Below are 461,373 nucleotides of genomic sequence, written 5' to 3'. Positions count from 1 at the left end.
TCGCACCAATGGCCGCCGGTAAACCATGGCCAGTGAAGTCGGCCAGCAGCACGTGGGTATCGCCCGACGGCGTGTAAGCGGCCAGCAGCAAGTCACCATTGAACAAGGCGTACGGCGACTGTCGATAACGGATATTGCCCGCACTCAGACAGCCCGAATGCGCGACCCGATCAAACACGGCCTTGGCCACTCGCTGTTCATTGAGCAGGTACTCATTGTGCCGGGCGATCAGATCACGCTGTTGCAGGACGGTTTCCTGCAAGCGGCGCAGACGGTCCATCACGGTGATTTTGGCTGCCAGCAGCAAAGGATTGTACGGCTTGATCAGCACGTCATCCCCGCCCGCCTCAAGCGTTCGGGTCAAGGCATCGGCATGGTTGAGTGAGGTCAGAAAGATAACCGGCACCAGCACCTCTCCAGCCAGTGCCTTGATCTGGCGCGTGGCTTCAAAGCCGTCCATCACGGGCATCAGGCCGTCCATCAGCACCAGATGCGGGCGCTGCTGGCGGAATACCTCCACCGCCTCGGCGCCATTACTGACCAACAAGACGTTATGGCCCTGGCGCTGCACGATACTGGCCAACAACAGCCTATCAGCGGCGCTGTCCTCGGCGATCAATATCGTCAGGCCATGCGCTTGCGGCAATGGGCTGCTCAATTAATGTCGAACAGCTTGTCGAAGTTGGAGATCGCCAGCACTTTGCGGACATCAGCGTTGCTGTTCACCACCCGCACATCCGAGTTATCGCCCCCTGCATGGTCACGCAGCAACAACAGCATGCCCAGCGCCGAACTGTCGAGGTAGGTGGCTTCTTTTAAATCCACGACAATCGAGTCGGGCTTTTTTTCGCTCTTTTCGTAAGCCTCACGAAATGCTTGATGCGTGCCAAAATCAAACCGGCCCTTGATGGCAATCGTCAGCTTTTTGCCATCGCCTGATACGTGCGAAGTCACTGCCATGTGGCTGCTCCTGTGTCCGATGTCGGTTGACCCACAACTATAGACGCTTTGCGCAAATGAGCTGGACCTGTAGGAGCGAGCTTGCCTCGCGATCTTGTAAACGATCAAAAGATCGCGAGACAAGCTCGCTCCTACAGGGGGAGGTCAATAAACCTGTTGGCGTGGCAGGCGCTGGGACAGTTCATCCATCAGTTTTTGTTCGCGCTTGTCTTCGAGCTGGCGTGCTTCGTCGGCGTAGCGCTGGACCAGCTTGCGCAGCCCTTCGACCCGGGCATAGGCCTGCTGCCAGGTCTCGCGGGCTTTGTTGAGGTTGTTTTCATGCCACTGCAAGCTCTGACGCTGCTGGCCAACCGCTGTTTCGAGCTGATTGAGGAAGTATTGGTAGTTACGCAGCCATTGACCGGTCACGCCCTGGCTGCCGCGCTCGACCCATTGCAACTGGTATTCGCCACGAAAGTTCTCAAGGTCGCCGAGTTTGCTGTTGGCCAGATTGACCTGCCCCTGAAAATGCCCCAGACGCTGGGCGGCGGCCTTCTCGGTTTTTTCGGCCATTTCGACCACCGGCGCCAGACGCGCCGCTCTTCCTCCGCTGGCCATAATCGCTTAACCCCCCGCGGCTGGAGCGAAGATTGTGCCCAGGTGGCCGCTGCTTTCGCCCAGGCTGATGTTGTCGTTCAGCCCTTGACGCAGGTACGCCACCATCGCGGGCTGCAAACTGATGGCCGTGTCGGTCTCGCGGTCGCCACCCGGCACGTAAGCACCCACGCTGATCAAGTCCCGCGCTTGCTGGAAGCGCGACCACAGCTGCTTGAATTGCTGCGCACGGCGCATGTGCTCGGCGCTGACCACCGAGGGCATGACCCGGCTGATGGACGCTTCAATGTCGATGGCCGGGTAATGGCCTTCTTCGGCCAAACGCCGCGACAGCACGATGTGGCCGTCGAGCACACCCCGCGCCGAGTCGGCAATCGGGTCTTGCTGGTCATCGCCTTCGGACAAAACGGTGTAAAACGCAGTAATCGAACCGCCACCGGCCTCCGCATTACCGGCCCGCTCAACCAGCTTGGGCAGCTTGGCGAACACGGACGGCGGATAGCCCTTGGTCGCGGGCGGCTCGCCAATGGCCAGGGCAATTTCTCGCTGGGCCTGGGCGAAACGGGTCAGGGAGTCCATCAGCAGCAGGACGTTTTTGCCCTTGTCGCGAAAGTACTCGGCAATCCGCGTGCAGTACATGGCCGCCCGCAGACGCATCAGCGGCGCGTCATCGGCAGGCGACGCGACCACCACCGAACGCTTGAGGCCTTCTGCTCCGAGAATATGCTCGATGAACTCCTTGACCTCACGGCCCCGCTCCCCGATCAGACCGACCACGATGATGTCGGCCTCGGTGAAGCGCGTCATCATGCCCAACAGCACGCTCTTGCCCACACCCGTACCGGCAAACAGGCCCAGACGCTGGCCGCGGCCAACCGTCAATAAACCGTTGATGCTGCGAATGCCCACGTCCAGCGGCACGCTGATAGGGTCACGCTTGAGCGGGTTGATGGTCGGGCCGTCCATCGGCACCCAGTCTTCGGCCTTCATCGGACCTTTGCCATCCAGCGCCCGGCCCGCGCCGTCGAGCACCCGACCGAGCATGCTCATGCCCATCGGCAAACGACCGGTATCCGCCAACGGCACCACCCGAGCACCCGGCGCGATGCCTGCCACGCTGCCCACTGGCATCAAGAAAATTTTGCTGCCGGAAAACCCCATGACTTCGGCTTCAACTTCGACCGGGTGAAAGCTGTCGTCGTTGATCACCAGGCAGCGACTGCCCATGGCGGCACGCAGGCCTTCGGCTTCGAGGGTCAGGCCGACCATGCGCAACAGGCGCCCTTCGACCACCGGTTGCGCGGGTAATGACACCGCCGGGGCGTAGCTGCCCAAGCGCTTGGCGAAGCTGGTGCGCTTAAGGCGCATCGGATTGGTCCAGATCGACGTCGATGTCTGGTGCCGCCGGGTGCAGCGATTGCTCGTGCAGCTGATCAAACAACTGACTCATCGACAGCTTGATCCGCGTTTCAATGCTGGCGTCGATGCGACTGTGCTCAGTCTCGATGCGGCAGCCTCCGGGTTGCAGGCTGTCGTCTTCGACAATCCGCCAGTGCTCGTCATGGCGCTCGCGCAGGGCTTTGATCTGGTCAAAGTCTTGCGGGTTGATAAACAGGCGAATGTTGTCAGCGCCCATCGGCAGCAGTTTCAAGCCGTCACGCAGCACCTGTTCGATATGGCTTGAATCGGTTTTCAGCTCGCGCTGAATCACCAACCGGGTCATGTGTTCGACCAACCCGACCATGGCTTTTTCAAGTTGCTGGTCTTGTTCGGCCAACGGCGCCAGCAAACTGCTCATCAGGCGCTCAAGACTGCCGACTTTGGCACTCAAGGCCACTTCCGCTTCTTGGCGCACCTTGAGCTGGGTGCTGTGAAAGCCTTCTTTTTCGCCCGTGGCAAAGCCTTCGTTCCAGGCTTCCTGGCGGATGCTTTCGAGTTCTTCGAGGGTCAGCGGCTGCACTTCGTCGAGCGGCACTTCTTCGCTGTCGACAGGGAGTTCTTCAACCGGCTCGGGCTCCGGCTCTTCGTCCGGCTCTTGGTAAGGGTCAAAACTGGGCAGCCCCCATACATCGAAAGCCCCGACATCCTTGGCGCGAATTACATCTCCGGGCGACTCACCATTGCTCACTTAGATCATCTCTTCGCCGCCCTTCCCGCCGAGAACGATTTCTCCGGCTTCGGCCATACGGCGGGCAATGGTGAGGATTTCTTTCTGCGCCGTTTCGACATCGCTGACGCGCACCGGGCCTTTGGCTTCGAGGTCGTCGCGCAACAGTTCGGCGGCGCGCTTGGACATGTTCTTGAAAATCTTTTCCTGAACGTTGTCGTCGGAGCCCTTGAGCGCCAGCACCAGCACGTCCGAAGACACTTCGCGCAACAACGCCTGAATGCCCCGGTCGTCGACATCCGCCAGGTTGTTGAAGACGAACATCAGGTCTTCGATCTGGCCGGACAGGTCTTCGTCGATGTCGCGGATCGAGTCCATCAGTTGCGCTTCCATCGAGCTGTCGAGGAAGTTCATGATGTCGGCCGCACGCTTGATGCCGCCCAGCGAGGTGCGGGCAGCGTTGGAGTTGCCGGAGAACTGTTTTTCGAGAATCTGGTTCAGTTCTTTCAACGCCGCCGGTTGCACGGTGTTGAGCGAGGACACGCGCAGGATGATGTCCAGACGCGCCTTTTGGTCGAAGTGACCGAGCACTTCGCCCGCCTGATCGGGGTCGAGGTAAGCCACAACAATGGCCTGAATCTGTGGGTGTTCGAAGCGAATCACGTCGGCCACTGCACGCGGCTCCATCCACTTCAGGCTGTCGAGGCCGCTGGTGTTGCCACCCAGCAGAATGCGGTCGATCAGGCCATTGGCCTTGTCTTCGCCCAGCGCCGAGGTGAGCATTTTGCGAATGTAGCTGTCGGAACCGACGCCCAGGCTGGTCTGGTCGCCGACGATTTCGACGAACTCACTCATCACCTGTTCGACCTGCTCGCGATGCACATTGCGCATCTGCGCCATCGCCACGCCTACGCGCTGTACTTCTTTGGGCCCCATGTGCCGCAGCACTTGGGCGGCATCGGTTTCGCCAAGCGACAGCAGCAAGATCGCCGCTTTGTCGACCCGGGTCAGCTTGGCGTTGGCGGCAGCTCGGTTATCACTCATCAGCGTTGATCCATTCTTTGACAACCTGGGCCACGCGGCCCGGGTCTTCGGCTACCAGACTCTTGATCGCGTTCAATTGGGCGTCATAGCCCTCGCTAGGGCTTGGCAACATGATGCTTTGCGGGCCGCCCAGGCTGACGCGGTCATTGGCCAACTCGCCGTCCAGTCCACCCATGCCGCCCATCTCAGCGTCGCTGCCAATACCGGCTACGCCTTTGCGACCATGACCGGTGATGTTGTTGAGCACCGGGCGCAGCACGCCGAACACCAGCACCAGAATAAACAGCACCCCCAGCACTTGTTTGACCACATCCCAGAACCACGGCTGCGAGTAGAACGGGATGTCGGCAATCACTTCGCCACGTTCGGTCGAGAACGGCACGTTGATCACGCTCACGCTGTCACCACGGCTGGCATCGAAGCCGACCGCGTCCTGGACCAGCCGGGTGAAGCGCGCCAGTTGATCGGTGCTCCACGGCGCACGGGTCACTTCGCCGTTGGCCGGGTTGACGTTGACCTGATCGTCGATCACCACGGCCACCGACAAGCGATTGACCCTGCCCTGTTGCTGCTTGGTGTGACTGATGGAGCGATCGAGTTCAAAGTTGCGGGTCGACTGTGAGCGCTTGTCTGCCGGGTACGGCGCCAGCATTGGCTGGCCAGTGGCCGGGTCCATGATTTGCTGGCCGTTGGCATCCAGCAATGGCTGCCCTGGCTGGATCATGCCTGCACCGCCCGCCCCGGCCTGACCGGTTTGCTGCGGCGCTGTTGCCGGGCTCGGCGGCTGGTTGCTCAACGCACCCGGAACACCTTGCGGGCCATTGCTGGCCGTGCGCTGCTCGCTGGTCGACTGCTCGCTGCGCAAGGCCGGTTGATCGGGGTTGAACTGTTCGGAAGTGGACTCGACGGCGCTGAAATCGACGTCCGCCGACACTTCGGCCTTGTAGCGATCATTGCCCAGCACCGGTTGCAGAATGTTGTGCACACGCTGGGTGAGCAGGCCTTCCATGCGGCGACTGTAGTCAAATTGCTTGCCAGCCATGGTCAGCTCGGAGTTTTCCGCCTGATCCGACAGCAAGTTACCTTTTTGGTCGACCACGGTGATCTGGGACTTGTTCAGCTCGGGCACGCTGGTGGCCACCAGGTTGATGATCGCCAGCACCTGGCCTGGTTCCAGCGAACGCCCGGCATACAGCTCCACCAGCACCGAAGCGCTGGGTTTGCGCTCATCGCGCACGAACACCGAGCTTTTAGGAATCGCCAGATGCACACGGGCACCCTTGACGTTGTTCAGGCTGGAAATGGTCCGCGCCAACTCGCCTTCGAGACCGCGGCGATAACGCGTGGCTTCCATGAACTGACTGGTGCCCAGACCCTGATCCTTGTCGAGGATCTCAAAACCGATATTGCTGTCTGTGGGGCTAACGCCCGCGGCGGCGAGCTTGAGTCGCGCACGTGAGACGTCATCGGCCTTGACCAGCAAGGCACCGGAATTGGGCTCAACGGTGTAGGCAATATCAGCGGCGGCCAGGGTTTCCATGACCTGCTTGGCATCCATACCGGCCAGGCTGCCATACAGCGGCCGGTAATCGGGTTGTTGCGACCACAACACCACGGCAAAACCAATCGCCACGCTCGCTGCCAGGCCGACCATGAGGCCGACCTGACGCAACATGGTCATCTCGGCCAGGTTGTCCAGAAAGGACAAGCCGAACAGCGGACCTTTGCCGCCACCCAAGCCTGCCTTGGCCGGAACGTTCTCTGGGAGTGCATCTGCCATGACTTGATAGCGTCCTTAAACCGGCATCTGCATGATGTCTTGGTAGGCTTGAACCAGCTTGTTACGAACTTGAGTCAATGCTTGAAAGGAAACACTGGCCTTTTGCGATGCAATCATCACGTCAGTCAGGTCTACACCGGTTTTACCGATTTCGAACGCGTTGGACAGCTGTGACGACGCCTGCTGCGTGTCGCTGACCTTGTTGATCGCGTTGCCGAGCATGTCGGAAAAGCTCGGCGCACCCGCTTCAGGCGCGGCCTGCACAGTCGATTTCGATTGCGCCATGGCGTCCATTTGCATGGCCCGCATATCCAGCATCAATCGATTGAATTCAATACCTTGGCTCATGGACAACTGCCTCCGACGACCCGCATTTTTTTGACACTTTCAAAGCGCTTACCGAGATGTAGCAACAAGGGTGCCAGCTCTTTGTCGTTTTCGCACAATTAACGTTACAAATCGTCGCAGGCGCGGGCTTCAGGTGGCAGCAAACAAGTAAGCCTCGACATCCATCCCGGCATCGCGCATTTGCGCCAGCTTGTAACGCAAGGTGCGCGGGCTGATGCCCAGGCGTTCGGCGGCTTCTTTGCGCCGCCCACGCTCAGCACGCAAGGTGTCGATGATCATTTCAAACTCGCGACGGCGCAGGTCATCACCCAAGGCTCCGGCCGATTCGGCAGGTGCCGCTGCACTCGCTGGAGCCATCACCGGCAAAGGCGCACACGCTACCGGCCCGGCGAGGCAAAAGTCTGCCGCCTCAATCAACCCGCCCTGTTGCAGGATGAGGGCCCGTTGAATGGCGTTATCCAGCTCTCGCACGTTGCCCGGCCACGGGTAGCCGATGAGGCATGCCTGGGCCTGCGCCGAAAAACGCACCGGCGCGTGTTTCATTTTGCTGATGTGCTTAGCCAGCAGCCGCTCGGCCAGCGGCAGAATGTCGGCGGTACGCTCGCGCAACGGACTCCAGGCCAGCGGGAACACCGAAAGCCGGTAGTACAAGTCTTCACGGAAGCGCCCCGCCGCCACTTCGCCCGCCAGGTCGCGGTTAGTGGTGGCGACCACGCGAATATCCAGAGCAATCGGCTTGCGCCCGCCCACACGCTCCACTTCGCGCTCTTGCAGCACCCGCAGCAGTTTGGCTTGCAAGCCCAACGGCATTTCCGAGATTTCATCGAGTAACAACGTGCCGCCATCCGCTTGCTCAAACTTGCCTGCCTGCGCCGCAATCGCGCCGGTAAACGAGCCTTTCTCATGACCAAACAAGGTAGCTTCAAGCATGTTGTCCGGGATCGCCGCACAGTTGATCGCTACAAACGGCTGAGTAACGCGCTGGGAATGCTGGTGAATGTACCGCGCCAGCACTTCCTTGCCGGTGCCTGACTCGCCGGAAATCAACACCGTCGAATCGCTGCGTGCCACCCGCGCTGCCAGCGTCAGCAGTTGTGCGCTGGCCGGTTCGACCGCCACCGGGCCTTCAGCATCGGCCGCACCCAGGCTGCCCAAGGCATGACGGGCCACCAGATCGAGCAAGGCTTTGGGCTCGAAGGGCTTGACCAGATAATCCGCCGCGCCTTGGCGCATGGCGTCTACTGCACGCTCCACCGCGCCGTGAGCCGTCATCAGCAACACCGGCAATTGCGGGTGGCTGGCACGCAGGCGGCTGAGCAGTTGATGGCCATCCATGCCCGGCATGTTGACGTCACTGACCACCAGACTGAACGACTCGCCCGCCACGGCCAGCAGCGCGTCCTCGCCGGAGCCGACCGCCTTGAAGTCGTGCCCGGCGAGCAGCAACGTGTCAGCCAACGCTTCGCGCAGGGCGTGGTCATCTTCGACCAGCAATACCTTGAGGTGCATCGCCATCAGTTGGCCTCCCCGGCGCCAGGAATCAACGGCAGGCTGAGCAAGGCGCAGGTGCCGCGCCCCAGCCGCGAGCGTAATGACAAGTCGCCCTGGTGCGCGCGCACCACGGCCGTGACCACTGCCAGCCCGAGCCCGGTGCCAGTGGCCTTGGTGGTAAAGAACGGTTCGCCCAGACGCTCCAGCACCTTGGGTTCGATGCCGCTGCCGCTGTCGCTCACGCACAGCCGCAAGGTGTTGTCGCGGCTGTAGACGTGGACTTTTAGCCGCACAGCGCCCGCTTGCAGGGCATTTTCAATCAGGTTGAGCAACGCGCCGACCAAGGTGTCGCGGTTGCACAGCACCAGGCCAGCATGCAGGTCGCACTGCCAACGCATTGACACCCCCTGAACATGAGTCTGCGCCGCCGCTTGCAGCGCCTGCATCAAGGCTTTCGGGGAGACCCGATCTGCCAGCGGCAGCTCGCCACGGGCAAACACCAGCATGTCGCGCACCTGGTGCTCCAGTTCGTGCAGGCGCTCCTTCAGGCGTCCGGCAAAGCGCTGCTGGGTCTCGACAGGCAATGCCTGCTCGGTCAAGTGGCTGGCGTAGATCAACGCGGCAGACAAGGGCGTGCGGATCTGATGCGCCAGAGAAGTGACCATCCGCCCCAGAGACGACAAGCGCTCATGCCGGGCGAGCTGGTCTTGCAGGCGCCGGGTTTCTGTCAGGTCATTGAGCAACACCAACTGCCCCGGTTCCGGGTCCAGCGAACGGGTCGCAATCGACAATCGACGTCCGTCTTTGAGCGACACTTCGTGACCATCGTCTTCACGCGGGGCGAAGCAGCGAGCAATCACATGGCGCCACAATTCGCCTTCCAGCGGCAGGCCCAACAGCTCGCACGCCGCCGGGTTGGCCTCGCGCACCCGACCATTGCCATCAATCACGATGACCCCGCCAGGCAAAAGATCGAGCAGATGTTGCAGACGATTAGCCAGGCGTTCATTTTCGGCCAGCTCAGCCATGCGCTGCTCACCGGCCAACGCCAGCTCGCCTTTAAGCTCGGTCACCCGGGCTTCAAGCACGCTGTAGGAGTCGGTTAACTGGGTCGACATTTGATTGAACAACAAGAACGCCTGCTCAAGCTGCGCCGCGGTAGCGGGCGTCGTTGCTAGAGACATGGCAGACCCGGCGAGATCAGGGACCGAGGACTGTTGGGCGGCATGAGGCATGGCGTGTTCTCGCTTGGCTGACCGTCATAAAACGGTTCGTTAGCCCAAGCAAAGCAATACCCGTGCCCGAAAGAAAACGATTAGCCGCGAGAGTTGCCACAGGCTGCGATCTTTTGATCTGTATCAACAGATCGTAGCCTTCAAAACCTCGTAGCAATTGCCGAGCTTTGCGAGGCTACGTCCGGCTGCGCAGCAGTCGTAGACAGGCCATCGCAGACCTTCAGTTAAATCGGAGTCTCAGAATTTACGATCGCTGCGCAATCGGACGTTGCCTCGCAAAGCTCGGCAACTGCTACGGACCGTCGAGCGCGTCAATCCTCTGTCTGTTCTTCGCCTTCGCGACGGCTCATGCCGTATTTGCGCATTTTTTCAACCAGGGTGGTGCGGCGAATCCGCAGGCGTTCGGCAGCGCGGGCCACGATGCCGTTGGCGTCGTCCAGCGCTTGCTGGATCAAGCCTTGCTCCAGCCCGCCAAGGTAGTCTTTGAGGTCCAGGCCTTCAGGTGGCAGCATCGCCGTGGCGCTGAAGTCCGGGGCGCTGTTGTTGATGGCCACGCGCTCTTCCATGTCGCTGCGCAAGCTGTCGACCAACTGCTCGTCTTCATCGTCCACGTAACGGAATTTCTTCGGCAGCTCTGCGACGCCAATCACCCCGTACGGGTGCATGATCGCCATGCGCTCGACCAGGTTGGCCAGCTCACGAACGTTGCCCGGCCATGCATGACGGCACAAGGACATGATGGCGCCGGAATTGAAGCGGATCGAACCGCGCTTTTCGTGCTCCATGCGCGAAATCAGCTCGTTCATCAGCAGCGGAATGTCTTCCACCCGCTCACGCAACGGCGCCATTTCAATCGGGAACACGTTGAGGCGGTAGTACAAATCTTCGCGGAAAGCGCCGATTTCAATCATGCTTTCGAGGTTTTTGTGCGTCGCGGCAATGATCCGCACATCAGCGCTTTGGGTCTTGTTGCTGCCCACGCGCTCAAAGGTACGCTCCTGCAAGACGCGCAGCAGTTTGACCTGCATCGGCAGCGGCATGTCGCCAATTTCATCGAGGAACAGCGTGCCGCCATTGGCCAGTTCAAAACGCCCGGCGCGGCTGGTGATTGCGCCGGTGAAGGCGCCCTTTTCGTGACCGAACAACTCACTTTCGAGCAGTTCAGCGGGAATCGCCCCGCAATTGACCGGCACAAATGGCGCGTCGCGGCGCTTGGAGTGGTAGTGCAGGTTACGCGCGACCACTTCCTTGCCCGTCCCGGACTCACCGAGAATCAACACACTGGCGTCGGTATCGGCCACTTGCTGCATCATCTGACGCACGTGCTGAATCGCCCGGCTGGTGCCGACCAAGCTGCGAAACAAATTGGGTTCACGATGACGACCGCGCTCACGGGCCTGATCGTACATCTCACGATAGACCTGGGCACGGTGCAGGGAATCAAGCAATTTGCTGTAGCTGGGAGGCATTTCGAGGCTGGACAACACCCGGCGCCGCTGGTCGTCTGGCAGATCGGCCGAAGAAATATCGCCCAACAGCATAATGGGCAGGAACTCATCCCAGGTTGCCAGTGTCTTAAGCAGCGCTGAGAGACCACCCACGGCACTCACCGTGCCGATAAGCACACAGAGCACTTCACGGCTGGAAGCCAAAGCACTGACCGCCTGCTCCCACTCGTGACTGGGGCTGGTTAAATTCTCTTCGCCGAGAAAACTTAAAATCACCGCCAAATCGCGGCGGCGGACGCTATCGTCATCAATCAGCAGAATTTTGGTTTCACGCCACATGCAATAGCAACTTCCCTAGTCAACTCAGTGCCCGGATAGTTTGGGCACGCTAGTCGCCCTAACCCTGTTGGATCTTTAAGACGACTGAAATCAGAATACGCACTAGTTAAGTCAAAAAAACATACACAGTCAAATTTATGGCGCTGCCAAAGGGATTAACCCCATACTTCTTATGCCTTAACCGAATAGATGGTAAACCTTTGAGGCATTTTTTGCTTGGTTGATCTGCGCCATTTGCTCGACCACCAGTTGCCGCTCATCTGTCGCGGCTTCCAGCAGCATGCGATACACCACCAACAAGCCCTCCAGATTCTCCCGCAGCACCGCCTCGTCCAGCGGCGTTTCGTCCAGCACCGTCTCGACACACTCACGGCACGCTGAATCCAGCTCGCCAATGGCGTCCCAATTACGCGCAGCCAACGCGTCAATCAGCGCGTCACGGGTTTCTTGAATTCGTTGCAATTGGCTCATGACGCACTCCTCAGGCCATTACGTTTATTGTGGCGCGATCTCGTCCCAACCACTTTTCACAGTGATCAACAGGCGCGCGACTTCGTCGATGATTTCAGGGTCGTTCTTGGAATTAGCCTGCGCCAGACGCACCGTCATGTATTCGTACAGGCTGTCCAGTTGCTGCAATGCAGCCTTGTCGTCGGTCTTTTCTTCATCCAGGCCTTGGCGCAGGCCGGTGATGATGTCGATCGCCTTGGTCAGCAACATGGCCTTCTGCGGCACATCGCCACGGCTCATCGCGCCTTTGGCTTGCGCCATACGCTCCAGCCCGCCTTCCATCAGCATCTGAATCAGACGATGTGGGCTGGCTTCGGAAATTTGAGCGTGGGAATTGACCTTCTGATACTGACGAAGGGCGCGCATCGGGTTCATGTTCTTACCTCGTAACAAATTGTCTGGGACTTAACCCTTATGTCGACTGTGGCGCTGAAAACTTTAGCCACGAAGCCAAGCCTTACACACTGAAAAATCAGCTATCGGACTTCGGATTATTCAACGAATTAAGCGTGGTCATGATGCTGGAGCTGCTGGCGTTGATCTTGGCGATCAGGCCGTCCATCGCCGTGTATTTGGCGGTCAGGGATGTTTTCAGCGAGTCCATTCGACGATCCAGATCGCTCTGTTGAGTCGTCAGGTCCGTCAGCTTGGTATTCAAGTCAGCCGCACGGGTGGTCAGCAGCCCGGCCGTCCCCACATAGCTGTCGGTGGCTTTGGTCATGCGCGAGATCAAACCGGTGTCACCGGCAAACACCTTGGCAATCTCGGTCGCACCGTTAGGCAGCGCCACGGCGGCGTTCCACTTGGTGTCGTCGAGGGTCAGCAAGCCGGTTTTCTGGTCGGTGCTGATGCCCATTTGCGCCAGGTTGCCGATGGAAGAGCCGCTGGTATTTTGCAGCAGCTCGCTGCGGATACCGTTGACCAGTTGGCGCATCGACGAATCACCGGTCAGGGCGCCGGTGGTGGTGGTCGCCGCATCGCCGGTGGCGGTCACTTTGGTTTGCGTGTTGATACTGGTCATCAGCGCGTTGTACGCACTCACAAACGACTGCACCGAGGTTTTCAGGGTCGTGGTGTTGGACGCCACGGTAATCGTGGACTCCTTGGTGTCCAGCAACTCAAGGCTCACGCCGCTGATGGCCGACGTCACCTTGTTGCTCGTCGACTCCATGGCAATGTTGTCGATGGTGTATTCAGCATTGACCGGCGGTTTACCGGCGTCATAGCCCGTAGCCAGCTCTGAGTCACCGCTAATGGTGATGTCGGACCCTTTGCCGGTGGTCTGCGAACTGATCACCAGACGCGAGCCGTTGGCGTCCGTCAGGACGTTGGCGCTGAAGCCTTTGGATTGCAGCTGCGTGTTGATCGCATCGCGGGTCTGCTGCATGGTCGCGCCCGCCGGAATAGTCACGTCGTAGCTGCTGTCGGACTGCGAGAGGGTCAGGGTTTGATCTTTTTCGCTGGCGTTAACGACTGCCGAACTGCCTTCAAACACCTTGCTGGTGATTTTTGGCGCCGTCGCCAATTGCGTGACTTTTAGCGCATAGGTACCGCTGGCGGCTTTGTCGCCGAGGGTGACCTTGGAAATTTTTTCGTCGGATGACGTCGCCGCCAACCCGTTGAAACTGGAGACACTGTTGAGCTTGGCAATGGCTGTGCGGTACGTCTCAAGCGAGGCTTTCACGGTGCCCACCGCCGACAGCTGGGTCGTGGTCGTTGTTTGAAGCTTGGTTATTTGAGCCTGTTTGGGTGCCTTTTCGGCATCGACCAAGGCTTTTACGATACCGACCGTATCGAACCCCGAACCCACACCTGTAATGGTTGAACTGGCCATCTTTATTCTCCTTATCCGGTGGCTGCCGCTTGGCTGGCGAACACTTTATTGACAAAGAATGCCGAAGCCACGGATAGCTTCACATTTCATGCCACCTTCAAGCGCTGGCGTTAAAAAGCAGGCTATTCGGGTCTGCCAGATTTTGCGCGAGCTTTAGAGCGACTTCTGAAGGCAACTGGCGAATCACCTCACCTCTGAAAAAAACAAAAGGGCGCGTAAACGCGCCCTTCCGTTATCAACCGAGCGCTGAAATTACTGAAGCAGTTTCATCACAGCGGAAGGCAGTTGGTTCGCCTGAGACAGGATCGCAGTCGAAGCCTGTTGCAGGGTTTGTTGCTTGGTCAGCTGAGCCGCTTCGGAAGCGAAGTCAGTGTCCTGAACGCGACCCAGTGCAGCGGTGGAGTTCTCGGAGATGCTTTGCAGGTTGGCCACAGTGCTGTCGAAACGGTTTTGCACAGCACCCAAAGCCGAACGCTGGGTGTCGATCTGTTGAATCGCATCAGCCAGCGCCTGAACGGTACGCTGCGAATCAGCGGCGGTCAGAACACTCAGGCTGGCAACGCTGGTTTCAACGGTGGTTGCTTTCGCAGTGCCAGCAGCCGAAGCATCAGTCAGACCCAGTGCTTTCAGGCCCGAACCGGCAGCGCCATCCTTGATGGTGATGTCTTTGTTAGAGAACAGCTTCAGCGTGCCGTCATCATTTTTGCTGGCCGTTACACCGGTGCTGGCGCTGTTGATCGAGGAAACGATTGCGTCTGCGCTATCGCCCTTCTTGAACTTGACTTCAACGCCGTTCAGTTCAATCGAAGTGTCTTCGGTCAATTTTGCCTGGGAAGAACCTGCCGACAGACCCAACTGAGCCAACGAGCCGCCTACAGTGTTAGCCAGTTTGATGTCTTTGCCATCGCTGGTGGTTAGAGAAAAGCGGCCTTCTTTAAAGCTGGCTGTGGAACCGGTGCCTGCTGCGTCCGTCAGCTTAGTCAAAATCTCTGACACCTTTGTATCAGCTTCCCACGCTACATCTTTGCCGTTAACAGTGACGCCACCGGCTGCACCCATAGGTGTCGTAAGCTCTACGGCTTTAGCAGAAGTAGTGGCTTCGGTTAAACCGAGGTTAGCCAAACCTTCGTTCTTAACATCAGGGCCAGGAGGAGTTGCTGTTGTATCGGGATCCATTACGGCTTCAAGCTTAATATCGCCCTTCGACGACAAAGTGAGCTTCCCATCCTTATCCGAAGTAGCAGTTACTCCAGTGTTGGCACTTTGCTCGTTGATGGCTTTCGCTGCAGCAATACCCGAGGCTTCACCGGCTGCGGCGGCATCCAATGAAATCACGACATTATTTATCTTGATCGTATCTGTAGCCGTAGTGGCACCAGCATCAGTACCTGTAACCTGTGCCTTCTGACCCAACGCCGTACCGGTAGTCGACGCAGTCAACCCCGTCAAAGCGGTGCTGTTAGCGCTTGCTTCGCTGTAAGAGCCCTTCAAAGCAGTAGCACTGATATCGCTCATGCCGAACGAAATGGTCTGGTTGGCATCAGCGCCGACCTGGAAGGACTGGTTAGTGAACGAACCGTCCAGGATGTTACGACCACCGTAGGTAGTGGTTTGAGCAATACGGGTCAGTTCACCGGTTTTTGCTGTGAATTCTTGTTGCAGGGACGCACGGTCAGCGTCGCTTTTGTCACCGTTCGCGGACTGCAGAGCCAGTTCACGCAGACGTTGCAGAATGTTGGTCGACTCTTGCATCGCGCCTTCAGCGGTCTGAGCGATCGAGTTGCCGTTGTTGGCGTTGGCGATTGCTACGGTCATGCCTTTGGTCTGCGAAGTCAGACGGTTGGCCATTTGCAGGCCAGCCGCGTCGTCTTTGGCGCTGTTGATTTTCAGGCCGGAAGACAAACGGGTCATCGAGGTGCTCAGCGCATCGCCGGCCTTGTTCAGGTTCTTCTGAACGGTCAGGGACGTTACGTTGGTATTTACAGATAAAGCCATGACGAAATCCTCATTGGGTGATTACTGCGGCTTCCGGCCCTGGCAACCGCCGGGTGTGGCCAAGAGAACCTTCGTAATAGTTATCGTCGTGATGGCAGGATGCTTGAGGGCTTTTTTGAATTTTTTTACTGGCCGGGGGCCATCCCTTGTGTTTCAAGGGGTTGCGCGGGTTAGCAAAGCGCAGATCCTTGTAGGAGCGAGCTTGCCTCGCGATCTTTTAAAAGATCAAAAGATCGCGAGCAAGCTCGCTCCTACATAAGCAGGTCGCGCACAACGCAAAACGCCCATGGCTTATCAGGCCATGGGCGTTTTGTATGTCTAGCCGCCGTTTAAGGTCGGTAGATAATCGCCGAGCCCCACGACAGGCCCACGCCGAAGCCGCTCAGGGCGACGCGCTTCCAGGTGGCGTCCATCACGTGCTTTTCCAGCAGCAACGGAATGCTCGATGACACGGTGTTGCCGGTCTCTACCATGTCTTTGATGAATTTCTCGGGGTCACTTTCTTCGAAACGACGCGCCACGGCGTCAACAATCGCCGCACTGCCCTGGTGGATGCAGAAAGCGTCGATGTCGGATGCCTTGAGGTCAGATTCGTCGAGCAATTCGTGCAGGTGTGCAGGCACTTTGAGCAGAGCAAAGTTGAACACCTGGCGACCGTTCATGAAGAACACGCCGTCGCTGACTTTCAAATGCGGTGCGCCCGAGCCGTCGGTGCCAAATTTGGCTTTGCCCAACTGCCAAGGGGCATCTTCGCCCATCCAGGTGGCGGTGGCCGCATCGCCGAAGAGCATGGTGGTGTTGCGGTCTTCAGGATCAACGATTTTCGAATACGGGTCGGCGGTCACCAGCAGACCGTTTTTCAGGCCCGTGGCTTCCATAAAGCCTTTCATCGCGTAGATGCCGTAGACGTAACCCGAGCAACCCAGAGAAATGTCGAACGCGGCCACGTGGGTCGGCAGGCCCAGTTTGTCTTGCACGATGGCGGCGGTGTGCGGCAGGCCTTCGGCGTCGCCGTTTTGGGTGACGACAATCAGCGCGTCGATGGATTCGCGCTTGAGCTGCGGGTTGTTGGCGAACAGTGCGTTGACGGCTTCGACGCACAGGTCCGAGGTTTCCTGGTCAGCATCTTTGCGCGGCAAAAACGCCGAGCCAATCTTGCCCAGAATGAAGTCTTCGTCCTTGGAGAACTTCGCGCCTTGGGCGTAGTTGTCTACACCGTTTGCCGGCACGTAACTGGCGATGCTTTTAATGCCAATCATTGTGGCTTCCCAATACTGAATAGCTGGAGATCACCCGCTCGCACAATCGAGGGGCGTGACAATAAGAGGGCTTTGTCGCGCGCAACAGCGGCGAAAATGGGCGCCTGAAACCTTGCAAATAACCACACAAAACAGCTGAAAATGGGCCGGCACCCGCCCGTACGTTTCACACGATACAGTGAAGATGCGCGTTGTGACTCACAGGTCACTCTATTTTGTGGGGTTTTTAACAAAAGATTTCAGAGAGCAGGAGGGGATTGGCCATATGGGGGCACTGTGTTGATGCGCCACAACCGTAGCAGTTGCCGAGCCCCGCGAGGCTACGTCCGGCTGCGTAGCAGCCGTAAATAGACTATTGCGGTCCTTCAATTAGATCAGGCGCTCAGGATTTACGATCGCTCCGCAATCGGACGTAGCCTCGTAAAGCTCGGCAACTGCTACGAGGCCGTCCCACGTGTGGGCTTAGAGCTGGTTGAACAGGCTCAATTGGGAAATTTTGACGAACGCCAGTTGCGAGGCTTCAAGCATGGATTTCTGGAACGCCAGTTGCGTCGCCGCACTCGCCACGTCGGTGTTGCCAATCGCGGCAGTGGTGGAGTCGTTGGCCAAACCCAAGCTGATGTTTTCGTCTGACTGAACGTCCACCGCGCTCAGGCGCGCACCAATGGAACCGCGCGCCGCGTCAATGCTGGTGCTGGCGTTTTTCAGGTTGCCAATCGCGGTGTTGATCGCGTCCTTCTGGATTTGCTGAGCCGCCGGGTCCTTTTCGCTCGGGATGACCAGCGCTTTGCGCAACTGGCTGATGGTGTCCAGCGCGCTTTGGCTTTGGTGATTGTTTTTGCTGACCACAAACTGATCGCCCGACGCTGGCGCCCCCGTGAAGTCCAGCTTGACCCCCATGGCGTTGAGCGAACCATCGGTCAGTGTGCCCTTGGCAATCGATTTGCTGCTGTCGGTCACTGGCTGGGCGTAGACCTCGTACTCGGTGTCGCTGGTGAATTTGATCACCGCGCCATTGCCCGGAAAGCTGTCGCTGTAGGTGCTTTCATTGGTCACGGTCGAACCGGTGACCTGCGCCGTCGAGGTGTTGCTCGGGGTCCGCGAGGCGTTGAAGGTGTCTGGCTTGGCCTGCAAGGTAAACGAATGCCCCGCGACCGCCGCATCCTGGTCCGCCGCTGCTACGTCTTTGAGGTTCAGGTTGATGTCGAACGACACCCCGCGCAGGCTGACGCTGTGCCCGCCGTCCTTGGTCGAATCGAACACGCCATTGCCTGGCACTTCCGAGGTCACGTCTTTGCCATTGGCGTCAGTCAATTTGTATTGAGTGCTGCTGGTGAGTTCCAGCGTGTAAGGCTGGCCTGCCGCAAAGCTTTTGTTGAACACCGCGCTCGACGTGATCAAGCCTGACGACACCGACACCACGCCATTGTCCGGTACCACCGCGCCATCTGCGTCCAGGACCGGCTGCAAGGTGGCTTGGGTACGCCCGGTATTGACCGAGTTCTCCATAAAGCTTTTGGCCGTGTCGCTGCTGGCCATGCTCAGGGTGTCCGAGACTTTGAGGTTGAGCTGGGTGTCATCGCCCTGATAGGTGTACGTGCCGTCGTTGTTGCGGGTGTAAGGCGGGGTATCGGTCTTGGAGCCCGAGAACATGTAGTTGCCCGAGGCATCTTTGCTGTTGAGCAGGCTGAACACCTGGTCTTCGATGCTCCCCAACTCGTTGGCAATGGCGGTACGGTCGGCGTCGACAATCACACCGCCCGCCCGCAGGGCCAGTTCACCGGCCTTTTGCAACGCGGTATTGATGCTGTCGAGCACGCTTTCCTGATTGCTCAGCGACGACTTGATGCTGTTCATGTTGGTGGTGTATTGGCCCAGCATGTCTTTCTGCTGCTGCAATTGCAGCAAGCGCGCCGCACCCACCGGGTCATCTGCGGCGGTCTGGATCCGCACGCCGGAGTCGATCTGCTGCTGGGTCTTGATCACCGACGAGAAGTTGTTCTGGTAGGTGGTGCTGGTCGACTCAAAAAACTGGGCAGTAGAGATACGCATCGTCGAGTGCTCCCTTAAAGACTGTTGATCAGCGTGCTGAAGGTTTCTTGCGCCGCTTTGATGATTTGCGACGATGCGGTGTAGTACTGCTGGAACTTGACCAGGTTGGACGCTTCTTCGTCGAGGTTAACCTGCGACACCGAGCTGCGGCTTTGGGTGGCGTAGGCCAGCGCGGCAGTGTTGGCCGTGCCGTCGACGGCCGCCTGGCTGGCTTTGCCGCCCACTTTGGACACTAACTGGCTGTACGAGGTGCCTAGGCTCACGCCGCCTGCGCCGCCAGTCACGCCCACGGTCTGCTTGGTTTGCAGACCCAGCAACAGGTTGGCGTTGCTGTTGTCGGCCTTGCCGTCCTTGTTGAACTTGATATCGAAGCTGTCGCCCTTGGCGGGCGAGCCGCTGAGGGTGGTGTCAAAGTTGACGGTCTTGGGCGTGCCGTCCGGGTTGGTCACCGCCACACCCGAAGCGTCGAGCACCGGCACCTTGATCGTGACTTTATTGTCCTGCCCCGGAACGAGGGTGCCCTCGCCGATCTTCTCGCCCTTCTCGTTCAGGATGCGGTAACCCTGAGTGCCGCCGCTGGCTTCGTCAAAGGCAATGCGCACGGGCATGGCGCCTTCGATTTCGCTTTGGGCCTTGCCCAGTTCAGCGCCGCCATAAATGTTCAGCGCTTGCGACAAATCAAGACTGCCCACAGCCCCGGTGCCGCTGTTGGAGCCGCCTTTAGTGGCCGCCAACGGCCCGGCGAACGCCAGTTTACTGGCATCGGTCATTTGCACGCTGATGCCGCTGGCGCCATTGGCGGTGGGGCTGACTTTGAAGCTGTCGCCCTTGCTCAACGCGCCGCCATTGAGGCTCATGGTGAAGCCGTCGATCACCGCAGGCGGGTCTTGATCGAGCTTGAAGGCGCCCATGCTGGTGCCGTCAGAACGTTTGACCGTGTATTCGTTGTCGCTGGTGAACGTGACCTGATAGTCGTAAGTGGTCAGCGCGCCGCTGTTGCTGATTTTGACGTCCAGGTTGCCTGAGCCTGCGCTGTTGCCGGTCGCCGCCAGACTGCGCTGGCTGATGGCCTTGTCGCTGTTGATGCTGCTGAACAGCGACGAGCCAAACTCGCCATTGGCATCCAGGCCCTGCCCCAGCTGTTGGTTGACCGCATCGGCCAGCACAATCGCCGTGCGCCCCAACTCATTGATGGCCGGGGCCAGTACGTCGGAGCGATAACGCAGCAGGCCGCCGATCTTGCCGCCGCTGATCACCGAGGTGACGTCGGAGCTGGACTGCGCGTAGTTGATCTGGATGCTGAACTGGCTTTTGTCGGTTTTGCTCGGCACCGCCGACAAGGTGTTGGAGGTATTGCCCTGCACCAGCGCCTGACCGGTGCCGAGGGTAATGTCGTACACGTTGTCGTGCTCTTGAACCGAGACCCCGACCAATTCGTTGAGGGTGCGCACGGCCTCGTTGCGCGCATCCATCAAGTCGTTCGGCGTATTGCCCGCAGTGGTGGCCTGGGCGATTTGCTTGTTCAGCGAGGCAATGGTGGCCGTGTGCTGGTTGACCATCGAGGTCAAGGTGTCCAACTGGCTGTTGATGCCTTCGTTCTGTTGGTTGAGCTGGGCCGAGATCGCGTTGAAACGGTTGCTCAGGGTTTGTGCGCTGGTTAACAGCAATTGCCGTGAAGCGCTGTCGCCGGGTGCGGCCGCCGAGGTTTGCAGCGAGGCGAAAAAGCCGTTCAATGCCGCCGAAACGCCCGTGCTTTTGTCCGAGAGCAATTTGTCGACCGAGCCGATTTGATCAAGGTAGGCCTGGGCATCGCCGTTGAGCGAGGTGGTGGTTTGCAACTGGGCGTCGAGGTAGGCGTTGTACACCCGGCGCACGTCCGCCAGGGTGGTGCCGGTGCCGATAAACACCCCGCCCACTTGCTGCGAGGCCGCGCTGCTCTGCACGATCTGCTGGCGCGAGTAGCCCGAGGTGTTGGCGTTCGCAATGTTGTTGCCGACAGTCGCCAAAGCCCCTTGGCTGGCGTTCAGCCCCGACATTCCGATGTTGATCAAACTCGCCATGGTTCAAACCCTATAAATGCGTGAGAGAACCCGTCGAGACGTAGCTCTGGTAGGTTTTCATTTGCTTGGCAATCTGCGAAATCTTGCTCGCGTACTCAGGGTCGGTCGCATAACCGGCCTTCTGCAATTCACGTACAAACTGTTCTGGCTTATCGGCCGCGCCGAGCACTTCTTTATAACGGTTGTTGCTCTGCAACAGCGTGACCAGGTCGTGGAAGCTGTCCTGGTAAGAGTCGTAGGAACGGAAGTCCGCCGTCTCCTTGACCATCTGCCCGTCCTTGAACTCACTGGTGATGGCCCGCGCCTGCGCGCCCTGCCAATTGCCCGTGGCCTTGATGCCGAACAGGTTGTGGCTGCTGCTGCCGTTTTGCTGGCGCATCACCGATTTGCCCCAGCCGGTTTCCAGTGCGGCTTGCGCCACCAGGTACAGCGGGTCGACGCCGATGCGGTCGGCCGCCTGCTGCGCCATTGGCAGCATGGTGGCGACAAACGCATCCGGCGATTCAAACGCTTGCTTGGCGGGCGCCAACGGCGGCTGCGCCACGGCACGGCCATAAATCTGCATGCGCCCCTGCACGCCCGACGCGCTGAGCATCGGTTGGCGGCTGCCTTTGATGACAGCATCCATCGAGGCACTGGTGCGCCCAGGCACGACGCCGGTATTGAGGGTCGAACGCGAAGGGTCTGCCGAGGGCACGATGCCAGCCAGCAGGCGATCGGTCAGTTTGCTCGGCAACGCCAGACGCCGCTGATTGAGCAGCGCCATGTCATTTTTATGCCCGCCTTCAACGGCAGGCGTCGCCACGCGAGACGCCCACAAGGCACGCTGGCCATTGGAGCGCACAAACGGGCTGGTGGTCTGGGTAACAGGCGTTTCGGTGGCCGCCGCTTTGGCTTGAGTCGTGAGCCCCGTGGCGGCTGGTGTATCACCCGGCACCGCCGATTTGTTTTTCGACATTTGGCGCATCAACACGTCCGCCAGACCAATGCCGCCGCCCTGGCGTGACAAGGTCACCGACAGTTGCTGGTCGTACATTTCCTGGTACTGCTTGGCAGCCGGGGTATTGAGCGGGTTGTCCTTGCCCAGCGTTTCGGTGGCCGAGCGCATGGACTTGAGCATTTCGTTGAGGAACAGCGACTCGAATTCCTGCGCGACCTTGCGCATGTTGCCGTCGCTTTCGCGGTCACCCACCTTCAGGTTATTCAGACGATTAAGGTCGCTGAACGCCCCCGAATCGCTGTCACTGACCACGCCGCTCTTACGCATGTCCATGACGTCAGCCTCAGATCACGATCAGGTCGGCTTGCAAGGCGCCGGCCTGTTTCAGCGCTTCGAGAATCGCCATCAAATCGCCCGGCGCCGCGCCCACCTGATTCACCGCCCGTACGATTTCGTCCAGGGTGGTGCCCGGACCAAACTTGAACATCGGCTTGGCTTCTTGCTGGGCATTGATCCGCGAGCGCGGCACCACAGCGGTCTGGCCGTTGGACAGCGGGCCCGGCTGACTGACAATCGGGTCTTCGGTGATGGTCACGGTCAGACTGCCGTGGGTGACGGCGGCAGGTGAAACCTTGACGTTTTGCCCGATCACGATGGTACCGGTGCGCGAATTGATGATGACCTTGGCCACCGCCTGGCCCGGATCGACTTCGAGGTTTTCCAGAATCGACAGGTAATCGACGCGCTGGCTTGGGTCCAGCGGTGCCGAGACACGGATCGAGCCGCCGTCAATCGCCTGCGCCACGCCAGGGCCGAGCAGGTCGTTGATTTTGTCGACCACACGCTTGGCAGTGGTGAAGTCTGAGCGATTGAGGTTGAGGGTCAGGCTGTTGCCCTGATTGAAACCACTGGGCACAGCACGTTCGACCGAAGCACCGCCCGGAATACGCCCGGCAGACGGCACGTTGACGGTAATTTTGGAACCGTCACGGCCTTCGGCATCAAAGCCGCCCACGACCAAATTGCCTTGGGCGACTGCGTAAACGTTGCCGTCGATCCCTTTGAGCGGGGTCAGCAACAACGTGCCGCCGCGCAGGCTTTTAGAGTTACCGATCGAAGACACAGTGATGTCGATCACCTGCCCCGGCTTGGCGAACGCAGGCAAATCGGCACTGATCGACACCGCTGCGACGTTTTTCAACTGCACGTTGCCCGAGCCCGGCGGCACTTTAATGCCGAACTGCGAGAGCATGTTGTTGAAGGTCTGCAGGGTGAACGGCGTTTGTGTGGTCTGGTCGCCCGTGCCGTTGAGCCCGACGACCAAGCCATAGCCAATCAGTTGGTTGGTGCGCACGCCCGAAATGCTGGCGATGTCCTTCAACCGCTCGGCGTGAGCGCCCAGCGATGTCGACAAAAGCAATACGGCTGCCAGCAGATGCTTGAGGTTGGGCATGTTAAATCCGTTTAAAAAGGAAACAGTGGGCTGAGGAAAAAGCGGTCAAACCAGCCCGGCTGACTGGCGTCGGCAAACGAGCCGGTCCCCGAGTACGTGATGCGCGCATCGGCGACACGGGTCGAGGACACCGTGTTGTCGGTGCTGATGTCATCGGCCCGGACCAGACCGGCAATGCGCACCAGCTCGTCACCGGTGTTCAGGGTCATCCACTTCTCGCCGCGCACGGCGATGATGCCGTTGGGCAGCACATCGGCCACGGTCACGGTGATCGAGCCGGTAAGGCTGTTGCCCTGCCCGGCCTTGCTGTCGCCCTTGGTGGCGCGGCTGCCGCTGTAGCCCGCGTTCAGGCTCAGGTCACCACTACCCAACGGGTTGTTGGTGGTCAAACCGCCACCAAACAGCGACGTCAGGCCGATGCTGGTGTTGCTGTTTTTGCCGATGGCCGAGTTGGCGTTTTTGCTCGCCTGGGTCTTTTCGTTCAGGCTGATGGTGATGATGTCACCGATGCGAAAAGCCTTGCGATCGCTGTACAGGTTCTGTTCAAAGCCAGCCTGGTAGATCGAGCCGTTGTTGGCCGCTGCCGGCAGCGGTGTACGCGGCAGCACAGGGGCGTAGTACGGATCGTTCGGCCGTGGTGGCGGGCTGACGCAACCCGCCAGGAACGTAATGCCGCCCAGTGCCAGAACAGAAAACAAGCGCTTCATGACCTTTCCCACTCCTTCACGTCTTTACAGATTTTGCGTCACGAACGACAGCATTTGGTCGGCGGTCGAGATCACTTTGGAGTTCATCTCGTAGGCGCGTTGAGTGGTGATCATGTTGACCATTTCTTCTACGGTGCTGACGTTCGAGGTTTCGAGCGTGCTTTGCATGGTGGTGCCGAAGCCGTTCAGGCCCGGCGTGCCGATTTGCGGCGCGCCGCTGGACGCGGTTTCAAGGAACAGGTTGCCGCCCTGGGACTGCAAACCGGCCGGGTTGATGAAGTCTGCGGTTTGCAGGTTGCCGATCACTTGGGCGGCCGCGTTACCGGTGATGGTCACCGACACCGTGCCGTCCTGCCCTACCGTGAACGTCTGGGCATCGGCGGGCACCACAATCGCCGGTTCCAGAGCGAAGCCGCTGGCCGTCACGATCTGGCCGTTGGAGTCCAGGTGGAAAGTGCCGTCACGGGTGTAGGCCGTAGTGCCGTCCGGCTGCATGATCTGGAAAAAACCACGGCCATTGATGGCCATGTCCAGCGGCTGCTCGGTGGTTTGCAGGCTGCCGGCCGTGAAGTTCTTTTGGGTGCCGACAATACGCACCCCGGTGCCCACTTGCAGGCCCGATGGCAGCTCGCTGTCCTGGGTCGATTGCGCGCCAGGCTGGCGTTTGATCTGGTAGAGCAAGTCCTGGAACTCGGCACGATCACGCTTGAAGCCGGTGGTCGACACGTTGGCCAAGTTGTTGGAAATGGTCGTCAGGTTGGTGTCTTGTGCAGCCAAACCTGTTTTTGCAACCCACAGTGCCGGAAGCATGGTGCTCTCCTCGTGCGCCGGTTTTTCGGCGCGACGTGTCAGTAATTAGCTCATTGCCAAGACGCGGGTCATGGCCTGGTCGTCTTCTTTGGCGGTGTTCATCATTTTGATGTGCAGCTCGAACTGCTTGGACAGGGCCAGCACCGAGGTCATTTCTTCGACGGCATTGACGTTGCTGGCCTCCAGAAACCCCGACGTGACCCGCACATTGGCATCCGCCTGCGCGGGCTGACCATTGACCGTGTGGATCAGACCGTCCTGGCCTTTGGTCATGTTTTTCAGGTCGGGCTGGACCAGCTTGATGCGGTCCACTTCGGCCATCACCCGTGGGCCTTCGCCCATGGCGCGGACGCTGATGGTGCCGTCTTCACCGACTTCAATTTGCTGCTGTGGCGGCACGGCAATCGGCCCGGCGTTGCCCATGATCGGCATGCCGTTGCCAGCGCGCAGAATGCCCAGGGCATCCACATTCATGCTGGCGGTGCGCACATAGGCTTCGCTGCCATCCGGTGCCTGCACGGCCAGCCAGCCGTCACCCGACACCGCCACGTCCAGATCGCGCCCGGTTTGCACCAGTGCGCCAGGGGTGAAGTCGGTGGCAGGCCGTTCGGTCAGGGCAAAGGCCCGCGCTGGAAAGCTGTCACCAAACACCGGCATCGACCGCGCCTGTTCCAGATCGCGCTGAAAGCCGTTGGTTGAGATGTTCGCCAAATTGTTGGCATGCGCCTTTTGCGCCAGAGCATTCTGACTGGCGCCGGTCATTGCCACATAAAGGTACTTGTCCACAGTCTTTCCTCTGTCTGGCGGACGCTTGCCGCCCACCGCTGTACTACAGAGGTACTAGCAATTTGCGCACCAACTTTATTTTGACGGCGCGAAAGGCTGTATTGACTGGGTTAGAGGCGTTTTTGGTGGCGTGACTGAAAGGGAAAACCGGCGCGGTTATGCCGGTTGCGGCAACCGGTGGCAAGAAACTCGTAGTCGCTGTCGAGGCACGAAGGCTGCGATGCGGGCCGCAGGACCACCGTCCAGGGTCGCTGCGCAACCCATCGCAGCCTCATGCTTCGTCAGCGACTACCCGGCTTGATGATGTCGTGCTCGCGCAGTTTGTTGGCAATGGTGGTATGCGACACGCCCAGTCGCTTGCCCAGCAAGCGGCTGCTCGGGTGTTCGGCGTACAACTGCTCCAGCACGGCCTTTTCGAAGCGGCCGACGATTTGATCCAGCCCGCCTTCCATCGAAAACTCGCCCAGCGGCTGACGCACGCCATAGTCCGGGAAACGGATGTGTTCGGCCTTGACGACCCCGCCATCGCACAACGACACCGCCTGAAACAGCACGTTTTCCAATTGCCGCACGTTACCCGGCCAATGGTAGTGGCGCAGACGGTCCATGGCCGCAGGTGCCAGGCGCGGCAACGGGCAGCCAATCTGCCGACTGGCCTGATCCAGAAAGTGCTCAACCAAAGGTTCCAGGCCATCCAGGCAATCACGCAGCGGCGGGATATGCAGCGACAGCACGTTGAGCCGGTGGTACAGGTCCTGACGAAACTCGCCACGGGCACACAGTTCGGACAAGTCGACTTGGGTGGCGCACATCACTCGCACATCGAGGTAGACCTCTTCGTCACTGCCCACACGCCGGAAGCAGCCGTCCTGCAAGAAGCGCAGCAATTTCACCTGCAAGCGCGGGCTCATCTCCCCGACGCCATCGAGAAACAACGTCCCGCCTGCGGTCAGTTCCAGCAGGCCCAGCTTGCCTTCGGCCCGCGCGCCCTCAAATGCCCCAGGCCCGTAACCGAACAGCTCGGTTTCGGCCATCGACTCGGGCAAGCCCGCGCAGTTAAGCGCCATCAGCGGTGATTGCCCACGCGGGCTGGCCAGGTGGCAGGCCCGTGCCAGTAGCTCTTTGCCGGTGCCGGTTTCGCCCTCTATTAATAGCGGCGCATCCAGCGGTGCCATGCGCCGGGCCTCACGCACCACGGCGGCCATGACTTTCGAGCTCTGGAAGATGCTGTCGAAGCCGCGCAGCTCTTGCTTGCGCACGTTGTAGATCTGCTCACCGAGACGATCAGCACGGTGCAACGTGAGCACCGCACCGGCCATAGCCTCGCTTTCATCGTGCTCCAGTTGCAACGGCGCAATGTCAGCCAGAAACACATGGCCCTTGATTTTGATCCGCAGGCCGTTGATCCGCGACTTGTTGGCCCGCACCAGTTCCGGCAGGTCGAAGTCTTCGGCGTAACGCGACAGGGCAATCCCCGGCACTTCATCCGCCCGCACCCCGAGCAACTGCGCGGCCGCGCGGTTGGCCGCGACAATCGAGCCACTCATGTCGATCGACAGCACTGGAAACTCCAGCGCGCCAAGCAAGGCATTGAGTTCCATGTGCCTGCGCTCGCTGGGCATCAGCCCTACACGCTTGACCCCAAAAACCCCGGCAATGGTTTCAAATTTCGGGCGCAGGGCCTGAAATTGCAGGTTGATCAGGTTGGGACAGAACAGGTAAATCGCATTGCCCTGATCGCCCCCCACCTCGCCCCGCTTGACGTTGATGCCGTAGGCAACCAGCAGGTTAAGAATGTCGCGCAGGATGCCAATCCGGTTTTGACAGTGAACTTTGATACGCATGGTGCAAGGCTCGGCAATTGATCTGCTAACTGTAGGAGCAGCCGATCGACGCTCGATTGCTCGCGATCTTTTGATTCTTCTAAAAGATCGCGAGGCAAGCTCGCTCCTACAGGGGTGTTTTTTACTCGGGAAAGCATTTCGCTGTCACGATTTTGTGACGATTTTGCAATTACTGACTTAAGAATGACAGCCCAACAGCCATACCGTAACGAAATATTTACGAAACGCACACACCATCCCCGCACTAGAAGCGCTTGCCCGGCTGCACCCGGCAAACACTTGAGGTATCACTTAAGGCAACGAACACCCGCCGCCCCTTCAGAAAAATAACAATGATTGCCCCGCGGAGAGCCCCATGAAGCAAACGAAATACGTCGCCCGCGAGCCGGATGCCAATGGCTTTATCGACTACACACCCGAGGAACACGGGGTGTGGAACACGCTGATCACCCGCCAGCTGAAACTGCTGGAAGGCCGCGCCTGCCCTGAGTACATGCAAGGCATCGAAAAACTCGGCCTGCCCCATGACCGCATCCCGCAATTGAGCGAGATCAATCAGGTGCTGAGCGAAACCACCGGCTGGCAAGTTGCCCGGGTTCCGGCATTGATACCCTTCCAGACGTTTTTTGAATTGCTCGCCAACAAGCAATTCCCGGTGGCGACGTTTATTCGCACCCCCGAAGAGCTGGACTACCTGCAAGAACCCGACATTTTTCACGAGATTTTCGGCCATTGCCCACTGCTGACTAACCCATGGTTCGCTGAGTTCACCCATACCTACGGCAAGCTCGGCCTGCAAGCAACCAAGGAACAGCGGGTGTACCTGGCCCGTCTGTACTGGATGACCATTGAGTTTGGGCTGGTGGACACGCCGCAAGGCAAACGCATTTATGGCGGCGGAATTCTTTCATCACCTAAAGAAACGGTTTACAGCTTGTCGTCAGAGCCTGAACATCAGGCCTTCGACCCGCTGGAAGCGATGCGCACGCCGTATCGGATTGATATTTTGCAGCCGCTGTATTTTGTCCTGCCGGACTTGAAGCGACTGTTTGACCTGGCCCACGAGGACATTATGGGCATGGTCGAAAAAGGCATGACGATGGGGCTGCACGCACCCAAGTTCGCGCCAAAACCGAAAGCAGCCTGACCCTTAATTTTTTCCAGACCAATAAAAAATCGATTTCAGGAAGACACCATGAGCACATTGAACCAAGCCCACTGCGAAGCCTGCCGCGCCGACGCTCCACAGGTCAGTGACGAAGAGTTGCCGATGCTGATCAAGCAGATCCCGGACTGGAACATCGAAGTTCGCGACGGCGTGATGCAGTTGGAAAAGGTTTTTCTGTTCAAGAACTTCAAACACGCACTGGCCTTTACCAACGCCGTGGGTGAGATCTCCGAGGCTGAAGGCCATCACCCGGGTCTGCTCACCGAGTGGGGCAAAGTGACCGTAACCTGGTGGAGCCACTCGATCAAAGGCCTGCACCGCAACGACTTCATCATGGCCGCACGTACCGATGAAGTGGCTAAAACCGCCGAGGGCCGCAAGTAATGCACTTCGCAGCCATTGGCCGGGTGCCGGGCGACCCGATTCTGGGGTTGATCGATGCCTACAATCAGGACAGCAACCCGAACAAGTTCGATCTGGGCGTTGGCGTCTACAAGGACCCTAACGGCCTGACACCGATTTTGCAGTCGGTCAAACAGGCCGAACAGCGGTTGGTGGATCAGCAACAGACCAAAACCTATATCGGCGGCCACGGCGACAGCCGTTTTGGCCAACTGATCAGCGAGCTGGTACTGGGTGCCGACTCAGCGCTGCTCAGCGCCCAACGCGCGGGAGCTACACAAACCCCGGGCGGCACCGGCGCACTGCGCCTGACGGCTGACTTTATCGCGCAGTGCCTGCCGGGCCGCGGGATCTGGCTGAGCGATCCGACCTGGCCGATCCACGAAAGTATTTTCGCGGCGGCAGGGCTTAAGGTCAGTCACTACCCGTACGTGGGCAGCGACAACACGCTCAACGTCGCCACCATGCTGCAAACCCTTGAGCAAGTGCCCCAAGGTGACGTGGTGCTGCTGCACGCGTGCTGCCATAACCCGACCGGTTTCGACCTGTCGCAGGCTGATTGGCAGCAAGTGCTGGACGTGGTGCGCCGCCGCGAACTGCTGCCGCTGATCGACTTTGCCTACCAAGGTTTCGGAGATGGGCTGGAAGCAGATGCCTGGTCGACCCGACTGTTCGCCCGCGAACTGCCCGAAGTGCTGATCACCAGTTCGTGCTCGAAGAACTTCGGCCTGTATCGCGAGCGTGTCGGTGCCTTGATCGTGTGTGCAAACGACGCCGAAAAACTCAAGGATGTGCGCAGCCAACTGGCCCATGTCGCTCGCAACCTGTGGTCTAACCCGCCCGATCACGGCGCTGCGGTGGTGGCAACCATCCTCGGCGACCCACAGCTCAAAGCGCTGTGGGCTGATGAAGTGGAAGCCATGCGCACCCGCATCGCACAACTGCGCGGCGGCCTGGTAGAGGCACTGGCGCCGTTCGGACTGGCCGAGCACTTTGCTCATATCAACGAACAACGCGGGATGTTTTCTTACACCGGCCTGACAGCAGAACAAGTGCAATTGCTGCGTGAGAAGCACAGCGTGTACATGGTCGGCTCGGGGCGCGCGAACATGGCCGGCGTGGATGGCACCCGCCTGAACCTGCTGGCCAAAGCGATTGCGCAGGTGTGCACCCACTAAAAAATTGTCACTGTAGGAGCGAGCTTGCTCGCGATCTTTTGTTTTTAAAGATCAAAAGATCGCGAGCAAGCTCGCTTCTACAGATCCGCTTCCCCAGATGAAAAATTCGCCACAATCCCCGCCAGACGCAAGAAAAAGACAAATTGTCACACTCCCTCCTGTATCCTGCCCAAGCTTTTTAAAAGCGCGGATTTACCCAGCGATTTAAAAACACACCTTACGAGGAGCGCGACGATGCACGAAATCCCAAACCTCCCCTTCCCAAGTCTGCATGAACCTCAGCAGCCAACCCCGCAACACTCCAGTGGCGAAAGCCCCGCACTGGACGAGGCCACGGAGAGCCTCAAAGCCGACAGCGAAGACTGACCGGCTGACTCAGGCGGTGCGAAAAGCTTCTAGTTTTTCATACCGCCTGACACAATCGCTCCCCCCTCTACTCCCCCGGATTGCAGTGTGACCGACACCTTCAGCGACACCCAGGCCAGCGTGCTGATCGGCACCGCCGAAAAAATGATCGACCTTTGGCAACGTCTCAGCCCGGAAAAACAGGCGCTGCTGCTCAAACGTTTTGGCACCCAGGAAAACGCTCTGGCTGCTTTAATCGCGACACAATTGGTTTCACCGTTGTAATCTGCACCCAACCGCGCCCCGCAGGACCCCTACCCCATGCCTGAAACACAACGCCCTATGGCAATCACGCTGCAAGTGGTTTCCATCGTTCTGTTTACCTTTATCGGCTATTTGAATATCGGCATTCCGCTGGCGGTATTGCCCGGTTACGTTCACAACCACCTGGGCTATGGCACCGTCATCGCCGGTCTGGTGATCAGCGTGCAATACCTGGCCACGCTGCTGAGCCGCCCCTATGCCAGCCGCATCATCGACAACAGCGGCAGCAAGCGCGCAGTGATGTACGGCCTGGCGGGCTGCGGCCTGAGTGGCGCGCTGATGCTGGCGTCCAGTTGGCTGTCCACCACACCAGCCTTGAGTCTCGCCTGCCTGCTGCTCGGGCGCCTGGTATTGGGCAGTGCAGAAAGCCTGATCGGCTCGGGCTGCATTGGCTGGGGCATTGGCCGGGTCGGCGCCGCCAACACCGCCAAAGTGATCTCCTGGAACGGCATCGCCAGCTACGGCGCCATCGCCATTGGCGCGCCGCTGGGCGTGGTCATGGTCGGGCACTTGGGCATGTGGAGCATGGGCGTGAGCATCATGGCCCTGGCCGCGCTGGGCCTGGCACTGGCTTGGCCAAAGCAGGCAGCACCGATTGTCAGCGGCGTGCGCTTGCCGTTTCTGCACGTACTGGGCCGCGTCCTGCCCCACGGCACTGGCCTGGCACTGGGCTCCATTGGTTTTGGCACCATCGCCACCTTTATCACCCTGTACTACGCCACCAATCACTGGGAAAACGCCGCACTGTGCCTGAGCTTGTTTGGCGCCAGCTTTATCAGCGCGCGACTGATGTTCGGCAACCTGATCAATCGTATTGGCGGCTTTCGAGTGGCCATTGCCTGCCTCAGCGTCGAGACCCTCGGCTTGCTGTTGCTGTGGCTGGCCCCTAGCCCGCAACTGGCATTGGCAGGCGCGGCGCTGAGCGGCTTTGGCTTTTCGCTGGTGTTTCCGGCGCTGGGGGTTGAGGCGGTCAACCTGGTGCCCGCCTCCAGCCGTGGCGCGGCCGTGGGCGCGTACTCGCTGTTTATCGACCTGTCACTGGGCATCACCGGGCCACTGGTGGGCGCCGTCGCGGCAGGTTTTGGCTTTGCCTCGATCTTTTTGTTTGCGGCACTGGCAGCGTTCAGCGGCTTGTTGCTGAGTGTGTATCTGTATCGACAGGCGAAGATTGCGCGAAGCGGCTAAAAATCCACCTTGCCGCGCCCGGCCTTGATACTGCCGCGCTTGGTCTTGGATTCCAGACGGCGCTTTTTCGAGCCCAACGTGGGCTTGGTCGGGCGACGTTTTTTCTCGACCTTGGTCGCGCTCACGATCAATTCGACCAACCGCTCCAGCGCATCCGCCCGGTTTTGCTCTTGAGTGCGGTATTGCTGGGCCTTGATGATCAGCACCCCGTCACTGGTGATCCGACTGTCACGCAGCGCCAGCAGCCGCTCTTTGTAAAAAGGCGGCAAGGACGAGTTGGGGATGTCAAAGCGCAAGTGCATGGCGCTTGAGACTTTATTGACGTTCTGCCCGCCCGCCCCTTGGGCACGAATGGCCGTCAGTTCGATTTCGGCATCGGGGATATGAACGTTGTTGGAGATCACCAGCATTAAAAAAGGTCCGTCATCAGGGCGTGCAGGATACCCCACAAACCACACACCCGGCGCAATGGCCGGGTGTGTGGTTTAACCCGTCAGCTTATTTGGCTGAGCTGTAGGTCGCAGACTGCGCACGCTCCGGGTTCTTGCCTTTGAACCAGTAGCACAGCCCCATAAAGGCCACCCACACCGGAATCGCGAACACCGAAACACGGATGCCCGGGATCATCAGCATGATCACCAGAATGAACGCCACGAACGCCAGGCAGATGAAGTTGCCATACGGGTACCAGAGCGCCTTGAACAATGGCGTTTGCGCGGTTTTGTTCATGTGCTGGCGGAACTTGAAGTGCGAGAAGCTGATCATCGCCCAGTTGATCACCAGCGTCGCCACGACCAGCGACATCAGCAGTTCCAGCGCATCGTGCGGCATCAGGTAGTTGAGCAGCACGGCAATCACGGTGACCGCCGCCGAGGCGAGGATCGAGTTGACCGGCACACCGCGCTTGTCGATTTTGGCCAGCACTTTCGGCGCATCGCCCTGCTGCGCCATGCCCAGCAGCATGCGGCTGTTGCAGTAGGTGCCGCTGTTGTACACCGACAACGCCGCGGTCAAGACCACAAAGTTGAGGATGTGCGCAGCCGTGTTGCTGCCCAGCATCGAGAACACTTGCACGAACGGGCTGCTGCTGTAGCTGTCGCCACCGGCATTCAGGGTTTCAAGCAGCGAGTCCCACGGGGTCAGCGACAGCAGAACCACCAATGCACCGATGTAGAAAATCAGGATGCGGTAGATCACCTGATTGATCGCTTTCGGGATCACGGTGCGCGGCTTGTCGGCTTCTGCGGCGGTGAAACCGAGCATTTCCAGGCCGCCAAAGGAGAACATGATGAAGGCCATGGCCATCACCAGACCGGTGATCCCGTGCGGGAAGAACCCGCCGTGCTCCCACAGGTTAGTGACCGACGCCTGAGGGCCGCCGCTGCCGCTGACCAGCAAGTAGCTGCCCAGGGCGATCATGCCGACAATCGCCACCACTTTGATGATCGCGAACCAGAACTCGGCTTCGCCGAACACTTTGACGTTGGTCAGGTTGATCACGTTGATGAGCACGAAGAAAGCGGCCGCCGAAGCCCAGGTCGGGATCTCGGGCCACCAGTAGTGCACGTATTTACCGACAGCGGTCAGTTCTGACATGCCGACCAGGATGTACAGCACCCAGCAGTTCCAGCCCGACATGAAACCGGCAAAGCCGCCCCAGTACTTGTGGGCAAAGTGGCTGAAGGAGCCGGCGACAGGTTCTTCAACGATCATTTCGCCGAGCTGGCGCATGATCATAAAGGCAATAAAGCCGCAGATTGCATAGCCCAGGATCATCGATGGGCCGGCCGATTTCAGTACCCCGGCAGAGCCGAGGAACAGGCCAGTACCGATCGCACCACCCAGGGCAATCAGCTGGATATGACGATTTTTCAGGCCGCGTTTAAGCTCGCCCGAATGCGTGGTTGGTCCACTCATTTAAAGGATCCTACACAAGGTTTGATGTGATTCAGTGCGTTGTAACGTGAGCACCAGAGGCAGTGATCGAAGGGTCTACAACACAAATCAAACCCCAGCGCAGGCGCCAGGAATCCAAGGTTGTTTCACGAGTCATGCGTCACCTGTTTGTTTTTATCTGTGACGGAATCGAACCCGCAACGCTTGTGGCGATGCGGAATTAACAAGGCGGGTTAGCCTCGATTTTTTGGCCAATCAGCACATCGCCGAGCGGCGCAAAATGCGCGGGTACGCAATTGGGTCACAGTTAAAACGTGGCGCATTGTACACCCGCTCGTAGGCAAGTTCTCATCACACCGCCGTTTGCAACACGAAACAAGCCAGTTTTTGCGCAGAAATGGTGCATAGGGGCTTTTATTCGGAAAGTTTTCTTTACAGAAGGCCGAAATCCTACATTCATCGCCTGTAAGCGATTGATTTCGTAGTGATAGTTTTACGATGCGTAAAGAAATATTTCCACCCTAAACACCGCGTTTGTAGGAGCGAGCTTGTCTCGTGAGCTTTTAAACGATCAAAAGATCGCGAGGCAAGCTCGCTCCTACAAAAATCTTAGATTTTTGGTGGGCATAAAAAAACGCCAACCCTGGGTGGGGTTGGCGTTTTTTATGACAGCGCTAAGCGTTTACTGCGGCTTGCGACGACCGAAGCCTGGACGCTGGCCGGAACCGGCTGGTGCGCCACGACGCTTGCCTGACGGCGCATCTTCAACCAGCTTTGGACCCGAACGGGTTGGCTTGGTTGGACGCTTGTTGACTTCGCTTGGACGCTCGGCCACTGGCGCGCCACGGCCCGCAGGTACGCGGTCGGTGCGGCCGGCTGGCTTGCGGGCAGGACGGGCCGCTTCATCACGGGCCGGACGACCTGGGCGCTCGCCTTCGATGTGCGGCTGACGCGCTGGACGCGGTGCCAATGGCGCACCTTCGGCCGGACGCAGAACTCGCGCAACGCGGTCTGCACGTGCCACAGGGCGCGACGACTTGCGCTGCATACGCTCAAGTTTGTCTTTGCTCTTGGCGTTCATCTCAGGCATGGCAACCGGCGTAAGACCGACTTCAGCGCTGAGGATGTCGACTTCGTACTGGCTCATTTCGCGCCAGCGGCCCATCGGCAGGTCAGAGTTGAGGAATACCGGACCGAAACGCACGCGCTTCAGGCGGCTAACCACCAGGCCCTGGGATTCCCACAAGCGACGTACTTCACGGTTACGGCCTTCCATCACCACGCAGTGGTACCAATGGTTGAAGCCTTCGCCGCCCGGTGCTTGCTTGATGTCGGTGAAACGCGCCGGGCCGTCTTCCAGCACAACGCCAGCCTTGAGGCGCTCGATCATCTCGTCATCCACTTCGCCACGCACACGTACCGCGTATTCACGGTCCATTTCGTAGGAAGGGTGCATCAGGCGGTTAGCCAGCTCACCATCAGTGGTGAACATCAGCAAACCGGTGGTGTTGATGTCGAGACGGCCGATGTTGATCCAGCGGCCTTCTTTTGGACGCGGCAGCTTGTCGAACACGGTCGGACGGCCTTCAGGGTCATCACGGGTGCAGATTTCGCCGTCGGGCTTGTTGTACATGATCACGCGGCGCACCGATTCGGCGGCCTCTTCACGCTTGATCACCTTGCCATCGATGGAGATGGCGTCATGCAGGTCTACGCGCAGACCCAGGGTTGCATCCTTGCCATTGACCTTGATTCGGCCCTGGCTGATCCAACTCTCTACGTCGCGTCGCGAGCCCACACCAATACGGGCGAGAACTTTTTGCAGTTTTTCGCCTGCTGGGCCAATTTCCTGGCTGTCTTTAGGGTCTAGATCACTCATCTGGGCACCTCCCGGTGTGTCGATTCAGGCTATGCCTGAGGTGTTGAAAATAGGTCCTGGCGCTCGAACGAGCGCCGCGGGGTCGCGAATCATACGCGGATGTTGGCCATTACGCATCAACGCCTGGTCTTGAAGTGCCAGACTTACTTCTTTTTCCGCCGACCGGTGGCCTTCAGGGCCAGTAAACGCTGGGATGCTTCGGCCAGCACGGCGCGTTTTTCTTCCTTGTCGAGTTTCTTCCAGGCTTTGATTTCGCGCTTGCTGCGCCCACAACCGATGCAAATGTCATCGGTAAACTTGCACACGTCGATGCAGGGATCTTTCATGGTGGAATCTCTCAAAATCCCTGTAGGAGCGAGCTTGCCTCGCGATCTTTTGATCTTTAAAAGCTCGCGAGGCAAGCTCGCTCCTACAGTGGGAGTGCGTCAGTCTTCCTGTTCGCGGCGTTCCTGTTCGATGGCTTCGGCCAGGGCCCGGGCTTCGAGTTCTTCGTCACTCAGGGTTGGCCTCGCTTCCAGTGCCGCCACGGCCGCACGCAGCCGTTCACGCGCCAACTCGGCGGCGCTGAGCCTCAGCTCTGGCTCTGGTTCTGGTTCTGGTTCTGGCTCGAGCTGTAGCTCTGGCTCTTCACTTGCTGCTTGAGGCTCATCGCTGGCCGCCGGATCGCCGACAGCAACATCGCGCAACAAGTCCTCAAAGTCAGTTTTAAGACCCTCCTCCATGGTGTCCAGTTCCACCAGCAGGGTGCGGAAGCTGGTTTCGTCTTTGGGCTCTTCGGGCTCGGCGCTTTCGTCTGCCAGGGCTTGCAGGTGTGCAGGCACCGGGGCGTCGTCGAAGTCGAGAATCGGGTCAGGCTCAAGCTCGCGCAACTCGGCCAATGGCGGCAAGTCGTCGAGGTTTTTCAGGTTGAAGTGGTCCAGAAAACCTTTGGTGGTGGCAAACATCGCCGGTTTACCCGGCACGTCGCGATAGCCCACCACGCGGATCCATTCACGTTCAAGCAGGGTTTTGACGATGTGGCTGTTCACCGCCACGCCACGCACGTCTTCGATCTCGCCACGGGTAATCGGCTGGCGATAGGCAATCAGCGCCATGGTTTCGAGCATGGCACGCGAGTAACGCTGCGGACGCTCTTCCCACAGTCGCCCGACCCAGGGTGAAAACTTTTCACGAATTTGCAGGCGATAACCCGACGCCACTTCCTTGAGTTCAAAAGCCCGGCCTTCGCAGGATTTGCGCAGCAGTTCGAGGGCTTTTTTGAACACGGGCGGCTCAGGCCGTTCGCCCTCTTCAAACAGTTCAAACAAGCGCTCAAGGCTTTGCGGCTTTCCGGAGGCCAATAAAAAGGCCTCCAGCAAGGGGGCCAGTTCGCGGGGTTCAGTCAGGTTCATGGTTTCAGCTCTTTATTCGGCTCGCGCTCGCACGTGGATTGCCGCGAAGGGCTCATTTTGCACCAACTCGACCAACGACTCTTTGACCAGTTCCAAAATGGCCATAAAGGTCACGACCACGCCAAGACGACCTTCTTCGGCAGTAAACAACTCAACAAACGGCACAAAACCGCCGCCCTTGAGACGCTCCAGCACTTCACTCATGCGCTCACGGGTAGACAACGCTTCACGGCTGACCTGGTGGTTTTCAAACATGTCAGTGCGGCGCAGCACTTCGGCCATGGACATCAGCAGTTCTTCGAGCGCGACATCCGGCACCAGTTTGCGTGCGCGGGCTTCGGGGGCATCAAGCTTGGGCACAATGACATCGCGCCCTACCCGGCTCAAGCCATCGATGCCTTCTGCAGCGGCCTTGAATCGCTCGTACTGTTGCAAGCGGCGAATCAGTTCGGCACGCGGGTCGCCTTCTTCCTCTTCGATCTCGGCGGAACGCGGCAGCAGCATGCGCGACTTGATCTCGGCCAACATGGCGGCCATCACCAGATACTCGGCGGCCAGTTCCAGGCGCACAGTCTTCATCAGCTCGACATAGCCCATGTATTGGCGGGTAATTTCCGCCACGGGAATGTCGAGAATATCGATGTTCTGCTTGCGGATCAGGTACAGCAGCAAGTCGAGCGGGCCTTCGAAGGCGTCAAGAAACACCTCCAGCGCATCCGGCGGGATGTACAGGTCCATCGGCATTTCGATAACGGCCTGGCCATAGACCATGGCAAACGGCAGTTCTTGCTGGGCGCCAGCCTGCGAATCAACGGCGTCTACTGTTTCTACGTCAGACATCAGGCCTCGACCATGAACGGCGTCGGATCGCCACAACCCACCCGCACCACTTCGGGTTCGTCATCGACCAGACTGATGACGGTCGACGCTTTATGACCGCCAAACCCGCCATCAATGATCAAGTCGACCTGTTTTTCGAGCGCATCGCGAATCTCGTAAGGGTCTTCCATGGGCTCGGTTTCACCCGGCAGGATCAAAGTCACGCTCATCAGCGGCTCATTCAACTCAGCCAGCAAAGCCAGGGCTATCGGGTGCTGCGGCACGCGCATGCCGATGGTGCGGCGCTTGGGGTGCAGCAACAAACGCGGAACTTCACGGGTAGCGTTGAGAATAAAGGTGTAAGGCCCCGGCGTGTGGGCCTTGAGCAAACGGAACACGCCAGTGTCCACCTTGGCAAACAAACCCAATTGCGACAGGTCACTGCACATCAAGGTGAAGTTGTGCTTGTCGTCCAGGTTGCGCAGGCGCTTGATGCGCTCAATCGCGCCCTTGTCACCCATCTGACAACCCACGGCGTAGGACGAGTCTGTCGGGTAAATGACGACCCCGCCCTTGCGAACAATCTCGACTGCCTGTTTGATCAGGCGTGGCTGCGGGTTTTCCGGATGAATCTGGAAAAATTGACTCACTTTATGTTCCTGTTCAGGCGTTGGCAGCAGGCTGGTCATATTTGAAGCGACACCACAATGGCGGCAGATCTTCCGGGATGGGACGGTATTCGCCGATCTCGGACCAACCTCCAGGGCCATGAAAGTCACTGCCGGCACTCACCAGCAGACCGAACTCACGCGCCAGAATCGCCAGGCTGCCCACTTGATCGGCAGGCTGATAGCCGTTGACGACTTCAATCGCGTGACCCCCTGCTTGAATATAGTCGCCAATCAGCCGACGTCGCTTGCTGCGGGTGAAATCGTAATGCGAAGGATGCGCCAGGCTGACCCAGGCGCCAGCAGCACGCAGCGTGCCCACGGTGTCTTCAAGGCTTGGCCAATGCTGTTTAACGTCACCCAGCTTGCCTGCGCCCAGCCATTTTCGGAACGCTTCGGCGCGGTCTTTGACATACCCGGCCTGGACCAGATAGTCCGCAAAATGCGGGCGGGCCGGCGCGTTGCCACTGTCGCCCAGCCCTTGCTGAATGGCCCGAGCACCTTCCAGGGCCCCCGGCATGCCTTTAAGGGCCAGCTTGCGGCTTATTTCTTCGGCTCGCAGCCAGCGCCCATCATGCAGTTTAGCAATGGCGTCAAGCAGTGCCGGGGCGTTGAGGTCGAAACCATAACCCAGCACATGAATCGTCGCCCCACCCCAGGTGCAGGACAATTCGATGCCGTTAATCAACGTCATGTTCAAGCCATGCGCCGCTGCGCGGGCTTCTTCAAGGCCCTCAAGTGTATCGTGATCGGTCAGGGCCAGGACTCGCACACCTTTCTCGAACGCACGCGCAACCAGCGCCGCCGGCGCCAAAGCGCCGTCAGAAGCCGTGCTATGGCAATGCAAGTCTATTTCCACGGGGATTTAATAACCTCTAGCTGACGCTTTCGCTGTCATTGATGTTTGTTATTATGCCGCCACATCCTGCTTCTGGCTGCCACTGTGAAACAATTCATCGACTTCATCCCGCTGTTACTGTTTTTCATCGTCTACAAAATCGAGCCACGCATCGTCGATATCGCCGGGCATAGCCTGACGGTCGGGGGCATCTACAGCGCTACGGCGATGTTGATCATCAGCTCCCTGGTGGTATACGGCATTCTGTTTTTTAAACAGCGCAAGCTCGAAAAGAGCCAATGGCTGACCCTGATCGCCTGCCTGGTTTTTGGCAGCCTGACCTTGGCCTTCCACAGCGAAACCTTCCTTAAATGGAAAGCCCCCGTGGTGAACTGGCTGTTTGCACTGGCCTTTGCCGGTAGCCACTTCATCGGCGACAAGCTGCTGATCAAACGCATCATGGGCCATGCATTGACCCTTCCCGATGCCGTATGGACCCGCCTGAACCTGGCCTGGATTGGCTTTTTCCTGTTCTGCGGCGCGGCCAACCTGTTTGTCGCGTTCACCTACCAGAGCATCTGGGTCGACTTTAAAGTATTCGGCAGCTTGGGCATGACCGTACTGTTCCTGATCGCTCAGGGCATTTACCTGTCACGCCACCTGCATGACACCGATTCTGCACCGACCAACAGCAAATCCGAGGACTGACATGCTCTACGCAATCATTTCCACAGACGTTGAAAACTCACTTGAAAAACGCCTGAGCGTACGCCCGGCGCACCTTCAACGTTTGACCCAGCTAAAAGAACAAGGCCGCCTGGTCTTGGCTGGCCCGCACCCGGCCATCGAAAGCAACGACCCAGGCGCTGCCGGCTTTACCGGTAGCCTGGTGGTTGCCGAGTTCGAGTCCTTGGGCGCTGCACAGGCCTGGGCCGATGCGGATCCTTACATTGGCGCTGGTGTGTATGCCAATGTGATCGTCAAACCGTTCAAGCAAGTCCTGCCTTAATCCGGGCTATCTTTGCCAGTGACCGCCGCAGATTGCAGCGGCCACTGGCCAGGCTCTGTACGAAATGTTTTCGAGCGAAGGTTAGGCAAGGTGAAAACAGGCGAGAAAGCGGAGTCTACGGGTTGTAAATGAGCATTTCGAGCCTGTTTTCAACGCAGCATAATCGAGCGCAGATACATTTCGTACAGAACCTAAACATTGAGTGAGACATGAGCGACCTGTTACTGATAGACGATGACCAGGAGTTGTGTGAACTCCTGAGCAGTTGGTTAAGCCAGGAAGGCTTTCAGGTTCGCGCTTGCCACGATGGCCTGAGCGCCCGCAAGGCGCTGCTCGATTCCAGCCCCGACGCCGTGGTGCTGGATGTCATGCTGCCGGATGGCAGCGGTCTGGAGTTGCTCAAGCAACTGCGCCACGACCACCCGGATTTACCGGTGCTGATGCTGTCAGCGCGCGGCGAACCGCTGGACCGAATTCTGGGGCTTGAACTGGGTGCCGATGACTATCTGGCCAAACCCTGCGACCCCCGCGAACTGACTGCACGCTTGCGTGCTGTACTGCGACGCAGCCATCCGACAGCGGTGTCCAGCCAAATGGAACTGGGCGACCTGTGCTTCAGCCCGGTGCGCGGTGTTGTGACCATCAATGAACACGACATTGTCCTGACAGTGTCGGAAAGCCGCTTGCTTGAGGCGTTACTGCGCCAGCCGGGCGAGCCGCTGGACAAACAGGAACTCGCGCAAATTGCCCTGGGCCGCAAGTTGACCCTCTACGACCGCAGCCTCGACATGCACGTCAGCAACCTGCGTAAAAAGATAGGCCCGCACCCCGATGGCCGCCCGCGCATCGTCGCCTTGCGCAGCCGGGGCTATTTTTATAGCGCCTGACTGCCGACTTGTAGTCGCTGACGAGGGACGAGGCTGCGATACGGGACGCAGGACTGCTGCCCGAAGTCGCGCTCCGTAACCCATCGCAGCCTCGTCCCTCGTCAGCGACTACGGTTTTTTGCAGGGTTCGAGCGTTGTTCTAATGAAGAACCCATTTGTAAACCTCCCTCCAAACCCTCTTTACCTAAGCTTTACGCTTGATTGACAGCGATTGACCTTGATCTCCCTAAACTGGGCGCATCCGGATTCACCGGAATCGTAATAAAGGAGACACACCATGCGTAAGACTCTAATTGCTTTGATGTTTGCTGCAGCCCTGCCAACCGTCGCAATGGCCATGCCTGGTGGCGATGGCCCAATGGGTCCACGTCACGGCGGTGAGCACGGTCGCGGTGACGCCCCTTATAGCCAACTGGACCTGAGCCGCGAACAGCGCCAGCAGATTGGCAAGTTGATGGGCGAACAAATGCACGATCGTAAGCAACTGGTTGAGAAGTACCTGGAAAAACTCCCAGCTGCTGATCAAAAAGCATTGAAAGACGAAATCGCTGCCAAGCATCAGAAAACCCAGAGCGATATTCGTGCCTTGCTCAAACCTGATCAGCAAAAAACCTTCGACGAGATGCAAAAAAAACGCGCTGAACGTCAAGCCGAATGGAAACAGTTCAAGGATTGGAAAGCACAACAGGCTCCAAAAGCGCAATAATCTGCATGTTTGCCAAGCCCAACGGCCCCCAGCCGTTGGGCTTTGGTCGTTTGAATCATCGACTTGTGAGGAACTGCCGTGCGATCACTGTTTTGGCGCATTCTGGCCAGCTTTTGGCTGGCAATAGCCTTGGTCGCAGGGTTATCGATCCTGTTGGGGCACATACTCAATCAGGACGCCTGGATCCTCAGCCGCCATCCCGGGCTCAATAATCTGGCGCAACAGTGGACCGAACGCTTCGAAACCCAAGGCCCCGATGCCGCCCAGGATTTGCTCGAACGGCGCAAACGCCACTATCACATTGACGTACAAGTGCTCAACGAGAGTGGCGACCCTGTCGTAGCAGGCACTTTTCCGCGCCGGGCGGCCGCCTGGGAAGCTCGTCAGGGGCACGGCAAGGAAGAACTGCCCTGGCGCCGCCTGACCGTCGAGTACACCAGCCCGAAGACCGCCGAAACCTATTTGCTGATTTATCGCATTCCTAACCCCGAACTCGACGCCTGGCACCGCAAAAGCCTGATCTGGCCGCTCAGCGCACTGGGGATCGCGCTGGTGGTGCTCACGTTGTTCAGCCTGCTGGTGACGCTGTCGATTACCCGCCCGCTAAGCCGCTTGCGCGTCGCGGTGCATGATCTCGGGCAAACCACCTACCAACAAAACAGCCTGGCGCAACTGGCGTCGCGGCGTGATGAGTTTGGCGTGCTGGCGACTGACTTCAACCGCATGGGCGCCCGTCTGCAGAGTTTGATTGGCAGCCAGCGCCAGCTGCTGCGCGATGTATCCCATGAACTGCGCTCGCCGTTGGCACGGTTGCGCATCGCGCTGGCACTGGCCGAACGTGCTGGCCCCGAAGAACGCGAAAAGCTCTGGCCGCGCCTGACGCGTGAATGCGATCGCCTGGAATCATTGATCAGCGAAATCCTGGCATTGGCCCGGGTAGATGCCGATCAGGCCAGCGCTGAACACATCGAGTTGAACCTGCTGCTCAACGCCGTGCAAAAAGACGCCTCTCTGGCTGCGCCCGAACAACCGGTGCAACTCCATGCCGAGCCCGGTTTAAGCCTCAGTGGCTGGCCGACCATGATCGAACGGGCAGTCGATAACCTGCTGCGCAACGCGCAACGCTTCAACCCGGCGGGGCAGCCTATTGAGCTGACGGCCGTACGCAGTGGCGAACATATTGCCATTGGCGTGCGTGACCACGGGCCGGGCGTGGCTGAAGAATATTTGGCGCAACTGGGCGAGCCGTTTTTCCGCGCACCGGGCCAGACGGCTGCCGGGCATGGATTAGGCTTGGCCATTGCCCGCCGTGCGGCAGAACGCCATGGCGGAAGGTTGGTGCTGGGCAATCACCCTGATGGCGGGTTCATTGCCACGCTGGAGCTGCCATTGGAACCCAACGCCAGCCTTTAGCAAGTTTACAAAAACTGTAGGAGCGAGCTTGTCTCGCGATCTTGTAAAAAGATCAAAAGATCGCGAGACAAGCTCGCTCCTACAAAAGGCATGAGTCCAGACTTACACAGACCACGCCTTGACGAACTCGGCGCTGCTCACTTTCGGCGCAGCGCGCAGTTCATTCTGCGGGGTGCCCAAGTACAGGAACGCAACCACTTCTTCGCCATTGGTCAGACCCAGACCTTCGGCCACATGGGTGTTATACGACAGCTCGCCGGTACGCCATACCGCGCCAATGCCCTGGGCGTAGGCCGCCAGTTCAATCGCGTGCGCTGCGCAGCCCGCAGTAATCAATTGCTCAGACTTGGGCACTTTGAAGTGATCCTGCAAGCGAGCGACTACCACGACCACCAACGGCGCACGCAATGGCATGGCGCGGGCCTTGTCCAGTGCGGCCTGAGTGACTTCGCCGCCCTGCGCCTGCACAGCCTCGGCGAGGATTTCACCCAGTTGATTGCGCGCCTCACCTTCAACCGTCAAAAACCGGTAAGGCCGCAGTTGACCATGGTCCGGCGCGCGCAAGGCCGCCGCAAACAGGACTTCGCGTTGCTCGGCCGACGGCGCAGGGTCCAGCAAGCGCGGAGCAGAAACACGGTTAAGCAAAGCGTCGAGAGCCTCCATTGGCCACCTCCTGAAGAAAATGTGCGGCTATTCTAACGGTATCCACCGAAGGTCTGGCGGTTTACATAACCCGGCCCACAGGTAGAATGGCGCCCCCCTTCACAGCCGAGCTGACTTCATGGCGTTGCCGACCTTACGGATCATCGGTTTTATTATCGGCATCTTTCTGATTACGCTCGCCGTCAGCATGGCCGTGCCGATGCTGACGCTGGTCATTTTTGAGCGCATGAGCGACTTGCCGTCCTTTCTCTGGGCCAGTCTGATCACCTTCGTCGCCGGTCTGGCGCTGGTGATTCCAGGACGCCCGGAGCAAGTGCACCTGCGCCCGCGCGATATGTACCTGCTGACGGTGTCCAGTTGGCTGGTGGTGTGTATTTTCGCCGCGCTGCCATTTTTGCTGACGCAGCACATCAGTTACACCGACTCGTTTTTCGAAAGCATGTCCGGCATCACTGCCACCGGCTCAACCGTGTTAAGTGGCCTGGACACCATGTCACCCGGCATTTTGATGTGGCGTTCGATGCTGCACTGGCTGGGCGGCATCGGCTTTATCGCCATGGCGGTTGCGATTCTGCCCTTGCTGCGAATCGGCGGCATGCGCCTGTTTCAGACCGAATCATCGGATCGTTCCGAAAAAGTCATGCCGCGCTCGCACATGGTGGCGCGCCTGATTGTGGCCACTTATGTCGGCATCACCATCGTCGGCAGTCTGGCGTTCTGGTGGGCAGGCATGAGCGTGTTCGATGCAATCAACCACGCGATGTCAGCGATTTCGACCGGCGGGTTTTCGACCTCCGATCAGTCGCTGGCCAAGTGGACGCAACCGGCGGTGCATTGGGTGGCAATTGCGGTGATGATTCTCGGCAGCTTGCCGTTTACCTTGTACGTCGCCACCTTGCGTGGACATCGCCGAGCGCTGATCAAGGATCAACAGGTGCAAGGCTTGCTCGGGCTGCTGGTAGTGACCTGGATCGTACTCGGCACCTGGTTGTGGTGGACCACAAACATGCCGTGGTGGGATGCTTTCCGCCACGTGGCACTCAACGTGACATCGGTGGTGACCACCACTGGTTTTGCCCTGGGCGACTACAGCCTGTGGGGCAATTTCTCATTGATGCTGTTTTTCTATCTGGGCTTTATCGGCGGCTGTTCGGGCTCGACAGCAGGCGGAATCAAGATTTTCCGCTTTCAAGTCGCCTATATCCTGCTCAAGGCCAACCTTAACCAATTGATTCACCCGCGGGCGGTGATCAAGCAGAAGTACAACGGGCACCGCCTGGACGAAGAAATCGTGCGTTCGATTCTGACGTTTTCGTTCTTCTTTGCTATCACCATCTGCGTGATTGCATTGGCGCTGTCGCTGCTCGGGCTGGACTGGATGACAGCGCTCACCGGCGCCGCCAGCACCGTGTCCGGCGTGGGGCCGGGGCTGGGTGAGATCATCGGGCCATCTGGCAACTTCGCCAGCCTGCCGGATGCCGCCAAGTGGATCCTGTCGGTTGGCATGTTGCTTGGCCGCCTGGAGATCATTACCGTGTTCGTATTGTGTATTCCGGCGTTTTGGCGGCACTGATTTAAATCGACACGCCCTGCTGACTGTGTGAGCGCTTGCTCGCTCACACAGCGATTGGTACAGACATTCAAGAGGTCACCATGGGCCAAATTCTGTCACTGCGTCATTACCGTCACGAGGTGATTGCGCACAGCCATGAGCACGCGCAAGTGGTGATCAGTTTGTCCGGCAAGCTCGACTTCGAGATCGATGGCCGTGCTCGCCAGTTGCGCCAACAACATCTGATCGTGGTGCCCGCAGGCGCGCATCACACCTGCGAGAGTGAGCAAGGCAGCCATTGCCTGGTGCTCGATGTACCAGGCCAGGATTGGCTAGGCGAATCGCTGGGCAGCCATGCCGACGCCAGCCGACGCCTGCTCGACAACACCGGGCATTTAAGCCTCGACACCAAACAGCATCAGTTGGTGAGCTGGCTGGCCAGTAGCCCGGTGAACGACCCCGTGATTGCACGCCAGGGCGCCATTTTGTTGTTGGCCAGCCTGAATAACAGCGCCGCCGAGTCAGTTGCGGCAAAACGCCTGCCGTTTGCCGCGCTAGATGCCTACATCGATCAACATGCTGCCTACCCGCTTCAAGTCGCGGATCTGGCACGTATCGCCGGTTTATCCTGCGCCCGCCTGCACAGTCGCTTTCTCAGTGAATGTGGGTTCACCCCCATGGATTACATCCGCCAGCGCCGCCTGAACAGCGCATTGCAGCTGTTGCGTCACAGCACTCTGGCGGTAGGTGAAGTCGCCAGCCGGGTTGGCTACGCGTCGCAAAGCGCCTTTAGTGCGGCGATGCTCCGCGAATTTGGCGCCTCACCCTCGGCATTGCGCCGCGAGTCTGGCGACAACTGAGACCAGTCTGGCGACAGACAGCTCAGCCGCCCGCACCTTAAACTGAACGCCTTGCCTGTTTCGACTTAAGGATTGCAATGACTCCGCGTACCGCCTTGGGCGCCCTGCATATTGGCGCGTTGATGTTCGGCCTGACCGGCGTGTTCGGCAAACTCGCCGCCGCGTCGGCTTCCATTATTGTGTTTGGCCGCGCCGGGTTCGCGGTGCTGGCCCTCGCCTGCTTTGCTGCACTGGCCAAAGGCACGAGCTGGAAAAAACTGGCGCTGCGCGACGCCCGCAATTTGCTGATCAGCGGTTTGTTGCTGGCTGGGCATTGGGTCAGCTTTTTCGTGGCGGTGAAGATTGCCGGGGTGGCGATTGCGACCCTGGGCTTTGCCAGCTTTCCGGCGTTTACAGTGATTCTGGAAGGGCTGATTTTCCGCGAACGTATCCGTCTTAATGAAGTTGTGCTGGTGGTGCTGGTCAGCGTGGGCCTGATGCTGGTGACCCCAAGCTTTGATCTGGCCAGTCAGGCCACTGAAGGGCTGCTCTGGGCGATTGCCTCCGGCTTGCTGTTCTCACTGTTGTCGCTTAATAACCGGGCCAATGGAGGACGGGTTCCGGCCGTTCAGGCGGCCATGTGGCAAAACGCGGTGGTCGCCTTGTGCCTGCTGCCGTTCGCCGCGCCGGGCCTGAGCGAGGTGCGCCCGCTAGACTGGCTGTGGATCGGCCTGCTGGGTGTGTTCTGCACCGGCGTTGCGCACAGCCTGTTTGTCGCCAGTCTGGCGGTGATCAAGGCCCGCACCGCCGCCGTGGTCTTCGCTCTGGAACCGGTGTATGGCATCACCTTGGCGTGGTTGCTGTTCCACGAAACCCCGACCATGCGCATGCTGCTCGGCGGCGTGCTGATCATCGTCGCGATTGTCGTGTCGAGTCGCATGGCCAGCGGCCCGACGCCTGCTAAAGGGACACTTGATTCAGCGGCTCATTGAGCCCGGTCGTTATGACCAAGGTCGCGCTGCGGGTCAATCTGGTCTCGCACCCGCTGCTTGAGCACCTTGGCCTCCGGAAAGCCGCCATCGGCCTTGCGCTCCCAGATTTGCACTCCGTTGCAGGTAATTCGGAACACCCCGCCAGTCCCCGGCTCTAGCGCAACCTGGCCCAGATCGTCAGCGAAGGTGCTGAGCAGCTCTTGCGCCAGCCACGCAGCGCGGAGCAGCCACTGGCATTGTGTGCAATACGTTATGACAATTTGTGGCTTACTGGCAGACATGTTTCTCAAACTCCTGGAGTGAAAGGCGCCGCTATAATAGCCGCCTTTGTCGCTTGCCCAGAGACTCATGATGCGCCGCCTGCTGATCTGCCTGCTCCTGTGTTTATGCCCATTGGCGCTGTTTGCCGCCGAAAAACCACAGCCGAAAATCGGCCTGGTGTTATCTGGCGGCGCAGCCCGTGGCCTGGCCCACGTCGGCGTGCTCAAAGCGCTGGAAGAACAAGGCATTCACATTGATGCCATCGCGGGCACCAGCATGGGCGCGGTCATCGGGGGTTTGTATGCCTCGGGTTACAAGATCGACGAGCTGGAAAAACTCGCGCTGAGCATCGACTGGCAAGAGGCCTTGTCTGACAGCCCTGCCCGTGAAGACGTACCGTTTCGGCGCAAACAGGATGACCGCGATTTTCTGGTCAGACAAAAGCTCAGTTTTCGCGACGATGGCAGCCTCGGCCTGCCATTGGGGGTGATTCAGGGGCAAAACCTCGCGCTATTGCTCGAAAGCCTGTTGGCCCATAGCAGCGACATTCGCGACTTCGACAAGCTGCCCATCCCGTTCCGCGCGGTGGCGACCGACATTGTCAGTGGCGAGAAAGTTGTGTTTCGCAAAGGTCACTTACCACAGGTCATCCGCGCCAGCATGTCGATCCCGGCGGTGTTTGCGCCGGTCGAAATCAACGGCCAGTTGCTGGTCGATGGCGGCATGGTCGACAACATCCCGGTGGACGTGGCCCGCGAGATGGGCGTCGACCTGGTGATTGTGGTCGACATCGGAACCCCGCTACGCGGGCGCAAGCAACTGAACACCGTATTCGACATTCTTAACCAGTCCATCACCCTGATGACCCGAAGCAACGCCGAGGTACAGCTGGCGTCATTGAAGCCCAACGACATATTGATTCAACCTTCGCTTGCCAGCATTGGCGCGACTGATTTTGGCCGCTCAGAAGAGATCATCAATGCAGGGTATCGCGCCACGCAGATCCTCGAAAAACGGTTGGCAAGCCTGCGCCAGCCCGCCGATGCACAACTGACCAACGCCCGCTCCGCCGAAGAACGGACCCCGGTCATTACGGCGATCAAGATCGAAAATGACTCGAAAATCGATGACTCGGTCATCCGCTATTACATTCGCCAGCCCGTCGGTGAGCCGCTGGACCTGGCCCGCCTGCAACGGGATATGGGCACGCTGTACGGCCTGGATTATTTCGACCAGGTGCAATACCGCGTGGTGCACAAGGGGCCGGATCGAACGCTGGTGATCACCGCCCGAGCCAAGCGCAGCGGCACTGATTACCTGCGGCTGGGGATCAATCTGTCAGACGACATGCGCGGAGACAGTGCGTTTAATCTGGGCGCCAGTTACCGGGTCAACGGCATCAACCGGCTGGGCGCCGAGTGGCTGACGCGGGTGCAGATTGGCGATCAGCAAGAGTTGTACAGCGAGTTCTACCAGCCGCTGGATGCCGGTTCGCGCTACTTTGTCGCGCCGTATATCAACGCCCAGTCACAGAACATCGAAGCCATTCTCGATAACGACCCCATTGCCGAATACCGCTTGGAGCGTTACGGATTTGGCCTGAACCTGGGTCGTCAAATCGGCAACAGCGGTGAGATCCGTGTCGGCGTCGGTGAAGCCTGGGGCGAAGCCAATGTACGAATTGGCGAACGTGATTTGCCGAGCGCCAGCTTCAATGAAGGCTTCTACGACGTGAAATATTCATTCGACTCATTGGATAACGTCTACTTCCCGCACTCCGGTGAAGACATCAGCCTGAGCATGCGCCAATTTGAACCTGGGCTTGGCTCGGATGAGCGTTATCGCCAATGGGAGTTCAATCTGGACAAGGCCTTGAGCTCAGGTCCGAACACTTGGATTTTGGGCGGGCGTTATGGGCGAACGCTGGATCAGGCCAACATCGTCACGTCGAGTTTCTTGCTCGGCGGTGCGCGGCAGTTGTCGGGGTTCAGGCAGGACTCGATTTCGGGGCAGAACATCAGCCTGATGCGTGCCGTGTACTACCGCCGCCTGACGCCGCGCTCGTACTTGCCGTTTGATTTCCCGCTGTATGCCGGTGCGTCACTGGAACGTGGCCGCGCCTGGAACAACGACAACGAATTCGACAGCGGCTATATCAATGCAGCGAGCCTGTTTATCGGCTTTGACACACCGCTGGGCCCGCTGAATTTCAGCTATGGCGTTAACACGGACAATCAGAAGGCGTTGTATTTGAACCTGGGGCAGACGTTTTAAGCTCTGTAGGAGCGAACTTGCCTCGTGATCTTTTGCTTTTAAAGATCAAAAGATCGCGAGGCAAGCTCGCTCCTACAGATACAGGCAAGGCGGGTTAATTCTTTTCGAGGTTTTCCAGGATTTGCTTGTGCACGCGCATGCAGATGCGCTGCTCTTCTTCATCAACACCGACAAACAGCTCTTGGCGCAGCGCGGTGGCAATGGCCTCGATCTGTTCGATCAAAGGCCGTGCAGAATCACTTAATACGATTTTCTTGGCCCGGCGATCTTCAGCCACCGCATGCCGTTTTACCAGGCCTTGCGCTTCAAGGCTGTCGAGCAAGCGAGCCAGGGTCGGCCCTTCTACACCCACGCTTTGTGCCAGCTCGCGTTGAGTCGGCACAGTGTCAAATCGTGCCAAATGCAGCAGCACCAGCCAGCGCGCTTGTGACAAGCCGAGGCCGGCCAGGCGTCGATCCAGTTCAGCACGCCAGCCACGGGACATATGGGCCAGTTGCATACCAAAACGGTGTTGATCGGTTAACGGCATAAAAAACTCAACGGTTAGACTGAAATAGAGTGAAACTAATTGTTAGTCAGCTAAGCATGGAGCTTGCTCATAGGCAAGGCCTGTAAGTCAATCAAATCGTTACATATCGATAACCGTTACATCTCAAACTCAGATTGTAGAGCCGCACGCACGCAGTACAACACGCCTTCGGGCACCCGCCCCTTGAACTGTTCGGCAATGCTGGCAACGCTTGGTAACTCGCCTTCGCCATCCAGGAACGCGTCCTGCACTTCTTCCATCAGTTCTTCGGGCAAGTCCAGGGCCTGCTCCAGCGACAACTCCTGACGGCCAATGGCTTCTGCGAGCATCGTGTAGACGTTCTTTTCAGAGCATTGCAACTGCCCGGAAATTTGCAGCGGGGTCATCCCGGCGCGCGCCAGGCTGATCAGTTCGTGACGAATGTCCGCAACCACTTTCGGGGTATCGGCCTGCCCGCCCAACACATCGAGGAACGCCTCGCCGTAGCGCTCCAGCTTGCGCGCACCAATACCGCTGACCTTGGCCATATCGGACAACGACGTTGGCTGACTGCGCAGCATTTCGAGCAAGGTCGAGTCGGGGAAGATGACGTAAGGCGGCACGCCGTGCTCTTCGGCCAGCTTGCGCCGCAACGCACGCAAGGCCTCCCACTGTTCGCGCTCGTCGCCGCGAACCAATTGGCTCGCAGGGCTGGCAGAGCTGCTTTTGACCGAGGTTTGCGGCTTGAGCTCGCGACGCAGTTCCAGTGTCACTTCACCGCGCAGCAAGGGCCTGCAGGTGTCGCTCAAACGCAACCCGCCATAGCCTTCGATATCAATATCAGCCAGGCCACGGGCCACCAATTGACGGAACAACGTGCGCCATTCACCTTCGGCACGGGCTTTGCCAACACCGAACACCGCCAAATGCTGATGCCCCATGCTGCGGATTTTTTCGTTCTCGCGGCCCAGCAACACGTCGATCAAGTGCCCGGTACCATATCGCTGGCCCGTTCGGTAGATGGCTGACAACGCCTGACGCGCAGGCTCGGTGGCGTCCCAGGTTTGCACGCCGTCGACGCAGTTGTCGCAATGCCCGCAAGGCTGGGGCATGTCTTCATCAAAATAGGCGAGCAAAGTCTGACGACGGCAGCGGGTCTCTTCGCACAGAGCCAACATCGCGTCGAGCTTATGGTGCTCCAGACGCTTATGGCGCTCATCGCCTTCAGAGTTTTGCAGCATTTGCTTGAGCATCACCACGTCTTGCAGGCCGTAAGCCATCCACGCATCGGCCGGCAAACCATCACGGCCTGCACGGCCGGTTTCCTGGTAATAGGCCTCAAGGGATTTGGGCAGGTCCAGGTGGGCCACGAAGCGCACGTTGGATTTGTCGATGCCCATGCCGAACGCGATGGTTGCGACCATGATCAGCCCTTCCTCGTTGAGGAAGCGCTTTTGGTTGGCGGCGCGCGTCTCGCTGGGTAAGCCCGCGTGATACGGCAGGGCAGGAAAACCTTGATCGCAGAGGAACTGCGCCACTTCGTCGACTTTTTTACGCGACAGGCAATAGACGATGCCCGCATCGCTGCGCCGCTCAGAGAGAAACGCCAGCAACTGCTTGCGCGGCTGCTCTTTGGGCACAATGCGGTAAAAAATATTCGGCCGGTCAAAGCTCGATAAAAAACGCTCCGCATCCTGCAGATGCAGGCGGGTAACGATTTCTTCGCGGGTCCGCTTGTCGGCCGTGGCGGTCAGGGCAATACGCGGCACATGCGGAAACATTTCGGCCAGTTGGCCCAATTGCAGGTATTCCGGACGGAAGTCGTGCCCCCACTGCGACACGCAATGCGCTTCATCAATGGCAAACAGGGCGATGTCCAGGCCCTGCAGAAACGCCATCATGCGCGGCTGCACCAAGCGCTCAGGCGCCAGGTAGAGCATTTTGACTTCGCCACGCTTGATCCGGCTGGCCAGGTCACGTTGTTGTTCCGCGCTCAGCGTCGAGTTCAGGGCGGCAGCAGCCACCCCCAGCTCTTCGAGCGTGGCAACCTGATCATCCATCAGGGCGATCAGCGGCGAGACCACCACCGCCAGGCCATCCCGCAGCAAGGCAGGCACCTGAAAGCACAAGGACTTGCCGCCGCCGGTGGGCATCAGCACCAAAGCGTCGCCACCACTGGCCACGCGCTCAATAATGTCACCTTGTCGACCACGGAAACTGTCGTAGCCGAAGATGTCTTTGAGTACGCGTTGAGCCTGTTCGAGCATAGAAACTCCAGAAATCGCCGAAACACCCCTGCGCCAGCGGGATCAGGCGCGGCCTCAAGCGTCTGAAAAAGCTCGGGCGCAGGGCGCTGGATCCGCTGCATGAACCGCAGGGCATCACAAAACGCGGCAGTATACCCGAGCACTCCCTCGCGCAGGGCGCTGTGATTGCAGTGCCGATCGCCGGGAAGTGATGGCAAATGTGCCCTGCGACTGGCTTGGAGGCTCAAGAAAGCCTAGAATTCGGTATTGTTTATTTTCTAGGTAGTCCTTTAATGTCCTTCGCTGAGCAACTAACCCGCCTGCAAGTCTTCCTCGACGCTGACGAGCTGCATGACGAGGCGCTGGACTACGTAGCCACTCACGGCTTCCTGACAGCCCTTTCCATCTGCTCCGAAGCAGTCCCTGATCGCGAATGGATTGATGCGATCTTCTCCGAAGCCCCGAATTACAAGGACGACGCCCAGCGCGCCGAGATCGAAGGCACCCTGATTCAACTCAAGGCGCATATCGCTCGCCAACTGGCTTCGGACGAAGAATTCGAACTGCCTTGTGATCTGGATCTGGGCGAAGAGCCAGACGATTCTGATTTGCGCGGCTGGTGCATCGGTTTCATGGAAGGCGTATTCCTGCGCGAAGCCGCCTGGTTCGAAACTGCCGAAGAAGAAGTCAGCGAAATGCTGCTGCCGATCATGGTGGGTTCGGGTCTGTTCGACGACCAGCCTGAATTCGCCGACATCGCTACAGACGCCAACCTGATGGACGACATGATCGTGCAGATCCCGGAAGCCCTGACTGCTTTGTACCTGCTGTGCAACGCACCTGACGAAAAACCGGCCATCCTCAAGCCGCGTCATCACTGATTCAGTGACTCAACCCCCTTTCAACAGCCGTTCGCGGCTGTTGCGCTATGTGCTGTTTGCCATTGGCTGGCTAAGCGTGGCGCTGGGGGTTATCGGCATCTTCCTGCCGGTTTTACCGACTACTCCCTTTCTGTTATTGGCTGCCGCCTGCTTTGCGCGCAGTTCCCCGCGCTTTTACCAATGGCTGGTCGAGCACCCTCGGCTGGGGCCATGGATTCGAGACTATCTGGACGGCAACGGCATTCCGCTCAAGGGCAAAGTCTATGCCATTGGGTTGATGTGGTTGAGCATTGGCGTGTCTTGCTACCTGGTGCCGCTGCCCTGGGCACGCGGCTTTATGCTGACCAGCGCAGTGCTGGTCAGCATTTACATCCTGCGGCAGAAAACCCTGGAAAAACGTTGAGCCGAACAGAGGACCTGTAGGAGCGAGCTTGCTCGCGATCTTTTGATCTTTAAAAGCTCGCGAGCAAGCTCGCTCCTACAGAGATTTCATGTTTTCTTAAGGTTATCGCCATGATTGCGCTGATAAGTCTCAGCGCCCATGGCTTGTATTTGCCCTTCGATCAGCGCTTCAAACGGGCGCAGTAAAGGCGCGAATGAAGCGGGCGTTTCGAGAATTTCCAGCGCCTGCACGATGGCTTCCAGCGTCGACAAGGCACCCGGCCCAGGGGCTTTGCGCAGCCGATAACGCGACTGTGCACCTTCGGGCAAGCTCACGCGGGGCAATTGCGCCAGCAATGGATTGAGGTGCTGCAGCTTGCGCGCTTTGCGCCATGTGCCGTCCGGCACCACCAGCAACACTGCTTGATCCGCCGCGATGCCCGGCTGGAGCAATTGCGCGCCCTCCCCCGGAAACAACAAGCACGCCTGATACCCCGGAGGGCTGAGTAAAGTTGGCAGATCCTCAAACACTTCGCCTACCCGCAACTCAGCATTGGTTAGCCCCAAAGCCGCCAGGCGCGCGGTGTTCAGCGCATGGTTGACCTCACTCGGATGCTGTAACAGCAAGACACGGGTGCGGCTGTCCAGTTGCGGGATCAAATGGCACAGGCAGTGCGTTTGCGGGCGCAAGCAGCGAGGGCATTGGGCTCGGGACATAGAGATAAAGCTCTCGTTCAGGGTTGATTGAGCTGCGCTTTGAGCAGGTCACGGAAGGTTTGGATCAGCGGTTCTCGACTACGGCCACGGCGCACGATCAGTGAAAACGGTGCCTGATAACCAAAGGTCGCAGGCAACAGCACGCGCAAGTCACCCTTTTCGACCCACGGCTCGGCGTAATGCTCGGGCAAGTAGCCAATATAAGCACCCGACAGCACCAGAATCAGTTGCGCCTCCATGCTGTCGACGGTCGCCGCACTGTGTTTGAAGCCGTGCCGCGCCAGTTCGGCCTGGCTCCAATAACCACGTCCGACCATGCGCTGCTGAGTGATCACCGGCTCGGGAATCCGCCGCTCGCTGAACAAAGGGTGCCGCGTACTGCAATACAACCAGTGCTGTTCGCGATACAGCGGCTGATAGACCAGACCGCTCATGCGCGTAGAACACGAGCCGATGGCCAGGTCCAAGCGATTGTCTTGCACTCCCAGCTGCAATTCGTAGGGACTCATGACTGACAAATGCAGGTGCACGGCCGGGTGTTGCTGGCTGTAAGCGCCGATGGCCTCGGCCAAGGGCAAGGCCTTATCGCTGACGGTGGAGTCGATGACCCCCAGATTGAGAGTGCCGCGCAATTCGCCCTTGAGCGCTGCGGCGTATTGCTCAAAACCTTCCAGTTCGCCTAACAGGCGCAAGGTTTCCTGATGAAACAGCTCACCTTTGCTGGTCAGGGTGAACCCGCCTCGGCCGCGGTGGCACAGCACCAGCCCCAGATTGGACTCAAGCTGGCTCATGTAGGTGCTGATGGCTGACGTCGACAGGTTGAGCGCCTGCTGCGCATTGGCGAAACCCTGATGCCTGACCACGCTGGCAAAGATTCGTAATAGTTTTAGATCGGGTAAAGCGTTGGCCATTGATAACTCACTTACCACCGTGGGAGCGGGCTTGCTCGCGATGCAGGCGACTCGGTTTAAACCTATTACGTGGTGATGCTATCGCGAGCAAGCCCGCTCCCACAGGAGATCTCTATTATTTTTAATAACCGGAGTCTAACCTCTCACACCCTCGTTAGTTTAGAAAAACCTGAACTAAGTATTTGCCCATAGGGATTCTTCCCGTCGCGCACCTTTCGCAGAATCGGCCGCAATAACCACAACAAACGACGAGGCCTATCCCGTGGATAAAATTCTTCATCAACCACTGGGCGGTAATGAAATGCCGCGCTTCGCCGGCATCGCCACCATGATGCGCCTGCCGCACCTGCAATCGGCTGCTGGCCTGGACGCCGCCTTTATTGGCGTGCCTCTGGACATCGGCACGTCATTGCGCGCCGGCACCCGTTTCGGTCCCCGCGAGATCCGCGCCGAGTCGGTGATGATCCGCCCTTACAACATGGCCACAGGCGCTGCGCCTTTTGACTCGCTGTCGGTTGCCGACATCGGCGATGTGGCAATCAATACCTTCAACCTGCTGGACGCCGTGCGCATCATCGAAGAGGCCTACGACGAAATCCTTGAGCACAACGTGATCCCGTTAACCTTGGGCGGAGATCACACCATCACCCTGCCGATCTTGCGGGCGATTCATAAAAAGCACGGCAAAGTCGGCCTGGTGCATATCGATGCGCACGCTGATGTGAACGATCACATGTTTGGCGAAAAAATCGCCCACGGCACCACGTTCCGCCGCGCCGTAGAAGAAGGCCTGCTCGACTGTGACCGGGTCGTGCAAATCGGCCTGCGTGCCCAAGGCTATACCGCTGAAGACTTCAACTGGAGCCGCAAACAAGGTTTCCGCGTGGTTCAGGCCGAAGAGTGCTGGCACAAATCCCTGGCCCCGCTAATGGCCGAAGTGCGTGAGAAAGTCGGTGATGGCCCGGTCTACCTGAGCTTTGACATCGACGGCATCGACCCTGCATGGGCCCCCGGCACCGGCACTCCGGAAATCGGCGGACTGACCACCATTCAAGCCATTGAGGTAATTCGCGGCTGCCAGGGCCTCGACCTGATCGGTTGCGATCTGGTAGAAGTCTCGCCGCCGTACGACACCACCGGCAACACCTCGTTGCTGGGCGCAAACCTGCTCTACGAAATGCTCTGTGTGTTGCCTGGCGTAGCCCATCGCTGAGGCCCGATCATGAGCGCACACGATGAGGTTTCAAGCGCTGCCGCCGATCTGGTGTCAGCCTTCGCCCGTAATGACCGCGAGGCTTATTTCGGCGCCTTCAGCGCAGATGCCAGCTTTGTGTTTTACACCTTGCCCCAACCGCTGCTGAGTCGCGATGCCTACCAGGCGCTGTGGGACAGCTGGCGGCAGGAGGAAGGGTTCGAGGTGCTCTCGTGCACCTCGAGCAACGCCTTTGTCAGCCTGCAAGGTGACGTGGCGATTTTTGTGCATGACGTGGCCACCGAGCTGCGCATGCAAGGGGAGCAATTCTTTAGCCAGGAGCGCGAGACCATTGTCTTCAAGAGACAACAGTCTGGCACACAAGAACAAAAAGGCCTGTGGCTGGCCTGTCACGAACATTTATCCGCTATGCCGGAAGGGCTGCCGCCCCCTTAGCCAATGTGATCGGAGATGATCATGAATAATAAAAATAACCCAAATAATGTGCGTCAAATTGAAACCCACGGCGTCGAACAGATTCCGGATAACGAGCGCAGTGCCAGACCCAGCGATTTGTTTCGACTGATTTTCGGCGGCGCCAATACCTTTGCCACTGCAGTGCTGGGCAGTTTTCCGGTGCTGTTTGGCTTGTCGTTCCAGGCCGGCGCCTGGGCCATTGTGCTCGGCGTGCTGCTGGGCTCCGTGATCCTGGCACCGATGGGCCTGTTCGGCCCCATCAATGGCACCAGTAACGCGGTGTCTTCGGGGGCGCACTTTGGTGTGCACGGACGCATTGTCGGTTCGTTTCTTTCGCTGCTCACTGCAATCGCCTTCTTCTCACTGTCGGTGTGGAGTTCGGGTGATGCGTTGATCGGCGGCGCCAAACGGATGGTAGGCCTTCCAGAAACCGACCTGAGCCTGGGCCTGGCCTACGGCGTGTTCGCGATTCTGGTCCTGACGGTGTGCATCTACGGCTTCCGCTTCATGCTGTGGGTCAACCGGATTGCCGTATGGGCCGCCAGCGGGCTGTTTCTGCTGGGCATTTTCGCCTTTGCACCAACGTTCGACAGCCATTTCGCGGGCACTGTGGCGATGGGCCAAACCGGTTTCTGGGCCGCCTTTATCGGTGCCGCGCTGGTGGCGATGAGCAACCCGATCTCCTTCGGCGCGTTCCTCGGTGACTGGTCACGCTACATCCCGCGCAACACCTCGAAACGTAGAATCATGCTGGCGGTGATTGCGGCTCAAATCGCGACCTTGATCCCGTTCCTGTTTGGCCTCGCCACCGCGACCATCGTCGCCAGCAAGGCGCCGGACTATATCGCGGCCAATAACTACGTGGGCGGCCTGCTGGCCGTCGCCCCGAGCTGGTTCTTCCTGCCGGTGTGCCTGATCGCGCTGATCGGCGGCATGTCCACCGGGACCACGTCGCTGTATGGCACCGGCCTGGACTTGTCCAGCGTGTTTCCACGGGTGCTGTCGCGGGTAAAAGCGACATTGCTGATCGGCGTGCTGTCGATTGCCTTCATCTTTATCGGACGCTTCGCGGCGAATCTGGTGCAAAGCGTGTCGACCTTCGCCGTGCTGATCATCACCTGCACCACGCCATGGATGGTGATCATGATCATCGGCCTGATCGTGCGCCGCGGCTTCTATTGCCCGGATGACTTGCAAGTCTTCACCCGTGGCGAAAGTGGCGGCCGTTACTGGTTCAAGCACGGCTGGAACTGGCGCGGTTTGGGCGCCTGGATCCCCAGCGCGCTGGTGGGCCTGTGCTTCGTCAACTTGCCGGGACAGTTCGTCGGGCCGCTGGGTAATCTGGCCGAAGGCATTGATATCAGCTTGCCGGTCACCCTCGGGTTGGCGTCGCTGATGTACCTGGCCCTGCTCAGCCTGTTCCCGGAACCCGCGGCGGTGTTCGCACCCGGCGATCCACGGAGCACGCCCACGACCACAGCCAAAAAACCGGTGATGCCACACATCGCCTGACCGCCTCATAAAAAAAATAATCGGAGACTCGCCATCATGGCTTTAGATCTATTAGTCGTCCTTATCTACGCTGCGGCCATGCTGGTGCTGGGTTACTACGGCATGCGCAAGGCAAAAACCCACGAAGACTATTTGGTTGCCGGACGCAATCTGGGCCCGACGCTGTACATGGGCACCATGGCCGCCACCGTACTCGGCGGCGCGTCGACCGTCGGCACCGTGCGCTTGGGTTATGTGCACGGGATTTCGGGTTTCTGGCTGTGTGCAGCGCTGGGGTGCGGGATCATCGCGCTCAACCTGTTTCTGGCCAAGCCGCTGCTCAAGCTGAAAATCTTCACCGTGACGCAAGTGCTGGAGAAGCGTTACAACCCGATGGCCCGCCAGGCCAGCGCCGTGATCATGCTGGCTTATGCCCTGATGATCGGCGTGACCTCGATTCTGGCCATCGGCACGGTGCTTGAAGTGCTGTTCGGGCTGCCGTTCTGGGTGTCGGTGCTGCTGGGCGGCGGCGTGGTCGTGGTGTATTCGACCATTGGCGGTATGTGGTCGCTGACCCTGACCGACATCGTGCAGTTTGTAATCAAGACCGTAGGCCTGATGTTCGTCCTGCTGCCAATTTGCCTGTACCGCGTCGGCGGCTGGTATGAATTGGTGAGCAAGCTGCCAGCGTCGGACTTCAGCTTCACCAGCATCGGCTGGGACACGATCACCACCTACTTCATGATTTACTTTTTCGGAATTCTGATCGGCCAGGACATTTGGCAACGGGTATTTACCGCCAAAACAGCCAAGGTGGCCAAGTACGCCGGTACGTTCGCGGGCTTCTACTGCATTTTGTACGGCCTGACCTGCGCCCTGATCGGCATGGCTGCCCATGTGCTGATCCCGGACCTGGACAACGTCAACAACGCGTTTGCAGCCATCGTTAAAGTGTCGCTGCCAGACGGTATTCGCGGGCTGGTGATTGCAGCGGCCCTGGCGGCCATGATGTCGACCGCCAGTGCAGGTTTGCTCGCAGCCTCCACCGTATTGACCGAAGACCTGCTGCCCAAGCTGCGCGGCGGCAAACAATCGAGCCTGAAGATCAACCGCATCTTCACCCTGTTCACTGGCTTTGCCGTGCTGGCCATCGCACTGGTGGTCAACGATGTGATCAGCGCCCTCACCCTCGCCTACAACCTGTTGGTTGGCGGCATGCTGGTGCCATTGATCGGGGCGATTTACTGGAAGCGCGCCACAACCGCAGGCGCCATTAGCAGCATGAGCCTGGGCTTTATCACTGCATTGGTCTTTATGATCAAGGACGGTCTGGACGCCAACACACCCATCTACTACAGCTTGGGCATAGCGCTTGTGAGCTTTATCGTGGTCAGCCTGCTGGATCGGCGCCCCGCCACATTGGCCAGCGTCGCCTGATACACGCTTTCTTCAGGGGCACGACGTCGGAGGTCGTGCCCCTTTTTTCAGAACGTCAACGCTGTACCGGCCACACCCTCGGGGCAAAACTTTCGTACAAGCCCCACTGCAAGTTCCCGCCTTTCATAGCGCTTCATTCACAGCGTCCATTTCATTGAGCACAACTACGCTTGAAACAGTGGCAACAAGGGATGTTGCTGCACACCTTAAGAACTTCTTAATTAAATGGACTTAGCCCTATGACTATTTTTGGAAAAAAATTGAGCGCTGCTGTGATCGCGAGCGCGCTGGCATGCAGTGCCACCCAAGCTCAAGCCGATGTCACCACGTTGACATTCGAGATCATCAATAAAACCTCAGGACCGATCATCCTCAACAGTTCCCGCTGGGACAAGGCGCTGGCTGAACCTGGCTTTTTTGATGTAGACCCGCTCAGCGAACATTCTTTCGAGGCGAACTATAGAACCAACTTCGGCTACCCAAGAAAAACCCCCGCAACGTTGCGTGAGGTTATTTCTTACGCCTGGGGAAATCGCGAATGTACGTTCACTACCGAGCTGAGAGTTACCCAATCATTCGGCCTGCTGCGCCCGACAGTCACAGCTGTACGATCAGCCAGCGCAACGTCGACGGGAGTTGAGGATGTCATGTGCCATGCCCGGGTCACCGAAAAAACAGACGATGTTCCGCTGAACTACAGCGTACAGTTTTCAATGGGCTGATCGGACTGAGTGCTAGGGTCTGTACGAAATGTTTTCGAGCGAAGGTCAGGCAAGGCGAAAACAGGCGAGGAAGCGGAGTTTACGGGTTGTAAATGAGCATTCCGAGCCTGTTTTCAATGCTGCATAACCGAGCGTAGATACATTTCGTACAGACCTAGTGGCACACCTTCAGGCTGCTCTTATCAGTCAGGTGCACAACCATGGACCTGACCTCCTCTCGGCAAGTCAAGTACCAGACACAAAGAGCAGCCAGTCGGCGTACGGGGCAATCGCGGCCTCAGCGGCGGCGTTGCGGGCGGCGACGTGGATCTTCGACCGGAATCGGTACCGGTTGCAGAGGCGGTTCGATCAGGCCCAATGCAACGCCAACGTCATGTAGCCAAGTTTTCAGTTTGTCTTTCATATTTCCCCCTTGGGGCCACTCTGGCGACAGGATTCTGTGGTCGCTTCGTACAGATAATAGTCCTAAGTCCTACAAGATGCTTGCTTAAGGTCAATGAACTTTAGGCTAATTCCACCCCCTTGTTGACTCACGCCAATGCCAATCGTTGCGCTGCATTAGCCGTGTTTTTAAGCGACGACGTCTGCTGCAGCTCTATCCACGCATTCAAGTTGGCGCCCAGCATGCCTTTTCGCCACATCAACCACGTAGTGGCAGTGGCAAAAGGTTGTTTCAAAGGATGTACACCGACACTTTCACGCCCCGGCAAACTGGCCAGCATCGAGGCGGGCATCAACGCCACACCCGACCCGGCGACCACACAGGCCAGCATGCCCTGATAGGACTCGATCTCCATGACTCGGCCCATGCTCGCCCGATCACTGGCGTACCAGGCTTCAAGCCGCGCCCGGTAGGAGCAGCCTTGGCGGAAAGCAAACACTTCGCGCCCTTGCACGTCCTGAGCCCGGGTAATCGGCGGGTGATCCAGATCGCTGATCAGCACCAGTTGCTCTTCACAAAACTCGACGCCATCCAGACCGGCCAACTCCAGCGGGCCGTCCACCAGCGCGGCGTCCAGATGCCCGGTCAATAAGCCTTCGAGCAATTCACCGCTCGGTGCCGATTGCACGTGCAGGTTCACCGCCGGGTAGGTGCGGTGGTAATTCGCCAACAAACTGGGCAAATGGATCGCGGCGGTGCTGTACATGGTGCCGAGGGTGAATTTGCCGGACGGCACTCCGCCCTGCACCGCGCTCAAGGCTTCATCGCGCAAAGCAAACAAACGAGCGGTGTAATCGAGCAACACTTTGCCCGCAGGTGACAATTGCAGACGTTGGCGCTCACGCATGAACAGCTCGACACCCATTTGTTCTTCCAACTGCTTGAGCCGGGTCGACAGGTTGGATGGCACTCGATGCAGACGTTCAGCCGCACGGGTGATTGAACCTTCTTCGGCCACAGCCTGAAAAATCCGTAATTGGCTGAACTCCACACTATTCTCCAAAACTGAACAAGTTACTCACTATTATTTAATTTTAGAGAAAGTCAATTGCCACTAGCCTGACGGTCATTGTCCCACCGCAGGAATCAGCACCATGTCACCCCTGACCCGCTTACTCGCCAGCTTTATCGCACTCATGATGGCCATGGGTATTGGCCGTTTCTCACTGACCCCGCAACTGCCGCACTTGATCAGCGAGGGCCAGATCGACCTGACCGGCGCCGGTTTGATTGCGGCAGCCAACTACCTGGGGTATTTAATCGGCGCACTGGACGCCATTCGCGCCAAACGCCCGGAGCAAGTGCGTGGCCGCCTGCATGTCGGGTTGTGGCTTTGTGTGCTGCTGACGCTGGTTTCGTACTGGGCCCAAGGTTTTTGGCCGCACTTGCTCCTGCGTTTTGGCGCCGGGGTAGCCAGTGCTTGGGTGATGGTGATGATCACCTCGTTGAGCCAGCAAATCGCCGTTAGCGCCAATCGTCCCCGTCTGGGGGCTCTGGTGTTCGCCGGGCCTGGCGCTGGGGTGGTGTTCACCGGCTTGCTGGCGCTGCTTGCCAATGTATGGGGGCAAAACTCGTCCATGCTATGGCTGATCTACGCCGTCGCAGCCCTACTCATGATGCTGGTGATCATGCCGATCCTGCCGCAATCAAGCGCCCTTGCTCCCCAAGTGCAGGCCGCATCCTCGGGTACTCGCCATCCCGGCATCAGCCGTCTGGGTGCGATTTATGGCTTGTATGGCTTGGGCTACATCATTCCGGCAACGTTTTTGTCGCAAATAGCCAGCGCCCAATTTCACGGCCAATGGCAAGCCGATTTGTTTTGGCCAGCCTTTGGACTGTGCGCGGCGATAGGTGTGGTGCTGATCAGCTTTCATCGCCCCTCGCCCCGGACAACCCGCCTGTGGTTGATGGCGGCGCTATGGGTTCAGGCAGTTGGCGTTCTGGCTTGCTTGCTACCCAGCAGTGCAGGTCTGGCGCTGGGTGTGATCCTGTGCGGCACGCCCTTCCTGGCCTGCATGCCGCTGGTGATGCAAAGCTCAAGAGATATTGCGCCCCATGCCACCCAGCGCAACGCCGCCTTACTGACTGCCTGTTTTGCCGTAGGTCAGCTGTGCGGCCCGTTGCTGGCGGCCCTCAGCAGTCACTTCAGCGGTAGCCTGCACCCGGCGCTGATCATCGCCGCCAGCGGGTTGCTGCTGGCCGGGGTGCTGGCCTTGCAGTTGATTAATTTTGCAGCAGTGCACGCACCTTGCGACGTACCCACTGCTCCGCGCTGACAAACGTGATGCCGAGCAACACCAGCACCGAGCCCACGGCGAAGTTGAAACTCAAGGGCTCGTCCAGCAACAAGACGCCGAAAGTCACCCCAAACAGGGGTGTCATAAACGAAAACACCGCCAGATTGGAGGCCAGATAACGCTTGAGCAGCCAGAACCACACCAGGTAACTGAAGAACGACACCACCAGCCCTTGAAACAACACGCTGCCCACGGCTACTGGCGTCAGGTTGAAATGAGTGATTTGCCCGCTGAAAAGAGCAATCACCAGCAGCCCGACGAAACCAACGATCAATTGGTAAAACAGGGTCAGCGTGACGGGGGCTTCAGACAGTCTGGACCCGCGTATCACCACAGTCGTGACGCCCCAGGCCATGCCCGCAAGGATTCCGTAGATATCACCCAGCAACATGTCGCGGTCCATGTCGGCAAACGAAATGCCGCCAGCAAAGGAGAAGGCAATCCCCAGAAACGCGAGGAAGATCCCTAGCCATTGCAACGGCCGCAGGCGTTCACTGGGCAACAGCCAGTTCACCCCAAGCGCGGTAAAAATAGGCGCGGTGTAAAGGAACACCGACATATGCGCCGCGGTGGTCAGTTGCAGGCCCTCGGCGATAAAGAAGAACTCCAGACCGAACAGAGCGCCTGCCAGCAAGCCGCCGCGCCAGGTATTCGGCACCTGGCTCCAGCCGCCCTTCCAGCAGATCAGCAGGCCCACCAGCAACGCCGAAATACCGGAGCGGGCGGCGGCCTGCAGGACCGGCGACATGTCGGGTGCTGCGACTTTGATCATCACCTGTTGCACGCCCCAGATCAGGCACAGACCCAACATGACTTGCAGTGCGAAAGCATCCGTTGCTCGCCGCGAAACACTCATAGCTACACCTAAAAGATCAAAGACAGCGCAGAAAAGGACGTGTCATAAAGGAATGAATCAGGCCGCCAGCTTGCGTGACGCCCAATAGCCCGACAACGATGCCAGACACGTCAACAGCGCGCCCCAGGCCATGTCCATCAAGGCCAACTGGGCAGACCAGCCTTGCAGGGTCGCCCAGTTGCTCAAGTCGTATGTGCCATAAGCAACCAGCCCAAAGAAGGCGCCCATCAGCGCGGCTCTGCGGGCACTGCCGCGAGCCAGGGCGGGTAATACAACGAAGCACACCACGCCCAGCACATACAGCAGGTAGAACGCCGTCGCGGGGCCCCACTCGGGTTGAGCCAGCATCAACGTACCCAACAGTTCTTTATAGGTAGAACTCATGAGCACGCCCAGCCAAAGGCCGTCGAGTACCAGAAAAGCCAGCAACGCACCGACATACGCCCACACTACTTTCCTCATGCCACACACCCTTTTGGCCGTTGTTATTATTTGAAATTGCTCTGACGCCTAAGGTTACACGAGCACTCCACCCCTTGTGGGAGCCGGGCAAGCCCTGATTCCAATCAATTAAGCGAACACTGTTTCAAATATAACGAAAAACCTGTGGAGGCGTGGCTTGCCAGCGGTGCAGGCGCTGCGGTTTTTCTGTTAAACCGCACGCGATTTCATCGCGGGCAAGCCCACTCCCACAGGGGATATGTCGAGCCTGCCAGAGTCACGCAGGCCGCAATCACTCATGTATTTTTCGATTACCGTTGGCTCAGACCAGTTCGATGCGGTCCGGGTGGATCGCAATCTTGCCTTCTTTATACAGCGCGCCAATGGCTTTTTTAAAGTTGCCCTTACTGACACCAAACAGGCTGCTGATCAGCTCCGGAGCACTTTTATCACTGACCGGCAGCACGCCATTGTTTTCACGCAACTTGCTGAGGATCTTCGAGTTTAGGCTGCTGGCAGCTTCCTGACCCACCGGTTGCAGGCTCAGGCTGATCTTGCCGTCAGCGCGAACTTCCTTGATGAAGCCTTTTTCTTGCTTGCCCGCACGCAGAAACTTGAACACTTCGTTTTTGTGAATCAAACCCCAGTGCTTGTTGTTGATCACGGCTTTAAAGCCCATGTCTGTGGCTTCAGCCACCAACAGATCAACTTCCTGACCGACCTGATAATTGGCCGGGGTTTTGTCCAGGTAACGGTCCAGGCGGGCCGTGGCGGTGATGCGACGCGTGTGCTTGTCGAGGTAGACGTGCACCACTGCATATTCGCCGGCGGTCATCTGGCGTTTTTCTTCGGAGTACGGCAATAGCAAATCTTTCGGCAGGCCCCAATCAAGGAATACACCGATGCTATTAACTTCGACGACTTTAAGACTGGCAAACTCACCGACCTGAACTTTGGGTTTTTCAGTGGTGGCAATTAACTTGTCAGCGCTGTCCAAATAAACAAATACATTGAGCCAGTCTTCATCTTCACTGGGAATATCTTTGGGTATATAACGATTGGGCAACAGAATTTCGCCGTCAGCCCCGCCATCTAAATACAAACCGAAGTTTGTATGTTTCACCACTTGCAAACTGTTGTAGCGACCGATTAAAGCCATGTCCAATACCCTCATTACGTGGGCAGCATTCTACCCGAGTTTAGAAGACTGAATTGGAGCGCCGCAGCCCGACGTCCACATTTTTTGCAAAAGGCCTGATTTATCAGGATTTTTTGCAGCGCCCCAAACACCATTCGTCAGCCGGAGGTATGCCTCAGACCGCGCAAAGGACCTCAAATCACCCACAGGGTTGTGAATTAAAACAGCGAGTTAGCGGGTTATTGCGCTGTTGTTTATGTTCATGAATATGCCTCCCTGTTTATTTTAGGAAGATATTTAACAAGCAATTGTCAAGTATTTCAGGTACTATCGCTGGCCAAGTTATTTTCTACAGGTCAATAGCCGCCATGCGTGTAAAAGCATCCGCCAGCAAAGCAAAGCCAGCTCCCGCTGTTGAAACCAGTGATTCAATCAATGCGCAAATTGCCGCATTCTTGAAGTCCGGTGGCGAGATCCAGCAAATTGATAAAGGCGTCAGCGGCCAAACTTTCGGCCCGTCCAAGCAAATCACGCTGGGCAAAAAGTAATACCCCCTCCGCATTATCTGGTCCTAGTGCGCTTTGCCTTCCCAAAGCGCCAGGCCCCTCGCTTTACCCTTCAAATCGATAAATCGACGAACGGTACTCACCTACCGGCATTCATCCGTATTCTTAAACCCCTCTAGATCAAGCCTTCGAGCCAATCACTGCATCCAGCTGTCAAGGGAGTGAACCATGCTCACACGGGCTTTACTGCTCACCGGGACATTGCTGTCCAGCGCAGTTGCGAATGCGCAGGTGTTCTCGCGTGAGCTAGGCGATTTCGACCTCAAGCTGGGCACCCAGCCGAGCCGCAGCATGGCGCAGGGCCTGGTCAAGCCCACCAGCCCCGGTTCGACCTTTCATGGAGGTCTGGACCTGACGCATGACAGCGGCTGGTACATCGGCCAATGGGCACCCACCATGGGGATCAAGCCTGGCAGCAACCTCGAAGTCGACTCCTACCTGGGGTACAAACACCCTTTCGACAAGACCCTGAGCTACGAATTGGGGATGATTCATTACAGCTACCCCAAGGTCAGGCCTATGGACAGCCAGCAGTTTTATGCCGGCCTCACCCTGCTAGGCACTCGTTTGGGTGCAGCCTTCAGTAATGATCCCGACCGGCGCGACAGCACTGTATTTGCAGACCTTGGCGTCAATCGGCCCTTCGGCATCGGCGTCAGCATGAAATACACCAGCCACCAATTGGGCACACCCGTGTCCATTGCCGAGGGCGGCAGCGTACGCGCTTTCAATGATTGGTCGATCACCTTCTCGCGGCCCTGGATGGGCATAGACCTGAACGTGATCTACAGCGACTCCAGCCTCGACGGGGGTGAATGTTCTGCCTATTCAGGGCAAAACGCACAGTGCGATGGCTTGTTGACGTTCAAGGCTGAACGCACGTTTTATTGAGGGGAAACGCAAAGCAGGCCTTGCAGGAGCGAGCTTGCCTCGCGATCTTTTGATCTGTTAAAAGATCACGAGGCAATCGAACGGCGACCGGCTGCTCCTACAATGAAAAGCGGGCTTTACTCAGCCGCTGGTGCTTCTGGCTTGCGGCGCTTGAGCGGCGCCATGCCATCTTTGCTGACCAGCGACAGGGCGTCGGTCTTAGGACGGTTAGCGATCTTGCGCTTGGTCGGAGCCTTGGCGCCTGACTTCTTCTTGACGCCCTTGGCGTCGGTCTTTTTCTTCTTCACACCAACCGCTTTGCCGGAGGCCTTGACGTTTTTCGGTCCGCCGTAGGTGCCTTTGACTTCCTTGATGGTGCGGCGCTCGAAGCTTTGCTTCAGGTAGCGCTCAATGCTGGACATCAGGTTCCAGTCACCGTGGCAGATCAGCGAGATCGCCAGACCTTCGTTGCCGGCACGGCCGGTACGGCCAATGCGGTGCACGTATTCGTCGCCGCTGCGCGGCATGTCGAAGTTGATCACCAGGTCCAGGCCTTCAACGTCCAGGCCGCGCGCCGCCACGTCTGTGGCAACCAGGATCTTGACGCCGCCCTGCTTCAGACGATCGATAGCCAGCTTGCGGTCTTTTTGATCCTTCTCACCGTGCAAGACAAACGCCTTGTACTCCTGAGCCACCAGACGACCGTAGATACGGTCCGCCATGGCGCGGGTGTTGGTGAAAACGATGGCTTTCTGGTAGGTCTCGTTGGCCAGCAGCCAGTTAAGAATCTGCTCTTTGTGCTGATTATGGTCAGCGGTGATGATCTGCTGACGCGTGGTCGCGTTCAGTTGGCTGACCTGGTTGAGCTGCAAGTGCTCAGGGTTGTTCAGCACCTTGCCGATCATGTCGCGCAGGCCCGAACCGCCGGTGGTGGCCGAGAACAGCATGGTTTGCTGACGATTCGGGCACTCATCGACCAGACGCTGAACGTCTTCGGAGAAGCCCATGTCGAGCATACGGTCAGCTTCGTCGAGCACCAGCACTTCGACTTCCTTCAAGTCCAGGTTGCCAGCGTTCAGTTGCTCCAGCAGACGGCCGGGCGTGCCGATCAGAATATCCGGCACCTTACGCAGCATCGCGGCCTGAACCTTGAAGTCTTCGCCACCGGTGATCAAACCGGACTTGATGAACGTGAACTGTGAAAAACGCTCAACTTCTTTCAGTGTTTGCTGAGCCAGCTCGCGGGTTGGCAGCAAAATCAACGCTTTGATGCTGACACGGATTTTGGCTGGACCAATCAGGCGATTGAGAATCGGCAGGACGAAAGCGGCGGTTTTGCCACTTCCGGTTTGAGCTGTAACCCGCAGGTCACGCCCTTCGAGCGCGAGCGGAATGGCCGCTGCCTGCACAGGTGTAGGCTCGACAAATTTAAGCTCGGCCACAGCTTTAAGCAGGCGTTCGTGCAGGGCGAAATCGGAAAACACGGGTGCTACCTCGAAGAAATACAAAAAATCAGCGGCATAGAGTAACGGTTTCGAGCGCTCAGGCCGAGTCTCTTTGCACGAACGGCGCGAAACAAATGATTTTTTAGGGTCTTTAGTCCAATCAAAGCCCCTAAATAGCCCTGAGATGCTCTAATCCCAGGGCCATTTCTTTCTGGGATAACGCTTTAACCTATGGATACTCAAACACTCTGGAGCCAAATCGAAAGCCTTTGGGCCAACCTGGATCAACATCCTTGGGTGTCGTCTATTTTCGGCCTGATCATTTTGGTGGGCATCGCCCTGCTCACCGGTTACATCGCACGCATCCTTATTTTGCGCGTGACCAAAATGCTCGGCCGTCAGCCAGCCTTGCACTGGATCAACGATTTACGTGAACACAAAGTCTTTCACCGCCTAGCGCAAATGACGCCTTCTTTGATGGTGCAATTCGGACGCAACCTGGTGCCGGACATGAGCGACAACGGTCGTCATTTTCTCGGCAACCTGGCGTTGGCCATCACCATTTTCGTGCTGACGCGGGTCATCAGTTCACTGCTCGACGCCCTGCTCGATATTTACTCGCGCACCAACTACGCCAAAACCCGACCGATCAAGGGCTACATCCAGCTGACAAAAATGCTGCTGTATGTGTTCTCTGCAATCATCATTGTCGCGACCCTGATTGATCGCTCTCCCATGTTGCTGCTGTCAGGCCTAGGGGCGATGTCAGCGGTTATTTTGCTGGTTTACAAAGACACACTCTTGTCGTTTGTGGCCAGCGTGCAACTGACCAGCAATGACCTGCTGCGGGTCGGTGACTGGATCGAAATGCCTCAGGTCGGCGCTGACGGCGACGTGATCGACATTACCTTGCACACGGTCAAGGTTCAGAACTTCGACAAAACCATTGTTTCGATCCCGACCTGGCGATTGATGTCCGAGTCGTTCAAAAACTGGCGCGGCATGCAGCAGTCCGGTGGGCGACGGATCAAGCGCAGTGTGTTTATTGATGCAGGGGAAATCGGCTTTTTGACCGATGAACAGGAACAGCGTCTGGAGCAAGTGCGCTTGCTAAGCGATTACCTGATGCGCAAAAAGGCCGAGCTTAAAAGCTGGAACGAGGCGCAGGGCAATGTCGCCGCGATGTCTGCCAACCGTCGACGCATGACCAACATCGGCACCTTCCGCGCCTACGCGCTCGCGTACTTGAAAAGCCACGCACAGATTCAACCGAACATGACGTGCATGGTGCGCCAACTGCAAACCACCCCCCAAGGCGTGCCGCTAGAGATTTACTGCTTTACCCGCACCACCGTGTGGGATGAGTACGAACAAATCCAGGGCGACATCTTTGACTATCTGTTGTCGGTGATGCCCGAGTTCGGGCTGAGCGTGTATCAGCAACCGAGCGGTAATGACTTGCGCAAAGGCTTGCTGAACAAAATCCAGACGCCGCTGGCTGTGTCCCAAGACGCTGAATAAAAGTTTTTCTATAACCTTTGCAGGAGCAAGCACGCTCGCTCCTGCAGAAAACCATAGGGCTAGCTGAGTTTGAACTGCGTATCGCCGGTGAGTTTGTGCAGCAACCTGATGCCCTCAGGCCAAGCACCGAGACCGCTTTGGTCGTTAATATGCTTCGCCGCCTGCAACCACACCAACTCACTCCCCCATGCCTCGCTAAAGGCAGCAGCCCTCTCAACGCTGACATAAGGGTCATCAGTACTGGCCACTGTAATCGAATCAAAGGGCAATGGGCTCAGGCGCATAGGGGTAAACCCCGAAGTCCCTGATGGGTAGCTGGGCGCTTCAGTGTCGCTGGGAGCGACCAACAGCGCCCCGCGCACTCGTTTGGCCTGTTCTGGGTATTGCTGCGACCACGTTGCTATCAGGTTGCACGCCAAGCTATGCCCCACTAAAACAACCGGACGGGCGCTGGAAGTGACTTTCTCGTGCAATCGCTGCACCCAATCTGCGCAGACTGGCGTTTCCCAATCATGTTGCTTCACCCGTTTCAGCCCGCTGTAGTTCTTCTCCCACAACGTTTGCCAATGATCCTCCCCCGAATTGCGCAAACCCGGCAAGATCAACACTTTGACAGTCATCCCGGCTCTCCTGTAAAGCGCTAGATAGGTCTGGATGACCTTAGTCCCTCATCGCCCTGCGGTCTAGCCGGCTGATCCAGACGGCCAGCAGAATCACCGTTGCGCCCAGGAACAACCTTCCCAACGGTTCATGCTGGTTCCAGATCAGCAGGTTAAGCAGCAAACCCACCGGCACATGCAGGTTATTCATCACCGCCAAGGTGCCACCACTGACCAGGCATGCGCCTTTGTTCCACCAGTACATGCCCAACGCCGTCGACACCAGGCCCAGAAACAACAACACAGCCCATTGCAGGGGCGCATCGGGCAGAAAGTGCGCTTTACCAAACAGCAGAAAGGCCGGCAATACCACGGCCAGCGCGCCCAGATAAAAGAACCCGAAACGCCGATAATGCGGCAGCTCACTCGGGTAGCGGGCCACCAGATGTTTGTACATCACCTGACCGGCGGCATAGGTGAAGTTGGCAAATTGCAGCAGCAGGAAGCCTTTGAAGAAGTCCGGGCTGATGCTGTCAAAGCGAATCACGGCGGCACCCGATATCGCCACCAGCGCGGCGACCAAGGCCCACGGGTTGAAGCGTCGGTTGAGCGCGTCTTCGATCAACGTGACGTGCAGCGGCGTCAGGATGGTGAACAGCAGCACTTCAGGCACCGTCAGCACTCGAAAGCTCAAGTACAGGCAGACGTAGGTGATGCCGAACTGCAAGGCGCCAATCAGCAACATGCCACGCATAAAACCGGGCTCGACCTGACGCCAGCGCGTCAGGGGAATAAACACCAGACCGGCCAACACCACGCGCACCAGGACCGCAAAGTAGCTGTCGACGTGCCCCGCCAGATACTCGCCAATCAGGCTGAAGGAAAACGCCTGAATCAGCGTCACAAATAACAGATAGCCCATAAATCTCTCGCCCAGAAAATCGTGACTGCTGATGAGCGCAAATGCCGGTCAGCTCAGTTGAATGAGCGCGACCTTAGCGTTTTTTAATCGCCCTGCGCTATCTGCCCCTGAGCCGCAGGCAAAAAAAACCCGATCTGGCGCAATGGCTGATCGGGCGATAGCACTCAACGAGAGTGCCAAGGGAGGTTCGATGCGCGAACCGCTTGCTTGAAGGAGCAATGAAGCGAATTAAGTCATGGCGTGATTATCTGTCGATTAACAGGTCATGGTTCATGCCACGTCAGAGAGCTTGGCTTTGGCCTGGTTCAAACCTTTTTCCTGAAAATCGCCGCCAAGATTCATCCCTTCGGCATGGATAAAGGTCACGTCGTGGATGCCGACAAACGCCAGTACCTGACGCAGATACGGTTCTTGATGGTCGGTGGTGCTACCTGCATATATCCCGCCCCGCGCAGTCAGCACGTATGCTTTCTTGCCGTTCAAAAGACCTTGCGGGCCGGTGTCGGTGTATTTGAATGTAACGCCCGCACGCAACACATGATCCAGCCAGGCCTTAAGAGTGCTGGGAATTGCAAAGTTGTACATGGGGGCCGCCAGCACCAGCACGTCAGCGTTCAGCAGCTCATCTGTCAGTTCATCGGAGCGCTGCAACGAGGCCTGTTCGGCGGGACTGCGTTGCGCGTCAGGCTTCATCCAGCCGCCCAGCAGGTTGGCGTCCATATGCGGCACCGGGTTCAACGCCAGGTCGCGGACAGTCACGCGATCAGCCGGATGGGCCGTTTTCCATTGGCTGATGAACTGCTGAGTCAACTGGCGAGAAAACGAACCCTGTAGGCGAGCACTGCTTTCAATAATCAGAACATTAGACATGGTAGAGAGGCTCCATCTGAAAATGCTGTAAGGCGATGGAGGAAAGAGTAGAGAGCATTGGATCGATGAAAAAGCGCAAAAATCTGCTACAACCCATCTATAAATTTGTTTATTTGTTTATTTGTTGGGCGAGGAATGCGAGGATTCGGCCACAAACCGAACGTTAGGCATCAGCCCGTAGCAGTTGCCGCAGGCTACGTCCAATTGCAAAGCGATCGTAAAACCAGAGGAATACAACGTGAAAGCGCCCCGTGTGACCCTTGATCAATGGCGCACCCTGCAAGCTGTAGTCGATCACGGCGGCTTTGCCCAGGCTGCCGAAGTCCTGCACCGCTCGCAGTCGTCTGTCAGCTATACCGTGGCTCGTATGCAAGATCAGCTCGGCGTGCCGTTGTTGCGCATCGACGGGCGTAAAGCCGTGCTGACCGAGGCTGGCAATGTATTGCTGCGCCGCTCACGCCAGTTGGTGAAGCAGGCCAGCCAGCTTGAGGACCTCGCCCACCATATGGAACAAGGCTGGGAAGCCGAAGTCCGGCTAGTGGTCGATGCCGCCTACCCCAACGCGCGACTGGTGCGCGCCTTGACCGCCTTTATGCCGCAAAGCCGTGGTTGTCGTGTGCGCTTGCGCGAAGAGGTGCTGTCCGGCGTCGAAGAAGTCCTGCTGGAAGGCGTGGCCGACCTGGCCATCAGCAGCTTTAATATTCCCGGTTATCTGGGCACTGAGTTGAGCCCGGTCGAGTTTGTCGCCGTGGCCCATCCCGACCATGCCTTGCACCGCCTGCAACGTGAGTTGCACTTCCAGGACCTTGAAAGCCAGCTGCAAGTGGTGATTCGCGACTCGGGCCGCCAGCAACCACGCGACATGGGCTGGCTCGGCGCCGAGCAGCGCTGGACCGTGGGCAGCCTGGCCACCGCAGCCGCCTTTGTGGGCAGCGGCCTGGGCTTTGCCTGGTTGCCACGGCACATGATCGAGCGCGAACTCAAGGAGGGCGTGCTCAAGGCGTTGCCACTGGATCAGGGCGGCAATCGTCACCCGGTGTTTTTTCTGTACGCCAACAAGGACAAACCACTGGGCCCGGCCACGCAGATTCTTGTCGAGTTGTTACGGACCTTTGACACCGCGCCGCTGGACGCCGCATTTGCAGCGCCTCAGCAGGCGTGAACACGACACCCTGATTAATCACAACGATGGGCAGGAACATCGATCACGAATATCCTGTCCAAGGTTCGCGGCCAGCCCACTTGGAGCTGGCCTCTTCACACCTCTCTATTCAACACACAGTGCGTGAGTTCACTGACGCCACTGCTTCTACCTCTCAGGATCCTTGACCCATGTTGAAAAAAATTGCCTTTGCCGCCAGTGCTCTTTTGTTCGCTGCCAACCTGATGGCGGCGACACCTGCGGCAAACAAAGCGCCCCAAGCAAACAAGGCACCGCATGTACTGCTGGACACCAGCTTCGGCCCGATCGAAATCGAACTGGACCCGGTCAAGGCACCCATCAGCTCTAAAAACTTTTTGGACTATGTCGACAGCGGCTTTTACGACAACACTATCTTCCACCGGGTAATCCCGGGCTTTATGGCGCAAGGCGGCGGGTTCACTGCGCAGATGATGCAAAAACCCACACGCGATTCGATCAAAAACGAAGCCAGCAACGGCCTGCATAACGTACGTGGCACCTTGTCGATGGCGCGCACCTCCAACCCGAACTCCGCCACCAGCCAGTTTTTTATCAACGTGGCCGATAACCCGAGCCTTGATCCAGGCCGTGACGCCGGTTACGCCGTATTCGCCAAGGTCGTCAAAGGCATGGACGTCGTGGACAACATCGTCAATACGCAGACCGGCAACAAGTCCGGCATGCAGAACGTACCGCTCGATCCGATCTACATCAAGTCTGCCAAACGCATCGACTAACGCTTCGAATGCTGCGGGGAGCCTGACCGGCCAAGGCCGGTCACACCACTAAAGGAGAGCCCGCGTCGCGGGCGTCAGTGACCATGCTTTATCGTCGTTTTGAACAACTGATCGACATTTTTCGCGAAGCTCCCAGCGCCGCCCCGCCCAACACCGTTTGGGCGTTCTACCTCTACTACCTGCGTCAAGTCTGGCCAATCTTTGCCGCCTTGCTGGTGGTCGGGCTCGTGGCCGCCTTGATTGAAGTCGCGCTGTTCAGCTACCTGAGCACCCTGATTGATCTGGCCCAAGGCACGCCCAACGCCGATTTTTTCAAAATTCACAGCGCTGAACTGATCTGGATGGCCGTGGTGGCGCTGATCATCCGCCCGGTTTTTTTCGGCCTGCATGACCTGCTCGTGCACCAGACCCTGAGCCCGAGCATGACCAGCATGATCCGCTGGCAGAACCACAGTTATGTGCTCAAACAAAGCCTCAATTTTTTCCAGAACGACTTCGCCGGGCGCATCGCCCAGCGCATCATGCAAACCGGCAACTCGTTGCGTGACTCGGCGGTGCAGGCGGTCGATGCCCTGTGGCACGTGCTGATCTACGCCATCAGTTCGCTGGTGCTGTTTGCCGAAGCCGACTGGCGACTGATGATCCCGCTGCTGACCTGGATCGTGCTCTACATCGGCGCGCTGTATTACTTCGTGCCCAGGGTCAAGGAACGCTCGGTGGTGTCTTCCGACGCGCGCTCAAAATTGATGGGCCGCATCGTCGATGGCTACACCAACATCACCACCCTCAAGCTGTTTGCTCACACCAACTTCGAACAGCAGTACGCTCGCGAAGCAATCATCGAGCAAACCGAAAAAACCCAACTGGCCAGCCGCGTCGTGACCAGCATGGACGTGACGATCACCACCATGAACGGCCTGTTGATTGTCAGCACCAGTGGCCTCGCACTGTGGCTGTGGAGCCAGTCACTGATCAGCGTCGGCGCTATTGCCCTGGCCACGGGCCTGGTGATTCGCATCGTCAACATGTCCGGCTGGATCATGTGGGTGGTCAACGGTATTTTCGAAAACATCGGCATGGTTCAGGATGGTTTGCAGACCATTGCTCAACCCGTGGCCGTTAACGATCGCGATAACGCTCCACGCCTGACGGTTGATCGCGGCGAAGTGCGTTTTGAGCACGTGGACTTTCACTACGGCAAGCACAGCGGGATCATCAGCGACCTGAATCTGGTGATCAAACCCGGCGAAAAAATCGGCTTGATCGGCCCTTCGGGGGCGGGCAAATCGACGCTGGTTAATCTGCTGCTACGCCTGTACGACCTGCAAGGCGGAAGAATTCTGATCGACGGTCAGAATATCGCTGAAGTGACGCAAGAAAGCCTGCGCGAACAAATCGGCATGATCACTCAGGACACGTCTCTGCTGCACCGCTCAATCCGCGATAACTTGCTGTACGGCAAGCCGGACGCCACCGACGAAGAACTCTGGGAAGCGGTGCGCAAAGCCCGTGCCGATGAGTTTATCCCGCAGTTGTCAGACGCCCAGGGCCGCACCGGTTTTGACGCACACGTGGGCGAACGCGGGGTCAAGTTGTCAGGCGGCCAGCGCCAGCGCATCGCCATTGCGCGGGTGCTGCTCAAGAATGCGCCGATCCTGATCATGGACGAGGCCACCTCGGCACTGGACTCAGAAGTCGAAGCGGCGATTCAGGAAAGTCTCGAAACCCTGATGCAAGGCAAAACAGTGATCGCCATCGCCCACCGGCTTTCAACCATCGCCCGCATGGACCGCTTGGTGGTGCTCGAAAAAGGCCGGATTGCCGAGAGCGGAAGCCACAGTGAACTGCTCGCCCATGGCGGTTTGTATGCACGGCTCTGGCAACACCAAACGGGTGGATTTGTCGGCCTCGACTGATCCAAAAAAACCCCAACTGTAAAGCCTCTGAAACACATCGCCAGCGCCCGATTTTAAAGGGCTCTGGCGTTTTTTTTACCCTGGAAAATCTTCGTTCGCCTGCTGTAATCAAATAAGGATTCGGATGAATTCTGTCGTCAATTGCAGGATGCACAATCGTGTTTTTGAACGATAGATTTATCTATCCAGGATCTTTACATGAACTTGCTCAAACGCTCGGCAACGGAGTTGATCGGCACTTTCTGGTTGGTTCTGGGAGGTTGTGGCAGCGCAGTGCTCGCCGCCGCCTTCCCCAACGTGGGTATTGGCTTGCTTGGCGTGGCCCTGGCTTTTGGCCTCACCGTGCTCACCATGGCATTCGCTATCGGACATATCTCTGGCTGTCACCTCAACCCTGCCGTGTCATTTGGGCTGTGGGTGGGTGGCCGTTTTCCTGCTAAAGAATTACCCGCCTACATCGTGGCCCAAGTGCTTGGCGGGATCATTGCGGCAGCGCTGCTGTATTTCATTGCCAGCGGCAAACCCGGCTTTGACCTGGCCGCCAGCGGGCTGGCGGCCAACGGCTATGGCGATCACTCACCCGGTGGTTACTCCATGATCGCGGGGCTGGTGTGCGAAGTCGTGATGAGCGCGATGTTTATCCTGATCATCATGGGCGCCACCGATAAACGAGCCCCGGCGGGTCTGGCGCCGATTGCCATCGGCCTGGCCTTGACCCTGATTCACCTGATCTCGATTCCAGTCACCAACACCTCGGTCAACCCGGCGCGCAGCACCGGCCCGGCCTTGATCGTGGGCGGCTGGGCGCTTGAGCAGTTGTGGATGTTCTGGCTCGCGCCACTGCTGGGTGCGGCCATGGGTGGCCTGACGTATCGCTGGCTGGGCAAGGAAGCGCGCTGAACGCGAATCTGGCGAGAATCAGGCCTGCCGATAAGGCAGCGCCGTTCTCGCCTCTTCGGCATAGGCCAGCACACCGGCCCGCTCACGCTCTAGAAAATCACTGACGGCGGCTTTCAAACCCGGATGCCGCAGATAGTGCCAAGAGCGCGTGATCACCGGCTCAAAGCCGCGTATCAGCTTGTGTTCACCTTGAGCACCCGCATCAAAACGTTGAATGCCGTGGGCGATGGCGTAATCCATGCCCTGATAAAAACAGGTCTCGAAATGCAGGCGATCGTACTCGGCCACACAGCCCCAGTAGCGCCCATACAGGCTGCCCCCGCCGATCAGGCTGAATGCCATTGCCACCGGAGTGGATCCCTGTTTAGCCAGCACCAGACGAATCGATTCGGGCATGCGCTCGGCCAGCAGGCTGAAAAAATCACGCGTTAAATACGGCGTTTGCCGCCGCACAGCGTAGGTATTGGCGTAGCAGGCATACACAAAATCCCACTGTGCCTCTGTCACCTGCTGCCCTTCGAGCCATTCAAACTCAAAACCCTGCCCGGCCACTTGCTCACGCTCTTTGCGCATTTGCTTGCGCTTGCGTGAACTCAACGTATCGAGAAAGTCCTGAAAGTCGCGGTACTCACGGTTCTGCCAATGAAACTGGCACCCCAGCCGCTGCAACCAGCCGGGCTGTTGCGCTAATGCCGTATCCGCCAGCGCATCGGTGAAGTTGATGTGCGCACTGGACAGCCCTTCGATCTCCAGATAACCGGGCAATGCGCCCAATAACTCAAGACCGTCTTCGGCACGGGCCGCCAGCAATCGCGGGCCACAGACCGGACTGAACGGCACCGCCGTCAACAGTTTGGGGTAGTACTCGATGCCGGCGCGCTCACAGGCTTGCGCCCACTCGTGATCAAACACGTACTCGCCATAGGAATGCCATTTGCGATAACTGGGCAATGCCGCCAGCAGTTCACCGTTTTCGTAATGCAGCAAGTGCTCGGGTTGCCAGCCGGAATGCGGGCCAAGGCTGCCACTGTCTTCCAGCGCACTGAGAAAAGCATGACGCAAGAACGGTTGCGCCACGGGCACCAGTGCATCCCATTGCGCAGCCGAGATGGCAGACAAACTGTCCAGTCGTTGTAACGGCATTGATAGTCCCCGGAGCACTGCTTAGAGCGGGCGATGGTATCACCTGACTTGCGTTACCCCGTAGCAGTTGCCGAGCTCTGCGAGGCTACGTCCGACGACGCAGTCGTCGAAATTGAGCAGCTTCAGTGGTTTGGGAATAATCAGGCTTCAAGATTTTACGATCGCTTCGCAATCGGATGTAGCCTCGCAGAGCTCGGCAACTGCTACGTCTTGCAATGACCCTTTTCAGTCCCGCAACCGCTCTAGCACGCTGTCACAGACTTGCTATCAACCTGCCACTTTTCTGTCATATCCAGCCGCGATACTGACGCCGCTTCTTAGAAGTCGAGGTTATGAGTGGTCAGCCAGCCAACACGTGAGCGGCACACTCAAGCCCCTTATTAGCGAGCCCATCAAGGGCCGATTGTTCATGGGATGGCCAGGGCCATTTCACTACTGGGAGATTCATATGCGTCTTGTTTCTACACGGGTTGCGGCGGGACTGTGTGGCGGGCTGGTGTTGGCCATGAGTGTTCCAGCGAGCGCTGGCGTTGATGCAAAACTGCTTGAAATGCTCAAAGCAAACGGCTCTATTTCACCGGCTCAATACGCCGAATTGCAGACCGAGTTGACCAGCGAGAAACAAGCTCAGCAAGAAGCTGCCTCCGATCAGGTCAAGAAATCCGACCTCTCAGCCTTTGAGCAAAAAGTGGCATGGGCGGCCAAAACCGAGCTGAAAGGTGACGTCCGCGTCCGCCAGGAAACCGTCAAAATCGACGGCGAATCTGACGGCAAAAACAAGGACCGCCAACGTATTCGTGCTCGCTTGGGCGCTTACACCGAAATCGATCCACAAGTGAACACTGGCATCCGTATCGCCACTGGCGGCGGCGATGATGCCCGCTCCACCAACCAAGACCTCGACAACTACTTCGACAAGAAGCAGCTGTGGCTGGACATGGCCTACATCGACTACCACCCGACTGCGGTCAAAAACCTGCATCTGGTCGGCGGCAAGATGCCACAACAGTGGGTCAGCATGGGCGACGTGATCTGGGATAGCGACATCAACCCAGAAGGTCTGTCCGCGTCCTACAAGACCAACTTGGGTAACAGCGGCGTCGAGATGTTCGGCAGCGCCGGTTACTACACCCTCAAAGACAACGTGAACGGCGATGGTGTGCAGTTCAAGAACGACTTGAGCCTGTACGCGGGTCAATTGGGCGCTCGTTTCGCACCGACCGACAGCCTGAAAGTCACCTTGGGCGGTAGCGTTTACGACTACCACAACGACGAAGACAGCACCTGCCCAACCACCGGGACCAAGACCACGCCTTGCGCCCTGGCAGTCAACGGCAACAGCACCAGCAAGTTCCGTCTGTACGAAGGCTTCGGTCAACTCGACATCGCCAACCTGCCAGTTCCTCTGTCGCTGTACGGCCAATATGTGCATAACGCCGCGACCGACAGCGATCAGGACAATGCCTGGCTGGTGGGTTTCAAGAGCAAGCTCAACGCGTTCAGCCTGGACTACAACTACCGCGATACTCAGCGTAACGCCGTGGTCGGTGCCTTCACCGACTCTGACTTCGCTAACGGTACTACCGGTTCACGCGGTCACAAGGTCAAAGTGGGTTACGAAATCGACAAGAACTTCGGTGTCGGCGTGACGTACTTCTTGACCAAAGCTGACTACGCAACCTCCACGCAGAAAGATGCAAGCACCAACACCCTGCAACTGGACGTAGAAGCCAAGTTCTAACACCGTTTTACGCAGCAAACAGAACGCTGAAGTCATTCAGCGTTTTGTGTCCTCAAAGCAGAGCGTGAATGGCGTCGGCCCCCTTCAAATCCACCGACGGTGTTCACGCGCCTGCCCTACCCCTCACGCGATTGCTCACTCATCATTCGCGCAACCGTCGCCTCCAGGTCACTGGGTAACGGTTCAGGCAGCGCCTTCAAGGTTGCCCCCATCAAACGCATTTGCCTGATAAAGCGCCGACAATTGGGGCAGAACATCAGGTGATGACGCGCCTGCAAACGCTCACGAACACTCAATTGCCCATCCAGTTGGTCACTGACTCGTGCAACGTATTGCTTGCAGCTCAACATTCGCCGGTCTCCTCGAAATGCTCAACGGTCGCAAACACTTTAAGCCGGGCGCGATGCACCAGCACTCGAGCATTAGAGAGCGAGATGTCGAGAAGATTACAAATCTGCTCCAGCTCAAGCCCCTGACGTTCACGCAACACCAGCACCGCGCTTTGCAACTGCGGCAGGCTGAGCAACGTGTGCTCAAGGCACTCACGCAATTCGTCTTCGGTCAGTAACGCTTCTGGCGTGTCTTGGTGCCAGGCAAAGGGCGCCAGCAACCAGTGGCCATCGGAGGCGAAACGATCATCATCAATCGTGCCGTGCGGCGACGGCAAATCGTCGAACAAGACTTCGCGGCGGTTGTGTTTGAGGCGATTTTTGGCGGCGTTGGCGGTGATGGTCAACAGCCAGGTTTTCAGGCTCGAACGCCCCTCAAACCCGGACAGATTGCGCACCACTGACAGCCAGGCATCCTGCACGGCCTCATCGGCATGGCGACTGCCGACAATCGCATACGCCACGGCGCGCATGGCGCCTTGGTAGGTGCTGACCAAGAGCCGAAAAGCCTGCTGCTCGCCAGCGAGCAGACGCTGCAGTAATTCAGAATCGTCAGCAGCGGCCATTAGCGCTCCCGGATCAGAAAGAGCGGGCTTGCTCGCGATGCAAACCCGCTCCCACACGATGTGGCTTTGGGCCTGCCTTAGCGTTTACGCAGGATCACGCTGCCAATTGAGTAGCCTGCACCGAACGAGCTGAGCACAGCCAGCGAACCACTGGCCAGGTCATCCTGATACGTATGGAACGCAATGACCGAACCTGCCGAGCTGGTGTTGGCGTAGGTGTCGAGAATCACCGGGGCTTCTTCGACCGAGGCTTCACGGCCCAGCAGACGCTTGACGATCAGGTGGTTCATGCTCAGGTTCGCCTGATGCAACCAGAAGCGTTTCACCTCAGCCACGTTCAACTGGTTTTCTTCAAGGTGCTGACCGATCAGCTCAGCCACCATTGGGCAGACGTCACGGAATACCTTGCGACCTTCCTGGACGAACAGTTTGTCCGGGCTGTCCGGGTTTTCATCGGATGCGCGATTGAGGAAACCGAAGTTGTTGCGGATGTTGTTCGAGAACGTGGTCAGCAGTTTGGTGCTGACGATGTCGAACTGGTGCTCGGAAGTTGCCAGGTCTGCACGTTCAACAATGACCGCGGTGGCGGCATCGCCAAAAATAAAGTGGCTGTCGCGGTCACGGAAATTCAAGTGACCGGTGCACACTTCAGGGCTGACCAGCAGCACCGCACGAGCCTGGCCCAGTTGCACACTGTTGCTGGCTGTCTGAATACCGAACGTCGCCGACGAACAGGCCACGTTCATGTCAAAACCAAAACCTTGAATACCCAGCGCGTGTTGCACTTCGATGGCGATCGCCGGGTACGGGCGTTGCAGGTTGGAACAGGCAACGATGACGCCGTCGATGTCGGCAGCGGTCTTGCCCGCACGTTCCAGCGCCTGTTTGGCCGCACCGACCGCCATTTCGCAGAGCACCGACATGTCGTCGTTGGAGCGCTCAGGCAAGCGCGGGCGCATGCGTTGCGGGTCAAGAATGCCGTCCTTGTCCATCACAAAGCGGCTTTTGATACCTGAAGCTTTTTCGATAAAAGGCGCGCTGGACTCGGCCAGAGGCTCGATGTCACCGGCCTCGATGGCGGCAGCGTTGTCGGCGTTGAACTGTTGTACATACGCGTTGAAGGACTGCACCAACTCTTCGTTGGAAATACTGTTGGCCGGGGTGTACAGGCCGGTGCCACTGATGACGACGTTATACACGGTCGTTCCTCTTATTCTGTTCAAGCAGAAAATAGTCGTGTCAGGTACTTATAGCCGCGAAGTTTGCCATAAAAGGCAACTTTTGGCGTTATCTGGCGAATATTGAAAACACGTCCTCCGGTAGGAGCGAGCTTGCCTCGCGATCTTTTGATCTTTTAAAAGATCGCGAGGCAAGCTCGCTCCTACAAAAAGCTTAAGCGTCCACCAGACTCCATTGTTTGCTCAACCGCTTGTCCGAAATCGGCACTTTAGTGCCCAGTTGCTGACCGAACAACGACACGCGGTATTCCTCCAGCCACCAGCGGTATAGCTCAAGTTGCGGGTCGCGTTTGCCTTCTTGTGCGTGTTTGGCGGCACGGGCCTGGTACTGCGCCCATAAGCCACTCAACTCACCGCTCCAGACTCGGTCTTTCTGCACCTGGCTCGGGAGTTTTTCAAGGCGCATTTCAATCGCCTTGAGATAACGCGGCAACTCTTTGAGCCACACCGCTGGCGTTTCACGCACAAAGCCCGGATACACCAAATGGCTCAGTTGCTGTTTGATGTCGTTCAAGGCCACAGCCTGGGCCAGGTCAATCTTGCCCTTGAAACGTTTTTGCAAACCGTGCCACAGCTTGAGGATGTCCAGTGTCAGTTTGGCCAGCTTTTCCGCGTGTTCAGTCCAGGCCCCGCGCTTGCGCTCGGCGAGCGATGCCAGGCCTGCGCCATCACGCGGCAACACGGCTTCGCCTTCAAGGATGCAGCTGTCGAGGCTGGCCAGCAGAACGTCTTCAACCAGACTCTCGACCCGGCCCAATTCGCGGTACAACAAGCCCAGCTCAGTCAGCCCCGGCAACTTGCCGCGCAAGAACTTGGCCGGCTCGGCCAACTGCTGCATCAGCAAACGCTGTAAGGCACGCCGATGCTGATACTCCGCCTCGGCTGGCGTCGAGAACCGCCCTTCCTTGACCGTGTTGCCCTCTTCTACCAGCGCCGGATAGACCGTCATCGACAATCCGGCGATCTTTTGCTGAGTTTTTTCAGCCACCGGCGCAAACACTTTGGCCTCAACCGGCTGCTGGCTTTTCGCCGTTTGCGGCACCGCCAGGGCGGCCTGACTGGCTTGCGCGAAGCGCGCCGTCAATTCGGCCAGGTCGCGGCCCTCGCCGAGGAACTTGCCCTCGCCGTCGACAACTTCGAGGTTCATCTTCAGATGATTCTCGACCTGCTGCGCAGCCTCGGCCCACGCCTCGTCACTGACCCGCGCACCGGTCATGCGCAACAGCTCACGCCCCAGCGCCTGCGGCAGCGAGCCTTCGGCAAATTCCATGCGTTGCAGGGCGGCTTTGACAAAGTCAGGCACCGGCACAAAGTTTTTGCGCAACGCCTTGGGCAAGCTGCGCACCAGCGCAATGCACTTGGCTTCGATCATGCCCGGCACCAGCCATTCCAGACGCTCAGGCGGCAGCACTGGCAGCAGCGGCGCAGGCACTTTGACCGTCACCCCGTCACGCGGGTGGTTAGGCTCAAAGTGATAACTCAGCTCCAGGGTCAAATCCCCCAGATGCAGGGTATCCGGGTAATGTTTGGCGGTGATCTCGGTGGCTTCGCGCGCCAGCACGTCTTCTTCGCGCATGATCAGCAATTGCGGGTCTTTCTGGCTGTTGACCCGATACCAGCTGTCAAAGGTCGCGGTCTGATGAATCTCGGCCGGCAGGCGTGCGTCATAAAACGCATACAGGGTTTCTTCGTCGGCCAGAATGTCGCGCCGCCGGGCCTTGGCCTCCAGTTCATCGAGCTGTTCAAGCAATTGCGCATTGGCCGTCAGGCACTTGGCCCGCGATTGAATCTCGCCGCGCACCAGCGCTTCACGGATGAACAATTCACGCGACAGCACCGGATCAATCGGCCCGTAATGCACGGCCCGACGGCCGACCACGATCAGCCCGAACAGTGTGATCTGCTCATAAGCCACCACTTGCCCGCGCTTCTTCTCCCAATGCGGCTCAAAGTGGTTCTTTTTGATCAAGTGCCCGGCCAGCGGCTCGATCCAGTCCGGCTCAATCTTGGCCACCATCCGCGCATACAGTTTGGTGGTCTCGACCAACTCAGCGGTCATCAACCATTGGGGGCGCTTTTTGCCCAGCCCCGACGCGGGGTGAATCCAGAACCGGCGCTGACGTGCGCCCAAGTAGTCGCCGTCTTCGGTCTTTTGTCCGATTTGGCTCAACAAGCCAGACAACACCGCCTTGTGCAGTTTTGGATAGTCAGCCGGGTCTTTATTGATCGTGAGTTGCAAGTCGCGGCAGATCAAACTCAGTTGACGATGAGAATCACGCCATTCGCGCAGCCGCAGATAATTCAGGAAGTTCTTGCGGCACCAGTTGCGCAGCGGGCTGGCGGTCAAGGCCTGGCGTTGCTCTTCAAAACCGCGCCATACGTTGATCAGCGCAGCAAAGTCCGAGTCGACATCTTTCCATTGCGCGTGGGCCTGGTCCGCCGCCTGCTGACGCTCGGGCGGACGTTCACGCGGGTCTTGCACCGACATCGCACTGGCGACAATCAATACTTCCTGCAAACTGCCGAGCTTGGCCGCCTCCAGCAACATGCGGCCCATGCGTGGATCGACCGGCAAGCGCGCCAATTGGCGACCCAGCGGCGTCAGCTGATTCTCGCGGTTAACCGCCGACAGCTCTTGCAACAGGTTGAAGCCGTCAGTGATGGCCTTGCCATCTGGCGGCTCGATAAACGGAAACGCGGTAATTTCACCCAGACGCAGGTGCAGCATCTGCAAGATAACGGCCGCCAGGTTGGTACGCAGAATCTCTGGGTCCGTGAATTCCGGGCGCCCATTGAAGTCTTCCTCGGCGTACAAACGCACGCAAATCCCCGGTTCAACCCGACCGCAACGGCCTTTACGCTGATTGGCGCTAGCTTGGGAGATGGCTTCAATCGGCAGGCGCTGCACCTTGGCCCGATAGCTGTAGCGGCTGATACGCGCAGTACCGCTGTCGATGACGTAGCGGATGCCCGGCACAGTCAGCGAGGTTTCAGCGACGTTAGTCGCCAGCACCACACGACGCCCCGGATGCGACTGGAAAATGCGTTGCTGCTCAGCCGGTGACAGCCGGGCGTACAACGGCAGAATTTCGGTGTGCTTGAGTTGCGCCTTGCGCAGCATGTCGGCGGCATCGCGGATTTCGCGCTCGCCGGGCAAAAACACCAGCACGTCGCCGGGGCTTTTGCGCTCGCTGCGTTCAAAGGCCGCGATCTCATCGAGGGTGGCAATGATCGCCTGATCGACGCTCAAATCCTCTTCGACGCTGTTGCCCTCTTCGTCCTGCTCGGACGTCAGCGGGCGATACCAGGTGTCGACCGGAAAAGTGCGGCCCGACACTTCAACAATCGGCGCATCGTTGAAATGCTTGGAGAAGCGCTCCAGGTCGATGGTGGCCGAGGTGATGATGACTTTCAGGTCCGGACGACGCGGCAGCAAGATCTTCAGATAACCCAACAGGAAATCGATGTTCAGGCTGCGCTCGTGCGCTTCGTCGACGATGATCGTGTCATAGCGTTCGAGGTAACGGTCGTGCTGGGTTTCGGCCAGCAAAATACCGTCGGTCATCAGCTTGATCAGGGTATTGGAATCGCTTTGATCCTCAAACCGCACCTGATACCCGACCAGCGCGCCCAGCGGCGTGCCCAGCTCTTCGGCAACCCGGCTGGCCACACTGCGCGCAGCGATCCGGCGTGGCTGGGTGTGGCCGATCAAGCCATGTTGGCCACGGCCAATTTCGAGGCAGATTTTCGGTAACTGCGTGGTTTTACCCGAGCCGGTTTCGCCGGCCAGAATCAACACCTGATGCTTGAGCAACGCGGCCTTGATCTCGTCACGCTTGGCGGCAATCGGCAGGTTTTCGTCATAGCGAATCAGCGGCACGCTGGCCGCCCGCGCAGTGACTTGCGCGCACGACGCCTGCACCCGCTCGGCCCACGCCGCCAGCTTGGCGTCGTCAGGCTTTTTGCGCAGCTCATGCAACTGCCGACGCAGCTTATGGCGGTCGGCAATCATGGCTTGATCGAGGTTTTTCAACAATGAGTCGATAGCAGGCGATTCGTCAGTCATCAGGTGCGCAAAAGTCTTGGTAAAGGCCGGGGGCGGATTGTCGCAGATTTAAGCGGTTGTGCACGAATCTGTAGGAGTTGTGCGCAACCATTGCCTTGCGGGCTGCATCCCCTACACTGCGCGGCTTAATCTTTGTAAGAGAATTCCTGTGAGATTCGCCGATTTTATACGCATGCTGTTGCTGGCCGGAGTGTGGGGCGCCAGCTTTCTGTTTATGCGGATTATCGCGCCAGTGCTTGGGTCAATTCCCACAGCGTTTTTCCGGGTGTCGATTGCTGCTGTCGGCTTGCTGGTGATCCTGGCGCTGATGCGCGTGAAGTGGAACTTCGAAGGCAAGCTCAAGGCAGTGTTGATTCTGGGGGTGATCAACTCCGGGCTGCCGGCCACCCTGTATTCAGTGGCCGCGCAAGTGCTGCCAGCCGGTTATTCGGCCATTTTTAACGCGACTACGCCCTTGATGGGCGTATTGATTGGCGGGCTGTTTTTCAGTGAACGGCTGAGCCCAGCCAAACTGGCCGGGGTTTTTCTCGGGTTGTTCGGCGTCGGGGTTTTGACTCGCGCGGGGCCGATGGCCTTTGACAAAGACTTGCTCATAGGCGCCCTCGCCTGCCTGATGGCCACCACCAGCTATGGCTTTGCTGGGTTTTTGGCACGTCGCTGGCTGGACCAACAAGGTGGCCTTGATCCACGTTTATCGGCGCTCGGCAGTATGCTGGGCGCCACACTGTTTTTGCTGCCGCTGCTTGCGATCAGCCTGATCAATCAACCGCCTGCCGATTGGGGCGGTCTTAACGTGTGGTTGTCATTGCTGGGGCTGGGATTGGTCTGTACGGCATTTGCCTACATCCTGTTTTTCCGCTTGCTGACCAGCATAGGCCCGGTCAAATCCATGACCGTGACCTTTATGATTCCGCCGTTTGGCGTGTTGTGGGGCGCGCTGTTTCTGGGTGAGCCGCTTTCAATGGCGCATGTGTATGGCGGACTGCTGATTGGCGCCGCATTGTGGCTGGTGCTCAAGCCCGCCAAGCCTTGAAGCTGTAGCCGCTGCCGAAGGCTGCGATAAGGACCGCAGGGCCTTCAAAAAACGGGGCCGCTGCGCAGCCTGCGGCAGCGGCAGCGGCAGCGGCAGCGGCTAAAACGATGTTTGGCTTAGCGGGTTTTGCGGAACACGAACACCAGGCCAATGATGATCAACGCCATCCCCAGCACGCTCAGCGCGGCCAGTTTATTGCCGAAAATCAGGTAGTCCATGATCGCCGTGACCGCAGGCACGAGGTAAAACAGGCTGGTGACGTTGACCAGGTTGCCCTTCGAAATCATCCGGTACAGCAACAAAGTCGCCAGCACCGAGACCACCAACCCCATCCACAACACCGGCACGACAAAGCCTGCGCTGTGTTCGAAGTGAAAGGGTTGAAACGGCACAAACAGCGCACACAGCAGCAACCCGGCGAGGTATTGCAAAGGCAGCGTGCCAAGCGGGTCTTGGGTGATGCGTTTCTGCATCAAGGTGCCCGCCGTCATGCTCGCCAGCGCCAGCAACGCGTACAGCATCCCGGCCCATGACAAACCTGCCAGGCCGATACCCTGATACACCACCAAAATCAATCCGGTCAGCCCCAACCCCAAGCCCAGGGAGCGACTGAATGAATGGCGCCGCTCCATGATCACGGCGGTCAGAATCGGCTGCACGCCCATCACTGTCGCCATGACGCCCGGCGTCACTTTCAGGTCCAGCGCCAGCAGATAAAAATCTGATACGCGCCCAACAACACCATCCCGGTGGCCAGCGCATAGCCAATCGCTTTGCGACCACGGGGCATCTGGAACTTCATCAGCGGGATCAACAACACTAACGCCAACAGAGCGATGGCAAAGCGAATCAACAGAAAGGCAAAGGGCGACGCATGGGCCAACCCCCACTTGGAGAAAATCGCACCGCTGCTCCATAGCAAAACGAACAAGCTCGTGGAAGCAGCCGCCAACGCGGAGTCTTTAGAAATCGAAAACATGGGAAACACCTGTCATCAGGCAAAAAAAGCCAACTCAGCCGAAGCTGAAATTCAATGGTTTTTTAGACGGGTGCGGGCAACCGAACGATCAGCTCAGCCCGCAATACCCGGTGGCGATACGACGACGTACACCACTGTGCGGCTGACAGGAGGAGGATAGTGACTGATCTGCGCAGGCTGTTTGTCCCCGCACGGCACGACGCCAGCAACTACTGCTGGAACGACAACGCGGTGAGTAAGGGAAACCGGCATGGGCTGATCTTTTATGAATAGGTGAGTGAGCGTTTGGCTCATCGAGCGCTGACTATAACCAGCGCTCGACATAAATTGCAATGACTTAACCGAACAACCAGCGCCACAGCACGACCAACACAATCACGGCCAAAATCGGCCGCGCTATGCGGTACAGCTTGGGATTGCGGCGTTTCCATTGTTTGACCACACCACTGAAGCGATCGCTGAAGGTTTTGCTCCAGGCGTAGGCCTTGTTGATACCGCCTACGCGCTCATCATCAAGGTTTTGCGGCGCGGTGGCTTTGCCCAACTGCGCACTGACCCAACGGTTGATGCGGGTCATGAAGCGGCTGGTGAGCGGACGTTCAATGTCGCAAAACAGAATGACGCGGGTGATGTCGGTTTCGTTTTTGACCCAATGCACGTAGGTCTCGTCGAACATGACGTCTTCACCGTCGCGCCAGGCATATTCCTCGCCATCGACGAAGATGCGGCACGCGTCGGAGTTCGGGGTCGACAGGCCCAGGTGGTAACGCAGCGAACCGGCAAACGGGTCACGGTGCGGGTTGAGGTGGCTGCCACCCGGCAACAAGGCGAACATCGCGCCTTTGACGTTGGGGATGCTGTTGACCAGCTCAACGGTTTTAGGACACAGCAACTCAGCTGATGGCAGTGCTTTGTCGTACCACTTGAGGTAAAAACGCTTCCAGCCTTTTTTGAAGAACGAACCGAAACCGGCATCGTTGTTCTTCTCGGCGGCGCGAATATAGCCTTCGTCGAACAAGTGCATGGCTTCTTCACGAATGACTTGCCAGTTGTCTTTAAGCACATCCAGCTCAGGGAATTTACTGCGATCCAGGTAAGGCTTGGACGGCACGCCCGAGAACAGATACATCAAGGCGTTGTAAGGCGCAAAGAACGCGGAGTGGTTGACGAACTGTCGTAACACCGGCAAACGCGCCTTGCCGCGCAAATGCACGTAAAGAATGCTGCCGACAAACAGCAGTATCAGCCCTGCCTTGATGGCGAAGGATAAGGTCATGCAACAACTCCTCGAAAATACCGTGCGGCATCAAAGCCCGCCGTGGCAGCCCGCCATGATAAACACTACCGACGCAGGACAAAACCCGCGTATTCCAACATTCAGCTTTATGGATTGCGTAATAACGGCGCAATTATGCATAAGCAGGCTTTTAAATCGTTTGATTTGAATCAGGTGCAGAGACCTCTGTGGGAGCTGGCTTGCCTGCGATTGCATCAGCGCGGTATCACTGAAAAATCAAAGCGCCTGAATCGCTGGCAAGCCAGCTCCCACACTATCTGCACTATTTTCAGCGCTTACTGCTGCAACTCCTGCTCGCTGAACATGTCGCTGAACAGGAAGCTCGACAGGTAACGCTCGCCCGAGTCAGGGAGGATCACGACGATGGTTTTGCCCTGCATTTCCGGCGTTTCGGCCAAACGCGCAGCCACGGCCACAGCCGCACCGCCGGAAATACCGCACAAGATCCCTTCTTCTTGCATCAAGCGCAGCGCCATGGCCTTGGACTCGTCATCGCTAACCAACTCAACTTTGTCGAGAATCGATAAATCGAGGTTTTTGGGCACAAAACCGGCGCCAATACCCTGAATCTTGTGTGGCGAAGGCTTGATCTCTTCCCCGGCCAACGCCTGAGTAATCACCGGCGAGGTGATGGGTTCAACCGCGACCGACAAGATCGGCTTGCCCCGGGTGTGTTTGATATAACGCGAAACACCGCTAATGGTGCCGCCCGTGCCGACGCCGGCAACCAGTACATCAATACCGCCGTCGGTATCGTTCCAGATTTCCGGGCCAGTGGTTTTTTCGTGAATGGCCGGGTTGGCCGGGTTTTCAAATTGTTGCGGCATGAAGTACCGCTCCGGATCGCTGGCCTGAATCTCTGCCGCTTTGTCGATAGCGCCCTTCATACCCTTGGCTGGCTCGGTGAGCACTAACTCAGCGCCCAGCGCTTTAAGCACCTTGCGCCGCTCAATGCTCATCGAAGACGGCATGGTCAGCACCAATTTGTAACCGCGAGCCGCAGCGACAAAGGCCAGGCCAATCCCGGTGTTGCCGGAGGTCGGCTCGATAATGGTCATGCCCGGCTTGAGCACACCCCGACTCTCGGCGTCCCAGATCATGTTGGCGCCAATGCGGCATTTCACCGAATAGCCAGGGTTACGCCCTTCAGTTTTGACCAGAATAGTCACGCCACGCGGCGCGATCCGGTTGATCTGAACCAGAGGCGTGTTACCGATGGAGTGCGCGTTGTCTGCAAAAATGCGGCTCATGGCGGGGTCCTTATGCACCTTTTGGGAAGGCCCCAAGGGTAGGCTTCACGATTCAAGGCGTCCAGTCATGACGTGACGCTCCATTCAGAGACTGAATAAGGCGTGTGCGTTCACCTGAAGCGGACAGCGCGTTATAGTCGGGCATACTTTTTAGTCTTCGCGCCCTGCCCTTGCAGGGTTCGGCTCATGGTTTGAGGATTTGCAGATGAAGTTTGAAGGCACCCGCGCCTATGTGGCCACCGATGACCTGAAACTGGCGGTCAACGCAGCGATCACCTTGGAACGTCCATTGCTGGTCAAGGGCGAGCCCGGTACCGGCAAAACCATGCTGGCCGAGCAACTGGCTGAATCCTTTGGTTGCAAGTTGATTACCTGGCACATCAAGTCCACCACCAAGGCCCATCAAGGCCTCTATGAGTACGACGCAGTGAGCCGCCTGCGCGACTCGCAATTGGGCGTCGACAAAGTTCACGATGTGCGCAATTACCTGAAAAAAGGCAAGTTGTGGGAAGCCTTCGAGGCCGAGGAACGAGTGATTCTGCTGATCGACGAAATCGACAAGGCCGACATCGAGTTCCCCAACGACCTGCTGCAAGAACTCGACAAGATGGAGTTCTACGTTTACGAGACCGATGAAACGATCAAAGCCAAGGTCCGCCCGATCATCATCATTACCTCCAACAACGAAAAAGAGCTGCCGGACGCGTTCCTGCGCCGCTGTTTCTTCCACTACATCAGCTTTCCGGATCGCACGACGCTGCAAAAAATCGTCGACGTGCACTTCCCGAACATCAAGAAAGAACTGGTAAGTGAAGCGCTGGACGTATTTTTTGACGTACGAAAAGTGCCCGGTCTGAAGAAAAAGCCGTCGACGTCCGAACTGGTGGATTGGCTCAAGCTGCTGATGGCCGACAACATTGGTGAGGCGGTGTTGCGTGAGCGTGACCCGACTAAAGCCATTCCGCCGCTGGCCGGTGCGCTGGTTAAAAACGAGCAAGACGTGCAGTTGCTGGAGCGTCTGGCGTTTATGAGCCGTCGCGGTAATCGCTGATTTTTCCAGAAGGCGATAAGCATGCTGCTGAATCTGTTCAATGAAATGCGGGCGGCCAAGGTGCCGGTTTCGGTGCGCGAGTTGCTGGACCTGATCAACGCGCTGAAGAACCGCGTGACCTTTGCCGACATGGACGAGTTTTACTTCCTGGCGCGTACGATTCTGGTGAAAGACGAACGCCATTTCGACAAGTTCGACCGTGCGTTCGGCGCCTATTTCAACGGCCTGCAAAACCTCAATGAACACCTTGAGGCGCTGATCCCCGAAGACTGGCTACGCAAAGAGTTCGAACGCTCGCTAAGCGATGAGGACCGCGCTCAGTTGCAGTCTCTGGGCGGCCTGGACAAGCTGATCGAGGCGTTCAAACAGCGCCTTGAAGAGCAGAAAGAACGCCATGCCGGTGGCAACAAATGGATCGGTACTGGCGGCACCAGCCCGTTTGGCTCAGGCGGGTATCACCCCGAAGGGATTCGCGTAGGCGATGCCGGTGCTCGTCAGGGCAAGGCCGCAAAAGTCTGGGAACAGCGCGAATACAAGAACCTCGACGACCAGGTCGAATTGGGCACGCGCAATATCAAGGTTGCGTTGCGCCGCCTGCGCAAGTTCGCCCGCCAAGGCGCGGCAGATGAACTGGACATCGACGGCACCATCGATCACACCGCACGTGACGCGGGCCTGTTGAATATTCAGATGCGGCCTGAGCGGCGCAACAACATCAAACTGCTGTTGCTGTTTGATATTGGCGGCTCGATGGATTCCCACGTAAAAATTTGCGAGGAATTGTTCTCGGCCTGCAAAACCGAGTTCAAGCATTTGGAGTATTACTACTTCCACAACTTCATTTATGAATCGGTGTGGAAAAACAACCAGCGCCGCCATGTTGAACGTATCGCGACTCAGGATGTGCTGAACAAGTATGGCGCGGACTACAAAGTGATTTTCATCGGTGATGCGTCGATGGGGCCGTATGAAATCACCCATGCAGGCGGCAGTGTCGAGCACTGGAACGAGGAGCCGGGTTACAAGTGGATGCAGCGTTTTATGGAGAAGTACAAAAAGCTGATCTGGATTAATCCGTACCCGAAAGACACCTGGAAGTACACGGCATCGACTGGCATCGTGCGGGATTTGATCGAAGATCGCATGTACCCGCTGACGCTGGACGGGCTAGAAGAAGGGATGCGATTTTTGGCCAAATAAGATCCCCCTGTAGGAACGAGCTTGCCTCGCGATCTTTTGACTTTTAAAGATCAAAAGATCGCGAGGCAAGCTCGCTCCTATGTATGGACTCGCCCCCACTGTCAACCCGCTTTTTCCCACTGATACCCGGCTGCATCTATGTATAAGGCCTATTTTGGGAAGCCATAATCGGCTTCTGGCCAACATTTTATGAGCTCGCGATATGCCAATTACAGTTAGGCCTCAAGGGCCGGTAGGAGCGCAGGCATAAATTCGCGACGGTCTGACCTGTGATCAATGTTCTTAAGCATGGGTTGGAGCGGTTTACACCCCGGTGGCAGAACTCTTTAGATCCTTAACTCATCGCTGCCTCCTGGCCGTTGCTCACTTGGCGGCGATACGTTTGGTCGTTTTGTAACAGCACCCAGATGATGCGCAAGTTTCGGTTGGCTAACCGAACGGCCGCCTCTTTGCGACCCAACTTTGATACCCAGCGTTGCAAGCGCCGGTCATCTGGATCCTCTGAATCAGTGCGTACCTGTCTCAACACCGCGTGAGCGCCCTGAATCGCCAAGCTTCGCAAGTAGGCATCGCCATGCTTGCTCATCTTGCCCAATCGGACTTTCTCGCCGCTGCTGTGCTGCTTGGGCACCAAGCCGAAGTAAGCAGCGAACTGCCGCGCGTTGGCAAAGCGCTCAGGTTCGGTTTGTTTAGCGATCACTGCTGTAGAAATAATTGGGCCGATACCGCGTACGGTCATCAGCCGTTTGGCTGTTTCGTCATTTTTTGCCGCTGTTTCCAGTCGACCGGTCAGTACATTGATGCGCTCGCCCAACTGACTCCATTCGCCCAGCAACTCATCTATCAATTCGCGTAACAGATCAGGCAATGGTTGGCTGGCATCTTCCAGAATCCGGGGGATAACCTGGCTGATTGCTGCTTCGCCCTGCGCCATGGCAAGACCATGCTCTAGCAACAGGCCGCGCATCTGATTACTCATTGCTGTGCGACGGCGCACGTAACCTTGCCGGACACGATGAAGAGCTTGCATGGCCAAGGCAGCAGCACTCTTGACCGGTACCGACGAGATATTGATATCTCGCCCTGCGCGCAAGATAGCCAGTGCATCGTTGCGATCGTTCTTGGGTCCGCTGCGGTGATTGGCGACATGCTGGGCTGGCAATATCCGGACAGGATTGCCTTGGGTTTTCAGCAATTGCGCCCATGCCTGAGCCCCCGGACCTGTCTCCACCAACACGGTTACGCTTGTTGGCAATTTCCGAAGAAATGCATGAAAGGCCTCACGTGAATTGATGCGCTCCTCATACACCGTTAGGCCAAAGGCATCCTGGCCAGCCACCTGGAAGACCCTTTTAGCCAGGTCTACGGCGATGACGGTGCATTTCGAAACATCGGTTGGCATGGACTGATTGGTCGTCGTATTCTTTTTCATGGACTCGCCCTCGCTGTCGTTGGCTTCTAATAGAATGCCACCGTGGCGCACAGACGCCTCGGCTTGGGCGAGTCCATGTAATTACAGGCAGGTGTTTTTCAGCTGTTGCGTTCACGCCGGGCGATACGCTCGCGTTGGCGCTTACCGCCCAGCACAACCCAGTCCACCAGTCGGAAGAAGCCTTCGATGATGAACGAAAACAGCAATGCCCCGGCCATTGCCCAGCCTATGGCCGAAGGCGATAGCAGCACTTGGTAGGTGTAGGCGTTGAGGGTTTCTTGTCGGATGTCCGGGTCAGCGGCGTAGGCCACTTGCAGCGCACGGAGGTACCACGGGCCTTGCATGGCCTGGAATTGAGCGTCGAGCAAACGCTGGCGATTGAGCAAGGTGCTCAGGCTGTTGGCATCGCTGCGAAAGACCGGGTCATCACTGGCCTGATAATGCGCAACCAGCGCTTGCAAGTCGCCCTTGAAAAACTGATTGGCGGTGTTCTGGAAACCGGCAAGCCCGGTTTGCGCCTCGATCAGGTGAGCTTCAACGCGGTTGGCGTAATCGTTGATAAACCCCGGCACTTGCACGCCGAGCAACAACCCCAATGTAAACAGCACCAACCGCAGGTAGCTCAGCCACATACACGCCTTTCCTTATTCGGTTGAACCCTGGCGGACGCATTCTCCGCGTCGCCACAGGCTCCATTGGCCAGGCTCGTAGCGAGTCCAGGTTTCGTTTTCAGTCAGCGGCTCGGTGGCAATCACAGTCACCACGTCATTGGGGGTGGTTTCTGACTGAAAATCGACGATAACGTCGACATCTTTCAACCGAGCGGGGCCAAACGGTGCGCGCCGGGTGATTTGCGCCAGCTTGGTCGAGCAGTAGCAAAATAGCCATTCGCCATCACTGAGTAAGCAGTTGAAGACACCTTTGCTGCGGAATTCGGCGCAGGCCTTAACCAGTACCGGCAGGATGTGCTCGACATCCACCGGCTCAGGAAACGCCTCACGCACGCGATTGAGCAAATCACAGAACGCCGCTTCGCTGTCGGTATCGCCTACCGGGCGATAAAAACGCGTGCTGGGTGAGAAGTCTGCCAATTGGCCGTTATGTGCGAAGCACCAGTTGCGCCCCCATAACTCGCGGACAAATGGGTGAGTGTTGGACAAGCACACTTTGCCCACGTTGGCCTGACGAATATGGCCAATGACGACTTCGCTTTTGATCGGATAACGCTGCACCAACAACGCGACTTCGGAATCACAACTGGCGCCAGGATCCTGAAACAAACGCAGGCCACGGCCCTCGTAGAAGGCGATACCCCAGCCATCGCGGTGCGGGCCGGTACGCCCGCCACGCTGCATCAGGCCAGTAAAACTGAACACAATATCGGTCGGGACGTTGGCGCTCATGCCCAATAATTCACACACGCTCGCACTCTCGCATTCAAGCTCAACGAAAAAAGATTACACCCGTGGTTCAACCCGCGACGGACCTGCTGGACGTGGCGCGGCCGGACGACCATAGCGGTCATCACCGGCCGAACCGAACGGCTGGTCGTCTTCAGGGTCAATACGGCGGGTTTGTTCTGCTGCTGCGGTTTGCGCCAGACGCGCCTTGCGCGCACGTTCAATGGGCCAACGAATCAGCACAAACAGCGCATACACGCAAAACGCGATGATGGTGTACATCAACAGGTCAGACACCGCACGCCACGCGTTATTACCCACCTTGAACGCAAGGTCCAGGGCCGTAATGGCCAGCGCAGGGGCGAATTGCTCTTTGACCGGGTCAATGATGGTCGGGCTGAGCAGCAGCACCGCCATAAGCACGCGTAATGGCTCACGCAACCAACGCCACATGAAACGGGTCAGGCGGCACCATACGAGCAGGCAGCCTAAAGCGGCGAAGGCGTAAAAGCCCCAGGCGATCAGATAGTCGTTCTCGGTCATGGTATCCATGGTCGGCAGGCAATGAGGCGCTATGATAACGGCTTTTCGAGAGTGCGGCTGCACCGCCGTCAGCGCCACTTCTATTCATGCAGGTTTCAGAGATCGCTCAATGACCGAATCAGCCTACGCAAACAGCGCCCCTATCGCACGCAAGGTCGAGGGTTCTGACCCCTACTCATGGTTACAAAACCGCGATAGCAAAGAGGTTTTGGACTACCTGACTGCGGAAAACACCTACCAGGAAGCTCAATTGGCCGATCAGGCCGAGCTGCGTGAGACGCTGTTTCAAGAGATCAAGGGCCGAATTCGCGAGACAGATTTGTCACTGCCCTCCCCTTGGGGCCCGTATTTGTATTACACCCGCACCAATGCCGGTGACGAGTACCCGCGCCATTACCGCTGCCCGCGGCCGGCCGATGACAGTCAGCACGTCGACGAAAATGCCGAGCAATTGCTGCTGGACCCTAACGTTCTGGCTGACGGCGGCTTTATTTCATTGGGTGCGTTCAGCATCAGCCCGGATCACCAGCGTTTGGCCTATAGCCTGGACACCAGCGGCGAAGAGACTTATCGCCTGTTCGTGAAAGAGTTGAACAACGGCGCGGTGACTGAACTGCCCTTTGAAGACTGTGATGGCAGCATGACGTGGGCCAATGACAGTCAGACGCTGTTTTTCGCGGAACTGGACGAGACCCATCGTCCGCACAAGCTGTTTCGCCACACGCTGAGTGAAACGGCGGCACATGAGGTGTTTCATGAGGCCGATGGACGATTTTTTCTACATTGCTACCGCTCAAGCTCAGAGCGTCAACTGATTCTGTTGCTCAACAGCAAAACCACCAGCGAAACCTGGGTACTGGACGCCGATCAGCCGCAACAGGCATTCACTTGCCTGGCGCCGCGGGTTGAGGGCCACGATTACAGCGTCGACCATGGCCTGTACGAAGGGCAATGGGCATGGTTTATTCGCACCAATCAGGACGGCATCAACTTTGCGCTGTATTACGCGTTGGGTGACGCCCCGCAGTGTGATGACTGGCAGCGCCTGATCGCCCACGACGACAGCGTGATGCTTGAAGGCCTCAGCCTGAACGCCAACGCGTTGTGCCTGAGCCTGCGCGAAGGCGGCCTGCCAATCATTGAGATTCGTCCTAATGGTTTACCGGCATACCGCGTGCAACTTCCAGACGCAGCCTACAGCTTGTATGTGCAAGACAGCCTGGAGTTTCACAGCGAGCACATTCGCCTGCGTTACGAATCGCTGAACCGCCCGGCACAGGTGCGCCAATTGACGCTGACCAATGGCGAGCAAACGGTACTCAAGGAAACCCCGGTGCTTGGACCGTTCAATGCCGATGACTACATTAGCCAGCGCTTGTGGGCGACCGCGCCTGACGGGACTCAAGTGCCGATCAGCCTGGTGGTGAAGCGTGAGGCGCTGGGTAAACCGACACCACTGTATCTGTATGGCTACGGCGCCTATGGCGAAAGCCTTGATCCGTGGTTTTCCCATGCCCGCCTGAGTTTGCTGGAGCGCGGCGTGGCGTTTGCCATTGCACATGTTCGTGGCGGCGGTGAGTTGGGCGAAGCCTGGTACCGCGCGGGCAAGCAAGAGCACAAACACAACACGTTCAGCGATTTTATTGCCTGTGCTGAACACTTGATCGACAAGGGCCTGACCCGCAGCGATCAGTTGGTGATCAGTGGCGGCAGCGCGGGCGGCCTGTTGATCGGCGCCGTGCTCAATCAGCGTCCAGAACTGTTCGGGGCCGCAATTGCCGAAGTACCGTTTGTCGATGTGCTCAACACCATGCTCGACCCTGAGTTGCCGCTGACAGTCACCGAATACGACGAATGGGGCAACCCGCAAGAGCCTGACGTGTATGAGCGGATCAAGGCGTACGCACCCTATGAAAATGTAACCGCGCAGGCGTACCCGGCGATGCTGGTGATTGCCGGCTACAACGACAGTCGCGTGCAATATTGGGAAGCGGCCAAGTGGGTGGCCAAGCTGCGCGCCACCAAGACTGACGACCACTTATTGTTGCTCAAGACCGAGCTGGACGCAGGGCATGGCGGCATGAGCGGGCGTTACCAGGGCCTGCGCGACGTCGCGCTGGAATACGCGTTTGTGTTCAAGGTATTGGGAATTTAACCCCCCACGTAGCAGTTGCCGAGTTCCGCGAGGCTACGTCCGGCGACGCAGTCGTCGTAAATACGCCCTCGCGGATTTCCAGTTAGATCTGGCTCTCAGCATTTACGATCGCTTCGCAATCGGACGTAGCCTCGCGGAACTCGGCAACTGCTACGCATACGTTGAATAAAGTGCCAGCAGGGTCACTCCGACATTGGCTTAACTTTCGAATCTTTCGGCTCAAGCCCCGGCAGCGGTTGATCTTTGGGGGGCGGCTGCGGCAGGTCGATCGGCGGCAGCGGGACCTGACTGCTCCCGGCAACGGGCTTTGGCACCGCGCGCGGGGTAATCTGCGGGTATGGGGTGGGCGTCGCAGTACCCGGCGAGCCCGGCGCAGGGGTCACGGGGACGCTAGGAATTGAGGTTAATTCCGCTGCCTGGGTTGCACTTATCGAGAGCGCCCCCCACACAATGGCCGTTAGAATAGTGCGTTTCATCAATCACTCCGTTGCCAGACGGCTTATCTGCCATCAGGCTACTCGTAACCAGCTGTTTTTGTCCCATTTCTATGAGATTTCCATGAAACGTTTTGTTTTGCTCGACACCACCCCGATCCCCGAAAACGGCGGTGCCTTGTGCCTGTTCGAGTATGGCGAAGACTTCGTGATCAAGATTCAGGGCGGTGACGGCGGCCAACTGATGAACACTCGCATGCATGGCTCCGAAGATGCCTTGGCCGAGATTCCGTGCCGTAAAGTCGCCGGTCGCCCGCAATCGCGGGTGTTGATTGGCGGCTTGGGCATGGGGTTTACCCTGGCCTCGGCGCTCAAGCATTTGGGCAAGACCGCCGAAGTGGTGGTCGCCGAGCTGGTGCCAGGCGTTGTGGAGTGGAATCGCGGCCCGCTGGGCGAAAAAGCCGGCAACCCGCTGCAAGACCCGCGCACCGTGATCCGCATGGAAGACGTGGCCAAGGTGCTGCAAGCCGAGCCCAACGGCTTTGATGCGATTATGCTCGACGTCGACAACGGCCCTGAAGGCCTGACCCAAAAAGCCAATAGCTGGCTGTACTCGGCTGGTGGCTTGAGTGCTTGTGCCAAGGCGCTGCGCCCCAAAGGTGTACTGGCGGTGTGGTCGGCCAGTGCTGACAAACAGTTTTCGGACAAGCTGCGCAAAGCCGGCTTTAAAGCCGAAGAGGTCCAGGTGTTCGCCCACGGCAACAAGGGCACGCGCCACACGATCTGGATTGCTGAAAAAATCAAAGGCTGATCAACAGCTAAACTTCACGACATAACCGTCATTCGTCTTAAAGGTGAACCCCATGAGTTCAGCGAACCCACCGTCCCACACCGCCAAGCTGGACCGCATCCTGGCCGATGCCCAGCGTGATCGTGAAATGGGCTACCGCGACAAAGCCCTGAGAATGTACCCGCACGTGTGTGGCCGCTGCGCCCGCGAGTTTGCTGGCAAGCGCCTGAGCGAGCTGACCGTTCACCACCGTGACCACAACCACGACAACAACCCGCAGGACGGCTCCAACTGGGAGCTGCTGTGCCTGTACTGCCACGACAACGAGCACTCGCGTTACACCGACCAGCAGTACTTCTCGGACAGCTCGACCAGCAGCCCGAAAGTGGCCAAGGCGACGCATAACCCGTTTGCCGCGCTGGCCGGGCTGATGAAGAAAGACGACTAAGTCACCGGTTCGTGCAGGAGCGAGCTTGCCTCTTGATCTTTAAAAAGATCAAGAGATCGCGAGGCAAGCTCGCTCCTGCAGGGGTGCTGGTATACTCGCGTCTTTTTCTGAAGGGCACCGGCACGTGGCAAACAAACGGTACAGCTGCATTGGCTTGTATAACCCCAAATCACCGGAAAACGTCGGCTCGGTGATGCGTGCGGCTGGTTGCTACAACGTGGCGTCGGTGTTTTACACGGGGAAACGCTATGAACGCGCCCGCGATTTCATCACCGACACCAAGAAGATCCATCAGGATATTCCGCTGATTGGTATCGACGACCTGAAAAAAATTATCCCGCTGGGCTGCATCCCGGTCGCCGTTGAGCTGGTCGAGGGCGCACGCTCTTTGCCGGAATACACACACCCGGATCGAGCGATTTACATCTTTGGCCCAGAAGATGGCTCTCTGGATAAAGAGATTCTGGACTGGTGCGAAGATGTGATTTACATCCCGACCAATGGCTGCATGAACCTGGCAGCCACGGTCAATGTGGTGCTTTACGACCGTATGGCCAAGGGCAATAACACCCGCTCCGGGCCAAAGTTCGGCTAGACCTTGTCTTTGTTCTGCTGGCTGGCGCTCCAGTCGACCAGCAGGCTGTAGGCGATGGCGAGCAAGGTGGGGCCGATAAACAGGCCGATGAAACCAAAAGCTATCAGCCCACCAAACACACCGAGCAACACGATCACCAGCGGCAGGTTGCCGCCCCGGCTGATCAGGTAAGGTTTGAGCACGTTGTCGACACCGCTGATGATCAGCGTGCCCCAGATACCAAGGAAAATCGCCATCCCGTAGTCGCCCTTCCAGGCCAGCCAGGCCGTGGCCGGGATCCAGATCAGTGGCGGCCCCATGGGTATCAGGCTGAGCAGGAAAGTGGCCAGTCCAAGCACCAGCGCACCCGGTACACCGGCAATCAAAAAGCCGATCAGCGCCAGCAAGGCTTGCGCCGCAGCCGTACCGATCACCCCGTTAACCACGCGCTGAACCGTACCCGCTACCAGTTCTTGATAATAATCAGCACGCTCGCCGATCAGCCGCACCAGCAGCCCGTGGACGAAGGTCGCCAGGCGCGGGCCATCACGGTAGAAAAAGAACACAAAGACAATGCTCAGCGTCAGTTCAAGAATGCCGCCACCAATTTGCGCACTGCGGGCCAGCAGCCAGTTGCCCACCTGCCCCAGATAAGGTTTGACGGCCAGGATCATGGCCGCGCCCTGCTCATCGATGGTGTTCCACATGCCCACTAAACGCTCACCGACCAACGGGATACCCGCCAGCCAGGTCGGCGCCTCGGGCAAGCCTTCGAGCTGCACGTCTTTGACGAATGTGGTGGCGTCACGCACATGGTCTGCCAGGTTAAAGCCCAGCCACACCAGTGGCCCGGCCACCAGCAACATCCAGCCAAGGGTCAGGATGCTCGCCGCCAGCGACTCACGCCCGTTGAGCCAGCGTGTTAAAAGACGCATCAGGGGCCAACTGGCGAACGCCAGCACAGCCCCCCAGAACAAAGCCGACCAAAACGGTGCCATCACCCACAGGGTGGCGCCGAACAGCACCACGAGCAGGATCTGCACCAACAGGCGATCGTTATTGAGCATGTAGGTTCCGCAGACAATTGAAGGTTCGAAATGAGGCGACGACTACCCAGAGTGTAGCCGTCGTTTTGCAGGGTTTAGCGCAATAACTCGAGATGCAGGCCATTGGCTGGCTTGGTCCCCAGGTCCATGCGAGCGGCGCGCACACCGCCTTTGATCAAAGCATCACGCCAGGCTAATGCATTGGTGCCGGTCAAACTGACTCGGGAGGTGACATCAAGGTTCAATGCCCTGGCGATCAGGGTGACCCATTGTGCGTCCGGCTCACCCACCAGCTTGGGAAAGTCCAGCTCGCCCGTGTTTTTCAACTGGCGCTGCAAGGTCGCCGAGGTGGGCAGCAGCTCGCCTAAATCGGCACTCGCCTGAAGTTGTTCAACATGCAGGTAAGCTTTACGACCGCCCCGATTAATACCGTACAAGGCAACGAGCTGGTTGTGATCGGGAGCCGCTCGACGCAGCAACAAGTAGGTTTGCTGGTCGTCAGCGCCGACCAGTTTGGAGTTGCCGAACACTTCATTGGCCCACAGGCTGCTCTCGCCGCAATCACGGCCCTGGCACCAGAACAGCAAATCTGCGCCTTGTTTTTGCAACGCTTCACGAGCAGCCGTGAAGGCTTCAGTGGCCGTGTGTTCTGCAGGCAATTCGTAGGTGACGGCTGTGGTCTGACCGCGGGTGTTGACCTGCCCCTCGAAACGCAGGCGGCCACTGATTTTGCGGATCGAGCCCATCGGGTAAATCCGCTCGACGTCAGGTTGTACGGTGTAATCGACTATTTGCGCGTCGGCCAGCCGTGGCAGGTCCTTTAAGTCGTGGCTGCCAGGCACGTCGGCAGCCCATACCCAAGGGCCAAAACAGCTCAGGCCCAGCGCCAGAATAAAGCGATTAGGTATGTTCATCGGCGTCTCACGATAGAGACCGGATGGCCTTTCGGGGTCGCAGCGTTGCAGTGATCCATCATGGTTGTCTCCCATTTCAACCCGCCAAGCCTCGGCAGTTGGCCGCCGCAAGTCAAGGAACGGCGAAGAACCGATTGAAACAGTCTGCAACAAGGATTGCCCCCGCCTCGTCATTCAGGTGCAAATGATGGCCGCCAGCCAACCGGTTCAACGTAAAGGGTAGACGATCCAGCAACTCGGGATGGCTGGCCAGCATGCCCTGTTCTGCGACCACCAGGGTCGTCGGGCAACTGATCCGCCGAACGAAGGACATGGCCTGTTCATCGCTCAGGCGCAAGGGCGACGGTAATGTCAGGCGGCTGTCACTGCGCCAGCTGTAGCCGCCGGGTACGGGCATCAACCCGCGCTGGGCCAACAACTCGGCGGCTTCGCGACTGACCGCGACCATGCCTTTCATGCGCGCTTCTATCGCCCGATCAAGGGTCGGGTGCACCGACTTGCGCTTGTGCGCCAGACCGAGTTGCGCCTGCAAGGCCTGACCCATGCGCTCGGCCGTGTCGCCTTCAGGGCCGCTGCGCAGCACGATGCCGTCGATCAGCGCCAATTGGGTGACACGTTCAGGGAATGAGCCGGCCACGATCACCGAGACAATCGCGCCCAGCGAATGCCCCAGCAATGCAAAACGCTCCCACCCCAATTGCTCGGCGACGCACAGCACGTCGAAGGCGTAATCGGCCAGCGCGTACCCGGCGCCACGCGGTCGGTGATCGGAGTGACCATGGCCTGCAAAATCCAGCGCCACGATGCGCAGGCCGGACAGCTTGGGCGCCAGCCGCGCAAAGCTGTTGGCGTTGTCCAGCCAGCCGTGCAGGGCAATGACCGGCAATCCGTCTTCGGGACCAAATAGATGCGCGGCCAGTTCGATATGCGGCAGGCTCAGACGGACTTCTTCAACCACAGGGTTCATGCAGGGTGCTCTTCAGGGGCCGGGGTGATGCAGTTCCCAGCGGGCAAAAATGTGTTTGAGCAGGCTGGCGGTGTTTTGCGGCTGCTCCAGCGGGAACATGTGCCCGCCTGGCACACTCAGAGACTCACCGCGAGGCATACGCGCCACGGCCCGCGCATGATGGCGCATGACTACGCGGCTGTCTTGCCCACGAACCACAGTCAATGGCACCTGCAATTGAAAGATCCGTCCGGGACTGGTGTGGGGAACACCTCGGTAGATGTTGATTTCTGTAGCGGGGTCAAAACTCAGGCGTAAACGATCATCGACGGGCTGTAAGCCATGCTCCAGGTACGCCTCAAAGCAGTCCGGGTCGAAACTGCGAAACAGTGACTTGTCCGCGAAATACTCACGGGCCGCAGCACGATCCGCAAATTCTTCGCGCCGCCCCAACGTGCGGCCCGCCGGGGTCAGACGGTCGATAAAGCCAAAACGCTTGGCAGCACGAATCACCCATTGATCGGTGAGCGTCAATACCGGCGAGTCGAGCATGACCACACCTTTGTACAACTGCGGGCAACGCAATGCCGCGTGCAAGTGCAACATGCCGCCCAGCGAGTGGCCAACGCCCAGCACCGGTTCGGCTTGCTGTTGCAGGTGATAGATCAGTTCATCGACCAGGTTGTGCCAGTTATTGTCCACCGGGAAACGCGGATCATGCCCGTGCTGAGACAGCCGGGTGACGCTGAAATCCGGGGCCAGAGCGTCAAATAACTTGCCGTAGGTACCTGACGGGAAGCCATTGGCATGGGCGAAAAAAATCTGCCTAGACATACAAGGCGTCCATACATAGGAAATACGCCTTATTGTCTGTAGGAAGATTCACCATATCAACGACCGTATGCGCCATGAATGACGCCACTACGGCCATTGCACTGCCCAATCAACGTGCGGGCGGTGTTTCACCCAAGGGCACGACAGCGATGGTCAGCCTAGAAATGCAGTTGAGTTTGCCGTTGTCGTCCGTCAGGCGAATGTCCCACACATGGGTGGTACGCCCGATGTGAACCGGCCGTGCTATAGCGTTGACCCGGCCGCTGCGCACCGCGCGCAGATGATTCGCGTTGACTTCAAGCCCCACGCAATAGAATTTCTGTGTGTCGACACACATGTAACTGGCCATCGAGCCAAGGGTTTCGGCCAGCACAACCGAGGCGCCCCCATGCAACAAGCCGAACGGCTGATGAGTGCGGGAATCCACCACCATGCTGGCACTGATGGACTGGTCATCGAAAGCATCAAAGGTAATATCCAGCACGTCGCAGATGGTGTTTTTGCGCATCTCGTTGAGGTGCGCCAGATCTGGCTGGGTGGTCCACAAGCTCATGGGTCATTCCTTGCTCAGTGAGTGTTGATTGCCATTTTTTCGTAGGATTTTTGGCAACCTTGACCCAACTATCTTTCACTCACACCCGACTCTGCAACCGTTACTAAAAAACTGTAGTCGCTGCCGCAGGCTGCTATGTGGTTCGCAGGACGTTCGCTTTCTATTTCAGCGGCAGCGGCTACAACGGGTATTTTTCTACCGGGGGTGGCGCACACTGAGCAATTTCATGCTGCCAGCCAGCGGCCATTCCCCCTCAAGCTCGGCCAGGCTGGCCGTGTGCATTGGCTGGGGCTCACGCAGATGGCCAAATTGCAGCAGGCTGATCAAATCCCCAACAAACGGCTGATGTGTGACCAGCAATACATGGCCGCTGTCAGGCAATTTGCTCATGGCGTACTTCGGCTCGCTGTCGGGTGTCAGCCACGGCACGACGATGAGTTCAGAGGTGAAACCCAAAGCCTTGCGTACCAACTCAGCGGTTTGCTGAGCCCGCACATACGGGCTGACCAAGATGCTGTCCAGTGGCTCGCCGAGCATCTGTGCGGCGCTGTGCAACACTTGTTCCCGGCCATGGGCGGTCAGCTCGCGCTCGGCATCACGTCGGGCATGGGCCTGGGCTTCGCCGTGACGCAAGATCCAGAGTTTCATGGCTTGCTCTCGGTACCGTCAGCAGGCGCCACGTAAGGCGCCTCGCCCTCCGGGGCACGCGCAGCAGGCCAATCAGCAAAAGGCCACGGCTTTTGTTCGGTATGAAAGCTGCCAAAGCGCCCGATCTGGGCGAGATACAGGCTTAGGCTGTCACCGAAGTTCATGAGCCCGCCATTGGGTGCCCCGTAAGCCAAGCGATAAATCAATTGCACCAGCACCAGCGCGCCGAGCACGAATTGCGCGACTTGCCAAACCAGAAAAAAAACCAGCATCCACAACACGCGTAAAACAATGGACTCGTACTTGGGGGCGTTTTTGCTGTCACTCATGTGCTGCTCCTGTGCTGACTCAGTTGAAACCACTGGTGGAAATAAAGTCGACATCGGTCTTGGGCTCTGCGCGCATCAGCAGTTCGATCACCTGGTTGAGCGTGCGGCCTTCAAACAGGATCGCGTGCAGGCCCGCGACCAATGGCATGTAAACGTTCAGTTCCTGCGCCTTGGCCTTGAGCACCTTAAGGGTGTTCACGCCCTCGGCGACTTCGCCCAAACGGGCAACCGCGTCTTCCAGGCTCAAGCCTTGGCCGAGGGCAAACCCGACCTGATAGTTACGGCTTTTAGGCGACGAACAGGTGACGATCAAATCGCCTACGCCCGCCAAGCCAAGAAAAGTCATGGGATTGGCACCCTGGCTGACAGCAAAACGGGTCATTTCTGCCAAAGCACGGGTAATCAGCATGCTTTTGGTGTTTTCCCCCATACCCAGCGCAACGGCCATGCCAGCAATAATGGCGTACACATTTTTCAACGCCCCCCCCAATTCGACGCCGAATCGGTCAGCGCTGGCATAGACCCGGAACGTACGACCATGCAGCGCCGCCTGTACAGCGGTGCAGAGCGCCTCATCGGCGCTGGCAACCACGGTGGCCGTCAACGCATGCTCTGCCACTTCACGGGCCAGATTAGGGCCCGACAGCACGCCGATTCTGGCTTGAGGGGCGATTTCTTCAAGAATTTCGCTCATCAATTTAAAGCTGTGGGCTTCGATGCCTTTGGTCAGGCTGACCAGCATTTTGCCGCTCAAACGCTCGGCGTGGTCTGCCAGTACATTGCGCAAGGCGCTGGATGGCAGCGCCACAAAACACAGTTCGCAGCCATCGAGGGTCGCTTGCAGGTCGGTGACGGGCTCGACCCCCGGATGAATTTTGATGCCTTTGAGGTAACGCGGGTTTTCACGATTGAGGCGAATGGCCTCGGCTTGCTCGGGGTCACGCATCCACTGGTGCACACGATGGCCGTTTTCTGCCAGCAAGTTGGCCACGGCGGTGCCAAAGCTTCCGCCTCCCAAGACCGCAATAGCGTGCTGTTCAGTCATATGCAATCCCGTCATCCATCTAGCTGTGGCAATCGCGGCATTATACGGGGCGCATGCTCGACGACCAGCCCCAGCGCACTGCTGTTGCAGGATAGTTAAGACGGCGATTGCACACGTGATGATTGCGCGTGTTAAGTTTCCTTGCGCAGTGACTCGAGGGTGGGGCACCCCGCGGTTTTGAACGATTTAGCCGAAGAAAAGCGGGCTCTGACTGGCAAAGTATGAAAGCTCAGTTACCATGCCGCCTTGATTTCAACAGCCAAGGGCAGCTCAGCTGCGCACACGAATGACCCATCTCAAGTCAAGGATGACAGTACACATGGACAAAATGACGGCTGACATGTGCACAACTGAAGGGATTGCTCATTCATGACAGCACGTAGTCACTGGGATATTCACACCCGTACACAGATGATGAGCCTGGGGCCAGCGTTGTTGTTAACCCTGTTGCTCATCAGTTTTTTTACCTTCGTACGCATCCAGGACTTGCGTCAGGAACTGGATTACACGGGCCAATTGATTGCCAACCAACTCGCCCCAGCGACTGAATACGGGGTGATGTCCGGTAACGTTCAAATACTGGAATCCTTGATAAAAGCGTCACTGAATACGCCCCACGTCGAGTTCGTGCAGGTACAAGATCGCGCAGGCAATACGCTGGCTCAAGCCGAGCAACCGGCGTTTTCTCAGAACCATGCAACGCCCGTTGAAGTATTTCAGGCGCCCGTGCGATGGCAGAAAAGTACCTCTGGCGATGCTTTTTTAATGAGGAACAGCCAAGCCACTGTGCCAGAAGAAGATTATCTGGGCCGTGTATTGGTCGGCATGTCGAATGATGCATTCAGCAAGCGCCAGCAAGAGATCTTGCTCAAAGCAGTGATTCTCGCGCTGTTTGCATTGGGCTTCACCTTCCTGCTGGCCAGGCGCCTGGCCTCTAATCTGTCCAAACCCATCAGTGACATGAGCAAGGCGGTCAAGGCCATCCAGCAAGGCGATTACAAAGCGCTTTTGCCGGTGGTTGACGAGGGTGAACTGGGGAGTCTCGCGCAACACATCAATAATCTGGCCGAAGGCCTTGAGCAGGCCAGCCGTGAGCAACAGACCGCCATTGCTCAACTGATTCAAACCCGCGAAGAAGCCGAACGGGCCAACCGCGCTAAAACTGACTTTTTAGCGATGATGAGCCATGAGCTGCGCACCCCGATGAATGGCGTACTGGGGATGCTGCAATTGCTGGAAACCACCAGGATGACTGAGGAACAGGCGGAATATGCCGCCCTCGCCTGCGAATCCACTGAACACTTGCTCAAGGTGATCAACGATATTCTCGATTTTTCGCGCATCGAGCGTTCGACGCTGGAGCTGGAACACATTCCATTCAACCTTCTGGATTTGATCGACAACTGCGCCCAAGCCTTCCAGTTCAGTGCAGGTCAACGTGATTTGCTGTTGCAACTGACGATTCCCGACGATCTGAAGGTTTTACATGTGCTCGGCGACCCGACCCGGATACGCCAAATTCTGGTCAATCTGATCGGGAATGCCTTGAAGTTCACCGAGCGCGGCAGCGTCAGTATCGAAGCCCAATGGCAGCCACTGGATCACGAATTGATCTGGTTTACCTGCTCAGTGCGCGACAGCGGTATCGGGATCAGCACCGATAAGCTGGAGTCGATGTTTAATGCCTTCCAGCAAGCTGACAGCTCGATTTCACGGCGCTATGGCGGCACAGGCCTGGGCTTGCCCATCGCGCGTACGCTGGCCGAACGTATGGGCGGCAGGTTGCACGCCAAGAGTGAAGAAGCTCAGGGTTCGGTGTTCACCCTGGAGATTCCACTAGAGCTGCATCAGCCTGTGACGACCAGTAAAAGGCTGGCAGTCACGGCACAGCCGCTGAGTACTCAAGGCCGTAAAGTCTTGCTGGTAGAGGACAATCCGGTCAATCAGGCCGTTATTGAGGCAACGCTGAGAAGCCTGGGGTATGAAGTGTGCGTGGTCAGTGACGGCGCTCAAGCGATTCATCACGCCAATACTGCGCTCTACGCGGCGATTCTGATGGACTGCCGCTTACCTGTGATTGACGGTTACGAAGCCACCCGGCAAATCCGTCAGCTGGCAGGCTGTGTCACGGTGCCCATTATTGCCCTGACCGCCAACGCGTTGCAGGGCGATCGGGAAACCTGCCTGCAAGCCGGCATGAACGATTACCTTGCCAAGCCGTTCAAACGAGCGGAGTTGGAGCAGATTTTACAGCGCTGGGTCCTGTAACTTGTGGCTAATGAGGCACCTGCGACTGGCGTTAAACGCAAAAGTGCGGCAGTCTTAGGCACCCGAATGGGCCCCTGAACCGGCCCGATTTAAATTTTCAGTGCACAAGTGTACATTCCTGTCCTTTGCGCTGTGACTTTCACTACAACGCAATAGTCTATGTGTAGGCTGGCGAACTGGAACACCATGTTTCGGTTGGTCGGGAAGATTTGCCCCACCTTGCCACATGGGATTATTGAGGAGCTCGCATGACCAAACAAAACGCCTTTACTCGGGAAGATCTGCTGCGCTGTAGCCGCGGCGAACTGTTCGGCCCAGGTAACGCGCAACTGCCCGCCCCTAACATGCTGATGGTGGATCGCATCACCCATATCAGTGAAGAAGGCGGCAAGTACGGCAAAGGTGAATTGGTCGCCGAGCTGGATATCAATCCAGACCTGTGGTTCTTTGCCTGCCACTTTGAAGGCGATCCGGTAATGCCGGGCTGCCTGGGCCTTGACGCCATGTGGCAGTTGGTAGGTTTCTACCTGGGCTGGCAAGGTTTGCCTGGCCGCGGTCGTGCCTTGGGTTCGGGCGAAGTGAAGTTCTTTGGCCAGGTTTTGCCGACTGCCAAGAAAGTCACCTACAACATTCAAATCAAGCGCGTCCTCAAGGGCAAGCTGAACCTGGCCATTGCCGATGGTTCGGTCACTGTCGACGGTCGCGAGATTTATACTGCCGAAGGCCTTCGGGTCGGCGTATTTACTTCCACTGACAACTTTTAAGGGTTATCCGCATGCGCCGCGTCGTTATCACTGGTCTGGGCATCGTTTCGTGCCTGGGCAATGACAAAGAGACCGTCTCCGCTAACCTGCGTGCAAGTCGCCCTGGTATCCGATTCAACCCGGAATATGCCGAAATGGGTCTGCGTAGCCAGGTTTCCGGCTCCATTGACCTGAACCTCGAAGAGCTGATCGATCGCAAGATTTATCGTTTCGTTGGCCACGCAGCTGCTTACGCTTACTTGGCCATGAAAGACGCCATCACTGATTCGGGCCTGACCGAGGAGCAAGTCTCCAACACGCGTACCGGCCTGATCGCCGGTTCTGGCGGCGCGTCGACCTTGAACCAGATGGAAGCGCTCGACATCCTGCGCGAAAAAGGCGTGAAGCGCGTCGGCCCATACCGTGTAACGCGGACCATGAGCAGCACCGTTTCGGCTTGTCTGGCGACCCCGTTCAAAATCAAGGGCCTGAACTACTCCATCGCTTCTGCCTGCGCCACCAGTGCTCACTGCATCGGTAACGCCATGGAACAGATTCAGATGGGCAAACAGGACATCGTTTTCGCTGGCGGCGGTGAAGAAGAGCATTGGAGCCAATCGTTCCTGTTCGACGCCATGGGCGCTCTGTCCAGCAAGCGCAATGACACCCCGGAACAAGCTTCCCGTGCCTACGACGCCGACCGTGACGGTTTCGTCATCGCGGGTGGCGGCGGCATGGTAGTGGTCGAAGAGCTGGAACACGCTCTGGCCCGTGGCGCCAAGATCTACGCTGAAATCGTTGGCTACGGTGCAACGTCTGACGGCTACGACATGGTTGCACCGAGCGGCGAAGGCGCTATCCGCTGCATGCAGATGGCAATGTCGACAGTTGATGCGCCTATCGACTACATCAACACCCACGGCACCTCGACTCCGGTCGGCGACGTAGCCGAGATGAAAGGCATTCGTGAAGTCTTCGCAGACAAAGCGCCACCTATCAGCTCGACCAAAAGCCTGTCGGGTCACTCCTTGGGCGCCGCCGGTGTTCACGAAGCGATCTACTGCATGCTGATGATGGAAGGCAACTTCATTGCTGGCTCCGCCAACATTGATGAACTGGATCCGGCTGTTGCTGACATGCCAATCCTGACCAAGACGCGTGAAGATGCCACTATCAACACCGTTATGAGCAACAGCTTCGGTTTCGGTGGCACTAACGCCACGCTGGTTCTGAAGCGCTGGGAAGGCAAGTAAGCCCCCCGCCCGCTCAATAAAAATGCCCCGACCTGGTCGGGGCATTTTTTTTACCTCATGGAACGCACAACGCGCAGGGTGCTCTATAAAGATCAGGACCTTTATCACTCCACTCCGAGGTTTGCCATGACTGTTACCGTCAATACTGAGTCCCAAGAAGGTTTTCGTCACAGCATTAAAATCGACGATCACGAAGTGTTTACTGATCTACCCAAAACATTAGGTGGCGATGACTCCGCCCCAAGCCCGCATGATTACTTCGATGCCGCCCTAGGCGCCTGCAAGGCATTGACCCTCAAGCTGTATGCGAAAAAGAAAGACATCCCGCTCACGGGCGTCACGGTTGAAGTCAAACACGATGCCAGTGATGAGCAAAAAGGCAAGTATACGCTGCACGTCAAATTGACCCTCAAGGGCGTGTTGACGGACGCACAACGCCAAGAGTTGCATAACGTGGCGGACAAATGCCCCGTGCATAAATTGATGACCACCGCCGAAGTCAGCATCGAAACTCACTTGTCTGAAGGCGCGTTCAGCCAGTAATGCCGGGGCCGGAGCGTTGGGTTATGCTCAGCGCTCCTTCATTGCCAGGACAGGCCCATGCCTACATTCACCGTGATCAAACCACGCGCCGAGGATGTTGAAGGCCAACCTATCTTGCGCCCGCTGCCTTCTGCCAAATGCCGCAATGTCGGGCCCTTTGTATTTTTCGATCACATGCTGGCGACGCAATATCCACCCGGTCGCGGGATGAATATCCGACAGCATCCGCATATTGGCCTGTCCACCCTGACCTATCTGTTTGAAGGCCAACTGCAACACAAAGACAGTTTGGGCTCGGACCAGCAAGTTGGGCCCGGCGAAGTCAGCTGGATGACAGCCGGCGCGGCGATTGCCCACATTGAACGTACGCCCTCCTCGCTACTGGCACAGGGCTCGACTTTGCACGGGCTGCAGGTGTGGCTGGCTTCGCCAAAAGAACACGAGCAAGGTAAAGGGCTGTACAGCCACCACACAGCCGACAGCTTGCCCGTGATCGATAACCTGGGTGTAAGAATACGGTTGATTGCAGGATCAGGCTTTTGTCTGGAATCACCCGTACCAATCCTTTCACCTACGCTATATGCCGAAGTGCAGATGCAGACCGCCACGACCCTGCTTATTCCAGCCGAACATCAGGAGCGGGCGCTGTATGTGTTGCAAGGCGAAGCGCTGCTGGAAGACCAGCCCCTTGAACCCCTCAGCCTGGTGGTACTGCCGCGCGGGGAAGCGTTGACGTTGTGTGCCAAAAGTGACTGCCACGCGGTGCTGATCGGTGGCGCGCCACTGGATGGACCACGGCGCATGAACTGGAACTTCGTTGCCAGCGACCCCGCTCTGATTGAACAGGCCAGAACACGCTGGGCGGCAGGTGATTGGCCGACCGTCCCCGGAGAAGACGGTCGTATCGAATTGCCCTGATTTACAAGACCATCGCGGCGACCCAACCAAAAGCCAATAGCGGCAGGTTGTAGTGCAGGAACGTCGGGACCACGGTGTCCCAAATGTGATGGTGCTGGCCGTCAATGTTCAAGCCGGAAGTCGGGCCCAGGGTTGAGTCTGACGCAGGAGACCCCGCATCGCCCAAGGCGCCCGCCGTTCCGACGATGCAAACGATGGCCATCGGGCTGAAACCCAGTTGCACGCACAGCGGGACGAAAATCGCAGCCAGGATCGGCACTGTCGAAAACGAAGAACCAATGCCCATGGTGACCAGCAAGCCAACCAACAGCATCAGTAATGCACCTAAGCCTTTGCTGTGATTGATCCAGCCCGCAGAGGTTTCAACCAGTGATTTCACTTCGCCTGTGGCTTTCATGACTTCAGCAAAACCTGAGGCGGCAATCATGATGAAACCAATCATGGCCATCATTTTCATGCCTTCGGTGAACAGGTCATCCGTCTCGCGCCAACGCACAATGCCTGACACCGAGAAGATCAGAAAACCCGCCAACGCACCGATGATCATCGAGCCCAGCCATAGCTGAATAATGAACGCTGCGGCGATGGCAATCCCGGCCACCAGTAGGGTTATCGGGTTGTAGCTAATGCTGGTCTGCTCGACTTGCTCGATTTTGGCCAAGTCATAGTCGCGTTTTTTGCGATAGCTGATAAACACCGCTACCAACAGGCCAAACAGCATGCCTGATGCAGGAATTGCCATGGCATGGGTGACATTGACCTGGCTGATGTCCACGCCACTTTTACTGACGTTGGCGAGCAAGATCTGATTGAGGAAGATGTTGCCAAAACCCACAGGCAGGAACATGTAGGGCGTGATCAAGCCAAAGGTCATGACGCAGGCGATCAAGCGGCGGTCAATCTTCAGTTTGGTCAGTACATACAGCAGAGGCGGAACCAGCAAGGGAATAAAGGCGATGTGAATCGGCAAGATGTTTTGCGAACAAATGGCTACCACCAGCAGCAGACCAATCAATAGCCATTTGATCCGGTTGCCACCGACCGCCTGCTGTTTATTGACCATGACCAGTGCTTTATCAGCCAATGCATGCGCCAGCCCGGACTTGGCTATCGCTACCGCGAAGGCGCCCAGCATGGCGTAAGACAATGCAACCGTTGCCCCGCCGCCCAAGCCGCTGTTGAACGCATCGAGCGTTGCCTCGATGCTCAGCCCCCCGACGAGACCGCCGACGACGGCCCCTACAATCAGGGCGATAACCACATGCACACGGGACAAACTGAGCACCAACATGATGCCGACCGCGGCAATGACTGCATTCATCTTTACAACCTCATAGTGCGCATGACGATAAAAACACCGTAAAGCGGGAAATTCCGGGCAATAGGCTGCTATTCCAATCGCCGGATTTGGAAGGGAGGACTTATTTGAGGGCGCACACTTTGCAGCAGCATCGCCGCCTTGTCAAAGCACAAGCCTGCCGCTATCAACATCCATAAGGCAAACCGCTTTAACCCTAGTGTTTACAAGGCTTAAGCGTGATTTTTAAACGTGATTTTTCAGTTCTATTCGTAAAGAAATATGTCTGACTGCCGTTAACGGGTTAAGCCTCTTTTTAGGATGTTTCCATGTCGCTCAGACAGCTTTCCATTCAATGGAAAATCACCCTCCTCGCCGGACTTTGCCTCGTGGGTGTTGTCGCCCTGCTGGTGGGGCTTTCTCTTTACCGCATGGAGTACACCTCCAACCTTGTAGAGGCCTCAAGCGCGAAGATGCTTAATGAGTCCGCTCAAGCACGCATTGAAGCTCAGGGTGAAGCACAGGCCCAAGCTATTAGTCGTCAGTTTATGGACGCCTACCAGTACGGCAACGGGTTTGCCCGCCAGGTCCTGTTTTTGCGTGAGCAATCTGAAAAACGCTTTTTAGATGCCTTCGATCTTCGCGAAGACCTGACCCGCCAGGTTAAATCCGCATTGCAGGCCAACCCGGAGTTGTTGGGTTTATCGCTGGTTTTTGAGGCCAATGCACTGGATGGCAAAGATCAGTTGTTTGACCATCAGCAAGTACTGGGCAGCAATGACAAGGGCCGTTTCGCCCTTTATTGGTCGCAAACGACGCCGGGCAAATTGACCTCGATGGCATTGCCTGAAACCGACATGTCTGACACCAGTATCGGACCTAGCGGCCAAGCCAATAACTCATGGTTTACCTGCCCACGCACGACTCTTAAGCCGTGCATCATCGAACCTTACTTCTATGAAATTGACGGGCAGAAAGTGCTGATGACCAGCATCGTTTTCCCGTTGATGGTCAATGGCAAGGTGATTGCGTCACTGTCGGTGGATATTAATCTCAACAGTTTGCAGGCCATGAGCCAGACGGCAAGCAAGAAGCTGTACGACGGGCAAACCCATGTGAGCATTATCAGCTCGGCCGGGGTGCTGGCCGGTTTCAGTGCCGATGCCAGCAAGCTCAGCCAGCGTCTGAATCAAGTAGACCCTGACGATGGTGCTCAACTGATGGGGCTGATGACTGGCGCGGGCCAAACACACAGCATCCGCAACCATCAACGCCTCAAAGTACTGACGCCGTTTTTTCCGATTCCAGGCAGCAAAGCCTGGGGCGTATTGCTCGACGTACCTGAGCAAGTACTGGTTGGACCTGCCCAAGCCCTACAGGCCGAGCTGGAAGCGCGCAATACCGTCGGCACCCTGATTGAACTTGGCTTGGGCTCACTGGCGGCGATCATAGGCCTGCTGCTGGTGTGGCTGATGGCCCGTAGCGTTACAAGGCCTATTCTAAGCGTCGCGCACATGCTTGAAGACATTGCCAGCGGTGAAGGGGATCTGACACGTCGTCTTGCCTACGACAAACAAGACGAACTGGGCCAACTGGCCGGTTGGTTCAACCGCTTTCTGGACAAGCTGCAACCGATCATTGCCGAGGTTAAACGCTCTGTGCAGGATGCTCGCAGCACCGCCGATCAGTCAGCCTCTATTGCTACCCAAACCAGCGCCGGCATGGAGCAGCAATACCGGCAGGTCGATCAGGCCGCCACGGCGTCGCATGAGATGAGCGCAACTGCTCAAGACGTCGCACGCAGCGCGGCACAGGCCGCACAAGCCGCGCGCGATGCTGATCAGGCAACGCGTCAGGGCCTGACCATTATTGATCGCACCACTTCCAGCATTGATCACTTGGCCGCCGATATGAGTGTGGCCATGAAACAAGTGGAAGGGCTGGCGGCCAACAGCGAGAAAATCGGCTCTGTACTGGAGGTGATTCGCGCGATTGCCGAACAAACCAACTTACTCGCCTTGAATGCGGCGATTGAGGCCGCACGGGCCGGAGATGCCGGTCGCGGATTTGCCGTGGTGGCGGATGAAGTGCGTAATCTGGCGCGACGGACCCAGGAGTCGGTCGAAGAAACCCGTCAGGTGATTGAACAGCTGCAAGTCGGCACTCAAGAGGTCGTGACATCGATGGGCAACAGTCATCGCCAAGCCCAGGGCAGCGTGGAGCAAGTAGGACACGCGGTGACGGCCTTGCAGCAAATCGGTGAGGCGGTGACGGTGATTACCGACATGAATTTGCAGATTGCCAGCGCAGCGGAAGAGCAAAGTGCAGTGGCCGAGGAGATTAACCACAACGTGGCAACTATTCGCGATGTGACGGAATCACTGTCTGGGCAAGCCAATGAGTCTGCACGCGTTAGCCAGTCGCTTAATTCCTTGGCCAACCAGCAACAGAACCTGATGGATCAGTTCCGCGTCTGAAGTACCAGGCTTGTACGAAATGTTTTCACGCGAAGGGTAGGCAAGGCGAAAACAGGCGACGACTGCCGGTGGGTAGTCGTCATCTTTAATGCTTGCGCCCTTGCAGTTTGATGACCACCCGTAGCCCGCCCAGCGTGCCGGTTTCAAGCTGCATCTCCCCTCCCCAGGCCTCTACAATGTCGCGCACGATGCCCAAACCCAAGCCATGACCGCTGGTTTGTTCGTCTAGACGGGTACCTCGGCTGAAAACCTGATCACGCTCAGCCTCAGGAATGCCAGGGCCATCGTCTTGAACCTCTATGACAAAGCCGTTCGAGGTTTGGCGAATCGTCAGCTCTACCTGAGCGTCAGCCCATTTGCAGGCGTTATCCAACAGATTGCCGAGCAGTTCGAGCATGTCTTCACGGTCCCAGGGCATGTGCAGCCCCGGTGTGGCATCCAGCTTTAACGCCAGGTGATCGCCGTGAATCATGCCAAGGGTGGATAGCAATACGGGCAGTTCTGCATCCGCGTCAAACTGAGCCCCCGGCAATGCATCGCCTGCCAGACGCGCACGGTTAAGCTCTCGACTCATGCGTTGCTGTATGTGTTCCAGTTGCTCACGCAGCCGTTGCTGCAGGTCGGGATAACCGTCCAGTTGTGTGTCATTGACCAGGCTGTACAAGACCGCCAGAGGGGTTTTTAGTGCATGCCCCAGGTTACCCAGCGCATTGCGCGAGCGCTTCAAGGTGTCTTCGGTATGGGCCAGCAGGTCATTGATTTGCGTCACCAAGGGTTCAAGCTCAAGCGGCACTTGTGCATCAAGTTGTGAACGCTGACCTGACTGCAACTGAACGATCTGTTTGCGCGCAGTCTCCAGTGGCCGCAGTGCTCGACGAACCGTGAGCCGCTGCATTAGCAAAATGATCATGAGTGTACAGATGCCTATGCCTAAGCCGATCCTTTGCACCTGCTTGAAGCTTTCACGTATCGGCGTGTAGTCCTGAGCCACTGTAATTGAAACTGGCTGGCCAAAGCGCTGGTAGTCACTGCGCAGGAGCAGCAGCATTTGCCCTTCCGGGCCTGGCTGCAGCGTGCTGTCCGGGCCTGGCTGACTGGGTCGTGGCAGTTGCGCGTCCCATAACGAGCGCGAGCGCCAATGGGTGTCGCCAAACTCAATGCTGAAGTAGTGGCCAGAAAAAGGTCGTTGATAGGCGGGCGAGATCCGCCGCTCATCCAGTTGCAGCCCCTGAGAGCCTCGGGTCAGTGCGGCTAACAAATTTTCGCTGTCATTTTGCAGGCCGGATTCCAGATACCGCTGAAGGCCATTCTCGAATAACCAGAAGCTCACTTGACTGACCACCAAGCCCGCCACCAACAAGACACTGATCAAGCCGATGCTCAAGCGTCGCTGAATGGATTTCACTGGCCGGCAGCCCCGAATATGTAGCCTTGCCCGCGCCGGGTTTCTATCACCGAGCGCCCCAGTTTACGCCGTAGATGGTTTACATGAACCTCAAGCACATTGGAGTCGCGCTCTGTTTCGCCGTTGTAGAGATGCTCAGCCAGATGACTTTTCGAGAGGATCTGCTGAGGATGAAGCATGAAGTAACGCAGGAGTCGAAACTCGGCGGCCGTCAGTTGCACTTCAGTCCCATCATTGATAACGCATTGGCGCGACTCATCCAGATGCAGTCCCGCTGACTTCAGCAGGGGCTGATTTGTCTGCCCGTGAGAGCGGCGCAATAACGCCTGAACCCGCAACTGCAACTCTTCAGGATGAAACGGCTTGGTCACGTAGTCATCGACCCCGGCCTTGAGCCCCTCAATGCGTTCAGACCATGCACTGCGGGCGGTCAGAATCAACACTGGCGTGGTCAGCCCTTCTGAACGCCACTGTTTGAGCACGTCGATGCCCGGGACTCCCGGCAGGCCCAAATCAAGAATAATCAGGTCATACGGCTCGCTTTTCCCCTGATAAAGGGCATCGCGGCCGTCGGCCAACCAATCTACCGCGTACCCCAAGCGTTTTAACCCGGCGATCAGTTCGTCGGCCAAGGGGACGTGGTCTTCTACCAGCAACAGCCGCATTAATCATCAACCTCATCTTCAAGCAATTGGCCATCTGCGGCATTCAGCTTGAGCTCCCGAACAACACCGCTGGACGTCAGTAACTCAACTTCATACACATGAATATCGTCATCTTCCTCCAGCTCAACTTCCAGCAGCTTTGAATCCGGGTAACGCTCAATAGCCTTTCGAAGCACGTGTTCCAAGGGCAGGATTATGCCTTGCTCACGCAAACGTAACGCTTCGTCCTGCCCCAAGTCCCGCGAGATGGCCACGGAACAGAATGCTAAAAATATAAGCGCAACAAACCCGCGAACGTAAGCACTCACTGTGATCACTGACCCCTTGCTTCGCACCACGTGTGGCACGTAAAAAAACGAACTATAGCGTCGCTGCCTTAATCGAAACTGAATTTCCTGGACCGGCAGACGGGTAATCTGATCGCGCTTTTTTCGTTAGCAGCGCGTTAGCTGCTAAACTGCGGCCCTGCATTCATCGCCAAGGCGATAGCCACTTCATCAGAGCTATAAACACCGTGGAAATTTTTAAAGAGTTTACCTTCGAATCAGCGCATCGTTTGCCTTACGTTCCAGAAGGCCACAAGTGCGGCCGTTTACACGGGCATTCGTTCAAGGTTGCGATTCATTTGAGTGGTGACATTGACCCTGCAACAGGCTGGATCCGCGACTTCTCGGAAATCAAAGCCATTTTCAAGCCGCTCTATGAACAGCTCGATCATAACTATTTGAACGATATTCCTGGCTTGGAAAACCCGACCAGCGAAGTGCTGGCCAAGTGGATCTGGCAGCAATTGAAACCTCTGCTTCCAGAGCTGTCCGCGATCCGAATTCATGAAACGTGCACGAGCGGCTGTATTTATTACGGCGACTAAGCTACTCAGATAGAACCACCTTGAACGGTCACTACTGTTCACTCAAGAACTGCGCAGACCAGTAGTAGGGTCTCCGCTTCACCTTGAGTGAACAGCATTGCACTTTGATCGGTGGTTTTTTTATGCCCGGAATTTGTAAGCGTATGGGCATCTCATCTTGCGCAACTAAGCCGGTTGCCACCGATGCGGCAGCAGTTCCTGAATATCACTTGCACGCTGTGTCGGCAGACGAGCTAAAAAGTCCTTCAAGTAGGCATACGGATCATGCCCGTTGAGCTTTGCCGACTGGATCAAGCTCATGCGTTTGCCACTGCGTAACGACCCTGCGAAGCGCTAGTTTTTTCTTCCAAGAGCCCAAGGCCGAACTTGCTGCTCAATATGGTTGTTGTCTATTGGCACCGTACCGTCATCCAAATAACAACTCAACGCAACCCAACGTTTGAGGCTGTAATCCAGCGCCTTGGTAATCCTCAAACCCTCATGCACACGCTCGCGCTAGATGTCTAGATGTCTAGATGTCTAGATGTCTAGATGAATTTTATGGCTGAACTTGAGATTCATAGCATGGGACTTCTTAGGCCGATAGGGAGGATGCGTGCGGGCTCAAACCTCTGTGCAGCCGTTCGGGGTCAGATCATTTTTTAGTGGACACTACATTGGCTACATCTCTCTATCCGCGTCGTCCCGGTCGGCGCCCGAACTTCCCGGCGGAGTTCAAACGTCAGGTCGTCGAAGCAACGCTTCAGCCCGGCGCATCCGTGTCGATCATTGCCCGTGAACATGACGTCAATGCCAACCTGGTGTTTCGATGGCGGCAACAATATCAAGACGGGATGTTTGGCCCGGTAAGTCACGCAGCAAAGCTGTTACCTGTTCAAGTGATCGAGACGCCCGCCGAAATCCCAGCTGCCGTTTTCCCGCAAATCGATTCAGTTGCCGAGATCGTTATTGAGGTAGCAAAAGCCAAGCTACGGATCATTGGCGCTCCCGACCCACAGACAGTGCAAATCATCTTGCAGCAGTTGCTGCGATGATTGCCCCACCTGCGGGCACTCGTATCTGGATCGCCGCCGGGGTGACGGATATGCGCCGTGGCTTTGATCCGCTGGCCGCCCTTGTGCAAACTCAGCTGGAAGCAGATCCGTTCAGCGGCCAGATTTTCGCTTTCCGTGGACGCCGTGGTGATCGAATTAAGCTGTTGTGGTGGGACGGCGATGGGTTGTGTTTATTCTGTAAACGTTTGGAGCAAGGCCGCTTTGTCTGGCCGCAGGCAACCAGTGGCAGTGTGTCGCTCACGACTGCGCAGTTGTAGATGCTTTTAGAGGGGATTGATTGGCGTAGGCCAATTCGCACCGCCCCTGTCTTTGCGGTCTGACTGACGGCGCGGACAAACGTCAGTAGCATTCGGGCATGACTGACGCGACCGATACTTTGCCCAATAATCTTCAGGCCTTGAAGGCTTTGATCGCAACCCAGCGCGCAGAGATTGAGCGCCTGAAGATGATGATCGCCAAGCTTCGGCGCACGCAGTTTGGTCGCAGTTCCGAACAACTGGACGCAATGACCGATCAGCTCCAGTTGGGTCTTGAGGAGCTGCATATCAGCCAGGCTGAGCTGACACCTCCAATTGAACCGGCACCTCGTGCAGTCTCTCGGCGCAAGCCATTGCCTGAGCACCTTCCTCGCGAAATCCATGTGCATCAACCTGAGTCGCAATGCAGCGGTTGCGGTGGGACGTTGCGTTATTTGGGTGAGGATGTAGCGCAAATGCTGGAGTACGTGCCGGCACGGTTCAAGGTGATTCGACACATACGGCCCAAATTGGTCTGTGGCTGCTGCGAGCATATCGCTCAGGCTCCCGCGCCGAGTCGGCCTATTGCTCGCGGCCTTGCCGGGCCGGGGTTATTGGCCCATGTGCTGGTGTCGAAATTTGTCGATCATTTGCCGTTATACCGCCAGTCCGAGATCTACGCCCGTGAGGGCGTAGATCTGGAGCGCTCGACGCTCACCGACTGGGTGGGCCAGAGCAGCCAGTTGCTTCGTCCATTAATCAATGCTCTTGAACGTCACGTGATGAGCGGCCATAAAGTTCATGCTGACGACACGCCAATTGGCGTGCTTGCACCGGGCAACGGTAAAACCAAAACGGCTCGTTTGTGGACATACGTGCGTGACGACCGACCTGCCGGTTACACAACACCTTCAGCTGTTTGGTTCGCCTATTCGCCGGATCGCAAGGGCAAACACCCGCGCGCTCACCTCAAGGCGTTCAACGGCATTTGGCAGGCTGACGGCTACGCCGGTTTTGCCCAGTTGTATGCGACGGGCACGATTCAGGAAGCTGCTTGCTGGGCCCATGCCCGTCGTAAGTTTTACGACGTCTACAAAGACCTTGCCTCACCACTGGCCGCCGAAGCGTTGCAACGAATTGCCGCCTTATATGCCATCGAAGGTGAGATTCGCGGGCAACCACCCGACCTGAGAAGAACCGTTCGGCAAAGTCGGGCAAGCCCATTGCTGGAGCAATTAGAGACCTGGCTTAACCAGACGCTCGCTCACGTGTTGAAAAAATCGGCATTGGGCGGTGCAATCCTCTATGCCCTCAACCGGTGGAAGGCGCTGACGCGCTACTGCGATGACGGCCGCATCGAAATCGACAACAATGCTGCAGAGCGCGCGCTGCGCGCCGTCGCTTTGGGTCGCAAAAATTATCTTTTTGTCGGTTCAAATGCCGGTGGAGAGCGAGCTGCTGCGATTTATAGCTTGGTGGGCTCGGCGAAACTCAACGGTCTGAACCCTCACGCTTATTTGACATATGTCCTGGAACGCATCGCTGACCACCCGATCAATCGCGTCGACGAACTGCTGCCCTGGAATATTTTCCCCACCCAGACGGAACACAGTGAGGCTGCTTGAGCCATGGTCAAACCTGTTCGCTTACCCAAACCCGCGCCCGACTTGTTATTACTGCACATTGAGTTGAAATGGATTGAGCCCGCCATTTGGCGTCGCGTAGTGGTGCCCGAAACGATCACCTTGGGCAGGCTGCACTCGGTGATCCAGATTGCAATGGGCTGGGAAGGCGGGCATCTGCATGAGTTTGAAATTGCCGGTGAGAATTACGGCATTCCCGACCCCGATGGCTGGGGCCCGCCCGTTAATCCAGAGGCCCGCAAGACCCTGATCAGAGCATTGCAAGGGAGAAAGACGTTTCATTACCTGTACGACTTTGGCGACAGCTGGGATCATCGAATCAAAGTTGAAAAAACACTACCCGCCGGGGCCAGCACTCAAGTGCCGTATTGCGTCGACGGAGCCAATGCGTGCCCACCGGAAGATGTCGGTGGTGGCCCGGGCTATGCCGAGTTTCTTGAAGCGATGGCAGACCCCAAACACTCGGAGCACGAGTCCATGATGGAGTGGTATGGCCATGATTTCGACCCAACTGTTTTTGAATGGGAACGCATTAATCAGTGGCTGAAGGGCGTGAAGGTCTGAAAGGCAAGATGGTTTAGTTCGGACGCTTACGTATTTCTATCATGCAAAAACAAAATCCCTGTCTGCGTGAGCAGACAGGGATTTTGGAATTTAATCTTGACGATGACCTACTCTCACATGGGGAAACCCCACACTACCATCGGCGATGCATCGTTTCACTACTGAGTTCGGGATGGGATCAGGTGGTTCCAATGCTCTATGGTCGTCAAGAAATTCGGTAGCCAGTTCGTTCACCTTACGGTCAACGCTCCAGCGAATGGGTATGTAATAGAATCGGTGCTTTGTGAGCTGCAAACTTTCGGTTTGTATCGTCTTCACACACCGCAATCTGGTCTCTTCGACTCAAATTGCTTGGGTGTTATATGGTCAAGCCTCACGGGCAATTAGTATTGGTTAGCTCAACGCCTCACAGCGCTTACACACCCAACCTATCAACGTCGTAGTCTTCGACGGCCCTTTAGGGAACTCAAGGTTCCAGTGAGATCTCATCTTGAGGCAAGTTTCCCGCTTAGATGCTTTCAGCGGTTATCTTTCCCGAACATAGCTACCCGGCAATGCCACTGGCGTGACAACCGGAACACCAGAGGTTCGTCCACTCCGGTCCTCTCGTACTAGGAGCAGCCCCTCTCAAATCTCAAACGTCCACGGCAGATAGGGACCGAACTGTCTCACGACGTTCTAAACCCAGCTCGCGTACCACTTTAAATGGCGAACAGCCATACCCTTGGGACCGGCTTCAGCCCCAGGATGTGATGAGCCGACATCGAGGTGCCAAACACCGCCGTCGATATGAACTCTTGGGCGGTATCAGCCTGTTATCCCCGGAGTACCTTTTATCCGTTGAGCGATGGCCCTTCCATACAGAACCACCGGATCACTAAGACCTACTTTCGTACCTGCTCGACGTGTCTGTCTCGCAGTCAAGCGCGCTTTTGCCTTTATACTCTACGACCGATTTCCGACCGGTCTGAGCGCACCTTCGTACTCCTCCGTTACTCTTTAGGAGGAGACCGCCCCAGTCAAACTACCCACCATACACTGTCCTCGATCCGGATAACGGACCTGAGTTAGAACCTCAAAGTTGCCAGGGTGGTATTTCAAGGTTGGCTCCACGCAGACTGGCGTCCACGCTTCAAAGCCTCCCACCTATCCTACACAAGCAAATTCAAAGTCCAGTGCAAAGCTATAGTAAAGGTTCACGGGGTCTTTCCGTCTAGCCGCGGATACACTGCATCTTCACAGCGATTTCAATTTCACTGAGTCTCGGGTGGAGACAGCGCCGCCATCGTTACGCCATTCGTGCAGGTCGGAACTTACCCGACAAGGAATTTCGCTACCTTAGGACCGTTATAGTTACGGCCGCCGTTTACCGGGGCTTCGATCAAGAGCTTCGCGTTAGCTAACCCCATCAATTAACCTTCCGGCACCGGGCAGGCGTCACACCCTATACGTCCACTTTCGTGTTTGCAGAGTGCTGTGTTTTTAATAAACAGTCGCAGCGGCCTGGTATCTTCGACCGGCGTGGGCTTACGCAGTAAATGCTTCACCCTCACCGGCGCACCTTCTCCCGAAGTTACGGTGCCATTTTGCCTAGTTCCTTCACCCGAGTTCTCTCAAGCGCCTTGGTATTCTCTACCCAACCACCTGTGTCGGTTTGGGGTACGGTTCCTGGTTACCTGAAGCTTAGAAGCTTTTCTTGGAAGCATGGCATCAACCACTTCGTGTTCTAAAAGAACACTCGTCATCAGCTCTCGGCCTTAGAATCCCGGATTTACCTAAGATTCCAGCCTACCACCTTAAACTTGGACAACCAACGCCAAGCTGGCCTAGCCTTCTCCGTCCCTCCATCGCAATAACCAGAAGTACAGGAATATTAACCTGTTTTCCATCGACTACGCTTTTCAGCCTCGCCTTAGGGACCGACTAACCCTGCGTCGATTAACGTTGCGCAGGAAACCTTGGTCTTTCGGCGTGGGTGTTTTTCACACCCATTATCGTTACTCATGTCAGCATTCGCACTTCTGATACCTCCAGCAAGCTTCTCAACTCACCTTCACAGGCTTACAGAACGCTCCTCTACCGCATCACCTAAGTGATACCCGTAGCTTCGGTGTATGGTTTGAGCCCCGTTAAATCTTCCGCGCAGGCCGACTCGACTAGTGAGCTATTACGCTTTCTTTAAAGGGTGGCTGCTTCTAAGCCAACCTCCTAGCTGTCTAAGCCTTCCCACATCGTTTCCCACTTAACCATAACTTTGGGACCTTAGCTGACGGTCTGGGTTGTTTCCCTTTTCACGACGGACGTTAGCACCCGCCGTGTGTCTCCCATGCTCGGCACTTGTAGGTATTCGGAGTTTGCATCGGTTTGGTAAGTCGGGATGACCCCCTAGCCGAAACAGTGCTCTACCCCCTACAGTGATACATGAGGCGCTACCTAAATAGCTTTCGAGGAGAACCAGCTATCTCCGAGCTTGATTAGCCTTTCACTCCGATCCACAGGTCATCCGCTAACTTTTCAACGGTAGTCGGTTCGGTCCTCCAGTTAGTGTTACCCAACCTTCAACCTGCCCATGGATAGATCGCCCGGTTTCGGGTCTATTCCCAGCGACTAGACGCCCTATTAAGACTCGCTTTCGCTACGCCTCCCCTATTCGGTTAAGCTTGCCACTGAAAATAAGTCGCTGACCCATTATACAAAAGGTACGCAGTCACCCAACAAAGTGGGCTCCCACTGCTTGTACGCATACGGTTTCAGGATCTATTTCACTCCCCTCTCCGGGGTTCTTTTCGCCTTTCCCTCACGGTACTAGTTCACTATCGGTCAGTCAGTAGTATTTAGCCTTGGAGGATGGTCCCCCCATATTCAGACAAAGTTTCTCGTGCTCCGTCCTACTCGATTTCACTGCAAAGATGTTTTCGCGTACAGGGCTATCACCCACTATGGCCGCACTTTCCAGAGCGTTCCGCTAACATCAATACAGCTTAAGGGCTGGTCCCCGTTCGCTCGCCACTACTAAGGGAATCTCGGTTGATTTCTTTTCCTCAGGGTACTTAGATGTTTCAGTTCCCCTGGTTCGCTTCTTAAGCCTATGTATTCAGCTTAAGATACCTAACTTATGTTAGGTGGGTTCCCCCATTCAGACATCTCCGGATCAAAGTCTGTTTGCCGACTCCCCGAAGCTTTTCGCAGGCTACCACGTCTTTCATCGCCTCTGACTGCCAAGGCATCCACCGTATGCGCTTCTTCACTTGACCATATAACCCCAAGCAATCTGGTTATACTATGAAGACGACATTCGCCGAAAACTTGCAATTACTCACAAATTTTACCTTAGCCTGAATAAACACCAGTGAAAATGTTATTCAGTCTATCTTTCTATCACATACCCAAATTTTTAAAGAACGATCTAATCAAAAGATCAGAAATCAACATTCACCATCACATTGATGGAATGCTCATTTCTAAGCTTTACGATGCAGAAGCAAGTTTATGGTGGAGCCAAACGGGATCGAACCGTTGACCTCCTGCGTGCAAGGCAGGCGCTCTCCCAGCTGAGCTATGGCCCCATATTTCTACAGGCATTTTCCACACAAAATTGGTGGGTCTGGGCAGATTCGAACTGCCGACCTCACCCTTATCAGGGGTGCGCTCTAACCAACTGAGCTACAGACCCAATTTCGAGCTTGCAACCGTTAGCGTGTGCTATCAGCGTGGAGCTTAAAGTTGCTTCTATCGTCTTCTTCAATGAATCAAGCAATTCGTGTGGGAACTTATGGAGCAGCTGATGTCGTCGATTAAGGAGGTGATCCAGCCGCAGGTTCCCCTACGGCTACCTTGTTACGACTTCACCCCAGTCATGAATCACACCGTGGTAACCGTCCTCCCGAAGGTTAGACTAGCTACTTCTGGTGCAACCCACTCCCATGGTGTGACGGGCGGTGTGTACAAGGCCCGGGAACGTATTCACCGTGACATTCTGATTCACGATTACTAGCGATTCCGACTTCACGCAGTCGAGTTGCAGACTGCGATCCGGACTACGATCGGTTTTATGGGATTAGCTCCACCTCGCGGCTTGGCAACCCTTTGTACCGACCATTGTAGCACGTGTGTAGCCCAGGCCGTAAGGGCCATGATGACTTGACGTCATCCCCACCTTCCTCCGGTTTGTCACCGGCAGTCTCCTTAGAGTGCCCACCATTACGTGCTGGTAACTAAGGACAAGGGTTGCGCTCGTTACGGGACTTAACCCAACATCTCACGACACGAGCTGACGACAGCCATGCAGCACCTGTCTCAATGTTCCCGAAGGCACCAATCTATCTCTAGAAAGTTCATTGGATGTCAAGGCCTGGTAAGGTTCTTCGCGTTGCTTCGAATTAAACCACATGCTCCACCGCTTGTGCGGGCCCCCGTCAATTCATTTGAGTTTTAACCTTGCGGCCGTACTCCCCAGGCGGTCAACTTAATGCGTTAGCTGCGCCACTAAGAGTTCAAGACTCCCAACGGCTAGTTGACATCGTTTACGGCGTGGACTACCAGGGTATCTAATCCTGTTTGCTCCCCACGCTTTCGCACCTCAGTGTCAGTATCAGTCCAGGTGGTCGCCTTCGCCACTGGTGTTCCTTCCTATATCTACGCATTTCACCGCTACACAGGAAATTCCACCACCCTCTACCATACTCTAGCTTGCCAGTTTTGGATGCAGTTCCCAGGTTGAGCCCGGGGATTTCACATTCAACTTAACAAACCACCTACGCGCGCTTTACGCCCAGTAATTCCGATTAACGCTTGCACCCTCTGTATTACCGCGGCTGCTGGCACAGAGTTAGCCGGTGCTTATTCTGTCGGTAACGTCAAAGCACTAACGTATTAGGTTAATGCCCTTCCTCCCAACTTAAAGTGCTTTACAATCCGAAGACCTTCTTCACACACGCGGCATGGCTGGATCAGGCTTTCGCCCATTGTCCAATATTCCCCACTGCTGCCTCCCGTAGGAGTCTGGACCGTGTCTCAGTTCCAGTGTGACTGATCATCCTCTCAGACCAGTTACGGATCGTAGCCTTGGTGAGCCATTACCTCACCAACTAGCTAATCCGACCTAGGCTCATCTGATAGCGCAAGGCCCGAAGGTCCCCTGCTTTCTCCCGTAGGACGTATGCGGTATTAGCGTCCGTTTCCGAACGTTATCCCCCACTATCAGGCAGATTCCTAGGTATTACTCACCCGTCCGCCGCTCTCAAGAGGTGCAAGCACCCCTCTACCGCTCGACTTGCATGTGTTAGGCCTGCCGCCAGCGTTCAATCTGAGCCATGATCAAACTCTTCAGTTCAAACATCTTTGGGTTTTGAGAAAACCCTAAACTTGGCTCAGCAATCGTTGGTTACATCTTTGATTTCTCGCGGAGTAACTTGTGATGCTGATAATCTTTTTGACTATCAGTCTGACCCCACAAGCACCCACACGAATTGCTTGATTCAGTTGTTAAAGAGCGGTTGGTTAAGCTTTCGCTCAACCGAGGCGCGCATTCTACAGCAGCCTCTGTTGCTGTCAAGCGGTTATTTAAGAAGTTTTCAAAGTTTCGCTTGGAAATCTTTAACAACTTCAACCACTTGCGCTTTCGATCTCTCGTTAGCGGGAGTCGAATTCTACAGCGTTACACGCTGCTGTCAACACCTCATTTCCTGCCTCGATGACTTGAAGCTAGCACTGCCTAAAACCAATCCAACTCATTGATACTCAAGGAGTTTTCCGTTTCGACTGCGCCGGAAGTGGGGCGAATTATAGGCCGTTGGAAATCAGAGTCAAGGGCCAATTGATAGGGACTCTATAAAAGAAGGATTTAACTCCTGTTGCGCACTATATTGCACACCGGACTTAACTTAAGCATGATGCCTAACCTCTAGACCTTCATCGCCCAGGCACACACCGCAATGACAAAGCTCCCTCATAGCATCGCATCGACGCTATTACCTGTTGGCTTACTACTTATCGCCATGGCCTCAATCCAGTCAGGCGCATCGCTCGCAAAAAGCATGTTCCCCATTGTCGGCGCTCAAGGCACTACAGCCCTGCGCTTGATATTTGCCAGCATCATAATGCTGCTGATACTGCGCCCCTGGAGAGCCAAGCTCACAGCCAAATCCCTGAAGACCGTTATTGTCTACGGGATAGCATTAGGCGGCATGAACTTCCTCTTCTATATGTCACTGCGTAGCGTCCCACTAGGGGTTGCTGTAGCGCTGGAATTCACAGGCCCCTTGGCAGTCGCCATTTATTCATCACGCAGGGCAATCGACTTTGCCTGGATAGCGCTGGCAATCACAGGACTCTTACTACTAATACCTGTCGGAGAAAGCGCCCAAGGGATCGACCTTATTGGCGCAAGTTACGCATTAGGCGCAGGTGTGTGCTGGGCGCTGTACATTCTCTTTGGACAAAAAGCCGGAGCAGACAATGGCGTTCAAACCGCAGCCCTGGGCGTGATGATTGCGGCACTTTTTATCGCCCCTATCGGCATCGTCCACGCAGGCAGCGCTTTATTGACGCCCAGCCTGATTCCAATTGCCATTGGCGTCGCCATATTGTCGACCGCCCTGCCCTACACACTAGAAATGATTGCACTGACGCGCATGCCTACCCGCACATTTGGCACACTCATGAGTATTGAGCCCGCTTTTGGAGCACTTTCGGGGCTGCTGTTTTTGCATGAGGTTCTATCTTTCACACAATGGATGGCTATTCTCTGCATTATCATGGCTTCCGTCGGCGCAACCATGACTATGCGAGGCCACTCAAAGCCCACGCTTACTGACAATTAGCCATCTATTTGACACAACTCTGGTAATTGACTCTCATTTAGGGGATGTTTGCACTCTGAAAGAATGACTCAGGGCGATTCAGGATAAGGAGATCCAAAGGAGCCAATGGATGATCAATCGACACCCGTATCTCGCCAATTAGACGTAACCGCTTAAGGACAGGAATGAAACGATTTTTGGTAGTTTTAGCCGTGCTCGCTGTATCCGGCTGCGCTGCAACCTCCGAAACAACCGTCAAACACGGTAAACGGGGCTTGCATATCAACTGCTCTGGATTGTCGTCATCCTGGAACAAGTGCTACACCGAGGCAGCAAAGTCCTGTGGAGACAAAGGGTATCGATTGATTGCCAAATCGGGGGATAGTGCCGAAGAGCCTGGAGACTACCCCTTTGGCTTGAACCCTGCCGGTTACACCAGTCGCAGCATGATCATTATCTGCAAGTAGCCCCTTCTGTCACGCAACCAACCAGACCGGCTGCGTGACAGAGCACCTTCAGGCCACGGTTGACAGCGGCGCTGTTCGGGTTTGCAACCACTCCAGAGCCACACCCTCAAGCAGCGGGCTCAAACGCTCACGAACCTGCGCGTGATAAGCATCAAACCATTCCAGTTCTTCGCACGTAAGCAATGACGGTTCCAGGCAGCGCGTATCAATCGGGCACAACGTCAGGGTTTCAAACTTCAGAAACGCTCCAAACTCCGAAGCGCCTGCTTCACGATTCAACACCAAGTTCTCAATTCGCACACCCCAGCGGCCCGGCCGGTATGTTCCAGGCTCGATTGAAGTAATCATCCCTGGCTGCATCGCGGTATGAGGTGCTACCGCAGCCTGATAGGCAATAACCTGCGGCCCTTCGTGCACATTCAGGAAATACCCCACTCCGTGTCCTGTCCCGTGCCCATAATCTACGCTCTCAGCCCAAATTGGCGCGCGAGCAATTGAGTCCAGCAAAGGTGACAAAATCCCCTTGGGAAACTGAGCCCTGGACAACGCAATCACACCTTTCAGCACACGGGTGCAGTCACGCTTTTGCTCGTTTGTAAGAGTGCCTACCGGAACCATGCGCGTGATGTCAGTCGTACCACCCAGGTACTGACCACCGGAGTCGATGAGCAGCAAGCCATCTCCCTCGATCACAGCATGCTCTTGCTCGGTTGCGTGGTAATGCGGCATCGCACCATTGGCATTAAAAGCCGCGATGGTATTGAAACTCAGCGATACGAAGCCTGGGCGACGAGCACGAGCCGCAGTCAACTGTTCGTCGATGGTCAACTCCGTGACGCGCTCACGACCCAAGGCTGTTTCCAACCAAGCAAAAAACTCGCAGAGAGCCGCGCCGTCTTGCTCCATGGCCTGCCGGATATGGAAAGCGTCATCAAGACTCTTTTGCGACTTGGCCAACGTTGTTGGGTTCAAGCCTTCAACAAGCTTCACTTCAGGGCTCACGTGGTTGAGCAAGCCACACGTGACCCGTGCCGGATCAACCAGAAGCCGAGTGCTTACAGGCAACGCCGCCAATGCAGGATTGATCTCAGCGTACTGACGCAACTTGACGCCATCACGCAGGAGCGCCGCTTGCAACTCAGCACTGACTTTGTTCACGTCAACAAACAAAGTGGCCTGCGCAGACTCAATCAAGGCAAACGAAACAAAAACCGGGTTAAAAGAGACATCGGAGCCGCGCAGGTTAAACAACCAGGCAATGTCATCCAGGGTCGCAATGAAATGCGCATCGGCGTTGCGTTGCTTGAGCGTTTCGCGCAACTTTGCCAGTTTTTCCGCGCGGCTCACTGTCGCCTGCGGTGGTAAATGCTCATACACCGACTGGGTTGGAAGCGCGGGACGACCTGCCCACACCAGATTCAACACGTCGATATCAGTGCGCAAAATGGCGCCACGCTCTTTAAGCTTGCTCTCCAGGGTACGGGCAGAAGCCAGCGCAAAGACAGCGCCATCAACCGAAACAGTTGCTCCTGCAGGTGCCTGCTCAGCCAGCCACTCCAGAGGGCCTGGCTGACCGGGTTGCAACTTGACCAACTCAATCGTGCTACCGGCGAGTTCTTTGCCGGCCTGCTCCCAGTAGCGGCTATCAGCCCATAAACCTGCGAAGGCAGGCGTGACGATCAACGTACCCACTGAACCGTGGAAACCCGACAGCCATTGCCGCCCCTGCCAATAAGCAGGCAAGTATTCTGAGAGGTGGGGATCGGCCGATGGAACCAACAACGCATAGATACCGTTCTGTTCCATCAATGCGCGTGTACGCTCCAAACGCTGCACCACCGATTCCTGATTCAACGACTGACTACTCATCCTCTCTCCTGCTGGTCACGGTTAGTGATTCTTCGTGACGGATAATGGATCACCCATCAAGACTGGGCAACTGCCCAAAAAGGTGCAGGCGCGGCGACTGCGGCCTTGATAGCACTTACCGCAACATCCATATCCTCCTCGCGGGTAAAACGCCCAAGACTCAGGCGGATGGTTCGACCCGCCTTGTCGGCATCATGCCCTACTGCCAGCAACACATGCGACGGCGCCTTGCTCGCAGAATTGCACGCAGAAGTGGCCGAGTATGCAAGAACCGCGCTCAACGCCGAACTGTTGAAATGCCCCTTGGTGAACGTCAGGCTCAAGGTATGAGGAATTCGTTGTGTCGGACAACCATTGCACTGCAACCCCGGTACATCAGCCAACAGCTCAAGCAAACGCTGGCGCAGCCCCTGAATGTGCGCCAACTCCTGAGCAAATGACTGACTGGCAATGGCAAAAGCAGCACCCATGCCTGCAATCTGGTGAGTCGCCAAAGTACCGGAACGCAAACCAGACTCATGTCCGCCACCATGAATCTGCGCCTGCAAACGATCCTGTGCCCGCGGTCCTACATACAAAGCACCAATCCCTTTGGGCCCGTAAATCTTGTGCCCCGAGAATGACATCAGGTCTACCGCCCACTCCGCCAGATCGATGGCGACCTTACCCGCACCCTGTGCCGCATCCACATGAAACAATGCGCCGTGCTCGCGCACCACGCGGCCAATCCCTGGGATGTCATTCACCGTCCCCAGCTCATTGTTGACCAGCATCAGCGAGACCAGCAGCGTGTCCTGGCGCAGGGCAGCGCTGACTTTTTCAGCACTCACAAGCCCGTCCTTATCCGGAGCCAGATACGTCACATCAAAGCCTGATTGCTGCAGAAAATACGCGGTATCCAGCACCGCTTTGTGCTCGATTTGACTGGTGATGATGTGCCCACGTGATTCGCGACTGACTTGAGCAACGCCTTTCAACGCCAGGTTATTGGACTCGGTAGCCCCCGAGGTCCAGATAATTTGCTCCGCACGGGCATTGATCAACTGCGCAACCTGCTCACGCGCCAGCTCTACCGAATGCCTGGCCTGCTGACCAAACACATGAGAGCCAGAAGCCGGGTTACCAAAATTACCTTCAAACCCCAGGCAATCGACCATCACCTGAATGACGCGATCGTCCACAGGCGTGGTAGCGGCGTAATCGAAATAAAGAGGTCGTTTGTTCATTGTGCAAACCCACTGAGCGCGTTCCGGAATCAGGCATTGCTTGATAGCAGAAAAGTGAAGCCACATGAAAAGGTGGCGATTAGAAATAACCGATTGATCAGACTGACGAAAGGGGCGATATCAAGAAAAGACGTAGGAGTGTTCCCAAATTCGGCCAACCGCTGATCCATAGCCTTATGAAGCGCTAAAAGTAAGGTCTTGCGCAAGTCTGATATGCCATAAGGATATATAAATATGGAATTACGTTAGTTTACGGAATAACTAAATCCCCTTATAAAGTCATCTTCGGCTTTCCTTTTGTGGGCAGAGCCCCCGATAAAAAGGAGCTGTCGATTGCAGCTTTTAACCTTACCGGCCACTCCGGCACTCGCGACCTCCATCAGGGCCACGGCCCAAGTGTTTGAAGATCCTGTGTCCAAGGAGTTGCTGTCACACCTGCAACAAATAGCGCCCAGTGACGCCAGCGTTTTAATCATTGGCGAAACGGGCACCGGCAAGGAGTTAGTTGCTCGACATATCCACCAACTCAGCCACCGTCATCAGCAACCTTTCGTGGCCGTTAACTGCGGAGCGTTTGCCGAGTCGCTGGTCGAAGCCGAATTGTTCGGTCATGAGAAAGGCGCCTTCACAGGTGCATTAGCAGCCAAGGCCGGCTGGTTTGAAGAGGCGGATGGCGGCACGCTGTTTCTGGATGAAATCGGCGATTTACCGCTGCCTATTCAAGTGAAACTGCTGCGCGTTCTGCAAGAACAAGAAGTCGTGAGGCTGGGCTCACGCAAAAGTACACCGATCAATGTTCGCGTATTGGCCGCGACCAACGTAAACCTTGAGCAAGCCATTGAGGCCGGGCACTTTCGAGAAGACCTGTATTACCGGCTGAATGTTGTCAGCCTTGTGCTACGTCCCTTGCGCGAGCGACCAGGAGACATCCTGCCGTTGGCCAGACACTTTCTTCACACCTATCGCCAACGCCTGCAACACGGGCCAACGGCACTGAGCGCCTGCGCAGAAGAAGTGCTCAAGCAACACCCATGGCAGGGAAACATCCGCGAACTGGAAAACGTCGTGCATCACAGCCTGCTGCTGTGCCGCAATCAGACCATCACCGTGCAAGACCTGCGCCTGTCGCAGTCACGCATCAGACGTCAGGACGCACCGGCGCACTCACACACCCCCTCGCAAGACAGCACTCAGGATTTGCTGCAACGTGCGTTTCGAAAACTTTTCGAAGAGGAGCCGGGTGCGCTGCATGAAACAGTCGAAGACAGCCTTTTAAGAGCGGCCTACGAGTTTTGCCATCACAACCAGGTACACACCGCCAAACTGCTTGGCCTGAGCCGAAATGTCACGCGTACACGCTTGATTAAACTCGGAGCGCTGTCAGTCAATACACGTCGAGCCGAAACAGAAACCGCCTCGCCCTATTTGCGACAATCGATTTAGTCAAAGCAGCAGCGGCCTTGTGACGGTCGACAACAGCCGCGTTATCGTCGCCGCTGCACGCCGTTATAGGTAAGATGACGTCCTTGTGCGCATTTGCGCTGAACGTCCTGCCGAACTAAGCCGATCCCATGCCTTTTGAACTCAGCGTAGATTTGACCACTCTAGCCATTCTGGCCGCCGTTGCATTTGTCGCCGGTTTTATCGATGCCATTGCCGGCGGTGGCGGTTTGCTTACCACCCCTGCCCTGCTGACCGCTGGCTTGCCACCGCACCTGGTACTGGGCACCAACAAACTCAGCTCAACCTTTGGCGCAGCCACCGCCAGCTTCACCTTCTACAGGCGCAAGCTGTTTCATCCCCGGGAATGGAAACTGGCCATTTTTGGCACCTTGGCAGGCGGGCTGATCGGTGCCGTTACTGCGCACTACATGCCCGCTGAATGGCTCAACAAAATGTTGCCCGTGATCGTTTTCGGGTGCGGCTTGTACTTGCTGTTTGGTGGCACCCCGAAAACCCCGATCGACAATAACGCGCCCATCAAGAAGAAATGGCAGTTGCCACAAGGTGTTGGCCTGGGCTTCTATGATGGTGTCGCAGGCCCCGGAACCGGTGCGTTCTGGACCGTGAGCAGCATGCTGCTTTACCCCATCGACCTGGTGAAGGCCAGTGGCGTGGCCCGCAGCATGAACTTCGTCAGCAACATCGCGGCACTGTCCGTCTTTATCTTCTCGGGGCACGTGGACTGGATCATCGGCTTGACCATGGGTTTTGCGGTCATGATCGGCGCATTCTTTGGCGCCCGCAGCGCAATCAGCGGCGGGGCCAAATTCATTCGCCCGGTATTTATCACCGTGGTATTGGGGCTGACAGTACGCCTAGCCTGGCAACACTGGTTCGGCATGGCCTAAGCGCCGCGCCACGTACAGGTCGATGAGATAGCGCGCAATCGAGCGCGATGCTGGCAACGGCGGCAGGTTATGAATGCTGAACCACTGCGCATCTTCAATCTCATCGGCCTGAGGCACGATCTCGCCCCCCGCATATTCCGCATGAAAGCCCAGCATCATGGAGTGCGGGAACGGCCAGCATTGGCTGCCGACGTACTGAATATTTTTGACTGCCACTTGCACTTCTTCGTGCACTTCACGAATCAGGCAGTCTTCGGCCGACTCACCTGGCTCTGCGAAGCCCGCCAGCGTGCTGTAAACACCAGGCACAAAACGTGGCGAGCGTGCCAGCAAGACTTCGTCGCCTCGGGTAATCAACACAATCATGCTCGGTGAAATACGCGGATAACTGCGCAAGTCGCAGGGCGCGCAGTACATCGCGCGCTCCCTCGGCACCTGCGTCATTGCCCGCCCGCAACTGCCACAGAAACGATGCTCGCGTGCCCATGTGCCAATTTGCGCAGCGTAGCCCAGCACCTTGTACAAGGTGTGATCGCCTTGCAGCATGAACGCCCGCAACCCCTGCCAATGACAACCCTCAACCTGAGCAGTGCCCTCCAACTCCAGCAGGTACACCGGCTCGCCGTCCAGATGACCAATGCCGTGCTCGGCGAGTACCGACAATTCCTGACGCTTTAGCCATTCACGAGCAAACAGCGGGCCATTGTCATCGACTAAAAACCCCTCCGAGCCGCGAACCACTGCCAAGCCACCAGCAAGATCGGTATCCAGTACTGCCGTCGTCCAACGCGAAGTCATCACAACATCCCAGGTCAAGTTGAAGTGCGACGCGGCGACCGCGTCAATCCTGAAATTCAGGCTTTTGTTTGCTCATGTGCGCCGCCACAGCCAAGCGCAAGTCGGTAGATTGCAGCATGGCCGCGTTCCAGGTAGCAACATATTCAAGGCCATCGTCTACGCGATGATCGCGCATGTAGCTGATCATCTGTTTAGTTCCGCCAATAGCAATTGGCGATTTGCTGGCAATTTCACGTGCAATGGCCATGACCCCTTCCAGCAATCGCTCATGATCACTGTAGACCCGGTTGACCAAACCAATGCTGCGCGCTTCTTCGGCGGCAACCATGCGCCCGGTATACGCCAGCTCGCGAAGCATGCCATCACCCATAATGCGCGGCAAACGTTGCAACGTGCCGACATCCGCGGCCATGCCCATATCGATTTCCTTGATTGAAAACTGCGCATCCTCGGCGGCATAGCGCATGTCGCAGGCTGCAATCAAATCAATGGCACCGCCTATGCAGTAACCCTGGACAGCGGCCAAAACGGGCTTGCGGCACTGATCAACAGCATTGAACGAGGCCTGCATTTGCAGGATTTTGCGCCGCAGCAGGCGTGCGTTCCGTCCGACATCCTTGCCCAGTTCATTGGCCACCGAGGCCAGCAACATCAGGTCAATGCCTGCCGAAAAGTGCTTGCCGGCGCCGCTGATGACCACCACCCGCACAGCATCGGTTTCGTCGATCCACTGAAAAATCTCGATGATCTCAGTCCAGAACGCCGCATTCATTGCATTGACCTTTTCAGGTCGATTGATGATCACGTGGGCGATGCTGTCGTTTAACTCAACCTTAAAAGCCTGGTAGTCGGACATAACCTGAATCCTTTAGAGGGCGCTGCTAGCGATCAATGAGCCGCCGACTATAACAAGCACCCGGCGCCACAAGCAGGCCGCGATAACGCCAAACCCCGGACAAAATGACCTGTCAAAATCCCCTTAAAGGTTGCAGGACGTAACGCTCAATGGCTTGTGCAACTCCGTCATCGACATTGCTGCCAGTGACCTGCATTGCCTGCTGGCGAACCTCATCGCTAGCCTGACCCATTGCCACCGAAATCCCTGCACGTTGGAACATCGCGAGATCATTGCCGCCATCACCGATGACCATCGTGCGCTCCAGCGGCACCCTTAAATGGCCCGCCAACGTGACCAGTGCATCACCCTTGTTCGCCTGAGGGGCCGTCACATCCAGATAATGGGCTTGCGAGCGACTGGCCGACGCCAGGCCTTTCAATGCGTCCTGCAACTGGAGTTCAAGCCCAGCCAGCAACGATACATTGCTGCAGGTCGCCACAATCTTGTCGACGCGACGACTAAACGGCTCAAAGTCCTGCACGACGCGCGGGGCGTAACCCAATGAATTCTGCTCCCGAGCCACCATCGGCCGATGCGGGTCACGTAATAACCACTCATCGTCGGCAAATACCCAGACTTCGACCTCTTCGTGGGGCGCCAGCAATTTCAGGGTTGTATGCACCGCCTCAAGCGGCAAGCGGTGCGATTGCAAGCAAGTGCCGTTGGCATTCATCAGCACCCCGCCATTAAAAGCCGCTGTTGGCAGTTCAATCCCCAACTGCTTGACCTGATCGCGCATGCCTTTGGGTGGACGGCCAGTGGCCAAGGTGAAATGTACACCAGCGGCCTGCAACGCCTTCACCGCGGCCAAATTGCGAGGGCTGATGCTGTGATCAGGCTTCAGCAAGGTGCCATCCATGTCACACAGGACCAATTCAATTGCGTCGTGCTTCACCGTATTTATCCTATGTTCAGCCACACGCGACCATCGCGAGCCAGCAGGTCTTTTGCAGCTTCAGGCCCATCCTCTCCGGCCTTATAGGGATGAACATCCGCCCGCTCGCGCCACGCATCCAGGAAAGGCTGCACGCCGCGCCAGCCGTTTTCGATGTTATCGGCCCGCTGAAACAAGGTTTGATCGCCCGTCAGGCAGTCATAAATCAGCGTTTCGTAGCCCGTTGAGGGCTGCATTTCGAAGAAGTCCTTGTAGGCAAATCCCAGCTCGATATTGGCCATGTGTAAACCCGGCCCCGGACGTTTGGCCTGTAAGTCAAACCACATACCTTCGTTGGGCTGAATCTGGATACGCAGATAGTTGGGTTTCAACCGCTCCACTTCTGTGTCGCGAAATTGCGCATAAGGCGCTGGCTTGAAGCAAATAGCGATTTCAGTGTCACGCGCACTCATGCGCTTGCCGGTGCGCAGGTAAAACGGCACGCCGACCCAACGCCAGTTGTCGATCATCACCTTGAGCGCCACAAAGGTCTCGGTCGTGCTGTCAGCGGCCACATTGTTCTCTTCGCGATAACCGGCAACAGGTTTACCGCCTGACTCGCCCGCCGTGTACTGGCCACGGACCGAGTTTTTGTGTGCATCTTCCAGCGACCATGGGCGAATCGCGCCAATTACCTTGGCTTTCTCGCCACGCACCGCGTCGGCGCCAAAAGCGGCTGGCGGCTCCATCGCCACCATCGCCAATAGCTGAAACAGGTGATTGGGCAACATGTCGCGCAAGGCGCCGGTGTTTTCGTAAAAGCTGCCACGGGTCTCGACCCCGACGGTTTCTGCCGCCGTGATCTGTACATGGTCAATGTAATGATTGTTCCAGAACGATTCGAACAACCCGTTGGAGAACCGGCTAACCAGAATGTTCTGCACGGTTTCCTTGCCCAGATAATGGTCAATCCGGTAGATCTGCTTCTCGCTCATGACGCTCAACAGGCATGCGTTCAACGCGTGCGCGGTTTCGACGTCTGAGCCAAAAGGTTTTTCAATAACCACCCGGCGAAACGCATCCGGGGTTTCTTTAAGCAACCCGCTCGCCCCCAGCCGCTGCACCACTTCGCTGAAAAAGCGCGGGGCAGTTGCCAGGTAGAACACCGCGTTGCCAGAGCCACTGGCGAAAATCTTCTGCTCCAGCGCCGCATAGGTGCTGTCGTCGAGAAAGTCGCCCTGCACATAACTGATGTTCTTGGCCAAGCGGGCCCATAAATCGGCGTTCAAGCCTTGACCATCAGGACGATCGACTTTGCTGGCGGCCTCCGTGCGAATGAAGTCCTCCAGTTTTTTAGCAAAGCCCTCATCACTGATCGCATTGTGGTCAACGCCCACAATACGCAAACCATCGTCCAGCAAACCGTCCCGACTCAAGTTGTACAGCGCCGGCATTAACAAGCGCTTTACCAGATCACCATGAGCCCCGAACAAAAACAGTGTGGTCGGGGGCGCAGGTTTAACGTTGGATTTGCTGGACAGTTCGGTCATTTTTTAGGCGTCTCCACGTGGCCGCCAAAACCAAAGCGCATGGCCGACAACAATTTGTCGCCATAGAGGCTTTGCTGGCGTGAGCTGTAGCGGGCAAACAAGGCATTTGACAAAACAGGTACCGGGGTCGATTGCTCCATGGCAGCTTCGATGGTCCAACGGCCTTCACCGCTGTCTGCCACCGCGCCCGAGTAACCGTCCAGCGGTGCATCAGTGGCCAGTGCATCAGCAGTCAGATCCAGCAACCAGGACGAGACCACGCTGCCACGACGCCACACTTCAGCAATATCGCCCAGATTTAAGTCAAAACGTTGTTCTTCAGGCAGGTTCTCACCGCCTTTCATCTTCATCAGGTTGAAGCCTTCGGCATACGCCTGCATCAAGCCGTACTCAATACCGTTGTGCACCATCTTGACGAAATGCCCCGCGCCCGCCGGACCTGCGTGGATGTAGCCGCGCTCTGCGCGATCATCATCAGACACACGATCTTTGGTGCGAGGAATATTACCCAGGCCCGGTGCCAACGCAGCGAACAGCGGGTCCAGGTGTTTAACCACCTCGGTGTCACCGCCGATCATCATGCAGTAGCCACGTTCCAGGCCCCAAACGCCGCCCGAAGTGCCGACGTCGACATAACGAATGCCTTTCTCAGCCAGCGCTTTGGAACGGCGAATATCGTCTTTATAGAAGGTGTTGCCGCCATCAATGATGATGTCATCGGCGTCGAGCAGTTGGCTCAGGGTGTCGATAGTGTCTTCGGTCGGCGCGCCAGATGGCAGCATGACCCACACAGCGCGGGGCTTGGCCAGGCCAGCAACCAGCGCAGGCAAGTCGGCAACGCCCGTGGCGCCGTCCTGTTCCAGAGCACTGACAAAGTCGGTATTGCGGTCAAAAACCACGGTTGTATGCCCATTGAGCATCAGACGCCGTGCGATGTTACCGCCCATACGGCCCAATCCAATAATTCCCAACTGCATGTACTGTTGCTCCCAACGACAAATAAATAGGTGTACAGCACCTTAGTTCAGCAGTGCTTAAGGTGCTCGGCTCAGGATTAGTCCTAGCGCATGGCGCATAGTTTCGCACAAGCAGCAGGACAGATTCCCGACTGAATACGCTCAGCAGACGGACGAGAGCCCTCAGACTGCAAAAAAGTACACATTCATCTGAGTGACACGCTCTGCAAATCGCCCCTTACGCCCCTCCGACAAAGTTTTCACAACACAACTGTGACAATTAAACACTTTGTGGCTGCTTTATTTTCAGGTAGCCCTCACGTGTTGCGCCGGGTACGACGGCTCAACCATTCAAGTTGTTGTCGTTGGAGAGCGGTATGGGGTTGTTTAAACGCAGTAGCACGTCTGCGAAGGGTTTCGACTGGGCAGGTTTCGGCTGGCTTTTTCTGTTCTTCTGGTACTTTTCCGGCATCACCCAGTTGCTGATACAGCTCACCGGCACCTCCGGCTTTTCAGGTTTTCGCCAAGCGTTTGTCATGAGCGCCCTCTGGCTGGCACCGATGCTGCTGTTTCCGGCCCGCACCCGAATCATGGCGGCAGTGATTGGCGTCGTGCTGTGGGCCTGCTCCATGGCCAGCCTTGGCTACTTCTTCATCTACCAGCAAGAGTTCTCGCAAAGCGTCATCTTCATCATGTTCGAGTCGAACCCCTCTGAGGCCGGCGAGTACATGACTCAATACTTTGCCTGGTGGATGGTGCTGGCGTTCCTTGCCCATACTGCTTTCGCCGTCTTCCTCTGGACCCGCCTGCGCCCGGTGTACCTGCCCCGCGCTCAGGCCTGGGCCGCAGCAATGGCGATTTTGATCGCCGTGGTCGGCTACCCGCTGATTAAACAAACCCTTAAACACGACACGTTTGCCTCAGCCCTTGAAAGCTTTGAAAGCCGGGTTGAGCCCGCAGTGCCGTGGCAGATGGTGGTCGCGTACCGTCGCTATCTGCAACAGTTGGACAGCATGCAAGGCATGCTCGCCAGCGCCAGCAAAATTCCACCCCTGACTAACCTCAAAGATGAAGAAGCTGGCAAGCCCACCACCCTGGTGCTGGTTATCGGTGAATCCACCAACCGTCAGCGCATGAGCCTGTATGGCTACTCGCGTGAAACCACACCTAACCTCGACAAGTTGCGCGACCAACTGGCGATCTTTGACAACGTTGTCACACCACGCCCATATACCATCGAAGCCTTGCAGCAAGTGCTGACGTTTGCTGACGAAGAACACCCGGATCTGTACCTCAGTACGCCATCGCTGGTCAGCGTGATGAAACAAGCGGGTTACAAAACCTTCTGGGTCACCAACCAGCAAACCATGACCAAACGCAACACCATGCTCACCACGTTCTCCGAGCAGGCAGACCAGCAGGTCTACCTCAACAACAACCGCAACCAGAACGCCCGCCAGTACGACGGCGACGTGCTGGAGCCGTTCAATAAAATTCTGGCTGACAGCGCGCCACGCAAATTGATCGTGATTCACCTGCTCGGCACCCACATGAGCTACCAGTACCGTTACCCGCCGACTTTCGACAAGTTCAAGGACCGTACCGGAGCTCCGGCCGGGCTGAGCGACGACCAGGTACCCACCTACAACAGCTATGACAATGCCGTGCTGTACAACGATTTCGTGGTATCGAGCCTGATCAAGGACTTCGCCAAAACCGACCCTAACGGCTTTCTGCTGTACTTGTCCGACCATGGTGAAGACGTGTTCGACTCTGCCGGCCACGACACACTCGGCCGCAACGAAGCCAAGCCGACAGCGCCGATGTACACCATTCCGTTTATGGCCTGGGCCTCACCCAAATGGCGTGAAAGCCATGCCTGGAATTTCGCCAGCGACCTGGGGCGTCCTTACAGCAGCTCACAGCTCATCCACACCTGGGCAGACCTGGCCGGGCTGAGTGCTAACGAGTTGGATGACAAGAAGAGCCTGGTCAGCGACCAATTTGTGGCACGCCCGCAATTGATCGGCGATCCCTACTCGCGCCCGCAAAAAGCTTTGATCGACTTCAGCCTGCTCAAACCTAAACCTGCGGCACCGCAAAACGTGGTCACACAGTAAAAACACTGCTGTTAACGCCAAACACGGCCAACTGTAGGAGCGAGCTTGCCTCGCGATCTTTTGATCTTTTAAAAGATCGCGAGGCAAGCTCGCTCCTACAGGGTCCGGCAGGCTGCCGGCTACAGGTACTTGTTCCAGAACAGCATGCGCCCGTGAGCCGGATCGAGTTGACCCTCGCTGAATCCGAACTTGCGATAAGCACATTGAGCCACCGAGTTGCCTTCAAGCACTTCGAGGGTGATCTTGCAGCAGCCGCGCTCGCGGGCAATGGCTTCAACCTTCTCCAGCATTCTCTGGCTCAAGCCCAGGCCGCGATAGGTATCGACCACTGAAACGTCATGCACATTGACCAGAGGCTGGCCAGCAAACGTCGAAAAGCCTTCAAAACAGTTGACCAAGCCAGCGGCCTTGTCATCCACAAAAGCCAGCACGCTGAATGCATGCGCACGCTTGGCCAACTCGCCAGGCAGTTGCTCTAGCACCTGTGGGGATAACGCTTCACCGCCACCCATCGGGTCTTTGGCGTAGTGGTTCAAAATATCCCTCAGTGCTTGGGCATGAACCGGGTTTGTATAGTCTGCTTGCACGATTACAACGTGTGACATTGCGCGTATTCCTCGACGACTCAAGCCATTGTTATCCGTTTGTAACAACTTAGCCTGCTCGAGGTGGCACAGACAAGTGTTCGCCTCAGGTGTGGCTCAAAGGGTCAATGCTTTGCATCAACTGATCAATTTGAGTCACCAGCACATCAGCATCCCGATAGATCCGGATATGGCGAAACTGCGCATTGTCCCTGTGGTACTCGTGCGCATCGACAGACGCGCCACCCGCCATTGCCTGGCTGATCAACAGCAAATCAAACTCACCAGCTTGCGCGTCACCCAACCCCGTCAGTTCTTCAAGACGGTGCAAAGGCGCCACTCGGAAATACCCTGCTCGGTTAAGCGCTATTTCTACGTTTAGCGCCTGTTTTCTATCAGCGTCGGCGATCAGTATTCGTAAGGATTTAGTCGGCATAGTGGTGAACCATCGTCAAAAGTTTTTTGTGAGAACTTTCAAATGGAACAGCTCGTACTGACACTTAAATGCGTGTGCTCACGCATATTTCAAGCCATCGGTTACCTGCCGCTCAACGCGTTTCATGGGCAACTGCATAACGTTCCAAAGCCTCGCCAAGATGCTCCATGCTGCTATGCAAAGCGTCTACACAGGTGGTAATCAGTCGCGGGTCGGCCTGAACGCACGCCGCTTCCAATTGTTCGCAACACGCAATCAACGCGCTGGCCTTGACCAACCCCGCCCCGCCTTTGATCCCATGTGCCAATTCAGCCAACCCGCGATAATCATCTTTAACAAAAAACGCCACCAGTCGCACAAGATCCTGGCTGTTACTGAGTGCCAACTCGGCCAGTAAGCCGTGAAGCTGTGTGTCATCGCCTTGGGCCAGTTGCTTGAGGTAGGTCAGATTGATCTCATCCTCATCCACCGAGGGCTGATCGGCATCCGCCTCCGGCTGCGCGCTGAGCACGCCAGACGTCAGGCAAACATTCAAATCCTTCAGGCTGATGGGCTTGAACAGGCACTGATCCATCCCCGCCTCTCGGCAACGTTCAACTTCTTCAGGCTGTGCATTGGCCGTAAAACCAAACACAAGGCAGGGCTCAAGCCCTCTTTCCCGCTCTTCGCGCCGCACCTCACGAGCCAAATCATAGCCGTTCATGACCGGCATGTTGCAATCAGTAATGATCACTTCAAAGCCGCCAACGCGCCACGCAGCAAGGCCTTGTGCGCCATTTTCAGCATCCGTCACACGATGCCCCAGGTAACTCAACTGTTGAGACAAGAGCATCCGGTTGGCCGGGTAATCATCCACTACCAAAATGTTCAACGACCGCGGAGAGGTCCACGTCTCTGTCTCGGGAACAGCAGGCTCAACGAGGGGTTCAAGACGCGGCACCACGAGTATGACGTTTACGAGAGTCCCCTTGCCCAAATCGCTGCTCAGACGAATCGTGCCCCCCATCATTTCGCAAAGCGCACGGCAAATGACCAACCCCAGGCCTGAGCCGCTGCGCGCCGACTGCGTGTTGTTACTGGCCTGAACAAACGGACTGAACAATCGACGTTGGTCCTGATCAGAAATGCCTGTGCCGGTGTCTTGTACCCGAACCTCAATCAACACCTGCTGCTCATCAGGCTGGGCCCGTACGCTCAACGTTAGGCGGATCTCACCCGCATCAGTGAACTTGATGGCATTGCTCAATACGTTGGAAACGATCTGTTTGAAGCGCATCGGGTCGATCAACACATCGACATCCAACCCAGATGCGTTCCGTTCATACACCAGGCTCAAGCGCTTCTGCCGCGCCAGACCATCAAACATGCGTATGACCGCTTCTATCAGCGCCTGCACATTGGCGCGTTTTGGGCTCAATGACAGGTGCCCTGACTCGATACGCGCGATGTCCAGAATATCGCCAATCAAATCCAGCAATTCGCGGGCGGCTCCCGAGGCCACTTCAATTGCAAAACGGTCCATCACCCCCGTGTCGGCCTTTTTCATGGCCAGTTCGAGCATGCCAATCACCGCATTCATGGGGGTGCGAATTTCATGGCTCATGGTCGCCAGAAAAGTGGTTTTCGCACGATTCGCCTCATCGGCACTTTGCTTGGCGATTTGCACCTGCTCCAACAGTTGCTGGCGCTTGGCTATGGTCCTGCGCAAGTAGGCAATCCAGCCCAGTGCGACCAGCAGCAAGGCGGCCGCGATGGAAAAGCCTTGAATAATCGCTGCCCGATTGCGCAGCCAGTAACTTTCACCTTCACGGCTGTCATCGCGCCAGCGATTGGTCAGCACACTCATTTCTTCCGGAGTAATACTGAGTAAGGCTTTATCCAGAATCGCATGCAACTCAGGAGCATCACGCGCGGTAGCAAAACCAATCTGCGCGGGCTGGGTGCCGACGGTGCTGGTGATGTGCAACTGCTCATTAAAACGCCGCGAGATCATGTAGCGCGCACTGATCAACGCATTGATGGCGCCATCCGCCTTACCCTGCGCGACCATGCTCATGGCGTCTGCCGCGTTATCCGCTTCAAGCAGTTGAATGCCCGGATAGCGGTGCAACACAAATTCGCGCAACACATTGCCCCGTACCAGAACCAGCCGCTGGCCGGCCATCTCATCCAATGTGCCAGGGCTGCCGGGCTCGATGCGGGTAACCAGTACAAAAGGGGTCGTCAGATAAGGCCGGGTAAAACTCAACAGACCTTCGCGATACGCGCTGGGGGTAAATGCACCGATCACATCGGCTTTGCCGGTGCTGACCAGGCGAATCAAGTCTTCGACCGAGTCGCCTTTCACCGACTCGAACTCGATACCGGTGCGAACCCCGATATTGAACAGCACGTCTGCACTCACGCCTTTAAACGCCCCGTGTTCGTCGATAAACGACAACGGCAGGTATTGATCATTGATCGCCACCCGCACACGCGGATGCTCATTCAGCCAGCGCTGCTCATTGGAGGTCAGCGTCAGCCGCGCATGGCTATCCACCTGCGCCCCCTCCGAACTCCAGCGCCGCACAATGGTCATTCGCTCGCTGGCCGGAATCACGGCCAGCGCGCTATTGATGATGCGCAGCAAGCGCGTGTTATCACGCGCCAGCGCAAACGAAAACGGGCTGACGTCTATGCGTGAAAAGTCGGCCAATTGCACGTTATTCAGGTAGTTCTTGTTGATCAGGTAATTGGCACTGATGAAGTCACCCAGGTAAGCATCGGCCTGGCCAAACGCCACAGCGCCGATGGCACTCAAGGTCGAGGGGTATAACTGCAACAGGGCCTTGGGGTAAAACGCCTTGACCTTTTGCGGCGGTAAATAGTGATCAAGCATGGCCAGCCGCTTGCCCGCCAGGTCGGCGGGCAGTGCCTGTTGACTACCACTGCGGGTCACCAGCGTTGGGGAGTCGTCGGCGTAAGGCTGGGTCAGCACCAACTTGCGGTCTTGCGCCTCAAAGCCATTGGCGCTGCTCAACAGGTCCAGTTCGCCACTTTTGAGCGCGTCCATCGCCAGCGGCCTTGAGCCGTAGCGCTTAACCTCGATATTGACGTGCAATAACTCTGACAGCAGTTGCGCGTAATCCGCGGTCAGCCCTTCAAAGTCCTGGCCATTGGCGGTCATGTCAAAGGGGGCGTAATCGGGAGCGGAAACCCCCAGGCGCAAGGTGCCGTGTTGCTTGAGCCACTGCCAGTCTGGCGCCTCAAGCACTACGTTATAGGCCTCAACATTCGAGCGGCCCAACAACTGCAATGTGGGGGTCGCGGGCTCTGCAACAGCGCATGGCAAGCCAAGAACAAACAACGTGATTAAAAGTCCTTGCAGCACAAGGAACTTCATTTAAATCAAGCCATTGCGCTTGGCAAAGTCTGCCAAATACACAACAGAACCAATATTCAACTTTTCTTTTAAACGCGTTTTATACGTACTGACGGTTTTGGTGCTTAAGTTCATATCCTCAGCAATTTTATTATTGCTCAAGCCTCGGGCAAGTTGTTGCAAAATACTTAACTCGCGTGCGGATAAACGCTCAATCATTTCCGGATCCGTCAATGTTGCGTCACCACTGCGAACTGAACTGATCGCTAGATTAGGGAAGAACGTATAACCGTCCTTGATCAATTTGACCGCCCTCCCCAACTCACTGAGGTCCTGACTTTTAGTGATAAACCCGGCCGCCCCGGCCTTCATGCAACGCTGTGAGTAAAAAAGCGCCGATTGAGAGGTGAGCACCAGAATCTGGCACGCCAACCCTGACGCCTTGATCCGGCCAATCACATCCAGGCCATCCAGCCCCGGCATGGTGATATCCAGCACGATCAGGTCCACCGCATGCTGGCGCGCCAATTGCACCGTATCAATTCCATTAGTCGCTTCTGCCACGACGGTGTGCCCCAGGCTTTCCAGGAGCATTCGCACAGCCAAACGAATTAAAGAATGATCATCCGCAATCAATACCCTATGCATGTGACCTCCAGCCAAAAGCCTCAGTAACAGGACGCGCTCGACACAAACATATCCGAATGAATATATTTAATGGCAAACGATCCACAAAAAACATCTTAATGAGTGATGAGAAAAGTATAGGATATTTCCCACAAACTTTTATTGCACTCAATGCACCCTCTAAACGTTGCATGCTGACACCTGATTTAAATCAAGCCGCGAATAGTCACCATTCGGATGCAACTTACGAGAAGGGGATTTGCTACATAACTTGTAGGAAATTTCTCAAATAGATGCGTGACCGCTCAAGACTGACGACTCAGTCGCATCTGGGCTCCAAAAAGCCTGAACCACAGAGAGTGCTGGTTGCTTGCATGCAGCCCCCCCTGTCACCCCATTAGGCCTGTACCGCAGGTTGCGATCTGTTGATCATTGAACGATCGCAGCCTGCAGCAACGCCTGAAAAGTGACTTACTGCCAGCCAAACTTGCGAATGTAGTAACCCTTCACTGCTTGGGTCAGCACCATGTACGCCAGCAAGATGACAGGCAAGAAAACGAAGTACAGCCCCGGTAATGCCTGCAATTTAAAGTAGCCGGCCAACGGGCCCATCGGCAGGAAAATACCCACAGCCATGATCACCCCGGTCATCACCATCAGCGGCATCGCCGCACGGCTTTGCAGAAACGGAATTTTCGGGGTCCGGATCATGTGCACGATCAAGGTTTGCGTCAGCAACCCCACCACAAACCAGCCCGACTGGAACAGGGTCTGATGCTCAGGGCTATTGGCCTTGAACACGTACCACATCAGGCAAAAGGTCAGAATGTCGAAGACCGAGCTGATCGGCCCGAAGAACAGCATGAAACGTCCGACATCCGCGGGTTGCCAGCGCTGTGGTTTTTTCAGCATTTCGTCATCGACGTTATCAAACGGAATGGCGATTTGAGACACGTCGTACAGCAGATTTTGCACCAGCAGGTGCATCGGCAACATGGGCAGAAACGGGATGAACGCACTGGCAACCAGCACTGAGAACACGTTGCCGAAGTTCGAACTGGCGGTCATCTTGATGTACTTGAGCATATTGGCAAAAGTGCGGCGCCCTTCCAGCACGCCCTCCTCCAGCACCATCAGGCTTTTTTCCAGCAGAATGATGTCCGCTGCTTCCTTGGCAATGTCCACCGCACTGTCCACCGAAATCCCGATGTCAGCGGTGCGCAGCGCCGGGGCGTCGTTGATCCCGTCACCCATAAAACCCACCACATGGCCATTTGCCTTAAGCAGGCGAACGATGCGTTCTTTGTGCGACGGCGTGAGTTTGGCAAACACGTTGGTGGTTTCCACCGCCACGGCCAGTTGGGCATCGGTCATGCGCTCAATGTCATTGCCCATCAGCAAGCCTTGCTGCTCCAGGCCCACTTCGCGGCAAATCTTCGCAGTCACCAGTTCGTTATCACCGGTCAGCACTTTTACGGCCACGCCGTGTTCCGCCAACGCTCTGAGTGCAGGTGCGGTGCTTTCTTTAGGCGGGTCCAAAAACGCAACATAGCCGATCAGCGTCAGTTCTTGCTCGTCCGCCAGGCTATAGGTGTCACGCCCGGGCGCCATTGAGCGCGCGGCAACGGCCACCACCCGCAAACCCTCTTCGTTAAAGGCCGCCGTGACTTGGCGAATACGCGCCAGCAATGAGTCACTCAGGGCTTCTTCCAACTCACCATGGCGCACGTTTTTGCACACCGACAGCACTTCTTCGACCGCACCTTTGCAGATCAACACGTGTGGCTGGTCTTGCTCGGCCACCACCACCGACATGCGGCGACGCGTGAAGTCGAACGGAATTTCATCCACTTTGTTGAACGCGGTGCCCACGTTCAATTCGCGATGGACTTCAACGTGCTCCAGCACTGCCACGTCCAGCAGGTTTTTCAGCCCGGTCTGGTAGTAGCTGTTGAGGTAGGCCATTTCCAGCACGTCGTCAGACTCTTGCCCCCAGACATCCACGTTGCGGGCCAGAAAGATTTTGTCCTGGGTCAAGGTCCCGGTTTTATCCGTGCACAGCACGTCCATCGCGCCGAAGTTCTGGATCGCGTCCAACCGTTTGACGATGACTTTTTTACGCGACAGAAAGACTGCGCCTTTGGCCAGGGTCGACGTCACGATCATCGGCAGCATTTCAGGGGTCAGGCCGACAGCAACAGACAGCGCAAACAGCAAGGCCTCAGTCCAGTCGCCCTTGGTGAAACCGTTGATGAACAACACCAGCGGCGCCATCACAAACATAAAACGGATCAGCAACCAGCTGACTTTGTTAACCCCGGTCTGAAACGACGTCGGGCCACGATCGGTCGCCCCGACGCGCTGGGCCAGCGCCCCAAAGTAGGTGTTATTGCCGGTGGTCAGCACCACCGCCGTTGCCGCTCCGGACACCACATTGGTGCCCATGAACACAATATTGTCCAGTTCCAGCGGGTTGCTGGTCTGGCTGTCTGACTGACGGGCAAACTTCTCGACCGGCATCGACTCGCCGGTCATGGCCGCCTGGCTGACAAACAAGTCCTTGGCGCTCAGCACGCGGCAATCTGCCGGGATCATGTCACCCGCCGACAGCACAATCAGGTCGCCCGGCACCAACTGTTTGATCGGTAGCTCAATGCGCTGTGCGCCCTTGATTTGCTGGGCCGCGCCAGAGAACCGGCCAAACATCGGCGAGGTTTCAGCACTGAAATCACGGCGCATCACCGTGGCGGTGTTGCTCACCATCGCCTTAAGCGCGTCTGCCGCCTTGTTGGACTTGGCCTCTTGCCAGAAACGCAGCAAGGTCGACAGCACCACCATGGTGCTGATCACCACGCCCGCTTGAATGTCATCGGTGGCCAGCGAAACCGCGGCGAGCAGCGTCAGCAACAAGTTGAAGGGGTTTTTGTAGCAATGCCACAGGTGCACCCAGCGGCTGAGTGGCTGCTCGTGTTCAACCTCGTTGAGGCCATGCTGCAGGCGCAGCGCAGCGGCTTCGGCTTCGCTCAGGCCATCGGTGTGAGTGCCTAGGTTGTCGATCAGCGCCGCGCTTTCAGCGTTGGCCGCCGTCACCAGGGTTTGCGCCAGGGTTGGCGGCACTTCACGGCTGACCGTGGTGTTGGTCAGGCTGTCGAGCAAAGCCAGACGGCGAAAGTGCCGTCCAATGTGGCGAGTACGCAGGAAGCCTGCGAAGAATTCTTTCAGAGTGAGTTTCATGGTGCTACTCCTGCGCCGCCTGCGCTCACTCCGTTCAGAGTGACTACGCAGGCGGCCTTAATCTCGAACCGTCATTCATAGTTTTGATCTCGGGGAGCGGGCCGCAAGCCCGCCGTCAATAATTGGCGTACACACACCCGGGCAACGCGGGACGGTGTTGGCGGCGACGAATCGGCGTAAAAGTGTGGCGCATGAGGCTTCCCCTGACGGTCAACGGAGCCCTGAAGAAGGCGCAGCCGAGCGTGCGCCTCGTGCCATGGGGCACGCGCGTACGACAGGTGACAAACCGCACCGCCATAGGCGTCGGTCGCACATGTTTCAGTGTCGATGAGAGGGTTTCAGACTCGGGCTCACTATTGACCCGATCTAGACGCCGCTGCTCGCTCTGTTCAGCAAGCAACGACAGGGGAATCTGCGCGTTAGCTTGCCGAGAATGTACCGGTCTTCAAAACCGGCCGACTACTGTCACTCGAACTCGCACCCACTGAGGGTCTCCGCTATTGATGAAAACGTCGGCAGCTTACTCCCGGCATTTAGGAGAGTAAACCGTAGGAAAGCTTCCGTTTCATGAATCAGATTTGTCTTCAGGAAGGGTTCAGTTTGTAGCCGCTGCGCGCGCCATCGTCGTTGTCGGGCTGCGCGAGGCTACGCAATCGGACGTAGCCTCGCGCTGCTCGACCGTTAGATAGCCGTCGCCAGCAACCGCTCGACCGCTACGCTGTTTTGCTTGTGCTGTTTGTCATGGGCATACAGCGAGGCTGAAATTTCCTCGGCTCGAATCGGCAAAACCGACAACAAGGTGTCGCTCAAACCATGGCTCGCCTGACAAAAGCCCTGCATATAAATCCCGGCCTTGCAGCGCGTGTCGGTCACGATTCGGTAATCACGATCGACCTCAAAATCGCCCAGGTAGTCAGCCAACGGCGCCAGCAAGTGGCGGTGCATCTGACGTTCGTAGCCAGTGGCCAGAATCACGGCGTCGTAATGCTGCTCGCTCAACTCGCCGCTCGCGGTATCACGCAAAGCCAACTTAATGCCCTGCCCGTCTGCCACCGCGTTTTCAATACCGGTCAGACTGCGGAACACATGGCGCGCAACACCCGATACTTTCTGACGATAGAAAATCCCGTAGATGCGTTCAATCAGGTCAATGTCCACCACCGAATAGTTGGTGCTCTGATACTCGTTGATCAAACGCTCGCGCTCGGCGCTGTTTTGCTGATACACCAGATCCGTGAACTGCGGCGAAAACACTTCGTTGACGAACGGGCTGTCATCTGCAGGCTTAAGCGCCGAACCGCGCAAGATCAAATCCACGTGGGCCGACGGGTAGCTGTCGTTCAAATCGATAAACGCTTCCGCGGCGCTCTGGCCGCCGCCAATGATCGCGATGCGCATCGGCTGACCACTCACGCACGGCTGTTCGGCCATGCGCGCCAGGTACTGCGAGTGATGGAACACCCGGCTGTCATCTTTGAGTGACTTGAACGCTGTCGGAATACGTGGCGTACCGCCTGCGCTGACCACCACCGAACGCGTCGTCCGTACGTGATGTTGCCCAAGAGCATCGCGAGAAATAACCCGCAACGCTTCGACCTGCTGCTGGTGCAGTACCGGTTCGATGGCCAGTACTTCTTCGCCATAACGGCTTTGCGCTTCAAAGTGCGACGCCACCCAACGCAGGTAATCGTTGAACTCCATACGGCACGGATAGAAGGTACCCAGATTGATGAAGTCAACCAGACGGCCGTGGGCTTTGAGGTAATTAACGAACGAATAAGGACTGGTGGGGTTACGCAGCGTGACCAGATCCTTGAGGAAGGAAATCTGCAATTCACTCTGGGTCACCAGCGTGTTGCCGTGCCAGCGATAGTCCGCCTGCTTGTCTAAAAACAGCACATCCAAGGGACCTTGCACTTGCCCGCGCTCTTCCAGGGCGATGGCCAGGGCCAGATTGGAAGGCCCAAAACCGATGCCGATCAGATCATGAACGACGGCCGAAGCGATTGCCTGTGTCATTTCCAGTGTCCTCTGGATTGCCCCTCAACAGAGGGAAAAAAACCCGTGGCCTGACTGTTCTGTGGCAGATCAGCAGGTCGTCTGTTGAGTAGGAACGAGAATACGGAAATAAAATTTAGGCGTTGTCCCACTGCCGAATACGAATTCGGCAGTGCTTCATGGCGTTGACAATGTGCTTCTCAACCACGCTGCGAGACACCCCAAGGCGCTCGGCAATCTCAGGGTGAGACAAACCTTCAATTTTGCGCAGCAAGAAACTCTCACGGCACGCCGCCGGTAATTCGGACAGCGCTTGCTGGATCATTTCCAGACGCTGCTGCCGGTCCATCAGCAATTGGGGTGAAGGGCTGAAAAAACGCTCTTCGGTGTCTAGCACCTCCAACGGCTCAACCTGACGCAAGGCGCTGCGCCGATGTCCGTCGATCACCAGATTGAGCGCCGTGCGATACAAAAATGCACGCGGTTGCTCGATCGGGTCATCGCTTACGCGCTCCAGCACTCGCACGTACGCGTCATGCACCACATCTTCGGCCGCATGCGCATTGCCCAATCTGGCACTCAAAAAGCTCACCAGTTCGCGATAGTAGTTTTCCAACATGACTCCTGGCCGCAGCAGCAGCGGCAACATTCCATGAGCGCAGAAACAGACCGAGTGAGGTAGCGGCATGATGATGGCACTTGCGCCGACGTAATTTATAGTAATTCTCATATAGATTTAAGTGCGAACGTTTAAACAGCTCTGAAATATTCAGTCACATACCTATAAACAACCGCCTAAATTCCTGCCCTTAACCTTCGTTAACTCAACAGCTCCCCGTGTCTGTCGCATGGTCGACAGCGTTCGCTTCAGGCTCTTATCGGCCCTGCGCTACGAAGACGGGCCGATCCCCATTGGCCGGAACCCTGCATGAAACGCCCTCGACAGCCCCGCCGTGCGCTCCTCATCACCTTGTGTTTATTGCTCGTTGCCGCGTTGATGGCCTGGCCTTTTCTGACGCCAGGCCGCGAAGCGTATGACACGGTGCCCGTCACCCGTGGCGACATTGAAAGCAGCGTGACCGCGCTGGGCACACTGCAACCCCGGCAATATGTCGACGTGGGCGCGCAGGCTTCAGGGCAAATCAACACGATCCACGTTGAGGTCGGTGACGAGGTCAAAGAAGGCCAATTGCTGGTCGAGATTGACCCGTCAACCCAGACCGCCAAGCTCGACGCCAGCCGCTATGCCATTGAAAACCTCAAGGCCCAGTTGCAAGAACAGCGCGCTCTGCACGACCTGGCCAAACAGAAATACCTGCGCCAGCAACACCTCGCCCAAGGCGGCGCCACCCGCGACGAAGATATACAGGCGGCGCTGGCCGAAGTGCGCACCACCCAAGCCCGTATTGACATGTTCCAGGCGCAAATCCGCCAGGCCCAGGCCAGCTTGCGCAGTGACGAGGCTCAACTGGGCTACACGCGTATCTACGCGCCGATGTCCGGCACCGTCGTGGCGCTGGATGCCCGCGAAGGCCAAACCCTCAACGCGCAACAGCAAACACCGCTGATTTTGCGCATCGCCAAACTGTCGCCGATGACCGTGTGGGCTGAGGTGTCAGAAGCCGACATTGGTTACGTCAAACCGGGCATGCAGGCGTACTTCACCACGTTGAGCGGCGGCAACCGACACTGGAACAGCACCGTGCGGCAGATTTTGCCGGTCCCGCCCAAACCCCTCAATGAGGCCAGCCAGGGCGGCGGTAGCCCGGCCAGTTCGGGCAAAAGCGGCAGCGCGCGCGTGGTGCTGTACACCGTGTTGCTGGATGTCGACAACATCGATCAGGCGCTGATGCCAGAGATGACCACCCAAGTGTTTTTCGTCGCCAATCAGGCCAAGGACGTGCTGCTGGCGCCGATTGTGGCCCTGCAAGGCAGTACCGAAGGCGATCGGCAAACGGCGCACGTGGTGACGCAAAAAGGAAAAATCGAGCCTCGCGAAATCCACACAGGCATCAGTGACCGCTTGCGGGTGCAAGTGCTCGACGGCTTGAGCGAAGGCGATCACCTGCTGATCGGCCCGGCCACCGGAAACGGAGGCTAAATGGTCACTCCCCTGATCGACCTGCAAGGCATTCGCAAGGTCTACGGCGGCATCGACTCGCCCGAAGTTCATGTGCTCAAAGGCGTCAGCCTGTCGATTCACGCGGGCGAGTTCGTGGCCATTGTCGGGGCCTCGGGCTCGGGCAAATCGACCCTGATGAACATCCTCGGCTGCCTCGACCGTCCGACCTCGGGCCGCTACCTGTTTGCCGGTGAAGACGTCGCGCACCTGGGGTCTGATGAACTGGCCTGGCTGCGCCGTGAAGCCTTCGGCTTTGTGTTCCAGGGCTACCATTTGATCCCCTCGGCCTCGGCCCAGGAAAACGTCGAAATGCCGGCCATCTACGCAGGCTTGCCAGCCGCCGAACGTCACGCCCGCGCGGCGGCTCTGCTTAAGCGCCTGGGGCTGGCAGATCGCATGGCCAATCGCCCGCATCAACTGTCGGGCGGCCAGCAACAGCGGGTATCGATTGCCCGCGCCTTGATGAACGGCGGGCACATCATCCTCGCCGACGAACCCACAGGCGCGCTCGACAGCCACAGCGGTGCCGAAGTCATGGCCCTGCTCGATGAACTGGCGAGTCAGGGCCATGTGGTGATTTTGATCACCCACGACCGCGAGGTTGCGGCGCGAGCCAACCGAACTATTGAAGTGCGCGACGGCGAGGTCATCAGTGACAGCGCCAATGGCGCGCCGCCGCCCGCCACCGACAAGCCCAAAGCCTTGCAAGCGATTGACTTGCGCCAGCGTCTGAACGAAGGCAGCGAGGCTCGTGGCGCCTGGAAAGGCGAGTTGGTGGACGCCCTGCACGCGGCCTGGCGGGTGATGTGGATTAACCGCTTTCGCACAGCCCTGACCTTGCTCGGGATCGTCATCGGTGTGGCATCGGTGGTGGTGATGCTGGCGGTCGGCGAAGGCAGCAAACGCCAGGTCATGGCCGAGATGGGCGCCTTTGGTTCCAACATTATTTACCTGAGCGGCATGTCACCCAGGCCGCGAGCGCCGCTGGGCATCATCACCCTCAATGACGTGGCGGCTCTGTCGACCTTGCCGCAGGTAAAGATGATCATGCCGATCAATGGCGCCGAAATCGGTGTGCGCTACGGCAACGTCGACCACACGATGTACACCGGCGGCAACGGCATCGACTTCTCGGCGATTTTCAACTGGCCGGTGGTGCAAGGCAGCTTCTTCACCCAGGCCGATGAAGACGCCGCCGCTGCCGTGGCGGTGATCGGGCAGAAAGTGCGCGATAAAGTCCTCAAGGACGTACCCAACCCGATTGGCCAATACATTTTGTTGGAGAACGTGCCCTTTCGCGTCGTCGGCGTGCTGGCCGAAAAAGGCGCCAGCTCCGGCGATTCGGACAGTGACACGCGCATCGTGGTGCCCTACTCCGCCGCCAGCGTGCGCCTGTTCGGGACGCACAACCCGGAATACGTCGTGATTGCCGCGGCCGACGCGAGCAAAGTCAAACAAACCGAAAAAGCCATCGAACAGCTCATGCTCAAACTGCATCACGGCAAGCGCGATTTCGAAATCACCAACAACGCGGCGATGATCCAGGCCGAAGCCAAGACCCGTAACACCCTGTCATTGATGCTCGGCTCGATTGCGGCCATCTCCTTGCTGGTGGGTGGCATCGGGGTGATGAACATCATGCTGATGACCGTGCGCGAACGCACCCGCGAAATCGGCATTCGCATGGCCACTGGCGCCCGTCAGCGCGACATCCTGCGCCAGTTCTTGACCGAAGCGCTGATGCTCTCGGTGGTCGGCGGCGTGGCAGGCATCACCCTGGCCTTCGTCATTGGCGGCATCTTGCTGCTGTGCGACGTGGCGGTGGCGTTCTCGATGGTCGCGGTCCTCGGCGCCTTTGGTTGCGCGCTGGTGACTGGCGTTATTTTCGGCTTTATGCCGGCCCGCAAAGCTGCCCGGCTCGACCCGGTCACGGCCCTTACCAGTGAATGATCTATTGATGAAGCCGTCTTTGAGCGTGCTGACCGCGTGCCTGTTGCTGGGCGCGTGCAGCCAAACCCCGCCACGCGACGAAAACCCTGTGCTGGCGCCTGCGGCCTGGCAATCGCCGCACGCCCAGGCCAGTCAACTGAGCCGCCAGCAATGGTGGAGCCAGTTTGGCAGCCCGCCACTGGATCGCCTGATCGCCCAGGCGCGCGTCGGCAGTTACGACCTGGCGGCAGCGGTCGCCCGCGTGCAGCAGGCCCACGCCACAGCAGTGATCGCAGGTGCCCCGTTGCTGCCTGAAGTGAAATTTGGCGGCAGCGCCAATCGCGAAAAACTGTTGCGCGGCAAGGGCTACAGCCAACTGGATGCCACCGACGACAACAAAGCGGTGGACTACTTTGACGCCAATCTGACCGCCAGCTACGAAGTGGATTTTTGGGGCGGCAAAGCGGCGGCCCGCGACAGTGCGTTACACGCCCTCAAGGCCAGCGAGTTTGATCAGGCCACGGTTGAGCTGACCTTGCTCAGCGGGGTCGCCACCCAGTACGTGCAAACGTTGGCGTTTGACGAACAACTGCGCATTGCCCGGCTGAATCTGGCCAATGCACAGCGCGTGCTGCACGTGGTGCAAACCCGTTATGACGCGGGCTCTGCCACGGCACTGGAGTTGGCACAGCAAAAAAGCCTGGTCGCCGCCCAGCAACGGCAACTGCCACTCGTGGCGCAACAGGCCCAGGAAGCGCGCATCACCCTCGCGGTGCTGCTGGGTGAGCCGGTGCAAAATATCACGCTGGGCGACACGACGTTCGCACAACTGCACTGGCCGGGCATTGGCAGCGGAGTGCCCAGTGAACTCCTGAGTCAGCGACCCGACATAGCCAACGCCGAAGCCAAGCTGGCGGCGGCCTCGGCCGACATCACCGTGGCCCGAGCGGCCATGCTGCCCAGCCTGACTTTGAGCGCGACACTGGGTTCAGGCGCAGACCGTTTAAGTGACGTGTTGCGCAGCCCGTTCTACTCCCTCACGGCGGGGTTGGCGGCACCGATCTTCAACAACGGCCGCCTCAGCGGCGAGCGCGACAAAGCCACGGCGCGCCAGCAAGAACTGCTGCAGACCTATCGAGGGAGCATCATCAGCGCGTTTGCCGACGTTGAAAAAGCCCTCAACAGCGCCAGCGGCCTGGACCAGCAACGGCAATGGCAAGACGAAGAACTTAAACAGGCGCAACACGCGTTCGACATCGCCCAGAGCCGCTATCAGGCCGGGGCCGAAGTGCTGCTGACGGTATTGGAAACACAGCGCACGCTGTATCAGGCGCAAGATCAAAACGTGCAACTGCGCCTGGCTCGGTTGCAGGCGAGCATTGCGTTGTACAAGGCGCTGGGCGGGGGTTGGCGGGTGCAATAAGCCCTTGTTTTTTGTTGTCGCTGCCGAGGCACGAAGGCTGCGATCGGCTGCGTAGCAGTCGTAAAACAGACGCGTCGGCGCATCCGTTGTATGGGCGCAAGCGCCCAATCGCAGCCTTCGTACCTCGGCAGCGACTACAGGGCCTTGACCACCAAATGCCGCGCATACCAGGGGCGACGTGGCACCCGGCGCAGCAAGCCGGTCATTTTCTTTTCGTCGCCAAAGGTAATGCGCAACGCCAGTTTCATGGTTTCGGGGTCCATCTCTACCGTTTTGCCCGTTGCCAACCCCGGCGTGGTGCTGCAACCGTGCGTCACCGGCCCCAGCCACGGGTCATCGACTTCCACCCAGCGCCCCGGGGCAAACCACGGCACGCCGTTGACCGCCTGGCGCGTCAGCTCCCCCGGATGAAAGCGTTCGTGCGCCCGAAACCAGTCCTCCAGACGATCATCGATCCAGCCATGAAAACGCCAGAACACCGGGTTTACGTGAGAGGAAAACGGGTCGCCGAGAAAATCGTTTTCCGCCACATACCAGCGCCCGGCGAAATCTGATGGATCACGCGCCATGGGCACCGGCGCGCCATTCGACGGGTCACGTGGCACCGACGCCCAGCGCATGTGCAGCCAGTCATGCAGGCCCAACTCGACCTCGGAACCCAACTGGCCCAAGGTCAAGGTCGACAAGTAACGCGGGTCGCGATAACGCGATTCCCACACCTCAAAGTTGCTGTGAAAAGTCTCGGCCTGTTTGATGTCACTCAGCCACTGGGTATAGGTTTCATCCCCCTCCGCCAGCCAGATCGGCGGCAAGGCGCTGCCGTCATGGTTGTCAAAGTAACGGGCGAATCCCGCACGGTCGCGTTCAAGCTCTGGCTGCGGCAAAGGGAACGCCTGCCACGAAGGCAAATCCTGTAGGGAGCGCGCCGTCAGCAGCATGTGCCGATGCATATAAAAGAAGTCCACGCCCGAGCCATTGCGGTCTTTACGCGGACCACGGGCATCGCGCTCTTTGTCACGCTGGCCGGGTTGCCAGCCGAGGCCGCGCAACGCGTTGCGCTTGTCTTCGGAGAGTTCGTGCCAGGTGTCGCGAGACGCATGCCAGAGCTGATGAAACAAACGGTGTTCGGGCGTCACCAGCCAGGCCAGCAGCGCCGGGTTGAGGCCTATGCGTTCGCGGGCCTCGGGGAATGTGCGCTTGAGCGCCACAAAGCGGTTGTCTTGCTCGGGCAAGGCCAAAGGCCGATCCAGTCGCTGCACCCGGCCGCTAAGGGTGCCGCTGCCTGCGTTGCCGTACGCGCCCCAGACTTCATCGAGACCAAAACTCAATTCGTAGTCGGGCTGAGACGAATCGCGGCCCGTAAGCCGCCAATACATCAACTGGGGATCAGGCGTCACCAAGTCACCCAGCACCCGATAACGCGGAGCTTGCTCGCTTTGCAGCACGTTCGCCGTGTCGAGATAACCCCGTACTCCGCGCCCGCGCGCAGCGATGTCCAGCCACACTTCAAGCCCTTCGGCGGGCAGCCCTTCAAGCCCGGCATCACGCCCTTCAAAACGGATGCTCCACAGCCCGCGCAATTGATCGGCAATCTGCTGCCCTGCGGTGTCGGCCAGGTCGACAGTCGCTTCACCGGGCGTGATCGGTTCGTCCACCCGCGTTAACTCGCGATGCCCAAAATACGCCGCTGGCGCTGCTGCGCCGGTGATCGCCAAGCCCGCGATAAACCATCGTCGAGAAATCGTCATTGCCCTACCTGTCCCCGCCCGAATGCAGGCGTTATCCAAGCTAGAACGTTTGCTTAACGATGAAATTTAGCCCGGCCCGGGAACAGCGATTCATGCTGCACGGTCAAGATTGCTTTGCTTGAACGATGGTTTTTCCCACCGTTCAAGCTGTAGATACTCGACTTCATTCTTACGACCACCAAGGAGTTATCCATGACAGTCCCTGCATTCGGCCTCGGCACCTTTCGCCTCAAGGGCCAAGTCGTTATTGATTCGGTGAAAAACGCCCTGGATCTGGGCTACCGGGTGATCGACACCGCGCAGATTTATGACAACGAAGCCGACGTCGGCCAGGCCATTACCGAGAGCGGCGTCGCACGTGATGAGCTGTATATCACCAGCAAAATCTGGGTCAGCCACTTCGCTAAAGACGCACTGATTCCAAGCCTGAAAGACAGCCTGAAAAAACTGCGCACCAACCACCTGGACTTGACCCTGATTCACTGGCCATCGCCCAACAATGAAGTGCCGGTCGCAGAGTTTATGGGGGCGTTGCTGGAAGCCAAGCGACAAGGCCTGACCAAAGAGATTGGCGTGTCTAACTTCACCATCGCGCTGATGAAAGAAGCAATTGCCGCCGTTGGTGCTGAAAACATTGCGACCAATCAGATCGAATTACACCCGTACCTGCAGAACCGCAAGGTGGTGGAATTCGCCCAGAGCCATGGCATCCATATCACGTCGTACATGACCTTGGCCTACGGCGAAGTGCTCAAAGACCCCGTGATTGTCGAGATCGCCGAGCGCCATAACGCCACTGCGGCCCAAGTGACGCTGGCGTGGGCGATGCAGTTGGGTTACTCAGTGATCCCGTCTTCGACCAAGCGCGCGAACCTGGAGAGCAACCTCAAGGCCCAGACGCTCAAGCTGAGCGATGACGACATGGCACAAATTGCCGCGCTGGACCGAGGCCATCGCCTGACCAACCCTTCGAGCGTTGCGCCACAGTGGGATAAATAACTAACCCTGTAGCCGCTGCCGCAGGCTGCGATAAGGGCCGAAGGACCTTCGCTCTTGAAAAAGCGTAAACCCTTCGGGCTCAGTCGCAGCCTTCGGCAGCGGCTACAACATTCGACATCACTGCACACCAAAGCGCTGCAACTGCATTTCTTGCAGGCGGCTCAAGGTTCGACGGAAAGCAAACTCCAGATAACCTTGGGTGTACAACTGGTCCATCGGCACGTGCGCCTCAATGCACAGCGGCACTTTGCGGTCGTAACATTCGTCTACCAACGCAATAAAACGTCGCACGCTGTCGTCATATTTTGACAACTGCGGCAATTGCCGATCACCCGCCTCGACCTTCACCGGACCGTCTTCGGTTCCTCGGGCAATCTTGCCCTCGCGCTGTTCCGCGCTCAGGCAAGGCACTTCGCTGAGCAAAATCACCTGGTAACGATCACACATGTCCATAAATTCGCTGGCTGCCAGTGGTTGTTCGCACATCTCGTGAAAGTTGCACCACAACACGGCCGCACTGGCCTGCACCACCGTCAGTGAACGATGGCCAACCACGATCGGCGCGTCTGAAGTTTCCTGCCCTTGTGTCAGGTCTTTGAACACTTGCCCCATCACACTGGGCTGGCCCGACGCCTTCACCCAATAGCGCTGATGCGCAATGCCGGGGTGCAGACGATGGTCTTCGGCGCCATCCACCGACACCACCTGCATATGAGCGAGGATCGCGGTGATCGCGGGGGCAAAGCGCTCTTTATTGTGGCCCTGACTGTAAAGCTGCTCCGGCGGCTGGTTAGAGGTGCACACCAGCACCACACCCTCGTCGAACATCACTTGAAACAAGCGCCCAAGAATGATCGCGTCACCAATGTCGTTAACGAACAGCTCGTCAAAACACAGCACCTTCAGTTCCTTGCCCAACTCTTTGGCCAGCACCTTGAGCGGGTCTGCGGTGCCTGTGAGCTGAAACAGCCGCTGATGCACCCATTGCATGAAGTGATGAAAATGCTGGCGCCGGGCAGGAACCCGCACGCTTTGGTAGAACTGATCCATCAGCCAGGTCTTGCCACGCCCCACCGGCCCCCACAAATACACGCCTTTGACCGACCGGGCGCCGTTGTGCAGGGCCTCGTGGCAGTGCTGCAACGCCTGTACCGCACGCCATTGCGCGGGGTCATGGACAAAACCTTGTTGTTCGACGGCCTGTTGCCAGGCACTGAGGGGGGACTCGACATTCATTGCGATGACTGGCTCCTGAATCAGACGCGGCAGTATGCCAGCAAGGCCAGGGGTTTCGGCACCTGAAATAGCCCGCGCCCCGCAACATTGTTACCCATGCGGTAACAGAGCATTTTGCCATTACCGCTTTTTAATTCGAGAGATCGGCGTAACATTCACACTATCAACCGAAAGAACACACACCGCAGCACGGTACTTCGTACGCAGCCATGGATTATTCAAAGGGCTTCGTAACTTCTCCCGCCCCATCGGCAAATGAAGTCAGTGAGCGCTAGCGCTTGGTTACTTTAAAGGCCTTTTAATATGAAAACCTTAATTGCAATGTGCTTGGCAAGTTTCGCAACAGTGGCACTGGCCAATGAAACCTCACCGACGCCCGAGCAATACACGTACGGAACAAAACTGGACATTGCCAAAGTCATCAGTGTGTCCGAAGTTCCTCAAGTCTGCGAAGTGGTCCCGGCAAAAATGATCTATGAAGATCATCAGGGCCAACGCCATGTGCTTGAGTACCACGTGATGGGTGACGGCTGCAGCCTGCACTAGTTGCGTTCGAAGAAACCTGTGGGAGTCTGGCTTGCCAGCGATGCAGGCGATGCGGTTTTTCTGTTAAACCGCATCGATACCCTCGCGGGCAAGCCCGCTCCCACAGGGGTATGCGTTAACTGACCGGTAATAGCTACCCGCCCCCTCTTGTGAGGGGGCTTTTTTATGCCTGACGCGCTCTAAAATATTGTTACAAATCCGGAAACACTGCATGGCGGTAACCGGACTTTAAAGTCGCCAGCAAATCCTTACTATAGAGCCATCCCTAAACACAAGATTGAAACAGGGCACGGTACTTCGTGTCAGGCACACACAAAAGTTGCCTGGCAACTTCTACCGCCACGTGGCACTTGAAGTCAGTTAGTCGTGATTGTTTAAGGTCTTATTGAAAATGAAACGTTTGATTGTTCTTGCTCTTATGGGTCTGTCTACATTAGCGGTGGCTGACGATCTTAAAGTTGCACAACAACAGCCCGCCGTTGAACACTACACTTACGCCACCGACCTGGACATTGCCAAAGTCATTAGCGTGTCGCCTGTCGCCGATGTGTGTGACGTGGTTCCGGCACAAATGACGTACGAAGACCATCAAGGTCAGCGTCATATCCTCGAGTACCGCGTGATGGGTAATGGCTGTTCTAACGGCTAATCACGGCACTCAGAATGGCCCTCGCTTGCGGGGGCTTTTTTATGGGCGCTGTTGAGGGGTAAGCTCGATGAAAACCAATGGCAAGGAGCCATATTCCATGCAAGCCCTGCCCACCCTGCATACCCCCCGATTAGTGCTGCAGCCTTTGAGCCTGGCGGATGCTGATGCTATCCAGCAGCGATTCCCGCACTGGGAAGTGGTCCGTTACCTGAATGACGTGGTTCCGTGGCCGTACCCCGAGGACGGTGCGCTCAGTTACTTGCGTGATGTCGCGCTGCCGGCCATGGCGCGTGGCGAGGAGTGGCACTGGACCCTGCGACTGTTGGCCCGCCCCGATGAGGTGATCGGCAGCATCAGCCTGATGGATCAAGTGGATAACAATCGGGGCTTCTGGCTATCGCCGCCTTGGCAAGGGCAAGGCTTGATGAGCGAGGCGTGCAAGGTGATAGACGCGTACTGGTTCCAAACCCTGGGCCGGGCGTTAATGCGCGTGCCAAAAGCAGCAGCTAACGAGCGCTCGCGGCGGATTTCGGAGCGTGGCGCAATGCGTTTGGTCAGCAGTGAGAAAGGTCGCTTTGTCAGCGGGGAATTTGCTTGCGAGCTGTGGGAGATAACCCGGGAACAATGGCTGAAACACCGAGACACTCTCTGAAGCAAGCCCGATCGCACAGAGTGGATCGGGCTGTAAACACTCAAAGCGCGCTTTGCCGAGAATCAGTCTTAATCTTTCTTCTCGGAGATCACTTTACCGGCCGAATCGAAAATAATTTCGTATTCAACACCCGCTTCCGATTTGATGCCTTCAGCCTTCCAGATCCCATTGGCAGGGTCTTGGGCCTCAATTTTTTTGATCACGGTGTACCCGTTCTTATCCTTGAGGACTTGAATAAGCTCTTTGGAAAAGGCCCAGTTGGGATCCTGATTTGGCTGGGCCATCGCCGCGCCCGAACTCATCAACACAGCAGCCGTGATCGCAGCAGCAAACGTTTTCTTCAACATTTTCTTAACTCCATTAATTGATGTTGCGTCTGGTAACCCATTGCCGAAATAACCGTAGCAGAGAAAAAACCGGCCATAAGGCTAAATGACCTCATTTTGACATGGCTCATGTTCTCGTTAGCGCAAGCGCAGGGTTAGAATGCACCGCACCAAGGAGCGCAAATGAGCGAAACACGCCTCACAGAAGCTGAATACGATGCCATCACTGAAGCGGCGGCCCAGTGGTGCATGCGTCTGCACGAACCCGATTGCACCGACCAGGAACGTGAAGCTTTCGCTGTGTGGCTGAACGCAGATCCGCTGCATGCGTTTGAATATGAAGCCATGCTCGACATCTGGGATGTCAGCGAGCATTTGCCGCCTCCCGCGCCGACGCCAGCGCCCGTCATTGCAATGGCCCGTGCACCTCGCCGCAGCCCTTGGCAGCAGTTGGGTATTGCGGCAGCCATCGCTGTCGTCGCCGTGCCGCTGGCGGCCTACAGCGGCTGGCAACTGGGTTGGATACCCCGTTCATACGAGCGCCTTGAAGCAGGCACCAGCGTGCGCAACGTGACCCTGCCCGATGGAAGCCAGGTTGAACTGAACCTGAGCACACAACTGACCTTCAGCGATTACAAAGACCAGCGTCAGGTGACCCTGAGTAAGGGTGAAGCGTTTTTCAAGGTCAGTCACGATGTCACTCACCCGTTTGTGGTTCAGGCGGCTGACGGGCGAATCCGGGTGACCGGCACCCAGTTCAATGTGTGGATGTACGAAGATCAGGTGCGCGTCACGCTGCTCGAAGGCTCGGTGCTGGTGACCAGCAACAAAAACCTGAATGGCGACGGCTTGCGCCTGGAGCCAGGGATGCAGGCCCGCTACAAAGCGGGGGACGACGCGCCGCAAATCAACCAGACCTACGCCAATGCGCCGGATCTGGCCTGGCGCAGCGGCAAGTTGATTCTGGATAACCTGACACTCGCCGACGCTTTGCCGTTGATCAACCGCTACCTGGACACACCGCTGGCGCTGGCTGACAACGCCACGGGCCAATTGCGCATCGGGGGCGTGTTCAAGACTCAGGAAATCCCCAACCTGGCGGCCTCTCTGCCCAAGGTATTACCGGTGTACGTGCGCGTAAGCCAGAACGGCACGCCGGTCATCAACTCCCTGCCCCGCGGCTGAGCAGCACTTCAAACCCACTGTAGGAGCGAGCTCGCCTCGCGATCTTTCAAATGATCAAAAGATCGCGAGACAAGCTCGCTCCTACAAGGCCTTGTTTCGCTTAAGTGAACAATTTAGCCACTACATAGCCCCTTTTATCCGGGTCAGTTGGTAATTCGGATCAGCCTTGATCTGCGCTTCGGTAAACGGCAGCGGCTGCCACTGTTTTTTCGAGAACGCTTCGGTCTGGTCCCGCGCATGCTTTGAAGCCGGGTCGCTGGAGATCGAGAACGCCAGCAAACCTTGAGCATGCGGCCCCTGTTCGTCGAAAGTCACTGTTTGCACATAACTGGTACCGCTCACCACTTCACGCTTGCCACCCCCGCTCGGCACGCTTTGCATGGCGTTGTACACACCCAGGCTCGCTGGACCGCCGTGAATCGGGGTCTGCTGGCCGCCACTGCTGACCACTTGGATCTCTCCCCAGGTCACGTCGGGTTTTAACCCTTCCTCGGCCACTTTCGCAGCCGAATCCAGAAACGCCTCACGCACTGCGCTGACTACCGCTGGCTGGCCCATGCTCAGGCCGCGTGGCGTGTGTTGCGGGTCTGCCGGGTTAAACGGCACCCGCCACACGTCCGGCACCTCAGACAGATGCGCCATGATGTTCTGGAAATGCACCAGGCCAATCCCGCTATTCAGGTTCGCCTGTTGGTCCCACGCGTTGAGACTGGCACACACCAGCGCCAAGGGTGCTTGTTCGGTTTGCAGAGGGTCATCACAAAAGGCCAGCAGGTCCGGCATGACCTGCCCCGCGAGGTACACCTGATCGTCCATCACCAGGCCTTGCAGGTCCGACACGCTGATCGCCCCCGGCTGACTCAAGCGTTGCAAGGCAAAACGTGCACGCGGCCCCAGCGGCTGGCTGTCCTGGCTGATCAACGGCGAAAAGCCGGTCAGTGGCGCGTTCGGGTTAGCCATCCAGGCCGAGTCATTGGAATGCTGAACGTAATCGTTGCGACGCAATTGCGGCAGTTTGCTCGCAGGGTAAATACCCGACTGCGCCGCGCTTGGATCAACGGTCCAGTCACAGGCGCTGCGGCTGCCGTCGAGCACAATCATCTCAAGGCCAGCACGCGGGTCGCTGCACGCGGCCAGTTTGGCTGCGTCGACATACGGCACCACCGACAGGTTCATGTACAGCGCTTGCCCCCGGTCATCCACCGCCACGGTGTTGACCCATGGAATGCCCTGAATCGTGCTCACCGACGCCTGCAGGTCATCGAGGCTGCTGGCCTGGTTCATCGCGTACCACTGCTGCAACACCCGGTCATTGTGCAAATTGGCATCGCGCAGGCTGAACGCCGCGTGATCATCCCAATCCAGCCTACCCGGCCATTGCACGATGGGCCCGAACACCGAGCTGTAGAGCGTTCGCGACACCGGCTTGAGACTGCCGTCCGCCTGTTTGACGCTGACCGTAACGGTGTGTGTATCGAGCGCCCGCGACTGGCCATCGAGCAGGTAGCGCGTGGGGTCCTTGGGGTCGAGTTCAAGTCGGTACAAGGTGAAGTGTTTGGACGTGTCGACCGTGTGGGTCCAGGCCACGTGCGGGTTAAAGCCGATGTTGATCATCGGCAAGCCCGGCAGAGCCGCGCCCATCACATCCAGCTTGCCGGGGATGGTCAGTTGCATCTGATAAAAACGCATGCCGCCCTCCCACGGGAAGTGCGGGTTGGCCAGCAGCATCGAATGGCCTGTTTGCGAACGTGCGCTGCCAATCGCGACTGCGTTGCTGCCGCGATCCAGGGCAAAACGCTGCATCCGTTCAGCAGCTATTTGAAAACTGCCCGCCGAGCGGCTGGCATGCGCCGAGGCGGGTTGCGGCGGGGTTGCCGCTACCAAGGCCTCGGCAAACTGACCTGCCCCACCTTCCACTAACAAGCGACGCGTCAGCTTGACCAGATCCAATGCCGTGATCGGCCGCACAGAGGCGTTGTTGCAGGGTGCGGGCAGCCCTTTACGCTCGCTGAGCTGGCGGTTATAGCCCGCCACATAGCCTTCGACCAGATGGCGGACCTCTGGGGTTTGCGCCTGCCAAAAAGCAGCCACGGCCTCAGGGTTGTTGAGCCAGGTGAAAAACACATCGCTGGACAGGTTGTCCCGTTCGTCTAGCGTCAGTTGTTCGGGGCCAAAGTATTTCGAGCGCTCGCCGTTGACCGTCACCACTTCGTTGGCCAGCAGGCACAGGTTGTCTTGGGCGTAGGCGTAACCAATCCCGTAGCCCAACCCGCGTTCATCGGCAGCGCGAATATGCGGCACGCCAAACGTGGTGCGACGGATGTCTGCACTCACACCAGTGACAGACGTTTGGGCCCGCACTGGCAGGCTCAGGCTCAGCCCTAGGCACAGCACGGCAAAACAGGTCTTGCTCAAGGGTTTGGAAATGATCACTCGGACTCCTTTTCGTTCATTACAAAAAGCCCGGCCGCTCACTCCATTGAAAACACCACCCGGCAAATGTCTGTACTAGAAACGAGCCGGATTAAAAAAATTTAATAATCGCTTAAAACCCATGTCCAGACAGGGTTCTTTCGCAATTGAGAGTCATTCACGACAAAATTTCTACATTTGAATGTTCATGATTTACGCCGCTCATTCGTCTAGTTACATAAGAGCGCTTTTTTATTTTCCTGATCAGGCTCTGAAAAGGAGTTTTTGCATGCAAAACCCGCAACTGCCAACGGATGGCCACCCACCGCATCGCGACACCGCTTTTCAGCCCGATCCTGGGCTACTGGAAGCGCTTGCGCCGTTGCAAGGTAATGAACGGATCCGCCACTTGCTCAAATGCTTTGGGCTGCGTACCAGCCTGGTGCGACTCAAGGTCATTGATGCGCTGGTGACAGCCGCTGGAAATGATCGCCGATTGGGCGTGCGCGGCATGCACAGCCATTTGCTGGCCCTGGACATTCCGCTGTCATTTCTGAGTGTGCGCGAGGTACTCAAACGCCTGTGCAGTGAAGGCGTGGTGGTGCTCAACAGCGATAAAAGCTACAGCCTGCATCCACAGGCTGAAGCCGTGCTGATGGGCAAAATCGAGGCTTAAAGCTTGGTCTTGCGGCGCATGATGCCATTGATCACGACCACCACTACCGCCACGCCAATGGCGATGTACTGGAAGGTTTTTTCGGTGATAGTGCCAGTGTTTTGCAAGTACGAAAGACCAAACATGATGCCCAGTACCACCACGGCGATCAGAATCGAATATGCCAAACGTTGCTTAGGAGTCATTACCTGTTCCTGAAAAAATAGGTTTGATTGATGGAGATGAATTGAAACAAACAGGGTCTCATCTTACAGCCGGGGAAGCTTTTTAGCTGCCACCAGCTCTAACCATGAGGATTTACACATGTTACGTCGGGTCACACGGCTGGTTCCGCTGTTGCTCATCCTGGCCATGAGCGGATGCGTGTTTTTTCCTGGCCATGGATGGCATCACGATCACCGCTACTACGATGGCGGCCCTGGGTATTACCACCGCTAAGCCTGCACTCCTGTAAGAGCGAGCGTGCTTCGCGATCTTTTGATCGTTTAAAAGATCGCGAGGCAAGCTCGCTCCTAGCGTTCGTTTAACGCGTAAAACCGCTGTCGGGCCGGCTGCACAAGTCCACCAGCCAATCGACAAACACCCGCACTCGCGGCGACAGTTGCCGATGCGGCGGGTACAGAGCCGTCAATGCCAGACGCGGCGGCAGGCAATCGTTCAACACCTCTTGCAAAAGCCCTTCGCGCACCTGTTGCTGCACGTGATAACACGGTATTTGCACCAGCCCGTAACCCGCAGTACAGGCCGCCAGATACCCTTCCGCGCTGTTGACCGACACCTGTTTAGGCAAGTTGATCAATCGCACTTCATCCCCTATCTGAAACTCCAGTCCGTAGCGCTTGCCTGAAGCGCTGGAAAAATATTCGACCATCTGATGCCCGCTCAACGCGTCAAGCGATTGCGGCGCGCCGTGCCTGTGCACGTAACCGGGGCTGGCGCACGTCATCTGATCCATCAGCACCAAGGGCCGCGCCACCAGCGAGTCATCCAGGGTCAACCCGCCGCGAATCACACAATCCACCCCCTCGCGAATCAAGTCCACAGGTCGATCATTAAGGCCGATTTCCAGCTCAATCAGCGGGTAACGCCGGGTGAACGCCTGCAACGCAGGGAACACCACCAAACGTCCTACCGCTGCTGGCATCTCGACCCGCAGTGTGCCCTTGGGCTGACTGCCCCGGAACAAGCCCTCGGACTCTTCAAGGTCAGACAACAGCCGCACGCAGCGCTGGTAATAGGCCGCACCATCCAGCGTCGGGCTCACCTGCCGTGTGGTGCGATGCAACAACTGCACACCCAGATGCGCTTCCAGTTGTTTGATCAATACCGTCACCGATGCGCGGGGCATGTTCAGGCTGTCGGCCGCCTTGGCAAAACCACCCAGCTCGACAATGCGGGTGAAGACCCGCATCGCGTTGAATCGGTCCATGTCTCCCTCCTTATTGTTTAGAAAAAACGAACAGTGATAGCGTTTTTACCCGGTTTATCTTGCCGATGTCGAGGTCAACAATAGCGTCACCCCACCCTTCAGGAGCTCCACGCATGTACACCCGTCAACTGGGTCAAAACGGTCCGCAGGTCAGCGCTATCGGTTTGGGCTGCATGGGCATGACCGATTTCTACACCACCGGCAGCGACACCCGTGAAGCCGTGGCCACCTTGCACCGCGCGCTGGAACTAGGCATTAACCTGCTCGATACCGCTGACATGTACGGCCCGCATACCAACGAAGCCTTGATCGGCCAAGCCATTCGCGGCAAACGCGATCAAGTTTTCCTGGCCAGCAAATTCGGCATTGTGCGTGACCCGGCCAACCCTGCGGCCCGAGGCATCAGCGGCCGCCCCGAGTACATTCGCGAATCCATCGAAGGCAGCCTCAAGCGCCTTGGCGTCGAAACACTGGATCTGTATTACCAGCACCGCATGGACCCGAACGTGCCGATTGAAGAGACCGTGGGCGCGATGGCGGATCTGGTCAAGGCTGGCAAAGTTCGCTACCTGGGTCTCAGCGAAGCCTCGGCGGCCACACTGGAACGGGCGCACAACGTGCACCCCATCAGCGCGCTGCAAAGTGAATACTCGCTGTGGAGCCGTGACCCGGAAGACAACGGCTGCCTGGCCGCATGCCAACGCCTGGGCATCGCCTTTGTGCCCTACAGCCCACTGGGTCGGGGCTTTTTGACCGGAGCCCTGAAAAGCCCGGACGACTTTGCCGCAGACGATTTCCGACGCTTCAACCCGCGCTTTCAAGGCGACAACTTCGCGAAAAACCTGCTGTTGGTGAAACAGGTTCAGGCATTGGCCGCTGACAAAGGCGTGACCGCCGGGCAACTGGCGTTAGCCTGGGTGCTGCATCAAGGCGATGACCTGATTCCGATTCCGGGCACCAAACAGCGCAAGTACCTGGAAGAAAACGTCGCAGCGCTGGAGATCACACTCAGCAGTAGCGAGTTGGAAGCACTGACGGCGATCTTCCCGAGCAGCGCGGTATCGGGTTTGCGTTATACCGAAGAATCGATGAAACACCTTAATCGCTGAATTGACAGCAAGGAGCACGGCGCAAATCTTGTAGTCGCTGACGAGGTACGAAGGCTGCGATGCAGGCCGCAGGACCGCCGTCCAGGGTCGCTTCGCAACCCATCGCAGCCTTCGTGCCTCGTCAGCGACTACAGGGGGTGTTTTGCTTTAGAAATCCCGTTTATAGAAAATATCCAGCGAACTCGCCAAGCCACTCGCCACTTCGACATACACCCGCTTGCTCAGTTTGTATCGCAAGGCGATGGTGCTGGCCGGTTCAAACACGCCATACCCATAGCGCACGCTCAGCCGTTCGTTGATCTTGCCGCTGGCCACCACGGCGGTGCTATCGCCACTGCCTTCGGTGTCCAGTTCAAAATCCTTGAGCCCAAGGTGGTTGGCCAAGCTGGTGGTAATCCCCGAACTGCCCATCAACCCCAACCCCAGCGCTGCTTGCGCCAGCAGGTTGTCGTCTTCGCCAGTACCGGTCAGTGGACGCCCAAGAATCAAGTAGGACAACGCCTGTTCCTGACTCATGGCCGGCTCTGAGAAGACCTGCGTGGTCGGTTGCTCAGCGCTGCCCGTGAGGCGAATCCCGGCGATCACGTCGTCGGTCTTGCGAATGGCTTCGATGTCGAGGTACGGCTGATCAATCGGCCCGGCGAACAATAGCCGCGCCCGGCGAATGGTCAGCTTTTGGCCATAGGCGCGGTAACGGCCATTGTTCAGACGCAACTCGCCACGGGTGTCCATGTTGTTGCCGATGTGAACCTGGCCCGCCAAGTCTGCGTTCAGGCCAAAACCGGTGAAGGTCAGCAACTCTTGCCCCACCACCACGTTGATGTCCATGTCGATCACCATCGGCGGTGAACCCGACTCATCATCCGTTTGTTGCCCCACGATCACGGTGTCATCCGACACCTTGACGGTTGAAGGCGGCAGCTCGCGAACAGTGATTTCACCTTTGGGGACATTCACCGTGCCCGCGACCAACAGGGTGTTGTCCGGGTTGAGGGAGATTCTCAGGTCCGGGGCCACCTCCAGTTTGGCGTAGGGTTCAACGGTCACCGGCAAGCGATTGCCCTTGAGCAATACATTGACTGCCATCGCCTGGCCCCAGGCAACGTTGCCGCTGATACTGCCCTGCCCTTGCTTGCCGCTGGTCCAGCCACCATCGAGTTGCAGGGTTTCGCCCATGATGTGGGCTTTGAGCTGAAGGTTTTCAAAGCTGGTCGGCAGCTCTGGGCCGGAAATTTCACCGCCCGTGAGCGACACGTCACCTGTGATATGAGGCGCCACCAAACCGCCCGTGATCGAACCCGAACCATTCAATTGCCCGGTGAGTTTTTCAACCATCGGCGCAAACGGGCGAACCACCGATACATCCAGCCCGCTCAAGCGAAACTCACCGGTGATCGGCTTGTTCTTGGGCAGCGGGTTGATGCGTGCTGCCAACATCACCTGGCCCAGTTTTCCACCGTCAAAGTCGAACCGCGCATCGACCCGGCTAGGGGTCAGGTTGCTGGTCAATTTGAAGGCCTGATACGGGAAGTCAATCCACTGGCCTTTGTCTTTAATGCGCAAGGTGCCGCCGCTTGCATCCACGATGACCTGGCCTTTTGGCCCGCTGGCTGGCAAGTCGAGCACCATGTCAGCATTAAGTTGCCCTTGCCACTGAAAATCTTTAGGGAACCATTCCGCGAGGTTTTCAAGCGGGAACTGTTTAAGGTGCAAGCGCAGTTTCGGATCAGGCATCAAACGCTGGTCTTCAGTGCACAGACTGGCCGTGCCAGAAGCCCAGCATTGCGCCCCCAGGTTGATCCGGCCATCCGCCAAACGTTCGAGCCGTGCCGGGTTTTGCAGCACCCACGCCTGGCCACCAGCCTTGATGTCACCTTTGGACAGACGTCCGCGCCAGCTGTCTTTGTCAAGGCCGCCGTCCAGCGCCAGGTCCAGTTGCAACATTGGTCCTTGCAGTGCCACTTGCAGTTGTTGACGCTTGATATCGCCACTGCCACTGACTGTCAGCACGCCGAGCGGGGTATCACCGGCTTGAATCCCGCTGCCCTTGAGCTCGATACGACCCCGCTGGGCCGGGTCGAGGTTCGCGTCCAAGGTCAGGTTTTGCAGATGATTGTCGGCAAAGGCCAACTGCTGGCCTCGCAGCATCACCTTGCCTTGTGGCGCCTTGAGCGTGCCCGCCAGGTCGACCCGGCCGTTGAGTTGCCCACGCAGCTCTGGCCACAGTTGCCCCAGTCGCGGCATGTTCAGCTCAAGCTGAGCCTTGATTTGCTGCTGCAAGCTGGCGGTGCCGTTGATTCGGTTGTCCCCCAGACGAATGTCCAGCGCGCTGACCGTCCAGGCTTCGCCCTCGCCCACCGCCTTGGCCTGAAGCATGGCTGGCAAGCCACGCAGGCGGCCTTTGAGGTCGAGGTTGGCATCCAGTTTAAGGCGCTCGTTTTTGAACTCGCCGGTGCTGCGCAATGGACCCGCCAGCGTGCCCGGCAATTCGGCCACCCAATACGCAGGGTTGATCGCGCTGAGGTCCAGCGCCGTGTCCCAAGACACGCCATCGGCAAACTGCACATTGACGTGGCCGCGAGCTTTACCCTGGCCCGCGACCAATTCGAGTTGCGGCATGAAGATTTTTTCGAGGTCGCCACTGAACGGGCTGCTGACACTGAACGGCCCCGCCGGGCCGGTGAGGTCGGCCATGACGTTGCCCAGGTACTTACCGTCGGTGTAGGAGACTTCGCCGCTAAGCTTGCGCAAGTCGACGTCCGGTTTGGCAATCACCGGATACAGGTTGTGCCAGGGGAACTCCAGCCAGTCGATTTTGGCCTCGGCACTCAGCCCAGAATGCCAATCCACCTGACCGGACAACTTCACGTGCTGCTGCGCGTCAGTGCTCAGATCCAGCGCCGTGATTTGCGCGCCATTGGCATCCACCCGCCCTTTGAGCAACAGATTCACGGGGGCTTGTTCGGCAGGCAAACTGGCGCTGCCGTTCAGTTCATAACCGGCCTTGAGATCACCTTTGGCTGACAACACCAATTGGTTGAGCTGCAAGGTGTCAGGCAACTCGCTGCTAGCCTTGAACTGCGCGGAGGTGATGTTGACCTGCGCGGGAAGGTTCTCGGCCAAGGGCTCCAGCGCACCACTCAGGTGAGCGTCCAGGTAACCACTGCTGTCAGCGGTGAGGTTGAGCGTTGTCCGCAGATTGCCGTCAACCTTGAGCGCCAGCGCCCACGGCTTGTTGTCTTGTGCAGGCAGGTTGACCGTGCCTTGCAAGGTCAGCGGCCAATCGCCATTGGGCTGCAACAGGCCAGACACGTCCACGCTCAGGTCTTCACGTTCAATCTGCACGGAGTCGATCTGCAACCCTTTGGCCGTCCACTGCGCGGCCATCTGCAGGCCCTTGAGCTGCTCAATGCCGTTGAACAGCACGTTGCCGACCTTGATCACCCCCACTTCAATCGCCAGCGGCAATTTGAGATCAGGCAAGCTGACCGGCCCGCTGCTGCTGTCTTCACTCGGTGGCAATTGCAGACTGACCTGATCCGCCTGCAACTGATCGATGCACAGCGTCATGCGCATCAGGCACGTCGGCGACCAGGCAAAAATCGGCCGGCTCACTTCGACACGGCTGGTGCCTTGCTCCCACAACAGGTGATCGGCACTCCACTGCGCGCCCAGGCGCCCGGCAAAGTTGTCCACTTTCAAACCGGGGACTTGATCCAGCGCCCAGCGGCTGCCCGCTTGCGTACCCACAATCACACCGACACTGACGATCACCAGCAGCACCAACGCCAACAGCACCAGGCCCGCTATTTTCAAACCACGAATCACAGTTCAGGCCCCATCGAGAAGTGCAAACGAACACCGCCATCGTCATCCAGCGCATGGGCCAGGTCGAGGCGTATTGGACCAATCGGCGAGATCCAGCGAATGCCCACGCCGACCCCGGTTTTCAAGCTCGGAAAGTCCAGCGTGTTAAACGCGTTGCCTTGGTCGACAAAGGTCGCCCAGCGCCACTTTTCAGCAAACTGATATTGATATTCGAGGCTGCCTGCCAACAGGTAGCGCCCGCCGATTCGATCACCGTCCGAGTTTTCCGGCGACAGGGTCTGGTAGTCATAACCCCGCACGCTTTGGTCGCCACCCGCGAAGAAGCGCAACGACGGCGGGATGGATTTGTAACCGTTGGTGGCGCTGCCGCCAAACTCGATACGGCCTAAAAAGCGGTGTTTGTCCCACAGCGTTTTCAGCGCTTTGAATTTCACATCGCCATGCAGCAGGTTGGTATCGGACATCAAGCCCTGTTTGGCCACCTGGGCTTCGAACGCCACGCTATAGCCATGGCTGGGGTCAATGCGGTTATCGCTGCGCAGTACCGAATAACTCACACCCGGCATCAGCAAGGTGCTCAAGCCCGAGTCATCGCCCAAGCGATATTCTTCGTGTTGCCACTTGAGCGACACCACCCGCGTCCAGCCGTTGTCCAGTTTGCTGTGCCATTCGGGGCCGACGGTGAGCAGCTTGCTCAAGGTGTCGGTATTGGCAATTTCTTCGTATTGATAACCGGCGGCAAAACGCAGTTTGTCGGTCAGGGGTCGATCCAGCGGGATGTCGTACCAGGCCCCGACGTTTTGCTTGGGCTGGGAAATTTCGGATTCAAAACCGTAACTGTCGCCGCGCGGGTTGTCCCAATGGCGGGTCCAGCTGGCTTTACCCCGCGGGCCGGTGTCGGTTGAATAACCAAGGCCCAGGGTCATGGTGCGCGGCTTGCGGGTTTCAAGGTCAACGTCCACCGGGATCACCTGCCCCACAGCCGTACTCGGCGCAGCATCCACTCGCACGGTCTCGAAATAGCCGCTCGATTGCAGGTTTTGATTCAGTTCTGCGACCAGTTCAGAGTCGTACGGGGTGTCTGGCTTAAAGGGCACCATTCGGTCCAAAAGGGTTTGGTCGAAAGGCGCGTCACCGGCAAAACTGACTTTGCCAAGCGAGTAACGCGGGCCGCTTTGGTAAATCAGATTGATGTCGGCATACCCGCCTTTAGGGTCGACCAACAGTTCGTGCTTGAGAAACGTGCCATTGAAAAAGCCGTAGCGCAGGGCTCGGTTTTGAATCAGGCGCTTGGCGTCTTCGTAGTTGCCCTGATTGAGTACAGCGCCCGGCTTCAGATCATCACTGGTCGGGATTTGAAAGGCTTTGAGTGAGGCGGCCGGGCCTTCAACACGCACCGTAACGTTACGCAGATGCACCGGCTCGCCGGGATCAATGCTCAACACCAGCCGCGGCAGATCGCCAGCCGTCACTTCGGCTTCAATTTTGGGTTGGTAGTAGCCCAAGGCCTGGGAGGCTTTAAGGGCCTGCTCTTCGGCGCCTCGCTTGAAGCGCGACAACGCCGCTTCATCGCGATCACCGAGGCTGCCTATGTAGCCTTCCACGTTGGCCTTGAGGGCATCGTTTGCCGGTTTGACCTTGACCACCAGTTCGCTTTGGGCAAATGCCGCAAAGCTACTGATCAGCAGGACAACACCACTGGTAAATCTTCCTGGAAACTTCATAGGCGCGGATGCTATCACGGGCAGAGGTGGTCATAGCGCGCGCCAATGGGCAAAAACTTGCCCTTAAGCCGTTGCTGTTTGTAACACCTGTGGGTTGGCGTGGAAAAATACGTGCTCAACAACGGGTCCTATCGTGACTTCGCCAATTTGCACGTAGCCATGGCGTTTATAAAAAGCCTGGTAATTCGGGTTGCCGCTGTCGAGCACGACGCCTTCGGAATGTTCGTCCTGAGCGCACCAATTATGGACAGCTTCAAGCAACTGTTCACCATAGGACATTTCTGGAAAATCAGGGTGAATCGCCAGTAGCGGCAACATGTGAACAGCGTCGCCTGGCACACACGCCTGGATCGCCTGATGGTATTCAAGATAGCGCCGTGTACCCCGCAAGCCCGCGGTCAGGACCATGCGCAACTGCCACGCCCAGCTCTCGGTAATACCCAACCGGCGTTGCGGCGGCGCAATCAGCGCCACGCCAACCAGCCGATCATTGGCCAGTAACCCCAATGCAGGCAGGTCCTGGAAAAAATGCTGTTTGACCAGCGCCCGCACGGTGGCCCGAACCCGTTGCGCATACCCCCTGCGATGGGCCTCAAACACGTAACGAAATGTCGGGTCATGGTGGTAAGCCTGATACAGCAAAGAGCGCGCTTCTTTTGAATAGCCGCTGTCGAGCACTTGGATCTGGCAGGTGGGCATGTCCACAAATCTCCATGGCACCGCGTGGAGGGCGGCACTTGTAGTGAGTACGAGCCTGCAAGGGCCGCAACAGTTCCATCTAGTCGCACAGATCCTACGTTAGCAGTGCTTTTGCCCCTCTGCACGCTGGCCGCCAAGCCGCTGTACGAAATGTATCTGCGCTCGGTTATGCGGCGTTGAAAACAGGCTCGAAATACTCATTTACAACCCGTAAACTCCGCTTTCTCGCCTGTTTTCGCCTTGCCTAACCTTCGCTCGAAAACATTTCGTACAGCGCCTAACATCGCCCTTTTACTCAGGACTGCCTGCCCATGAAAATCGTTTCATTCAACATTAATGGCCTGCGCGCTCGGCCGCATCAGCTGGCAGCGCTGATCGAAAAACACCAGCCCGACGTCATCGGCCTGCAAGAAACCAAAGTCCATGACGATCAGTTCCCCATCGCGGACATTGAAGCACTGGGCTATCACGTGCATTTTCATGGCCAAAAAGGCCATTACGGCGTTGCCCTGCTCTCGCGCAAACCGCCGCTGCAATTGCACAAAGGCTTTGCCAGCGATGAAGAAGACGCGCAACGGCGCTTTATATGGGGCACGTTCGCTGACGAAAATGACCAGCCGGTGACCATCATGAATGGTTACTTTCCACAGGGTGAAAGCCGCGACCATCCAACCAAATTTCCAGCCAAACAGCGCTTTTACAGCGATTTGCAGCACTTGCTTGAAAGTCAGTTCAGCAACGAACAACCGCTGGTGGTGATGGGCGACATTAATATCTCCCCGCAAGACTGCGACATCGGCATTGGCCCGGACAACGCCAAGCGCTGGCTGAAAACCGGCAAGTGCAGCTTTCTGCCGGAAGAACGTGAATGGCTGGAGCGCCTCAAGAACTGGGGCCTGGTCGACAGCTTCCGCTACCTGCACCCAGAAGTGGCCGACCGCTTCAGCTGGTTCGACTACCGCAGCCGCGGTTTTGAAGATGAGCCCAAGCGCGGACTGCGTATTGACGTGATTCTGACCTCCCAAGGCCTGGTGCCACGGATCAAGGCTGCGGGCGTTGACTACGAGTTGCGTGCCATGGAAAAACCGTCTGACCATGCGCCGATCTGGTTGGAATTGAGCTGATCTAGAGCGTAGGAACGAGCTTGCCTCGCGATCTTTTAACGGTTCAAAAGATCGCGAGGCAAGCTCGCTCCTACAGATTCGGGGTAGCCCCCTCCCGCGTCATGGTATTGAAACGTTTCTGACTTAAATTGCTGGCACTTCTATGGCTCCAGGAAGGTGCCCGTTAATGCTGCGTTTTAAGTCACTGATTCTGTTGTGTGCAATCACGCACCTGGCCTTTGCCGGGCCTGTCGCTGACTTACGCATTCAGGGTTCCAACACCATCGGCGCCAACCTCGGCCCCGCACTGGTGGCAGCCATGCTGGCTGAGCAAGGTTTTCACAATATTCACAGCGTGCCGGTCACCCCGCCCAACGAGTACAGCATTGTCGCCACCAAGACCTTGGGCCAGCAGATCCGTGTGGATGTGTCAGCTCACGGCTCAGGCACAGGTTTCAGTACGCTCAAAGCCGGACACGCCGACTTGGTGGCGTCGTCGCGGCCGATCAAGGACCGCGAACTGGTCGAACTCGAAGCCCTCGGCGATCTGAAAAGCCCTGAAGCAGAACAGGTGATCGCTATCGACGGGCTGGCAATTATTGTGCACCCGCAAAACCCGCTGAATCAGCTCAACACCGAGCAATTGGCCAAGGTGTTCAATGGTGAGATCAGCACGTGGGAAGCGCTGGGCGGTGTCGGCGGCACGATTAATTTGTATGCCCGCGATAACCAGTCGGGGACTTGGGACACGTTTAAAGAGTTGGTACTGAGCCGTGCCACACGCCCACTGAGCGGCACGGCATTGCGTTTTGAGTCCAGCGAGGCGTTATCAGACGCCGTCAGCAAAGACCCGCACGCCATCGGCTTCATCGGCCTGCCTTACATTCGCGCCGCCAAAGCGCTGGCCATTGTCGATGGCGCGTCGCAGCCTATGCTGCCGCTCAACAGCCTGATTGCCAGCGAAGACTACCCATTGTCGCGGCGCCTGTTCTTTTACCTGCCGCCCACCAGTCAGAATCCGCTGGCCAAGGCCCTGGTGACGTTCACCCAAAGCGCCAAGGGCCAGGCCATCGTTGCGCAAAACGGTTTTATCGCGCAAACCGTTCAGGCCAGCCACGTGCAGCCCGGCGCGCACATGCCCGAGGACTATCAGGCCCTGACAACCCAGGCGCAGCGCTTGTCGGTCAATTTTCGTTTTGAAGAAGGCAGCGCCACGCTCGACAACAAGGCACGTCAGGATTTGTTGCGGGTGATCCATTATTTAAAGGCGCACAACAAACTTAACAAGCAGGTCACGCTGGTGGGCTTTGGTGATGCAAAGGACGATTCGGAGCGCGCACAGTTGCTGTCAAAACTCAGGGCAATGACCGTGCGCCGAGAGCTGGTAAAAAGCGGCGTGGTGCTGCGCGAGATTCGTGGTTATGGAGCGCAAATGCCGGTGGCGACCAACACCGAAGACGAAGGCCGGGTGAAGAATCGCCGGGTTGAAGTGTGGGTGTACTGATAAAAAATACAACTAATGTGGGAGCTGGCTTGCCAGCGATTGGACCGTAGCGCCTGCATCGCTGGCAAGCCAGACTCCCACATGAAATGTGTTTACCCGGCAGTTTTAGCGTACTTATCCAATTCGAACTTGCCGACTGCCGCCCGGTGTACTTCGTCCGGGCCATCAGCCAGGCGCAAGGTGCGCTGCATGGCGTACATGTAGGCCAGTGGGAAATCACCCGAAACCCCTGCTCCGCCATGGATCTGAATTGCCCGATCAATCACGTTCAACGCTACGTTGGGGGCGATGACTTTGATCTGTGCGATCTCGCTTTTTGCCACCTTGTTACCGACCGTGTCCATCATGTAGGCCGCTTTCAAGGTCAGCAGACGTGCCATGTCGATCTCCATCCGTGAATCGGCGATTTTGTCGACATTGCCCCCCAGCCGCGCCAGCGGTTTACCAAACGCTGTGCGCGTCAACGAACGTTGGCACATCAGTTCCAGGGCGCGCTCGGCCATGCCGATTGAGCGCATGCAGTGGTGAATACGCCCCGGCCCCAAGCGGCCCTGCGCAATCTCAAACCCCCGACCTTCGCCAAGCAAGACGTTCTCATACGGCACTCGTACATTGTCGAACAGCACTTCAGCGTGCCCATGGGGCGCATCGTCGTAACCGAACACGGGCAGCGGGCGGACGATTTTCACTCCCGCCGTGTCGACCGGCACCAGGATCATCGAATGCTGTTGATGGCGCGCATTGTCTGGATTGCTCAGCCCCATGAAAATCAGGATTTTGCAGCGCGGGTCACAGGCACCGGACGTCCACCACTTGCGGCCATTGATCACCCACTCATCGCCGTCACGCACGGCGCGGGCGTCCATGTTGGTCGCATCGGACGAGGCCACATCGGGCTCAGTCATGGCGAACGCCGAGCGTATTTCGCCGCGCAATAACGGCTCAAGCCATTGCTGCTTTTGCTGCGGGTTGGCGTAACGCACCAGCACTTCCATGTTGCCGGTGTCGGGGGCCGAACAGTTGAACGGCTCGGATCCCAGCATCGAACGGCCCATGATCTCGGCCAAGGGCGCGTATTCCAGGTTGGTCAACCCGGCACCCAGTTCAGACTCGGGCAAAAACAGGTTCCACAGGCCTTCAGCCTGGGCCTTGAGTTTCAGCTCTTCCATGATCGCGGTCGGCTGCCAGCGATCACCTTCTGCCACTTGTTGATCGAAAATCGCCTCCGCCGGATAGACATAAGCCTCCATAAACGCAGTGACGCGTTCGCGCAGCGCCTGAACTTTCGGGGAGTATGCGAAATCCATGAGTGGCTACCTTTTAGCGTGAATGTGAGTCGGTGATGGCGTGATGCTAGATCAGCCACTCATCATTTGCGCTGTCTATTTACAGTGTGTATTACCATTCATAAGCAATATATGATTCACCCGCTGCCTTACCGCCAACAACAAGAGCCACGCGCCATGAACCTGAATAAGGTCGACCTCAATCTGTTTGTCGTCTTCGACGCCATTTACACCGAAGCCAACCTGACCCGTGCCGGACAGATCATCGGTATCACTCAGCCTGCGGTGTCCAATGCACTGGCCCGGTTGCGCGAAAGCTTCAACGACCCGTTGTTCGTGCGCACCGCCCAAGGCATGGTGCCCACGCCCATGGCACAAAACATCATCAGCCCGGTGCGCAGCGCCTTGGCTTTGTTGCGGGTGTCGGTACAAGAAAGCCGCACATTCAACCCGCTGCAAGCCAACAAGACATTTCGCATCAGCATGACCGACCTCACAGAAGCGGTGATTCTGCCGCCGCTGTTTCAGCGCCTGCGCCGTCATGCACCCGCAGTGGTGATTGAGAGTTTTTTGTCCCATCGCCGTGAGACCACCAGCGACCTGGCAGCAGGACGCCTGGATTTCGCCGTCGATGCGCCGCTCAATACCGATGCCCAGGTGCGTCACGTCAAATTGATGGAAGACCGTTATGTGTGCGCCATGCGCCAGGGCCATCCATTGGCCGGCAAGGCCGCGATCAGTCTGGATGAGTATCTGGGCTTAACCCACATTCATATCTCGACCCGCCGCAACGGCCTCGGCCAGGTGGATCTGGCGCTGGGCAAAATCGGCTTGCAGCGCAAAATTACCCTGCGTTCACAGCACTACTTGATGGCGTCGAATGTGTTGCAGCAAACAGACATGGTGATGACCGTGCCTGAGCGTTTTGCCCGGCGCCATAGCCTGCACTTTGTGCCGTTGCCTATCAGTGAGTTGCCGAACGTGGAAACCCATCTGTACTGGCACGAAAGCACCGAGCAAGACCCCGCCAACCGCTGGATGCGCGAGCAATTGATCGAGGTGTGCCAGCAGCAACTGGCGCTTGAAAAAAAAGCCGCGGCGCAACGCTTGCTTGACGTAAACGTCAACCAGCCATTAGCTTAACGGCATGGTCCTTTAAGAGCGTGCCCATGAGCAGCCAGACGTACAGCATTTCCGATCTTGCCCGTGAACTCGACATCACCACCCGCGCCATCCGCTTCTATGAAGAGCAAGGCCTGCTCTCCCCCGAGCGCCGTGGCCAGGAGCGGGTGTATTCGGCACGGGACAAGGTCAGCCTGAAGCTGATTCTGCGCGGCAAACGCATCGGTTTTTCGTTGGCCGAATGCCGCGAACTGATTGAGCTTTACGACCCGAGCAGCGGCAACCAGAAACAGTTGAACAGCATGCTGGGCAAAATAGCCGAACGTCGTCAGCAGCTTGAACAGCAGCTTTTGGATATTCAGCAGATGCAACTTGAGCTCGATACCGCCGAAGAGCGCTGTATTCAGGCGCTTGAACACACCATAAAAAGTCAGACGGCCTGAATCCTGAATCCTGTAGGAGCGAGCTTGCCTCGCGATCTTTCAAAGATCAAAAGCTCGCTCCTACAGGGATCATCCACATTGAACCGGTGAATCCCCATGACACTTCCTGCCCATGTGCGCCTGATTGAAGTCGGCCCGCGCGACGGTCTGCAAAATGAAGCCCAGCCCATCAGCGTCGCCGACAAGGTGCAGTTGGTGAACGCCCTGACCGATGCAGGCCTGGGCTATATCGAAGTCGGCAGTTTTGTGTCGCCTAAATGGGTGCCGCAAATGGCCGGTTCCGCCGAGGTGTTCGCCCAGATCCAGCACAAGCCGGGTGTGGTTTATGGGGCATTGACGCCCAATATGCGCGGCTTTGAAGACGCCGTCGCGGCCGGGGTTAAAGAAGTGGCCGTGTTCGCCGCCGCCTCCCAAGCGTTTTCGCAGCGCAACATCAACTGTTCGATCAGTGAAAGCCTGGAACGCTTTGTGCCCATCATGGAGTCCGCCAGGCAACACGGCATCAGCGTGCGCGGCTATGTGTCCTGTGTGCTGGGCTGCCCGTACGAAGGCCAAGTGTCGGCGCAACAAGTTGCCGCCGTGGCCAAAGAGCTATACGCCATGGGCTGTTACGAAGTGTCTCTGGGCGACACCATCGGCACCGGCACGCCTTCGGCAACCCGCGCCATGTTCGAAGCCGTCGGGGCTTATGTCCCCCGCGAAAAACTCGCCGGGCATTTCCATGACACCTATGGCCAGGCCATGGTCAACATCTACGCCAGCTTGCTCGAAGGTATCAATGTGTTCGACAGCTCGGTGGCAGGCCTGGGCGGCTGCCCGTATGCCAAGGGCGCCAGCGGCAACGTGGCCACCGAAGACGTGCTGTACATGCTCAATGGCATGGGCATTGAGACCGGGGTCGACATGGACAAACTGTTACTGGCAGGCGAACACATCTGCCGTGTGCTGGGGCGTGTTACCGGGTCTCGGGTCGCCAAGGCCCGCCAAGGTTAAAAAGTGTGCCTTTGTGTTACCGCACCCTCACACAAACGAGTAACACGGAAACAAACCGGCCCTCACCCAGGCCGGTTTTTTATTACCTATAAAACCAAGCCATTGATTTATAAAGACTTTTAAAAGTTGGCACGGCTCCTGCTATCTCTATGGCATAACAAGAATAAAAACCGCAGCAACATAATAAAAACAATACGAAACGACTCTGACATAACAAAAACAACACGGCAGAGACGCAGCTAACAGATTTTTTTGGAGAAGGTTTACTTTTCCGAGGAGCTTAAGAGCCACCTCGCAACCGGGCAGAGAAGAATAAAACTACCTTCAGGTAGCACCCGCACAGGTTGGATCACAGGTTTGATAGCCGGTGATAAAAGTGGATCAGCGCTCAAAAAAATACGTTTGCTCTTGATCCCGGATGGGGATCGCAAAAAAACGCAGAAAAGGGTGAGTTCCAAAAACAACAATAGACCGCCCTTCAATAATAAAAAAAGAGCAGTAACGACACATTAAAGGGGAGCCTCGGCTCCCCTTTGTGTTTTCCGGATTTCAAGCTATCGCTGTAGGAGCGAGCAAGCTCGCTCCTACAGGGCCTTAGACCTTTCTGATGTCCTGAATGCTGATCTCACGCATTTTGAATTTTTGGATCTTGCCGGTCACAGTCATCGGAAAAGCCTCAACAAACTTGAAGTGCCGAGGCGTTTTGAAATGCGCGACGCGTGACTTGCACCAGGCTTGCAACTCAAGCTCATTGGCGGTGTGGCCAGGATGAAACTTGATCCAGGCGACAATTTCTTCGCCATATTTTTCGTCGGGTATCCCCACGATCTGCACATCCGCCACCGCCGGGTGGGTAAAAAAGAACTCTTCTAGCTCTCGCGGGTAAATATTCTCGCCGCCACGAATAATCATGTCCTTGTTACGCCCGACGATCCGCACATAACCCTGTTCATTCATCTCGGCCAAGTCCCCCGTGTGCATCCAGCCTTCACTGTCGATGGCCTCGCGGCTCGCCTGCGGGTTGTTCCAGTAGCCGAGCATCACGCTGTAACCGCGGGTACACAGTTCACCTATCTCACCCCGCGCAACAATGTTGCCTTCGGCGTCGATCAGCTTGTTCTCGAGCTGAGGCTGGGTACGTCCTACCGTGGTGACACGTAATTCCAGATCATCATCAGGACCGGTCTGCATTGAGACCGGGCTGGTTTCGGTCATGCCGTAGGCAATTTGCACCTCACCCATGTGCATCTCGCTGATAACACGGCGCATCACTTCGATCGGGCACGTGGCGCCGGCCATGATCCCGGTGCGCAGGCTCGATAAGTCAAACCCGGCGCGTTGCGGGTGGTCGAGCATGGCGATAAACATGGTTGGCACGCCGTAAAGCCCCGTAGCCCGCTCTTCAGCGACCGCTTGCAGGGTCAGGCCCGGGTCAAAGGCTTCACTCGGATAAATCATCGTGGTGCCATGGGTCACGCAACCCAGGTTGCCCATCACCATGCCAAAGCAGTGATACAGCGGCACCGGAATGACCAGCCGATCCCTGGCCGTTAGCCCCAGACTTTCGCCGACCATGTAGCCATTGTTGAGAATGTTGCGATGGCTGAGGGTTGCGCCCTTGGGAAAGCCCGTGGTGCCAGAGGTGTATTGAATATTCACCGGCTGGTCAAAATTGAGACTGGCTTGTCGGGCGTCGAGTTGTTGAGGCTCAACCTCGTTGCCTAATGCCGTCAGTTGCGACCATGGAAAAAACCCTGCGGGCGGCTGCGCATCCAGACTGATAACCCCGCGCAAGGCGTCAAAACGTTCACTTTTCAATTGCCCTGCCGGCTGCTCGGTCAGTTCAGGAAGCAACGCCTGGAGCATGGCGTGATAGTTCGAGGTTTTGAACATGCTCGCGCTCACCAGCCACTGGCACGCGGACTGTTTAAGCACGTACTCAAGCTCGGACAATCGGTAAGCAGGGTTGATATTGACCAGGATCACGCCAATTTTCGCGCTGGCAAACTGGCAGATAAACCACTCGACACAGTTCGGCGCCCAAACCCCCAGCCGGTCACCCGTTTGCAACCCCAGCGCCAGCAGCGCCTTGGCGTGCAGGTCAACTGCCTGAGCCAATTGCGCCCAGGTGTAACGCTGTTGTTGATGGCGCACGACCAACGCCTCGCCCTCGGGGTAGCGGGCGGCGGCTTGATCAAAAGCCTGGCCAATGGTCATCGCCAGCAGCGGCTTGTCCAGCGCGCCCTGGCTGTAACTGGGAACGGATTGCGGCTTCATGACAACTCCTCTTGTGATTGTTTTGGGAGCATGGGGAAGACGCGCACTCACGCATTCCCTCTGTGCAGAATAGCAATTACTCTGAACCAAGTTGACGTTAACGTAAAGGTCATTGACAGCATTCATTGCCAAGTTTACGTTAACGTAAAGCTTACCCATGGCGATGCTGTTAACGCCGTTTATAAGAACAATGACCAAGGTGCCCCATGAGCTACCCGACTTTGAACTTCGCCTTGGGCGAAACCATCGACATGCTGCGCGACCAGGTGCAAGCCTTCGTTACCACTGAACTCGCGCCACGCGCAGCGCAAATCGACAAGGACAACCTGTTCCCGGCCGATATGTGGCGCAAATTCGGAGACATGGGGCTGCTCGGCATTACCGTGCCGGAAGAATACGGCGGCACCGGTCTGAGCTACCTGGCCCACGTGGTGGCAATGGAAGAAATCAGCCGCGGCTCAGCCTCGGTCGCGCTGTCCTACGGCGCCCACTCCAACTTGTGCGTCAACCAGATCAACCGCAACGGCAGCCACGCGCAAAAACTCAACTACCTGCCCAAGCTGATCAGCGGCGAACACGTCGGCGCCTTGGCCATGAGCGAACCCAACGCAGGTTCGGATGTGGTCTCGATGAAGCTGCGCGCCGACAAGCGCGGCGACCATTTTGTACTCAACGGCAGTAAAACCTGGATCACTAACGGCCCCGACGCCAGCACCTACGTGATCTACGCCAAGACCGATCTGGAAAAAGGCGCACACGGCATCAGCGCCTTTATCGTCGAGCGGGACTGGAAAGGCTTCAGCCGCAGCACTCACTTCGACAAGCTCGGCATGCGCGGCTCAAACACCTGCGAGCTGTTTTTCGACGACGTTGAAGTACCGGAAGAAAACGTGCTGGGCACGCTTAACGCGGGCGTGAAAGTCTTGATGAGCGGCCTTGATTACGAGCGCGTGGTGCTCTCGGGCGGCCCGACCGGGATCATGCAAGCGTGCATGGACCTGGTGGTGCCGTATATCCATGACCGCAAACAGTTCGGCCAAAGCATCGGCGAATTTCAGCTGATCCAGGGCAAGGTCGCAGACATGTACACCCAGCTCAACGCCAGCCGCGCCTACCTGTACGCCGTTGCGGCCGCCTGCGAACGCGGAGAAACCACCCGCAAAGATGCCGCTGGGGTGATTTTGTACAGCGCTGAACGTGCCACACAAATGGCCCTCGACGCCATCCAGATTCTGGGCGGTAACGGTTACATCAATGAATTCCCAGCTGGACGTCTGCTGCGTGACGCCAAGCTGTATGAAATCGGCGCGGGCACCAGCGAAATCCGCCGCATGTTGATTGGTCGCGAACTGTTTAACGAAACCCGCTGAGGAGCGCCCGTATGTCCATTTTGCATACGACCATCAACCCGCGCTCAGCGGAGTTCGCCACCAACCGCGACGCTATGCTCAAACAAGTCGATGCCCTGCACACCTTGCTTGAGCAAGTACAGCAAGGCGGCGGCGCCAAAGCGCAAGAGCGCCACACGTCGCGCGGCAAGTTGCTGCCCCGCGAACGGATTGATCGCTTGCTCGACAGCGGTTCGCCATTCCTGGAACTCAGTCAGTTGGCCGCTTATGGCGTGTACGGCGAAGACGTTCCGGCGGCCGGAATCATCGCCGGCATTGGTCGGGTGGAAGGGGTGGAATGCATGATTGTGGCCAACGATGCCACCGTCAAAGGCGGCTCTTACTACCCGCTGACGGTCAAAAAACACCTGCGTGCCCAGACGATTGCCGAGCAAAACCGCTTGCCGTGCATTTATCTGGTGGACTCGGGCGGCGCCAACCTGCCGCGTCAGGATGAAGTGTTTCCAGACCGCGAACACTTCGGTCGGATCTTCTTCAACCAGGCCAACATGAGCGCTGCCGGTATTCCACAAATCGCCGTGGTCATGGGCTCGTGCACCGCAGGCGGCGCCTATGTGCCAGCCATGGCCGACGAAGCGATCATGGTGCGTCAGCAAGCCACGATTTTCCTGGCCGGGCCGCCGCTGGTAAAAGCCGCCACCGGTGAAGTGGTCAGCGCAGAGGACCTGGGCGGTGCCGATGTGCACTGCAAGATCTCCGGCGTCGCCGACCATTACGCTGACAGTGACGAGCATGCCTTGGCGCTGGCCCGACGCAGCGTCGCCAACCTCAACTGGCGCAAGTTGGGTCAGTTGCAGCACCGCACGCCATTGGCGCCGCTCTACGCCAATGACGAGTTGTACGGCATCGTTCCGGCTGATGCAAAACAGCCATTTGATGTACGAGAAGTCATCGCGCGGCTGGTGGACGGTTCGGTTTTCGATGAGTTCAAAGCCTTGTTCGGCACCACGCTGGTCTGCGGCTTTGCGCATTTGCAGGGCTACCCGGTGGCGATTCTGGCCAACAACGGCATTTTGTTTGCCGAAGCGGCACAAAAAGGCGCGCACTTCATTGAACTGGCCTGCCAGCGCGGAATTCCTTTGGTGTTTTTGCAGAACATCACCGGTTTTATGGTTGGGCAAAAATACGAAGCCGGCGGCATCGCCAAGCATGGCGCCAAACTGGTCACTGCAGTGGCGTGCGCCAAGGTGCCTAAATTCACTGTGATCATCGGCGGCAGCTTTGGCGCAGGCAACTACGGCATGTGTGGTCGGGCCTACGATCCACGCTTTCTGTGGATGTGGCCAAACGCCCGAATCGGTGTGATGGGCGCCGAGCAGGCAGCCGGGGTGCTGGTACAGGTCAAGCGCGAGCAGGCTGAGCGTAACGGCCTGGTGTTCAGTCGTGAAGAAGAGGCGCACATCAAGCAGCCGATCCTCGATCAATACGAGCATCAGGGCCACCCCTACTACTCCAGCGCCCGCTTGTGGGATGACGGCGTGATTGATCCGGCACAAACCCGCGAGGTGTTGGCGCTGGGCTTGTCGGCGGCGTTGAACGCGCCCATCGAGGCCACGCGCTTTGGCGTGTTTCGCATGTAACCGCGCTTTTGCATGTACAGCCATTAAGGACTGACAGACATGAACGATTTCAACACCCTCGAACTGCATGCCGACCCCCGGGGTTTTGCCACCCTGTGGTTGAGTCGCGAGCAGAAGAACAATGCCTTTAACGCCGAAATGATCCGCGAACTGATCCTCGCGCTGGATGCGGTACAAAGCGATAGCAACCTGCGTTTTCTGCTGCTGCGCGGACGCGGCAAGCATTTCAGCGCCGGTGCAGACCTGGGCTGGATGCAGCAATCGGCCGAACTCGACTACAACACCAATCTGGATGACGCACGGCACTTAGCCGAGTTGATGTACAACCTGGCCAAGCTGAAAATCCCGACGCTGGCCGTGGTGCAAGGTGCTGCCTACGGCGGCGCGCTGGGCCTGATCAGCGCTTGCGACATGGCCATCGGGACCGAAGAGGCGCAGTTCTGTTTGTCTGAAGTGCGCATTGGCCTGACCCCCGCCGTGATCAGCCCCTTTGTGGTTCAAGCCATTGGCGAGCGCGCCGCACGCCGCTTTGCCTTGACCGCCGAACGTTTCAGCGGTGAACGCGCCCGTGAACTGGGGCTGCTGTCGGAATGTTATCCACTCGCTGAGCTTGAGCAACAGATCGAGCATTGGGTCGACAACCTGCTGCTCAACAGCCCGCAGGCCATGCGTGCCTGCAAAGACTTGCTGCGCGAAGTCAGTCACGGTGCGCCGACCCCGGCCATTCGCCGTTATTGCGAAAATGCCATAGCCCGGATTCGGGTCAGCGCCGAAGGCCAGGAAGGCTTGCGTGCCTTTCTGCAAAAACGCACCCCTGCCTGGCAAACACAAACGTCGACTCAGGAGCCGCGTTCATGAGCCCCCCTCTCATTACGTCTTTATTGGTGGCCAATCGTGGCGAAATTGCCTGCCGGGTCATGCGCACCGCCAAGGCTCTGGGCCTTACCACCGTTGCCGTGCACAGCAGCACTGACCGCGATGCGCGGCATTGCCGCGAAGCTGATATTTGTGTCGATCTTGGGGGCAGCAAAGCCGCCGACAGTTACCTGAAAATTGACAAGATTATCGCTGCCGCCCACGCCAGCGGCGCGCAGGCGATCCATCCGGGTTATGGCTTTTTGTCAGAAAATGCAGGCTTTGCGCGAGCCATTGAAGCCGCCGGGCTGATTTTTCTCGGCCCGCCCGCCTCCGCCATCGATGCCATGGGCAGCAAGTCTGCCGCCAAAACCTTGATGGAAACCGCGGGCGTGCCGCTGGTGCCGGGTTACCACGGCGAAGCGCAAGATGTAGAAACCTTTCGTGTCGCTGCTGAGCGTATCGGCTACCCGGTGTTGCTCAAAGCCACAGCGGGCGGCGGCGGCAAGGGCATGAAAGTGGTCGAGGATGTCAGCCAATTGGCCGAAGCCTTGGCGTCGGCTCAGCGTGAGGCGCTGTCGTCGTTTGGCGATGCGCGGATGCTGGTTGAAAAATACGTGCTCAAGCCTCGGCATGTCGAAATTCAGGTATTTGCCGACCAGCACGGCAATTGCCTGTACCTCAATGAACGCGACTGCTCGATTCAACGGCGTCACCAGAAAGTCGTTGAAGAAGCCCCAGCGCCCGGCCTGAGCGTCGAGCAACGTCGTGCGATGGGCGAATCAGCCGTACGCGCTGCGCAGGCCATCGGCTATGTCGGTGCGGGCACCGTGGAGTTCTTGCTCGATGCGCGGGGCGAATTCTTCTTTATGGAGATGAACACCCGCCTGCAAGTTGAACACCCCGTGACCGAAGCCATCACTGGTCTGGATCTGGTGGATTGGCAAATCCGTGTGGCACGTGGCGAAGCGTTGCCGATCACTCAAGCGCAAGTGCCATTACGCGGCCACGCGATAGAAGTTCGCCTGTATGCCGAAGACCCAAGCAACGATTTCCTGCCCCAAACCGGGCGGCTTGAGGTGTACCGCGAGTCTGCGGCAGGACCAGGGCGTCGGGTCGACAGCGGAGTCAGTGAAGGCGATGAAGTGTCACCGTTTTACGACCCGATGCTGGGCAAGCTGATTGCCTGGGGCGAAGACCGCGAGCAAGCCCGTCTGCGGTTGCTGGCCATGCTTGATGAGTTCGCCATTGGCGGTTTGAAGACCAACCTGAGCTTTCTGCGGCGAATTATCGGACATTCCGCCTTCGCGTCAGCCGAGCTGGATACCGGATTCATCCCGCGCTATCAGGCGCAGTTACTTCCACCCTCTCAGCCGTTGCCACGTGCATTTTGGGAGGCCGCCGCTCAAGCGTTCCGCCAAAGCCTGACACCGACGCAACGCATCGACGACCCGACATCGCCGTGGGCCACCCACTCGGGTTTTCGCAGTGGCCTGCCAGCCAAGACCTTGGTCGTCTTGAACGCTAACGGCGAACAACACGCGGTCAGTCTCGGTGCATCTGGGGCGACCTTGCACAACGAACAGTTGGTCATTGAAGAGCACGGCGTTCGCCGTCAGCATCTGGCCATTCGCCGCGCAGAGACGCTGTACCTGCGCTGGGACGGCGACATGCACAGCGTCAGCCTCCACGACCCGATTGCCGCTGTTGGCGCCAGCCACGGGCAACAGGGCGGCCTGAGCGCGCCCATGAATGGCAGCGTGGTACGGGTACTGGTGGCGGTCGGCCAGGAAGTCGACGCCGGCGCTCAATTGGTGGTGCTCGAAGCCATGAAGATGGAACACAGCTTGCGAGCGCCTCATGCCGGTGTGGTCAAAGCCTTGTTCTGCGAAGAAGGTGAAATGGTCAGTGAAGGGGCTATCCTGATCGAAATGGAATAAAAAAAGCGGGTACCGCTATCGGTACCCGCTTTTCTATGAGTCTGCGCAGCGTTGTGCTCAGAACTTTGTCGTGGCCTGTACGACCACACCAATAATCGAACAGCGCTCATCAAACAGGATTTTCGGATAGGTCGGGTTCAATGGCTTGAGGTAAAGCTGCCCGCTCTCTTCGTTCAACTGCCTGAACATCGCCTCGGCAGATTCAGGCGTGCGGGCAATCACCATTTTGCCCGGCTCGGGCTCAATGTCCGGGTCGACCAGAATCATCATCCCTTGCGGAACGCTGGTGCCCAGCGGCGCCGTCATTGCATCGCCTGTCACTTGCAACCAGAACGCTGCCCCCTTGGCGTAATGATCACTGACCTCAAACACGGTACCGGACTCATAGCCTGCGAGCGCTTTCTCATTGATCTGCCCCGCCACCGCCCAGTCACTGACCGGATAGCGGAAGGCTGACGTGATGTCGTAAGTGCAGTCGTCAATGACTGCGTCATTCGCCGCGGCATTGCGTTCGCGAATCACCAAGGCAACTTCCAGGTGCTCCAGCCCCAAGGCATGCAGCACTTTGTTCATTGTTGGCAAGTCGGGTTGACGGCGTTTATTAAGCCAATGCCCAACCCCCCCTTGGGAAGCTCCAACGCGCTCGGCGAGTTTTTCCTGGGTGAGTTTTAGCTCACGCAATTTGGTTCTGACTAAAGCAATCCATTTATCCATCTGCGGAACAATACGGATTGAAATCGAGGCAACAATACACATTCCGTATTATTTATATCTCTATCACAAATACTTATTGTACTAATCTGCTTGCGGCAGATCCGACTAATCTCAGAAACGCAGGTAAATCATGACTCCTATAACAAAAATCCCTCTGAATACCGAGCTCGATATTGAGCTCGAAGCCCTGAAAGATGACGCCGCAACCCAACGCGCACTTGACTATTATTTGAAACCAGCTGTTTCCCAACCCTCTCGCGAGAAGAAATTGTTCCTGGTGAGTAATGACTTGAGCGAGGAAGAAGCGTTGGTCAATGCATCCGATTACCTGCGATGCGGCTTGTCCATGACGCAAAGTGCAGCCGAGACCCATCAGGGTCAGCATCGAGATCAGTTTCTGGCCGTGGCGTTCTTTATCGAGTCCGCCAAGCAACTGCTGGACAGGGCTCTGGACATGCAGCAATTGCCTGCACGTAAAGATGCAAAAAAAGCTTGATTGAGCGCGTTACGACGCACGTGCACAACCAGCGTGCTAGAGGCGTCGCGAGAGAAATGGAAAATAAATTTCCAAAAAGCGAAGAAAAACATTTGACTTGCAAATGAGAATGATTAGTATTGCATGCAGCTGGTCGCGAGATCAGCCGATAACTCAAAGGACCTTAGGTCGGTCTTTCGAATTATCTCCTCATCAGGCTAATCACGGTTATTTGACCCGGCTTATCGCCGGGTCTTTTTTTTGTGGCCAGTTTTCTGGCTCAGCGTGCTTCAGGCTAATGAAGTCTGGTGTGCGGCCGGTTTTTTTCGGTGGCCGCTACGATGCCGGCGATGATAGCAAAAGAACATCGACGAACGGAAGCCTGAAGCCCAAGACTATGGACGTAATGGCAATTTAGCACTTGAGAATCACTCTCAAAAACGCTATTCTCGCCCAGCGTCAAGGATGACGCCCCCCTCCTTGCCTCCCCCAGCCTTTCCTCCAAAATTGCGTATTGGCGCGTCGCAATTGCGATGTAAAGTAGCGACCACAATTATCTGATTCCAGGATTTGGACGATGACCGTGGCGCCCTCCGCACTTCATATCAGCAGCGACTTTGACAGTGGCAACATTCACGTACTGGATGCCAGCAACCCGCTGCACGTGCGCCTGGCAATCAAACCAGACACCAAGAGCCCACATTTTCAGTGGTTCCACTTCAAGGTCGATGGCTTGAGCCCTGGCCAGACTCACCGCTTTGACTTGAGTAACGCCAGCCAGTCTTCCTACAACAAAGCCTGGGATGGCTATCAAGCGGTTGCGTCTTACGATCACGAAAACTGGTTTCGCGTGCCCACGCAATTCGACGGCACCGCACTGACCTTCAGCCTTGACGCCGAACAGCCGCACGTCTGGTTTGCTTACTTCGAACCTTACAGCCGCGAGCGTCATGAGCAACTGGTCAAGAACGCACTTCAATGGTCCGGCTGCGAAGTGCTGGCAACCGGTAAAAGCGTCGAGGGCCGTGCCATCCCGTTGCTGCGCAAAGGCAACGGCGCCAGTCACAAACACAAGATCTGGATCATTGCTCAACAGCACCCTGGCGAGCACATGGCCGAATGGTTCATGCAGGGCGTCCTTGAGCGCCTGGAGCAAGGCAGCGACCCGCAGCTGCGCAAGTTGCTCGACTATGCCGACCTGTACCTGATCCCCAACATGAACCCGGATGGCGCCTTTCACGGGCATTTGCGCACCAACGCCAACGGTCAGGATTTGAACCGTGCCTGGCAAAACCCCGACCCGCAGATCAGCCCCGAGGTGTTCTTCGCTCTGGAGCAGATGGACACGTATGGCGTCGACCTGTTTCTGGACATTCACGGCGACGAAGAAATCCCCTACGTGTTCACCGCTGGCTGTGAAGGCAACCCTGGCTACACCAAACACCAGGCCCGACTGGAAGCGCATTTTCGCAACCATCTCAGCGACCTGACCCATGATTTCCAGACCGAGCATGGCTACACCCGCGACGAGCCGGGGCAAGCCAACATGACCCTAGCCTGCAACAGCGTCGGCCAACGTTTTGATTGCCTGTCGCTGACCCTTGAGATGCCCTTCAAGGACAACAACGATGCACCTGACGCGATCACCGGCTGGTCAGGAAAACGCTCCATGCAGTTGGGTAAAGATGTGCTGAGCACGCTGTCGGGCATGGTGCGTGAGCTGCGTTGACACCATTCACCTGTGCACTTTCTACTACGGATACGAGTACTCAAAGCCTGCTTATGGATACCCTCGCTAAACTGCGCGCCGGCCAATTGGTCGGCCACAAACGTCTGGATCTGTCGTGCGGGCTGACTGAATTCCCACAAGAGATTTTCCAACTGGCTGACACCCTGGAAATCCTCAACCTGAGCGGTAACGCGCTTAGCCATTTACCCGACGACCTGCATCGACTGACGCATCTGCGCATTCTGTTTTGCTCGGACAATCAGTTCACCGAGCTGCCCACCTGCCTGGGACAGTGCGCGAAATTGAGCATGATCGGCTTCAAGGCCAATCAGATCAAAAGCGTGCCCGCCGCAGCACTGCCACCGTTGTTGCGCTGGTTGATCCTGACTGACAACTGCATCCAGCAACTGCCCGAAGAACTCGGCCAGCGGCCATTGCTGCAAAAACTGATGCTTGCAGGCAACCGTCTGCAACAGTTGCCTGCAAGCCTGGCCAACTGTGAGCGGCTGGAGCTGATCCGGCTGGCCGCCAATCAGTTCAGCGAATTGCCTGAGGTCGTGCTGGCACTGCCGGGGCTGAGCTGGCTGGCTTACGCCGGGAATCCGTTGCGTGAGGACGCCAGCGCCCTGCGCGAAGCCGACAACACGCCTGACATCGACTGGTCGCAGCTTGCGCTAGGGCAAAAACTGGGCGAAGGCGCTTCAGGCATCATTTACCAAGCGCAGTGGAGCGCTCCCGGCCAGCCGGATCAGGCCGTGGCGGTCAAACTGTACAAAGGCGACATCACCAGCGACGGCTCGCCGCTCAATGAAATGAACGCCTGCATCGCGGCTGGCCAGCATCCAAACCTGATCAATGTGCTGGGCCGTGTGGCGGGCCATCCCGAACAACAGGCCGGGCTGGTCATGGCATTGATCGACCCCTCGTTCATGAACCTTGCCGCCCTGCCCAGCTTCGCCACCTGTAGCCGTGATGTGTATACCGACAGCACGCGCTTCACCCCAGACAGTGCCTTGCGCATCGCCCGCGGTATTGCCTCGGCGGCGGGCCACTTGCATGCGCAAGGCATCTGCCACGGCGACTTGTACGGGCACAATATTTTGTTCAATGCCGAAGGTGACTGCCTGCTCGGTGATTTCGGAGCGGCGTGTTTCCATGCCCTCGACGACAGCCCGCAGAGCCGTGCGCTACAGCGCATCGAAGTACGTGCATTCGGGATTTTGCTGGGGGAATTGCTGGAGCGGATCGACTCAGGCTTGAGTGATCAACAGAGGGCCTCGTGGGAGGATTTGCAGCAGCGTTGCACTCAACCCGACGTGTTGGAGCGGCCCGATTTTGCGCAGATAACCCAGCTCTTGGGATAAACCCTTGATCGTGTAGCCGCTGCGCAGGCTGCGGCTACAGGTTTACCTCTAAATCAAGCCAGGGCTACGAACAGGTCCTGCACGTCGTCCTGTTCTTCAAGCTTGGCCAGGAACTCCTGGACTTCAGCCATTTGTTCGTCAGTCAGGCTGGTCACCGGGTTTTTCGCCTGGTAGCCCAACTTGGCCGATAACACCTTGAAACCCTGCTCTGGCAACGCCTTTTGCACGGAGTCAAGATCAGTGATTTCGGTGACGAACAAGGTGGTGCCTTCTTCTTCACCCGGCTCAAAATCCTGAGCACCGGCTTCGATGGCAGCCATTTCTGGATCAGCGTCCGGCGTCTCAGGCGTGGCTTCGATCATGCCGACATGGTTGAAGTCCCACGCCACCGAACCCGAAGCACCCAATTGGCCCTTGCGGAACGCTACACGGATCTCGGCAACGGTACGGTTAATGTTGTCAGTCAGGCACTCAACGATCAGCGGCACCTGGTGCGGGGCAAAGCCTTCGTAGGTTACGCGGTGGTATTGCACTGCATCAGTACCAATGCCCGCACCTTTGTTGATCGCACGCTTGATGGTGTCTGCTGGCATCGAAGCTTTTTTGGCTTGCTCATAAACCAGACGCAAATGCGAGTTCATGTCCGGGTCGGCGCCGTTACGGGCCGCTACTGTCAGCTCCTTGGCCAACTTGCCGAAAATTTTGCCGCGTGCATTGGCGGCGTCCGCTTTGTGTTTAACCTTCCACTGTGCGCCCATTACTCATTCTCTCAATCGTGTGTGTCGCGGCATTGATTGGCCGTCGAATGGGCGCAAGTTTATACGGCTAAAAGTCGTCAATCGACCAAAAATTCCAAATTACGCAGCCAACTCCATAAACGCCTTGATCAAACGCAGCTGTGCGCGGCGCTCCATACAGCCCAGCATGTGGCGGTTGGTCAGCCCTGAACCATTGATCGGCACCGCACCGACCCGCGGGTCGTGACTGACTTCAGCCGACGACACAATGCCGATGCCCAACTGCGCGGCCACCGCTTCGGTGACGGCTTCGCGGCTATCCAGCTCCAGCAGCACCCGCGGACTGACCCCGGCGGTGTCACAGGCATTATCAAAGGTGCGACGGGTAATCGAGCCGGGTTCGCGCAGCACCATGATCACCGTGTCGAGTTGCGCAATGTCGATGCCCTCCGCCCGCGCCAGCCACGGATGACTGGCGGGCACCAGAGCGCAAATCCGCGACTCACTCAATGCGCGCAGGGTCAGGCCTTTGCGCGGCTCAACCTCGGTCAACACAGCCACATCGACATGCTCGGCGAGCAGCGCGGCCAAGGTTTCCTGAGCATTGCCCAAACGCAAATTGACCGTAATTGCGGGATAGCGCTCGCGCAGGCTCGCCAGCATCGGCATCACCAGGTGCGGGCCATCTGCTGCCACTTCCAGCCGCCCGCTGAGGAGTTGCCGGTTGGCCTCCAGCAGCACCTGCGCCTCATCCACCAGGCCGAACATGGCGCGGGTAATGGCCGCAAGCTTAGTGCCCTCCTCGGTCAACTCAACACGCCGCGCGGTGCGCCGCAGCAAGGTGATTTGATAATGCTCCTCAAGGGCTTTGATATGCCCGGTAACCGCTGGCTGGCTGATGAACAGGCGCGCAGCCGCCCGCGTAAAGCTGCCTTCGCGGGCCACTGCATCAAATGCGCGGAGCTGAAATAAATTCATATCTATAAGTCTCACCGATGACTGGCATAACAATAAACAATTTGATTGATACAAGCGCGAACTGCAACGTATGCCGGGTATATCAGTCGCCATCCCAACGCTTGTGAGGAACCCAGAATGACCTCTGTTACGCCGATCCTGCTGACTCCGGGCCCACTGACCACCTCGCTACGCACCCGCCAGGCAATGATGACCGATTGGGGGTCATGGGATGACCGCTTCAACCAACTGACCACCAGCCTCTGTGAACAGCTCTTGGCGATCATCAATGCTGGCGACACTCATCACTGCGTGCCATTGCAAGGCAGCGGCACATTTGCGGTCGAGGCCGCGGTTGGCACACTGGTGCCACGAGACGGCAATGTCCTGGTGTTGATCAACGGCGCCTACGGCAAACGTCTGGCGAAAATCTGCCAGGTCCTTGGTCGTCGTTTCACGGCCTTTGAAACCGCCGAAGACCAACCGACCACCGCAGCCGACGTAGACCGCCTGCTGCATGCCGACCCGAGCATCAGCCACGTTGCCTTGATTCACTGCGAAACCAGTACCGGGATTCTGAATCCGCTGCCAGAGATTGCTGCCGTCATCGCCCAACATGGCAAACGTCTGATCATCGACGCGATGAGTTCATTCGGCGCGCTGCCTGTCGACGCACAAAAAGTGCCGTTCGATGCGCTGATCGCTGCGTCCGGCAAATGCCTGGAAGGCGTACCCGGCATGGGGTTTGTATTCGCCTGCAAACAGTCGCTGGCCAATGCGGCGGGCAACTCGCATTCGCTGGCGCTGGACCTGCAAGACCAACAGGCCTATATGGCCAAGACCGGCCAGTGGCGCTTTACCCCGCCGACTCATGTGGTCGCGGCACTGCATGAAGCTCTGCTGCAATACAACGAAGAAGGCGGTTTGCCTGCACGCCATCAGCGCTATGCCAACAACTGCCGGACATTGATCGATGGCATGGCAAAACTGGGGCTGCGCAGCTTCCTGCCCGACGCGATCCAGGCGCCGATTATCGTCACCTTTCATACCCCAAACGACCCGCGCTATCAGTTCAAAACCTTATACGAACGGGTTAAAGCCAAGGGTTTCATTCTGTATCCCGGCAAATTGACCCAAGTCGACACATTCCGCGTGGGCTGCATCGGGCACGTCAATTCAGCCGACATGCACGCTGCCGTGAATGCCATCGCCGAAGCGTTGCGCGAAATGGAAGTGCTGGACATCTGATTCCGGCTTGCCCTCAAAACACACCCAATTCATTCGTGCGGCCAAGGTCGCTCACACAGGATTCACAGACATGAACTACACCAACCCCAGCAAACTTCAGGCAGCCATTCTCGACTGGGCCGGTACAGTGGTCGACTTCGGCTCGTTCGCCCCTACCCAGATTTTTGTCGAGGCGTTTGCCGAGTTCGGCGTACACGTCTCTATTGAAGAAGCCCGCGGCCCGATGGGCATGGGCAAGTGGGACCACATCCGCACCCTGTGCGACCAACCGCAGATCACTGAGCGTTACAAAAAAGTGTTTGGCCGTGCACCGACTGACGACGACGTGACTGCGATTTACCAACGCTTTATGCCGATGCAAATCGAGAAAATCGCTGAGCACTCGGCGCTGATCCCCGGCGCACTGCACTCCATCGCCGCGCTGCGCGAGCAAGGCATAAAAATAGGTTCGTGTTCAGGCTACCCGGCCCAAGTGATGGCCAAGGTAGTAGAGCTGGCCGCGACCAATGGCTACGTCGCTGACCACGTGGTGGCGACCGACGAAGTGCCCAACGGTCGCCCATGGCCCGCTCAAGCGCTGGCCAATGTGATCGCGCTGGGCATTGAGGATGTGGGGGCCTGCGTGAAAATCGACGACACCGTGCCCGGCATCCTCGAAGGGCGTCGTGCTGGCATGTGGACCGTCGCGCTGGTGTGCTCTGGCAACGCACTGGGCCTGACCTACGCGCAATACCGCGCACTGGACGCCGACACGTTGAACGCAGAGCGAAAGCGTATTCACGCGCTGTTCGAGGGCTCGCGCCCGCACTACCTGATCGACACCATCAGCGACATGCCAGAGGTCATTAGCGATATCAACAAGCGCCTGGCAAATGGCCAAATGCCGCAAAGCAGCTGACCGCCCCTGTAGAAGCGAGCTTGCTCGTGATCTTTTGAACGTTAAGAAAGATCTCGGGCCAACTCGCTCCTGCGATTAATCGAGCGTTGTTTGAATCACGCTTTTTTCAGCAATTCGACCCACTGACTGTAAGCGTCGATAAAGGTCTGCAAGAACGGACGGGTTTTTTCCGACAATGCACCCGACTCATCAAATACGCTGCCCGCACCGCCCAAGTAAGCCTCCGGCTGTTGCAGGCATGGGACGTTCAAAAATACCAGCGATTGACGCAGATGGTGGTTGGCGCCAAAGCCGCCGATAGCACCCGGCGAAACGCTGAACACAGCGCCTGGCTTGCTATTCCAAACACTTTTGCCATACGGGCGCGAGCCTACGTCGATGGCATTTTTAAGCGCTGCCGGAACCGAACGGTTGTATTCAGGCGTCACAAACAGCACGGCATCGGCCTGCTGCACCTGATCACGAAAAGCACTGTAGGCCGCAGGTGGCGGAGTGACATCAATGTCTTCGTTATACAGCGGCAAATCGCCGATCTCGACAATATTCAGTTTCAAATTCGCGGGGGCCAGTTCTGCCAGGGCGTGGGCTACTTTTCGATTGAGCGAATCCTTCCTCAAACTGCCAACTAGCACTGCTACGTTGTAGACCTTGCTCATGGAAAACTCCGAGTCTGTGACGGTAGGAAGATTAGTTATAGATGATCGGGCGCCTTTCTTGCACCTCTGTTTACCCTATCGGCCTGCAAGCCTGTAAAGTAGCCGGACTATTTTTTCCAAATCGTTAAACTTCCCCTACTGATCAACGGTCTACAGAACCGAAAATTGGGTGTTTATCTCCAGAGGTTCTCTACAAATGGCTGCAGTTTTAGTTGGGCAATTTCATGCAAGAGACGCGGAAGGCCGCGTTTATTCTGTGCATGAGTTTAAAAATTCCGATACCGCAGACGGTCAGCCCGTAATCACCTACAAACTGGCTATTGGCGATCGCGTAACAAAAATCAGTGAAACTGAGTTCAAACTGGTCCAATCGGACGTTCAGCTGATTCGCGAACCTGAAAACCCAGTGACTCAAAAGCCTGACACGCTCCAAACGTCTGTATAACTCATTGCTCCCGGCATACCGCTGAAGTCACAGGATGAGACTTGGGTCAGGCTTGGCAACGCTGAAACCTCATCCGTTGAATATGGACTTCACGCATGCGTTTACGCCACATCGAAGTGATCCAGGCCATTGTGCAAACCGGCAACCTCGACCATGCGGCCGAGTGGCTGCAATTGCCAGTGGCCACTCTCAGCGCCACGCTGCATGAAGCCGAGCAACAGCTCGGCTTCATGCTGTTTGCCAGCGTTCGCGGGCGGCTTCAGGCCACGCGTGAAACCCTTCTGCTGCAACCTCTGGTCAATCAGCTGTATCTCGACGTCGAGCCACTTCGCAGGCTTGGCGAAGCGTTGCGCCAGCATCAGGAACCGACCTTGCGTGTCGTGTGTAGCGAAACCCTGGCGCAGCCGTTGCTGCCCCACAGCATTGCAGCACTCAGAAGGCGTTTTCCTGACACACCCGCCACCTTGAGCTGCCAGCCTCACGCCGAAATCGTGCGCAGCCTGTTAATGGGTGAAAGCGATGTAGGCCTTGGCTTGCACCCGACCGAGCAGCCGGGCATTGACTGCCTGAAACTGGTTCAGGGCAAGGTGCAACTCCTGGCGCCCCACGGCTGGCTATCCCCCAAGCAAAAATACATCGCCCTGCACGACCTGGCCGGGCAAGCCATGATCGGCCTGCAACAGCACGACCCATTGAGCCGGACTCTGGACAGCAAGCTACACACCTTGCGCCCGACGCCGGTGGTGCACATTGAGGTTCAGAGCTATCAGATGATGCGCAGCATGGTTGAGGCGGGCGAAGGGCTGGCGTTGGTTGACCCGTTCACAGCCATTGGCGCCAAAATCAGCGGGCTTGATGTGTGCCCCTTGTCACCCGCGGTTCCGGTGACATTATATGCGTTGACACGCAAAGGCTCGGAGCCCGGCCCGGCGCTTAAGGCCCTGCTCGCTATCGTGCGTGAAAAAGCTGAAGCTTTGCTGGCAGATCAGGGTGTCGTCACCCTTTAAACCTCAGCGGTTACACATCACAGACGGTTCTCAAACAGCAGGTACCAAAAAATCGCCACTTCGCAGGTCTGCGGGTCGATCCCGCGATAGCGTAAATAATCGATGCCGCCTACCTGATACCCGCAACGCTCATACAAGCGGCAGGCGCCCAGGTTGTTGTTTTGGGTTTCGAGCACGATCCCCGGCAGGTTTTTCTTGTGGCTCCAGAACTTGACCACGTCCAGCAATGATTTGGCCACGCCATGACGGCGGGCGCACGCCGCGACAGCCAGTTCATCGACATGGGCGAAACCATTCCAGTTAGTGCTGACCACCACATGCCCTACCGGCTGATCATCCAGATAGGCCATGAAAATTGCGCTGTCCGGTGCCCCCAGATAGCTGGCAAATTCATCCGGGTCAATGCCATAGCACTTGCGATAGGGCGTGATCATGTCTAAGGGCCAGTGTTCGACCTTTTTGTGGCGATCGGCACGGGCATAGGCATTGACTTCAAAACTGAAATCATTGCCCCACACATAGGGGGCAAAGCCTTCATCAGCCAAACGAACCGAGACAACGGGTTGCTTGGGGTTCATAACCAGACGCATGAAAAATCCCTCTTTCTTGCTGTGAAATGCCCCTGCGCAAGCCATCGCAGCCTGCGACAGCCAGAACAACCCTCGCAGGTTTACTGTAAGGTCTGGCCTTTCGCTTCGATGAGCTGGGCCCATAAAGACGGACCACCTGCCGATTTAGCAATGGTCTCAAGGCGCGCCGCATGCTCGGCCAAGTCGCTTTCACTTGCACGAATAATCCGACCAGTTTGACGATCCGCTGACAAACGGCGAATTTCACTGGCCTGGCTGCCGGAACCCTCGCCAGAGCCATTACCGTCTGAAGCATTGCCAGCCAGTGACAAGCTGGTCTGGCCGCCGGTCATGGCCAGATAGACATCGGCCAAAATCTCGGAGTCGAGCAACGCGCCGTGCAATTCACGGCCCGAGTTGTCAACGCCATAGCGTTTGCACAAGGCATCAAGGCTGTTGCGCTGCCCCGGGTGACGCGCACGCGCCATCATCAGGGTGTCGAGGATCGTGCAGTGCTGTGTCAGGTCAGTGCGGTCCGACTGCCCGATCAGGGCAAATTCGTTATTCAGAAAGCCCACGTCAAACGCGGCGTTATGAATGATTAACTGCGCGCCTTTGATGAAGTCAAAAAACTCATCGGCGACTTCGCCGAAACGCGGTTTTCCGACCAGAAATTCGTTGGTAATACCGTGGACGCCGATAGCACCCTCGTCACTTTCACGATCGGGTTGCAGGTACACGTGAAAATGACGGCCCGTCAGGCGACGCCCCATTAATTCCACGCAACCAATCTCGATCACCCGATGGCCATCGGTGACGGGCATACCGGTGGTTTCGGTATCGAGTACAACACTACGCATGCTTGGCGCCTCTCATTTCATCCACACCGCGATTGGCCAACTGGTCGGCACGCTCATTGCCCGGATGACCAATGTGCCCACGAACCCATTGCCATTTGACGGTGTGGCGATTGACTTGCTCATCGAGCAACTTCCACAGGTCGGCGTTTTTAACCGGCTCTTTGGCGGCAGTTTTCCAACCGCGTTTTTTCCAGTTGACCATCCACTCAGTGATGCCTTTCATCACGTATTGCGAGTCGGTGACCAACAACACCTCACACGGGCGCTTGAGTTCTTCAAGGCCACGAATGGCCGCCATCAGCTCCATGCGGTTGTTGGTGGTATTGGGTTCACCGCCCCAGAGTTCTTTCTCTACGCCCTGGCAGACCAGCAAAGCCCCCCAGCCACCCGGGCCAGGATTGCCCTTGCAAGCACCATCGGTGAACATTTCAACGCTATCGCTCATTGCAAACTATCCAGAAAAGGCTGCTACGGCCTGTCAATCACGTGATGATCGACAGCACCTGAGGCCGGGCTAACCCGACCCGCTATTTAATTAGGGTTCTGTATGACGCCGATTGATCTTGGCCATCTGCAAGGGAATCAGCTTGCCCTTCGGCTCTCGGCGTAATGGCTTGACGGGGCGCAAGCCCACCACCATTTTGCGAGCAACCAATACATAGAAGCCGCCACCGGCCAATTGCCAGCTACCCGCCTTGCGCTCCCAACCTGACAAACGACCTTGCCACGCCTTGGAAGCAAGCGGCGGACGATAGCATCCGAAGCGGCGTTTCTCCAGCGCAAAGCCCAGCAGATTCAGCCAGTCGGCAACCCGTGAAGGTGAAATGCAACGCGCCTTGCGCAGCGCATCCTTGGCGAAAACATGCCGCAAACCCCAACTGCTCCACGGGTTGATGCCCACGATCAATAAATGCCCGCCGGGGCGTACGCTACTGGCCGCCTCACGCAGCAACCCGTGGGGCGACAGGCAAAAATCCAGGCCATGCTGCAACACCACCACATCGGCGGCATGCTCGCACAACGGCCAGGACTGCTCTTCACAAATGATCTCGACACCCGGCAAAGGCGCGCCCAGGCGCACATTGCGTTGAACTTGCGGCGCCTTGGGCGGAGTATCGGCAGCCGGGCCGTAATGCACCAGATAACCGCCAAAATAGCGCCCCAGCTCTTCCTCAAGCACCCGTTGCTCGTCTTCCAGCAGCAACTGGCCAAGGGGGCCAGACAGCCATTCGCGGGCCGAGCTGATCAGTGCCAGCCACTCAGGATCCGCCTGAGCCAATGCTTTATCGGTCATTGCTCCTCCACCTCGCCATCCACCTGTTACAAAACTTACGCACGGCTGACGCTTTAAAGCGGCTCGCAATAAAACGTCAACAGCCCCTAAGATGCGCCATTGTTTCGCACTTGGGAATTGCACCATGTTACAGATCGACGCCCTGCCCGCCTTTAGCGACAACTACATCTGGTTGTTACAGGATACGACTCAAAAGCGCTGTGCCGTGGTCGATCCGGGTGACGCCGCGCCAGTCCTGGACTGGTTAAACCAGCACCCTGACTGGGTGCTCAGCGATATTCTGGTCACCCACCACCACTTCGACCACGTCGGCGGCGTCGAGCAACTGTATGAAAAAACCGGCGCCAAAGTCTGGGGCCCGGCACTGGAAAACATCCCGGCACGGCACGTGGCGCTGAACGATAACGATCAGATCAATGTGCTCGGCCATGAGTTCAAGGTGTTTCTGGTACCTGGCCACACCCTGGGCCACATTGCTTACTACCACGCCGATGCTTCAGCCCCGTTGTTGTTTAGCGGCGATACCTTGTTCGCTGCCGGCTGTGGCCGGTTATTCGAAGGCACGCCCGACCAGATGCACCACTCGCTGAGCCGACTGGCAGCTTTGCCAGCGCACACAGCGGTGTACTGCACTCACGAGTACACCCTGAGCAACTTGCGTTTTGCCGTCGCCGTAGAACCAAAAAACCCGCATATTGCCGCCAGAATGGCGCAAGTGACGGCCTGGCGTGCAGAAGGAAAGATCAGTTTGCCTTCCAGCATTGCGCTCGAATTGCTCACGAATCCCTTTTTAAGGGTCAATGAAACATCCGTTAAAGAAAAAGCTGACGAATGGAGCAAGCAGGACAATGACTCGCCCAGCGCGGTCTTTGCGAGCTTGCGCAGTAAGAAAGATACATTCTAATCAGGGTCGCGGTTGGCACAAAAATTCTGAACGGTTGACCGCGCCCCCCCTGCTTTCTAGAATCGCCCGACATTTTTGCCCGAAACTATTTTTCTGCCAATGTCGTCATCTATAGGTAACTCCATCAGTTCAGACGCATTGACGCGCTTGGCTAAAGCCATCGCGGTGACTGTGGCTGCCACATTGGCGGGCTGTCAAAGCTTCGATCATTCGACCCAAACTGTCGAACGCCCCAACCTGAAACTGACCAAACGCATCCCGCAGGAGCCGCTCTGGCTCAAGGAAAAGCCTGGCCCCGCAGCCCCGCAAGATGTGTGGGAGCGGATGCGCCAGGGGTTCCAGTTGCAAGAAGGCCTGGGCGTCAACCCGCGAATCGAACAACAACGCTTGTGGTTTGCCAGCAACCCTTCATTCCTGGAAGGCGCCGGCGAACGCGGCAGCCTGTACATCCATTACATCGTTGAGCGTCTTGAAGAACGCAACATGCCACTCGAACTGGCGTTGTTGCCAGTGATTGAAAGTGCCTACAACCCAATGGCGTATTCCCACGCCAACGCGGTCGGGCTCTGGCAGTTCATTCCCTCGACCGGTCGTTATTTCAATCTGCGTCAAACCCGCGCCTACGATGGACGTCGCGACATTACCGCCTCGACATTGGCCGCCATGAACTACCTGACGCGTCTGCACGACATGTTCAACGGTGACTGGCTGCTGGCCCTGGCGGCCTACAACGCGGGTGAAGGCACGGTTAGCCGGGCCATCGAGCGCAACGAAAAGCTTGGCTTGCCGACCGACTACTGGAACCTGCCCCTGCCGCAGGAAACCAAAGACTACGTCCCCAAGTTGCTCGCGCTGTCGCAAGTGGTTCTGGCCCCTGAAGCTTATGGCATCAACCTGAACCCGATTGCCAACGAACCTTACTTCGAAATGGTCGAAATCAAACAGTCCATGGACCTGTCCCGTGTGGCAGCCTTGGCTGAAATCGACGAAGACGAAATGTTCCAGCTCAACCCTGCTTACAAACAGCGCGCCACGACTGATGGCCCGCAGAATTTGTTGGTGCCAACCTCTAAAGCACGGCTTCTGACAGCCAGCCTGTCGAACCTCAAGCCTGAAGAACTGATCAGCATGCGTCCCAAAAAGGCGGTGTTCGATAATGTGGCCAGCAATCCACCTGCACGCCTTAATCGCAAGTACCGGGTTAAAAGTGGCGACAATCTGACCTTGATTGCCAAAGCCAATAAAGTCGATGTCAAAGACTTGCAACGCTGGAACAAACTCAGCGGCAAAAACCTCAAGGCTGGCCAGACGCTGGTCATGCAAGACACACGCAAACCGGTCGCTAAAAAAACCACCACTTACACGGTAAAAAAAGGTGACTCGCTGTACATCGTTGCCAAACGTTTCAACATTGAGATGCAACACCTCAAACGCTGGAATCCAAGTTCGGCCAAGGCACTCAAACCCGGCCAGGTCCTGACGGTCTACAAACCGCACTAAGCGCCTCTGACGGGTTAAATGCGGGCAATCACATTCCTACAAAATTGCAGGAAGTGGATTGCCCGCAACGCTTTCTGGAGTGGCCTTTTTCCTACAGATACAAGCTGTTACTGTACGGAAACCTTAAGCCCAATGCCCGGATCGAATACCTGACTTGATGCGTCTTCTTCTGCTGATTTTGATCAATCTGGCTTTGAGCTTCCCAGCAAGCGCAACCCTGAGCGAAAGCCACGGTTATGCACAGTTCGGCACACTCAAATACCCGTCTACGTTTACCCATTTCGATTGGGTCAACCCCGACGCGCCTAAAGGCGGGACGCTGCGGATCATGGCATTCGGCACCTTCGACACGCTCAACCCGTACACTTTCAAAGGCAGCAGCCCGGTATCGACTGGCAACTTCCTGCAATACGGGGTCAACGAGCTCAACGAAACCCTGATGGCGGGTACTGGCCAATACGCCCCCTCAGGCGATGAACCAACGTCCAGTTATGGCTTGATTGCACAATCGGTGGAGTACAACGAAGACCGCAGCTGGGTGGTGTTTAACCTGCGGCCAGAGGCGCGTTTTCACGATGGCACGCCGATCACTGCCTACGATGTAGCGTTTTCTTACAACTTGCTACTCAAAGAAGGCCACCCCCAGTACCGGACCAACCTGCAAGAAGTCCAGCGCGTGGACATTCTGGGCCCCAAACGCATCCGCTTTGTATTCAAGCGTGCCGGTAACCCGCTGCTGATTTTGCGTCTGGGCGAGTTGCCTGTGCTGCCACAGCACTACTGGGCGAAACGCGACTTTAAGGCCACGACATTTGAGCCACCGCTGGGCAGCGGGCCCTACCGCATCACCAAGGTCACCCCCGGTCGGCAAGTGGTATTCGAGCACGTCAAAAACTGGTGGGGGGCCAATCTGCCGGTCAATCGAGGGAAATACAATTTCGACCGGGTTGAAGTTGAGTTCTATCGTGACAGTGACGTCGCGTTTGAAGCTTTCAAAGCCGGGGAGTTCGACATTTACATCGAGCATCAGGCCAAGAACTGGGCCACCAGTTACAACTTCCCGGCGGTACGTCGTGGTGATGTGATCAAGGCTGAAATCACCCACAAAATCCCGACCCAAACCCAGGGTCTATTCATGAACAGCCGCCGCGGCACCTTCGATCAAGCAAAGGTTCGCGAAGCGCTAGGGCTAATGTTCGATTTTGAGTGGACCAATCGCACCTTGTTCTACGGCGCTTACCAACGGGCCGCGAGTTTTTACCCCAACAGTGAGTTTTCAGCCAGCGGCATAGCCCAAGGCCATGAGTGGCTGATGCTCTCGCCTTGGCGCAATCAGTTGCCGCCAGAGCTGTTCACCCAAGCCTTTGGCCTGCCCAAGACCGATGGCCGAGGCATCCCCCGCGAAACCATGCGCCATGCGCTGGAGCTATTGGCACAAGGTGGCTGGAAACTCTCCGGCCAGCGCCTGCTCAACAGCGAGGGCAAACCCTTAAAGTTCGAAATATTACTGGTCAATCCTAACCTTGAGCGCATATTGCAGCCCTACGTAGAGAACCTGGCCAGTATCGGAATAGAGGCCCGCCTGCGTACCGTGGATCGTGCGCAATACAAGCAGCGGCTGGACCAGTTCGACTTCGACATGATCCTGATGACCCTCGACCAAACCCTGAGCCCTGGCCTTGAGCAGTGGCAGTACTTCCACTCCTCCCAGGTCAACGTCAAGGGCAGCAAGAACTATGCGGGGGTTGCCAACCCGGTGGTCGATCAATTGCTTGAAAAACTGCTCGCCGCACAAACCCGCGAGGAGCAACTGGCTGCTGGCCGGGCCCTGGACCGCGTCTTGCTCTGGCAGCACTACATCATTCCCAACTGGTATCTGAACTACCACCGCCTGGCGTACCGCAACCGGTTCGCCTTTGTGACTACGCCGCCTTACACCTTGGGCCTTAGCGCGTGGTGGCTTAAGCCTACGGAGAAAACCCGATGATGCCTTTGCGTACGTGGCTAAAACCTCTGATCAGCCTGTTATTGGCCAGCCTGACCAGCGTCGCGCTGGCAGCGCCGCAACATGCGTTGACGCTCTACGATGAGCCGCCCAAATACCCGGCCAACTTCAAGCATGTCGACTACGTCAATCCGGATGCACCCAAGGGCGGCACCTTTCGCAAGTCGTCGGTAGGCAGTTTTGACAGCCTGAATCCGTTTATCAACAAAGGCGTGCCCGCCGATGATATTGACCTGACCTTCGACACCCTGACCCGTCAGACGCTGGACGAACCTTTTACCTCCTATGGTTTGATCGCCCAAAAAATCGAAAAGGCGCCCGACAATAGCTGGGTGCGTTTTTACTTGCGACCTGAGGCCACGTTCAGTGATGGCCACCCGATTCGCGCCGAAGACGTGGTATTCACCTTCGATACGCTGATGAAAAACGGCTCGCCGCTGTACAAGGGCTATTACAGCGATGTCGACAAAGCCATTGCGGAAAACCCGCTGCAAGTGAAGTTCACCTTCAAGCACAACAAGAACCGCGAACTGCCGCTGATTCTGGGCCAACTGCCGGTGCTGCCCAAACATTGGTGGGAAAGCCGCGACTTCGGCAAGGGCAATCTTGAAATCCCTGTAGGCAGCGGCCCCTACACCATCGCCGAGATCAAGCCCGGTCGTTCCATTCGTTACGAGCGCAACAAGAACTATTGGGGAAAAGACCTGCCCATCAACAAGGGCCTGTACAACTTCGATGCGATTACCATCGATTACTTTCGCGACAACAGCGTTGCCTTTGAAGCGCTCAAGGCTGGGCAATTTGATTACTGGTTCGAGATCAGCGCCAAAAATTGGGCCAGTGCCTACAACGCCCCTGCGTTCACCCAGGGTCGCTTGAAAAAAGAAGAAATCCGCAACCACAACCCGACTGGCATGCAAGGGTTTGTGTTTAACCTGCGCAAATCGATGTTTCAGGATGTGCGGGTTCGCGAAGCGTTGAGCCTGTTGTTCGACTTTGAATGGGCCAACAAACAGTTATTCAGCGGCGCTTACGCCCGCACCGGCAGTTACTTTGAAAACTCGGAAATGGCCGCCAAGGCCCCGCCCACCGAAGCAGAACTGGCTATTTTGGAACCCCTGCGCGGCCAGATCCCGGACCAAGTGTTCACTGACGTCTTCAAGCCAAGTGTCACCGACGGCAGCGGCATGATCCGCGAGCAACAACGCAAGGCCTATAAATTGCTGCAAGAGGCCGGCTGGCGCATCGTCGACGACAAGATGGTCGACGCCCAAGGCAAGCCGGTCAAGATTGAGTTTTTGTTGGCGCAATCAGAGTTCGAACGCATTCTGTTGCCTTACAAACGCAACCTCAGCGACCTGGGCATAGAGTTGCAAATTCGCCGTGTCGACACCTCCCAGTACCTGAACCGCTTGCGCTCACGAGATTTCGACATGATTGTCGGTGGTTTCCCACAGTCCAACTCCCCAGGCAGCGAGCAACGCGAGTATTGGGAGTCGCAGAGCTACGACAAACCCGGCAGCCGCAATTTCATTGGCCTCAAAGACCCGGCCATTGATCAACTGACAGAAGGCCTGATCAATGCCGAAACCCGTCAAAGCCTGATCGACCACGCCCGAGCGCTGGATCGCGTATTGCAATGGGGCTTCTATGTCGTCCCTAACTGGCACATCAAAACCTGGCGCGTGGCCTACTCAAGCAACATCGGCCACCCGGCGGTCACCCCGCTGTACGACATCGGGACCGCTACATGGTGGGCAAAACCTGACACCAAACCCATGACTCCTCCTACTGAACCCACAAGCGAAAGCCTGGAGCCTTAAATGCTGGCGTATATATTCAGGCGACTGCTGCTGATTATTCCGACGCTATTCGGGATTTTGCTGATCAACTTCATCATCATCCAGGCGGCCCCCGGCGGCCCGGTCGAGCAAATGATTGCCAAGCTCGAAGGCTTTGACGGCGCGACCAGCCGTATCGCCGGCGGTGGCTCCGAAGTCTCGGTGGCAGGCTCTAACTACCGAGGCGCACAAGGCCTGGACCCGGCGTTGATCCAGGAGATCGAAAAGATGTACGGGTTCGACAAGTCAGCCCCCGAGCGCTTGTGGATCATGATCAAGAACTACGCCCAACTGGACTTCGGCGAGAGCTTTTTCCGCGACGCCAAGGTCATCGACTTGATCAAGGAAAAAATGCCGGTCTCCATCTCGCTGGGGCTGTGGAGCACGCTGATCATGTATTTGGTGTCGATCCCGCTGGGAATCGCCAAGGCGACGCGACACGGCAGTCACTTTGACGTCTGGACCAGTTCGGCAATCATTATCGGCTATGCGATTCCGGCCTTTTTGTTTGCCATTCTGCTGATTGTGGTCTTCGCCGGGGGCAGCTATCTGGACTGGTTCCCGCTGCGCGGCCTGACCTCCAACAACTTCGATCAGTTGAGTTGGGGTGGCAAGATCCTCGATTATTTCTGGCACCTGGCGCTTCCCATCACTGCCTTGGTCATCGGCAACTTCGCCACCATGACGTTACTGACCAAAAACAGCTTTCTGGATGAGATCAACAAACAGTACGTGGTGACCGCCAAGGCCAAAGGGCTGACCAATCATCGCGTGCTCTACGGACACGTGTTTCGCAACGCCATGTTGCTGGTGATTGCGGGTTTCCCGTCAGCCTTTATCGGCATCTTCTTTACCGGCTCATTGCTGGTCGAGGTGATTTTTTCACTGGACGGGCTGGGGCTGATGAGTTTTGAGGCGGCGATCAATCGCGATTACCCGGTGGTCTTTGGCACCCTGTTCATCTTCACGCTGGTCGGACTGGTGGTGAAGTTGATCGGCGACCTCTCGTACACCCTGGTTGATCCGCGCATCGACTTTGAAAGCCGGGAGCATTGAGATGAAACTGTCCCCTCTCAACCGACGACGTTTCGAACGTTTCAAAGCCAACAAGCGCGGCTGGTGGTCGCTGTGGATGTTCCTGGTGCTGTTCGGGCTCAGCCTGGGTGCCGAACTGATCGCCAACGACAAACCCCTGATGATTCATTACGACGGCGACTGGTACTTCCCTGCCCTCAAACGCTACCCCGAAACAGATTTCGGCGGCGAGTTCCCACTCGAAGCCAACTACAAAAGCCCGTACATCCGCGAACTGCTGGCCAAGAAAGACGCCTTGATCGTGTGGCCCCTTATCCCGTACAGCTATCAGAGCATTAACTACGACCTGAAAGTCCCGGCGCCTGCGCCACCCTCGGCCGAAAACTGGCTAGGCACCGATGATCAGGGCCGAGATGTGTTGGCCCGGGTAATTTATGGCTTTCGAATTTCGGTGTTGTTTGCCCTTACGCTGACTGTTTTGAGTTCGATCATTGGCGTGATTGCGGGCGCCCTTCAGGGCTTCTATGGCGGCTGGGTCGACCTCGCAGGCCAGCGCTTTCTGGAGATATGGTCAGGTTTACCGGTGCTCTATCTGCTGATCATTCTGGCCAGCTTCGTGCAGCCCAACTTCTGGTGGCTGCTGGGGATCATGCTGCTGTTTTCCTGGATGAGCCTGGTTGATGTGGTACGCGCCGAATTTCTGCGTGGGCGAAATCTGGAATATGTGCGAGCAGCCCGTGCGCTGGGCATGCAAGACATGGCAATCATGTACCGCCATATCCTGCCCAACGCCATGGTCTCGACCATGACCTTTATGCCGTTTATTTTGACCGGTGCCATTGGCACCCTCACTGCGCTGGACTTCCTGGGCTTTGGCCTGCCTCCAGGCGCGCCATCACTCGGCGAACTGGTCGCCCAGGGCAAATCCAACCTGCAAGCGCCGTGGCTGGGCATCAGTGCCTTTGCCGTGCTGGCCATCATGCTCAGCCTGCTGGTGTTTATCGGCGAGTCCGCTCGCGATGCCTTCGACCCGAGGAAATGAGATGACGCAGGACAATCTGATCGAAGTGCGCGATCTCGCCGTCGAGTTTTCCACGGGCGAGCAATCACACCGCGTGGTGCAAGGCATCAACTTCGACATCAAGCGCGGTGAAACCCTGGCGCTGGTGGGCGAAAGCGGCTCGGGCAAGTCAGTGACCGCACATTCCATTCTGCGACTGCTGCCCTACCCTATGGCGCGTCATCCGAGCGGCAGCATTCAGTACGCAGGCCAAGACCTGCTACATCTGGATGAGAAAAAACTCAGGCATATCCGTGGCAATCGAATTGCCATGATTTTCCAGGAGCCCATGACCTCGCTGAACCCGCTGCACTGTATTGAAAAGCAGATCAACGAAGTGCTGGGCATCCACAAGGGACTGACCGGCAAAGCAGCCACGAGGCGCACCCTTGAGCTTCTGGAGCTGGTCGGCATACCTGATCCCCATAAACGCCTAAAAGCGTTGCCACACGAGCTGTCAGGCGGCCAGCGCCAGCGGGTCATGATCGCGATGGCCCTGGCCAACGAGCCTGAACTGTTAATTGCCGACGAACCGACCACCGCGCTGGACGTCACCGTGCAGCTGAAAATTCTGGAATTGCTGAAGGAATTACAGGCGCGTCTGGGGATGTCGCTGTTACTGATCAGTCACGATTTGAACCTTGTTCGACGAATTGCGCATCGAGTATGTGTCATGCAGCGCGGTTGCATCGTCGAACAAGCATCGTGCGAACAGTTGTTCCGTTCGCCACAGCATCCGTACACCCGGGAACTGCTCAGTGCAGAGCCCAGCGGAAACCCGGCCAATACGGTTGGAGGCCCGCCGTTGCTGGAAGTCGAGGACCTGAAAGTCTGGTTCCCGATCAAAAAAGGACTGTTGCGCAAGACAGTTGATTACGTGAAAGCGGTCGACGGAATAAACTTCAGCCTGCCTCAGGGCCAGACCCTGGGCATTGTAGGAGAAAGCGGATCGGGTAAATCGACGCTGGGTCTGGCGATTTTGCGTTTGATTGCCAGCAAAGGCCCGATCAGTTTTGAAGGCAAACGGCTAGACTGTTTGTCGCGACAAGCAGTAAGACCCCTGCGACGGGAAATGCAGGTGGTGTTCCAAGACCCGTTTGGCAGCCTCAGCCCACGCATGAGCGTCAGTGAGATTGTCGGCGAAGGCTTGCGCATCCACCGCATGGGAACTCCCGAGGAGCAGGAAAAGGCAATTATTGAAGCCTTGAGAGAAGTAGGTCTGGATCCGGAAACCCGGCACCGCTACCCTCACGAGTTTTCTGGCGGGCAACGGCAGCGCATCGCCATTGCCCGGGCACTGGTATTAAAACCGGCGCTGATTGTGCTGGACGAGCCAACCTCTGCGTTGGACCGTACGGTACAGCGCCAGGTAGTCGAGTTGTTACGCTCGCTGCAAACCAAGTACAACCTGACCTATTTGTTTATCAGCCATGACCTGGCGGTAGTCAAAGCGTTGAGCCACCAATTGATGGTGGTCAAGCACGGCCAAGTGGTCGAACAGGGTGATGCGCAAAGTATCTTTGCCTCACCGCAACATCCATATACACAACAGCTGCTGGAAGCCGCCTTTTTGGCACCAGTGGCTGTCGATTAACCTGATAGAGGAACAACACATGGGTTTTCTCGCCGGTAAGCGCGTCCTGATCGTCGGTGTCGCTAGCAAATTGTCCATCGCTTCTGGCATTGCTGCCGCCATGCACCGTGAAGGCGCTGAACTTGCTTTCACTTATCAGAACGAAAAGCTTAAAGGCCGCGTTGAAGAGTTCGCAGCAGGCTGGGGCTCGAACCCGGAACTGTGCTTCCCTTGCGACGTTGCCAGCGATGAAGAAATCGCCAAGGTTTTCGAAGAGCTGAGCAAAAAGTGGGACGGCCTGGACTGCATCGTTCACTCCGTAGGTTTCGCCCCTGGCGACCAACTGGACGGCGACTTCACAGACGCTACCACCCGTGAAGGCTTCCGCATTGCTCACGACATCAGCGCCTACAGCTTCGTGGCCCTGGCCAAAGCTGGTCGCCCGATGATGAAAGGCCGCAATGGCAGCCTGCTGACCCTGTCCTACCTGGGTGCAGAACGCACCATGCCTAACTACAACGTGATGGGCATGGCTAAAGCCAGCCTGGAAGCGGGTGTACGTTACCTGGCAGGCAGCCTGGGCCCTGAAGGCACTCGCGTTAACTGCGTATCGGCTGGCCCGATCCGCACGCTGGCAGCTTCTGGCATCAAGAACTTCCGTAAAATGCTGGCGGCCAACGAGGCGCAAACCCCGCTGCGTCGCAACGTGACCATCGATGAAGTCGGCAACGCCGGCGCCTTCCTGTGCTCCGATCTGGCATCGGGCATCAGCGGCGAAATCATGTACGTAGACGGCGGCTTCAACACCACCGCGATGGGCAGCCTCGAAGAGTAACCTCTTCGCTGTAGCCGCTACGCAAAACGCCCGGCGCATTGACTGCACCGGGCGTTTTTCGTTTAAGGCCTGAAAATATTCGCACGCATGACTCTTCGCTGCGCAACCCGTCAACGACGACACATTTCGCAGAGGCAAGCCCGGTACTGTAACGCTGCTCGTGTTGTTAACGACTTAAACGGTTTTGGAAGACTCGCGGGTTTTACGCCCGGTTAGGCTTTTGTCTCACGGCTGAAAAGGACGGCTCCTAGCCCTGCCAAGGCAAAACACGCTGACAAGTACGGAATGGGCTGCGCACCCACCAGATTGATCAAAAGACCGCCGAGCAGTGAACCCACGCCGATGGCGGCGTTGAACACAGACACGTTGATGGACGTGGCCGCATCTGCCCCACCTGCGATTTTCGACGCTTCCTTGAACACCAGAGTCTGCAGCAGAACCGGAAGCGCGCCGTAGGCAGCGCCCCAAGCCGCGAGCGCAATAAAGAGCGTTGCGTGACTGACAGTGGATGCATTCATGCAAGCCAGGCTCACCGCCAGAAGCGCACTCACCAAACCCAGGCTGGCTCGCGGGGCTCTGGAGGCAAGAGGACCGACCGCAAAATTGGTCATAACCCCCGCAGCCCCGTAAACCAGCAGCAGCATGCTGATCTGGCCCGCACTCTGCCCGGCGACCTGTTCGAGATACGGAGCAATGTAGGTATAGGCCAGGAAGTTGCCTGTCACGACAAGGGCGGTGATGCCAAAAATCGTCAGCAGCGCGCTGTTTTTAAGCACCGCAGACATGGCCCCGCGCTTGGCAGCCCTGGAGAGACGAACCGCCGGGACAGACCACACAATCAATGTAAAAACGATCAGGCTCAGCACGGACAGCGCTGCGAATACCGCGCGCCAACCGTACAGATCCCCCAACAGCGTGCCCGCAGGAATGCCGAGTACGGTTGCCAGCGAAACACCGCCAAAGACGATGGACGTCGCACGCACGGCATTGCGGGCAGCAACCAGATGCACAGCGGTGACGACCGCCGTTGACCAGAACACGCCTATCGCGGCGGCAACCAGGATACGACCGATAAACACCACAAAATAACCGGACGCCAGAAATGTGATCAGATTTCCGACACAACAGACGGCCAAAAGGCCTGCCATAAGCGCCTTGCGATTGATAGAGCCCAGCAGACTTGTGAGCGGCGCAGCGGTCAGGGCAACCATAAAGGCAAAGATCGTGACCAAATAACCGACAACCCCCAACGATACGTTGAGCCCTTCGGCCATAGCCGGTAACACGCCGACAGGCATGAGTTCGGTGCTGACAAAGGAAAAGCACCCCAGGCTTAGAGCGAGCACAGCACCTGCACTCCGTGCTCTGGAGATTTTTACCCCGTGAGGATGCGACGTTGAATGGGCTCCCGCTGACACGGGATCAGCACTCGAGTCTGTAATGGTTGATTGCATAATTTCACCCTGAAGCCTGTGAATGGGTTGAGCGCAACACACCGGATGACCTCTGACACTCAATTGGCGTCATCAATGTTGCGGCACGTGGGCGCCAAAGCAGCTTGGGAACAAGTCTGGGATTTAGCTGACAAAATTGCGATAGCATGAAAATCACAATACCTATGCGCCGGAGTCATCAATGCGAGCACTCAGTTCCCAGCTTCTTGAGGGTGTGGATGTCATGGCGGCAGTCGTCGATACACGCAGTTTTGGCGGGGCCGCAGAGGTGCTGGACATGTCGCAATCAGGGGTCAGCAGAGCAATCGCCCGCTTGGAAACACGACTTGGCATCCGGGTTTTCGAGCGCACCACACGGGCAGTCAGACTGACCGATGAGGGCCGACACTTTTACGAGCAGGTAATGCCGCTGATCGGCGCACTGACGGAGGTCACGAGCAATGCCGCTGGCGATGCGCAAAAAGTCTATGGCCGTTTACGCGTCAACGTCGACCCACTGTTCGCACGATTCATCCTGGGCCCACGCTTAGGGCCCTTCATGGACCGCCACCCGGAACTCGAACTGGATCTGCGCAGCAAGGAGGACCTTGGTGACCTGGTCGCAGATGGCTTTGATCTGGCGCTGCGTTTCGGACATCCGCAACCCTCCTCGCTCGTCGCCAGAAAACTGTTCGACACTCGGGTACTGACGATGGCATCTCCAGCCTATTTGAAGCGATTTGGACACCCTGCAGAGCCGCGAGCACTGGAAAACGCGCCTCATCGCTGCATCCTCTTCAGGGAACCGGTGACAGGAAAACCCTTTGCCTGGGAATTCCATCAACGCAGCAAGCAGTTGACGCTCAAACCGCAAGGCACGCTCACCGTCAACGACCCTGGAACGGTCTATAGCACCTGCCTGGCCGGGCTCGGTATCGCGCAACTGTTCGAGTTGGGCGTCGAGGAGTACATCGCATCCAATCAGTTGGTCCCACTGTTTCCTGATTGGTCGCAACAGCGATTCCCGCTCTATGCGTACTACCCTTCGCGGCATCACGTCCCGGCCAAAACACGTGCACTGCTTGAGTTTGTTGAGGGCCTGGTCAGATGATGGCTCCGGGGCATTACCCATCTGAGTGGGAGCTGCCGCAGCCTACGTCCTGTGATTTTCTGTCACGCATAAAAAATGGCCGCTCAGTGAGCGGCCATTTTTTGTGAAGCCATGAAGAACGCTTAGTAGCGATCAACCTTGGCTTCGTTTTCCAACTGCTTGCGGTAGGCAGCAAAGTCTTGCTGGCCAACACGCGAAGCAAGGAAGCGACGATACGACGCTTTCTCTTCTTCAGTCGGCTTCGCGGCATCGTTAACGCCGTTCAGACACAACACCACAACGGTGCCATCAGCCAAGGTCACGCTGCCAAATGTCGGCTTGTCCTTGGACGCAGGCTTAGGCATGCGGAATACAGCTTGCAACACGGCAGGATCAATACCGTCCTGGCCCCGCGCAACGGCTTCCTGAACCTTCCACGACTGACCGTCAACGGGCTGGCTCAACGGCAATTTGCCATCGCGCAAGCCTGCAATGATTTCATCAGCCTTGGTTTTAGCCGCCGCACTCGCGTGCTCTTTGACCAGTTGTGCACGAATGCTTGAAGCTACGGCCTCCAGAGGCAACTGCTCTGGCTTGCGGTGCTCTTTAACACGCAGTACGACAACGGTCTCAGGGTCAAGCTCAAGCGCGGTACTGTTGGCACCCTCGTCCATCACTTCAGTGCTGAATGCGGCTTGAATCACAGCACGGTTAGCAGCAATGCCTTCACCACCCTCACGGCCAAACGGCGCCGAGGTATGCACAGTCAGCTTCAAGTCCTGAGCAGGCTGGGCCAGATCAGAGGCTTCAAACGCAGAGTCTTCGAGCTGCTTGGTCGCATCGACAAAGCTGCGCTCAACCTGTTGCGTTTTCAGATCACGCGTCAGTTTGTCTTTCAAACTGGCGAAGGTCGGTACTTCCGGCGCTTCGACACCCAGCAGCTTGATCAGGTGGTAACCAAAGCTGGTACGAACCGGCTCCGAAACCTGGTCTTTTTTCAACGCATACTCAGCCGCTTCAAAGACCGGATCATAGACACCCGGGCCCGCGTAACCGAGATCACCGCCATTGGCAGCCGAACCCGGATCTTGAGATAACTCTTTGGCCAAAGCCTCAAAGCTTTCGCCTTTGGCCAGACGCTGTTGAATCTCTTCGATCTTGGCTTTGGCTTGCGCGTCGCTGACTTTGTCGTTGACCTCAATCAGGATGTGCGCAGCACGACGCTGTTCCGCCAGGTTGGCGATTTCTTTCTGATAAAGCGCCTGCAGCTCGTCATCTTTGACCGCCACCTGATCAAAGAAGGCAGACTTCTTCAATTCGATGTAATCAATCACGACTTGGTCAGGCGTCATGAATTCTTTGGCGTGCTTGTCGTAGTAAGCCTTGACTTCTTCTTCGCTGATTTTCACCGCAGCAGGATCTGCCTTGATGTTCAGGGTAGCGAAATCACGGGTTTGCTTTTCAAGGCGGGCAAAAGCGTTCACTTGCTCATCAGTCACAAAACCACTGCCTGCCAAACCGGCACGCAGCTGACCAATCAACATTTCCTGGCCTAGCATTTCGCGAAATTGCAGACGGCCGTAACCCAGTTGACGAATCACCTGATCGAAACGCTCAGGGCTGAATTGGCCATTGTCCTGAAACTCAGGCGTCTGCAGAATGACCTGGTCCAAAGCGGCTTCAGAGAAGGAGAACTTCGCATTATTGGCGCCTTGCAGCAGCAACTTGCGATCGATCAACCCTTTCAGGGCTGCCTCATGCAGCATTTTTTCGTCCAGTAACGACGCGTCGAAATCCTTGCCCAGCTGTTGCATCAACTGACGACGTTGCATGTCGACAGCTTGGCTGAGTTCAACTTGGGTGATTTCCTCACCGTTTACCTTGGCCGCATCCTTGCTGGTAGAGGTGGCTTGAAAAATCGCATCGAAACCGGTCAACGCCATGAGCGCGACGATGACACCGATGATGGTCTTGGCAATCCAGCCTTGTGAATTGTCCCTGATATTTTGCAGCATGCTTCCCCCAGAAACGGTCTTGCACAATGAGCAACCGTGGAGCGTGGGTAGAGTCCGGATAGAAGAAAGGCGCATCCGAGGATGCGCCTTCTCGTAACTGGCGGAGCGGACCGGGCTCGAACCCGCGACCCCCGGTGTAACTCATCAATGCATGCATTGACCGTACAACCGCTCCGCTGCCAAGCCTGGCGTGCGCCTGACCCGGTTGGGTAAAGGTGTTACAGAAACTTAGTTAACCGCTTCTTTCAGTGCTTTACCGGCTTTGAAGCCTGGTTTATTAGCAGCAGGAATTTCCAGCGTTTTACCCGTCTGAGGGTTACGACCAGTGCGAGCGGAACGTTCGCTTACAGAAAAAGTACCAAAGCCAACCAGTACCACAGAGTCGCCGGCCTTCAGAGCGCCAGTGACGGATTCGATTACTGCGTCCAGCGCACGGCCAGCTGCAGCTTTCGGGATATCAGCAGATGCAGCGATAGCATCAATCAGTTCCGACTTGTTCACTCTAAGTCCCCTTATATCTATCTGAGTATGTTTCTAAAGTTTTTTGGTAAAACCTGAACGCTTGCCTGAGTACTGCGGACACTTATAGAGCCGCTTTATAACAAGGGCTCTAAACAGCGTCAAGAAAGCCCCTCAGGCAAATTAGTATTAATGCGTGCTGATTCTTTCCTTAGCGTCAGACTCTCGCTTCTCATCCTTGGCAACAATCTCAGGAGCCACATCTGGCAAGGGCTCCGGGGCGTATTGCAGCGCAATTTGCAGGACCTCGTCAATCCATTTAACCGGTTTAATCTGAAGATCCTGTTTGATGTTGTCAGGAATTTCCTTCAGATCGCGGACATTCTCTTCAGGAATAATTACGGTTTTGATTCCACCGCGGTGGGCCGCCAGCAATTTTTCCTTCAGACCACCGATGGCCAGTACCTGACCACGCAAGGTAATTTCACCGGTCATTGCAACATCTGCACGCACAGGAATCAGCGTAAGCGCTGACACCAAAGCAGTACACATTCCTACACCAGCACTCGGCCCGTCTTTAGGCGTAGCACCTTCTGGCATGTGGATGTGAATGTCACGTTTCTCGTGGAAATCCAATGGGATACCAAGGCTCTTGGCGCGGCTGCGGACGACCGTCAAAGCCGCAGTAATGGACTCAACCATCACATCACCGAGCGAACCAGTCTTGATCAACTGACCTTTACCAGGCACGACAGCGGCCTCAATAGTGAGCAATTCGCCGCCGACTTGAGTCCAGGCCAGGCCGGTCACTTGACCAATCTGGTCTTGCTGTTCTGCCAGGCCATAACTGAATTTTCTTACGCCCAGGAAGTGTTCCAGAAGCTCAGAGGTTACAGTGACGGAGAAGCGTTTTTCCATCGCATGCTCTTTGACTGCCTTGCGGCAAATCTTCGCAATCTGACGCTCAAGGCCCCGCACACCTGCTTCGCGGGTGTAGTAACGAATGATGTCGCGGATGGCTTCGTTGTCGAATGCCAGCTCGCCTTTCTTCAATCCATTCGCTTCAATTTGTTTCGGAGCGAGGTATTTGATTGCGATGTTGATTTTTTCGTCTTCGGTGTAGCCCGGCAGACGAATCACTTCCATCCGATCCAGCAACGCTGGCGGGATGTTCATGGAGTTCGAGGTGCACAGGAACATCACATCGGACAGGTCGTAATCGACCTCAAGGTAATGGTCGTTGAAGTTGTGGTTTTGCTCAGGGTCCAGCACTTCCAGCAATGCAGATGCCGGATCACCGCGCATGTCGCTGCCCATCTTGTCGATTTCATCGAGCAAGAAAAGCGGGTTACGCACACCCACCTTTGTCATCTTTTGAATCAATCTTCCTGGCATGGAACCGATGTAGGTACGGCGGTGACCACGAATTTCCGCTTCATCGCGTACGCCGCCCAAGGCCATGCGCACGAATTTACGGTTTGTCGCGCTGGCAATGGACTCTGCAAGAGAGGTCTTACCTACACCAGGAGGACCTACCAGGCACAAAACCGGACCACGGATTTTCTTCACGCGCTTTTGCACGGCGAGGTATTCGAGAATCCGCTCTTTGACTTCGTCCAGACCATAGTGGTCGGCATCCAGAATGTCTTCAGCGCGCTTTAGGTCCAGACGCACCTTGCTCTGAGCCTTCCACGGCACCTGTACCAACCAGTCAATGTAGGAGCGCACCACGGTCGCTTCTGCGGACATTGGCGACATTTGCTTAAGCTTGTTCAACTCAGCCTGAGCCTTGGTCATTGCATCTTTAGGCAGGCCGGCCTCTTCAATGCGCTTTTTCAGCTCTTCAATTTCGTTGTGACCTTCGTCACCGTCACCCAGCTCTTTCTGAATGGCCTTCATCTGCTCATTCAGGTAGTACTCGCGCTGGCTGCGCTCCATCTGTTTTTTGACACGGCCACGAATGCGCTTTTCAACTTGCAGCAAGTCGATCTCGGCATCCAGCAACGCCAGAACATGCTCGACCCGCGCTTGCAGGTCGATGATTTCAAGAATTTCCTGCTTCTGCTCGATCTTCAGCGCCATGTGGGCAGCCATGGTATCGACCAGACGGCTTGGCTCATCAATGCTGTTAAGCGATGACAACACCTCGGCAGGCACCTTCTTGCCCAACTGCACATACTGCTCGAACTGCGAGAGCAGGCTGCGTACAAAGACTTCGGATTCGCGCTCCGGAGCAGCCACTTCGTCAATCAAAGAGACTTCAGCGCTCAAGTAGCCGTCAGCCTGACCGAAATACTCCACAGCACCGCGCTGCTCACCCTCAACCAGCACTTTAACTGTGCCATCCGGGAGCTTGAGCAGTTGCAGGACCGTTGCAATAGTACCCACACGATACAGAGCGTCTTCGCCCGGATCATCGTCAGCAGGATTTTTTTGAGCCAACAGCAAAATCTGCTTGTCGCCCGTCATCGCAGCCTCAAGGGCCTCGATTGATTTCTCGCGTCCCACGAACAGTGGAATAACCATGTGCGGATAAACCACGACATCGCGCAATGGCAGGAGAGGCAATTCGATGGTTGTCTTCATGATTTCGCCTCTACGGCGGCCATAAGGCCGTAATCAGATGGATGTAAGCTTGAAGCCAAGATGGGGGCTGTCCGGGAAAAAAACAAGCGCTGACCGACAGGAAAAACAAAGGGGCCCGAAGGCCCCTTCTTTAACACGCAAGATGTAATACACAGCAATACACTTACGCGTCGGGTGCAGCCTTGGCAGTCGCTTCGCTGTTTTCATAAATCAACAGCGGCTTTGACTTGCCTTCTATAACGCTTTCGTCGATCACAACTTTACTCACCTCGGACTGCGAGGGAATTTCGTACATGGTGTCGAGCAATACGCTTTCAAGAATCGAACGAAGACCACGAGCACCCGTCTTGCGCTCCAGCGCACGCTTGGCCACTGCTTTCAGGGCGTCCGCACGGAACTCAAGATCAACGCCTTCCATCTCGAACAACTTGCCGTATTGCTTGGTCAGCGCGTTTTTCGGTTCGGTCAGAATCTGCATCAGCGCAGCTTCATCCAGCTCGTCGAGCGTTGCAAGAACAGGCAAACGACCCACGAACTCAGGGATCAGACCGAACTTGACCAGATCATCAGGCTCGACTTCACGCAGGGATTCGCCAACCTTCTTGCCCTCTTCCTTGCTGCGTACTTCGGCGCTAAAGCCGATGCCGCCGCGCGTAGAGCGTGCCTGGACAACCTTCTCAAGGCCTGAGAATGCACCACCGCAGATAAACAGAATATTGCGGGTATCAACCTGCAAGAACTCCTGCTGAGGATGCTTGCGGCCACCTTGAGGCGGTACGGAAGCCACGGTGCCTTCGATCAGTTTGAGCAACGCTTGCTGCACACCTTCGCCGGAAACATCACGGGTAATCGAAGGGTTGTCAGATTTGCGCGAAATCTTGTCGATTTCATCGATGTAGACGATACCCATTTGGGCTTTCTCTACGTCGTAATCGCATTTCTGAAGCAGTTTCTGAATGATGTTTTCCACATCCTCGCCCACATAACCGGCTTCGGTCAGCGTGGTGGCATCAGCGATGGTGAAAGGCACATTCAGCAGACGAGCCAAGGTTTCTGCCAGCAGGGTTTTACCCGAGCCGGTAGGTCCGATCAGCAGGATGTTGCTCTTGCCGAGTTCGACGTCGTCATTTTTTTTGTCACGCTGGTTGAGGCGTTTGTAGTGGTTGTACACCGCTACAGCCAAAACCTTTTTGGCACGTTCCTGACCAATAACGTATTGATCAAGGATGCCGCTGATTTCTTTTGGCGAAGGTAATTTATGCGCGCTGCTTTCAGCTTGGGCTTCCTGCACCTCCTCACGGATGATGTCGTTGCACAAGTCGACGCATTCGTCGCAGATAAACACCGAGGGGCCGGCAATCAATTTACGCACTTCATGCTGGCTTTTGCCACAGAAGGAGCAATAGAGCAATTTGCCGTTGTCCTCGCCGTTGCGGGTGTCAGTCATTCGATCGATCCAAATCCGATAGGCTTGCAACACAAGATGAAGGCAACTGCGGGCTTTTTCAAGCCCGCAGGTGGTCGGTTAACCCAACCACCTACACTTGGGCTACTTAAGCGGGCATTTGACGCTTGCTGAACACAGAGTCGATCAAACCGTATTCGGCCGCACGCTCAGCGCTCATGAAGTTGTCACGCTCAGTGTCACGCTCGATGGTCTCGAGAGTCTGACCCGTGTGATGAGCCAGCAGCGAGTTCAAACGGTGACGAATGTTGAGGATTTCCTTGGCATGAATGTCGATATCCGACGCCTGCCCCTGGAAACCGCCCAATGGCTGGTGAATCATCATGCGCGAGTTAGGCAGGCAGTGACGCTTGCCCGGTGCGCCGCCAGCCAACAGGAAAGCACCCATGCTGCAGGCCTGACCAATACAGATGGTCGACACGTCTGGCTTGATGAACTGCATGGTGTCGTAGATCGACATGCCTGCAGTGACCGAGCCGCCAGGGGAGTTGATGTAAAGATGGATGTCCTTGTCCGGGTTTTCGGCTTCAAGGAAAAGCAGCTGCGCAGCAACCAGATTGGCCATGTAGTCTTCGACAGGGCCTACCAGGAAGATGATTCGTTCCTTCAAAAGGCGCGAATAGATGTCGTAGGCGCGTTCGCCACGAGCAGACTGCTCAACAACCATCGGGACCAGGCCGCCAGCGGCCTGGATGTCAGAGTTCTGCTGAATATAAGAATTGCGGGACATGTCCGGCAGTCACTCCCAAAAAGTCTTGTCTGGAATACGCATAAGCCAGCTCGAGGCTGGCTTATGGTTGTGTTTTCTAACGAGTCAGAAATCAGTCGGCTTGTGGAGCTTCCACCGGTTTGACAGCTTCTTCGTAAGAGACCGCTTTATCGGTCACCTTAGCCTTCTGCAGAACAGTATCCACAACTTGCTCTTCCAGCACAACCGAACGAACCTCGTTCAATTGCTGGTCATTTTTGTAGTACCACGCTACAACCTGCTCTGGCTCCTGATAAGCGGAAGCCATTTCCTGAATCATTTCGCGTACGCGATCTTCGTCAGGCTTCAGGTCGAATTGCTTAACCACTTCCGCAACGATCAGCCCCAGCACAACGCGACGCTTGGCTTGCTCTTCGAACAGCTCAGCCGGCAGTTGATCTGGCTTGATGTTGCCACCGAACTGCTGAACAGCCTGAACGCGCAGACGATCAACTTCGTTGGACAGCAAAGCTTTTGGCACTTCAATCGGGTTGGCAGCCAGCAGACCGTCCATTACCTGGTTCTTAACCTTGGACTTGATTGCCTGACGCAGCTCACGCTCCATGTTCTTACGAACTTCGGCGCGGAAACCTTCGATACCTGTTTCCTTGATACCGAATTGAGCGAAGAACTCTTCGTTCAGCTCTGGCAGCTTAGGCTCAGATACAGTGTTGACAGTCACGGTGAACTCAGCGGCTTTGCCAGCCAGGTCCAGGTTCTGATAGTCCTCTGGGAAAGTCAGGGACAGAACGCGCTCTTCGCCTGCCTTAGCACCAACCAGACCGTCTTCGAAGCCAGGAATCATGCGGCCCGAACCCAGAACCAGCTGAGTACCCTTGGCGGAACCGCCAGCGAATACTTCGCCATCAACCTTGCCAACGAAATCAATGTTCAGCTGGTCTTCGTTCTGAGCAGCACGCTCAGTCACTTCAAAGCGGGTGTTTTGCTTGCGCAGCACGTCCAGCATTTTGTCCAGGTCAGCATCAGCCACTTCGGCGCTCAGGCGCTCGACGGCGATAGTGTCCAGACCGGTCACTTCGAATTCTGGGAATACTTCGAAAGTGGCAATGTATTCCAGATCTTTGCCTTTCTCGAAGACTTTAGGCTCAACCGATGGTGCGCCAGCCGGGTTCAGCTTTTGCTCAACCACTGCTTCGTAGAAAGAAGCCTGGATCACGTTGCCCAGCGCTTCTTGACGCGCATCAGCTTCGTAACGCTGACGGATCACGCTCATTGGCACTTTGCCTGGACGGAAGCCCGGGATTTTGGCCTTTTGGGCAGTCTGTTGCAGACGCTTGTTGACTTCAGCCTCAATACGCTCAGCTGGCACGCCAATGGTCATGCGACGCTCAAGAGCGGAAGTATTTTCAACAGAAACTTGCATGGATATTCCTCGTTGCACAGACATTAGCCGGCCGTTTCCGACCCCATAATCAAGGGCATGCATTCTAGTGGGTCAAACTCAAGAAGTCACCCTACCGAAATCGCGCACAGAAACAGCAGGTACATTATTAAGCGCAAGCAATGATTTGCTTAACCACCTGAAAACACATAAATCTTTACACACAGACCCCAGTTCAGAGCCTTCTATATAGAAGCAGGCATCAAGCAAGCGCTTGGCAGCGCCCCTGCAGGGTAAGAAAACGGGAGACAGGCATTATTCAGCAACACAATGCAGCCCATCGCTCACACACCCAAAACAGTACAAACCAAAAAAAAGCGCATCCCTTTGCAGGTACTGCGCTTTTTTAGGTCTTGGGCAAATCTCGCGCCCCGAAACGGCACCAAGGCTTACCAAAGCCACTTCAATGGCGATGAAATCTGAATCCATCACTCGACTGCATCTGCAAGCCAAACTTTTAAAACAAAAACGCCAGATTATTAATCTGGCGTTTTTTCTAAATATGGGGTGGACGAAGGGGATCGAACCCTCGACAACGGGAGTCACAATCCCGTGCTCTACCAACTGAGCTACGCCCACCATATTGCGTGTATCACCCTACTTGCACCCAGACAGCCCAAAGACATGCCGAACAAGTGAGAGCATTAGTAGATCTGCGCACTCCGCCGAATTAACCACGAACTGACCGACCAACTAAACTTGCAGCAAATCGCCGATAAAGCGCGCTACTGCAAAATAAAAAAGCCGCCTAGGGCGGCTTTTCAACGGTTTCGCAAAAACCAGCGAAGCATTGCGAAACCTGATTTGGTGCGGACGGAGAGACTCGAACTCTCACACCTTTCGGCGCTGGAACCTAAATCCAGTGTGTCTACCAATTCCACCACATCCGCATTTCAAACTTTTCAAGCAAAGACGCCAGATCATTAATCTGGCGTCTTTCTAAATATGGGGTGGACGAAGGGGATCGAACCCTCGACAACGGGAGTCACAATCCCGTGCTCTACCAACTGAGCTACGCCCACCATATTGCCTTTGCTGCCTTACTTGTGCCAAAGCTGCCTAATGGCGCACCCGGCAGGACTCGAACCTGCGACCATCCGCTTAGAAGGCGGATGCTCTATCCAGCTGAGCTACGGGCGCCTTATTAATCTGTACTCTGTGACGATTACAAACTAAGTGCTTTCAGTATCACCAAGCTGGACAACAACTTCGCTCTACCTTCTTAACCAGTGCTAGGCTGTGCCCGACAAGTGCGACGAATGTTATAGGCGAGCCGGAAAGCCGTCAACTCTTTTTTCTAAAAAGTTTAGAAATATAAAGGAGTTAGGGGAATAAGCAGACCAAGCGCCTTTGCCCCTACGCGCCGACATGCGAGAATGCACGTCCTTTTTCCACCCTTTACGATGGTTAATCACGCGTAATGACTGCACAACTAATCGACGGCAAAGCGATCGCCGCCAGCCTGCGCCAGCAGATTGCCAAACGTGTCGCCGAGCGTCACGAGCAAGGCCTGCGCACTCCCGGCCTGGCAGTGATTCTGGTCGGCAGCGATCCTGCCTCCCAGGTTTATGTTTCGCACAAGCGTAAAGACTGCGAAGAGGTAGGCTTTCTGTCACAAGCCTATGACCTGCCTAGCGATACGACTCAACAAGCACTGACTGACTTGATCGACCGTCTTAATGAAGACCCGAACATCGACGGCGTCCTGCTTCAATTGCCCCTGCCAGAGCATCTGGACGCCTCCAAATTGCTGGAGCGCATCCGCCCTGACAAAGACGTGGACGGCTTCCACCCTTACAACGTTGGCCGTCTGGCACAACGCATTCCATTGCTGCGCCCTTGCACCCCTAAAGGCATCATGACCTTGCTGGAAAGCACAGGTCAGGACCTGTACGGAATGGACGCCGTTATTGTCGGCGCCTCCAACATTGTGGGCCGCCCAATGGCCATGGAGTTGCTGCTGGCGGGCTGCACCGTAACGGTTACCCACCGTTTCACCAAGGATCTGGCTGGCCACGTTGGCCGCGCCGACCTGGTGGTCGTGGCCGCAGGCAAACCAGGCCTGGTCAAAGGCGAGTGGATCAAGGAAGGCGCCATCGTGATCGACGTTGGCATTAACCGCCAGGCAGATGGCAAGCTGGTGGGCGACGTGGTTTACGAGACCGCCCTGCCCCGCGCCGGCTGGATCACGCCAGTCCCTGGCGGCGTTGGCCCGATGACACGCGCCTGCCTGCTGGAAAATACGCTATACGCAGCTGAGACATTGCACGACTAAGTTTTAGCGTCTCGCAAAAAAAAACGGCACCCGAAGGTGCCGTTTTTTATTGCCTGCTTTCTGTGCATGCGATCAAGATCAAAAGATCGCGAGCAAGCTCGCTCCCACAGGGAATGTCGCTAGCCCTGTAGTCGCATCCTTAGTCAGCCAAACGCCAGGTTGTAGCGCCTTTACTGTCTTCCAGCACAACACCCATTGCCGCAAGCTGATCGCGGATACGGTCGGACTCAGCCCAGTCTTTGCCCGCACGTGCAGCCAAACGAGCTGCAATCAAGGCATCAACTTCTGCCGCATCCACCCGCCCTTCAGCGCCGGCCTGCAAAAAGTCATCGGCTTCGAGCTGCAACACACCCAGCACATCCGCCAACTCTTTGAGGCGCGCCGCCAAACCGGCCGCAGCCTGCAGATCTGTTTCGCGCAAACGATTAATTTCGCGAACCATCTCAAACAGCACAGCACAGGCTTCAGGCGTACCGAAATCGTCGTTCATCACCTGAGTAAAGCGCTCAACAAACGCCTCACCACCGGCTGGCGCCACTTTCGGCAAACCTTTCAGCGCGTGATAGAAACGCTCAAGTGCCGCTTTTGCGTCCTTGAGGTTGTCTTCGGAATAGTTGATCGCGCTCCGGTAATGACTGGAAACCAACAGGTAACGCACCACTTCCGGATGATATTTCTCCAGAACGTCGCGAATGGTGAAGAAGTTGTTCAAGGATTTGGACATCTTCTCGCCATTGATGCGAATCATCCCGCAGTGCATCCAGGCATTGGCGTAGGTTTTACCCGTCGCCGCCTCGCTTTGGGCGATTTCGTTTTCATGGTGCGGAAACTCAAGATCGCTGCCGCCACCATGAATATCGAACGTCTCACCCAAGCAGCAGGTGGACATCACCGAGCACTCAATGTGCCAGCCCGGACGACCCGGCCCCCACGGCGACTCCCAGCTTGGCTCGCCCGGCTTGACGCCTTTCCACAGCACGAAGTCCAGCGGATCGTCTTTGGCCTCGTCGACTTCGATGCGAGCACCGATGCGCAGGTCTTCAATCTTCTTGCGCGACAACTTGCCGTAACCCATGAACTTGGCAACACGGTAATACACGTCGCCATTGCCAGGGGCGTAGGCATAACCCTTGTCGATCAAGGTCTGAATCATCGCGTGCATGCCCGGAATATGATCCGTGGCACGCGGCTCCATATCCGGCTTGCGGATATTGAGCCGTGCTTCGTCCTCATGCATCGCGACGGTCATGCGCGCAGTCAGCGCATCGAACGCTTCGCCGTTCTTGCGCGCACGATTAATGATCTTGTCGTCGATATCGGTGATGTTGCGCACATACGTCAAATCGTAACCACTGAAACGCAACCAGCGCGTCACCAGGTCGAACGCAACCATGCTGCGACCGTGCCCCAGATGGCAATAGTCGTACACGGTCATGCCGCACACGTACATGCGCACATTATTGCCATCCAGCGGCTTGAAAACTTCTTTGCTCTTGGTGAGCGTGTTGTAGATCGTTAGCACGACTGATTCCTTAAAACTTGATCACTGGCCCCACGAGTCACGCAGAGTCACGGTACGGTTGAATACCGGCTGACCGGGCTTCGAGTCCTTGATATCCGCGCAGAAGTAACCTTCGCGCTCGAACTGGAAACGGTCTTCCGGCTGTGCATTGCCCAGCGAGGGTTCAGCACGACAACCAGTCAATACCTGCAGCGAATCAGGGTTAATGTTTTCCAGGAAACCCGCGCCGTCTTCAGCCTTTTCAGGATTCGGCGAGCGGAACAGACGATCATACAAACGCACTTCGCACTCAACGCTGGCCGCAGCCGGCACCCAATGCACAACGCCTTTAACCTTGCGGCCTTCCGGGTTCTTGCCCAGGGTTTCAGGGTCGTACGAGCAATGCAGCTCAACGATGTTGCCATCGGCATCTTTAATCGCTTCATCAGCGCGGATCACATAGCTGCCACGCAGACGCACTTCGCCCGCCGGCTCAAGGCGCTTGTAACCTTTTGGCGGCTCTTCCATGAAGTCGTCGCGATCGATGTAGATTTCACGCGCGAATGGCAGCACGCGAACACCCATGTCTTCTTTAGGGTGGCAAGGCAGCTCAAGGTTCTCGACCTTGTCTTGCGGGTAGTTGGTGATGATCACCTTCAACGGACGCAGCACGCACATCGCACGCGGAGCGCTATGGTCCAGGTCATCACGGATGCTGAATTCCAGCATGCCGAAGTCCACCACGCCGTCTGAACGGTTAGTACCGACCATGTCGCAGAAGTTGCGAATCGATTTAGGCGTGTAACCGCGACGACGGAAACCCGACAGGGTCGACATGCGCGGGTCGTCCCAGCCATTCACGTGCTTTTCATCTACCAGTTGCTTGAGCTTGCGCTTGCTGGTGATGGTGTAGTTCAAGTTAAGGCGCGAGAACTCGTACTGACGCGGCTTGCTCGGCACCGGCAGGCTGTCGAGGAACCACTCATACAGAGGACGATGGCCTTCGAACTCCAGGGTGCAGATCGAATGGGTAATGCCTTCGATGGCATCCGACTGACCATGGGTGAAGTCATAGTTCGGGTAGATGCACCACTTGTCACCGGTCTGGTGGTGATGTGCATGACGAATGCGGTACATGATCGGGTCACGCAGGTTCATGTTCGGCGAAGACATGTCGATCTTGGCCCGCAGCACACGCTTGCCATCTTCGAACTCGCCCGCCTTCATGCGCGCAAACAGATCCAGGTTTTCCTCAACGCTGCGATCGCGGAACGGGCTGTTCTTGCCCGGCTCGGTCAGGTTGCCACGGTATTCCTTGGCTTGCTCGGGTGTCAGATCGCAGACATAGGCCTTGCCTTCCTTGATCAGATAAACAGCCCAGTCATGCAGTTGATCGAAGTACTGCGACGCGTAGCGCACTTCGCCAGACCATTCAAAGCCCAGCCATTTCACGTCGCTTTCGATCGCGTCGATGTATTCCTGGTCTTCTTTGGCCGGGTTGGTGTCGTCAAAACGCAGGTGCGTTACGCCGCCAAACTCTTCTGCCAGCCCAAAGTTCACGCAAATGGACTTGGCGTGGCCGATATGCAGGTAGCCGTTAGGCTCTGGCGGAAAGCGGGTCACGATCTGTTTGCATTTACCCGATTCAAGGTCCGCCTGCACGATAGGGCGCAGAAAATTGGCCGGTACAGCTGGGCCAGCCTTTGGATTCAGAGTGGGGTCGACAGTGGGCTTGCTCATAGGATCCTTGAATGTAACGGGTGCGCGGCCTGAGGCGGCCGACCAAAACAAAGCGCCTATCATAGCCGATGCCGTCAAGTCACTGACAGAGCAGGTGATCAATCAAAGCATTTGAAATGCGGGCTTTTAGTCCCCATATGGCAAAAACACCATCGAAATGCTGTGCGGGCACGCTAAACTCCGCCCCGCGGCTGTATCTACCCAGCACGCCTGGGGCGCAAGGTGTCATACGCATCTCCCAAGCCCAACGAATTCTCTGATAGAGCGATAACGACCATGTCAAAAGTAAAACTGACCACCAACCACGGCGACATCGTGATTGAACTGAACGCTGAAAAGGCGCCAATCACTGTCGCTAACTTCATCGAATACGTAAAAGCCGGCCACTACGAAAACACTGTTTTCCACCGCGTCATCGGCAACTTCATGATTCAGGGCGGTGGTTTTGAACCTGGCATGAAAGAAAAGAAAGACAAGCGCCCAAGCATCCAGAACGAGGCTGACAACGGTCTGTCGAACAACAAGTACACCGTCGCCATGGCCCGCACCATGGAACCGCATTCGGCGTCCGCACAGTTCTTCATCAACGTGGCTGACAACAGCTTCCTGAACCACAGCGGCAAAAACGTTCAGGGCTGGGGCTACGCCGTATTTGGCGCAGTGACCGAAGGCCAGGACGTTGTCGACAAGATCAAAGGTGTGTCGACCACGTCCAAAGCCGGTCACCAAGATGTACCTGCAGACGACGTGATCATCGAGAAAGCCGAGATCATTGAGTGATATTGCTGATTTCAGATTTGCATCTGGAAGAGGAGCGCCCGGATATAACCCGGGCGTTTCTGGATTTCCTGTCCGGGCGCGCGCGCTCGGCACAGGCGTTGTACATTTTGGGCGATTTTTTTGAAGCCTGGATTGGCGACGATGCAATGACGCCTTACCAGCGCTCGATCTGCGAAGCGCTGCGCGAATTGAGTGACAGCGGTACACACGTATTTCTGATGCACGGCAATCGCGATTTTCTACTGGGCCAGGCCTTTTGCAAGGCGGCTGGCTGCACCCTAATCAAAGACCCGAGCGTTGTAGATTTCTACGGCGAGCCTGTGTTGCTGATGCACGGTGATAGCCTGTGCACGCGCGACGAAGCCTACATGCGTCTGCGACGCTACCTGCGCAACCCGGTGACATTGTGGATTTTGCGCCACTTGCCACTGAGCACTCGGCACAAGCTCGCGCGCAAGCTGCGCAGCGAAAGTCGTGCGCAAACCCGCATGAAAGCCAATGACATTGTCGATGTGACGCCCGAAGAAGTGCCGCGGATCATGGAACACTTTGGCGTGCATACACTCATTCATGGCCACACCCACCGCCCGGCGATTCATAAGCTGCAAATCGGCGAACACGCGGCCAAGCGCATCGTGCTCGGTGATTGGGACAAGCAAGGCTGGGCACTGCAAGTGGATGAGCAAGGCATGCAGCTGGCGGCGTTTGACTTCGTCACGCCGCAACTGGCATTGCCACCCGCCACTCAATAAACACTGTCCACTGCAGGAGCGAGCTTGCCTCACGATCTTTTGATCTTTTAAAAGATCGCGAGGCAAGCTCGCTCCTACGAGGTTTGCGTACTTCTGGCGTTAATGCCCGCTCGCCGCCGGTCCTGGCTTGGCAGAAAACGGCGGTTTGGCCAGCCACACCAGCAAGATCAAGCCCATGAACATCCAGCCCAACAGGGTAAAGTAGTCCACAGTCGACAGCATGTAGGCCTGACTGGTCAGCACCTGATCGAGCTGGGCATAGGCTTGAGTGCTCGCCCCACCCAGAGTATCCAGCGTATGCCGAGTGATCGGATCATAGGTACTCATGCTTTCACTCATGTAGGCATGATGCTGATCGGCCCGACGAATCCAGATCCATGTGGTCAGGGAGGCTGCAAAACTACCGCCCAATGTCCGCAAGAACGTAGCCAGACCCGCACCGTCGGCGATTTGATGCGGCGGCAAGTCCGACATCAAAATGCTCAAGGTCGGCATAAAGAACAGCGCCACGCCGATCCCCATAAACAGTTGCACCAGAGCAACGTGCTGGAAGTCCACCTCATTGGTGAAATCTGCGCGCATAAAGCAGCTCAAACCAATCGCCAAAAAGGCCAGACCGGCCAGTAAGCGCAAGTCGAATTTGTGCGCGTACTTACCCACAAAAGGCGACATCAGCACCGGCAGAATACCGATCGGCGCTACCGCCAGACCCGCCCAGGTGGCGGTATAGCCCATCTGGGTTTGCAGCCATTGCGGCAAGATCAGGTTGATCCCAAAGAAACCGGCATAACCCAACACCAGCACGATGGTGCCAATGCGGAAGTTGCGATAAGCAAACAACCGCAGGTTCACGATCGGGTGCTTGTCGGTCATTTCCCAAATGATGAACGCCGCCAATGCCACCACAGACAACGCCGTGCCCATCAGGATGAAGCTGGACTCGAACCAGTCCAGGTCATTGCCCTTGTCGAGCACAATTTGTAGCGCGCCGACACCAATGATCAGGGTAATAAGCCCTACATAGTCCATCGGCTGACGGGTTATCACCACCGGGCGCGCCTTGAGTTGCTGGCGAACCACCATCACCGCAAAAATGCCGATCGGGATGTTAATAAAGAAGATCCACGGCCAACTGTAACTGTCGGTAATCCAGCCTCCCAAAATCGGCCCCGCAATGGGCGCGACCACCGTGACCATCGCCAGCAATGCTAATGCCATCCCCCGTTTCGCAGGGGGATAGACCGCAATCAGCAGCGTTTGGGTCATGGGATACAGCGGCCCGGCTACCAGCCCTTGCAGCACCCGAAAGCCCACCAATTCAGGCATGGACGTCGAAATACCACACAGAAATGAAGCCAGCACGAACAGAACCGTGGCCCACAGAAACAGCTTCACTTCACCAAAGCGTCGGCTCAACCAGCCGGTCAATGGCAAGGCAATCGCGTTACTGACAGCAAAAGAGGTAATCACCCACGTGCCCTGCTCCGAACTCACCCCCAGGTTGCCGGAGATGGTTGGCAGTGCGACGTTGGCGATGGTGGTGTCGAGCACCTGCATAAAGGTCGCCAGCGACAGGCCAATGGTGGCGAACAGTAAGCTGGGCGGGGTAAAAGACGCGTTTGTACTCATCGCAAATCCTTTAAAACCGGGAGTGCAGCCCCGCCGGAGCAGCGGAGCTTATGGATTGGCGGATCAGCGTTGCGCGGCGGCGTCGCCTGTTGCAGCGCTGTTGCTGTCAATCAAACGCGTAATCAGGGATTCGGCTTCAGCCAACTGCTGCTCGTAGACATTGGTGGTGAACATCGCCTTTTGCGGCGGCTGTTGCGCCAAAACCGGACCACTTTGGTCATGCAGGTTCACTTCAACGGTGGTCGACAACCCCACACGCAGTGGGTGTGTCGCCAATTCATCAGCATTGATATGAATACGAACCGGCACGCGCTGAACGATCTTGATCCAGTTGCCGGTGGCATTTTGCGCGGGTAACAGGGCAAACGCGCTGCCCGTGCCCGCACCGATGCTGTCGACGGTGCCGCTGTACTTCACGCTGCTGCCATAGATGTCCGACTCAATGTCCACCGGCTGACCGATGCGCATCTTGTGCAGTTGGGTTTCCTTGAAGTTGGCGTCAATCCACAGCTGATTAAGCGGGATAACCGCCATCAGCGCGGTACCCGGCTGAACGCGCTGCCCCAACTGCACAGTGCGTTTGGCCACGTAACCGGTTACCGGGGCAATCAGCGTGGTACGGGCGTGTTCCAGATAGGCCTGGCGCACCTGCGCCGCCGCCGCCAGCACATCCGGGTGGTTAGCCACGGCCGTGTTGTCGACCAGCGCGCGGGTGGTGTCGAGTTGTTGCTCGTTGTTACGCAAGGCACTTTGCGCAGACGCAAGGTCATCCCGCGCATGGGACAGTTCTTCCTGAGAAATTGCCCCGCCCGCTGCCAGATTTTTCCGACGGTTGTAGTTGTCCTGGGCTTTTTGCACGGCGATTTTTTGTGCTGCCACTTGTGCCTTGGTGCCGCTCACATTGCTGAACAGGCCGCGAACCTGACGAACCGTCCGGGCCAGATTAGCCTCGGCGCTCTGCAAGCCCACCAACGAATCACTCGGGTCGAAATTGAGCAGCACCTGCCCTTCATGGACCAGATCGCCATCATCGGCACCGATGCTCACCACCGTGCCCGTGACCAGCGGGGTGATTTCAACCACGTTACCGTTTACATAGGCGTCGTCAGTGCTTTCGCTCCAGCGGCCATACATTTCATGCCAGCCCCAGATACCCAGGCCAACCAAAATAACCAAGATAGCCAACCCACTCAGCCAGAGCTTGCGTTTACGCTGATTGCCAGCGTCTTGATCGTGTTGCGCTTCATTCGGTGTTTGCACAGTGGCCATGACGAGTACCTGAAATTATTCTGCCAGGGAGGCTTGAGTAGGAACGGCTGAAGCCGTGTTGCCGGGCTCAAAGCCGCCGCCCAGGGCTTGCATCAATTGAATCGAAAGATCGATCTGCTCAGCATTCAGGTCAGCCAGCTGGCGCTGGGCCTGGAGCAATTGCTGCTCGATGCTGAGCACATCCAAATAGTTGCCCACGCCCGACTCGTAGCGCTGCAATCCACTGTTATACGAATCCTGGGCAATAGCTGCGGCACGCTGTTGAGTGCTTATTTGCTGGCTCATGGCGTTCAATTGCTCAAGGGTATCGCTGACATCGCCCAGCGCTGCGACCAGGGTTTTGTTGTACTGCGCGACGGCCACGTCGTAATTGGCGTCTTCGGCGTCCAGCCCTGCCCGCAAGCGACCGCCATCAAAAATCGGCAGCGAAATCGCTGGCGCAATATTCATAAAACGACTGGCCGAACCGAACAATGCATCCCCCAGCAACGACTGCGTGCCCGCAGCGGCTGTCAGGTTGAGGTTGGGGTAAAAACGGGTTTTGGCAGCGGCAATATGTTTACTGGCCGCCTCGACCCGCCAGCGCGCCGCGACAATATCGGGACGACGCCCCAACAGCTCGGCGGGCAACGTACTCGGTAATGCCACCGCCGCGGGCGACAAGATGTTCGGCCTGGCGATTTCAAAACCGCGGTCCGGCCCTTTGCCTAACAACACTGCCAGCGCGATGTGCGCACTTTTGAGTTGTTTTTCAGCATTAATCAGTTGCTCTTGAGCGCTGGCTTCCAGGCTTTCGGTTTGCTGGTACTGATACTGGCTGTCGATGCCCGCTTGCAGGCGACGCTTGCTCAAATCGAGCATGTTGCGGGTGCGCTGCAGGTCATCGTTCGACAGATCTCGAACGCTGTAGGCGTGCCCAAGGTTGCTGTAAGCCCTTGCTACATCAGCAGCAAGGGTCAGGCTGGCGGCCTGAGCGTCTACTTCAGCAGCACGCGCTTCGCCCAATGCGGCTTCCCACGCATCACGCTGGCCGCCCCACAGATCGAAGGTGTAATTAAAGGTCAGACCGATGTCGCGCAGTGTGTCGTAACGACTGCCCTGACCGGTCGGATCTTGGGAGCGAGACAAGCGGGAGCGTGTTACGTCGGCTTCTGCGTTCAACGTTGGCATGCGCGCCGCATTCGCCGCACCGGCCGCTGCCGTCGCCTGATGCGCACGCGCGCTGGCGATTTGCATGTCCGGACTGTCGCGCAAGGCTTCGTCAATCAGCCCGTCAAGCTGCCCATCCCCCAGGCATTTCCACCAGCTTTTTTCAGGCCAGGCAGCAGGGGTCACATTAACGCCACTCAGGGCTTGGGCAGCTTTGAGGTCTTTGGCGTGCAGGCTCGTGCCTTCTGTTACCAAGCCGCTGTAGCTGGCACAACCGGCCAACGCAAGGGACACACACATCAGGCTTAAGCCTGTTCGTAGCGTTCTGTTGCTCATTTTTCACCCAAGCGCTGGATAGTGATCGGATCACCGGCCGCCAGCAGTATTTTTTTGAGGATATGTTCCAGGCTTTGCAGCTCTTGCGGGGTAATAGCACCGGCCAACTGATTCATGGCTTCAGCACCAATCTTCGGCAACAGGGCTACCAGCCCTTGCCCTTCCTCAGTCAAAACCAGCCGCACCTGGCGTCTGTCAGCCTCGGAGCGCTGGCGAATGAGCAAGTTTTTTTGTTCAAGACGATCGAGCATGCGGGTCATCGAACCGCTGTCTACGGACAGATTCCGGCAGAGCTCAGCCGGGGTGTCGACATCAAACTGCTCCATGATGATCAGTACTTTGAACTGTGCCGCCGTGATGCCGTAAGGCTCCATATGGCTGTCGATGATGCGGTCTTTAAGGATGGCTGCACGCCCCAGGAGCAGGCCCAGGATGCAGTTTTGAAAATCATCGGGTTGAAAGTGTTTCATCAGGGCACCAGAAAGCTGCCTAAGCAGTAATGTGTCCAAATATTACTGCTTAGGCAGCTAATGTCAAGGCGCCTATTAGCTTGCTATCTATAAGGTTATTTTCCAGCCACACAAAAGCCGTGGGAGCCTGGCTTGCCAGCGATGGCATCGACTCGGTGTATCAGACACACCAAGTCGCCTGCATCACTGGCAAGCCAGACTCCCACAGGCGATTCAGATATGGCTTATGACAGTGCGGGCACGCCGCTATGAAAGCGGAATTCAACATCGGGGGATTCGATCAGTTCTTGCTCGGCAGCTCGCACACGCTCGATGACCTGAGCAATGTCCTTGGCGTCACCGTATTGATAGGCCAGCTTCAGGTAGCCCTGAAAGTGTCGCGCTTCGCTCTTGAGCAGGCCGAAGTAAAACTTACCGAGTTCTTCGTCTAAATGTGGCACTAACGCTTCGAAACGCTCACAACTGCGCGCTTCGATAAAGGCGCCGACCACCAGCGTATCGACCAGTTTGACCGGCTCATGATTGCGCACCACTTTGCGTAAACCCGAGGCGTAACGGCCAGCCGACAGCTGACGCAACTCGATCTTGCGTCTCTTCATCAGGCGCATGACTTGCTCGTGATGCACCAACTCTTCACGCGCCAGACGCGACATCATGTTGATCAGGTCAACATGCGAGTGGTACTTGGCGATCAAGCTCAGCGCCGTGCTGGCTGCCTTGAATTCGCAATTCTTGTGGTCGATCAGCAGGGTTTCCTGATCAGCCAGCGCAGCCGCAATCCAACCATCCGGCGTGCGGCAGCCCAGGAACTCATGAATTTCAGGAAGGTTCATGCGCACACTCCCCAACCTTGGGGATTGCACAACGGACCGAACGTGTTTTGAAGAATCGCTGACATGAGGCTCACAAAGGCTGGACGAGGCGAAAGGCGCCGATTATACGGACCCCGTGCCGCAGCACCAACCGCGCAACTTGATATGCATCAACGCAGGCACAACTGAGGAGCAACTATAGTGGCTGCACTTGCCTTTATTACTCGTGGAGTCAGCGAACATGCAAACCATACGCAGCCTTTTGGTCGTCATCGAACCCCAACTGATGGAAAGCCTCGCCCTCAAACGCGCCAAAGAAATCGCCCAAGCCTCCAAAGCGCATTTGCACCTGTTGATTTGCGATAAAGAGCATGACCACTCAGCCCTGCTCAACGTACTGACCAGCAGCCTGGTGACCGAAGGCTACAGCGTGACCTCGCGCCAGGCCTGGCACGACAACCTGCACACCACCATCATCAAGGAACAACAAATCGAGGGTTGCGGGCTGGTGATCAAGCAGCACGTTGACGACTCCATCCTGAGAAAAATCGTGTTCACCCCCGAAGACTGGACACTGCTGCGCGAGTGCCCTACCCCGGTTTTGCTGGTCAGAACCAACAAGCCCTGGAGCAACGGCGTGGTGCTGGCAGCCGTCGACGTCGGCAATGGCGACGAGGAGCACATGGTCTTGCACAAAAGCATCATTGATCAGGGGTTCCGCATCGCCAGCCTGACCCACGGGCAACTGCATGTAGTCAGCGCCCACCCTGCGCCGACCTTGGCGGTGATGGATGCAGCCTACCCGATCGATACTGAATACGAAGCCAGCTACCGGGCCGCCTGCAAAGAATTTCAGCGCCAGTTCGAAATTGACGACGATCGCCTGCACATAAAAGAAGGACCGGCCGACATCATCATTCAACACGTCGCTAAAAAGCTCGGCGCCGTGGTGACTGTGATTGGCACTGTCGCGCGAACCGGGTTGTCCGGAGCATTGATTGGCAACACCGCAGAAATCGTGATCGACAAGCTTAAGTCCGACGTTCTGGTGCTCAAGCCCGATGACATCGTCAAGCAACTGGAACAAAAAGCGGCCAAGGCCTAGTCAGACTGTGTAGCCGCTGCCGCAGGCTGCGATAAGGGCCGAAGGACCTTCGCTTTACCTTTAGCTACGCAACCCATCGCAGCCTTCGGCAGCGGCTACAAAAGAGTTACTGCCCCATCACATCTTTGAGGAAACCCGGCGCGATGTAGCGTTCGTAGTGGGCTTCGGACAAAAGGAAGAATTCCCGATCAATGGCGTCACGCAACTCGGGCAGCCCCCAGTCACGGAACTCCGGCAACAGCACCATGCCGTACATGTCCAACTGGTTGATGACCCGTGCGCCACGGGCAATCAACTGGTAAGCCCAGCAGTATTCGGACTGATGCGGCACAAAACGAATTTTGCGTGCCACCAATTGCCCGCGCAGCGCGGCCACATCAAACACTTCTACCTTGCCAGCCATGACCTGCACCAAAAGCTGCTCAAGTCGCAGCCATACGGCACGCTTTTCATCCTCGTTGTAGCCGTTCCAATTGATCACTTCATGGTGGAAACGCTTGCAGCCACGGCACACGAGGTCGCCATAAACCGTTGAGCAAAGGCCGATGCAGGGAGTCTTGATGGTTTGATTGGACATGGCGAAATAGAGCACTGCAGAACGAAACAGACGGCCATGTTAGCCCTTTGTCTAACGCAGATCACCCCTCAACCTTCAGGGCCTAACTTACCTTTAACAAATTTTTACCGTAGAATCGGCCTGCCTTTTAAGGCGCCAATGTCCGTTAGAAGCTGTTTTCAAAGCGTCACGAGCACAGTTGATCCTGAAGAACGGTGTTGGTGTGGGGTGTTTGCACTGCAAATACCCGCATCAACATGCATCACCCTCCCCGTTCGGAAGGCGTAAAACTTTGAAAACAGCTTCTGTTGGGAATCCTTGCAACTCTGGCTAAGCGGCCCAAAAAGCCCCGCAGCGCATGAGTGCCTGGCATTCCTGGATGAGCGTCCCGGACACCCATTTGGGACCAATGATGAGGGTAATAACTGTGCTTGAAGCCTACCGCAAACATATCGAAGAGCGCGCAGCCCTGGGTATCGTTCCCCAGCCGCTTAACGCCGAACAAACCGCAGGCCTGGTTGAGTTGCTGAAAAACCCGCCGGCCGGCGAAGAAGAATTCCTGGTTGATCTGATCACCAACCGCATTCCGCCAGGTGTTGACGAAGCTGCCTACGTAAAAGCCGGTTTCTTGGCCGCCATCGCGAAAGGCGAAGCAACCTCCCCCCTGATCAGCAAAAAACGCGCTGTTGAACTGCTTGGCACCATGCAAGGCGGCTACAACATCGTGACCCTGGTTGACCTGCTGGACGACGCAGAGCTGGCACCGGTTGCCGCTGCGCAACTCAAGCACACCTTGCTGATGTTCGACGCCTTCCACGACGTCGCTGAAAAAGCCAAAAACGGCAACGAACACGCCAAGGCAGTGATTCAATCCTGGGCTGACGGCGAGTGGTTCAAAAACCGTCCTACCCTGGCTGACAAAATCAGCCTGCGCGTGTTCAAGGTCACCGGCGAAACCAACACCGACGACCTGTCCCCAGCACCAGACGCCTGGTCGCGCCCTGACATCCCGTTGCACGCCCTGGCCATGCTGAAAATGGCCCGTGATGGCATCGTGCCGGACGTTCAAGGCTCCATCGGTCCGATGAAGCAAATCGAAGAAATGCGCGGTCAAGGCTTCCCTATCGCTTACGTCGGTGACGTAGTCGGTACCGGTTCGTCGCGTAAGTCGGCCACCAACTCCGTACTGTGGTTCTTCGGCGACGACGTTCCTTACGTACCGAACAAGCGTGCCGGTGGCTTCTGCTTCGGCAGCAAAATCGCTCCAATCTTCTACAACACCATGGAAGATGCTGGCGCATTGCCAATCGAATTCGACGTCAGCAACATCAACATGGGCGACGTGATCGACCTGTACCCGCACGCAGGCAAAGTCTGCAAGCACGGCACTGACGAAGTCATCACCACCTTCGAACTGAAAACTCCCGTGCTGTTGGACGAAGTTCGCGCTGGCGGCCGTATCCCTCTGATCATTGGCCGTGGCCTGACCGAGAAGGCTCGTGCCGAACTGGGTCTGGGCCCTACCGATCTGTTCAAAAAGCCTGAAGCTCCTATTGAAAGCACCAAGGGTTTCACCCTGGCGCAAAAAATGGTCGGCAAGGCGTGCGGCGTGACTGGCGTTCGTCCAGGCACTTACTGCGAACCGAAGATGACCACCGTAGGTTCTCAGGACACCACCGGTCCAATGACCCGTGACGAACTGAAAGACCTGGCGTGCCTGGGCTTCTCGGCTGACTTGGTAATGCAGTCGTTCTGCCACACCGCGGCGTATCCAAAGCCGATCGACGTAACCACGCACCACACCCTGCCAGACTTCATCATGACCCGCGGCGGCGTTTCCCTGCGTCCGGGCGACGGCATCATCCACAGCTGGCTGAACCGCATGCTGCTGCCGGACACCGTCGGCACCGGTGGTGACTCCCACACGCGTTTCCCAATGGGCATCTCGTTCCCGGCCGGTTCGGGTCTGGTGGCGTTCGCCGCAGCCACTGGCGTAATGCCACTGGACATGCCGGAATCGGTTCTGGTTCGCTTCAAAGGCGAAATGCAGCCGGGCATCACCCTGCGTGACCTGGTACACGCCATTCCTTACGTCGCAATCCAGAAAGGCCTGCTGACCGTAGAGAAGAAAGGCAAGATCAACGAATTCTCGGGTCGCATCCTGGAAATCGAAGGTCTGGACAACCTGAGCATCGAGCAAGCGTTCGAACTGTCCGACGCCTCGGCAGAACGTTCGGCGGCTGGTTGTACCATCAAGCTGTCCAAAGAATCGATCACCGAATACCTGAACTCCAACATCACCCTGCTGCGCTGGATGATTGCTGAAGGTTACGGCGACGTTCGTACCCTTGAGCGTCGCGCTCAAGCGATGGAAGCCTGGGTTGCCAACCCTGAGCTGATGGAAGCCGATACTGACGCCGAATACGCGCACATCATCGAAATCGATCTGGCCGACATCAAAGAGCCTGTGCTCTGCGCGCCAAACGACCCGGACGACGCTCGTCTGCTGTCCAGCGTTGCTGGCGAGAAAATCGACGAAGTGTTCATCGGTTCGTGCATGACCAACATCGGCCACTTCCGCGCTGCGGGCAAGTTGCTGGACAAGGTCAAAGGTCAGCTGCCAACCCGTCTGTGGCTGTCGCCTCCGACCAAAATGGACGCTCACCAACTGACCGAAGAAGGCTACTACGGCATCTACGGCAAAGCGGGCGCGCGCATGGAAATGCCAGGTTGCTCGCTGTGCATGGGTAACCAGGCACGCGTTGAGCCGAACTCCACCGTCGTATCGACCTCGACGCGTAACTTCCCGAACCGTCTGGGTGACGGTGCGAACGTTTACCTGGCTTCGGCTGAGTTAGCGTCGGTTGCGTCGATCCTGGGTCGTCTGCCTTCTGTTGAGGAATACATGGCCTACGCGGCAGAGATCAACACCATGGCAGCGGACGTGTACCGCTACCTGAGCTTTGATCAGATCGCCGAATTCCGTGAGTCGGCAGCTAATGCCAACATCCCGGTTATTCAAGCGTAAGCTGATGCCGTAACGAAAAAGCCCCGACTCGCGAGAGCCGGGGCTTTTTCATATCTGCCATCAAGTGATTTAAAGCAACGGCGCGACCACCTGCTGTTCACGCGGCCAGGCGTCCAGCACGGCCTTGAACAGGGTCGCCAGCGGTATCGCAAAAAACACCCCCCAGAAACCCCACAACCCGCCAAACAACAGCACCGCGCAAATAATCGCCACCGGGTGCAAGCTCACGGCCTCAGAGAACAACAGCGGCACCAACACGTTGCCATCCAGGGTCTGAATGATTCCGTACACCGCCATCAGGTAGATGAACTGATCGCTCCAGCCCCACTGGAACAAGGCAATCAGCAGCACCGGCACCGTCACCACCACGGCGCCCACATAGGGCACCACCACCGAAATGCCCACCAGCAGCGCCAGCAAAGCCGCGTAGTTGAGGCCCATGGTCACGAACGCGATGTAGGTCACGCCGCCACAGATAATGATCTCGATGACTTTGCCGCGAATGTAATTGGCGATCTGGCGGTTCATCTCCTCGGCCACACGGGTAATCAACGCACGCTCGCGAGGTAGATAACCGCGCACCCAACGGCCAATGACCGCTCGGTCTTTAAGAAAGAAGAACACCAGAATCGGCACCAGCACCAGATAGATCATGATGTTCACCAGCAACGGCAGACTGGACAGCGAGAACGTCAGCGCCAGTTGCCCGAACTTGCCGATCTCACCCCGCGCCACGTCAATGGCCTGCAACACCTGCTCATCCGACACCAAGTGCGGGTAACGCTCAGGCAGCAGCAACAGCAGCGACTGCCACTTGGCCAGCATGCCCGGCAACTCATTGAACAGCGTGATCAACTGATGCCACAGCAACGGCACCACCACCACGATAAAGACCAGCAACACGCCCATAAACAGCGCAAACACCAGCCCGACGGCGGCCGCAGCCGGTACGCGCAGTCGCTCCAGCGCCACCACCAGACCTTGCATCAGATACGCCAGCACCATGCCTGCCAAGACCGGCGCCAGCATCCCGCCCAGAGTCAGCACGGCGGTAAAAGCCAGCACCAACAGCACGGCCAGCACCACCGCCTCTTCATCAGAGAAATAGCGCTGAACCCAATCACGTAACACTTTGAACATCGAGATTCCTTAAGAGAAAGCGCCGCCCGGCCTCAAGCCTTGCGTAACCAGTAGCGATAGGTGCCAGCATCTTCTTCTTCACGTAGCAGCGTATGCCCTGCCAAACGTGCGAAGGTCCGAAAATCGCGCTGCGAGCCGGCGTCTGTCGCGATCACTTTCAAGGTTTGGCCACTGGCCAGACCATTAAGCGCAAGCTTGGCCTTGAGCAACGGCAATGGGCAATTCAGACCACTGGCATCCACTAGCGCTTCATGCGCCAACGCATCAGTCATTGATTACTTCCTCAGACATGCCATGAATGGCATTTTTTAGCCCGCTAGAATACCCCAAGCAGACCGCCACTGGTCGCCAGACGAGTGTCCAGCTACAGTAAGCGCTTTACTGACTAGAGCTTTGTGCATGAATTTTCTGCGCCCGACCCTGTTGACGCTCGCTTGCCTGCTCGCATCACCGAGTTTCGCAGACGATTTGCCGTCGCTGGGTGACGCGAGCTCGGCCATCGTTTCCCCTGCGCAAGAGTACCAACTGGGCCGTGCCTGGTTGAGCATGCTGCGCAGCCAGGTGGCGCAGCTCAACGACCCGCAACTCAAGGATTACGTCGAAAACAGCGTTTACAAGCTGGTAGAGACCAGTCAGGTACAAGATCGCCGCCTCGAATTCATTCTCATCGACAGCCCGCAGCTCAACGCCTTTGCCGCACCTGGCGGGATTATCGGGGTGAACGGCGGGCTGTTTCTTAACGCCCAGACCGAAGGCGAATATGCCTCGGTCATGGCCCATGAACTTGCCCACTTGTCTCAACGCCACTTCGCCCGCGGGGTAGAAGCCCAGCAGCGCATGCAACTGCCAATGATGGCCGCCTTGCTCGCCGGTATCGTATTGGCCGCCTCTGGTGCCGGTGATGCCGGTATTGCCACCATTGCGGGCACTCAAGCGGCGGCGTTTCAGGAACAGCGACGCTTCTCGCGGCAGAACGAGCAAGAGGCAGACCGCATCGGCATCCTCAATCTCGAAAAAGCCGGTTACGACCCACGCTCCATGCCCACCATGTTTGAGCGCTTGATGCGTCAGTACCGCTTCGATGCCAATCCGCCCGAATTCTTGCTGACTCACCCGGTGACCGAGTCGCGTATCGCTGATACCCGCAACCGGGCCGAACAAGCCAAGGTCGGCGGCACCGAAGACAGCCTGCGCTACCAACTGATTCGCGCCCGTGTGCAACTGCAATACGAAGGCACCCCCGGCTTGGCGGCCAAGCGCTTTCGCCAGCAACTCGACGAAAACCCGAAAAACGACGTAGCGCGTTATGGCCTGGCGATTGCGCAAATCAAGGGCAGCCAATTCAACGACGCCCGCGCCAACTTGAAGCCCCTGCTCGACAAGGCACCGAACGACATCACCTACAACCTGGCGCAAATCGAACTGGACATGGACAGCAACCGCCTGGCCGATGCCCAGCAACGGATCGACAGAATGCGCACGCTGTACCCCAGCAATTACCCGTTGAATCAAGCCAGGGTTGATGTGTTGCTCAAGCAAAATCGCCCGGCCGATGCGGAAAAAGCCCTGGAAGCATTGCTGAAAAGTCGCCCGGACGACCCGGACGTCTGGTATCAGGTCGCTGAGACACGCGGGTTGTCGGGCAACATCATTGGCCTGCACCAGGCCCGCGCCGAGTACTTTGCCTTGATGGGTGACTATCGCCAGGCCATCCAGCAAATCGCCTTCGCCAAGAAGCTCACCAACAACTTCCAGCTGTCATCACGCCTTGATGCGCGCCAGCGCGAGCTGATGGATCAGGAGCGGGCGATTAAAGACATGATGAACTGACACAACGCCACAGACCTGTAGGAGCGAGCTTGCCTCGCGATCCTTTAAACGATCAAAAGATCGCGAGGCAAGCTCGCTCCTACAGTGGATCTGTTTGGCGTTTAGGCGTTACCCGCCAGCTTCATACGCGCCGCTTGGGTGAAGTCCAGCATGCGTTTGAGCGGGCGAATGGCGTGGGGCACCAGCGCCGGGTCAACGAAGATTTCGTTCGTGCCCTTTTGCAGGCATTCAAGGGTGCGCTCCAACGTGTTCATGGCCATCCACGGACAATGCGCGCAACTGCGGCACGCCGCGCCGTTACCGGCGGTCGGGGCTTCGATAAAGACTTTGTCCGGGCACAGCTGCTGCATTTTGTAAAAAATGCCGCGATCGGTGGCCACGATGAAGGTTTTGTTCGGCAGGTTTTGCGCAGCAGCAATCAGTTGGCTGGTGGAGCCCACCGCGTCTGCCAGCTCAATCACCGACTCCGGCGACTCCGGGTGCACCAAAATGGCTGCGTCCGGGTACAGCGCCTTCATGTCTTCCAGTTGCTTGGACTTGAACTCTTCGTGAACGATGCACGCACCGTCCCACAGCAGCATGTCAGCGCCGGTCTGACGCTGGATGTAACGCCCCAGGTGTTTGTCCGGGCCCCAGATAATTGTCTCGCCGTTGTCCATCAGGCTTTCGACGATTTCCAGCGCGCAACTGGAGGTCACCACCCAGTCCGCCCGGGCCTTGACCGCTGCCGAGGTGTTGGCATACACCACCACGGTGCGCTCGGGATGCTTGTCGCAAAACGCCGAGAATTCCTCAACCGGGCAACCCAGGTCGAGCGAACAGGTGGCTTCCAGCGTCGGCATCAGCACGCGCTTTTCAGGGGTGAGGATTTTCGCCGTCTCGCCCATAAAGCGCACACCCGCCACCAGAATGGTCTTGGCCGGATGAGCAGCACCAAAGCGCGCCATTTCAAGGGAGTCAGACACGCAACCGCCGGTTTCTTCGGCCAGGGCCTGGATCACCGGGTCACAGTAAAAGTGCGCGACCAGCACCGCATCACGCGCCTTGAGTTCGGCAGCGATGGCTGCACGCAGGGTCGCCTCTTGCGCCGCCGTCAGCGGTTTTGGCTGCTTGGCGTCGAGGTGGGCTTGGACCAGAAGTCGTTCAGAAATTTGCGTCATGTTCGCAAGACCTGCAAGCGCTAGTGCGCGAAAGTCGAGTGTACCACCGGCTCTGGACTGTCGAGCCCCGCCGGGAGAATGTGTGTTATCAGGCACGGACCAGCTATTGAGCGCGCTAAGGCTACAGAATATGTTTGCGATTCAAAAGTTTAATGTTGGTCTTGAGGGGAGCCGATGCACGCTTGGCGAGCCCGCATCGGCTGAATGACAAGCAGATTTACTGGATTGCAGCCAACACCAACTCAGCCACCGGGCCACCCGATGCCGGGTTCTGCCCCGTGATCAACCGCCCATCGGCGATGGCAAACGGTGCCCAAGGGGTACCGGCCTTTTGATAGTTTGCGCCACGCTTCACCAACTCGGTTTCGGTCAGATACGGCACCACGTCGGCCAGCCCCGCCAACGTTTCTTCTTCATTAGAGAAGCCCGTGACCCGTCGGCCTTTAATCAGCAACTCGCCGTCAGACAGCTTGATATTGAGCAAACCCACCGCGCCATGGCAGACCGACGACACCACGCCGCCGTGTTCATAGATATGCCGACTGATTGCCTGCAACTCGGCATTCTCCGGGAAGTCCCAAATCACCCCGTGGCCGCCCGCGTAATAAATAGCCACGTAGTCGTCAGGGTTTATCTCACTCGGTTTGAGCGTGGCCCCCAGGCGATTCATGAACGCCTTGTCGTGATACCACTTCCAGTCAATCTCTGAAGCCATTTCCTTGGCCAGGCTGTGCGGGTCAATCGGGGTGTAACCGCCTTGTGGGCTGACGTAATCCACGGCATAGCCGGCGGCTTCAACCTTGTGCACGAAATGCACGGCCTCGCCCAGCCATAAACCTGTCGCGCGATCAAGATTGGGGTACTTTTCGACGCTGGTCAGTACCACGAGTATTTTTTTGCTCATCGCTGCCTCCTATCAATACGACAGGCCATGTGGCCCTTAACTGCACGGCATCATGCCGCGCAGAGTCAGAGCATAGACAACTGGCGATGAGCGTTAGTGCCGCGTATCCGATGGCCCGGCCCACAGCGCAGTTGCCACGTACACCCCGCCTTCAAACAACAACCGGGTCGTACGCATCAGCCCGCAGCCGATCAGTTGACCGTCTTGCAGGCGCAGTTCCACGGTGAACTCACCCGTGGGGTGCTCAACCGAGAGCTGTTTGACAGTGCCTGCGCTGACCTGCGCCAGATCTGCTGCGACGCTCCCCGGAATCAGGCACGCGGCCGCCACGCTGACCGCACCGAATACCCCGATGCTGGTGTGGCAGCGATGAGGGATAAACGTGCGGGTATTCAGCACCCCGCCCGCCTGCGCCGCAGCCACCAGACACATCTTCGGCACATTACGCTGACGTACATCGCCCAGGTTCATGTGCAGGCCAGCCTGCAGGCGAATCGACTCAAGCCGCGCCTTCAGTTCGGTGTCAGCGTCCAGTTGTTCGGGCGCCTCGTAACCCGTGCAGCCAACGTCTTGCGCACGCAGCACAACAACCGGCATGCCATTGTCGATGCACGTCACGGCAACGCCATCAAACACGTCCACCGCGTTGCCGGTGGGCAACAAGGCGCCGCAACTGGCACCGGCGATGTCGGCAAATTCGACGATCAACGGCGCAGCAACCCCGGGCACGCCATCAATGCGCGCTTCACCGCTGTAGTTCACAGCGCCATTGACGATGGGAACGTGAGCAATGGCGATCTGCCCGGTGTTTTGCATGTAAATTCGCACCGGGGTCACGTCACCCGCCACCGGCACCAGCCCACGCTCAATAGCGAATGGCCCGACACCGGCCAGGATGTTGCCGCAGTTTTGCCCATAATCGACCCGCGGTTCATCGACCACGACCTGCACAAACAAGTAATCGACGTCGGCGTCAGGGCGCGTGGAACGCTGGATGATCGCCACCTTGCTGGTCAGCGAATCGCCACCGCCGATCCCGTCGATCTGCCGCCGGTCGGGCGAGCCCATCACCGCCAGTAACACGCGGTCACGCAACGCCGGTTGCGGCGGCAAATCCTCGGCCAAAAAGTAAGCCCCTTTCGAGGTTCCACCGCGCATCAACACACAGGGAATACGGGTCTGGCTCATGCTCAGCCCTCAAGCTCTTCGAGGCTGTCGATGTAACGCAAGCCCTTCTCGGCCAACCGAGCGCGCATGTTGTAAATATCCAGCCCCAACTCACCCTTGGCCAGGCGCATGGCTTTCTGGTCTTCAAGATCCGCTCGCAGACGGCTGGCTTCAACCACCTGCGCCACCTCGGCACGGCGCACAATCACCACACCATCGTCGTCGGCCACCACCACGTCACCGGCATTGACCAACTGCCCGGCGCACACAATCGGCAGGTTCACGGAACCCAGGGTTTCCTTGATCGTGCCCTGCGCGCTGATCGCCCGCGACCACACGGCAAACCCCATGTCGCGCAGGGTCTGGGTGTCACGCACCCCGGCATCGATCACCAGCCCGCGCACGCCACGCGCCTTGAGCGAGGTGGCGAGCAAATCGCCGAAGTAGCCATCGGTGCAGGGCGAAGTCGGTGCCACCACTAAAATATCGCCAGGCTGGCATTGCTCAACGGCCACATGGAACATCCAGTTGTCACCCGGTGCGACCAGCACCGTGACCACCGAACCACTGATCACTGTGCCGCGCTGAATCGGCGTGATGCCCGACGCCAGCAAGCCTTTGCGGCCTTGTGCTTCATGAATGGTCGCCACGCCGTAGCGTCCCAGCTCATTCACCAGCGCTGCCTCGGCCCGCTGGATGTTGCGCAGCACAATGCCGGTTTTTCCGATCAAGGTGCTCATGCCAGATTCTCCGTCACACGCGGGAAAATGCTCTGGTATCCCTCGCCGTACACGATGTTGCGGGTAGAGGCGATGCCCACATTGCGCTTGGCTTGCACCCCACGTTGCAGAGCGACGCGGGTGTAGTACTCCCACAGATGCTCTTGCCCGGCCATGCATTGAATGGCGGCGTACTTTTTGTCCCAGACATCGGTGATGTCCAGCAACACATCAGGGCGCCATTCACATTGCTCTGGCTGATGCGGCTCGAAGCTGTAGACCGGCGGCGCACCGACGATCGTCTCGCCCGGTTTGTAGCCCTCGGCCTGGGCGATGATCCGCGCTTCTTGCGCCAGATTCATGGCCAGCGGGTGGTCGTAGTTGTACGGGTCTTTAATCGAGTGGCTGAGCACAAACTCTGGCTGCACCCGGCGAAACACATCGGCCAGGCGAAACAGCGTGTCCTTGTCGGCGCGCATCGGGTAATCGCCGATGTCAAAAAACTCAATGCTGGCCCCCAGAATATCGGCCGCCCGTTGGGCTTCTTCGCGACGCGCGTCCTTGACCCGTTGTTCAGTCATCTCACCCTTGCGCCACAGTTTCGCGGACTCGCCACGCTCACCGAAAGACAGGCAAACGATGTGCACGCGATAGCCTTGTTGCGCATGCAGGGCAATGGCACCGCCTGCACGCCACACAAAATCGGCCGAATGGGCACTGACCACCAGTGCGGTTTTAGGGGATGCGTTCATCTCGGGGCTCCTTCTACAGTTGCCCACAGGATCGCACCCGCACCCGCCGCCGGAGTAATGCGTAAGCCTGTTTCAGGTATGCGTTTTATTTATTGCCAGCCTGTTCGATGGGAGGCATAGTCCGGGCAAAAGGCAGAGCATGCGCCCATGGAAACCCCTGAACTTCCCAACCTGATGCAGGTGCGCGCTTTCGTTCGCGTGGCCGATTACGGCAGCGTCTCCAAAGCCTCTGAAGCCTTGTTTCGGGCACAGTCGGTGGTCACCCGCTCGATTTCCGAGCTGGAGGCCCGACTGGGCGTGCCGCTGTTCGAACGCCATGCCAACGGCATGCGCCTGACCGATTACGGCACGCGTTTATTACCCCGTGCACGACGGGTGCTGGCCGAGCTTGAGAGCGTGCCGCGCCTGTTGGCTGGCGCAGACAAACACCTCAGCGAGCCGCTGTACCTGTTTCAGGCCCGGCGCCTGCAAGTCTTCGTCAAACTCTGCGAAACCCACCACATGCAAACTGTGTCCAGCCTGCTGGGGTTGAGCCAACCCGCTGTCAGTTCAACCCTCAAAGTGCTGGAAAGCGGCTGCGGCCAACCCCTGTTTGAGCGCACACCCCGTGGCTTGCTGCCGAGCCGCGCCAGCCTGGAAATCCTGTTCCCGATTCGCCGTGCACTGAATGAACTGCGCCATATCGAAACCGATCTCGCGGCCATTCTTGGCACCCTGCAAGGCGTGGTGCATGTCGGCGCCCTGCCCTTGGGCCGCACCCGCATCCTGCCCGAAGCCATCGTGCGGCTGATGGCCGAACACCCGGCCATCCAGGTCATTACCAATGAAAGCCCGTTTGATTTATTGGCCACAGAGTTGCGCGCAGGCGATGTCGATTTCATCTTCGGCGCCTTGCGCTCCGCTGCCTACGCCAGCGACCTGACGGGCGAAGCATTACTGACCGAAGACATGGTGGTGCTGGCGCGGCGCGGCCATCCGCTGTATGCGAAAAGCGCCTTGCAAGCCGAACTCAGCGATGCGCAATGGGTGCTGCCCAGGGCGGGTTCACCCGCCCGGCAGATGCTGGATGATTGCTTCAGAGCCTTCGCGATTGCGCCGCCGCGCCCGGTGGTTGAAAGCGGCGACATGGCGATCATTCGCGGCCTGTTACTGCGTTCGGACATGCTCGCGGCCGTCTCGGCCCACCAATTGGAGCCCGAGATTAGCAGTGGCGAGTTGTGCATTCTGCCGCTGGAGCTCAAGCACACCACCCGCGCCATCGGCCTGACATCGCGCACGGCCAGCCTGCACTCCCCCGCGGCTCAAGCCTTGATGGCGATGATCCGCGAGGTCATTCATGAGGGCCACATAAACCCGTAATGCTGTATGGGAACTTGCACACCCATTTCGTAGCAGTTGCCGCAGGCTACGTCCGATTGCGAAGCGATCGTAAACGCTAATTGCGGGGTTGAACTGACACACCGCAGCGCTTGATTTTACGACTGCTACACAGCCGGACGCAGCCTCGCGGGCTCGGCAGCTGCTACGCGTATTCACGCACCCTAGATAACATCGGTGTCAGAAAATACTCACTGGATAGCTGACGATCACCCGGGTTTCGTCAAACTCAGTGGTGCTGTAATCGCGGCGCATGGTCGAGTTGCGCAGCCGCAGGTTGAGGTTTTTGAAAGTGCCGCTCTGGAGCACATACGCCAGCTCCGTCTCGCGGCCCCATTCTTTGCCGTCGGTGACAGTGCCGCTGTGGATGTTGTCACCGCTCAGGTAGCGGTTCATCAAGGTCAGGCCCGGGACGCCGAGCGCGGCAAAGTTGTAGTCGTGGCGCAACTGCCAGGACTTTTCTTTGGCGCTGTCGTAGCTGGAGTTGTAGGTGTCGTTGGCCAACGTGCCACCGCTGGTGCCGTTGACCCGCATCCAGGCGTCGTCGCCGCTGACCTTTTGCAAGCCGACGTAGAACGTGTTGCCGCCATAACGCGCCGAAAACAACGCCGAAACAGTCCGGTTATCCAGATCACCCGCCCGTGCGCTGCCGTCTTCCTTGCCCCGGAAGTAACCCAGGTTGGCGCCCAGCGTCCAATCACCCAATGGCTGGCTGTGCGTCACTTGCAGGTATTGCTGCTGGTAGATGTCTTTGAGTTCGGCATTCCACAGCCCGATCAGGGTGCGCTTCTCGTTGAAGGTGTATTCGCCACCGACAAAGTTGAAGCGGTCGGAGGTGACCCCCGATTTACCCTGCATAAACATATCGTCCATGCTCGAATCGTTGCGCGGGCTGTTCTTGCGGAACTGGCCGCCATACAAGGTCAACCCGGCGATGTCTTTGGAGGTCACTTGCCCGCCCTGAAAGGTTTGCGGCAGCGAACGACCATCGTCGGAACGCAGAATCGGCAATACCGGCATCCACTCACCGACCTTGACTTCGGTATTGGCGATTTTCATCTTGCCGGCCACCGCCAGACGTCCGAAATCATCCGCCGGGCGCCCGTCACTGCCCACGGGCAACAGCTGAGTGCCGCCGCTGCCTTTTCCGCCATCGAGCTTGACCGAATACAAGCCCAACGCGTCCACACCAAAGCCCACCGTCCCTTGGGTGAAGCCGGATTTGGCATCGAGAATAAAGTTCTGCGTCCATTCCTGGGCCAGGCCCTGAGCGTTGCCTGAGTTGGTGAAGTTGCGATTAATGAAGAAGTTGCGCAGGTTCAGATTAACGCTGGCATCGTCGACAAAGCCTTCTGCGAAAGCGGGTACTGGCAACGCGCAGACAAGCGCCAGCGCGCAGGCGCTGCGTGGTTTTACAGTGGAAGTCATTGTTATTGTTTTCCGTTTTTTGGCTGAAAAAATTCAGGGCTCACTCAGCGCGGGGCTTTGCCTGCCACCGAGTACAGCACTTGCTGGTTGCGGGTTTTCATAAAGTCTTCAAGGCTCTCGCCGCGCATGGCCGCGTACACATGCAGGTTGGGCACGCCCACTACGGCGGCGAGTTTTTCCAGCACGAAAAAAATCACCCCGTAATGGATCAACCCGCGCCAGTCACGGCGTCGCAACAGGTCGCGCTCTTCGTCAGTCAGGCCTGATGCTGCAAACAGCGCTTCAGGTTCAAGCAAAAAGCGTTCGCGCCACTCGGGCTCGATCATGCGATGCAGGAACTTGTTGAGGCGGTAACCCTTGGCGCTGCGTTCCAGCGTGAAGGGGTACGTCCCTTCAAGCTTTTCGATGCCCGCCACCTGATGCCCCATGTGCTGCAAGTGCCGGGCATTGACCTCGGCCGAGACCGGCTGCGCCAGGTTTTCCAGCAACAGGGTCGCGATGCCGGTCATCGATGGCAGGTAGTAGTCCTGATGCAGTTTGTTCACAGTGGCCGACAAGGCACCGCGCATGATCAGCCAGGTAATCACTTCGGCCCCTTCGAGTCCGCCCAGGGTGGCGAATTCGGCCAGGGTCATTTCCGTCAGCTTGATCGGGTCATTGACCAGCAGATCAATGAACTGCGCGTCCCACTCCGGGTTGTTGAAACCACAGCGCTCGCCATGCACCTGATGCGACACACCGCCAGTGGCCACGATGGCCACCTTCAAGTCCTCGGGATAGCTCTCAATGGCGCGACGCAGAGCCTGTCCCAGCTTGTAGCAACGCAACGCGCTGGGCACCGGAAACTGCAACACCCCAACCTGCAACGGCACGATTTCTACCGGCCATTGCGGCTCGTGCGGCAGCAAGGCCGACATGGGCGAGAAAAAACCATGGTCCAGCGGCTTGTCGCGGAAGAAACTCATGTCGAACTCATCGGCCACCAGGCTTTCACCGATGTGCCGCGACAACGCCGCGTGCCCGCCAATACCCGGCAAGGAACGCGGATTGCCGCCCTCATCGGCCACTTCGTAGCGTTCATCAACACCCAGCGAAAACACGCCGTAGTGGTCGAAGAAAAACGAGGTCACATGGTCGTTGAAGATGTAGAACAGCACGTCGGGCTGTTGCGCTTTCAACCACACCTTGATCGGCTCAAAGCCTTCAAAGATCGGCGCCCACGCCGCCTCGCCCTGTTTGTCGTGATCGACCGCGAAACCGATAGTCGGCGTGTGTGAGACCGCGAGGCCACCAATGATGCGTGCCATGAGAAGTTCCTTGATTCAAAAAAGTTATTGCGCCAGCAACGCGCGATTAACGGCGAGTCGACGTGCACGGCCATTGGCCAATATCGCCAGTGCGGCGATAAAAGCCGGGACTGCCAGCATCGCAAACAGCAGCGGCAGGTCCAGCCCCAGGCTGAGTATTGCGCCACCGACCAGCGAGCCCAAAATAGCCCCGAAGCGGCCAATGCCGAGCATCCAGCTCACCCCGGTAGCACGGCAATCCGTCGGGTAGTAACCCGGTGCAAACGCGTTGAGCCCGGTTTGTGCGCCGCTCATGCAAAAGCCTGCGGCCATCACGCCCACGGCCAGCAGGCTCGATTCCAGGCTGAAGGCACCGAGCAGCAGAATGAATGCGCCGCCCAAGGCATACGCGGTGGCAATCACTGCGTTCGGGTTGCGTCGGTCCATGGCCCAGCCCACCACGATGGCACCGACCGTGCCGCCGATCTGGAACAGCCCGGTAATGGTCGCCGCACGCTCGATGGATAAGCCACCGTCACGCAGCAAGGTCGGCATCCAGCCCATGGTCAGGTAGATCACCAGCACACCCATGAAGTAAGTCGCCCACAACGCCAGCGTGCCGAAGCGATAGGGTTCGGCGAACAGCATGCGCACCGGCGCCTTGTGCTGCACCTGAGGTTCGGACATGACGAAACGGGTGGCGGCCGTGAAGGTCCCGCCCAGCTTGTTCAGCACCTTGGCAATCTGGCTGGCAGGCGCGTTGCGGGCGGCCAGAAAGCGCGCCGACTCAGGCAGCAGCCACCACAGAAACGGCAACAGCAGCAGCGGCATGATGCCGCCAAACAGCAACACCGACTGCCAGCCGTGGCTGGGGATCAACCAGGCAGCGACAAAGCCTCCCAGGCCCGAGCCCATGTTGAAGCCCGTGAACATGAGGGTGATAAACAGCGAACGATTACGCTCCGGCAGGTACTCGGCCAACAGCGTCGTGGTATTGGGCAAGGCAGCGCCCAACGCGATGCCGGTCAGCAAGCGCAAAAATGCGAGTTCGTAGGGGTTGCGAGCGAAGGCACACGCCAGGCTCAACACGCTGAAACCGGTCACCGCAAACAGCATGATTTTCTTGCGGCCCAGGCGGTCGGCGTAAGGTCCGGCGGTCAAGGCACCAATCGCCAGCCCGACCATACCTGCGCTCATCACCGGCCCGAAGGCGGCGCGCGACAGGCCCCATTCCTGAATCAGTGACGGCGCCACAAAGCCCATCACGGCCACATCAAAACCATCGAACAGCACAACGAAAAAGCACAGCGCGAGGATCAACCACTGGTATTTGGCGACAGGCCTGTTGTCGATCCAGGCTTTGATATCGACCGTTTCGGTAGTCATGTTTATCACCTTATTATTTTTAGAAATTGCGATCGCGCAGGCGCCAGCTCCAGGCATCAGCCCAACGTCGAATGCTGAGCGTGACTCTAAAGCTGCAAGTGCCTGCCCCGCCTCTGGGAAATCCTTAAGCGGGTATCGGTTTTTCTTATCGGGTGATAAACGACGTGCTCACGGCCCGCTGCGTGACGGCCTCATTGTTCCAGTGGCTCGTAGGGTTTGAAGAAATCCGAGCCCATCCAGTCTGGCGTTTTTTCATCGGCCGCAGCCTTGCCGCGCACATAACTGGCTGGCGAATTTACATCGCCCTGTTGGTCATAGACCGCCACATCCGGGTAAGGGAACACCGGGCGCGCATGCCCTTCGCTGCTGGCTGGCATCGCCACAACGGCATCTGGTGCCTGGTCTTTTTCGACCCAAGACATCATCGGCGTCAGCAGATCGATCCGGCTCGGCCCCTCACCGCCCGCACAGTGATACACACCGGGCAACAGGTAAAAACGTTCAAAGGATTGAACCTTGGACGCGCCCATCTGGGCTTCCATCGCCTGCTGATAGGCGATGCTGTTCAGCGGCGAGACATACGGGTCCGCCCAGCCGTGCCACACGATCAGCTTGCCGCCCTGATCGGCAAACGCGGAAAGGTCGGGGTTGGTCGCGTCGTACAGCGGATGCAACGCACGCAACTGGTCGAAGGTGCTGCGATCAAGCGGCAGGTCAGCCAGTTTGATGTCAGCGCCGGGGTTGTGTTCGAACGACAGGTTGCGCAGCACCTCCAGCGCCGTCACTTCGCTGTACGTCGGCTGATCGGCGCTGACAGGCACAAACACCCCGGCCCACGCCAATTCAGAACCCGGCAGCGGGCCGCCGATGGTCATGCGCTCCCCAGTGGTCGGGTCATGCGGGCCATCGTAAAGACGCCGCACGGCAGTGACTTCTTGCTCGGTCAGGCAATTCGCGGTGTCGGTGGCTGACGCCTCGCACTGCACCGTGGCCGGGTCAAACTGGCAGGCGCGCGGGTTGCTGATCAACCCATCGACCTGCCCATCGAGGGCATCGCATTGCTGCAACACGGCCTTGTGCAAGATGGGCAATCGCGAGGCGAGCAAAATGGGGTGGCCCTGCTCATCCTGATTGGAACGCGTCTGCCAGGCATGAAAGATTAATTTCTGCACCTGGAAGTTAGCCGCCGGTGCACCCGCAATAATCCCGTTGAAGTCATCCGGGTAGCGCTGGGCTTGCATCAACGCTTCACGTCCACCATCGGAGCAACCGGTGAAATACGCGTAAATCGGTTGTTGGCCGTAAAACACGGCGGTGAGTTTTTTCGCCGCAACGGCAGTGAGATGAACCCCGCGGTAGGCAAAGTCGGCGCGTTTTTGCGGATCGTCACCAAAGTGGTGATCGGTAAAGAGATGGCCCATGTCGGTGGTGGCCAGCACAAAACCACCGCTGTTCAGAGGGGTACAACCCGCAGCAGCCCCCACTTGCAACGAAAGGCGCCCGCAGAGGCCGCCACAGCCTACTTGCAGGTAACGCTGCGTCCAGGTCTGCGTGGGCAAAAGCACTTTGAAGCCGATACTCGGCGCCAGCGTGCCCTGCACTTCACAGGCCGCGATGCCATTAATAGTGGTGTCTGTCGCCGAGGTCACCTGGCTGCCTTTGCCGCCGATGTCTTGCAGATCGACCTTGGTCAAGGTCGAGCAACTGACCACCGGTTTGACCACGCTCAGCGCTGCAATGTCAGCCGCTTGAGCGGGGTTGAACAGTGCACTGGCCGCCAGTATCAGCACAGGGATGAACGGTGACATGGCAACTCCAGGATCGTGGAACATCATTGAACGTAGTCGCAGCCAAGGTACGCAGGCTGCGACTACAGGTTCCAGACTGGCCTTATTGCTCCAGCGGTGTGTAAGGCTTGAAGAAGTCCGAGCCCATCCAGTCCGGCGTTTTTTCATCGTTGCTGGCCTTGCCACGCACGTAACTGCTGGCTGATTTCACATCGCCCTTGCCGTCATACACCGCCACATCCGGGTACGGGAACACCCGACGTGTACGCCCCTCGTTGGCCGGGTCTTGCGGCGGCATTGCGATCAACGGCTTTTTCGCCGCCAAGGCTGGCATGTTGGTCGGCGCGCCAAACTCGTGGGGGCCCGACTGCTTGCTGCTGGCTTGCAGCGTCACGATGGCAGCAGGCGCCTGGCCCTTTTCGACCCAGGACATCATCGGCGTCAGCAGGTCGAGCAAGCTCGGGCCTTCACCGCCGGCGCAATGGTACACGCCCGGCAGCAGGTACAGGCGCTCAAAAGACTCGGCCTTCGACTGGCCCATCTGCACGTGCAGCGCCTGGTGATAGGCGATGGTGTTCAGCGGCGAGATATGCGGGTCGGCCCAGCCATGCCACAGGATGAGTTTGCCGCCGTGCTGCGCGAACGCCGACAGATCCGGGTTGGTGGCGTCGTACAGAGGATGCAACGGGCGCAATTGATCGAAGGTGCTGCGATCGAACTTGACGTCAGCCAGGCTGAAATCTGCCCCTGGGTTGTGCTCGAAGGCCAGGTTGCGCAACGCATCCAGAGCCATGCTCTCGCTGTTGATCGGCTGGTCGACGCTGTCCGGTACAAACACCCCGGCCCACGCCAGCTCGGAACCCGGCTGCGGCCCGGCGATGGTCAGGCGCTCGCCGGTTGCGGGGTCATGCGGGCCGTCATAAAAGCGCCGCGCCGCGTTGACTTCCGCGGCGGTCAGGCAGGCCGAGGTGTCCGTGGCCGACGCTTTGCACTGCACCACGCCAGGGTCAAAATGGCAGGCCCGCGGGTCGCTGATCAGGCCATCGACCTGGCCGTCCAGCCCGTCGCATTGCTGCAATACCGCCTTGTGCAAGATCGGCAAGCGCGAAGCGATCAGAATCGCCTTGCCCTGTTCGTCCTGATTGGAGCGGGCCTGCCAGGCGTGATAGATCGAGTTCTGTACCTGAAAATTCAGTGCCGGGGCGCCGGCGATGATGCCGTTGAAATCATCCGGGTAACGCTGCGCCTCCATCAAGGCCTCGCGTCCGCCATCGGAGCAACCCGTGAAGTAGGCATATGCCGGTTGTTGCCCGTAGAACGCGGCGATCAGCTTTTTCGCCGCCTGCGCCGTCAGGTGCACGCCTCGGTGGGCGAAGTCCGCACGCTTTTGCGGGTCATTGCCCCAGCTGTTGTCCATGCCTGAATGGCCCATATCGGTGGCCGCCAATACAAAGCCGCCGCTGTCCAGCGGTGCACAGCTGTCCGCCGCGCCCACCTGCATCGACACCCGCCCGCAGAGGCCGCCGCAGCCGACTTGCAGATAGCGCTGGGTCCAGGTGCGGGTCGGCAACATGACCTTGAAGCCGATACTGGGCGCCAGTGTGCCCTGCACCTCGCAGGCAGTGATGCCATTGAGGGTGGTTTCGCTGGCGGAGAGCACTTGGCTGCCTTTGCCACCGATGGGCTGTAAGTCTGTCTGGGTCAAGGCCGCGCAACTGATGGCGGGTTTGACGATGGGCAGCGCGGCGATGGGGGCTTCGGCATGGGCCAGGGTCGGCAATTGCAGAAGGAGCACCGTGGTGCCGAGTAACAGCTGGCGCAAGGTATGAAGGGTGATCATGACAGCTCCTTGTTGATGAAATATCAGGTGTTAAACGCCTGTAGTCGCTGGCGTTGCGATCGGTTGCGAAGCGACCGTGACGGCTGCTGCGCTGCCGATCGCAGCCTTCGTGCCTCGGCAGCGACTACAGGTTCCAGCCGCCACCCAGCACTTTGTACAACGTTACTCGGTTACTTTGCTCAGCCAGGCGCAACGTGATCAGGTCCTGCTGCGCACTGTAAAGCGAGCGCTGGGTCACGAGGGCTTCCAGGTAACTTTGCGAACCGCCACGGTACAGCGCCTCCGACAGCTCATAGCTTTTTTGACTGGCATCGGTCAGCGCCTGCTGGGCCGTCAAACGCTGGTCCAGGGTGCTGCGCACGGCCAAGGCATCGGCCACTTCGCTGAACGCGGTTTCCAGGGTTTTCTGGTAGGTCTGCACTTCAATCTCGCGTTCGACCTTGGCCGAGTCCAACGTCGCCTGATTACTCCCCGCGTCGAAGATCGGCAGGCTGATGCTCGGCGCAAAGCTCCAGGCGCCGCTGCCCGCCTTGAACAAGCTCGACAGGCTAGAGCTGGCTGAGCCCGCGCTGGCCGTCAGGGTGATGCTGGGGAAGAACGCCGCTCGGGCCGCACCGATGTCGATATTGGCCGATTTGAGCGTGTGCTCCGCCGCCAGCACGTCCGGGCGACGCTGTAACAGCGTAGACGGCAATTGCCCCGGCACCTGCACCAGCATGGCGACCGATTGCAGGCTGTCGCCGGGCAGCAACTGCGTCGGGATCTCGCTGCCCACTAACAGGCGCAAGGCATTTTGGTCTTGCAACACCTGGCTGGCATACACGCCGATATCGACCCGCGCCGACTCCACGGTGGTTTGCGCCTCAGACACCGCCAACCCGGACGATCCGCCCAGCCCATGGCTGCGCTGGGTCAGGTCGTAAGTGGCCTGCTGGCTGATCAGCGTCTCTTGCGCCAGTTTCAGGCGTTCGTTGTCTGCCGCTAACGTCAGCCAGGCAGTGCCCACTTCGGCCACCAGACTGATCTGCGTACTGCGCCGGGTTTCGGCCAGCGACAGGTAGGCTTCCAGCGCCTCGTCTTCAAGGTTCTGCACGCGGCCAAACAGGTCCAGCTCATAGCTGCTCAGCCCCAGTTGGGCGCTGTAATCGTGGCTGGTGGTCCCGGAAGTGTGGCTTTGAGTGCCGGTCACGCTGGCATCAATCCCCGGAAAAGCCGCCGCCCGCTGGATGCGGTATTGCGCCTGCGCCTTTTCGATGTTCAGGGTGGCCACCCGCAGGTCGCGATTATTGCTCAGGGCCAGCGCTTGCAGCTGCGACAGGCGCGAATCGGTGAAGAACTGCTGCCATTTAATGTCCGCCGGCGCTTGCCCCTTGGGCACGCTGGTGCCCGGCAGCCATTGTTCGGCCACCTCGGCCTGCGGGCGTTCATAGGTGGGCGCCAGATTGATGCAGCCGCTCAGCAACACAAAGGCTGCCATTAAAGGCCAACGAAAACGAATCATGCTTCACCTGTACGGTCAGTGGTGCTCACGCGACTGAAGCGCCGACGAATCAGCACAAAGAACAGCGGGACGAAGAACACGCCCAAAAGAGTGGCGCTGAACATGCCGCCCAGCACCCCGGTGCCGATGGCGCGACGCCCGGCAGAACCTGCACCGCTGCTCACCGCCAGTGGCAAGACGCCAAACATAAAGGCCAGCGAAGTCATCAGAATCGGGCGCAGACGTTGGCGCACGGCAATCAAGGTGGCGTCGATCAGGTTGTTGCCCTGCTCTTGCAGATGCTTGGCGAATTCCACGATCAAAATCGCGTTTTTGGCCGCCAGCCCCACCGTGGTCAACAGCCCCACCTGGAAGTACACGTCGTTGCTCAAGCCGGTGAAACGGGTAGCCAACACCGCACCCACCACACCCAGCGGCACCACCAGCATCACCGAAAACGGCACCGACCAGCTCTCGTACAACGCCGCCAGGCACAAGAACACAAACAATACCGATACCCCGTACAGCAACGGCGCTTGCGAACCCGACATGCGCAGTTGGTATGACTGGCCGGTCCATTCGTAACCGATGCCTTCGGGCAATTGCTTGACGATGCTTTCCACCGCGTCCATCGCCGCCCCGGAACTCACGCCCGGCGCGGGGTCGCCCACCACTTCCAGCGACGAACTGCCGTTGTAGCGTTCGAGCAACGGCGAGCCGTAGCTCCATGAACTGCTGGCAAAAGACGAGAACGGAACCATTTCATCGTTGCTGTTGCGCACAAACCAATGGTCCAGATCCGCTGCCTGCATGCGCGAGGACGCTTGGCCCTGCACATACACCTTCTTCACCCGGCCCTGATTGAGGAAGTCGTTGACGTAAGTCCCGCCCAGCGCGGTGGACAAGGTGGCGTTGATGTCGCTGGTGGTCAGGCTCAAAGCGCCTGCCTTGCGGTCATCGATGCTGACCTTGAGCTGCGGCGTATCGTCCAGTCCGTTACTGCGCACGCCCAGCAGGCGCGGGTCTTTTTTCGCCAGTTCAATAAATTGCTCACGGGCGGCGACCAGCGCATCGTGGCCTAGCCCGGCGAGGTCCTTGAGTTGCAAGTCAAAACCGGAGCTTTGCCCCAAGCCGCGAACGGCGGGCGGTTGCATCACAAACACGTCGGCATCACCGATGCTCGTCAGCGCCTTAGTGGCTCGTTCGGCAATCGAGGCCGCGTCCTGGCCCGCGCCCTTGCGCTCGCTCCAGTCTTTGAGGCGGATAAAGGCACGGGCCGAGTTCTGGCTGTTACCGCCCATGCCCAGGCCGGAGATGCTGATCATCGCGTCGACTTCGGGTTGTTCGAGGATGTAGCTCTCAAACTGCTTGAGCACCGCCTGCGTCCGGTCATCAGTGGCGCCGACTGGCAACTGCACCTGAGCCATCAAAATGCCCTGGTCTTCATCGGGCAGAAATGAGGTCGGCAAACTGGCGTAACCGCCCGCCATGGCCGCGACCACCAGCAGGTACACCACCAGGCTGCGGCCACCACGGCGCAGTATGGCGCCGACCATTTTTTGATAGGCCTCGGCAGCGCGATCAAAGGTGCGGTTAAACCCGCCAAAGAACCCGGTTTTCGGGCCATGCCCTTCAGCATCCGAAGGCTTGAGCAAGGTCGCGCACAAGGCCGGTGTCAGGGTCATGGCCACCAGCACCGAGAGCACCATGGCCGAGACGATGGTCACCGAAAACTGGCGATAGATGATCCCGGTGGAGCCGCCAAAGAACGCCATGGGGATAAAGACCGCGCTCAACACCAAGGCAATACCGACCAGGGCGCTGGTGATTTCTGCCATCGACTTGCGGGTGGCTTCGAGCGGCGACAGCCCCTCTTCACTCATCACCCGCTCAACGTTTTCGACCACCACAATCGCGTCATCCACCAGCAAGCCGATGGCCAGCACCATGGCGAACATGGTCAGGGTGTTGATCGAATAACCAAACAGCGCCAGCACCCCAAAGGTGCCCAGCAGTACCACCGGTACCGTGATCGCCGGGATCAGCGTGGCGCGGAAGTTTTGCAGAAACAAAAACATGATCAGCACCACCAGCACGATGGCTTCGCCCAGCGACTTGACCACCTCTTCGATGGACAGGCTCACAAACGGCGTGGTGTCGTAAGCGATCACATTTTTAAGCTGCATTTCGGTCGGGTAAAACGGCTGCAGTTCCGCGAGTTTGGCTTTGACGGCTTCGCCGACCTTGAGCGCATTGGCGCCCGTGGCCAATTGCACGCCCATCGCCGCTGCCGGTTTGCCATTAAGGGCGGAATTCACGTCGTAGCTGTCGCTGCCCAGTTCAACCTGGGCAACGTCGCCGAGCAGCACCATGGCGCCCGTGCTGCTGGACTTGACCACCACATTGCGGAACTCTTCAGCGGTTTGCAGCTTGCTGCGCGCCGTGATGGTGGCATTCAGTTGTTGCGCCGCCACCGCGGGCAAGGCACCCAGTTGGCCAACCGAGACTTCGGTGTTCTGCGCCTCTAGCGCGGTGGACACATCCGAGGGCATCAAGGCGTATTTTTTCAACAGCGCCGGGTCCAGCCAGATGCGCATGGCATAGCCCGAGCCCAGGGTTTTCACCTCGCCCACGCCATCAATTCGGGCGATGGAATCGAGCAAGGTGCTGGAAATGTAATCGCCGATCTGAGTGCCGGTGACGCTTGGGTTGTCTGACGCCAGGGCGGCAATCATCAAGAAGTCCGAGCCGCCCTTGGTCACTGTCAGGCCCTCGCTCTGCACCGAACTCGGCAGCCGCGATTCGACCTGCTGTAGCTTGTTTTGCACCTGCATCTGCGCCACGTCGGGGTCGGTTCCGGCGTCGAAGGTCAGGTTGATACTGGCGCTGCCCGCCGAACTGCTGGACGCCGACATGTAGGTCAGCTTGTCGAGCCCGGTCATTTGCTGCTCGACGATCTGGGTCACCGAGTCTTCCACGGTCTTGGCCGAAGCGCCGGTGTACGTCGCAGAAATTCGCACTGTCGGCGGCGCGATGTCCGGGTATTGCTCCAGGGGCAATTGGGTAATCGACATTGCCCCGGCGAGCATGATGACGATGGCGATGACCCAGGCAAAAATCGGTCGATCAATAAAAAAGCGCGCCATGCTCAGTTCCCCTGCGCAATTGCAGTGGTGGATTGACGCGTCGGCAGAGCCCGGCTGTCACTGTTCTGCGCCAGCACCTCGGCACCGACCCGGACTTTCTGCCCGCCTTCGATAATCACCTGATCACCGGCGTTCAAACCCGCCGTCACCCACCACTGATTACCCACAGCGCGGTCGATGGTCAGCACACGCTGCTCAACCTTGCCGCCGACCACCACCAGCACCGAGGTCACGCCACTGGCACTGCGGGTCACGGCTTTTTGCGGGATCAGGATGGCTTTATCGTCAACGGCCAGGTCCAGCACAGCGCGTACATACATGCCCGGCAATAACAGGTGCTCGGGGTTCGCGAACACGGCGCGCAGGGTCACGGTGCCGGTGCCTTCGGTGACGGTGACACCGCTGAACTTGAGCGTGCCCGCATGGTTATACGTGCTGCCGTCGTCAAGTGTGAGCAGCACCGGCGCTTCACCTTCGCTGTTGCCCTGCAAGGCTCCGCTGGCCAAGTCGCGTTTGAGGCGCAGCAACTCCGTGGTGGATTGCGTGACATCGACGTAGATCGGGTCCAACTGCTGCACCGTGGTCAGCGCGGTGGTTTGCGCCGCGACCAGCAATGCGCCAGGCGTAACCGTCGAGGTTTCGATACGCCCGCTGAGTGGCGAACTGATGCGGGTGTAGCCCAGATTGATCCGCGCGGTGTCCACCCCGGCCTGCGCCACTTGCAAATCGGCTTGGGCAGTCAGCAGGCTGACCTGTGCGTCTTCGTTGTCTTGCTGACTGATGGCGTCGATTTTCACCAGCGCCGCGTCACGCGTCGCCGTCGACTGAGCCGATTTGAGTGTGGCGCGCGCCTTGGCCGCCGTCGCTTGCGCCTCGGCCAGTGCCGCCTTGTAGGGCGCGGCGTCGATTTGATACAGCGCCTGCCCGGCCTTGACCTCAGCCCCTTCAACAAATAGCCGCTGCTGAACAATGCCGCCGACTTGCGGGCGAATCTCGGCAACCATAAACGCTTGGGTACGCCCGGCCAATTCAGTGCTCAACGCTTGGGGCTGCGGCTGCACGGTCATGACCGTGACCTTTGGGGGCGCCGTCACGGGCGTGGCGTCTCCCGCCGAGCAGCCGCTCAACACGAAAAGAACCAGTAAGGAAAGGACAACCGCCGCGGTCACCACGGATTTAGCGAAAATTTTGGTCGACATGTCTGCCTCTGCAAGTGGAGTGGCTTGAGCCATGCGCCATCGTGCAAGGCAAATGTGCAGGAAAATTGAAGATTGCCCTTACGTCTTGAATCTTCGGCCTGCGAAGGCCTAAATGATCAGGCCATTCACTCACAAACCCGAGCCCATGAAGCTGAGCATCTCCACCAAGCTGTTTATCGCGATCCTTGCCAGTGTGCTGTTGGTCATCCTGAGCATGGGCCTGGCCACCAGCTGGAGTTTTGGCCGCGGCTTTCTGGGCTACCTCAACGAGCAGGCGCTGGAGCGCATGGGGCCGGTGTTGCCGCGCCTGGCCAGTGCGTACGAGCGCGAAGGCAGTTGGGAGTTCTTGCGCAACCATCCGGATCGGTGGTTCGAAGTGATGCGCCCCGAACCTGAAGATGAAGTGCGCACCCACGACCTTAAAAATCCGCTGCCGTCTGATCTCACCGGTGCGCTGTTTCGGATTGCCTTGCTCGACCAGAACAAAAAGCGCGTCACCGGCTACCCCTCCATCGGCGACGACGCGTTGCTGCGCCCCATCGAGGTCAACGGTAAAACTGTGGGCTGGCTGGCCGTCACCCCTTTTCAAAGCGTGACCGAAGCCGGAGGCGAGCGTTTTCAGCAGTATCAATTGCAGACCAGCCTGGCCGTTGGCGTGCTGTCGTTGCTGTTGGCGATGCTGATCGCTTGGTGGATCGCCCGCACCTTGCTCGACCCGGTCAAGCGTGTAGCCGCCGCCACTCACCGACTGGCCGCCGGGGAATACAGCAACCGCGTGGCCGTGTCGTCCAATGACGAAGTGGGCCAATTGGCCCGCGACTTCAACCAACTGGCCTTCACCCTGGAGCGCAACGAAAAAATGCGCCGCGAATTCATGGCCGATGTGTCCCACGAACTGCGCACCCCGTTGTCGATCCTGCGCGGCGAACTGGAAGCCATCGAAGACGGCGTGCGCAGCCTTGATCACACCTCAATGAAGTCGTTGCAAGGGGAAGTCGGGATGCTCAGCAAGTTGGTCGATGACCTGTATGAACTGTCGTTGGCGGATGTAGGCGCGCTGACCTACCGCAAGAGCGAATGCGTGCTCAATACCTTATTGGAAGAGTCGGTGGCGATGTATCAAGAGCGCTGCAACGCCGCGCAGTTGCGTGTTGAACTCAAGCTTCCCGCTCAGCCACTGATACTGGACGCGGACGCCAAACGCCTGCAACAGCTGTTCAGCAACCTGTTGGAAAACGCCGTGCGCTACACCGATGCGGGCGGGTTGCTGGTGATCAGTGCCGCACTCGACGGCGAGAACGTGTGTGTCAGCCTGATGGACTCCGGCCCAGGCGTTGACCCGCAGCAACTGCCGCGCCTGTTCGAGCGTTTTTATCGCGGCGAAGCCTCGCGTAACCGGGCCAGCGGCGGCGCGGGCCTGGGGCTGGCGATTTGTCACAGCATCGCCCTCGCCCACGGCGGCAGCCTGACCGCCGATCACTCTCCGCTGGGCGGCCTCTGGCTGTGCCTGCGCTTACCCCTCAAGGCGTGAAGCATGAGTATTCTGATTGTTGAAGACGAGCCCAAACTGGCCGCCTTGATGCGCGATTATCTGTCGCGCGAAGACTATGCGATCCATTGCCTGGATAACGGCCTTGAAGTGGTGCCATGGGTGCGTGCTCACGCGCCGCGGCTGATTCTTCTGGACCTGATGCTGCCGGGCCGCAACGGCCTGGAAATCTGCAAAGAGCTGCGAGGCTTCAGCGCAGTGCCGATCATCATCATCACTGCCAGGGTCGAAGAAGTTGATCGACTGCTAGGGCTTGATCTAGGGGCCGACGACTACATCTGCAAACCGTTCAGCCCGCGTGAAATGGTGGCCAGGGTCAAGGCTATCCTGCGCCGCAACCCACAGATGGCGGCGGTGGCCCAATCACGCATCCAGGTGGACGAAACCCAATACAGTGCCGCCTTCGATGGCGTGCCGCTGGACCTGACGCCGGTTGAGTGGCGCCTGCTTAACACCTTTGCCCGCGCGCCAGGCCGGGTGTTCTCACGCGACCAATTGCTCGACAAGCTGTACTCCGATCACCGGGTGGTCACCGACCGCACCGTCGACAGTCACATCCGCAACCTGCGGCGCAAACTCGCACAGGCGTGTCCAGGGCAAGATCCGATTCAATCGTTGTATGGCGTCGGCTACAAGCTAGAGCTTTGAAGCCGCGACATCTGATGACCCGCGAGACATTCGCGGGCCTCCAGCAGCGCCGCCTCGACGGCGTCTTCGCCAAAAGCCAAACCTTGCAAGTAGACGAAATGGACATCTAACAGCCCGAGGGTGTTGAGCACCGCGCGCAGGTAATCGGTTAAAAAATCGGGTTGGCGCGCCCGCTCCCCCTGATGGAAACCGCCCGACCCCACCAGTACATAGACCGGGCGATCAGCGAGCAGACCGATTTTGCCTTCTGGCCCCGAGCTGAAGGTGCGATGGATGCGCAATACGTAGTCAACCCACAGCTTCAGGGCCGCAGGCAGGGTGAAGTTGTGCATGGGCGTGGCAATCAGCAGGATGTCGCAGCCTTCCAGTTCGCGAATCAGCGTTTCAGACACGTCGAACACCGGCGCTTCAAATGGCGTAGGCGTGACTAAAGCAGCCCCGTATTCAATGCCCAATGGGGGCAAAGGGTGCTCGCCCAGGTCACGCTTGATCAGTTCCAGGTCTGGATACTGCGTGCGCAAAGCGGCCACATGCTCATGAGCCAACTGACTGGCATGGGAAAAACGGCCGTGGGGGCTTGCGTTGATCAACAGTGCAGTTTTCATGCGCGGTTCTCGTTAAGTGTCTGCGTGAAGTGCATGCCTCGGGCCAGTAACCCTTGCCGAAAATAGAAGCGCTGCGCCAACGCCATGTGTAATCCGGTATCCAGTACCAGGTTTTCACACTCAAGGCGCACGGCTTCTTCGCGAACAGCGCTGAGCAGCTTAGCCCCCAGGCCTGAACCCTGTCGCTGCGGGCTGACGACCAGATCATCGACGTACACAAAACGCCCGTAGATCAGGTTTTCTGTCGTGCGGTAGCCCGCCAGCCCGACCAGGGTGTGCCCGTGCCAGGCCGCCAGCAAGCGGTAACCCTGTTGGAACTGGCGCAAGAGCTGCGCCACATAGGCTTGGGGGTCGCAAAGGTGTGGGCGCAGAACCCGCATCAAGTCAAAACTGGCGTGTAAGGCCGTTTCGTCTTCGAGGTGTTGAAGCGTGTAGTCCATGTTCGTCAACCATAGAAGAAAAGATGGGCTCACTGTAGGGCCGCGATGGCTAATGACCTAGAGCCAAAAAACACATAAATGGCTAGGCCATGTCAGTTGAATGGTGACCGGAGATTCGTCGGCTTTCGCGACAAACGGATAGCCAGAATGAAAGCACTTTGAGATTATCCGCCCCCTTAGTTGAACGACTAAATCTAGGGAGGGAAAGACGTGACCATTGCGCTGTACCAGTTGGTAATTATTCTGACGTTAGTTTTAGCCCGTTACTTGGGACCGAAGTGGTTGCTCCTGCCCATCGGGCTTATCTGGACGGCTGTGACCGTTTTCAGCCTGTTCTGGCCTCCTCTCATCGCGCTCCAGTTGAGTGTCATCTGGGGCACGGTCTGGTTGCTGAAGCGGTCTGTATCAAAAGCCAGCGAGAACGAAGGCAGTGCCTCGCAGTCAGTGCCAAAAACCGCTCCAGCGCAAGCCAAGGCGAAAGCCAAAGCCCTGCCGCCGCCCATCCCGGGCCGGGAAGACATCAAGTACGGTGAGATTTTCTGGCGCCCGGATGAACCCGAGGAAGAGCCGGTCAAGGATCTGACGACCGATCTGGCGTACCGCGAACAAGAAGTCAGCACCGCCACAGGCCGGATGCTGGCGCTGCAACGCCAGGAACAAGAGCACATTGAGTCGATCCTGGAACGGGCCGAAAGACACCATCAAACAGCACTGAAACTGCTGGAAGATGAGGCGTTCAAACAGACCTACGAGGAAGCCTATGCGATGTATGACGCGCTGCTGCGCAGTGACAAGGCGTCTGCGCCCATTCCCTGCACAGACTTCAGCCGCCCTGCCGCACATGACATCGCACCTGTAGACGCCGCCATCCAGAACACCTTCGAAATGACCGCCAATGAGTATTCAGCCTTCCTGAAAACCACGGTGGTGCGCTTGCAACAGCGCAAAGGGCTGCGCGAGCTGTTTGAAAAAGAAATGCACCTCGCGGGGGGTTCAGAAGTCCTGGACCGTATCAAAAGCTTTGAGGCCGGAGACGAATGGCGCTACGCCGACCGTCGCAAAAAAAACCGCGGCACGCTGGCTGATCGGCAAGTCAAGATCTGACCCGGCGACCTGCTTGAACAACATCCTCACTCACCCACCAACGCGCGGATGAGTGAGGACTGAGCACACGATCAATCCCATCGTTTGAACAGCACGCTCGCATTGACCCCGCCAAATCCGAACCCGTTTGATATCGCGTATTCAATCGCCCGTTTTTCTGCCTGCCCGCGAATCAGGTTGAACCCGGCGGCGGCTTGATCCGGGGTCTCCAGGTTCAACGTTGCCGGGGCAATCTGGTCACGCAAGGCAAGGATGGTAAAGATGGCCTCAATGCCGCCTGCTGCGCCCAGCAAATGCCCGGTGGCCGATTTGGTGGCGCTGATCGCAACAGTCGAATCCGCACCAAACACCGTTGTGATCGCGGCCAATTCGCCCTTGTCGCCCACCGGGGTGGACGTTGCATGGGCGTTGATATGTTGGATCTGCGCGGCGCTGATCCCCGCCTGTTTGATCGCCTGCTCCATCGCTCTACGCGCACCCTGGCCATCTTCAGGGCCAGCAGTCATGTGGTAGGCGTCGGCGCTGGTGCCGTAACCCACCAGTTCGGCGATGGGTTTGGCGCCTCGGGCCAAGGCATGCTCCAGTTCTTCGATCACCAGTAAACCTGCGCCCTCGCCCATGACAAAGCCGTCACGGCCTTGATCGAATGGACGCGACGCCCGCTCAGGGGTTTCGTTGTAGCTGTGCGACAGCGCACGCGCAGCCGCAAAACCACCCAGACTCACCCGATGAATGCACGCCTCAGCTCCGCCGCAGACCGCCACGTCAATTTCGCCCGCACGAATCATTCGGGCCGCATCGCCAATGGCTTGTACCCCGGCGGCGCAGGCCGTGACCGGCGCCCCGAGCGGGCCTTTGAGCTGATGCAGTATCGACACATGCCCGGCCGCCATGTTGCTGAGGAACGAGGGAATAGTGAAGGGAGACAAGCGCCGTGGCCCCTTGCTGTCGGCAGTGCGCACGGCTTCGGCAATCGCTGGAAATCCGCCAACACCGGAGGCGATAATCGTCGCCGTTCGCTCTTGCTGCGAGGCGGTTTGCGGCGCCCAACCCGCCTGCTCCAGCGCCTCTTTAGCCGCTGCCAGGGCAAACAAAATGAAGCGGTCCATCTTACGTTGCTCTTTGGCGGGGATTAACGTGTCCGGCTCAAACCCCGCTTCGGGGTCTTGATTGCGATCAAGAACCTGACCACCAATACTGACCGCCAAATCACCGACCAGTGACTCTGGTAGCCTGCGGATCCCGGACTGCCCGGCCAACAAACGTTTCCAGGTCTGTTCTACACCACAGCCCAGCGGGGTTACGGCGCCCATGCCCGTCACAACAATGCGTTTATTCACGATGGCTTAACTCCATAAATTTTGCCTGGTAGCAGTACAGAGACGTAACTATCATTATGAAAGTAACACGGGTGAGCGAATCTTTTCGACACCACGGCACAGAGGAACCGCAATGCAACGCAAATCGCTGACAAACGCTGAGTGCCCGATTGCTCGAGGACTGGAAAAAGTCGGAGAGTGGTGGAGCATTTTGATCATGCGCGATGCGCTTCAAGGCTTGAGGCGTTTTGATGAGTTTTCCCAGAGCCTGGGAATCGCCCCGAACATGCTCACACGCAGGCTCAACACCTTGGTCGAAGAAGGGTTGTTGGAGCGTAGAGCCTATAGCGAACGTCCACCGCGCTATGAATACGTGCCTACGCCGGTGGGAGAGGATTTCAAAATCGTGATCATGGCGTTCATCACGTGGGGCAACCGCCATTACACGCCCGAGGGAGAAAGCCTGCAGATCGTCGATACGCAGACCCAACACCCGATTGAGGTGGTGACGATGGACGCTGTCGACGGGAGTGCTGTGGCACTTGAGCGTTGCCGCGTCAAGGCCGGGCCCGCTGCGAGCACCGGCATGCAAGAGCGCTTGGCGCAGCTTGCTGCCAAGCGGCCTGAGCACAGTTGAACTAGAGGGTTTTACATACGTTGGCGGCTACTGGATCGTTGGGGATGAACGAATCCACAGCACCCGGCTTGAGCACGACGTACCCACGGCGCCAAGGTTGATCGTCGATCAGGTTCCAGCGATGACCTGAGCCGGTGTTGTCTTCGGCGACCAGCACTTCGCCCGGATGCAGGGTGAATTTCTCTCCCGTGCGTGTCTCGAAGGCTAACGTACCGGACAGCGTCATGACGTACTGCGGCTCCGGGTCGTTATGCCAACCATAAGAGGCGTGCGCCGGGGTTTGCTTGAAGTGAATGGCGGTCACGTCGTTGCGCACGGTCTGGTCGATGGTCCCTTGCAGTACATGCGAGTCGTTGTCCGCGCCGGTGCACAGCTTGTAGGCCTTGATGGTTTGGGTGCCGGACGTGGCCGCGTGTGCGCCCCCCAACGTCACGAGCGTGATGGCGACAGCACCCGCCGTGCGCAGGCTGAGGCGGCGCAGCCGGTGAAATGCGGTGTGCTGCGCTGAAGGTTTTTTCTGATGCATGGAACCCGTTTTCCTCGTGCTGAAATAGCGTAATTGGTGTTGACTCGCGCCCATGGTCGGTGCCGGATCGGTTCGCGACAATTAACAAATATTTCATGGCTCTGAGGCGAATCGACGGGCCTTTTTCAGCACGTCATGACGCGATCCAGCTCCCGAAAACTACATTGTGCGCTAAAGGTATTGGCGCTAAATTGTTGGCTCTTCTGACTCAAAGGATCACTTAATGACTGTCGACGATCATTCCGCCACGGCCGGCGCTGGCAGTTGTGAGTACATGCTGCTGCAAAACCAGCTGTGTTTTGCTCTGCACTCCACCTCCCTGATGATGACCAAGGTGTACAAACCCCATCTTCAGGCGCTGAACCTGACCTACCCCCAGTACCTGGCGATGCTGGTGCTATGGGAAAAGGACGGCCTGACGGTCGGAGAAGTCAGCACTCGGCTGTTGACCGACCCGGGCTCACTGACACCGCTGCTAAAACGCCTGGAAGTCGAGGGCATGATCAGCCGAGTCCGCAGCCATGAAGACCAGCGTGTGGTCCATCTGCACTTGACCCAGCTGGGAAAAGACCTGCATCAACAGGCCAAACATATTCCGCAGTGCATTCTCGCGGCCAGCGGATTAAGCCTGGAGAAGCTGCAAGACATTCAGAAAAATCTGCTGCTGCTACGCCGCAATCTGCAAGACAGTATTTGATTAGACCTTTCCCACAGGGCCAGCCTTTGCGCTGCCCTGCCGACGGCCGGCTCAACAGCCCTAAGGCCGTTTAAAAAACTCGCTGCATAAAATCCAGTTAAATCAGCAAGATAGAAACATCTTGACTGTCTTCCAAAAAATTAACTTGCGCACAAACTATTTGAACGATAAATTCGCCTTCATCTTGTTAGCGCGCAAACAATTAGCGCTAAAGATAAATACCCCCACTCACGTCAACTATCGCCAGGAAAGACAACCATGAACGTTCTCTATACCGCAGTTGCAACCGCTACCGGTGGCCGTGATGGCCGCGCTGTTTCGAGTGACAAGATTCTCGACGTTAAACTGGCGACCCCAAAAGAGCTGGGTGGCGCCGGTGGTGAAGCCACCAACCCCGAGCAACTGTTCGCTGCCGGCTATTCAGCCTGCTTCATCGGCGCGTTGAAGTTTGTGGCCGGTCAGAATAAGCGCAGCCTCCCTGCTGACGTGTCGATCACGGCCCACGTGGGTATTGGCCAGATTCCTGGCGGGTTCGGCCTGGACATTGATCTGAACGTCAACTTGCCGGGCCTGGAGCAAGCCGATGCCCAAGCGCTGGTCGACGCAGCTCACCAGGTCTGCCCTTATTCCAACGCCACCCGCGGCAATGTTGACGTACGCCTGCACGTCACGGTCTAAACGCACAATCGGTTTTTAACAGCAACACCCCTTGTAGGAGCGAGCTTGCCTCGCGATCTTTTGGTCTTTAGAAGATCGCGAGCAAGCTCGCTCCTACAGGGGCCGCCAGAAGTTTCGGCGGCTTAAATCCGCGCCAATGCCTGCGCCAGATCTGCGCGCAAATCCTCAACCCCTTCTACGCCGACCGACAAACGCACCAGCCCGTCACCAATGCCCAATTGAGCCCGTGTTTCAGCGGGAATGCTGGCATGCGTCATGATTGCCGGATGCTCAATCAGGCTTTCTACCCCGCCCAGGCTTTCAGCCAACGCAAAGATCTGCACGCTTTCAAGGAAGCGTCGGGCACCTGCCAGGTCGGTGTTCAAGTCGATGGAGATCATCCCGCCGAAGCCGTGCATCTGCCGACGCGCCAGTTCGTGTTGCGGGTGTGAAGGCAAGCCTGGGTAGTAGACACGCGAGACTTGCGGCTGGCGTTCCAGCCACTGCGCCAGCTCCAGCGCATTGCTGCAGTGACGCTCCATACGCAGGGCCAGGGTTTTCACGCCGCGCAGGGTGAGGAACGCATCAAACGGCCCCGCAATCGCGCCGACCGAGTTTTGCAGGAACCCCAGACGCTCAGCCAGTTCGGGGTTTTGCCCAACAATGGCGATGCCGCCAATCACATCGGAGTGGCCGTTCAAATATTTAGTGGTCGAGTGCACCACCACATCAAAGCCAAGCTCAAGCGGGCGTTGAATCCACGGGCTGGCGAAGGTGTTGTCGGCCACACAGATGATGCCCCGCGCACGACAGATGCGCGCAACGGCCGCCAGATCGGTGAGGCTCAGCAGCGGGTTGCTTGGCGTCTCAACCCACACCATCCGCGTGTTGTCTTGCAGCGAGGCTTCGAAGGCGGCGAGATCTGTCAGGTCGACGAAGCTGAAGCGATGCCCGGCGCTGCGCTGGCGTACTTTGTCGAACAGGCGAAAGGTGCCGCCGTACAAGTCATTGCCCGAGACGATGTGCGAACCCGCGTCGAGCAGTTCAAGCACGGTAGAGATGGCCGCCAGCCCGGACGCGAAAGCGAATGCAGCGCTGCCGCCTTCAAGGTCGGCAACACAACGCTCCAGTGCAAAGCGCGTCGGGTTGTGCGAGCGCCCGTAGTCAAAGCCCTTGTGCACGCCGGGGCTGTCTTGCAGATACGTGGAGTTGGCATAAATCGGCGGCATCAGCGCCCCGGTGGTTGGATCCGGCACCTGCCCTGCGTGGATCACTCGGGTGGCAAAAGCGTGGGGCGCGCCCGTTTCATCGTGCTGACTCATGCAAGGGATCTCCGTAAATGATTGAGCAGGTCGACGCGGGTAATCAGGCCGTGAAAGCCTGAAGCGTCAGCAATGATTGCGACCAGACCACGGTCGAGTTCGGCTTGTAGCTCAGCCAAACTGGCGCTCGGTGGCAAGGTGTGCAGCGTATGGGTCATAGCGCTGGCGACGGTCAGTTTAAAGTGCGAAGCGTCTTCATGCATACCCAGCAGAATGTCGGATTCATCAATGACTCCAATCAGCTGTTTGCCATCCACCAACACCGGCAATTGCGACACATCGGCCAGGCGCATGCGCTGGAAAGCCGTGAGCAGCGTGTCGTCCGGCCCGACGCTGATCACTCGACCGTCTTCAAAGCGCCGAGCAATCAGGTCACGCAAATCGCCGTAATGCTTGTACGGCAACAGGCCCTGATCCTTCATCCATTGGTCGTTGTAAACCTTCGATAAGTAGCGGGTGCCGGTGTCACAGACAAAACTGACAACGCGCTTGGGCTCGGTTTGCTCGCGACAGTAACGCAGTGCGGCAGCGAGCAAGGTGCCCGTCGAAGAGCCGCCCAAAATACCTTCGGCACGCAGCAATTGCCGGGCGTGATCAAAACTTTCTTCATCACTGATCGAATACGCATGGCGCACGCTGGACAGGTCGCAAATCGAGGGGATGAAGTCTTCACCAATGCCCTCAACCGCCCATGAACCGGCTTGGCCAATGATGCCGCTGCGGCTGTATTCAGCCATCACAGAACCCTGCGGATCGGCCAGCACCATTTCCAGGTCCGGCTGCACGCGCTTAAAGAAACGGGTCAAGCCGGTCAACGTACCGGCAGAACCGACACCGACGACAATCGCATCCAGATCGTGCTGGGTTTGCGCCCAGATTTCCGGCGCGGTGCTGCATTCGTGAGCCAGCGGGTTCGCCGGATTATTGAATTGATCGGCGAAGAAGGCATCGGGAATGTGCGCAGCCAAGCGGGCGGCCATGTCCTGGTAATACTCAGGGTGGCCCTTGCCCACATCGGAACGGGTGATATGCACTTCGGCGCCCATCGCTTTGAGGTGCAACACCTTCTCGGTGGACATTTTGTCCGGCACCACCAACACCACCCGATAACCCTTGGCGCGACCGACCAGCGCCAGCCCCAGCCCCGTATTGCCGGCGGTGGCCTCAACGATGGTGCCGCCGGGGCGCAAACGCCCGTCGCGCTCGGCGGCATCGATCATTGCCAACCCCACTCGGTCCTTGATCGAGCCCCCGGGGTTTTGCGATTCAAGCTTGAGAAAAAGCGTACAAGGCCCGGTATCAAAGCGGCTAACGCGTACCAGCGGCGTATTGCCGATCAATTCCAGAACAGCAGGTTGAGCGTTGCTTGGCATGTGGTCACTTCCCGTGTTTTAACACTGGATGGACAGCGGCTGGCGGCGAAGTCCTGTAGTGCCAAACGCCGGTAAGTCTCCTACGACCATAGGCCGGGATACCCCCGGCCGCAACCTTGGATCAAGGCGTGCCAGCGATGTAGGCGATGGGGCTTTTTTGCTCGCGATCTTTTAAAGATCAAAAGATCGCGAGCAAGCTCGCTCCTACAAAGGGCTATGCGCGGTTTACCTAACGCGCTTGGCCCTCAGAAGAACAGCAACCCCCAGGACAGCGGAAAGCACAGAGCCCATCAACACGCCGACTTTTACTTCATCGACCAAGTGCGCGCTGTCCGGGAATGCCAGCGCCCCGATGAAAAGACTCATCGTGAAACCAATGCCACATAAGAGCGAGACGCCATAGAGTTGAAACCAGCCGCACTCCTCCGGCAGTTTCGCGAGCCCTGCGCGAATAGCCAGCGCGGCCAGACCAAACACGCCGATTTGTTTACCGAGCAGCAGCCCCAGCGTCACGCCAAGCGGCACCGGGTCGACCAGGTTATCGGGTGAAATACCCGCGAGGGATACCCCGGCATTGGCAAAGCCAAAGATGGGGACAACGGCGAACGCGACCCACGGGTGCAGTTTTTCTTCCAGATAAAGCAGCGGCGACTTTCTTTCATGGTTCGCGTCACCCAGCGGAATACACAGGGCAAGAATGACGCCCGCCAAGGTCGCATGAATACCGGACTGGAGCATGAAGAACCACAGCAGACCGCCTGCGATCAGGTAGGGAAAGAGCCGTGTTACGCCGCACCGGTTGAGTATCACCAGAAGGGCAATCACGGCCAGCGATGCCAGAAGCATGCTGACGGACAAGCCACTGGTGTAGAACAACGCAATGATAAGCACCGCACCCAGGTCATCAAGAATCGCCAGGGCAGACAGAAATATTTTCAAGGAGAGGGGGACACGCTTGCCGAGCAGCGCGAGTACGCCCAGAGCAAAGGCAATGTCGGTCGCGGCAGGAATGGCCCAGCCGCCCATGGTTTCACTGTTGCCCCAGTTGACGGCGATATAGATCAGCGCCGGTACCAGCATGCCACCCAGGGCGGCGAAACCAGGCAACGCGCGCTGGCTCCAGCTCGACAACTGACCGACCAGCATTTCGCGCTTGATCTCAAGGCCGACCAGCATGAAAAAGATGGCCATCAGGCCATCGTTGATCCAGTGCTCAATCGATAGGCCCGCCACTTTGATGTGTAAGGTGGCGAAGTAACTCTCAGCCAAAGGCGAGTTGGCGACGATAAGTGCTGCCAAAGCAGCCGCCATCAGTATCAAGCCGCCGGCTGATTCAGCGGCGAAAAAGCGGGCAAGAAAAGCAGTAGCGGAAGGTGACGCGCGATAGTCGCGGGTATTTTGCTGACGTGAAGGATCGAGGCTCACAGGCACGGTGACTCCGCGCGGCGGCCCGACCTGCGCTGAATTAAACCTGCCCTCCCGCGTTTGCGGTGACACCCTGCGCGGCATTCTACACGAGCCACCGTGCGACGGGTGACTCAAAGGTGGTGGCGAGTCAGCGGATCCCGAGCCGTCTATCCAGTGAAAGTTTTCCCGCCCCTCGCGCAAGGATCAACAACAGCAAACCTGCCCAGGACAAATGGGTCGGCCAGGCGTCCGGGTAAACAAACACCTCGATAACAAAGGTCATGCCCAGAAGCGCCAAGGCTGATGCGCGGGTAAACAGCCCCACGACCAGCAGCACAGGAAACACATGCTCACTGTAGGCCGCAAGGTGAGCCGCCAGTTCCGGGGAGATCAAGGGCAATGCATATTCGGTACGAAACAGCTCGTATGTGCTCGGCGTGATCGTCAGAAAGCCACTGACTTTGGTTTGCCCGGACATAAAGAAAATGGCTGCGATTGAGAGTCGGGCCACCAGCACCAGGAATGAGTCCCCAATAAGCTCGCCCAATCGGCCAGCCATGCGGTTCCAGGTTCCAAGCAGAGATTTGTCAGCAGTGGATAACGGCATTGGACGTGTGTTCATGGTGTGCTCCGTGGGTGGTAGGGCCATTCAAGAAGGTCGACCGGGGTTTGAAGCAGTGAACGCGCCAGCACTCACTAAGCGGATGAGGCAGTTTTCCAAGTTCAGCGTCGGCTCGATTGCAACGGCCTTGTCTAACGCCTGATCGAGGGGCAACTGCGCCGCGCACGCGTCCAGAAAGGCACAATCGGCAGCACTGGCCGCCTGCCAGCGCACTCGCCCGTCCTGTCGCGTCAGCAGTGCGCCTTCGCCCTGCCAGTCAAGGTCTTCAGGAAGTGGCAACAACTCACGATTAAGATGCCAGAGGGTGTAGGCCGGACAGTTGGGCAACCAGATCCAGCGAGCGCTGGCCCTGGGGATAAGCCTGAGACTGGCAAGCTCGGTCGCACAAAGCTGTGCCAGCAGGCTCATCTCGATTTCAGGTTCTTCAGCCGCGCAGTGCACGTGAGTCCAGAGCAGATCCAGTCGCGCGATGTCGCCCAAATAGGGCATGTCTTGCGCGTGTTCGAAAGCATCCAGAAAATCGGGAAAGTCGGCCCCATAGTGAAGCAACCGGGCATCCGAAGGCGGCGACAGCCGAGCGTGGATCGCGGCAGCGCTGCGAAGCCACTCGGTGCCGACCAGACGCTCCAGGGTCGGAAAGTTGGCGACCAGTGCATCGGTTGCGCCCTTGAGCACCGTGTTGCGATAAACCGCGAAACCGGGCTGGCGGGTCAGGGTCCGCATGTCCGCTGATTCGCCACCGTAGAGGGCATCGACGAATGCATCCTGAAACCCTTCCAGAGAAAGCCTCATATAGCCTCCCGCAACAGCTGCCGGTGCCCACGATCCAACACGGCCTGAGCCCTGTCGCGCTCGCAGAGCAGAGTCTCGAAACTGGGGATGTGGTCGTCGCGTTCGATCAATGTCGGGCGCCAGCCGACCCGCGCAATCAAGCGCTCATACAACGACCAGACATCGTCAGCGACCGGTGCGTCGTGGGTATCGATCAGCAGCGTTGAACCGCCAGGATCCGGGGCATGGCCCGCCAGGTGAATTTCCATGATTGCCGCAGCCGGAAAGGCATCCAGATACGTTGCCGCCTCGAAGCCCAGGTTATGGGCGCTGATATGTACGTTGTTGACGTCCAGCAGCAAACCGCACCCTGCCCTCGCACTGAGCTCGGTCAGAAAATCGAGTTCGCTGTAATCATGGCCATCAAGGTGCAAATAGTGGGTGGGGTTTTCAATCGCAATGCGACGCCCTAGCGCCTCTTGTGTGCGTTGAATATTGCCGGTAATACGCCGCAATGCTTCGCCTGTGCGAGGAAATGGCAGCAAGTCGGGATGGTACTGGTCGCGCCATGTCGACCAGGCCAGGTGTTCGGAAATCAGCGCTGGCTGAAGGCGATCAGCGAGTGCTTTCAAACGTTTCAAGTGCTCTGCATCTGGCGCGCAGTCGGCCGCCAGTGAGAGTGATACGCCATGCAGCGACAGTGCATGGCGGCTGGCAATTGCCTCCAGCCATGCCAAACGGGGGCCACCGCCAACCATGTAGTTTTCCGGATGAACTTCGAACCAGAGCCCTTGGGCTGTGCAGTCCAGAGCGTCCTGATAGTGATTCGATTTAAGGCCCAGGCCGGCCCCGATCGGGAATGGAGTCTTCATGATTGGCGTGTCCCCGTGTGGTTAAGATTACAGAGGTGCCAGGGAGCCCATGCCTTTAGGGGTCTTGATGCTGGTGCACGTACCTGCTGGAACGTTTTTCCAGGCGTTAGGCTGGTAGTCCATTTTGGACGTGCCTGCGCACGTGGTACCTGCGCCTGCTTTGCAATCGTTGTGACCGGCCAAGGAGACGCCGTAGCATTTCTCCATCGCGCCTGCAGCGGCTGGGGTTTCAGCGGCCATTGCACCGGCTGCAAAAGAAGACAAGGCAACAGCGATGGCAGCCAATTTGAGCGTGTTCATGGTGATTCTCCAGGGTCAATGAGCGGTCGTTGCATCAGTGCAGGCGTGCACTGTGCTTGCGATCCGAAAGGTAGTTCGCTGGCTTTTGCGATCCGGTTACAGGCATCGCAAAATATTTTTTAAAAACTGCACAATAAACCCGCAGGTTGCCAAATACCCTTGAACGAACCCATGATCCATCGCCCGTCATTAGCGCTAGAGTCATGCAGGTACAAACTATTTTTTCTATTCGTGTAACCAGAGCGAACGATGCAACGAACTACAGATAGCGACGCTTTGCGCAGGCGAGAGATCCATCTTCAGAACCTGTTCCTCGCCGGTTTAAAAGGTGACGAGCCGTCCTATCGTGCATTTCTGTCGGAGTTGAGCGGTCATCTGCGCGGTTTCTTGCGCGCCAAACTCCATCGCCAACCCGGTGAAGCCGAGGATTTGCTGCAAGAGGTTTTGCTGGCGATCCACAACGGGCGCCTGACGTACCGCACGGATCAGCCACTGACTGCCTGGGTGTTTGCCATTGCGCGCTACAAACTCACGGACTATTGGCGAGGCAGGTCGCGGCATGAGGTGTTAAACGACTCACTGGACGACGTCGCTGAACTGTTTGCGCAGCCCTGTCTGGAACCCGCACAAGCCCATCGCGACCTAGGCAAATTGCTGGAGCAACTACCCGAGCGCCAACGCCTGCCCATCGTCCATGTGAAGCTTGAAGGCTTGTCCGTCACTGAAACCGCGCAGATAACGGGACTGTCCGAATCAGCGGTAAAGATCGGCGTCCATCGCGGACTTAAAGCGTTGGCGCAAAGAATTAGAGGTAAACGATGAAAACCGATGATTTTATTTCCATGCTTGCGTCAGGGGCCAGCCCGGTCGAGCGGCATGCGCTCGCCAAGCGTTTCTGTATCGCGGTGCTGATCGGTCTTGCGACTTCGACCGTGTTGGCAATGGTCATTTTTGGCATTCGTCCAGACCTTTCTGCGGTGGCAGCGACGCCCATTTTCTGGGCCAAAATCGCCTTCCCGCTGTGTCTGATGGTGGGCGCTCTGTGTGTGGCGACGCGCTTGGCCAGACCTGGGGTGACGGCTGGCGGCGGAGCGTTGCTGATCTTTGCCTCCGTCGCCGCTATCTGGGCGGGGGCCATTTACGTCTTGATGGGCGCTGTGCCGGATGCACGCGTCGCGGTCATTCTCGGCAAGACCTGGCGTGTGTGTGCCCTGAACATCACCTTGCTCTCGATTCCGGGGTTTATATCTGTTTTCTGGGCGCTACGCGGCTTGGCCCCCACTCGCCTGAGGCTGGCCGGGGCTTGCGGCGGGTTGCTGGCCGGTGCCATGGCAACCCTTGCTTATTGCGTGCATTGCCCTGAAATGGACGTTCCGTTTTGGGGCGTCTGGTACTTGTTGGGCATGTTAGTGCCCACCGTTATAGGGGCGCTGCTCGGACCGCGCTGGCTGCGCTGGTAGCCAGGACGGGGTTAAAACACATAACCCCTGTGGGAGCGGGCTTGCCCGCGAGTGTGTCGGCGCGCCCGTATCGCTGGCAAGCCAGACTCCCACAGGTTTCTGGCTGCATTTGAAACAGCATTCGCTTAACTGACAGGCTTTTTACATCGCTCGGGTCAAGCGGGCTCAGCCGCCAGGTTATTAGTGACCTTACGCCCCAGCACAAGCACCGTCATAAAACCGCACCCCACCAGAACCGTTGCCAGACTCAGCAACGCCGAGCTGCCCATCCGGTCGACGATCTGCCCGCCGAAGAACGAGCCCAGAGCAATGATCACCTGGAACAAGGCAACGAACAGCGGCATACCGCGCTCGACATCTTTGGGCGCGACGACAAACATCCAAATACTGGCGCAGGCCGGGAAGGCGCCGAAGGCGAAACCCCACAGGGCGATCAACATCACTGCGCCGGTCATGCTGGTGGCGTAGTAGGGAAACAACGCCGTGCTGGTGCCGATCATCAGTGCGACCAGCAACAGGGTGTAACGAACACTGCGGTTGGCGGCAAAGCCGGCAAAAATATTGCCCATGACTCCGGCTACGCCATAGAGCAGCAGCAAGGAGCCAATCGTCGGCCCGTCAAAACCGGAACTGTTTTTGAAGAAAGGGGCGACATAGGTGTACGCGGCAAAGTGCGCCAGGCCAATCAGCAAGACAGCGATCAACCCGACGCGCGATTGCGGGTTGATAAACAAGGCTGGCAGGTCACTGATGCGAATGGCTTTTTGTGGGGTGAGGCGCGGGAGCAAGAAGATCTGCGCCAGCAGCACCGGCACGCCTACCAGCGCGGTGACCAGAAAGGTCATGCGCCAGCCCATCAAGCCACTGAGCCACGTGCCCACGGGCACGCCCAGCACGGTGGCCAAGGTCACACCGACCATGATGATCGAGGTGGCCTGGGCAACACCTACCCCTTTGGGGGCCAGGCGACCGCTGAGGGCGATGGCCGTCGCCCAGAAACCACCGATGCTGATGCCCAGCAATACGCGGCCGAACAGCAGCAAGTCAAAGTCGCTGGCGTAGGACACGACCAGGTTGGCGATGATCATTATCAGCGTCAGGCCGATCAGCAGATAGCGGCGGTCCATGGTGCCAATGCCGACAGACAGCACAGGCGCAGCGAGAGCGGCCATGATGCCGGGCAGTGTCACCATGAGCCCGGCGTGGCCGGCACTGATGCAGAGGTCGCTGGCGATGTCGTTGAGTACGCCCACCGGGAGAAACTCACTGGTCACCAGGGCGAAGGCCCCCACGGCCACCGAGAGAATCGCCAGCCACTGCTGTTTGACACTCTGTTGATTATGTTCGGGCAGGCCGCTAGGGGCCTGGCTGGCGCTTGGCATTGTGTAGGATTCCAGAGTGGGTGCTGCCTGAAAACAGGCGAAAGGCGAGAAGAAATCAGAGGCGATTATAGGAGGCAGTTTTAGCGATTAAACAGGCGAGCCTTTCGATAGTCATCATCAGCACAATCAATGAAACGCCCTGAGCAGAGCGTCTGAACATCAAATCCAAGGAATCAGGACAAGCGCAGCAATGGGCAATGTCACGGCTGCAAGCAAGGTCTGGCTGGCAACTATCCCCGCCATCAGGGGTGCATCGCCGCCCAATTGCCGCGCCATGATGTAAGACGACGAAGCGGTCGGCAGTGCCTGAAAAAGAACGGCGGCGATGGCGGCTTTGCCGTCCAGTCCAAACACATGGCAAGCACTCAGCGTTACCAGTGGCATGATCAAAAATTTGACCAGCGATGAGCACGCTACCGGTCGAATCCAGCTACGCACGGCACCCGGTTCAAGGGCAGCCCCTACGCAGAGCAGCCCCAGCGGGAGCGACGCCTGCCCCAGCGCCTTGATCACCGGCTCAATCACCACGGGGAGCCCAAGTCCAAGGACCTGAAGCACTATCCCGCCGAAACAGGCAAGCACCAGCGGATTAAGTGCCAACTGCCTGGCAATTTTGCCCAGCGACATTCTTGCGCCTGCGCCGTATCGCGCGAACACCAGTACACACAAAATATTGACTGTCGGCACGATAGCCGCGTTGGCCACGGCCGCCAGTGCGATGCCTTGGGCGCCGAACAGGCCTGCCACTATCGAGACGCCTACGTAATTGTTAAAGCGCACGCCACCCTGAAACACAGACGTGAACGCAGCATCGTTGCCCTTGAGCATCGGACGGCTCGCGACCAGCAACACGGCGACCGAAACCGTCGACACTACGAGCACTAGAATCATCCCCTGGACGGGTACACCGTCCAGCTTGGCAGTCGCCAGCCCATGCAAAAACAGTGCGGGCAGAAGAACGTAATAGCCTAAACGCTCTGCCTGAGCCCAAAACGTGTCTGCCAGAAAGCGACTGCGATTAAGCCAGGTGCCGATGGCGATGAGCAAAGCGATAGGCGCCAGCGCAAGCAACAGTGCACCGGTCATAAAAATGCCTCAGCGGCGTGTTTGACCCTCATCAAAAAGGCGCAGGCTTGCGTGCTGGAACGGTGCATGGTGCTCTCCGGGACCGATGTGGATGAGCACTACGATAAGAACCTGAAGCCTAAAATAAAAACGACTTAATATTCAGCCATCAACAAGTCTGGCTCATAGGTCGCCAGGCAGGCGCATGGTGCTGTACCGCCTTCGCGAGGGCTGCTGCCGGCCTTGCCAGTGGGCGGTCTTCACGCTCCAGCAAGACAACACGGCGGGTCTTTTGCGGCAACCCGAATGGCTGAACGTAGAGATGATTCAGGTGTTGGAGGCTGTGGCTGGAGAGCGGAATGACCGAGACGCCCAACCCGCTGCTGACCATCTGGATGATGGCATCCTGACTGTCCAGTTCCATGCTGGTCTGCACCCGCAGTCGCATTCGCCTCAGTTCTTGTTCGATGGTGCGCCCGGCCCAGGCCCGACGATCAAAACGGATGAAGGGTTGTTCTTGAAGCAACTGCCGCCAATCCTGCCCCACAAACGAGCCCGGTGCGATGATCCAAAAACCTTCTTCGTAAAGCGGTGTGCTGACCAGGCCATAAGGGTGCGGCTTCACAGGCTCTGTGGTGATCGCAACATCCAGATCGCCCGCCTCCACCCGCGTGGCCAATTCAGCAGACATGCCCGACGACACGTTAATACGCAGATGAGGATGCTCGGCCGCTAACGTGGCCAGCGCCGGAGGCAAGGCTTTGGCCAGTGCCGTATGGATGGCTCCAATCCTCAACCTGCCGCGCAGCTCGTTATCCCCGCCAATTTCAGAAGCTATACCCTCATAGAGTGCAACGATCTCACGCGCCCGCTCTACGGCCAGGTGGCCTGCGTCTGTCAATACGGGCAGTCGACGCGATCGATCGAACAACGACGCATTGAACGCCTCTTCAAGCGACTTGATATGCAGGCTGACGGCAGATTGCGTGAGATGAACCGCCTGGGCAGCTCGCACAAACGAGCCGTGCTGGGCGATAGCGATCAAGGTGTGAAGCGCACGTAATGACATGGTGTTTACTCTAATGGCAGACGCAAAAAAGCCGGTCAATCCTGAGGATAAACCGGCTGTTTTGGTGTTGCATAGGGCGCAGCGTTCTGGGTTCTAACCTATGACCTATGGCTAGAGCCCTGCTGTGGCCTCTATTTTTTAGCAAGCTCGGATCAGCACAGTTCGCAGATCTCGATCAAGTTCAAGTCCGGGTCCCGAAGGTAGACAGAACGAATAGGGCCAGTTGCGCCAGTCCGCGGTACAGGCCCCAGAAGGATCGGCCAACTCTCTGCTTCAAGGTGAGCGATGACCTCATCCAGGCTTATGGTTGCGATAAAACACAGATCGAGCGCCCCCGAGACTGGCAAGTGAGCCTTGGGTTCGAACTCATGCCCGCGCACGTGGACATTGATCTTCTGATTGCCATAGTGGAATGCCATCCGCCCTCCCGCAGACGGCACGAATTGCATACCGAGCACACGCATATAAAAGTCTTTGCAAGCCGCGACATCAACGGTGGTCAGAACTAAGTGATCAAGGTGTTTAATCATTGGGCGCCTTCCAGAATTTCAAACACAACCTGCTTATTCAAGGTTGATGTGGGTTCTAACATTAAGTACAGATCCTTGTCAGCGTTGAATGGCCAACTCGGCGTCAAACACGTCTGTATCTCAACGATGGTTTTTAAACGACGTTTCTTGGCTCGTCACGCACAAAGGCTTCAATGTTATCGATCAATTGATCTGCCAACCCTTGCACGGCTTCATCACTCGCCCACGCCACATGAGGCGTGAGAATAAAGTTGGGACGATCAACGAGCTGCATGAATGGATGATCCAGCGCAGGCGGCTCGGTCATCACCACATCAAAACCTGCGCCAGAAATCTGCCCGGCCTCCAGCGCCGGTCCGACTGCACTCTCGTCGACCAGTCCACCGCGCGCGGTGTTGATCAGCAAAGGCTTGCGGCGCATCAGCGCAAACTCCGCTGCACCGATCATGTTGCGGGTTTCCGGCAACAGCGGGCAGTGCAAGGTCAAGATGTCGGCTTCAGCCAGGGTCTGCTCAAACGGCACATACAACGAGCCGAGCCCGGAATGGCCTTTATAACCTGCAAAAATCACCCGCATACCGAGCCCGCGAGCCATGTTGGCGACGGCCTGGCCCAGCACCCCATCACCGATGATGCCAATGGTGGAACCGGCCAGGTCTTTGATGGGGTAGTCGAAGAAGCAGAACTGTTGCGCCTCTTGCCATCGACCCGCCCTTACGGCTTCACGGTACGCACAAATACTCCGGCGCAGGGCAAAGATCAGGGCAAAGGTGTGCTCTGGCACTGTGTTGACGGCGTAGTTGCGGATATTGCTGACAACGATGCCGCGTGCCTTGCACGCCGCAATGTCGACGTTATCGGTGCCCGTTGCGGCAATAGCCACAAGGCGAAGCTTCTTCGCAGACTCGATCACGTCACGCGTCAGTTTCACCTTGTTGAGCACAACAATATCGGCATCGGCGATCCGCTCAGCCACTTGTTCGGGTGTGGTGCGCCCATAGGACTGGATTTCATGCCGAAAGGACGGTGCCCGCAGCACGGTCTGCGGCGATAGCGTGTCTCGGTCAAGAATGACGATCTTCATGCTTTGTAACCCAGGCGTGCCAACTGTGCGTCAATCCAGGTGATATCAAGCCGGTCTTCTTCGATTTCTTTGACGGTCACCTTCTCCGCTGCGCACTTGCCCAGCGCGGCGTCGAGGATCTGCTCCGCGGCTTCAAACGGCACGCACAGCAAGCCGTCAGCATCGCCGAGTATCAGGTCACCCGGATTGATCACCATGCCGCTGATAGCGATCGGCACGTTGATTTCGCCAGGCCCGTCCTTGTACGGGCCGCGGTGGGTGATCCCGGCGGCATACACCGGAAAGGAGCCAGCCTGAATCGCATCGATGTCGCGAATGGCGCCATTGAGCACGATGCCGCCAAGGCCGCGCTTGATGGCCGTTGCCACCATCAACTCGCCCATCAGCGCGTTCGTCAGGTCGCCGCCCCCGTCCACCACAATGACGTCGCCGGGTTGTGCCAGATGCAACGCCTTGTGGATCATCAGGTTGTCACCCGGACGAGCTTTGACCGTGAATGCAGGCCCCGCGAGCACACCGCTTTTGTGATACGGACGCAACTGAGTACCGCCAGCAGTCATTCGCCCCATGCAGTCACTGACATTGGCGACCGGGACCGAGCGAAAACTGTCGACCAGTGCTGCGCTGACTTGACGTGTGCGAGGGACGATTCGAAGTCCGATCATTATTGTTTTCCATCTTGACGTGGTGAGCGGTCGGCGATGCGCCAGCCGTGGGTACAGGTATGGATGCCTACCGCCTTCAGGCCAAAGGGTTGGCAGTGGCATCACCTGCGGATTGACGTCACTTTAGGAGAAGGCCAAGCCTGTAAAAAGCGAATTAAAGAAGGCCAAAATGTTCGAAAAAAGTGATGAATCAGAGGCTTGCCAGACCACTGAAAGGGCATCTCGCAGCAGATCGACCCACCCCCGCTGCCGCCCGAACCTGCCGCCCCGCGACGCATGTGCGCAGACAGCTATGGTAGATTGCCGCGTGAACCGCTGGCTCTTTTAGGGTCTTTGTCATTACGGAGGAAATATGTCCGACACGCTTTCTCAGCTTGAATCCGACCTCAACGGCCCCTTGGTCGCGTCTGCCCACTTGGTCGTAGAAGGCCAAGTGCCGGCATCGGAGTTTGAGTTCGGCATGATCCTGACGTGGAACGCGTTTTCAAGGTGGGCCACCTCCTGCATGAGCGCGGCCGGAGCACCTGACCTGGGCATGGTCGACATCATGGTGCTGAATCATATCTGCCACCGCGGCAAACAGAAGAAGCTGGCCGACATCTGTTTTACCTTGAATTTTGCAGACACTCACATCGTCTCTTACTCCCTGCGCAAGCTATCGGGGAGTCAACTGATCGGCTCTAAAAAGATAGGCAAGGAAGTGTTCTACAGCCCGACGAAAAAAGGGCTCGCGCTGGTAGAGCGGTATGTGACTGTGCGCACCAAATGCCTGGTGCCGAGCATCGATCAAAACCTGGTCGAAAAACTCAGCTCGACAGCCCGGACGTTGAGAGAAATGTCTGGCACGTATGACCAGGCAGCAAGGGCAGCCTCTTCACTGGTTTGACCCCCTAAGCTTTACGCAAGCACTCGAAGCGATGTTACCTTTTGTAGCGACTCTGCTCCCTTAGGTAGCATTGGCGAAATAGATGCTCGCGCTGCAAAATCCTTTCACTGCTGAACTCTCGGCAAAAAAATCTAAACATTTAGATATTATTTTTAACTTTATTTTTCAATCAGTTAGATACATCAAAAAACGTTTTAAAAACTAAACGAAGACAAAACACATTCGAATCGTAAACGTTGGCTTGCTCCATGCAATACCTCCCGCACGGCATCTGTCGTTCGGTGAGTACCTGCATTTGGAATAGCCATGATTCTTTTTGAACCCAAATTAGCAACGTCAAAAGCCGTTGATACCTCTGTGCGAATTTCGCTCGCGGGTACCAATGGCCTGCTTCTGGATGTGTCTTGCGGCCCTTATGACAGGGAGCTGCAACAAAGGCTTTGGGCGTTGAACAACACCCTGCGTGACCAGCAATGCCTTCCAGGTTTAGTGGAAACGGTTCCAGGGGTTAACAACCTGCTGGTCATCTACGATCCGGGCAAGATTCGCCCGGATGCGGCCGCACACATGTTGTCCGACCTGTGGATCACATCAAAGCCGACCGCCATCAATGGCAAAACCTTCGTCATTGATGTGACTTACGGCGGTGAACGCGGGATGGATCTGGACTATCTCGCAGAACAAACAGGCCTCACGACACGTGATGTCATCGCCTTGCACAGCTCTGTCACTTACACCGTGGCCGCGCTCGGATCGATGCCAGGCTTTGCGTATCTCGTGGGGCTGCCCCCTGCACTTGAAGTCCCCCGCCGCCAAATTCCGCGCACCTTGATCCCTAAAGGCAGCGTGGTGGTCGCCGGTGAACAGGCGTCTGTCTTCCCGTGCCCAGGGCCGTGCGGCTGGCACGTCATTGGCCACGCAGACTTTGATGGCTTTAACAGCCAAGCAATGCCTCCAGCGCTGTTGAGCCCCGGAGACACCCTCGTGTTTCGTCCAAAGGCGCAATTGAAATGATGGAAATCCTGTCCAACGGTCCTCTCAACATCATTGTCGATCACGGTCGTATCGGTTTCTTGGCCAGCGGTGTAAGCCGCAGCGGTGCGCTTGACAGCCTGAGTTACGAGCTTGGCAACGCGATGCTGGGCAATTCATGTGAGGCGGCCAGCATTGAAATCAACAATTTTCCGTTCAAGGTGCGCTTGAGCGAGGCGCGCTGCGTTGCCATTACCGGCGCACTCAGCACCAGCCGCATCGGGCAAAAACAACACGCGCCGTGGTCACGGTTAAGGGTGAATGCGGGAGAGACGCTGGTCATCGAAGCCCCTCAAGAAGGCCGCTGTGTTTACTTGGCAATCGAAGGCGGCATTGATGTGCAACGGGTCCTCAACTCCCGCGCCACCGATCTAAAAGGTGCGTTTGGAGGTCACGAGGGCAAAGCCCTGGCGAAAGGCGACAGCCTGCGCAGCTCGGCCCGTGACAGCGCCGCAACAATCACCCCATCGAGCCTCTACGATCCAACCCTGCAAACGTACTGGCGTGCGCTGAGTGAAGCGGGAACGACAGTTCGCGTCTTGCCCTCGGCTGAGTGGCAGGAGTTCTCGGACGACACCAAAGAGCGTTTCTTCAACACCCCTTACACCGTCGGGCGCAGCTCCAACAGGCAAGGCTACCGACTGTCTGGCGCCGTGCTGAAGCGCACCGTCAACCGCGAGTTGCTCTCCCATGGAATCGTCCCCGGAACGGTACAGATACCGACCAGCGGCGAGCCGATCATTCAGTTGGTCGACGCCAATACCTGTGGCGGCTATCCCAAGCTGGTGAACGTGATTGAAGCAGACCTCTGGAAACTGGGCCAACTCATGCCGGGGCGCACCCTGCGGTTCGAGCTCACCGACATCGACACCGCCCTCTTCGAAGATGCCAAGAGGCGTTCATTGTTTGAAGCGACCGCGACGCAATGGCGGTAAGTTTTTTGTAGTTGATCTGAAAAAAGTGGAATAGGAAAAATGCACAGCAAAGACCTTGAACGATTGATTGATAGCTTCGAGCGCTCAACCCTGGTTGAGTTGAAGTACACGCAAGGGAATACCAACGTCCACCTCGGTCGCCGGCAACAAACGCCTGTCGAGGTTGCCGAAACAACGCTCAAGCCCGCGGCAGCTGCCGTTATGCCAACCCCCTCCCCGCAACCGAATGAGCACCTGATCGTGGCCCCGATGGCGGGCATCGTGTACCTGCGCCCTTCCCCCGCAAAGCCTGACTTCACCAGCATCGGCAGCCAGGTCAGTGAAGGCGACACCCTCGCCGTGATTGAAGCCATGAAACTGTTCAACCCTCTCGAAGCCGAGTTTGCCTGCGAGATCGTCGAGATTCTGGTGGCGGATGGTGAAGATGTTGAGCGCGGCACCCCCATTTATCGAGCCAGGAAGGTGAACCATGTTTGACAAGGTATTGATCGCAAACCGGGGTGAAGTCGCGTTGCGTATCTGGCGCGCCTGTAAATCACTGGGCCTGCAAACCGTGGCGGTGTATTCCAAAGCGGATCGTGACTTGCGCCATGTAAAACTGGCCGACACCTCGATTTGCATCGGCCCTGCTTCGGCGTCCAAAAGCTACCTGTTGCAGGAAAAAATTCTGCTGGCGGCAAAACTCACAGGCGCTCAGGCCATCCACCCGGGTTATGGTTTTCTGTCCGAGAACGCTGGGTTCGTCAAAGCGGTTGAAGACGCGGGCCTGACGTTTATCGGCCCGTCCTCCGAGGCCATTGCGTGCATGGGCGATAAGGTGCGCGCCAAGCAGGCGATGATTGCAGCCGGTGTTCCCTGTGTTCCGGGGTCCGACGGCGCAGTGCCTGATGCCGACGCAGACATCCTGGAGTGCGGCAGAAAAGTCGGCTACCCGCTGATTATCAAAGCTGCCGGTGGCGGTGGTGGTCGTGGTATGCGGGTGGTCAATGCGCAGGCGGAGCTGCTTCGTTCAGTCACCCTGACTCGCGAAGAGGCCAATGCTGCCTTTGGCAACCCGGTGGTCTACATGGAGCGATTCCTCCAGACCCCTCGCCACGTTGAGATTCAGGTGCTTGCCGATCAGCATGGCAATGCGCTGTGGCTGGGCGAACGTGATTGTTCAACGCAACGTCGGCACCAAAAATTGATTGAAGAATCCCCGGCGCCGGGCGTCGACCGGGATTTGATCAAAGAGATTGGCCAGCTTTGCGTGAAAGCGTGCCTGGCGATTGGGTATGTCGGTGCAGGAACCTTCGAGTTTCTCTACGAAAACGGCGAGTTCTTCTTCATCGAAATGAACACCCGCGTTCAAGTCGAGCACCCGGTCACTGAAATGGTCACCGGCGTCGACATCGTCGCGGAGCAAATTCGAGTGGCCATGGGCCTGCCGCTATCGATCAGCCAGGAGCAGATTTCATTTTCAGGGCACGCGATCGAGTGCCGTATCAACGCCGAAGACCCATGGTCGTTTGCGCCGTCAGCAGGCACGGTGAGTGATTGGCTGCCGCCAGGTGGTCCGGGTATTCGGGTCGAGTCACACCTCAAACCCGGGTTTAAAATTACCAGCCACTACGATTCACTTATCGCGAAGGTCATTGCCCATGGATCGACGCGGGAGCAAGCCATCGAGCGGATGAAAGTGGCGCTCAGTGAGCTGGTGATCGCCGGTGTTGATTCAAACATACCCTTGCAGCTGGAGATATTAGGCACACACCCATTTGTTCAAGGCGGGGCGAACATTCACTACCTGGAGCATTATCTTGACCAGCGAGAAGGGAGCCAGCAGTCATGACCATTGATGAAATTGAATTACTGATCCAGCGACTGCAAGGGTCGAGTATCCGTTCATTGACCGTTGAAGATGAACATTACTCGTTGAGCCTTGAGTTTGGCACCGTTGACACAACCGTGAACGTTGCAGATCACGTGCTGGCAACGCCTGCAAACACTCTGGAACAAGGCACAGTGATTGAATCACCCGAGATGGGTGTTTTTTATCATCAGCATCCCTTTACCGAGAGCACGACTGATCTCTGCGGACAACAGCTAACGCCTGACATCATCATTGGTTATGTCATCGTTGAAACAACAGTCATACCGATCTACCCCACTACGTCCGGAACATTGAAAGGTTATTCAATCGACAATGCTCAAGTTGTAGGTTACGGGGATGTAGTCGCAACACTTATTTAAACGCCAAGCATTACTTACAACCTGACAATCAACATCACCATCGGTTTAGTGGCGCGTGCCTTCACGCTCTGAATTTCTCTATAGATGAGAAAAAGCGATGAGATTACATCCCAATAAATCGCTATAGCCATGATAAGCGGTGGTGTATGTTGCCAGTGGCTTACAACAAACAAATACAATAACAATTACTAGCTACTACGGGTTAATGCTTCGGCACCTGCTCTTTCCCTACTGTCTAGTGGTTACATCTCAAAAGTTCTCGGATACCTCCGGCGAGATAGACACCTATGATAAAAGATACTGCAGTTCTGCACTATTCATTCGATGAGAGTTCACCCACCACCCAATCCCCCTGGAAAGCTTCTATTGTTGCCGGCATGGGCTCAGCCGTTGAGTACTATGACTTTGCAATTTATGGCTTACTTGCCAGCACCTTGGCGAAAGTATTCTTTCCGGCCATGAATTCATTTGAAGCCCTTCTTTCGGCACTTGCTGTTTTCGCCAGTGCTTTCATCATGCGTCCACTGGGCGGCATCTTCTTCGGTCGCTTGGGCGACCGTCGAGGCCGTTCGTACACATTGGTTGCGACGGTCATCGGCATCGGTATTGTCAGCGGCATCGTCGGAATATTGCCGACGTATGATCAGGCGGGAGTCCTTGCGCCGATCATGCTGGTCGCCTGCAGATTGGCGCAGGGGTTTTTCGCGGGAGGCGAAGCCAGCGGTGCTGCCACCTACATATCCGAGTGTGCTCCCGCCAACAAAAGGGGGTTTTTCGGCGCATTCAACCCGGCGGGCATTGCCATTGGTATTGCCACCGCGGCAGGCATGGCGGGCGCTGTCAGTTTCATGATGACCCCGGAAGAAATGGTCGCGTGGGGCTGGCGCATTCCATTCTTGATTTGCATACCCTTTATCGGCCTCACGTTGTGGGCACGCATGAAGCTGGAAGATTCACCCAAATTTAAAAGTCTGATTGAATCAAATGAAGTGGTTAAAGCCCCAGTTCGTGAAGTGTTCACGTCTTATCGAAAGCCGCTGTTTATCGCGGTATCGATTGCCTTTGCGCAGAACTGTACCGCCTACCTGGGTATCGTTTATTTAAACCTTCATATGACCCGAACCCTGGGCTATGAAACAGGAAAAGTATTCTGGCTGATGGCCGCCAGTACATTGGCAGCGGCCCTGGCAATGCCCCTGTTCGGTCAGATATCCGATCGTGTGGGCCGTAAAAAGTTAATGATCATTGGTTACGCCAGTTATATCGTTGTCATCCCTATTTCAATGTACTTAATGTCGCTCGCAAGTTTCACGCTGGCCAGTATTGCTGCCCTGCTCGCCTTCTTGCCGTTTGCCATCGTTCAAGCCCAAGGTTACACCGTCTATGGTGAATTATTCCCAACACGTGTTCGCTACACCGGCATGGCACTGAGTTTTAACGTAGGCGCTATCTTTGGCGGCGCCAGTACCCCTTTCATCTGCACATGGCTTGTCGAAAATACCGGCAACTCAATGTCCCCGGCTATTTGGACATCCTTGGCTGCCATGATTTCCATTATTGCGCTGAGCAAAATGAAAGACGTCACCGGACAAGAACTAACCAACTAAATAAAGGAGCGTAACCGTGATTAAGTCTGTCGATATTAACTGCGACATGGGTGAGGGTTTTGGTCCTTACACCATTGGTCAGGACGACGAAATGCTGGAAGTTGTAACAACTGCCAACCTTGCCTGTGGCTTTCATGCAGGCGACTTCAAAATCATGGCCGATATTTGCGCAAAGGCTAAGCAAAAAAAGATCGCGGTGGGCGCTCATCCGGGGTACCCCGATCTTTGGGCCTTTGGCCGTCGGCATCAGGAATTCTCCCAGGACGAAATCCGCCAGCTGTTGGCCTATCAGATCGGTGCCGCGTGGGCGATGGCCAGGTCGGTCGGCCATCGATTGACCCATGTTAAAGCGCACGGCGCCTTGGGGCACTTGGTTGCAGACAATGAGATGGCGGCTCAGGCGCTGATTGAGACGATCCAGAAAGTTGACGACACGCTCATTTTGTCGACGATGGCCGGCGTCACACTGGAGCGTCTCGCCGAAAGTGCCGGGGTGCCTTACGTCACAGAGATCTATGCCGACCGCGCTTACCTTGACTCGGGTCGTCTTGTGCCAAGAACGCAGCCAGGTGCTGTGATTCATGACGCAGACCAAGCGGCCGCACGGGTCATGCAGATGATCGAAGAAAGCGCAATTATCACGCAGTCGGGCAAGCGCATTCCGGTTTCCATCGACACAATCTGCGTCCATGGAGATACCGGAGGCGCGCTGCAGATGGTGAAAAAAGTGCGTGCATCCCTTGAGCAAGCAGGCATCGTGGTAAGGCCATATTGCCAACCTGAATAATTGAGCCCCCCACGCAAAGCGCCCAACTTCATGTTGGGCGCTTTATTTTTAGATCAATAAAAGGTTGCAAGTGCGGATCAGCGTAAAGCCTCACAGGCACGGCGGATTCGCGCACAGCCGTCCTGGATCACCGCTTCGCCGCTGGCAAAGGACAACCGCACGTAAGGGCTGATGCCATAGGCCTCACCCACGACCGTGGCGACGCCCGCATCCTCGAGCCAGTACTTGACGACATCCCCGTCGGTGTTCAGCACCTGCCCACGCGGGGTGGTCTTGCCCAAGAGCCCTTTGACGTTGACGAATACGTAGAAAGCGCCGTCCGGGACAGTCCAGGTCAGGCCGGGCACGCCTTCAAGCGCAACCAGCATGATGTCCCTGCGACCCTTGTAGAGCGTGGACATTGCATTCACCGGGGTCTGATCTCCCGAGAACGCCGCGACCGCAGCGGCCTGGCTGATCGAGCTGGGGCACGTGGTGCTCTGGGACAGCAACTTGCCAATCGCAGCAATCAACCATTTCGGGCCTGCGCCGAAGCCCAGACGCCAGCCCGTCATGGCGTACCCTTTAGAGGCGCCATTAACAATCAGGGTCCGCTCCTTCAGGTCAGGGGCTGCTGCCGGGAATGAGACATAGGGTTCATCGCAGTAGATGAAGTGCTCATAGATTTCATCCGCCATGATCAACACATGCGGGTGATCGCGAAGGACTTGCGCCAACGCTTGCAGTTCGGCAACGGTATAAACAGCGCCACTAGGGTTGTTGGGGCTGTTAATAATGACCCACTTGGTACGGGGCGTTATCGCGTGCTCAAGTTGAGCTGGGGTCAGCTTGAAACCGTTGCCTTCATGGCCATGGATAACCACAGGTGTTCCGCCATTCAGGCGGGTGATATCGGGATAGGAAACCCAATAAGGCGTATGGACGATGACCTCGTCATCAGGATTCAGAGTAGCCGCCAGCGCTTCAAAAATGATTTGCTTGCCGCCCGATCCGGCCACCACCTCTTCCAGGCTGTACTCCAGAGCGTTGTCACGCGCCAGTTTGGTAACGATGGCATTGCGCAGTAAAGGCGTGCCCAGGGTGCTGGTGTAGTGAGTATCGCCGGACTCCATTGCTTTGCGAGCGGCCTCAACGACATGAGCTGGCGTGTTGAGATCAGGCTCACCCACGGTGAAGTTCACAATGTCCTGACCTTGTGCACGAAGCTGCGCAACCAAGGCGTTGGCAGCCACACTCGGGGACGGGGCAATACTCAGGACCCGCTCGGACAAAAACGCGTTTTTCATTTTATTTTTTCTCGCCGCAAACTCATGTGAGCCAAAGCGGTATTGATCGACAGGGATCAGCAGATCCCTGTCAATCGCAGCCTTGACGTGTTTTTCCAGAACGTCGTGCTTTGCAGCCGTATGCATTCTGGATTTACGGTCATGCCGCCAACGCTAAGGTTCAGCTTGCTGCGTAGAGGGGCAGTGGGAGGAACTACGAAACTGAGCCCTTAACGATGGCGAATCATCACCGCGGAGTCGATCTTAGGCTCCTCACAAGAATACTTTTAGCGACATTTAATTATGGTTTTCTATCACTTTTAGTGATGTATTTTAACGCTTAAAACTCGCTTGTACGTTCGAACCGGTGATGCAAGGATCGTCTCGCATCAGGCGGCCTCGGTGCTGGATAAAGCGTTCTTAAATAACAAAATCGGCTTGCTATTCGCCACAACTTCCACACGGCAACACATAAACAAGGCTTCTCTAAATGGTGACGTTCAAGCAATTAGAAGCGCTTTACTGGATTGCTCAGCTAGGCAGTTTCGAAGCAGCGGCAACCAAGTTAAATATGTCCCAATCTGCAATCTCCAAAAGAATCGTTGAACTCGAAGATACTTTCAGCGTGGCGATGTTTGATCGCACTCGGCGAACGGCCAGGCTGACCACAAAAGGTTCTTTGTTGCTGGAGCACGCGACCGACCTGCTGTATAGGCGCGATCAAATGCTCGGAGAGGTCAGTGATAAAACGGCATTGGTCGGCAGGTATCGAATCGGCGTTACGGAGTTGACCGCCATGACCTGGCTGCCCTCACTGGTTGAAGCCGTGAGCGAGGTCTACCCTCGCCTGCAATTGGAGCCCGTGGTCGAAGTCGGCGCTGAACTTTTTCGCAAGTTTGAACAAGACCATTTAGACCTTGTCGTTTTGCCCGATATATTCTCTGACTCCAGATCTATAGCCGTCGCCTTGCAAACTGTGGATTTTGCCTGGATGTGCTCGCCCAAGTTGCTGGACACCGAACGCGCCTGGAACTTACAGGAACTCTCCCAGCAAAAATTAATTGCCCAAGGGGCTTCATCAGGGTCCGGCTTGCTCTATCAAAAATGGTTCGCAGATGAGAGCGTCTACTTTCCAAACACCGTGACTGCGAGCAACTTGCTGGCACAAGTAGGGTTGACCATGTCCGGGCTCGGCATGTCCTATTTACCCAAGCGCTGTTTGCAGCACCTGCTAGAAAGAGGCGACTTAGGCGAAATACATTGCGAGCCGCCATTACCGGATATTAACTATGTCGCCCTCTACAGACCTGGCCGCTGGATAGGGGTCAGTCAAGATATTGGAGTGATCGCGCAAAGGCTTTGCAATTTCTCCAAACTATTGATTGCGGGTTAAACAAACGTACGGCTCTGTTGCAATCCGTCCTGCTAGATAAAACGGATTGCAATAAAGCCAGGCTCAAAAATCGGATCTTTTACCGATTGATCTCATTCGCTTTAAAGAGCCACTCAAACGCTTGCTCCAATGTGGGCGCAGTCGTGTCCAATGGGCTCGAAGCGATCTGCCCGGCCGTGCGCTGAAACAGTTCTTTTACGCCCGGCAGAACCGACACCGGCATATCGGCGGCGCGTAACTGACGCTCAGCCTCTTCGACCTCTTTAAGACGACGCGGCGCATGGATGACGTGCGTGCGGATCAATGCCCCCAAGAAATCGCGCAAGCTTGCTTGATCAATGTCGCTCAACGCGTCGTGCAGCTTGTCGGTGATACCCTGTTTTTCTGCGGCCATAAAGCACTCGATCGTTAACGCTTCCAAGCCTTTGGTAAACACGCTGCGCAAAATTTTAAGCGCAGCAGCGTCGCCCGCAGCCCCCCCTTCGACCGACTTTAGCGGTGCGCCGATGCACGCGAACAGGCTCTGCGCGCGATCAATTCCGACACCAGCTCCCAGCAAGTTGGTTTTTTCGTGAGTCAGCGCGATGGCACCGAGAATTGCAACATCGACATACACGATGCCCGATTGCGCTGCCTGCTCGGCAGCGATTCTGATCTGAGCGGGGTCCGCTGTGGTCATGTCGATGTACAGCGCGTTCTTGCGCATAGTGGCGAGCGCCTGTTCGGCCACGGCCAGAGAAACCGTGCCGAATACGCACGACACGACAACGTCGCAGTCTGCAGCGATAGCGGCGACTGATGTCGCGATCTCCAGCCCTCGCTCTGCGGCAAATGCCTTGGCAGTGGCTGAAGGTTTCAAGTCGCACAAGATGATTTCATGCCCTGCCACTGACCATGGCCGCGCATACGTGAGGCCGACTTCGCCCGCTCCGACAATTCCGATTTTCATTGTTAGGGTTTCCGTTTATTTGGCCGCGTAGGCGCCTTTGTAAGTTCCGGACGCGATTTGCGCCATCATCTCTGCTTCTTTTTGCTCGGTACTCAGGCACCGCTGCAGCAGTTCCTCTGCTTGCGATACAGGGAAAGCCACAATGCCATCGTGGTCTCCAACAACGATGTCTCCCGGTGAAACCATCATCCCGCCAATGCTGACAGGCACATTGATTTCCCCAGGCCCGTTTTTATAGGGGCCACGATGGAACGCAGCCCGGGCAAACACCGGGAAGCCGCCCTTGCCAATCGTCGCCAGATCACGAATGGCGCCGTCTACAACAATGCCGGCTGCTCCGCGCTTTTCAGCGATTGCGGCCATGATGTCGCCCATCAATGCGCGGCTGATATCCCCACCGCCATCCACCACCAGAACCTGGCCCGGACTCAGAATTTCCAACGCTTGATGGATCGCGCGATTATCACCGCACGGGACTTTTACGGTCAGGGCAACCCCGACCATCGTGCCTTCGATACGATGAAACGGCTTGAGCGGAGCCCCGGGAAGACGATCCAGACAATCGCTGATAATCGAGGTCGAGGTACGAGAATAAGCAGCCAGCAACGTAGTTAATTCTGAAGTTGAGGCGATAGCGTTCATGGGTGTTCCTCAGATGGCGTGTGGCTCTGAGGATAAAGACACTGCTAAATAGAAAAAGCGATATTATCGTATGCCCAAACATGCCCAGCAGGAATGTTAATGATAAACCTTCGGCAACTGCTTGCACTGCACTGGATCGAACGTCTAGGGACTTTCGAGCGTGCGGCTGAACACCTCAATACAACGCAGTCAGCCATCTCCAAGCGAATACAGGAGCTGGAGGCATCAACCGGCCTGCAATTGTTCGATCGATCGCAGCGCGGTGCACGCCTCACCGCGACCGGTGAAGAACTGCTGGTGATTGCGCGAGAAATGCTCATCCTGGCCGAACGGATCACTTCATTGAAGGACGGCACTCACGTCGTGACACGAAGGCTCAGGCTGGGCGTGACCGAACTGACAGCGCTGACATGGCTGCCCCGGCTGATTGCCAGACTGGTGAAGGACTTTCCAGGACTGACCGTGGAGGCTGAAGTCGATATGAGCCGCAACCTCCATGAAAAGCTCATGGATGATCTGGTGGACCTCATTATCATCCCGGACACATTCACAGCACCCGAGATCACCTCAGTCCCGCTCGCCATCGTTGAAAACGCATGGATGGCTGCGCCAGGCCTGATCGGACACTCAGGGGTTGTCGGGCTTGGCGAATTGGCCAAATACCCCTTGCTGGTACAGGGCAAAAAGTCGGGGTCCGGCTTGTTCGTCAACAAGTGGCTGGGAACGATGGGGATCGAACTTCCCAAGATGCTGTCCTCCGACAGCCTTACAGCCATGCTCGGGCTGACCGCCGCCGGGCTGGGCGTCACTTACCTTCCACTGGAGTGCTTTCGCCCGCTGGTCGATGAAGGCAAATTGACGATCATAAACACCGACCCGGCATTGCCTTCTGTCCCTTACATGGCGATGTATCGAAATGATCGGCCTTCGGCTTTCGTGAGCGAAGTGGCTGCTCGGGCTGTCGAGCTGTGCGATTTCTCGCGGCAACTGCAAAGCTGAGAATGAGCAAACGGCCGTTATGCTCCTTCTCAGCCCAGACGGCTGCATCCTCAAACGTGCGCAAGATTCATTCTGCGCTTGCCATTGACTCGTCGAGGTTGGCGGGCTCAGTAATTGAAAGCACAAATACCAGTGCTGCCAGAGAGCACACGCCCAGGAAGATAAAGACCGCAGTCCAGCTATAGCTATCCAGGAGCATGCCGGTGATCAGTGGCGCCATGGCCCCGCCAGCCTGACCGGCGCTGTTGACCACAGACGCCGCCACCGGATAGGTGGTACGCGTGGTCAGGCCCATGGAGTAAACGGAAAATGATGAGTAGCCAACGTTCAACAGAAAGCCGGTTCCGAACAACAGCAGGCTGACGGAGAGCAAATCATTAGGTGCATAGACCAATGCAATCATCATCAGACACGTCGCCACAGCGCTGATCATCATCGTCGGTTTTCGACGACGGTCCAAAACGGTGTCGGACAGCCAGCCTCCGGCAATGTTGCCCAGCACCCCCCCGGCAAAGGGCAAAGCCGCAACGAAGCCGATCTGCATCAATTCAAAATGCTTCACTTCCCCTAGATACTTTGGCAGCCAGGCGAGCAGCACATTGACTACACCGGTCATCAACAAATAACCAAGACCGCACCCCCAAATATTCCATGACGCAAAGACAGACCGCGACGTTGCCAATCGAGGCGTGTGCTTGTAGCGCAGCACTTTGTCCAGCGCCCCAAAGCTCTTGTGAGTGCGGGCGCGGTCTTTTTTGGTGCTCTGCTGATCTTCGATATAGGTCGCCTCGGCGTCGTTAACCCGACGGCCAGCACGCGGATCGTTTGGCACCAGCCACCACCAGATCAGTGCCATCAGCACGCCCGGAATGGCGAAGGCAAAGAACATCGTCCGCCAGCCATCGAGCATGATCAACGCAGCGCCAATGGGTGGAGCGATAACAGCGCCCATCTTGGCCGCCGACAGAAAAGCGCCCGTCGCCAGGCCTTTTTCTCGTGCCGGAAACCAGCGATTGATCGTACTGAGCATCGATAACGGAAGAGCAGCCTCTGCAACGCCGAGTGCGGAGCGATAGATTTTCAGAAGCCCGAAGCTATTCGCGGTTCCAATGAGCAATGTGACGATGGATGTCAAACCGATGGAGATGGGCGCAACCAGACGTACGCCCACCCGGCTGAGCAGAAAACCTGCTGGAATTTGCCCCAAGGAATAGAACAGAAAAAAAGCGCTGACCAGCAAGCCCGCCTGGGCATTGGTTGCGCCGAACTCTTTCTGGATGTAGGGCAAAGCGATACCGATGTTGGCACGATCGGCAGCGGCCAGCATGTAAACAACGACGATGACAGACAGAACAACCCAACGATACTTGGACCTGACCACCTGGGCGGCAGTGTCGGTGGCGGCGAGTGCGGTCATGAACGGTCCTTTTTTTATGCTTATTGGAGCCGTCATGTTCAGCATTCTGCGACGTCAGAAAAAGCGATAAATAAGAAACTCGATCCATTCCTTATCAGCATCATTATGCGCCGCAGTCCATTGGATCGAAGACAGCCTGAGCGCGAGATTAGATTGAGCCGGATATGGCGACCGACTCAGTCAAATGCGCATGGACGCAGGCAGCCGATAGCCATGGCGACCAGGCTGTCGAGCAAGCCCGGGTGTTCCAGTTGCGCCGGAACATCCTCCAGCACCGACCTGATGACACTGCGCAACCCCTGGCCGAGCAAATAAGCCGCCAAATCGGGGTGCTCCGTGGTGATCTCATGGTCATACAGACGCAGGAGCGGCAGCCAGGTCGCTTCGATGAAGTCACTCGTCGTGTGGTAAGAGCCGCGCCACTTTCCCAGGTGCAAGGCAGAGTGGTAACGCAAGTGAAAGGCCTTGTTCAATTTGAACAGGCGTGTTTCGACGCGAATAATGTTGGCCAGAATATCGCGCAGTGCCAATGCCAATGGCACGCCAACCAACCTTTCGCGCACCTTCAGCAGCTCCTCGGACTCCTCGTCGAGAACACGCTCGTACAGCAAGGCAATGATCGCGTCCTTATTGGGAAAATATTGGTAGATCGAGCCGACTGCGACGCCTGATATTTCCGCGATCCGCGCGACGGTCAGCGCTTGCTCACCTGCCTCATCCAGAATCCGCAGACACGCCTGTTCCACGGCATCGACCAGTGCGCGAGAGCGTGACTGGGATGGTCGTTTGCGTAACGCGGGCAACTGCGCCGGCGAAGGCCTTGGGGCCATCGTCGTTTCATCACCTTTCTTATTCATGGAAATCCGAGGGCTCCCTCTATTGCCGCGACCTTATATTTATTTTATTCAATTAAATCAAAGCCTTAATCGACATTTATGTCGCTTTCCGAATGCGAATATATCAACCGTCGCGACGTGAGTATGATCATTTTCGTCAATCAGACAACGTCTAAACGCGCAGCAATGCGCCCCTGAGACCGGATGTTCCAACCCTACCGGGAGATTGTGCATGCCTTCATATTTCACCGTCCGGCAGCTTGGCCCAAGCCTGGGTGCCGAAGTACTTGGCCTGGATTCGACTTCATTGGTGTTGCCAGAAACGCTGGCTGCACTTGAGGCGGCACTGTTCAAACATGAAGCCATCGTACTGCACGCCCCAGAACTGAGACCCGAGCAACATTTGGCGATTGCACGGTATTTCGGTGAACCAGAAGTCCACACCTTCTACCCCAACCTGGGCGATGGCTTTGAACAGATCACCGTGATCGACTCCAAGCTGGGAGATCGAGCGGATATGTGGCACCACGACGAGACTTTTCTGCCCTCCCCACCGATTGTCACGATGACTCACGCCCAGATCCTGCCGCCGTGTGGCGGCGACACCTGCTGGATCAGCATGACCACGGCCTACGACGCGCTGTCCGAACGCATGAAGCACTACCTCGAAGGCCTCAGTGCCTGGCACGACATGAACGGGCCAATGACGGCCGCGCTGCGCCAAAACGTCGTCACGCACGAGCGCTATGTCGAGGTCATCAAAGCAAACCGGCGGCACCTGCATCCGCTGGTCATTCAGCATCCGACGACAGGCCGAAAGGCGCTGTATCTGAGTCCGACCTACACCACCCATATCGACGGCCTGGCCAGCCCGGAAAGCGATGCGATCCTTGCCTACCTGCATGCCCATTGCCAACACGTCCAATTCGGTTTCCGCCATCGCTGGCGCGTCGGCGACATGGTTCTCTGGGACAACCGCAGCGTGCTCCACAACGCCATCCTGGACTATCAACCGCACCAAAGGCGCATGCAACGCACCTCGGTTTTCGCCTGCGGGCCTTTCCACGGATGAACCATTGTTGGGTCAAACACAGCTTGTGACCGTCGCTCCAGAGGAAAGAACCATGTTGAAGGACTCGCTTAACAAGGAATTGCTGGCTCGCTACGCGCCCAAGCCAGGTCGATATGCGCTGTTGCCCGAATTGACGCCGCACCAGACCGTGGCATTGCTGTGCCGGGTTTTGTATCGCGAGGGTTATAACGACCACATCGCTGGCCACATAACCGTGCGCCAGGACGACGGCACTTACCTGGCCAACCCCTGGGAGCTCACCTGGGGTGAAGTAACCGCCTCGGACATCGTGCGCCTCGATCCGCAAGGCAAGGTGATCGAGGGCGAGTGGAATATCACGCCAGCTATCAACCTGCACATTGATGTACACAGCGCCCGGCATGATGTCGGCGTGGTGATCCACAACCATCCACAGTGGGGATCCGTGTGGTCGGTCGCTGGGCGTACTCCGCCGATCTATGACCAGACGTCTGCCTTGGTTGACACTGACCCGGTGCTCTATGACGAGTATCAGGGCACGGTTGAAGATGCGGAACGAGGCCGCGCCGTCGTGGATGCCCTTGGCACGCAAAAATGGGCGCTGCTCGCCAACCACGGTGTGCTGGTCGTGGCCAACGGCATTCGCCAAGCGCACTTGCGCGCAATCACCCTGGAGTGGCGCAGCCGTCTGGCCTGGCATGTAGAAACGCTCGGCGGCGGCTCACCTCTGCCCGCCAGCGTCGCGCGGGCCACCGGAGAACGCACCGATGCCAATGGGTTTCCATTCCTGTGGGAAGCCATGGCTCGCGAGGAAATCCGGCGCGACCCAACCGTTCTTGAGTAAAGCCTCTGCACTTGCCTCAGCGGCATGGCAGACATCCACGCCGCTGTTACTTCGTACTTTGCCGAGACTTGAGCACGCGATGAAGCCCGCGTTGTTACGGCTTTCCCGATAGTTTCATCATCCGCCTGCGCGAGCAGTTCGACTGTCACTCTTCTTCGCATCTTGATGACAAACGGCTCATGGCGCTGGCGGTGTGAAACGGCTTCGGTGAAACGCTTTTCCGGCTTGTAATAAAATATTGCGGCTTGTAGACGCTCCCGCTTTTGTGCAAGGATTCGCTATGACTCAATTTATTACAAGCAATCGCCATCATCATCACGGACCTCACTCAAGGTGCCGCGGTTGCGTACGCTCATCGATTAATCAGAGTCAGAAACATCGATTCTGAGCACTCAGTGAACCAAACCAAGGCGCCAATGGCGCCTTTTTTATTGCCTGAAAATTGGAGATTATGAAAATGACTATGCTTCGCGGAACGCGGATCGTGACGGGAAAAGAAGCTGCAATCATGCGTGAGATAGAGGGCCGTTTCCGGAGCTATCTTCATCGATGCCGGGGCTGAAGAGGCCATAGTTCCTGCGCTATGGGGCCAGGACACTTTTATTGAGAAAGCCGGCGGGAGTGAAATTATCGGGCAAATGTGGGCCTTCAATGACAAGGCCGGACGTCCCTGTTGCCTCATCCCGGAAGCAACCGCACTCTTTCAGGAGCGCAACGATGTGCTTCTCGGGTCACGACAAGAAGCGATGTTTTTCTATGTAGCGCGGTGTTACCGGTATGAACGGCCCCAAGCCGGTCGTTATCGCGAATTCACGCAACTGGGGCTCGAAATTCTTAGTCCTTCACCCACACAAGCATTGGAGCGTAGCCAAGCAATTTGCACTGGCTTTCTTGATTCGCTGGGACTGGAATATGAACTCAGTCTCGCAGTGAAGCGTGGACTAAGTTATTACCTTGAGGGGAATGGCTTCGAGGTGCGTTGCCCCTCACTGGGCGCACAACAACAAGTTGTCGGCGGCGGAGCCTATCGAGAAGGCGCCGGGTTCGGCATCGGACTTGAACGGCTGGTGCTGGCCTCAGGGATGGCTCGGAGTCTGTGACCTTTAGGCCGCCTCCACCAGGAGGCGCTTTCAAACCAGATTGGAGCCTGGTGTTACGTATCCGTCCGGCCAAGCCATCTACCAGACTCCACACACCTAAGACATGGCACTTAGTGGCCACCCGCCAATCAGATGAGAAATCGTTGAAGGCAGTTAAGTGATTGGATCAATCCGAAGCGGGTGATGGCTCTTGCTTCGGCTTGCTCTTGCTGAGCACGAACCACACAGCCAAACAGATAAGCCCGCCGCCGTACAAATGTGCGACCGAAAGACGTTCACCAAGGAACATCACACCCCACAACACACCGAAGGGAGGGATAAGGAAGGTCACGGTCAGCGAACGCACTGGCCCTATATCCGCGATCAAGCGGAAGTACAGAATGTACGCACACGCGGTGCAGATGAAACCCAACGCAACGAGTGCTATCCAAACCTCTGGGTTACCCCAGCTCGCGGGTTGGTTTATTGCGGTTGAGATTCCGAAAAACGGTGCGAGAAACAGCGTCGCGCCAATCTGACTGCCAAACGCTACGAGTTTCGCGTCCAGCCCACCCTTGTCAGCTATCCATCGTTTAGTCAGAAATCCTGCTGCACCATAGCAACTGGTGGCGACTAAACACGCCAACGCGCCCATGACCACGTTCATTGAAAGTGTGACGGGGCCGGTGCTGGTCAGCAGCGTAATGCCCATAAGCCCGACCAACACGCCGATACCTTTTTTCAGTGTCAACGGATCGCTGAAACACATCCAACCGATCAAGACGCCCATCATCGGTGTAGTCGCATTGAAAATGGCTGAATAACCGGCAGGTAACAGCAGTGCCGCCGCGCTATACATCAAAAATGGGATGCCAGAATTGATAACGCCCAGCACGATGATCTGCTGTAGCTTACCTTTGAAGTCGATTTTGGTTTTTAAAATGGCAATGATGACGGCCAAGCCAATAGCGCCCAACAAAACGCGAAAAAATGCAGTCGGCAATGCGCCCAAAACAGGAGCCGAGATGCGCATGAAGAGGAAACTGGCGCCCCAGATCGCTGCCAGAGAAAGTAGTCGAACATAATCGGATAATTTCATGGGTACCTTCGGCGCTGTTCGTTAACTAAAAAATGACTCGAGAATTGCATAGCCGATGCCAGGCAATCCAAAAAGTTGTTGGAATGGTTAGCTACACAGAAGCCATGGTGGACTCCTCTCAGTTTGGAATCTCATCGTAAGGGTGTTCGAAATGTGCTCGCACTCCGATTCTTGCTGCCGAAAATGGAGGTGCGTTTGAGCATCACACCTTCACGGTCGCAGCCTGGTATCTGTGGCGGGTACCGACTCGCTGACCAAGGCCGATTTCAATCGCAAGAACCGGAGTTCTTTCGAGTGGAGTTCTTCGTAAACTGGCCATCACTTCGATTTTTGCGAGATATCGCCATGAACCGTCCTCCGCGGTCGAGCGCACCCTACGACACCGACGAGCAGCGATGGAAGGCCGTCCAGGACAGAGATGTAGCTGCAGACGGTCACTTCGTCTACGCCGTACGCACAACGGGTATCTACTGTCGACCCAGCTCATCCGCCAGGCTCCCCAAGAGAGAGAACGTGACCTTTTTTGCCAGCGCTGAGTTGGCAGAAGCAGTTGGCTATCGGCCAAGCCGCCGTGCCTCTGCCGATCAGACACGCGCAAACGAACAACGGACTGAGCGTGTAGCAAAAGCGTGTCGCCTTATCGACTGCTCAGAAACATCTCAGACCCTGGATGATCTGGCCGCACAGCTCGGAATGAGTACATTCCACTTTCACCGGGTGTTCAAAGCAGAGACTGGCCTGACACCGAAGGCCTACGCCTCGGCGTCACGCGCGCGCAAGCTACGTGAAGAGCTGGGACACGAGGATACCTCGGTGACCGATGCAATCTACGGCGCCGGCTTCAACTCCAATAGCCGGTTCTACGAGGCCTCAGAGCAACTGCTGGGCATGCGCGTGAAGGAGTATCGAAATGGCGGTATTGGAGCAACCATCCGCTTTGCCGTTGGCGAATGTTCTTTAGGGGCCATTCTCGTGGCTCAAAGCCATAAAGGCATCTGCGCAATCCTATTGGGCGAAGATCCCGAAGACCTGGTGACTGACCTCCAAGACCAGTTTCCCAAGGCTAATTTGATCGGGTGCGATCACGCGTTTGAGCAACTGGTCGCTCAGGTGGTGGGATTCATCGAGGCACCATCACTGGGTTTGAACCTGCCATTGGATATCAGAGGTACAGCCTTCCAAGAGCGTGTTTGGCAAGCTCTTCGAGACATTCCGCCTGGGACCACAGCCAGCTACACCGACATCGCAGAACGGATTGGCTCGCCAAAATCCGTCCGTGCGGTCGCTCAGGCCTGCGGCGCCAACCACATTGCCGTGGCCATTCCCTGCCACCGCGTTGTCCGCCGCAATGGCGACATCTCGGGTTATCGCTGGGGTGTAGAGCGTAAGCGCGAACTTCTGAAGCGCGAAACCACTTGCTGAGCACGTCATGAACAGATTCGCCAAAGCCATCGGAAGCCTCGATTGGCAGAGCAGCACGACGCAACTCAATCAGGAAGGCTTCGCGGTACTTCCCGGCTTTTTGAATGCCGACGCTACTGGTGCGAAATGTTGGAGCAGCCGTATCGCTATCCTGAAAATCTGCAGCAGTTCCACGCGCAATACCTTGAAGCAGGACAGCAGCGCGAGCTGACCTGCTTGCACGCAGAAGACTACTTGGGCCTGCAACAGGATGCGGGCCGCAACAATTATTGATACACGAATATTCCCACCAAGGAAGGAACTACGTCCGACAGACACTTCGTATTTTGAGCAAATGACACTGTCAGTGGGCTGCTGCAGATTGAAATCACCCCTGCTCGAAACTACTGTTCGCTTTAAGACGGCTGCATGTCTACGAGGATAGGATTAGGTTTTACCGATGTTAAGGCGCTTCTCACCGAATCGCAGGCACAAAAAAGCCGGTAAACCCTGAGGATTTGACCGGCTGTTTTGGTGTTGCATATGGTGGGTCGTGTGGGATTCGAACCTACGACCAATTGGTTAAAAGCCAACTGCTCTACCAACTGAGCTAACGACCCGCTTCGTTGTGGTGCGTATAATACTGATTTTTAACGAGAATTCAACACCTTGTTAAAAATAAATCTGAAATAAATCAAAAGTAACGTGTTGGGTCCGAAATGCCGGCGGCTTGAAAGCCTTCTGCACGCAGGCGGCAGCTGTCACACTTGCCACATGCACGGCCTTGAGCGTCGGCCTGATAGCAGGATACGGTCAGCGAATAATCCACACCGAACTTCACCCCGGCCTGGACGATTTGCGCCTTACTCATGTTTTGCAACGGCGCTTTGATGCGGAACCCCTGCCCCTCTACACCGGCTTTGGTCGCCAGGTTGGCCATGACTTCGAACGCCTTTACGAACTCAGGGCGGCAGTCTGGATAACCCGAGTAATCCACTGCATTGACGCCGATGAAGATGTCTCGCGCTTGCAGCACTTCTGCCCAGCCCAATGCCAACGACAGGAATACTGTGTTGCGTGCAGGTACGTAAGTCACCGGAATGCCTTCACTCGGCGCCTCAGGTACGTCGATCGAGCTGTCGGTCAGCGCTGAGCCACCCATACCGTCCAGGTTCAAGCCTATGACTTTGTGTTCAATAGCACCCAAGTCACGCGCTACCCGCGCAGCGGCGTCGAGCTCAGCACGATGACGCTGGCCGTAATCAAAGCTCATGGTGTAGCAGCTGTAGCCTTCAGCTCGGGCCATGGCCACGACTGTGGCTGAGTCAAGGCCGCCAGACAGCAGGATGACGGCTCTCTTTTCAGTGACAACACTGTGTTCAGTCATTTCAGCGCCCTGGCTCGTCATTCCAAAGATATTTATGCAACTGCATCTGCAAGCGCACAGGCAGATTGTCAGCCACGATCCAGTCAGCAAGATCACGGGCCGGCAGGTCGTGGTGGCTCGGCGAAAACAAGACTTCGCCCGCGCGACGCTCCAAACCGTACTCAATCAACTTGGACACAGCCCAGTCGTAGTCTTCACGCGAGCAGATCACAAATTTCACTTGGTCATTTGTGGTCAGCAAAGCAATGTTTTCGTAGAGATTACGATGGGACTCTTTGGAGCCTGGCGTTTTCAGGTCGAGCACACGACTGACTCGTGGATCGACCGCTGAAATATCCAGCGCACCACTGGTCTCGATCGACACTTCGTAACCTGCGTCGCAAAGCTGTTTGAGCAATGGAATAGCATTGGGCTGCGCCAGCGGCTCGCCACCGGTCACGCACACGTAACGTGGGCGAAAATCAGCCACTTGCTCAAGAATGCTGTCGAGCGGGCGTACGGTGCCGCCACTAAAGGCGTAGGCGCTGTCGCAATACTGGCAGCGCAAAGGGCAGCCGGTCAGGCGTACAAAAACGGTGGGCAGGCCAGCCGTTCGCGTTTCACCCTGTAAAGAGTAAAAAACTTCGGTAATTCTCAATGTGTCTTGCATATCCGCCACGGGCGTAACAGCTAAACAGGCTGTCCGCCTCCGTCAGGCACTCCAAAGAATCTGCCTACGCAGGACTCAGAAGAGCGTATTTCATAAAAGGGCGTGGATTCTAACGAAAAAACCCGCGACAAGCGCGGGTTTCTCGATGAAAGCATCGTATGGCTTACATGCGCTGTAAATCGCGCTGTGCCAACTGTGCCGCCGACGTTCCAGGATACTGAGCAACGACTTGCTGCAGAATGCCTTTAACCTTGTCGGTGTGACCCAGACGACGTTCTACATCAGCCAGCTTGTACAGCGAATCCGGCACTTTGGCGTGCTTGGGATACAGCTGACTCACTTTGGCAAAGGCCTGACCTGCAGCTTGCAGATCGCCTTTGGCCAGATTCACCTCACCCAGCCAGTATTGAGCATTGCCCGCATATTGGCTGTTTGGGTATTTGCGCAGAAAGGCGGTAAACGCCTGACTGGCCTTGTCGAAATCCTTGGCCTTGATCAGGTCGAAAGCAGCATCGTAATAGAGCTTTTCTTTCGCCGGATCACCCGGTTCCGAACTGGCAGCAGCCTGAGGTGCAGGCGCTGCTGTATTGCCGGCGGCAGGAGCACCACCCGCAGCAGAATTGTCAGGAGCGGCAGCAGGAGCAATGCCAGCACCAATACGCCGATCAAGTTCCTGGTATCGCTCCAGGCTTTCTTGTTTCATGCGTGAAATATCATTTTGCAAAACTTCGATCACGCCCTGTTGGCGCGCAATCTGGTCCTGCATTTGTTGCAGTTGGTTGAACAGCTCGCCCTGTGCCGAGACAGGGGCCGAAACCCCTCCCCCGGCATAGGCGCCGCTCGCACCATAACCCGGTGACGGATAACTCCCCCCGCTATTGTTATAGCCAGAGTTGTCATCGACCACAGGAACCGCAGCCCATACCGCGAGCGGCATGAGGCTGAGAGCCAGAATAGTTACAGCACGGCGGCACGTTCGCATGACGAATTACTTACGCAGTTCGACGCGACGGTTTTGAGCCCACGACTGTTCGTCGTTGCCAGTAGCGATTGGACGCTCTTTACCGTAGGACACCAGCTCCAGTTGTGCTGGAGAAACACCTTGCAGTACCAGGTAGCGCTGAACGGCTTTCGCACGACGCTCGCCCAGTGCCATGTTGTACTCACGAGTACCACGGGCGTCAGTGTTACCTTCCAGAACAACGCGAGCGCCGTTAGCTTTCAGGTCTTTAGCGTGAACGTCCAGAGCGCGCATTGCTTCTGGTTTCAGGTCCGAAGAATCGTATTCGAAGTAGAAAACAGTGATAGCGCGCAGAGCAGCTTCTTCGCTCAGGGAACCATCAACAGCGCCAGTGTTTGCGCCGTAACCAGCGTTTGGATCAACAGCCGCGCCTTCACCGGCATTGTCGCCGCCTTTAGACGAGCAACCTACAGCTACAGCCATGGCCAGGGCCAGCGCAGCGAATTTACCAAACTTCAGCATTTCCATCGTAAAACTCCTAATGAACCCCAAGTGTTATGTGCAACGTAAAGCTATCACCACGTCAGTTCAGGTAAGGGGACCAGGAAGGTTCTCTGACTTCGCCTTGAGCGGTAGGAAGAGGGAGCCTTACGCGTCCATTGATAGACACGAGCATCAAGACTCCCCGGCCCTGCTGGCGGGTGGCGTAGATTACCATGGTGCCGTTGGGCGCAACAGTAGCTGACTCATCTAGGTTGGTATCTGTGAGTATTTTCACGGTTCCGCGTTGCAAATCTTGCGCTGCAACCCGGAAATTGGTGAAACCATCCTGACGATGAATCATTACCAGGGTCTTTTCGTCAGCCGAAAGCTTCGGACTGGCGTTGTAGTTCCCGATAAATGTCACGCGTTCGGCGTTACCGCCACCGACTGTGGTTTTGTAAATCTGTGGTTTGCCGCCACGGTCAGAGGTGAAATAGATGGTGTTGCCATCTTTACCCCAGAACGGTTCGGTATCGATTGCCGGGTTATTGGTCACGCGGGTCAGACCACGCGAAGCCAAATCCATCACGTAGATTTCGGCGTTACCATCTTTCGACAATACGAATGCCAGCCTGGAACCATCTGGCGACCAGGCTGGTGCGCCGTTAAGGCCTTCAAAGTTGGTGATCTGCTCACGACGGCCGGTATCAATGTTCTGAACAAAGATGCGCGGACGTTTTTGCTCGAACGATACATAAGCAATGCGCTTGCCATCTGGAGCAAAGCGCGGCGACAGGATCGGCTCACGCGACTGCAACAAGGTAACTGCACGGGCGCCATCATAGTCCGAACGCTGCAAGGTGTAGCGGGTATTGGTTGCGCTGGCACGTTCCGCCGTCACATAAAGCAGACGAGTCGAGAATGCACCTTTAATACCGGTCAGCTTTTCAAACGACTGGTCAGAGATGTAGTGCGCCATGTCCCGCAATTGCTCAGCGGTGCCCGACACGCTGCCGGTCAGCACTGGTTGCTCGGTGGCAACGTTGAACAAGGCATATTGCACCTGCAGGCGACCACCCGCCGGCACGATATTACCCACCATGACGTACTGAGCGCCCAAGGCTTTCCAGTCACGGAAAATGACTTCGCTGGCCTGGGTAGGCTGGCTGATCATGTTCTGCTTTGGAATCGGCGCGTAATAACCTGAGTTACGCAGGTCGTTACCAATGATTTCAGCCATATCGTCAGGCAGGACGGTGCCGCCCTGCCAGCCGAACGGTACTACGGCAATGGGCGTTGCCCGGTCGCTACCGCTGGTGACCAGAATGTTCTTTTCATCTGCCACTGCCATCCCTGCCAAGCAGCAAACGACAACTAGCAGTCCTCGAAAAAAGTTAATCACAAGGCTAGATCCTCAGGTGTGAATGTCATCTTGAACGATCGATAAGGATTAAAATCGCTAGGCTTCATGCCCTGCATTTCCGTTAAACGGCCAATGTTCTTGACCGCTGCCACAGCCGAGCTATCAAACGGCCCATCACCACTGGACTTGGCTACCGTCACCGACGTTACCGTACCATCTGGCAACATGCCGATTTGCAGCACCACTGTCATGTTCTTGCGAGCGGAAGGCGGACGAGCCCATCCTTCTGCTGCCCGGGCACGAATCAGGTCATCAAAACTGCCGGCGACCTCATCACCCCTTTCATCTGCCAAGGCTTGTTGCCGTTGTGGCGTATCAGAAAGCAAATCTGCCAAGGCCTGAGCCTTTTTCTCTTCAGTCGATTTACGCGCTGCTTCTACTGCCTTTTTCTTGGCAGCATCGGCAGCCGCTTTTTTCTTCGCATCCTCGGCGGTTTTCTTCTTCGCCTCGTCAGCTACGGCCTGTTTCTTGGCATCTTCAGCAGCTTTCTTTTTCGCATCTTCAACAATCTTCTTCTTGGCTTCTTCGGCGGCCTTTTTCTTCGCCTCTTCTTCAGCGGCTTTCTTGGCCTCTTCCTCAGATTTTTTCTTGGCTATGTCAGCCAGCTTTTTCTCTTCGGCCTTTTTAGCTTCCGTGGCCTTTTTGGCATCGTCGGCTTTCTTGGCTTCATCAGCCTTCTTCGCCTCATCTGCCTTTTTAGCTTCGCTCGCCTTGGCTTCGTCAGCTTTCTTGGCCTGCGCTGCCTTTTCGGCAGCCTCTTCTTTCTTTTGTTCCGCAGCTTTTACAGCTTCCTGCTCAACCTTCTTTTGTTCCATCTGTTCGACTTCGGTCTGACGTGCGGCAGATTTCTTTGCCTCACCCGCAATCTTTTGATTGGTCTGGGTTGTCGCCTGACTTTTAGACTTCAGTTGATACAAAGTAGCTTGAACAATCGGTTTTGAAGGCGGCAGCTCGGGAGTCATGGCAAAGCTGGCGAACAGCATGCCAAAAATCAGGATGTGCAGCCCTACCGCCCAAACTGTAGGCCAAAAATAATTTTCAGAGGCGGACGGCTCCCGCTGTTCGCGCATCAGGGAGCCTCGGTAATCAAGCCAACGTTACCGACCCCGGCTTTCTGCAGGCCACCCATCGCACCCATTACCGCGCCGTAATCCACGGTTTTATCGCCGCGAATAAAGACTTGGGTGTGCTTGCCACCCTCATTGCCTGCGCGAATGATTTTAGTCACGGCGTCAGTCATCTGAGGCAGGGTCATTGCCTTGTCCATCTGCTTTTCGGTGTCGACTTCACTGCCAAGGTTCCAGAAATAGGTCTTGTCAGCCTTGATCGAAATAGTCAAAACCTGAGTGTTGTTGTCTTGCGGCAAAGCCTCGCTGGAGACTTTGGGCAAATCAACCTTCACACCCTGATTGAGCATCGGTGCAGTCACCATGAAAATGACCAGCAGCACCAGCATCACGTCGATGTATGGCACCACGTTCATCTCGGCAACCGGCTTGCGCTTCTTGCGAGCTCGAGCGATTAAAGCCATTGGAAATACCTGCTTATTCTTCGCTGGTGTGCACTTTACGGTGCAGGATCGCCTGGAACTCGTCGGCGAAGGTGTAGTAGCGGCTGATCAGGGTTTCGCTACGCGCAGCAAAACGGTTGTAGGCAATTACCGCTGGAATCGCCGCAAACAGACCAATCGCCGTTGCAACCAAGGCTTCGGCAATACCTGGCGCAACAGTCGCCAGAGTGGCTTGTTGCGCAGTCGCCAGACCGCGGAAAGAGTTCATGATGCCCCATACCGTACCGAACAGACCGATGTACGGGCTGACAGAACCGACGGTTGCCAAGAATGGGAGGCTTTGCTCAAGTTTTTCCTCTTCACGAGAAATCGCTACGCGCATGGCACGTGCAACGCCTTCCATGACCGCTTCAGGGTCAACGCCCGGCTGCTGACGCAGGCGCGAGAACTCTTTGAAACCAGCACGGAAAATTTGCTCAACACCGGAATCCGGATCCGGGTTGCTGCCGGCCTGACGGTACAGCTTCGACAAGTCGATACCCGACCAGAAACGCTCCTCAAAGCTATCCAGGGCACGTCGACCGGCGCGCAGCATAGTGCTGCGCTGAAAAATCATGACCCACGAGGTAACCGATGCGGCCAGCAGGATCAACATTACCAACTGCACAACAATGCTGGCATTGCTGACCAAGCTCCACATGGAGGAATGGTCGACGACGTTAGCTTCCACGCTTTATCTCCTGCTCTAAATGTTTACCCGCGCCGCTCACGTCGGCAAAGGCCGTACGTAAAGCTTCGGGAATGGCCCGGGGTTTAAAACTATCGGCGCGCACACAGGCCACCAAAAATTGCCCTTCGCACAGCAATGTTGCATCCGCAGCCCGCCAGACCTGCTGCTTGAAACGCAGGCTGGCACGGTTGAGTTCTATCACTTGTGCGCTTATCAACAGTTCGTCGTCCAGTCGCGCCGGTGCGTGGTAGCGCGCCTCGCTGGAATGCACGACAAATAACAGGTTCTCACCCGCAAGCTCGGATTGGGCAAAGCCCAGCTCCCGCAGCCTTTCGGTTCGAGCCCGCTCCATAAACTTTAGATAATTTACGTAATACACGACGCCACCCGCATCGGTGTCCTCGTAATAAACGCGACAGCGATGTGCGAACGGCTCAAGCCTGTTTTGCGCGCGCATACTCTAGTGCTTACTCCTCAGGTTGCCAATCCGCCAAACCACTGTTTTTTACGCTTCTTAGACTTTAATACCCAAGATTTTCAGCGCCAGCCCTTGAGACAGCAAAAACCTTAAAAAAATCGGCCGACGACGGCTTATTAATCGTCTACAGCATTCAGAAATTCGTCCACCACGGGCATATCGCCCAAGCGTGATGGAATATTCAAACCAAAGTGTAAATAGGCATGTCGGGTCACGACTCGCCCCCGTGGCGTACGCATGATGTACCCCTGCTGAATCAAATACGGCTCAAGTACATCTTCAATGGTGTGACGCTCTTCGCTGATAGCCGCAGCAAGACTATCGACACCCACCGGCCCGCCATCGAACTTCTCGATCATGGTCAGCAGCAAACGCCGGTCCTGATGATCAAAACCGTGCTCATCAACATCCAGCAGGTTCAGCGCAAGATCCGCCACCGGCTTGGTGATATGGCCCTTGGCCCGCACTTCGGCAAAATCGCGCACCCGTCGCAGCAGGCGATTGGCGATTCGCGGGGTTCCACGCGCACGCCGGGCGATTTCATAAGCCCCTTCCGGGTCAAGCGGCAAACCGAAGATACCGGCCGAGCGACTGACAATCGTTGCCAGGTCATCGGTACTATAAAACTCCAGACGCTGAACAATCCCGAAACGATCACGCAATGGGTTGGTCAGCATCCCGGCACGAGTCGTTGCACCGACCAGCGTGAACGGCGGCAGATCGAGCTTGATCGAACGAGCGGCCGGCCCTTCACCAATCATAATGTCGAGCTGAAAGTCTTCCATGGCCGGGTACAGCACCTCCTCCACAATCGGCGACAGTCGATGAATTTCATCGATAAACAGCACGTCATGAGGTTCGAGGTTGGTCAACAACGCCGCCAGATCACCCGGCCGCTCTAGCACAGGTCCCGACGTACTTTTGATCGACACGCCCATTTCCTGGGCAATGATGTTGGCCAACGTCGTCTTGCCCAAGCCGGGCGGGCCGAAAATCAGCGTGTGATCCAGCGATTCCGCACGCCCGCGAGCCGCCTGGATAAACAGCTCCATTTGCTCACGCACCGTAGGCTGACCAATATAGTCCGCCAGGCTCAGAGGACGGATAGCACGATCCTGAACCTCTTCGCGGTCACGCCCACTGGAGGCGGTTATCAAACGATCAGCTTCAATCACTTAAATCATTCCCTTAAGGGCACGGCGAATCATGTCTTCACTGCTCAACGTTTTATCCTTGATAGCCGAAACCGCCTTGCTTGCTTCCTGCGGCTTGTAGCCCAAGGAAATCAAAGCGCTGACGGCATCACTTTCTGCACTCGCCACCTGCACTGGCGCATCTGGCTGGTTAGGCACCAACGCAAACATGCTCGGCACTTGCTCCCAGGCCTTGAAGCGATCCTTGAGCTCGACCAGCAGACGTTCCGCGGTCTTCTTGCCGACGCCCGGCACCTTGGTCAAGGCAGAAGTATCCTGAGCCTGCACGCAACGCACCAGCTCATCAACTTCCAAACTGGACATTAATGCCAGCGCCAGCTTGGGACCCACGCCATTAAGGCGGATCAGCTCACGAAAAAAGTCCCGCTCACGCTTGCTACTGAAACCATAGAGCAACTGAGCATCTTCGCGAACCACCAAGTGCGTGTGCAAGGTCAGCGGTTCGCCAATCGAAGGCAAACGATAGAGCGTGGTCATGGGCACTTCGAGCTCATAACCCAAGCCATTTACATCAAGAATCAGGTGCGGAGGCTGTTTTTCAACCAGAGTCCCGCGCAAGCGTCCAATCACGTTTAAGATCCTTTCTCTGGCCAGATCAATGGCTGACAAGTAGAACGACAAAGCCGCATCATTTGCAGATACAACTGTGTCAGCATGTTTAATCAGGTTAAAGGCGCAAACGCCCACCCCGGCTGCGCGCCGCCCCCAAGCCATGGGGCAACAGGCTTGAACGGGTGTGCGCATGGCACAAAGCAATCGCCAGCGCATCGGAAGCATCGATTTGCGGCTTGGTCGTCAGCTTGAGCAAATGCATGACCATCATCATCACCTGCTCTTTATTCGCCCCGCCGGTGCCTGCCACCGCCTGCTTGACCTGGGTCGCAGAATATTCGGCAATCTCCAGGCTTTCTTCAGCTCCCGCCACAATGGCCGCGCCCCTGGCCTGCCCCAGCTTCAAGGCCGAGTCGGCATTGCGGGCCATAAATACCTTTTCGATGCCCATCGTGACTGGGCCGTAGGTCTGAATGACCTCCCGCACCCCGCGATAGACGATCTGCAAACGCTCATGCAGTTCACCGCTACCTGTGCGAATACAACCAGAAGCCACGTACACACAGCCACGCCCAGTGTCTCGCACTACGCCATAACCGGTGATTCGCGAACCTGGGTCAATACCAAGAATAAGAGTCATAACGCCTGCAGCTTATGAAGTGACGCCCACCGGCACATACCCGGACAGCTTAAAGGCAGAAGCCGGAGGTGCACAGCGCCGCGATCATCGCAACGTTGCACCTCCGGCTTCCAGGATAGGCAGCAAGTATCAGGCTAGCTTTTCCAGCACCTCATCAGGGATTTCAGCGTTGGAGTAGACGTTTTGCACATCATCGAGGTCTTCAAGCATGTCGATCAGCTTGAGCACCTTTTCAGCCTCTTCCAGACCCAGTTCGGCACTGGTGGTCGGCAGCATCACGATTTCTGCATCAGCCGGGGCAAAACCCGCTGCTTCCAGAGCATTGCGAACCGCGTAAAAGCTCGAGAACGAGGTGAAGACATCGATAGAGCCATCATTGTTGGTTACCACGTCGTCGGCATCAGCCTCCATCGCAGCTTCCATCAAGGCATCTTCATCAACGCCTGCCGCATAGGAGATTTGCCCCTTGCGCTCGAACAGATAAGCCACAGAGCCATCAGTCCCCAGGTTGCCGCCGCATTTGCTGAACGCGTGACGCACCGCAGCCGCCGTACGATTACGATTGTCGGTCATGCATTCAACCATGACAGCAACGCCACCCGGACCGTAGCCCTCGTAGCTCAGCTCGACCATATCGTCGGTATCTGCCGCTCCGGCACCACGAGCAACCGCACGATCAATGATGTCGCGGCTCATGTTCGCACCCAGCGCTTTATCCAGCGCCAGACGCAAGCGCGGGTTCGAACCCGGATCACCGCCACCCTGACGGGCTGCGACGGTCAGCTCACGAATCCACTTGGTGAAAATCTTGCCTTTTTTGGCATCCTGACGCTCTTTGCGGTGCTTGATGTTCGCCCACTTAGAATGACCTGCCATAACCCACTCCGAATCCTTGATGAAACCTTGCCGGTCCGGGCACCTGACCACAGACCCACAATAAAAATTCTCGACCCAATGACAAAGGCGCATCCGAAGATGCGCCTTTGAAGGTCAGACTTACTCTGCCTTAGGCTGTTCGCGCAAACGAATGTGCAGTTCGCGCAACGCTTTGCCGTCGACCACGCCAGGGGCCTGAGTCATCACACACGCAGCACTCTGGGTTTTCGGGAAGGCAATCACTTCACGAATAGACTGTGCGCCAGTCATCAGCATGACCAGACGATCCAGACCGAAGGCCAGACCACCGTGCGGCGGTGCACCGTACTTCAGGGCATCGAGCAAGAAGCCGAACTTCTCTTCTTGCTCAGTTTCGCTGATGCCCAACAGACGGAACACCGCCTGCTGCATTTCTTTGCGGTGGATACGGATCGAACCACCACCCAACTCAGTGCCGTTCAGCACCATGTCATAGGCGCGGGACAGAGCGGTTGCCGGATTGGCCTCCAACTCTTCCGGCGAGCATTTTGGAGCGGTGAACGGGTGGTGCAAGGCGCTGAAGCTACCGTCGTCGTTCTCTTCGAACATCGGGAAGTCGACAACCCACATCGGTGCCCACTGGCACGTCAGCAAGTCAAGATCGTTACCGACCTTGATCCGCAATGCACCCAGCGCTTCGCTAACGATCTTGGCCTTGTCGGCGCCGAAGAACACGATGTCGCCATCAACTGCACCAACGCGATCCAGGATCACATTGAGGTTCGCTTCCGGGATGTTTTTAACGATCGGCGATTGCAGACCCTCAACACCTTTGGCGCGCTCGTTGACCTTGATGTACGCCAGGCCTTTGGCACCGTAGATGCTGACGAACTTGGTGTAGTCGTCGATCTGCTTGCGCGGCATGCTCGCAGCACCCGGCACACGCAGGGCGGCAATACGGCATTTCGGATCATTGGCCGGGCCGCTGAACACTTTGAATTCAACATCTTTAAGCTGGTCGGCAACGTCAACCAGTTCCAGCGGGTTACGCAGGTCTGGCTTGTCGGAGCCGTAACGGCGCATGGCCTCTTCCCAGGTCATGTGCGGGAACTCGCCGAACTCCAGATCCAGCACTTCCTTGAACAGGTTGCGGATCATGCTTTCGGTGATGCCCATGATCTCGGTTTCGTTCATGAAGCTGGTTTCGATGTCGATCTGAGTGAACTCAGGCTGACGGTCGGCACGCAGGTCTTCATCACGGAAGCACTTGGCGATCTGGTAGTAACGGTCAAAACCGGCAACCATCAACAACTGTTTGAAGAGTTGTGGCGATTGCGGCAAGGCAAAGAAAGAGCCCGCGTGAGTACGGCTTGGCACCAGGTAGTCACGCGCACCTTCAGGGGTGGCACGGGTCAGGATTGGCGTTTCGACGTCCAGGAAGCCGTTCTCATCCAGGAACCGACGAATGCTGGTGGTCATGCGCGAACGCAGACGCAGCTTCTCAAGCATTTCTGGACGACGCAGGTCGATAAAGCGATAACGCAGGCGGGTTTCTTCGCCAACGTCAGAGAATTCGTTAAGCGGGAACGGAGGCGTCTCTGCTTCGTTCAGGACTTCCAGTTCGTAACCCAGCACTTCGATCATGCCAGACGCCATGTTGGCGTTGCCAGCACCGGCCGGACGCAGGCGTACCTTACCGGTCACCTTGACAACATACTCACTGCGCACGCGGTCGGCAGCAGCAAAGGTTTCAGCACGATCCGGATCGAACACAACCTGGGCCAGACCATCACGATCACGGATATCGAGGAAAATCACCCCACCGTGGTCACGGCGACGGTGAACCCATCCGCAAAGGGTAATTTCCTGGCCGTCCAGGCTTTCGTTCAGTTGGCCGCAATAATGGCTGCGCATCATGGTAGTGGTTTCACTTCTCGTAATTCGAAAATCGGTGGAGGTCTTGCGCACCGTCGGTGCTGATAACACTGCAAGAGCCCGCTTGTGTTCAGACTGCTTTCGCTCAACCTCAGTCGGACTTGTCGCCGCCTGCCAGATTCTTTTTCGAGCCTGTCTTGAAGTCTGTTTCATACCAGCCTGTGCCGCTTAGGCGAAAGCCTGGCATGGACAACATTTTCTTCAGCTCAGGTGCCTGACAGGCAGGACAATCAACCAGTGGCGAGTCACTGATCTTTTGAATGGCTTCCAGTTGATGACCACAGGAAGCGCATTGGTAATCGTACATGGGCATTGGCGCGTCTCGACAATCCGTTAGCGGCAACCCTTAAGGGGCCACACAGCAAAGCGCGAGATTATATCTGGTAAATCGAGCCATTGCAGCCGCATGAGCAGCCATAACACCCCAAAGAGCCCTGAATCTCAAAAGATTGCAAGCCTGCGAACGCCCGACTACAACTCGATCGGTGCCTTACCCTACCAATAACTGCTTCGAGGCCAAGCTGCGAGAAGCCGGCTCGGCTTTCAGCAGGTGCATCACACAGACAACCCGGATGAGGCCGCTGAAGTTTTTCACACCGCCATGACGCAAGTGAATCTCTCTGTCGATATACGACAGCAATGCATTAATTGAACAGTCATTGCCCTGTGAAATATCAGACAACACATCCCAATACACCTCTTCCAGCCGCAAACACGTTGCAAAGCCATTTAACCTGACAGACTTCGACAACGGTTGCGCCAACCCCATACCAAAATCAAGAACAACAGGATCAATCCTGGCTCTTTGCAAGAGTCGCCCCCCAATACTTTCCTGCCGGGCCAATCGTTCCATATTCAAAATCCCTTATTACAGAGCCATTAAGATCAATTAATACTTTTTCCAAAAAACACGCCCCATAAAACATTATGTAAAACTTCTAATCCAGCAGACTTCACCCGCAACGCTGTAGGAGTGCTCTCGGTACGAGAGCTGAATATGGGCACTTACCCCCCGGTACAAAGCCCAGAAGCCACGGCCTCTCAGCGCCTCGACCGCCTGAAAATGAAAACCTCGCCGAGCGCAAAAAAAATACCGATCAAGCCACGAAGAAACATCTCACAGACCAATACGACATAACACCGCCAACATAAAGGCACGCCGACACCCCCCTCTTCCTTCAACGAGAAAGACACATTTAAAGTTTTTATATAACGCTGAAAATTGACACATTGTTTTTACAGCCTTAAAAAACCACAGCAAAGCCACGCCACATTTACATAATTAAAAATCGAATCAAGCAAACAAAAAAATAAACCAATACATGCATCACTCAGCCATACACCCAGTCATTCGAACAGCGTTGCGCGCCAAACAATAAAATACGACCAACGGTCAAGATTGCACTCAGAGCACGATAACAAGCGTCATCAACTGCACGCTTCTCAGCCTTGAGAAACAGCCTACAAGGCTCTAGGACAAGGATTTCATAAAAAACACGCATTATTTGGACCGCCTCTGGCAATCACAGCAACAGGTACCTCAAAGCACTTAATTTGAGAAGGCCCATGCTTTGCTGTTAAATAGGCAGCGTGCCGCCTTCGCCAAGCCTCTGGCGACGGTGCATAGGCTGATACCTCGCACGTGTCCAGCGCCTCCATTTTTTCAGAAGCGAACCGTGCGCAATCAGCTCTTCCTTGCGATCCGTCTTAACGTGAGTTAATTGAAATGTTGAAAATCGTTCACCTACTAACGGGCGCAGCTGCTTTGCTGCTGTCCTTCATTCCCAGCCTGCAATCTGACGCTGTACCTTACCTGCTTCACGCTGATGCTCTTTACCTGGCTTTTCTTGGCCTGCTCAACCTGACACTGGCTCCTGTCATTCCATTCTGGAATAAAGGTCCACGTCATCAACTGCAAAACCTGGTAAGCGCCCTGCTGGTGCTTTCTGTTGTTCTACAAACGCTCACTCTGTTTGGCTTGCTGCTGCCAATCGGCGACCAACCAGCGATCCTGATCAGCCTGGTGCCTGCTGTCATTGCCGTATTGCTGCATCTGGTTGTCAGCTTCTACAAATCATCACCTTCTTCGTCGGCTTCACAAAGCTACGACATGACCAACCGCGATACAGGCACCGTAAAGTGGTTTAACACCTCCAAGGGGTTCGGCTTTATCTCCCGAGATTCCGGCGATGATATTTTTGTCCATTTTCGCGCCATCCGTGGCGAAGGCCACCGCGTGCTGGTGGAAGGGCAACGTGTTGAGTTCTCGGTGATGAACCGCGACAAAGGCCTTCAAGCTGAAGATGTGATCGCAGCGCTCCCGCGCCGCTAATTTCAGCCTGAAAAAAAACCGCGAGCAGCCTGACTGCATCGCGGTTTTTTTATGGCCTGCCAAAAAGATTCAGTAGTGCGGCGGTGGAGTTTGCTCTTCAAATGACTCAAACTGGCCGCCCATTTCATCCTGGCGCTTGAGCAAGGCCGCCATCTGCAATTGCAGTCGGTCCACTGCGTTCTGCTGTGAGACCAGCACATCATTCAGTGCCTGAATGGTGTCATCCTGAAAAGCCAAACGGCTCTCCAGATCCATTACCCGCGCTTCGAGCGTCACAGCTCGCCCTCCCCAAAAGTGAACCCAGCACCCAGAACAGATTTAAGCTTGTCCCGAATAACGTGCACCTCAGCCTGACTGTAAGGCTTGGCAGGGTGCTTGCCCCAGACCGGGCCGGGCCATGCGACATCAGCCTGATAACGAACAATCACATGCATGTGCAACTGACTGACCACATTACCCAACGTGGCAACGTTCATTTTGTCTGCACCAAAAAGCGCTTTCAGCACCTGAGCCAACTCCGTGGTTTCACGCCACATCAACTGTTGCTCTTCGTCACTCAACTGAAACAGCTCGCTGATACCCTCACATCTAGGAACCAGGACAAACCAGGGATAATTCGAGTCATTGGAAAGCAGTAAACGGCACAAGGGGAAATCCCCTATTAGCCAGGTATCCTCTTGAAGGCGTGTATCCAAAACGAACACTGGGTGCTCTCCTGTTAAACGGAAATTTTCAGCTCAGTACAGCTGCCTGATCAGAACCATCAGGTATTGAGCAGCATGGACGCAGGATACCCTTGATTGATGCTCACATCACGTCAGCAACCACAGTTCCCTCGCTGGAATGCAGCTACCTGCATTCGCGTTGCACCTGCTAAACACCCAACCCGTTGCCCGTGGACACCGACGCACCAAAACAGCACAGGACGAATGGTTTTAGTGCACCGAAACGTCACCTGCTACCCCAGCCAGTGGGAACCGGTAACGCTTTGTGCGTCTTTTTTCCGTAAGCGCTGCTCCTCCCAGCAAAAAACTCGACAGCCCGCGCACATCAACTACCGTTCTACCCGCGCAGCACAAGGGGTTTCGGCCCAAAAGCGGCCATATAAATTTTATTTTAGCTGCGACTACAGTTTGAGCATGCTTGTTGCATTACGTACTGACAGAGTCGTCAAGGGCGTCGCGGGGGTGCAGCGGCCTTACGATAGATAACAATAGCTGAGCTATAGGAAATGGGCGTTTTCAATACGTAGTGCAGCCGTTTTTTGCGGCGGCAGTTATTGAAACAATAGGGAAAACATGCGAAATACCGCACACAGCTACGTCTTTGCGACATGTAGAGTGCATTTTGCGACATAGCTGTAAAGAAGCTGAAAGCTTATGAGAGCAAGTATCGCCAATATTGCCGGCGTGATATAAGTTTGCGCCGACACAAAAAGAAAGAGCCGCCCAGATAATAATTCAGGTGGGACGGCAGTACTCTTCCTAAAACCAAAGGAGCAAATCACGATGCGCGTGATGAAGTGGAGCATGATCGCCCTGGCTGTTTCAGCCGGTACTACTCAGTTCGCAATGGCTTCGTCCCAGGACGATTCCAAAGGTTTCATTGAAGACAGCACGCTGACTTCCAAAACCCGCATGCTGTATATGAACCGCGACTTCAAAAACGGCGCTGGCAACATTGCCAAGCCAGGTGGTGGCTTCAAAAGCGGTTACCGTGAAGATTGGGGCCTGAGCGAGCTCTTGAACTACAGCTCTGGCTTCACCCAAGGCACTATCGGCGTTGGTGTTGATGCATTCGCCATGGGTACTGTGCGTCTGGACGGCGGCGCTGGCCGTCAAGGTAACGGTCTGTTCGCTACCAAGAGCGACGGTTCTCCGGAAGACACTCAATCAAAAGCGGGCGGCGCGGTTAAGTTCCGCTTGTCGGACACCGTTCTGAAGTACGGCAACCAGTTTGTTGCCAGCCCGGTTTTCTCTACCGATGACAGCCGTTTGCTGCCTGAAGTGGCTACCGGTACTTTGATCACCTCCCACGAAATCAAAGGCCTGGAGCTGAGCGCTGGTCGCTTCACAGCGAACAGCTCGCAGACTGGCATGTACCATGACAGCCTGCACTTGCCGTCTGCTGACATCGCAGGTGCAACCTACCAGTTCACCGACAATTTCGTCGGCGGCGTGGCAGCTTCGGACGTTGATGACTACTTCAAGAAGCAGTACATCAACCTGAACTACACGTTCCCTATCAATGACTCGCAAGCCCTGAACTTCGATTTCAACGGCTACAGAACCTCGAGCCAAGGCCAGGAACTGGCTGGCAACGTTGACAACAAAATCTGGAGCTTGGCAGCTGCCTACAGCATCGGCGCTCACAAATTCACCCTGGCTCACCAGCGCTCCACCGGTGACAGCGGTTACTACTACGGCGTAGACGGCGGCGGCACCATTTTCCTCGCCAACTCCGTGCAATACTCCGACTTTAACGGCAAAGACGAGCGTTCGTGGCAGGCTCGCTACGACCTGAACATGGCAACCTATGGCGTACCAGGCCTGAGCTTCATGGCTCGTTACGTTACGGGTGACAACATCAGCACCGACACTGGCGAAGGTAAAGAACACGAGTTCAACTTCGAGAGCAAATACGTCATGCAAGAAGGCCCGGCCAAAGACCTGTCCTTCCGCCTGCGTAGCGCTGTGTACCGCAACAACGGCAACTACAACGTAGCCAGCGGCAACACAGATAACAACGACGTTCGTATCATCGTTGAATACCCACTGAACATCTTGTAATTGCAGCCTTAGGGCAGCTTTACAAACACGTTGTTTAGTAAGAACCACGCACCTGCTACAGGTGCGTGGTTTTTTATTGCCCACAATAAAGCCTTATGTATAGCAAGCTAACTAACAAACACCAATGCAAGTAATTATCACTTGCCTCACGCAACGCTACGATTCATCACTACCAACCCGACTCAAAGCACAAAAACAATTAAAGAGGCCTAAGCCCCTTTAATTGTATGTTTATGCCTCTTTAATAGCAGGCTATCGAATTAACACTTACTGCGCAGACACTTCCTGAACAACACGAATCACTCGTTGCGGAAAAGGAATATCAACACCTTCTGCTTTTAAACGGTCACGGGCATGCTCGTTAAACATGAACAAGACATCCCAGTAGTCTGGAGTGTTCACCCAAACACGCAGCGACATGGTAATTGCGCTGTCGCCCAGCGTAGTCACGACAACGACCGGGGCAGGCTCTTTCAAGACGCGCGGATCATCGGCCAGCGCCAGCAAAACCTCACGCACCTTTTGCAAATCCGCTTCGTAATCCACACCGACATCAAACACCACCTTGCGCGTCGGTTGACGGTTGTAGTTGGTGATGATGCCGTTGGACAGATTGCCGTTAGGCACGATAACGGTTTTGTTGTCGCTGGTACGAAGCACTGTGTGGAAGATCTGAATGCTGTCGACAGTCCCGCTCACGCTTTGCGCTTCGATCCAGTCACCGATCTTGAACGGGCGGAAAAGCAGAATCAGTACGCCACCCGCGAAGTTGGCAAGGCTGCCCTGCAACGCCAGACCGATTGCCAGACCCGCCGCACCGATGGCTGCCACGAATGAAGTGGTCTGGATCCCGATCATTGAAGCGACACTGACAACCAGCAGCACCTTGAGAATGATATTGACCAGGCTGCTGATAAAACCTTGCAGCGCCAGGTCTGCCTTTCTCAATGCCAGCAATTGGCCCAGCTTCACCGTCAACCGGTTAATCAACCACCAGCCGATGGCCAGCGTCACAAGCGCAAGCAGCACACGGCTGCCGTATTCCATGATCATTGGAATCCAAGCCTGCGAGGCCTTGATCAAGTGATCAACTTCAGCGTTCAAGTCCATTTATTTCTCCTGACGACAACGTCATTTATTCTGTAAAAACGATAAAACAAGCGTAGCAGCTCAATCGTTTACGCAATGCCCAGAAAAATCGGACGTCGATGATCGCCACAGGTTCCCTGGGCGGTAATCAGTCGCGGAAGTTATTGAACTGCAGCGGCAAATCAAAACTCTTGGCGCGCAAGGCCGCAATTGCTTCTTGCAGGTCATCACGCTTCTTGCCAGTGATGCGAACCTGCTCACCCTGAATGGCAGCTTGAACCTTAAGTTTGGCGTCCTTGACGTGAGCAACGATTTTCTTCGCCAGCTCTTTATCAATGCCTTCCTTGAGCACGACTTCCTGCTTCATCAACTTGCCCGACGCGTAGGCATCCTTGATTTCAAGGCACTGCGCGTCGATCTTGCGCTTGACCAGCGCCAGCTTGAGGATCTCAATCATGGCTTCGAGCTGAAAATCCGCTTCTGCGGTCATATTCACCGTGAGGTCTTTTTCTTTGAACTCAAAACTGCCTTTGCCCTTGAGGTCATAACGGCGATCCAACTCCTTGACGGCGTTCTCGACTGCGTTGGTGACTTCGTGCTTGTCCAGTTCGGATACCACGTCGAACGACGGCATGTAATTTCTCCACTTGATAAAGGGCGCGCACAACACAGATGGAGCGCGCCTGGCCTGACAGTTAAAATGCGCGGGCATTATAGCGATTCTTCGACTTCATTCACTTGCGAGCACACATGCCACACTCGAACGGCGGACAAACCTCCACACGCTGGCACATTCTCGGCGCTGGAAGCATGGGTACCCTGTGGGCCGCACGGCTGGCGAGAGCGGGTTTGCCCGTGACGCTGATACTGCGAAATCCAATGCGCCTACACGCCTATGAAGCCGCACGAGGTCTAACTCTAGTTGAAGGCGAACACTCACAACGTTTAAACGTCACGGCACAGTTGCCCGAGACCGACGAGCCGATTCAGCGCTTGCTGGTCACCTGCAAGGCTTATGACGCCGAGCAAGCCGTCGCGCATATTGCCCACCGACTCAGCCCCGACGCCGACGTGATCCTGTTGCAGAACGGCCTCGGCAGCCAGCAAGCCGTCGCGGCACGCGTGCCACACGCGCGCTGCATTTTTGCGTCCAGCACCGAGGGTGCATTTCGTGATGGCGACTGGCGCGTGGTGTTTGCGGGACGTGGCCACACCTGGCTGGGCGACATCCATGTAGGCGAGGCGCCGCACTGGCTCGAAGAACTGCAGCGCAGCGGCATTGCCCACGAGTGGAGCGCAAGTATCCTCAGCCGCCTGTGGCGCAAGCTGGCCCTGAACTGCGCAATCAATCCGCTGACTGTTCTGCACAATTGCCGAAATGGCGGTTTGCAAGCGCACAGCGATGAGGTCAACACCTTGTGTACCGAACTCTGTGCCCTGCTAGAACAGTGCGATCAGCCCGAAGCGGCTGTCGATTTGACGGCTGAAGTCAATCGTGTCATCCACGCCACGGCCAGCAACTATTCCTCCATGAATCAAGATGTCACTCAAGGCCGGCGCACCGAAATCAGCTACCTGCTCGGCTACGCTTGCGAAGCGGCTCGACAGCAGTCGTTCGCTGTACCGCATTTACAGGCATTGCATCAACGACTCACCGACCACCTGAAGCAGCATGGATTGCCCTGCAACTGAGGCCCGCGCTACCCTGCGGGCTCGTTCTTCTTTATGCGGTCATCCCATGCCCTTGCGCCAGCGCCTAGAAAACCTTCCGGTCGGCCAAAAGTTGCTGGCCGCCCTTCTCATGTTATTGGCGACTGTTTTGCTGGTGGCCAACTTAACGTTCATCAGCGCCGCCTACTGGATCTCCCACGAGAGCACAGCGCCACAAGCCTTGCAGACACTGGGGCGCCTGACCTCAAACCCCGACCTTATTGTTCAGGCACTCGACTCCCCAGAAAAAGCCGAAGCCTTGCTCAATGAAATAGGCAGCTACGCACCATTACGGGCCGCTGCCATTTACGACAGCTCCGGCAACCTGATCGCGCAACTGCAACACGGCGAGCACCTGCCGCTGCCAGAACATTATCGCCAGATTGAAGCCTGGAGCCTGACGGAGCTGCGCAGCCATCAAGTCACACGCTTGCACCATGGCGATCAACCTCTCGGGCATTTGTTGCTCGTGGCCAGCAGCGAACTGCCCACGGCGTTTTACACCGGCACCTTCACGGCCAGCCTGGGGATTCTGGTGTTTAGCGTTTTACTGTGGCTAGTGGTTTCACGGCAAATCAAGCGACTGGTCACCCACCCCATCCACCGCCTTGAAGAGTTGTCTCGCCAGGTAACCCGCGAAGAAAACTACGCCTTGCGCGCAGCACCGGGCAACAACGACGAAATCGGCAGCCTGGCCGAAGCCTTCAACACCATGCTGTCGCGCATCGAAGTTCGCGAACAAGAACTCAAGCGCGCCAGAGATGAAGCGCAGGCGGCCTACGATCAAGCCCAGGCGCTGGCCGAAGAAACCCGTCACACCAATCGCAAACTGGAATTGGAAGTGCAGGTTCGCGGCAAAATCGAGAAAAAACTGACCGGCTTTCAGAATTACCTCAACAGCATTATCGACTCCATGCCATCCGCCTTGATCGCCCTGGATGAGCAACTCTACGTGACGCAATGGAACCAGGAAGCCAGCGCTCTATCAGGGACAAAACTGGACGAGGCCCTGAATCAGCCGATCTACCTCGCCTTCGAGCCCCTCAAGCCCTTTCTGCCACAGCTCAAAGACACCATCGAAAACCATCAGGTGGTCAAGATCGAGCGCGTGACCTGGGGCCAGGGCGAAGACGCCCGCCACTACGCCCTGACCTTTTACCCCCTGACGGGCAGCGGTGGACGTGGCGTGGTGATTCGCATCGATGACATTACTCAGCGCCTGTCACTGGAAGACATGATGGTGCAGTCAGAAAAAATGCTCTCGGTGGGTGGACTGGCTGCCGGCATGGCCCACGAAATCAACAACCCCTTGGGCGCCATCCTGCACAACGTGCAGAATATTCGCCGACGCTTGTCGAACGAACTGCCGAAAAACATCGAGACAGCAGAACAGATCGGTATCACGCTGGATGCCATCAGCCACTATTTACAGGCCCGCGAAATCCCCCAGTTGCTCGACGGCATACAACAAGCCGGCGCCCGCGCCGCAAAAATCGTCACCCACATGCTCAGTTTCAGCCGGCGCAGCAATCGCCAAATGAGCCCCTGCGATTTGTCGGCACTTATCGAACAGGCGGTGGATATTGCCAACAATGACTTTGATCTGGCGCTGGGCTTTGACTTTAAGGGCCACGCCATCATTCGCCAGTTCGACCCGCAACTGGGCCCGGTCCCCGGCATTCCCAACGAACTGGAGCAAGTGCTGCTCAACTTGCTGAAAAATGCGGCCCAGGCGATTAACCAGCGCTCAGCCAACAGGGAGCCAGGGCGCATCATTTTGCGCACCAAGCTCAGTCCGCCCTGGGCTGAAATCCAGGTTGAAGACAATGGCGTTGGCATGCCGGAACACGTACGCAAACGCATTTTCGAGCCATTTTTCACCACCAAAGAAGTCGGCCAGGGCACAGGGCTCGGCCTCTCGGTGTCGTACTTCATCATCACCAACAACCACAAAGGGCAGATGGAAGTGCATTCAACACTCGGCCAAGGCACCTGCTTTACCTTGCGCCTGCCCTTGGCCAGCAACCTTTTGCCCTCTCACGAATCAACCACGATGGAACTGTAAACATGGGTTTTCGCTTATCAAAGATCTACACCCGAACGGGCGACAAAGGCGAAACCGGCCTGGGCGATGGTCGACGCGTGCCCAAGGATCATCCCCGCGTGGAGGCCATCGGCGAAGTTGACACCCTCAATAGTCAGCTTGGTCTGTTGTTGGCCGGGCTCATTGAGCACAGCCCTGAGTGCCCGGGGCTCAATGAACTGATTACAGTGCTTGAGCCGTGCCAGCATCGACTGTTCGATCTGGGCGGAGAACTGGCGATGCCGGTGTATCAGGCGCTCGACAGTGCTGAAGTCGAAAGGCTCGAAGCGGCAATTGATGTCTGGAACGAAGAGTTGGGCCCGCTGGAGAACTTCATCCTGCCCGGCGGCTCAACGCTGATCGCCCAAGCCCACGTGTGCCGCAGCCTGGCCCGCAGCGCTGAGCGGCGCTGCCAGCAACTGAATGCACTGGAACCGTTGGCGGGTGTGGGATTGGCTTACATCAATCGACTGTCAGATGTGCTGTTTGTCGCTGCGCGCTTGATTGCCAAGCGTCAGGGGATTGCCGAGATTTTGTGGCAGGCGGCGGCAAAGCCTACCCAAGAGCGCACGTAGTCGCTGACGAGGCACGAAGGCTGCGATCGATTGCCCGCATTGTAAAAGGTTTGGTCGACACACAGCAGTGCCGGAATTTACGAAGGCTTCGTCGTCGATCGCAGCCTTCGTACCTCGACAGCGACTACAGGCCGGCAAATCAGTCCTGCGGCCAGAACGCACGAATGCCCGCGACGCCTTGCGCACCGATGCTCCATGCCTGTTGACGATCATCCGCCCCCAGACCACCCAACAGAAACACCGGTTTGCTGAAGTTGGCGATCAACTGCTGTGCCTGTTCCCACCCCAAAGGGGGTGTATCCGGGTGAGTCTGAGTCGGCAGCACAGGCGACAAGGTCACGAAGTCCACATCCATCTGCTCAGCCAACGCCAGTTCTTCAGCGTTATGGCACGAGGCGGCCAACCAGCGATCTTTCGGCAACGGTCGACCTTTAGATGCGTATTTGCGCAATTGCGCAGCCGTTAAATGCCAACCCGCCGAAGGAAAATCCCCAAGCCATTCCAGCGGACCTTTGAGCATCAATTGCGCCTTACCCGCGCATAGCCCGGCCGCATCCACCGCCAAGTCGCGGTATTTAGGGTCATAGCCATTGGGGGCACGCAATGAAACCAGTTTGATACCGCCTGCAATAGCCTTCTGCAACCCGCGCAACAGTTCTGGGGTCTCCAGCCCGTCCGGAGTAATCAGGTACTGATCCGGCAAGCGTGCCGCCGCAACAATCGGTGCATTGGCCGCCGGAAATTGGTAATTAATCAGATCGCGCGACGACACCCAGGCCAAGGGCTGGCCTTCTGCGCCATGGGGCTCACCACTGAACGCCGAGACTTCCCATACATCCAGCAGCACCTGTTTGTCCGGGTAATCGTGCTGAACCTTGATCAGTGGGCGGGCGGCGTTAACCACAATCCCCAGTTCTTCTTGCAGCTCACGATTTAATGCAGCCTCGACCGTCTCTCCTGCCTCGACCTTGCCGCCAGGGAACTCCCAGAGCCCGCCCTGATGCTGAGTATCGGCACGACGAGCGATCAACACCTTGGCGCCTTCGCCACGAATAACGGCCGCAGCCACATGAACTCGTTTCACCTTTGTACTTCCTCTAATCCGGCCTGTTGCCAGGCTTTAAACGCCGGCCCTTGGTATATGGCCTGACTCTTTCAGCCAAAACCACACAATGATCTGCGCAAGCATGGCAAGCACACTCGCGCAGAACCGAGCTTAGGTACGATATTCGGCGTTGATTTTCACGTACTCGTGGGACAAATCAGTGGTCCAGATGGTCTCGCTGGCAGTGCCACGGCCCAGCTCGATACGGATGGTGATTTCCTCACGCGCCATCACTGCCGAACCTTGTTCTTCGGTGTAAGTGGCCGAGCGCGCGCCGCCGCTGGCAATGCACACTTCGCCCAGGAACACGTCAATCTTGCTCACATCCAGATCAGGTACACCGGCACGGCCCACGGCAGCCAGGATGCGGCCCCAGTTTGGATCGGAGGCAAACAATGCAGTCTTGATCAGGGGCGAGTGAGCCACGGTGTAACCCACGTCCAGGCATTCCTGGTGGTTGGCGCCGCCATTCACTTCAACGGTCACGAACTTGGTTGCGCCTTCGCCGTCGCGCACGATGGCCTGGGCCACGTCCATGCACACGTCAAATACGGCTTGTTTCAGGGCCGCGAACAGTGGGCCGCTGGCTTCGGTAATTTCCGGCAGATCGGCTTTACCGGTGGCAATCAGCATGCAGCAATCGTTGGTCGAGGTATCGCCATCGATCGTGATGCGGTTAAACGATTTGTTCGCGCCATCAAGCAGCAGGTTTTGCAGCACATCACGCGAAACCTTGGCGTCGGTCGCGATGTAACCCAGCATGGTGGCCATGTTCGGACGAATCATGCCTGCACCTTTGCTGATGCCGGTCACGGTGATGGTCACGCCTTCGTGCTCGAACTGACGGCTGGCACCTTTAGGCAACGTGTCTGTGGTCATGATGCCGATGGCAGCCTCAGCCCAATGATGCTCAGAGAGATCGTCCAGAGCCGCTTGCAGGGCACCTTCGATTTTCTCAACAGGCAGCGGCTCACCAATCACTCCGGTGGAGTACGGCAGCACAGCGCTGGCGTCCACTCCAGTCAGTTCAGCCAGCTTGGCGCAGGTGCGGGTAGCAGCGACCAGGCCCGGCTCGCCAGTCCCGGCGTTGGCATTGCCGGTGTTGGTCAGCAGGTATCGCACAGCCCCCTGAACACGTTGCTTGGCCAAAATCACCGGCGCGGCGCAAAAGGCATTCAAGGTGAACACACCGGCAACGCTCGAACCTTCAGCGCAGCGCATGACCACCACATCCTTGCGCCCAGAACGCTTGATACCGGCTGAAGCGATGCCCAGCTCAAAACCGGCCACCGGGTGCAAAGTAGGCAAAGGACCAAGACCAACAGCCATGACGCGCTCCTAAATAGAGATGACAGTTCCGCCAATGGGCGGGAATTCAATGGTAAAACGCCGCGACGGCTAATGCCGGTCGCGGCGCAGGTGTTTCAGCAGTTGAAGCGGGCTTTAGTTGATTTGCCCGTGACAGTGCTTGTATTTCTTGCCCGAGCCGCAGTAGCACAGCTCGTTGCGACCCAGTTTCTGGTCGTTACGTGCAGGCTCGGTAGCCGTTACCACGTCAGACACATCGGCGCCTTCAAGCACTTCTGCCAACGCCTCAGGCTGATCAAGGCCCGGGGCTTCGGCGTGCTGGAACTGCATGCGGGCAGCCAGGTTTTCAGCTTCTTGACGCAAACGTGCTTCTTCTTCAATCGGATCTTCGCGACGAACCTGTACGTGGGACAGTACACGGATCGAATCACGCTTGATCGAGTCAAGCAGCTCGGAGAACAGGTTGAACGACTCGCGCTTGTACTCTTGCTTCGGGTTCTTCTGCGCATAACCGCGCAAGTGGATACCGTGACGCAAGTGGTCCATGGTCGACAGGTGGTCTTTCCAAAGGTCGTCCAGAACACGCAGCACAATTTGCTTCTCGAACGTGCGCAGGGCTTCCGGGCTCGCCTGCTCTTCTTTCTCGTTGTACGCCGCCAGCAACTCGTTCAGCAGTTTTTCGCGCAGGGTTTCTTCGTACAGGTGATCGTCTTCGTCGAGCCATTGCTGGATCGGCAGCTTCACCCCAAAACCGCTTTCGATTGCAGACTCAAGACCTGCAATGTCCCACTGCTCTGGCAACGACTGCGGCGGAATGTGCGCGCTGACGGTGCTGTCGAGCACATCTTTGCGGAAGTCAGCAATGGTTTCGCCGATATTGTCAGCCGCCAGCAACGTGTTACGCATGTGATAAATCACTTTACGCTGTTCGTTGTTAACGTCATCGAACTCCAGCAATTGCTTGCGAATGTCGAAGTTACGACCTTCAACCTTGCGCTGAGCCTTCTCGATCGCGTTGGTCACCATGCGGTGCTCAATCGCTTCGCCAGACTGCATGCCCAAGGCCTTCATGAAGTTCTTCACTCGATCAGAAGCGAAGATGCGCATCAGGCTGTCTTCAAGCGACAGGTAGAAACGGCTCGAACCCGTATCGCCCTGACGACCGGCACGACCACGCAACTGGTTGTCGATACGGCGTGATTCATGACGCTCGGAAGCAATCACATGCAGACCACCCGACTCCAGCACTTGCTGGTGACGTTTTTGCCAATCGGCCTTGATCTGAGCGATCTGCTCCGGGGTCGGGTTTTCAAGCGAGGCAACTTCAACTTCCCAGTTACCGCCCAACAGGATGTCTGTACCACGACCGGCCATGTTGGTAGCAATGGTCAGTGCGCCTGGACGACCGGCCTGAGCAATGATTTCAGCTTCTTTTTCGTGGAACTTGGCGTTCAGAACCTTGTGCTCGATACCTTCCTGCTTCAGCAGGTTGGACATGTGCTCGGAGGTCTCGATGGTTGCTGTACCCACCAGCACTGGACGGCCTTTGGCCATGCAGTCTTTGATGTCAGCCACAATCGCCGCGTACTTCTCGTCCGCGGTCAGGAACACCAGATCGTTGTAGTCTTTACGCGCCAGCGGCTTGTTCGGCGGGATGACCATTACCGACAGACCGTAGATCTGGTGGAATTCGAATGCTTCAGTGTCCGCAGTACCGGTCATACCGGACAGCTTGTTGTACAGACGGAAGTAGTTCTGGAAGGTAGTCGATGCCAGGGTCTGGCTCTCTGCCTGAATGTTCAGGCCTTCTTTGGCTTCAATCGCCTGGTGCAAGCCTTCGGACAGACGACGACCCGGCATGGTACGGCCGGTGTGTTCGTCGACCAGCAATACCTGACCGTCTTCAACGATGTATTCAACGTTGCGATGGAACAGCTTGTGCGCACGCAGTGCCGCGTAAACGTGGGTCAGCAGGCCCAGGTTGTGGGCGGAGTAAAGGCTTTCGCCTTCTGCGAGCAGACCGATCTGGGTCAGCATGTCTTCTACAAACTGGTGACCGGATTCGTTCAGTTCGACCTGACGGGTCTTCTCGTCGATGGTGAAGTGGCCAGGTTTGGTAACCTCCCCTTCAACTTCTTCGATGTGCTGTTCAAGACGCGGGATCAGCTTGTTGATTTCGGTGTACAGCTTGGAGCTGTCTTCAGCCTGACCCGAGATGATCAACGGCGTACGGGCTTCGTCGATCAGGATGGAGTCGACTTCGTCGATCACTGCAAAGTTAAGCTCGCGCTGGAATTTTTCTTCCATGCTGAAAGCCATGTTGTCGCGCAGGTAATCGAAACCGAACTCGTTGTTGGTGCCGTATGTGATGTCGGCGGCGTAGGCTTCACGTTTTTCTTGAGGCGGCTGGAACGGCGTGACTACGCCGACCGTCAGGCCCAGGAATTCGTAGAGCGGACGCATCCAGTTGGCATCACGACGAGCCAGGTAGTCGTTCACGGTTACCACATGCACGCCCTTGCCGGACAATGCATTGAGGTAAACCCCGAGGGTTGCTACCAAGGTCTTGCCTTCACCGGTACGCATTTCTGCGATCATGCCTTCGTGCAAGGTCATGCCACCGATCAGCTGTACGTCAAAGTGGCGCATGCCCATGACGCGCTTACCCGCTTCACGGCAGACCGCGAAGGCTTCAGGCAGCAATTGATCGAGGGTCTCACCTTTAGCTATGCGGGCCTTGAACTCTTCGGTCTTGGCGCGCAATTGCTCATCGCTCAGAGCAACCATTTGCTCTTCGAAGGCATTGACGACCTGTACCGTCTTGAGCATGCGTTTAACTTCGCGCTCGTTCTTGCTTCCAAAAAGTTTCTTTAACAAAGGCGCAAACATATCGGCAGGATCTTCCACACATAGGGATGGAGGGCGGCCCCGTGAGTCGCCCGAGCAGCCCTGATGGCCGCATGCGAGCGAGCATTCTACCCGGAAACGTCGGTGAGGAAAGTGGCGTTATTCCACGATACTGGTACAGCGTTGTGACGGGGCCTGACTAAAATAAGGCCTTTTTGCGGAACTTCAACCCATGCGATGCATAAGTTACTCATTGATTTTGCAAATAAACTGAAGCGATTCAGGACTATGTCGAGTGAAATGGGCGCTTTCTGCTAAGATTGCCCCTCAGTTTTTTAAGGTGCTTGAACATGGCATTTCGCCCACACCCGGCACGGGCACCCTCTGTCCTGCTCCGCGAGGCCAAGCCCTTAAAAGCCATTTTTGGCCACGCCAAGCGCTTGGCGCACCTGCAACGCCTGCTCGAAAGCCAGCTCCAGCCCGCCGCACGTGAACATTGTCACGTGGCGTCATGGCGCGAAGGCAGTTTGTTGTTAATCGTCACTGATGGCCACTGGGCCACGCGTTTGCGTTACCAGCAAAAGCGTCTGCAACGTCAATTACAGGCCTTTGACGAGTTCGCCAGCCTGACCCGGATTTTATTTAAGGTTCAGCCGCCCACCGTGCTGGCCAAAGTCAACGGGCACACCCTTGACCTTTCCATCGATGCCGCGCAAACCATTCAAGCGACGGCTGACGGGATAACCGACCCGGCGTTGCGGGCAGCGCTTGAGCGATTGGCAAGCCACGCCAAGCCAAAGCCAAAGCCCGACTAAGTTGTGTAGCCGCTAGCACTCTCTGTGGGAGCCTGGCTTGCCAGCGATACAGGCGATGCGGTTTTTCTGTTAAACCGCGTCGATCCCATCGCAGGCAAGCCCGCTCCCACAAAGGGTATGCGTTAACTGACTGGCATTAGGGCAGCAGAGCACTCCTTAAAATCCCAAGCGAAGGTCCTTCGGCCCTTATCGCAGCCTGCGGTAGCGACTACGGGTTGTTTACTTGCGTTTGCTCCCACCGAGCAACGACCCCAATAACCCGCGCACCAACTGACGCCCCATTTGACTCGCTGCCTGGCGTGCCATGGATTGCAAGGCCTTGCCCGCCGTAGTACCCAGAAAATCACCCGCCTGATCAAGAAAGCCCGGTTCATGGGGAGCCGCTTGTGCTTGCGCCTCCGGTGCCTGACCTTTGCGGGCCAGCAACACTTCGTAGGCAGACTCGCGATCAATCGGCTTGTCGTATCGCCCCTGCAGCGGTGAACTGGCAATCAAGGTCGCCCGCTCAGCCTCGGTCAACGGGCCGATACGCGACTGCGGCGGCGCAATAAACACCCGCTGAACCATCGCCGGGGTGCCTTTCTCTTCGAGCATGCCGACCAACGCTTCGCCCGTCCCCAGTTCTGTCAGCACCGCCAGCGCATTAAAAGCGGGGTTCGGACGGAATCCATCAGCCACTGCTTTGAGGGATTTTTGCTCTTTGGCCGTGAATGCCCTTAACCCGTGCTGGATACGCAAACCCAATTGGGCAAGGACAGTGTCAGGCAAGTCCGCCGGAGACTGGGTGACAAAGTAAACACCCACACCTTTGGAGCGAATCAGCCGAACCACTTGCTCCAAACGGTCTTGCAGCGCTTTGGGCGTTCCGGCAAACAGCAAATGCGCCTCGTCGAAAAACAGTGCCAGTAACGGCTTGTCGGCATCCCCACGCTCCGGCAACTGCTCAAAAAGCTCAGCCAGTAACCACAGCAGGAAAGTCGCATAGACCTTGGGCGCTTCGTGCACCAAACGACTGGCATCCAGCAGATGAATCCGCCCACGACCATCGCTGGCAGGCTGCAAGATGTCTTCGAGTTGCAGCGCAGGCTCACCAAATAATGCCTCGGCGCCCTGCTGTTCCAGGGTTGACAGACGGCGCAGCAGTGCCTGGCTGGAGCCAGTGGTCATCAAGGCAGCGTCATCGCCCAGCACCTGGGGGTTATCGCGCAGGTAGCCAAGCAAGGCTTTGAGGTCTTTTAAATCCAGCAGCAACAAGCCTTCACGGTCTGCCACTTTAAACGCGGCGTATAAGGCCGACTGCTGACTGTCCGTCAGTTCAAGCAAACTGCCCAGTAACAGCGGCCCCATCTCACTCAACGTGGTGCGTAACGGATGACCGGTTTTGCCCTGTATGTCCCACAGGGTGACCGGATAAGCCTTGGGCTGATAATTCAGCCACGGCATGCTGGCAATGCGCTCGGCAATTTTGCCTTGCGGATTGCCGGCGGCACCCAAGCCGCACAAATCGCCTTTGATGTCGGCGGAAAATACAGCCACGCCCGCATCGCTGAATTGCTCGGCCAAACGTTGCAGGGTGACGGTTTTACCTGTCCCCGTGGCGCCTGCCACTAAGCCGTGGCGGTTTGCCAGGCGCAATGACTGGGCGATGGGCTGACCGGCAAGGTCAGCGCCGAGAACAAGAGCAGAAGAGTCAGGCATTTTTCCACCATTCATTAATCTTTCGCGGTCCCGCGTCGATACATTCTTAATGCTAGACCAGAAAACTCCTGATTTAGCGTAGGAATTACCCCAATAGATATAGAAACCACTCCTGCTCTAGCCGTGACGTGCAGAGCGAGCGTGTTTACAGCGTACAGGCCTCACATTTTTAGACCTTAGCGGACCCTTCAAGCCATGAATAAAAACCTGCGTTTCAGTCACAAAATCCTGCTTGCCGCGTCCCTGATCGTCATCGCCGCGTTCTCGCTCTTTACGCTGTACAACGACTATCTTCAGCGCAATGCCATTCGTAACAATCTGGACAATTACCTCCACGAAATGGGCAGTGTCACGGCCAATAACATTCAGACATGGCTGGGAGGCCGGATTTTACTGGTTGAAAACCTTGCACAATCGATTGCCATCAATCCCGAACCCTCTCAAATCGCCAGCCTGCTGGAGCAAAAAGCACTGACCAGCACGTTCATGGCCGATTACTTTGGCGACAACCAGGGCGGTTTCACCATCCGCCCTGACAGCAAGATGCCAGACGGTTTCGACCCACGCACCCGCCCCTGGTTCAAGGATGCCATCAACGCCAGTGGCGCCAGCCTGACCGAACCGTACATTGATGCGGTCACCGGGCAGATGATTATCTCGATTGGCACCGCGGCGAAAAAAGCCGGGCAAACGCTGGGCGTCGTCGGCGCCGACCTGAGCCTGCAAACCATCACTGACTCAATCAACGCCTTGAACTTTAACGGCCTGGGCTATGCGTTTCTGGTCAGTGGTGACGGCAAAATCCTGGTGCACCCGGACAAAGCGCTGGTCACGAAGTACCTGAAGGACATCTACCCACAAGACACCCCGACCATCAGTACCGCGATCAGCGAGATCCAGGTCGACGGCAAAACCCGGATTGTGACGTTCACCCCGGTCAAAGGACTGGGCACGGTCAATTGGTCTGTAGGCCTGTCGGTTGATAAAGAAAAAGCCTTTGCCACGCTGAGCACATTTCGCACCTCGGCGGTCATTGCAACTTTGATTGCGGTGATTTCAATCATCGCCCTTCTCGGCCTGCTGATTCGCCTGCTGTTACAACCGCTGCACGTGATGACCCGTGCGATGCAGAACATTGCCGAAGGTGAAGGGGATTTGACACGCCGCCTGGCCGTGAACTCCAACGACGAATTCGGCACGCTGGGCAGTGCTTTTAACCACTTTGTTGAGCGTATTCACACCTCCATGCGAGAAGTGTCATCGGCCACTGAGCACGTTAACGAAGTGGCGCTGCGGGTTGTCAGCGCCTCGAACTCCTCAATGCTCAACTCTGACGAACAAGCCAGCCGCACCAACAGCGTTGCGGCAGCGATCAACGAACTGGGCGCCGCCGCTCAGGAGATTGCCCGTAACGCGGCCCAGGCCTCGCACCAGGCCAGTGATGCACGCGGGTTGGCAGAGGAAGGCCAGCAGGTGGTCGAGCGCAGCATCAGCTCGATGCAACATCTGTCGCAAATGCTTGGCACTTCCAGTGGCCATATCGAGTCACTGAATGACAAGACCGTCAACATTGGCCAGATCCTGGAAGTGATCACCAGCATCTCGCAGCAAACCAACCTGCTGGCGCTCAACGCGGCGATTGAAGCGGCCCGCGCTGGCGAGGCTGGCCGCGGCTTTGCCGTGGTTGCCGATGAAGTGCGCAACCTGGCGCACCGCACTCAAGAGTCTGCGCAGCAAGTGCAAACCATGATCGAAGAGTTGCAAGTCAGCGCCCGCGCGTCGGTGAGCACCATGGAGGAAAGCCAGCGTCACAGCGAAGACAGCGTTGAAATCGCTAACCGCGCGGGTGAGCGTCTGATCAGTGTGACTGAGCGCATCGGCGAGATTGATGGCATGAATCAGTCCGTCGCCACTGCGACCGAGGAACAAACCTCAGTGGTTGAGTCGATCAATATGGACATTACCGAGATCAATACACTGAATCAGGAAGGCGTCGAAAACCTGCAATCCACCTTGCGCGCCTGCAATGATCTGGAACAGCAAGCGGCTCGCCTCAAGCAACTGGTGGGCAGTTTCCGTATTTAAGTAGGCTTCAGATCGCAATATTTGTAGGAGCGAGCTTGCCTCGCGATCTTTTGATCGTTTAAAAGATCGCGAGGCAAGCTCGCTCCTACCGATGACCTTACAGATCGGGGTCTGTTTCAGCGTCTGGCTGTAATTGTTCCCAAAGCCTGGCGGCGTCAGGAAAATCGGTTCCATCCTCGGGGCTGAGGGCGTCCGGGTCGTAACGACTCAAACAGCCCTCACCCAAGGTTGCAGGGGCGCTGGACGTGGCCTTGTCGAGTGGATCAGTCATGACGAACCCTCTGTAGCCGCTGCCGCAGGATTGCGCAGCGATCGCGCTTTAAAGCGAAAGTCCTGCGGGCCTTATCGCAGCCTGCGGCAGCGGCTACACAGGCCAATCAGATCAGAACACCACGGTTTTGTTGCCGTGGACCAGCACACGGTCTTCGAGGTGATAGCGCAGGCCACGGGCCAGTACCATCTTCTCGACATCACGACCGAAACGCACCATGTCTTCAATGCTGTCACTGTGGCTCACGCGCACCACGTCCTGCTCGATGATCGGCCCCGCGTCCAGCTCTTCGGTGACGTAATGGCACGTTGCGCCGATCAGCTTCACACCGCGCATCGACGCCTGATGGTAAGGCTTGGCACCGACAAATGACGGCAAGAAGCTGTGGTGAATGTTGATCACCTTGCCTGCGTACTCGCGGCATAGATCAGGCGGCAGGATTTGCATGTAGCGCGCCAACACCACGACTTCAGCGTCATGGTGCTTGACCAGACGCGAGACTTCAGCGAAGGCTGGCTCTTTGTCTTTCGGGTCAACCGGCACGTGGTAAAACGGAATGCCGTGCCACTCGACCATGCTGCGCAAGTCGTTGTGATTGGAAATCACGCAAGAAATATCGCAATCGAGTTCATCGCTGTGCCAGCGGTGCAGCAAGTCTGCCAGGCAGTGAGACTCGCGGCTGGCCATCAGGACCACACGCTTCTTTTGCGCGGTATCCGTGATATGCCACACCATCGAAAACTCGTCGGCAATCGGGGCAAATGCCTCACGAAAAGCCTCTAGCCCAAATGGCAGGGAGTCGGCACGAATTTCGTGACGCATAAAGAACCAACCGCTTTGATCGTCCGAGTGGTGGCTCGCTTCAGTGATCCAGCCATTGTGGGAGGCCAGGAAATTACTGACCTTGGCGACAATGCCGACGCCGTCGGGGCAGGCAATCACCAACCGAAAAGTGCGCATGAGGGGAAAACTCCAAAACTTTACTAAGGCCGCCATTCTAGCGAGTGCGCAGCAAAACTACAGTATTGCGTGAGCCTTATTGCCTGAGGCACCGGGTCGCGCTGGCAAAGCGTCGACGCCAACAGCGCCGCGGCCTGCATTGAATTTGCGCGGCATTGATATTGTTTATTAATGACATTGATAAAGCCAAGGTATCAGCCCTATTTAAAAGCTGACTTATTGCAAACGAGCGAAAGTTAATGAATAAAAATTTAAATTAATCCGAGATTGGATATTTACTTGCTGTAACTGTCTGACTATTATTGCGCCACTGTATCCCTGTCACCTCTTCAGCATAAGGTTATCCTCATGTCCTTGATCAACGAATATCGCGCAACAGAAGAAGCCATCAAAGAACTGCAAGCCCGCCTGAAGAACCTGTCGGAAGACGACAAACTTCAAACCGAGCTGGAATTTGAAGGCAAACTGCGTACGCTGATGGGCGAATACCAAAAGTCGCTGCGCGACATCATCGCCTTGCTGGATCCGGAAGCCAAGGCAAGCAAAGCACCACGCGGTGTTGTTAAAACCACCGGCACCAAACGTGCCCGCAAGGTTAAACAATACAAAAACCCGCACAACGGTGAAGTGATTGAAACCAAAGGTGGCAACCACAAAACTCTGAAAGAGTGGAAAGCCAAGTGGGGCAGCGACGTGGTTGAAGGTTGGGCAACTTTGCTCGGCTAAGTGATACCGGACGCGCAGACTTTTCTGCAACTCTAATAAAAACGCCAGCTCGCTGGCGTTTTTTATTGCCTGGATTTTAATCCTGATCGTTCGCCTGCGACACCAAGCCCACACGCTGACTCAGCCCTTGCGCATAACGCTGCCATTCGTTCAACAGCTTCAGCTCGGCGGGCGTGGCGCTGCGTGACAGGGCATCTGCCGCCTCGGTGAATTGGCTCAGGGTCAGAGGTGCACCCAACGCGGGATCCGTCAATCGCTGCTGACAGAACAATTGCCAGCGTGCCTGCTCTTCTGCGCTCAAGGTATACGCAAAGTTTCGCGCGCGGTAACGAAACAATAATTCAGGCAAGCGCTCATCATCAAATGGCCATGCATCTTTGGCCAATTGTTCCGGGTCACTCATGCGCACTTGTTCGCACAACCGGCGATCACGATCACCGAGAAAACCGTCATACAACTGCTGCTCAGGATCATCACTGGGCGTGAAGTCTTCACGGGCATAAATATCCGATAACTTTTGCTTCCAAACTTCCTGCGCATCAATCAGCACGCGGGCTCGCGCCTGATATTCAGCCATGTTCAACTGCAAACGCTGTTGGTCCTGAGCACGCACTACATTTAATGGCGCGATCACCGGACAACGATTAACGTGAATCAGCTTAAGGCCAATTGGCAGTTGGCCTTCGGGCAAATCCTCACGTCGCGTATAAAGCAACGCACGCAAAGAGTCGGCGTCCATGTCCAACAAGGGCTGTGGATCAAAGTGCAGGTCGCACACAATCAGTGCATTACGGTTTTTAGGATGCCAGCCCAGCGGCAATACCACCCCGGCATAATGTCGCGCCGCCGAGAAACGTCCAGAAATGTGCAGCATCGGTTGCAATAAACGAACTTGATCCAACACTCGCTGCTTAGTACGCAACTGGAATAACCAGTCATATAACTTCGGCTGCTTTTCGCGAATCAAACGCGCCAAGGCAATGGTTGCACGCACGTCGGACAAGGCATCGTGCGCCTGGCCATGGTCAATCCCGTTGGCCGCCGTCAAACGCTCAAGCTTGAGCGTCACCCGCCCCTCTTCCTCGGGCCAGACAATGCCTTCAGGACGCAGGGCATAGGCTGTGCGCACAACGTCAATCAGGTCCCAGCGACTGTTGCCGCCTTGCCACTCGCGGGCGTAAGGATCAAAGAAGTTTCGGTACAGACTGTAGCGCGTGACCTCGTCATCGAAACGCAACGTGTTGTAACCCGCGGCGCACGTTCCAGGCAGAGCCAGTTGTGCATGGGTGCGAGTCATAAACTCGGCCTCCCCCAACCCTTTGTCTTCGAGTCGACTCGGCGTAATCCCGGTGATCAGGCACGCCATGGGATGCGGAAGAATGTCGTCACTGGGCTGGCAGTACAGATTGAGCGGCTGATCGATCTCATTGAGTTCTAGATCGGTGCGGATACCGGCAACCTGCACAGCTCGATCGCAGCGCGGGTTAATGCCGGTAGTTTCGTAGTCGTACCAAAAAATAGAGGTCACGGGGTGTTCCTGAGCAGTATTCGCGCTCAGTCTAGGCGCTCAAACCCGGACAGCACCAGCCCCGAAGCCAAGGCCTCACACCCTGCGCAGATGCATCAAGCAGAGGTTTGCAAGGGATGGAAGCTGAAGTATTGGCTCAAATCGCTGATCAGCTTGAGGTACTCGGCAGGCGGTTGGTACAGGATAAAACCGGAGTCGTAGTAATTGGGCGTCACATCTTCACGGCACCACAGGCATCGCGCCGTGAGGTCGATCCATTGCACACGCCCATCGGCACCTGGAAGCTTGAGCCGTAGCTCAAAATCGGCATCGATCAACAGGGGCAGTTGACTGATCAGCATCAAACCGCCCTCGGATACATTGCCCAAATAGCCCATGGGTTTATCCGTGAACCGGTTGAAGACTCTTAAAAAACACGTCAATTGGTGACGCTGGATGCGGCGTTCGATAACCATGTCGAATTTCACTGTATAAGGCCGTTTAACACGACGGTGTTAACACCTCAAATACCCTGGAGCGATCCAGAGTTCGGTGTAACCGTTCGGAAAGCCACACGCTAAAACACTGCCAACCGAACACTGAGACTCTTTCTTGTTTGATCAAAACCGTTCAAACGCTTGGAAAGGGTAGCAAAAAGATAGCAAACAGCCAGCATCCATTTCAGTCATCATAAAACGCCAAGGCCTCTACGACACGAGTTGAGCGAAGGTTGGGCGCGAGCGCAGATACATTTCGTACAGAGCCTAGAGCGTGGCTGGAAGCGCTTGAGCAGTGCCAGGGCCCGGGATGAATTTAAGAATACGCAAGGTCTCAATTCGCGCCTTGGCCCTGTAGGCATACTCGCTCTTCGGGAATTCATTAATGATGTATTGATAGGTCTGGGCCGCATCCAGGTAAAACTTTGTACGCTCCAGACACAACCCTCGCAGCATCGCCGTCTGCGGCCAGATGTACGGGCGACTGCGGCTGTCGCGATCAACTTCGGACAACTCCAGCATCACCGCTTCGCAGTTTCCGCGATCATACGCCCGATAAGCACTGTTCAGGTGGTGGTTCATCGACCAGCGGGTGCAACCGACCACACTGCTGGCTAACACTAAAATAAGCAAAAAGCGCATGGGTATCTCCTGTTCTCAACAGTGTATCGACCCCTGGGCTAAATTCTTCACATCCTGTGCACCACAACTTAAGTCGAAAGTAGTGCAGAGGAACAATGACTACAGCCAAAGACCATAGTAGCCTTTGGCAGCGCTTGAACTCAGGAGTCTTTGCATGTCCGTTCGTCGAACTAAAATCGTTGCCACACTTGGCCCTGCCAGCAATTCACCGGAGATGCTTGAACAGCTGATCCTCGCTGGCCTGGACGTCGCCCGTCTGAACTTTTCCCACGGCACTCCCGATGAGCACAAGGCTCGCGCCAAGCTGGTGCGTGACATCGCAGCCAAGCATGGCCGTTTCGTTGCGTTGCTGGGTGACCTGCAAGGCCCGAAAATTCGTATCGCCAAATTTGCCAACAAACGCATCGAGCTGAAAATCGGTGACACGTTTACCTTCTCCACCAGCCACCCGCTGACGGAAGGCACCCAGCAAATCGTCGGCATCGACTACCCGGATCTGGTCAAGGATTGCGGCGTCGGCGACGAACTGCTGCTCGATGACGGCCGTGTCGTGATGCGTGTTGATACCGCCACTGGCGACGCCCTGCACTGCACCGTGCTGATCGGCGGCCCGCTGTCGGATCACAAAGGCATCAACCGTCGTGGCGGCGGTCTGACTGCACCGGCCCTGACTGAAAAAGACAAGGCTGACATCAAGCTCGCTGCCGAAATGGAAGTCGACTACCTTGCTGTGTCGTTCCCGCGTGACGCTGCCGACATGGAGTACGCCCGTCAACTGCGCGACGAAGCCGGCGGTACCGCTTGGCTGGTGGCGAAAATTGAACGTGCCGAAGCCGTTGCCGACGACGAAACCCTCGACGCACTGATCAAAGCCAGTGACGCGGTCATGGTTGCTCGTGGCGACCTGGGCGTTGAAATCGGCGATGCCGAGCTGGTGGGCATTCAGAAGAAAATCATTCTGCACGCACGTCGCCACAACAAAGCCGTGATCGTAGCGACCCAGATGATGGAGTCGATGATCCAGAACCCGATGCCAACGCGCGCCGAAGTGTCCGACGTTGCCAACGCCGTTCTCGACTACACCGACGCCGTGATGCTGTCGGCTGAAAGTGCTGCCGGTGCTTACCCACTGGAAGCCGTGCAGGCCATGGCGCGTATTTGCGTCGGCGCCGAAAAGCACCCGACCAGCAAAACGTCCAGCCACCGCATCGGTAAAACCTTCGAAAGCTGTGACCAGAGCATTGCACTGGCGGCCATGTACACCGCCAACCACTTCCCTGGCGTCAAAGCGATCATCGCCCTGACTGAAAGCGGTTACACGCCGTTGATCATGTCGCGCATCCGTTCTTCGGTGCCGATCTACGCGTTCTCCCCGCACCGCGAAACCCAGGCCCGCGCAGCCATGTTCCGTGGCGTCTACACCGTACCGTTCGACCCGGCTTCGCTGCCGCCAGAACAAGTCAGCCAAGCCGCGATCGACGAACTGCTCAAGCGTGGCGTCGTCGAAAAAGGCGACTGGGTCATCCTGACCAAGGGCGACAGCTACCACACCATCGGTGGCACCAACGGCATGAAGATCCTGCATGTCGGCGACAAAATGGTTTAAGCCTTACAAGGCCTACACCCAAAGCCCCTTGTAGGAGCGAGCTTGCTCGCGATCTTTTAAGATCAAAAGATCGCGAGACAAGCTCGCTCCTACAAGAGCTGAAATCAGTCACGCGCCTTGTTGATAAACCCGGACAACGCCGCCACGGCCTCCGGCGAACCAAGACGCTGAATAAACAACCTGCTTTCATCCTCAATCACCTGGCGCAGTTGCTCACGATCCGGCGCTTTCATAAGCCGCTTGCTGTCTTGCACCGCAGCTGGCGCCAATCCAGCCAGCCGATGCGCCGCCTCACGGGCTTTTTCCAAGGCAGCCGCCCCACTTGGCATGGCTTGATTCGCCAGCCCCCACGCCGCCGCCTGCTCGCCACTGAACCCTTCGCCCAGCAGTAACAGCGCTGCCGCCCTCGCCTGCCCCACTAACTGCGCCAACAGCAGGCTCGAACCAAATTCCGGGCTCAGCCCCAAATTGACGAACGGCATACGCAAGCGTGCATCGTGGCTCACATAAACCAGATCACAGTGCAGCAACAGGGTTGTGCCAATCCCCACCGCAGCGCCCGCGACGGCCGCCACCACGGGTTTGCGGCACTCCAGCACGCTACGCATAAAACAAAACACCGGGCTTTGCATGTCCTGCGGCGGCTGCTCAAGAAAGTCGGCAATGTCGTTGCCACTGGTAAAGCACTCAGTGCTGCCGCAGATCAGCACGGCATGCACGCCAACATCGGCATCTGCCTGCTCCAGGGCCTGCGCCAGAGCGCTGTACATCTCACGGGTCAGGGCGTTTTTCTTGTCAGGGCGATTCAGACGCAGGGTCAGCACCGCGCCCTCTCGTTCAACCACGATGGCTTGGGTCATGCTCTCTCCCGTAATGGGGTTAACTGCGGGTCAAAAAAGCGTCCGCCAGCAGTTGATTACGCGAAAGCCCAGCCAGAAACAGACGCTTGGCAAACGCTTCAACCGTGTCAGGGTGGCCGCAGACTAAAGCGTGGGTTTGTCGCGTCACAAGACGCATCTGGACTAGATGATCGGCCAATTGGCTGCGCAACAGGTACTCAACGGCAAGGGGCGGATAAGCGGCAGCCAAGGCCTGCAACTCGGCCTTTAGGTAGTGCTCTGCCTCATCTCGCGCCACGTGCACCAACCGGATCGGCCCTCGATGATCCTGGCGCAATGCATCGCGCAGCACGCCAAACAAAGGGCCCAACCCCGTGCCCGAGGCCAGCAGCCAGAGAGGCTGCTCTTGCCAGTCCGGGTCATAGCGCAACGCCCCGCCGCGCAGTTCACCCAGGCGTACAGCGTCACCCACCTTGAACTGCCGCGCCGCGTCGGCAAACTCACCCGGGTGCGCGCAATCGATATGAAACTCCAGAAAACGATCTTCTTCGGGCAGACTGGCCAGCGAATAAGGACGCGCGATGCCGCTGGCGGTCCACAACACCACATGCTGCCCGGCTCGATAGCGCAGCGGGCGTTGTGCTATCAGCCGTAAACGCAGCACCATGGGGCTGAGCCAGTCGAGGGCCGCCACTTGCGCGGGCAGGCCGTCGCGCTGCGGGTCAAAAGCTTCGATCTGCACGTCGCCTACCACTTCGCACTGACACGCCAGGCGCCAGCCTTGCTCACGCTGGGTTCGGCTCAGCGCCTCAGGCTTGAGGTCCAGCGGCTCGCCTTGCACGCAGCGCACCAGGCAAGCATGGCAACTGCCCGCCCGGCAACTGTAAGGCACAGAGACGCCCGCCTGATTCAAGGCATCCAGCAAATTGCTGCCATCGGCAACTGACCAGCGTTTGTCAGCGACGTGTAACTCGGGCACTTCTGTCCTCCTGCGGGAAATTAGTCGTATAGACGCTACTGCACTGCGGGTGCCTGATGTACCCCTGAACCCACAAAACCCCAAAAGCGAAGGTCCTGCGGCCCTTATCGCAGCCTTCGGCAGCGGCTACAAGTTTTGCCTGTTCAGGTGTATCAAGAACAGGGCCGGGTTATACTGCCGCGCCTTTTTTGTACCGGTCATGCGTGCCCGGTACTTCTCTCAAAGATGTTTACGACAGACCGATAGACCAAGGTCGCAAACACCTTAATTGAATGTTCCCGTCTTATAGAGGAGCGCGACCCATGACCGTGATCAAGCAAGACGACCTGATTCAGAGCGTTGCTGACGCCCTGCAATTCATTTCCTACTACCACCCCGTTGACTTCATTCAGGCCATGCACGAAGCCTATCTGCGCGAAGAATCGCCAGCGGCCCGTGACTCGATGGCGCAAATCCTGATCAACTCGCGCATGTGTGCCACTGGCCACCGCCCGATTTGCCAGGACACCGGCATCGTCACCGTTTTCGTACGCGTGGGCATGGATGTGCGCTGGACCGGCGCCACCATGGGCCTGGACGACATGATCAACGAAGGCGTGCGTCGCGCTTACAACCTGCCGGAAAACGTTCTGCGCGCCTCTATCCTGGCCGACCCGGCCGGTGCTCGCCGCAACACCAAGGACAACACCCCGGCTGTCATCCACTACTCCATCGTTCCGGGTAATACCGTGGAAGTGGACGTGGCGGCCAAGGGCGGCGGCTCCGAGAACAAGTCAAAAATGGCCATGCTCAACCCGTCCGACTCGATCGTTGACTGGGTACTCAAGACCGTTCCGACCATGGGCGCGGGCTGGTGCCCACCGGGCATGCTGGGTATCGGCATCGGCGGCACGGCTGAAAAAGCAGCGGTGATGGCCAAGGAAGTGTTGATGGAGTCCATCGACATTCACGACTTGATCAAGCGCGGCCCGTCCAACCGTATCGAAGAGATGCGTATCGAGTTGTTCGAGAAGGTCAACCAACTGGGCATCGGCGCTCAGGGCCTGGGCGGTCTGACCACCGTGCTCGACGTCAAAATCATGGACTACCCGACCCACGCCGCTTCCTTGCCGGTGTGCATGATCCCGAACTGCGCGGCCACCCGCCACGCACACTTCGTGCTCGACGGTTCCGGTCCTGCGTCCCTTGAAGCGCCACCGCTCGACGCCTACCCTGAAATCGTTTGGGAAGCAGGCCCATCGGCCCGCCGTGTCAACCTCGACACCCTGACCCCGGAAGACGTGCAGAGCTGGAAGCCGGGCGAGACCGTTTTGCTCAACGGCAAAATGCTCACCGGTCGCGACGCGGCGCACAAGCGCATGGTCGAAATGCTCAACAAAGGCGAAACCTTGCCTGTCGACCTTAAAGGCCGCTTCATCTACTACGTAGGCCCGGTTGATCCGGTGCGCGACGAAGTGGTTGGCCCTGCGGGTCCGACAACGGCAACCCGCATGGACAAGTTCACCCGTCAGATCCTCGATCAAACCGGCTTGCTGGGCATGATCGGTAAATCCGAGCGCGGTCCGACTGCCATCGAAGCGATCAAGGAACACAAAGCTGTGTACCTGATGGCTGTGGGCGGTGCCGCCTACCTGGTTGCCCAAGCGATTAAAAAGTCGCGCGTGGTGGCCTTTGCCGAACTGGGCATGGAAGCGATCTACGAGTTCGACGTAAAAGACATGCCGGTGACTGTGGCTGTCGACAGCAAAGGCGAGTCGGTGCACATCACCGGCCCGGCGATCTGGCAACAAAAGATCCACGACAGCCTGGCAGTTGAAGTGCAGTAAGCACTTTTAGCCAGACAAAAAAACGGCCGGGTTAATCACCCGGCCGTTTTTTTATGCGCGCCACTTTGTGGGAGCGGGCTTGCTCGCGATTCAGGCGATGCGGTTTGCCTGATGAACTGCGGCGATGCCATCGCGGGCAAGCCCGCTCCCACAATTTTTCAAAAGCCCAAACCGCCTGGCACTTAGAACGCGTTACGGAATATCTCTTCAATCTGCGCCTGATCTGCCTTGCGCGGGTTGGTAAAGCCGCACGCATCTTTCAGCGCATTGGTGGCCAAAACAGGAATGTCGTCCAGTTTGGCGCCCAGGTCGCGCAGACCTGCCGGAATTTCCACGTCCTTGGCCAAGGTGCGAATCGCCGCAATGGCCGCTTGCGCGCCCTCTTCCGGGCTCAGACCACGCACATCAGCCCCCAGCGCACGTGCCACATCGGTCAAACGGACCGCACTGACACTGGCGTTAAAGGTTTGCACGTGCGGCAGCAACACGGCGTTGCACACCCCGTGCGGCAAGTCGTAGAAGCCGCCCAATTGGTGCGCCATGGCGTGCACAAAGCCCAGCGATGCGTTGTTGAATGCCATGCCAGCGAGGAACTGTGCGTAAGCCATGTTCTCGCGTGCGGTCAGGTTCTTTCCGTCGTTCACCGCCTGGCGCAGGTTCTGGCTGATCAGTTCCATGGCCTTGATCGCACAGGCATCGGTGATCGGGGTTGAAGCGGTCGACACATAGGCTTCAACAGCGTGGGTCAGTGCATCCATGCCCGTTGCGGCCGTCAGACCTTTAGGCATCGCGACCATCAACTCCGGATCGTTGACTGACAGCAGCGGTGTCACGTTACGGTCGACAATGGCCATTTTTACGTGGCGTTCTTCGTCGGTGATGATGCAAAAGCGCGTCATTTCACTGGCTGTGCCAGCCGTGGTGTTGATCGAAACCAGTGGCAGTTGCGGCTTGGCCGATTGATCGACACCTTCATAATCGCGAATATGCCCGCCGTTGGTCGCGCACAGGGCAATGCCCTTGGCACAGTCGTGCGGTGAACCACCGCCCAGCGACACCACAAAATCACATTGATGCTGTTTCAGCACCTTCAAGCCCGCTTCGACGTTAGCAATGCTCGGGTTCGGCTTGGCGCCGTCGAAAATCACCGAGTCAATGTCCTGCAACGCGAGTTTTTCTGCGATCAGCGTCGCTACCCCTGCTTTGGCCAAGCCGGCGTCCGTAACGATCAAAGCCTTGCGAAATCCATAATTGCGAATCGCGGTCATGGCTTCATTCAAACAACCGTTGCCCATGATATTTACCGCAGGGATAAAAAAAGTGCTGGTCATGGCGAGTCCTCTTGGCGGGCGCTACCCGCGACGCTGAATCAATCGGTCAGGGTAGCTTGCTCCAACTGAGTGGCTCATATGTTGATCTGGCTCAACACTTGGGCGTGATAAAGTCCTGCACCGCCACTGTTTCGAGACGATATTAGACATGACCCCCTTCCAGGAATTTGATGCTGAACTAGAAGACTGGAACGCGCTAAACGCCAGCACACCGTGCAGCGGGTTGCTGCTGGGCAACGGCGCGAGCATGGCCGTGTGGCATGACTTTTATTACGACTCGTTGTTTGAAAAAGCCAAAAGCGTCGCCGAAAAACCCCTGAGCCAGACCGAACTCAGCGTCTTTGACGCCTTGAGCACGCGCAATTTCGAGCACGTGCTCAGCGCCCTGAAAACCGCGAGCAAGGTCAACAAAGCCTTGGCGATCAACTCGGCCTCGCCGCGCAAGCGCTACTACGCAATCAAAGAAGCGCTGATCAACAGCACCCAGGACGTGCACATTCCCTGGCGACTGATGAACGCCGACACCCTGACGGGCTGGCAACAAGAGCTGGCACGTTATGCCACGGTCTACTGCTCCAACTACGACCTGCTCACCCCGTGGGCCGTGATGCAAGCGCCGAAGCAGTTCAACGATTTGTTCGACAACCAAAGCGCCACCTTTGAGCTGGAGGCCGCCCTGAGCAAAAGCAAAGCCACGCGGGTGCTGTACCTGCACGGCGCACTGCACCTGGTGAAAAATCAGGAAGGCAAGGCACGCAAGATCAACGCGACCGAAGCCACCTTGCTGAGCAATTTCGCGATCAACCACTCGATCAGCGCACTGGATGATGTGCCGCTGTTTGTCAGTGAAAGCAGCAGTGATGACAAGCGAAAATCCATTCGTCACTCGGATTACCTGTCCTTTTGCCATCAACAACTGATGAGCCATAAAGACGCACTGTGCATCTTTGGCCACAGCTTGGGCGAGCAAGATCAACACCTGATCAACGCTGTGCGCCAGGCACCGCTGAAAACCTTGTGCATCTCTGTTTACCCGCGCAGCGAAGCGTTCATCCGTTTTCAAAAAAACCATTACACGGCGCTATTTGCCGACAAAAAGCTGACATTGCGCTTCTATAACTCTAAGACACACCCTTTGGGTGACACCCGCCATTCAGTGCCAGTGGAGGTATAAGCCCCCATCCCCTGTAGGAGCGAGCTTGCCTCGCGATCTTTTGATCTTCTAAAAGATCGCGAGGCAAGCTCGCTCCTACAGGATTCAGAGACATCTGTAATAAAGCGAGACAAATAGCAATAATTCTCGATACCATTCGCGACTTATTTGCATCGTTTTTCCTATAAGGATCTACATGTCTCGCTTCAAACCCGACCCGCAGGGGGCCGAATCCTTCCGCGAGTTCTATTCGCAGATTCTGCACTTCCTGCGCAAGCGCACTGATAACGCCAGCGATGCCGCCGACATGACACAAGATGTGTTCACCCAATGGCTGGGTTATCAGGACCGGGCCAAGGTCGAGCAACCGCGGGCATTTCTGTTCCAGATGGCGCGCAATCTGTTGCGCGATCACTGGCGTCGTCAGCACGTGCGCCAAACGGCACACAGCGAGAACATCGAGCCTGCACACGAGCCCGTCAGCGATGAGAGGGATGAGCCCATGGCTGCTGCCCAGCGCCTGCAACGCCTTGAACAACTCAAAAGCGTACTCGCCGAACTCTCGCCCAGACGCCGCGAAGCCCTTATGCTGCATCGCTTTGAAGGGTTGAGTCAGGCACAAATAGCCGAACGCATGGGGATTTCCGTCAGCATGGTCGAAAAGCACATCGCCTTTGCCTTGTTGCACTGCAAGCAGCATTTACAACGGGATAACGGCAAGGAACAGCCAAAATGAGCCCTTTTCAACCGACCGATACGGACAGCATTGACGCACAAGCGGCTCACTGGTTTACCCGTAACCGCAACCCGCGCAACGCCCAAACCGATAAACAATTCAGCGTCTGGCACGCCAACCCGGCACATGCACAGGCCTACGCCGAATTCGAGTCACTGTGGGGCGACCTCGGTGAACTCGAACAAGTGAGTAAACCCGTTGCCTTGCCCACTAAAAAACCTGCGCACAAGCGTACAGGCTTTGCACTGGCCACTGCGGCGGCGATTTTATGCGCCATCTTCGCGCTTAATATCGGCACGCCAGTACCGCTCTATCAACAACAGGTGGTGACGTACAACCAAGGCGCAAAAACCATTCTGCTGCCCGATGGCAGCACGCTGAATGTGAACGCCAATACCCAGTTGCACATCGATTTCACGGCCCGACAGCGCGATATTTATCTGGAGCAAGGCCAGCTTTACATCGAGGTCGCGCCCAACAAAGAACACCCGCTGGTGGTGCATGCCGGTGATGCGCAGGTCAACGTGGTGGGCACCGGTTTTGATGTGCGCCGCAGCCAACGTCAGTTAGTGGTCAGCGTCGCCCATGGGCAGGTCGCGTTTATGCCCGACGCCAAGACCTCGACCCTGCTGGGTGCTCAACAACGGGCGACATACGACTACGCAAACGGCTCGCTGCAAGAGCAAACCCTCAGTGCCAACGAAGTCGCCAACTGGCGCAGTGGCCATCTGGCATTTCGCAACCGCGATCTGGCCAGTCTGGTGGATGAACTGGGGCTCTATCGCCCGGGTGTCATCGAACTGGCGGCGGGGCCGCTCGAACACTACAAGGTCTCGGGCAACCTGGATGTCAGCGATCCCTTGGCCCTGGTCAAGGCATTGCCCGCCCTGATCCCGGTAAAAACCGTGTTGCTGGACAACGGAAAAATCCGTATCGAACCCCGCTAAAAAAACATATGCGAATATTTTGCATTCGCATATGTGGATTTTTATCGGTGCTGCGTCTTCCTCCCGTCTGCGTTGCTAACGCACGTCTTTTTGGCCTTTGTTGCCGCACTGGGGGATTTCATGTTTCGCGCACCACATCACGTCTCGTATCTGTGCACCCGTCCGACGTTGCTCGCCGCGTGCATGACGTTCAGCCTGTATGCCCAAGCCGACTCGATCCTGCTGCAACTGCCGGCGCAATCGCTGGCCAGTTCGTTGAGTGACGTGGCGCAACAGGCGAACATTCAGTTGCTGTTCGACGAAGAACTGCTGCGCAATGTGAAAGCCCCCGCCCTGAGCGGCACCTACAGCCCGCAAGAGGCCATCAGCCAACTGCTCAAAGGTACCGATTTCAGCCTGATTCAAGTTGACCGCACATACGTCGTGCGCCCCAAGGAGCAAGGCACCACCACCAGCAACAGCCTGGAACTGGGCGCCGTCAGCGTGGTGGGTAACGGCAACGAAGTCGACTCCAGCAACGTCGGCAAGTCGACCATGACCCAAACTGAAATCAATCGGTATCAGGCCAATAACATCCCGAGCCTGCTGGCCACCTTGCCGGGCATCAACCTCGGCGGTTCGCTCAAGCCCGGCGGCCAAACGATCAATATTTGGGGGTTAGGTGAAGCCGAAGACGTGCAGATGACCGTCGATGGCGCGACCAAAAGTGGCTTTGAGCGCTACATGCAAGGCACGATTTTTATCGAGCCGGAGCTGATCAAACGCCTGGAAGTTGAAAAAGGCCCGCACGACGTGCGCACCGGCAATGGCGGCTTTGCCGGTTCCGTGCACATGGTGACCAAAGATGCCCCGGACCTGCTCGCAGACGGCAAAAATACCGGCGCCATGCTCAAGTACGGCTACAGCAGCAACGACCATCAACAGGTTTACAGTGGCGCCGCCTATGGCCGCACCGACGATGGCCGCGCCGATGCACTGGTGTATTACACCAAGCGCGATGGCGATGACATGAAGCTGGCGGGGCATATGCCCAACCCGAACAATATTTACCCGGTCAACCCCAAGCGCTTGCCCAACACCGCCCAGGATCTGGATGCGCAACTGCTCAAGGTCAACCTGCACTTCAACGAAGAGCACAGCTTGGCGATGTCGTACTCACGCGCCAACAACTACCTGTGGGTGCCCTTTTCGGCCGTCAGTTACCCGGCCCCGCCGAGCAAGGCCAACGTCGACAAATTGGGTTACGACGCGGCCACCCGGTTGTATTTGTCCAACCGTTCGACCATCGACACCACGTGGTCGACTAAATACACCTACCAGCCCATCAACAACCCGCTGGTGAATCTGGAGGTCAAATACTCTCACTCCAACACTGAACAGACCGACAAACGCGGCGAAAAGGCCTTCGTGCAGCCAAGCACGGGGGGGCGCAAGATGGAAACCGGCTACACCGATGACATGCTCCAAGCCGAAAACGTCAGCCTGGTTGCCACCGGCCCGCTGGATCACGCCATTACCGCTGGCGTGCAATTTCGCAAGCACCAGCGCGACGTCGACATGTGGATGCCTGGCGCGACCTATGAAGTAGAGAAATACAACTACGGCCACTACCAGCCCGGCTTTATGCCCAAGGGCAAAGTCGACACCAACAGCGTCTATATTCAGGACGCCATTACGCTGGGCGATTTCACCCTGACCCCATCAATCCGCTATGACCATGTGCGTAACCGAGGCGAAGAAAACGACGCCCCGTTCTATAACCAGGCGGACTTGGGGCACGACTACAGCGACAAAACCTACACCGGATGGTCGCCACGCCTGTCCGCCTTCTGGAAAGTCACCCAGAACACCGCCTTCTTTGTCGACTACAGCAAAACCTGGCGCGCACCGGTGATTGACGAGCAGTACGAAGTCCAGGGTTTGGGCAATCGCCCCACCACCAGCCTGAGCCTCGACCCCGAACGCATGACCGGCTGGCGTGCGGGTAATATCACCAACTTTGATCAGATTTTTAGCGCTAACGATCACGCCCTGATCCGCACCACCTTGTTCCGCAACAAGATCGACAATGAGATTTTTAAAGCCACTGGCGTCGGATGTGCCGCACAAACAGCCTCTGGTGGGCTGTCCACAGATTGCGCAGGCCTGCTCCCCATGGCGAACTACCGCAATATCGGCAGCGTCACCATCAAGGGTTTTGAGGTCGAAAGCTTCTACGAGTCAACCTACCTCTTCGGCTCGTTGTCGTACGCATGGATGACCGGCAAACACGAAGGTGCTTACACCAATCCATGGGGCCCTGATGTCTGGGCGCGGGACATTCCTGCACCGAAATGGATTGCTGTGCTGGGAACGAAAATTCCGAGCCTGGATGCCCGCGTCGGCTGGAAGGGTGAGTTCGTGCGCAAGACTGACCGTTTGCCAAGTGACAACTACGGCCCCGGCCCTCTCACCGCGGTGGGTGACACCTATTACGACCAATACGCCAACGACGGCTACAACGTACAAGGCCTGTTCGCCGACTGGAAGCCGCAGCAGCCGTACCTCAAGGGCACAGAGGTCAACTTCACCGTCGACAACCTGTTCAACAAAAACTACCGCCCAATGCTCAGCGGCAAAAATGCCTACAGCCAAGGCCGCAACGCCAAAATCAGCGTGACGCGGTTCTTCTGAGTATTCCAGGCCTAGTAGGAGCGAGCTCGCCTCGCGATCTTTTGATCTTTTGATCTTTAAAAGATCGCGAGACAAGCTCGCTCCTACGACCCCGTGAGATCGCCAAGCCTGTAGTCGTTGACGAGCTTTGCGAGGCTACGTCCGGCTGCGCAGCAGTCGTAAAGCCATCCGGCCTGGTGCTGCGGGTACACGGCTCCTACACGGGGTCACCCGTTCAAGCGTGCCCGGTATTGCGCGGTACCACGCTCAACTCCGGGACCTGCAACCGGCGCTGGCTCAAATGCCGGGTGCAGCTCACGCGCAAAAACGAAGCAAAGTTGATCACCTCGCCGCGATAATCCATCACTTCCTCATACAGCTTGGCCACCAATTGGTTGGTGGTCATGCCATCAGCTTCAGCGATTTCAGTGAGGATGTCCCAAAACTGGTTTTCCAGCCGCAAGGTGGTGACCACGCCGCAAATACGCAATGAACGCGAGCGCGACTCATACAGGATCGGATCGGCTTTTACATAGAGCTCACACATGGTCACGCCCTCGTTTTACAAAGTGATCGTTGTGCCCAGCAACCCCAGGAAAGCCGCCAGCCACGCAGGATGCGCAGGCCAGGCCGGAGCGGTGGCCAAATTGCCCTGTACGTGCGCTTGGGTCACGTCGATATCAATGTAGGTCCCGCCCGCCAGACGCACTTCTGGTGCACACGCCGGGTAGGCGCTGCATTCGCGGCCTTCAAGGGTGCCCGCCGCCGCCAGTAATTGAGCGCCGTGACACACCGCCGCAATCGGCTTGCCCGCCTTGTCGAAATCACGCACCAGCTCCAGCACCTTTTCGTTCAGGCGCAGGTATTCCGGCGCACGACCGCCGGGCACCACCAGTGCGTCGTAATCGCTGGCCTTGACCTTGTCGAAATCGAAATTCAGGGCAAACAGATGGCCGGGCTTTTCGCTGTAGGTCTGGTCACCCTCGAAGTCATGAATCGCAGTGCGAACGGTCTGGCCGGCCGTTTTACCCGGACACACAGCGTGCACCTGATGACCCACCATCAATAGCGCCTGAAACGGCACCATCACTTCGTAGTCTTCGACGTAATCGCCAACCAGAACCAGAATCTTTTTCGCCGCCATGGTGCGTGCTCCTTATGGGTAGACCTTGGGCCACTAAGAGTAGCCAAGGTAACCCCTGAGCGCCCGCGCGGGTAATAGCCAAATACTACGTTCCCGATCGGACGCGTCTGACACGCTTACTTCAACAGGCCGTCGGCCTGGAGCAGGGTTTCAAGGCAGTGTTCCTGAATGTTGTAGAACGCCTTGAGCTCCTGAATTTTCACCAGCAACTGCGCCGGGTCTTGAGGCTCGGCGCGTTTGACTGCGAGGATCATTTTGTTTTTGTTGGTGTGTTCCAGCGAAATGAACTCAAACACTTTAGTTTCATAGCCGCAAGCTTCAAGAAACAGCGCACGCAGACTGTCAGTGACCATTTCGGCCTGCTGGCCCAGGTGCAAGCCGTATTGCAGCATCGGCTTGAGCAACGCCGGGCTCTGGATTTGCAGGCGGATCTGCTTATGGCAGCACGGCGAACACATGATGATCGCGGCCCCGGAACGAATACCCATATGAATCGCATAGTCGGTGGCAATGTCACAGGCATGCAGGGCGATCATCACGTCAATCGGGGTCGGCGCAAAACTGCGCACATCGCCATGCTGAAAGCTCAAGCCCGGGTGCTCCAGACGCTGGGCCGCGGTGTTGCACAGCGTGACCATGTCTTCACGCAACTCAACCCCGGTCACCACGCCTTCGGCTTGCAAGCTGTGGCGCAAGTAGTCGTGGATAGCAAACGTCAGGTAACCCTTGCCAGAACCAAAATCTGCCACCTTGATCGGCTGATCGAGCTTGAGCGGCGAGTTGCTCAAGGCATGGGAAAACACCTCGATAAATTTGTTGATTTGCTTCCACTTGCGCGACATCGCCGGGATCAACTCTTGTTGCTGGTTGGTCACGCCCAGATCCGCCAAAAACGGCCGCGTCAGATCCAGAAAGCGATTTTTCTCGCGATTATGCTCAGCCGACGGCACTTCCCGCGCCTGCTGGCTTTTGCCCTTAAACAATGAGCTTTTGCCTTTTTTGCTGTACTCCAGCTGCACTTCGTCAGTCAGGGTCAGCAAATGCGCATTTTTGAACGCCTCCGGCAGCAGCCCGGTAATCGCTGCCACGCCTTCGTCGAGCGCAAAGTTTTTAGTGATGTCGCGGGTTTTGTAGCGGTACACAAACGACAGACAAGGCTGATCCTTGACCGTGACCTGCTTGATGATGACCCGCTGCAATTCAGCTTCCGGGCCGACGTACTTGGCCAGTACCAGCTTGATAAAGGAATTTTGCGCCAGGCCGGTTTCCAGCAGGTTCAAAAATTGCGCACGATGATCCGGCACAGACGCGGCGGTGGTAGCAGTCACTGACATTGAAAAAGGCGCCTCGGGGGTGCAGGAGGGGAAATCAGAAAAATAATGGCACTATTTTAGGCGGGTTGGCCGCCGGGAGCACGGGGTTATTTCAAGCTGCACCGATTACAACACCACCAAGCGATTCGGCAATTGATTGCGCGTCTGGGTTTTCGGCACGTGTTTTTCCAGCAGTTCTGCGCTGGCGTCGATGCAAGCGATAAAACCTTCAGCCGTATGCCCCAGCGCCACACGGCGCACGAAATCGCTGACGATGGTGCCCCAGTCGCTGTTGTCCAGGCGTTGTGAAATGCCTTCATCTACCAGAATTTCGACGTAGCGCTCGGCTTCGCTGACAAAAATCAGCACCCCGGTGCGGTCTTGGGTGTGGTGCAGTTTTTGTTCGAGAAACTGGCGCCGCGCCAGGTTGCTGGCCCGCCAGTGGCGAACGCGGGCCGGGATCAGGAAGGTGGTGATTGAACGGATACGGAAGATCAGGCTGAGGAAGACAAAGGTGGCCCATTGCAGCATGAGCAATGAATAGATCGTCATGTCGCCGTTTACAACGTGCACCAGCGCCGGAACCACCAGGGCGATCAGGCTAGCCCAGAGTAAGGGGATGTAGCTGTAATCGTCGGCGCGTGGTGCGAGCACGGTGACGATTTCAGCGTCGGTGCGCTGTTCGGCGCGGGTCACGGCCTCTTCGACCTGCCGTTGTTGCTCTTGCGTGAGTAAAGCCATAAGTGTCGATGCTCGTTTAAAAAATGAATTACCAGCCGCCCGAAGCGCCGCCGCCACCAAAACTGCCACCGCCCCCGCGAAAACCACCGCCACCACCGCCGAAACCACCGCCACCAAAACCGCCGGAGCGCGACCCACCGCCACTGCCACCGCCGGAGTTGCAGATGCCATAAAACTGGCAAGCCGCCACCACCACGACGAACAATAGAAACAGCAACACCACCACGCCAGGATGCTCAGCCATAAAGTCATTTTCGCCGCCCTGCCCGCTGGCATAGGCAGGTTCGGCCAACGGTGCGCCACCCAACACCTGGAGCATGGCCGTGACGCCGTCGCGGATGCCCTGGTTGAAGTTGCCGGCTTTAAATGCCGGGGTAATCACCTGATTGATGATCACCGAGGACTGCGCGTCGGTCAGGCGGTCCTCCAGGCCGTAGCCGACTTCGATCCGCAGTTTACGGTCATCACGGGAAACGATCAGCAACGCGCCGTTGTTTTCATCTTTTTTGCCGATGCCCCAGGCGCGGCCCAATTGATAACCGAAGTCTTCAATGGAAACGCCTTGCAGGTCCGGCAGCGTGACCACGACCACCTGCTCGCCGGTGGCTTTTTCATGGGCTGCAAGTTGCTGGGTCAATTGTTGGCGCGTGGCGGGGTCGAGCATGTGCGCATCGTCCACGACCCGCCCGCTCAGTGTCGCAAATGTCAGCGCCTGCGCAGTGGCTATAAATAGCCACAGCAACAGGCCCAAACCCAGTCTTGATACGCGCATCAGCACCTCGAGGGGTTAATAAATAGCCGTAGTCGCTGCCGCAGGCTGCGATCGAGATCGCACAATTGGGTGGCGACCGCAGGGGCTTCAAGAAAACGGGTTGCTACGCAACCCTTCGCAGCCTGCGGCAGCGACTACAGACCGCATTATCAAAATTTAACCTCAGGGGCTTTGTCGGCATCCGGGGTGGTTGCTTCGAAGGTGGCGCGAATCGGTAAGTCGCTGTACATCACGGCATGCCACAGGCGGCCCGGGAAGGTGCGAATCTCGGTGTTGTAACGCTCTACCGCGAGGATGAAATCACGGCGCGCCACGCTGATCCGGTTTTCAGTGCCTTCAAGTTGCGACTGCAATGACAGGAAGTTTTGGTTGGACTTGAGGTCCGGGTAGCGCTCAGACACCACCATCAAGCGACTCAAGGCGCCCGTCAGCTGGTTTTGCGCGTCCTGGAACTGTTTGAGTTTTTCCGGGTTGTTCAAGGTGCTGGCATCGACCTGAATCGAGGTGGCCTTGGCTCGCGCTTCAATCACCGCCGTCAGCGTCGCCTGCTCTTGCTTAGCCGCGCCTTTGACCGTTTCAACCAGGTTGGGGATCAAGTCAGCACGACGTTGATACTGGTTCTGCACTTGCGACCAAGCCGCTTTAACCTGCTCATCCAGCGTCGGAATCGTGTTAATCCCGCACCCCGCCAGCACGCTGCTGAGGGCTAATAGCGCGATTACTTTCCAACCGATCCGTCTTGCGCTCTCAATGTGCATACGTCAGACACTCCGTTTTAATCCGATTAGGTTCATAGACCCCACGTTTGACATAAAAACTCCCACGCCGCTCTCGAATATCTCCCCGCAACACTGGATTGCTCACGGCGAATCAGCTAAAAGACTGCCTTCGCTGTAGGAATACTTTCTTTAACGATAGGGTATTTCTTTAAGTTAAGTAGTCCACCACCCTTTCCCAGAACAATATCGCTTCGAAAGCGCGGGCTTCCCTTCGCTTTGACTTGAGCGGGCGCGCAGAAGAACTCCATGAAAAATATGTGTTTGCTGGCCATTGCCATCAGCCTGACCAGTCAATCGGTCTGGGCCCAAACCCCGCTAGCCCCACTGCCTAAGAAAGACGTGTTCGTCGCTGATTTGATGAAGCAAATGACTGAAGCCGAAAAAATCGGCCAGTTACGCCTGATCAGCATCGGCCCGGAAATGCCCCGCGAAATGATCCGCAAGGAAATCGCAGCCGGCCATATCGGCGGCACCTTCAACTCGATTTCCCGCGATGAAAACCGTCCGATGCAAGACGCTGCCATGCGCAGCCGTTTGAAAATCCCGATGTTCTTCGCTTATGACGTGATTCACGGCCATCGCACGATTTTCCCGATCAGCCTGGGCCTGGCGGCTAGCTGGGACATGGACGCCATTGGGTTGAGTGGTCGAGTGGCGGCCAAAGAAGCCAGCGATGACAGTATCGACCTGACCTTCGCGCCCATGGTCGACATCGCCCGTGACCCGCGTTGGGGACGGACATCGGAAGGTTTTGGCGAAGACACCTATTTAGTGTCACGCATCGCCAACGTCATGGTTCACGCCTATCAAGGCGCTTCACCTGCCCTGCCCGGCAACATCATGGCCAGCGTTAAACACTTTGCCTTGTACGGCGCGGTAGAAGGCGGACGGGACTACAACACCGTCGATATGAGCCTGACCCGCATGTTCCAGGATTACTTGCCGCCCTACCACGCCGCCATTGAGGCCGGGGCGGGAGGAGTCATGGTGGCGCTGAACTCGATCAATGGCGTGCCCGCCACCTCGAACACGTGGCTGATGCAAGATTTGCTGCGCAAGGACTGGGGCTTTAAAGGCGTCGCCGTGAGTGACCACGGCGCCATCATCGAGCTGATCAAGCACGGCGTGGCTAAAGACAGCCGCGAAGCCGCCAAGCTGGCGATCAAGGCCGGTATCGACATGAGCATGAACGACAAAGCCTACGGCGAAGAATTGCCTGGCTTGTTGAAGTCTGGCGAAGTCCCACAGAGCGACCTCGACAACGCTGTGCGTGAAGTGCTCGGTGCCAAGTACGACATGGGCCTGTTTGCCGACCCGTATTTGCGCATCGGCAAGGCTGAAGATGACCCGGTCGATGTCAAAGCTGAAAGTCGCCTGCACCGCGCTGAAGCACGCGAGGTAGCACGCAAGAGTCTGGTGCTGTTGAAAAACCAGTCCGAGACCCTGCCACTGAAAAAACAGGCGCGTATTGCGCTGGTTGGACCGCTGGCCAAAGCACCGATCGACATCATGGGGAGCTGGGCCGCTGCGGGCGTGCCTGCACAATCGGTGACCGTGTATGACGGCATGCGCAACGCACTGGGTCAGCAAGGCACGCTGACTTACGCCCGCGGAGCCAACATCACCGACGACCAAAAAATCGTTGATTACCTGAACTTCCTCAATTTTGACGCACCTGAAGTCACCAACGACCCGCGTCCGGCACAGGTCATGATTGACGAAGCCATCAAGGCCGCGCAGCAAGCTGATGTGGTGGTCGCCGTGGTGGGTGAGTCGCGTGGCATGTCGCACGAGTCATCGAGCCGTACCGAGCTTGATATTCCTGCCAGCCAGCGCGCACTGATTACCGCGCTCAAAGCCACCGGCAAGCCGTTGGTACTGGTATTGATGAACGGCCGCCCGCTGACTATTGACCTGCAACAACAGCAAGCGGACGCGGTGCTGGAAACCTGGTTCAGCGGCACTGAAGGCGGCAATGCGATTGCTGACGTGCTGTTCGGTGACTACAACCCTTCCGGCAAGCTGCCTATCACATTCCCACGCTCTGTAGGCCAGATCCCTACCTACTACAGCCACTTGAGCATTGGTCGTCCCTTCACACCGGGCAAGCCGGGCAACTACACCTCGCAGTACTTCGACGCGCCGAACACGCCGCTGTACCCATTTGGCTACGGCCTGAGCTACACCGATTTCAGCGTGTCGCCTGTCAGCTTATCGGCCAAGACCTTGAAGCCCGGCGCCAAGCTAACGGCCAGCGTCACGGTCAAAAACACCGGCAAGCGTGACGGCGAAACGGTCGTGCAGCTGTACCTGCGCGATGTCACCGCCTCCATGAGCCGCCCGGTCAAGGAGTTGAAAAACTTCCAGAAAATCATGCTTAAAGCCGGCGAAGAGAAAGTCGTGCAGTTCAGCATCGACGAGGACGACTTGAAGTTCTACAACACCCAGTTGAAGTACGCCGCCGAACCGGGTGAATTCGACGTGCAAATAGGCCTCGATTCGCAAAACGTCCAGCAAAACAGCTTCGAGCTGCTGTAATTTCGCTCAATTGCCGGAAAGGTCTGCAATGACCTTTTCGGCCTTCTTTGCAGCAATTTCCGCTTGACCTTTCCTATCTTTGCACCCGCCTGAAAATGCGTTCGGACAGCGCTGTTTTTTGTGGTAGGGTTCGCGCCCTCAAAATTCAGCACGAACGATTTGATCCTGCAAAATTCAGTGACCAACGGTGCAGTCCAGCGCACATGCGGCCTACACTGTTTTTTAGGGTTTCATACACAATTTACGCACAGAGTTATCCACAGATAGAACGTTGCACCCTGCCGTCAAAACGCATATCTTGTATCAATTCCGCCAAAAAACCCCACATATAGGGTTTAAGGCAAAAAACCCAACACAACTCAGACGAGAATTTCAAGCCCTTTTCTCGCGCCAGTCGGGTTGAATTAAACGCGCATTTTCAAGTCCATACCGCTCAAGCGGACGACTACCGTTTTCCAGCGTTAACGCCAGAAAACGGCCCGGGTGTTGCAGTAAAAATACTGTCACCCGCCAGGAATACGGTTTGAGGCTGCAAGCGCAGACCAAAAACTTCGGCAAGGAAGCGGCTTACCCCCCTTTCGGTACGTCCCGAAGTTGTTATGCCCGGTTCATGATCGGTTGTAGAGCTTCAGGACGGAACGGTGGGCGCCCAAAAGGCGCCCAAATAAACATAGAGAATGTGGAGACACACCCCCATGCAAACCGACACAACTCGCGAGAACTCGCAGGGTTCCGATACACATCTGGATCTGTCTGCGACCGCCCCAGGCCAGTTGCGCGTGATCAAACGTAACGGGACTGTCGTTCCTTACACCGATGACAAGATCACCGTCGCCATCACCAAAGCGTTTCTCGCAGTTGAAGGCGGCAATGCCGCTGCCTCGTCACGCATCCATGACACCGTTGCGCGCCTGACCGAACAAGTCACCGCGACCTTCAAGCGTCGCATGCCATCGGGCGGCACTATCCACATCGAAGAAATCCAGGACCAGGTTGAACTGGCCCTGATGCGTGCCGGCGAGCAGAAAGTAGCCCGCGATTACGTGATCTACCGCGACTCGCGTGCCAAAGAGCGCGCCACTCGCGCCCCAGCCGAAGACGCTGTGGTGGCTCACCCATCGATCCGCATCACCCGCGCCGACGGCTCGTTTGCTCCGCTCGACATGGGCCGCCTGAACACCATCGTCACCGAAGCCTGCGAAGGCCTGGAAGAAGTTGACGGCGACCTGATCCAGCGCGAAACCCTGAAGAACCTCTACGACGGCGTTGCACTGAACGACGTCAACACCGCCCTGGTGATGACCGCCCGTACGCTGGTAGAGCGTGAGCCTAACTACTCGTTCGTGACGGCTCGCCTGCTGATGGACACCCTGCGTGCCGAAGGCCTGAGCTTCCTGAACGTGGCAGAAAGCGCCACGCACCATGAAATGGCCGACCTGTACGCCAAGGCCCTGCCTGCGTACATCGCCAAGGGTATTGAATTCGACCTGCTGAACCCGGTGCTGGCCACCTTCGACCTGGAAAAACTGGGCAAGGCGATCAACCACGAGCGCGATCAGCAGTTCACCTACCTGGGCCTGCAAACCCTGTACGACCGTTACTTCATCCACAAGGATGGCGTGCGTTTCGAACTGCCGCAGATCTTCTTCATGCGCGTGGCCATGGGCCTGGCGATCGAAGAAAAGCACAAAGAAGACCGTGCGATCGAGTTCTACAACCTGTTGTCGTCGTTCGACTACATGTCGTCGACCCCGACCCTGTTCAACGCCGGTACTCAGCGTCCGCAGCTGTCCAGCTGCTACCTGACCACCGTGCCGGACGACCTGTCGGGCATCTACCACGCGATCCACGACAACGCCATGCTGTCCAAATTCGCCGGCGGCCTGGGCAACGACTGGACGCCAGTTCGTGCATTGGGTTCGTGGATCAAAGGCACCAACGGCAAATCCCAGGGCGTGGTTCCGTTCCTCAAGGTTGTGAACGACACCGCCGTTGCCGTTAACCAGGGTGGCAAGCGCAAAGGCGCTGTGTGTGCCTACCTGGAAACCTGGCACATGGACATCGAAGAGTTCATCGAGCTGCGCAAGAACACCGGTGATGATCGTCGTCGTACCCACGACATGAACACCGCCAACTGGATCCCTGACCTGTTCATGAAGCGCGTCTTCGATGACGGCAAGTGGACCCTGTTCTCGCCGTCCGAAGTACCGGACCTGCACGACCTGACCGGCAAGGCCTTCGAAGAGCGTTACGAGTACTACGAAGCCCTGACCGAGTACCCAGGCAAGGTCAAACTGTTCAAGACCATCCAGGCCAAAGACCTGTGGCGCAAAATGCTGTCCATGCTGTTTGAAACCGGCCACCCATGGCTGACCTTCAAAGACCCGTGCAACCTGCGCAGCCCGCAGCAGCACGTGGGCGTGGTTCACAGCTCGAACCTGTGCACCGAGATCACCTTGAACACCAACAAGGACGAGATCGCTGTTTGCAACCTGGGTTCGATCAACTTGCCTAACCACATCGTGGACGGCAAGCTGGACACCGCCAAGCTCAAGCGCACCATCGACGTTGCTGTTCGCATGCTCGATAACGTTATCGACATCAACTACTACTCGGTGCCGCAAGCACGCAACTCGAACTTCAAGCACCGTCCAGTGGGCCTGGGGATCATGGGCTTCCAGGACGCTCTGTACCTGCAACACATTCCTTATGCGTCGCAAGCGGCCGTTGAGTTTGCTGACAAATCGATGGAAGCGGTCAGCTACTACGCCATCCAGGCGTCTTGCGACCTGGCTGACGAGCGTGGCGCTTACGAAACGTTCCAGGGTTCGCTGTGGTCCAAAGGTATCCTGCCGCTGGATTCGCAACAGATCCTGATCGAGCAGCGTGGCCAGAAATACATCGACGTTGACCTGAACGAATCCCTGGACTGGGCACCGGTTCGTGCCCGTGTACAGAACGGCATTCGTAACTCCAACATCATGGCCATCGCACCGACCGCGACCATCGCCAACATCACTGGCGTTTCGCAGTCGATCGAACCGACGTATCAGAACCTGTACGTGAAATCGAACCTGTCGGGCGAATTCACCGTGATCAACCCGTACCTGGTTCGCGACCTCAAGGCTCGCGGCCTGTGGGATTCGGTCATGATCAACGACCTGAAATACTACGACGGTTCCGTGCAGCAGATCGAACGCATCCCGCAAGAGCTCAAAGAGCTGTATGCCACTGCGTTTGAAGTCGACACCAAGTGGATCGTTGACGCGGCCAGCCGTCGTCAGAAGTGGATCGACCAGGCTCAGTCGCTGAACCTGTACATCGCAGGTGCTTCGGGCAAGAAACTGGACGTGACCTACCGCATGGCTTGGTACCGTGGTTTGAAAACCACTTACTACCTCCGTGCACTGGCAGCGACCAGCACCGAGAAGTCCACCGTTAACACGGGCAAGCTCAACGCTGTATCGAGCGGCAAAAACAGTGAAGACGTGGCCGCAGCGCCTGCTGGCCCAGCACCGGTGCCAAAAGCCTGCGCGATTGACGAGCCGGATTGCGAAGCTTGCCAATAAGCTGAGTAGCCAGGCGGGCTGACCGCCTCGCTAAAAACCCCCGTTAAACCCTGGCAACAGTTGGGTTTAACGGGGGTTTTGTTTTGTGAGGGTTTAAACGACCTTGTAGCAGTTGACGAGTAATACGAGGCTACGTCCGGTTGCGCAGCAATCGTAAAACCTGGAACCCCGATAGTCCTGAAAGATCGCGACTGCCGACTCACGACGACTGCGTCGCCGGACGTAGCCTCGTATTACTCGTCAACTGCTACGAAACCCCACCTAAAACAGTGCACACGCGCTTCAAAATGAATCACTCTGCACAACCTCAATACGATAAACCCATCCTATATGTGCACTCTGAACACTAAGCACTATCACCTGTGCCCGCTTATTCTCGATGTATCGACGTTATGCAAAACAGGCCCGCTTATTGCTCTAGCCCAAGGGAGCCACTGACGACGGCCATCCCATTCGAGGCGGAGAAATACCACATGAGTTCACCCGGCGAATTTCCTCTAAGCGAAGCCCCGCGCACAGCACGCAAGGGCCTGCTACCGATTTCCATGGTGCTGTTCAGCTTTACCTTCTTTACCGGGACCATGTTCGCCGGAGGCAAGTTGGGCATGGCGTTCAATTTCGTCGACATGCTGTGGATCGCCGCCATCGGTAATGGTCTGCTGGCGCTGTATGCCGCCGCACTCGCGCTGATCGCATCGCGCAGCGGGCTCAATACAGTGCTCATGGGGCGTTTTTGCTTTGGCGAGGCCGGCAGCCGTCTTTCTGACTTTATCCTCGGCTTTGCCGAACTCGGCTGGTACGCCTGGGGCACGGCAACGGTGGCCATCGTGCTGGTGAAGATGCTCGGCCTGTCTGAAGGCTTCGCCACCCCGCTGATGATTGTGTTCGGCCTGGGCTTCAGCATTACCGCCATCATCGGTTTTAAAGGGCTGGACGTGCTGTCGCGCATTTCGGTGCCGCTGATGCTGATTCTGCTGATTGTCTCCATGGTCCTCGCGACGCAGCACGTCGGCGGTTTCAAGGCGCTGTCCGCTGTCATCCCGCATGAAACCATGACGTTCTCGGCAGCGATCACCATGGTCTTCGGCACGTTTGCCAGCGGCGCGACTCAGGCCACCAACTGGACGCGTCTGTCGCGCACCGGCCGAATTGCGGTGATCGCCAGCGTGGTCAGTTTTCTGCTCGGCAATGGCTTGATGATCGTCGCCGGTGCCTGGTGCGCCATCGTTTATCAACAGGCCGACATCGTTGAAGTGATGATGCTGCAAGGCTTGTCGTTCGCCGCAGTGATTATGCTCTGCCTCAATCTGTGGACGATTCAGGGCCCGACGATTTACAACGTATCAGCCGCCGCCTGCCACCTCGTGCGCAGTGAGCGCCGCCGCACAATGACACTGATTGCCGCCGCCATCGGCATCGTGCTGGCCATCGGCGGCATGTATGAAATGCTGATTCCGTTTCTGGTGCTGCTGGGCTCGATCATCCCGCCCATCGGCGGCGTGATCATGGCTGACTACTGGTATCGCCATCGCGGCAAGTACCCGCTGCTGGCGTCTGTCAGCTTGCCGCGCTACAACCTGCGAGGGTTGTCGGCGTATGCGGTCGGCGCCGTGCTGGCCTACGCCTCACCCTGGATCGCACCGCTGGTAGGCATTGCCGCCTCCGCTGCGTGCTACGTGGTACTGCTGGAAATCAGTAAGCGCCGAGCCGTCGCGCCTTGCGTGCAGGAGGACGTTTGAGTCTGACAGTTGAAGAGATTCTGGCACTGGCCGGTCTCGAAGAAATGACCTTGCGCGCCGGTGCCCGCAACTTGCATCGCACCGTGCGCTGGCCGTATGTGGCCGAGAACGAGGGCATTGGCGAGTGGGTCATGGGCGGCGAACTGGTGTTTGTCACCGGCATCAACCATCCCAGGGATGAAGCGAACCTGCTGCGCCTGGTGCATGAAGCAGATGCCAGCGGCATTGCCGGGCTGGTGATTCTGACGGGCGCAGCTTTTATTCAGCGCATCCCGGACGCCGTCATTGAGCTGGCCGAGCGCTATGGCTTGCCGCTGATTGAACAGCCGTATCTGTTGAAGATGGTCATCGTCACCCACCTGATCGGCACTGCGCTGGTACAGATGGCACAGGCCAAGCGATCGCGGCATGACATTCTGGCCCAGTTGCTCAGCGGCGATTACCCGAGCCTGGCCACCGCCCGCCAGCGGGCAGCGCATTTGAAACTGCCGCTCGACGGGCCACGACGTCTGGTGGCGTTGCGCTTGTCGGCGGTCAATGTGTTGTTCGACAGCCATGCCCCGGATGAAGCCGAGCGCTTGCTGCAACATATTCGCCAGGCCGTGCAGGACCATCTCGATGCTTGGAGCCGCGCCCTGCCTGATGCGCTGCCTGTGGTCGTACAGGGTGATTTGTTTATCTTGCTGCTGACAGAACACGAGAGCGTTCGCGCCGAGCTGGCCGACCTCTACCATGATCTGCAACCCATCATCGGCAACATGGCGTTGTTTATGGGGCTGGCGAGCAAGGTTGAAGCCTGTAGCGATTACCCCCAGGCACTGAATCAGGCCCGGCAGGCGCTGGATGTCGCCGAAAATCTGCGCCCCGCCACTGGCCTTTGCGACTTCAGTGAGCTGGGCGTGCTGCGCCTGTTGCAGGCCATTGGTGATCGCTCGGTGATCGATCTGTTCGTCAAACAAACCCTCGGCCGGATGATCGAAAGCCGCCGCAAGCAACCCAACAGTCTGATCGAAACCCTGGACGCCCTGCTTCAGGAGAACGGCAACGCCCTCAAAGCCGCCCAACGTTTGAACATCCACCGCAACACCCTTAATCAACGCATACAGCGCATCGAGCAACTCAGCGGACAATCGCTCGATGACCCTCTTTTCAGAATGAATGCTTCGGTCGCCCTGCTGGTATGGCGCATGACCGAAGCCCAACGACAGGATCGACCATGAACATCATCAATGCCACATTGCGTAAAACCCCGGGCCTGCACACGGTCACTTGCGAAGGCGAGCGCATCAGCGCCATCACCTTGCAGGCTGGCAGTGTGCAGGCAAAGCCCGGCGACATTGACGCTCAAGGTCAGTTGCTGATTGCCCCGCTGGTTGAACCGCATATCCATCTGGATGCAACTCTGACCGCCGGACAACCCGAATGGAACCTCAGCGGCACGCTGTTCGAAGGTATTGAACGCTGGGCGCAACGCAAAGAAACCATCACCCACGAAGACACCAAGCAACGCGCCCACACCACCATTCGGATGTTGGCCGAACACGGCATCCAGCACGTACGCACCCATATCGACGTGACCGACCCGACGCTAGGCGCGCTCAAAGCGATGCTTGAAGTACGCGAAGAGGCGCGCCATCTGATTGATCTGCAAATCGTTGCCTTCCCGCAGGAAGGCATTGAATCGTATGCCGGTGGACGCGAGTTGATGACCCGCGCCGTCGAGATGGGCGCCGATGTGGTCGGTGGTATTCCACACTTTGAGAACACCCGCGATCAGGGGGTCAGTTCAATCAAGTTTCTGATGGACCTGGCCGAGCGCACGGGCTGCCTGGTGGATGTGCATTGCGACGAAACCGACGACCCGCATTCGCGGTTTCTCGAAGTGCTGGCCGAAGAGGCGCGCGTACGCGGTATGGGCAGCCGGGTGACCGCCAGCCACACCACGGCCATGGGTTCTTACGACAATGCTTACTGCTCCAAACTGTTCCGCCTGCTCAAGGCCTCGGGGATCAACTTCGTGTCGTGCCCGACCGAGAGCATTCACCTGCAAGGGCGTTTCGACAGTTTTCCAAAACGTCGTGGTGTGACGCGCGTGGCCGAGCTGGACCGCGCCGGAATGAACGTCTGCCTGGGGCAAGATTCGATCAAAGACCCGTGGTACCCGTTGGGCAACGGCAACATTTTGCGGGTGCTGGATGCCGGCCTGCACATCTGCCACATGATGGGGTTTGAAGACCTGCAACGCTGCCTGGACCTGGTCACCGACAACAGCGCTCGCACCCTCAACCTCGGCGAAGGGTACGGCATCGCTGTCGGCCGCCCGGCCAACCTGGTGGTGCTGGACGCCGAAAGCGATTACGAAGCGGTGCGCCGTCAGGCCAAGGCCCGCGTGTCGATTCGCGCGGGCAAAGTGCTGATGACACGCGTGCCAGAGCGCGTTGAATTCAGCGCGCGCTGATTAAGCCGCCGCGGCACACGCCTGCGCCAAGGTACACACGTGCTCGCGCTCTTTTGATCATTAAAAGATCGCGAGCACGCTCGCTTATCCAGTCCAGCCTCGACGGCCACAAGCATTATCGACAACCACGCGTTTACGGCATAATGCGCGTCAGCTGACAACCCTACCAAGGGTTAACCACGCACTTAATCGATAAGCATGGACGTATGGATTCTTTCCACCTGTTGTACCTGCTCTATGGCGGCAATACCGTTTACCGCCAGGAAGCCAAATTCAGCATTCTGTCTGCATTGCGCGAACAACGCGTGCCAGGCAGTTTCAGCATCACGCTGATGACCGACGAGCCCCAGGCATTTGAGGGCTGGCCGGTCAACGTCATCCCCCTGACGACCAACATCCTTGCACAGTGGAAAGGCGCAAACAGCTATACCCATCGGCGCAAGGCGTGCGCCATCGCCGCCGGGGTCCTGCTTGCGGAAAAAACCATTTTCGTTGACACCGACACGGTGTTTTTCAAAGACCCAGCCACGCTCTTTGAACGCGTCACCGACCAGCAATATTTGATGGATGAGTTCGAATGGACCTGGGCTGAGGCCAAGCTGCGCGCTGACTATGTGGCGTTTTCAAATGAACTGATCGCCAAAGGCAAAGCCCCTGACGACGGGCTAAAGCTCTACAACAGCGGCATTTGCGGGATCGCCCGCGTCAATGCGGGCGTGATGGACAAGGCCATCGAACTGATCGATGAATGGCGCGACCATTACCTCAGGCTCCACACCATTGAGCAGATCGCGGTGTCTTTTGCGATGGGCGACGCCAAGGTCGTCACCGCCAACGACTGCGTCCATCATTACTACTCAAAAAAACGCTATCACCACACGATGAACAAAGGGTTCTTCGATACATACGGTGAGCAGTTCCATGCCGACTTGCCGACGCTTTCGGCCACGGTCCCGGTGCATTTCCCCCAGCCGTCCTTACTCGCCAAAATCAAGGCCCAACCCCGCCTGATAGCTGTCGAAAAAGCGTTCAGGCCAGCGGCCAAGCTGATGATCCAGGGAGGAAAAGTGTCGACCCCTGACTACCTTCGCGAGTATTGCCGGGACGCCCTGTGGCGCCGGGCAATCGAGTTGTTGCAGCAAAAGCACGCGACCACCCGGCAAATCGAACACCTGACCAAAATCTGCATTGAGCCGTCGCAGCAGGCCGACTTCAAAACGCTGTTGAATCAGCGCCCTTAACAAACCTGGCTGAATCAACTGTAGGAGCGAGCTTGCCTCGCGATCTTTTTAAAGATCAAAAGATCGCGAGGCAAGCTCGCTCCTACCCCGATGGGCGATGCGCAGCGTGTGGGGGTTCGCCGCGCGCCGCTATCAGGTCATCTGAATGATGGTCTGCATGATGGTGCTTTGAGTCGAGATGGTTTTGGCGTTGGCCTGGTAGTTGCTCTGCGCCTTGATCAGGTCAACCAGCTCGTTGGTCAGGTTGACGTTCGAGTCTTCCAGCGAGTTGGAAGCAATAGAACCCAAGGTGCCCGTCTTCGGCACGTCGAAACCAGCCTGGCCCGAAGCGTAGGTTTCTTTCCAGGCCGAACCGCCGGCTGGCTGCAAGCCTTGCTCGTTGGTGAAACTGGCCAGCGAGATCTGGCCAATGGCGCGGCTCTGGTTGTTGCTGAAGTTGGCGAACATCACGCCCGAACCATCAATGGTCAGGTTATTGATCTGGCCAGTGGCGTAGCCGTCTTGCGTCGGCGGGTTACGCGCGGTGTCAGTGTTGTATTGGGTGGTGCTGGCCATGTTGATGGCAATCCCGGTGCCATTGGCCGCAGCGCCATTAGTCTTCCACTCTCCATCAACGGTAGCGCCCGGCATCCAGTTACTGATGGTCAGGGTGCTGCTGACGATGTCGTCTTCGCCTTCCACCGGATTGGGGGTGGTCACGCTGGTCAATGCCCCTGCCGAGTCAAACTTCATGACCGACGCCACCGGATCTGTCTTGCCGTCACCGGTCACCGGGCTGCCATTAGGGTTGCGGCCGTCGATCAGGGTGTAAGTGCTCCAGGTGTTGGAGCCGGTCTTCACCATGTACTGATCCATCGGGTGCGCGTTGCCCTGAGTGTCGTAGATGGTGGTGCTGAATTTTTTGCTGTAGCTGGCCGTTTCGGTTGGATTGAACGGGTTGTCGGTCTGGTTGATCACGTCCGAACTGGAGTTGAGATTGATCGTGGAGTCCACCTTGCCACTGGCCTTGGGCGCCAGGTTCGAGGTGTCGATGCGCAGGTCCGTCAGCACACCGTTGATGACTTTGCCGTCAGCGTCCACGCCATAGCCTTGCAGGCGCGCAGTGCCACCGGTATTGGTCACATAGCCATCTTTGTCGGCCTTGAACGTACCGGCGCGGGTGTAACTCAGGGCCCCGTTGTCGCTCAGCACAAAAAAGCCGCTGCCTTCAATGCCCATGTCCAGCAGGTTGCCAGTGTTGTTGACCGCACCCTGGCCAAAGTTTTGCGACACGTTGGCCAGGTTTACACCGCTGCCGATGGTTTTGCTGCCGATGCCCAGCTTGCTGGCTGAGTACACATCCGCGAACTCAGCACGGGAAGACTTAAAGCCGGTGGTGGCGACGTTGGCGATGTTGTTGCCGGTCACGTCGAGTTGTTTGTTGGCCGCGTACAGGCCGCTAAGGCCGATATTGAATGACATGTGTCTCTCCTTGAGTCGGCTTAGAGGCCAATGGTCTGTACTTTGGAAATACCAATGCTGCCCAGACCTGCGAGGTTGAGCATGATTTCGCCACCGGTTTTGCTCAGGGTCACGCTGTTAACCGTGGCGGGCAAATACGTGGTGAGCGCGGTGGTACCGGTGTCGTCTTTGGTCGAGGCGGTAAAGGTGTAAGAACCCTTGTCCAGCAACACGCCCTCGTCGTCCTTGCCGTCCCAGGTAAAGTCCACGTTGCCGGCTTTCTGAACGCCCATATCGAGGGTTCTGACCACCTCGCCGTCAGCATCGGTGATGGTGATCGTGGGCTTGGAGTCCGCGTCTTTCACCACCACCGTGCCATTGAAGGGTTTGCCGCTCGACGGGTCGACATAGGCTTCACCGGTTTGCACGATCACCGAGCGACCGACCAGCGACGAGGCCTGCAAGGCTTGCGACGACTGCAGGCCGCCAGACAAGGAGTTGACCGTGTCGTTAAGCGTGGTGATGCCTTCGAGGCTGCTGAACTGCGCCAACTGCGCAACGAATGCGGTGTTGTCTTGCGGATCGAGCGGGTTCTGGTTTTTCAGCTGGGTGACCAGCAGTTGCAAAAACGCGTCCTTGCCCAGCGACTGGCTGCCGGTTGTCGCCTTGGACGCGGCCGCCAGACTGGTGTCGGTGGTTGAGGTCCGGGCAGAGTTGGCGAGGATCTGATTCAGGGTCAAACCACTGGTGGAATCGGTCACGCTCATGTGTGTCGCCCCTTATCACTGACCGAGGGTCAGGACCTTCTGCATCATGGTTTTGGCGGTGTTCATCATTTCGGCGTTGGTCTGGAACGAACGGCTGGCCGAAATCATGTCAGCCATTTCTTCAACCACGTTGACGTTGGGGTAGTACACATACCCCTTGGCATCAGCAGAAGGATGGTTGGGTTCGTAGCGGGCCTGTAGCTCGCTTTGATCTTCGACCACGCCCAGCACCTGCACGCCCTGGCCTGCTGCGTCCTGGTTCTGAAACAGCGAGTCGCCGTTAACACCTTGTGCGCCCTGGAACATAGTGGCGAACACCGGGTGACGGGCGCGGTAGGTCTGATCAATGCTCGACGACACCGTTTCGGCGTTGGCGATGTTACTGGCGACGGTGTTCAGGCGCGTGGTCTGAGCGCTCATGCCGCTACCGGCAATGTTGAAAACACTGGCTAGGGACATGACTTACTCTCCACGCAGGGCTGACATCAGCCCTTTGAATTTGCTGTTGAGCAGGGTAAAGCTGGCCTGAAAGTTGACCGCATTTTCTGCGTAGTTCGACTGTTCGAGCTGAGCGTCTACGGTGTTCTGGTCGATCGAGGGCTGCATCGGCGTGCGGTACAGCAACGACTCGTCGCCGCTGCTCAGGCCTTGCGCTTCGATATGGCGGCTATTGGTCTTGTTCAAGGCAAAGGTGCCGTTCTGGTTTTTATCGTTCTGCGCGGCGAGCACAGAGGCAAAATCCAGATCCCGAGCCTTGTAGTTCGGGGTGTCGGCGTTGGCGATGTTGTTCGCCAGCACTTCGGCGCGCTGTGCGCGAAAGCCCAGGGCTTGCTCATGGATACCGAGCGCTTTATCGAAGCTGATGCTCATGTCGGGAAACCTTTGTGGGCTGGCCTGAGGCTGTGGCTCAGGCGTTACATGACAGGGACAGAGCAAACCCCGTGCCAGTTTTTACAGCGCCGTATATCAAGGCTTTGCGCGGGGATGGAAAACGGAAACGGCACAAAAGCGGCAACCGCTTTCCGCTGTCTGCCGCTTTTCTGCCGCTTTGGGGGTTACTTGGCCTGGTAGATGATGCCCGGGCTGCATTGAACCATTTGGTAATGGTCCGGCAAGCCGTTGAGTGCTTCGGATGCGCCCAAGAACAGGTAGCCGCCCGGCTTCAGAGTGCTGTGAATGCGCAGCAGGATGTCTTTTTTCACTTCAGCCGAGAAGTAGATCAATACGTTGCGGCAGAACACGATGTCGAATTTGCCAAATCCGGCGTAGCTGTCCAGCAAATTGAAGGAACGAAATTCAACCCGACTTTTGATCGGCGCCTTGATCACCCAGCGCCCCGGCGCCTTGGGCTCGAAATAACGTTGCAAGCGCTCCTGCGACAAACCACGACCAATCGCCAGGTTGTCGTATTCGCCGGATCGGCACGTGTTAAGCATCAGGCTCGACAGGTCGGTGGCAACAATTTGCGCCCCCAGCTTCAAGTGCCCCAGGTTGCTGCGCTCATACTCGTCGATCGTCATCGACAGCGAGTACGGCTCCTGCCCCGAAGAACACGCGGCCGACCAGATGCGCAAGCGCTGCCCCGGATGGGCCTTGATCAGCTCAGGCAACACTTTGTTTTTCAGCACTTCAAAGGGATACGTGTCACGAAACCACAACGTTTCGTTGGTGGTCATGGCATCGACGACTTGCTCACGCAACCCGCTGCGCGGCTGGCTCTGGATACGCTGAATCAGCTCTCCCAACGACTTGATCCCTTGCTGCTCCATCAGTTTGTTAAGACGGCTGGAGACGAGGTACTGCTTGTTTTCACCGAGCAAAATGCCACAGGCTTTTTCCAGGAAGACCCGGAACTGTTCAAAATCCAAATTAGCCGTCGACAAGTGATCGTGCCTCTAAAATCGTGTTGACCGCCAAGGGCTGCGCCCCTAGCTGTGATCTGCTGCTTTGATCCGGTCGACAACCCGGGATGCCAGGTCATCAGGCCGGAATTTGGCCAGAAAGTCATCGGCACCGACTTTCTTGACCATCGCCTGATTGAAAACACCTGACAGCGAAGTATGCAGAATGATGTGCAGATTTTGCATCCGCGGATCGTGACGGATCTCGGCGGTCAGGGTGTAGCCGTCCATTTCTGGCATCTCGATGTCCGAGATCATCATCAAAAACTCTTGTGCCGGGTCTTTGCCCTCGTCCGCCATTTTGCGCAAGTAATCCAGCGCCTGGCGGCCGTCGTTAAGCGACACCACTTCGACCCCGACCGATTGCAGGCAACGGGCAACCTGTTTACGGGCCACCGACGAGTCGTCGACGGTCAGCACGCGCAAAGACAGGGCCTTGGCCTGGGTTTCGACATCCACCACGCCATGAGAGATGTTTTCCGGCGATGGCGAGACTTCAGCCAGGACCTTTTCCACATCGATGATTTCGACGAGTTGATTGTCAAGCCGAGTCACAGCTGTCAAATAATGGTCACGACCCGCGCCCTTGGGTGGCGGATGAATCTCTTCCCAGTTCATGTTGACGATGCGCTCAACCGAACGCACCAGAAAGCCCTGAGTCTTGGTGTTGTATTCGGTGATGATCACAAACGGATTGCTCTGATCTTTCAACCCGCCCGCCCCGGTGGCCATCGCCAGATCGAGAATCGGAATGGTTGCACCGCGAATACTCGCCACGCCGCACACCACCGGGTGAGATTTGGGCATCACTGTCAGCTTGGGGCATTGCAGCACCTCCCTGACCTTAAACACGTTGATCCCGTAAAGCTGTGGCCCATCCAGACGAAACAGCAACAGTTCCAGGCGGTTTTGCCCGACCAGTTGAGTGCGCTGGTTAACCGCATCCATCACCCCAGCCATACTCAGCTCCTTCTAAAAACATTAAGTTGCGACACGCTGCCCGGTAAACGGCACGGGCTTTGCTATTTAACCGCCATGAAGCCGAAAACGACAAAATCCCGCCACGGATCAGCTCGCCAGCCTTGGCATTGCCGCGCATTGCGCCTGCTCGCGGCTGCCTGCGCGCTGGGTGCAGGCACGCCTGCAAGTGCCGACACGTTCACGTCACCTGATCAGCTTATCGGCGTGACCCAGGGCTTTCTTGAGTTCACCGTCGAAGACTACCTTGCCACTGGTCAGATTGAAGGCCGCTACGAGATTCAGGTCAATCAACTCGACCCTCGCGTGCGTCTGACGCATTGCGACAAGGAATTGACAGCCACGCTCGAAAGTCCCGCTCAGCCCATGGGCCGCGTGACCGTTCGCGTGCGCTGTGAGGGTAGCTCGCCCTGGACCATCTTTGTACCGGCACAGGTCAAGTTGTTCCGCGATGTGGTCACCGTCACCCACCCGCTCAAGCGCGGGGCAATCATTGATTACCCCGACGTCACCTTGCGCGAGCGCGATGTCGGCTTGATCAGCCAGGGTTATATGACGGCGATTGAATTGGCGGTAGGGCAAAAACTGCTGCGCCCCGTGGTGACCGATCAGGTGTTGAGCCTCACGCATCTGGAACAGGCCGCCACCGTGCGCAAAGGTGATCATGTGGTGATCAGCGCGCGCAGCGGCACATTAAGTGTCAAGATGCCCGGCGAAGCGCTGTCCGATGGCGGCCTCAGTGAGCAGATCCGGGTGAAGAACCTAAACTCAAACCGGGTGGTCAAGGCGCGGATCACGGCGCCAGGGCAAGTAGAGGTAGCGTTTTAGAGCGGTTGGCGTCTGTATCCCAACTTTCCTACACTGTGATTTGACGCAGATCAGTACCGAACTGCGTGAAGCTATGATTAATCGAGCCTAAAGTTTTCTCGGGTATGGCCGAAAACATGGCAAGCGTCCAAATACCCAGAGGTTTTTCGTTATGGTTATCGACTTCAGTCGTCTTAACAGTGCGCCGCCCTTAACCGGCAGTACGCGCAGCAACGCCAATCAGGAAACAGGCAGTGCCACGCAAGCGGCCCCTGTGACAAAAAACCCTGAACAACCCGACGCCAGCGCCCCGAGCGGGGAGTCTGTGCACCTGAGCCCAGAGGCCCAACAGTTGCAGAAGGTCAGCGATTCGTTGCGTGATCAACCGGTGGTCGACAAAAACCGCGTCGCCGAGCTGAAACAAGCCATTGCCGACGGCAGTTATAAAGTCGACAGCAACAAGGTCGCCAGCAAACTGCTAAACATGGAAGCCGAGCGCTAGGCCCAGGGCCGGTGCCAGGCTTTTGGACGCTTAAACCCCAGAGCCCAACATGCACGACGAGAATTTGCTGCAACTGATCAATGACGACCTTGCGCCGGCCGAGCAATTGCTGGAGCTGTTGCAGGACGAGTCCATTGCCCTTAAAGGGCGAGAGATGCAGGTGCTGGAAAACATTCTGGCGCGCAAACACTCATTGATCATTTTGCTCGAGCAGCACGGCCGCAAACGCAGTGAAATTTTGGCCAGCCTCGGCTTGCCGACCAACCGCAGCGGCCTCGAAAGCCTTGCCAGCCATTCAACCGTGGGCGAGCAATTGCTCAGCCAAAGTGAAGTGCTGAATCAGCTACTGGCCCAGTGCCAAGAGGCCAACCTGCAAAACGGCCAGGCGATCCAGACCCAACAGGCGATCACCGCCAACCAGCTGCGCATCCTGCATGGCGGCGAAACCCCTTCCCTGTACGACGCTCGCGGCACCACCTCGCTACTCAACAAACACCGCGCCTACAGCCAGGCCTAAGCCTGAACACCTGCACTATCTAGACGCGCAACATAGTGGCAAAATGCCCTATTTTTTGCGTGTTGTTGTTTTTTGTCTGGAGATTGATGACCCGTGTTCGATGCCCAAGATGCTCCGCAGCCGCCAAAGGTACTGACAACGCCTTTGGAGATCGCCTCCAACTTGCGGATGCTGCAAGAAAGCCATGACCCGCTGATCATCACCTTCAACGACCGTACCCAGCGTTTCCAGAGCTACATGGTTGAAGTCAGCCGCGAGGCCAGCACCATGGCTCTGGACGAAATGATCCCACGGGACGGCGAGCGTTTTATTGAAGCGGGCATTCCGTTTCGGGTTGAAGGCTTTCATGACGGCGTGCGCATTGCCTGGGAGTGCGACAGCCCTTTGAGCATTGACGACACCGGCGAACACCGTTGCTATCGCGGGGCCCTGCCCAAAGAGGTGATCTACCACCAGCGCCGCAACGCCTTTCGCGCGGCACTGAAACTGGCGCATCTGGTGGACGTGAACGTGGCGGGCGAAAAACTGAAGGCGGCGATTAAAGGCAAACTGCTGGACGTGTCGGCCACGGGCTGCAAATTGCGCTTCGAGGGCGACATCAGCGAGCGCATCCAATTGGGCCAAGTGTACGAAAACTTCAGTGCCGCCCTGCCCTTTGGCCACATGACCACCCCGGTCGAGTTGCGTTACCTGCATTTTGAAGAACGACTGAACATCACCTTTGCCGGCATGCGCTTTCACAACATCAGCGGCGCCGTGCAACGCCAGGTCGAGCGTTTTGTGTATCAACTGCAACGCGATGCGCGACGGTTTGACAAAGACGACGACTATTACTGAGCGGCTGGCTGACGCCCTGTGCCCTTGTGGGAGCGGGCTTGCCCGCGATGATACGCACACACCTGCGCCCCACATGAGCGGCGCACGGACTACATCTAACACCTCCAAACTCCTACCCAATATTCGCCTAAAGCCTTGGCCGGCATAGACTCGCCCTACATCCAGCCTCTACACCGTCCTTGCACACTTGCGCACCGAAAAACCTGACGTTTTGTTACATCAGGACGACCGCAGCGCAAGGAATCGCGGATGTCACGCTCACAGCCCCCATTTCGTTTCAGCCTGACCCTTGATGGCTTTACTGGCGACCTTCAGGTCCTGTCGTTCACCGGCAAAGAAGCCATCAGCACGCCCTACGCCTTTGAGCTGGTACTGATCAGTGAGCGCTCTGATCTGGACCTGGTGGCGCTGCTGCACACCCCCGCTTTTCTGGCCTATGCCGCCGAGGGGGTGGGCATTCACGGGCACATCCATTCCATCGCCCAAGGCGACACCCGCCAGCGCCTGACGTTTTACACCCTGACCCTGGTGCCGCAGCTGGCTTACCTTGAGCACCGCACCCACCAGCGGGTTTTCCAGCAACTGACGGTCGAGCAGGTCATTGGCCAGCTCCTTGAAGAGCACGGCATTTTCAGCAACGCCTGCACCTTCAAGCTCGACACGACGTATCAGGCCCGCGATTACTGCGTGCAGTACCACGAAACCGACCTGCATTTTGTCCAGCGCCTGTGCGAAGAAGAAGGCATCCACTACCACTTCCGGCACTCCGCGCAAGGCCACCACCTGGTGTTCGGCGACGGCCAAAGCGCCTTCGCCACACTCGAACACCCCGCACCCTTTCACAGCGGCAGCGGCCTGGTGGCCGAAGAGCCGTCAATCAGCCGCTTTGCCGTGGGCCTGAACACCCGTTCCACCCGCAGCACCTTGCGCGACTACCACTTCGAAACCGCCAGCCGCGAGGTCGTCGCGGATTATGGCCCCGATGGCCGATCCACCGAGCGCGACCTCGAAGACTATCGCTACCCCGGCCACTTCAAACTGGAACAACGCGGCCAACTGCTGAGCCAGCGGGCATTGGAACGTCAGCGTGCCGACCGGTGCCAGGCCAGCGGCGAAAGTGACCAGTGCACCTTAAGCAGCGGCCACTTCATGACCCTCAGCGAGCACCCGCAGGACGCCTGGAACGCGATGTGGTTGCTGACAGCCATCCATCACGAAGGCAGGCAGCCGCAAGTGCTGGAAGAGTCCGGTACCGCGCCCGTTGAAACACCGGCCGACGGCTTTGTGCAGGGCTATCGCAACGACTTCATCGCCACCCCGTGGGACGTGTTCTATCGCCCCGCACTCAAACACCCCAAGCCACAGGTGCTGGGCATGCAGACCGCCCGTGTCAGCGGCCCCGCCAACGAAGAGGTGCATTGCGACTCGTACGGCCGGGTCAAGGTGCAATTCCATTGGGACCGCGAAGGCCAACACAACGACAGCAGCAGTTGCTGGCTGCGCGTGGCGTCCAGTTGGGCCGGTGACCGTTACGGCGCCGTGACCCTCCCGCGTGTAGGCATGGAAGTGTTGGTGGCGTTTCTTGAGGGTGATCCGGACAAACCGGTCATTTCGGGTTGTCTGGCCAACAGCATCAACCCCACACCCTATCCACTGCCCGCCCACAAAACCCGCAGCGTATTGCGCAGCCGCAGCACCCCAAGCGGCACTGGCTACAACGAACTGCACCTCGAAGACCGCAAAGGCCAGGAACTGATCTACCTGCACGCCCAGCGCGACCTTGAGCAACACATCAAAAACGACAGCCATCTGCAAATCGACGGCCTGCGCGAAGAAACCATCACTGGCAACAGCGTCTCGGTGCTCAAAGGCGAAGACCAGCGCACGGTCAGCGGCGATCGCAAAGTCCAAATCAACGCCAACGACTTTCGCCAAGTGGCCGTCAGCAGCCACACCGCTGTCGGAGTGGCGATGGCCGTCGAAGCGGGCATGGAAGTCACGGTCAAGGCCGGAGCTCACGTGGTCTTGTCGGCCGGGGCCTGCATCTCGCTGATGGCCGGCGGCCAACACCTGCTCGTGAGTGCCGCCGGGATTTATGTCAGTTCACCGATTTTGCTCGGCGGGGTGCCGATACCGGGAATGCAGGCGCTGCCTGCCGTCACCTCTGACGTTGCGCCGCTGACAGCTGCCGTGCTCACCCCCACCCAAATCAACAGCCTCAAGCGCAACGCACCTTTCTGCGAAGAGTGCGAAAAATGCAAAGGAGGCGTGTGTGACATCTGAATCCCTCAATCCGCAGCAATGGCTGGCAGATAACCCGTTGCTTGCTGGCGAACGCCTGTACGCCGTGATCAGTTCCACCAGCAATGCCGACCCGCTCGCCGCCTACCGTCAACGGGGCGGTATCGAGCCCCCCATCGCGCTGTGGGCCGAAACACCCTATGCCGATTGGCTGCCCGTCATGCCTTATTTACTGAGCCTGACGCCTGACAGCGAATTTGTGCAGTGGGTCGCGCAAACCGACGCTGACGATTGGGGCTGGCTGGCGGTATCGACGGCCGCCCCTGAACTCATCGCCGCGCATCTGCGCGGCCTGACCCACGTCTTGATGCCCGCTGGCGAAGCAGTGTTTTTCAGGTTTTGGGACGGCCGCCACTGGCTGCCGATTCTCCAGCACCTAGGTACAGAGGCCAGTGATGTTTTGCCGATGTTTGACCGCTATTGGGTCAACGGCGAGCCCGTAGCGGTAGGCCAAGGTGCAACGCGCCCAGCTCAATCATTTCCCTGGTGGGAAGTCCCCAAAGACCTGCTCAACACCCTCGCCGAAAAGGACCTCAGCAACGTGATCGACAACCTGATGCAGTGGCTGAAAGAAACTCAAACCGCGCTGTATTTCTCCACGCCTGAGCCGGGCTTGCGCCAGAAAGTCGAACATTTCGTAACGCTGGCGGATTCAACCCAAGACAACGATAACCAGCGTTTTATGGCCTACCTGCAACGGGAACTCGGCCAATGAGTGCCAACACCCCGACCGGGGAAAAGAGCATTTTGCCGGATGTGCCGACGATTCTGCTGCAACTCAACGACTGCCTGCAGGGCTACCGCGAACAGACCGACAAATTCTATGGCGGCATGCTCGATGCCGAGCAAAAGTTCAGTGCCGGTGTTAGCACCATCACCCGTCCTATCAAGCGCCGTGGCCCGTCCAATAACTATGCCCAGTGTGCGATAGACGGAACCTTGACGCTGGTTCACGCCTTTGAGTCCTCACACTTTGTACCGATTGGCAACACCCCGGTACGCCTGACTCCTCTGCGTCCACATCCCCTGAGTGGAAGAAACAAAGGCTTTGAAGAAGCCATCGATGCCCCTGAGATCAACACATTCATTGATGAAAGCGGGAGAAAACTGCTCGAAGGATGCAAACCCAATCAGGAATACCGCGTCACGTTCTACCCCGATATAACCCCTCAGCAGATCGACGCCTACTTCAACTCTTATCAGGGCCTGCTCAACGAGCTAGGCAGTTGGCTGACGGCTCAATGGGAGACCGATTATTTACCGTTGTGGCAGGCGTATGAGCAAGCCAACGGCGCAGGCCGTCTGTGGATGAATGTTGAGGCGATGATCCAGGGCGTTCTCGATTCCTTGATGGGTCTGTGGGAGAACATAAAGAAGCTGTTCGACATCGTGACCCACCCGCAGGACAACCTCATAAGACTGAGCACTCTTCTCAGTGCTGATCAACTCGACAAACTATTAAACGCTACCAAAGAGTCACTCAACACCCTGTATGTGGTGGCCACTGACGAGCCGCTGCTGTGGTCGTATTTCTCGGCACTTATTGCGTGGCTCCAGTTATTACCGCCTCCCACCCTTAGCGAAATAGTCGGGCTCTTAGTGAGCGAAGTGCTGATAGACATCGGCCTCTGCGTGGTCCTGACTGGCGGTATGGGATTGGCTGCAAAAGTCGTCACAAAGGCCGTTGATGGCGTGATAACAACAGCCAAGTCCACGCAGTTGCTGGATGCATTTATCGACATGCTGATGCGCACCAGCAAAGCCCGCTCGACGCCCCACGCTGAAACCAGCAAACCCATACTGTTGCAGGGTGAAGGCGTTTTTAATTCGGCGAAAAAAGGCCCAATTGAGGTCTTTCATCCAGAGAGTGGAGCGGTCACAGAATCCATCTCCGACGCCACATTCGCCGTGCGTGCAAAGCCTCACAGCTACACCGAGCTCAGGCAGGTCCAGCACGTCGACGACGCTCCCGCTCAATCCAGAACCCCCAACGACAAAGCCGCTGAGCCGGCCAAAGACACCCAAACCAATGGCTGTCCGGTGTCAATGGTCACCGGCGAAGAACTGCTGACCCTGACCGATGGCGTGCTCGACGGCGCGCTGCCACTGGAGTGGACGCGCCTGTACCGCACCAGTGCCGTCGAGATAAACGGCGATCTGGGATTTGGCTGGAGCCACACGCTGTCCCATCGCCTGCAACGCGATGGCGACGACCTGCTGTGGACCGATCACGAAAACCGTCAGACCCGTTTTCCGCACCCCAGCGCGCAACGCCCGGCCATCATCAACAGCCTGGCCAAGGCCGCGATTTACCTGGGCGACAAAGACAACGAACTGATCCTCGCGCACGCCGGAAAAAACAGCCGCTTCTACCACTTCAACGACCTGCGCCTGTCGGCCATCAGCGACGCCTACGGCAATCGCCTCAAAATCTCCTACCGCGACGGGCGCCTGCACCGCATCGATAACGGCGCCGGTCGCGCCTTGCTGTTGCGTTATGACCACGCTCGCCTTAGCGCGGTGGACTACCAGCACTACGATGAAAGCCGCGAATTTGCCGAGCGCTCAAACGCTCACCACGCCACACACCGCGTGCACCTTGAGCGCTGGACCACCCTGCACACACAGGTCACCTACCGCTACAACGACGCCGGCCAACTGATCAGCGCCAGCAATGCGCTGCAAGAAACCGAGCATTACCGCTACGACGCCGAACACGTCATTCAAGAACGGCAACTGGCCGGTGGCGCGGCGTTTTACTGGGCGTGGCAACACGCGGGCAAACAGGCGCGCTGCACCCGTCACTGGGCCAACTTCGGGCAGATGGACGCCACCTACGAGTGGGATGACAACGGTTCGGTCACGGTCAAAAACCGTGACGGCAGCCAGCAGGTGTATGTGCACGACGACAACGCCCGACTGATCAGCCAAACCGACCCGGACGGCGCCGAACACCACAAAGCCTACGACGAAAAAGGCCGCCTGATCGCCGAAAAAGACCCGCTCGGCGCCGTCACCGAATACCAGTACAACGAAGCCGGGCAACTCACCGCACTCATTCCACCCGCGACCGAACCGACGTTCTACAGCTACTTCAACGGCCACGTGCGCAAAGTGCAACGCGGCCTGGCGAGCTGGAAATACGAACACAACCCCCAAGGTGACATCACCCGCCAGACCGACCCCGACGGCAACATCACCCACTACACATACACGGCCAAAGGCCAACTGAGCGGCCTGTATTACCCGGACGGCAGCCAGCACACCCTGACCTGGAACCCGCTCGGGCAACTGCTCGACGAAACCCTGCCCGATGGCACGCAACGGCATTACCGCTACGACGCCCAGGGTCGCAAAATCACCCAGCAGGACGAACGCGGCGCCATCACCCAGTACCAATGGGACGCTGTCAGCCGCCTGATCCAAACCACCTTGCCCGGCGGCAAAACCCGCGCCTGGAGCTACAACGCTTACGGCAAAGTCACTGCCGAGCGCGACGAACGCGGTCACATCACCCGCTACGAATACGCCGACAACCTGCACCTGATCAGCCGCCGCATCAACCCGGACGGCAGCCAGCTCAACTACCGCTACGACAACGCCCGCCTGCTGCTGACCGGCATCGAAAACGAACGCCACGAACACTACCAGCTGGAGTACCACCCCAACGGCCTGATCCGGCAGGAAATCGGTTTTGACGGCCGCAAAACCGCCTACGCCTACGACCTCAACGGCCACCTGCTGGAAAAAACCGACTACCCGGACACCGACCACCCCGACAGCGAAGCCCTGAAAACCACCTACCAACGCGACCCCGCCGGACGCTTGCTGATCAAAACCCTGCCAGACGGCAGCGAAATCACCTACACCTACGACACCCTGGGCCGCCTCACCGCCGTCGATGATGATAAATGGCCACTGGCCTACGAATACGACCTGCAAGACCGCCTCATCAGCGAACATCAGGGCTGGGCCACCCTGCGCTACCAATACGACACACTCGGCCAACTCAGCGACTGCCGCCTGCCCGACGGCAACCGCCTGCACTACCACTACCAAAAAGGCGGTGCCCTCAAAGCCATCGACCTCAACGGCCAGCGCCTCACCGGCCACCGCTACGAAGCGGGTCTGGAAACCATTCGCCAACAAGGCCATCTGGTCAGCCACTACCAATACGATGAACAAGGCCGACTGCAAGACCACGCCGTCAGCCAACTGAACGCCCGTGGCCACATCGACGCCGACCCGCTGTACCGACGCAACTACCGATACGACGCCAACGGCAACCTCAGCCTGCTCAGCGACAGCCGCAAAGGGCAAAAAAGCTACGCCTACGACCCACTCGACCGCCTGACCGAAGTGCGCGGCAAACACCCCGAACACTTCATCCACGACCCTGCGGGCAACCTGCTCGACCAAAGCACTGAGGTCCGCAGACACGGCAGCTACGCCAACATCAAAGGCAACCGCCTGCTGATGCAAGGCGACAGCCATTTTGACTACGACGCCTACGGCAACCTCCGCCAGGAACGACGCGGCGCAGGCCAATGCCTGACCCGCAACTACCGCTACGACAGCCAACACCGGCTGATCGGCATCACCCTGCCGGACGGCAGCCAAGTGGCCTACCGCTACGACCCCTTCGGCCGACGCATCGCCAAAGAAGTCGACGGCACCACCACCCAATTCATCTGGCAAGGCGAACGCCTGATCGCCGAAAGCGCCCAACAAAAAGGCCGCTACGGCCTCAGCCACTACAGCAGCTACCTCTACGAGCCGGGCACCTTCAAACCCCTGGCCCTGCTACAAGGCGAAGGTAAAAACGCACAGATCTACCACTACCAACTCGACCACCTCGGCACCCCGCAAGAACTCACTGCCCACACCGGCCGAATCGTCTGGTCGGCGCACTACCGCGCCTACGGCAACGTACACAAACTCGACGTTGCAGACGTCATCAACCCGCTGCGCTTCCAGGGCCAGTATTACGACGAAGAAAGCGGACTACACTACAACCGCCATCGCTACTACAATCCCAACACCGGCCGCTACCTGACCCCCGACCCGATCAAACTGGCGGGTGGACTGAACAGCTACCAGTACGTGCCCAACCCCACGGGGTGGGTGGATCCGTTGGGGTTGAGTGCTAGGTGTCCCGGTGGGAAAGATACCCCAGCGTGTGAACGGCCAAATGAACTGAGTCCTCCCGAGGTCTCTCGAAACGGTGCTTTTAAGCAGGCTAAGCTTGAGGCGGGAATACCCAGGACACAACAGCCTGATTTTGTATATGATCCCCAAACAGGGAAAACAATCCAGTATAAATACATGAAGATGACCGACATAAATAACGGCGCTATTTTTAATGAAAGTGGCAAGCCCGTATTAACGAGAGAATATCAATTCACTCGCGCCGATGGCTCAAAAATAATTATCCAAGACCATAGTGCGGGCCATAAATTTTTCGCCCCTGAAAATATTGGCGATCAAAAAGCACACTTAAATTTAAGACCGATCAGCAACCGTAGAACAGGTAAAGTGCCAGGCACAAGAGATCACTTCTATTTCAAGGGCAAAAAATGAAATACTGGAATGATTTAGATGGGAGTGTTTTTTTTAACAAGGTTTTTAGTGCACCAGTAGCAATTGGAGTAGTGCAGCTGTTTGCAATAACAATTGACAACAATACACCCAATGTAATATTGGAGTTTGACATCACTGAATTACCAGACATGCCTCCTGAGAAATGGAAAAAAAATGGATTCAATACATGTCGAATCGGTATAAATATTTCAAATATAAAAAACCTGCACATTAAAAATGTGCCTACAAAGGAAAACCTCGTCGCAATTATAAGTAAACCCAGCAACACATACATAGTCCAACTATCAAATAAAGACTCGCTGATAGAGTTCACCGCTCAGCACATCCTGCTTTGCGGTCCGTCGGTATATATTAATTCCACAACTGAAGTGTAGATGCAATTAGCCAGCGAGAAACATTAAGCTTGGCTGGCCACTTAATGAGATATGCCGCACGGATAGTTCATCTAAATTAAAGGCAAACACATGCGACGGCTGTACAGCTCTTTAAAAATAGATATTGGCACCTTTCATTTACCGAGATGTTTGAGGCGTGTTATTAACCATTCTGAAGGATTGACCACTGTGCTTCTGTTAGGATCTCGAGCTTGCGGCAGCGTCCTCAAAGCCATCGACCTCAATAGCGAACAGCTCACAGACTACCGCTTCGAAAGTGGACGCAAATCATACGCCAATAGGGCTCCTTAACTCAGATATCGTTAGCTAAAACGACCCGCAACTACCGCTACGACAGCCAACACCGGCTGATCGGCATCACCCTGCCGGACGGCAGCCAAGTGGCCTACCGCTACGACGCCGTCGGCCGGCGCATCGCCAAAGAAGTCGACGGCACCACCACCCAATTCATCTGACAAGGCGAACGCCTGATCGCCGAAAGCGCCCAACAAAAAGGCATGCGCGACGTCAGCCACTACCGCAGCTACCTACGACCCGAGCACCTTCAAACCGTTAGCGTTGCTAAACGGCGAAGGCAAACGCGCACAGATCTACCACTACCAACTCGACCAACTCGACCACCCGCAAGAACTCAGCACCCACCGCGGCCTAATAAACCGTTTATAACAGTCACCTAGTCGCCCCTACGACTTAACGTCCGGTTCCGGCCCGCCCATTTCCGGCGTTATCGCAGGCTCTACCTCAACCTCAGGCTCCCCCACCACTTCAACCCCATCCACCATCTGATCCTGCACCACTTGCTCGTCCACTCGTGGATCAAGCGCTGCCACCAGAGGTGAGCTGGACATGCTGTCGGGCATGGCGACGTGGTGCAGCGGTGCGTCGTCGACCTGGTGCAGGTTGGTGACGGCGTTCGGGCGGATGCGCCACACGAGTATCAGGCTGGTAACGCTGAAGAATGCATAGAGCATCTGGCTGCCCAGTACTTTCATCAGCACCCCGGCCAACAGCGGTCCGACGCTCGCGCCAATGCCGTAGGTCACGAGGAGCATGGCGGTCAGTGAGACTCGGCGCTCGCTTTCGATGTGGTCGTTGGCAAAGGCCACGGCCAGCGGGTAGATGCAAAATTGCAGCAGCGCGCACAAGAAGCCAGCCACGAACAGGACTTCGACGGGCACTTCAGGGAAGATTGCCAGCGGCAAGGCTGCCACGCCCAGCAGCAGGGCGAAGATGCGGATCAGCAGCGGTCGGTCATAGCGGTCTGACAACCAGCCCAGCGGCCATTGCGAGACTAAACCGGCAAAGATGCAGCACCCCATGTACAGACCAACCAGTTCGGTCGATAGCCCTTGTTGCGATGCGTAAAGCGGTGCCAAGCCGTAGAACGAGCCAATCAGCAGGCCTGCGCCCATCACGGCGATCAGTGACTGCGGGACGCGCTTGATGAAGAATTTCGGGTCCATCGGCGCAGGCCGCAAAGGCGCCGGGTGGATGCGTCGGGTCATGGCGACCGGTACCAGGCACAGGGCAAAGCACATGGCCACCAGCATCAGCAGTTCTAGCCCCAAAGCCGGGTGGATGACCAGTATCAGTTGCCCGAGCATCAGCCCCAGATAAGAAGCAATCATGTACAGGCTAAACACCACGCCACGCTGTTTGGCGTCGGCCTGCTCGTTGAGCCAGCTCTCGATGACCATGTACTGGCACATCATGCCGAGGCCGACGATCAGACGCAGCAGCAGCCATACCGGTAGCCAGTCGGTCAGGCCGTGGCACAGCACCGCGGCACCGACGATACCGGCGCAGGTCGCGTAGGCCCGTATGTGGCCGACCCGGGCAATGAGCCGGTGCCCCAGTTTGCCGCCCAGTACCAGACCACAGTAGTTGGCCGCCATCAGGGCACCAATCCATAGCCCGTCGACATTGTCAGCCGCCAGACGCAAGGCGAGGTAGGTGCTCAACAGACCCGAGCCGATCAGCATCATCAGCGAGGCGAAATATAACGCTCGAAAAGACTTCCAGATTTGGTGCATTGGCTTTCCGTGCGGCTCCTTGTACAGACCATCAGCGACCTCAAGGCCGCCAACTGTTACAGGTTCAAAAGGGCGGCATTTGCCCGTCTCAACAATTAAGCCTGAGTCGCCAGAACGCGACGTTCCCAGGGGGTTATTTCGTCATGGAAGCTGGTCAGCTCCAGGGTCTTGGACGCAATGTATCCTTCGATGAACTCATGGCCGAACAGTTCCTTTGCTAAATCACTGCGCTTGAGACGCTCAAGGGCCGCATGCAAGGTACATGGCAGAGACAACGCTTCAGGCACTTCGAACACACCCTGAATGGCAGCGGTGGGTTCAAGCTGGTGCTCGATGCCGTGCAAACCGGCGGCCAGGCTCGCCGCAATGGCCAGATAAGGGTTGGCATCTGCGCCCGGCAAACGGTTTTCGACCCGTCGCGCGACGGGTGCGCTGGCCGGGATTCGCAAACCGGCGCTGCGATTGTCGAGCGACCAACACGCGTTGTTCGGTGATGCAAACGGGTGGTACAGACGCTGATACGAGTTGACGTTGGGTGCAAACAGCGCCGTGAAGTCAGCCATGCACGCCTGTTGCCCACCGATAAAGTGGCGGAAGGTGGCCGTGGGTTGCCCCGCTTCATCGCTGAATACGTTACGCCCGCTGCCCGTGTCGACCACGCTTTGGTGAATGTGCATCGAGCTGCCCGCCGTGTGCGCCAATGGCTTGGCCATGCACACCACTGTCAGGCCGTGCTTGAGCGCGACTTCTTTAAGCAGATGTTTGAACAGCAGGGTCTGATCGGCCAACAACAGCGGATCGCCATGCAGCAGGTTGATCTCGAACTGGCTGACGCCCATCTCGTGCATAAAGGTGTCACGCGGCAAACCCAGCGCGGCCATGCACTCATACACCTCATTAAAGAACGGCCGCAGGCCGTTATTGGAGCTGATGCTGAACGCCGACATGCCGTCTTCGCGGCGACCGTCCAGCCCGACCGGCGGGCGGAACGGTTGAGTCGGGTCTGGGTTGGCCGCAAACACAAAAAATTCAAGTTCGGTGGCCACCACCGGCGCCAGGCCAAGGGCGGCATAACGGGCGATCACTGCTTGCAACTGGCCACGGGTCGACAGGCGCGAGTGGGTGCCTGTGAGTTCAACCGCGTCGCAAATGGCCAGCGCCCGTGGCGTCTGGCTCCATGGCAAACGGTGGATCTGCGCAGGGTCTGGAATCAAGGCGAGGTCGCTGTCGTCGCTGCCGTAGAAACGGGCCTCAGGGTAGCCACCCATGATGCATTGCAGCATGACGCCTCGGGCCATTTGCAGGCGCCGTCCTTCGAGAAAACCTGCTGCGGTCATTACCTTGCCACGCGGGACGCCATTCAGATCCGGGGTCACACATTCAATCTCATCAATGCCCGCCAATCGCTGTGCGAGTGAGTCGTGGCCATCGGTCGTCATGACGCTTTCCTTGTTGGGGTACAAACCGCGAACGGCAATGCGCACAAAATACGCACCCCCCGTTCGTGAATTCAAGCGAGCAGCGCATAAATCAGAAGAAAACCACAGCGCTTGTAGTCGCTGTCGAGGTACGAAGGCTGCGATAAAGGCCACAGGACCTTCAACAACAGGGTCGCTACGCAACCCATCGCAGCCTCGTACCTCGACAGCGACGACGAGGAACAAGAGGATCGATTGTATTTTTTCGCGCAGAACCCGGCATGTCCAAAGACGACACTCACTGGCGGGTTTTGCCGACTAGACTCAGCGCCCACTGTGTCCTGCAAGGCCCAAAGGAAAAACGATGAAGACGTTGACCCCGCTCTATACCGGTCTGCTGCTGGTCAGCATGATCAGCCCGCCCGCCGTTGCCCAGACGCCAACCCGCGATGGCTACGTGCTGGACAAGGTCGTTCAGGTCAGCCGCCACGGCGTGCGTCCACCCACAGCGTCCAATGAAAAACTGCTGACCAAAGTCACCCAGCGCCAATGGCCGACCTGGCTGGTGCCCTTCGGCAACCTGACCGGCCATGGCTACACGGGCGCGGTCGAAATGGGCCGTTATCGGGGCGCAGTGCTGCGTAGCGCCGGGTTGATTGCGCAAGGTTGCCCGGAGGCCAATCAAGTGCTGGCCCACGCCAGCCCCCTGCAACGTACCAAAGCCACCGCACAAGCCCTGCTCGACGGTATGTTCCCCGGCTGTGGCTTACAGCCGACTTATGTCAGCGGCGAACAGGACGCGCTGTTCCAGGCCAATGAAATGCCCTTTGCCGCACTCGATCCAGACAAAGCCCGCGCCCAAATTCTCCAGGCCCTGGGTGGCAGTGTCGAAGCGGCACAAAAGCGCTACGCACCATACGAAGAACACCTGCGAGCAGTCGCCTGCCTGCCCGGCACCGACTGTCCGTACGGCAAACACGCCTGGGCGCTCGAAGAAAACGCCAAAGGCCGTTTTTCGATCAAAGGTCTGAGCGCAGGCGCCAACATGGGTGAAGTGTTCCGCCTCGAATACAGCCAAGGTCTGCCGCTGGATAAAGTCGCGTTTGGGCATGCCCGCACAGCCGCCGAGGTCTCCAGCCTGATGGTGCTGACCAAAGCCAAATATGACTTCCTCAACGACATCCCCTACATCGCCAGCCGTGGCGCGTCAGAGTTGATGAATCAGATTTCGCTGCAACTCAAACAAGGCACAGCACTGGCCGACAACGCCGCGCCAGGTTCACCGCCGGATGTGCCGTTGATGCTGCTGGTGGCCCACGACACCAACATTTCGTACCTGCGCACGATGCTGGGTTTTGGCTGGAAGCTCGGCGACTACATCGAAAACAATATTCCGCCCGTGGGCACGTTGCAGTTTGAACGCTACAAAGAAGTCAAAACCGGCGAATACTTTTTGCGCATCGCCTTTGAAGCGCAGTCGATGGATCAGATCCGTAACCTGACCCCACTGAACGGCGCGCAAATACCGCTCAAGCAAGACTTCGCCAGCAGCAAGGATTGCCGCAAAACCAGCGTCGGAGTGCTGTGCCCGCTTAAAGGTGCCATGGCCACCGTCGACCACAACATCGACCCGACCGCGCTGACGCCCTACACCTGGTAGCAAGGGGATAGATAGCACAACCTGACGTGAGATACATTGAAACGGCCTGTTACCAAAACAACAGCCCGTTCACTCACACAGGGTGCCACTTGAATAAAAATCAAAAATTGCGAACCTTCGATCTGATCCGCGAGGCGGTACTGCCTGAGTACCGCGACCGTGTAAACGAGTACCTGAGCCTCTACGAACAAACGCTGCACAATGAGGACGCCCCGAAAGATGAGCTGCACGCCATGGCTCACCAGCTTCGGGGCTACTTGCGGGGCCTCAATACCACGCGGGTGCTGGGCATGGCGGGCTTGGAAGAACTCGACCGCCGCGTGACCGAGTGCTGGCTGGATTAACCCGCCTTACTGAGCGTTACGACTGAAGATGCGAATCACCTCATCCAAGTGCTCGGCCATCGCCTGACGCGCCGCGTGCGGGTCATGTTGTTCGAGTGCTTGAAGGATGCGCCGGTGCTCGTCTTCGGAACGGTGCGGCATGTCATCCGAGGTGTAGTGGCTTTGCAGGCGCTGGAACATGCTGCCGTAACGATGGCCCAACAAATGTTGAATCATCAGTGCATAGGCCGGGTTGTCCGAGGCCTGAGCAATGCGGATATGAAACAGACGGTCGCCGGGGTGGGTGTGTGAATCTTCGCGGTTGTCCTGCACGTTGCGTTCGAAGGCCTCGCGAATGCCTGCCAATTCGTCATCGCTGGCATTCAGCGCTGCCAGCGCGGCCGCTTCGGGCTCAATCAAACGCCGGGCCTGAAGCAGCGCAAACGGCGGAATCTCAGCGCTGAAATCCACTTCAATGCCCAACTCCGGGTCCAGTTCTTTCCACTGGTTGCGTGTGGCCTGGGCCATGACGGGTTCGTTGGAGACCGTTTGCACCGGCGGCTCACACACGATCACCCCGTTGCCGACGCGCACGTCCACCAGACCGATCACTTCCAGCGCAATCATCGCTTCACGCACCGACGCCCGGCTCACGCCCAACAACTTGGCCAACTCGCGCTCGGCTGGCAAGCGGCTGCCCGGCGGAAATTCACCGCTGTCGATCAAGGCCCGAAGCTGATCAGCGATCTGCCGATAAAGCCTTTGGTTATCAATAACTTGGAATGGCATCGTGAAATTAGCTCTGGTGGGTGCAGCGACTCGCGAGCGCTTTTTCAAGAAAAAGTCACTTGTTGAAGCTTGAGGTGCATGCTACAAAAGGCCCAATGGCCTGACCATTGGATGGATAACGTAAAGCGATCATAGCAAAAACTTATCCCGACGCTGCGTCGTTTTGCCAGTTGCTACGCCCTTAATGGCCTGACCATTAGTCCAAAATGATCAGCCAACAATAAAAACAATCGACATTGCTCTGGAGCACCCATGGATCTTTCCGGCAAACGCGTGCTGATCACAGCCGCAGCCCAAGGCATTGGCCTCGCCAGTGTCCAGGCCTACCTCGCCGCTGGCGCCGAAGTCTTCGCCGCCGACATCAATGCAGCCGCCCTCGCCAAGCTTGAAGGGGCGCGCACTCACCTGCTGGATGTCACCGACGCGGGCGCCATTGAGCGCCTGGCCGAAGAGATCGGCCCGCTGGATGTGCTGTTCAACTGCGCAGGCGTGGTGCACAGCGGCAACATCCTGGAGTGCAGCGAGAAAGACTGGAACTTCGCCCTCGACCTTAACGTGACCGCCATGTACCGCATGATCCGCGCCTTCTTGCCAGGCATGCTGAGCAACGGCGGCGGCTCGATCATCAACATGGCCTCGGTGGCCTCGGCCGTCAAAGGTGTGCCTAACCGCTTTGCCTACTGCGCCAGCAAAGGCGCGGTGATTGGCCTGACCCGCTCTGTCGCAGCGGACTTTGTGAGCCAAAACATCCGCTGCAACGCCATCTGCCCCGGCACCGTCGACTCCCCTTCCCTGCGTCAGCGCATTCGCGAACAAGCCGAGCGCGAAGACCGCAGCGTGGACGAGGTGTACGCCGCCTTCGCCGCCCGCCAGCCCATGGGCCGCATCGGCACGCCAGAAGAAATCGCCCAATTGGCGCTGTACCTGGGCTCCAGTGCCAGCGGCTTCACCACCGGCACCGCGCAAATCATTGATGGCGGCTGGAGCAACTGACCGCCCGCTTTTGACTTTGACCCTGTGGGAGCTGGCTTGCCAGCGATTGAATCAACCGCGGCCACCCGGCATACCGAGTCGCCTGCATCGCTGGCAAGCCAGCTCCCACACATTTAACCGAGGAAACCCTATGAAACTGCTGCGCTACGGCGAAAAAGGCCAGGAACGTCCCGCTCTGCTCGATAACAACGGTGATCTGCGTGACTTGTCCGCAGTGGTCTGCGATATCGCAGGCGACACCCTCAGCCCGCAAAGCATTGCCCGTCTGCAAGACATCGACCCGTCCACCCTGCCGCTCGTCCAAGGCTCGCCGCGCATTGGCGCCTGTGTCGGCCAGGTCGGCAAGTTCATCTGCATCGGCCTCAACTACGCCGACCACGCCGCTGAAACCGGGGCGGCCATTCCCGCCGAACCGGTGGTGTTCAACAAATGGACCAGCGCCATCGTCGGCCCGAATGACAACGTCGAAATCCCGCGCAACTCGCGCAAAACCGACTGGGAAGTCGAGCTGGGCGTGGTCATTGGCAAAGGCGGTCGCTACATCAGCGAAAGCGACGCGCTGGAGCACGTGGCCGGTTATTGCGTGATCAATGACGTGTCCGAGCGCGAGTTCCAGCTAGAACTGGGCGGCACCTGGGACAAAGGCAAAGGCTGCGACACCTTCGGCCCGCTCGGTCCATGGCTGGTGACCCGCGATGAAATCGCCGACCCGCACCAGCTCGACCTGTGGCTGGAAGTCGACGGCAAGCGTTATCAGAACGGCAACACCCGGACGATGATTTTCCAGATCCCGAAAATCGTCAGCTACCTCAGCCAATTCATGAGCCTGCAACCCGGCGACGTGATCTCCACCGGGACCCCGCCCGGCGTTGGCCTGGGCATCAAACCCGAACCTGTTTACCTGCGCGCTGGCCAGCACATCCGTCTGGGCATCAGCGGCCTGGGCGAACAAAACCAACGCACCGTCGACGCCGAATAAACAGGAGCACGCCATGACGACTATTACCGCCGTACGCGTTGAAGATATTCGCTTCCCCACCTCGCAATCACTGGACGGCTCGGACGCGATGAACCCGGACCCTGATTATTCAGCGGCCTACGTCATCCTCGAAACCGACACCCCGAACCTCGAAGGCCACGGCCTGACCTTCACCATCGGCCGTGGCAACGAAATCTGCTGCGCCTCGATCAAGGCTCTCGCGGGTCTGATGGTGGGCCTCAAGCTTGAGTGGATCGCCGAAGACATGGGGCGTTTCTGGCGCTACGTAACCAGCGACAGCCAACTGCGCTGGATCGGCCCCGACAAGGGCGCCATTCACTTGGCCACAGGTGCCGTGGTCAACGCCGCCTGGGACCTGTGGGCCAAAGCCGAAGGCAAGCCGGTGTGGCGTCTGGTGGCTGACATGAGCCCCGAGCAACTGGTGCGCTGCATTGATTTTCGCTACATCACCGACTGCATTACCCCCGCACAAGCCCTGACATTGCTGCGCGAACGTGCCCACGGCAAAGCCGAGCGCCTGGCCTTGCTCGAAGCCGAAGGCTACCCGTGCTACACCACCTCGGCGGGCTGGCTGGGTTATGCCGATGAAAAACTGCGCAGACTGTGCCAGGAAGCCGTCGACGCGGGCTTCTCCCACGTCAAATTAAAAGTCGGCCACGACCTGCAAGACGACATCCGCCGCGTGCGCATTGCCCGCGAAGTGCTCGGCCCGGACCGCAAGCTGATGATCGACGCCAACCAAGTCTGGGAAGTCGACGCGGCCATCGACTGGGTGCGTGAACTGTCGTTCGCCAACCCGTGGTTTATCGAAGAACCGACCAGCCCGGACGACGTCGAAGGCCATCGCAAAATCCGCCAGGGGGTCAGCCCGGTCAAAGTCGCGACCGGCGAAATGTGCCAGAACCGCATCGTGTTCAAGCAACTGATCATGCGCGAAGCGATTGATGTGGTGCAGATCGATGCCTGCCGCCTCGGCGGGGTCAACGAAGTGCTGGCCGTGCTGCTGATGGCTGCCAAGTACAACTTGCCCGTGTGCCCGCATGCCGGTGGCGTGGGCCTGTGCGAATACGTGCAACACCTGTCGATGATCGACTACCTGTGCATGGCCGGGACCCACGAAGGCCGCGTGGTCGAATTTGTTGACCACTTGCACGAGCACTTCGAAGACCCGTGCGTGATCCGCAATGCCGCCTACATGCCGCCACAAGCGCCCGGCTTCTCGATCCAGATGAAAGCCGCGTCCCGCGAGCAGTACCGCTATCGGGGCTAACGCCCATCACTGAACGGACGGAGTACAACAATAATGTCGTCCACAGACCCACTGCGACTGGATGCGCATCAGCATTTCTGGCGCTATGACGCTGCGGGCTATCCCTGGATAGGCCGCGACATGGCGTGCTTGCGTCGCAACTTTACCCCCGATGATCTGCGGCCCTTGCTTGACCAGGCCGGGCTCGATGGCTGCATTGCCGTGCAAGCCCAAGCCAGCACAAGCGAGACCGATCGGCTGTTGCTGCTGGCCGAGCGTTACCCGTGGATCCGGGCCGTGGTGGGCTGGGTCGACCTGTGCGCTGGCGACCTTGAACAGTCGCTGGAGCGCTGGGCCCAGGCGTCGGTACTGCGTGGCTTTCGTCATCAGCTGCAAGACGAAAGCGCGCCTGCCGCGTTCATGCAGCGACCTGATTTCAATCGTGGGCTGGAGCTTTTGCAGCGCCGGGGCCACGTCTACGAAGTGCTGATCAAAGCCCGTGACCTGAGGGCTGCGACGCAGTTGTGTCAGCGCCATGACCAGCACCATCTGGTGCTCGACCACCTCGCCAAACCTGACGTGCAGGCCAACAACCTGCGCGAGTGGGCCGAGCAACTGGCACCGCTGGCCGCGTTGCCGCACGTCAGTTGCAAGTTGTCGGGGCTGACCACCGAGGCCGATTGGCAGCAGTGGCGCAGTGATCAACTGACGCCGTATCTGGACACCGCACTCGAACTGTTTGGACCGCAACGCCTGATGTTCGGCTCCGACTGGCCGGTGTGCCTGCTCGCCAGCGATTACAGCACCACCCACACCTTGGTCGACAACGTGTTGCAGCGCCTGAGCACCGCCGAACAAGCGGCGATTTGGGGCGCCAATGCCTGCGCCGTCTACGGGATTAAAGGAGTGAAACGATGAATCTGTATCTGCAAGACAAGGTCTTTATCGTCACCGGCGGCGGCTCCGGCATCGGTGCCGCCATCTCCCTGGGCCTGGCCGATGAAGGCGCGATCCCGGTGATTTTCGGTCACAGCCCGTTGTCGGACGAACTCGCCCGGCAACTGGATCAACGCGGCGCACAAAGCCTGTTTATCCAGATTGAACTGCGTGACGAAGACGCCTGCCGCGCCGCCGTTGCCCGCGTCTTGCAACGCTTCGGGCGTATCGACGGGCTGGTCAATAATGCAGGCGTCAATGATGGTGTCGGCCTGGAAGCCGGGCGCTCGGCGTTCGTGGAGTCGCTGGAAAAAAACCTGATCCACTACTACCTCATGACCCACTTGTGCGTTGACGCGCTCAAAGCCACCTGCGGATCCATCGTCAATATCAGCTCTAAAACCGCCCTCACCGGCCAAGGCGGCACCAGCGGCTACACCGCCGCCAAAGGCGCGCAACTGTCGCTGACCCGCGAATGGGCCACCTCCTTGCTGCCTGACGGCATCCGGGTTAATGCCGTCATCCCGGCCGAAGTCATGACCCCGCTGTATGAGCGCTGGATCAACACCTTCGACGACCCGAAAGCCAAGTTGGCGAGCATCGTCGAAAAAATCCCCCTCGGCCAGCGCATGACCACCGCTGAAGAAATCGCCGACAGCGTGCTGTTTCTGCTGTCACCGCGCGCCTCCCACACCACGGGGCAATGGCTGGTGGTTGATGGCGGCTACACCCACCTGGACCGGGCACTGACATGAACCGCCAGTGCCTGGCGCTGGACCTGGTCGACGACCCGGCATTGATTGCCGAGTACGAACGTTTGCATCAACAGATCTGGCCGCAGATCAGCGACCACCTGCGCCAGCACGGCGTGCTCGACATGCAGATCTGGCGCTTGGGTACACGGCTGTTCATGGTCATGGACACGGCGCCGGATTTCAGTAGCGCTGCCTTTGAACAGGCAAGCGCCAGCGATGCCTGGGTGCAGAAATGGGAAGCCCTGATGTGGCGTTTCCAGCAACGCACGCCGTGGACCCCTCCGAGCCAGAAATGGGCGCCCATGACGCAGATTTTCAGCCTCACCTAACCCCTGTAAGAGCGAGCTTTTAGAAGATCAAAAGATCGCGAGCAAGCTCGCTCCTACAGGGTTTTTACAACAATAAGAAGGAGATGCGTCATGTCACTCAAGCACTCGAACGTCGCAGCGCCGTCCTTTGCCAAGACGGTTACATCCTATCGCTGGGCACTGATTCTGGTGACCTGCCTGTTCTTTCTCTGGGGGCTGTCCTATGGCTTGCTGGATGTGCTCAACAAGCACTTCCAGGAAACCCTGCACGTCAGCAAGGCCCAGTCCGGCTTGCTGCAAAGCGCGTATTTCGGGGCGTATTTTCTGATCGCCCTGCCCGCCGGTTTCTTGATGGACAAGTACGGCTACAAGGCTGGCATCCTGCTCGGCCTGTGCCTGTACGCCACCGGCGCCTTGCTGTTCATGCCCGCCGCTGCTGCGCAAAGTTTTCAGTTCTTTTTGTTCGCGCTGTTTGTGATTGCCTGTGGTCTGGGTTGCCTCGAAACCGCCGCCAACCCTTATGCCACGGTGCTCGGTGCCCCTGCCGGTGCAGAGCGGCGCTTGAACCTGGCGCAGTCGTTCAACGGCCTCGGGCAGTTTTTTGGCCCGTTGATTGGCGGCGCGCTGTTCTTTAGCGGGGCCAACAGCACGGACACCACGCAATCGCTGCAAATGACCTATCTGGTGATCGCCGCCTTGGTGCTGCTGGTCGCGCTGCTGATTGCCCGCACCCCGCTGCCGGACCTGCGCGAACAAGAAGCTCAGGCCCAGCAACGCAGCGACAAAACCTTGTGGCAGCACCGCGAGTTCGTCACCGGGGTCATCACCCAGTTCTTTTATGTCGGCGCGCAAGTCGGGGTCGGTGCGTTTTTTATCAACTACGTCACCGAACACTGGGCGCAGATGAGCAGCCAACAAGCCGCGTATCTGCTCTCGGTGGCCATGCTCAGCTTCATGTTTGGGCGCTTCTTCAGCACCTGGCTGATGGGCCGCGTCAACGCCCAGCGCCTGCTGCTGATTTACGCCCTGATCAACGTCGCGCTCAGCGTGGTGGTGGTACTGGGCATTGAAGGCGTGTCGGTGGTGGCCCTGGTGGCGATGTTCTTCTTTATGTCGATCATGTTCCCGACCCTGTTTGCCATGGGCGTGAAAAACCTCGGCGCGCATACCAAGCGCGGCAGCTCTTTCATGATCATGGCCATCGTCGGTGGCGCCCTGATGCCCTACGTGATGGGCATGGTAGCCGACCACTCCTCCACTGCCGTGGCCTACCTGTTGCCGATGGGCTGCTTTGTGATTGTCGCGGCCTATGCCCGCGCTGCCCTGAAAAATCGTTAATCGCTGTACTCCACAAAAAAAATAACGGGAGCCCCCTATGTCTAATCCTGTCTTGAAACAGGCCCTCAGCAAGATTCGCTGGCGCATCTTGCCCTTTGTCGCGTTGATGTTCGCGATGGCGATTATTGACCGCTCAAACATTGGCTTTGCCAAACATGCCTTTCAGGCCGACACCGGCCTGAGCAACGCTGCATTTGCCTTGGGCGCGGGTATTTTCTTTATCGGTTATGCCGTGTTTGAAGTACCCAGCAACCTGATGCTGCACAAAATTGGCGCCCGTATCTGGCTCAGCCGGATCATGGTCACCTGGGGACTGGTGTCAGCGGCGATGATGTTTGCCCACGACGAAACCAGCTTCTACATCCTGCGTTTTTTGCTCGGCGTGGCCGAAGCGGGCCTGTCGCCGGGCGTGGTGCTGTACCTGACCTACTGGTTCCCGCAGAACCAGCGCGGCTCGGCCTACGGCATTTACTACTTTGGGGTGCCGGTGTCGCTGATGGTCGGGGGCCCGGTGTCTGGCTGGCTGCTCGAAAGCGCACAATTTGGCCTGACCGGCTGGCAATGGATGTTCGTCACCGAAGGCCTCGCCGCGTCCATCATCGGCGTGTTCGCGTTCTTTTACCTGACCGACAAGCCGCGTGATGCCAAATGGCTGAGCACTGAAGAAAAAGCCGCCGTCGAACATGAATTGGAAAAAGAGCAACTGCTCAAAGCCGACAAAGGCCCGTCCTCGTGGCGCTCAGCACTGATCAACCCGCTGGTGCTGTACTTCACCCTCATCTACTTCACGATTCAGGTCAGCGTGTACGGCGTGCTGTTTTACCTGCCGACGCGGATTGCCGAACTGCTCGGCACCGGCATCGGCTTGAAGGTCGGCCTGCTCACCTCGATCCCGTGGATTGCCACCGTGATTGTGCTGTTTGCCGTCACCCGCTACGCCGATCGCAAAGGCCAGCAAACCCGTTTCGCCGCGCTGATGCTGGCATTGGCAGCCGTGGGCATGGTCGGCTCGACCTTAAGCGGCAGCCTGCCATTGGTGATCCTCGCGTTCTGTCTGGCGGCGGCTGGTTTTATCACGGTTCAACCGTTGTTCTGGACCTTGCCGACGCGCTTCTTGAGCGGCGCCGCGGCGGCCAGCGGGATCGCCGTGATCGGTGCACTGGGCAACCTGGGCGGTTTTCTGGCGCCAACAGTCAAAACCTGGGCCGAGGGATATTTCAGCAGCGCACACGCCGGGATGTACTTCTTGGCCGGTACGGCACTGATTGGCGCATTGATGCTGCTGCGCTCAACCAGCAGCGGGCATGAGCCTGAGCAAAAAGCCGGCGCTGCGCGGCCCCTAACCACTCCATAAACGCCGGCATCCTCAACGTGGGAGATTCTATGGTGTACAGCAAGCCGATTTCGTAGCAGTTGCCGAGCACCGCGAGGCTACGTCCGGCTGCGCAGCAGTCGTAAAATCAAGCACTGCGGGGTATCAGTTGTACCCTGCACTTAGGGTTTACGATCGCTTCGCCATCGGACGTAGCCTCGCGGTGCTCGGCAACTGCTACGAGATTTACGCGCGCCATAGAGCTTTGGGAGCTGCCGTCAGTGCCCGCCGATACACATCTGTCCAAGCATCAATTCCTCTGGGTATTCTCTGACCCTTGAGCGTACACTGCCAAAGTTATTTCGGTATGTTACGAAGGAAAGAAGTCGGTCGAATTCCGACGCGGTCGCGCCACTGTAGTCGGCACCTTGCCGAGAGCCAGATCTTCCTTTGCCTTTGCACTCTTGCCGGGACGCGAAATCCCAGAGGTCATCATGGCTTACAGCACTTCAACTCAAACTGACATTTCCATTCCTGCCATTCCCCTGCGCGATGTATTGCCGTGGGCGATTTTCGGCGGCCTGTTGCTGATGCTGGCGATTTATTTCGTCGGTGCTGAACAAGGCGCCACCGCCGTCTTCAAGGGTATGTACGTTCACGAATTCGTACACGACGGCCGCCACCTGCTGGGCTTTCCCTGCCACTGATCCGAGGACTTCTACATGACTGGTCGTTTACTCGTCAGGGGCATGCTTGTCGGTCTGATTGCCGGCCTGCTGGCTTTCAGCTTTGCCAAGGTGTTCGGCGAACCTGAGATTGATCGCGCTATCGCTTTCGAAGAAAGCATGGGCCACTCCCACTCACATGGTGAGGCCGAGGAAGAAGAACCCGAACTGGTAAGCCGCGAGGTGCAGAGCACGTTCGGCCTGCTGACCGGAGTGCTGGTGTACAGCGTGTCGCTGGGCGGCATTTTTGCCTTGGCGTTCGCATATTCGCTGGGCCGTGTCGGTAACGTCGGCCCGCGTGGCCTGGCCGCCTTGCTGGCCCTGGCCGCGTTTGTGGTGCTGTATCTGGTGCCGGGGCTGGTGTACCCCGCCAACCCTCCAGCTGTGGGCGACCCGGACACCATCGGCAAGCGCACGCAGTTGTTCTTCCTGATGCTGCTGGTGTCGCTGGCCGCCGCGATCATTGCCGTCAGTGCAGGCCGCACGTTCATTGCCCGCTCGGGCCTGTGGAATGGCGCGATCAAGGGCGTGGCGCTGTACCTGGTGATTGTCTCGATCGCGGGCTTTCTGTTCCCGACGTTCAATGAAGCACCGGACGGCTTCTCAGCCCTGCTGCTGTGGAAATTCCGCGTCGCCTCGCTGGGCATTCAAGCGGTGATGTGGACCGCTCTGGGCCTGATCTTCGGCGTCGTCGCCGAACGTTTGCTGCTGCCGAACAAGCCTTACAAAGCCTGACCCCTTGTAGGAACGAGCTTGCCTCGCGATCTTTTAAAAGATCAAAAGATCGCGAGCAAGCTCGCTCCTACAGGGTGATTCATGCCGTTGCAGGGGCTCCCTCAAGGTGTGAAACCGGCGCAGAGGGTTCTTTGAGCAGCGCAAAGTAGGCGAACGCCGAGCACAAGGCGACCACGGCACTGATCACAAACGCCGACGAGAACGAGCCGCTCTGTTGCACGCTGAACCCGGTGAGGATCGGCGCAATCGAGCCTGCCAAATAGCCGCCAAAGTTCTGGATCGAACCAAACGAAGCCACCCGCTCAGACGGCACGATGGTGTTGACGATCATCCACGCCGTGGCGCTGGAGATGTTGATGAAGAACATGGTCAGGCACAGCAGCACCACGCATGCCACAACGTTGGTGGTGAAGGCCACGATCAGGGTAAACAGCGCCCCGCCGAGCAAGCCCAAAATGACCATGAGTTTGCGGCTGGCCAGCACGCGCATGCCTCGCGCAACCAGTTTGTCGCAGCAGCGGCCCGCGACGATGGTCCCCAGCGCCCCGAACAAGTAGGCCAGCGAGACCACCCAGGCGGTGCGGTACAGGTCCAGGCCGTGTTCGCGTTCGAAGTAGCCCGGCAACCAGGTCAGGTTGAGCCAGATCATATAGATCACGCCCATAAAGCCGAGAAACGCGCCCCAGGTGTTGCGCTCTTTGAACAGTGACGTCCAGCGCAGTTTCGGCGCCTTTTTTTGTTGCACTTGCACCGGTTCTGCACGGCCAGTGGCGGCCATGTATTCGGCTTTGCTTTTGTAGAATTTGAACCAGCACACCGCCAGCAGCAAGCCGATGACGCCCGTCAGGATGAACATGCCGCGCCAGCCCAGGTGCACCATGAACAGCGTCAGCAACGGCGGCGCCAGGCACGGGCCAATGCAGGTCGATGACCACACCCAGCCCGTGGCCGTGCCCCGCTCTTGGGTGTCGAACCACTCGGACAAGGCTTTGGCCGCCGAGGGGAACACCGGCGCTTCGCCAATCCCCAGCAACACCCGCAGGCCGACCAGATGCCCGTAGCTGCTGAACAAGCCAAAGGCCCCTTGCGCGAGCGACCAGACCACCAAGGAGCCGCCCAGTGCCAGCTTGCTGCCGAGCTTGTCGATCAACGCGCCGAGGGGTAATTGCGAGAAGGCGTAAGCCACAGAAAAAGCTGAAAGCATGATGCCCATTTGCATCGGGCTGATGGCCAGGTCTTTCTGGATGGAGGTGTTGGCGATGGAGAGTGCACTGCGGTCGAGGTAGTTGACTACGCCGATCATGAACAGGAAGAAAATAGTCAGCGTTTTGTAGTTTTTTATTGTTTTCATACGCGCCTCTAATGAGCGATGGCGCCCTACCCGAGTGCAAACACGGGTGGGCGACTTGCACTCTAGAGCGCCACTTGTGCGCTGCCCAATCACAAGATCCCATCAGTCAATAACCGCGAGTTATTGAGGTGTCTGGCGGGCACCGCGCACGGCATCGGGGCCGTTTAACAAGGCGTCGATAAAGGCCTGCATCGACCAACTGGGCGGCTCGTTGCGCCGGGTAATGATGCCGTAGTCGGCCAGTACCAGCGGAAACGGCAGCGCCAGACGGGTCAGACGCCCGGCCTGAATTTCGGGTTCGGCCATGGACTCGGCCAGCATCGCGACCACCGGGGCGGTTTGCAGCAGTTGCATGGTGGTTTGCAGTGAGACCGTTTCCACGGTGTTTTCCGGGGTTTGCATGCCCGCTTCGACAAAGGCCCGCTCCAGCCGCGCGCGCATCGGCGTCCCTGTCGGGTAGAGCACCCATGGCCAACTGCCAAGCTCGTTCAGCGGGATTTCGCTGGCGCCCGCCAACGGGTGCTGACTGCCCGTCACCAGGCACAGTGGTTCCGGCGCCAGAGCCTGAAAATCGAACAGTTCACGATGGCGATCCAGGGTGAAACGCGCCACCACCAGGTCCAGTTGCTTGTGTTCAAGCATGGTCAGCATATTGGCGCTGGTGCCTTCCAGCACTTCAATCGTGAGCAATGGCCATTGCTGTTTGACCTCCACAATCGCCGCAGGCACGGCAATCGCCGTGGCGGCGTAGATGGTGCCGATCTTCAGAAAACCATGCCCGCCCTGGCGCAGATGGTTGATCTGGCCAACGAACTGCTGGGTGTCGTTGAGGGCGATTTGCGCAAAGCGCGCCACGTGGCTGCCCAAGTCGGTGAGCGACATGCTGCGCGGCAACCGTGCAAACACATCGAAGCCCAACTGGTGCTCTATCTCGCGCAGCATCTTGCTGACCGCCGGTTGGCTGATGTTCATTTCCTGGGCGGTGGCGTGCATGTTTTGCGTGCGCGCCAGGGTGTCGATCAGCACCAAATGGCGGAACCGTAACCAGTTGCACAGTTGATTAAACCCGACATCGGCCATCCGATAACCTCCAGTTATTAAGGCTTGAGAATATCTCATTGGCGATTATCGGGGCGCAACATTAGTGTTAAGCCATTGGGCCCAATAAAAATAATGGAACTGCTCTCATGAACCTCGCCAACAAACGCGTTCTTGTTACCGCTGCGGCCAACGGCATTGGTCGAGCATCAGTACTGGCCCTGCGTGATGCCGGTGCCCACGTGATCGCCACCGACCTGAATATCGACGCCTTGCAGGACATCCCCGGCATTCAAGCGTTGCCACTGGACGTGACCCAAACGTCGGCCATTGAAGCCATCAGCCAGCAAGTTGGCACGATCGACGTATTGTTCAACTGCGCAGGGTACGTGCACAGCGGCGCGTTGCTGGAATGCGACGACCGCGCCTGGCAGTTCTCCTTCGACCTCAATGTCACGGCCATGTACCGGATGATCCGCACCTTTTTGCCGGGCATGCTGGCAGCAGGCGGTGGCAGCATCATCAACATGGCGTCGGTCGCCTCCAGCGTCAAAGGCGTGCCCAACCGTTTTGCCTACACCGCCAGCAAGGCCGCCGCGATTGGCTTGACCAAATCGGTGGCTGCCGATTATGTCGGCCAAGGCATTCGTTGCAACGCCATTTGCCCCGGCACCGTGGACTCGCCTTCGCTGCGCCAACGCATCGCCGAACAGGCCCGTGAGCAAGGGCGTTCGGAGGCGGAGGTGTATCAGGCCTTTGTTGATCGCCAGCCCATGGGGCGCATCGGCAACGTCGATGAAATCGCCCAATTGGTGCTGTACCTGGCCAGCGATGCCAGCAGTTACACCACCGGCACTGCCCAGATCATTGATGGCGGGATGAGCATTTAACCCTCCGTGTAGGAGCGAGCTTGCCTCGCGATCTTTTAGAAGATCAAAAGATCGCGAGGCAAGCTCGCTCCTACAGAAAAATAAGGTTTCCAATTCAATACAGGAGCTTTTATGAAACTGCTGCGCTACGGCGAAAAAGGTCAGGAAAAACCCGGTCTGCTGGATGCCCAAGGCAATATTCGCGATCTGTCGGCGCACATCGCCGATGTCGCAGGTCTAGCCCTTGAGCCCGCAAGCCTTGAGGCACTGAGCAAAATTAACCCGTCCACCCTGCCGCTGGTCAGCGGGTCGCCACGCATTGGCGCCTGTGTGGGTCAGGTCGGCAAGTTCATCTGCATCGGCCTCAACTACGCGGACCATGCTGCTGAATCGGGTCTGGCAGTGCCTTCGGAACCGGTGATTTTCAACAAGTGGACCAGCGCCATTTGCGGCCCCAATGATGACGTTGAAATCCCCCGTGACTCGACCAAGACCGACTGGGAAGTCGAGCTGGGAGTGGTCATCGGCAAGGGCGGCCGCAATATCGATGAACACAACGCACTGGATCACGTCGCCGGTTATTGCGTGATCAACGATGTGTCCGAGCGCGAGTGGCAACTCGAACGCGGCGGCACCTGGGACAAAGGCAAAGGCTTCGACACGTTCGGCCCGCTTGGTCCATGGCTGGTGACCCGCGACGAGATCAGCGACCCGCACCAACTCAACCTTTGGCTTGAGGTCGACGGACAGCGCTACCAGAACGGCAATACCAACACCATGGTGTTCCAGGTCCCGGCACTGATTGCCTACCTGAGCCGTTGCATGTCGCTGCAACCGGGCGATGTGATCTCCACCGGCACGCCACCGGGTGTAGGGCTGGGGGTTAAACCCGAGCCGATCTTCCTGCGCGCAGGCCAGGTCATGCGTTTAGGCATCCAAGGCCTCGGCGAGCAACGCCAACGCACCGTACAAGCTGACTGATTCAATGCTCGAACAACTATAAGAAACAGGAGCAACACATGCGCATTCTCATCACTGGCGGCACCGGCTTTATCGGCAAGCAACTGGCTCAACGCCTGGCAGACTTGAACACCTTGACCCTCGAAGGTGAAGCGCCACGCACCATTGAACGGATCGTGCTGTTCGACGCCTTTGCCGGTGAAGACGTGCCCAATGATCCGCGCATTGAACTGGTGACCGGCGATGTGGCTGATCCCGACGTCATCGCCCGCGTCACCGATGGCGTGGACTTGGTATGGCATTTGGCAGCGGTGGTCAGTTCGGCTGCCGAAGCGGATTTCGACTTGGGCATGCAGGTCAATCTGCACGGCCTGATGCTGCTGCTCGAAACCCTGCGCAAACAAGGCACCTCGCCACGTCTGGTGTACGCCAGCGGCTTTGCGGTGTTTGGCGGCAAGCTGCCGGACGTGGTCGACGACGACACCGTGCTCACCCCGCAATCGTCTTACGGCATGCAAAAAGCCGTCGGTGAGTTGCTGGTGGCCGACTATGCCCGCAAAGGGTTTGTCGATGGCCGCGTGTTGCGCCTGCCGACCGTGGCCGTGCGCCCCGGCAAGCCAAACAAGGCCGCATCGACCTTCTTCAGCTCGATCATCCGCGAGCCGCTGGTGGGTCTGCCCGCCGTGTGCCCGGTGCGCCCGGACACTCAGGTGTACCTGACCTCGCCACGACGCATTGTTGAATCGATGCTGCTGGGCATGACCTTGTCGCCGAAAACACTGGGCGGCGAGCGCATCATCCCGCTGCCAGGCGTGACCACCACCGTGGCCGACATGGTCTCAGCGCTGCAACGTGTGGCGGGTGATGAAGTCACCCAACTGATTCGCTGGGAGCCGGACGCGACCATCCAGCGCATTGTTGAAAGCTGGCCGAGCAAGGTCGAGGCCCCGCGTGCGCGTGCGCTAGGCTTCACCGCCGACCCGGATTTTGACGCCATTGTGCGAGCACATATAGAAGACACTGCACACTAAACACCCCTGTAGGAGCGAGCTTGCTCGCGATCTTTTGATCTTAAAAGATCGCGAGGCAAGCTCGCTCCTACAGAAAAAACAACAATAAAAAATTGAGGCCGTGCGATATGACCACCCCACTTCCCGATGTCACGGACATCGAACAACAAACGATCAAGCGCGTGACCAAACGCATGATCCCCTTTCTTATCCTGCTGTTTGTGGTCGCGTTTCTGGATCGCAACAACGTCGGATTCGCCGCGCTGCGGATGAACGACGACATCGGCATCAGCCAGACCTTGTATGGCCTGGGTGCGGGCATTTTCTTCCTCGGTTACTTCATCTTCGAAGTGCCGAGCAACGTGTTGCTGCACCGCTACGGCGCCCGCGTGTGGATCGCCCGAATCATGGTGACCTGGGGCATCATCGCAGGCGCCATGGGCTTTTTGCAGACGCCGGTGCACTTCGTGTCGCTGCGCTTTCTGCTGGGCATCGCTGAAGCCGGGTTCTTCCCGGGGGTGATTTACTTGCTGTCGCTGTGGTTCCCGAGCCGCTATCGCGCCCGCATGATCGCCACCTTTTACCTCGGCGTACCGATCGCGCAAGTCATCGGCGCACCGCTGTCGGTGGGTCTGATGGAAATGGGCGACGCGCTGGGTTTCGTCGGCTGGCGCCTGATGTACATCGTTGAAGCCGTACCCGCAGTCATTCTGGGCGTCGTCTGCTACTTCTACCTCACCGACCATCCGCACCAGGCGCATTGGCTGACCGATGAGCAGCGCAACTGGCTGATCAACACCCTGGAAAACGAAGAGCGCAACAAACCGCTGGTGGTGGGCATTCAGCCGACCAAGTGGGAGATGATCCGCAAAGCCTTGTCCAGCCGTCAGGTGTGGCTGCTGGCGCTGGTGTACTTCGGGATTACCTCGGGCTCCAACGCCATGAACTTCTTTATGCCAACGGTGCTGGCGTCGTTCCGTGGGTCGTTCGGGCTGGAAATCGGCCTGATGCAAAACGGTCTGATCACCGCTATTCCTTATGCCTTGGCCGCCGTTGCGATGATCTGGTGGAGCCGTCGCTCTGACCGTCTGCAAGAACGTCACTGGCATGCGGGCGGTGCCGCCATGTTGGCCGCCGTGTCTATCGCCGTGGCGCTGTGGCTCAACCAGCCGTGGATTATCGTGATCGGCTTTATCTTGTTGGCGATGGGCGTTTACAGCGCGATCAACGTGTTCTGGGCCGTGCCCGGACAGGTGCTGACAGGCCTTGGGGCCGCAGCGGGGATTGGCTTGATCAACTCCATCGGCAACCTCAGCGGTTTCATCGGGCCTTACCTCACCGGCTATCTGTTCAACGTGACCGGCAGCTACACCCCGGGCTTCCTGGTGATTGCGGCACTGGTCGGCGCCGGTGGTCTGGGCATGGTACTGATGCCGCGCAACAAAATTTCATTGGGTAATTCGGCGCACTCGGCAACCGTGGGAGGCAAGGCATGACCCTGCACACCGTAGCGTTCATCGGCACCGGGATCATGGGCAAGCCCATGGCCCGCAACCTGCTGCACGCGGGCTACCCGGTACGGGCCTGGAACCGCTCGGCGGCCAAGGCCGAGGAATTGTCCGCCCAGGGCGCCGAGGTGTTTGACACCCCGGCCCAGGCGGCAAAAGGCGCTCAGGTACTGATCTGCATGCTCAGCGACGGCCCGACCTGTGACGACGTGCTGTTTGGCGAAAACGGCGCGGCGCGGGCCTTGGCCCCCGGCGCGCTGGTGGTGGTGATGAGCTCGATCCCGGTCGACACCGCCGTCGAACACGCCCGCTTGAGCGCAGCCCTCGGGCTGCGCTACCTCGACGCTCCCGTGTCGGGGGGCGAACGCGGGGCCCGCGAAGCCAGCCTGGCAATCATGGTCGGTGGCGAAGCCGCTGCCTTTGAGCAAGGCCGCGACGTGCTGGCGGCCATGGGACGGCCGGTGCATGTCGGTCCGGCTGGCACTGGCGAGCTGTCGAAGCTGGTCAACCAATTGATCGTCGCCAGCACCATCGCCACCGTCGCCGAAGGCCTGCTGCTGGCCGAGCGCGGCGGTGCCGACCCGTCAAAGGTGCATGAAGCCTTGATGGGCGGGTTTGTCGATTCACCGATCTGGCGTCAACACGGTCAGCGCATGCTGAACAACGACTTCACCCCCGGTGGCCCGGCCAAGTGGCAGCTCAAAGACACCCGCACCGCCCTCGCCCAGGCGCACCAGCTCGGCTTGTCGCTGCCGGTGGCAAGTCTCGTCGACGGGCTGTTTGCAGCCATGGTCGAGGCCGGTGACGGCGAACTCGATCACGCCGGGCTGATCCGTCAGTTACGTCGCAACAACACATTGCCTGAATAAAAATAATCTGCTGGAGCCTGCCATGACCGATTCAACCCCACGCCGCCTGCGCAGCCAGTTATGGTTCGACGATCCCAGCCATGCTGACCTCACGGCGCTGTATGTAGAGCGTTACATGAACCAGGGCCTGACCCGTGCCGAGCTGCAATCGGGACGACCGATTATAGGGATCGCCCAGACCGGCAGCGACCTGACGCCCTGCAACCGCCATCACATTGAACTGGCCAAGCGGGTCAAGGATGGCATTCGCGATGCGGGCGGGATTCCGATGGAGTTCCCGGTGCACCCGATTGCCGAGCAGTCGCGCCGCCCGACCGCCGCACTGGACCGCAACCTGGCCTATTTAGGCTTGGTGGAAGTGCTGCACGGCTACCCGCTGGATGGCGTGGTATTGACCACCGGCTGCGACAAAACCACCCCGGCGTGCCTGATGGCTGCCGCCACGACTGACTTGCCGTCTATCGTGCTGTCCGGCGGGCCGATGCTCGATGGCTGGCACAAAGGCCAGCGTATCGGCTCCGGTACCGTGCTGTGGCATGCGCGCAACCTGCTCAGTGCGGGCGAGATCGATTACGAAGGGTTTATGACCCTGACCACCGCGTCGTCGCCGTCGGTGGGGCACTGCAACACCATGGGCACCGCGCTGTCGATGAACGCGCTGGCCGAGGCGCTGGGCATGTCACTGCCTGGCTGCGCGAGCATTCCGGCGCCGTATCGTGAGCGCGGGCAAATGGCCTATGCCACCGGCATGCGCATCGTTGATCTGGTGCGCGAGGACGTACGCCCCTCGCACATCATGACCCACGCCGCCTTTGAAAACGCCATCGCCGTGGCCTCGGCACTCGGCGCATCCACCAACTGTCCGCCGCACCTGATCGCCATCGCCCGTCACAGCGGCATCGAGCTGTCGCTGGAAGACTGGCAGCGCGTGGGTGAAGACGTGCCACTGCTGGTGAACTGCATGCCTGCCGGGGAATACCTGGGCGAAAGCTTCCACCGCGCAGGCGGCGTCCCGGCGGTGATGCACGAACTGGACAAAGTCGGCCTGCTGCACCGCGATTGCCTGACCGTGAGTGGTCGCAAAATGGGCGAAGTCGTGGCCGACTGCGTGACCGGCGACCGCGACGTGATCCGCTCCTACGAAGACCCGCTGATGCACCGAGCGGGCTTTATCGTGCTCAGCGGCAACTTCTTCGACAGCGCGATCATGAAGATGTCGGTGGTGGGCGAAGCCTTCCGCAAAACCTACCTCAGCGACCCGGAGCAACCCAACAGCTTTGAAGCGCGGGCCATTGTGTTCGAAGGCCCGGAAGACTATCAGGCGCGCATCAACGACCCGACGCTGGACATCGACGAGCGCTGCATTCTGGTGATTCGTGGCTGCGGCACCGTGGGCTTCCCCGGCAGTGGCGAGGTGGTGAACATGGCCCCGCCTTCCAACTTGATCAAGGCCGGTATCGACTCACTGCCGTGCATGGGCGACGGTCGCCAGAGCGGCACCTCGGCCAGCCCGTCGATCCTCAACATGTCGCCTGAATCGGCGGTGGGCGGCGGTTTGTCATTGCTGCGCACCGGCGACCGCCTGCGCGTCGACCTGAATGCGCGCAGCGTCAACCTGCTGGTGGACGAAGCCGAACTCGACGAGCGCCGCAAAGAACCCTTGCCACCATTGGCGCCTTCACAAACCCCGTGGCAGGAGCTGTACCGCCAATTGGTGGGCCAGTTGTCCACGGGCGGCTGCCTGGAACCGGCAACCTTGTACTGGCGCGTGATCCCGGAAAACGGCCCGCCCCGCCACTCTCACTGACCCTCGCTCCTACGGGTTCGTTCGCGCAAATTTTAAGGATTGCTCCTATGAAAACGCTGCAATTGAACATTGAAAACTCCCTGCCACATGACTGGCAACGCGCCACGCTGGTCGGTCGTGTGTGGCTGCCCGGCGAGCGCGGCGGCCCGGCGGTGGTGGTGATTCGTGACGGTGAAGTGCTCGACTGCACGGCTCATTTCCCGACCCTAAGCCTGCTGCTGGACCACGACCAGCCATTACAGGCCGTGCGTGAAATCAGCGGCACCTCGCTGGGTTCAATCCAGGACCTGCTGGCCAACAGCGGCGAACAGCGCGACCCGGCCAAACCTTACCTTCTGGCGCCTGCCGACCTGCAAGTGATCAAAGCCGCAGGCGTGACGTTTGCGTCGAGCATGATCGAACGCGTCATCGAAGAAAAAGCGGGCGGCGATGCCCTGCGTGCCGAAGAAATACGCGGCCTGGTGCACGCAGCCATCGGAGACAACCTGCGCGACCTCAAGCCCGGCTCGCCAGAAGCAATGTGCCTCAAACAGGTGCTGATCGAGCAAAACATGTGGTCGCAATACCTGGAAGTCGGCATCGGCCCGGACGCTGAAATCTTCACCAAGGCGCCGATTCTGGCCGCCGTGGGCAGCGGCAACGCGATTGGCATCCATCCGGGTTCCAGCTGGAACAACCCAGAGCCAGAAGTGGTGCTGGCCGTCGACAGCCGTGGCCGCATTCACGGCGCGACACTGGGCAACGACGTCAACCTGCGCGACTTCGAAGGCCGCAGCGCGCTGCTGCTGAGCAAGGCCAAAGACAACAACGCCTCCTGCGCGCTCGGGCCGTTTATCCGCCTGTTCGACGAACACTTCAGCCTCGACGACGTACGCAACTGCGAAGTGACCCTGCGCGTTGAAGGGCAAGACGGCTACGTACTCAACGGCAAAAGCTCGATGAACCAAATCAGCCGCGACCCGGCCGACCTTGCCGAACAAACGCTAAACGAAAACCACCAATACCCGGACGGCTTTGTGCTGTTCCTCGGTACCCTGTTTGCACCAACCGACGACCGCGACCATCCGGGCCAGGGGTTTACCCACAAAGCTGGGGATGTGGTGAGCATCTCGTCCACCACCCTGGGCGCCCTGCACAACCGCGTAACGGGCAGCGATCAGGCGCCACGCTGGACGTTTGGCGTGAGTGCATTGATCAAAAACCTGGCGGGGCGTGGGTTGTTAGGGTAAGTCATTACGCAGTAGCAGGCGCGGGGTCTGCCAGCGCCTGAGAGGGGGGTGCTCATCGCTATCAAGTTAGGTAATGTCGTCTACCCCCTCAATAACTAGGCATAGCTGCTGAGCTGAAAGACATAGCGCTGATCATAAATTCTCTGACCGAGGAGTTCTTCAAGTAGCTGAATATTCTCAGAACTCAGGTCATATCCGAATATTTCATCTTCAAGCTCTGTCCACCCCATGATTGATTTGAGCTTTGGGTGGTTTTGCTGAGGAATCTCAATTTCAAAAACCATAAGCTCTGTCGTTTTATCAAAGGCAGAAATTGTGTGAATCATGGCTCAATCCTCCTGATTGGATCTGCAGGTTTATTCTGCTCACCTGTGACGTGATTATATTCACCCATGTGCCCCCTTTTATCACGCACTACGTCAGGCATTATTTTTTATAATTAAAAGAAACTTGATAATCAAAAGCATCTAGATTGATGCGATGCATAAATAGGGGTTGCAAAATAGTGAGCCAGTCATTTTTTACATTAAACTCCCCATTATTAATATCGTGCTCAGTTGAGAGTTTCAGGTGTATTAGGACGGCGACATCATCCCCAAAGTCTTGAGACAACTCTTTCCCCTCCCCTAACTCGGTGCTTTTGTTATACCAAGCCAATCTAACTTTTAACCCCATCACAAACCTCACAGGTATTTTTTGATATTTCTATTTTTCTTAGGAAGATCATTTTGCTCCCCCGTTATTGGATCGTATGACCCCAAATGGCTTCCATCGCTTGCGCGGTAGACCTCAAGTTCTCCATGTTGAGAATCCCATTCATAGATTCGTCGACCTTTTTCATCTATCCAACGTCTACGATAGCTTCCTCCTCCTTCTCGAGGAGTTTTACCCGGAATACTCTTAATACCTGGAAAAGCAACGATCTCTTCAGTTTCAGGGGGTGAATGATACGAGTGACCGCGCTCAGTAACCCCCTTTCGCGGCACATTCAACACAATATAAAGCGGCAACACCCCCGAATCAGCCGGGAACACAAGAATGAAGTCCTTGTAATCCGGCGGGTAGATCGGGTTGACGATGATCGCGTCGGCGTTTTTGGTCGGTGGGAAGATCCAGATATGCGGTGTGTGTGGCGCGCCTTTTAACGGTGGAATACCGAGGGTGTCTGTTGGGTCAATCGCTGGCGTCCAGATCAATTCGACGCCGTCACCAAAGTCAGCCACTTGTTGTGACCCGCGCTGGCTGAACTGGATGACATCGATCATTTCCCATTCGGGTTTTGAGCCGGTGTAGAAGCCGTACCCTTTGAGCGAACCATCTGCCTGCGGCTCAACGTACAAGCGCATGCGGGTGCGGGCTTGTTTGAGTGAGCGCAGTTGCTCTTCGGTGTACAACGCGCTGTCGCCCAGTGAAGACGGCCACAACAAGGCAAGAAAACCTAACAAACCGCTGGCAATCATTGTTGTGCCGGTGGTTGCGGCGACTCCGGTGGTGGTCGCGCCAGTGGCCGCGCCGCCCAAAGCCAAACTGCCCACACCCGCAGGGACTGCGCCACTAATGAGCTCCAGTGGCACTAACCCGGAACTGTCTGCCTGGCGGGCTCCCAAAATCGCGAAGGTACCGTAATCACTCAGGCTGTCAACGGGCACAAAGCCTGCGGGGTCGTTGTAGTTGATGACGGCGTCGGGCAGCTTGCAGGACTTGATAAATACGCAACCCCGGCGCTCGGCATCAAGGCGTTCCTGCGCCGCGAAATCCGCTCGACGGCGTTCCATGTAGGCCTCTTGTCGCGCCAGCATGGCCTCGTACTTTGTTTGCAGGTCTTGGCGCTCTTTGAGCTCGGCGGGGGTCATGTCGTCGAAATACGACCCCCCTTGGCCGCCATCGCCGCCGATACGCCGCAGTGTTTGGGTGACGCCTTTCTGACCGGCCATATGGCGCTTTCCTGTGGGAGAGCGCCGCACGTTATCGGCATAAAAAAGCAACCGAAGTCAGCTGGGTCTGGAGTGCGTGTAGGCAGAAAGCTTTATCGTTGTGGGAGCCGGACTGGTGCAGGTCACTACTTGGTCATAAATGGCGACTAGCATCGTGGCGTCACCCCACCAAGCGAGTTAGCCGACATGCTTTCTACTCATGACAGCCTGATGCAGGGTATCCATCGCGATTTGCTGGATTACAGCGACGAAGAGCTGGAGCTGGAATTATCGGAAGACGGGCATGACTTGAACGCGCTGCTCGATGAGCACGTTCAGGATGGCAGCGAAAAGGATGCCCGCCGCCACTATTTCCGCGAGTTGTTTCGCCTGCAGGGAGAGCTGGTAAAGCTGCAAAGCTGGGTGGCCAAGACCGGCCACAAAGTGGTGATTCTGTTTGAAGGCCGCGATGCGGCGGGCAAAGGCGGCGTGATCAAGCGCATCACGCAACGCCTCAATCCGCGTATCTGTCGCGTTGCGGCCCTGCCCGCCCCCAACGACCGCGAACGCAGTCAATGGTACTTCCAGCGTTATGTCTCACATTTGCCCGCCGCGGGTGAGATCGTGCTGTTCGACCGCAGTTGGTACAACCGAGCAGGCGTCGAGCAAGTCATGGGCTTTTGCAACGCCTATCAATACGAAGAGTTCTTCCGCTCGGTGCCCGAGTTTGAGCGGATGCTCGCCCGTTCGGGCATTCAACTCATCAAGTATTGGTTCTCGATTTCGGACGAAGAACAGCACACGCGCTTTCTGAGTCGCATCCACGATCCGCTCAAGCAGTGGAAGCTCAGCCCCATGGACCTGGAGTCGCGGCGGCGCTGGGAGGCTTACACCAAGGCCAAGGAAATTATGCTCGAACGCACCCACATCGCCGAGGCACCGTGGTGGGTGGTGCAAGCCGACGACAAAAAGAAAGCTCGCCTCAATTGCATCCGCCACTTGCTCGACCAAATGCCTTACGAAGACGTGGAAATACCGACCATCGAGCTGCCAGAACGCGTGCGCCAGCAAGACTACTCACGCAGCCCGACGCCACCGGAACTGATCGTGCCTCAGGTTTATTGAGGCCGACTTGCATGGGGTGTTAAACCCATTCCTCGTAGCAGTTGCCGAGTTCCGCGAGGCTACGTCCGGCGGCGCAGCCGTCGTAAAAGGGCTATTGCGGTTCTTCAGGTAAATCGGTTTCTCTGGATTTACGATCGCTCCGCAATCGGACGTAGCCTCGCGGAACTCGGCAACTGCTACAGGTTTAAGCGAGCCGAGGCAGCAGCAACTCAGCCACGTGTTCGGCCTCTTCTTGCAAGGGCCACCCGGAAAGGCTCAACACGCTGAGCCCAGCTTTTTGCTGGTAGGTGTTCAAGGTGCTCACGATGCTGTCAGGCGCTCCGACGATATACGCAGACGAAGAGCCTGTACCAAATACATCCAGGGTCGACCACGCAGTGATACCGGCATACACATTGCCCTCCAGACGCAACTCTTCGAGTGTCGGCAACTGTCGCTGACGCAATCGCGCCAGCCAGGTATTACGCTTGGCGTCCGGCGCCACGAAGTTCAAGAAATCAAACTTTGCGCCACTGCGTCGAACGATCGATTCATTTATTTTTTCCCTCAGAACTTCAACGCCAGTGGTTTCGAATATTGAATAAAAATGCGCCAGCGCATCGGCTTCAGTCGGCCTGATGACGATACTGGCCAATGTTCCCAAGCCACTTAAGTCCCGCTTCGCTGTGTGCGCTGCATGCTGGGCTTTTTTAAACTTTTCGGCCACCACGTCAACTTCTCTGAGCATGGTCAAATACACGTTGACCAACTCACCTGCATGAGCCACTCCAGCGCTTGAATCCCCGGTGCCCCACAGTTCCACACCGTTTTTTTGTTGCGGCTGAATGTCGAGCGGAGTGTTCGGAAAATAGGTTTTGCTGCCCTGCGCATATGAAAAAGCGAACTTGCGCCAGTAATCAATGCCCAGTGTGTAGCGGTCTGCATGCGATGTGGTAATGCCATAACCCTGCATGATGTTGTCGCGACCATTGACCAGGTTTAACAATAAACGGCCCTGGGTCAGTTGATCGAATGTGAGCGCTTGCTGTGCCAGTAACTTGGCCGGGACCATGCGCGAATAAAAAGAAATAAGAAACTTTAGATGCTGGGTATAACTGGCCGCAAACGACGCCGATATAAAAGGGTCATTGGGCCACGTTGCCACGTGCGCACCATAAAACCCGCCGCGTTCAATGGTTTGAGCCAACGTGCGATAGCGATCAAAATCAATCGGGTACAACCCGCCTGGGCACCACGGATAAGCGCCGTCGGCAAAGCTCAAATACCATAAAACTTTCAATGGCACGCAGTCTTCCTCTCAACTGAATTCGGGGCATGTCACACCGCTAATTGGGCGAAGACTAATTAGCTTATTTCACGTCTGTCAACGCGCCGCGCACTTTAAATTTTCGAACATATGCTTATACCCCAGCGGTATATAGAAAGCTTTTATATATCACTATAGTTATTGATAAATGTGATTTTGATTATAAGAAAGTCCTGCGTAGGCTTCACACCACAGGAGGGTTTGAACGCGACTATCAACTGAACCTGCGTTTGGCCCACGTGTTTTAACCCGCACGCCAGGCACTGCACTTAATTTTCTAATCACTGAAGGTGTTTATGACGTACATCGCCCATGCCCCCCACGCCCCGACCCTGGCGTCTGTGATCGCCACCCACGCTGCGCTGCGGGCCAGCAAGCCGCTGGTGCAATGTTTGACGAATGTGGTCTCGGCCAACTTTATGGCTAACGTGTTGCTGAGCGCCGGCGCAGCCCCTGCGATGGTCGATAACCCGGAAGAAGCCGCCGACTTTGCGCGCATTGCCGGGGCCGTGCTGATTAATCTGGGCACGCCGACTTCCGCACAGGTTGAAGGCATGCGCCTGGCCGTCGCGGCCGCCCATGAAGCCGGCAAGCCTTGGGTGCTTGACCCGATTGGCGCTGGCGGTCTGGCGTGGCGCGGCGCAGTGGCTGCGCAATTGCTGGCATTCAAACCGGCGGTGATTCGTGGCAATGCGTCCGAAATCATTGGCCTGGCCGGGTTGGGCAGCGATGCACTGGGTTTCGATACGTCCAACGATCCGGCTGAGGCGGTTCCGGCGGCCGTGCAGTTATTGGCGCACAGCGCTGCGGTCTCTGCCTCCGGGGTCATTGATCACGTGGTGGGTTGGGTGGCCGAGGGGGCAACGCCTCCTCGCCCGTGGCTGATCAAAATCGCTGGCGGCAGTGCCTGGCTGCCGAGGGTGACAGCGTCGGGTTGCTCGCTGGGCGCACTGGTCGCGGCTTACACGGCCGTGGCCAGCGATTATCTGACCGCGTTGACCACCGCCCATGTGCATTTTGCACTGGCCGCCGAGTTGGCCGAAGCCACGGCTAAAGGCCCGGGGTCGTTTGCCGCTGCGTTTTTAGACGGGCTGGATGCCGTTGATGCGGATTTGATTGCGGCCAAGGCTCGGTTTGAGGCCGAGCCGATTTAAACACGGCCTGTAGAAGCGAGCTTGCCTCGCGCTCTTTTAACGATCAAAAGATCGCGAGGCAAGCTCGCTCCTACAGGGTTTTTGGCCGTTTTCAGGATATGTGTATGACCAGCCCTTTACTCAGTATTGATTCGCTGTTGGCCCACCTCGAACACTGGACGGTGCTTGAAGCCTGTGCCAATGGGCTGCGCGAGCCGTTTGATGCAGGCCATCTGCCGGGGGCGCAGTTTGCCGATCTGGTGAGTGCGCTGTCTGACCCGTTGGCGCCTTTTCCTTATACAAGGCCCGACGCACTGGCCTTCAGCACGGCAATGCGCAGGTTAGGCGTGTTTAACCAACGCCCGGTTGTCATTTATGACCGCGAAAACGGGATCTGGGCGGCACGGGTCTGGTGGTTGCTGAAAAGCTTCGGCCACACCCAGGCGCTTGTGCTGGAGGGCGGGTTGTGCGCATGGCTCAGCCGCGATTTGCCGCTGCACACGGCGCCAGCACCCGCTCGCTACGGCGACTTTACGGCGGTCTCTGCTTCAGGTTATTTCGTTGATCGTGCTTACGTTCAGCAGGTGCTGGCCGGGCAGCACAACGCGCAGTTGGTCAACGTGTTGCGCCGCCCGGTGTTTCGTGGCGAAGAGAGCAAGTACGCACGCCCCGGCCACATCCCGAACAGCATCAACCTGCCCTTCGTCGAGCTGATTGACCCGCACACCCACGCGTTTATCAGCGGCCCTGCCCTGCACACTTTTTTGCAGCCCCTCACCGCCAGGCCCGACGTTGAATGGGTGCTGTACTGCGGCAGCGGCATCACGGCCGCGGGCTTTGCCCTGGCGTTGGCTGTTGCGGGCATTCATCGCGTCAGCGTCTACGACGGCTCGCTGTGCGAATGGTCTGCTGACCCGGCACTGCCGATGAACCTCGCTGCCACACCAGCGATTTCGAACACTTGAATCAGGAACACGACTGATGGCAATTAAAGCACTGTGGTACCTCAGCATGGCCGACGGTCATTACCCGTGGATGGAAGAGGGTTTCTTCCCGGTTGATTTTGATCGCTACCGCCGACTGGCTGAAACCATCGACCAAGGCGGATTCTATGGCGCGCTGGTTGCCACCTGGCCAAACGACCCGCTGGTGTCCGCCACGGCAGTGGTGGGTTTCACGCAAAAAATGAGGTTTCTGGTGGCCGCGTACGCGGGCATGACATCCCCCAAGCTGTTGGCCGAACAAGCCCTGACCTTCGAAAAGCTCAGCGGCGGGCGCTTGCTGTTCAACCACATCAATGGCCGCGAAGAACGGGTCAAAACCTACAACATCACCGCCGGTCACGACGACCGCTACCAAAGCGCCGAACATTACTGGAACGAATTCCAGCAGCATTACCTGGCAGGCAACCCCTCTCTGTTTCCCAACACCCGCTTCAGCCTAGAACCTGCCCAGCCGGGTGGCGTGCCATTGTGGGGAACGGGCGAGTCTGCGGCAGGCGTCGCCCATGCAGGCAAAGTGGTCGACGTGTACCTGCTGATGCTGCGTGAAATTGCCACTGTCAAAGAACGATTCGACGCCGCCCGCGAATCTGCCCACAGCCAAGGCCGCGAGTTTGCCGACATGGGCGCGCTGGCCAGCGTGACTGTGCGCAAGACCCGCGCAGCGGCTGAAAAAGACTTCTACGCCCTGTTCGAGACCACCGGCGTCGACCTGCTGCGCAGCAAACTGGAAGATGTGGTTGCCCGGCGCAGCAAGGGCGAGCAAACCCTGGCCAGCTTTCGGGCGCCCGATGCGCAGCGCCAGGAGTGGGTTGACACTATTCTCAAGGGCCAGCTTCCGCCGCTGGAGTCTTTGCGTCTGGAAAACAGCCTGTTTGCGGGCATGAGCGCCTGGTCATCGCTCGACATCTTCGGCACCGGCTCATCTGCCGCGTACTGGGTGGGCGATGCGGACGCCATTGCGCAGAACGTTGAGGCTTATCATCAACAGGCCGGGCTCACAGCACTGATTCTGTCCGGCTGGCCGCTGATCGAAGAAGCCAAGCAGGTGTCTGAATTGTTGATACCGCGCTTGAATGAGATTGGCTGAAAAGCCAGGCAGTGAGGTCGTGGCCTTTGGCTATTTGCCCCAGCACGCTGCCATCCAGCCACCCACAGGATACAAGCGCTGGGACACGGCGGCATATTTAGGCTCCAGCAGTGTCGCCATCGCATAGAGGCTGGCGGCTTGCTGGGCATTCCAGACGCCTGAAAACCCAGCCTCCCCGGCATCTCGACGCTGATAATCGAATTTAACGCTCGAATGCACAAACTCCTGGTGGGTCTTATCGCCTTTCGCGTAGGGCGCGAGCCAGTCCAGTGCATTCGCTACACTCACGCCTGTTGGCCCCTTGAGTTCAAGCCAGTTTTGCCCGCGCAAATGCGCTGCCAAGGCTGCTCGGGTTAACGGTTCCAGGTCGTACACCACGTAGTGAAGAGCATCGCGTTGTTCGACATCCACGGTTGAGCCATCACTGCGCAGATTGCGCCCCAACTGCGTCATGAATTGCGTGCGTGCCCGGGCCAACAGTGCCGGGTCGTCCAATGCCACCGCCGCCAGCGTCACCAGCTTGACCCGGTGCGAGTTCCAGTTATTGATCCAGCGGCCATCACCCGGCTTGAAATCGTGCTCCATCCGACTGAGGTAGCCTTCGCCAAGCTGGCGGATAAACCGTTGCGCAGTGTTACGTACAGGCACCGGCAGTGCATCGCGGGTCATGGCATAAGCATCAATATAAGCGTCCAGATCGGTCTCATCGATCGGGTCAAAACTGGGCTGGTAACGCGTGCCCCAATCGTTAAGCAAGCGCGAAAGCGCGGCCAGATCGCCGGGCTGGTGCTGCTGTTGCCACAACAAAGCCAAGTCACGCATCAGGGGCCAGTCTTTTCTGGCCTCGATGCTTTGATCCCGAATGCCCTGATGGGGCAACGTGCCCTCGGTATGCACACGCTCGACGGCCCGAGATTCGGGTAGCAGATTTTTCTTGAGCGCATTGCGCAGCGACACAAGCGGCTCGGTGTGTGGCGCCGAGCACCACGCTGCTGCCATGCTCGGTGCGCTGATCAACAGGGAGAGTGCTAAAAAGAGCGGGTTAATAATCGGCCGTTTAATCATCGCGATTTCCTGGAAACAGAAGAATCAAGGCAGTCGTAAAACACGTGTTTTGTGTGGCTGACGGGAGCCTTTGTTGGCGACTATAAGCGGGCCTAATTGAACAACACCTTTCGCGGATCGAGATTTCATCAGACGCTCCCCACCAGGCAGGCGCGAGGGATGATGACAGTGCGCCCAGACTGACCCAATACGCTTTGTTACCCATCACTGGCGATTCCATTACGGGGAGCAAACACCCTGCCCCCTTCCATGTTCCGTTGGTGACATCTCCCATCGCTCGAAGCGCTACTCACAAGGCTCGGCCCCCGCATTGAGTAACTAGCGCTATCGTACCTCTTTAAGATTTTCACCCATCCCGCCGATACAAACACAAACGCTGGCTTAAGTTCGTGAATCCACTGTGGATGAGCATCGAACATATTTTTCGACTGCAAGAGGGTCTTGTCGTGTTTGATCAGTTACTTGCCATGGTTAATCTGGGAGAGAGGCTTCCGGAGGCTGTTGGCTGGCAATTCATTGGTCCCTACAGATTTTCTCTTCCCGAGGAGGTTTGGGAAGCGATTAACGATGAGCATGCGGAAATTGATGGCACCTTCACCGGCTCAGCGTTGGTTGTGTACAACTACTCAGGTGTTTCGAAGGCTGAAATACGGGTTCTGTATAGCGGCAGCTTTAAGTTCAGACCCAAGGTTTCCTATGGACGCAGGAATGTTCCTGTGAAGTGGGAACACGACAGTGAGAACAATGAAATCATCTTTTATGACACACCTCCCAACGAGAGCATCGAGATAGAGCTGTTTAATGTCTATCAGGATTTTTCCGTGGACCAGGTTCTCGTTGACGGGAAAATGATTACGAAATTCATGAACAGGAGGGCGTTGGCCAAGGCGTATCCCGATCTGTTGTCGAGGCTATTACTTATCAGCTTGCCGATTCTTTTTAGTGTGGTTATCGCGATGACCGCCTACACCAGCTATACCGCTTACAAACAAAATCAGGATAACAAGCTGGTCACTGGAGCATTTGCTGGTTTTACCGGATGCGCACTCTCCGTTTATGACAACCCACCAGGTGAAAAAAGTAGAGAGGAACTCGCCAGAAAAATCAAAAAGCTGGAACCGTGGATGAAGCAGGTGCTGCTTGCGAAGAACAAGGTCTCTTCGGAAACAGATCTTTACGACCTCGACCGGGTAATAATTTGCACCCCAAGCGCGGTGTAATACGAAGGTATGTGCTGAAAGCCTTGAAATATATGGTGTCCCAGGCGGGGTTCGAACCTGCAGCCTTCCCCTTAGGAGGGGGTATTCACAACCCCGAAATTCAACCATTATCCTTATATATCATAGACTTAATGTACGGTTATGTGTGGTTGAGTTTGGCCAAATCAATTATTTTGCCCCCTTAGTGCCCCCTTGAGATCGAGATCAACCCTCTGTATAAACGGCCAATCACAGAAGGGCTCGCACCGCATGGCTATCAAATTATCCAACACCACCCTCAAAACGCTTGAGACCAGAGGAAAAACCTACGAAGTCTACGACTCGAGAACGACTGGCTTTTTCATCCGGGTGTACGCCTCTGGAAAGAAAGCCTACATGGTCGAGTACGCCAGGAAACGTAAGGAGACGATTGGCCGCGTAGGCATCATCACACTAGAAGCCGCACGGAATACGGCCATTAATCTCATCCAAATCGCGAAGGCAAACGGCGGCACCATCCCCAGAAGTCAGCCGAATGAGGGCCAGATGACCCTGAAGCGGTTCATTGATGAGCATTATGAAGCTTGGATGACACAGCACAGGAAAAACCACGCCAAAGATTTGAGCACCTTAAAAAGCGCTTTCGTAGATCTTATGGATATTGAGCTCAGCAAGATTACCCATAAACAGATTGACGATTTGCGAACGAGCTGGCTCCGGTCGGGTAATAAGCCTGCGACGGTCAACCGTAAGACAACTGCACTTAAAGGCCTATTCGCTCGAGCCATCGAGTGGTCATTCACCTCGGCAAGCCCCATAGCTAAAATGGGAGACCTGACTGTTGACGAAAACGAGAACCCCCGCTACCTGAGCGCCGATGAGGAGTCTCGACTCTATGCTCAGCTTGACGCCAGGGAGTCAAGACTGAGAATCGAGAGAGCATCGGCAAACGCATGGAGAATACAGCGTGGTATTCCTCTCCTGGCCGACCTCAACCAAGCACCATTTGCTGATCATTTGAAGCCTATGGTCATCACTCTGCTGAAAACGGGTATACGACGTGGCGAGCTCTTCAATCTCAAATGGAAAGATGTGTATTTGACGGATGGCTATCTAAGCGCCACAGACACAAAAAACGGGAAAAGCCGACATATTCCGCTACACCCCGCGCTTCACGATACCCTGAAAGCCTGGAACGAAGGGCCAGCACCAGAAAACTATGTGTTCCCTGGGCGCGATGGCAGCCGCTTGACAGATGTCAAATCAGCATTCAATAAGGTGATTCAAGATTCAAAGATCGTAGACTTCAGGCTGCACGATCTACGCCATACCTTCGCGTCAAACCTAGTAATGCGTGGGGTGCCTCTCAACACGGTCAGGCAATTGCTAGGGCACAAAGATATTAAAATGACACTACGTTACGCACACCTTTCGAAAGATAACCTCGCAAGTGCCATCGGCCTGCTCTGACCATTAAACCAGGTCTAAAACCGAGCAATTGACAAATTGTCAAGACCCCACGGTACTTTTTTTCATCAGAAGTATTGCGCGCCGCCCTGACTCTGATTAGGATTCCTGCACCAGCATCGACCATGACAGGTGATGCACAGAAAGATAGGCGGACAATGGGAGCGATTCAAAAATTAGCAGTCGGGCCTGACGATGCCGCAGCAATGACCAGTCACAGCAGGAGCGCCATCTATGACGCCATGAACTCGAAAAGCTTAAGGAGCTTCAAAAGTGGGAAGCGTAGACTCATATTGGTTAAAGACTTGGAGTCTTGGCTAAATGAGCTAGCAAAAAGCAACAGCATGTAACACGGAGCATAGGCACGATGCCCAACTTAGACATCCTCCATTAAAGCCCCATTAAATTGGGGCTTTTTGCATCTATATCAATGTGATTAGCTCGCTCACTTACGACCAGCATCACCATGGCGGTAGCCCTGCATAACATCCGCAGACAAGCAAGAGGATCGTCCCTTCGGCGCAGTCGGCTGTTTTGGCCTTGACGGGGGCGGGGATCAATCGTCCTTCGCGCAGCGAGGCCGCTTGAGCGCCGCGTGGTGACAGGGCAGCGCCCTGGTGTTGATCTTGATCTTCCTCCGCAGGAGGCCGCGCTTCTGGAACTTGCGAAGCAAGTGGAAGAAGCATAGTCGGTCACTATGCTTTTAGATTTGAATCAACACTTGCTCCTTTGGAATAATGAAAAAAAGGGGGCAGTGATGTTTCAGTTTGCACATATCGATAGCTATTCTAGGGTAACCCCTAAAGTCGGCAAAACAGGTTCACACTCCGTGAAGTCGATAGTTGCTGAAGCTTCTAGAATCCCTGGAAGTTACCCACATGTCGTTAATCCGCAAGCTCCCGTCTACCTATATGGTGCCCCTTTGAGCGAGCTTGAGTCAGCGTGTAATTTTTGGGCTGACACGCTCAAGGACGCGCGCGGACATAAATTACGAAAAGATGCTTTGTGCTTGTTAGCAGGAGTAATTTCTGCTCCCGCCGAGATAGATCCTAAGTCATGGGAAAAAGTAAAGGCTGATTCAATATCGTGGCTCCATAGAAAGTATGGAGAGCGGCTACAGACTGTAGTTGAACACCTTGATGAATCCAATCCACATATTCATTTCTACTGCGTCCCCCTGGCCGGCGAGCGATTTGATCAGATTCATGACGGTAAAAAGGCTGTCTCAGCCCTAAAGGGCAGGACGAAAGGTGAGCAAAATGCGGCTTATCGACAAGCCATGCGCGGTTGGCAAGACGAATTTGGTGCGGATGTCGGTGTGCTAAATGGTATGTCAAGGTTTGGCCCACGGAAGCGTCGATTAAGCAGAGCAGCGTGGAAGCAAGAGCAGCACACCCAAGAGCAGGTGGCAGCGTCGCTAGCAGCCTCTCAGGAGCTTGCAGCGACTGCTAGCAGCCAAGCTGCTGAGGTCTTACAGGTAGCTAAATCGGAAGCTATCGCCCTCCATCGTAAGACGATCAAGACGGCTGAATTAGAAGTGTTGCATAACTTTGCTCAGAAGAGCGTCCTAGGCAGGCTTGTGGAAATGATAACCAAGCTTTCCAAAGAGAATACCAGGCTTGAGTTAGAAGCTAGGGAGCAAAGGAACGGTGTAAACAACCTGGTTGCACGGCTGGGTAGATATCAGTTTCAGGCAGGCAAATATTTGGGCATATTAAAAAGTGTGAGGCCTAAATTTAAAGAGCTCACCGAGACTGTCGGTCACTTGAGAATTGTCAATCGCTCATTGCGTGACGAACTTGGCTCTGAGCGCAATACTTTATCAAGCGTGGAGAATAAGCTTAGTAGAGCTCTTGCAACCATTGAGTCGTTGCAGGCAGAAATTGAACCTGATGATAGCTCGGAGAACAATATTGCTAATAGATCTGTTCTCGTAAGAAAGCACCCTAGGTTGTTTGAGAGCGGGATGATTTTTGAGCGATGATCTTGGAAGCTTGCTTTACTGCTTTTTTATTATTTTTTGTGCCAGACAATCTCTAGAGGTGGAATTATGGAAAGACTAATGCTTCAAAGTGAAAAACAAGCGCTATCAGATATATCGGTAGCATATGAGCGTTATGGAATTGGTGTTAGGAACTCTGTGCAGGATGTTTTGCTCGAATTTCACGGGCGGCAACGTGAGGGTGATCTCATATCAATGCAAAAAGAATCGCTGCCAGAGGACATATGGCAAGCTCTCTGGGAGGCGCGCTACATGGATGCTGTGGAAGAGGTAGATCGAGACTCTGTGATTGTGGACGTCACAGTGTTGGAGGCTTTAATTGACCTTATGTTAGGAATGCTTGAGGCTCTTTTAAAAGAAGATAGTGAGTATTTTGGCCCCACGCCAAAAAGACAGGTACGTTACCCAGGCGGCGGCCATGAATTAGTTCCCTGGTTACCTGAGCGTTAGGTTGGTTCTATCATGGGTATATATCCAAGGTGGCCGCCACCGTAGGCGTATAGGCGTAACAATCAGGTACCAGCACGGAGGCAGTCCAATCGGAATATTATCTTTTATGCCCCAACACCTGCCATTCACCCCTTTTATGAGTTTCCAATCATAGTTTTCAAGACGTGCCGGGGGAAATGGCGATACATGAGCGGCACCATTGTCCTCTATATTTAAATCATTAACTGTAAGTGCCCCCCCTTGAAAAGTCAGCCCAAGCGACGACGCTAAGCTGTGAGCAACAAGATCGAGCTTATGCTTAATAGCCACTAATTTTGAGGTTTGTTCACCGTAGCGATTCAGTGTAGATGTACGAATAAGCTCCAGCTGATTCAGCCCGTTATCTAAGAGCTTCACGACGCTTGATAGCTGTATCTGTCTACCTATTGTAGTAGGAGCTTGTACGAGGCCGCTAGCCATGGCCTTGAGATGCCCGGGGTCTCTCAGACTTCTCGATACCTTCCTGAGCGCTTGCAATTTGCTCACTAGGCCATTAGCTCCAATAAGCTGGATCTGCCTGACTCCTGCTGATCTTATAGCGTACAAGTTTCGTTTTGAGGCGAGATTTCCCTCCTCATTCTGCATTCGTTGAAACCCAAATGCTAAGTGTTTATAAACGTATGATAGTGGCGTGCTATTTAACTCTCCTGCGGATGATAGTTTTATTATATCTTTCTGATTTTTTTCGAAGTAACCGGACGGGCGGTCGCTGGCCAAATAAATTGACTTTAGCTTTTGCGTCAGATTGGTGAAGAATTCATCTGTTGAAAAAAGGACGATGTGCCAGTGGGGACACCCGTCAAGGTGGGCCTCAACTACTCTCATTCCAAAATAGTTTTCATTAGCCGTATAGGTTTTACTAAGATGTCTAAATAGTTTTCGATAGATACCTTTGAGATGCTCATGTCCATCTTTAAAGCCCGAACCATCATACAGAGATGAAGATGGGTGATATCTGGCTGGGCAGGTCAACGTAATAAGCCCGCAGGCATATTGCCTTTGCTGCGCAAGCGCGACCATACTCTTTCCACTCAAGTAAAGCCTGTTGAACTTTCCACGCTGTGAGTCCTGGTATAATTGTGTTTTTACTAGGCCAAGCGAGGAACCTACCGTCTGTTCAGATAACTTGTAAGCGATAGCTTCGTGCCGATTCTCGAACATTCTATAAGTTGCATCGGAACAATAAGGTGCCAACCCCATCTTAGGGTCGCCCAGCTCCCGCCTCTGCATGGCCAAATGCTCTCGATGAGAGTCGGCGAGCGAGTTGACGTTAGCTCTCCAGAAATACTCACTGCGCAATCTCGCCATTTGACCTTGATCGGTTTTTTCTGAGTCAGGATCAAGTTTGAGCTCGTATTCGTGGCACGTACGAACATAATGTGCGATGCGGTCAGGAGTCAGGCTTAATTGCAGGAAATAGTGATGCTTTGCAATTGATTTTGCGACAAGGCACAACTCATCATTATCCATTGAGGACAACACGTCCAAGGAGGGCGGACAGTATGAGAAGGTTTTATGCACGACTATCCCCGGAAGGGGCATCGTGCCGATTTCAGTTAGCTAAAGCCGCTCACTCATATTGAGTAGCGAAGATAATCTGGCACTACTGAGCTCACTATTCCAATTGCTTATAAACAAGAAAACCTCTCTGGCGATAGTCTTTATCTATCGGCTGAGATTTTTTCATTGAATTCACTGGGTTTGGGGCTTGGCCAACTTCTTAAATGTGCGATAGAAGTAGTCGCATTTCGTATCTCGGCTTAGACCTCTCGTCCATTCCAGGGTAGTTTTCGCAATTGTAGTGGCCACTGTCAGGGCAGCAGGAAGACTCCTGTCGCTGATTCGAATTTTCCCCATCGCCTTTTTAAAGGACTTCGATAATGCCAATCTCGTCTGAAGCCAATATCTCCACTGCAGATGTTCTGACGCTTCTCTGGCAATGCCAGTTAGCAACTGCCGCCTCAATCGAAGAATTGGGTGTGTGGATCAGGTCACAGGGCGGAGGGGATGCCTACGATAAGGCTCTAGCTGCGCTTGAAGCCCTTGATACAAACGCGAACGCCATTGCTATCGGAATTACTGAATTGCGTCGATAGCATCATAAAACGACCGTTTGGTGATGCGTGAAATTAACAATCATAGCCGTATCAAAAAAATAGCCTTGAAGATTTATTGATACCAACCTACAGTGATACCACGTTTAATGATACGTGAGCACATCCCATGTCCCGCACATTTCTATACTGCCGTGTTTCAACATCCACTCAGTTCACTGCAAACCAAGTGCACGAAGTGAAAGCATCCGGATTCGACGTACAGGCAAGCCGGGTAATAGAAGAAGTCATATCGGGCAGCATCGCTGCCAGTGAACGCCAAGGGTTTCAAAAGCTATTAGATCGGATGGAAACAGGTGACGTACTGATCGTGACCAAACTGGACCGTTTGGGCCGAAACGCGATGGATGTGCGTCAGACTGTTGAACATCTAGCTGGAATTGGAATTCGTGTACATTGCTTAGCATTAGGCGGCGTAGACCTAACCAGTCCGGCAGGCAAGATGACAATGCAGGTTTTGAGCGCCGTAGCTGAATTTGAACGTGACCTGCTGATAGAACGCACTCAGCAAGGGTTGATACGTGCTAAAGCTGAAGGAAAGCAGCTTGGTCGTCCTGTTGCAGTCAAGACCAGAAACGACGTACAGCGACTGAAGCAGCAGGGCCTAATTCAGACACAAGTTGCCAGTGAGTTAGGTGTAGGCATCGCTACGGTAAAGCGTCATTGGAATGCTCAAGTCATTCCGACGAGGGTGTAGAAGAACATATAATTCTACTTTGAAGTAGGCTAAGTGAATCCCATAACACGTTTTCCATCCGGTGAATATGCCAACACCACGATGAGCCATCGAACAGCAGACAACGCAACACCAGTCGCACAGCACCTGAAATTCAAGGGCGTTATGCAGAGAATCGATCCATTCAGATGGAGAACTAGCGTGATTGCTATATAGCTTAATCGAAATACAATTCAATTAGTTAATAGCATTCCGCGATTAAAAAGCGAAGGCTGAAGAACTCGCATACTTTTTAATTTAGTGATAATGATAGAGCGAAACCAGATTCGCTCTATCATACAAAAACTTAGCCCGATCGAGCGGCGCTAATCAAGTCGACGACAGTGGTAAGATTGGATCGGACGTTCTGCACTGTTCGGACATTTGAAAACGTGATACTACCTGCATTAATTGCAATATCGATATCCGCTATAGCAGCTTTACAGGCCTGCTCGAAAGCCACTTTCTGACCAGGACCAAAATGACGATAGTTCGTCTCATAAACATCCTTGTATTTTTCAACCTGTCGAAATTTGTGTATATCATTCGGCACTTTTTTCAACAGCAAATTTGCGTCGTTGAATAGTTTAAAGGCTTCCGCCGCATTAGTATTAACCAAACAAAGCTTAATAAACAATCTACTTTGCTGAGTGTCGATCTGAACAGTATGATAACCATCTCTTTTCGAAGCAAGGGCGTATGCCTGATCAAGTAACACTTGAGCCTTAGTGTAGTCGTCATATGTCAAAAGCGCCATTGCGTACTGCAACCAGAAATGAGGATCGTTTTTCAACCAACCTAAAACTCGCTTCAATTGTTCGTAATATTTGACCAGATTGTTTTTTCGCAAAGTCTCTGACAACAAACGTTCAACAACCGAAAATCGCAAAAGGGATTTCAAAAGATGCGCTTTCTCAAAAGAGTCGCCTCTAGTCTCATTTAAGATAGTAACGATTGATATCAACTTATCTACAGTATACGCTGCTGCAAAATGATCTTTAATCAATGTCAAGGCAAACAAACTTGACTTAGCTTTGACATTTGTACCTTCGATTCGGAACACCTGAAGGAAGTCTGGATTATCTCTTAACTCAACCGAAAAAATAGCATCGGTCCCCGCCACTTCTGAAATTAGACTGGAATTAAGCGGCATATCCAAGAAACCCAAAAGCGAAATAGAGAACACTGTCGACTTTATATTCTCATCAGTAAACAGTCGCTTTGTTAATGCAGCTATGCGACTCGTCATCTGAGGTGCTTGCAATAGGGTTAGGAGCGTAAGAGATATTTGACGTCTATTGGAGTCTGCGACAAATGATTCTTTTCCTTTCTCCGAAAGATATGCCTTCTCCCCCCAGAACCCCACGTTATCGATAATCGAAATAAAGTCAGAAACCTCCCCCCCATCTAACTCATCAATATAAATTTCGTGAAAACCAATACCCATCTCCACTAACTTCGGACGATTTCTTTCATGAATGGTGGTACGTGCAGCAAGTATAAGTTTAACATTCGTCGGATTTAGATTATAAAAATGACGAATCAAGTCAATATGCTGCTCATAACTATCTATCACAAGATATGCAACTCCTGTGATCTTAGCAATCTTTTCAAGGTCATGAAAATTATAAGAACTTGATTGCTCCACAACATATACAGCGCCACCATCTAAAGATAGTTCGGCGGTCAGACTACGAAGAAAAATTGTCTTTCCGTTCCCCATCTCTCCTGCAACAAGTAAATTACCGTTATCCCTTAGAAGATTTTTCGCTTCATTCAGAGACGTGCGCCTTACTAAAATCGGGGTTCTATCGGAAGCTGTCAAAGCAGAGTCTATAACTCTATCTTGAATATCACCATACATCAAAAACCGATCAACATCAGAATCCCGAACAGTTGCATCCGACTGCGTGTGCTCATATTTTGGAATACTAAGCGGGCCTAAATCGACCTGATCTGAAATAAGTGCTGGCAACTTCTCATCTAACAGCACACCGAACGCCTCAGCTCCGATTGCCAAAATACTGCCAAATGGTTCGATCTTGAATCGACTTATTTCATTAACCTCAGGACGAGTCACGAAATACGTCTTGTCAAAGAAGTCTTTGTTTTCATAAAGTATTTTTTCAATCTCTATATCATACAAAGAGTAACCAACAAAAACCAACGCCGAGCACATCTCAAGATCACGTCTAAATGAATAATTCCATTTAGAACTCGTAAACGAATCTGTCGACAAATAAGAGGAGTGAGAAAGCTTAAACGTGGAATTCAAAGTATCTTTCGTCAGACTTTTCAAGGAGCCGTTCAAATGAACACATAGATTTTTTGATTTCAAAATCTCATTTGGAGAGTCATCCAAGTCAGCGACCTTTATAAGTTTTCCAGTTTCTTCCGCAGCACGCTCGATACAAAGGTCATAGTTGGTAGTATATATACGGCGCCATGGAGCCCCGCTAATTGAAACTTGGTGAGGCAACACTTTCCTGACTGTGAAGGTAGACTCAAGATGATCAATAAGTATTTGCGAATCATTGGCACGCAAAAACCTTTCTGAGGCGTATCGCAAATCCTTACATGAATCAAACGAACCTAATTTACCAATTGATTCCGCCAACAAAGCTGCCGTAGGAAATTCGCTACCATCTAAGCTAATTGCCCCACTTGAAAATCCTGAACCTACAAATAAGACCGCGTTACCAGTTGCTATCTTAGCAAGTAACTCTGAATGATCGATTTTTTGAATCGGAAAATTTGAAGGGTCCAGTTTTTTCATTACAACTCCCTGCTTTATTAAAATCGGCGTACCACAAATTACCACAATTGGGACGCTGTGTATAAAACACTTGAAGATGGGTCATGGCCATACCCGACGCGCAAAATTACTGCCAGAAACCGTGAACCCAATCGCGGTAGCTAGACGAAAAAAAGGCTGACACAATACCTTCTCCAGCCTAGAACCTTTCAAGGTTGCCCTAGCCACTTAACCAACCAGGTCAGAGTGTGCCAGCGTATCCACGAATGGTACCTGTGCAGGGGGTCGCTCATTAGATAGTGACGGCCCATTGGCGCCTGAAACGGTTGGGCTAGGCATGACGCAGTTCAACTGAACCAAAGATCATGATTGGATTGAGGTGATACGCAGTACAAAATTACTATGCTTGCGCTAATCGGGACGGCCGCCCCATATTTGTCGAACAACAATACAGGTGCTTTCGCGAAAAATTATTTCATGGTGAGACGTGGAACAGTTGAAGCAGACTCGATAATATCGCAGCCACCGGCGCACCACTTAGGTGAACCTATACGCTGTCACACTTCGAGTTTTTTGACTGAGAAATCCTTGAGAATTCAAGGACTTGCGTTATGGAGGCAACCCCACCAGCCACACCCCGGCACACAATGTTCCCGCTGTGGCTGCTTCCTTCCGGATCTGACCAGGTTCACGGGTAATCGTTGCGGAGGGACCGATAGGGTCACCATAACAACATCCGCCTAGCAGCGAACGGCGCCATTGTACCTATCTGACGAAAACTTACAACCGCTGCTGCAAGAATAAAAAATGAATGGGCTCAAGCACTTGGATTCGGGTCGAGGCACGCCCTAATTTGAGCGAGGCATACGTGAAGGCGCGTTGCAATCCGCTTCTGTAGCAGTTGCCGAGCTTTGCGAGGCTACGTCCGATTGCGCAGCGATCGCAAACGCTAAGTCAAAACTGAACTGACGCATTGCAACGCCTGACTTTACGACTGCTGCGCAGCCGGACGTAGCCTCGCGGTGCTCGGCAACTGCTACGAGATTTGCCAGCACACACACGTACTAGGCGATTGAAATACCCTGCTCTTTGAGAAACGCCACAAACGCTTCTTCATCCAGCACATTGAGGCCCAGCTCGTTGGCCTTGACCAGTTTTGAGCCCGCCCCCGGCCCGGCTACGACGCAGTGGGTTTTGCCAGAGACCGAACCCGAGACTTTGGCGCCCAGACTTTCGAGTTTGTCTTTGGCCACGTCACGGCTCATTAACTCCAGCGAACCGGTCAGCACCCAGGTCTGCCCAGCCAGTGGCAAACCTTCTACGGCTTTTTTCTCGCTCTGCCAGTGCATGCCGAAGTCGCGCAGTTGCGCTTCGACTTCCAGCGCCAGACGAGCATTGTCCGGGTTATCGAAAAATTCGCGCACTGCCTTGGCTTGCTTTTCAGGCAGGGCCTGACGCATGTCCAGCCAGTCGGCATTTATCACGCCTTCCAGGGTGCCGAATTTGTCTGCCAGTTTTTGCGCCCCGCCCGGCCCGACCGATGGAATATGCAGTTTGTCGATAAGCCCGCCCAAGGTGGCACTGGCGGCAAACTCGGCGCCCAACTCGCCCTGATCCTGCAATTGCAGGCCACGCTCCAGCAATTGGGCAATCACTTGCTGGTTGTGGTCATCACTGAAGAAGCTGTGGATCTCATGAGCCACTTCCAGGCCCACATCCGGCAAGTAGGTGAGCACTTGAGGTAGAGCACGCTGGACGCGCTCCAGGGACGCCAATGAGCGCGCCAGCACCTTGGCCGTCTCTTCTCCTACATCGGGAATACCCAAGGCGTAGATAAAACGAGCCAATGTCGGACGCTTGCTATCGGCAATGGCCTCCAGCAAGTTCTTGCTGGACAGCTCGGCAAAGCCTTCCAGGTCAACAATTTGCTCAAACGAAAGGATGTACAGGTCGGCAGGTGAACTGACCAGGCCTTCATCGACCAACTGCTCGACGCTTTTTTCACCCAGGCCTTCAATGTCCATCGCACGTCGCGAGACGAAATGGATGATTGCCTGTTTAAGCTGAGCACCGCAGGCCAGGCGCCCGACGCAGCGATACACGGCGCCTTCGCTAATGGTTTCACGGCCCTTGCTGCGCTTGATCAGCTGCGTGCGTTCAACGTGCGAACCGCACACCGGGCAGTTTTCAGGGATGTGTACCGGACGCGCATCGTCGGGACGACGCTCAAGCACCACTTGCACCACCTGTGGAATGACATCGCCAGCACGGCGAATAATCACCGTGTCACCAATCATCAGCCCCAAACGCGCCACTTCGTCCATGTTGTGCAGCGTGGCATTGGACACGGTAACGCCCGCCACCTTGACCGGCTTGAGGCGCGCGACCGGGGTCACCGCCCCCGTACGCCCAACTTGAAACTCGACATCCAGCAGTTCAGTCAGCTCTTCCATGGCCGGGAATTTATGAGCGATGGCCCAACGCGGCTCGCGCGCACGGAAACCCAGTTCGCGCTGCGAGGCCAGGTTGTTGACCTTGAACACCACGCCGTCGATTTCGTAAGGCAAAGCGGCACGGCGCTCGCCGATATCGCGGTAGTAGTCCAGGCACTCGGCAATGCCTTTGGCCAGTTTCAGCTCGTGGCTGATGGGCATACCCCATTGCTGCAACTGTTTGAGGTTGCCGATGTGGGTGTCTGAAAACTCTTCAGAGACCTGCCCCAGACCATAGCAGCAAAATTCCAGCGGGCGGCTGGCGGTGATTTTCGAGTCCAACTGACGCAAGCTGCCTGCCGCTGCGTTACGCGGGTTGGCAAAGGTTTTACCGCCCGCCGCGAGCTGAGCCTCATTGAGACGATCAAAACCAGCCTTGGACATAAAGACTTCGCCGCGCACTTCAAGCACCGCAGGCCAGCCACCGCCCTGCAACTTGAGCGGGATGTTGCGCACGGTGCGCACGTTGACGCTGATGTCTTCACCGGTGGTGCCATCACCCCGCGTGGCACCGCGCACCAGAACGCCGTCCTGGTACAGCAGACTGACCGCCAGGCCGTCCAGCTTGGGCTCACAGCTGTATTCAACTTCAGCGCCGCCGCCAAACAAATCACCCGCTGGCAGGTCCAGACCTTCGCTGACACGCCGATCGAACTCGCGCATATCGGTTTCATCAAAGGCGTTACCCAAGCTCAGCATAGGCACTTCGTGACGCACCTGAGTGAACGCAGACAAGGCCGCACTGCCGACCCGCTGAGTCGGCGAGTCTGGCGTCACCAGTTCAGGGTGTTGCGCCTCCAGCGCTTTCAACTCACGAAACAGACGGTCGTACTCAGCGTCCGGAATGCTCGGCTCGTCGAGTACGTGGTAACGGTAGTTGTGCTGATCCAGTTCAGCGCGCAGCTCTAGAATGCGGGTGTTGGCGGCGGTCATGGGGGTGTTCTCTCACAAAGCAAAAGAGCAGCCGAGGCTGCTCAAGTGTTAATTCATTTTGCATTCAGCGGGAGCAAGCACGTTGCTCCCACCGTTTTCAGCGTTTTTGAGTCAGGGCACGGCGCTCGAATTCGACGATGCGCTGGCGGTAGTGCTCGATGGTCTGAGCCGTTAACACACTGCGCTGATCGTCTTTAAGCTCGCCATTGAGCTCTTGGGACAACTTGCGTGCAGCGGCAACCATGACATCAAACGCCTGCTTGGGATGACGCGGACCCGGCAGACCGAGGAAGAAGCTCACCGCCGGAGTGCTGAACAGATCGATGTCGTCCAGATCGAATACGCCCGGCTTCACGGCGTTAGCCATCGAGAACAGCACTTCGCCATTACCGGCCATGCTTTCGTGACGATGGAAAATGTCCATCTCGCCAAAGCGCAAACCACTTTCAAGAATGTTCTGCAGCAGCGCCGGGCCTTTGAAGCCCGCAGGGTCACGACTGATAACGCTGATCACCAACACTTCTTCAGCTGCCTGGGCAGGTTCTTTGCTTTCGACGGCCGAAACGGTTGGCGCAGAACGACCACGCGGCTTGGTTTCAGCAGGGAAATCGTCATCACGGGCACTGAGGCTTGGGCCGTCATCGTCAAGGTCAAGATTGAGGTTCAAATCACCCTGACTTGGCTCACCGCCACGCTTGCCACGCTTGGAACTCTTTTCACGTGCCGGCATGCTCACCGATGGCAGATCCTGCTCATCAAGCTGCGGCTCTTTGTGATCAGGTGTATCCAGGACCCGTGCAGGACCCAGCAACTCAGCGCTGGTCTCCTCATCAGGGACGTTGGAGAAACTGCGATCAAGGCGAAACTTGAGTTTGCCCTTCCCGCCACGCATACGGCGCCAGCCATCAAAAAGAATACCGGCGATGACCACTATGCCGATGACTATCAGCCACTCGCGCAGACCGATTTCCATGTAATCCCGTGCCCCTAAAAAAATGATTCTATGAAGAAGAGCCTAAAGCCCTTTAAAACGTGGCGCCAACTCTATGTTCTGAATGGCGTTTTTCCACGCACAAAAAAATTAGACGCTAAATTAACACGACCAAAGATAACTTTACACCGTCTGTCGCCTTGAGTTAGGGCCATGTGGTGACTGACGAACCAGCCAAATCAGCCAAATCTTAGGGTTTTTCTTACATGAAGAAATTTTTAACCCTACATGCTTATAGCTCAAGCATCGACCATTGCCATTGCCTCCTCAACATCAACCGCAACAAGACGTGAACATCCAGGCTCATGCATCGTCACGCCCATCAACTGATCAGCCATCTCCATGGCGATTTTGTTGTGCGTGATGTAGATGAATTGCACGGTCTGCGACATCTCTTTCACCAACCGTGCATAGCGCCCTACGTTCGCGTCATCCAGCGGCGCATCAACTTCGTCGAGCATGCAAAACGGCGCCGGATTGAGTTTGAAAATGGCAAAAACCAGTGCCAAAGCCGTCAACGCTTTCTCGCCACCGGACAGCAAATGGATCGTGCTGTTCTTCTTGCCCGGCGGCCGCGCCATGATCGTTACCCCTGTATCGAGTAAATCTTCGCCCGTCAGTTCCAAATAAGCGCTGCCGCCACCGAAAACTTTTGGAAAAAGCGCCTGTAATCCACCATTTATCTGATCAAAGGTGTCTTTGAAGCGACTCCGGGTTTCTTTGTCGATCTTGCGAATAACGTTTTCCAGGGTGTCCAGTGCCTCGACCAAATCGGCATCCTGGGCATCCAGATAACGTTTGCGCTCGGATTGCTGCTGGTATTCATCAATGGCCGCGAGGTTGATCGCGCCCAAACGTTGAATACGCGCCGCAATACGTTCAAGTTCTTCTTCGGCCTGCTGCTCGTTGACCTCATTGCTCAAGGTGGCCAGCACCCCGTGCAGGTCATAGCCATCTGCAAGTAACTGATCCTGCAACGCGGTGCGTCGAACGGTCAGCGCCTGCCACTCCATGCGCTGCTGTTCGAGCTGACCGCGAATCAACTGGGACTGTTGCTCGGCCTGATTACGACGTTTTTCAGCGTCTCGCAGCTCTCGATCAGCGTCTTCAAGCGCCAGTTGCGCAACTTTAAGTTCTTCGTCCACGCTCAGGCGCTTGTCGAGCAACTCTTCAAGTTTGAGACGCAGCTCTTCAAGCGGCGCCTCGCCCTCCTCCAGATTGAGTGTGAGCTGCTCACGCTTTTCAGCCAGCCGTTCGGACTGCAACTCCAGACGTTCAAGCGCTTGTCGGGTCGAATCGTGCTGCGCCCTGAGCGAGCCCAGGCGAACTGCCAACTGATGCGCGTGATCCTTGTGCTGACGCGCCTCCTGGCGTACTCGGTCCAGCCGCTCACGCAAGCTGTCGCGCTGGGCCAATAGCAGCTCGCGCTGCTCGGTATCGGTGGCCATGGCGTCCAGCGCTTCCTGCAAGTTCAGTCGTGCCTCGCCGACGTGCTCATGCTCCAGCGCACGCTGCTCACCCAACTCAGCGAGTTCTTCATCCAGGCGTCTGCGGCGCAAGGTCAATTGCTCGACCTTGGCTTTGCTGGCAGACAGTTTGGCCTTGATCTCACCTTGTTGGCGGGCTTCGTCCTGCAAGCGGCGGCGAACCTGCTCACGGGCGTCTTCTTGCGCGACTTGTTGCTCGCGCAAGCGTTGCAAGTGTTCTTCAAGGGAAGCAAGGGTGGCCTCACGCTCTTCACGCTCAACACCCAGTCGCTGGATTTCCTGACCTCGGGCCAACACGCCACTTTCAGCTTCGCTGGCACGTCGAACCCGCAAAAAATTACGCCCGACCCAGTAGCCGTCACGGCTGATCAGGCTTTGCCCATCGTTCAATTGCCCGCGCAAGGCCAGCGCCTGCTCAAGGGTTTCAACCGGTTTGACCTGCCCCAGCCACGGCGCCAGATCAAAATCGGCCTCGACTTTGTCCAGCAAGCTGCCCGCCACACGACTGGCCTGCGCATCGGCGCTGAACAAGCGCAAATCGCCTTGGGCAAAGCCCGCCAGATCAAGCTGCGAAAAGTCATCCACCAACACCGCTTGCAAGTCCGCACCCAGCACGGTTTCAACCGCAAGCTCCCAGCCTGCGTCTACCCGCAGACCTTCGGCCAAACGCGGGTGCTCAGCCAATTGCTGATCGCGTAGCCATTCGCCAGCACCGGTGCCCGGATCAAGCGCGGCTTGTTGCAGCGCCTCAAGGGAAGCCAGGCGGCCGTTGAGCCGCTGCAACTCGCCCTGAGCCTGCTGCTGGTTTTGCGTGGCCTGCTGCAACTCGTGGCGTACTTGCTCCAGGCGCTCGATGACCTGCTCTTCGCTGGCCTGCAACTCTTCTTGCGTCAGCTCACTGGTCGCCAGTTGCTCACTCAGCTCAAGGATCGCAGCATCTTCCGGGTCTGCGGCCAGCAAGGCGCGCTCTTCGGTCATTCGGCGCTGGCGCTCAGCCACCCGCTCCATGCTGGTTTCCAACTGCTGGATGCGCGCCTGCAACACTTCAGATTGGCGTTGCGGTTCGGCCGAGCGCAGGTTGAAGGCATCCCACTGCTCTTGCCAGCCGTGCATGGTGTGTTCGGATTCTTCGAGGGCGGCGGCGGCTTCTTCGGCCGCAGCGCTGGTCAGCTCTTGCTCGGGTGCGAGCATGTCGAGCTCTTCGCCCAAGGTCGCGAGCATTGTGCGGTCATGGCCCAGGTGCGATTCGGTTTCAAGACGCGAACGCTCGGCTTCGCGCAGGTCATCTTGCAACTGACGCAAACGCTGCTGGCCGTGCTGAATGCTTTGCTCAACCCGGGCGATGTCACCACCGACCGAATAGAAGCGCCCTTGCACCAAATTAAAGCGCTCTGACAGATCATGGTGCCCGTCACGCAGGCGTTCGATGCTGGCATCCGCGTTACGCTGGTCTGCAACCAGGGCTTCAAAACTCACTTCCTGGTTGCCAATGACGGCTTCGCGCTGGCCCACTTGCTCGTTCAGGGCTTGCCAGCGCAAAGCTGACAACTGTGCCTTGAGCTGACGCTCTTCAGCCTTGTATTCCTGATACTTCTCGGCCGCCTGGGCCTGGCGATGCAGACGCTCAAGCTGGCGCCCCAGCTCGTCACGCAAGTCGGTCAGGCGCGCCAGGTTTTCGTGGGTGCGGCGAATGCGGTTTTCGGTCTCCCGGCGACGCTCCTTGTACTTGGAGATGCCAGCCGCTTCTTCAATAAAGTTGCGCAGGTCTTCGGGCTTGGACTCGATCAACTTCGAGATCATGCCTTGCTCAATGATTGAGTAGCTGCGCGGCCCCAGGCCCGTACCCAGGAAAATATCGGTGATGTCTCGGCGACGGCACTTGGTGCCGTTGAGGTAGTACGTGGTCTGGCTGTCGCGGGTTACTTTGCGGCGAATGGAGATTTCGGCGTAGGCCGCGTATTCCCCCAGCAGTGTGCCGTCGGAGTTATCAAAGACCAGCTCGATACTGGCCTGACTCACGGGTTTGCGGCTGGTGGAGCCGTTAAAGATGACATCGGTCATCGACTCGCCGCGCAGGTTCTTGGCCGAGCTCTCGCCCATTACCCAGCGCACGGCGTCGATAATATTCGACTTGCCGCAACCGTTAGGGCCGACCACGGCCGCCATATTGCTCGGAAAGTTAACCGTCGTGGGGTCAACGAAAGACTTGAAACCCGCCAGCTTGATGCACTTGAGGCGCACGCTTAGGCAACCGTCAAGGCTGACAACACCAGGTCACAACTGCGCTGAGCGTAACGGCTCAGTACCACACGAATTTGCGAAAGATCACGCGCCAAAACCGCTTCGAGCAACTGCGCAAACAGCGCCAGGAACTCGCTCATCTCAGCCTTGCGTTGTTCCAGTGCCAGGTAATAGGCACGGCTCATGGCCGGGTGCAGATTTTCGACGGTTTCTTGCAGGTACGGATTGTCGGCAAATGGGTAAGCCGCACGCATCACGTTGAAGCTGTCTTCAACAAAGGCGCTGATGTCCTGACGCTCATAGCTGTCAGTCAAGCGTTGTTGAATTTGCAGGAAGGGCCCCAGGTCCGCCGGGACGGTCCAGCGCTGGGCAACGGCATTGCCGAGCAAAATGTACATTTCGCTCATCAAGGTGCACAGGCTCTGCACCTTGTGCGCAGTCAGCTCGGTGACATGGGCGCCACGCCGCGGAAGGATGGCGATCAAATGTCGGCGCTCAAGGATCAGCAACGCCTCACGAACAGAGCCACGACTGACATTGAGTGCCAGCGTTACCTTCTGTTCTTGAATGCGTTCCCCAGGCTTGAGCTCGCCACGAATAATCCGTTCGGCGAGGTGGTGAGCGATTTGCTCGGCGAGGCTATCCGGCGCCTTGAACGTCATGTTTTACCTTCAAAATCTTAGATCAGTGCAGGCGGCGAAGTGTAACCCACTTGCGAGGTACTCGCAGAGTGTCTCGGCCGTTGAAATTGGCACGATATAAGCAAATAAACCTTCCAGCGATCAAGCATCGGGATGACTGAGCCTCATTTCTTGACCCCCAAGTCAGCAATGACTAGATTCAGCTCATCCCGCCCGACAAAAACAATGATGTTGCGAGGCCTCCTGTGATCCAGTTTCTACTCAATCAGACATTACGCACTGAGCACACACTGGACCCGAATCTGACGGTGCTTAATTACCTGCGCCAGCACCTGCACAAGCCCGGTACCAAGGAAGGCTGTGCCAGCGGTGACTGCGGCGCATGCACGGTGGTGGTGGGCGAGCTGCATGTCGATGATCAAGGCGTTGAAGGCCTGCGTTATCGCAGCCTCAATTCATGCCTGACGTTCGTGTCTGCCCTGCACGGCAAACAACTGATCAGCGTCGAAGACCTCAAGCACCAAGGTCGACTGCACAGCGTGCAACAAGCAATGGTCGACTGCCACGGCTCACAGTGTGGTTTTTGTACGCCGGGCTTTGTGATGTCGCTGTTTGCGCTGCAAAAAAACAGCCTGGGCGCCGACAGTCATCAGGCCCACGAAGCACTGGCAGGCAATCTGTGCCGCTGCACCGGCTATCGACCGATTCTGGCCGCCGCCGAACAAGCCTGCCACTCCCACCCTGCCGACCAATTTGATGCACAGCAGGCGACGACCCTCGCCAAGCTCAAGGCCATTACGCCGAGCGCAACCGGCGAGCTTAACAACGGCGACAGACGCTGCCTGCTACCCGTGAACATCGACGAGTTGGCGCATCTGTACGAGGCTCACCCTCAGGCCCGCCTGCTGGCGGGCGGCACCGATCTGGCGCTGGAGGTCACGCAGCTCCATCGCCCCCTGCCCGTGATGATTTCCCTGGGACAGGTTGCCGAGATCAAACGTATCGAGCGCTTCGCCGATCGCCTCGAAATCGGCGCGGCAGTGTCGCTGACGGATGCCTACAGCACGCTCAAGACTGAATACCCAGACTTCGGCGAACTGTTGCAGCGCTTCGCCTCGCTGCAAATTCGCAATCAGGGCACGCTGGGCGGAAACATCGGCAACGCCTCGCCCATTGGTGATTCGCCGCCGTTACTGATTGCCCTTGGCTCACACTTGATACTGCGCAAAGGTCAGACGCGTCGCACATTGGCGCTTGAGGATTACTTCATTGACTATCGGGTGACCGCCCGCGAAGAAGGCGAATTTATCGAAAAAGTCGTCATCCCGCGCACCAAGACATGTCATCTGTTTCGCGCCTATAAAGTCTCCAAACGCTTGGATGACGACATCAGCGCGGTGTGTGCCGCGTTCAATCTGCACATCGAAAACGGCGTAGTCATCGAAGCCCGAGTGGCCTACGGCGGCATGGCGGCCACGCCCAAACGCGCCAGCGCCTGCGAAGCCGCCTTGCACGGCTCGCCCTGGAACACAGCCACCGTGGAGCGAGCTTGCACCGCCTTGGCGCAGGATTTCAGCCCCCTCTCGGACTTTCGCGCCAGTAAGGAATATCGCCTTTTGAGTGCGCAAAATCTGCTGCGCAAATACTTCATCGAACAGCAAACACCCAACGTTCAAACGCGGGTGACCGCTTATGTCTAATCATCACTCGATCGAACCCTCGCAGGCCGAGTTAAGCGCCCTGTTTGTGCAGGATCTGAAAACCGGTGTCGGGCGCAGCGTCAAGCATGACAGCGCCGAAAAGCACGTGTCTGGCGAAGCGCAGTACATTGATGACCGACTGGAGTTTCCTAACCAGCTACACGTTTATGCACGCTTGTCTGACCGGGCTCACGCCCGAATCATTCGCGTCGATACTACGCCGTGCTACGCGTTTGCTGGCGTGCGCCTGGCCATCACCCACGAAGACATCCCCGGCCTCAAAGACATCGGCCCGCTGCTGCCTGGCGACCCGTTACTGGCCATCGATAAAGTGGAATTTGTCGGGCAGCCAGTGCTGGCCGTGGCCGCCTGTGACCTAGACACCGCGCGCCAGGCGGCGATGGCGGCAATTATTGAATACCAAGACCTAGAACCGGTGTTGGATGTGGTGGAGGCGCTGCGCAAGAAACACTTCGTGCTCGACAGCCATACCCACCAACGCGGCGATTCTGCCACGGCGCTGGCCAAGGCCTCTCATCGGTTGCAAGGCAGCGTGCATATCGGCGGGCAAGAACACTTTTACCTGGAGACCCAGATCTCTTCGGTCATGCCTACCGAAGACGGCGGCATGATTGTTTACAGCTCGACCCAGCACCCGACCGAAATCCAGAAGCTGGTGGCTGAAGTGCTCGGTGTGTCGATGAACAAAATCGTCGTCGACATGCGCCGCATGGGCGGGGGCTTCGGGGGCAAGGAAACCCAGGCCGCCAGCCCGGCCTGCTTGTGCGCGGTGGTGGCGCACCTGACCGGTCAGCCGACCAAGATGCGTCTGCCACGGGTCGAAGACATGCAGATGACCGGCAAGCGGCACCCGTTTTATATCGAGTACGACGTCGGCTTCGATGACAACGGCCAGTTGCAAGGCATCCAATTGGATCTGGCAGGCAACTGTGGCTATTCACCTGACTTGTCCGGGTCGATTGTCGACCGTGCCATGTTTCACGCAGACAACGCTTATTACTTGGGCGACGCCACCATCAATGGCCATCGCTGCAAAACCAACACCGCCTCGAACACGGCGTATCGAGGCTTCGGTGGCCCCCAAGGAATGGTCGCCATCGAAGAAGTCATGGACCGGATTGCCCGTCATTTGCAGCTCGACCCGCTGGCGGTGCGCAAGGCTAATTACTACGGCAAAACCGACCGTAATGTGACCCACTATTACCAAACCGTGGAGCACAACTTGCTTCACGAAATGACCGCAGACCTTGAGGCCAGCAGCCAGTACACAGAGCGTCGCGCTGCCATCCGGGCCTTCAACGCCGGTAGTCCGATTCTGAAAAAGGGGCTGGCTCTGACGCCGGTGAAGTTCGGCATTTCGTTCACGGCCAGCTTTCTCAATCAGGCCGGAGCGCTGATCCATATCTACACTGACGGCAGCATCCATTTGAACCACGGCGGCACAGAAATGGGCCAAGGCCTGAACGTCAAAGTCGCGCAAGTGGTGGCCGAAGTGTTTCAGGTCGAGATCAGCCGCGTGCAGATCACCGCCACTAACACTGACAAAGTGCCCAACACTTCACCGACCGCGGCGTCCAGCGGTGCCGACCTGAATGGCAAAGCAGCGCAGAACGCAGCCGAGATCATCAAGCAGCGACTCATTGAATTTGCTGCCAGCAACTATCAGGTCAATGCACAGGACGTGATTTTTCATAACGGTCTTGTACGCGTTGGCGAGCAGATCCTGAGCTTTGAAGCACTGATACAGCAGGCGTATTTTGGTCAGGTCTCACTGTCGAGTACCGGCTACTACAAGACGCCGAAGATTTTTTACGACCGCAGTCAGGCGCGCGGTCGCCCTTTTTACTACTACGCCTTTGGGGCTGCTTGCACGGAAGTGATCGTCGACACCCTGACCGGCGAATACAAAATGTTGCGCACCGACATCCTGCATGACGTGGGTGCATCGCTGAACCCGGCCATCGACATCGGCCAGGTTGAAGGCGGCTACATTCAAGGGGCTGGCTGGTTGACCATGGAAGAGTTGGTGTGGAACGCCAAAGGCAAGTTGATGACCAATGGCCCGGCCAGCTACAAGATCCCGGCCGTAGCCGACATGCCTCTGGATCTGCGGGTCACGCTGGTCGAAAACCGCAAGAACCCGGAAGACACGGTCTTTCACTCCAAAGCCGTGGGCGAGCCGCCCTTTATGCTCGGCATTGCGGCATGGTGTGCCATTAAAGACGCCGTCGCGAGCCTGGCCGACTATCGCATTCAGCCTGATATTGACGCCCCCGCCACCCCGGAACGGGTGCTGTGGGGCTGTGAGCAGATGCGTAACGCTGTCGCTGCTACAAAGGCGCGAGGAGAAAACCATGAATAACTGGATCAGCGCGCTGGCCGATTTACAGCAACAGGGTGAGCCCTGCGTGCTGGTGACCATCATCGAAGAGCAAGGCTCGACCCCACGCAATGCGGGCTCAAAGATGGTCATCAGCGCCAGCCGGATATTCGACACCATCGGTGGCGGGCATCTGGAATTCAAGGCCATGGACATTGCCCGCGAAATGCTCAGCACCCACACGCAAGGGCCGCATTTACAGCGTTTTAGTCTCGGTGCCAGCCTCGGCCAATGCTGTGGCGGTGTCGCGGTGCTGCTGTTCGAACCGATGTGCCAAGTGCAGGCGCAGATCGCCGTGTTCGGCGCCGGTCATGTCGCCCGCGCGCTGGTGCCGCTGCTGGCTAGCCTGCCGTGCCGCGTGCGCTGGATCGACTCGCGTGAGCAGGAGTTCCCTGCGCTCATCCCAGACGGCGTACGCAAAATCGCGACCGAAGACCCGGTCGATGAGATCAATGAGCTGCCTGTGGGTTGCTACTGCATCGTCATGACGCATAATCACGCCCTGGACCTGGAACTCAGCGCCGCCCTGCTCAAACGCAACGACTTTACTTACTTCGGCTTGATTGGTTCTAAAACCAAGCGCATGAAGTTTGAACATCGCCTGCACGAGCGAGGCATCAGCGCCGCCCATGTGCAGCGCATGCGCTGCCCAATGGGCTTAAATGAAGTCAAAGGCAAGTTACCGATTGAAATTGCGATCTCTATCGCCGGCGAAGTCATCGCCACGTATAACGCCCATTTTGGCCAGCACACGGCCTGCACCGCCCCTGCCGGGGTTGAACCGATTAAACAATTGCTGCCGTCTTCACGACGCGGCCATGCCACGCACCGAGAGTTGTTATGACCTGTAAAGCCTATCGCGCCGCCATCCTGCACAGCATCGCCGACCCCGCCAACGTCGGGATCGAGGCCTCCTACGAGTATTTTGAAGATGGCTTGCTGGTGGTCGAAGACGGCAAAATCAAAGCGCTGGGCCATGCCAGTGAATTGCTCGCTGCATTGGCAGCCGACACCGACATCACCTTCTACAGCGATGCGCTGATTACGCCGGGCTTTATCGACACCCATATACACTTCCCACAAACCGGGATGATTGGTGCCTACGGCGAGCAGTTACTCGATTGGCTGAACACCTACACCTTCCCCTGCGAAAACCAGTTCGCCGACAAGGTACACGCTGAAAAAGTGGCGGATATTTTCCTTAAGGAACTGCTGCGCAATGGCACGACAACCGCCTTGGTGTTCGGCAGCGTGCACCCGCAATCGGTGGACGCTCTGTTCGAGGCCGCACAGCGCCTGGACCTGCGTCTGATCGCGGGCAAAGTGATGATGGACCGCAACGCACCAGACTATCTGACAGATACGCCAGAAACGAGCTACAACGACAGCAAGGCGCTGATCGAGCGCTGGCATGGCAAAGGCCGCTTGCATTACGCCGTGACCCCGCGTTTCGCGCCAACCAGCACCCCGGAACAATTAACCTTGGCGGGCAAGTTGCTGAGCGAATACCCGGATGTGTACCTGCATACCCATATCAGCGAAAACCTTCAGGAAATCGAGTGGGTCAAATCGCTGTTCCCTGAGCGTAAGGGCTATCTGGACGTGTACGACCATTACCAACTGTTGGGCGAACGTTCGGTCTTTGCCCACGGCGTGCATTTGTGTGACGAAGAATGCGCGCGCCTGGCTGAAACAGGTTCAGCGGTGGCTTTCTGCCCGACATCCAACCTGTTTCTGGGCAGCGGTCTGTTTAACTTGCCGATGGCCGAGAAACACAAACTCAATGTTGGGTTGGGCACCGACGTGGGCGCGGGCACCAGCTTCTCGCTGCTCAACACGTTGAACGAAGCCTACAAGGTCATGCAGCTACAAGGCGCACGCCTCAATCCATTCAAATCGCTGTATTTGGCCACCTTGGGCGGCGCGCGCGCACTGCGCCTGGAAGACAAGATCGGCAACCTGACACCTGGCAGCGACGCAGACTTCATCGTGCTGGATTACAACGCCACCCCGCTGATGAGCTATCGCCTCCAGCAATCAAAAAACATCGCCGAAACGTTGTTTGTATTGATGACCCTGGGTGATGACCGAACCGTTGAGCAGACGTACGCGGCAGGTAATCTGGTGCATCAGCGCTAAGGTGCTGGACCTTGCGAAAACCTTGTAGTCGCTGACGAAGAATGAGGCTGCGATGAGTTATCCAAAGGCCCTGCGCCCGCATCGCAGCCTCGTACCTCGTCAGCGACTACCGGTCAGCGATGGCCTTTGCCTTTGGTTTGCAGCAGGTGTGAGAACACCGCATGCAGATCATCCGAGGCGCTTTCTTCGTCGAGGTTGAGCTTGCTGTCGATGTGATCCATGTGGTGCATCATCAGGTTCACTGCCAGCGCAGCATCGCGCGCTTCAATCGCATCGATCAGTTGCATGTGCTCGTCATAAGAGCAGTGTGAGCGATTGCCGCTCTCGTATTGGGCAATAATCAGCGATGTTTGCGACACCAGACTGCGCTGGAAGCTGATCAGCGGCGCATTCTTTGCCGCTTCCGCCAGCTTCAAGTGGAACTCGCCAGACAGTCGAATCCCAGCACCGCGATCACCGCGCGAGAAGCTGTCGCGCTCGTCTTGCACCATTTTGCGCAACTCAGCCAGATCATCTGCCGTCGAGTGATTAACGGCCAATTCAGTGATGGCTTTTTCCACCATGCGCCGAGCAAAAAATACCTGACGGGCTTCCTCTACGCTCGGACTCGCCACCACTGCACCGCGATTAGGGCGCAAGAGCACAACGCCTTCATGGGCCAGGCGCGACAGTGCTCGACGAATGATGGTGCGGCTCACCCCAAAGATTTCACCCAGCGCTTCTTCGCTCAATTTGGTGCCCGGCGCCAGGCGCTGTTCGAGAATCGCCTCAAAGATATGCGCGTAGACAATATCGTCCTGGGTTCCACTGCGGCCGGCCTTGCCTGCGCGGGAGGGTTTCTTGAGAGGCTGCAACTGTTCGTTCATGGGCACTCGAATGGGAAAGCGGCGGCGAATAAGGCGTTACGTTAATACGTAAACGGGCGTCGCTGGCAATGAATTAATGCAAAAAAACAGGCCGCATTGTACACAAGCCCGAGTGCGAGCACGACTGTACGGTCATTTGCGCCCCCGGCTGTATTGCAATGAAATGTTACTTTTGCGTTTAGGCTGCGCTCTGTTCGAACTCTATTGAAGAACACTCTGTTCAGTACAAGGAATTGCGTTTTATGACCAACGCCACTCAGCCGCGCTTGCATCCTCTGGCCGACACCTCACCTTCAGCCGTGGTCGCAGGCTTCATTGCGATGATGACCGGCTATACGAGTTCATTAGTGCTGATGTTTCAAGCGGGTCAGGCAGCAGGCTTGACCACGGGGCAAATCTCTTCATGGATTTGGGCGTTGTCAATTGGCATGGCAGTTTGCAGCATAGGCTTATCCTTGCGTTATCGCACCCCGATTACAGTCGCTTGGTCAACGCCAGGAGCGGCACTGCTGATTACCAGCTTGGGTGGCGTGAGTTACCACGAAGCAATCGGCGCTTACATCACCTGCGCAGTGCTGGTCATCATCTGCGGCGTGACCGGCAGTTTTGAGCGCTTGGTCAAACGAATCCCTTCCTCTCTGGCAGCGGCGTTACTGGCAGGCATCTTGTTCAAGATCGGCAGCGAGATTTTCGTGGCCGTACAACATCGCACCGGTTTGGTTATCGGGATGTTTTTCACCTATCTAATCGTCAAACGCCTGTCGCCACGCTACGCCGTATTGGCAGCGCTGGTGATTGGCACCCTGATCGCGGGTGTGCTCGGGCTCCTGGATTTCAGCGGCTTTGCGCTGGAAGTCGCCGTGCCGGTATGGACCACACCTTCCTTCTCGCTGGCGGCGACCATCAGTATTGGTATCCCGCTGTTTGTGGTCGCCATGACGTCGCAAAACATGCCGGGGGTCGCGGTATTACGGGCCGATGGCTATACCGTGCCAGCCTCACCACTGATTACCGCTACTGGCGTGGCCTCGTTACTGCTCGCCCCGTTCGGCTCACACGGGGTTAACCTCGCGGCCATCAGCGCCGCAATCTGTACCGGGCCGCACGCCCATGAAGACCCTAAGAAACGCTACACAGCGGCTATGTGGTGCGGGATTTTCTACGGTATTGCCGGCGTATTTGGTGCAACGCTGGCCGCTCTGTTTGCCGCGCTGCCTAAAGAACTGGTGTTGTCAATTGCAGCGCTGGCCTTGTTTGGCTCAATCATCAATGGCCTGACGATCGCCATGAGCGAATCGAAAGAGCGTGAAGCTGCACTGGTGACATTTATGGTGACCGCATCGGGGATGAGCCTGTTTTCGGTCGGCTCTGCTTTCTGGGGCATTGTGGCAGGCGTGTTGACCTTGATGATCTTGAACTGGAAAACCCGCTAACCTGGCGCACGTAAAATCTGTAGCCGCAGCCTTTGGCAGTGACTACAGAGTATCTGCCTAAATCGCCATCGCCCCGCCATCAATGGCCAGGGCATGGCCCGTGGTAAACGCAGCACCATCCGAACACAGATAGAGCACGGCACTCGCCACCTCTTCAACCTTACCAATACGCCCCACAGGGTGAACGGCCGCAGCGTATTCAGCCTTTTTAGGGTCTGCCTCATAAGCGCGCCGAAACATATCGGTATCGATCACCGCCGGGCACACCGCATTCACGCGGATTTTTTTCTTCGCATATTCAATGGCTGCCGACTTGGTCAGGCCAATCACTGCATGTTTGGACGCCGAGTAAATGCTCATTTTGGGGGCTGCGCCCAGACCCGCCACCGAGGCAGTATTGACGATGGCACCACCGCCCTGATTCAGCATCAGCGGCAACTGATACTTCATACACAACCAGACACCTTTGACGTTCACCCCCATGATCGCGTCGAACTCGTCCTGCGTCCCGTCAGCCAAGCGCCCGTGTTCAATCTCGATCCCAGCATTGTTGAAGGCGTAGTCCAAACGGCCGTAAGTGTTAATGGTCTGCTCCATCAAGTGCTTCACGTCGACCTCAATCGTGACATTGCAGCGTACAAATAGGGCAATACCACCGGCAGCCTTGATCTGTTCAACAGTCCCCTCCCCGCTTGCGGCATCCAGATCCGCCACGACGACTTTCAAGCCCACAGCCGCAAAAGCCAACGCAGTGGCTCGTCCTATGCCCGCGCCACCACCCGTGACCACCGCCACCAGACCGGAAAACGTCATGCTCATTGTTTTTATCCTCGAAGGGGAAATACGTGTTCAGTGTAGGCACGCGCTAACAGACACTGATTATTCGAAGGGATAAAAACCTGCCTAGTAAAATCACTCCAACGGATAGAAAACCATTCGTAAAGCCACATTAACTTGCTGTGACGGCCAAGAACGTCTATCAACAGACTTTGCCTTAACGATGAGTGCCCACGATGACCGCCGAGACTAACCGCCAATTCCTTCTCGCTAAACGCCCCGTCGGTGCAGCCACCCGCGATACCTTCACCTATCAACAAGTCCCCGTTGCCGAAGCCCGCGACGGACAGATCGTGGTTAAAAATGAATACCTGTCCCTGGACCCGGCAATGCGTGGCTGGATGAATGAAGGCAAGTCCTACATACCGCCTGTGGGTTTGGGCGAGGTGATGCGCGCATTGGGTGTCGGCAAAGTGATTGCTTCAAAGCATCCAGGCTTTGCCGTCGGCGACTGCGTAAACGGTGCACTGGGTGTGCAGGATTACTACGTCGGTGAGCCGCGCGGCTTCTACAAAGTAGACCCGACACTGGTGCCATTGCCTGTTTATTTGTCGGCGCTGGGCATGACGGGCATGACCGCCTACTTCGCTTTACTCGAAGTCGGCGCGCCCAAAGCGGGTGACACTGTGGTTATTTCTGGTGCTGCGGGTGCCGTGGGCAGCATTGCCGGACAGATTGCCAAGCTGAAGGGCTGCCGCGTGATAGGTATCGCCGGCGGAAAAGAAAAGTGCGCGTACCTGGTTGAAAAACTGGGCTTTGACGGCGTTATTGACTACAAGAACGAAGAAGTTCTCGCAGGCCTGAAACGCGAATGCCCTAAAGGCGTCGATGTGTATTTCGACAACGTAGGCGGCGACATTCTTGATGCTGTGCTCAGTCGTCTGAACTACAAAGCCCGCGTGATCATCTGCGGGGCAATCAGTCAGTACAACAATAAGGAAGCCGTCAAAGGCCCGGCGAACTATCTGTCGCTGCTGGTGAACCGTGCACGCATGGAAGGTTTTGTGGTGATGGACTATGCCGACCGTTATGTAGAGGCCGGGAAAGAAATGGCAGGCTGGCTAGCAAAAGGCCAACTGACAAGCAAAGAGGATATTGTCGAGGGGCTGGAAACCTTTCCAGAGAGCCTGCTGAAGCTGTTCAGTGGTGAGAACTTCGGCAAGTTGATTCTGAAGGTTTAAAACGCAGATCGCCGCAGCCCAGGCTACGGCGACCTGACGTGCACGCTTAAGCTATTTCGGCAACAACGGCAGCCAATGCTTTGGCCGGGTCAGCCGCTTGGCTGATTGGGCGGCCAATGACCAGATAATCAGACCCTGCATCCAACGCCTGACGCGGAGTCAAAATGCGACGCTGGTCATCCAGTGCGCTGCCTGCGGGACGAATCCCCGGCGTCACCAGTTGTAGCGATGGGTGAGCGGCCTTCAGGGCTTGTGCTTCCAAAGCCGAGCACACCAGCCCATCCATCCCGGCCTTCTGGGCCAGAGCAGCCAAACGCAAGACTTGCTCTTGAGGCTCGATGTCCAGGCCGATTGCAGCGAGGTCTTCACGCTCCATGCTGGTCAATACAGTCACACCAATCAGCAGCGGCTGAGGCCCGGTACGCTTGTCCAACTCTTCACGGCACGCCGCCATCATGCGCAAGCCGCCCGAGCAGTGAACGTTAACCATCCACACACCCATCTCGGCTGCGGCCTTAACAGCCATTGCCGTGGTGTTTGGGATGTCATGGAATTTAAGATCCAGGAACACCTCAAAACCTTTATCACGCAGAGTGCCGACAATTTCCGCTGCACAGCTGGTAAACAGCTCTTTGCCCACTTTCACGCGGCACAGTTTAGGGTCCAACTGATCAGCCAATTTCAGTGCGGCGTCACGCGTCGGGAAATCCAGGGCGACGATGATAGGAGTCTGGCAGTCGGACATTAGCGGGTTCTCAGGCTGGTCGAAATCGGCGCGCATTATAGCGGAAGCAGCCGCCTACCGGCACCCGATGATCGTATTTTCGTGACTTTAATCATCTTGAGGTGAACCAGAGCGCACAAAAAGATAACCGGCCTACAATGAAACCAGTGGGGTACTCACACACTCAATAGGATAGACAGCAATACGCAGCGCAAATTTTTTGCTCAGCATCTTGCTCATCAAGGAGAAAACAATGCCCTGGTATGCTTGGTTAATTCTCATCGTAGCCATTGGCGCCATCGTTGGCGGCCTGATGACCTTGCGTGAAACGGCCAATAAAGTTGAATTGACCGACGAAGAACGCAAGCGTGTTGCTGAACGCAATGCTGAGATGGATGCAAAAGAATCAAAGGACAAATAACACAGAGATCGCTCTCAGTGTGGAATCAAGAAATTGAGTTCTGAGAGCAACTCTGAAAAACACAAATGAGCAAAACAGAAGTGTAAGGACTTGATACTCAACGCTAAGATGCATTTAGTGCACTAAAGAGACAGCTGCCATGCGGTACTCACAAAATCATAAAGCCCTGACCCATCAGCGCATCATCAAAGAAGCCGCTGGTCTCTTTCGAAGAGATGGAATTGGAGCAACAGGCCTGCAACCGCTCATGAAATCCCTAGGGCTGACCCACGGTGGTTTCTATGCTCACTTTGCTTCCAAAAACGAACTGGTAGAAAAAGCCCTGCAACAGGCCGCCAGCGAAGTTGACGGCTTGTGCGCTGAAATATTCAGCCAACCCCAGCCCTTGAATGCCTTTATCGATACCTACCTGTCGCAGTGGCATGTGACCTCCCCGCATGAAGGGTGCCCATTGCCAACCATGTCTGCCGAAATGGCCCAACAAAGGATTGCCAGCCCGACGACCGACGCAGTGATCAATGCCAGGCTCAAACAAATAGAGAACACACTGCCGGGTTCAGATGCAGAAGAGCAAAGCATCATGATATTTGCGGCGTTAGTGGGGGCATTGGTGCTGGCTCGTAGTGCCGACAGCGATGAGTTAAAAGAGAAAATATTGGCTGTAACGCGTAATACGTTAAAGCAATCAGTCGAATAGGCACTAAGCGCAAAAACCCAAAAGGCCAGTCTTTGACTGGCCTTCTGCATTCAACTGCTTAATTTAGTTAACCGCGACCCTGTCGCGATTCTTCTCAAAAATAGCCTTGCCGATCCCTTTGACTTCCAGAAGCTCATCCGCCGAGGCAAAGTCACCGTTAGCCTCACGATAAGCGACAATTGCTTTTGCCTTGGCGGAGCCTACTCCAGAGAGTTCACGCTGAAGTGTCGCCTCATCTGCAGTGTTAAGGTTGATCGTCATGATTTGGGCATCAGGCGAGGCAATCGTAGCCACGACCGGCTGAGCAGCATCTGCCGTAGGCGTAGCGTGAACCGCGCTGGACATACCGACCATCAAAGCCAGAAACATCGAAGGGAGAAAGGCAATACGCATAAGTGACACTCCAATACATCGTTAAGTGGAAACAGCTTTCCTGAGCTGTACTCCAAACATAGGCGATGACGAGGGAGTGTCAAAAATGTGTCAGTTGCAGGGTATTTCGTTATAACGGCTCGGAGCGACGTTGCTGATGAATCCAGTCAACAATGTCGCCCTCAGGGGTATAACCACTCACTGTCTCACGCAACAACTGACGTACGCGTGCATAGTCATCTTGGTCTACAGCCTCAAGCAACTGAGCAAGTTTTTGCTTTAGTTCTTCCCATGACAACATATCCTCGTTTGCACTCATGATCATGGGATGTTGTGTGGATACAACGTTGTCACCGATCAGCAACTCTTCGTAAAGTTTTTCGCCTGGGCGCAGCCCCGTGAATTCAATTTCAATATCGCCATGCAGATTTTTTTCAGAGCGGACACTTAAACCTGAAAGATGAATCATCTTCTCAGCCAGTTCCACGATGCGCACAGGCTCACCCATATCGAGTACAAAAACATCCCCGCCCTGCCCCATGGAGCCGGCTTGAATCACCAACTGGGCAGCTTCTGGAATAGTCATGAAGTAGCGTGTGATCTTGGGATGAGTCACTGTCAGTGGACCACCGGCTTTGATCTGCTTATGAAACAGCGGAATCACCGACCCAGAAGAGCCCAACACGTTGCCAAAGCGAACCATGGTGAATCGTGTTTTGTTGACCCTCAACACGTTTGACCTGTCACCGAACAACACAGGGGCAACCTCACGGCTAAGTGCCTGTAGCGTCATTTCGGCCAATCGCTTGGTACTGCCCATCACATTGGTCGGACGCACGGCCTTGTCAGTGGAGATCAGTACAAAGTTTGCAACACCCGCCTGAAGAGCTGCCTGAGCAGTGTTGAGCGTGCCAATGACATTGTTCAACACACCTTCGGCTATGTTGTGCTCAACCATCGGTACATGTTTATAAGCCGCTGCATGGTAAACCGTGTCAACTTCCCACGTTTTCATCAAATCGAGTAATTTCTGCGGATTACGCACAGATCCCAAAATCGGCAGTACTTTTACCGACAGTGACTCACGACTCACCTGTTGTTCAAGTTCGCAAAGGATACTGTAAAGATTGAACTCACTGTGTTCGAACAACAGTAGTGTGGTAGGTCTCAGTAATAGAATCTGACGACAAAGCTCCGATCCAATCGAACCGC

General features: G+C 57.1%; 410 protein-coding genes, 7 tRNA genes, 3 rRNA genes, 1 other RNA gene, 3 pseudogenes and 1 riboswitch (2 of these 425 cut by a window edge). Of the genes and pseudogenes, 187 read left to right on the top strand and 237 right to left on the bottom strand.

All coding sequences use genetic code 11. From position 1 onward, the window contains the following. From RHM56_RS08305 to RHM56_RS08185, 24 genes are all read right to left on the bottom strand, one after another. On the bottom strand, positions 1 to 658 hold the start of the coding sequence (locus tag RHM56_RS08305; protein ID WP_322240357.1) for a fused response regulator/phosphatase. It extends 1,058 nt beyond the left edge of the window; the window shows 658 of its 1,716 coding nt (coding positions 1-658); its start codon is at positions 656 to 658; the stop codon falls past the left edge of the window. Continuing rightward, positions 655 to 960, bottom strand: a complete 306-nt coding sequence (locus RHM56_RS08300; RefSeq protein ID WP_322240355.1) for an STAS domain-containing protein — start codon at positions 958 to 960, stop codon at positions 655 to 657. Before RHM56_RS08300 ends, RHM56_RS08305 begins: the two co-directional genes overlap by 4 nt. A gap of 144 nt (positions 961 to 1,104) precedes the next feature. After that, complete coding sequence (gene fliJ, locus RHM56_RS08295) at positions 1,105 to 1,557, bottom strand: flagellar export protein FliJ (RefSeq protein WP_322240351.1); 453 nt, start codon at positions 1,555 to 1,557, stop codon at positions 1,105 to 1,107. Between the two features lie 6 nt (positions 1,558 to 1,563). After that, a complete protein-coding gene (fliI, locus tag RHM56_RS08290; RefSeq protein WP_322240348.1) occupies positions 1,564 to 2,922 on the bottom strand; it encodes a flagellar protein export ATPase FliI in 1,359 nt (452 codons plus the stop codon). Beyond that, complete coding sequence (gene fliH, locus RHM56_RS08285) at positions 2,912 to 3,682, bottom strand: flagellar assembly protein FliH (protein ID WP_322240346.1); 771 nt, start codon at positions 3,680 to 3,682, stop codon at positions 2,912 to 2,914. Before fliH ends, fliI begins: the two co-directional genes overlap by 11 nt. Further along, on the bottom strand, positions 3,683 to 4,705 hold the full coding sequence (gene fliG, locus RHM56_RS08280; RefSeq protein ID WP_322240342.1) for a flagellar motor switch protein FliG: 1,023 nt from the start codon (positions 4,703 to 4,705) through the stop codon (positions 3,683 to 3,685). Then, positions 4,698 to 6,485 (bottom strand): flagellar basal-body MS-ring/collar protein FliF, encoded by a 1,788-nt coding sequence (gene fliF, locus RHM56_RS08275; protein WP_322240340.1) that lies wholly within the window; start codon positions 6,483 to 6,485, stop codon positions 4,698 to 4,700. Before fliF ends, fliG begins: the two co-directional genes overlap by 8 nt. 15 nt (positions 6,486 to 6,500) lie before the next feature. Next, the gene (gene fliE / locus RHM56_RS08270; RefSeq protein WP_322240338.1) at positions 6,501 to 6,833 is read right to left on the bottom strand and encodes a flagellar hook-basal body complex protein FliE; all 333 of its coding nucleotides are present in this window, start codon (positions 6,831 to 6,833) and stop codon (positions 6,501 to 6,503) included. 129 nt (positions 6,834 to 6,962) lie between these two features. After that, positions 6,963 to 8,342, bottom strand: a complete 1,380-nt coding sequence (locus RHM56_RS08265) for a sigma-54 dependent transcriptional regulator (RefSeq protein WP_322241730.1) — start codon at positions 8,340 to 8,342, stop codon at positions 6,963 to 6,965. 5 nt (positions 8,343 to 8,347) lie between these two features. Continuing rightward, positions 8,348 to 9,508, bottom strand: coding sequence for a sensor histidine kinase (locus tag RHM56_RS08260; protein WP_322240336.1), 1,161 nt, complete (start codon positions 9,506 to 9,508; stop codon positions 8,348 to 8,350). A gap of 362 nt (positions 9,509 to 9,870) precedes the next feature. Beyond that, a complete protein-coding gene (locus RHM56_RS08255) occupies positions 9,871 to 11,346 on the bottom strand; it encodes a sigma-54 dependent transcriptional regulator (RefSeq protein ID WP_322240334.1) in 1,476 nt (491 codons plus the stop codon). 177 nt (positions 11,347 to 11,523) lie between these two features. After that, the gene (locus tag RHM56_RS08250) at positions 11,524 to 11,817 is read right to left on the bottom strand and encodes a hypothetical protein (RefSeq protein WP_019409941.1); all 294 of its coding nucleotides are present in this window, start codon (positions 11,815 to 11,817) and stop codon (positions 11,524 to 11,526) included. Between the two features lie 24 nt (positions 11,818 to 11,841). Then, complete coding sequence (fliS, locus tag RHM56_RS08245) at positions 11,842 to 12,231, bottom strand: flagellar export chaperone FliS (RefSeq protein WP_322240331.1); 390 nt, start codon at positions 12,229 to 12,231, stop codon at positions 11,842 to 11,844. Between the two features lie 97 nt (positions 12,232 to 12,328). Continuing rightward, complete coding sequence (fliD, locus tag RHM56_RS08240) at positions 12,329 to 13,690, bottom strand: flagellar filament capping protein FliD (RefSeq protein WP_322240328.1); 1,362 nt, start codon at positions 13,688 to 13,690, stop codon at positions 12,329 to 12,331. Positions 13,691 to 13,942: 252 nt separating this feature from the next. Continuing rightward, positions 13,943 to 15,685, bottom strand: coding sequence for a flagellin (locus RHM56_RS08230; RefSeq protein WP_322240326.1), 1,743 nt, complete (start codon positions 15,683 to 15,685; stop codon positions 13,943 to 13,945). A 329-nt stretch (positions 15,686 to 16,014) separates the two neighbouring features. Further along, a complete protein-coding gene (locus RHM56_RS08225; RefSeq protein WP_322240323.1) occupies positions 16,015 to 16,944 on the bottom strand; it encodes a ketoacyl-ACP synthase III in 930 nt (309 codons plus the stop codon). Positions 16,945 to 17,406: 462 nt separating this feature from the next. Further along, positions 17,407 to 18,996: a flagellar hook-associated protein 3 gene (locus RHM56_RS08220; RefSeq protein WP_322240321.1), complete on the bottom strand. Its 1,590-nt coding sequence runs from the start codon at positions 18,994 to 18,996 to the stop codon at positions 17,407 to 17,409. Between the two features lie 14 nt (positions 18,997 to 19,010). Beyond that, the gene (gene flgK, locus RHM56_RS08215; protein ID WP_322240319.1) at positions 19,011 to 21,056 is read right to left on the bottom strand and encodes a flagellar hook-associated protein FlgK; all 2,046 of its coding nucleotides are present in this window, start codon (positions 21,054 to 21,056) and stop codon (positions 19,011 to 19,013) included. 10 nt (positions 21,057 to 21,066) lie between these two features. After that, positions 21,067 to 22,329, bottom strand: coding sequence for a flagellar assembly peptidoglycan hydrolase FlgJ (flgJ, locus tag RHM56_RS08210; RefSeq protein ID WP_322240317.1), 1,263 nt, complete (start codon positions 22,327 to 22,329; stop codon positions 21,067 to 21,069). Between the two features lie 10 nt (positions 22,330 to 22,339). Next, positions 22,340 to 23,449, bottom strand: a complete 1,110-nt coding sequence (locus tag RHM56_RS08205) for a flagellar basal body P-ring protein FlgI (protein ID WP_322240315.1) — start codon at positions 23,447 to 23,449, stop codon at positions 22,340 to 22,342. 11 nt (positions 23,450 to 23,460) lie between these two features. Further along, positions 23,461 to 24,156 (bottom strand): flagellar basal body L-ring protein FlgH, encoded by a 696-nt coding sequence (gene flgH / locus RHM56_RS08200; protein WP_322240313.1) that lies wholly within the window; start codon positions 24,154 to 24,156, stop codon positions 23,461 to 23,463. A 24-nt stretch (positions 24,157 to 24,180) separates the two neighbouring features. Beyond that, complete coding sequence (gene flgG, locus RHM56_RS08195; protein ID WP_322240310.1) at positions 24,181 to 24,966, bottom strand: flagellar basal-body rod protein FlgG; 786 nt, start codon at positions 24,964 to 24,966, stop codon at positions 24,181 to 24,183. 45 nt (positions 24,967 to 25,011) lie between these two features. Then, on the bottom strand, positions 25,012 to 25,752 hold the full coding sequence (locus RHM56_RS08190; RefSeq protein ID WP_322240308.1) for a flagellar basal body rod protein FlgF: 741 nt from the start codon (positions 25,750 to 25,752) through the stop codon (positions 25,012 to 25,014). A gap of 281 nt (positions 25,753 to 26,033) precedes the next feature. Further along, a complete protein-coding gene (locus RHM56_RS08185) occupies positions 26,034 to 27,596 on the bottom strand; it encodes a sigma-54-dependent transcriptional regulator (protein ID WP_322240305.1) in 1,563 nt (520 codons plus the stop codon). A gap of 355 nt (positions 27,597 to 27,951) precedes the next feature. Here RHM56_RS08185 and phhA point away from each other — a divergent pair, with 355 nt between their 5' ends. From phhA to RHM56_RS08155, 6 genes are all read left to right on the top strand, one after another. Beyond that, a complete protein-coding gene (gene phhA, locus RHM56_RS08180; protein WP_322240303.1) occupies positions 27,952 to 28,743 on the top strand; it encodes a phenylalanine 4-monooxygenase in 792 nt (263 codons plus the stop codon). Between the two features lie 48 nt (positions 28,744 to 28,791). Then, a complete protein-coding gene (locus RHM56_RS08175; RefSeq protein WP_322240300.1) occupies positions 28,792 to 29,148 on the top strand; it encodes a 4a-hydroxytetrahydrobiopterin dehydratase in 357 nt (118 codons plus the stop codon). Continuing rightward, entirely contained in the window at positions 29,148 to 30,344 is a 1,197-nt protein-coding gene (locus tag RHM56_RS08170; RefSeq protein WP_322240298.1) for an amino acid aminotransferase, read from the top strand. Before RHM56_RS08175 ends, RHM56_RS08170 begins: the two co-directional genes overlap by 1 nt. Before the next feature lie 234 nt (positions 30,345 to 30,578). Next, positions 30,579 to 30,710 carry a hypothetical protein gene (locus tag RHM56_RS08165; protein WP_322240296.1) on the top strand — a complete coding sequence of 44 codons (132 nt, stop codon included), beginning with the start codon at positions 30,579 to 30,581 and terminating at the stop codon, positions 30,708 to 30,710. 87 nt (positions 30,711 to 30,797) lie between these two features. Next, positions 30,798 to 30,974 (top strand): hypothetical protein, encoded by a 177-nt coding sequence (locus RHM56_RS08160; RefSeq protein WP_322240294.1) that lies wholly within the window; start codon positions 30,798 to 30,800, stop codon positions 30,972 to 30,974. Positions 30,975 to 31,010: 36 nt separating this feature from the next. Further along, entirely contained in the window at positions 31,011 to 32,198 is a 1,188-nt protein-coding gene (locus tag RHM56_RS08155; protein ID WP_322240292.1) for an MFS transporter, read from the top strand. On the opposite strand, the gene arfB is transcribed toward RHM56_RS08155, so the two are convergent. From arfB to RHM56_RS08115, 8 genes are all read right to left on the bottom strand, one after another. Next, the gene (arfB, locus tag RHM56_RS08150) at positions 32,195 to 32,608 is read right to left on the bottom strand and encodes an alternative ribosome rescue aminoacyl-tRNA hydrolase ArfB (protein WP_019828782.1); all 414 of its coding nucleotides are present in this window, start codon (positions 32,606 to 32,608) and stop codon (positions 32,195 to 32,197) included. The two genes, RHM56_RS08155 and arfB, sit on opposite strands and share 4 nt — an antisense overlap. Positions 32,609 to 32,696: 88 nt before the next feature. Next, the gene (locus RHM56_RS08145) at positions 32,697 to 34,115 is read right to left on the bottom strand and encodes an amino acid permease (protein ID WP_322240289.1); all 1,419 of its coding nucleotides are present in this window, start codon (positions 34,113 to 34,115) and stop codon (positions 32,697 to 32,699) included. A gap of 661 nt (positions 34,116 to 34,776) precedes the next feature. Further along, entirely contained in the window at positions 34,777 to 35,973 is a 1,197-nt protein-coding gene (rluB, locus tag RHM56_RS08140; RefSeq protein ID WP_019412181.1) for a 23S rRNA pseudouridine(2605) synthase RluB, read from the bottom strand. Between the two features lie 143 nt (positions 35,974 to 36,116). Continuing rightward, entirely contained in the window at positions 36,117 to 36,299 is a 183-nt protein-coding gene (locus tag RHM56_RS08135; RefSeq protein WP_322240287.1) for a DUF1289 domain-containing protein, read from the bottom strand. Between the two features lie 99 nt (positions 36,300 to 36,398). Next, a complete protein-coding gene (scpB, locus tag RHM56_RS08130) occupies positions 36,399 to 37,364 on the bottom strand; it encodes an SMC-Scp complex subunit ScpB (protein WP_322240284.1) in 966 nt (321 codons plus the stop codon). 12 nt (positions 37,365 to 37,376) lie between these two features. Continuing rightward, positions 37,377 to 38,075 (bottom strand): ScpA family protein, encoded by a 699-nt coding sequence (locus RHM56_RS08125; protein ID WP_322241729.1) that lies wholly within the window; start codon positions 38,073 to 38,075, stop codon positions 37,377 to 37,379. Positions 38,076 to 38,203: 128 nt separating this feature from the next. Beyond that, positions 38,204 to 38,833: an L-threonylcarbamoyladenylate synthase gene (locus tag RHM56_RS08120; protein WP_322240282.1), complete on the bottom strand. Its 630-nt coding sequence runs from the start codon at positions 38,831 to 38,833 to the stop codon at positions 38,204 to 38,206. 13 nt (positions 38,834 to 38,846) lie between these two features. After that, entirely contained in the window at positions 38,847 to 39,710 is an 864-nt protein-coding gene (locus tag RHM56_RS08115) for a PHP domain-containing protein (protein ID WP_322240280.1), read from the bottom strand. 84 nt (positions 39,711 to 39,794) lie between these two features. Here RHM56_RS08115 and RHM56_RS08110 point away from each other — a divergent pair, with 84 nt between their 5' ends. From RHM56_RS08110 to RHM56_RS08090, 5 genes are all read left to right on the top strand, one after another. Continuing rightward, positions 39,795 to 40,397, top strand: a complete 603-nt coding sequence (locus tag RHM56_RS08110; protein ID WP_322240278.1) for a septation protein A — start codon at positions 39,795 to 39,797, stop codon at positions 40,395 to 40,397. A gap of 1 nt (position 40,398) precedes the next feature. Further along, positions 40,399 to 40,698 carry a YciI family protein gene (locus tag RHM56_RS08105; RefSeq protein WP_322240276.1) on the top strand — a complete coding sequence of 100 codons (300 nt, stop codon included), beginning with the start codon at positions 40,399 to 40,401 and terminating at the stop codon, positions 40,696 to 40,698. Between the two features lie 209 nt (positions 40,699 to 40,907). Then, positions 40,908 to 41,585, top strand: a complete 678-nt coding sequence (locus RHM56_RS08100; protein ID WP_019412189.1) for a response regulator transcription factor — start codon at positions 40,908 to 40,910, stop codon at positions 41,583 to 41,585. A gap of 277 nt (positions 41,586 to 41,862) precedes the next feature. Continuing rightward, positions 41,863 to 42,291 (top strand): LTXXQ domain protein, encoded by a 429-nt coding sequence (locus tag RHM56_RS08095; RefSeq protein WP_322240274.1) that lies wholly within the window; start codon positions 41,863 to 41,865, stop codon positions 42,289 to 42,291. Between the two features lie 78 nt (positions 42,292 to 42,369). Then, positions 42,370 to 43,704 carry a HAMP domain-containing sensor histidine kinase gene (locus RHM56_RS08090; protein ID WP_322240272.1) on the top strand — a complete coding sequence of 445 codons (1,335 nt, stop codon included), beginning with the start codon at positions 42,370 to 42,372 and terminating at the stop codon, positions 43,702 to 43,704. Positions 43,705 to 43,806: 102 nt separating this feature from the next. Here RHM56_RS08090 and RHM56_RS08085 read toward each other — a convergent pair whose 3' ends face one another. Further along, positions 43,807 to 44,367 carry an NAD(P)H nitroreductase gene (locus RHM56_RS08085; protein ID WP_322240270.1) on the bottom strand — a complete coding sequence of 187 codons (561 nt, stop codon included), beginning with the start codon at positions 44,365 to 44,367 and terminating at the stop codon, positions 43,807 to 43,809. A 118-nt stretch (positions 44,368 to 44,485) separates the two neighbouring features. Between RHM56_RS08085 and RHM56_RS08080 the strand changes: the two genes are divergently transcribed. From RHM56_RS08080 to RHM56_RS08070, 3 genes are all read left to right on the top strand, one after another. Next, positions 44,486 to 45,940, top strand: coding sequence for a TrkH family potassium uptake protein (locus tag RHM56_RS08080; protein ID WP_322240268.1), 1,455 nt, complete (start codon positions 44,486 to 44,488; stop codon positions 45,938 to 45,940). Positions 45,941 to 46,020: 80 nt separating this feature from the next. Continuing rightward, positions 46,021 to 46,779, top strand: coding sequence for an AraC family transcriptional regulator (locus RHM56_RS08075; protein WP_322240266.1), 759 nt, complete (start codon positions 46,021 to 46,023; stop codon positions 46,777 to 46,779). A 77-nt stretch (positions 46,780 to 46,856) separates the two neighbouring features. After that, positions 46,857 to 47,750: a DMT family transporter gene (locus RHM56_RS08070; protein WP_322240264.1), complete on the top strand. Its 894-nt coding sequence runs from the start codon at positions 46,857 to 46,859 to the stop codon at positions 47,748 to 47,750. On the opposite strand, the gene RHM56_RS08065 is transcribed toward RHM56_RS08070, so the two are convergent. Next, positions 47,744 to 48,031, bottom strand: coding sequence for a SelT/SelW/SelH family protein (locus RHM56_RS08065; protein WP_322240263.1), 288 nt, complete (start codon positions 48,029 to 48,031; stop codon positions 47,744 to 47,746). The two genes, RHM56_RS08070 and RHM56_RS08065, sit on opposite strands and share 7 nt — an antisense overlap. A gap of 70 nt (positions 48,032 to 48,101) precedes the next feature. Here RHM56_RS08065 and RHM56_RS08060 point away from each other — a divergent pair, with 70 nt between their 5' ends. After that, positions 48,102 to 50,285: a patatin-like phospholipase family protein gene (locus RHM56_RS08060; protein WP_322241727.1), complete on the top strand. Its 2,184-nt coding sequence runs from the start codon at positions 48,102 to 48,104 to the stop codon at positions 50,283 to 50,285. A gap of 94 nt (positions 50,286 to 50,379) precedes the next feature. Here RHM56_RS08060 and RHM56_RS08055 read toward each other — a convergent pair whose 3' ends face one another. Together RHM56_RS08055 and recQ are read right to left on the bottom strand one after the other, a co-directional pair. After that, a complete protein-coding gene (locus RHM56_RS08055) occupies positions 50,380 to 50,814 on the bottom strand; it encodes a MarR family transcriptional regulator (protein ID WP_322240261.1) in 435 nt (144 codons plus the stop codon). A 116-nt stretch (positions 50,815 to 50,930) separates the two neighbouring features. Next, on the bottom strand, positions 50,931 to 53,060 hold the full coding sequence (gene recQ, locus RHM56_RS08050; RefSeq protein WP_322240259.1) for a DNA helicase RecQ: 2,130 nt from the start codon (positions 53,058 to 53,060) through the stop codon (positions 50,931 to 50,933). 272 nt (positions 53,061 to 53,332) lie between these two features. Here recQ and RHM56_RS08045 point away from each other — a divergent pair, with 272 nt between their 5' ends. Continuing rightward, positions 53,333 to 53,920: a YecA family protein gene (locus tag RHM56_RS08045; RefSeq protein ID WP_322240258.1), complete on the top strand. Its 588-nt coding sequence runs from the start codon at positions 53,333 to 53,335 to the stop codon at positions 53,918 to 53,920. Positions 53,921 to 53,924: 4 nt separating this feature from the next. Further along, a complete protein-coding gene (locus RHM56_RS08040; RefSeq protein ID WP_322240256.1) occupies positions 53,925 to 54,323 on the top strand; it encodes a YbaN family protein in 399 nt (132 codons plus the stop codon). 86 nt (positions 54,324 to 54,409) lie between these two features. Here RHM56_RS08040 and RHM56_RS08035 read toward each other — a convergent pair whose 3' ends face one another. Both RHM56_RS08035 and RHM56_RS08030 read right to left on the bottom strand, forming a co-directional pair. Beyond that, positions 54,410 to 55,018, bottom strand: coding sequence for a tRNA-uridine aminocarboxypropyltransferase (locus RHM56_RS08035; RefSeq protein WP_322240254.1), 609 nt, complete (start codon positions 55,016 to 55,018; stop codon positions 54,410 to 54,412). A gap of 17 nt (positions 55,019 to 55,035) precedes the next feature. Next, entirely contained in the window at positions 55,036 to 55,929 is an 894-nt protein-coding gene (locus RHM56_RS08030) for a LysR family transcriptional regulator (RefSeq protein ID WP_322240252.1), read from the bottom strand. 262 nt (positions 55,930 to 56,191) lie between these two features. On the opposite strand from RHM56_RS08030, the gene speB reads away from it, so the two are divergent. The 5 genes from speB (at position 56,192) to RHM56_RS08005 (ending at position 61,248) form a co-directional block, all read left to right on the top strand. Further along, positions 56,192 to 57,142 carry an agmatinase gene (speB, locus tag RHM56_RS08025; protein ID WP_322240251.1) on the top strand — a complete coding sequence of 317 codons (951 nt, stop codon included), beginning with the start codon at positions 56,192 to 56,194 and terminating at the stop codon, positions 57,140 to 57,142. 9 nt (positions 57,143 to 57,151) lie between these two features. Continuing rightward, complete coding sequence (locus tag RHM56_RS08020; RefSeq protein WP_322240249.1) at positions 57,152 to 57,577, top strand: YybH family protein; 426 nt, start codon at positions 57,152 to 57,154, stop codon at positions 57,575 to 57,577. A 21-nt stretch (positions 57,578 to 57,598) separates the two neighbouring features. Continuing rightward, positions 57,599 to 59,110 (top strand): purine-cytosine permease family protein, encoded by a 1,512-nt coding sequence (locus RHM56_RS08015; protein ID WP_322240247.1) that lies wholly within the window; start codon positions 57,599 to 57,601, stop codon positions 59,108 to 59,110. 36 nt (positions 59,111 to 59,146) lie between these two features. Continuing rightward, complete coding sequence (locus RHM56_RS08010; RefSeq protein WP_322240245.1) at positions 59,147 to 60,526, top strand: sodium:solute symporter; 1,380 nt, start codon at positions 59,147 to 59,149, stop codon at positions 60,524 to 60,526. A 239-nt stretch (positions 60,527 to 60,765) separates the two neighbouring features. Beyond that, on the top strand, positions 60,766 to 61,248 hold the full coding sequence (locus RHM56_RS08005; protein WP_322240243.1) for a hypothetical protein: 483 nt from the start codon (positions 60,766 to 60,768) through the stop codon (positions 61,246 to 61,248). A gap of 277 nt (positions 61,249 to 61,525) precedes the next feature. On the opposite strand, the gene RHM56_RS08000 is transcribed toward RHM56_RS08005, so the two are convergent. Both RHM56_RS08000 and ptrR read right to left on the bottom strand, forming a co-directional pair. Continuing rightward, positions 61,526 to 61,651, bottom strand: a complete 126-nt coding sequence (locus tag RHM56_RS08000) for a PA1414 family protein (protein WP_322240241.1) — start codon at positions 61,649 to 61,651, stop codon at positions 61,526 to 61,528. A 127-nt stretch (positions 61,652 to 61,778) separates the two neighbouring features. After that, positions 61,779 to 62,681, bottom strand: coding sequence for a putrescine utilization regulator PtrR (gene ptrR / locus RHM56_RS07995; protein WP_322240239.1), 903 nt, complete (start codon positions 62,679 to 62,681; stop codon positions 61,779 to 61,781). 103 nt (positions 62,682 to 62,784) lie between these two features. On the opposite strand from ptrR, the gene RHM56_RS07990 reads away from it, so the two are divergent. Next, positions 62,785 to 63,966 (top strand): MFS transporter, encoded by a 1,182-nt coding sequence (locus tag RHM56_RS07990; RefSeq protein WP_322240237.1) that lies wholly within the window; start codon positions 62,785 to 62,787, stop codon positions 63,964 to 63,966. On the opposite strand, the gene RHM56_RS07985 is transcribed toward RHM56_RS07990, so the two are convergent. The 3 genes from RHM56_RS07985 to RHM56_RS07975 form a co-directional block, all read right to left on the bottom strand. Continuing rightward, a complete protein-coding gene (locus tag RHM56_RS07985) occupies positions 63,914 to 64,843 on the bottom strand; it encodes a DMT family transporter (protein ID WP_322240235.1) in 930 nt (309 codons plus the stop codon). The two genes, RHM56_RS07990 and RHM56_RS07985, sit on opposite strands and share 53 nt — an antisense overlap. A gap of 57 nt (positions 64,844 to 64,900) precedes the next feature. After that, positions 64,901 to 65,305, bottom strand: a complete 405-nt coding sequence (locus tag RHM56_RS07980) for a DUF2177 family protein (protein WP_322240234.1) — start codon at positions 65,303 to 65,305, stop codon at positions 64,901 to 64,903. A gap of 301 nt (positions 65,306 to 65,606) precedes the next feature. Beyond that, positions 65,607 to 66,443 carry a S1 RNA-binding domain-containing protein gene (locus RHM56_RS07975; protein WP_322240232.1) on the bottom strand — a complete coding sequence of 279 codons (837 nt, stop codon included), beginning with the start codon at positions 66,441 to 66,443 and terminating at the stop codon, positions 65,607 to 65,609. A gap of 347 nt (positions 66,444 to 66,790) precedes the next feature. Between RHM56_RS07975 and RHM56_RS07970 the strand changes: the two genes are divergently transcribed. Together RHM56_RS07970 and RHM56_RS07965 are read left to right on the top strand one after the other, a co-directional pair. Then, on the top strand, positions 66,791 to 66,970 hold the full coding sequence (locus RHM56_RS07970; protein WP_019410559.1) for a hypothetical protein: 180 nt from the start codon (positions 66,791 to 66,793) through the stop codon (positions 66,968 to 66,970). A gap of 186 nt (positions 66,971 to 67,156) precedes the next feature. Then, entirely contained in the window at positions 67,157 to 67,879 is a 723-nt protein-coding gene (locus tag RHM56_RS07965) for a TorF family putative porin (RefSeq protein ID WP_322240230.1), read from the top strand. Between the two features lie 116 nt (positions 67,880 to 67,995). On the opposite strand, the gene RHM56_RS07960 is transcribed toward RHM56_RS07965, so the two are convergent. Further along, entirely contained in the window at positions 67,996 to 69,342 is a 1,347-nt protein-coding gene (locus RHM56_RS07960) for a DEAD/DEAH box helicase (protein ID WP_322240228.1), read from the bottom strand. A gap of 192 nt (positions 69,343 to 69,534) precedes the next feature. Here RHM56_RS07960 and RHM56_RS07955 point away from each other — a divergent pair, with 192 nt between their 5' ends. Then, the gene (locus RHM56_RS07955; RefSeq protein ID WP_322240226.1) at positions 69,535 to 70,824 is read left to right on the top strand and encodes a mechanosensitive ion channel family protein; all 1,290 of its coding nucleotides are present in this window, start codon (positions 69,535 to 69,537) and stop codon (positions 70,822 to 70,824) included. A 59-nt stretch (positions 70,825 to 70,883) separates the two neighbouring features. Here RHM56_RS07955 and RHM56_RS07950 read toward each other — a convergent pair whose 3' ends face one another. From RHM56_RS07950 to RHM56_RS07940, 3 genes are all read right to left on the bottom strand, one after another. Continuing rightward, on the bottom strand, positions 70,884 to 71,444 hold the full coding sequence (locus RHM56_RS07950; protein ID WP_322240224.1) for an alpha/beta hydrolase: 561 nt from the start codon (positions 71,442 to 71,444) through the stop codon (positions 70,884 to 70,886). Positions 71,445 to 71,484: 40 nt separating this feature from the next. After that, a complete protein-coding gene (locus RHM56_RS07945) occupies positions 71,485 to 72,345 on the bottom strand; it encodes a carboxylate/amino acid/amine transporter (RefSeq protein WP_322240222.1) in 861 nt (286 codons plus the stop codon). A 270-nt stretch (positions 72,346 to 72,615) separates the two neighbouring features. Continuing rightward, on the bottom strand, positions 72,616 to 73,215 hold the full coding sequence (locus RHM56_RS07940) for an FMN-dependent NADH-azoreductase (RefSeq protein ID WP_322240220.1): 600 nt from the start codon (positions 73,213 to 73,215) through the stop codon (positions 72,616 to 72,618). Positions 73,216 to 73,453: 238 nt separating this feature from the next. Between RHM56_RS07940 and RHM56_RS07935 the strand changes: the two genes are divergently transcribed. The 4 genes from RHM56_RS07935 (at position 73,454) to aqpZ (ending at position 77,951) form a co-directional block, all read left to right on the top strand. Further along, entirely contained in the window at positions 73,454 to 74,377 is a 924-nt protein-coding gene (locus RHM56_RS07935) for a LysR family transcriptional regulator (RefSeq protein WP_019410552.1), read from the top strand. A 170-nt stretch (positions 74,378 to 74,547) separates the two neighbouring features. After that, a complete protein-coding gene (locus RHM56_RS07930; protein ID WP_322240218.1) occupies positions 74,548 to 75,135 on the top strand; it encodes a peptidylprolyl isomerase in 588 nt (195 codons plus the stop codon). An 83-nt stretch (positions 75,136 to 75,218) separates the two neighbouring features. Continuing rightward, positions 75,219 to 77,051, top strand: coding sequence for an ABC transporter ATP-binding protein (locus RHM56_RS07925; protein ID WP_322240215.1), 1,833 nt, complete (start codon positions 75,219 to 75,221; stop codon positions 77,049 to 77,051). A 198-nt stretch (positions 77,052 to 77,249) separates the two neighbouring features. Next, complete coding sequence (aqpZ, locus tag RHM56_RS07920; RefSeq protein WP_322240213.1) at positions 77,250 to 77,951, top strand: aquaporin Z; 702 nt, start codon at positions 77,250 to 77,252, stop codon at positions 77,949 to 77,951. Positions 77,952 to 77,969: 18 nt separating this feature from the next. On the opposite strand, the gene RHM56_RS07915 is transcribed toward aqpZ, so the two are convergent. Then, positions 77,970 to 79,094 carry a GNAT family N-acetyltransferase gene (locus tag RHM56_RS07915; RefSeq protein ID WP_322240211.1) on the bottom strand — a complete coding sequence of 375 codons (1,125 nt, stop codon included), beginning with the start codon at positions 79,092 to 79,094 and terminating at the stop codon, positions 77,970 to 77,972. A gap of 448 nt (positions 79,095 to 79,542) precedes the next feature. Between RHM56_RS07915 and RHM56_RS07910 the strand changes: the two genes are divergently transcribed. Next, a complete protein-coding gene (locus tag RHM56_RS07910) occupies positions 79,543 to 80,835 on the top strand; it encodes a putative porin (protein WP_322240209.1) in 1,293 nt (430 codons plus the stop codon). A 116-nt stretch (positions 80,836 to 80,951) separates the two neighbouring features. Here RHM56_RS07910 and RHM56_RS07905 read toward each other — a convergent pair whose 3' ends face one another. The 4 genes from RHM56_RS07905 to hrpA form a co-directional block, all read right to left on the bottom strand. Further along, on the bottom strand, positions 80,952 to 81,185 hold the full coding sequence (locus tag RHM56_RS07905) for an anti-sigma factor family protein (RefSeq protein ID WP_322240207.1): 234 nt from the start codon (positions 81,183 to 81,185) through the stop codon (positions 80,952 to 80,954). Next, the gene (locus RHM56_RS07900) at positions 81,179 to 81,790 is read right to left on the bottom strand and encodes an RNA polymerase sigma factor (protein WP_322240205.1); all 612 of its coding nucleotides are present in this window, start codon (positions 81,788 to 81,790) and stop codon (positions 81,179 to 81,181) included. Before RHM56_RS07900 ends, RHM56_RS07905 begins: the two co-directional genes overlap by 7 nt. A 77-nt stretch (positions 81,791 to 81,867) precedes the next feature. Then, positions 81,868 to 82,989: a beta-ketoacyl-ACP synthase III gene (locus tag RHM56_RS07895; RefSeq protein WP_322240202.1), complete on the bottom strand. Its 1,122-nt coding sequence runs from the start codon at positions 82,987 to 82,989 to the stop codon at positions 81,868 to 81,870. A 193-nt stretch (positions 82,990 to 83,182) separates the two neighbouring features. Continuing rightward, positions 83,183 to 87,094 (bottom strand): ATP-dependent RNA helicase HrpA, encoded by a 3,912-nt coding sequence (hrpA, locus tag RHM56_RS07890; protein WP_322240200.1) that lies wholly within the window; start codon positions 87,092 to 87,094, stop codon positions 83,183 to 83,185. Positions 87,095 to 87,266: 172 nt separating this feature from the next. Here hrpA and RHM56_RS07885 point away from each other — a divergent pair, with 172 nt between their 5' ends. Further along, on the top strand, positions 87,267 to 88,127 hold the full coding sequence (locus tag RHM56_RS07885; protein ID WP_322241725.1) for a DMT family transporter: 861 nt from the start codon (positions 87,267 to 87,269) through the stop codon (positions 88,125 to 88,127). 116 nt (positions 88,128 to 88,243) lie between these two features. On the opposite strand, the pseudogene RHM56_RS07880 reads toward RHM56_RS07885, so the two are convergent. The 3 genes and pseudogenes from RHM56_RS07880 to cysK form a co-directional block, all read right to left on the bottom strand. Continuing rightward, positions 88,244 to 89,106: pseudogene (locus RHM56_RS07880) on the bottom strand (DMT family transporter). A 337-nt stretch (positions 89,107 to 89,443) separates the two neighbouring features. After that, on the bottom strand, positions 89,444 to 90,382 hold the full coding sequence (locus RHM56_RS07875; protein WP_322240198.1) for an aspartyl/asparaginyl beta-hydroxylase domain-containing protein: 939 nt from the start codon (positions 90,380 to 90,382) through the stop codon (positions 89,444 to 89,446). 296 nt (positions 90,383 to 90,678) lie between these two features. Further along, positions 90,679 to 91,653 (bottom strand): cysteine synthase A, encoded by a 975-nt coding sequence (gene cysK / locus RHM56_RS07870; RefSeq protein WP_322240196.1) that lies wholly within the window; start codon positions 91,651 to 91,653, stop codon positions 90,679 to 90,681. A 205-nt stretch (positions 91,654 to 91,858) separates the two neighbouring features. Here cysK and RHM56_RS07865 point away from each other — a divergent pair, with 205 nt between their 5' ends. Together RHM56_RS07865 and RHM56_RS07860 are read left to right on the top strand one after the other, a co-directional pair. Then, positions 91,859 to 92,704 carry a MoxR family ATPase gene (locus RHM56_RS07865; protein WP_322240194.1) on the top strand — a complete coding sequence of 282 codons (846 nt, stop codon included), beginning with the start codon at positions 91,859 to 91,861 and terminating at the stop codon, positions 92,702 to 92,704. Positions 92,705 to 92,725: 21 nt separating this feature from the next. Further along, positions 92,726 to 93,904, top strand: coding sequence for a VWA domain-containing protein (locus RHM56_RS07860; RefSeq protein ID WP_322240192.1), 1,179 nt, complete (start codon positions 92,726 to 92,728; stop codon positions 93,902 to 93,904). A gap of 334 nt (positions 93,905 to 94,238) precedes the next feature. Here the strand turns inward: RHM56_RS07860 and RHM56_RS07855 are convergent, their stop codons facing one another. From RHM56_RS07855 to RHM56_RS07840, 4 genes are all read right to left on the bottom strand, one after another. Further along, the gene (locus RHM56_RS07855) at positions 94,239 to 95,306 is read right to left on the bottom strand and encodes an IS110 family transposase (protein WP_322241702.1); all 1,068 of its coding nucleotides are present in this window, start codon (positions 95,304 to 95,306) and stop codon (positions 94,239 to 94,241) included. 128 nt (positions 95,307 to 95,434) lie between these two features. Next, positions 95,435 to 95,968: a DUF2937 family protein gene (locus RHM56_RS07850; RefSeq protein ID WP_322240190.1), complete on the bottom strand. Its 534-nt coding sequence runs from the start codon at positions 95,966 to 95,968 to the stop codon at positions 95,435 to 95,437. 12 nt (positions 95,969 to 95,980) lie between these two features. Beyond that, a complete protein-coding gene (locus RHM56_RS07845) occupies positions 95,981 to 96,757 on the bottom strand; it encodes a class II glutamine amidotransferase (protein WP_322240188.1) in 777 nt (258 codons plus the stop codon). A gap of 36 nt (positions 96,758 to 96,793) precedes the next feature. Then, entirely contained in the window at positions 96,794 to 97,288 is a 495-nt protein-coding gene (locus RHM56_RS07840) for an MFS transporter (protein WP_322240186.1), read from the bottom strand. Between the two features lie 100 nt (positions 97,289 to 97,388). Here RHM56_RS07840 and RHM56_RS07835 point away from each other — a divergent pair, with 100 nt between their 5' ends. After that, positions 97,389 to 99,434: a S9 family peptidase gene (locus RHM56_RS07835; RefSeq protein WP_322240184.1), complete on the top strand. Its 2,046-nt coding sequence runs from the start codon at positions 97,389 to 97,391 to the stop codon at positions 99,432 to 99,434. A gap of 182 nt (positions 99,435 to 99,616) precedes the next feature. Here RHM56_RS07835 and RHM56_RS07830 read toward each other — a convergent pair whose 3' ends face one another. Continuing rightward, the gene (locus RHM56_RS07830) at positions 99,617 to 99,910 is read right to left on the bottom strand and encodes a hypothetical protein (RefSeq protein WP_322240182.1); all 294 of its coding nucleotides are present in this window, start codon (positions 99,908 to 99,910) and stop codon (positions 99,617 to 99,619) included. Positions 99,911 to 99,992: 82 nt separating this feature from the next. On the opposite strand from RHM56_RS07830, the gene RHM56_RS07825 reads away from it, so the two are divergent. From RHM56_RS07825 to RHM56_RS07815, 3 genes are all read left to right on the top strand, one after another. Further along, positions 99,993 to 100,679 carry a spermidine synthase gene (locus RHM56_RS07825; RefSeq protein WP_322240180.1) on the top strand — a complete coding sequence of 229 codons (687 nt, stop codon included), beginning with the start codon at positions 99,993 to 99,995 and terminating at the stop codon, positions 100,677 to 100,679. Between the two features lie 52 nt (positions 100,680 to 100,731). Then, entirely contained in the window at positions 100,732 to 101,106 is a 375-nt protein-coding gene (locus tag RHM56_RS07820; protein WP_019410529.1) for a YajD family HNH nuclease, read from the top strand. A 124-nt stretch (positions 101,107 to 101,230) separates the two neighbouring features. Further along, positions 101,231 to 101,701, top strand: a complete 471-nt coding sequence (locus tag RHM56_RS07815; protein WP_322240178.1) for an RNA methyltransferase — start codon at positions 101,231 to 101,233, stop codon at positions 101,699 to 101,701. Here RHM56_RS07815 and RHM56_RS07810 read toward each other — a convergent pair. The 8 genes from RHM56_RS07810 to RHM56_RS07775 all read right to left on the bottom strand — a co-directional run bounded on the left by RHM56_RS07810 (position 101,698) and on the right by RHM56_RS07775 (position 107,995). Then, positions 101,698 to 102,747: an AI-2E family transporter gene (locus tag RHM56_RS07810; RefSeq protein WP_322240176.1), complete on the bottom strand. Its 1,050-nt coding sequence runs from the start codon at positions 102,745 to 102,747 to the stop codon at positions 101,698 to 101,700. The two genes, RHM56_RS07815 and RHM56_RS07810, sit on opposite strands and share 4 nt — an antisense overlap. Before the next feature lie 74 nt (positions 102,748 to 102,821). Beyond that, the gene (locus RHM56_RS07805; protein ID WP_322240174.1) at positions 102,822 to 103,640 is read right to left on the bottom strand and encodes a DUF4892 domain-containing protein; all 819 of its coding nucleotides are present in this window, start codon (positions 103,638 to 103,640) and stop codon (positions 102,822 to 102,824) included. Between the two features lie 112 nt (positions 103,641 to 103,752). Beyond that, complete coding sequence (locus RHM56_RS07800) at positions 103,753 to 104,607, bottom strand: alpha/beta hydrolase (RefSeq protein ID WP_322240172.1); 855 nt, start codon at positions 104,605 to 104,607, stop codon at positions 103,753 to 103,755. A 12-nt stretch (positions 104,608 to 104,619) separates the two neighbouring features. Beyond that, positions 104,620 to 105,420 (bottom strand): alpha/beta hydrolase, encoded by an 801-nt coding sequence (locus RHM56_RS07795; RefSeq protein WP_322240170.1) that lies wholly within the window; start codon positions 105,418 to 105,420, stop codon positions 104,620 to 104,622. Between the two features lie 109 nt (positions 105,421 to 105,529). Beyond that, entirely contained in the window at positions 105,530 to 105,973 is a 444-nt protein-coding gene (locus RHM56_RS07790; protein WP_322240168.1) for a hotdog fold thioesterase, read from the bottom strand. Positions 105,974 to 106,168: 195 nt separating this feature from the next. Beyond that, positions 106,169 to 106,621, bottom strand: a complete 453-nt coding sequence (sixA, locus tag RHM56_RS07785) for a phosphohistidine phosphatase SixA (RefSeq protein WP_322240166.1) — start codon at positions 106,619 to 106,621, stop codon at positions 106,169 to 106,171. Next, a complete protein-coding gene (locus RHM56_RS07780; protein WP_322240164.1) occupies positions 106,618 to 106,950 on the bottom strand; it encodes a DUF4389 domain-containing protein in 333 nt (110 codons plus the stop codon). The genes sixA and RHM56_RS07780 overlap by 4 nt, the downstream gene beginning before the upstream one ends. Before the next feature lie 19 nt (positions 106,951 to 106,969). After that, entirely contained in the window at positions 106,970 to 107,995 is a 1,026-nt protein-coding gene (locus RHM56_RS07775; protein WP_322240162.1) for an NAD(P)H-dependent glycerol-3-phosphate dehydrogenase, read from the bottom strand. Positions 107,996 to 108,364: 369 nt separating this feature from the next. Here RHM56_RS07775 and RHM56_RS07770 point away from each other — a divergent pair, with 369 nt between their 5' ends. The 5 genes from RHM56_RS07770 (at position 108,365) to RHM56_RS07750 (ending at position 113,720) form a co-directional block, all read left to right on the top strand. Continuing rightward, positions 108,365 to 110,263, top strand: coding sequence for an ATP-binding protein (locus RHM56_RS07770; protein WP_322240160.1), 1,899 nt, complete (start codon positions 108,365 to 108,367; stop codon positions 110,261 to 110,263). 248 nt (positions 110,264 to 110,511) lie between these two features. Then, positions 110,512 to 111,027: a 3-hydroxyacyl-[acyl-carrier-protein] dehydratase FabA gene (gene fabA / locus RHM56_RS07765; protein ID WP_017529299.1), complete on the top strand. Its 516-nt coding sequence runs from the start codon at positions 110,512 to 110,514 to the stop codon at positions 111,025 to 111,027. Positions 111,028 to 111,038: 11 nt separating this feature from the next. Then, positions 111,039 to 112,259 carry a beta-ketoacyl-ACP synthase I gene (gene fabB / locus RHM56_RS07760; protein WP_322240156.1) on the top strand — a complete coding sequence of 407 codons (1,221 nt, stop codon included), beginning with the start codon at positions 111,039 to 111,041 and terminating at the stop codon, positions 112,257 to 112,259. Between the two features lie 126 nt (positions 112,260 to 112,385). Continuing rightward, the gene (locus tag RHM56_RS07755) at positions 112,386 to 112,802 is read left to right on the top strand and encodes an OsmC family protein (RefSeq protein ID WP_322240153.1); all 417 of its coding nucleotides are present in this window, start codon (positions 112,386 to 112,388) and stop codon (positions 112,800 to 112,802) included. Positions 112,803 to 112,859: 57 nt separating this feature from the next. After that, entirely contained in the window at positions 112,860 to 113,720 is an 861-nt protein-coding gene (locus RHM56_RS07750; RefSeq protein ID WP_322240151.1) for a pirin family protein, read from the top strand. Between the two features lies 1 nt (position 113,721). On the opposite strand, the gene RHM56_RS07745 is transcribed toward RHM56_RS07750, so the two are convergent. Further along, positions 113,722 to 115,041 carry a Na+/H+ antiporter family protein gene (locus tag RHM56_RS07745; protein ID WP_322240150.1) on the bottom strand — a complete coding sequence of 440 codons (1,320 nt, stop codon included), beginning with the start codon at positions 115,039 to 115,041 and terminating at the stop codon, positions 113,722 to 113,724. A 305-nt stretch (positions 115,042 to 115,346) separates the two neighbouring features. Here RHM56_RS07745 and RHM56_RS25925 point away from each other — a divergent pair. After that, positions 115,347 to 116,636 (top strand): annotated as a pseudogene (locus RHM56_RS25925) (HAMP domain-containing protein); the annotation flags it as partial. A 102-nt stretch (positions 116,637 to 116,738) separates the two neighbouring features. Next, entirely contained in the window at positions 116,739 to 117,494 is a 756-nt protein-coding gene (locus RHM56_RS25920; RefSeq protein ID WP_416194907.1) for a methyl-accepting chemotaxis protein, read from the top strand. 85 nt (positions 117,495 to 117,579) lie between these two features. Here RHM56_RS25920 and RHM56_RS07735 read toward each other — a convergent pair whose 3' ends face one another. The 3 genes from RHM56_RS07735 to RHM56_RS07725 are packed head-to-tail and all read right to left on the bottom strand — an operon-like array spanning position 117,580 to position 119,818. Further along, positions 117,580 to 118,899, bottom strand: a complete 1,320-nt coding sequence (locus tag RHM56_RS07735) for a sensor histidine kinase (protein WP_322240147.1) — start codon at positions 118,897 to 118,899, stop codon at positions 117,580 to 117,582. Next, the gene (locus RHM56_RS07730; protein WP_322240144.1) at positions 118,896 to 119,564 is read right to left on the bottom strand and encodes a response regulator transcription factor; all 669 of its coding nucleotides are present in this window, start codon (positions 119,562 to 119,564) and stop codon (positions 118,896 to 118,898) included. The genes RHM56_RS07735 and RHM56_RS07730 overlap by 4 nt, the downstream gene beginning before the upstream one ends. Beyond that, complete coding sequence (locus RHM56_RS07725; RefSeq protein WP_322240142.1) at positions 119,564 to 119,818, bottom strand: PepSY domain-containing protein; 255 nt, start codon at positions 119,816 to 119,818, stop codon at positions 119,564 to 119,566. Before RHM56_RS07725 ends, RHM56_RS07730 begins: the two co-directional genes overlap by 1 nt. Before the next feature lie 260 nt (positions 119,819 to 120,078). Between RHM56_RS07725 and queD the strand changes: the two genes are divergently transcribed. After that, the gene (gene queD / locus RHM56_RS07720) at positions 120,079 to 120,435 is read left to right on the top strand and encodes a 6-carboxytetrahydropterin synthase QueD (RefSeq protein ID WP_048386287.1); all 357 of its coding nucleotides are present in this window, start codon (positions 120,079 to 120,081) and stop codon (positions 120,433 to 120,435) included. A gap of 165 nt (positions 120,436 to 120,600) precedes the next feature. Here queD and RHM56_RS07715 read toward each other — a convergent pair. Further along, positions 120,601 to 120,930 (bottom strand): annotated as a pseudogene (locus tag RHM56_RS07715) (IS66 family transposase); the annotation flags it as partial. Between the two features lie 149 nt (positions 120,931 to 121,079). Between RHM56_RS07715 and tnpA the strand changes: the two are divergent. The 4 genes from tnpA (at position 121,080) to RHM56_RS07695 (ending at position 123,933) form a co-directional block, all read left to right on the top strand. Further along, positions 121,080 to 121,469 carry an IS66-like element accessory protein TnpA gene (tnpA, locus tag RHM56_RS25915; protein ID WP_416194890.1) on the top strand — a complete coding sequence of 130 codons (390 nt, stop codon included), beginning with the start codon at positions 121,080 to 121,082 and terminating at the stop codon, positions 121,467 to 121,469. Beyond that, entirely contained in the window at positions 121,466 to 121,747 is a 282-nt protein-coding gene (gene tnpB / locus RHM56_RS07705) for an IS66 family insertion sequence element accessory protein TnpB (protein WP_416194889.1), read from the top strand. The genes tnpA and tnpB overlap by 4 nt, the downstream gene beginning before the upstream one ends. 98 nt (positions 121,748 to 121,845) lie before the next feature. Further along, positions 121,846 to 123,351, top strand: coding sequence for an IS66 family transposase (gene tnpC / locus RHM56_RS07700; RefSeq protein WP_322240139.1), 1,506 nt, complete (start codon positions 121,846 to 121,848; stop codon positions 123,349 to 123,351). 3 nt (positions 123,352 to 123,354) lie between these two features. After that, the gene (locus RHM56_RS07695; protein WP_322240137.1) at positions 123,355 to 123,933 is read left to right on the top strand and encodes a plasmid pRiA4b ORF-3 family protein; all 579 of its coding nucleotides are present in this window, start codon (positions 123,355 to 123,357) and stop codon (positions 123,931 to 123,933) included. A gap of 94 nt (positions 123,934 to 124,027) precedes the next feature. Here the strand turns inward: RHM56_RS07695 and rrf are convergent. The 5 genes from rrf to RHM56_RS07670 form a co-directional block, all read right to left on the bottom strand. Beyond that, positions 124,028 to 124,143: ribosomal RNA gene (rrf, locus tag RHM56_RS07690) — 5S ribosomal RNA — on the bottom strand. Positions 124,144 to 124,295: 152 nt separating this feature from the next. Further along, positions 124,296 to 127,187, bottom strand: a 23S ribosomal RNA gene (locus RHM56_RS07685). Between the two features lie 236 nt (positions 127,188 to 127,423). Beyond that, a tRNA-Ala gene (locus tag RHM56_RS07680) sits at positions 127,424 to 127,499 on the bottom strand. Between the two features lie 30 nt (positions 127,500 to 127,529). After that, positions 127,530 to 127,606, bottom strand: a tRNA-Ile gene (locus RHM56_RS07675). A gap of 122 nt (positions 127,607 to 127,728) precedes the next feature. Further along, positions 127,729 to 129,265, bottom strand: a 16S ribosomal RNA gene (locus RHM56_RS07670). The 16S, 23S and 5S rRNA genes sit together here with 2 tRNA genes alongside, the layout of an rRNA operon. 601 nt (positions 129,266 to 129,866) lie before the next feature. On the opposite strand from RHM56_RS07670, the gene rhtA reads away from it, so the two are divergent. Beyond that, positions 129,867 to 130,754 carry a threonine/homoserine exporter RhtA gene (gene rhtA / locus RHM56_RS07665; RefSeq protein ID WP_322240135.1) on the top strand — a complete coding sequence of 296 codons (888 nt, stop codon included), beginning with the start codon at positions 129,867 to 129,869 and terminating at the stop codon, positions 130,752 to 130,754. 164 nt (positions 130,755 to 130,918) lie between these two features. Continuing rightward, a complete protein-coding gene (locus RHM56_RS07660; protein WP_322240133.1) occupies positions 130,919 to 131,200 on the top strand; it encodes a hypothetical protein in 282 nt (93 codons plus the stop codon). A 48-nt stretch (positions 131,201 to 131,248) separates the two neighbouring features. Here the strand turns inward: RHM56_RS07660 and RHM56_RS07655 are convergent, their stop codons facing one another. Both RHM56_RS07655 and RHM56_RS07650 read right to left on the bottom strand, forming a co-directional pair. Beyond that, on the bottom strand, positions 131,249 to 133,069 hold the full coding sequence (locus RHM56_RS07655) for an aminopeptidase P family protein (protein ID WP_322240131.1): 1,821 nt from the start codon (positions 133,067 to 133,069) through the stop codon (positions 131,249 to 131,251). A 56-nt stretch (positions 133,070 to 133,125) separates the two neighbouring features. Continuing rightward, complete coding sequence (locus RHM56_RS07650; protein WP_322240129.1) at positions 133,126 to 134,295, bottom strand: cysteine desulfurase family protein; 1,170 nt, start codon at positions 134,293 to 134,295, stop codon at positions 133,126 to 133,128. A 333-nt stretch (positions 134,296 to 134,628) separates the two neighbouring features. Between RHM56_RS07650 and RHM56_RS07645 the strand changes: the two genes are divergently transcribed. Then, positions 134,629 to 135,738, top strand: a complete 1,110-nt coding sequence (locus RHM56_RS07645) for a sigma-54 dependent transcriptional regulator (protein WP_322240127.1) — start codon at positions 134,629 to 134,631, stop codon at positions 135,736 to 135,738. 128 nt (positions 135,739 to 135,866) lie between these two features. Continuing rightward, positions 135,867 to 136,646 carry a TSUP family transporter gene (locus tag RHM56_RS07640; protein WP_322240125.1) on the top strand — a complete coding sequence of 260 codons (780 nt, stop codon included), beginning with the start codon at positions 135,867 to 135,869 and terminating at the stop codon, positions 136,644 to 136,646. Here RHM56_RS07640 and nudC read toward each other — a convergent pair. The 5 genes from nudC to gnd form a co-directional block, all read right to left on the bottom strand. Continuing rightward, positions 136,614 to 137,444: an NAD(+) diphosphatase gene (gene nudC, locus RHM56_RS07635; protein WP_322240123.1), complete on the bottom strand. Its 831-nt coding sequence runs from the start codon at positions 137,442 to 137,444 to the stop codon at positions 136,614 to 136,616. The genes RHM56_RS07640 and nudC overlap by 33 nt on opposite strands. Before the next feature lie 43 nt (positions 137,445 to 137,487). Next, the gene (locus RHM56_RS07630; RefSeq protein WP_322240121.1) at positions 137,488 to 138,300 is read right to left on the bottom strand and encodes a crotonase/enoyl-CoA hydratase family protein; all 813 of its coding nucleotides are present in this window, start codon (positions 138,298 to 138,300) and stop codon (positions 137,488 to 137,490) included. A gap of 112 nt (positions 138,301 to 138,412) precedes the next feature. After that, positions 138,413 to 139,246, bottom strand: coding sequence for an HAD family hydrolase (locus RHM56_RS07625; protein WP_416194906.1), 834 nt, complete (start codon positions 139,244 to 139,246; stop codon positions 138,413 to 138,415). Then, a complete protein-coding gene (gene zwf, locus RHM56_RS07620) occupies positions 139,243 to 140,766 on the bottom strand; it encodes a glucose-6-phosphate dehydrogenase (protein WP_322240117.1) in 1,524 nt (507 codons plus the stop codon). The genes RHM56_RS07625 and zwf overlap by 4 nt, the downstream gene beginning before the upstream one ends. Further along, the gene (gnd, locus tag RHM56_RS07615) at positions 140,763 to 141,743 is read right to left on the bottom strand and encodes a phosphogluconate dehydrogenase (NAD(+)-dependent, decarboxylating) (RefSeq protein ID WP_322240114.1); all 981 of its coding nucleotides are present in this window, start codon (positions 141,741 to 141,743) and stop codon (positions 140,763 to 140,765) included. Before gnd ends, zwf begins: the two co-directional genes overlap by 4 nt. 356 nt (positions 141,744 to 142,099) lie before the next feature. Here gnd and RHM56_RS07610 point away from each other — a divergent pair, with 356 nt between their 5' ends. After that, a complete protein-coding gene (locus RHM56_RS07610; RefSeq protein WP_322240112.1) occupies positions 142,100 to 143,842 on the top strand; it encodes a phosphoethanolamine transferase CptA in 1,743 nt (580 codons plus the stop codon). A 119-nt stretch (positions 143,843 to 143,961) separates the two neighbouring features. On the opposite strand, the gene RHM56_RS07605 is transcribed toward RHM56_RS07610, so the two are convergent. The 7 genes from RHM56_RS07605 to RHM56_RS07575 all read right to left on the bottom strand — a co-directional run bounded on the left by RHM56_RS07605 (position 143,962) and on the right by RHM56_RS07575 (position 154,701). Further along, positions 143,962 to 144,447: a GNAT family N-acetyltransferase gene (locus RHM56_RS07605; RefSeq protein WP_322240110.1), complete on the bottom strand. Its 486-nt coding sequence runs from the start codon at positions 144,445 to 144,447 to the stop codon at positions 143,962 to 143,964. 85 nt (positions 144,448 to 144,532) lie between these two features. Further along, entirely contained in the window at positions 144,533 to 144,862 is a 330-nt protein-coding gene (locus RHM56_RS07600) for a hypothetical protein (protein ID WP_322240108.1), read from the bottom strand. Between the two features lie 112 nt (positions 144,863 to 144,974). Continuing rightward, positions 144,975 to 148,244 carry a transporter substrate-binding domain-containing protein gene (locus tag RHM56_RS07595; protein ID WP_322240106.1) on the bottom strand — a complete coding sequence of 1,090 codons (3,270 nt, stop codon included), beginning with the start codon at positions 148,242 to 148,244 and terminating at the stop codon, positions 144,975 to 144,977. Further along, entirely contained in the window at positions 148,245 to 148,871 is a 627-nt protein-coding gene (locus tag RHM56_RS07590; RefSeq protein WP_322240104.1) for a response regulator transcription factor, read from the bottom strand. A gap of 450 nt (positions 148,872 to 149,321) precedes the next feature. Then, entirely contained in the window at positions 149,322 to 152,084 is a 2,763-nt protein-coding gene (gene mgtA, locus RHM56_RS07585; protein WP_322240102.1) for a magnesium-translocating P-type ATPase, read from the bottom strand. Between the two features lie 681 nt (positions 152,085 to 152,765). Then, positions 152,766 to 154,103 carry a lysine N(6)-hydroxylase/L-ornithine N(5)-oxygenase family protein gene (locus RHM56_RS07580; RefSeq protein WP_322240100.1) on the bottom strand — a complete coding sequence of 446 codons (1,338 nt, stop codon included), beginning with the start codon at positions 154,101 to 154,103 and terminating at the stop codon, positions 152,766 to 152,768. Between the two features lie 115 nt (positions 154,104 to 154,218). Further along, complete coding sequence (locus RHM56_RS07575) at positions 154,219 to 154,701, bottom strand: sigma-70 family RNA polymerase sigma factor (RefSeq protein ID WP_322240098.1); 483 nt, start codon at positions 154,699 to 154,701, stop codon at positions 154,219 to 154,221. Positions 154,702 to 155,010: 309 nt separating this feature from the next. Between RHM56_RS07575 and RHM56_RS07570 the strand changes: the two genes are divergently transcribed. From RHM56_RS07570 to RHM56_RS07560, 3 genes are read left to right on the top strand one after another with little or no spacing between them, the layout of a single operon-like run. Then, on the top strand, positions 155,011 to 156,183 hold the full coding sequence (locus tag RHM56_RS07570) for an efflux RND transporter periplasmic adaptor subunit (RefSeq protein ID WP_322240096.1): 1,173 nt from the start codon (positions 155,011 to 155,013) through the stop codon (positions 156,181 to 156,183). Next, the gene (locus RHM56_RS07565) at positions 156,184 to 158,154 is read left to right on the top strand and encodes a MacB family efflux pump subunit (protein WP_322240094.1); all 1,971 of its coding nucleotides are present in this window, start codon (positions 156,184 to 156,186) and stop codon (positions 158,152 to 158,154) included. A 7-nt stretch (positions 158,155 to 158,161) separates the two neighbouring features. Continuing rightward, entirely contained in the window at positions 158,162 to 159,556 is a 1,395-nt protein-coding gene (locus RHM56_RS07560) for an efflux transporter outer membrane subunit (RefSeq protein WP_322240092.1), read from the top strand. 134 nt (positions 159,557 to 159,690) lie between these two features. On the opposite strand, the gene RHM56_RS07555 is transcribed toward RHM56_RS07560, so the two are convergent. Beyond that, positions 159,691 to 161,304 (bottom strand): PvdJ/PvdD/PvdP-like protein, encoded by a 1,614-nt coding sequence (locus RHM56_RS07555; protein WP_322240090.1) that lies wholly within the window; start codon positions 161,302 to 161,304, stop codon positions 159,691 to 159,693. A gap of 192 nt (positions 161,305 to 161,496) precedes the next feature. Between RHM56_RS07555 and dkgB the strand changes: the two genes are divergently transcribed. Continuing rightward, complete coding sequence (dkgB, locus tag RHM56_RS07550; RefSeq protein WP_322240088.1) at positions 161,497 to 162,303, top strand: 2,5-didehydrogluconate reductase DkgB; 807 nt, start codon at positions 161,497 to 161,499, stop codon at positions 162,301 to 162,303. A gap of 117 nt (positions 162,304 to 162,420) precedes the next feature. Here the strand turns inward: dkgB and zapE are convergent, their stop codons facing one another. Continuing rightward, positions 162,421 to 163,539: a cell division protein ZapE gene (zapE, locus tag RHM56_RS07545; RefSeq protein ID WP_322240086.1), complete on the bottom strand. Its 1,119-nt coding sequence runs from the start codon at positions 163,537 to 163,539 to the stop codon at positions 162,421 to 162,423. 303 nt (positions 163,540 to 163,842) lie between these two features. On the opposite strand from zapE, the gene RHM56_RS07540 reads away from it, so the two are divergent. The 3 genes from RHM56_RS07540 (at position 163,843) to RHM56_RS07530 (ending at position 165,386) form a co-directional block, all read left to right on the top strand. Further along, entirely contained in the window at positions 163,843 to 164,085 is a 243-nt protein-coding gene (locus RHM56_RS07540) for a DUF2790 domain-containing protein (RefSeq protein ID WP_322240084.1), read from the top strand. 391 nt (positions 164,086 to 164,476) lie between these two features. Continuing rightward, positions 164,477 to 164,734: a DUF2790 domain-containing protein gene (locus RHM56_RS07535; RefSeq protein ID WP_322240082.1), complete on the top strand. Its 258-nt coding sequence runs from the start codon at positions 164,477 to 164,479 to the stop codon at positions 164,732 to 164,734. A gap of 97 nt (positions 164,735 to 164,831) precedes the next feature. Beyond that, on the top strand, positions 164,832 to 165,386 hold the full coding sequence (locus RHM56_RS07530; RefSeq protein ID WP_322240079.1) for a GNAT family N-acetyltransferase: 555 nt from the start codon (positions 164,832 to 164,834) through the stop codon (positions 165,384 to 165,386). 68 nt (positions 165,387 to 165,454) lie between these two features. Here RHM56_RS07530 and RHM56_RS07525 read toward each other — a convergent pair whose 3' ends face one another. Continuing rightward, on the bottom strand, positions 165,455 to 165,733 hold the full coding sequence (locus RHM56_RS07525; protein ID WP_322240077.1) for a PepSY domain-containing protein: 279 nt from the start codon (positions 165,731 to 165,733) through the stop codon (positions 165,455 to 165,457). A gap of 162 nt (positions 165,734 to 165,895) precedes the next feature. Between RHM56_RS07525 and RHM56_RS07520 the strand changes: the two genes are divergently transcribed. Then, on the top strand, positions 165,896 to 166,897 hold the full coding sequence (locus RHM56_RS07520) for a FecR family protein (protein WP_322240075.1): 1,002 nt from the start codon (positions 165,896 to 165,898) through the stop codon (positions 166,895 to 166,897). Between the two features lie 120 nt (positions 166,898 to 167,017). On the opposite strand, the gene RHM56_RS07515 is transcribed toward RHM56_RS07520, so the two are convergent. Then, positions 167,018 to 169,330 (bottom strand): acylase, encoded by a 2,313-nt coding sequence (locus tag RHM56_RS07515; RefSeq protein WP_322240073.1) that lies wholly within the window; start codon positions 169,328 to 169,330, stop codon positions 167,018 to 167,020. Between the two features lie 268 nt (positions 169,331 to 169,598). Between RHM56_RS07515 and RHM56_RS07510 the strand changes: the two genes are divergently transcribed. Then, complete coding sequence (locus tag RHM56_RS07510) at positions 169,599 to 169,985, top strand: fe2+ zn2+ uptake regulation protein (protein ID WP_322240071.1); 387 nt, start codon at positions 169,599 to 169,601, stop codon at positions 169,983 to 169,985. Here RHM56_RS07510 and RHM56_RS07505 read toward each other — a convergent pair. Beyond that, positions 169,982 to 170,170, bottom strand: a complete 189-nt coding sequence (locus tag RHM56_RS07505) for a hypothetical protein (protein ID WP_322240069.1) — start codon at positions 170,168 to 170,170, stop codon at positions 169,982 to 169,984. The genes RHM56_RS07510 and RHM56_RS07505 overlap by 4 nt on opposite strands. Positions 170,171 to 170,288: 118 nt before the next feature. Between RHM56_RS07505 and RHM56_RS07500 the strand changes: the two genes are divergently transcribed. Then, positions 170,289 to 170,423 carry a hypothetical protein gene (locus tag RHM56_RS07500; RefSeq protein ID WP_322240067.1) on the top strand — a complete coding sequence of 45 codons (135 nt, stop codon included), beginning with the start codon at positions 170,289 to 170,291 and terminating at the stop codon, positions 170,421 to 170,423. A gap of 85 nt (positions 170,424 to 170,508) precedes the next feature. Here the strand turns inward: RHM56_RS07500 and RHM56_RS07495 are convergent, their stop codons facing one another. Further along, positions 170,509 to 171,414, bottom strand: a complete 906-nt coding sequence (locus RHM56_RS07495) for a LysR family transcriptional regulator (RefSeq protein WP_322240065.1) — start codon at positions 171,412 to 171,414, stop codon at positions 170,509 to 170,511. 113 nt (positions 171,415 to 171,527) lie between these two features. On the opposite strand from RHM56_RS07495, the gene RHM56_RS07490 reads away from it, so the two are divergent. Then, entirely contained in the window at positions 171,528 to 172,523 is a 996-nt protein-coding gene (locus tag RHM56_RS07490; RefSeq protein WP_322240063.1) for an aldo/keto reductase, read from the top strand. Between the two features lie 147 nt (positions 172,524 to 172,670). Here RHM56_RS07490 and RHM56_RS07485 read toward each other — a convergent pair whose 3' ends face one another. From RHM56_RS07485 to RHM56_RS07475, 3 genes are all read right to left on the bottom strand, one after another. Next, complete coding sequence (locus RHM56_RS07485; RefSeq protein ID WP_322240061.1) at positions 172,671 to 176,351, bottom strand: translocation/assembly module TamB domain-containing protein; 3,681 nt, start codon at positions 176,349 to 176,351, stop codon at positions 172,671 to 172,673. After that, positions 176,348 to 178,075 carry an autotransporter assembly complex family protein gene (locus RHM56_RS07480; RefSeq protein ID WP_322240059.1) on the bottom strand — a complete coding sequence of 576 codons (1,728 nt, stop codon included), beginning with the start codon at positions 178,073 to 178,075 and terminating at the stop codon, positions 176,348 to 176,350. The genes RHM56_RS07485 and RHM56_RS07480 overlap by 4 nt, the downstream gene beginning before the upstream one ends. A gap of 63 nt (positions 178,076 to 178,138) precedes the next feature. Beyond that, the gene (locus RHM56_RS07475) at positions 178,139 to 178,774 is read right to left on the bottom strand and encodes a GNAT family N-acetyltransferase (protein ID WP_322240057.1); all 636 of its coding nucleotides are present in this window, start codon (positions 178,772 to 178,774) and stop codon (positions 178,139 to 178,141) included. Positions 178,775 to 179,085: 311 nt separating this feature from the next. On the opposite strand from RHM56_RS07475, the gene xthA reads away from it, so the two are divergent. Beyond that, complete coding sequence (xthA, locus tag RHM56_RS07470; RefSeq protein ID WP_322240055.1) at positions 179,086 to 179,898, top strand: exodeoxyribonuclease III; 813 nt, start codon at positions 179,086 to 179,088, stop codon at positions 179,896 to 179,898. A gap of 166 nt (positions 179,899 to 180,064) precedes the next feature. Then, positions 180,065 to 181,381, top strand: coding sequence for a phosphate ABC transporter substrate-binding/OmpA family protein (locus RHM56_RS07465; RefSeq protein WP_322240053.1), 1,317 nt, complete (start codon positions 180,065 to 180,067; stop codon positions 181,379 to 181,381). Positions 181,382 to 181,473: 92 nt separating this feature from the next. On the opposite strand, the gene RHM56_RS07460 is transcribed toward RHM56_RS07465, so the two are convergent. Further along, a complete protein-coding gene (locus RHM56_RS07460; protein ID WP_322240051.1) occupies positions 181,474 to 182,688 on the bottom strand; it encodes an acyl-CoA dehydrogenase in 1,215 nt (404 codons plus the stop codon). A 156-nt stretch (positions 182,689 to 182,844) separates the two neighbouring features. On the opposite strand from RHM56_RS07460, the gene RHM56_RS07455 reads away from it, so the two are divergent. The 3 genes from RHM56_RS07455 (at position 182,845) to RHM56_RS07445 (ending at position 185,225) form a co-directional block, all read left to right on the top strand. Beyond that, positions 182,845 to 183,810: a LysR family transcriptional regulator gene (locus RHM56_RS07455; protein ID WP_322240049.1), complete on the top strand. Its 966-nt coding sequence runs from the start codon at positions 182,845 to 182,847 to the stop codon at positions 183,808 to 183,810. 26 nt (positions 183,811 to 183,836) lie between these two features. Then, entirely contained in the window at positions 183,837 to 184,232 is a 396-nt protein-coding gene (locus RHM56_RS07450; RefSeq protein ID WP_322240047.1) for a MerR family DNA-binding transcriptional regulator, read from the top strand. Between the two features lie 96 nt (positions 184,233 to 184,328). Then, positions 184,329 to 185,225, top strand: coding sequence for a hydroxymethylglutaryl-CoA lyase (locus RHM56_RS07445; RefSeq protein WP_322240045.1), 897 nt, complete (start codon positions 184,329 to 184,331; stop codon positions 185,223 to 185,225). 594 nt (positions 185,226 to 185,819) lie between these two features. On the opposite strand, the gene RHM56_RS07440 is transcribed toward RHM56_RS07445, so the two are convergent. Next, positions 185,820 to 187,502 carry an AMP-binding protein gene (locus tag RHM56_RS07440; RefSeq protein ID WP_322240043.1) on the bottom strand — a complete coding sequence of 561 codons (1,683 nt, stop codon included), beginning with the start codon at positions 187,500 to 187,502 and terminating at the stop codon, positions 185,820 to 185,822. A gap of 206 nt (positions 187,503 to 187,708) precedes the next feature. On the opposite strand from RHM56_RS07440, the gene RHM56_RS07435 reads away from it, so the two are divergent. Genes RHM56_RS07435 through RHM56_RS07420 form a run of 4 tightly spaced genes read left to right on the top strand, consistent with a single transcriptional unit; the run spans position 187,709 to position 193,286 of the window. Then, positions 187,709 to 188,872, top strand: coding sequence for an isovaleryl-CoA dehydrogenase (locus tag RHM56_RS07435; protein WP_322240041.1), 1,164 nt, complete (start codon positions 187,709 to 187,711; stop codon positions 188,870 to 188,872). Positions 188,873 to 188,883: 11 nt separating this feature from the next. Beyond that, entirely contained in the window at positions 188,884 to 190,491 is a 1,608-nt protein-coding gene (locus RHM56_RS07430) for a carboxyl transferase domain-containing protein (protein WP_322240039.1), read from the top strand. Positions 190,492 to 190,530: 39 nt separating this feature from the next. Beyond that, entirely contained in the window at positions 190,531 to 191,349 is an 819-nt protein-coding gene (locus RHM56_RS07425; RefSeq protein WP_322240037.1) for a gamma-carboxygeranoyl-CoA hydratase, read from the top strand. Further along, complete coding sequence (locus RHM56_RS07420) at positions 191,346 to 193,286, top strand: acetyl/propionyl/methylcrotonyl-CoA carboxylase subunit alpha (protein ID WP_322240035.1); 1,941 nt, start codon at positions 191,346 to 191,348, stop codon at positions 193,284 to 193,286. Before RHM56_RS07425 ends, RHM56_RS07420 begins: the two co-directional genes overlap by 4 nt. Before the next feature lie 57 nt (positions 193,287 to 193,343). Here RHM56_RS07420 and RHM56_RS07415 read toward each other — a convergent pair whose 3' ends face one another. Then, a complete protein-coding gene (locus RHM56_RS07415) occupies positions 193,344 to 194,000 on the bottom strand; it encodes a LexA family transcriptional regulator (protein WP_322240033.1) in 657 nt (218 codons plus the stop codon). A gap of 130 nt (positions 194,001 to 194,130) precedes the next feature. On the opposite strand from RHM56_RS07415, the gene RHM56_RS07410 reads away from it, so the two are divergent. From RHM56_RS07410 to RHM56_RS07400, 3 genes are all read left to right on the top strand, one after another. Continuing rightward, positions 194,131 to 194,496, top strand: a complete 366-nt coding sequence (locus RHM56_RS07410; RefSeq protein ID WP_322240031.1) for a DUF6124 family protein — start codon at positions 194,131 to 194,133, stop codon at positions 194,494 to 194,496. Positions 194,497 to 195,052: 556 nt separating this feature from the next. Further along, on the top strand, positions 195,053 to 196,204 hold the full coding sequence (locus tag RHM56_RS07405) for a M14-type cytosolic carboxypeptidase (protein ID WP_322240029.1): 1,152 nt from the start codon (positions 195,053 to 195,055) through the stop codon (positions 196,202 to 196,204). A gap of 53 nt (positions 196,205 to 196,257) precedes the next feature. Then, positions 196,258 to 197,568, top strand: coding sequence for a protein kinase (locus RHM56_RS07400; protein WP_322240027.1), 1,311 nt, complete (start codon positions 196,258 to 196,260; stop codon positions 197,566 to 197,568). A 53-nt stretch (positions 197,569 to 197,621) separates the two neighbouring features. Here RHM56_RS07400 and RHM56_RS07395 read toward each other — a convergent pair whose 3' ends face one another. After that, a complete protein-coding gene (locus tag RHM56_RS07395) occupies positions 197,622 to 198,326 on the bottom strand; it encodes a YebC/PmpR family DNA-binding transcriptional regulator (RefSeq protein WP_322240025.1) in 705 nt (234 codons plus the stop codon). A 99-nt stretch (positions 198,327 to 198,425) separates the two neighbouring features. Continuing rightward, positions 198,426 to 199,283, bottom strand: coding sequence for a LysR substrate-binding domain-containing protein (locus RHM56_RS07390; protein ID WP_322240023.1), 858 nt, complete (start codon positions 199,281 to 199,283; stop codon positions 198,426 to 198,428). A gap of 117 nt (positions 199,284 to 199,400) precedes the next feature. On the opposite strand from RHM56_RS07390, the gene RHM56_RS07385 reads away from it, so the two are divergent. Beyond that, positions 199,401 to 200,510, top strand: a complete 1,110-nt coding sequence (locus RHM56_RS07385; RefSeq protein ID WP_322240021.1) for a 2-aminoethylphosphonate--pyruvate transaminase — start codon at positions 199,401 to 199,403, stop codon at positions 200,508 to 200,510. A gap of 70 nt (positions 200,511 to 200,580) precedes the next feature. After that, positions 200,581 to 201,408, top strand: coding sequence for a phosphonoacetaldehyde hydrolase (phnX, locus tag RHM56_RS07380; protein WP_322240018.1), 828 nt, complete (start codon positions 200,581 to 200,583; stop codon positions 201,406 to 201,408). Positions 201,409 to 201,503: 95 nt separating this feature from the next. Here phnX and RHM56_RS07375 read toward each other — a convergent pair whose 3' ends face one another. Continuing rightward, positions 201,504 to 202,064, bottom strand: a complete 561-nt coding sequence (locus RHM56_RS07375; protein WP_322240016.1) for an NAD(P)H-dependent oxidoreductase — start codon at positions 202,062 to 202,064, stop codon at positions 201,504 to 201,506. Positions 202,065 to 202,260: 196 nt separating this feature from the next. Here RHM56_RS07375 and RHM56_RS07370 point away from each other — a divergent pair, with 196 nt between their 5' ends. Both RHM56_RS07370 and RHM56_RS07365 read left to right on the top strand, forming a co-directional pair. Further along, positions 202,261 to 202,509 carry a hypothetical protein gene (locus RHM56_RS07370; RefSeq protein ID WP_322240014.1) on the top strand — a complete coding sequence of 83 codons (249 nt, stop codon included), beginning with the start codon at positions 202,261 to 202,263 and terminating at the stop codon, positions 202,507 to 202,509. Between the two features lie 95 nt (positions 202,510 to 202,604). Then, the gene (locus RHM56_RS07365) at positions 202,605 to 203,516 is read left to right on the top strand and encodes a LysR family transcriptional regulator (protein WP_322240011.1); all 912 of its coding nucleotides are present in this window, start codon (positions 202,605 to 202,607) and stop codon (positions 203,514 to 203,516) included. Positions 203,517 to 203,533: 17 nt separating this feature from the next. On the opposite strand, the gene RHM56_RS07360 is transcribed toward RHM56_RS07365, so the two are convergent. The 4 genes from RHM56_RS07360 to RHM56_RS07345 all read right to left on the bottom strand — a co-directional run bounded on the left by RHM56_RS07360 (position 203,534) and on the right by RHM56_RS07345 (position 206,239). Then, positions 203,534 to 204,106 (bottom strand): GNAT family N-acetyltransferase, encoded by a 573-nt coding sequence (locus RHM56_RS07360; protein WP_322240009.1) that lies wholly within the window; start codon positions 204,104 to 204,106, stop codon positions 203,534 to 203,536. Between the two features lie 80 nt (positions 204,107 to 204,186). Continuing rightward, the gene (gene dnaQ, locus RHM56_RS07355; protein WP_322240007.1) at positions 204,187 to 204,945 is read right to left on the bottom strand and encodes a DNA polymerase III subunit epsilon; all 759 of its coding nucleotides are present in this window, start codon (positions 204,943 to 204,945) and stop codon (positions 204,187 to 204,189) included. Beyond that, entirely contained in the window at positions 204,938 to 205,390 is a 453-nt protein-coding gene (rnhA, locus tag RHM56_RS07350; protein ID WP_322240005.1) for a ribonuclease HI, read from the bottom strand. The genes dnaQ and rnhA overlap by 8 nt, the downstream gene beginning before the upstream one ends. 90 nt (positions 205,391 to 205,480) lie before the next feature. Continuing rightward, positions 205,481 to 206,239 carry a methyltransferase domain-containing protein gene (locus tag RHM56_RS07345; RefSeq protein WP_322240003.1) on the bottom strand — a complete coding sequence of 253 codons (759 nt, stop codon included), beginning with the start codon at positions 206,237 to 206,239 and terminating at the stop codon, positions 205,481 to 205,483. 124 nt (positions 206,240 to 206,363) lie between these two features. On the opposite strand from RHM56_RS07345, the gene gloB reads away from it, so the two are divergent. The 8 genes from gloB to fabI all read left to right on the top strand — a co-directional run bounded on the left by gloB (position 206,364) and on the right by fabI (position 216,992). After that, positions 206,364 to 207,143 carry a hydroxyacylglutathione hydrolase gene (gloB, locus tag RHM56_RS07340; protein WP_322240001.1) on the top strand — a complete coding sequence of 260 codons (780 nt, stop codon included), beginning with the start codon at positions 206,364 to 206,366 and terminating at the stop codon, positions 207,141 to 207,143. A 99-nt stretch (positions 207,144 to 207,242) separates the two neighbouring features. Then, complete coding sequence (locus RHM56_RS07335) at positions 207,243 to 208,643, top strand: LysM peptidoglycan-binding domain-containing protein (RefSeq protein WP_322239999.1); 1,401 nt, start codon at positions 207,243 to 207,245, stop codon at positions 208,641 to 208,643. A 157-nt stretch (positions 208,644 to 208,800) separates the two neighbouring features. After that, positions 208,801 to 210,630 carry an extracellular solute-binding protein gene (locus tag RHM56_RS07330; protein WP_322239997.1) on the top strand — a complete coding sequence of 610 codons (1,830 nt, stop codon included), beginning with the start codon at positions 208,801 to 208,803 and terminating at the stop codon, positions 210,628 to 210,630. After that, positions 210,627 to 212,471: an extracellular solute-binding protein gene (locus RHM56_RS07325; protein ID WP_322239995.1), complete on the top strand. Its 1,845-nt coding sequence runs from the start codon at positions 210,627 to 210,629 to the stop codon at positions 212,469 to 212,471. Before RHM56_RS07330 ends, RHM56_RS07325 begins: the two co-directional genes overlap by 4 nt. Beyond that, positions 212,472 to 213,545, top strand: coding sequence for a microcin C ABC transporter permease YejB (locus RHM56_RS07320; protein ID WP_322239993.1), 1,074 nt, complete (start codon positions 212,472 to 212,474; stop codon positions 213,543 to 213,545). It abuts the gene before it with no gap. Between the two features lies 1 nt (position 213,546). Then, complete coding sequence (locus tag RHM56_RS07315) at positions 213,547 to 214,566, top strand: ABC transporter permease (RefSeq protein ID WP_322239991.1); 1,020 nt, start codon at positions 213,547 to 213,549, stop codon at positions 214,564 to 214,566. Position 214,567: 1 nt separating this feature from the next. Then, positions 214,568 to 216,178 (top strand): ABC transporter ATP-binding protein, encoded by a 1,611-nt coding sequence (locus RHM56_RS07310; protein ID WP_322239989.1) that lies wholly within the window; start codon positions 214,568 to 214,570, stop codon positions 216,176 to 216,178. A 19-nt stretch (positions 216,179 to 216,197) separates the two neighbouring features. Then, a complete protein-coding gene (gene fabI / locus RHM56_RS07305; protein WP_322239987.1) occupies positions 216,198 to 216,992 on the top strand; it encodes an enoyl-ACP reductase FabI in 795 nt (264 codons plus the stop codon). Between the two features lie 212 nt (positions 216,993 to 217,204). On the opposite strand, the gene RHM56_RS07300 is transcribed toward fabI, so the two are convergent. Next, a complete protein-coding gene (locus tag RHM56_RS07300) occupies positions 217,205 to 218,446 on the bottom strand; it encodes an MFS transporter (protein ID WP_322239985.1) in 1,242 nt (413 codons plus the stop codon). A 181-nt stretch (positions 218,447 to 218,627) separates the two neighbouring features. Here RHM56_RS07300 and RHM56_RS07295 point away from each other — a divergent pair, with 181 nt between their 5' ends. Then, positions 218,628 to 219,536, top strand: coding sequence for a LysR family transcriptional regulator (locus RHM56_RS07295; protein ID WP_322239984.1), 909 nt, complete (start codon positions 218,628 to 218,630; stop codon positions 219,534 to 219,536). 122 nt (positions 219,537 to 219,658) lie between these two features. Here the strand turns inward: RHM56_RS07295 and RHM56_RS07290 are convergent, their stop codons facing one another. From RHM56_RS07290 to RHM56_RS07240, 11 genes are all read right to left on the bottom strand, one after another. Continuing rightward, entirely contained in the window at positions 219,659 to 221,530 is a 1,872-nt protein-coding gene (locus RHM56_RS07290; RefSeq protein ID WP_322239982.1) for a SurA N-terminal domain-containing protein, read from the bottom strand. 228 nt (positions 221,531 to 221,758) lie between these two features. Continuing rightward, the gene (locus tag RHM56_RS07285) at positions 221,759 to 222,031 is read right to left on the bottom strand and encodes an HU family DNA-binding protein (RefSeq protein ID WP_322239980.1); all 273 of its coding nucleotides are present in this window, start codon (positions 222,029 to 222,031) and stop codon (positions 221,759 to 221,761) included. A gap of 147 nt (positions 222,032 to 222,178) precedes the next feature. Next, positions 222,179 to 224,575 carry an endopeptidase La gene (lon, locus tag RHM56_RS07280; RefSeq protein WP_322239979.1) on the bottom strand — a complete coding sequence of 799 codons (2,397 nt, stop codon included), beginning with the start codon at positions 224,573 to 224,575 and terminating at the stop codon, positions 222,179 to 222,181. Positions 224,576 to 224,738: 163 nt separating this feature from the next. Then, a complete protein-coding gene (gene clpX / locus RHM56_RS07275; RefSeq protein ID WP_019408041.1) occupies positions 224,739 to 226,022 on the bottom strand; it encodes an ATP-dependent Clp protease ATP-binding subunit ClpX in 1,284 nt (427 codons plus the stop codon). A 106-nt stretch (positions 226,023 to 226,128) separates the two neighbouring features. Then, complete coding sequence (clpP, locus tag RHM56_RS07270; protein ID WP_019408040.1) at positions 226,129 to 226,770, bottom strand: ATP-dependent Clp endopeptidase proteolytic subunit ClpP; 642 nt, start codon at positions 226,768 to 226,770, stop codon at positions 226,129 to 226,131. Between the two features lie 91 nt (positions 226,771 to 226,861). Further along, positions 226,862 to 228,172, bottom strand: coding sequence for a trigger factor (gene tig / locus RHM56_RS07265; protein ID WP_322239976.1), 1,311 nt, complete (start codon positions 228,170 to 228,172; stop codon positions 226,862 to 226,864). Positions 228,173 to 228,445: 273 nt separating this feature from the next. Continuing rightward, positions 228,446 to 228,619 (bottom strand): hypothetical protein, encoded by a 174-nt coding sequence (locus RHM56_RS07260; RefSeq protein WP_322239974.1) that lies wholly within the window; start codon positions 228,617 to 228,619, stop codon positions 228,446 to 228,448. Between the two features lie 74 nt (positions 228,620 to 228,693). After that, a tRNA-His gene (locus RHM56_RS07255) sits at positions 228,694 to 228,769 on the bottom strand. A gap of 226 nt (positions 228,770 to 228,995) precedes the next feature. Continuing rightward, positions 228,996 to 229,080: transfer RNA gene (locus RHM56_RS07250), tRNA-Leu, on the bottom strand. Positions 229,081 to 229,136: 56 nt separating this feature from the next. Then, positions 229,137 to 229,212, bottom strand: a tRNA-His gene (locus RHM56_RS07245). 41 nt (positions 229,213 to 229,253) lie between these two features. Then, positions 229,254 to 229,330: transfer RNA gene (locus RHM56_RS07240), tRNA-Arg, on the bottom strand. Positions 229,331 to 229,610: 280 nt separating this feature from the next. On the opposite strand from RHM56_RS07240, the gene folD reads away from it, so the two are divergent. After that, entirely contained in the window at positions 229,611 to 230,465 is an 855-nt protein-coding gene (folD, locus tag RHM56_RS07235; protein WP_322239972.1) for a bifunctional methylenetetrahydrofolate dehydrogenase/methenyltetrahydrofolate cyclohydrolase FolD, read from the top strand. A 139-nt stretch (positions 230,466 to 230,604) separates the two neighbouring features. On the opposite strand, the gene cysS is transcribed toward folD, so the two are convergent. Next, the gene (gene cysS / locus RHM56_RS07230; protein ID WP_322239970.1) at positions 230,605 to 231,987 is read right to left on the bottom strand and encodes a cysteine--tRNA ligase; all 1,383 of its coding nucleotides are present in this window, start codon (positions 231,985 to 231,987) and stop codon (positions 230,605 to 230,607) included. Between the two features lie 21 nt (positions 231,988 to 232,008). Beyond that, a complete protein-coding gene (locus RHM56_RS07225) occupies positions 232,009 to 233,706 on the bottom strand; it encodes a glutamine--tRNA ligase/YqeY domain fusion protein (protein ID WP_322239968.1) in 1,698 nt (565 codons plus the stop codon). 276 nt (positions 233,707 to 233,982) lie between these two features. Here RHM56_RS07225 and RHM56_RS07220 point away from each other — a divergent pair, with 276 nt between their 5' ends. Then, positions 233,983 to 234,486, top strand: coding sequence for a peptidylprolyl isomerase (locus RHM56_RS07220; RefSeq protein ID WP_322239965.1), 504 nt, complete (start codon positions 233,983 to 233,985; stop codon positions 234,484 to 234,486). Further along, positions 234,483 to 235,238 (top strand): UDP-2,3-diacylglucosamine diphosphatase, encoded by a 756-nt coding sequence (lpxH, locus tag RHM56_RS07215; RefSeq protein WP_322239963.1) that lies wholly within the window; start codon positions 234,483 to 234,485, stop codon positions 235,236 to 235,238. Before RHM56_RS07220 ends, lpxH begins: the two co-directional genes overlap by 4 nt. Positions 235,239 to 235,337: 99 nt before the next feature. Here the strand turns inward: lpxH and RHM56_RS07210 are convergent, their stop codons facing one another. The 5 genes from RHM56_RS07210 to RHM56_RS07190 form a co-directional block, all read right to left on the bottom strand. Beyond that, complete coding sequence (locus tag RHM56_RS07210; RefSeq protein WP_322239961.1) at positions 235,338 to 236,867, bottom strand: DHA2 family efflux MFS transporter permease subunit; 1,530 nt, start codon at positions 236,865 to 236,867, stop codon at positions 235,338 to 235,340. Positions 236,868 to 236,930: 63 nt separating this feature from the next. Next, positions 236,931 to 238,136: an efflux RND transporter periplasmic adaptor subunit gene (locus RHM56_RS07205; RefSeq protein ID WP_322239959.1), complete on the bottom strand. Its 1,206-nt coding sequence runs from the start codon at positions 238,134 to 238,136 to the stop codon at positions 236,931 to 236,933. Between the two features lie 15 nt (positions 238,137 to 238,151). Further along, positions 238,152 to 239,621 carry an efflux transporter outer membrane subunit gene (locus RHM56_RS07200; protein ID WP_322239957.1) on the bottom strand — a complete coding sequence of 490 codons (1,470 nt, stop codon included), beginning with the start codon at positions 239,619 to 239,621 and terminating at the stop codon, positions 238,152 to 238,154. Beyond that, on the bottom strand, positions 239,618 to 240,091 hold the full coding sequence (locus RHM56_RS07195) for a MarR family transcriptional regulator (protein WP_322239955.1): 474 nt from the start codon (positions 240,089 to 240,091) through the stop codon (positions 239,618 to 239,620). The genes RHM56_RS07200 and RHM56_RS07195 overlap by 4 nt, the downstream gene beginning before the upstream one ends. Before the next feature lie 224 nt (positions 240,092 to 240,315). Beyond that, complete coding sequence (locus RHM56_RS07190) at positions 240,316 to 240,924, bottom strand: tRNA-(ms[2]io[6]A)-hydroxylase (protein WP_322239953.1); 609 nt, start codon at positions 240,922 to 240,924, stop codon at positions 240,316 to 240,318. A 220-nt stretch (positions 240,925 to 241,144) separates the two neighbouring features. On the opposite strand from RHM56_RS07190, the gene RHM56_RS07185 reads away from it, so the two are divergent. After that, complete coding sequence (locus tag RHM56_RS07185; RefSeq protein WP_322239951.1) at positions 241,145 to 242,008, top strand: universal stress protein; 864 nt, start codon at positions 241,145 to 241,147, stop codon at positions 242,006 to 242,008. A gap of 106 nt (positions 242,009 to 242,114) precedes the next feature. Here RHM56_RS07185 and RHM56_RS07180 read toward each other — a convergent pair whose 3' ends face one another. Further along, positions 242,115 to 242,585: a DUF1289 domain-containing protein gene (locus tag RHM56_RS07180; protein ID WP_322239949.1), complete on the bottom strand. Its 471-nt coding sequence runs from the start codon at positions 242,583 to 242,585 to the stop codon at positions 242,115 to 242,117. Positions 242,586 to 242,991: 406 nt separating this feature from the next. On the opposite strand from RHM56_RS07180, the gene acnB reads away from it, so the two are divergent. Further along, positions 242,992 to 245,592 (top strand): bifunctional aconitate hydratase 2/2-methylisocitrate dehydratase, encoded by a 2,601-nt coding sequence (gene acnB / locus RHM56_RS07175; protein WP_322239947.1) that lies wholly within the window; start codon positions 242,992 to 242,994, stop codon positions 245,590 to 245,592. A gap of 69 nt (positions 245,593 to 245,661) precedes the next feature. Here the strand turns inward: acnB and RHM56_RS07170 are convergent, their stop codons facing one another. After that, positions 245,662 to 246,732 carry an AI-2E family transporter gene (locus RHM56_RS07170; protein ID WP_322239945.1) on the bottom strand — a complete coding sequence of 357 codons (1,071 nt, stop codon included), beginning with the start codon at positions 246,730 to 246,732 and terminating at the stop codon, positions 245,662 to 245,664. A 32-nt stretch (positions 246,733 to 246,764) separates the two neighbouring features. Beyond that, positions 246,765 to 247,004 carry a sulfurtransferase TusA family protein gene (locus RHM56_RS07165; protein ID WP_322239943.1) on the bottom strand — a complete coding sequence of 80 codons (240 nt, stop codon included), beginning with the start codon at positions 247,002 to 247,004 and terminating at the stop codon, positions 246,765 to 246,767. 127 nt (positions 247,005 to 247,131) lie between these two features. On the opposite strand from RHM56_RS07165, the gene RHM56_RS07160 reads away from it, so the two are divergent. Next, positions 247,132 to 248,562 carry a M48 family metalloprotease gene (locus RHM56_RS07160; protein ID WP_322239941.1) on the top strand — a complete coding sequence of 477 codons (1,431 nt, stop codon included), beginning with the start codon at positions 247,132 to 247,134 and terminating at the stop codon, positions 248,560 to 248,562. Between the two features lie 101 nt (positions 248,563 to 248,663). On the opposite strand, the gene nadA is transcribed toward RHM56_RS07160, so the two are convergent. The 5 genes from nadA to galB all read right to left on the bottom strand — a co-directional run bounded on the left by nadA (position 248,664) and on the right by galB (position 253,264). Further along, positions 248,664 to 249,722, bottom strand: a complete 1,059-nt coding sequence (gene nadA, locus RHM56_RS07155) for a quinolinate synthase NadA (RefSeq protein ID WP_322239939.1) — start codon at positions 249,720 to 249,722, stop codon at positions 248,664 to 248,666. Positions 249,723 to 249,939: 217 nt separating this feature from the next. Beyond that, positions 249,940 to 250,626, bottom strand: coding sequence for a type 1 glutamine amidotransferase domain-containing protein (locus RHM56_RS07150; RefSeq protein WP_322239937.1), 687 nt, complete (start codon positions 250,624 to 250,626; stop codon positions 249,940 to 249,942). Positions 250,627 to 250,719: 93 nt separating this feature from the next. Beyond that, positions 250,720 to 251,814 carry a 4-oxalomesaconate tautomerase gene (locus RHM56_RS07145; RefSeq protein WP_322239936.1) on the bottom strand — a complete coding sequence of 365 codons (1,095 nt, stop codon included), beginning with the start codon at positions 251,812 to 251,814 and terminating at the stop codon, positions 250,720 to 250,722. A gap of 2 nt (positions 251,815 to 251,816) precedes the next feature. Beyond that, positions 251,817 to 252,533 (bottom strand): 4-carboxy-4-hydroxy-2-oxoadipate aldolase/oxaloacetate decarboxylase, encoded by a 717-nt coding sequence (locus RHM56_RS07140; RefSeq protein WP_322239934.1) that lies wholly within the window; start codon positions 252,531 to 252,533, stop codon positions 251,817 to 251,819. After that, positions 252,530 to 253,264 carry a 4-oxalmesaconate hydratase gene (galB, locus tag RHM56_RS07135; protein WP_322239932.1) on the bottom strand — a complete coding sequence of 245 codons (735 nt, stop codon included), beginning with the start codon at positions 253,262 to 253,264 and terminating at the stop codon, positions 252,530 to 252,532. The genes RHM56_RS07140 and galB overlap by 4 nt, the downstream gene beginning before the upstream one ends. Before the next feature lie 147 nt (positions 253,265 to 253,411). Here galB and RHM56_RS07130 point away from each other — a divergent pair, with 147 nt between their 5' ends. Then, on the top strand, positions 253,412 to 254,623 hold the full coding sequence (locus RHM56_RS07130; protein WP_322239930.1) for a LysR family transcriptional regulator: 1,212 nt from the start codon (positions 253,412 to 253,414) through the stop codon (positions 254,621 to 254,623). A 198-nt stretch (positions 254,624 to 254,821) separates the two neighbouring features. On the opposite strand, the gene RHM56_RS07125 is transcribed toward RHM56_RS07130, so the two are convergent. From RHM56_RS07125 to RHM56_RS07090, 8 genes are all read right to left on the bottom strand, one after another. Then, positions 254,822 to 256,069: an OprD family porin gene (locus tag RHM56_RS07125; protein ID WP_322239928.1), complete on the bottom strand. Its 1,248-nt coding sequence runs from the start codon at positions 256,067 to 256,069 to the stop codon at positions 254,822 to 254,824. A 44-nt stretch (positions 256,070 to 256,113) separates the two neighbouring features. Next, positions 256,114 to 257,376, bottom strand: coding sequence for a gallate dioxygenase (locus RHM56_RS07120; protein WP_322239926.1), 1,263 nt, complete (start codon positions 257,374 to 257,376; stop codon positions 256,114 to 256,116). A 24-nt stretch (positions 257,377 to 257,400) separates the two neighbouring features. Then, the gene (locus RHM56_RS07115; RefSeq protein WP_322239924.1) at positions 257,401 to 258,741 is read right to left on the bottom strand and encodes an aromatic acid/H+ symport family MFS transporter; all 1,341 of its coding nucleotides are present in this window, start codon (positions 258,739 to 258,741) and stop codon (positions 257,401 to 257,403) included. Between the two features lie 191 nt (positions 258,742 to 258,932). Further along, positions 258,933 to 260,549, bottom strand: a complete 1,617-nt coding sequence (locus RHM56_RS07110; RefSeq protein WP_322239922.1) for a tannase/feruloyl esterase family alpha/beta hydrolase — start codon at positions 260,547 to 260,549, stop codon at positions 258,933 to 258,935. A gap of 82 nt (positions 260,550 to 260,631) precedes the next feature. Beyond that, positions 260,632 to 262,368: a tannase/feruloyl esterase family alpha/beta hydrolase gene (locus RHM56_RS07105; protein ID WP_322239920.1), complete on the bottom strand. Its 1,737-nt coding sequence runs from the start codon at positions 262,366 to 262,368 to the stop codon at positions 260,632 to 260,634. Between the two features lie 124 nt (positions 262,369 to 262,492). After that, the gene (locus tag RHM56_RS07100) at positions 262,493 to 263,869 is read right to left on the bottom strand and encodes an efflux transporter outer membrane subunit (protein WP_322239918.1); all 1,377 of its coding nucleotides are present in this window, start codon (positions 263,867 to 263,869) and stop codon (positions 262,493 to 262,495) included. Beyond that, on the bottom strand, positions 263,866 to 266,994 hold the full coding sequence (locus RHM56_RS07095) for an efflux RND transporter permease subunit (protein WP_322239916.1): 3,129 nt from the start codon (positions 266,992 to 266,994) through the stop codon (positions 263,866 to 263,868). The genes RHM56_RS07100 and RHM56_RS07095 overlap by 4 nt, the downstream gene beginning before the upstream one ends. A gap of 2 nt (positions 266,995 to 266,996) precedes the next feature. Next, positions 266,997 to 268,193 (bottom strand): efflux RND transporter periplasmic adaptor subunit, encoded by a 1,197-nt coding sequence (locus RHM56_RS07090; protein ID WP_322239914.1) that lies wholly within the window; start codon positions 268,191 to 268,193, stop codon positions 266,997 to 266,999. 112 nt (positions 268,194 to 268,305) lie between these two features. Here RHM56_RS07090 and baeS point away from each other — a divergent pair, with 112 nt between their 5' ends. Together baeS and RHM56_RS07080 are read left to right on the top strand one after the other, a co-directional pair. Then, on the top strand, positions 268,306 to 269,724 hold the full coding sequence (gene baeS / locus RHM56_RS07085; RefSeq protein ID WP_322239912.1) for a sensor histidine kinase efflux regulator BaeS: 1,419 nt from the start codon (positions 268,306 to 268,308) through the stop codon (positions 269,722 to 269,724). Between the two features lie 3 nt (positions 269,725 to 269,727). Continuing rightward, on the top strand, positions 269,728 to 270,390 hold the full coding sequence (locus tag RHM56_RS07080) for a response regulator (RefSeq protein ID WP_322239909.1): 663 nt from the start codon (positions 269,728 to 269,730) through the stop codon (positions 270,388 to 270,390). Here the strand turns inward: RHM56_RS07080 and RHM56_RS07075 are convergent. Together RHM56_RS07075 and RHM56_RS07070 are read right to left on the bottom strand one after the other, a co-directional pair. Next, positions 270,372 to 270,995, bottom strand: a complete 624-nt coding sequence (locus RHM56_RS07075; protein ID WP_322239907.1) for an FMN-dependent NADH-azoreductase — start codon at positions 270,993 to 270,995, stop codon at positions 270,372 to 270,374. The two genes, RHM56_RS07080 and RHM56_RS07075, sit on opposite strands and share 19 nt — an antisense overlap. Then, positions 270,992 to 271,435: a GNAT family N-acetyltransferase gene (locus RHM56_RS07070; RefSeq protein ID WP_322239905.1), complete on the bottom strand. Its 444-nt coding sequence runs from the start codon at positions 271,433 to 271,435 to the stop codon at positions 270,992 to 270,994. The genes RHM56_RS07075 and RHM56_RS07070 overlap by 4 nt, the downstream gene beginning before the upstream one ends. A 210-nt stretch (positions 271,436 to 271,645) precedes the next feature. Between RHM56_RS07070 and RHM56_RS07065 the strand changes: the two genes are divergently transcribed. Continuing rightward, complete coding sequence (locus tag RHM56_RS07065) at positions 271,646 to 272,539, top strand: hypothetical protein (protein ID WP_322239903.1); 894 nt, start codon at positions 271,646 to 271,648, stop codon at positions 272,537 to 272,539. 71 nt (positions 272,540 to 272,610) lie between these two features. Here RHM56_RS07065 and fabF read toward each other — a convergent pair whose 3' ends face one another. After that, positions 272,611 to 273,879, bottom strand: coding sequence for a beta-ketoacyl-ACP synthase II (gene fabF / locus RHM56_RS07060; protein WP_322239901.1), 1,269 nt, complete (start codon positions 273,877 to 273,879; stop codon positions 272,611 to 272,613). A gap of 112 nt (positions 273,880 to 273,991) precedes the next feature. Here fabF and RHM56_RS07055 point away from each other — a divergent pair, with 112 nt between their 5' ends. Next, positions 273,992 to 274,495, top strand: coding sequence for a helix-turn-helix domain-containing protein (locus tag RHM56_RS07055; protein WP_322239899.1), 504 nt, complete (start codon positions 273,992 to 273,994; stop codon positions 274,493 to 274,495). Between the two features lies 1 nt (position 274,496). Here the strand turns inward: RHM56_RS07055 and RHM56_RS07050 are convergent, their stop codons facing one another. Further along, positions 274,497 to 275,021 (bottom strand): hypothetical protein, encoded by a 525-nt coding sequence (locus tag RHM56_RS07050; RefSeq protein ID WP_322239897.1) that lies wholly within the window; start codon positions 275,019 to 275,021, stop codon positions 274,497 to 274,499. Positions 275,022 to 275,244: 223 nt separating this feature from the next. On the opposite strand from RHM56_RS07050, the gene RHM56_RS07045 reads away from it, so the two are divergent. Then, positions 275,245 to 275,718, top strand: a complete 474-nt coding sequence (locus RHM56_RS07045) for a MarR family transcriptional regulator (RefSeq protein WP_322239895.1) — start codon at positions 275,245 to 275,247, stop codon at positions 275,716 to 275,718. 258 nt (positions 275,719 to 275,976) lie between these two features. Next, complete coding sequence (locus tag RHM56_RS07040) at positions 275,977 to 276,396, top strand: organic hydroperoxide resistance protein (protein WP_322239893.1); 420 nt, start codon at positions 275,977 to 275,979, stop codon at positions 276,394 to 276,396. Positions 276,397 to 276,518: 122 nt separating this feature from the next. Here RHM56_RS07040 and RHM56_RS07035 read toward each other — a convergent pair whose 3' ends face one another. From RHM56_RS07035 to RHM56_RS07005, 7 genes are all read right to left on the bottom strand, one after another. Further along, entirely contained in the window at positions 276,519 to 277,697 is a 1,179-nt protein-coding gene (locus RHM56_RS07035; protein WP_322239891.1) for a cystathionine gamma-synthase, read from the bottom strand. Next, complete coding sequence (locus RHM56_RS07030; RefSeq protein ID WP_322239889.1) at positions 277,694 to 279,070, bottom strand: pyridoxal-phosphate dependent enzyme; 1,377 nt, start codon at positions 279,068 to 279,070, stop codon at positions 277,694 to 277,696. The genes RHM56_RS07035 and RHM56_RS07030 overlap by 4 nt, the downstream gene beginning before the upstream one ends. A gap of 225 nt (positions 279,071 to 279,295) precedes the next feature. Then, the gene (nhaA, locus tag RHM56_RS07025) at positions 279,296 to 280,495 is read right to left on the bottom strand and encodes a Na+/H+ antiporter NhaA (RefSeq protein ID WP_322239887.1); all 1,200 of its coding nucleotides are present in this window, start codon (positions 280,493 to 280,495) and stop codon (positions 279,296 to 279,298) included. 130 nt (positions 280,496 to 280,625) lie between these two features. Then, complete coding sequence (locus tag RHM56_RS07020) at positions 280,626 to 281,099, bottom strand: DoxX family protein (protein ID WP_416194888.1); 474 nt, start codon at positions 281,097 to 281,099, stop codon at positions 280,626 to 280,628. A gap of 27 nt (positions 281,100 to 281,126) precedes the next feature. After that, complete coding sequence (locus RHM56_RS07015; protein ID WP_322239885.1) at positions 281,127 to 281,891, bottom strand: DNA-binding domain-containing protein; 765 nt, start codon at positions 281,889 to 281,891, stop codon at positions 281,127 to 281,129. Then, positions 281,888 to 282,742: a DUF692 domain-containing protein gene (locus RHM56_RS07010; protein WP_322239883.1), complete on the bottom strand. Its 855-nt coding sequence runs from the start codon at positions 282,740 to 282,742 to the stop codon at positions 281,888 to 281,890. The genes RHM56_RS07015 and RHM56_RS07010 overlap by 4 nt, the downstream gene beginning before the upstream one ends. A gap of 27 nt (positions 282,743 to 282,769) precedes the next feature. Then, entirely contained in the window at positions 282,770 to 283,042 is a 273-nt protein-coding gene (locus RHM56_RS07005; RefSeq protein WP_322239881.1) for a DUF2282 domain-containing protein, read from the bottom strand. A 249-nt stretch (positions 283,043 to 283,291) separates the two neighbouring features. On the opposite strand from RHM56_RS07005, the gene RHM56_RS07000 reads away from it, so the two are divergent. Further along, entirely contained in the window at positions 283,292 to 283,864 is a 573-nt protein-coding gene (locus RHM56_RS07000; protein WP_322239879.1) for a sigma-70 family RNA polymerase sigma factor, read from the top strand. Beyond that, positions 283,861 to 284,502, top strand: coding sequence for a DUF1109 domain-containing protein (locus RHM56_RS06995; RefSeq protein ID WP_322239877.1), 642 nt, complete (start codon positions 283,861 to 283,863; stop codon positions 284,500 to 284,502). The genes RHM56_RS07000 and RHM56_RS06995 overlap by 4 nt, the downstream gene beginning before the upstream one ends. Positions 284,503 to 284,657: 155 nt before the next feature. Here the strand turns inward: RHM56_RS06995 and RHM56_RS06990 are convergent, their stop codons facing one another. The 6 genes from RHM56_RS06990 to RHM56_RS06965 form a co-directional block, all read right to left on the bottom strand. After that, on the bottom strand, positions 284,658 to 285,884 hold the full coding sequence (locus tag RHM56_RS06990; RefSeq protein ID WP_322239875.1) for an MFS transporter: 1,227 nt from the start codon (positions 285,882 to 285,884) through the stop codon (positions 284,658 to 284,660). 159 nt (positions 285,885 to 286,043) lie between these two features. Continuing rightward, complete coding sequence (locus tag RHM56_RS06985) at positions 286,044 to 286,970, bottom strand: AEC family transporter (protein WP_322239873.1); 927 nt, start codon at positions 286,968 to 286,970, stop codon at positions 286,044 to 286,046. A 148-nt stretch (positions 286,971 to 287,118) separates the two neighbouring features. After that, positions 287,119 to 288,018 (bottom strand): LysR family transcriptional regulator, encoded by a 900-nt coding sequence (locus tag RHM56_RS06980; RefSeq protein ID WP_322239871.1) that lies wholly within the window; start codon positions 288,016 to 288,018, stop codon positions 287,119 to 287,121. A 152-nt stretch (positions 288,019 to 288,170) separates the two neighbouring features. Further along, positions 288,171 to 288,548 (bottom strand): VOC family protein, encoded by a 378-nt coding sequence (locus RHM56_RS06975; protein ID WP_322239869.1) that lies wholly within the window; start codon positions 288,546 to 288,548, stop codon positions 288,171 to 288,173. Between the two features lie 133 nt (positions 288,549 to 288,681). Continuing rightward, positions 288,682 to 289,632: a D-2-hydroxyacid dehydrogenase gene (locus RHM56_RS06970; RefSeq protein ID WP_322239867.1), complete on the bottom strand. Its 951-nt coding sequence runs from the start codon at positions 289,630 to 289,632 to the stop codon at positions 288,682 to 288,684. Then, the gene (locus tag RHM56_RS06965; RefSeq protein WP_416194887.1) at positions 289,629 to 290,297 is read right to left on the bottom strand and encodes an RraA family protein; all 669 of its coding nucleotides are present in this window, start codon (positions 290,295 to 290,297) and stop codon (positions 289,629 to 289,631) included. The genes RHM56_RS06970 and RHM56_RS06965 overlap by 4 nt, the downstream gene beginning before the upstream one ends. Before the next feature lie 352 nt (positions 290,298 to 290,649). Here RHM56_RS06965 and RHM56_RS06960 point away from each other — a divergent pair, with 352 nt between their 5' ends. The 8 genes from RHM56_RS06960 to RHM56_RS06925 all read left to right on the top strand — a co-directional run bounded on the left by RHM56_RS06960 (position 290,650) and on the right by RHM56_RS06925 (position 297,776). Beyond that, positions 290,650 to 291,183, top strand: coding sequence for a winged helix DNA-binding protein (locus tag RHM56_RS06960; RefSeq protein ID WP_322239865.1), 534 nt, complete (start codon positions 290,650 to 290,652; stop codon positions 291,181 to 291,183). Between the two features lie 306 nt (positions 291,184 to 291,489). After that, the gene (gene pxpB / locus RHM56_RS06955; RefSeq protein ID WP_322239863.1) at positions 291,490 to 292,197 is read left to right on the top strand and encodes a 5-oxoprolinase subunit PxpB; all 708 of its coding nucleotides are present in this window, start codon (positions 291,490 to 291,492) and stop codon (positions 292,195 to 292,197) included. After that, positions 292,194 to 293,150 carry a biotin-dependent carboxyltransferase family protein gene (locus tag RHM56_RS06950; RefSeq protein ID WP_322239861.1) on the top strand — a complete coding sequence of 319 codons (957 nt, stop codon included), beginning with the start codon at positions 292,194 to 292,196 and terminating at the stop codon, positions 293,148 to 293,150. The genes pxpB and RHM56_RS06950 overlap by 4 nt, the downstream gene beginning before the upstream one ends. A gap of 39 nt (positions 293,151 to 293,189) precedes the next feature. After that, positions 293,190 to 293,627: an acetyl-CoA carboxylase biotin carboxyl carrier protein gene (locus tag RHM56_RS06945; RefSeq protein ID WP_322239859.1), complete on the top strand. Its 438-nt coding sequence runs from the start codon at positions 293,190 to 293,192 to the stop codon at positions 293,625 to 293,627. Then, the gene (gene accC / locus RHM56_RS06940) at positions 293,620 to 294,981 is read left to right on the top strand and encodes an acetyl-CoA carboxylase biotin carboxylase subunit (RefSeq protein ID WP_322239857.1); all 1,362 of its coding nucleotides are present in this window, start codon (positions 293,620 to 293,622) and stop codon (positions 294,979 to 294,981) included. Before RHM56_RS06945 ends, accC begins: the two co-directional genes overlap by 8 nt. Beyond that, positions 294,978 to 295,382: a hypothetical protein gene (locus RHM56_RS06935; protein WP_322239855.1), complete on the top strand. Its 405-nt coding sequence runs from the start codon at positions 294,978 to 294,980 to the stop codon at positions 295,380 to 295,382. Before accC ends, RHM56_RS06935 begins: the two co-directional genes overlap by 4 nt. Positions 295,383 to 295,669: 287 nt before the next feature. Continuing rightward, on the top strand, positions 295,670 to 296,989 hold the full coding sequence (locus RHM56_RS06930; RefSeq protein ID WP_322239853.1) for an MFS transporter: 1,320 nt from the start codon (positions 295,670 to 295,672) through the stop codon (positions 296,987 to 296,989). A gap of 16 nt (positions 296,990 to 297,005) precedes the next feature. Beyond that, a complete protein-coding gene (locus RHM56_RS06925) occupies positions 297,006 to 297,776 on the top strand; it encodes a 5-oxoprolinase subunit PxpA (protein ID WP_322239851.1) in 771 nt (256 codons plus the stop codon). A gap of 77 nt (positions 297,777 to 297,853) precedes the next feature. On the opposite strand, the gene RHM56_RS06920 is transcribed toward RHM56_RS06925, so the two are convergent. Further along, on the bottom strand, positions 297,854 to 299,062 hold the full coding sequence (locus RHM56_RS06920) for a pyridoxal phosphate-dependent aminotransferase (RefSeq protein WP_322239849.1): 1,209 nt from the start codon (positions 299,060 to 299,062) through the stop codon (positions 297,854 to 297,856). A gap of 469 nt (positions 299,063 to 299,531) precedes the next feature. Between RHM56_RS06920 and RHM56_RS06915 the strand changes: the two genes are divergently transcribed. Beyond that, the gene (locus RHM56_RS06915; RefSeq protein ID WP_322239847.1) at positions 299,532 to 300,434 is read left to right on the top strand and encodes a LysR family transcriptional regulator; all 903 of its coding nucleotides are present in this window, start codon (positions 299,532 to 299,534) and stop codon (positions 300,432 to 300,434) included. Between the two features lie 79 nt (positions 300,435 to 300,513). Here RHM56_RS06915 and RHM56_RS06910 read toward each other — a convergent pair whose 3' ends face one another. Together RHM56_RS06910 and RHM56_RS06905 are read right to left on the bottom strand one after the other, a co-directional pair. Beyond that, the gene (locus RHM56_RS06910) at positions 300,514 to 301,383 is read right to left on the bottom strand and encodes an NAD(P)-dependent oxidoreductase (RefSeq protein ID WP_322239845.1); all 870 of its coding nucleotides are present in this window, start codon (positions 301,381 to 301,383) and stop codon (positions 300,514 to 300,516) included. Positions 301,384 to 301,398: 15 nt separating this feature from the next. Next, positions 301,399 to 302,025, bottom strand: a complete 627-nt coding sequence (locus RHM56_RS06905; protein WP_322239843.1) for an RraA family protein — start codon at positions 302,023 to 302,025, stop codon at positions 301,399 to 301,401. A gap of 99 nt (positions 302,026 to 302,124) precedes the next feature. Here RHM56_RS06905 and RHM56_RS06900 point away from each other — a divergent pair, with 99 nt between their 5' ends. Next, the gene (locus RHM56_RS06900) at positions 302,125 to 303,024 is read left to right on the top strand and encodes a LysR family transcriptional regulator (RefSeq protein WP_322239841.1); all 900 of its coding nucleotides are present in this window, start codon (positions 302,125 to 302,127) and stop codon (positions 303,022 to 303,024) included. A 67-nt stretch (positions 303,025 to 303,091) separates the two neighbouring features. Here the strand turns inward: RHM56_RS06900 and RHM56_RS06895 are convergent, their stop codons facing one another. Both RHM56_RS06895 and RHM56_RS06890 read right to left on the bottom strand, forming a co-directional pair. After that, entirely contained in the window at positions 303,092 to 304,486 is a 1,395-nt protein-coding gene (locus RHM56_RS06895; RefSeq protein ID WP_322239839.1) for an MFS transporter, read from the bottom strand. Positions 304,487 to 304,617: 131 nt separating this feature from the next. Then, positions 304,618 to 305,298, bottom strand: coding sequence for a TetR/AcrR family transcriptional regulator (locus RHM56_RS06890; protein WP_322239837.1), 681 nt, complete (start codon positions 305,296 to 305,298; stop codon positions 304,618 to 304,620). Positions 305,299 to 305,509: 211 nt separating this feature from the next. Here RHM56_RS06890 and RHM56_RS06885 point away from each other — a divergent pair, with 211 nt between their 5' ends. The 3 genes from RHM56_RS06885 (at position 305,510) to RHM56_RS06875 (ending at position 308,272) form a co-directional block, all read left to right on the top strand. Next, positions 305,510 to 306,349: a TauD/TfdA dioxygenase family protein gene (locus tag RHM56_RS06885; RefSeq protein ID WP_322239835.1), complete on the top strand. Its 840-nt coding sequence runs from the start codon at positions 305,510 to 305,512 to the stop codon at positions 306,347 to 306,349. 52 nt (positions 306,350 to 306,401) lie between these two features. Next, the gene (locus RHM56_RS06880; protein WP_322239833.1) at positions 306,402 to 307,172 is read left to right on the top strand and encodes a class II aldolase/adducin family protein; all 771 of its coding nucleotides are present in this window, start codon (positions 306,402 to 306,404) and stop codon (positions 307,170 to 307,172) included. Between the two features lie 539 nt (positions 307,173 to 307,711). Continuing rightward, on the top strand, positions 307,712 to 308,272 hold the full coding sequence (locus tag RHM56_RS06875; RefSeq protein ID WP_322241722.1) for a hypothetical protein: 561 nt from the start codon (positions 307,712 to 307,714) through the stop codon (positions 308,270 to 308,272). A gap of 166 nt (positions 308,273 to 308,438) precedes the next feature. On the opposite strand, the gene RHM56_RS06870 is transcribed toward RHM56_RS06875, so the two are convergent. After that, a complete protein-coding gene (locus tag RHM56_RS06870) occupies positions 308,439 to 309,350 on the bottom strand; it encodes a DMT family transporter (RefSeq protein WP_322239831.1) in 912 nt (303 codons plus the stop codon). 345 nt (positions 309,351 to 309,695) lie between these two features. Here RHM56_RS06870 and ada point away from each other — a divergent pair, with 345 nt between their 5' ends. Together ada and RHM56_RS06860 are read left to right on the top strand one after the other, a co-directional pair. Further along, entirely contained in the window at positions 309,696 to 310,772 is a 1,077-nt protein-coding gene (ada, locus tag RHM56_RS06865) for a bifunctional DNA-binding transcriptional regulator/O6-methylguanine-DNA methyltransferase Ada (RefSeq protein WP_322241720.1), read from the top strand. A gap of 42 nt (positions 310,773 to 310,814) precedes the next feature. Beyond that, a complete protein-coding gene (locus RHM56_RS06860) occupies positions 310,815 to 311,045 on the top strand; it encodes a hypothetical protein (protein WP_322239829.1) in 231 nt (76 codons plus the stop codon). 250 nt (positions 311,046 to 311,295) lie between these two features. On the opposite strand, the gene RHM56_RS06855 is transcribed toward RHM56_RS06860, so the two are convergent. The 17 genes from RHM56_RS06855 to RHM56_RS06775 form a co-directional block, all read right to left on the bottom strand. Continuing rightward, a tRNA-Lys gene (locus tag RHM56_RS06855) sits at positions 311,296 to 311,371 on the bottom strand. A 74-nt stretch (positions 311,372 to 311,445) separates the two neighbouring features. After that, entirely contained in the window at positions 311,446 to 312,138 is a 693-nt protein-coding gene (queC, locus tag RHM56_RS06850) for a 7-cyano-7-deazaguanine synthase QueC (protein WP_322239827.1), read from the bottom strand. A 1-nt stretch (position 312,139) separates the two neighbouring features. After that, on the bottom strand, positions 312,140 to 312,787 hold the full coding sequence (gene queE, locus RHM56_RS06845) for a 7-carboxy-7-deazaguanine synthase QueE (RefSeq protein WP_322239825.1): 648 nt from the start codon (positions 312,785 to 312,787) through the stop codon (positions 312,140 to 312,142). A 163-nt stretch (positions 312,788 to 312,950) separates the two neighbouring features. Beyond that, positions 312,951 to 313,769, bottom strand: coding sequence for a tol-pal system protein YbgF (gene ybgF, locus RHM56_RS06840; RefSeq protein WP_322239823.1), 819 nt, complete (start codon positions 313,767 to 313,769; stop codon positions 312,951 to 312,953). Positions 313,770 to 313,775: 6 nt separating this feature from the next. Continuing rightward, positions 313,776 to 314,276, bottom strand: coding sequence for a peptidoglycan-associated lipoprotein Pal (gene pal / locus RHM56_RS06835; protein WP_003441254.1), 501 nt, complete (start codon positions 314,274 to 314,276; stop codon positions 313,776 to 313,778). A gap of 55 nt (positions 314,277 to 314,331) precedes the next feature. Further along, complete coding sequence (gene tolB, locus RHM56_RS06830; RefSeq protein ID WP_322239821.1) at positions 314,332 to 315,582, bottom strand: Tol-Pal system beta propeller repeat protein TolB; 1,251 nt, start codon at positions 315,580 to 315,582, stop codon at positions 314,332 to 314,334. Between the two features lie 47 nt (positions 315,583 to 315,629). After that, positions 315,630 to 316,724 carry a cell envelope integrity protein TolA gene (gene tolA / locus RHM56_RS06825; protein WP_322239818.1) on the bottom strand — a complete coding sequence of 365 codons (1,095 nt, stop codon included), beginning with the start codon at positions 316,722 to 316,724 and terminating at the stop codon, positions 315,630 to 315,632. Next, positions 316,724 to 317,176 carry a protein TolR gene (gene tolR / locus RHM56_RS06820; RefSeq protein WP_162207799.1) on the bottom strand — a complete coding sequence of 151 codons (453 nt, stop codon included), beginning with the start codon at positions 317,174 to 317,176 and terminating at the stop codon, positions 316,724 to 316,726. The genes tolA and tolR overlap by 1 nt, the downstream gene beginning before the upstream one ends. Before the next feature lie 22 nt (positions 317,177 to 317,198). After that, positions 317,199 to 317,894, bottom strand: a complete 696-nt coding sequence (gene tolQ / locus RHM56_RS06815) for a protein TolQ (RefSeq protein WP_019410239.1) — start codon at positions 317,892 to 317,894, stop codon at positions 317,199 to 317,201. Continuing rightward, positions 317,884 to 318,351, bottom strand: coding sequence for a tol-pal system-associated acyl-CoA thioesterase (gene ybgC, locus RHM56_RS06810; RefSeq protein ID WP_019410238.1), 468 nt, complete (start codon positions 318,349 to 318,351; stop codon positions 317,884 to 317,886). The genes tolQ and ybgC overlap by 11 nt, the downstream gene beginning before the upstream one ends. Before the next feature lie 137 nt (positions 318,352 to 318,488). Continuing rightward, positions 318,489 to 319,547: a Holliday junction branch migration DNA helicase RuvB gene (gene ruvB / locus RHM56_RS06805; RefSeq protein ID WP_322239815.1), complete on the bottom strand. Its 1,059-nt coding sequence runs from the start codon at positions 319,545 to 319,547 to the stop codon at positions 318,489 to 318,491. Then, positions 319,548 to 320,156: a Holliday junction branch migration protein RuvA gene (gene ruvA, locus RHM56_RS06800; protein ID WP_322239813.1), complete on the bottom strand. Its 609-nt coding sequence runs from the start codon at positions 320,154 to 320,156 to the stop codon at positions 319,548 to 319,550. It lies immediately after the preceding gene. A 97-nt stretch (positions 320,157 to 320,253) separates the two neighbouring features. Then, the gene (ruvC, locus tag RHM56_RS06795) at positions 320,254 to 320,778 is read right to left on the bottom strand and encodes a crossover junction endodeoxyribonuclease RuvC (RefSeq protein WP_003441230.1); all 525 of its coding nucleotides are present in this window, start codon (positions 320,776 to 320,778) and stop codon (positions 320,254 to 320,256) included. A gap of 129 nt (positions 320,779 to 320,907) precedes the next feature. Next, positions 320,908 to 321,654: a YebC/PmpR family DNA-binding transcriptional regulator gene (locus RHM56_RS06790; RefSeq protein WP_322239810.1), complete on the bottom strand. Its 747-nt coding sequence runs from the start codon at positions 321,652 to 321,654 to the stop codon at positions 320,908 to 320,910. 120 nt (positions 321,655 to 321,774) lie between these two features. Next, positions 321,775 to 323,550, bottom strand: coding sequence for an aspartate--tRNA ligase (gene aspS / locus RHM56_RS06785; RefSeq protein WP_322239807.1), 1,776 nt, complete (start codon positions 323,548 to 323,550; stop codon positions 321,775 to 321,777). Positions 323,551 to 323,659: 109 nt separating this feature from the next. Next, a complete protein-coding gene (locus RHM56_RS06780) occupies positions 323,660 to 323,881 on the bottom strand; it encodes an FmdB family zinc ribbon protein (protein WP_003441220.1) in 222 nt (73 codons plus the stop codon). Positions 323,882 to 324,058: 177 nt separating this feature from the next. Continuing rightward, positions 324,059 to 324,421: a ribbon-helix-helix domain-containing protein gene (locus RHM56_RS06775; RefSeq protein WP_322239805.1), complete on the bottom strand. Its 363-nt coding sequence runs from the start codon at positions 324,419 to 324,421 to the stop codon at positions 324,059 to 324,061. Between the two features lie 873 nt (positions 324,422 to 325,294). On the opposite strand from RHM56_RS06775, the gene RHM56_RS06770 reads away from it, so the two are divergent. Beyond that, positions 325,295 to 325,900, top strand: a complete 606-nt coding sequence (locus tag RHM56_RS06770) for a cold-shock protein (RefSeq protein ID WP_322239803.1) — start codon at positions 325,295 to 325,297, stop codon at positions 325,898 to 325,900. A 69-nt stretch (positions 325,901 to 325,969) separates the two neighbouring features. On the opposite strand, the gene RHM56_RS06765 is transcribed toward RHM56_RS06770, so the two are convergent. Both RHM56_RS06765 and RHM56_RS06760 read right to left on the bottom strand, forming a co-directional pair. Next, positions 325,970 to 326,176, bottom strand: a complete 207-nt coding sequence (locus tag RHM56_RS06765; RefSeq protein WP_322239802.1) for a SlyX family protein — start codon at positions 326,174 to 326,176, stop codon at positions 325,970 to 325,972. Then, on the bottom strand, positions 326,173 to 326,604 hold the full coding sequence (locus tag RHM56_RS06760; RefSeq protein WP_322239800.1) for an HIT domain-containing protein: 432 nt from the start codon (positions 326,602 to 326,604) through the stop codon (positions 326,173 to 326,175). Before RHM56_RS06760 ends, RHM56_RS06765 begins: the two co-directional genes overlap by 4 nt. An 804-nt stretch (positions 326,605 to 327,408) precedes the next feature. On the opposite strand from RHM56_RS06760, the gene RHM56_RS06755 reads away from it, so the two are divergent. Next, entirely contained in the window at positions 327,409 to 328,689 is a 1,281-nt protein-coding gene (locus RHM56_RS06755) for an OprD family porin (protein ID WP_322239798.1), read from the top strand. Between the two features lie 267 nt (positions 328,690 to 328,956). Here RHM56_RS06755 and RHM56_RS06750 read toward each other — a convergent pair whose 3' ends face one another. Beyond that, complete coding sequence (locus tag RHM56_RS06750; RefSeq protein ID WP_322239796.1) at positions 328,957 to 329,799, bottom strand: mechanosensitive ion channel family protein; 843 nt, start codon at positions 329,797 to 329,799, stop codon at positions 328,957 to 328,959. A gap of 127 nt (positions 329,800 to 329,926) precedes the next feature. Continuing rightward, positions 329,927 to 330,412: a YajQ family cyclic di-GMP-binding protein gene (locus tag RHM56_RS06745; protein ID WP_322239794.1), complete on the bottom strand. Its 486-nt coding sequence runs from the start codon at positions 330,410 to 330,412 to the stop codon at positions 329,927 to 329,929. Positions 330,413 to 330,528: 116 nt separating this feature from the next. On the opposite strand from RHM56_RS06745, the gene RHM56_RS06740 reads away from it, so the two are divergent. Genes RHM56_RS06740 through RHM56_RS06730 form a run of 3 tightly spaced genes read left to right on the top strand, consistent with a single transcriptional unit; the run spans position 330,529 to position 334,146 of the window. Next, positions 330,529 to 331,470: a putative 2-dehydropantoate 2-reductase gene (locus RHM56_RS06740; RefSeq protein WP_322239792.1), complete on the top strand. Its 942-nt coding sequence runs from the start codon at positions 330,529 to 330,531 to the stop codon at positions 331,468 to 331,470. A gap of 46 nt (positions 331,471 to 331,516) precedes the next feature. After that, positions 331,517 to 333,553, top strand: coding sequence for an ATP-binding protein (locus RHM56_RS06735; RefSeq protein WP_322239790.1), 2,037 nt, complete (start codon positions 331,517 to 331,519; stop codon positions 333,551 to 333,553). 2 nt (positions 333,554 to 333,555) lie between these two features. Continuing rightward, on the top strand, positions 333,556 to 334,146 hold the full coding sequence (locus RHM56_RS06730) for a cob(I)yrinic acid a,c-diamide adenosyltransferase (RefSeq protein ID WP_322239788.1): 591 nt from the start codon (positions 333,556 to 333,558) through the stop codon (positions 334,144 to 334,146). Positions 334,147 to 334,285: 139 nt separating this feature from the next. Here the strand turns inward: RHM56_RS06730 and RHM56_RS06725 are convergent, their stop codons facing one another. The 3 genes from RHM56_RS06725 to secA form a co-directional block, all read right to left on the bottom strand. Then, positions 334,286 to 335,230: a Nudix family hydrolase gene (locus RHM56_RS06725; RefSeq protein ID WP_322239786.1), complete on the bottom strand. Its 945-nt coding sequence runs from the start codon at positions 335,228 to 335,230 to the stop codon at positions 334,286 to 334,288. Between the two features lie 132 nt (positions 335,231 to 335,362). After that, positions 335,363 to 336,580, bottom strand: a complete 1,218-nt coding sequence (gene argJ, locus RHM56_RS06720; RefSeq protein WP_322239783.1) for a bifunctional glutamate N-acetyltransferase/amino-acid acetyltransferase ArgJ — start codon at positions 336,578 to 336,580, stop codon at positions 335,363 to 335,365. 114 nt (positions 336,581 to 336,694) lie between these two features. Next, positions 336,695 to 339,448 (bottom strand): preprotein translocase subunit SecA, encoded by a 2,754-nt coding sequence (gene secA, locus RHM56_RS06715; protein WP_322239782.1) that lies wholly within the window; start codon positions 339,446 to 339,448, stop codon positions 336,695 to 336,697. A gap of 308 nt (positions 339,449 to 339,756) precedes the next feature. On the opposite strand from secA, the gene RHM56_RS06710 reads away from it, so the two are divergent. Further along, entirely contained in the window at positions 339,757 to 340,221 is a 465-nt protein-coding gene (locus tag RHM56_RS06710) for a DUF721 domain-containing protein (protein WP_322239780.1), read from the top strand. A 219-nt stretch (positions 340,222 to 340,440) separates the two neighbouring features. On the opposite strand, the gene RHM56_RS06705 is transcribed toward RHM56_RS06710, so the two are convergent. Beyond that, on the bottom strand, positions 340,441 to 341,919 hold the full coding sequence (locus tag RHM56_RS06705) for a helicase HerA-like domain-containing protein (RefSeq protein WP_322239778.1): 1,479 nt from the start codon (positions 341,917 to 341,919) through the stop codon (positions 340,441 to 340,443). Between the two features lie 195 nt (positions 341,920 to 342,114). Between RHM56_RS06705 and RHM56_RS06700 the strand changes: the two genes are divergently transcribed. After that, positions 342,115 to 344,004: a methyl-accepting chemotaxis protein gene (locus RHM56_RS06700; protein WP_322239776.1), complete on the top strand. Its 1,890-nt coding sequence runs from the start codon at positions 342,115 to 342,117 to the stop codon at positions 344,002 to 344,004. A gap of 97 nt (positions 344,005 to 344,101) precedes the next feature. Here RHM56_RS06700 and RHM56_RS06695 read toward each other — a convergent pair whose 3' ends face one another. Together RHM56_RS06695 and purU are read right to left on the bottom strand one after the other, a co-directional pair. Next, complete coding sequence (locus tag RHM56_RS06695) at positions 344,102 to 344,275, bottom strand: hypothetical protein (protein WP_322239774.1); 174 nt, start codon at positions 344,273 to 344,275, stop codon at positions 344,102 to 344,104. Between the two features lie 111 nt (positions 344,276 to 344,386). Beyond that, complete coding sequence (purU, locus tag RHM56_RS06690) at positions 344,387 to 345,235, bottom strand: formyltetrahydrofolate deformylase (RefSeq protein ID WP_322239772.1); 849 nt, start codon at positions 345,233 to 345,235, stop codon at positions 344,387 to 344,389. A 348-nt stretch (positions 345,236 to 345,583) separates the two neighbouring features. On the opposite strand from purU, the gene mvaT reads away from it, so the two are divergent. Continuing rightward, a complete protein-coding gene (gene mvaT / locus RHM56_RS06685; RefSeq protein WP_048370601.1) occupies positions 345,584 to 345,961 on the top strand; it encodes a histone-like nucleoid-structuring protein MvaT in 378 nt (125 codons plus the stop codon). Positions 345,962 to 346,037: 76 nt separating this feature from the next. On the opposite strand, the gene sbcB is transcribed toward mvaT, so the two are convergent. The 3 genes from sbcB to RHM56_RS06670 form a co-directional block, all read right to left on the bottom strand. Then, positions 346,038 to 347,489, bottom strand: a complete 1,452-nt coding sequence (gene sbcB / locus RHM56_RS06680; protein WP_322239770.1) for an exodeoxyribonuclease I — start codon at positions 347,487 to 347,489, stop codon at positions 346,038 to 346,040. Between the two features lie 95 nt (positions 347,490 to 347,584). After that, on the bottom strand, positions 347,585 to 347,944 hold the full coding sequence (locus RHM56_RS06675) for a PilZ domain-containing protein (protein ID WP_322239768.1): 360 nt from the start codon (positions 347,942 to 347,944) through the stop codon (positions 347,585 to 347,587). Between the two features lie 288 nt (positions 347,945 to 348,232). After that, positions 348,233 to 348,607, bottom strand: a complete 375-nt coding sequence (locus RHM56_RS06670; RefSeq protein WP_322239766.1) for a tetratricopeptide repeat protein — start codon at positions 348,605 to 348,607, stop codon at positions 348,233 to 348,235. A gap of 154 nt (positions 348,608 to 348,761) precedes the next feature. Between RHM56_RS06670 and pyk the strand changes: the two genes are divergently transcribed. Then, positions 348,762 to 350,213, top strand: coding sequence for a pyruvate kinase (gene pyk, locus RHM56_RS06665; protein WP_322239764.1), 1,452 nt, complete (start codon positions 348,762 to 348,764; stop codon positions 350,211 to 350,213). 104 nt (positions 350,214 to 350,317) lie between these two features. Here pyk and RHM56_RS06660 read toward each other — a convergent pair whose 3' ends face one another. Continuing rightward, positions 350,318 to 351,073, bottom strand: a complete 756-nt coding sequence (locus RHM56_RS06660; protein WP_322239762.1) for an enoyl-CoA hydratase-related protein — start codon at positions 351,071 to 351,073, stop codon at positions 350,318 to 350,320. A gap of 19 nt (positions 351,074 to 351,092) precedes the next feature. Beyond that, positions 351,093 to 352,031, bottom strand: a complete 939-nt coding sequence (locus RHM56_RS06655) for an iron-sulfur-binding ferredoxin reductase (protein WP_322239760.1) — start codon at positions 352,029 to 352,031, stop codon at positions 351,093 to 351,095. 302 nt (positions 352,032 to 352,333) lie between these two features. On the opposite strand from RHM56_RS06655, the gene RHM56_RS06650 reads away from it, so the two are divergent. Next, on the top strand, positions 352,334 to 353,857 hold the full coding sequence (locus RHM56_RS06650; RefSeq protein ID WP_322239758.1) for a fumarate hydratase: 1,524 nt from the start codon (positions 352,334 to 352,336) through the stop codon (positions 353,855 to 353,857). Between the two features lie 182 nt (positions 353,858 to 354,039). On the opposite strand, the gene yiaY is transcribed toward RHM56_RS06650, so the two are convergent. Continuing rightward, positions 354,040 to 355,188 carry an L-threonine dehydrogenase gene (yiaY, locus tag RHM56_RS06645; protein WP_322239756.1) on the bottom strand — a complete coding sequence of 383 codons (1,149 nt, stop codon included), beginning with the start codon at positions 355,186 to 355,188 and terminating at the stop codon, positions 354,040 to 354,042. Positions 355,189 to 355,336: 148 nt separating this feature from the next. Here yiaY and RHM56_RS06640 point away from each other — a divergent pair, with 148 nt between their 5' ends. The 4 genes from RHM56_RS06640 to RHM56_RS06625 all read left to right on the top strand — a co-directional run bounded on the left by RHM56_RS06640 (position 355,337) and on the right by RHM56_RS06625 (position 360,697). Further along, a complete protein-coding gene (locus tag RHM56_RS06640; RefSeq protein ID WP_322239754.1) occupies positions 355,337 to 356,362 on the top strand; it encodes a DUF4917 family protein in 1,026 nt (341 codons plus the stop codon). A gap of 175 nt (positions 356,363 to 356,537) precedes the next feature. Then, the gene (locus RHM56_RS06635; RefSeq protein ID WP_322239752.1) at positions 356,538 to 357,077 is read left to right on the top strand and encodes an RNA polymerase sigma factor; all 540 of its coding nucleotides are present in this window, start codon (positions 356,538 to 356,540) and stop codon (positions 357,075 to 357,077) included. Continuing rightward, positions 357,074 to 358,024 carry a FecR family protein gene (locus tag RHM56_RS06630; protein WP_322239750.1) on the top strand — a complete coding sequence of 317 codons (951 nt, stop codon included), beginning with the start codon at positions 357,074 to 357,076 and terminating at the stop codon, positions 358,022 to 358,024. The genes RHM56_RS06635 and RHM56_RS06630 overlap by 4 nt, the downstream gene beginning before the upstream one ends. 120 nt (positions 358,025 to 358,144) lie before the next feature. Further along, positions 358,145 to 360,697: a TonB-dependent receptor gene (locus RHM56_RS06625; protein ID WP_322239748.1), complete on the top strand. Its 2,553-nt coding sequence runs from the start codon at positions 358,145 to 358,147 to the stop codon at positions 360,695 to 360,697. Between the two features lie 214 nt (positions 360,698 to 360,911). On the opposite strand, the gene RHM56_RS06620 is transcribed toward RHM56_RS06625, so the two are convergent. The 6 genes from RHM56_RS06620 to RHM56_RS06595 all read right to left on the bottom strand — a co-directional run bounded on the left by RHM56_RS06620 (position 360,912) and on the right by RHM56_RS06595 (position 365,404). After that, complete coding sequence (locus RHM56_RS06620) at positions 360,912 to 361,223, bottom strand: ribbon-helix-helix domain-containing protein (RefSeq protein WP_322239746.1); 312 nt, start codon at positions 361,221 to 361,223, stop codon at positions 360,912 to 360,914. A gap of 15 nt (positions 361,224 to 361,238) precedes the next feature. Beyond that, positions 361,239 to 361,820 carry a DJ-1/PfpI family protein gene (locus RHM56_RS06615; RefSeq protein ID WP_322239744.1) on the bottom strand — a complete coding sequence of 194 codons (582 nt, stop codon included), beginning with the start codon at positions 361,818 to 361,820 and terminating at the stop codon, positions 361,239 to 361,241. 116 nt (positions 361,821 to 361,936) lie between these two features. Next, positions 361,937 to 363,154 carry an SAM-dependent methyltransferase gene (locus RHM56_RS06610; RefSeq protein ID WP_322239742.1) on the bottom strand — a complete coding sequence of 406 codons (1,218 nt, stop codon included), beginning with the start codon at positions 363,152 to 363,154 and terminating at the stop codon, positions 361,937 to 361,939. Positions 363,155 to 363,259: 105 nt separating this feature from the next. Beyond that, the gene (locus RHM56_RS06605; protein WP_322239740.1) at positions 363,260 to 363,874 is read right to left on the bottom strand and encodes a TPM domain-containing protein; all 615 of its coding nucleotides are present in this window, start codon (positions 363,872 to 363,874) and stop codon (positions 363,260 to 363,262) included. 28 nt (positions 363,875 to 363,902) lie between these two features. Continuing rightward, complete coding sequence (locus RHM56_RS06600; protein WP_322239738.1) at positions 363,903 to 364,646, bottom strand: TPM domain-containing protein; 744 nt, start codon at positions 364,644 to 364,646, stop codon at positions 363,903 to 363,905. A 149-nt stretch (positions 364,647 to 364,795) separates the two neighbouring features. Further along, complete coding sequence (locus RHM56_RS06595; protein ID WP_322239736.1) at positions 364,796 to 365,404, bottom strand: LemA family protein; 609 nt, start codon at positions 365,402 to 365,404, stop codon at positions 364,796 to 364,798. A gap of 267 nt (positions 365,405 to 365,671) precedes the next feature. Here RHM56_RS06595 and bglX point away from each other — a divergent pair, with 267 nt between their 5' ends. From bglX to RHM56_RS06565, 6 genes are all read left to right on the top strand, one after another. Further along, positions 365,672 to 367,963 (top strand): beta-glucosidase BglX, encoded by a 2,292-nt coding sequence (gene bglX / locus RHM56_RS06590; protein WP_322239734.1) that lies wholly within the window; start codon positions 365,672 to 365,674, stop codon positions 367,961 to 367,963. A 695-nt stretch (positions 367,964 to 368,658) separates the two neighbouring features. Beyond that, positions 368,659 to 371,532, top strand: a complete 2,874-nt coding sequence (locus tag RHM56_RS06585) for a ribonucleoside-diphosphate reductase subunit alpha (protein WP_322239732.1) — start codon at positions 368,659 to 368,661, stop codon at positions 371,530 to 371,532. Between the two features lie 473 nt (positions 371,533 to 372,005). Then, entirely contained in the window at positions 372,006 to 373,271 is a 1,266-nt protein-coding gene (codB, locus tag RHM56_RS06580; protein ID WP_322239729.1) for a cytosine permease, read from the top strand. Then, a complete protein-coding gene (locus tag RHM56_RS06575; protein WP_322239727.1) occupies positions 373,268 to 374,491 on the top strand; it encodes a PucR family transcriptional regulator in 1,224 nt (407 codons plus the stop codon). The genes codB and RHM56_RS06575 overlap by 4 nt, the downstream gene beginning before the upstream one ends. After that, a complete protein-coding gene (gene codA / locus RHM56_RS06570; RefSeq protein ID WP_322239725.1) occupies positions 374,488 to 375,729 on the top strand; it encodes a cytosine deaminase in 1,242 nt (413 codons plus the stop codon). The genes RHM56_RS06575 and codA overlap by 4 nt, the downstream gene beginning before the upstream one ends. A gap of 206 nt (positions 375,730 to 375,935) precedes the next feature. Beyond that, positions 375,936 to 376,970, top strand: a complete 1,035-nt coding sequence (locus tag RHM56_RS06565) for a hypothetical protein (RefSeq protein WP_322239723.1) — start codon at positions 375,936 to 375,938, stop codon at positions 376,968 to 376,970. Positions 376,971 to 377,102: 132 nt separating this feature from the next. On the opposite strand, the gene flgE is transcribed toward RHM56_RS06565, so the two are convergent. From flgE to RHM56_RS06535, 6 genes are all read right to left on the bottom strand, one after another. Then, on the bottom strand, positions 377,103 to 378,431 hold the full coding sequence (gene flgE, locus RHM56_RS06560) for a flagellar hook protein FlgE (protein ID WP_322239721.1): 1,329 nt from the start codon (positions 378,429 to 378,431) through the stop codon (positions 377,103 to 377,105). 20 nt (positions 378,432 to 378,451) lie between these two features. Then, positions 378,452 to 379,177 carry a flagellar hook assembly protein FlgD gene (flgD, locus tag RHM56_RS06555; RefSeq protein ID WP_322239719.1) on the bottom strand — a complete coding sequence of 242 codons (726 nt, stop codon included), beginning with the start codon at positions 379,175 to 379,177 and terminating at the stop codon, positions 378,452 to 378,454. A 15-nt stretch (positions 379,178 to 379,192) separates the two neighbouring features. Further along, positions 379,193 to 379,636, bottom strand: a complete 444-nt coding sequence (gene flgC, locus RHM56_RS06550; protein WP_322239717.1) for a flagellar basal body rod protein FlgC — start codon at positions 379,634 to 379,636, stop codon at positions 379,193 to 379,195. Positions 379,637 to 379,639: 3 nt separating this feature from the next. Then, positions 379,640 to 380,047: a flagellar basal body rod protein FlgB gene (gene flgB, locus RHM56_RS06545; RefSeq protein ID WP_322239715.1), complete on the bottom strand. Its 408-nt coding sequence runs from the start codon at positions 380,045 to 380,047 to the stop codon at positions 379,640 to 379,642. Between the two features lie 185 nt (positions 380,048 to 380,232). After that, positions 380,233 to 381,060: a protein-glutamate O-methyltransferase CheR gene (cheR, locus tag RHM56_RS06540; RefSeq protein WP_322239713.1), complete on the bottom strand. Its 828-nt coding sequence runs from the start codon at positions 381,058 to 381,060 to the stop codon at positions 380,233 to 380,235. 45 nt (positions 381,061 to 381,105) lie between these two features. Continuing rightward, positions 381,106 to 382,038 carry a chemotaxis protein CheV gene (locus RHM56_RS06535; protein WP_322239711.1) on the bottom strand — a complete coding sequence of 311 codons (933 nt, stop codon included), beginning with the start codon at positions 382,036 to 382,038 and terminating at the stop codon, positions 381,106 to 381,108. A 144-nt stretch (positions 382,039 to 382,182) separates the two neighbouring features. Here RHM56_RS06535 and flgA point away from each other — a divergent pair, with 144 nt between their 5' ends. From flgA to RHM56_RS06495, 8 genes are all read left to right on the top strand, one after another. Beyond that, positions 382,183 to 382,884: a flagellar basal body P-ring formation chaperone FlgA gene (gene flgA / locus RHM56_RS06530; RefSeq protein ID WP_416194905.1), complete on the top strand. Its 702-nt coding sequence runs from the start codon at positions 382,183 to 382,185 to the stop codon at positions 382,882 to 382,884. A gap of 151 nt (positions 382,885 to 383,035) precedes the next feature. Continuing rightward, complete coding sequence (gene flgM / locus RHM56_RS06525) at positions 383,036 to 383,365, top strand: flagellar biosynthesis anti-sigma factor FlgM (RefSeq protein WP_322239707.1); 330 nt, start codon at positions 383,036 to 383,038, stop codon at positions 383,363 to 383,365. Positions 383,366 to 383,414: 49 nt separating this feature from the next. Then, entirely contained in the window at positions 383,415 to 383,882 is a 468-nt protein-coding gene (locus RHM56_RS06520) for a flagellar protein FlgN (protein WP_322239705.1), read from the top strand. 93 nt (positions 383,883 to 383,975) lie between these two features. Beyond that, positions 383,976 to 384,719 carry a flagellar brake protein gene (locus RHM56_RS06515; RefSeq protein WP_322239703.1) on the top strand — a complete coding sequence of 248 codons (744 nt, stop codon included), beginning with the start codon at positions 383,976 to 383,978 and terminating at the stop codon, positions 384,717 to 384,719. A 249-nt stretch (positions 384,720 to 384,968) separates the two neighbouring features. Continuing rightward, a complete protein-coding gene (locus RHM56_RS06510) occupies positions 384,969 to 387,002 on the top strand; it encodes a type VI secretion system tip protein VgrG (protein WP_322239701.1) in 2,034 nt (677 codons plus the stop codon). Next, positions 386,992 to 387,735 (top strand): DUF4123 domain-containing protein, encoded by a 744-nt coding sequence (locus tag RHM56_RS06505; RefSeq protein WP_322239699.1) that lies wholly within the window; start codon positions 386,992 to 386,994, stop codon positions 387,733 to 387,735. Before RHM56_RS06510 ends, RHM56_RS06505 begins: the two co-directional genes overlap by 11 nt. Continuing rightward, complete coding sequence (locus RHM56_RS06500) at positions 387,732 to 392,600, top strand: RHS repeat-associated core domain-containing protein (protein WP_322239697.1); 4,869 nt, start codon at positions 387,732 to 387,734, stop codon at positions 392,598 to 392,600. Before RHM56_RS06505 ends, RHM56_RS06500 begins: the two co-directional genes overlap by 4 nt. Then, complete coding sequence (locus RHM56_RS06495) at positions 392,597 to 392,995, top strand: Imm50 family immunity protein (protein ID WP_322239695.1); 399 nt, start codon at positions 392,597 to 392,599, stop codon at positions 392,993 to 392,995. The genes RHM56_RS06500 and RHM56_RS06495 overlap by 4 nt, the downstream gene beginning before the upstream one ends. 323 nt (positions 392,996 to 393,318) lie before the next feature. Here RHM56_RS06495 and RHM56_RS25910 read toward each other — a convergent pair whose 3' ends face one another. The 3 genes from RHM56_RS25910 to RHM56_RS06480 form a co-directional block, all read right to left on the bottom strand. Continuing rightward, positions 393,319 to 393,531: a hypothetical protein gene (locus RHM56_RS25910; protein WP_416194886.1), complete on the bottom strand. Its 213-nt coding sequence runs from the start codon at positions 393,529 to 393,531 to the stop codon at positions 393,319 to 393,321. A gap of 168 nt (positions 393,532 to 393,699) precedes the next feature. Then, on the bottom strand, positions 393,700 to 395,049 hold the full coding sequence (locus RHM56_RS06485) for an MFS transporter (protein WP_322239693.1): 1,350 nt from the start codon (positions 395,047 to 395,049) through the stop codon (positions 393,700 to 393,702). A gap of 95 nt (positions 395,050 to 395,144) precedes the next feature. After that, positions 395,145 to 396,386 (bottom strand): glutamine synthetase family protein, encoded by a 1,242-nt coding sequence (locus tag RHM56_RS06480; RefSeq protein ID WP_322241718.1) that lies wholly within the window; start codon positions 396,384 to 396,386, stop codon positions 395,145 to 395,147. A 445-nt stretch (positions 396,387 to 396,831) separates the two neighbouring features. On the opposite strand from RHM56_RS06480, the gene RHM56_RS06475 reads away from it, so the two are divergent. Further along, entirely contained in the window at positions 396,832 to 398,127 is a 1,296-nt protein-coding gene (locus RHM56_RS06475) for a histidine-type phosphatase (RefSeq protein ID WP_322239691.1), read from the top strand. 89 nt (positions 398,128 to 398,216) lie between these two features. Next, positions 398,217 to 398,471: a hypothetical protein gene (locus RHM56_RS06470; protein ID WP_322239689.1), complete on the top strand. Its 255-nt coding sequence runs from the start codon at positions 398,217 to 398,219 to the stop codon at positions 398,469 to 398,471. 6 nt (positions 398,472 to 398,477) lie between these two features. On the opposite strand, the gene RHM56_RS06465 is transcribed toward RHM56_RS06470, so the two are convergent. Continuing rightward, positions 398,478 to 399,239: a FadR/GntR family transcriptional regulator gene (locus RHM56_RS06465; RefSeq protein ID WP_322239687.1), complete on the bottom strand. Its 762-nt coding sequence runs from the start codon at positions 399,237 to 399,239 to the stop codon at positions 398,478 to 398,480. Between the two features lie 252 nt (positions 399,240 to 399,491). On the opposite strand from RHM56_RS06465, the gene RHM56_RS06460 reads away from it, so the two are divergent. The 10 genes from RHM56_RS06460 (at position 399,492) to RHM56_RS06415 (ending at position 408,590) form a co-directional block, all read left to right on the top strand. Continuing rightward, entirely contained in the window at positions 399,492 to 400,232 is a 741-nt protein-coding gene (locus RHM56_RS06460; protein ID WP_322239685.1) for an SDR family oxidoreductase, read from the top strand. Positions 400,233 to 400,362: 130 nt separating this feature from the next. Continuing rightward, a complete protein-coding gene (locus tag RHM56_RS06455) occupies positions 400,363 to 401,211 on the top strand; it encodes a fumarylacetoacetate hydrolase family protein (protein WP_322239683.1) in 849 nt (282 codons plus the stop codon). A 13-nt stretch (positions 401,212 to 401,224) separates the two neighbouring features. Next, complete coding sequence (locus RHM56_RS06450) at positions 401,225 to 402,502, top strand: L-fuconate dehydratase (RefSeq protein ID WP_322239681.1); 1,278 nt, start codon at positions 401,225 to 401,227, stop codon at positions 402,500 to 402,502. A 33-nt stretch (positions 402,503 to 402,535) separates the two neighbouring features. Next, positions 402,536 to 403,399: an amidohydrolase family protein gene (locus RHM56_RS06445; protein ID WP_322239679.1), complete on the top strand. Its 864-nt coding sequence runs from the start codon at positions 402,536 to 402,538 to the stop codon at positions 403,397 to 403,399. Next, positions 403,396 to 404,172 carry an SDR family oxidoreductase gene (locus tag RHM56_RS06440; RefSeq protein WP_322239677.1) on the top strand — a complete coding sequence of 259 codons (777 nt, stop codon included), beginning with the start codon at positions 403,396 to 403,398 and terminating at the stop codon, positions 404,170 to 404,172. Before RHM56_RS06445 ends, RHM56_RS06440 begins: the two co-directional genes overlap by 4 nt. Next, on the top strand, positions 404,169 to 404,501 hold the full coding sequence (locus RHM56_RS06435) for an L-rhamnose mutarotase (RefSeq protein WP_322239675.1): 333 nt from the start codon (positions 404,169 to 404,171) through the stop codon (positions 404,499 to 404,501). The genes RHM56_RS06440 and RHM56_RS06435 overlap by 4 nt, the downstream gene beginning before the upstream one ends. 90 nt (positions 404,502 to 404,591) lie before the next feature. Beyond that, positions 404,592 to 405,818, top strand: coding sequence for an L-fucose:H+ symporter permease (gene fucP / locus RHM56_RS06430; protein WP_322239674.1), 1,227 nt, complete (start codon positions 404,592 to 404,594; stop codon positions 405,816 to 405,818). 37 nt (positions 405,819 to 405,855) lie between these two features. Next, positions 405,856 to 407,172, top strand: coding sequence for an MFS transporter (locus RHM56_RS06425; RefSeq protein ID WP_322239673.1), 1,317 nt, complete (start codon positions 405,856 to 405,858; stop codon positions 407,170 to 407,172). 296 nt (positions 407,173 to 407,468) lie between these two features. After that, positions 407,469 to 407,597: riboswitch (cobalamin riboswitch) on the top strand. Positions 407,598 to 407,624: 27 nt separating this feature from the next. Then, a complete protein-coding gene (locus RHM56_RS06420) occupies positions 407,625 to 407,837 on the top strand; it encodes a CbtB domain-containing protein (RefSeq protein WP_322239671.1) in 213 nt (70 codons plus the stop codon). Between the two features lie 15 nt (positions 407,838 to 407,852). Continuing rightward, on the top strand, positions 407,853 to 408,590 hold the full coding sequence (locus RHM56_RS06415; RefSeq protein ID WP_322239669.1) for a CbtA family protein: 738 nt from the start codon (positions 407,853 to 407,855) through the stop codon (positions 408,588 to 408,590). Between the two features lie 79 nt (positions 408,591 to 408,669). Here RHM56_RS06415 and RHM56_RS06410 read toward each other — a convergent pair whose 3' ends face one another. Continuing rightward, positions 408,670 to 409,941 carry an MFS transporter gene (locus RHM56_RS06410; RefSeq protein WP_322239667.1) on the bottom strand — a complete coding sequence of 424 codons (1,272 nt, stop codon included), beginning with the start codon at positions 409,939 to 409,941 and terminating at the stop codon, positions 408,670 to 408,672. 120 nt (positions 409,942 to 410,061) lie between these two features. After that, entirely contained in the window at positions 410,062 to 411,021 is a 960-nt protein-coding gene (locus tag RHM56_RS06405) for a LysR family transcriptional regulator (protein ID WP_322239665.1), read from the bottom strand. Between the two features lie 107 nt (positions 411,022 to 411,128). On the opposite strand from RHM56_RS06405, the gene RHM56_RS06400 reads away from it, so the two are divergent. From RHM56_RS06400 to RHM56_RS06370, 7 genes are all read left to right on the top strand, one after another. Continuing rightward, on the top strand, positions 411,129 to 411,869 hold the full coding sequence (locus tag RHM56_RS06400; protein ID WP_322239662.1) for an SDR family oxidoreductase: 741 nt from the start codon (positions 411,129 to 411,131) through the stop codon (positions 411,867 to 411,869). A gap of 111 nt (positions 411,870 to 411,980) precedes the next feature. Further along, positions 411,981 to 412,829 (top strand): ureidoglycolate lyase, encoded by an 849-nt coding sequence (locus RHM56_RS06395; protein WP_322239660.1) that lies wholly within the window; start codon positions 411,981 to 411,983, stop codon positions 412,827 to 412,829. A gap of 38 nt (positions 412,830 to 412,867) precedes the next feature. After that, positions 412,868 to 413,839 carry a D-erythronate dehydrogenase gene (denD, locus tag RHM56_RS06390; protein ID WP_322239658.1) on the top strand — a complete coding sequence of 324 codons (972 nt, stop codon included), beginning with the start codon at positions 412,868 to 412,870 and terminating at the stop codon, positions 413,837 to 413,839. Between the two features lie 107 nt (positions 413,840 to 413,946). Next, positions 413,947 to 415,314, top strand: a complete 1,368-nt coding sequence (locus RHM56_RS06385) for an MFS transporter (RefSeq protein ID WP_322239656.1) — start codon at positions 413,947 to 413,949, stop codon at positions 415,312 to 415,314. Further along, entirely contained in the window at positions 415,311 to 416,195 is an 885-nt protein-coding gene (locus RHM56_RS06380; protein WP_322239654.1) for an NAD(P)-dependent oxidoreductase, read from the top strand. The genes RHM56_RS06385 and RHM56_RS06380 overlap by 4 nt, the downstream gene beginning before the upstream one ends. Before the next feature lie 22 nt (positions 416,196 to 416,217). Then, positions 416,218 to 418,002 carry an IlvD/Edd family dehydratase gene (locus RHM56_RS06375; protein WP_322239652.1) on the top strand — a complete coding sequence of 595 codons (1,785 nt, stop codon included), beginning with the start codon at positions 416,218 to 416,220 and terminating at the stop codon, positions 418,000 to 418,002. A 47-nt stretch (positions 418,003 to 418,049) separates the two neighbouring features. Then, positions 418,050 to 419,231, top strand: a complete 1,182-nt coding sequence (locus RHM56_RS06370) for a fumarylacetoacetate hydrolase family protein (protein ID WP_322239650.1) — start codon at positions 418,050 to 418,052, stop codon at positions 419,229 to 419,231. A gap of 95 nt (positions 419,232 to 419,326) precedes the next feature. Here RHM56_RS06370 and RHM56_RS06365 read toward each other — a convergent pair whose 3' ends face one another. From RHM56_RS06365 to RHM56_RS06355, 3 genes are all read right to left on the bottom strand, one after another. Further along, positions 419,327 to 419,557 (bottom strand): hypothetical protein, encoded by a 231-nt coding sequence (locus tag RHM56_RS06365; RefSeq protein WP_322239648.1) that lies wholly within the window; start codon positions 419,555 to 419,557, stop codon positions 419,327 to 419,329. A gap of 100 nt (positions 419,558 to 419,657) precedes the next feature. Further along, entirely contained in the window at positions 419,658 to 419,906 is a 249-nt protein-coding gene (locus RHM56_RS06360) for a colicin E3-like toxin immunity protein (protein WP_322239646.1), read from the bottom strand. Between the two features lie 8 nt (positions 419,907 to 419,914). Next, positions 419,915 to 421,165 carry a colicin E3/pyocin S6 family cytotoxin gene (locus tag RHM56_RS06355; protein ID WP_416194904.1) on the bottom strand — a complete coding sequence of 417 codons (1,251 nt, stop codon included), beginning with the start codon at positions 421,163 to 421,165 and terminating at the stop codon, positions 419,915 to 419,917. Between the two features lie 186 nt (positions 421,166 to 421,351). Here RHM56_RS06355 and ppk2 point away from each other — a divergent pair, with 186 nt between their 5' ends. After that, positions 421,352 to 422,269, top strand: coding sequence for a polyphosphate kinase 2 (gene ppk2 / locus RHM56_RS06350; protein ID WP_322239644.1), 918 nt, complete (start codon positions 421,352 to 421,354; stop codon positions 422,267 to 422,269). A gap of 184 nt (positions 422,270 to 422,453) precedes the next feature. Here the strand turns inward: ppk2 and RHM56_RS06345 are convergent, their stop codons facing one another. Then, the gene (locus tag RHM56_RS06345; protein ID WP_322239642.1) at positions 422,454 to 423,554 is read right to left on the bottom strand and encodes an LLM class flavin-dependent oxidoreductase; all 1,101 of its coding nucleotides are present in this window, start codon (positions 423,552 to 423,554) and stop codon (positions 422,454 to 422,456) included. Positions 423,555 to 423,871: 317 nt separating this feature from the next. On the opposite strand from RHM56_RS06345, the gene thiM reads away from it, so the two are divergent. From thiM to RHM56_RS06330, 3 genes are all read left to right on the top strand, one after another. Further along, entirely contained in the window at positions 423,872 to 424,729 is an 858-nt protein-coding gene (gene thiM, locus RHM56_RS06340; RefSeq protein ID WP_322239640.1) for a hydroxyethylthiazole kinase, read from the top strand. A 104-nt stretch (positions 424,730 to 424,833) separates the two neighbouring features. Beyond that, positions 424,834 to 425,673 (top strand): sulfurtransferase, encoded by an 840-nt coding sequence (locus RHM56_RS06335; RefSeq protein WP_322239638.1) that lies wholly within the window; start codon positions 424,834 to 424,836, stop codon positions 425,671 to 425,673. A 16-nt stretch (positions 425,674 to 425,689) separates the two neighbouring features. After that, the gene (locus tag RHM56_RS06330) at positions 425,690 to 426,799 is read left to right on the top strand and encodes an LLM class flavin-dependent oxidoreductase (RefSeq protein WP_322239637.1); all 1,110 of its coding nucleotides are present in this window, start codon (positions 425,690 to 425,692) and stop codon (positions 426,797 to 426,799) included. 30 nt (positions 426,800 to 426,829) lie between these two features. On the opposite strand, the gene RHM56_RS06325 is transcribed toward RHM56_RS06330, so the two are convergent. Next, positions 426,830 to 427,864: an alginate lyase family protein gene (locus tag RHM56_RS06325; protein ID WP_322239635.1), complete on the bottom strand. Its 1,035-nt coding sequence runs from the start codon at positions 427,862 to 427,864 to the stop codon at positions 426,830 to 426,832. A 389-nt stretch (positions 427,865 to 428,253) separates the two neighbouring features. Here RHM56_RS06325 and RHM56_RS06320 point away from each other — a divergent pair, with 389 nt between their 5' ends. From RHM56_RS06320 to RHM56_RS06300, 5 genes are all read left to right on the top strand, one after another. Beyond that, entirely contained in the window at positions 428,254 to 429,084 is an 831-nt protein-coding gene (locus RHM56_RS06320) for a hypothetical protein (RefSeq protein WP_322239633.1), read from the top strand. Positions 429,085 to 429,333: 249 nt separating this feature from the next. Next, positions 429,334 to 430,533: a site-specific integrase gene (locus RHM56_RS06315; protein ID WP_322239631.1), complete on the top strand. Its 1,200-nt coding sequence runs from the start codon at positions 429,334 to 429,336 to the stop codon at positions 430,531 to 430,533. A gap of 122 nt (positions 430,534 to 430,655) precedes the next feature. Beyond that, positions 430,656 to 430,880, top strand: a complete 225-nt coding sequence (locus RHM56_RS06310; RefSeq protein ID WP_322239629.1) for a helix-turn-helix domain-containing protein — start codon at positions 430,656 to 430,658, stop codon at positions 430,878 to 430,880. A gap of 347 nt (positions 430,881 to 431,227) precedes the next feature. After that, entirely contained in the window at positions 431,228 to 432,514 is a 1,287-nt protein-coding gene (locus RHM56_RS06305) for a plasmid recombination protein (RefSeq protein WP_322239627.1), read from the top strand. Between the two features lie 78 nt (positions 432,515 to 432,592). Continuing rightward, positions 432,593 to 432,982, top strand: coding sequence for a hypothetical protein (locus RHM56_RS06300; protein ID WP_322239625.1), 390 nt, complete (start codon positions 432,593 to 432,595; stop codon positions 432,980 to 432,982). Here the strand turns inward: RHM56_RS06300 and RHM56_RS06295 are convergent. After that, positions 432,968 to 434,491: a replication endonuclease gene (locus tag RHM56_RS06295; protein ID WP_322239623.1), complete on the bottom strand. Its 1,524-nt coding sequence runs from the start codon at positions 434,489 to 434,491 to the stop codon at positions 432,968 to 432,970. The two genes, RHM56_RS06300 and RHM56_RS06295, sit on opposite strands and share 15 nt — an antisense overlap. Positions 434,492 to 434,901: 410 nt before the next feature. On the opposite strand from RHM56_RS06295, the gene RHM56_RS06290 reads away from it, so the two are divergent. Together RHM56_RS06290 and RHM56_RS06285 are read left to right on the top strand one after the other, a co-directional pair. Then, the gene (locus RHM56_RS06290) at positions 434,902 to 435,117 is read left to right on the top strand and encodes a hypothetical protein (RefSeq protein ID WP_322239621.1); all 216 of its coding nucleotides are present in this window, start codon (positions 434,902 to 434,904) and stop codon (positions 435,115 to 435,117) included. A 127-nt stretch (positions 435,118 to 435,244) separates the two neighbouring features. Continuing rightward, positions 435,245 to 435,832 (top strand): recombinase family protein, encoded by a 588-nt coding sequence (locus RHM56_RS06285; RefSeq protein ID WP_322239619.1) that lies wholly within the window; start codon positions 435,245 to 435,247, stop codon positions 435,830 to 435,832. Between the two features lie 325 nt (positions 435,833 to 436,157). Here RHM56_RS06285 and RHM56_RS06280 read toward each other — a convergent pair whose 3' ends face one another. From RHM56_RS06280 to RHM56_RS06255, 6 genes are all read right to left on the bottom strand, one after another. Continuing rightward, positions 436,158 to 438,626, bottom strand: a complete 2,469-nt coding sequence (locus RHM56_RS06280; RefSeq protein WP_322239617.1) for an SIR2 family protein — start codon at positions 438,624 to 438,626, stop codon at positions 436,158 to 436,160. Between the two features lie 600 nt (positions 438,627 to 439,226). Continuing rightward, positions 439,227 to 439,323: signal recognition particle sRNA small type (gene ffs, locus RHM56_RS06275), an RNA gene on the bottom strand. 346 nt (positions 439,324 to 439,669) lie between these two features. Continuing rightward, positions 439,670 to 442,030, bottom strand: coding sequence for an NAD-dependent DNA ligase LigA (gene ligA, locus RHM56_RS06270; RefSeq protein WP_322239615.1), 2,361 nt, complete (start codon positions 442,028 to 442,030; stop codon positions 439,670 to 439,672). 97 nt (positions 442,031 to 442,127) lie between these two features. Beyond that, positions 442,128 to 443,003 carry a cell division protein ZipA gene (gene zipA, locus RHM56_RS06265; protein ID WP_322239613.1) on the bottom strand — a complete coding sequence of 292 codons (876 nt, stop codon included), beginning with the start codon at positions 443,001 to 443,003 and terminating at the stop codon, positions 442,128 to 442,130. A gap of 257 nt (positions 443,004 to 443,260) precedes the next feature. Next, complete coding sequence (gene smc, locus RHM56_RS06260) at positions 443,261 to 446,749, bottom strand: chromosome segregation protein SMC (protein WP_322239611.1); 3,489 nt, start codon at positions 446,747 to 446,749, stop codon at positions 443,261 to 443,263. Between the two features lie 2 nt (positions 446,750 to 446,751). Further along, positions 446,752 to 447,411 carry a GntR family transcriptional regulator gene (locus RHM56_RS06255; RefSeq protein WP_322239609.1) on the bottom strand — a complete coding sequence of 220 codons (660 nt, stop codon included), beginning with the start codon at positions 447,409 to 447,411 and terminating at the stop codon, positions 446,752 to 446,754. 224 nt (positions 447,412 to 447,635) lie between these two features. On the opposite strand from RHM56_RS06255, the gene xdhA reads away from it, so the two are divergent. The 4 genes from xdhA to guaD are packed head-to-tail and all read left to right on the top strand — an operon-like array spanning position 447,636 to position 453,630. Then, positions 447,636 to 449,090 carry a xanthine dehydrogenase small subunit gene (gene xdhA / locus RHM56_RS06250; RefSeq protein WP_322239607.1) on the top strand — a complete coding sequence of 485 codons (1,455 nt, stop codon included), beginning with the start codon at positions 447,636 to 447,638 and terminating at the stop codon, positions 449,088 to 449,090. Then, positions 449,083 to 451,473 (top strand): xanthine dehydrogenase molybdopterin binding subunit, encoded by a 2,391-nt coding sequence (gene xdhB / locus RHM56_RS06245; protein WP_322239605.1) that lies wholly within the window; start codon positions 449,083 to 449,085, stop codon positions 451,471 to 451,473. The genes xdhA and xdhB overlap by 8 nt, the downstream gene beginning before the upstream one ends. Then, positions 451,466 to 452,335 (top strand): xanthine dehydrogenase accessory protein XdhC, encoded by an 870-nt coding sequence (gene xdhC, locus RHM56_RS06240; RefSeq protein ID WP_322239602.1) that lies wholly within the window; start codon positions 451,466 to 451,468, stop codon positions 452,333 to 452,335. Before xdhB ends, xdhC begins: the two co-directional genes overlap by 8 nt. Beyond that, positions 452,332 to 453,630 (top strand): guanine deaminase, encoded by a 1,299-nt coding sequence (guaD, locus tag RHM56_RS06235; RefSeq protein ID WP_322239600.1) that lies wholly within the window; start codon positions 452,332 to 452,334, stop codon positions 453,628 to 453,630. The genes xdhC and guaD overlap by 4 nt, the downstream gene beginning before the upstream one ends. Positions 453,631 to 453,743: 113 nt before the next feature. Here guaD and RHM56_RS06230 read toward each other — a convergent pair whose 3' ends face one another. Next, positions 453,744 to 454,496: a GntR family transcriptional regulator gene (locus tag RHM56_RS06230; protein WP_322239598.1), complete on the bottom strand. Its 753-nt coding sequence runs from the start codon at positions 454,494 to 454,496 to the stop codon at positions 453,744 to 453,746. Between the two features lie 242 nt (positions 454,497 to 454,738). Here RHM56_RS06230 and RHM56_RS06225 point away from each other — a divergent pair, with 242 nt between their 5' ends. Continuing rightward, positions 454,739 to 455,929, top strand: a complete 1,191-nt coding sequence (locus RHM56_RS06225) for a benzoate/H(+) symporter BenE family transporter (protein WP_322239596.1) — start codon at positions 454,739 to 454,741, stop codon at positions 455,927 to 455,929. A gap of 57 nt (positions 455,930 to 455,986) precedes the next feature. On the opposite strand, the gene RHM56_RS06220 is transcribed toward RHM56_RS06225, so the two are convergent. After that, positions 455,987 to 456,748, bottom strand: coding sequence for an SDR family oxidoreductase (locus tag RHM56_RS06220; RefSeq protein ID WP_322239594.1), 762 nt, complete (start codon positions 456,746 to 456,748; stop codon positions 455,987 to 455,989). Positions 456,749 to 456,942: 194 nt separating this feature from the next. On the opposite strand from RHM56_RS06220, the gene RHM56_RS06215 reads away from it, so the two are divergent. After that, entirely contained in the window at positions 456,943 to 457,947 is a 1,005-nt protein-coding gene (locus tag RHM56_RS06215) for an NADP-dependent oxidoreductase (RefSeq protein WP_322239592.1), read from the top strand. Positions 457,948 to 457,993: 46 nt separating this feature from the next. Here RHM56_RS06215 and pyrF read toward each other — a convergent pair whose 3' ends face one another. After that, entirely contained in the window at positions 457,994 to 458,692 is a 699-nt protein-coding gene (gene pyrF / locus RHM56_RS06210; protein ID WP_322239590.1) for an orotidine-5'-phosphate decarboxylase, read from the bottom strand. 232 nt (positions 458,693 to 458,924) lie between these two features. Here pyrF and RHM56_RS06205 point away from each other — a divergent pair, with 232 nt between their 5' ends. Together RHM56_RS06205 and RHM56_RS06200 are read left to right on the top strand one after the other, a co-directional pair. After that, a complete protein-coding gene (locus RHM56_RS06205) occupies positions 458,925 to 459,092 on the top strand; it encodes a DUF2897 family protein (RefSeq protein WP_322239588.1) in 168 nt (55 codons plus the stop codon). 139 nt (positions 459,093 to 459,231) lie between these two features. Then, positions 459,232 to 459,789, top strand: a complete 558-nt coding sequence (locus RHM56_RS06200; protein ID WP_322239586.1) for a TetR/AcrR family transcriptional regulator — start codon at positions 459,232 to 459,234, stop codon at positions 459,787 to 459,789. A 63-nt stretch (positions 459,790 to 459,852) separates the two neighbouring features. On the opposite strand, the gene RHM56_RS06195 is transcribed toward RHM56_RS06200, so the two are convergent. Then, positions 459,853 to 460,182: a helix-hairpin-helix domain-containing protein gene (locus tag RHM56_RS06195; RefSeq protein WP_322239584.1), complete on the bottom strand. Its 330-nt coding sequence runs from the start codon at positions 460,180 to 460,182 to the stop codon at positions 459,853 to 459,855. Positions 460,183 to 460,291: 109 nt separating this feature from the next. Continuing rightward, positions 460,292 to 461,373, bottom strand: the 3' portion of a protein-coding gene (locus RHM56_RS06190) for a nucleoside-diphosphate sugar epimerase/dehydratase (protein WP_322241716.1). The gene runs 916 nt beyond the window's last position; 1,082 of the gene's 1,998 nt are visible here — the last part of the coding sequence; its start codon lies beyond the right edge, outside the window; the stop codon is at positions 460,292 to 460,294.

Origin of the sequence: Pseudomonas sp. CCC3.1, from assembly GCF_034347405.1 — a bacterium.
Lineage (GTDB): Bacteria > Pseudomonadota > Gammaproteobacteria > Pseudomonadales > Pseudomonadaceae > Aquipseudomonas.
This window is presented reverse-complemented; position numbering and strand designations above follow the sequence as displayed.

Bases quoted from the DNA above. Each gene is read 5' to 3' on its own strand.
- RHM56_RS08300 (WP_322240355.1), bottom strand. From the start codon at position 960: ATGGCAGTGACTTCGCACGTATCAGGCGATGGCAAAAAGCTGACGATT.
- fliJ (WP_322240351.1), bottom strand. From the start codon at position 1,557: ATGGCCAGCGGAGGAAGAGCGGCGCGTCTGGCGCCGGTGGTCGAAATG.
- fliI (WP_322240348.1), bottom strand. From the start codon at position 2,922: ATGCGCCTTAAGCGCACCAGCTTCGCCAAGCGCTTGGGCAGCTACGCC.
- fliG (WP_322240342.1), bottom strand. From the start codon at position 4,705: ATGAGTGATAACCGAGCTGCCGCCAACGCCAAGCTGACCCGGGTCGAC.
- fliF (WP_322240340.1), bottom strand. From the start codon at position 6,485: ATGGCAGATGCACTCCCAGAGAACGTTCCGGCCAAGGCAGGCTTGGGT.
- fliE (WP_322240338.1), bottom strand. From the start codon at position 6,833: ATGAGCCAAGGTATTGAATTCAATCGATTGATGCTGGATATGCGGGCC.
- RHM56_RS08265 (WP_322241730.1), bottom strand. From the start codon at position 8,342: ATGCACCTCAAGGTATTGCTGGTCGAAGATGACCACGCCCTGCGCGAA.
- RHM56_RS08260 (WP_322240336.1), bottom strand. From the start codon at position 9,508: ATGTCTCTAGCAACGACGCCCGCTACCGCGGCGCAGCTTGAGCAGGCG.
- RHM56_RS08255 (WP_322240334.1), bottom strand. From the start codon at position 11,346: ATGTGGCGTGAAACCAAAATTCTGCTGATTGATGACGATAGCGTCCGC.
- RHM56_RS08250 (WP_019409941.1), bottom strand. From the start codon at position 11,817: ATGAGCCAATTGCAACGAATTCAAGAAACCCGTGACGCGCTGATTGAC.
- fliS (WP_322240331.1), bottom strand. From the start codon at position 12,231: ATGAACCCGATGCGCGCCCTTCGTCAGTATCAGAAGGTCAATTCCCAC.
- fliD (WP_322240328.1), bottom strand. From the start codon at position 13,690: ATGGCCAGTTCAACCATTACAGGTGTGGGTTCGGGGTTCGATACGGTC.
- RHM56_RS08230 (WP_322240326.1), bottom strand. From the start codon at position 15,685: ATGGCTTTATCTGTAAATACCAACGTAACGTCCCTGACCGTTCAGAAG.
- RHM56_RS08225 (WP_322240323.1), bottom strand. From the start codon at position 16,944: ATGATTGGCATTAAAAGCATCGCCAGTTACGTGCCGGCAAACGGTGTA.
- RHM56_RS08220 (WP_322240321.1), bottom strand. From the start codon at position 18,996: ATGCGTATCTCTACTGCCCAGTTTTTTGAGTCGACCAGCACCACCTAC.
- flgK (WP_322240319.1), bottom strand. From the start codon at position 21,056: ATGGCGAGTTTGATCAACATCGGAATGTCGGGGCTGAACGCCAGCCAA.
- flgJ (WP_322240317.1), bottom strand. From the start codon at position 22,329: ATGGACATGCGTAAGAGCGGCGTGGTCAGTGACAGCGATTCGGGGGCG.
- RHM56_RS08205 (WP_322240315.1), bottom strand. From the start codon at position 23,449: ATGCCCAACCTCAAGCATCTGCTGGCAGCCGTATTGCTTTTGTCGACA.
- flgH (WP_322240313.1), bottom strand. From the start codon at position 24,156: ATGAAGCGCTTGTTTTCTGTTCTGGCACTGGGCGGCATTACGTTCCTG.
- flgG (WP_322240310.1), bottom strand. From the start codon at position 24,966: ATGCTTCCGGCACTGTGGGTTGCAAAAACAGGTTTGGCTGCACAAGAC.
- RHM56_RS08185 (WP_322240305.1), bottom strand. From the start codon at position 27,596: ATGCGTATCAAAGTTCACTGTCAAAACCGGATTGGCATCCTGCGCGAC.
- phhA (WP_322240303.1), top strand. From the start codon at position 27,952: ATGAAGCAAACGAAATACGTCGCCCGCGAGCCGGATGCCAATGGCTTT.
- RHM56_RS08175 (WP_322240300.1), top strand. From the start codon at position 28,792: ATGAGCACATTGAACCAAGCCCACTGCGAAGCCTGCCGCGCCGACGCT.
- RHM56_RS08170 (WP_322240298.1), top strand. From the start codon at position 29,148: ATGCACTTCGCAGCCATTGGCCGGGTGCCGGGCGACCCGATTCTGGGG.
- RHM56_RS08165 (WP_322240296.1), top strand. From the start codon at position 30,579: ATGCACGAAATCCCAAACCTCCCCTTCCCAAGTCTGCATGAACCTCAG.
- RHM56_RS08155 (WP_322240292.1), top strand. From the start codon at position 31,011: ATGCCTGAAACACAACGCCCTATGGCAATCACGCTGCAAGTGGTTTCC.
- arfB (WP_019828782.1), bottom strand. From the start codon at position 32,608: ATGCTGGTGATCTCCAACAACGTTCATATCCCCGATGCCGAAATCGAA.
- RHM56_RS08145 (WP_322240289.1), bottom strand. From the start codon at position 34,115: ATGAGTGGACCAACCACGCATTCGGGCGAGCTTAAACGCGGCCTGAAA.
- rluB (WP_019412181.1), bottom strand. From the start codon at position 35,973: ATGAGTGATCTAGACCCTAAAGACAGCCAGGAAATTGGCCCAGCAGGC.
- RHM56_RS08135 (WP_322240287.1), bottom strand. From the start codon at position 36,299: ATGAAAGATCCCTGCATCGACGTGTGCAAGTTTACCGATGACATTTGC.
- scpB (WP_322240284.1), bottom strand. From the start codon at position 37,364: ATGAACCTGACTGAACCCCGCGAACTGGCCCCCTTGCTGGAGGCCTTT.
- RHM56_RS08105 (WP_322240276.1), top strand. From the start codon at position 40,399: ATGCTCTACGCAATCATTTCCACAGACGTTGAAAACTCACTTGAAAAA.
- RHM56_RS08100 (WP_019412189.1), top strand. From the start codon at position 40,908: ATGAGCGACCTGTTACTGATAGACGATGACCAGGAGTTGTGTGAACTC.
- RHM56_RS08095 (WP_322240274.1), top strand. From the start codon at position 41,863: ATGCGTAAGACTCTAATTGCTTTGATGTTTGCTGCAGCCCTGCCAACC.
- RHM56_RS08085 (WP_322240270.1), bottom strand. From the start codon at position 44,367: ATGGAGGCTCTCGACGCTTTGCTTAACCGTGTTTCTGCTCCGCGCTTG.
- RHM56_RS08080 (WP_322240268.1), top strand. From the start codon at position 44,486: ATGGCGTTGCCGACCTTACGGATCATCGGTTTTATTATCGGCATCTTT.
- RHM56_RS08075 (WP_322240266.1), top strand. From the start codon at position 46,021: ATGGGCCAAATTCTGTCACTGCGTCATTACCGTCACGAGGTGATTGCG.
- RHM56_RS08070 (WP_322240264.1), top strand. From the start codon at position 46,857: ATGACTCCGCGTACCGCCTTGGGCGCCCTGCATATTGGCGCGTTGATG.
- RHM56_RS08065 (WP_322240263.1), bottom strand. From the start codon at position 48,031: ATGTCTGCCAGTAAGCCACAAATTGTCATAACGTATTGCACACAATGC.
- RHM56_RS08060 (WP_322241727.1), top strand. From the start codon at position 48,102: ATGCGCCGCCTGCTGATCTGCCTGCTCCTGTGTTTATGCCCATTGGCG.
- RHM56_RS08055 (WP_322240261.1), bottom strand. From the start codon at position 50,814: ATGCCGTTAACCGATCAACACCGTTTTGGTATGCAACTGGCCCATATG.
- recQ (WP_322240259.1), bottom strand. From the start codon at position 53,060: ATGCTCGAACAGGCTCAACGCGTACTCAAAGACATCTTCGGCTACGAC.
- RHM56_RS08045 (WP_322240258.1), top strand. From the start codon at position 53,333: ATGTCCTTCGCTGAGCAACTAACCCGCCTGCAAGTCTTCCTCGACGCT.
- RHM56_RS08035 (WP_322240254.1), bottom strand. From the start codon at position 55,018: ATGTCCCGAGCCCAATGCCCTCGCTGCTTGCGCCCGCAAACGCACTGC.
- RHM56_RS08030 (WP_322240252.1), bottom strand. From the start codon at position 55,929: ATGGCCAACGCTTTACCCGATCTAAAACTATTACGAATCTTTGCCAGC.
- RHM56_RS08020 (WP_322240249.1), top strand. From the start codon at position 57,152: ATGAGCGCACACGATGAGGTTTCAAGCGCTGCCGCCGATCTGGTGTCA.
- RHM56_RS08015 (WP_322240247.1), top strand. From the start codon at position 57,599: ATGAATAATAAAAATAACCCAAATAATGTGCGTCAAATTGAAACCCAC.
- RHM56_RS08010 (WP_322240245.1), top strand. From the start codon at position 59,147: ATGGCTTTAGATCTATTAGTCGTCCTTATCTACGCTGCGGCCATGCTG.
- RHM56_RS08005 (WP_322240243.1), top strand. From the start codon at position 60,766: ATGACTATTTTTGGAAAAAAATTGAGCGCTGCTGTGATCGCGAGCGCG.
- RHM56_RS08000 (WP_322240241.1), bottom strand. From the start codon at position 61,651: ATGAAAGACAAACTGAAAACTTGGCTACATGACGTTGGCGTTGCATTG.
- RHM56_RS07990 (WP_322240237.1), top strand. From the start codon at position 62,785: ATGTCACCCCTGACCCGCTTACTCGCCAGCTTTATCGCACTCATGATG.
- RHM56_RS07985 (WP_322240235.1), bottom strand. From the start codon at position 64,843: ATGAGTGTTTCGCGGCGAGCAACGGATGCTTTCGCACTGCAAGTCATG.
- RHM56_RS07980 (WP_322240234.1), bottom strand. From the start codon at position 65,305: ATGAGGAAAGTAGTGTGGGCGTATGTCGGTGCGTTGCTGGCTTTTCTG.
- RHM56_RS07975 (WP_322240232.1), bottom strand. From the start codon at position 66,443: ATGGCTTTAATCGGTCGCTACAACAGTTTGCAAGTGGTGAAACATACA.
- RHM56_RS07970 (WP_019410559.1), top strand. From the start codon at position 66,791: ATGCGTGTAAAAGCATCCGCCAGCAAAGCAAAGCCAGCTCCCGCTGTT.
- RHM56_RS07965 (WP_322240230.1), top strand. From the start codon at position 67,157: ATGCTCACACGGGCTTTACTGCTCACCGGGACATTGCTGTCCAGCGCA.
- RHM56_RS07955 (WP_322240226.1), top strand. From the start codon at position 69,535: ATGGATACTCAAACACTCTGGAGCCAAATCGAAAGCCTTTGGGCCAAC.
- RHM56_RS07950 (WP_322240224.1), bottom strand. From the start codon at position 71,444: ATGACTGTCAAAGTGTTGATCTTGCCGGGTTTGCGCAATTCGGGGGAG.
- RHM56_RS07945 (WP_322240222.1), bottom strand. From the start codon at position 72,345: ATGGGCTATCTGTTATTTGTGACGCTGATTCAGGCGTTTTCCTTCAGC.
- RHM56_RS07940 (WP_322240220.1), bottom strand. From the start codon at position 73,215: ATGTCTAATGTTCTGATTATTGAAAGCAGTGCTCGCCTACAGGGTTCG.
- RHM56_RS07930 (WP_322240218.1), top strand. From the start codon at position 74,548: ATGTTGAAAAAAATTGCCTTTGCCGCCAGTGCTCTTTTGTTCGCTGCC.
- RHM56_RS07925 (WP_322240215.1), top strand. From the start codon at position 75,219: ATGCTTTATCGTCGTTTTGAACAACTGATCGACATTTTTCGCGAAGCT.
- aqpZ (WP_322240213.1), top strand. From the start codon at position 77,250: ATGAACTTGCTCAAACGCTCGGCAACGGAGTTGATCGGCACTTTCTGG.
- RHM56_RS07915 (WP_322240211.1), bottom strand. From the start codon at position 79,094: ATGCCGTTACAACGACTGGACAGTTTGTCTGCCATCTCGGCTGCGCAA.
- RHM56_RS07910 (WP_322240209.1), top strand. From the start codon at position 79,543: ATGCGTCTTGTTTCTACACGGGTTGCGGCGGGACTGTGTGGCGGGCTG.
- RHM56_RS07905 (WP_322240207.1), bottom strand. From the start codon at position 81,185: ATGTTGAGCTGCAAGCAATACGTTGCACGAGTCAGTGACCAACTGGAT.
- RHM56_RS07900 (WP_322240205.1), bottom strand. From the start codon at position 81,790: ATGGCCGCTGCTGACGATTCTGAATTACTGCAGCGTCTGCTCGCTGGC.
- hrpA (WP_322240200.1), bottom strand. From the start codon at position 87,094: ATGACTGACGAATCGCCTGCTATCGACTCATTGTTGAAAAACCTCGAT.
- RHM56_RS07885 (WP_322241725.1), top strand. From the start codon at position 87,267: ATGCTGTTGCTGGCCGGAGTGTGGGGCGCCAGCTTTCTGTTTATGCGG.
- RHM56_RS07875 (WP_322240198.1), bottom strand. From the start codon at position 90,382: ATGACCTTATCCTTCGCCATCAAGGCAGGGCTGATACTGCTGTTTGTC.
- cysK (WP_322240196.1), bottom strand. From the start codon at position 91,653: ATGAGCCGCATTTTTGCAGACAACGCGCACTCCATCGGTAACACGCCT.
- RHM56_RS07865 (WP_322240194.1), top strand. From the start codon at position 91,859: ATGAAGTTTGAAGGCACCCGCGCCTATGTGGCCACCGATGACCTGAAA.
- RHM56_RS07860 (WP_322240192.1), top strand. From the start codon at position 92,726: ATGCTGCTGAATCTGTTCAATGAAATGCGGGCGGCCAAGGTGCCGGTT.
- RHM56_RS07855 (WP_322241702.1), bottom strand. From the start codon at position 95,306: ATGCCAACCGATGTTTCGAAATGCACCGTCATCGCCGTAGACCTGGCT.
- RHM56_RS07850 (WP_322240190.1), bottom strand. From the start codon at position 95,968: ATGTGGCTGAGCTACCTGCGGTTGGTGCTGTTTACATTGGGGTTGTTG.
- RHM56_RS07840 (WP_322240186.1), bottom strand. From the start codon at position 97,288: ATGGATACCATGACCGAGAACGACTATCTGATCGCCTGGGGCTTTTAC.
- RHM56_RS07835 (WP_322240184.1), top strand. From the start codon at position 97,389: ATGACCGAATCAGCCTACGCAAACAGCGCCCCTATCGCACGCAAGGTC.
- RHM56_RS07830 (WP_322240182.1), bottom strand. From the start codon at position 99,910: ATGAAACGCACTATTCTAACGGCCATTGTGTGGGGGGCGCTCTCGATA.
- RHM56_RS07825 (WP_322240180.1), top strand. From the start codon at position 99,993: ATGAAACGTTTTGTTTTGCTCGACACCACCCCGATCCCCGAAAACGGC.
- RHM56_RS07820 (WP_019410529.1), top strand. From the start codon at position 100,732: ATGAGTTCAGCGAACCCACCGTCCCACACCGCCAAGCTGGACCGCATC.
- RHM56_RS07810 (WP_322240176.1), bottom strand. From the start codon at position 102,747: ATGCTCAATAACGATCGCCTGTTGGTGCAGATCCTGCTCGTGGTGCTG.
- RHM56_RS07805 (WP_322240174.1), bottom strand. From the start codon at position 103,640: ATGAACATACCTAATCGCTTTATTCTGGCGCTGGGCCTGAGCTGTTTT.
- RHM56_RS07800 (WP_322240172.1), bottom strand. From the start codon at position 104,607: ATGAACCCTGTGGTTGAAGAAGTCCGTCTGAGCCTGCCGCATATCGAA.
- RHM56_RS07795 (WP_322240170.1), bottom strand. From the start codon at position 105,420: ATGTCTAGGCAGATTTTTTTCGCCCATGCCAATGGCTTCCCGTCAGGT.
- RHM56_RS07790 (WP_322240168.1), bottom strand. From the start codon at position 105,973: ATGAGCTTGTGGACCACCCAGCCAGATCTGGCGCACCTCAACGAGATG.
- sixA (WP_322240166.1), bottom strand. From the start codon at position 106,621: ATGAAACTCTGGATCTTGCGTCACGGCGAAGCCCAGGCCCATGCCCGA.
- RHM56_RS07780 (WP_322240164.1), bottom strand. From the start codon at position 106,950: ATGAGTGACAGCAAAAACGCCCCCAAGTACGAGTCCATTGTTTTACGC.
- RHM56_RS07775 (WP_322240162.1), bottom strand. From the start codon at position 107,995: ATGACTGAACAGCACGCTATTGCGGTCTTGGGAGGCGGAAGCTTTGGC.
- RHM56_RS07770 (WP_322240160.1), top strand. From the start codon at position 108,365: ATGACAGCACGTAGTCACTGGGATATTCACACCCGTACACAGATGATG.
- fabA (WP_017529299.1), top strand. From the start codon at position 110,512: ATGACCAAACAAAACGCCTTTACTCGGGAAGATCTGCTGCGCTGTAGC.
- fabB (WP_322240156.1), top strand. From the start codon at position 111,039: ATGCGCCGCGTCGTTATCACTGGTCTGGGCATCGTTTCGTGCCTGGGC.
- RHM56_RS07755 (WP_322240153.1), top strand. From the start codon at position 112,386: ATGACTGTTACCGTCAATACTGAGTCCCAAGAAGGTTTTCGTCACAGC.
- RHM56_RS07750 (WP_322240151.1), top strand. From the start codon at position 112,860: ATGCCTACATTCACCGTGATCAAACCACGCGCCGAGGATGTTGAAGGC.
- RHM56_RS07745 (WP_322240150.1), bottom strand. From the start codon at position 115,041: ATGAATGCAGTCATTGCCGCGGTCGGCATCATGTTGGTGCTCAGTTTG.
- RHM56_RS25920 (WP_416194907.1), top strand. From the start codon at position 116,739: ATGGAGCAGCAATACCGGCAGGTCGATCAGGCCGCCACGGCGTCGCAT.
- RHM56_RS07730 (WP_322240144.1), bottom strand. From the start codon at position 119,564: ATGCGGCTGTTGCTGGTAGAAGACCACGTCCCCTTGGCCGACGAACTG.
- tnpB (WP_416194889.1), top strand. From the start codon at position 121,466: ATGATTGCCCCACCTGCGGGCACTCGTATCTGGATCGCCGCCGGGGTG.
- tnpC (WP_322240139.1), top strand. From the start codon at position 121,846: ATGACTGACGCGACCGATACTTTGCCCAATAATCTTCAGGCCTTGAAG.
- RHM56_RS07695 (WP_322240137.1), top strand. From the start codon at position 123,355: ATGGTCAAACCTGTTCGCTTACCCAAACCCGCGCCCGACTTGTTATTA.
- rhtA (WP_322240135.1), top strand. From the start codon at position 129,867: ATGACAAAGCTCCCTCATAGCATCGCATCGACGCTATTACCTGTTGGC.
- RHM56_RS07660 (WP_322240133.1), top strand. From the start codon at position 130,919: ATGAAACGATTTTTGGTAGTTTTAGCCGTGCTCGCTGTATCCGGCTGC.
- RHM56_RS07655 (WP_322240131.1), bottom strand. From the start codon at position 133,069: ATGAGTAGTCAGTCGTTGAATCAGGAATCGGTGGTGCAGCGTTTGGAG.
- RHM56_RS07650 (WP_322240129.1), bottom strand. From the start codon at position 134,295: ATGAACAAACGACCTCTTTATTTCGATTACGCCGCTACCACGCCTGTG.
- RHM56_RS07640 (WP_322240125.1), top strand. From the start codon at position 135,867: ATGCCTTTTGAACTCAGCGTAGATTTGACCACTCTAGCCATTCTGGCC.
- nudC (WP_322240123.1), bottom strand. From the start codon at position 137,444: ATGACTTCGCGTTGGACGACGGCAGTACTGGATACCGATCTTGCTGGT.
- RHM56_RS07630 (WP_322240121.1), bottom strand. From the start codon at position 138,300: ATGTCCGACTACCAGGCTTTTAAGGTTGAGTTAAACGACAGCATCGCC.
- zwf (WP_322240117.1), bottom strand. From the start codon at position 140,766: ATGACCGAACTGTCCAGCAAATCCAACGTTAAACCTGCGCCCCCGACC.
- gnd (WP_322240114.1), bottom strand. From the start codon at position 141,743: ATGCAGTTGGGAATTATTGGATTGGGCCGTATGGGCGGTAACATCGCA.
- RHM56_RS07610 (WP_322240112.1), top strand. From the start codon at position 142,100: ATGGGGTTGTTTAAACGCAGTAGCACGTCTGCGAAGGGTTTCGACTGG.
- RHM56_RS07605 (WP_322240110.1), bottom strand. From the start codon at position 144,447: ATGTCACACGTTGTAATCGTGCAAGCAGACTATACAAACCCGGTTCAT.
- RHM56_RS07600 (WP_322240108.1), bottom strand. From the start codon at position 144,862: ATGCCGACTAAATCCTTACGAATACTGATCGCCGACGCTGATAGAAAA.
- RHM56_RS07595 (WP_322240106.1), bottom strand. From the start codon at position 148,244: ATGAAGTTCCTTGTGCTGCAAGGACTTTTAATCACGTTGTTTGTTCTT.
- RHM56_RS07590 (WP_322240104.1), bottom strand. From the start codon at position 148,871: ATGCATAGGGTATTGATTGCGGATGATCATTCTTTAATTCGTTTGGCT.
- mgtA (WP_322240102.1), bottom strand. From the start codon at position 152,084: ATGAAACTCACTCTGAAAGAATTCTTCGCAGGCTTCCTGCGTACTCGC.
- RHM56_RS07580 (WP_322240100.1), bottom strand. From the start codon at position 154,103: ATGACACAGGCAATCGCTTCGGCCGTCGTTCATGATCTGATCGGCATC.
- RHM56_RS07575 (WP_322240098.1), bottom strand. From the start codon at position 154,701: ATGTTGGAAAACTACTATCGCGAACTGGTGAGCTTTTTGAGTGCCAGA.
- RHM56_RS07570 (WP_322240096.1), top strand. From the start codon at position 155,011: ATGAAACGCCCTCGACAGCCCCGCCGTGCGCTCCTCATCACCTTGTGT.
- RHM56_RS07565 (WP_322240094.1), top strand. From the start codon at position 156,184: ATGGTCACTCCCCTGATCGACCTGCAAGGCATTCGCAAGGTCTACGGC.
- RHM56_RS07560 (WP_322240092.1), top strand. From the start codon at position 158,162: ATGAAGCCGTCTTTGAGCGTGCTGACCGCGTGCCTGTTGCTGGGCGCG.
- RHM56_RS07555 (WP_322240090.1), bottom strand. From the start codon at position 161,304: ATGACGATTTCTCGACGATGGTTTATCGCGGGCTTGGCGATCACCGGC.
- dkgB (WP_322240088.1), top strand. From the start codon at position 161,497: ATGACAGTCCCTGCATTCGGCCTCGGCACCTTTCGCCTCAAGGGCCAA.
- zapE (WP_322240086.1), bottom strand. From the start codon at position 163,539: ATGAATGTCGAGTCCCCCCTCAGTGCCTGGCAACAGGCCGTCGAACAA.
- RHM56_RS07540 (WP_322240084.1), top strand. From the start codon at position 163,843: ATGAAAACCTTAATTGCAATGTGCTTGGCAAGTTTCGCAACAGTGGCA.
- RHM56_RS07535 (WP_322240082.1), top strand. From the start codon at position 164,477: ATGAAACGTTTGATTGTTCTTGCTCTTATGGGTCTGTCTACATTAGCG.
- RHM56_RS07530 (WP_322240079.1), top strand. From the start codon at position 164,832: ATGCAAGCCCTGCCCACCCTGCATACCCCCCGATTAGTGCTGCAGCCT.
- RHM56_RS07525 (WP_322240077.1), bottom strand. From the start codon at position 165,733: ATGTTGAAGAAAACGTTTGCTGCTGCGATCACGGCTGCTGTGTTGATG.
- RHM56_RS07520 (WP_322240075.1), top strand. From the start codon at position 165,896: ATGAGCGAAACACGCCTCACAGAAGCTGAATACGATGCCATCACTGAA.
- RHM56_RS07510 (WP_322240071.1), top strand. From the start codon at position 169,599: ATGCAAAACCCGCAACTGCCAACGGATGGCCACCCACCGCATCGCGAC.
- RHM56_RS07505 (WP_322240069.1), bottom strand. From the start codon at position 170,170: ATGACTCCTAAGCAACGTTTGGCATATTCGATTCTGATCGCCGTGGTG.
- RHM56_RS07500 (WP_322240067.1), top strand. From the start codon at position 170,289: ATGTTACGTCGGGTCACACGGCTGGTTCCGCTGTTGCTCATCCTGGCC.
- RHM56_RS07495 (WP_322240065.1), bottom strand. From the start codon at position 171,414: ATGGACCGATTCAACGCGATGCGGGTCTTCACCCGCATTGTCGAGCTG.
- RHM56_RS07490 (WP_322240063.1), top strand. From the start codon at position 171,528: ATGTACACCCGTCAACTGGGTCAAAACGGTCCGCAGGTCAGCGCTATC.
- RHM56_RS07480 (WP_322240059.1), bottom strand. From the start codon at position 178,075: ATGAAGTTTCCAGGAAGATTTACCAGTGGTGTTGTCCTGCTGATCAGT.
- RHM56_RS07475 (WP_322240057.1), bottom strand. From the start codon at position 178,774: ATGCCCACCTGCCAGATCCAAGTGCTCGACAGCGGCTATTCAAAAGAA.
- xthA (WP_322240055.1), top strand. From the start codon at position 179,086: ATGAAAATCGTTTCATTCAACATTAATGGCCTGCGCGCTCGGCCGCAT.
- RHM56_RS07465 (WP_322240053.1), top strand. From the start codon at position 180,065: ATGCTGCGTTTTAAGTCACTGATTCTGTTGTGTGCAATCACGCACCTG.
- RHM56_RS07460 (WP_322240051.1), bottom strand. From the start codon at position 182,688: ATGGATTTCGCATACTCCCCGAAAGTTCAGGCGCTGCGCGAACGCGTC.
- RHM56_RS07455 (WP_322240049.1), top strand. From the start codon at position 182,845: ATGAACCTGAATAAGGTCGACCTCAATCTGTTTGTCGTCTTCGACGCC.
- RHM56_RS07450 (WP_322240047.1), top strand. From the start codon at position 183,837: ATGAGCAGCCAGACGTACAGCATTTCCGATCTTGCCCGTGAACTCGAC.
- RHM56_RS07445 (WP_322240045.1), top strand. From the start codon at position 184,329: ATGACACTTCCTGCCCATGTGCGCCTGATTGAAGTCGGCCCGCGCGAC.
- RHM56_RS07440 (WP_322240043.1), bottom strand. From the start codon at position 187,502: ATGAAGCCGCAATCCGTTCCCAGTTACAGCCAGGGCGCGCTGGACAAG.
- RHM56_RS07435 (WP_322240041.1), top strand. From the start codon at position 187,709: ATGAGCTACCCGACTTTGAACTTCGCCTTGGGCGAAACCATCGACATG.
- RHM56_RS07430 (WP_322240039.1), top strand. From the start codon at position 188,884: ATGTCCATTTTGCATACGACCATCAACCCGCGCTCAGCGGAGTTCGCC.
- RHM56_RS07425 (WP_322240037.1), top strand. From the start codon at position 190,531: ATGAACGATTTCAACACCCTCGAACTGCATGCCGACCCCCGGGGTTTT.
- RHM56_RS07420 (WP_322240035.1), top strand. From the start codon at position 191,346: ATGAGCCCCCCTCTCATTACGTCTTTATTGGTGGCCAATCGTGGCGAA.
- RHM56_RS07415 (WP_322240033.1), bottom strand. From the start codon at position 194,000: ATGGATAAATGGATTGCTTTAGTCAGAACCAAATTGCGTGAGCTAAAA.
- RHM56_RS07410 (WP_322240031.1), top strand. From the start codon at position 194,131: ATGACTCCTATAACAAAAATCCCTCTGAATACCGAGCTCGATATTGAG.
- RHM56_RS07405 (WP_322240029.1), top strand. From the start codon at position 195,053: ATGACCGTGGCGCCCTCCGCACTTCATATCAGCAGCGACTTTGACAGT.
- RHM56_RS07400 (WP_322240027.1), top strand. From the start codon at position 196,258: ATGGATACCCTCGCTAAACTGCGCGCCGGCCAATTGGTCGGCCACAAA.
- RHM56_RS07395 (WP_322240025.1), bottom strand. From the start codon at position 198,326: ATGGGCGCACAGTGGAAGGTTAAACACAAAGCGGACGCCGCCAATGCA.
- RHM56_RS07390 (WP_322240023.1), bottom strand. From the start codon at position 199,283: ATGAATTTATTTCAGCTCCGCGCATTTGATGCAGTGGCCCGCGAAGGC.
- RHM56_RS07385 (WP_322240021.1), top strand. From the start codon at position 199,401: ATGACCTCTGTTACGCCGATCCTGCTGACTCCGGGCCCACTGACCACC.
- phnX (WP_322240018.1), top strand. From the start codon at position 200,581: ATGAACTACACCAACCCCAGCAAACTTCAGGCAGCCATTCTCGACTGG.
- RHM56_RS07375 (WP_322240016.1), bottom strand. From the start codon at position 202,064: ATGAGCAAGGTCTACAACGTAGCAGTGCTAGTTGGCAGTTTGAGGAAG.
- RHM56_RS07370 (WP_322240014.1), top strand. From the start codon at position 202,261: ATGGCTGCAGTTTTAGTTGGGCAATTTCATGCAAGAGACGCGGAAGGC.
- RHM56_RS07365 (WP_322240011.1), top strand. From the start codon at position 202,605: ATGCGTTTACGCCACATCGAAGTGATCCAGGCCATTGTGCAAACCGGC.
- RHM56_RS07360 (WP_322240009.1), bottom strand. From the start codon at position 204,106: ATGCGTCTGGTTATGAACCCCAAGCAACCCGTTGTCTCGGTTCGTTTG.
- dnaQ (WP_322240007.1), bottom strand. From the start codon at position 204,945: ATGCGTAGTGTTGTACTCGATACCGAAACCACCGGTATGCCCGTCACC.
- rnhA (WP_322240005.1), bottom strand. From the start codon at position 205,390: ATGAGCGATAGCGTTGAAATGTTCACCGATGGTGCTTGCAAGGGCAAT.
- RHM56_RS07345 (WP_322240003.1), bottom strand. From the start codon at position 206,239: ATGACCGATAAAGCATTGGCTCAGGCGGATCCTGAGTGGCTGGCACTG.
- gloB (WP_322240001.1), top strand. From the start codon at position 206,364: ATGTTACAGATCGACGCCCTGCCCGCCTTTAGCGACAACTACATCTGG.
- RHM56_RS07335 (WP_322239999.1), top strand. From the start codon at position 207,243: ATGTCGTCATCTATAGGTAACTCCATCAGTTCAGACGCATTGACGCGC.
- RHM56_RS07330 (WP_322239997.1), top strand. From the start codon at position 208,801: ATGCGTCTTCTTCTGCTGATTTTGATCAATCTGGCTTTGAGCTTCCCA.
- RHM56_RS07325 (WP_322239995.1), top strand. From the start codon at position 210,627: ATGATGCCTTTGCGTACGTGGCTAAAACCTCTGATCAGCCTGTTATTG.
- RHM56_RS07320 (WP_322239993.1), top strand. From the start codon at position 212,472: ATGCTGGCGTATATATTCAGGCGACTGCTGCTGATTATTCCGACGCTA.
- RHM56_RS07315 (WP_322239991.1), top strand. From the start codon at position 213,547: ATGAAACTGTCCCCTCTCAACCGACGACGTTTCGAACGTTTCAAAGCC.
- RHM56_RS07310 (WP_322239989.1), top strand. From the start codon at position 214,568: ATGACGCAGGACAATCTGATCGAAGTGCGCGATCTCGCCGTCGAGTTT.
- fabI (WP_322239987.1), top strand. From the start codon at position 216,198: ATGGGTTTTCTCGCCGGTAAGCGCGTCCTGATCGTCGGTGTCGCTAGC.
- RHM56_RS07300 (WP_322239985.1), bottom strand. From the start codon at position 218,446: ATGCAATCAACCATTACAGACTCGAGTGCTGATCCCGTGTCAGCGGGA.
- RHM56_RS07295 (WP_322239984.1), top strand. From the start codon at position 218,628: ATGCGAGCACTCAGTTCCCAGCTTCTTGAGGGTGTGGATGTCATGGCG.
- RHM56_RS07290 (WP_322239982.1), bottom strand. From the start codon at position 221,530: ATGCTGCAAAATATCAGGGACAATTCACAAGGCTGGATTGCCAAGACC.
- lon (WP_322239979.1), bottom strand. From the start codon at position 224,575: ATGAAGACAACCATCGAATTGCCTCTCCTGCCATTGCGCGATGTCGTG.
- clpX (WP_019408041.1), bottom strand. From the start codon at position 226,022: ATGACTGACACCCGCAACGGCGAGGACAACGGCAAATTGCTCTATTGC.
- clpP (WP_019408040.1), bottom strand. From the start codon at position 226,770: ATGTCCCGCAATTCTTATATTCAGCAGAACTCTGACATCCAGGCCGCT.
- tig (WP_322239976.1), bottom strand. From the start codon at position 228,172: ATGCAAGTTTCTGTTGAAAATACTTCCGCTCTTGAGCGTCGCATGACC.
- RHM56_RS07260 (WP_322239974.1), bottom strand. From the start codon at position 228,619: ATGGATTCAGATTTCATCGCCATTGAAGTGGCTTTGGTAAGCCTTGGT.
- folD (WP_322239972.1), top strand. From the start codon at position 229,611: ATGACTGCACAACTAATCGACGGCAAAGCGATCGCCGCCAGCCTGCGC.
- RHM56_RS07225 (WP_322239968.1), bottom strand. From the start codon at position 233,706: ATGAGCAAGCCCACTGTCGACCCCACTCTGAATCCAAAGGCTGGCCCA.
- RHM56_RS07220 (WP_322239965.1), top strand. From the start codon at position 233,983: ATGTCAAAAGTAAAACTGACCACCAACCACGGCGACATCGTGATTGAA.
- RHM56_RS07210 (WP_322239961.1), bottom strand. From the start codon at position 236,867: ATGAGTACAAACGCGTCTTTTACCCCGCCCAGCTTACTGTTCGCCACC.
- RHM56_RS07205 (WP_322239959.1), bottom strand. From the start codon at position 238,136: ATGGCCACTGTGCAAACACCGAATGAAGCGCAACACGATCAAGACGCT.
- RHM56_RS07200 (WP_322239957.1), bottom strand. From the start codon at position 239,621: ATGAGCAACAGAACGCTACGAACAGGCTTAAGCCTGATGTGTGTGTCC.
- RHM56_RS07195 (WP_322239955.1), bottom strand. From the start codon at position 240,091: ATGAAACACTTTCAACCCGATGATTTTCAAAACTGCATCCTGGGCCTG.
- RHM56_RS07190 (WP_322239953.1), bottom strand. From the start codon at position 240,924: ATGAACCTTCCTGAAATTCATGAGTTCCTGGGCTGCCGCACGCCGGAT.
- RHM56_RS07185 (WP_322239951.1), top strand. From the start codon at position 241,145: ATGCAAACCATACGCAGCCTTTTGGTCGTCATCGAACCCCAACTGATG.
- RHM56_RS07180 (WP_322239949.1), bottom strand. From the start codon at position 242,585: ATGTCCAATCAAACCATCAAGACTCCCTGCATCGGCCTTTGCTCAACG.
- RHM56_RS07170 (WP_322239945.1), bottom strand. From the start codon at position 246,732: ATGTTCAAAGTGTTACGTGATTGGGTTCAGCGCTATTTCTCTGATGAA.
- RHM56_RS07165 (WP_322239943.1), bottom strand. From the start codon at position 247,004: ATGACTGATGCGTTGGCGCATGAAGCGCTAGTGGATGCCAGTGGTCTG.
- RHM56_RS07160 (WP_322239941.1), top strand. From the start codon at position 247,132: ATGAATTTTCTGCGCCCGACCCTGTTGACGCTCGCTTGCCTGCTCGCA.
- nadA (WP_322239939.1), bottom strand. From the start codon at position 249,722: ATGACGCAAATTTCTGAACGACTTCTGGTCCAAGCCCACCTCGACGCC.
- RHM56_RS07150 (WP_322239937.1), bottom strand. From the start codon at position 250,626: ATGAGCAAAAAAATACTCGTGGTACTGACCAGCGTCGAAAAGTACCCC.
- RHM56_RS07145 (WP_322239936.1), bottom strand. From the start codon at position 251,814: ATGAGCCAGACCCGTATTCCCTGTGTGTTGATGCGCGGTGGAACCTCG.
- RHM56_RS07140 (WP_322239934.1), bottom strand. From the start codon at position 252,533: ATGAGCACCTTGATCGGAAAAACCGGCATTGTGCTGCGCAACATCCAG.
- galB (WP_322239932.1), bottom strand. From the start codon at position 253,264: ATGAACGCATCCCCTAAAACCGCACTGGTGGTCAGTGCCCATTCGGCC.
- RHM56_RS07130 (WP_322239930.1), top strand. From the start codon at position 253,412: ATGGAAACCCCTGAACTTCCCAACCTGATGCAGGTGCGCGCTTTCGTT.
- RHM56_RS07125 (WP_322239928.1), bottom strand. From the start codon at position 256,069: ATGACTTCCACTGTAAAACCACGCAGCGCCTGCGCGCTGGCGCTTGTC.
- RHM56_RS07120 (WP_322239926.1), bottom strand. From the start codon at position 257,376: ATGGCACGCATCATTGGTGGCCTCGCGGTCTCACACACGCCGACTATC.
- RHM56_RS07115 (WP_322239924.1), bottom strand. From the start codon at position 258,741: ATGACTACCGAAACGGTCGATATCAAAGCCTGGATCGACAACAGGCCT.
- RHM56_RS07110 (WP_322239922.1), bottom strand. From the start codon at position 260,549: ATGTCACCGTTCATCCCTGTGCTGATACTGGCGGCCAGTGCACTGTTC.
- RHM56_RS07105 (WP_322239920.1), bottom strand. From the start codon at position 262,368: ATGATCACCCTTCATACCTTGCGCCAGCTGTTACTCGGCACCACGGTG.
- RHM56_RS07100 (WP_322239918.1), bottom strand. From the start codon at position 263,869: ATGATTCGTTTTCGTTGGCCTTTAATGGCAGCCTTTGTGTTGCTGAGC.
- RHM56_RS07095 (WP_322239916.1), bottom strand. From the start codon at position 266,994: ATGGCGCGCTTTTTTATTGATCGACCGATTTTTGCCTGGGTCATCGCC.
- RHM56_RS07090 (WP_322239914.1), bottom strand. From the start codon at position 268,193: ATGTCGACCAAAATTTTCGCTAAATCCGTGGTGACCGCGGCGGTTGTC.
- baeS (WP_322239912.1), top strand. From the start codon at position 268,306: ATGATCAGGCCATTCACTCACAAACCCGAGCCCATGAAGCTGAGCATC.
- RHM56_RS07080 (WP_322239909.1), top strand. From the start codon at position 269,728: ATGAGTATTCTGATTGTTGAAGACGAGCCCAAACTGGCCGCCTTGATG.
- RHM56_RS07075 (WP_322239907.1), bottom strand. From the start codon at position 270,995: ATGAAAACTGCACTGTTGATCAACGCAAGCCCCCACGGCCGTTTTTCC.
- RHM56_RS07070 (WP_322239905.1), bottom strand. From the start codon at position 271,435: ATGGACTACACGCTTCAACACCTCGAAGACGAAACGGCCTTACACGCC.
- RHM56_RS07055 (WP_322239899.1), top strand. From the start codon at position 273,992: ATGCAACGCAAATCGCTGACAAACGCTGAGTGCCCGATTGCTCGAGGA.
- RHM56_RS07050 (WP_322239897.1), bottom strand. From the start codon at position 275,021: ATGCATCAGAAAAAACCTTCAGCGCAGCACACCGCATTTCACCGGCTG.
- RHM56_RS07045 (WP_322239895.1), top strand. From the start codon at position 275,245: ATGACTGTCGACGATCATTCCGCCACGGCCGGCGCTGGCAGTTGTGAG.
- RHM56_RS07040 (WP_322239893.1), top strand. From the start codon at position 275,977: ATGAACGTTCTCTATACCGCAGTTGCAACCGCTACCGGTGGCCGTGAT.
- RHM56_RS07035 (WP_322239891.1), bottom strand. From the start codon at position 277,697: ATGAGTCAGCACGATGAAACGGGCGCGCCCCACGCTTTTGCCACCCGA.
- RHM56_RS07030 (WP_322239889.1), bottom strand. From the start codon at position 279,070: ATGCCAAGCAACGCTCAACCTGCTGTTCTGGAATTGATCGGCAATACG.
- RHM56_RS07020 (WP_416194888.1), bottom strand. From the start codon at position 281,099: ATGAACACACGTCCAATGCCGTTATCCACTGCTGACAAATCTCTGCTT.
- RHM56_RS07015 (WP_322239885.1), bottom strand. From the start codon at position 281,891: ATGAGGCTTTCTCTGGAAGGGTTTCAGGATGCATTCGTCGATGCCCTC.
- RHM56_RS07010 (WP_322239883.1), bottom strand. From the start codon at position 282,742: ATGAAGACTCCATTCCCGATCGGGGCCGGCCTGGGCCTTAAATCGAAT.
- RHM56_RS07005 (WP_322239881.1), bottom strand. From the start codon at position 283,042: ATGAACACGCTCAAATTGGCTGCCATCGCTGTTGCCTTGTCTTCTTTT.
- RHM56_RS07000 (WP_322239879.1), top strand. From the start codon at position 283,292: ATGCAACGAACTACAGATAGCGACGCTTTGCGCAGGCGAGAGATCCAT.
- RHM56_RS06995 (WP_322239877.1), top strand. From the start codon at position 283,861: ATGAAAACCGATGATTTTATTTCCATGCTTGCGTCAGGGGCCAGCCCG.
- RHM56_RS06990 (WP_322239875.1), bottom strand. From the start codon at position 285,884: ATGCCAAGCGCCAGCCAGGCCCCTAGCGGCCTGCCCGAACATAATCAA.
- RHM56_RS06985 (WP_322239873.1), bottom strand. From the start codon at position 286,970: ATGACCGGTGCACTGTTGCTTGCGCTGGCGCCTATCGCTTTGCTCATC.
- RHM56_RS06980 (WP_322239871.1), bottom strand. From the start codon at position 288,018: ATGTCATTACGTGCGCTTCACACCTTGATCGCTATCGCCCAGCACGGC.
- RHM56_RS06975 (WP_322239869.1), bottom strand. From the start codon at position 288,548: ATGATTAAACACCTTGATCACTTAGTTCTGACCACCGTTGATGTCGCG.
- RHM56_RS06970 (WP_322239867.1), bottom strand. From the start codon at position 289,632: ATGAAGATCGTCATTCTTGACCGAGACACGCTATCGCCGCAGACCGTG.
- RHM56_RS06965 (WP_416194887.1), bottom strand. From the start codon at position 290,297: ATGATCGGACTTCGAATCGTCCCTCGCACACGTCAAGTCAGCGCAGCA.
- RHM56_RS06960 (WP_322239865.1), top strand. From the start codon at position 290,650: ATGTCCGACACGCTTTCTCAGCTTGAATCCGACCTCAACGGCCCCTTG.
- pxpB (WP_322239863.1), top strand. From the start codon at position 291,490: ATGATTCTTTTTGAACCCAAATTAGCAACGTCAAAAGCCGTTGATACC.
- RHM56_RS06950 (WP_322239861.1), top strand. From the start codon at position 292,194: ATGATGGAAATCCTGTCCAACGGTCCTCTCAACATCATTGTCGATCAC.
- RHM56_RS06945 (WP_322239859.1), top strand. From the start codon at position 293,190: ATGCACAGCAAAGACCTTGAACGATTGATTGATAGCTTCGAGCGCTCA.
- accC (WP_322239857.1), top strand. From the start codon at position 293,620: ATGTTTGACAAGGTATTGATCGCAAACCGGGGTGAAGTCGCGTTGCGT.
- RHM56_RS06935 (WP_322239855.1), top strand. From the start codon at position 294,978: ATGACCATTGATGAAATTGAATTACTGATCCAGCGACTGCAAGGGTCG.
- RHM56_RS06930 (WP_322239853.1), top strand. From the start codon at position 295,670: ATGATAAAAGATACTGCAGTTCTGCACTATTCATTCGATGAGAGTTCA.
- RHM56_RS06920 (WP_322239849.1), bottom strand. From the start codon at position 299,062: ATGAAAAACGCGTTTTTGTCCGAGCGGGTCCTGAGTATTGCCCCGTCC.
- RHM56_RS06915 (WP_322239847.1), top strand. From the start codon at position 299,532: ATGGTGACGTTCAAGCAATTAGAAGCGCTTTACTGGATTGCTCAGCTA.
- RHM56_RS06910 (WP_322239845.1), bottom strand. From the start codon at position 301,383: ATGAAAATCGGAATTGTCGGAGCGGGCGAAGTCGGCCTCACGTATGCG.
- RHM56_RS06905 (WP_322239843.1), bottom strand. From the start codon at position 302,025: ATGAACGCTATCGCCTCAACTTCAGAATTAACTACGTTGCTGGCTGCT.
- RHM56_RS06900 (WP_322239841.1), top strand. From the start codon at position 302,125: ATGATAAACCTTCGGCAACTGCTTGCACTGCACTGGATCGAACGTCTA.
- RHM56_RS06895 (WP_322239839.1), bottom strand. From the start codon at position 304,486: ATGCTGAACATGACGGCTCCAATAAGCATAAAAAAAGGACCGTTCATG.
- RHM56_RS06890 (WP_322239837.1), bottom strand. From the start codon at position 305,298: ATGAATAAGAAAGGTGATGAAACGACGATGGCCCCAAGGCCTTCGCCG.
- RHM56_RS06885 (WP_322239835.1), top strand. From the start codon at position 305,510: ATGCCTTCATATTTCACCGTCCGGCAGCTTGGCCCAAGCCTGGGTGCC.
- RHM56_RS06880 (WP_322239833.1), top strand. From the start codon at position 306,402: ATGTTGAAGGACTCGCTTAACAAGGAATTGCTGGCTCGCTACGCGCCC.
- RHM56_RS06870 (WP_322239831.1), bottom strand. From the start codon at position 309,350: ATGAAATTATCCGATTATGTTCGACTACTTTCTCTGGCAGCGATCTGG.
- ada (WP_322241720.1), top strand. From the start codon at position 309,696: ATGAACCGTCCTCCGCGGTCGAGCGCACCCTACGACACCGACGAGCAG.
- queC (WP_322239827.1), bottom strand. From the start codon at position 312,138: ATGACTGAACACAGTGTTGTCACTGAAAAGAGAGCCGTCATCCTGCTG.
- queE (WP_322239825.1), bottom strand. From the start codon at position 312,787: ATGCAAGACACATTGAGAATTACCGAAGTTTTTTACTCTTTACAGGGT.
- ybgF (WP_322239823.1), bottom strand. From the start codon at position 313,769: ATGCGAACGTGCCGCCGTGCTGTAACTATTCTGGCTCTCAGCCTCATG.
- pal (WP_003441254.1), bottom strand. From the start codon at position 314,276: ATGGAAATGCTGAAGTTTGGTAAATTCGCTGCGCTGGCCCTGGCCATG.
- tolB (WP_322239821.1), bottom strand. From the start codon at position 315,582: ATGGCAGTGGCAGATGAAAAGAACATTCTGGTCACCAGCGGTAGCGAC.
- tolA (WP_322239818.1), bottom strand. From the start codon at position 316,724: ATGCGCGAACAGCGGGAGCCGTCCGCCTCTGAAAATTATTTTTGGCCT.
- ybgC (WP_019410238.1), bottom strand. From the start codon at position 318,351: ATGCGCGCGCAAAACAGGCTTGAGCCGTTCGCACATCGCTGTCGCGTT.
- ruvC (WP_003441230.1), bottom strand. From the start codon at position 320,778: ATGACTCTTATTCTTGGTATTGACCCAGGTTCGCGAATCACCGGTTAT.
- RHM56_RS06790 (WP_322239810.1), bottom strand. From the start codon at position 321,654: ATGGCAGGTCATTCTAAGTGGGCGAACATCAAGCACCGCAAAGAGCGT.
- aspS (WP_322239807.1), bottom strand. From the start codon at position 323,550: ATGATGCGCAGCCATTATTGCGGCCAACTGAACGAAAGCCTGGACGGC.
- RHM56_RS06780 (WP_003441220.1), bottom strand. From the start codon at position 323,881: ATGCCCATGTACGATTACCAATGCGCTTCCTGTGGTCATCAACTGGAA.
- RHM56_RS06775 (WP_322239805.1), bottom strand. From the start codon at position 324,421: ATGGAACGATTGGCCCGGCAGGAAAGTATTGGGGGGCGACTCTTGCAA.
- RHM56_RS06770 (WP_322239803.1), top strand. From the start codon at position 325,295: ATGTTGAAAATCGTTCACCTACTAACGGGCGCAGCTGCTTTGCTGCTG.
- RHM56_RS06755 (WP_322239798.1), top strand. From the start codon at position 327,409: ATGCGCGTGATGAAGTGGAGCATGATCGCCCTGGCTGTTTCAGCCGGT.
- RHM56_RS06750 (WP_322239796.1), bottom strand. From the start codon at position 329,799: ATGGACTTGAACGCTGAAGTTGATCACTTGATCAAGGCCTCGCAGGCT.
- RHM56_RS06745 (WP_322239794.1), bottom strand. From the start codon at position 330,412: ATGCCGTCGTTCGACGTGGTATCCGAACTGGACAAGCACGAAGTCACC.
- RHM56_RS06740 (WP_322239792.1), top strand. From the start codon at position 330,529: ATGCCACACTCGAACGGCGGACAAACCTCCACACGCTGGCACATTCTC.
- RHM56_RS06735 (WP_322239790.1), top strand. From the start codon at position 331,517: ATGCCCTTGCGCCAGCGCCTAGAAAACCTTCCGGTCGGCCAAAAGTTG.
- RHM56_RS06730 (WP_322239788.1), top strand. From the start codon at position 333,556: ATGGGTTTTCGCTTATCAAAGATCTACACCCGAACGGGCGACAAAGGC.
- argJ (WP_322239783.1), bottom strand. From the start codon at position 336,580: ATGGCTGTTGGTCTTGGTCCTTTGCCTACTTTGCACCCGGTGGCCGGT.
- secA (WP_322239782.1), bottom strand. From the start codon at position 339,448: ATGTTTGCGCCTTTGTTAAAGAAACTTTTTGGAAGCAAGAACGAGCGC.
- RHM56_RS06710 (WP_322239780.1), top strand. From the start codon at position 339,757: ATGGCATTTCGCCCACACCCGGCACGGGCACCCTCTGTCCTGCTCCGC.
- RHM56_RS06705 (WP_322239778.1), bottom strand. From the start codon at position 341,919: ATGCCTGACTCTTCTGCTCTTGTTCTCGGCGCTGACCTTGCCGGTCAG.
- RHM56_RS06700 (WP_322239776.1), top strand. From the start codon at position 342,115: ATGAATAAAAACCTGCGTTTCAGTCACAAAATCCTGCTTGCCGCGTCC.
- RHM56_RS06695 (WP_322239774.1), bottom strand. From the start codon at position 344,275: ATGACTGATCCACTCGACAAGGCCACGTCCAGCGCCCCTGCAACCTTG.
- purU (WP_322239772.1), bottom strand. From the start codon at position 345,235: ATGCGCACTTTTCGGTTGGTGATTGCCTGCCCCGACGGCGTCGGCATT.
- mvaT (WP_048370601.1), top strand. From the start codon at position 345,584: ATGTCCTTGATCAACGAATATCGCGCAACAGAAGAAGCCATCAAAGAA.
- RHM56_RS06675 (WP_322239768.1), bottom strand. From the start codon at position 347,944: ATGGTTATCGAACGCCGCATCCAGCGTCACCAATTGACGTGTTTTTTA.
- RHM56_RS06670 (WP_322239766.1), bottom strand. From the start codon at position 348,607: ATGCGCTTTTTGCTTATTTTAGTGTTAGCCAGCAGTGTGGTCGGTTGC.
- pyk (WP_322239764.1), top strand. From the start codon at position 348,762: ATGTCCGTTCGTCGAACTAAAATCGTTGCCACACTTGGCCCTGCCAGC.
- RHM56_RS06660 (WP_322239762.1), bottom strand. From the start codon at position 351,073: ATGACCCAAGCCATCGTGGTTGAACGAGAGGGCGCGGTGCTGACCCTG.
- RHM56_RS06650 (WP_322239758.1), top strand. From the start codon at position 352,334: ATGACCGTGATCAAGCAAGACGACCTGATTCAGAGCGTTGCTGACGCC.
- yiaY (WP_322239756.1), bottom strand. From the start codon at position 355,188: ATGACCAGCACTTTTTTTATCCCTGCGGTAAATATCATGGGCAACGGT.
- RHM56_RS06640 (WP_322239754.1), top strand. From the start codon at position 355,337: ATGACCCCCTTCCAGGAATTTGATGCTGAACTAGAAGACTGGAACGCG.
- RHM56_RS06635 (WP_322239752.1), top strand. From the start codon at position 356,538: ATGTCTCGCTTCAAACCCGACCCGCAGGGGGCCGAATCCTTCCGCGAG.
- RHM56_RS06630 (WP_322239750.1), top strand. From the start codon at position 357,074: ATGAGCCCTTTTCAACCGACCGATACGGACAGCATTGACGCACAAGCG.
- RHM56_RS06625 (WP_322239748.1), top strand. From the start codon at position 358,145: ATGTTTCGCGCACCACATCACGTCTCGTATCTGTGCACCCGTCCGACG.
- RHM56_RS06620 (WP_322239746.1), bottom strand. From the start codon at position 361,223: ATGTGTGAGCTCTATGTAAAAGCCGATCCGATCCTGTATGAGTCGCGC.
- RHM56_RS06615 (WP_322239744.1), bottom strand. From the start codon at position 361,820: ATGGCGGCGAAAAAGATTCTGGTTCTGGTTGGCGATTACGTCGAAGAC.
- RHM56_RS06610 (WP_322239742.1), bottom strand. From the start codon at position 363,154: ATGTCAGTGACTGCTACCACCGCCGCGTCTGTGCCGGATCATCGTGCG.
- RHM56_RS06605 (WP_322239740.1), bottom strand. From the start codon at position 363,874: ATGGCTTTACTCACGCAAGAGCAACAACGGCAGGTCGAAGAGGCCGTG.
- RHM56_RS06600 (WP_322239738.1), bottom strand. From the start codon at position 364,646: ATGCGCGTATCAAGACTGGGTTTGGGCCTGTTGCTGTGGCTATTTATA.
- RHM56_RS06595 (WP_322239736.1), bottom strand. From the start codon at position 365,404: ATGCACATTGAGAGCGCAAGACGGATCGGTTGGAAAGTAATCGCGCTA.
- bglX (WP_322239734.1), top strand. From the start codon at position 365,672: ATGAAAAATATGTGTTTGCTGGCCATTGCCATCAGCCTGACCAGTCAA.
- RHM56_RS06585 (WP_322239732.1), top strand. From the start codon at position 368,659: ATGCAAACCGACACAACTCGCGAGAACTCGCAGGGTTCCGATACACAT.
- codB (WP_322239729.1), top strand. From the start codon at position 372,006: ATGAGTTCACCCGGCGAATTTCCTCTAAGCGAAGCCCCGCGCACAGCA.
- codA (WP_322239725.1), top strand. From the start codon at position 374,488: ATGAACATCATCAATGCCACATTGCGTAAAACCCCGGGCCTGCACACG.
- RHM56_RS06565 (WP_322239723.1), top strand. From the start codon at position 375,936: ATGGATTCTTTCCACCTGTTGTACCTGCTCTATGGCGGCAATACCGTT.
- flgE (WP_322239721.1), bottom strand. From the start codon at position 378,431: ATGTCATTCAATATCGGCCTTAGCGGCCTGTACGCGGCCAACAAACAA.
- flgD (WP_322239719.1), bottom strand. From the start codon at position 379,177: ATGAGCGTGACCGATTCCACCAGTGGTTTGACCCTGAATCAGATCCTC.
- flgC (WP_322239717.1), bottom strand. From the start codon at position 379,636: ATGTCCCTAGCCAGTGTTTTCAACATTGCCGGTAGCGGCATGAGCGCT.
- flgB (WP_322239715.1), bottom strand. From the start codon at position 380,047: ATGAGCATCAGCTTCGATAAAGCGCTCGGTATCCATGAGCAAGCCCTG.
- RHM56_RS06535 (WP_322239711.1), bottom strand. From the start codon at position 382,038: ATGGCTGGGGTGATGGATGCGGTTAACCAGCGCACTCAACTGGTCGGG.
- flgM (WP_322239707.1), top strand. From the start codon at position 383,036: ATGGTTATCGACTTCAGTCGTCTTAACAGTGCGCCGCCCTTAACCGGC.
- RHM56_RS06520 (WP_322239705.1), top strand. From the start codon at position 383,415: ATGCACGACGAGAATTTGCTGCAACTGATCAATGACGACCTTGCGCCG.
- RHM56_RS06510 (WP_322239701.1), top strand. From the start codon at position 384,969: ATGTCACGCTCACAGCCCCCATTTCGTTTCAGCCTGACCCTTGATGGC.
- RHM56_RS06500 (WP_322239697.1), top strand. From the start codon at position 387,732: ATGAGTGCCAACACCCCGACCGGGGAAAAGAGCATTTTGCCGGATGTG.
- RHM56_RS06495 (WP_322239695.1), top strand. From the start codon at position 392,597: ATGAAATACTGGAATGATTTAGATGGGAGTGTTTTTTTTAACAAGGTT.
- RHM56_RS06485 (WP_322239693.1), bottom strand. From the start codon at position 395,049: ATGCACCAAATCTGGAAGTCTTTTCGAGCGTTATATTTCGCCTCGCTG.
- RHM56_RS06480 (WP_322241718.1), bottom strand. From the start codon at position 396,386: ATGACCGCAGCAGGTTTTCTCGAAGGACGGCGCCTGCAAATGGCCCGA.
- RHM56_RS06475 (WP_322239691.1), top strand. From the start codon at position 396,832: ATGAAGACGTTGACCCCGCTCTATACCGGTCTGCTGCTGGTCAGCATG.
- RHM56_RS06465 (WP_322239687.1), bottom strand. From the start codon at position 399,239: ATGCCATTCCAAGTTATTGATAACCAAAGGCTTTATCGGCAGATCGCT.
- RHM56_RS06460 (WP_322239685.1), top strand. From the start codon at position 399,492: ATGGATCTTTCCGGCAAACGCGTGCTGATCACAGCCGCAGCCCAAGGC.
- RHM56_RS06455 (WP_322239683.1), top strand. From the start codon at position 400,363: ATGAAACTGCTGCGCTACGGCGAAAAAGGCCAGGAACGTCCCGCTCTG.
- RHM56_RS06450 (WP_322239681.1), top strand. From the start codon at position 401,225: ATGACGACTATTACCGCCGTACGCGTTGAAGATATTCGCTTCCCCACC.
- RHM56_RS06445 (WP_322239679.1), top strand. From the start codon at position 402,536: ATGTCGTCCACAGACCCACTGCGACTGGATGCGCATCAGCATTTCTGG.
- RHM56_RS06440 (WP_322239677.1), top strand. From the start codon at position 403,396: ATGAATCTGTATCTGCAAGACAAGGTCTTTATCGTCACCGGCGGCGGC.
- RHM56_RS06435 (WP_322239675.1), top strand. From the start codon at position 404,169: ATGAACCGCCAGTGCCTGGCGCTGGACCTGGTCGACGACCCGGCATTG.
- fucP (WP_322239674.1), top strand. From the start codon at position 404,592: ATGTCACTCAAGCACTCGAACGTCGCAGCGCCGTCCTTTGCCAAGACG.
- RHM56_RS06425 (WP_322239673.1), top strand. From the start codon at position 405,856: ATGTCTAATCCTGTCTTGAAACAGGCCCTCAGCAAGATTCGCTGGCGC.
- RHM56_RS06420 (WP_322239671.1), top strand. From the start codon at position 407,625: ATGGCTTACAGCACTTCAACTCAAACTGACATTTCCATTCCTGCCATT.
- RHM56_RS06415 (WP_322239669.1), top strand. From the start codon at position 407,853: ATGACTGGTCGTTTACTCGTCAGGGGCATGCTTGTCGGTCTGATTGCC.
- RHM56_RS06410 (WP_322239667.1), bottom strand. From the start codon at position 409,941: ATGAAAACAATAAAAAACTACAAAACGCTGACTATTTTCTTCCTGTTC.
- RHM56_RS06405 (WP_322239665.1), bottom strand. From the start codon at position 411,021: ATGGCCGATGTCGGGTTTAATCAACTGTGCAACTGGTTACGGTTCCGC.
- RHM56_RS06400 (WP_322239662.1), top strand. From the start codon at position 411,129: ATGAACCTCGCCAACAAACGCGTTCTTGTTACCGCTGCGGCCAACGGC.
- RHM56_RS06395 (WP_322239660.1), top strand. From the start codon at position 411,981: ATGAAACTGCTGCGCTACGGCGAAAAAGGTCAGGAAAAACCCGGTCTG.
- denD (WP_322239658.1), top strand. From the start codon at position 412,868: ATGCGCATTCTCATCACTGGCGGCACCGGCTTTATCGGCAAGCAACTG.
- RHM56_RS06385 (WP_322239656.1), top strand. From the start codon at position 413,947: ATGACCACCCCACTTCCCGATGTCACGGACATCGAACAACAAACGATC.
- RHM56_RS06380 (WP_322239654.1), top strand. From the start codon at position 415,311: ATGACCCTGCACACCGTAGCGTTCATCGGCACCGGGATCATGGGCAAG.
- RHM56_RS06375 (WP_322239652.1), top strand. From the start codon at position 416,218: ATGACCGATTCAACCCCACGCCGCCTGCGCAGCCAGTTATGGTTCGAC.
- RHM56_RS06370 (WP_322239650.1), top strand. From the start codon at position 418,050: ATGAAAACGCTGCAATTGAACATTGAAAACTCCCTGCCACATGACTGG.
- RHM56_RS06365 (WP_322239648.1), bottom strand. From the start codon at position 419,557: ATGATTCACACAATTTCTGCCTTTGATAAAACGACAGAGCTTATGGTT.
- RHM56_RS06360 (WP_322239646.1), bottom strand. From the start codon at position 419,906: ATGGGGTTAAAAGTTAGATTGGCTTGGTATAACAAAAGCACCGAGTTA.
- RHM56_RS06355 (WP_416194904.1), bottom strand. From the start codon at position 421,165: ATGGCCGGTCAGAAAGGCGTCACCCAAACACTGCGGCGTATCGGCGGC.
- ppk2 (WP_322239644.1), top strand. From the start codon at position 421,352: ATGCTTTCTACTCATGACAGCCTGATGCAGGGTATCCATCGCGATTTG.
- thiM (WP_322239640.1), top strand. From the start codon at position 423,872: ATGACGTACATCGCCCATGCCCCCCACGCCCCGACCCTGGCGTCTGTG.
- RHM56_RS06335 (WP_322239638.1), top strand. From the start codon at position 424,834: ATGACCAGCCCTTTACTCAGTATTGATTCGCTGTTGGCCCACCTCGAA.
- RHM56_RS06330 (WP_322239637.1), top strand. From the start codon at position 425,690: ATGGCAATTAAAGCACTGTGGTACCTCAGCATGGCCGACGGTCATTAC.
- RHM56_RS06325 (WP_322239635.1), bottom strand. From the start codon at position 427,864: ATGATTAAACGGCCGATTATTAACCCGCTCTTTTTAGCACTCTCCCTG.
- RHM56_RS06315 (WP_322239631.1), top strand. From the start codon at position 429,334: ATGGCTATCAAATTATCCAACACCACCCTCAAAACGCTTGAGACCAGA.
- RHM56_RS06310 (WP_322239629.1), top strand. From the start codon at position 430,656: ATGACAGGTGATGCACAGAAAGATAGGCGGACAATGGGAGCGATTCAA.
- RHM56_RS06305 (WP_322239627.1), top strand. From the start codon at position 431,228: ATGCTTTTAGATTTGAATCAACACTTGCTCCTTTGGAATAATGAAAAA.
- RHM56_RS06300 (WP_322239625.1), top strand. From the start codon at position 432,593: ATGCTTCAAAGTGAAAAACAAGCGCTATCAGATATATCGGTAGCATAT.
- RHM56_RS06295 (WP_322239623.1), bottom strand. From the start codon at position 434,491: ATGGATAATGATGAGTTGTGCCTTGTCGCAAAATCAATTGCAAAGCAT.
- RHM56_RS06290 (WP_322239621.1), top strand. From the start codon at position 434,902: ATGCCAATCTCGTCTGAAGCCAATATCTCCACTGCAGATGTTCTGACG.
- RHM56_RS06285 (WP_322239619.1), top strand. From the start codon at position 435,245: ATGTCCCGCACATTTCTATACTGCCGTGTTTCAACATCCACTCAGTTC.
- RHM56_RS06280 (WP_322239617.1), bottom strand. From the start codon at position 438,626: ATGAAAAAACTGGACCCTTCAAATTTTCCGATTCAAAAAATCGATCAT.
- ligA (WP_322239615.1), bottom strand. From the start codon at position 442,030: ATGACCGCCGCCAACACCCGCATTCTAGAGCTGCGCGCTGAACTGGAT.
- zipA (WP_322239613.1), bottom strand. From the start codon at position 443,003: ATGGAAATCGGTCTGCGCGAGTGGCTGATAGTCATCGGCATAGTGGTC.
- RHM56_RS06255 (WP_322239609.1), bottom strand. From the start codon at position 447,411: ATGACGTTCAAGGCGCCGGATAGCCTCGCCGAGCAAATCGCTCACCAC.
- xdhB (WP_322239605.1), top strand. From the start codon at position 449,083: ATGTCTAATCATCACTCGATCGAACCCTCGCAGGCCGAGTTAAGCGCC.
- xdhC (WP_322239602.1), top strand. From the start codon at position 451,466: ATGAATAACTGGATCAGCGCGCTGGCCGATTTACAGCAACAGGGTGAG.
- guaD (WP_322239600.1), top strand. From the start codon at position 452,332: ATGACCTGTAAAGCCTATCGCGCCGCCATCCTGCACAGCATCGCCGAC.
- RHM56_RS06230 (WP_322239598.1), bottom strand. From the start codon at position 454,496: ATGAACGAACAGTTGCAGCCTCTCAAGAAACCCTCCCGCGCAGGCAAG.
- RHM56_RS06225 (WP_322239596.1), top strand. From the start codon at position 454,739: ATGACCAACGCCACTCAGCCGCGCTTGCATCCTCTGGCCGACACCTCA.
- RHM56_RS06220 (WP_322239594.1), bottom strand. From the start codon at position 456,748: ATGAGCATGACGTTTTCCGGTCTGGTGGCGGTGGTCACGGGTGGTGGC.
- RHM56_RS06215 (WP_322239592.1), top strand. From the start codon at position 456,943: ATGACCGCCGAGACTAACCGCCAATTCCTTCTCGCTAAACGCCCCGTC.
- pyrF (WP_322239590.1), bottom strand. From the start codon at position 458,692: ATGTCCGACTGCCAGACTCCTATCATCGTCGCCCTGGATTTCCCGACG.
- RHM56_RS06205 (WP_322239588.1), top strand. From the start codon at position 458,925: ATGCCCTGGTATGCTTGGTTAATTCTCATCGTAGCCATTGGCGCCATC.
- RHM56_RS06200 (WP_322239586.1), top strand. From the start codon at position 459,232: ATGCGGTACTCACAAAATCATAAAGCCCTGACCCATCAGCGCATCATC.
- RHM56_RS06195 (WP_322239584.1), bottom strand. From the start codon at position 460,182: ATGCGTATTGCCTTTCTCCCTTCGATGTTTCTGGCTTTGATGGTCGGT.